Below are 446,213 nucleotides of genomic sequence, written 5' to 3'. Positions count from 1 at the left end.
CACCCGCCGCCGCGTCGCTCGCGGTGTAGTCGCTGCCCCCACCTCGGACGACGACGAACACTCCGTTGGTGACGCCACCGATGGTGAGTGCGACGGCGAGAACAGCCGAGGGTCGGTGTGCCTCCGCTTCCTCCAGAAGCGGTGTTGACGGGATCAGCTCGGCAAGGACGGCACCGATGTCGTTCTGAGGTGCCGCATACCGCTCCGTGACACCCCTCCTCCGGAACCGGCCGAGGGTCTGAAGAGGATCGAGGCGGCCGAGGAGCACGGGGCCTGCCACTCTGCCGTTACGGCCCTGCGAGTAGACGGAGACGCTGTCGGCGTCGAAGAAGGCCAGCATTCCCCAGTCGCCGAGGTACGGGATGGCGAAGTCCAGTGCGCGGTAGGCCGCGCGCCGAACGTTCAACGCCCCCGCGAGCTGGCGGGAAAGCCCCTCGATGAACCGCACGTGCGCCCAGTCGCCGGGGCGAGGCGATCCGGCGAGGAGACTCGGGGATTCGGGAAATGGCTGGTCGAAAGCCGCGTTCACTGCGGGCTCCTCGAAGAACGAGACATCCAGGATTCGACTGTACGGGACGATTCGCGCATCGCGGCCCGTCGTGAACCGACCGAGTGGGAACTTGCTCGCAGGGTGCGCGACTGCTCGCACAGCGTCGTAAGCACCCCGATACAGGACGCACCCGCGAAGCGCGCGAGCGCCGCGAAACAACGAGAGAGCCGGCAAGGGGGCTCGAACCCCTGACCTTCTGTTTACAAGACAGATGCTCTACCAGCTGAGCTATACCGGCCTGGAACGCACACCGGCGAATGCGTGCGGATCCACCCCAACTATATCCACAGCGATGTGCGCCACAGCATGCCCCCGTACTGCCTTCCGTCCCTGCTGAAGGGCCTTTCAGCAACTACCGTGGAACGAGGTCACGTTCGCGCAACGATGTGGTATACGCCACGGCCCCAAGGGTGCAACGGTCGAGGCCATACTGCCGATTGCTCTCCGGGGGACAGCTGGGACTTCCGAGGAGGTGGAGATGAAACTGAAGCCGCGCGCTCGTGCGGCAGCACCCAAGCGCCGTCACGCGTGGCAGATTCTGGAAGCACCAGCCGAGGAACAGTCCGAGAAGCGCGCACAGCGACAGCAGGGCCGCCGGATCCGACAGCGAGCCTGGCACATCCTTGAGCCACCGACGGGCGAGTTGCCCGCCGTGGAGCCGCTCCAGGAGGCGGCCATCGGGCCGGAACTGCCCGACGAGGCCACCGTCCACATGGTTCTGGACATCGTCACGCGCATCGGCGAGGTTCAGATGGCCAGCGGTGCGGGCGCCTCGGACGTGACCGCCACCATCCTCGCCCTGACCCGCGCACTCGGTCTCCCGCACTGCGAGGTGGACGTCATCTTCACGTCCATCACCGTGAGTTGTCTCCGAGGCAGCGACCTCCCTCCCGTCACGGCACTGCGGGTCGTGCGGTCGCGCAGCCTCGACTACACGCGGTTGTCCGAGACGGAACGTCTTGTGCAGCAACTGATCCGTGGCCGGATCAGTGCCGAGGACGCCTATACGGAACTGTCGCGGATCACCAACGCCGACCACCCCTACCCTCGCTGGGTCTCGACGCTCGCCTGGGGCGGCATGGCCGGGTTCGTCACCCTGCTCCTCGGCGGCGGAGGGTGGCTTCCCGTCATCTCCTTCGTGATCAGTGCCCTCGTGGACCGCGTCGGCCGGTTGCTGAACAAAGGCGCGCTCCCGTTCTTCTTCCAGCAGGTGGTCGGTGGCTTCATCGCGACGCTGTCGGCCATCGCCATCGTGAACCTCGACGTCTTCGAACTGGAGAGACCGACGCTCGTCGTGGCCGCGGCGTTGACGGTGCTGCTTTCAGGGCTTTCCACCGTGTCCGCCGTGCAGGACGCCATCACCGGCTACTACGTCACGGCGGCCGGGCGGACACTCGAAGTGGCGATCATGAGTGCGGGTCTCATCACCGGGGTCGGTGCCGCGATCAGCCTGGCAGCCGAGTTGGGTGCCACCAGGACACCGGTGCCTGCCACACCGGCGTACACGCCGCTGACCCTCCCCGTGATGATGATCGCGGGAACGGGTGCGGCCGTCTGCTTCGCGCTGGCGTCGTACTCCAGGTTCCGGCCGATGGCCGTCGCGGCCGTGGCAGGCGCTGTCGGCGCCGGCGCCTATGGCGCGTTGAGCCTCGCCGGGTACAACCAGATCCTCGCCGCCTCGGTCGCCGCGACGCTGGTCGGGTTCGGCGGCGGTGTGCTGGCCCGCAGGCTGAAGGTCACCCCGCTCGTCGTCGCGGTCTCCGGGATCACCCCGCTGCTGCCGGGATTCTCGACCTACCGTGGCATGTCTCAGCTCGTCAACGGCGGTGACATCAGGATTCTGATGTCGGCGGCCGCGATCGGGCTGGCCTTGGCCGCCGGAGTGGTGCTCGGCGAGTTCCTCGCCCAGCCCGTCAAGACAGGCCTCGGCAGGCTCGAACGCAAGCTCTCCGGGCCCCGCATGGCCGGGCCTCTGAACACTGGCCGCCCCCTCGAATAGGCAACGCGGGTTACTGTTTGAGCATGTCTTCGGTGCCTTCCTCGGAGCTGTCAGAGTCATCCCCGGAACCGACGTCCACCTCACGGTCCAGCGCGCGAGCCGAGTTCGTGGTCGTCGCGAACCGCCTGCCGGTTGACCTCGAACGCTCGGCGGACGGCACCCAGCGCTGGACTCAGAGCCCCGGCGGGCTCGTGTCCGCGCTGGAGCCATTCCTCCGCTCGCGCAAGGGCGCGTGGGTGGGCTGGCCCGGCGTCCCCGACGTGGAGGTTGACGAGTTCAGCGACGAGGGACTCGTTCTGCACCCTGTGACGCTGACCTCCGAGGACGTGCGCGACTACTACGAGGGCTTCTCCAACGCCACGCTGTGGCCGCTGTACCACGACGTGGTGGCGAGGCCGGTGTTCGACAGAGGCTGGTGGGAGAGCTACGTACGCGTCAACCGGCGGTTCGCCGAGGCGAGCGCGGCGGTGGCAGGCGAGGGCGCGACCGTGTGGGTGCAGGACTACCAGCTTCAGCTCGTGCCGAGCATGCTGCGGGAACTGCGTCCCGACCTGCGCATTGGATTCTTCCTGCACATCCCGTTCCCTCCTGTGGAGCTGTTCATGCAGCTTCCGTGGCGGGCGGAGATCGTGCGCGGCCTGATCGGAGCCGACCTCGTGGGCTTCCACCGGCCGGGCGGCGCGCAGAACTTCCTGTGGCTGGCGCGACAGCTCATCGGCCTCGAACCGAGCCGGGGCTCGGTGGGTGTGCGGTCGAGGCCGGGCATGGTGCAGGTGGGCGACCGTACCGTGCGGGTCGGTGCTTTCCCCATCTCGATCGACGCGGCAGGGCTCGACTCCCTCGCGCGGAGCAAGGCCGTTCAGGAACGCGCCGCGCAGGTACGCCGCGATCTCGGTAACCCGAAGGTCGTTCTGCTCGGTGTCGATCGCCTCGACTACACCAAGGGCATCGACCTGCGCCTCGCGGCGTTCCACGAACTGCTCCAGGAGGGCAGGGTCGAGCCGAAGGACGTCACCTTCATCCAGCTCGCGACGCCGAGCCGCGAACGCGTCGAGCACTACCAGCAGATGCGCAGTGAGATCGAGCAGATGGTGGGCCGCATCAACGGCGAGTTCGCCAGGGTCGGACACCCAGCGGTGCATTACCTGCACCAGTCGGTTGACCGCGCCGAACTCGCCGCGTTCTTCTCCGCTGCCGACGTCATGGTGGTGACCCCGCTTCGCGACGGCATGAACCTGGTGTGCAAGGAGTACGTCGCCTGCCGTCATGATCTTGGTGGCGCGCTCGTGCTGTCCGAGTTCGCGGGAGCCGCAGCCGAGCTGAGCAGCGCTTTTCTGGTCAACCCCCATGACCTGGACGGGGTGAAGAACGCACTCGAGCAGGCCATTACGCTCGACCCAGCGGAAGGTCGGCGTAGGATGCGCGCCTTGCGTCGTCAGGTACTGACGCACGACGTCGATAGGTGGGCGCGCTCGTTCCTCGAAGCCCTCGGGACCGAAGCGGCTACCTGAACTTCCCCCCGAAAAGCTGCTCAACTCCCCAAGGAGGAGTGTTGACCGCCGAGGCCCTGCCTGCTGAGCTGCGGCGTGCGATCGTTGCGATCGCCAGGACGCCGCGCCTGCTGGTCGCCTGCGATTACGACGGGACGCTTGCCCCCATCACGACCAATCCGGACGAGGCGAGAGCCCGTCCCGAGTCGGTGGGTGCCTTGCGTTCTCTCGCCTCGTTGCACGAGACCACCTGCGCCGTGATCTCCGGCCGCGCTCTCCGCGACCTGGCGATCCTGTCGCGGTTGCCAGGCGAGATCCATCTCGTCGGCAGCCACGGCTCGGAGTTCGACATCGGTTTCGTGCACGCACTCGACTCGGAGGCCCGCAACCTCCATCGCGAGCTGGAGGCCGAACTCGCACGCATCATCGACGGTGTCGAAGGCGCTTCGCTGGAGGTGAAGCCCGCGAGCGTCGCCGTGCACGTGCGGCGCGCCGACCGCACCGCCGCGCGTGAGGTCGTCGCCGCCGTCCACGCCGGACCTTCGACGTGGAAGGGCATCACCACCACGGACGGCAAGGAAGTCGTCGAACTCGCCGTCGTCGAGACCGACAAGGGCAGCGCGCTCGACACGCTTCGCCACCAGGTTGGTGCCAGCGCGGCCGTGTTCCTCGGCGACGACGTCACCGACGAGAAGGTGTTCGCCCGCCTGCACGGCCCCGACCTCGGCGTCAAGGTCGGCGACGGCGACACGCTGGCGCGATACCGGATCGACGACACCGAGGACGTCGCCACGGTGCTCGCATTCCTGCTGGAGGAACGCCGCAACTGGCTGTACGGGGAGCAGGCGCCGCCCATCGAGCGGATCTCGATGCTCGCCAGCGAGCGTTCGGTAGCCCTGCTCACCCCCGACGCGAAACTGACCTGGTTGTGCCACCCCGGCCCCGACGCACCTGCCGTGTTCGCCGACCTGCTCGGGGGCGAGGGCGCAGGCCACTTCTCGATCAAACCGCATCGCAACGGGCTGCCGCTCGGCCAGCGCTACCTTCCCAACACGATGACGGTGGAGACCCGCTGGTCGCGCCTACTCGTCACCGACTACCTCGAACCGGAGAGCGCTCCGCACCGCACCGACCTCGTTCGCGTCGTCAGCGGTGAGACAACGGCCTCGATCGTGTTCGCTCCGAGGCCCGAGTTCGGTGGCGTTCCTGTGCGGCTCCTCCGCGAGGAGGACGGCCTGCGTGTGCTCGGCACTTCGGAGCCGTTCGTGCTGCGCTCCCCCGGCGTGCAGTGGGAGATCACCAGCGACGGCCTGCACGACACGGCCAGCGCGCTGGTTCCACTGGAGAAGGACAAGCCCGTGGTGCTGGAGCTGCGTTGCGGCACCACCGATCTCGGTCCTCACGAGCTGACCGAGATCGAGCGAAGGGAGAGGGCGGGCCGGTACTGGAGCGAGTGGGCGACCGCTCTGAAGTTGCCGCAGGTGGAGCCGGAACTCGTGGCGAGGTCGGCGCTGACCCTGCGTGGCCTCGCCGACGCCGACACGGGCGGTGTGATGGCTGCGGCCACCACGTCGCTGCCCGAGGAGATCGGCGGAGTCCGCAACTGGGACTACCGCTACTGCTGGATCCGCGACGGCGCGATGACGGTGCGCGAACTGGTGGAGCTCGGCTCGCTGGAGGAAGCCGAGGGTTTCCTCCGCTGGCTCCACGGGGTGCTGTCCACGCTGGCAGGCCCCGAACGCCTGCACCCGCTGTACACGCTCGCGGGCACCCAGCTCGGCGCGGAAGCGGTGATCGACTCACTGCCCGGCTACAAGGGCTCCCGGCCGGTGCGCGTCGGCAACCTCGCCAACCACCAGGTGCAGCTCGACGTCTTCGGACCCGTGGTCGAACTCGTCATGACGCTCGCCGAGGCGAGGGGCGAACTGCGTGACGAGGACTGGCAGCTCGTGCGTGCCATGGCCGAGGCCGTCACGCGCCGCTGGTCGGAACCCGACCACGGCATCTGGGAGGAACGGCACGTCCCGAGGCACCGCGTGTACTCCCGCGTCATGTGCTGGGTGACCATCGACAGGGCCATCAAGCTCGCCGAGATCTACGGCCGTCCCGTTCCCGTCGGCTGGCCCGAGCTGCGCGACCGCATCGCCTCGGACGTGCTGACCAACGGCTGGAACGAGGAGGTGCAGGCGTTCACCACCGCCTACGACGGCACCGACCTCGACGCCGCTTCGCTCTTCGTGGGCCTTGCAGGGCTTCTCGACCCGCAGGACGAGCGGTTCCAGTCAACGGTCACGGCCATCGAAGCCGAACTGCGCAGCGGCGCCACCGTCTACCGGTACCGGCGCGACGACGGTCTGCCCGGCGGCGAAGGCGGCTTCCACCTGTGCGCGGCATGGATGATCGAGGCGTACCTGCTCACCGGGAGGCGCACCGAGGCGCGGGAGCTGTTCCAGCAGCTCGTGGACGCCGCGGGCCCGACGGGCCTGCTTCCCGAGCAGTACGACCCCGTCGCCGAACGCTCGCTCGGCAACCACCCGCAGGCGTACTCGCACCTCGGCCTGATCCGCTGCGCCCGGCTGCTCTCGCAGAGCTGACACCGGCGCGCCTCGCGAGCACGGAAACGGCCCGGCCGACGGCAACGAGCGTCGGCCGGGCCGACCCGGTTCAGAAGACGGTTCCCGGCACGTACTCGACGGCGTGCAATGCGCTGGCGAGGTCTCCGACCTCCAATGTCTTGATGCCGTCCGGCAGCGGGCCGGGATCCGGGGGCACGAGCGCGTGCGTGAAGCCCAATCGCGCCGCCTCGGCCAGCCGCCTTCCGACCCCGGTGACCCTGCGCACCTCGCCTGCCAGCCCCACCTCACCGATGGCGACCAGCCGGGGGGACAGCGCGACCTCACGCATCCCCGACCACACGGCAAGCGCGACCGCGAGATCAACGGCCGGTTCGGTGACCTTCATGCCGCCGACCGTGGCCGTGTACACGTCCTTGCCCCCGATCGGATTGCCCGATCGCTTCTCCAGCACCGCGAGCACCATGCTCACCCGCGCGGAGTCCAGGCCGCTGACAGCACGCCTCGGCTGCGGGAGCGCGGATTCCGCCACAAGGGCCTGCACCTCGCACAGCAGTGGTCGCTTGCCTTCCACGGTCACCGCGACCGCCGTGCCGGGAACGGCTTCCGCATGACGGTTGAGAAAGAGGCCGGACGGATCGGGCACACCTTCGATGCCGTCGTCGTGGAGTTCGAAGCACCCGATCTCATCGGCGGCGCCGAACCGGTTCTTCACACCGCGCACCATGCGTAACGTGGAGTGCTTGTCGCCCTCGAAGTGCAGGACCACATCGACGAGGTGCTCCAGCACTCTCGGACCGGCCACCGACCCCTCCTTGGTGACGTGGCCGACCAGCACGACCGGAAGCCCGCGTTCCTTCGCGAGAGCCACGAGTGCCGCTGTCACCGCGCGCACCTGGGTCACCCCGCCCGGCGCTCCCTCGGCCTGCGGTGACGACATGGTCTGGACCGAGTCCACGATCAAGAGTCCTGGTTTGACGTCGTCCACGTGTCCGAACACGGCCGCGAGGTCGCTCTCCGCTGCGAGGAACATCCGGTCGTGCACGTTGCCGGTGCGCTCGGCACGCAACCGCACCTGTCCCGCCGACTCCTCGCCCGTCACGTACAGCGCGGCGGCCCCGCTGTGCGCCGCCCACTGATAGGCGACTTCCAGCAGCAGCGTTGACTTCCCCACTCCCGGTTCACCGGCGAGGAGAACGACGACTCCCGGCACAAGTCCGCCGCCGAGCACCCGATCGAGTTCTGAAACCCCGGTCGGCTTGGCACGGGAGGTCTCCACATCGACCTCGGCGATGGGCCTGGCGGGCGAACTCGGCGCGCCTGCCGCGACCTTGGCGATCGGAGCGCGCGAACCGGCGCGCTCCTCGATCGTGCCCCACGCCTGACACTCGGGGCAGCGACCGACCCACTTCGCGACCTCGAAGCCACACTCGGCGCAGCGGAAACTCGAACCCTTCCTCACCACGCGCAGACGCTAACGCGCACCACCGACAGCCCGCGACGTGGACCGTTCGCGACAGCGCGTCAGTGACCGCCGCCGTGCCCGCCACCGGGCTCGGCCGTGCTGACCCTCGGCTCGTCCGGCACCGTGACCGGCATCTCGAACGTCACCTGGCCCGCGTCACGGAACGTGAGAGTGATCTCCACCATCTGCCCCGGCCGCAGCTGCCTGGTCAGCCCTTTGAGAGTGAGCGTGCCCCTGGTGGGATCGCCCGTCACCTCGCCCGTCGCGGGCTGGTCGGCGCCGAGCACAAGCGTGCGCTGCGCGGGAACGACCTTGGACCCCTCGATGGCGACGGTGGACGCCGCGTCGGTGCGCGCGGACACCAGTTCGTCGGCCTTGTTGCCCTCGTTCACGAGCCACATGGTGGTGGGCACGTCACTGTTCGGCTGGTAGACGGCCGGGCCGGACCCGTCGCTCTCCGGGTAGGAGACCTCGGCGTTGCGGATCGCGATCGTGCCGACCTGCGCCGAGGTGCCGTTGATAGCCGCCACCTGGGTGTCCGTCTGGGTGATCTGGCCTGCGGCGCAGCCCGTGACGAGCAGTGCGGCACCGAAGGCGACCGCGACCGGAGCGACCGAGCCGATCCTCGAACCCACCGTGCGACGTTTCACTCTGGAGTCCCTCCCTACTCAGGGCTGCCTGCCGGTGAGACTATCCCGGCAGGCGGCAGGCGACCTCACCCGGTGCCCCACGGGTGTGGCGCAGACTTCACCCCGGCTTCACCCGAGCGGCTAGATCAACTGCCGTAAAGGTGTCCACAATGGATTACCGGAATGCGCACTAATGACCCCGCCGTCACCTGCGTGAGTATGCGAATTACGCATTTGTCAACCCCCTCGCCAGCCCAGATCAGGCCATTGACCTGCGACAACGAGTTCGGGTGTCTGGTTCAAGGTCGAAACCGCGTGCTAAGATGGACACAGCGAAAGGGGCAGAGGACACATGGTTTTCAAGGTCGGAGAGACCGTCGTCTACCCGCACCACGGTGCCGCACTCATCGAAGCGATCGAAACCCGTGTGATCAAGGGCGAGGAGAAGCAGTACCTCGTCCTCAAGGTCGCGCAGGGCGATCTTACGGTTCGCGTTCCCGCCGACAACGCCGAGGTCGTCGGTGTGCGTGACGTCGTGGGCCAGGACGGGCTGAACCGGGTTTTCGACGTGTTGCGGGCACCGCACACCGACGAGCCGACCAACTGGTCTCGCCGGTACAAGGCCAACCTGGAGAAGCTCGCCTCGGGCGACGTCAACAAGGTGGCCGAAGTGGTGCGCGATCTGTGGCGGCGCGAGAAGGACCGTGGCCTTTCCGCGGGCGAGAAGCGGATGCTGGCCAAGGCGCGGCAAATACTGGTCAGTGAGCTCGCACTCGCCGAGGGTACCGACGAGAGCAAGGCCGAGGTCCTGCTCGACGAGGTGCTGGAAACCGCGGTGGTCTAGTCGCTGTCCGCCGTCATCGCGCTGGTCCCCCTCGGGATCGAGGACAACCGCAATTCGGGCGCGCTCGCACGAGTACGTGGTGCGACGTTGCTGACACACACCGTTCTCGGCATCGTCGGGTCGGGCTGTGTCGATCGGGTCGTCGTGGCAGGCCCACAGGCGACTCGCGCCGAGTACGCGGACGCCGTCGCGGCAGCCGGTGATCGCCGGATCGTCCTCGCTCCCGGAGGTGGTGACCGCATCGAATCCGCCAGGAAGGCTTTGCTGGCCGCCGCACCTGCGGCTCACGACATCGTGCTCGTGCACGAACCAACGCGGCCGTTCACGCCCGGAGCGAGTATTCGCGCGGTCGTGGACGCGATCCGGAGCGGAGCGCCTGCCGCGGTGCCCGTCGAGCCGGTCACCGACACCGTGAAGGTCATCGACAGCCGTGGCGAGGTACTGAGAACGAGCGAGCGCGAGAACTTGCGCCGCGCGCAGTCACCACGGGGGTTCACGGCCGCGTTCCTGCGAACCGTTGAGCTCGCGGACGCGCTGAATCTCGCGGACGTCCGCGCGCAGGCCGTGCCGGGACACCCCAACGGGCTTCGCGTGCACACCCCGTTCGAGCGCACGGTGGCGGAAGCTCTGCTGGAGGAACGGGAATGAGAATCGGCCAGGGCGTTGACGTCCACCCCATCGAGACGGGCCGCGAGTGCTGGCTGCTCGGGCTGCGATGGCCGGACGCCCACGGTTGCGCGGGGCACTCGGACGGCGACGTGGCTTCGCACGCACTGTGCGATGCCCTGCTTTCCGCGGCGGGACTCGGCGATCTCGGTGCCGTGTTCGGCACGGGCGACGAACGCTGGGCGGGAGCCCACGGTGTCGAACTGCTCACCGAGGTCCGTGCCAGGATCACCGAGGCCGGCTACCAGGTCGGCAACGCCGTCGTGCAGGTCGTCGGCAACCGGCCGAGGATCGGCGGACGCCGCCAGGAAGCACAACGGGTGCTCGGCGACGCGATCGGCGGCCCCGTCTCCGTGTCGGCCACGACCACCGACGGGCTCGGCCTCACCGGCCGAGGCGAAGGACTCGCCGCCATCGCCACGGCTCTGTTGCTGCCCTCGTCCGAAAAGTGACGAGCATGCCCACCATCACCTCGGTGTTGTTCGACTTCTCGGGCACACTGTTCCGGCTCGAACACGACGCGAGCTGGCTCGACGGCGTCACCGATCACCAAGGTGACCCGCTCGACGTCGAGGCGCAGGCGGAGCTGATGCGGCGCATGACCGCCCCGGTGACGCTCGCCGTCGATCTCGACGACGAGCACCTGCACGCCTGGCATCACCGTGATCTCGACCCCGGTCTGCATCGCAAGGTGTATCTGGAAATGCTGCGGCGCTCGGGCATCCCCCGTGTCGAGCAGGCCAAGGCGCTCTACAGCAGGCTCGTCGATCCTTCGGCGTGGACGCCCTATCCCGACGCGGGCGCGGTGCTGCGCGACGTGTCGTCCGCGGGCATCGCCGTCGGCGTACTCAGCAACATCGCGTTCGACATCCGTCCCGCCTTCGAGAAACACGGCCTCGACGCCTACGTCGATGAGTTCGTCCTCTCGTACGAGGTGGGCGCGATCAAGCCGGATCCCGAGGTCTTCCGCATCGCGCTCGATCGGCTCGGCGCGTCGGCCGAACAGACGCTCATGGTTGGTGACAGCGAGCAGGCCGACGGCGGAGCGAGGCAGCTCGGCTGCGCGTTCGCGCTGGTGGACCCCGCGCCGACAGCCGAACGCACCGACGGGCTGCTCACCGCCCTGCGGGAACACTCGGTGCTCTGAGAAGTACCATTTGCGACGTGGCCCTTCGACTGTTCGACACCGCGACCAGGCAGGTGCGTGAGTTCCGGCCCGCGCAGGCGGGAACGGCGTCCATGTACGTCTGTGGGGCCACCGTGCAGGGTGTTCCCCACATCGGGCACGTACGGGGTGCGCTGAACTACGACGTGCTGCGCCGCTGGCTCGTCCACTCCGGACTCGACGTGCTCATGGTGCGCAACGTCACTGACATCGATGACAAGATCCTCGCCAAGGCGGCCGACGCGGGACGCCCTTGGTGGGAGTGGGCCGCGACCCACGAACGCGCGTTCGAGGACGCCTACGCCGCGCTCGGCTGCCTCCCTCCTTCCGTGACCCCGCGCGCCACCGGCCACATCACGCAGATGATCGAGCTGATCCAGCGGCTCGTCGATTCGGGACACGCCTACGCCGCCGAGGGTGACGTCTACTTCTCCGTCGCGTCGTTCGACAGCTATGGCGCGTTGTCCGGCCAGCGGCTCGACGACGTTCAGCAGGGCGAGACCCAGGCCGAAGGCAAGCGAGACCACCGCGACTTCACGTTGTGGAAAGGCAGCAAGCCGGGTGAGCCGTCCTGGCCGACACCGTGGGGGCCCGGCAGGCCGGGCTGGCACCTGGAGTGCTCGGCCATGGCCACCACCTACCTCGGGCCGGAGTTCGACATCCACGGCGGAGGTGTGGATCTCGTCTTCCCCCACCACGAGAACGAGCGCGCACAGTCGCTCGCGGCAGGCGACGGCTTCGCGAGGTACTGGCTGCACAACGCCTGGGTGACGATGTCGGGCGAGAAGATGTCGAAATCGCTCGGCAACGTGGTGGCCATCCCCGAAATGCTGCGCCGGTACCGCGCCGTGGAGCTGCGCGCGTACCTGATCCAGCCGCACTACCGCTCCACCATCGAGTACTCGGACGCGGCACTCTCGGAATCGGCGCAGGGTTACCGGCGCATCGAACAGTTCCTGCGGCGGGTTCGCGCGACCGAGGGTGAGGTGCGCAACGGCCGGGTTCCTTCCGAGTTCGCCGCCGCTCTCGACGACGACCTCGGAACGCCGCAGGCGTTCGCCGTGCTGCACAACACGGTGCGCGACGGCAACGCGGCGCTCGACGTCTCCGACGGCACCAAGGCGCTCGAAGCGGCCGAAGCCGTGCGTGCGATGGTGAACGTCCTCGGCATCGATCCGCTGTCCGAGCAGTGGGCCGAGCACACCGGCGCCGAGGCAGAGGCGCTGGCGAAGCTGGTCGATGCCATGCTCACGATGCGGCAGGAGGCCCGCGCCGCCCGCGACTTCGCGACGGCCGACGCCGTCCGCGACCGGCTCGCGGAGGCAGGCATCGCCGTTGAAGACACCCCCAATGGTCCCTTGTGGACAGTGAGAGACTGACGTATGGCTGGCAATTCGCGTCGCCGCGGAGCGGTGCGCAAGCAAGGCACGAAGAAGGGCTCCGTCGTCGGTTCCGGCGGCGTACGCCGCAGGGGCCTCGAAGGCAAGGGCCCAACCCCGAGGGCCGAGATGCGTCCGGGGCATCCGGCGCAGCGCAAGGCCGCAGCCGCGGCGGCGAGGGCTGACCAGAAACGCAAGGCAGCCAAGAAGGCAGCCGAGGGGCCGGAGATCATCGCGGGTCGCAATCCCGTCGTGGAGGCGTTGCGCGCGGGAGTGCCCGCGACGGCGTTGTACGTGGCGCTGAACATCGACGCCGACGACCGCGTCACCGAGGCCGTCCGCATGGCCGCCGACAAGGGAATCTCGATTCTCGAAGTGCCCCGCGAGGAACTCGACCGCAAGACGAACAAGGCGCTGCACCAGGGGCTCGGACTCCAGGTGCCGCCGTTCTCCTACGCGAGCCCCGACGAGCTGCTGCGGGCCGCGCGGGAGTCCGGCGATCCGCCGCTTCTCGTCGCGCTGGACGGTGTCACCGACCCACGCAACCTCGGCGCCGTCATCCGCTCGGCCGCCGCGTTCGGCGCTCACGGCGTGCTCTTGCCGAGCAGGCGCAGTGCCGGGATGACCGCCGTGGCGTGGCGCACGAGCGCGGGAGCGGCCGCAAGGCTCCCGGTGGGTATGGCCACCAACCTCACACGGCAGTTGCGCGAGTGGGCATCGGAAGGGCTGATGATCGCGGGCCTCGACGCGGACGGCGCCGTGGACATCGACTCCCTCGACATCGACGTCGATCCGCTGGTGGTCGTGATCGGCTCCGAGGGCCGCGGCCTTTCCCGCCTGGTGCGGGAGACGTGCGACTACACGGTCTCCATCCCCATGGCTGCCGGTGTCGAGTCGCTGAACGCGTCCGTCGCCGGCGCTGTGCTGCTGGCCGAGGTCGCGCGCCGCCGCCGCATCGCGGGAAGGGTGTAGCTGCCGTGAAGACGATCGGGGTTCTGCTGTTCCACGACGTCGAGGAACTCGACGCGGTGGGACCGTGGGAAGTGCTGTCGCACTGGGCGAGGACCTACCCGGACGACGGCTACCGCGTGGTGACGTTCTCCCGCGACGGCGAGCAGGTGCGTTGCGCGAAGGGGCTGCACCTCGTGCCGGACCACTCGTACGACGACGTACCACCGCTCGACGTGCTGCTGTATCCGGGCGGGCGCGGCACCCGGCCCCACCTGCGCGACGAGGACCAACTCGCGTGGGTGCGCAGGCAGCGCGAGACCGTGCCGTTGCTGACGAGCGTGTGCACGGGCTCGCTCGTCTACGCCGCCGCAGGGCTGCTGCGAGGGCGACCGGCGACGACCCACTGGAAGTCGCTGGATCTGCTGGCCGAACTCGACCCCACGATCGACGTGCGCAGGGACGAGCGGTTCGTCGATGACGGTGACCTCATCACGTCGGCGGGGGTGTCCTCGGGCATCGACATGGCACTGCACCTGCTCGCCCGGTTGATGAGCCGGGAGCGGGCTCGCGAGGTGCGCGAGCACATCGAGTACGACCCCGCTCCCCCGGTGTAGGACCTCAGAAGCCGCACGGCAACGCAAGCCGGGTCCGGCAACGAATCCGCACGGCAACCGAGTGCGTACAGCAACTGCAAACATGCGTGCATAACCTGCGGACACGCCGAGGTAGCACCTCAACACCGGCGTGTCCGCACTTCTCGCACGCGGGTTTGCACTTCTCGCACGCGGGTTTGCACTTCTCGTACGGTGTCCCGGACCACTTGGCTGCCGTGTCGCCCTGTCGGGGGTAGCGCCTCCGTTAAGGTCACGATGCGCAAACGTGACCGGGGGGCCGCTGGATGTCGTTCGTCTCGCCACTGTTCCTGTGGTATTTCATGCCCGCGGTCCTCGTCGCGGTGCTCGTGCTGCCCCGGAGCTGGCGCAACGGCATCGTCGCGGTCGGCAGCCTGATCTTCTACGCCACGGGTGCCGGCGCCTTCACACTCCTGCTGCTGGCCTGCATGGTGGTCAACTTCGCCGCTGGCCCCGCACTCGAACCGGACCCGTGGAACGCGCGCATCCAGCAGCGACGGCGTTACCTGCTCCTCGGCGTGATCGGCTTCGACCTCTCGATCCTGCTGGTCTGGAAGTACGCGGGTTTCGCGACCGAGCAGATCGCCTGGTTCGCGCAGCTGTTCGGCGGCGACTTCCCCGTCGCGGAGCTGGCACTGCCGATCGGCATCTCCTTCTTCACCTTCCACCACATCTCCTACGTGGTGGACATCTACCGGGGCGAGCGGCCCGCTCTGCGCAACCCGGTGTCGTTCGGCACCTACATCTCGATGTTCCCGCAGCTCGCGGCGGGCCCCATCGTCCGATACCACGAGATCGCCGATCAGCTCCCGCAACAGCGTTCGCACCGGCTGGACGACATCGCGGCAGGCTTCCCCCGGTTCGCGCTCGGCCTGTGCAAGAAGGCCGTGATCGCCGACTCGCTGGCGCCGATGGTCGATGCGTGCTTCTCGACGCCGCCTGAGGACATGACGTTCGCGATCGCGTGGCTCGGCGCGATCGGCTACACGTTGCAGCTGTACTTCGACTTCTCCGGGTATTCGGACATGGCGATCGGGCTCGGCCGGATGTTGGGATTCCGGCTTCCGGAGAACTTCGCGCGCCCGTACTCCTCGGTGACGGTCACGGAATTCTGGCGCCGCTGGCACATGTCCCTTTCCCGCTGGTTCCGCGACTACGTCTACATCCCGCTCGGCGGCAACCGGGGCGGGGCGGCGAAGACGTACCGCAACCTGTGGATCGTGTTCCTGCTGACGGGCTTCTGGCACGGCGCGGCATGGACGTACGTGGTGTGGGGCGTCTACCACGGCGTGCTGCTGGTGGTGGAACGCGCGACCGGCAGGGACGCCACGCCGAGCACCTCCGCGGCCCGGGTGGGACGGCGCGCGCTCACGCTCGCGCTGGTGATCTTCGGGTGGGTCTTCTTCCGTGCGCCGGACCTCGGCTACGCCTTCACGATGATCGGCGACATGCTCGTGCCGGACTTCACGGGTCTGAGCGAGGTCGTCGAGGTGGCGCTCACCAACCAGCGCCTCGTGCTCCTGCTCGTCGCCCTCGCCGTGTTCTTCCTGCCTGCCCACCCGGTGACGGGGCCACTGCTGGAGTCGGCGCGCACGAAGCCCGCCGCGACACTGCGGGTGGCGGTGATGACGGTGGGCGTGGTCTACGCCGCCATCCTCGTGGCGACGGGCACGTTCAGCCCGTTCCTGTATTACCAGTTCTGATTACTGCGGTTCGGTGACGTGCGCGAACGCGCCAGCATGGCTGCTGACCTGCGAATAAGCACTCGCAACGAATCTCAACGAATCACTCGAAGTTTTACCCGCTTGTGGCCCCAGTGTGGCCCGAGCCTGCAACAAGTCGGCCCCCGGTGGCGCGGCAACGCCAGTCCGAGGGCCTTGATCGGAAGAGAGGTTCCGACCCATGTCAGAGCGTAACCACGTGGAGCGTGCGCGCACGTTCCTGCACCTTGCTCGTCAGCTTCGCAAGGCTGCGGATCGCGAGTTGCTGCTCGCGATCGGCGAGGGTGGGATTCCGCTACGTCCGGCCGTGGCTAGTGCGTCGCGTGAGCGGTACTCCGCGAGCATCGACGTGGCCGAGGGCGTCGGCAGCACGGTCAGCGTTTGGGTGGTTGTCAACGCTGTCGGCCGTGAACTCGAAGCCGCTGGCCTGCCTGGCCGGTTGGTGAACGAGGGCATCGCCGACGCTCGTGCTGCCGCAATCGCCCTGCTCGACGCGTTCGGCGTCAACGCTCGGGGCTGCTGGCGCTGTCGCGCGGGGGTGAGTCCCGGTGACGGTGGAGAGGTTCCAACCGCACGAGACCGAGCCGAAGGTGCTCGACGCCGAAGTGGTCACCGACGAGCAGGCACAGCCGGTGGACGGGAAACTTCCTGCGATCGCAGAAGGTTCTCTCGCGGCGTTGTGGGCGGAACAGAGTAGCGACCACGCTCATCAGCGGCCCCGGCACCGTGTTGGTGTCCGGGGCCTCGCCGTATCCACGGCTGTAGCTGCCGCTGTGCCGTTGTCGTGGCTACGGTGTGCGTTGAAACCTGTTCGCGTGGTTCAGCCCCCGGTTTGGCCACCGGGGGCGTCGCGAAAGGGTTCCCGATCACGCGACGCGGAGGTTGGTCATGAGCGACAACGACGTTGGCCGTCGTATCCGAGAGGTACGGGTTTGGCGGGGGCTGAGCCTGCGAGCGACCGCCGAACTGACCGGCATCACTCACGGCTACCTCGCCCAGATCGAACGCGGCGAGAAGCCCGTGAAGAACCGGCAGCTACTCGAAGCGCTGGCGCGCACGCTGCGGGTCTCCCCGGTCGAGTTCCTGGCCAATGCCTACGGCCCTCCGGTCGAGCCCGCGACGGAGACGTTCACCGCCATGGCTGAACTCGCCGACCTGCTCGGCGGTTGGTGGGTGGGCGAAGTGCCTGATGCGCCAACCCGACCGCTCGCCGAGGTGCTGGCCGACCTACGGCGCTTCCACGAGGCACGGAACAGCCCGGGACCGAAGGTGGCAGGCGAATACCCGACGCAGATCGGCACGCTGTCGAGGTTGATTCGCGACCTGCTGGCAGCCGCAGCGGAACCAGCGCACGAGCGTCGAGCGCTCGCGCCCTTGCTGACCGCCTACCACGTCGCGGGCAGCATCGCCATGCGCCTGCGTATCCCCGGCATGCCGTCCCTCGCCTCCGACCGCATGCAACAGGTCGCCGACCGGCTCGGCGATCCGGTATGGCAGGCCGTCGCAGCGTGGGGACGTGCTCAGTTCCTCTCCGGCGCGAACCGGGCACGCCAGTACGAACTCGCGGTTGCCGCTGCCGATACAGCACCGGCTGACCGACCCGAAACACGAGGCATGGCCAACCTGACCGCGGCGATGGCCGCAGCGTCACAGGGGGATGCCGACCTCGCTGAGACACACCTTACGGAAGCCAGCGCGCTCGCTGAACTCGTAGAGCCGGACGTGAGCCCGTGGCCTGCGGGGGTGATGCAATTCGGACGGACGAACGTTGGCATCTTCCGCGTCACGGTGGGCGTCGAGCTTGGGCACGGTGCTCAGGTCGCCGAGGTCGCCGAGGGTGTGCGGCCGGAAACGATCTCTCGTGGCCGTCAGGCGTCTTTCTGGCTGGACTACGGGCGAGGGCTGCTGACCGAGCGCGCCAAGCGTGACGAGGGGCTGTCAGCGCTACTGAGGGCCGAACAGCTCGCACCGCAGCAGGTCCACACCAACGTGTTCGCCCGTGAAGCCGTCGCGGACTTGCTGTGGTCGTCACGGCGCGATGCCAGCGGCCGGGAAGTCCGAGGACTGGCGTGGCGCATGGGGCTTGCCCCAACCGGGTGAAACGGTCCCGTGTGTACTTGCGGTACACAAACCGCCTGATCAGCGGCTTACCGTCCGCGCATGAGTTGGAACAGCGGATCATGTCGTGGCGGGGGCCGTGCTTTGTGGACGGGGCAGGAACCGGCACCGGCCACGGCTGAGGACGATCAGGAGAGCACGGTCGCGGACCCGTCGAGCGATGAGGGCGGGGAACGATGATCGCCCGCGACCGCGAACTACTGACGCGACTGGGGAAGGTCAACGCCAGCATCGGTGAGGTCGCGCTCGCGCTCATGGCCGCACAGGACGGCGGCGAACTACCCGCCGACGGGCTACGCGAAGTCGGTGAAGCACTCCGCACCCTCGCCACCGACATGATCGCTCGCGCCGACGAGGTCAACAACGGCATGCCCGTCAGCCTCGCAGCGTCGCCCACCACGACGTGCGCCCTGTGCCACGCTGAGCCGGGTCGCGCGCCCCGACCGGCGGGCCGACACCGTCGAAGGCCGGTTCTGCGGCGATTGCGTCGCCCGCTGCCTCGACGACCCCCGTCGTGACCACTGGTGCCCCATCGACACACTCGCCCGCGCTGACGAGGTGCCCACCGATGCATGACTCACCCGTCGCCGTCCTCGACCGCACACCCGACACCGAACAGACCACACAACTCTGGCTCAACCCGTGGCAGTGGCCCACCCGCGACCCCGACGAACACCGCGTCATCGCCGACGCCCACACCGCAACACACCAGCGCGACGAACCCACCCTCCCGATCCTCGAAGCCGTCCTCGCCGGACTCCGACGACTGCTGTAGACCTCCGGCCGGCGCGGGTCGAGCGACCCCGAGCCCGCGCACCTCCCCGCGCCGACCGGACCCCACACGCAGAGGACGACGGCCAGTTACCAGCCGGGCCGCTGCGCGAAGTCGGGGCCGCGCACCGCACGCTCAGTTGAGGAAAATTTCTCAACTGTTCGATGGTCTCGGCAAAACAACTCCCGCCGTACCACCTACTTCATCGACTACGCCAGAGCCCTATGGGGATTGCGGAAGCCCGACGAAGAGATCGTCGCACTGTTGTCCAAGGCCGAGAAGATCGGCCCTGTGAGAACCAGGAGCAACGCCTTCGTTCGGGAGATCGTGTCCACAATGGTGGAACGGGCACGGTGAAAGGCCGTCGCACGCGAGGCTCGGGGACTGGCGACGCGCATGGGTTTGCTGAAAACAACCTGACGGCACGGCCCTGTCCCAAACCCGGCGAACGTGCGATCGTGCGATCGTGAGAGCCCACCCGTGAGCAGGACCGGGAAGGTGGTTGGGGGAATGGCTGCCAGAGGCACCGTCGAGAATGTGCTCTTCGTGGTGGCCGCCATCGGACTCGTCGTCGGCGGCATCGGTTTCTTCCAGGGAGTGATCGCGGACTCGGCCTACGAGATCTCGTTCGACGACGAGGGCGATACCTGCAATCCCGCCGAGATGACGCATCACGTGGACGCCGATGACGGCACGCTGCTGCACTGCCGGACGGCCAGTCAGTACGGTCTCCTCGCCCCCGCCTCCGGACCGATGCGCTTCGCGGGCTTCACGTCGGAACAGAACGCGGAGATCACCGCGTTGATCGAGAAACTCGCCCACAACGCGCTGATCGAGTCCGAGCAGGAACTGTTGCGCGACCGGGTGAACGAGATCGCAGCCACGCTGCCCCCGCACCGCCGTCCCGACAACTTCGAGTGGTACGAGGGCTGGAACCTGTTCTGGCCGGGCTTCGGCACGCTGGCCGTCTGCGCCTGCGCGTTGCGCCTGCTGAACGCCCGCTGAGTTCCGGTGGGCGGGCCGAAGCCCGGCCCGGGGCCTTGCGGCATCTCCCCGCCCCTGTCCTCTACCTCAGAAGCGCCGTCCACGCCGTCCGTCCTCGACGAGTCGCGCGAGAACAACTTGATCACCTGGTTCCCCCACCGGGAACACCGGCGCCGTTCACCCTTCGGTGTGGTTTGAGCATCTCCCCGGTTCGGCTCGCCCACAGGTGTTACCGCCCCGATCGGCGGAAGGTTCTCGCCGTCCGAATCACCGACCGGGAGGTTTCACCGTGTTGATCCGCAACGCCTCACTCGCCCTCGTCGTCGCCGCCGGTGTCACGCTTTCCACCGGGGTCGCGAACGCGCAGGACCTCGACTGTGCGCACTTCTCCAGCCAGGCCGAAGCGCAGGCCGAGTTCGACCGCGATCCCAGCGATCCGCACCGGCTCGACGCCGACGACGACGGCATCGCCTGCGAGACACTGAACGGCACCACGACCACACCCGCCCAGCCCGCGCCTCCCACCGAGCAGGCGCCAGGAGCGCAGGTGCACCGGACGCCCTCCGGTGGTGTCGCCACCGGCGACGGTTCACTCGCCGACGACGACGTCGGCGCGATGCCGATCCTGCTCGGGCTCGCCGGGCTCGGTGCAGCGGCCACCGTCACGGCCACCGTCGTCGTCCGCCGCCGCGATACCTGACCCGGCCTCCCGTGCCACCGCCAAGCCACGGCGGCGGCACGGGAGGAGCCGCTACCGCAGTGTGTGCCGCACCTGCGCCGCGGCCTCGACGAGGTTGCGCAACGCGAGTTCGACCTCGGCGTAGTTTCGGGTCTTCAGCCCGCAGTCCGGATTGACCCACAGCCGCGAGGGCGGCACCGATTCCAGCGCGGCCCGCAGCAAGCGCGCGATCTCCTCGACCTCCGGCACGCGCGGTGAATGGATGTCGTAGACGCCGGGCCCGACACCTCTGCCGAACCCGGCGGCGCTCGTGTCCCTCAGCACCTCCATCCGCGAGCGCGCGGCCTCGATGCTGGTGACATCGGCGTCGAGCGCGTCGATCGCCCCCATGACGTCGCCGAACTCCGAGTAGCACAGGTGCGTGTGTACCTGGGTGCTCGCCCGCGCCCCCGAGGTGGCGAGCCGGAACGCCTCCACAGCCCACCGCAGGTACTGCTCGTGCCGGTGTGCGCGCAGAGGAAGCAGCTCCCGCAGCGCCGGTTCGTCAACCTGGATCACGCCGAGTCCGGCCGCCTCAAGGTCGGTGACCTCGTCGCGGATGGCCAGCGCGACCTGCTTCGCCGTGTCCGCGAGCGGCTGGTCGTCCCGCACGAACGACCACGCCAGAATCGTCACCGGCCCGGTCAGCATCCCCTTGACCGGCTTGTCCGTGAGGCTCGCCGCGTACGTGGCCCACTCGACCGTGATCGGCCGCGGCCGTGACACGTCGCCGAACAGGATCGGCGGACGCACACAGCGCGATCCGTACGACTGCACCCAGCCGTGCTCGGTGCTCGCGAAACCGGTGAGATGCTCGGCGAAGTACTGCACCATGTCGTTGCGTTCGGGTTCGCCGTGCACGAGAACGTCGAGCCCCAGCTCCTCCTGGAGCCGCACGACCCGCTCGATCTCCGCGCGCATGCGCCTCGTGTAGGTGTCGTGGTCGAGGCTGCCCCTCCGCAGTGCCGCCCGTGTCCTTCGCACGTCGGGGGTCTGCGGGAACGAGCCGATGGTGGTGGTCGGCAACGGCGGAAGACCGAGCGCCTCCTGTTGCGCCGCCTTGCGGACGTCGTAGTCGTCGCGGCGCGTATCCTCGGGCCGCAACGTCGCGAGGCGCCGCCGTACCCGCTCGTCACGAACCCGCTCGGCGTCGGCCCTCGCGCTGATCACGCGGCGCGCGTCGGCGAGTTCGCCGGACACGGCATCACGGCCTTCACGCAGAGCCCTTCCGAGCACGACCACCTCACTCACCTTCTGCTTCGCGAACGCCAGCCACGGCGCGACTTCGGGATCGAGGTCCGTCTCCGCCTCGACGTCGTAGGGCACGTGCAGCAGCGAGCACGACGTGCTGACCGCCACCTCACCGGCGAGGCCGAGCAGTGTGGCCGCCGTGGCGAGTGCGCGGTCGAGGTCGGTTCGCCAGACGTTGCGGCCATCGACGAGCCCGGCAACGAGTGTCTTGTCCCGCAGCCCCGGCAACACCGAGAGCGAGTCGAGGCTCACCTCCCCCGCCACGAAGTCCACTCCCACGGCCTCGATCGGCGCTTCCGACAGGATGTCGAGAGCGTCGCCGAATTCACCGAAGTAGCCGGGAACGAAGATCTTCGGACGTTCGGGAAGCGTCCCGAGCGAGGTGTATGCCTCACGGAGTGCGGCGAGTTCGGCCTCGGTGCGGTCTGCCGCGAACGCGGGCTCGTCGAGCTGCACCCACTCGACGCCCTCGCGGGCGAGTTCGGCCAACAATTCGGCGTAGGCACCAACGAGACTATCCACTGTGCTCAGTGGGTCGAAGTCGGGTCCAGCATCGGGATCCGGTTTGGACAGCAGGAGGAACGTCACGGGGCCGACCAGCACCGGGCGGACGGGAACGCCGAGCGCCGCCGCTTCACGAACCTGGTCGAGCACGCCCCTTTCGGCCAGCGAGAACGAGGTGTCCGGCCCGACCTCCGGTACGAGGTAGTGATAGTTCGTGTCGAACCACTTCGTCATCTCCAGCGGCGGAAGCGACTCCACGCCCCGCGCCATAGCGAAGTAGGTGTCGAGCGGGCCGAGGCCCAGCTCGGCGTAACGACGCGGTACGGCGCCGAAGGTCACCGCCGTGTCGAGAACGTGGTCGTAGAACGAGAACGTGTTACCCGGAATCGAGTCGAGGCCGGCGTCTTTCAACGAGCGCAGGGTGTCGGCACGCAGGCGGCCCGCGACGTCGCGCAACTCCTGCTCACCGATGCGGGACGCCCAGTAGCTCTCCAGTGCGTGCTTCAACTCCCGGTTCGGCCCGATCCTGGGGTAACCGAGTACGGTCGATCCGATCGTGCTGGTCAAGGCTCTCTCCTCGCGAGCTCGACGGCGGCACCGGGACGCGCGAAGGCCACCTCGTGAGGCGAGCGGTTGCCCGCTGGCCAGGGTTCCCCTCGAACGCCCGGACATCGCGCACACCGGCGGTGTGCGCACCGGCGGCAGGTCTTCGGACTCGCGGACACGACCGGCTCGCGCCGAATCACCTACTAGCCGTCGCTTCCCAGACCGTGTCCGGCCCAGTGCGTCTCCCACCGGTCGCGCGACCGGCCACGGCGTTCGTTCCCGCTCACCGCTGCGGGGCAGTCCCGGATTCCCACCGGGTTCCCTCTTGCCTCGCCCACCACCTCGGATGGAGGGCGAACCGCCAGCGCCCTCAGGCTATCGGGAACGCGTGGCCTGACAAGGTCTCGTCTCACGCCTCGGAGTCGTCGGTAACGAACGCGAGCTGGTCGGGATGGAAGGCGTCCCTGCGCGGCGGCGGCAACCATGCCTCCGGCCTCGCGCTCTTCTGCCTGCCGAGTTCGGCGAAGTTCAGCGGAGCGGAGAGATCGGTGTGGTACACCGAATCGTCCTCGACCGGCTCGAACGCCAGATTGGCCGCCTCCATACCGACGCCGACCGCCACGAGGTAGGCGTCGTCGAGCGCGGTGGAGAACGCCGCCCACCCACCCGCGAAGTGCCACACCCTCGCCCGCACCTGCGCACCCTCGATGCTCCACCACACGATGGGCCATTCCGCGTAGCGGCGAGCCTGATGTTCGGCGTGCTCGACGAGCGAGGGAATCAGCCCGTCGGGCCTGACGACGGAGCTGTCGGGCAGGGTCACGTTCACGACACCGAACGCCCCGCTGAACGCGACCTCGACGAGCGGGTCCTTACCGTTCGGGCACAGGACGGCCTCGTAACGCCGCTTCGGCAGGGTGCCCACCCGCACACCGCTGTCGGAACCGGCTGCCCTGTGCCCGAGCCACAGGGCCCATGGCGGCTTGCCGGGGAGTCCCTCGAAGAAGTCCACCCAGCGAACACCGTTGAATGTCCCGTCGAGGCCGTACACCTGGAAATCGACGACCGACGATGGCTGTGGGACGGCGTTGGAATCCACTCGACGATAGTGCACCGCCGGCGCCGTCTCGGCAGCTCGACGTCACTCTCCGCGGTTGGGCTGATTCACGGCTGCCAGCGGCGGAAGCCGCCTTCGGCGTCGATGACGTTGGCGGTGATCGTGACGGCGTCGTCGCCGAGCAGCAGCGCCACGACCGCGGCTGCCTCCGAAGGACTGTTCCATCGCCCGCGTGGCAGTCGGCCTGCGACCGTGACGGTCAGGTCCCCACTCGCCCACCCGGTGTCCGTCGGCCCCGGATTGACGGTGTTCACGGTGATCCCGTCGTCGGCCAGCGCGTCGGAGAGAGTCCACGTGAGCTGGTGCAACGCGCCTTTCGTTGCGGCATAGGGAATTTCCGAAGCCATGGGAGCCAGGTGCTGCCCCGACGTGAACAGCACCACGCGGCCCGGCTGCGGCCGAGGGCTCGCTTCGCGGTACTGCCTCGCGAACGCGCGGACCAGCAACAGCGTGGCGCGCACGTTGACGGCCCAGGTGAGGTCCAGCTCCTCGGCCGTCAGTTCGGGCAGCGTCGCCACCGAACTGCGCGCGTGGTTGGCGATCAGGGTGTCCACTGGTCCGAACCGGCTCACCGCCGCTCGGACCACCCGTTCGGGTGCGGCCGGGTCCGCGAAATCGGCCTCCAGATGCGCGAGTGCGTCGCCACCCCCGAGCTCGGAGAGCACGCCGTCGATTCCGCGTGGGTCCGCACCCCACGGTTCCGTCGCGTCGTACGGCGACCACGACTGCGCGAAAACGCGGTGCCCTTCGTCAAGCAACCTGCGCGCGACGGCGAATCCGATCCCGTTCGTTCTGCTGACTCCCGTGACAAGCGCGGTACGCATGGTGGCTCACCCTCGTGCGAGTACCCACGAGACGCAACCGGATTTTCGCGCGAAGCCGTTCAGGCAGGCCGTTTCGCGCCGCTTTCGTCACCGGTGCGGTCGCCGTTCTCCGCATCGGCCTCGGCAGGGCCCGGGTCCGCACCCAGCCGTTCGACGGCCTGCTGCAAAGCCGAGTGGCTCGCCGTGAGGCGTTCGAGCACCGAGGCCCGCAGTTCGTACGCCTCCTTGCGCAGCGCCCGCGCCTCGGTGAGCCGGTTCTCCGCCTCCGCGATCATCGCCTCGGCCTTCCGCTGCGTTGTCCGCATCAGTTCGTCGGCCTCCTGCTCGGCCTTCCGCCGCCGCTCGGCGAGTTCGGCTTCCGTGGCCTCGCGCTGCTGCGTGAGCCGCTGCCGCGTCTCCTCGTCGAGGCGAGTCCGCTCCGCCTCGGCGTCCGCGGCGAGTTTCTCGGCCTCCGCCTGCGCCTTGGTGCGGGTCTTCTCGGCGTAGGCGTCGGCTGCGTCCCTGACGTCGGTCGCGTCCCGCTCGGCCTTCGCCCTCAGCTCCGCGATCTCCTCCTCGGCGAGCTGCATCATGGTCTTGACCCGTTCGGTCATGGCGGCAGGTCCTGCCGGGTCCTCGACCATGCGGGTCAGCGCGTTCTTGGTGTCGCTGAGTTCCTTCTGCGCGTAGCTCAGCGCCTTCGTCAGCTCCGCGACCGACGCCGCCGCCTCGTCCCGATGGCGAGCCGCGTTGGCGAGTTCGGCGTTCAGCTTCTTGACGTGTTCGTCCACCTGGGCCTGGTCGTAGCCTCGGAAGGCTGTCGTGAACTGCGTGTTCGTCGCCTGCGTGGGGGATGCCTGCGCTTCAGCCATCCGGCCACCATAATGAGTCGGGGTTGCCCCTCCAACCTTTCGCGCGCCGTTTCCTGCGGAAACATCGACAGTGCGCGCCGAATGGCGGGAAAGTGGCGCGGAGGCGAGGAGGTCGCGGTGGAAGCTGTTCTCGACGATCTCGCCGGGAACTGGCCCCTTTACACGGCGATTCCCGTCGTCGCCGCGCTCATCGGATACGTCACGAAGCGCGTGGCCATCGAGATGATGTTCCGCCCGCTCGATTTCGTCGGCATCAAGGGCACCTTCCTCGGCTGGCAGGGCGTGGTGCCTCGCCACGGAGGGCGGATGGCCGCGACGGCCACCGACCTGCTCACGCGCAACGTCCTCGACGTCGCCGACGTCTTCGCGAAGATCGACCCAGACCGCCTGCTCAGGGAGATCGAACAGCCGCTGCTGCAAGCCGTTGACGAGATCGCGAGAGAGGTGCTCGCCGAGCATCACCCCCGGCTGTGGGAGCGGTTGCCGCCGATGGCGCGGGACCTCGTCGTCAAGCACATCCAGGCGGGCGCTCCACGACTGGTCCACCGCGTCGTGGACGAACTGCGCGACGACATCGGCGACATCCTCGACCTCAAACAGCTGAGCGTGCGGCGGCTCACCCGCGACAAGGCCCTCCTGGTGAAACTGATCAGGGAGACCTCGCGGCCCGAAATGGCGTTCATCGCCCGTTCGGGGATCTATTTCGGCTTCTTCCTCGGCATCGTCCAGTCGATCGTGTGGGCGCTGACGAAGAATCCGATCGTGATGCCGATCTTCGGCGCGTCCATCGGCCTGTTCACGGACTGGCTCGCGATCAAACTGATCTTCGTGCCCCGCGACCCCCTTCGACTGCCCGGCGGGCTCGTGCTGCACGGCATGTTCCAGCGCAGGCGCGCGGAAGTCGCGCGGCAGTACGGCGAGATGATCGCCGCCGAACTGCTCACCGTGGACAACGTTCTGGACGCACTGCTTCGAGGCCCGAAGTCCGACCGGCTCGTGGCCATGGTCCGCAGGCTCGTCGCCGAGGCGATCGACGAACAAGCGGGGGTCGCGCGCCCGCTCGTGGACGCGACGGTCGGCGAACACCGGCTCGGCGTGATGAAGCGGGCCGCCGCGACGAGGGTGGCCGAACGCCTGCCCGCGACCCTGCGACCCGCGAAGACCTACCTCTCCAAGGCCATGGACGTGGCCAACCTGGTGGAACAGCGCATGATGCGCATGAGTTCCACCGAGTACGAGGGCCTGCTCCGGCCCGCGTTCCGCCAGGACGAATGGAAACTCGTCGCCGTCGGCGGAGTCATCGGGTTCCTTGTCGGGGAGTTGCAGGTTCTGCTGATGCTGCACTGACGGGCTCAGCTGCCTCGGAGTCGTTCGCCCCCGGGGTCCTGCGCACCTTGGCCCTCGCGTACTCCACAATCCGGCACACGAGGTAGATCGTGAATGAGATGGCCGTGACGAAGAAGCTCACGGGCGCACCCGGTGCCAGCGACAACACGATGCCGCCCAGCGCGGCCAGCTCGGCGAACACCACGGCCAGCACCGTCGCCCGCAACGGACTCGCCGTCACGCGCGCCGCCGCAGCCGCGGGCGTCACCATCAACGCCACCACCAGCAGCGCCCCGACGATCTGCACACCCAGCGCGGTGGCGACACCGATGAGTACCGCGAAGAGAGGCGCGAGCAGCCCGCCAGGCACTCCCCTGGCCGCAGCGACGGTGGGATCGACGCTGGAGAACAGCAGCGGCCGATAGACGACCGCGAGCACCACGAGCACCACGACGGCCGCGATCAGCAACGACGTCAGGTCGGTCGGTTCGATGGCCACGATCTGGCCGACGAGGATGCCGAACTTGTTGGAGGCGCGACCAGGGTAGTACCAGAGCAGCAACACTCCGAGGCCGAGGCCGAACGCGAGGATGACACCGATCACCGAGTCCCTGTCCGACTCCCTGCCTCCCAGCAGGCCGAGCAGAAGCGCGGCGACCACGGCCCCGGCCAGCGCCCCGTACCCGACGCCGACCCCCAGCAGCAGCGCGGCCGCGGCTCCGGTGAAGGCCAGCTCGGCCGTGCCGTGCACCGCGAACGACATGCGCCGCATCACGATGAGCGGCCCCAGCGTTCCGGCGACCAGCCCGAGCACAGCCGCCGCGAGCAACGCCGTCTGCACGAAGTCGAAGCCGAGCAGCTCCATCGTCAGGTCGAAGTCGAACAACTTGTCCATGCGTAAGCCTTCGGGGTCAGGGGTGGTGCACTTCGTCCTCGCAGAGCGCGCTCTGCGCACCCGCGATGTGGATCTGGCCGCCGATCCTGATGACCTCAACCCTGGAACGGTACAGTTCGGACAATGTCTGCGACGTCATGACCTCGTCGGGCGTGCCGACCCTGAACTGCCCGTCCACGAGATACAGCACCCGATCGACATAGGGCAGGATCGGGTTGATCTCGTGGGTGACGAAGAGGACAGCGGTGTCGGCCTCGCGCCTGCGCTGATCGATGAGGCCCGCGACGATCCGCTGGTGGGTGAGATCGAGCGAGGCCAGCGGTTCGTCACACAGCAGCACATCAGGTTCCCCGATGAGCGCCTGCGCCACCCTGAGCCGCTGTTGCTCACCGCCGGAGAGCCTGCCGACCGGCGAGTCCGCGTAACGCCGCGCGCCGACGGCGTCGATCGCGTTCTCGATGCGTTCGTGACGCCGCCGCAACCCCCGAAGGCCGAGGCCCCACCGGTGGCCGTCGAGGCCGAGCCCGACGAGGTCACGGCCCCGCAGAGTGAGCCCGTCGTCCATCGCACGCTGCTGCGGTATGTACCCGACACGTTCGTTGCCGCGGCCCGGTGGCCTGCCCGCCACCGTCACCGTGCCGTCGCTGACGTCCTGAAGGCCGAGCAACACCCGCAGCAGGCTGGTCTTGCCGGAACCGTTGGGACCGAGCACGGCCAGGAACTCGCCCGGCGCGATGTCGAGGTCGAGACCCGACCACAGTGTTCGTTCGCCGAACCGCAGGGCCGCGTTCCTGACCTCGACGGCGGCTGTCGTCGTGGGTGTCCGTTCGGTCATCCGCTCACTCGTCCAGTGCCTTGGTGAGCGCGTCGATCTGACCACTCATCCAGGCAATGTAGTCCGTCTGCCCTTCGGGGAGGGTCTCGGTGAGATCGACGACCGGCGTCGCCGACTTGCGCGCCTCCTCGACGACCTTCTCGGTGGCGGGAGTGGCCGTCTGGCTGTTGCGCACCACCGCGTCCACCCCGCCCCCGGCCAGTTCGAGCATCCGCTGCTGCGCGGCGACGGGCACGTCCGTCTCGTTCTCGATCGCCGAGGCGAACTCACGCGGGGTGAGGTCCTGAAGCCCGGCCTCGGCAAGCAGGTACTGCGCGATCGGTTCGGTGGCCGCGACCGTCGCCCCGGTGTGGCGTTCGGCGAGGTTCTCGACCTCGTGCGTCAGTTCGTCGATCCGCCCGGCGAACTCGGCCGCGTTGTCCTCGAACGTGGAGCGCTGTTGCGGGAGGAGTTCGCCCAGCTCACCGGCGACCCGGTCGGCGACCGAGGACACGACGTGCAGGTCGTACCAGACGTGCTCGTTGCCGTGGTCGTGAGCGTGGTCGTGCGAGTGTCCCGCCCCGTCCCCGTGCTGTTCCGAGTGTTCGTCCGAATGTTCACCGGAGTGCTCTTGCCGGTGCTCACCGGACTGTTCTTGCTGGTGCTCACCGGCGTGGTCTTCCGAATGCTCGCCTGAGTGGTCCTCGGCACGGCCCGCATCGCCTTCGCCGCCGTCGTTCGCCCCCTCCACCTGCTCCACGGCCACGACGGTCGGCGCTTCGGAGTTCTCGGCGAGCTGCGGGAAGAAGTCGTCGTAGCCGCCGCCGTTCCACACGAGCAGTTCCGCCGAGGCGACCTCTGCGGCATCGGCGGCCCCCGCCTGGTAGGAGTGCGGATCGGCGGAAGGATCGTCGATCAGCGACGTCACCTCGACATGCTCGCCACCGACCGCGCTCACCACGCTCGCCCACACGTTGGTCGAGGCGACCACCCGCACCCGGCCGTCGGAGCCCGCGGAATCTCCCGAGCCACCGGTACCACCGTCCTGCCCTCCACAGGCGGACGCGACCACGGCCAGCACGGCCGACAGCGAGACACCGGCGATCACACGACGGCGACGGTTGTGTTGCATCGAGGACCCCACTCCGAGTAACCCCACGTGTTGGAAATGATTTTCGATACCACTGTAGCGCACAGGTTCACCATCGATCCACCGGTCGAGTGATCCGCGCAGCTACTGACAGCAACCATGTGACGCGCGTTGTGCATTGCTTCTGCTGTGGCTTCTGAACCGTTACGGTTTGTTCATGAACCGGCCGATGCGAACCAGGCGAGGTGCGACGCTCGCGTCGCTCGCCGCTGAACTGGGCGTGTCCAGGACCACCGTGTCCAACGCGTACAACAGGCCGGATCAGCTCTCACCCGAGTTGCGCCGGAGGGTGCTCGAAACCGCGCGCAGGCTCGGCTACCCCGGGCCCGACCCGGTGGCCCGGTCACTGCGCACACGCAAGGCGGGAGCGGTGGGGCTGCTGCTCACCGAGAACCTCTCTTACGCCTTCCGCGATCCGGCGGCCGTCGGTGTACTCGAAGGACTCGCGCTCGCCTGCGAGGACGCGGGCGTCGGCCTGCACCTCGTTCCGGCGAGCCCAGGACGGGAGGAAGTGGCCGCGGTGCACCGCGCGGGGGTTGACGGTTTCGTCGTGTACTCCGTCCCCGACGACGACCCCCACCTCGCCGCCGTGCTCTCGCGGCCGGTGCCCACCGTGATCGTCGATCAGCCTCGGCTCGACGGGGTTGACCGGGTCTCCCCCGACGACGAGACCGCCATCGTCTCGGTGGCCGACCACGTCGCAGGGCTGGGGCACCGGCAGATCGGAGTGCTGTGCATGCGGCTCGGACGCGACCGCAACGACGGCTTCGCCTCCGTTGACCGCCAGCAGCGGGCCCACTACCACGTCCAGCGCACCCGCCTTGCCGCACTGGCCAGGACGTTCGAGGCCGTCGGCGTTGACTGGAACACCGTGCCGGTCGTCGAACGGTTCGACCACACCGTGGACGACGGTGCCACCGCCGCTCGGCAACTGCTCGACACGTATCCCCGCGTCACCGCGATCATCTGCACCTCGGACATCCTCGCACTCGGCGCGCTGGCCGAGGCGGGACGACGCGGTCTCCGCGTGCCTGCCGACCTCACGATCACGGGATTCGACGGCATCGCCGAGGCGTCGCGGGCCGGTCTCACCACGGTGCATCAGCCCGTGCTGGAGAAGGGCCGTGCCGCGGGACGGCTGCTGCTCTCGGCGAGCGACAGGGTGAAACCCGAAGTGATCACCCTTCCCACCGAGCTTCGGGTCGGCACCACGTCGGCACCCCCGCGCACTGCTGAAGAACAATGGTTCGGGCCCTGAGCCCCTGACACAGTGTTCTGTCCGGGTTCTCTCCGGCTCGCGACGCCACCAGGTCAGGAGCCGAGACCCCTCCGTGTCCGTGTACCCGATTCGAAGTGAGAGGTCATGACCGCGATCGACGAACTTCTCCGGCGCAACCGAGCACTCGGCAACGTCGTACCAGGCGACCGGTCGTCGCCGCGACCTTCCCGCCAGGTGGCGATCCTGACCTGCATGGACGCCCGTATCCGGGTCTTCGAGATCTTCGGCCTGCTCCAGGGTGAGGCGCACGTGCTGCGTAACGCGGGCGGCGTCGTCACCGACGACATGATCCGGTCACTCTCACTCAGCCAGCGCAAGCTCGGCACCCGCGAGGTACTGATCGTCCAGCACACCGACTGCGGTCTGAACACGGTCACCGAGGACAGCTTCAAGGATGAGCTGGAGGAGGCCAGCGGCATGCGACCGCCGTGGGCGGTCGAGGCGTTCCGCGACGTCGATGCCAACGTCAGGCAGTCGGTCCAGCGCGCGAAGCGCAACCCGTACCTCCTGCACACCGACATGGTGCGCGGGTTCGTCTACGACGTGAAGACGGGAGAGCTTCGCGAGGTCGAGCCCTCGGCCTGAACGCGGCGGACGATATCGTGGCCGACGATGTCCATCGACGTTGAGACGCTCGTCGGCTGGTTCGACGTGAATGCCAGGGACCTGCCGTGGCGGCACGCCGACCGCACCCCGTGGGGTGTGCTGGTCAGCGAGATCATGTTGCAGCAGACACCCGTGGCCAGGGTGCTGCCGGTGTGGCAGGCATGGCTGGACCGCTGGCCCAAACCGTCGGCCCTCGCCTCGGAGACTCCCGGTGAGGTGGTGCGGGCGTGGGGCAAGCTCGGGTACCCCCGGCGAGCCCTGCGGCTGCACGCCGCCGCCACCGCCATCGCCTGCGAACACGGCGACGAGGTCCCCTGCGATGTGGACACGTTGCTCGGCCTTCCCGGCATCGGCGCGTACACGGCACGGGCCGTGGCCGCGTTCGCGTTCGGCAGGCGAGTTCCGGTGGTGGACACCAACGTTCGTAGGGTGGTTGCCAGGGCCGTCCACGGCGCGGGTGACGCCGGTCCACCCTCGACGAAACGGGACCTCGACGACGCGAGCGCGCTCCTTCCCGACGGGCCCGACGAGGCGAGGGCGGCACGGTTCTCCGCCGCGTTGATGGAACTCGGTGCGCTCGTCTGCACGGCCCGCACTCCGCGCTGTGCCGACTGCCCGATAGCCGCGACGTGCGCATGGCAAAAGGCCGGACGACCTGCGTATACGGGCCCGGCGAAGCCCGTGCAGCGCTACGGCGGAACCGATCGGCACGTGCGTGGTCTTCTGCTCGATGTCCTGCGCGGGACGACAGGACCGGTGGAGAAGGCGCGGCTCGATCTGGCGTGGCCGAAGGCGGGACAGCGCGATGCGTGTCTCGCCTCGCTCTTGGCCGACGGATTGGTGGAGCAAACGGCTGACGGCCGGTTCGCCCTTCCCGGTGAGCATTGACATATTACCCGGGGAAGTTGGCAAGATCCTCACCTCGACGTCTGCGAGGGAGAGATCATCATGGCTCGAAAGCCCGTCATCGATCGTCGCACGTTGTTAGTCGGCGGCGGACTCGCCGTCACCGCGCTGGGAACCTCACTGACCGTTCCCGCGCAGGCATCGGCGGCGCGTCATCGCCCTGTCGAGGCCCCGAACATGTACGGAACCGCCGAGTGGGGCGCCCGGCCGCCGAGTGAGCCCATCACCCTGCTCGACCGCAAGCCGACCTACATCGTCGTCCACCACACCGTCGAGCCCGGCAACACCGACGACTTCTCGCTCGACAGGGCGTTCGCGATCTCCCGCAGCATTCAGAATTTCCATATGGACACCCGAGGCTGGATCGACACGGGACAGCAGTTCACGATCAGCCGGGGTGGCTTCATCACCGAGGGAAGGCACCGCAGCATCGAGGCGCTTCGCGGCGGGACGCAGCACGTGCTCGGGGCCAACGTCGCGAACCACAACAGCGAGGTCATCGGCATCGAGAACGAGGGCCTCTACATGGACGTGGACGTCCCGCCGACCCTGTGGGACTCCCTCGTCGCACTCGTGGCGTACATGGCCTCGCAGTACGGGGTGAGCCCCGACCTCATCCGAGGCCACCGCGATTTCAACTCGACGGCCTGCCCCGGCGACGTTCTGTACGCGCGGCTGCCAGAACTGAGGCTGGCCGTGGCCAAGCGGCTCGGCGTGAAGTGCAGGCAACCGCGGCCAACTCTCCTGCTGCGGCCCGGCGACGCCGGCGAGGACGTCCTCACCGCACAGCGCAGGCTGCGAGCGCGCGGGTACGACGTGCCCGAGGACGGCGTCTTCGGCGAGACGACCCGGGACGCCGTGGCGGCGTTCGCGGCGAGCATTGGGCTCGCCGAGCCGACGTGCCAGGCGTGCGCCCGCTCCGACGAGCGCGGTTACCTCGGCGTGGACGTGTGGGAGCGGCTGGCCCCGCGATGACGGCGAGCGTGGCCGGGTCAGGCGGCCCGGCCACGCCACCGAGGACTGCGGGCGGAAGATCCCCGAGGAAAAGCTCGCTCTCGAATCCGGCGACACAGAATTTCCACACGATCTCGATGCGACCGAAATCGTCCAGTTCCATCCCGCCCGGGGCGCTCGATTTCGTTTCTTCCCGAGTTCCCCGGAAAAGAACGAAGCAAAATCGTCAATTCGCGTGCGACCTCGATGAGAGCGAAATCGGCGAGCGGCAGGGTGACCGTTCGCACCGAAGGCCCGACGGAAGACCGGGAGAGGGGCCGCAGGCGAGTGGACCTTCCTCAAGGGATGGTGAACCGGGCCTGCCTCCGCTGACCTCGGGCCGGGCAGCTTCAGAGTCCGCCGCCCGGAGGTTCGTACTCGATTCCGAGCAGTTCACAGACCCCCCGGCACATGCGCTCGTGCAGAGGCGTCATGTCGGTGAAGGTGGAACTCATGAAACCGGAGACGTCGAAGGACACCGAAGCGTACATCCGCGACCAGCACTCGATGAACACGAGAATCGCGCCGAGCGGCATCGACTCCAGCCGGACGAGCGCACGGTAGTTGCCCAACTGACGTCTCAGCGCTGATTCGAGCTCGCTGTCCCCCGGCACGTCGAAGGGCTTTTCCTGCCACAGCCGGAGATATCTCTCCCCGAACGCACCACCGACGGCGACCGTCCACGCCCTCGCGATCTCTCTGTGCAGATCACCGGAGGCAGGTGACGGGGTTCCGAAGACGAACCCGTACTCCGCCCGGTTTCTCACGCTCCAGGCGACGAAGGTACGGACCATCGCGAGGATCTGTCTGCCAGGGTTGTCGTCCGGATACGCTGCGGACGCACGGCGCAGTTCCCGTACGAGTTCACCGACCAGGTCGTCGGCCAGCGCTCGAAGAAGATCGTCTCGGCTGCCGTGGTAGCGGTAGATCGCGGGAGGAGTGACTCCCACTTCGCGGGCGATGGCCGCCAGCGTGACCGATTCGAGTCCACCCGAGACGAGAAGCCTCCGTGCGGTGGCGCGCAGGTCATGATCAAGCGCCGCACGCAGCCGCGCCCGCCGATTCGTCGTGTCCGCCACCACACCTCCGCCTTTGCCGGAAGCATACGCGAGAACCAGTGACATCCACACAGTTGTCTGTTAAACTACCCGCGAGTTAATGCCATTAACTGACCAACGGACATTTTTGCCCTTCCCTTCGGAGAATCGAATTCGTACGACGAATACTCAATTCACCGCGATCCGGCCGAGGAGCATGAGAAACGGGTGACAAGCCCGGCGACGTGCCCGGTCGTCGATCGTCCGATTGGTCGGCCGGGCGAGCACTTCTCCCGGCCGAGCGTGGTCGGGCCGCACCGAGGGGGAGGTGGCCCGACCACGCACTGGGCCCACCCGTGCAGTGTCCCGAACTCGGGCGCTGCCTGGCCGGACAGCTCGCGAAACCGCTACGGCAGTGCGGAGAGGAAAGCCTCGACGGCTCCTCGGTAGACCTCCGGCTGGTCGTGATGCACGACGTGCCCCGCATCGGCCACCACCAGATGCCGACCGTTCCGCGCGCGCCTCGCCATCTCGGCCTGCTGCCCCTCAGGCATGTCCGTGTGTCCCGCCTCGATCACGAGCATCGGGCACCGCACCGCTTCCAGATAGGACCAGTAGTCCCGCTCGCCCCATTCCGTGGCGATGGCGTACAGATCGTCGAGATTCGCCATCAGGTGGTAGCCGTCATCGCGCTCCTCGACGCATTCGACGAAGTAGTCACCGAGCCCGCCGAAGAACTCCGAAACCTGCGCCAGCGACCGGAACGGCACCGGCCACGACTCGAAGTACGCTCGCCAGGGATCCACGGTGTCACCACGCCGATCGACGGCCATGTCCTCCACCACGACACCGGCCACCAGCTCCGGATTCCTCGCGGCCGCGACCCACGCGTGCAGACCGCCCATCGAGTGCCCGATCAGCACAGCGGGTCCTTCACCGAGATCCCTCACCAGTTCGGCGACGTCATCGGCGAACTCCTCCGTGGTCCACGAGCCCGGCCTGCGAGCCCGCCCGTGCCCGCGCGCGTCGAGACCGACAACGTGGCCGTAGGCGGTGAGCCACCGCGACACCGGCCACCAGGTAGTCGCCCTGCCCATGAGCCCGTGCAGTAGCACGATCGGCCGTCCCGTGCCCCCGAAATCGACGACGCTGGAGGCCAGGGAAGATCGAACGGACACTAGGCTCCCCTCATGGTTGACCGCCGCATTCTGTGGACGTCACTCGGCGGGCTCGCCTGCATCGTAGCCGCGTGCACGTCACCTCCCGTTCCCTCCGAGCCCGCGCCCGCACCGACGCACGGGGCGGCCGGCATCGGCGACGAGTACTACCCGGAGGCGGGCAACGGCGGCTACGACGTCGATCGCTACGAACTCGATGTCCGATACGACCCGGAACGCGGGCAGCTCACGGGTGAGGCGACCGTCACGGCCCGCGCGACGCAGCGGCTCTCCCGGCTCAACCTCGACCTGCGCGGCTTCACGGTCTCGTCGGTCGAGGTCGATGGCGCGATCGCCGACTTCGCGAGGGAGGGCGGCTCCGAACTCGTCGTGACGCCGCCGGAATCGCTGGACGAGGGCAGCGTCTTCGCCACGCGGGTGCGCTACGAGGGAAAGCCCGTCGCGGCGAAGGCGGGCCAGCTCGGCGGCAACGGCTGGTACCGCACTCCCTCCGGCGGTGCGTTCGTGTTCGGGGAACCTCAATCGGCGTCGTTCTGGTACCCCGTCAACGAGCATCCGCGCGACAAGGCGGCCTTCTCCCTCACAGCCACCGTGCCGAAGGGCTGGACTGCCGTGTCGATCGGCAAGAGCGGCAAGTCCACCACGAAGGAAGGGTGGACCACGACGACCTGGACCGAGCCCGACCCGGTGGCGAGCTACCTCACCGTGTTCGCGGTTGACCGATTCGACGTGGAGACGAGCGAACTCGCCGACGGCACACCGGTGCGCAACGTGTTCGCCCCCGGCGCCGACGACGCCCGCGACGAGGCCGCGCGCACCGCGGAGATCGTCGAGTATCTGGAGAGCCGCTTCGGCGACTACCCCGCGAGCACGGCAGGTGGCATCTATCTCGACAGCGCCACCGGATTCGCATTGGAGACGCAGGGCACGCCGACGTATCCGAGCGGTCCCGACGTTGACCTGCTCGTGCACGAGATCGCACACCAGTGGTACGGCAACTCGGTTTCCGTGCATTCGTGGGCCGACATCTGCCTCAACGAGTGCTTCGCCAGCTACGCCACCTGGTTGTGGGCCGAGGACAAGCACGGAGCCGACCTCGACTCGTTCTACCGGGAACGGGTGGAGACGATGCACGCGGACCTCTGGGCCGAGCCGCTCTACGACATGGGGGCTGGCAACGAGTTCGGTGCCGTCTACGTCAAGGGGCCACTCGCCGTGCACGCGCTGCGGATGCGGATCGGCGACGAGTCCTTCGACGAACTGCTGCGCCGCTGGCCCGCCGAGCACGCGAACGGCAACGCGAGCTGGGAGGAGTTCGAGGACTTCGCCGAACGTGTGTCGGGCCAGGACCTCGACGAGTTCTTCCAAGCTTGGTTCAGGGACACCGAACGGCCTGCCGACGAACACCTTCACCCCGCCCGGCCCCGCCGCTGAGAGCGCCGTCCGGGCGGCGGGACTACCGTGTCGGGTATGGCAGTTGTGAAGATCAACGCGATCTCCGTGCCCGAAGGTGCGGGGCCCGAACTGGAGAAACGGTTCGCCGCCCGAATGGGCGCGGTGGACAGCCAGCCCGGATTCCTCGGGTTCGAGCTGCTTCGCCCCGTCTCCGGTGACGACCGCTACTTCGTCTACACGAAGTGGGAATCCGAGGAGCACTACCAGGCATGGGCGAGCGGGACAGCGCGGCAAGCTCACTCCGGTGAGCGCGGCAAGCCCGTGGCGAGCGGCGCCAGCCTGCTGGAATTCGAGGTCGTGCAGAGCTCCGGCCCCGCGTCGAGCTGACATCGAGCTGACGCCGACTCAGCCCGGCCGCTTCGGCAACCGGAGGGTCGCCAGCACGGCACGGTGATCGCTGCCTTCGACGTCGAGCGCGGCGAAGTCGAGCACGGCCGCCCCGTTCTCGACGAGCACATGGTCCAGCGTGACCGGCGGCCCGAGGCGGCGCCGGGGCCAGGTGGTGACAAGCGCGTTGCCCGTGCTCTCCGCCGCGTCCACGTAGCCCGCATCGAGGATGTGCCGAAACGCGGCGTGGTCGAGCGTCGCGTTGAAATCTCCTGCCAGAATGCGCGCGAACCCTGCCGAACTCGCAGGAGGCAACCCGGCCAGATCGCTTCGCCACTGCGCCGCATCGGTCACCGGCGGAAGCGCGTGCACAGCCACGACCTCCACCGCCGTGCCACCGGGAAGTCGTGTCCGGACACCCGGCTGCGCGAACAGCGACGGACCCGCGAGGTCCACCTCCTCCAAGGGATACCGGGAGGCAATCCCAGAACCCACGCCTGCCCCCGCCGGATACGCCACGACGTGCGGCAGTGACTCGCGTAGACCGGCGTCCTCCAAAGCGGACTGAGCCTGCTCGTCGAGTTCCAGCAGAGTCAGGACGTCCACCCGGTGTTCGCGCACGAATTCCACGACGGCATCCGGGGCGGCCTGCCCGAAATACAGGTTGAGGGCGGCCACTCGCACCACAGGACCATCGGCCTCGGGCTGCGCATCGGCGAGCACCCTCGGCACCAGCGGTGCCACGAGCACCCCGGCCAGCACCACCGACAGCAGCGCGACACCACGGCGTCGCAGCGCCCACGCGACCAGCGCCAACCCAGCCGCGACCGGCACACCGAACGGCGTCAGTGCCAGCAGCGCAGCGGTATAGCTGTTGCCGTCGTGCCCGAACACGCCCGACACGACCCAGCGGAGCACCGCCAGCCCCGCGACTCCTGCCACCGCGGTCGCCACCAGCGCCGACAGCACCTTGCTCGCCGGTCGCCGCGATCCGCTGTCGCGCTCTGGCACCTTCGTGCTCACCACCGGACCAGCCTGCCAGAACGCAGGCCCGGTCGTTGCCGGAAACGCACCGGCCGGATTCGCAGTAGCGTGGGTCTTCCCCACTCACCGAGGAAAGGACCGCCGATGACCATCCTGGTCACGGGCGCGACAGGCAACATCGGCCGCAAAGTCGTCGATCACCTACTCGCACGCGGCGCTTCCGGCATCAGGGCGCTCACGGTCGATCCGGCCAAAGCCGCTCTTCCGTCCGAAGTGGAGGCGGTGAAGGGCTACCTGCGCAAGCTCGACACGCTGCCTTCGGCGTTGGAAGGCGTCTCCAGCATGTACCTCGCACCCACCCCGGACACCGTTGAGGAGGTCGTCGCCCTCGCGCGCAAGGCAGGCGTGGAACACATCGTGGATCTCTCCGGTGAGCCCGAAAGCTGGTGGGGTACGTGCAGCACAGCCGTCGAGCGATCCGGAGTTGACTGGACACACCTGTGGCCCGGCGACTTCATGGAGAACTCGCTGATGTGGGCCGACCAGATCCGGCGCACCGGCACGGTGCGGGAACCGTATCCAGGCTCGGCGAGCACACCGATCGCCATGGACGACATCGCCGCCGTCGCCGCCGCGGCGCTGCTCGACGACACGCACAGGGGCGAGGCATACCTGCTCACCGGTCCGGAGATCCTGACGAGGACCGACCTCGTGGCACACATCGGCGCGGCGCTCGGCAGAGAGATCGAGTTCGTCAGGTCCACCCCGGACGAGACGGTGCGCGCACTGACCCCCACCATGGGCGACAACGCGCGGTGGTACGTGGAGAACGTGCTCACGTATTTCGAAGCCGGGGCACCCGCACCGAACACCCTCGTCGAGGGCATCACCGGCCGACCCGCCACCCGCTTCGCCGACTGGGCACGCGCACACGCCCACGAGTTCGCCTGACCCGGCAAACACCGAAGGGTCCCCGCGCACGGGGACCCTTCGGGGCGATCATTTCAGTTGCCGGTCACTCCTGCTCCGACTCTCCGGAGTCCTCGCTGCTCGCGGCAGCGATGCTCACCGGAGGAGCGTCGGGCACGTCCAGCGGCTTCGGCTCGCCTCGGAAGGTGAACTTCGCCTGGTCGTCGTGTGCGTCGCCGACCTCCCAGCCCTCGACGTCCACGATGATGATCTGACCGGCCTGGACCTCGCCGAACAGGATCTTCTCGGACAGCTGGTCCTCGATCTCCCGCTGGATGGTCCTGCGCAACGGGCGCGCACCGAGCACCGGGTCGAAGCCCCGCTTGGCCAGCAGAGCCTTCGCCTTGTCGGTCAGCTCCAGGGCCATGTCCTTGGCCTTGAGCTGCTGCTCGACACGGGACACCATCAGATCCACCATCTGGATGATCTGCTCCTGCGTGAGCTGGTGGAAGACGATGATGTCGTCGATCCGGTTGAGGAACTCGGGCCGGAAGTGCTTCTTCATCTCCTCGTTGACCTTCTGCTTCATCTTCTCGTACCGACCACCCTCGTCGGAGCCGGAAGAGAAGCCGAGGCTCACGGACTTCGAGATGTCCTGCGTGCCCAGGTTCGAGGTGAAGATCAGCACCGTGTTCTTGAAGTCCACCGTGCGACCCTGGCCGTCGGTGAGGCGACCGTCCTCCAACACCTGCAACAGCGTGTTGTAGATCTCCTGGTGGGCCTTCTCGATCTCGTCGAAGAGGACCACCGAGAACGGCTTGCGGCGCACCTTCTCGGTGAGCTGGCCGCCTTCCTCGTAGCCGACGTAGCCCGGAGGGGCACCGAAGAGCCGCGAGGCGGTGTAGCGGTCGTGGAACTCGCCCATGTCGATCTGGATGAGCGCGTCGTCCTCGCCGAACAGGAAGTTGGCCAGCGCCTTCGAGAGCTCCGTCTTACCGACACCGGACGGGCCGGCGAAGATGAACGAACCGGAAGGGCGCTTCGGGTCCTTCAGACCGGCCCGCGTGCGGCGGATGGCCTGCGACACGGCCTTGACCGCGTCCTCCTGACCGATGATCCGCTTGTGCAGCTCGTCCTCCATGCGGAGCAGACGCGTGGTCTCCTCCTCGGTGAGCTTGAACACCGGGATGCCGGTCCAGTTGGCGAGAACCTCGGCGATCTGCTCGTCGTCCACCTCGGCGACGACGTCCAGGTCACCGTCCTTCCACTGCTTCTCCCGCTCGGACTTCTGGCCGAGAAGCGTCTTCTCCTCGTCGCGCAGTCGAGCTGCTCGCTCGAAGTCCTGCGCGTCGATGGCCGACTCCTTCTCCCTGCGCACGTCGGCGATCTTCTCGTCGAACTCGCGCAGGTCCGGCGGCGCGGTCATGCGGCGGATGCGCATACGTGCCCCGGCCTCGTCGATGAGGTCGATCGCCTTGTCCGGCAGGTACCGGTCGTTGATGTACCGGTCGGCGAGCGTCGCCGCGGCCACCAGCGCCGAGTCGGTGATCGACACGCGGTGGTGCGCCTCGTAGCGGTCGCGCAGGCCCTTGAGGATCTCGATGGTGTGCTCCAGCGACGGCTCGCCGACCTGGATCGGCTGGAACCGGCGCTCCAGCGCGGCGTCCTTCTCGATGTACTTGCGGTACTCCTCGAGCGTGGTCGCACCGATGGTCTGAAGTTCACCACGGGCCAGCATCGGCTTCAGGATGCTCGCCGCGTCGATGGCGCCCTCGGCAGCACCCGCACCGACGAGCGTGTGCAGCTCGTCGATGAAAAGGATGATGTCGCCGCGAGTCTTGATCTCCTTGAGGACCTTCTTCAACCGCTCCTCGAAATCACCCCGGTAGCGCGAACCGGCCACCAGCGACCCGAGGTCGAGCGTGTACAGCTGCTTGTCCTTCAGCGTCTCGGGCACCTCGCCCTTGACGATGTTCTGCGCGAGGCCCTCGACGACGGCGGTCTTGCCGACACCGGGCTCGCCGATCAGAACCGGGTTGTTCTTGGTACGGCGGGACAACACCTGCATGACCCGCTCGATCTCCTTGCCGCGCCCGATGACCGGGTCGAGCTTGTTCTCCCGCGCGGACGCCGTGAGGTTGCGCCCGAACTGGTCGAGAACCAGAGACGACGACGGCGTGCCCTCGCCACGGCCGGCACCGGCCTCGGCGGGCTCCTTGCCCTGGTAGCCGGACAGCAGCTGAAGCACCTGCTGCCTCACCCTGTTCAGGTCGGCGCCCAGCTTGACGAGGACCTGGGCGGCAACGCCCTCGCCCTCGCGGATGAGGCCCAACAGGATGTGCTCGGTACCGATGTAGTTGTGCCCGAGCTGCAACGCCTCACGCAGAGACAGCTCAAGCACCTTCTTGGCTCGCGGGGTGAAGGGAATGTGCCCGCTGGGGGCCTGCTGGCCCTGGCCGATGATCTCCTCGACCTGCTGGCGGACACCCTCCAGCGCGATACCCAACGACTCGAGCGCCTTGGCGGCGACACCCTCACCCTCGTGGATCAAGCCCAAGAGGATGTGCTCGGTGCCGATGTAGTTGTGGTTGAGCATCCGGGCCTCTTCCTGGGCCAGGACAACCACCCGCCTCGCGCGGTCGGTGAACCTTTCGAACATTCCCACTCCCTCGACTGCTGCGCCGGCGGCCCGACACTCTTCCCGGTTCGCTCCACCGGTGAGCTCGGCACCGTACGACCACTGTAGTAGCCGAGCGCACGTCTCGTGGCTACCACTGGTGCGGATCGGACCTCATGGAGCAGGCCCTGATGTGCCGCGAGCACTCGCGGAGGACACGCTCACAGTCGCTCGTTGCTGGTTGCTGACGTACGGAACAACGAAGAGCGCGACGACGGAATTCCATCGACAACTCGTGTCCGCTCACCGCGAACACCGGATTTCGCGCGGCTCGCCCGTTCGGACCGCGCCGCTGCACCGACGACCCCATGCGGCTAAGGTAAGGCAATGCTAACCACCTAAGATTCGTCGTGGACCACCCGGTCGGAGCAGCGGAGGGCAGCACGTGACCACGGACGGTTCGGTTCGTGATACTCGACACAGTGACGTGGTGCCCCGTCGTGTCGGCTCCGACGTGCTCGCGAGTTCTCTCGCCAGGGTCGCGGCACTACAGCACGAACTCGAACTGCGAACCGACGTCCCCCCGGCTGGGGACTGGTGGCGGTGCCACCACCTGCTCACCGACCGCACGTGGTTCTCGCGCTGGCACCGGCGCCTCGCGGACTGGCTGATCGAGCACCACGGCGCCGCGCCCGCTCGGACCGTGTCAGGCTATGTGCTCTGGTGGTATCTGCGCCTGCCCGCCTACGTCGGCGCGCTTCTGCTGCACCACGAACGGCGAGTGCCGCTACTGCGGCCGTCCGAACTCGCCTTTCGGATCTCCAGGGACAGCAGGCCCGACCCGGTGGGCGTCGCGGTGCTCGGTCGTTCGTTCTACTGCCTCCCGCTCGATCCCTGTGCGGGCAGGCCCGAAGCCGTCGTCGTCGCCGACGAACGCGCCCTCGCCGAGGTGTACAGGGCCCGGTTCGTGGCCCACGCCACCGCCTTCATCCGCGCCTACCGGCCACTGAGTCCCCACGGGGCGAGGACTCTCTGGGCCGCGGCGACCGACGCGATCGACAGCTGCCTGTGGTGGGCCGGGGTCCAGGGTGGCGACGAAGGCGCGGGGGTGGCCGACGCCGCGCTGGTGCTCGACGCCCGCCACGAACCCCTGACCTCGTCCTCCACCCTGCGCAGGCACACCGGCGACAACGGTTCCGTCGGCTGGACCCGGCGCAGGGAGAGCTGCTGCTTCACCTACCTGCTTCCCGGCAGCACCGAATGCGAGACCTGCCCTCGCACGTGCCCACGCTGAGTGCGGATCACACCTCACCGAGGCGCCTCGGACGCGGTCGTCACAACCCGCGCATCGTGCCGATCAGCGCCTCCGCCACGACTTCGCGGCGGCCGGGTCTGAAGTTGATCCGGTCGCCGGCATCGCGGAAGAGCAACACTCGCCCCAGTCCTGCGACATCGATCAGCGACAGCGGACTGCTCCGGCTCCTGACCCCGCCGACTGTGACGGCGACGTACAACTGGTGTGCCCCTTCACGGACGGCCGCGAGATGCCGCTTCAGCTCCCCGGCTTCCCTTCGCCGCTGTGCCCGTGATCGTGAGCCGCCGTCATCCTCCGACGGCCCGCCATCGAGGTCGGAGCGGGAAACCGTCAAAGCATGCACGGGAGCGGCCTTCACGTCCGGCAGTGTCGCCAGAAAACCCGCGATGACCTGCTGCGAATCGATCGGCCACAGTGTCACGGTTTCGCCGCGTACGACGGCGCCGACCGCCGTGACGTCGCGTGTGGCGACAAGAGTCGCGCTGTCGCGCCTGCTGTCGGCAAAGCTGCTCCAGCAGTAGAACTCGCGGGCGGGCATGGCCAGCGTACGCATCGTGTCCCGGAACGCCGGGGTGAGTGCGTGCGCGGTGGCCAACCCCACGTCGGCCAGCAGCGAGAGGCAGCGCCTGGTGAGCTCGGCGTTACCGTCGTCCGAGAGATGGAGCCCGTGCTGCCCCAGGATCGGATGTGGTTCGCCGAAGCCCTCAAGGCCCCACGCGTGCTGTAGTGCCGCCCTCGGCACGTCCACGGTCTCAGCGATCACCGGGCATCGCCCCCTATTCACCGATGGTGGGCGGCATGATGATCTGCCCGGTCTGTGGATCTCGCAGTTCGTCGTCGCCGTCGAACGAGAACGCCTCGTCGGTGTCCTGTACGTAGTTGCGCTGGTGCTCCGAATCCTCGGCGCCCTGGCCTCGGCCCCCCGCACCGCCCATCGCTCCCATCGGTGCCGCTCCGGCACGGCCGGAAGCAGGTCCGCCCGCACCCGGCCGGTTCATGCCCTGCGCAGGGCTCGGCGAGGGGCCGAAGGGAGCGGCACCGCTGCCCCTTCCAGCGCCTGGCGTGCCACCGGCCGGACCCGTGCCCGGCCGCACACCACCCGCTGCGACGCCGGAGCCACTCGCCGGCCTGGAACCGCCAACCGGCGCACCCCCTCCGATCGGGAACGGGTTCTGCGAACCGGTGCTCACCGGCTGGGCTGCCGGGTTGAACTGCGAAGGTTGGTAGGCAGACGGGCGGTAGGTGGAGTCGGCGGGTGGCTGGTATCCCGACAGCGATGTCGAGGAGGTCGGGGACGTCGGGGACGTCACGGCATCCCCCGCTCTGCCTCCGGTGAACTCCCCGCCAGGGTGGGTTCGCGTGAGCGAAGGGTCGCCCGAGTCGGAGCCCTCGTGACTGCCAGGCCGTTCATCGCTCCGTGCGTCGGTGGGGGTGTCTCGTTCCTGCCCGCTGTCGGCGGAATCAGCAGACCTTTCGGAATCGCGGGATGCATCCGTTTCGGCTGTGTCTGCCGTCGTGTTCCGAGTGCCCGTGTCGTCGGAGACCTGCCTCCTGTCGAGGGTTCGGAGTTCGCTCTCGGCCGATCGTTCGAAACCCCGAGTGTCCTTCACCGTGACGTCCGAGTCGAAGTCGTCGAGCTGCCCGTAGTCGTTGATCACCTGGCCCGATGCCGACCGCGTGTACTGCTGGTATGCCTCGTAGACCCGCCGATTCTGCTGCTCAAGCTCGCGGTAGCGGTTGATCTCGTCCTCGGTGTCGGTGTCCCACGGCGTGATGGAATCCCAGAGGCCACGAGTCGGCGGCTGATCCGGCATCGGAACGACCTCGCTCTTCAAGCGGTCGAAGGCGCCTGCCGTGTCGGTCAGCGTGCGTGCGTTGCTCTCGTAGGTGGACGAAGCCTGGTAGGTCGCCTCCACCGCAGGCATGATGCGGTCGCGCGCCGCATCGGCGCCGCTGCCGGTCCACGCGCTCTCCAACCGCGTGAGCGCCCGCCGTCCACGATCGCTGACCTGTGCGTGTTCCGTGGAGAGCTCTCCCGCGCACGCGGCACCACCGTGCCATTCGGCCGAGTTGCCCGCCAGGACTCGCCGTACGAGTTCCGGGATCGCGACGCCTCCCGAGAGTTGGCGCACCGCGCCCTCGTCCGTCATCGCCCCGCCCTCCCTCTCAGGTTGTCCACCAAGGTGCCCGCCATCCGTTCTGACAGCGCACACGCATCGACATCGCCCTGCTTCGCGCGGCTTGGCGCGAGCACGACCGCCACGGTGTACTCGTCCGCGAGGCCCACGGTGACCGAACAGGACGATTCGTCCTCGTGGGTCTTGAACGCGACCGCGGGGAAACCGCCGACGGAAGAGATCTCCCGCCACACAGCCGCACCCGGTTTCGTGTTCCGGTAGAGGTTGCTCAGACCTTCTCGTGTCGCGGTGATGTAGTTGACGAAGACCGCCGCGCCTGTGGTGCTGTCCTGCCAGGAACACCAGGGTCCTGTGGCGATATCGTCGCGTTCGCCCTCAGGAGCGTCCTCGCCGAGTGCTTCGACGATCTGCGGCCGGGTGAATGCCTGACACGGGTCGGCAGGCAGCGCGGACTCCGGAAGCGGATCGGCGACCGAGGGCGCTCCGCTGTGGGGCAGCGCCTTCGAGGACGAGGACGCCGGATCGGACTTCGTCGAGGTTCCCCTCGGAGCCGCGCCGTTGGAGACCGGCGTCGCGGCGCAGGCGGTGAGCACTACGGCAAGGCCGAGGCCCACCACCGAGGAGAGGATTCGCGTCATTCAAGTAACCCCTTGTTGTGGCGAGGCAGGGAACCGCCTGCCGAGCTGATCTGCTGATTCGCTTCCTCATCGGATTCCGTGACAAGGCCGAGTGCCTTTTCGAGGCGGGCGACGAGCCTGCCGAAGAACTCAATCTCCTTCAGCACATGTCCGTGCCCGTAGCCGAACGCACCCGGCCCTGCGGCGCCACCGACGATCGTCTCGTGAAAAGCCAGGCTCGCGGGATCTTCCGCGGCAGGCCGCATCTCACGAAGCTGCCTTGCCTGCGCCTCCATCCTCACGAGGTCGTCGTAGATGCCTTTGAACTCGCGGAGTGCCTCCTCGGCTTCCTCCCTGCTGAGGCTGAAACCCTGACCTCCCGAAGGAGGCGGGGGAACCGCACCACCGCCACCACTCGGCGCCGTTCCTCCGGAAGGCACACCGTCCACCCAGAAAGTGACGTCGGACAACCAACCCCCGGCAGCCGTCATGCTTACCTCCCCAGCATCGATTCCGGAGAGTAGCGCGCAAGTGACGCCTCACGAGGGCTTCACCGACCTTTAACCCGAATTGGGTACGGGCGGCCGATTCACCTGCTCCAGTCGGGGTCACGTCCGGACAACCCGAGCACGCGCGCCAGCGGCACGGCGGTTTCAGGCACGGCGATCTCCGCCCCGAACACGCCGTATCCCCTGCCCTGCGGCGCCAGTTCCACGAGCGCGCTCTCGACCGCCATCGCCGTGGCTGGATCGCAACGGAACTCCACTCCCGTCGCCACAGCGAGATCCCAGCCGTGCACGACGAACTCGGTGAGCGCCATCGAACCGATCCGCTCCGCAGGCAGGTCCACACCGCCGAACGTCGTCACGCCCTCCCACGCCGACGGCTCGCGGAGGGCCTCGACCAACTCGGTCACCCTTGCTTTCAGCGCGAGCCGCCACTCATCCTTCACAAGGTCAACGTCTCGCTCGCCCGCTTGCGAAGCTGCCCGCGCCTTCCTCGCGGCCGCGATCAGATACGGGGCCCAGTACATGAGGTGGTTCAGCAGATCGCGGACGGCGTAGTCCTCGCATGGTGTCGGCGCCTTCAGCTCGTCGTCGGGCACAGCACCCAGCACGTCGAGGAAGGCCGCAGCCGCCGGCTCGACGGCGGATCGGATGTTCGGCACGTTCGGCATGAGCCCATCGTCACCGCTCTCGGGGGCCGGGTATTGAAGAAAAGCGACAGCTCCGATCCGTATTGTCGCTTCCGTGGAGAGGGTGCCCCGAGGAATCCTGTACCGGCGCACCGCCGAATCACAGTTCACCCTGAGCAGGGTCAATCCCGTTCCGTCACTACGCGGGTACGTCCAGTACTACTGGGTCGTCCGATGGGATCTCCGAGGAAGGCCGCCGTACGAGCAGCGGGTGTTGCCGAACCTCTCCACGCACGTCGTCTTCGGGACCTCATCGGCAGGGGTGTGGGGTCCTTCCCGCTCCGTGTTCGCACATGTGCTGCGCGATCGAGGAGTGGCGTTCGGCGTTCGCCTTGTGCCCGGCTGCTGCGGTGCGGTACTCCACGTGCCGGCAGGCGACCTTCGCGGCGGTCCACGACCGTTGGAGGGCGTACTCGGCACGGCGAGCCGCGAGATCGAGGCAGCTGTTCCTGCCTCACGCAGTGATTCCGAACTCGCCGCGCTCGCCGACACGCTGTTCGCCGGACGAGTCCGGCCACTCACCGATTCGGAACGCAGGGCACGGGATGCCGTGAAGCTCATCGCCACCGATCCCACGATCACCAGAGTCGTTCATCTCGCCGCCCGCGGTGGTACGACGGTGCGCGCGCTGCAACGGCTGTTCACCGCACACGTCGGAACGGGCCCCAAGTGGGCCATCCGGGTCTACCGGCTCAACGAAGCGGCTGCGCGGCTCGCCACTGATTCCCCGCCGAAGCAGGCCGAGCTCGCCGCCGAACTCGGCTACAGCGACCAGGCACATTTCGTCCGGGAATTCACGGCGATGGTGGGGACACCGCCCGCATCTTACGAGAGGCAACAGAAAGTAACCGAACAAGCGCGAAACTGAATACGGCCTCCCGGGCAACACCCGGGAGGCCGCACATCACGACGTCTTTCAGTTCCTGCGGTGGTACGCTTCGACGACCTCGGACGGGATGCGTCCACGATCCGAGACCTCGAAACCGTTCTTCCGCGCCCACGCGCGAATTGCCTGATTCTGCTCGCGATCCACGGCGGCCGACCGGGCGGGCGCTTTCACCGCACTCTTGCCCGACGTCCTCTTCCGGCCACCCGCCCTGCGTGCGTGCTCGACGTACTGGGCAAGAGCGTCACGCAATTCCTCCGCATTTTCCGCGGAGAGATCGATCTCGTAGTTGACGCCGTCAAGACCGAACTCGACCGTCTCCTCCGCCTCCGACCCGTCCAGATCGTCCACGAGGGAGACAAGGACCTTCTGCGCCATCTGATTCCTCCTGCTTAGGACATGCTGAGATCACGTGGTGCCCACGCCCGAGCCAAAAGTCTTGACCGAGCTTATTGTTACCCGCCCGTGCAGAATAACGCAAATCATCTGAAGCGATTGTCTGGGCCCGTTGACGGCGCCTTATGCGACCAACACAATCAGAGCGGCAACGCGGTCAAGGGAAACAGGTGCCCGCGCTCACGGACGTGCCCTGCGGCCGGACCGCTCGTTCCTCTCGGCCGTGTTCCTCTCGAAAACAAGGCGAAGGCCGAGCAAGGTGAGATGTGGCACGTGTTCGGTGATGGTTTCCGACTCGTCGAGCACGAGCGGAGCCAGACCGCCGGTGGCGATCACTTCGACGCGTTCGTCCGGCGTTCCCGACAGCTCACGGGCGATCCTTCTGACGAGACCGTCAACCTGCCCGGCGAAACCGTACAAAATTCCCGACTGAAGGCACTCGACGGTGTTCTTGCCGATCACCGACCTCGGCCGGACCAGCTCGACCTTCCGCAACGCCGCGGCACGGGAGGCGAGTGCGTCAACCGAAATGTCGATTCCCGGCGCGAATGCGCCACCGAGGAACTCGCCCTTGGCCGAGATGGCGTCCACATTGGTGGACGTCCCGAAATCGACCACGACGCAGGCCGTGTTGTGCAGGTGATGGGCGGCGAGGGTGTTCACGAGCCGGTCGCCGCCGACCTCCTTCGGGTTGTCCACGAGCAGCGGAACCCCGGTGCGCACGCCCGGTTCCACGATGATCGTGGGAACGCCCGCGTAATAGCGGTCGAGCATCGTCCGCAGTTCCCGCAGCACAGCGGGCACCGTGGACAGTGCGCTGATACCGGTGACGTCGTCGGCGTGCGGACCGAGGAGCCCGCGCAAGGTGAGCGCCATCTCGTCGGCCGTCATGCGCGGATCGGTGCGCATCCGCCAGTCGCGCACCAGCCGCGCGTTCTCACCCCGCCCGACGTGCAGGCCGAGCACGATGTTCGAGTTGCCGACGTCAACGGTGAGCAGCAATCAGTGCTCCGCGTGCAGCAGCGCGTCCAGCCGAGCGGCGTCGGCGGTCTCAGCCGTGGGAAGCCTGGCCCCGAGGGCAGGCGGTGCGCCCGCACCGCTCACGAGCCCATACCCCTCGGGGACGGAGGCGGGGTCGCCGCCCTGCTCGACGATGCGGTTGTCGCCGTCCACGAACACGATCCTCGGCTTGAAGGACGCGGCCTCGGCCGAATCCATCTGCCCGTACGCGATCAGGATGACGATGTCGCCGGGATGGACGAGATGAGCGGCGGCACCGTTGATGCCGAGTACGCCGCTGTCACGTTCGCCCTCGATGACGTAGGTCTCCAGCCGTGCGCCGTTGGTGACATCGACGATGGCGACCTGCTCACCCGGCAGTAGGTCGGCCGCTTCCATCAGCGTCTTGTCCACCGTGACCGAACCGACGTAATGCAGGTCGGCCTGCGTCACCGTCGCTCGGTGGATCTTTGACTTGAGCATGGTTCGATACATCGCGGGATTCCCTCTCCTACCCCTTCGGTCCTCACTGCTCGATGCCGTACTCGGCTGCCGCGCCGAGCAGGAGCCCGACGTTGTCGATAAGCCGGGTCTTCCCGACCCTGGCTGCCACCAGCAACCGCGCCTGCCCGTCTTCGGGCGGCGGACCCAACTCCGTGCCCCGCAGTTCGAGGTAATCGACGGCCACCTCTGGCCGGGCGGCGAGCGTGCTCCTCGCCGCGTCGAGCACCGCCTCCGCTCCTCGCCCTCCCGCGTGAGCGCCCGCGACGAGCGCCGCCGACAGCACGACGGCCAGCTTCCGCTGCTCGGGCGACAGGTAGGTGTTGCGCGACGACAGCGCCAGACCGTCCGGTTCACGGACGGTGGGCACACCGAGCACACGGACGTCGAGGTCGAGGTCGGCCACCATGCGCTTGATGAGGACGAGCTGCTGGTAGTCCTTCTCCCCGAAGAGCGCGAAGTGGGGGCGCACGATGTTGAACAGCTTCGCCACCACCGTGAGCACACCCGCGAAGTGCCCAGGGCGGAAAACGCCCTCCAGTTCGTCACCGAGCGGCCCTGGATGCACCGTGACCGCCGCGCCGGGAGCGTAGAGGTCCTGGGGCTCCGGAGTGAACACGATCTCCACGCCCGCGTCGTCGAGCACGCCGAGATCGGTGTCCAGCGTGCGCGGGTAGGCGTCGAAATCCTCGCCCTCGCCGAACTGGAGCGGATTCACGAAGATCGACGCGGCGACGATGGTGTTGGGCAGCCGCTTCGCCCTGCGAAACAGTTCCGCGTGTCCCGCGTGCAGCGCACCCATCGTCGGCACAAGCGCGACGTTGCGGCCCACCGAACGCAGGGCCGCGCTGACCTGGCGCAGGTCGTCCGGCTTGCGGTAGACGTTCACCCGGCCACGGTCGAACTGTGGTTTCTTCGGTCTCCTCACGTGCCCTCACGTCCGTTGTCGAGCAGGTCGGCGATCTCGCGTGCGGCGTCGGAACCGAGCAGCCCGGCCAGACGCGCTCTCGCGGCGGTCCTCCTTGCCAGCGCGAGGTAAGCGGCACGCAGCTTGGGTACGCGCTCACCGAGCACCCGCAGATGTGTCCGCACCGTCCCCACGTCCCCTCGCGCGACCGGCCCTGTGAGTGCGCGGTCCCCGTGCCGCAAGGCGTTGTCGAGCGCCGCGGACAGCAGCGGGGCGAGGAGGCGCTCGGGGTCGCGAACGCCGTTGTGCCGTAACAATTCCACACAGTCCGCGACCAACGTCGCGAGGTGGTTGGCAGCGTGCGCCAGCGAGGCGTGGTAAAGGGGCCGGGCGGCTTCGGGAATCCGCACCGGCTCGGCCCCCATCTCCACTGTCAACGCCTCTCCGACGTTCCACGCCGCCTCGTCGCCGTCCTCGGCGGTGACGCCGACACTGCACGAATCGAGCCGCTGAAGGTCCTCGGGGGCTCCGGTGAACGTCATCACCGGGTGCAACGCCAAAGGCAGTGCCCCTACTTCCACGGCGGGCCGCAACACGTCGATGCCGTGTGCGCCACACGTGTGAACGACGATCTGGCCAGCCCGGAACGCACCCGCGTTGGCCAGTCCGGCGACCATGGGGCCCAGTACGTCGTCGGGCAGGGCGAGAAGAACGAGATCGGCGGCGCCGACCACCTCGTCGGGAGGCAGCAACGGCACACCGGGCAGCAGGCGTTCGGCCCGCCGCACCGATGCGTCGGACACACCCGACGCCGCGACGACGGAATGACCGGCACGGGCGAGCGCGGCACCGAGTACGCTGCCGACCCTGCCTGCCGACACCACACCCACGGCAAGCCGCGCGGGGCGGGTCACGGCGTGCCCCACTGGACGCTCATCGCACAGAACTCCCAACTCGTTCCAGTCCCGATTCGCGGGTACCAGACGACGGCGCGAGACTAGTCCCGCCGAAAGGCACGAACGCCCACGAGGTGACCAGCTTCACCCTTCGGTGCCGCCGCGAGCGAGCCGGACGGCCTCGGCCCTTGTCTGCTTCAACACCGCGAGCAATTCGACCTGGCGCCGTGAGAGATAGGCCGTGCGCATCCTCTCCGACGCGGGCGAGCCCTCCCAACGTCGGGCGAACGCGAGTTCTGTCACCGCGGCCTGGTAGGCGCCCACCGCTCGGGCCGCCGCCCTGCCGGACTCCTTCCGAGCCTGCTTGCGCCACTTCCGGCGAGCGGAGAGGTCGGAGAGGAGCGGGATCTCGGATGGCGCTATCCAGCCCGCCTCCGCCATACCGGGAAGGGTCGCCGCGATGATGCGCTGCTCCCTTCGCCGCTGCCACACCATGATCAGCACCACTGCGGTGAAGATCGGCACCATGATCAGGAAGTAGACGTTCAGGAAGACCGTCGCACCGCCGAGCGTCGCTGACGCGTTCCACAGCGCGTGCAGCAGCACCGCGCCAACGTAGGCCCCCAGCGGTACGAGGATCTTCGCGGTGCGCACGTTCGACCGCGCCACGAGGCCGACCCCGATACCGATGAGGACTGTGAAGAGCGGATGCGCGAACGGCGAGAGCACGCCGCGCAGGATGAACGCGGCGAAAATCCCGCCGGAAAGCCCGTCGCCGAATCCGTGCTCGACGAAGGCGCGCCCGAAGTAGTAGACGTTCTCGGTGAACGCGAAGCCTGCCGCGGCCAGTCCCGCGTACACCATCCCATCGACGACGCCGTCGAACTCGTGCGAACGCCACAGCATCAGCAAGATCACCGGTACGGCCTTGACCGCCTCCTCGACGAGTGGCGCCGACACCAGCGCACTCACCTTGCCGCCGTTGCCGGTGCCGAGCAGCAGATCGCCCACAGCCTGCGCTGTGTCGTTGACGAGCAAGGCGGTCAGAGTGGCGACACACGCACCCCACGCGAACGTGATCAGCAGCAGCTTCGCGGGCTCGGGTTCCCAGCGGTCGATCCACAGCAGGGCCGCCACCACGACGAGCACCGGCACCACAGCGGCCACAACGCCGATGAGCACCGCGAGCACGCCGACACGCACCGTCGCCAGCCCCAGCACGAGCAGGCCGGACAGGGCGAGGCCCGCGATTCCGGCCACGGGCAGCAGCACGGTCAACCGGCGTGGCGTGTGCCTTCGCAGGGTCGGTGACGACGACGGTGTCTGTGATGACGACTGGTCGGTGGCGGCTCCACTCACGCGGGAACCTTAGCGGCACACCACCGCCGCCATCGCGCCCGTGCCGGGCAGCGTTGCGGGGCCGCGCCAGCCAGCGTCGGTCGGCGTCAGTCGGCCAGCGTCAGTCCGCCAGCGTCAGTCCGCCAGCGTCAGTCCGCCAGCGTCAGTCCGCCAGCGTCAGTCCGCCAGCGTCAGTCCGCCAGCGTCAGTCCGCCAGCGTCAGTCCGCCAGCGTCAGTCCGCCAGCGTCAGTCCGCCAGCGTCAGTCCGCCAGCGTCAGTCCGCCAGCGTCAGTCCGCCAGCGTCAGTCCGCCAGCGTCAGTCCGCCAGCGTCAGTCCGCCAGCGTCAGTCGGCGGCACGCCGCCGACGACGAGGCGTGGAACCGCCTGCTCCGTATGCGGCGAGCAACTCGCTCACCGAACGGCCCTCCGCGTGGGAACCGGCAGGCTCGTCGCTCGCCTCCACAGGTTCCGCCGCGCGGCGTCGCCCTCCGGACTGTGCGGAGTCCGTCGCGTCCGGCTCCGGCGCCGACCGCGAACGGCGCGACCCACCCGACGGCACGCTCGACATCCACGCGGGTTCGTCGTCGCCCGCCCGATGCCGCCTGCCACCTCCGGAAGAGGATGTGGCTTCCTCCGGCTCGGCCCTCCGCCTGCGGCCCCCGGAACGAGGCACCTCGCCGACCTCGGGCGGCAGGGTCGGGTTCGGTTCCGGCGGCGCGGGCACGGGGCGGTTCGGCCGCTCGGCGACAGTGGCCTCGACCGGGGACTCCACGGGCGCCGGTTTGGCGGGCGCCCGCCGAACGGGTTTGACGGGCCTGCGGATCTCCGTACCCGCTGTATCGGGGCTTTCCTGCTGCGGCTTCGGCTGTCCCTGGCGTCCGCCGACCGGCGGGGTCACGGCTGTCCTCGCCTCGACGGGACGCTGCGTCCGGGTGGGTGCTTCCTCCACCGCGGGCCGCGTTCTCCGCGCCGCAGGCGGGCCCTCGGGGTCGAGCGAGCGCGCGACCCTTCCTTCCACGGGGCTGATGGCGGGCCGGGACCGCTCGGCATCGGTGCCGGGTGATTCCGCCTCGGGAGAACGATGCGGGGAGTACGCGGCGGGCGACGTACCGTTCGGCCTCGCGACGGGGCGCTGCTGCGGGCGGGACATCTCCGCCCTCGCCCGGTTGGCGGCCTCACTGGCCCGCGCCATCGCCGCGCCCGGCCTCGGTTGAACCCTGCGAGTGGGCGGATCCGCGGGCCGTTTGGCGGAACCGCCGTCCTCAGCGGGACGCGCGGGACGCGGCACGAACCGGGTGCGGGGTGTGCCTGGCTCCCTGCGCCGGGGTTGCTCGGCACGCGCCACCACCGGTTCGTCGGCCTCCTCGGTCTCCGGCTGGACATCGAGATCCCTGATACGGCCAATCAGTTCGGTCGGCGAGTCGAGCGCGTCGGCGGGATCGACTCCCACCGTGATCGCAGGCCGCCCGCCTGCCACCTCGCCTGCCGTGACGAGCCGCTGGTCGTCACCGATCTTGCGCATGCGGGTCGATTGGGCCGTCAACGCCACACGCTCCCACAGCACCTCGCCACCGAACAGGTTCTGGAGGTTGTCGCGCAGGCTCCGCAACTCCTCGCGCAGCGCTTCGAGTTCCTCACTTCTCTCGGCCTCGATGCGCTGCCGGGTCTCCGCCTCGACCTCCAGTTCGTGTTCCCGCCGGGCGGCGATCTCCTTCTGGAGTTCGAGTTCGTAGATCTTCTGGGCCTTGGCGACCGACTTCTCGTTGAGGACCGCCTGCTTGCGGTACTTCGCCGCCATGAGCGCACCGATCAGCGCGGCCCACAGTGCCGCGACGACGGCGAGCCTGATCCATCGCAGGTCGTCTGTAAGCACCAGGGCGAGGGTGGCGCCGATGGCGAGGAGAAAGCCAACAGCCAGCCACGGCTTCGCCGCCGATCGGTCCCGCGAGTCGTCACCCACGCCAGTCATGCCCACACCGTACCGTCCGGTGATCCTTCCGAGACCTTTCCGGTACTTCGAGCGGTGGTTACGGCGCGTTAACCGGTCGGGGGTGAATCGCGGTCCCGATCGCTGTCCTTCGGTGTGCGGCAGCAATGCTCCAGCCAGAGGGCAGCGGCGATGAGCAGCGCCGAGGAGATCACGCCGACGATGGTGGCTGGAAGGTCCTCCGAGGCCGCCACGATTTCACCCGAACGAGGAGCGAGGTAGGCGAGCGCGCCGAGCCAGGCACCGACCATCAACGCGCCGAGAAGCGACGACGCCTTGGCAAGCGCCACCGCCCTCGCGATCCCGATACCTGACTCGACCCTGCGCTGTCTGATCCGCGAGCGAATCCCGAGAGCGAGCACCGTCTCCCCGAGCGCCAGAGCAAGCAGCGGCAGCCCCGCCAGCGGCGGCAGGGCGGGCAACGACCCGAACGCGAATCGGAAAAGGGGATACGTCACGCCGAAACCGAGCACCACGGCGACGAGGAGATCCCGGGCCCTCGTGAACTGCATGGTCACCACCGTACCGACGATCGAGACAGTCTGATTGACTCTCCACTTACTGGAGACTTCACCATGGAGCCGGGAACGGAAAACGAGCATGTTCACGATCGGCGAGTTGTCCCGGCGCACCGGGCTGCCTGTCAAGACCATCCGGTTCTACTCCGACGAGGGCCTGCTCCCGCCCACCGGGCGCACCCGCGCCGGATACCGGCTCTACGACGTCAACGCGCTGGCCAGGCTGGAACTGGTCCGGACGTTGCGAGAACTCGGTATCGGGCTCGCCGAGATCGATGCCGTGCTCGCCGAGGCAGGCAGCCTGCCCGTGATCGCGGCGAAGCACGTGGAGGTGCTCGACGAGCAGATCCGCCTGCTCACGCTGAGGCGAGCGGTCCTGCGCGCGGTGACGAAACGCAAATCCGAATTCGACGAGGTGAAGTTGATGAACAAGCTGGCAGCGATGTCGGATGAGGAGCGGCAGCGGCTCCTCGACGACTTCTGGGACGAGGTGACCGAAGGTCTGGACGTGGATTCCGAGTTCTACGCCAGGATGCGCGGGTGCAAGCCCGACCTGCCCGCCGATCCGACGCCCGAACAGCTCGAAGCCTGGATCGAGTTCGCTGAACTGGTGCGGGACCCCGGGTTCCGAAAGCTGATCCGGGGCATGGGCGAGCGGCAGGCCGAGATACTTCGTGACAACGATGGGTCCATGGACGCCTTGTCGAAAGCACAGGCCGAGCATTGGGCGGATTGGACGGGGCAGGCACGGAAGGCGCTGGACGAAGGGCACGCTCCCGATTCCGCCGCCGGAAGGAAGCTGGCCGACGAGATCACGCGGGCGGGCACCGCGGATGGTGAGGCCGACACACCCGCACTGCGCCGCTCGCTGGCCGACCGGATCGCCGACGGTACCGACCGCAGAGCCGAGCGGTACTGGCAACTGCTCGGCATCATCAACGGCTGGCCCCCGATCCCGACCATGGTTCCCGCAGTGGAATGGATCGTCGCGGCGCTTCGCGCCTCCGCGCAGTGATCTCGCGGGGCGGGCACCTGCCGGTCCGCCCCGCGTCACCGTTGCGGTCAGAGCGTGAGATCCGCGCGCCGGTGTACACCGGCGCGGTCGTCGGCAGGCAACGCCGCGAGCAGGTCCTCGGCCCTGCCTCTGCCCGGCACCTCGGCGCCGGGATCGATCTCCAACCACGGGATCAGCACGGTCGCGCGCTCGTGGGTACCGGGGTGCGGCAGCAACAATTCAGGGTCGTCCGACCGCATACCGTCCACCGTCACCACGTCAACGTCGAGGGTGCGGGGCCCCCAGCGGCGTTCCCGCACTCGCCCTGCGCGCTGTTCGAGATCCTGCCCCGTGCGCAACCATGCCCAGTGGTCGCGGGCGGGGTCTTCGACCACGCAGACGGCGTTGAGGAAGTCCGGTTGGTCGGACACACCCCACGGAGCCGTTTCATAGACCGAGGACACAGCCACCATTACGTCCCGAAGGCCGTCCACGGCGAGGCGCAGGTAGCTCAACCGGTCGCCCAGATTGGAGCCGAGCGACAACACGGCACGGCTCATCGTCGCTCCCTGCGCACGGTCACGGCGACGTCGGCGAAGGTCAGCGGGATCGGTGCGGACGGCTTGTGCACGGTGACCTCGACGGCGGAGATCCGCTCGTCGAGCAGTACCTTCTCGGCGATCTCCACCGCAACGCTCTCGATGAGGTCGCGCGCGGGGCCCGCGACGATGTCCGCCGCGCACTGCGCCAGCTCGCCGTAGTTGACCGTGTCGGCGAGGTCGTCAGAGCCCGCCGCGGCCGAGACGTCCAGCCACACGGTCAGATCGACGACGAACTCCTGCCCTTCACGCTTCTCGTGCTCGTAGACGCCGTGCCTGCCGAAGACCCGCAAGCCCGTGAGCGTGATCCGGTCAGTCACGTCCCCTCCGCCAGGCCTCGGCCACCGACACGGCGTCGAGCGACGCACCGACGTCGTGCACTCGCACGCCCCACGCGCCCGCGTACGCCGCGAGCGTCGAGACGGCCGCCGTGGCCACCTCCCTGCCCGACGGCGGGCGTGGCTCACCCTCGGCATCGGCGAGAAGCCGCCCCAGAAAACGCTTGCGCGACGCTCCGACGAGCACAGGGAACCCGAGTGCGAGCACAGCGTCGAGAGCATGCAGCAGCGCCCAGTCGTGCTCGGCGTGTTTGGCGAACCCCAGCCCGGGGTCCAGCACGATGGCTTCCTCCCGCACCCCGGCCGCGAGTGCCTCGTCCACCCGCGCACTCAGCTCGTCCCGGACTTCGGACACGACGTCGTCGTACTCGGCCAGCCGGTTCATGTCCCTGCTGTGCCCACGCCAATGCATGAGTATCCAGGGCACGCCCGTCTCGGCCGCGACCTTCGCCATGTCGGGATCGGCGAGGCCACCCGACACGTCGTTGATGATCCGCGCGCCCGCCTCCACGGCCGCGGATGCCACCGCAGCGCGGGTGGTGTCCACCGAGAGCGTCAGTCCCTCCGCTGCCAGTGTTCGCACAACAGGCAGTACCCGAGCCAGCTCCGTCTCCGCATCGACCCGCTCCGAACCCGGCCGCGTTGACTCACCACCGACGTCGATGACGTCCGCACCCCTCCGCCACATGGCGTGGGCGTGCGCGAGCGCGTCCTCCCTGCTCAGGTAGCGCCCTCCGTCGGAGAAGGAGTCCGGAGTGACGTTGAGGACGCCCATCACCACACAGCGTCCCGGCCTCGGCAGCGCCGGGTGGGTCATCGACGGCCCTTGATGAGCTCCAACGCCTCCGCCCGCGACGACGCCGACGTCTGCAAGAGACCACGGACCGCCGAGGTGGTCGTGCGGGCCCCAGGCTTGCGGACACCACGCATGGACATGCACAGGTGCTCGGCCTCGATGACCACGATGACGCCGCGCGGGCGCAGTTTCCGGTTCAGAGCATCGGCCACCTGCGAGGTAAGCCGCTCCTGCACCTGCGGTCGCTTCGCGTACAGGTCCACGAGCCGCGCCAGTTTCGACAACCCCGTGACCTTGCCCTGGCCGTTGGGGATGTAGCCGACGTGCGCGACCCCGTGGAACGGCGTGAGGTGGTGCTCGCAGAGGCTGAACATCGGGATGTCCGTGACGAGCACCAGTTCCTCGTGGCTCTCGTCGAACGTGCGATCGAGCACGTGATCGGGGTCGGTGTACAACCCCGCGAACATCTCGCGGTAGGCCCTCGCGACCCTGGCAGGTGTCTCCCTGAGCCCGTCACGTTCCGGGTCCTCGCCACAAGCCAGCAGGAGTTCCCTGACGGCGCGCTCGGCCCTCTCCTGGTCGAAGACGGCGCGACCGGCCCTGGGGAGCTCCGCGTCCACCTCGAAGGGGGAGTATCCGTTTCCGGTCCCGCCCGTCCCGCCCGTCACGTCAGCCACGTCAGCCACGTCAGACACGTCAGACACGTCACTGCCTTCCCCGATCACGAAGGCGCGCTGCCGTCCTGATCGTCGTCGTCCTTGCGCTCGGGCTTCGCCTCGGAGGAGGGCGCTGCCGGCGTGGACGGCGCAGCCGGCTGCTGAGGCGCGGGGTTCTGGTCGCGCCACGGGTAGCCGCGGCCGCTCGGCTGCGTTGCCGGAGTCCAGCCGGGGGGAGCCCCGTAGTGCGGAGGCCCCGCGCTTGTGCCGCCACCGGATTGACCGGCGTTGGCCGACCACGAACTCGTCCCGCCGTTGTTCCGGTGGTGGGCACCGTTGGGCCGGGCATCGCCTTGAGGCGGAGCGTACGGATTGTACGTGGCCGAGGCAGAGGGCTCCGGCTGCCCGTGCGGCGGTCCGCCTGGCAGGTCGTTGCCTCCGGACACCGTGGCCACGGGTGTGGGCTCAGGCTCCGGAGCCTTCCGCTCCTCGCCATCGGCACCGCTTCGGCTCTCGGGGCCCTCGGGCGGCCAAGGCTCGCCGCGCTCCAACGCCAGCTCACGCGGCGTCTTGATCGGCGGCTTCTCGGAAGGCAACCGTTCACCGAACTCGTTGAACGTGGTGATGCGCGGGCGCTTCTCCACCGTGGCGAAGATCCGTTCGAGATCCCGGCGCTGGAGGGTCTCCTTCTCGAGAACCTCCATCACGAGGTCGTCGAGGACGTCGCGGTAGGTCGTCAGGACCTCCCACGCCTCGGTGTGCGCCGTCTCGATGAGCTTGCGCACCTCCTCGTCGATCTCGTGCGCCACCTCGAGCGAGTAGTCCGGCTGCCTGCCCGCCGACCGGCCGAGGAACGGATCACCGTGCTCCTGGCCGTACTTCACAGCGCCGAGCCTCGGCGACATGCCGTACTCGGTCACCATCGCCTTGGCGATCTTCGTGGCCTGCTCGATGTCGGACGACGCACCGGTGGTCGGCTCGTGGAAGACTAGCTCCTCGGCGGCACGGCCACCCATCGCGAACACGAGCCGTCCGATCATCTCGGACCTGGTCATGAGCTGTTTGTCGTCCTCGGGGACGATCAGCGCGTGCCCACCGGTCCTGCCACGCGGCAGGATGGTCAGCTTGTAGACCGGTTCGATGTCCGGCATCGCCCACGCGGCGAGCGCGTGCCCGCCCTCGTGGTATGCGGTGATCTTCCGCTCGTGTTCCGAGATGATCCTGCTCTTGCGGGCGGGCCCGCCGATCACCCTGTCAACCGACTCCTCCAGCGCGGCATCGGTGATGACCGAACCGTTCTCGCGAGCCGTGAGCAGGGCGGCCTCGTTGATGACGTTGGCGAGATCCGCACCCGACATGCCGACCGTGCGCTTCGCCAGCGCTTCGAGATCGACGTTGTCGGCGAGCGGCTTGCCCTTCGAGTGGACCTCCAGGATCGCCCTGCGGCCCGCGAGGTCGGGGGCCGACACCGGGATCTGGCGGTCGAACCGGCCGGGACGCAGCAGAGCTGGGTCGAGGATGTCGGGCCGGTTCGTGGCCGCGATGAGGATGATGCCGCCACGCGAGTCGAACCCGTCCATCTCGACGAGCAACTGATTCAGCGTCTGCTCGCGCTCGTCGTGCCCACCGCCGAGACCGGCGCCACGCTGGCGGCCCACGGCGTCGATCTCATCGACGAAGATGATGCACGGCGCGTTCTGCTTCGCCTGTTCGAACAGGTCCCGAACCCGGGAGGCACCGACACCGACGAACATCTCGACGAAGTCGGAACCGGAGATCGTGTAGAACGGCACCCCGGCCTCGCCTGCCACCGCGCGCGCCAGCAGCGTCTTACCCGTGCCGGGCGGGCCGTACAGCAGGACGCCCTTCGGGATCTTGGCGCCGAGCGCCTGGTAACGGGCCGGGCTCTGCAGGAAGTCCTTGATCTCGTGCAGTTCCTCGACCGCCTCGTCGGCGCCGGCGACGTCGTTGAACGTCGTGGTCGGCATGTCCTTGTTGAGTTGCTTCGCCTTGGACTTGCCGAAGTTGAGAACGCGGTTGCCGCCACCCTGAGCGCTGTTCATCATCCACATGAGCAGCAGCACGAGGATGCCGAGCGGGATCAAGTAGATGAGCAGCTGCGCGAAGATGCTGTCCTGGGTGACGGTGGTGTTGAACTTGACGTCACGCTCGCCATTTCCCGCGTTCACCAGCGTGTTGTACAGCTGGTCGGAGGCACCGGCGGGGAACTGCGTGCGCACCTGCTCGACCTGCTGGCCATCGACCTCGATCGGGTCGGCCAGCTTGAGCTTCAGCTGCTGTTCGCGGTCCTCCAGCGTGGCTTCGTCAACATTGCCAGAGCGGATCTGCTCAATGGCCTGCGACGTCGGCACTTCGGCGAAATCGCCGTCGGTGTCGTTGACTGCGGTGAAAACCAAGTACAGCAGCAGCGGAACCAGAAGTATCCACAGCAGTGGGTTCCTGAGCAGGCGCTTGCGGTCCATTCGATCCGGCCGTGGTGGCCTCGACCCTCCCTGGCTAGGCGGTAGGTTGTGACATCCGCCGTCGCGGTACTGACACATGCGCGGGCGCTACGGAGTTCACCGTCTCACCAGCGTACCGTCCGGCTTCACTTCGGATGCCGGGCGCTCCTTGATGCTGTCAGGGACAACGACTGCGACGGCCGCCGTGTTCCCCGAAATCCGTCACCGGCTCAGCGGGTGACCTCGGCGACCAGCTCGCCGAGGCGGCTGCGCAGGGTCTTCGCGTCGGCCGGTGCGACCGCTACCCATTCCCTGCCGTCGGGTCCGGTGCGCGACACGCTCAGGTAGCGACCGGACGCGGTGTCGAACCAGGCCAGCACGGACGAACGCCGCTTGGTGCCCAGTTCATCCCTGCTGTTGGCGGCGAGCTGTCCCCCTCGCAGACGTGGCTGCCCGATCAACGTCGCGTACGTCTCGACGGGGTCGTGCGACCGGTCGGCGAGACCACCCCGCCTTCCTGGCGCGCCACTCGCCGCCGCGGTCTGCGAAGGCCGGACCCGCATCGCCTCGTCGAGCGGCAGGGTGATGGAAGCCTCCGTGCCGCGCGCCCCAGGCGGGAGCAACCCGATGATCGCGGAGACGAGCCCGTCGAGATAGAGAGGGCGAAGCCACACGCCGTCGGCGTCCTGGACGGCGAGAACGGCCTTCGTTCCGTCCGAGGCGGCCAGCGCGGCCACCGGCCGCTTCCGGAACTCCGGGATGTGCAGCGCGTCGATACTGAGTGAGGGCAGCGCCAGCATGCGAAGCCACTCCTCGACCGGCGAGCCGGGGATGTTCCTGGCCGAGAGCTCCGCCTCGACCCTCCTGCGCAGCGCAGCGCGTTCGGCCTCGTCCTCACCGTGCGACGGCACGGTCAGCGGGTACGGCAGTTCCCCTGCCCCGACCTCCTCCCACAGCACGTCGAAGGTGACCGGTGTGAAGAACTCCTGCGCGGACACGGTGCCCCCGAACTCCAACGACGTGACGGACCTGACTTCGATCGAGAGAATAGCGATCAGAGAGGCGCGGCAGTGGCCTGCGCCACGGAAGACAGCATCTCCGACATCCTGTGCCGCAGGGTTGGCGCGTCCGCGGGCGCGATGACGATCCAGTCTCGCCCGTCGGGACCCCGGCTCGCCTGTGTGAGGTAGCGGCCAGTCTCGGTGTCGAACCAGCTCAACACCGGCGAACGGCTCCTGCCGCCCGAACGTCCCCGTGAGTTCGCGCCGATCTGGCCACCACGCTCGCGGGTCTGAGCGTGCAGTCGCGCCAGTGCCTTGCGGTCCTCGTCGGCGCGGGCCGTGCTGCCGTCGGTCGTTGCCGGCCTGCGCTGCATGAAGTCGGCCCCTGGCCCCACAAGCAACTGCTCAAGGGGCACGTTGATCGACTTCTCCTTGCCCCTCGGCGCGCCGGGCAACTGCCCCACGATGGCGCTGGCGAGCCCGTCGGGCGGGATGGTCTCCAGCCACACCACTCCCGCCTCCTGCACGAGGAGCACGGCGTGCCGGCCCGACGCCCCTGCCACGGCCATCCGGGGTTGCGCTCCCGGAGCTGAGATCAACACGGAATCGAGGCTGAGGTCGGCCGTGGCCAGCACACCGAGGGCGTCCTCGATCCACGGCCCGAGCCTGCCGTTGTCGTCGATCAGACCTCGGCGTGCGAGAGCGGCGAGGACCTCGGCGCGGAGAGCGGCCCGCTCCTCCACCGTGTCGCCGTGGGAACGCAGCGTGATCGGATACGGCGGTTCACCGAGGCCGCTCGCCTCCCAGAGGAAGTCGAGTTCGACCTCGGTGAGCCTCTCGCGCACTGCTATCGCCCTTCGTCGTCGTCCCACGCACCCAGCACCGGGGGCGCAGCCGACTCCGTGGCCCCGAACGTGGCGTCCGGGTCCGGCTCGATGAGGAACGAGGCGTGCGTGTGTTCCTTCTCCCCGTCCTGGCGGCCTGTGGCCCCCATGCCGCCCATGCCCATCGGCGCGGCCGTGGCCGCCGCGTTGGCTCCCGGCACACCGCCGGGCAGAGGAGCGACGGAACCCTGATTCTGCGGCTGGCCCGCCATGCTGGTGCTCCCGGTCTGGTTGGCCGAGGCCACCGTCTCCGAGGTCACGACGTCCTTCTTCGCTCCGCTGCGCTTGCCCGACGACAGCGACTTGGCCGCCTTGACGCCCGCGTAGCCGAGCGCACCACCGGCCGCGGCCGCGCCGAGGGCGCTTCCGGCGCTGAACCCACCGCCGGTGGGGGCAGAGGGAAGCTGCCCCGAGCCGGTTCCCGCACCCGTGCCCGGCAGGCCGTGGGCCCGACCGCCCTGGCCACCGTCGGCGCCTCCGTGGGCGGCGTCAGCCGCGCCACCGACCGCAGCCGCGGGCACACCGCCGTGGGCGGACGACACGCCTCCCGAGACACCGGAGAGCGTGAAGGTGCCCACCGCGCCGAGCCTGCCCGCCTCCGCGGCGACGCCGCTGCTCAACGGCTTCAACCCCAGCGACTCCGGCCCGAAGCTCGGGGTCGTGCCGTCGATCTGCGACAGTTCCTCGGTGTAGGCGTCGAGGAACGCGATCTGCTGCGCCTTGACCGCCTGCGCCGCGTCGTGCTGCTCCTTCATGTCCTTGACCATCGCGGCGGGACCACCGGCGAGCATGGCCGCCGTCTCCGCGCCCGGGTCGAACTCCTTCGGCTGCGGCATCGTCTTCAGCTTGGCCGCGGCAGACGCCTGCTGTCCGAGGCGGTCCTGCATGGTCTTCGCCGCCTCGGACGCCTGCGAGCTGGAGTTGGCGATGCCGACGAGCGCACCCTGAGCGGCGCCCGCGCCCTGGCCGACCCACGCCGCGCCGAGTTCCTTGATGGCGTTGTAAAGGTCGTCCGCGATCTTGGAAAGCTCACTGCTGTGGCTGCCCCAGGTTTGGCCGAGTTCCTCTGCCGTACCTGGCTCGTTGTTGACCGTCGCGTACGCGTACAGCTGCTCGCTGTTCCTCGCCGCCCAGTTCGGCCGCGAACCGATCGCCCTGTCGTCGCCGTACTGGAAGCCGTCCGCACGACTCCTCGCACGCTCGACGAGATCGGCGACCTCGGCGCTCTCCTCGTGCAGGACGGTGTTGACATCAGCGGGGACAGAGCCCATGTCGTACCCGCTGCCCGTTCTCGTGGTGGGCTCGCCGGAGGCGTTTCTGTCCGAGTACATGTCTTCCGTTTCCCCCTACAGATTTACAGCCGGCCGGTCAAGGACTGGGCGGTGGTCGTGTCGAAGTCGTCGTAGCGGCTCATCGCCTCGAGAATTGCGTGCTCCGCTTCGTCGTACTGCGTGTACAGATTCCGCAGCGCCTGCGCGTAGGAGTCGTTCATTCCCGCCGCGCGCTCGGCGAACTTGGTGGCGATCGCCTCGCCGACCGGATTGGCCCCCAGTTTCGGCGACACCGCGAGGAAACCGGTGTTGTCGAGCAGGGCCGCGACGGCGTCCTTTCCGGAACGGATCTTGTTCAGGACGGCCTGCGCAGCGTCCGGATCGATCCCGACCTGCCCGTTGGCCGCAGCGTCCCGAAACGCGGCGGCGTCCGCATAGCTGCTGTTCGGCATGTGTTCGCTCTCCTGTCCCCAGCACAGCCCGACTCGGCTCAGCACCTGCGATCTTCGCTAAGGTTAACGCACTCGAGGTACCCCTAGGACGAGTTCTCGCCTATTCGGGTTCCTTTTTCGCAGAAAGTATCCGTGCGCGACGCCGGACCGTTACGACGAGTAGACGCGAGGGTCGAGCGTTCCGATGAACGGAAGGTCCCGGTAGCGCTCCGCGTAGTCGAGGCCGTAACCGACGACGAACTCGTTCGGGATGTCGAACCCGACGTAACGCACCGGTACATCCACCTTCACGGCCTCCCTCTTGCGCAGCAGCGAGCACACGTTCAGGGATGCGGGGTTGCGGCTGGCGAGGTTCTTCAGCAACCAGGACAGCGTCAGGCCCGAATCGACGATGTCCTCGACGATCAGCACGTCGCGTCCCGCGATGTCGCGATCGAGATCCTTCAGAATCCGCACGACACCCGAGGACGACGTCGCCGACCCGTACGACGACACCGCCATGAACTCCAGCTGCGCCGGAACCGGCAACGCACGAGCGAAGTCGGTCATGAACATGACCGCACCCTTCAGCACACCGACGAGCACGAGATCGGTCGGCATCTTCTCTGTCGGGTAGTCGGCCGCGACCTTCTCGGCCAGCTCGGCGACCTTGTCCTTGATCTGCTCCTCGGTGATGAGCACGGAGGCGATGTCGCCCTCGTACACGGTCAGCTCCCTGGGGTGGTGGGTTGGCAACGGTTCAAAACGAGCTTTCCATGCGCCCTTCGCGCCTCGACACCGCCGGGTAGGAAAACGCCGCCTTGGCCACGCCAGCGCTCCACGAGCTCATCGACGGACCGCAGGTGCGCGTCCGTCAGCTCGCGAACGCCGCCATGCAGCAGCCAGGTTCGCAACACCCTCCTGCGCACCGGTGACGGCACCGTGGCGAGCACCTCCACGCGCAGGCCCGCGCCGTCGAGGGCACCGGCGAGAACCTCGTCCGCGATCGAATCGAGTGCGTCACAGTCCTCACGCAATTGCCGCGCCGTCCTGGCGAGCGCCGCGGCCACCCCACCGGCCAGCACGTCTTCGAGCAGCGGAAGAACCTCCTCGCGCAGCCTCACCCTGCGGAACCGGGGGTCGGTGTTGTGCGGGTCGTCCCACGGGTGCACGCCGAGTTCGTGGCAGGCGGCCCTCGTGACGGCTCGGGGCGTGTCGAGCAGCGGTCGTGCCCACGGCACCTCGAAGGGGCGCATACCGGCCAGCGACCTCGGCCCCGACCCTCTGCCGAGGCCGAGCAGCACCGTCTCGGCCTGGTCGTCGAGCGTGTGACCAAGCAGCACCAGCGCGCTTTCCGCCGCGTTGTCACGCAGCGCCGCGTACCGCGCCCTTCGCGCGGCGGCCTCGGGGCCTCCGGGGCCTTCCACTGTCACGGCAAGCACCTTCGCCGTGTGCACACCGAGGCGCAGCGCCTCATCGGCCGCCCGCCGCGCGATCTCCGACGAACCAGCCTGGAGCTGGTGGTCCACTACGAGGGCGCACACCCGCACCCCGAGCCTGCCCCCGACGTGGGCCGCCGCCTCGGCCAGCGCGAGCGAGTCGGCACCGCCCGACACCCCCACGTACAGCTCGCCCGCGCGAAGGTGTGCGGCGTGCTCCGGTTCCGAGAGAAAACTTCGCACCGCCCTCCGCACGGATAGCACCGCGTCGAGTGGGCGCCTGCGCGGTGGCACGTGCTCTAGTGCATCCGGCGAAGCCATGCCTTCGGGTCCTTGATCTCGGCTCTGCTCGGCAGCGTCTCGGGCGACGTCCAGACCGCGTTGAACCCGTCCATCCCCACCGCGTCTACCACCTCGCGCGTGAACGCCGAACCGAGCGCGTACTGACGGACCTTGGCCTCGACGCCGAGCAGGCCACGGAGCAGCCTGTCGATCGGGCCGCCGGACTCTCGGCGAGCGGTGAACCGCCGCCGGATCGTGGCCACGCTCGGCACGACCTTCGGCCCCACCGCGTCCATCACGTAGTCGGCGTGCCCTTCGAGCAGGGTGGACAACGCCAGCAGGCGGTCGAACACGATCCGCTGCTCTGGGGTCTGCACCAGTTCGGCGACCCCGACGGAATCGGTCCCACGCGCCTCGCGCAGTCGCCGCACGTTGGCGGGCAGCCGCGACAGCAGCGTGGGAAGTCCTTCCGACTCGGTGAAACCGCCGATCAGCCTGCCGACCTCGTCGGCGAAGTGGTCGCGCAGCCACTCGACGGCCGTGAACTGGAGCCGGTGGGTGCACTCGTGCAGGCACACCCACATGCGGAAATCCCTGCCGGACACGCGCATGGCCCGCTGCGCGGTCACCACGTTGGGAGCGACGAGCAGCAGCCGTCCCCTGTGGTCGTCACCGCCGAACGGGTCGTACTGGCCGAGCACCCTCGTTCCGAGGAAGGCCAGCACCGCGCCCGTCTGCACACCGGCACCGCCTGCCAGCAACGGAGCGAGGACGCCACCCTGCCCCTCGTCGCGTAGCGCCCTGCTGGTCAGTTCATCGAGGCCCGACGCGACGGCCCGCACCCAGCCGGGGCGATCGACGACCTCGCCCGGCGGCAGCGGCAGCCCTGCCCCGAGCCCGGTGAGAGCCCTGACATGCCGCTCGGCTTCCACGGTGAAGTCGCGCAGCTCCGTGACGACCCTCTCGGCCTCGGCGGGGTCCACCACCGGACCGCCCCTGACCAGGTAAGCACCGGTCGAGGCCGCCACCGACCAGTCGATCAGCGGCCTCGGCTTCCGGTCCCGCTGCGGGGTCGCGGACCTCACGACGGCCGCTTCGGCTCGCTCGACGTCGCGCTGCCGATGCTGCTGGTGCTCACGTGTCGTCCTTTCGCCGCCTACCTCGGCTTCGACGCTACCCGTCCTCAGTGGCAGCCACAGCCACGCAGTGCGCTCGTGATGCGGTCGAGGGCGGCGCGCGCCGCGTCGTCGTTCTGTCCCGTGGACATCAGCGCGAAGGTCAGTACACGCCCCTCCGAGGTGAGCACGACCCCGGCGAGTGTGTGCACACCGGACAGCGTTCCCGTCTTGCCTCGCACCCAGCCTCGGCCTGCCGAGGAGGACTCCTCGCCGTAGCGCACGGCCAGCGTTCCGCTGCCGCCTGCGACGGGAAGGCCGATGAGCAGGGGACGCAGCCTCGTCGTGATCTCGTCCTCGTCGGGTGAGGCCGCCAGCGAGAGCACCTGGGTCAACGTCGCAGGGCGCACCTTGTTAAGTGGGGAAAGGCCACTGCCGTCGTGCAGCACAGCGCCATCGACGTCGATGCCGTTGCGCTTCAACACCTCCAGCGTGGCCTCGGCACCGCCGTCGAAGGACGCTTCCTTGCCCTCCGCGACGGCGACCTGCCTCGCCAGTACCTCGCCCAACAGGTTGTCGGACTCCACAAGCGCGTATCGCACCAGCTCATCGACAGGGGCCGACCACACCTCGCCGAGCACCTCCGCGTTCTCCGGCACGGTTGTCGTGCCGCCGACCTCGGCGCCGATGCGCTCCGCGAACTCCTGGGCCAGGTGCTGTGCGGGGTCGCTGTGCCCCATCGACTTCTTGTTCGTCGGGTCGGAACGACCGCCGTCGAGCATGGCCGGTTGCACCTTGACCATGAAGGTAGACGGCACGTCCTCCGGAGCCCAACCGGCGCCCGTCTCGGGACCGGTGTAGGCGGAAAGGTCGAGTTCGACCTTGTTGACGTCTCCTCCCGTGGCCTTTTCGACCTGTTCCACGAGGTCGTCGAGGTGCGCGGCACCCTTGAAGATCGACTCCTGTCCCTTCGGCAGCGACGACAGCGTGACGTCGCCACCGCCCACCAGCACCACGGTTCCCGGTTCGGAACCTCGCACCACCCTGGTCGGCAGCCGCATATCGTGATCGAGCGCCAGCAGCGCGGCGGCGCTCACGAGCACCTTCGTCGTGGACGCGGGGGTGGCCGTCGTGGTGCCGCCGCGCTCCCACAGCTGCTGTCCCGTCGCGGGGTCCACCACGCTGCCGGAGAGCTCGCCAAGGTCGGGGTCCGTGGCGAGTTCTCCGATCGCGGCGGCGACCCCGGAAGGAGTGGGTGCGGCACCAGACGCCGAAGCCTCGCTCAGCGCAAGCCGGACCTCCTGCGGTCGCGGCGGGTCCGCCTGCGGCGCGTTGGGCGCCCACGGCAGGCCGAGGCGGTTCGACACGGGTGGCAGAGCCAGCGTGACGCCTGCCACGAGCAACAACACGACGGCGATCGACACCGCGACCAGCACGCGCCGCCGCCGTGGCTTCCCCTCGGTGGCATCAGAGGAGCCGGAGGGACCGGTCGGATCGGTGGGATCGGGCGGGCCTGCGGGGTCGGCCGGACCTGTGCCCTCGGCACTCGTGGAGCCCTGAGCATGCGCCGAAGGCGCCGGGCTCACCGGGTTCGCTCCGTACGCGGCCCCGCTCCTCTGCGGTTCCCCGCCGACGTGCTGCCCGCCGCCCTGCTGCCCGTTCGACGAGGTTCTCTCCGAAGGTCCAGCGGCACCGACCGGCGCGCGAACCGCCTGCTGAGTGCCGGTGTCGGCCCGCGCACCGGGGTGGACGGGCTGCTGCTCTCCCGTGTTCGGCTGTCCCGGCTCGATCCGCTGCGGCCACGCCTGCCTTCCCGCAGGCGGCACGCTGCCCGGTCTCGGCTGTGGCGGCGCGGAGTTCGGCTGTCTCTGCGGCCACCCGGCAGGCGGTTGCCTCGGCCCGGGATCGCGCGCCTGCTGATACTGCGCTTGCCGCGGCTGCTGGGACTGGTGCCGCTCGTGCCGCTGGTCGGGGAGATCCGGGTTCGCACGCTGGGGAGGGCTCTGCGGACCATGGCGCTGCGGGTTGTGAGGTTGCGGTTCCTGACGCTGCGGGTCCTGCCCCTGCTGTCGTTGGGGAGGACGCTGCGTGTGCTCCTGCTCCGATCCAGGAGTGTGCTGAGCCTGTCGCGGCTCCTGCGGCCAGGCAGGCTGGTGGCCGGTCCGCTCCGGTTCGTCCGCGTGCCGTGGTGGAGTGAAGAGGCCCCGAACCGCCGGCTCTCCCGACGCATCGTTCGCCGGGTTCGTGGGAATCCTCACCTTGTCTGTCGTCTGGCTCGACGAGGAGTCAAGATTGTCCGGCGCGTCTTCGGGATCATGGTCGGCGGACGGCCATCTCGGCCCCGAACCATCTCCAGTGCCAGGCAAAGCCCCTCCTCGCGGTCAAGAGGGCAGACGTCACATTTGGACACCATGCGTGCCGCGCCTACCCGTGCGTGGTCCACACTAGTGAAGACCGAAGTGATCACGTGTGAGCCGCCCGGTTGAGCAGCGGCGCCAGAGACGAGGCAGCGAGGACGGCGTGGAGTTCGACGTCACGATCGAAATCCCCAAAGGGGAGCGCAACAAGTACGAGGTGGACCACAAGACGGGGCGCATCCGGCTGGACCGGACCCTGTTCACGGCCACGCAGTATCCGGCCGACTACGGGTTCATCGACGACACGCTGGGCCGGGACGGTGACCCGCTCGACGTTCTCGTCCTCGTGCAGGAGCCCACGTTCCCCGGCTGCCTGATCCGATGCAGGGCCATCGGCATGTTCCGCATGACCGACGAGAAGGGCCCCGACGACAAGGTTCTCGCCGTGCCGTCGGACGACCCACGCATGGAGCACCTGAGGGACATCCACCACCTCAACGAGTTCCACAAGCTGGAGATCGAGCACTTCTTCCAGGTCTACAAGGACCTTGAGCCCGCCAAGAGCGTCGAGGGTTCCTCGTGGGCCAGCCGCGCCGAGGCCGAGGCTGAGATCCAGCGCTCCTACGAGCGCGAGGCCGCTCACAAGGAGGAGCAGGCAGGCGAGCAGTGAGCCGCCGATCATGAACCAGGAGTCGGGCCCCGTCGCTTCGTGCGGCGGGGCCCGACTCGGATTCAGCCCTCCACGGTCACTCCCATCGAACGGGCAGTGCCCGCGACGATCCGCATCGCAGCCTCGACGTCCGAGGTGTTCAGGTCGGGGAGTTTGCGCTCGGCGACCCTTCTCAGCGCGTCGCGGCTGAGCACTCCAGCCGCCTCGTGTCCCGGTCTTGCCGAGCCAGGGCCACCCAGTTCCTTACGGATCAGGTGCGAGGTCGGCGGCGTCTTGTATCGCATCGAGAACGACCGGTCCTCGAACACGGTGATCACGACGGGGACGACTTCGCCCCGCTGACCCGCCGTCGCCGCGTCGTAAGCGCGTTTGACCTCGACGAGGTTGACCCCGGTCTGCCCGAGCGCCTTGCCGATGTCCGGCACCGGTGCTTCGCCCGCAGGCAGCTGGAGTGTGGTCTCGAACTTCTTCTTCGCCTTGCTTGTCGCCACGAGCGGCGACGCTATGGTCTCCAGTGGCTGGAGACTCCAGGTCTTTTACCGGATCTCCGTGACGCCGTCGGCGTGCCTGCGGGCGAGAGCGCGGTAGACCTCGGCGTTGTGGTCCACCCACGCCCTCGCCGTGTCCGTGAGCGGGGTGAAGCTCTTCGCCGGGCTGCCCTTCGCGATCATCTCGTCCGGCACCTGCGTACCGGGGGTGATGGTGGCGCCTGCCGCGACGAGGCTCCGCCTGCCCACCACGGCCTTGTCGAGCACGATCGACCCGTTGCCCACGAGCGCCTGCTCACCGATGACGCAGTCGTGGACTATGCACGAGTGGCCGATGGTGGCGTTGGCCCCGATCTCGCACACCCCGTCGTTGACATGCACCACCGTGTTGTCCTGAACGTTGGCACCCTCCCGCACCACGATCCGGCCGAAGTCGCCCCGCAGCACGGCGCCGTACCAGATCGAGGCTCCCTTCTCCACGACGACGTCGCCGACCAGCGTGGCTGTGGGGGCGATCCAGGCTTCCGGATGCACGGTGGGGCTCACGCCCTCGAACGAGAACAACGGCATGGAGACACCCTAGTCTCCGGCGGGCAGCCGTGACGATCATCGAAATGCGAAGAGGCCCCCTCCACGTGGGAGGGGGCCTCTTGCCGGAGCCGCCTGGGGGAATCGAACCCCCGACCTGCTCATTACGAGTGAGCCGCTCTGGCCGACTGAGCTAAGGCGGCGCGCGGGCGTACCCGGCTTGCGAACGAGTATAGCGATCCCGTTTCCGGCGTCACCCGAGGGGGCCGACGTCGTTGATCCGGGCACGACACCGGCACCGCAGCCGGGTCGGTGGCTACTGGGAGGACTTCTCGCATGCGCAGGAAGAGCCACAGCCGTCCCCGCGTCCTCGCGCTGCCCGTCACGGCCGTGCTGCTCGCGCTGCTGGCCGCACCGGCCGCCGCGCAGACCGTGCCCACGACTCCGGAACCCGAACCGGCGGAGGATGGCCAGCCACCGATCTCGGTGGAGACGAAGCCGAAAGGCCGCGTGATGGCGGAGGCGAGCACCGCACTAGGAGTGTTGCGCCTGCTGCCCGAGGCCGTGAAGGCCGAAGCCACCATGCCGGGCTGGGACGAGAACCTGCCGAGGCAATCGGCGCTGGAAGGCGGGTTCGCCCTGTCCTACACCAGAGCGGACAGCGAATCACACCTTTCCTACGAGCGGTCGATAGCCGAGGCCGCGCCCTTCGGGCTTTCCGTCGCGGGACACACTCCTCAGGCGCCGGGCTCGGTCGTGCAGACGGCGCTGCCCGACAACGACAAGGCGCTCTCCACCGGACTGGAATCTCCCGACAATCCGCTGGTGAACGTGAGCGCGCTCGCGGGAAGGGCACACGCGAGGTGGAGCGAGACCGTCGGCCCGTGTGTCGGCACCGTCGCCGACGCGGGGACATCGGCGGCGAGCCTTTCCCTCGCCAACGCGATCCCGACGATGCCGGACGCCAACCGGATCGCGGAGGCGGGTGGCGAACTCGGTGCCGCGCTGGAGGAGCTGCCCGGTTCGCTGGCGAACCTGGGCGGCCTGCTGTCCGGTTCGCGTGCCGGCGCCGGAGGGGCAGGCTTCCTCGTCAGCGTGGACAAGGCATTGTCAACCCGGTCGGTGGTACGGCTCGTGGACATCGGGGAAGGGAGGACGACCCGCAAGGCCGTCGAAGCCGTCTCGACGCTTCAGGCAGGCAGGATCGACATCCTGAAGGGAACGCCGCTCGGCCTCACCGTCAGGGTCGCAGGCCAGCCGACCCTGCGTGTCGTGTCCACAGGAGAGGCCGAGACCTCGACAGTCGAGTACACGGCGCCTGTGCTGACCGTCGAACGAAACGGCACGACGCTGTTCCGGCTGGACGCGGCCAACCCGACCGCCGACGTCCCCATCGGCCTCCCACTGCCGGAACTGAAAGACCTCCCCGGCTACGAGGACCTGTCGGACACGCCGGTGGTCGGCGACGCGGCGGAGCGGATCGACGGCACACTGGCCACGCTGTCCGGTGAGGCCGCGGACCGGGTGCTCGACATCGGTGTGCTCAGATTGAGCATCGCCGAAATCGACGAGAACGCGCGGACGGTGACGAAGCCGTTCGCCGGGCACCAGGTGACAGCGGTGGCACGCATGCTCGACGTGCGGGTCCTGCCGACGGACCGCCTGCGGGATCTTCTGCCCGAGGAGCAGGCACGGACGTTGCCCTCCGCGCTGGTCCAGGTGTCGCTCGGCGAGCAGACAGCCGACGCCTACGCACCGGAGGGCGGCGTGGATTGCTCCGAGCCCGAGGAGCCCGGTCAGGCCGCTCCCCGCGAGCCTGCCCCACCCGCCAACCCCAGCAGGCCAGATCGGCCCGACGTGCCCGCCGCCCTCGCACACACGAGCGCCGCCTACTCGGCCGTGCCCCTGTTCTGGACCGGGACGGCGTTGCTGCTGACCGGCGTCGTCCTGGTGGCGGCGCTACCCAACCGGCCGGTCCGCGCCCCGGCGGGGACGAGACCGTCACCCCACCCCAGAAGCACCTGATGCCCCTGCACGCGTGTCCGCACTTCCCGCACGCGTGTCCGCACTTCCCGCACGCGTGTCCGCACTTCCCGCACGCGTGTCCGCACTTCCCGCACGCGTGTCCGCACTTCCCGCACGCGTGTCCGCACTTCCCGCACGCGTGTCCGCACTTCCCGCACGCGTGTCCGCACTTCCCGCACGCGTGTCCGGGCGCAAGTGCGCCGGACACGCGTGCAGGAAACGGACACCGCCCATGGGCGGGATCAGCCTTCGCGCAGCGTCGTCAGCATCGCCTCGACGGCGATGCGGGGCTTGACGTTCCAGCCGATGGCATCGCGACAGGCCAGCACGGCTTCGAGTCGGCGCAGCGTGGACACCGGGCCCCACAGCCTGGCCGCCTCGGCCGACTGCTCGGCGAAGTCGGGATGGGTCAGGGCCGCTGTCGAGCCACCTGCCTGCACCAGCGCGTCGCGGTAGAAGCCGGCCAGGTCAACGAGCGCGAGGTCGAGCGTGTCGCGCTGGGTTCTGGTCGCCCGCGACTTCTGGCGCTTCTCCAGCGCTCTGACGGCGGCGTCGGCGGCCCGCTTGGCCGCCGAGACACCCTTGCCTGTGCCGCCGGAACCCATCGCGGTGCGCAGAGCTTCCTGCTCCACCTCGTCGCGGGCCCTGCTCTCCTCGGTCGCGTCGGTCTCGGCCGTTTTGATCAGCTCGTCGGCGCACCGGAACACGTCGTCGGCGCGCCGCAGCCCCAGCGGGATACGGAGCACGGCCGCTCTTCTCTCCCTTGTGCTGTCGTCCGTGGCCAGTCTGCGAGCGCGCCCGACGTGTCCGCCACACACCGAGGCCGCCCACCGCGCACGCTCGGGGTCGATGCCGTCACGCTCCACGAGCACGGTCGCGATCGCCTCTGGTGACGGCGTGCGAAGATTCACCAGTCTGCACCGCGACCGGATGGTGACACTCACGTCGTCAGGGTGGTCCGACGGCGCACACAGCAGGAACACCGTCCGCTCCGCAGGCTCCTCGACCGCCTTCAACAGCGCGTTCGACGCCCCCTCGGTGAGCCGGTCGGCATCCTCGATGATCACAACCTGCCACCGTCCCGTCGTCGGCCTGCGAGCGGCGGCTTGAACGAGCGCGCGCATCTCGCCGACGGAAATGGAAAGGCCCTCGGGTACCACGAGTTTCACGTCGGCGTGCGTGCCCGCGAGCGTGGTCCGGCAGCCCTGGCACTCACCGCACCCGGCGTCGAGCGTGCATTGCAGCGCCGCCGCGAAAACCCGCGCGGCCACCGACCGCCCCGAACCGGGAGGGCCGGTGAACAGCCACGCATGGGTCATCGAACCGTGGTCGTCGGTGCGGCCGGACACCAGCGCCGCCGCCGACTCCGCAGCCGAAGCCAGCGTCTCCACGGCCTGTTCCTGCCCCACCAGCTGCGACCACACCCGGCCGGTGGTGCCTGCCGGGGCGGCAGAATTCGTCACTGTTGCGCCACCTCTCGCGTGATCGACGGCAACACGACCTTCCCCGACAACGCACCCCACACCGACGTCCGCACCCGCTCCGCGATCTCGTCCTCGGTGCCCTCCGCGTCAACGACGACGTACCGGTCGGGGGCCGAAGCCGCCATCTCGGCCAGCATCTCCTGCACCCGCCAATGGTGCTCCGCGGTGTTCGTCGATCGATCCTCACCTTCACCGGGTTCGGCGTCGAGCAGCACCGTGAGATCGGGGCGCAGCCTTCCCGTCGCCCAGTCTGTGAGCCCTTCGAGCTCGGCGACATCGAGTTCCGCGACTGTCGAGAGGTGCGCGAGCGGCGTGTCCACGAATCGCTCCATCACCACGATCGCGCCGCTGTCGAGCGCGGGCCGCACGTCTCGCTCGACGATGTCGGCACGCACAGCCGCGGCGGCCAGCGCCCTCGCCCTCGCGCCACCGAGCGAAGCGCCCGAGATGAGGGACGTCAGCCGCTCGTCGTCGAGTGCGGGATCGGCGGCCAGCACCACGGGACGCGGCCCGTTGCCGAGCCACTCGGCGAGCCTGGCCGCTTGCGCCTCCGTGTCCGCCGCCGTCGTGCCCTCCAGCGCGATGAGCACGCCGTTCACCCGGTGTGGGCGGCGACGGATGACGTTGCGGAGGTCGGCGAAGATCGGCTCGGTGCGCCGCGAATCCATCTGCCGGTAGGCGATCACACCGACGAGCGCGGCCAGCAGTCCTCCTGCCAGCAACACGGGGCGGGTCCCGTCGATGATGAGCCGGTTTCCCCACACGATGACCTCGCGCGGCTTGACCAGCCCGATCAAACCGGGCACCGCCGAGGTCGTCCCGAAAATGATGATCTTCAGCAGCGACTGGTAGATGGCGTTGATCCGGCCACGGATGCTGTCGTCGATCTGCGACCCGATGATCGTGATGCCCGTGAGGAACGCGCCACCCGCGCACGCGCCGACGAGCGCGACAGCCACGAGCGCCACCGCGAGGTGCGGCGCGAGCGCGACCACGACGAGGGCAAGCCCCGCGATCACGATGCCGACACCGAACAAGCGTTCGTGAGGGAGCCTGCGAGCCAGTTTCGGCGCACCGGCCAGCCCGATGGCCGCACCGACGAATACCGCCACGAACAACAATCCGAACGAGGCGTCTCCACCGCCGAGGCTCGACGAGTACGGTTTCGCCGACCCGATCACGGCGCCGCCTGCCGCGAAGGCGCCGACCATGCCGATGAGCAGTCCACGGATCAGCGGCGTGCTCCGCACGAACCGCACGCCGTCCTTGACCATGCTGCGGAAACCGCCCTGCTCACGCTCCGGCTTGCGCACCACCGGACGTTCGCCCGTCTCAGGCACCGGGTGCACGTTGCGCAGCGAAAGCTCGGGGATGCGCGCCACCAGCAACGCGCTCGCGAGGTAGAGCATGCCGTTCAGGACCACGACGATCTTGGCGGTGCCGAACTCGCCGAGCAGGTCGGGCGGAAGGTTGAACGTCGTCTGAATACCGGTGAGGATCGCGTAGATTCCGGCGCCGGTGACGACCGCGACCCCGTAGGTCATCACCATTCCGAGCTGGTTCGCCGTTTCCACCTGATCCCGGCGGCGGAGCAGATTGGGCACCGCCGCGTCCTTCGACGGAATCCACATCATCGCCGCGGAACCGACGAGGAAGTTGGCCACGAACAACCACAGGGGCGTGCCGACGATCGCGATCGAAATCAGCAGTCCGAAACGCACGAGATCGGCGACCACCATGATCTTGCGGCGGTCGAAACGGTCGGCGAGCATTCCACCGAGAGGCGCGAACAGCAGGCCGGGAAGCAGTTGGGTCAGCACGATGCCGGCGAAGGCGAAGTTCTGTGCCGTGTAGTCGTCGGTCAGTTTCGTGACGAGGCCGGTCAGCGCGAGCAGGGACAACCAGTCGGCCACGCTGCACAGATACGTGACGCCCCACAGCCGCCGGAACGGCCTGATGGCCAGCACCCGGCGAACCCTTCTCACGGTGGACGCCTCGTTGGACGCACTGGACACGCTGGAACGCGTCTCGGCGTCTCCTGCCCCCTTCTGCGACTCGTTGATGGGACCCCACCCTCTCTCGGCACCGCCGTGCGCTCAGGGTAGCGCCGCACCGGCAGCACGCGCGGGAGAGCCGCGAAACTTACACAGCGTCAGCCTGTCGGCACGAATCGTTCTCGTGCCGGCTCAGCCGAATATGCCCGTCACACTTTCCACGAAACTGGCCACGAACTGAATGGCGATCAGCAAGAAGATCAGCATGAGCGTGAGCGCCACCGCGAATCCCGCCGCTCCGGACGACGGCCTCCGCATCCGGGGAGCCGCTCGCCCACCTCGCCGCACAACCCCGCCTGTGGGCCCGCGCCTTCGCAGGATGGGAGCGAGCAGTGCGGGTCTCGACGCTCTCACTCCCGCCTTCTGCGGTGGTATCTCCGCCGTCGGCTCGTCGTCGGCATCGGGGCCCGCATCAGGGCCGGCACCGGCGGGTGCCCGCGCATTCTGCTCCGCCAGCACGGTGGCCAGCTGCCGCGCCGCCTCGCGATCGACCTCGACGGGCTTCGCGACCTCGCCGCTCGCCGCCGCACCGTCGGCTCTGCCTGCCGCACCGCCCTCCGGCGCGCCACCCAACGGGTCGCTGAACGGCTTCGGCGGCTCAGGAGCCTGAGTACCGTCCGCGTCCACCACACGTCCTCCCATGGTCGGGCTCGGTGTGTGCGCCACCAGCGTTCTCACACTGCGTGGCACACCGCGTGCCGTGCGTTGACCAGGGTAGCGGTAATCCACGCCCTCGCCACCCGCTCATCGGAGCACAGTGTCGATCACTCGCCGTGTTCGGCGAAGGCCGGGCGCGAGCAGGTCAGCTCTTCGACTTCGTCGCCGACGCCGTCTTGCGCCGGGTGGTGGTGGCCTTCTTCTTCGCCGGCCCTTTCGCCCGCTTCTCCGCCAGCAGTTCGGCCGCCCGCTCCGGCGTGAGGTCGTCAACGGAGTCGGACTTGCGCAGGGAGGCGTTGTACTCGCCGTCGGTGACGTACGGGCCGAACCGGCCGTCCTTCACGACGATCGGCTTGCCCGACACCGGGTCATCACCGAGTTCCTTCAACGGCGGCTTTGCAGCGGCCTGCCTTCCCCTCCGCTTCGGCTCCGCGTAGATCTTGAGCGCTTCGTCCAGCGTGATCTCGAAGATCTGCTCCTCGCTCGACAGCGACCGCGAGTCTTTGCCCTTCTTCAGGTACGGCCCGTAGCGGCCGTTCTGCGCCGTGATCTCCTCGCCGCTCTCCGGGTCTGTTCCGACGACGCGGGGCAGGGACAGCAACCGCAGCGCGTCCTCCAGCGTCACGTCCTGCACCGACATCGACTTGAACAGCGAAGCCGTCCTCGGTTTGGCCGGCTTGGCCGCTTTGGCCTTCTTCGCCTTACCTGCCTTCGCGCCGTCCTCGCCCTGCTCCGGCTCGGGCAGGATCTCGGTCACGTAAGGACCGAAACGACCCTCCTTCGCGACGATCTCGTGGCCGCTGCCGGGGTCGGTGCCCAGCACCCGCCCCTCCTGCGGTGTCGCGAACAACTTCTCCGCGATCTCGGGCGTCAACTCGTCCGGCGGGAGGTCCTCCGGCAGGTTCGCGCGCTGCGACTGGCCATCGACCTCGCGTTCGAGGTACGGCCCGTAGCGGCCGACCCGCACGTAGACCTGGCGGCCCTCGCTGTCTGGGAACATCGGGATCGAGTTGATCTCCCGTGCGTCGATGTCCTCGACACCGGAGCCGACGAGCTTCTTCAGCCCGCCGAGCCTGCCGATCGAGCCGTCAACACCCATCTCGCCGCCGAAGTAGAAGCGCGACAGCCACTCGGTGCGCTGCTCGTCGCCTGCGGCGATTCGGTCGAGTTCGTCCTCCATCGCGGCGGTGAAGTCGTAGTCCACCAGCCGCTCGAAGTGCCGTTCCAGCAGGCCCACCACCGAGAACGCCACCCACGACGGCACCAGCGCGGACCCCTTCTTCCACACGTAGCCGCGGTCCTGGATGGTGTTGATGATCGACGCGTACGTCGAGGGCCTGCCGATCCCGAGTTCCTCCAGCTTGCTGACCAGGCTCGGCTCGCTGTAACGCGGAGGGGGCGAGGTGGCGTGCGAGTCGGGGTCGAGCTCCGTCGCCGTCAGCGCCTGGTCCCTCGCCAGCCTCGGCAGCCTGCTCTGCTTGTCGTCGGCCTCCCCTCCTGCCTCGGCGTCAACCGACTCGACGTACGCCTTGAGGAAGCCGGGGAACGTGATGGTGCGCCCCGAAGCCGAGAACACGCACTCCTCGCCGCTGGCCGCCGTGCCGGAGATCCGCACCGACATCGTGGTGCCCTTGGCGTCGGCCATCTGCGAGGCGATCGTGCGCTGCCAGATCAACTCGTACAGCCGGAACTCGTCGGACTCCAGCTCGGCCGCCACAGCGCCGGGGGTACGGAAGACCTCACCGGCTGGCCGGATCGCCTCGTGTGCCTCCTGCGCGTTCTTGACCTTGCGTGTGTACTGGCGCGGCTTGTCCGCGACGTACTCGGAGCCGTACAACTCGGTGGCCTGGCTGCGCGCCGCCGACAGCGCCGACTCCGACAACGTCGTGGAGTCGGTACGCATATAGGTGATGTAGCCGTTCTCGTAGAGCCGCTGCGCCACCCGCATCGTGCGTTCCGACGAGAACCGGAGTTTGCGCCCCGCTTCCTGCTGCAACGTCGATGTCATGAACGGCGCGTACGGCCTACGCGTGTAGGGCTTCTCCTCGACGCTCGTGACCCTGAACTCGCGGCCCGCCAGAGCTCCGGCCAGCCGGTTCGCATCGACCTCCCCCAGCACCCGCACGTCCTGCGACTGCTCCTTGAGCCTGCCGTCCGGGCCGAAGTCGCGACCGGTCGCCAGCCGCGCGCCGTCCACAGAGGTGAGCCGGGCTGGGAAAGAACGCGGCCCTGTCTCCCCCTGAGCCCCACCGGTGTCCATGACGGCGGAGATGTCCCAGTACGACGCGGACGTGAACCGCATGCGCTCACGTTCCCGCTCCACGATCACCCTGGTGGCCACCGACTGGACCCGGCCCGCCGACAGCTTCGGCATGACCTTCTTCCACAGCACTGGCGACACCTCGTAGCCGTAGAGCCGGTCGAGGATGCGCCGGGTCTCCTGCGCGTCAACGAGGTCCGAGTCGAGATCACGAGTACTTTCGGCGGCAGCGCGGATGGCCTGCTCGGTCACCTCGTGGAAGACCATGCGCCGCACCGGGATCTTCGGCTTGAGCGCTTCGAGCAAATGCCATGCGATGGCCTCGCCCTCGCGGTCGGGGTCGGTGGCGAGATACAGCTCGTCCACGTCCTTGAGCAGGCTTTTCAGCTCGCTGACCGTGGACTTCTTGTCCGGCGTGATGACGTAGAGCGGCTCGAACCCGTTATCGACATCGACTCCGAGGCGCGCCCACGACTGCCCCTTGTATTTGGCTGGCACGTCGGCTGCGCCCCTCGGCAGGTCCCGGATGTGGCCACGGGACGACTCGACGACGTAGTCGCTGCCGAGATACGGAGCGATCTTACGGGCCTTCGTCGGCGACTCGACGATCACCAGTCTCCGGCGACCGTCACCGCTCGTGCCCGTTCTCTTCGTCCGTGTCGTTCCAGCCACGCTGTCCCGCTCTTTCGCTCAAGATTCCATTCGTTCGACCAGCCAGTGTGCACGTTGTGCGCTCCCGCTGTCCGCTCAGGTGCTGCAACACACCGGCGCCGTCACGCGTTCCCGGCCGCTGAAGGAAGGTTTTTCGACCGCTCCTTTTCCACACCTAGCACGTGCCATACCGCCCGCATCGGCCGGGGCTATGGGTGACGAACCGAGCACCGTGAGTGGGGCTTCCTCGGCTGGCCGCCCAGCGCGCACCGACACGGGTTCCCCTGCCGCGTCGGGGGAAACGACCGATTCCAGGAACCGGGAGCGCCTTCAGGAGCAGGGGTGCCGTTCAGGAACCGGAAGCGCTTTCAGGAACGGAACTCTCAGGAAGCGGGAGAGTCGATCCGGGCGTCCTGCCGATTCGGGTGAAGTCCCGGCAGCCGACGCCTGCGCACTCGCCTCGTACAGCGCGGGCACCGCGTCGAAGCCGGTCGGCAGCCCGGCCGACGCCGATTACGCCGATGCCGCCCGACGGATTCTGCGCCACCGTCCGCACCGATGCGGGCATGACTCCGCCATCCTCGACGTCGAGGCCGACCATCACCTCCGGCGAGTCACCCGAGGCAGCCGAGGCCCGGCCTGCCCTGCTCGCCTCGAGGACCGGCGGCTCCGAATCGACAGGGCAGTCCGGACGCCGCCCCGCAACAGGCGGTCCCCGGCGTCCGCCTGTCGGACGGTCGCGACCGCCCTCGGCACAGCCAGCTTTGCCGTGCCGGGTCGGTTCCGGAGCGGCATTCCCGCCGCCGCCGACGCCGCACAAGGCAACCACCGCAGGCACTCCGGCCGCACCGCGCACAGGCGCCTCCGCGCGAACGCCCGACGGTCGTACTCCCGAGGGATCGCGTGAACCGGGCCGGGAGGGCAGAGCCACGCTCTCCCTCCCGGCCCTGCCGACCAGCCATGATCGTGTTCGCTGTGGCCGACGAACCACCCACGGCGACCGGGGACGCTACGACCTCCAGCGCGTAGCCGTGCTTACCCCGCGTGCGTTGGCGGCCTCAGGCATTCGCGGGGTTGTTCTCGGCGGCGGGTGTGTCGTTCATCGCCGAGGCCCGCCGCTTCGAGACCACGATCGCGACCGCGATGATCAACACCGAACCGAGTGCGATCGCCAGTCTCGCCGGTGTTGACGCGTTGTCGCCGACCGAGAGACTCACCACCGCCGGAGCGATGAGCAGCGACACCAGGTTCATCACCTTCAACAACGGGTTGATCGCGGGCCCCGCCGTGTCCTTGAACGGGTCGCCGACCGTGTCACCGATGACGGTGGCCGCGTGTGCCTCGGAATTCTTACCGCCGTGGTGCCCGTCCTCCACCAGCTTCTTCGCGTTGTCCCACGCTCCGCCGGAGTTGGCGAGGAAGACGGCCATCAACATGCCCGTGGCGATCGCGCCTCCCAGGTAGCCTGCGAGCGCACCGGTACCGAGCCCGAAACCGACGGCGATCGGCGCGAACACCGCGAGCAGACCCGGTGTGGCCAGCTCCCGCAACGAGTCGCGGGTGACGATGTCAACCACCTTGCCGTACTCCGGCCTCGTCGTTCCCTCCATGATCCCCGGAATCGTGCGGAACTGGCGGCGAACCTCGTACACCACCGCACCGGCCGCCCGCGAGACGGCGTTGACCGCCAAACCGGAGAACAGGAAGACCACCGCAGCGCCGATGACGACACCGACCAAGGTGTTCGGCGCGATGATGTTGCTGACGAAGGCGTCGCCGACCTCGTCGATGGTGGCCTGCGCATCGGTGAGCGCACGTCCGATGGCGTCGGAGTACGACCCGAAGAGCGCGGTGGCCGCCAGCACCGCCGTCGAGATCGCGATGCCCTTGGTGATCGCCTTGGTGGTGTTGCCCACCGCGTCGAGCTCGGTGAGGATCTGCGCACCCTCGCCCTCGCTCAGATCGCCCGACATCTCCGCGATGCCCTGCGCGTTGTCCGAAACAGGCCCGAAGGTGTCCATGGCGACGATGACACCGACCGTCGTGAGCAGGCCGGTGCCGGCGAGCGCCACGGCGAACAACGCGACGGAACCGCCGAGCAGGTAAGCACCGAACACCGCCGCACCCACGACGAAAGCCGTGAACACGGCCGACTCGAAGCCGACGGCGATGCCCGACAGGATCACCGTGGCCGCACCCGTCTCCGAGGTCTTGCCGATATCCTTCACCGGCTTGTGCTCGGTGCCCGTGTAGTAGCCGGTGAGCCAGAGGATCACGCCAGCGAGCACGATGCCGATGATCACCGAAACGGTCGCGATCACGGCGGGGTTGCCGTCGGCGCCGTCGAACGAACTCGGCAGGAACACGAACGACGCCACGGCCGACAACACCGCGGAGATGAACGCCGAGATGTAGAACGAGCGGTTGATGGTCGTCAGCCCGCTCTCGCCGGCGCGAGCCCGCGTGATGTAGATACCGATCACCGCGGTGATCACCCCGATGGCCGGGATGATCAGCGGGAACACGAGCCCGTGACCCGTGGTCGCGAACGCGGCGCTGCCAAGGATCAGCGCCGCCACCAGGGTGACGGCGTACGACTCGAACAGGTCCGCGGCCATCCCTGCGCAGTCACCCACGTTGTCGCCCACGTTGTCGGCGATCGTCGCGGCATTGCGGGGATCGTCCTCCGGGATGTTCTGCTCGACCTTCCCTACCAGGTCGGCGCCGACGTCTGCGGCCTTGGTGAAGATGCCGCCGCCGACCCTCATGAACATCGCGATGAGCGCGGCGCCGAAGCCGAAGCCCTCAAGGACCTTCGGTGCCTGTCCGGTGTAGACCAGCACGACGACCGAGGCGCCGAACAGCCCCAGCCCGACCGTGAACATGCCGACCACACCACCGGTGCGGAAGGCGATGCGCATGGCCTTCTCCCTGCCCGAAGGCTCCCTCGCCGCAGCCGCGACCCGCACGTTCGCTCTCGTGGCCAACCACATGCCGAGGTAGCCGATGAAGAACGAGAACGCCGCACCGACGAGGAAGAACACCGACCGCCCGATCCGCTCGCCGAGGTTCTCGGCGGGGAGAACGAGCAGCAGGAGGAACACGATCACACCGAAGACGGCGAGCGTGTTCCGCTGTCGGTTCAGATATGCGGCCGCACCTTCCTGCACGGCCTTGGCGATCTCCTGCATCTTCTGAGTGCCCTGGCCCGCGGCCAGCACTTCCTTGAGCAGGAGATAACCGATGACCAGTGCTGCGAGGGCGACCGCGGCGACCACGGCGACGATGCCGTAGTCACCTCCGGAAAGCTCCATGGAGCCCTCCGCGAGGAAGTGCCGGGCCATTCGTTGTCCTCCTGAGACGTCGCCTGTTGCCCGCGCCGGTCCCGGAGGCCGATGCGACCGGTGTGCCGACGCTGACAGTGGGATCTACGCCACTATTTGTGTGGTTCGGCGGAGTCTATTGGTAAAGGAGCCCATGCGAGCAACAGTGACGCAGCTCGCATACGGGTAAACAATCTGTGAAACTGATCACGCTCACAGCGTGTCCACGATCACATCACCGGATTGTGCGAAGCTTCGAAGGTGACATACCGGGTGACAAATCGACATTTCTCCGGCGTGGCAGCGTGGAACTCACCGAGAGCACGCGCCGCCTCGTCCACCCTGGAGTGTGTCGCGACGACGTGCGGCGAGCCCGAGAGGAGGCGGCAGTGACCCGGAGCGGGACGGCCGCGAGGGCAAGCCACCTACTGGCTCGCGCTACGGCCGGTGTACCAGATGACCGCTACCCGGTGACCCACATCGCCGACCTCGCCGCGAGAGAAGCCAGATTCGGCGATTGGCCCGAATGGGTGCCCTCCGCCGTACTCGACGCGTTCGTGTCGTCCGGGGTGGAGAAACCGTGGAGCCACCAGGTGGAGGCGGCGTCGGCGGCGTGGACACGGCGCAATGTCGTCGTCGCGACGGGGACGTCATCCGGTAAGTCGCTGGCCTACCAACTGCCCGTGCTGTCCACCCTGGCGACGGACAGTAAAGCAACGGCCCTCTACCTGTCACCCACCAAGGCACTCTCCGGCGACCAGCTACGGTCTGTGTGCGACATGAATGTTGCGGGCGTCCGGCCCGCCCGGTACGACGGCGACACTCCACAGAGTGAACGCGGATGGGTGAGAGACCACGCCCGCTGGGTTTTCTCGAATCCGGACATGCTGCACAGGGGCCTGCTCCCCGCTCATCCACGCTGGGCGCGCTTCTTCCGAGGACTGTCCTATGTCGTCGTGGACGAGTGCCACGGCTACCGAGGTGTGTTCGGCTCACACGTCGCGCTCCTGCTGCGGAGGCTGCGGCGCATCGCAAGGCGCTACGGAGCCGACCCTGTTTTCGTGCTCGCGTCGGCGACCACGGCGGACCCTGCCGAGTTCGCCACCCGCCTGATCGGGGACGACTGCGTCGCCGTGACCGACGACGGCTCACCGCACGGCGCCCGCACGGTCGCTTTGTGGGAACCGCCGCTGCTGGACGAGTTGACGGGCGAGAACGACGCGCCGGTGCGTCGCTCAGCAGGCGCTGAGGCTGCGCGCATCCTCGCCGAACTCGTCATCGAGGGCGCTCGAACGCTGGCCTTCGTACGATCCCGGCGGGGCGCGGAACTGACCGCTCTCGCGGCGAAACGCATCCTGGCCGAGGTGGCTCCCGAACTCGCGGACAAGGTGGCGGCCTACCGCGCCGGTTACCTCCCCGAGGAGCGACGCGAGGTGGAAGCCGCGTTGCTCGGCGGCGAACTCCTCGGGGTCGCCACCACGAACGCGCTGGAACTCGGCGTGGACATCTCCGGGCTGGATGCCGTTGTGCTCGCCGGTTACCCGGGCACCCTCGCGTCGTTCTGGCAGCAGTCGGGAAGGGCAGGCCGAGCGGGGGAAGACGCGCTCGTGGTGTTCGTGGCCCGCGACGATCCTCTCGACACCTATCTGGCTCACCATCCGAAGGCGCTGCTCGATCGCCCCGTCGAAGCCGCTGTTCTCGATCCGGCCAATCCGTACGTGCTCGCTCCGCACCTCGCCTGCGCGGCGGCGGAGTCGGCGTTGACGACGCCCGAACTCGACGATTTCGGCGGTGACGCGGCAAAGGCTGTGCTGGACTCTCTGGTCGCCGATTCATTGCTGCGCCGCCGACCGAGTGGCTGGTATTGGACGGCGAGAGACCGTCCACACGGTGATGTGGACATTCGCGGCTCCGGCGCCGAGCAGATCGCTGTCGTGGAGAGCGACACGTCCAGGTTGCTCGGCACCGTTGACGGCGCGTCAGCGTGTGGCACGGTGCACCCCGGCGCGGTGTATCTGCATCGCGGCGAGTCCTATGTGGTCGATGAGCTTGACTTGGAGCAGGGCATCGCCTTCGTCCACGCCGAGGACCCGGAGTGGAGCACCTCGGCGAGGGACGTGGTGGACATCGAGGTTCTCGACGTGAGCGAGAAGCTCGTCTACGACGGCGTGACGGTGAATCTCGGGCACGTCGCGGTAACCTCCCGGGTCGTCGGCTACCTGCGGAGGCTGCACACGGGTGAGGTGCTGGACCACGTTCCTCTCGACCTGCCCGAACAGGTACTGCACACCCGCGCCGTCTGGTACACGATCGACGATCAGCTGTTGTGCGGTCAGGGCAGGGAGCCGGGGGGCACCGGCGTGGAGCCGGCGCGCGTCCCCGGCGCCCTGCATGCCGCCGAGCATGCGGCGATCGGCCTGCTACCGCTTTTCGCGACGTGTGACCGGTGGGACATCGGTGGTGTTTCCACCGCAGTGCACGCCGACACCGGGGAGGCAACGGTGTTCGTGCACGACGGCCACCCTGGTGGCGCGGGTTTCGCCGACCGCGGGTTTGCCGCTTTCGTCCCCTGGCTCACCGCGACGCGAGAGGCCGTGATCTCCTGCGAGTGCCCGGCGGGCTGCCCGTCCTGCGTTCAGTCGCCCAAGTGCGGGAACGGCAACGAACCGCTGGACAAGGCGGGGGCGGTGGCCGTGCTGGACCTTGTCCTGGCCGCTGTCGGGGCAGCGACAGGACCCGCGCACGACCACACCCACGATCAGGCTGCGGACGGTTCGACAGGCAGAACCTGACGAAGAGCGTGCGGATGCGGTTCCCCTTCCAGTGCGCGCACAAGCACGTCGTGTACCACCTCCGCCGAGGGGAGCTTCCAGCCCCACACCTCGGGCTTGACCCGCCAGTGCACGACACCGTGACGGAAGGGCGTCGGCGGCAGCGGAACCCAGCTGCCCTCACCGTGCCATTCGATGCCCTCCGCGTCGGACAGCGTGCGAGGAACCCCGTTGGCCGACACGGTCAGGAAGAGCCACCGCCCGTTCGGCAGCGCCACGATGGGAGCGGGCTGCCCAGTCGCCCTCAGCAGCACGGCCGCACGACGCCCGAGTTGATCGTCCACCTCGATGGCGTCCACGAGAGTGCCCGTGGCGACGAGCAGGCTGTACGGTCGGCCTGTCCACCAGGCCGCGACCTGCTGCGGGTGAGCGCCGATGCGGCTCTCCCAGTCGTCGTGAGCGGGTGTCGGCCTTGTCCACATCGACGTCGCGCTCTGTGCCGCAGCACCGGGTTCGGCGTCCGGATAGGTGCCCGGAATCACCGGCCAACCTCGCCAGGCGAGGCCGATGGCCTCCGCTCGGAGTTCGATGCGGAAGGCAGCGCGCCAGCTATCCGGCCATACGGTGTCCAACATGTCGTACTCATGCCTCCTCGGGCTTGACCGCCGTCGGTCGTGGTGTCGCATCTCACTCAACGGCACCATGCAGAGCACGGGAACCGCTCACTCGGCAACCGGCGCCGGGTGAACGACGAGTGAGCAAAGCGCCAACATGGGAGGCGAAGTCGCCACCTCACGCGGGATGCCGGTCGTCGCCCGCTGCACCCCTCCCACGGGACGCTCAATTCTTCGCGAAGCCGTTGTGGTTTCGATGATTTGTGCCCGGCGCCCGTGGACCACCCGGCATCGGACCGTTCGTCGCCCCGAATCGACCGCTGCTCGCGGGCCACCCGCACCGGCCGACCTGTCAGCCACACGCCGACGAACAACCGGCTGCCGAACTCACCGGCGACCACCATGCGACTGAGCGGCCGGTACGGAACTCCACCGGTGCGCACACTGCCGAAATCACGCGCGCCTGCCGAACTTACCGACCACCACGGGATTCCACCGGTTCGGTCACCGCCAGACTCACCGGCCACCGGACTCACGAGCCACCGCCGAACTCACCGGCCGCTGTGCGACTCCACCGGTACGGACACGTGCTCAACCGGTCCTGCTCGGGCCCGTGCCGTGAGCGTGCCTTTCAGACCGACCGGCCCCCGTACATCCAACTGGACAGTCACCAGCGCGTCCCAACCGTGCAGTCGGCAATCCGAGACGTGCGTCGCCATCCTCTCTGCCAGCACGCTCGCGTGCGCGCACGCCCGCGCCTCTCCCTCGGAAGCATGCCCAGCTGCCGCGAGAGCTGACAGATCAGCGGCCCCCGCCGCCCGCTGGCGAGCCACCAGAACGGTCCCCAAAGTCCACAGTGCACCGAGGAGGACGAGTAGCGCAGCGATGGCGCACGCGGTCCACACCGTGGCCGCGCCGGACTCGTCTTCGTTACCCGTGACGGTGTCAGGGTGGACCATCGACCTCACCGGCAACCTCCTCGTCCACACCTGGCTCCAGCTCGGCGCGTGCCTCGGCTCTCACGACGACACCGGGCAGTAGCCCGCCAGCAGGGCGAACACTCACCCTGGCGACGACCGCATCTCCGTCACGTCGGACAGTCAGCGTCGCGCCTGCCGGGGCGCTTGCCTCGACCACGTCTTCCGCGGTCGGCACCCCTGCCCCTCTGGAGAGCGCTCTGGCTGCCTGGGTGGCGGCGTCCGTGCAACGCATCTGATCGACGACCGCCGCCACACCGGCGAGGACGAGGCCGAAGACGACGACAAGGGAACAAACGGCGATCGCTGCTTCCACTGTGACAGCACCGCGCTCAGCATTTCGTTCATCGGTCCCAGGCTCGTCGAACATCTAGGGTTCCGCTGAGAATGCCTGCTCGATGATGGAAGTCAGACCGTCCTTGGCCACATCACCACTGAGCACGATGTACAGCACGGCGGCGAGCGCGACTGCGGCCAGTGTTCCCATGGCGTACTCGGCTGTGGACATGCCGCCGTCCGACTCTGTGAGCACGCGGAGTTTCTTCAACATCGGGTTGAGTCCTTTCCTGATCTTCTCGTCACGGGAGAACGTGCAGTCGGCTGGCGAGGCCGAGTACAACGGGGATCACCCCCAGGCACAGAAACGCGGGCAGGAAGCACAGGCCGAGCGGCCCGACAACCAGCACGCTCGCCCGCTGCGCTTGAGCTTCGAGCTGATCGGCTTCGGTGAGCCTGAGCCGATCGGCGAGTGCGGAGGTCTGCCTCGCGAGCGCACTCCCGGACGCTGCGGTCCGGCATGCCGCACGCGCCAGGTCCGCAATGGCGGGATGGTCTCGGGCACGCTGCCAGGCCACTTCGGGCGTCGCACCGAGAGCCAGCGCATGCGAGGCATCTCGCAGAAGCCCGGCCACGGGGTCCGTCGCAACACGCGCTACCGCCGATACCGCCGTCGGCACCGGCATGCCTGCCGCCAGACAGGCACCCAGCAGGTCGAGCGCGAGTGCTGAATCACCGGCGGAGCCGATCTCCACGCGGTTGGGCGCGCGGCCACGGCGGGTCATCACCAGCCGGTGCACGAGGCGCCGGGCACAAGAACTGTCCGGCCTCGCGCCGTCCGGGGAGTCCGGGCGATCGAGCGCGTGGACCCGCGCGCTGTACATCGGCGGCCAGAGCAATATCGCGGCAGCGGCCAGGATCACAGCGCCGACCGTGCTCATGAGAGCGCCCCGCTGGTCAACCGAGCTGTCCAGGCGACCCCGGCCAGCAGCAGGAAGGAACCGATGACGAACAGCACTGCGCCTGCCGAGGTTCCGGTCAGCACACTTACCGGCCCGGCTCCCATGCCCTCCCCGAGCAGGACACCGGCCACGGGGAGCGCGGCCAGCACCGCGCCTCCCGCCCTCGCCCCGGCCAATCGTGCGTCACGTTGCCGTGCCGATCGCGCGCTCGCCGCGACATCCCGATGGACCGCTTCGAGAATGCCGGCCAACGGCACGCCGTGCAGGGCCGCGAGTGACCATGCCGCTGCCACCTGCGCCAGCACCCGATCGATCTGGGAGCACGCCCCACGCGCGGGCATCAAGCGCGACCCGGCATCCGGCTTTCCGTACAGCCGTACCGACACGGTGAAGCCACGCAGTCGTGCCGCCAGGTCGGGCCGGGACTCTCGCGCGACCGTTTCCACCGCGGCGATGGGGTCGGTACCCGCCCTCAACTCCACGGCAACGCCATGCAAAGCACAGGCGAGGCCGTCGAGGTCGGCCGCCACTGCCTGCGCTCGTGCTCTGCTACGCCGATGTAGCGCCAGAGCTGCCACGAGCAGAGCGCACGCGATGGTGACGGGGATTCCAACGAGAAGGCTGGACACAACAGCCGACAACACGGCCACCGCCGTGACAACACGACGGTCGCGGCGGCGTACATCCAACCGCTTCTGTCCCAGATTCCGTGTGAGCACGGAAAGCCGTTGCCCCGCAATGCCCGGCGGCCAGACCAGCAAGCCCACCGCCGCGGTGGACAACCCCGAGATCAACACGACGGCACTCCGGCCAATCTCGGCCGAGCGGTGCTCCGCCGCTGGAGAAGCTCGACGGTGAGGGGTGAATCTCGCTTCAGCCGCTCCCCCGGACGCCACGCGGTCTCCACCGTCACCACGCCGCGTGTGCGACTGAGCATGCCGATCTCGGCCAGCACTCGCCGTCCGGACGGCTCGCGGCGCATGTGCAGGACGACCTGGACAGCGGCTGCGAGTTGGCTGTGCAATGCCTCTCGGGAGAGGCCGCCGAGAGCGGCGAGAGCTTCGAGCCGCGCAGGCACCTCGGCGGGCGCGTTGGCATGCAGTGTGCCCGCACCGCCGTCGTGACCGGTGTTCAAAGCATTAAGCAGTTCGACCACCTCGCGGCCCCTCACCTCACCGACGACAAGGCGGTCTGGCCGCATCCGGAGCGCTTGGCGAACCAGTTCCCGCAACGTCACCTCGCCGACCCCTTCCACATTGGGCGGTTTTGCCACGAGGCGGACGAACTGCGGATGGCTGGGCTGAAGCTCACCGACGTCCTCGACGCAGACCACGCGTTCGGCGGGATCGACGGCACCGAGGAGCGCGGCAAGGAGCGTGCTCTTCCCCGAGCCCGTCGCACCGGACACGAGGAACGCCATCCGCGCCGAGACGATGGCCTCCAGCAAAGCGAGGCCCGCGTCGTCCACCGTGCCGAGCCTCCGCAGAGAACGCAGATCGTGCTTCGCCGGTCGCAGAACCCGAAGCGAAAGGCACGTGCCCTCAGCAGCGACGGGAGGCAGCACCGCGTGGAGCCTGATGCGTCCCTCGGGGCCGCTTCCCGGCAGCCAACCGTCCACGAAGGGCGCGGCGTCGTCGAGCCTGCGACCCGCCACGAGCGCGAGCCTTTGCGCGAGCCTGCGCACGGCCTCCTCGCCGGGGAACCGCACGTCGGTGCGGCGCAGCCCGTCGGGGCCGTCAACCCACACTTGATCCGGTGCCGTCACGAGTATGTCGGTGACGTCGGGCGACGCGAGCAGCCGTTCCAACGGCCCCACACCGACGAGTTCGTCGTCCAGCAGTTTGAGTGCGGCCAGTACGTCGAGATGACCTGCGACACCGCCTGCCTCTGCCCTCACCGCGTCGGCGACGGTTCTCGGGTCCATGACGCTCTGGGTGCCCGCGAGCCTGGCCTTGACCCGTTCGACGAGATCGGTACTCATTTCTCCCCCTCCTCGGTTCGCGCTCAGGCGAAGCACCCGAACACCCCGACAACGTTGCCTCTCGGATCTACCTCGGACAACGACCGACTTCCCCGCCTGTGGACAACTCGCGCCCTGTAGGCAACTTGTCCACAGGGGACCGCTGAGGCAATTCGAACGCGGTGTCGGTTTTCCGCCGGATACCGGGACGTCAGAGCAGCAAACTCGTTGGCATGACAGAACATTCGACACACACCGCAGGCGTTGCGCTCGTCACGGGCGGCAGCAGGGGAATCGGTGCGGCAACCGCGCGCCGCCTCGCATCCGACGGCTTCGACGTCGCCATCACCTATGTCAGCGGTGAGGACAAGGCTCGCGAGGTGGTGAGCGCCGTCGAGGCGGCAGGACGACGTGCGCTCGCCGTGAGGGCGGACAGCGGCGAGCCCGGCGCGATCGAGGCTGCCGTGGCACGCACGGCCAACGTGCTCGGCAGGCTCGACGTCCTCGTGAACAACGCGGGCGAGTTCCTTGTCGCGCCGCTGGAGAACATCACGCTCGACGACTTCGATCGGACCATGGCCGTCAACGTGCGCGCTCCGTTCGCCGCGGCGAAGGCCGCGCTTGAGCACATGCGTGACGGCGGCAGGATCATCAACATCGGAAGCAACATCGCCGAGCGCGCGATCTTCCCCGGCTTCTCCCTGTACTCGGCGAGCAAGGCGGCGCTCGTCGGGCTGGCCAAGGGACTGGGGCGGGAACTCGGGCCGCGCGGCATCACGGTGAACGTGGTGCACCCCGGCCCGACCGACACCGACACGAACCCGGCTGACGGCCCCAACGCGGAGACGATCAATTCGTTCACCGCTCTTGGCCGGTACGCCTCGCCCGACGAGATCGCCGCGGCGGTGTCGTTCCTCGCAAGCGACGGTGGCCGCTACGTGACCGGGACGGCCATCAGCGTGGACGGCGGCTTCTCCGCCTGAGTGCGACGGCCTTCTACGCGAGGGTGGCGAGGATTGTCCGCGCCACCCTCGCGAGATGCCTGGTCGGCCGGAAAGACCCGAGGTCGAGTGTCCGCGCGACTGCGTTGTCGTGACGCAGCCAACCGAGCACCGGCGCGCCGACGGCCTCGGCGATGTCGGCCTCCGAGAGACCACTCGTCGCTCTTCCCCTGACGACGACCTCCATGCGTGACGTGCGTTCGCCCAGTCGCCGCCTCACGCATGCTGCCGCGACACAGCCGCGCACATCGGCGGGCACGACGAGCACCGTGAGATCGGCGCGGTGCAGGACCTCGTCGCACACCGGGCCCGGATAGCGGGGCAGGTCGCACACCACCGTCCGCCCTGCCCGCCGCCCCGCGTCGAGCACAGCGGCCACGGCGACATCCGTCGGACCGCGGCCTGCCCTGTCGCACGACAGCACAGACAGGCGCCCCCGGCCCCGCCTGCGCGAGGGCAGGGCGGCGTCGAGCTCGCTCATGGCCATGCGACCGGCCGACAAGCGCAGGTCCGGCCAGCGCAACCCCTCATCGGCCTCGGTGCCGAGCACGAGATCGATACCACCGCCGAGCGGATCGCAGTCAACGAGCAGTGCCGCATCACCGCACCGCGCCGCCTCCGAACTCACGCTCGCCGCGAGCACCGACGCGCCCGCACCACCTCGCCCACTCACCACAGCCAGCACCCTGCCCTCACGGGCGCTGGGCCGCTCGGCGACATCGGCGAGCGACGTGACCACCAGATCCTCGTCCTCCGGCAGGATGGCGGCTCCGTCAACGCCGAGAGACACCGCCGCTTTCCACTCGGACTGTGTCGGGGCTTCGGCGCGTACGAGCAGCACGTTCGGCCGCCGTGGCAGGTCACCGATGTCGGGAACCCGGTCGAGCAGGACGAGAGGTGCACGAGCCCATCGCGACCGGATGGCTCCGACATCACGGGCATGACAGGGATCGCAGCCCACCGCTGCCGCAAGCCGGGTGATGTGGTCGCGCACGACGTCGTCGGCCACGACAACGAGTGGGCGGTTGTCTGCTGCCTCGACCATCTCGGTCGTCTCGGTCGTCTCGGCCATCTCTGCCCCCAGTACCCCGGAATCGACGGTTTTCTCCACCACCGTCGTCCTCGGCGACACCACGGACAACCCACACCTGGCAAACCTGTGGACAACTGTCCAGCTGTGGACAACTCGCTGGGTATGCGATGTGAAAGGCGGCCCCCGCCAGGGGGAGGAGCGAGGGCCGCCGCCGTTCGGTCCTGGGGGGAGTGAACCGAACGGCCCGGTCGTTGCCGGGCGCCTCCACTCTAACCCGGTGAACGACGACGTGAACGCGGGCGAACGACGAGTGACACACCACAGTCACTCCCGCCGAGGTCAGCCTGTCGCCGACGGGTCACCTCGATTCCCAATATCGTGGTGCCGTGCCCCCACTCGATGACAGCGCCGCCCCTCTCCCCACGACGCAGGCCACCTCGGCGGCGTTCTTCGACCTCGACAAGACGATCATCGCTTCGTCCAGCGCGCTCGCCTTCAGCAAGCCGTTCCTCCGGCAAGGACTGATCAACCGCCGTGCGGCGTTGAAGAGCGCCTACGCACAGTTGATGTTCGCGTTGTCCGGAGCGGACGAGGACCGGACCGAACGACTCCGTGCCGAGATCTCGCGCATGTGCACGGGCTGGGACGTCGAGCAGGTCAAGGCCATCGTGAGCGAGACGCTCCACGACGTGGTGGCGCCGCTGGTGTACGCCGAGGCCGCGGAACTCATCGAGCGGCACAAGGCCGAGGGAAGGGACGTGATCGTCCTGTCCGCCACCGGAGAGGAGGTCGTGCGGCCCATCGCCGACATGCTCGGCATCACGCACAGCCTCGGCAGCCGGATGGAGATCGTGGACGGCCGCTACTCGGGCAAGGTGGATTTCTACTGCTACGGCGAGTACAAGGCGGTCGCGGCCCGGCAGATCGCCGCGGAGCGCGGGTACGACCTCGCCGAGTGCCACGCCTACACGGATTCGAGTACCGACCTCCCGCTGCTGGAGGTCGTCGGCCACCCGCACGTGGTGAATCCGGACAGGGCCCTGCGGCGCGCGGCGCAAGAACGTGGCTGGCCGGTACACACGTTCGCGAGCCCGATCTCCCCCCGTGCCCGCATTCCCTCCCCGACGACGACGGCGGCCGTCGCGGTGGGACTCGGTGTCGGCGCCGTGGCCGCGGGTGCCACCCTGTTCGGCCTTTCCAGGAAGAAGCACCGCGACTCGCCGCGCGGCTGACACGGTCCGTATCGGGCCACGTCATCCGTTCGGAATCTGGAACGGTGCACCGTCCGCAAACCTTGAAGTGACGCCCGTCACTGACTACAAAGGGAAGTGCGGAGGTTCCCCCGGCCAGGGAACAGGCGGAGGAGAAGCCTGTTCCACCCCGGCGGAACGTCTGTACATGGACGTCGGGTACCCACGCGGAGCACGCCGCGAGAGGCTTGTCGTCGAGGGACTGCGTAAACGGGACGCCGGACGCCGAGTCCCCGCGAGTGACGACACGATTGCACGCTTGGTCGCCCGGCCGAACATGTGACCACGTGGCGCCCGCTGGTTCCGGTAGCCGGCGGGCGCCACTCTTTCTGCCTACAGGCCGTTGCTACGTTCGGTCGTTGACCGACCACGGTTTGGTGAGTAGCTTTCCGCTTGCTTGCTCGTACGGGTGGATTTTCCACATCCGCACGTCCGCACACCGGGAGGCCATGTGACCACTCGCAGCGCCCGGCCTTGGAAGGCCCGCGCCACCGCCGCACTCGTAGGCTTGCTCGCCGTGACCACCGGCGCGGCATCGGCGCAAGCTCAGCAGACCGCCTCGACCACCGACCCCGAATCCGCCTCCGGCCGAGGGGGAAGACTGAGCTGGCCTGAGCGGACATTGCGGTCCATGACGCTGGAGCAGAAGGTCGGCCAGTTGTTCGTGGTCGATGTCTGGGGCACGTCGGCCGACGAGACTCACCCCGGCAACCAGCGCAAGTACGGCGTTGACACTCCCGCCGACGTGGTGCGCGAGTACAACGTCGGAGGCGTTATCTACTTCAACCACGGGGGCACCGACAACATCGAGACGCCACGGCAGGTGGCACGGCTCTCCAACGGGTTGCAGCGCGCCGCGCTGAACTCAGGCCCCGGCGTACCACTCGTCGTCGCGGTGGACCAGGAAGGTGGCAGGGTCACCCGGATCGCCGAGCACGTCACCGAGTACCCCAGTGCGATGGCCCTCGGCGCATCCCGCGATGTCGATGGCGCGAGGACGGCCGCGGCGATCAGCGCGACGGAGCTGCGGGCCATGGGCATCACCCAGGACTTCGCGCCCGTTGCCGACGTGAACTCGAACCCGCTGAACCCGGTCATCGGCTCCCGGTCGTTCTCCTCCGACGCCGACCTCGCGGGGCAGTTCGTCGCCGCGCAGGTCGATGGCTACGAGAACTCGGGCCCCGCGCCAAGGCGTGTCTCGGCCGCAGCGAAGCACTTTCCCGGCCACGGTGACGCGAAGGACGACAGCCACGTCGGCCTTCCCGTGATCGACCGCAGCGAACAGGACTGGCGCACCCACGACCTGCCCCCGTTCCGCAAGGCCGTCGAAGCAGACATCGACGTGATCATGACGGCACACATCTCGGTGCCGAGCCTCGACGCCTCCGGTGACCCGGCGACGCTCTCGCGGCCGATCATGACCGGACTGTTGAGGGAGGAACTCGGCTACGACGGCGTTGTCGTCACCGACTCCCTCGGCATGGCAGGCGTGCGCAAGAAGTACTCCGACGCCGAGATCCCGGTACGCGCGCTGGAGGCCGGCGTCGATCAGATGCTCATGCCGCCCGACCTCGACGCCGCCATCGGTGGTGTGCTCGCCGCCGTGCGCAGCGGCAGGCTCACCGAGGAGCGCATCGACACCAGTGTCCTGCGGGTACTGCGGATGAAGCACGAGCGCGGGATCGTGGAGCGCCCGATCGTTCCGGTGCACCGGGTGGACGACGTCGTCGGCACCGAGGAGAACCGGGAGACCGTGCAGCGGCTCACCGACCGTTCGACCACAGTGCTCAGCGACGACGCAGGCCTGCTGCCCCTGGAAGGCGAAGTGGGGAAGGTGCTGGTCACCGGTTGGAACCGCCCGACCTACCCCGGATACGCCGCCGAGCCCGTCGAGGCACTCGCCGAGGCACTGACCCGGCGCACCGAGGCCGAGATCGAGGCGATCTCGACCGGAGCGGCCCCCGACCAGGCGACCATCGACCACGTCGTCGGCGCGGCAGGTACCGCCGACGTCGTGATTGTCCTCACCAACGGCTTGCGGGGCAGTGAGGCTCAGCGTCAGCTTGTGGAACGGCTGACCAGCACGGACACGCCGGTGATCGCGGTCGCCGTCCAGGAGCCGTACGACCCTGGCCACGTCGAGGTGCCCACCTGGATCGCGACCTACGACTGGCGCGACGTGACCATGAACTCGTTGGCGAAGGTGATCGTCGGGGAACGCTCCCCCGAGGGCAGGCTCCCGGTCGCCGTCCCCGACGGGCCCGACCCGACACAGATTCTGTACCCGTTCGGCCACGGGCTGACGTTCCTGGCCCCGACCCGACGTCAGGAAGACACACCATGACCGTGAACAGGCGCAGGTTCCTGTCCACCGGCGCGCTCGCCGGCTCGCTCCTGGCAACCGCCGCGACCTCTGCGGGCGCAGCCGTCACCGGTCCTGCCTCACCACTCGCAGGGCAGGCGCGTGGCGGGGCGAGGGTGACGCCGGGAGCCGACCGGCTCGCCGCCGACGGCTGGCGCCGCCTCGCAGGCCGCCGCGTCGGCGTGCTGTCCAACCCCACCGGCGTCCTGACCGGCCAGGCGCACATCGTGGATTCGCTGGTCGCGGCCGGGGTCGTCCCGGTGGCCGTTTTCGGCCCCGAACACGGATTCCGTGGCAGCGCGCAGGCAGGCGGCTCCGAAGGCGACTACACCGATCCGCGCACCAGCGTGCCCGTGTACGACATCTACGGCGTCGGCACGGACAAACTCACGGAACTGCTCCGCAAGGCGGGGGTGGACACGGTGGTGTTCGACATCGCCGACGTGGGAGCGCGTTTCTACACCTACATCTGGTCGATGTACCGGGCGATGGTGGCCTCGGCGCGGATCGGCGCGCAGTTCGTCGTGCTCGACCGGCCGAACCCGGTGGGAGGCAAGGCGTACGGGCCGATGCTCGACCCCGCGTACAGCTCGGGTGTCGGGCTGAAGCCGATCGTGCAGCAGCATGGCATGACGGTGGGTGAGCTCGCGCGGTTCTTCGCCGCCGAACTGCTCCCCGGCGACGGCGTCGAACTCGGCTCACTCGATGTCGTCACCATGCGGGGCTGGCATCGAAGGCAGGTGTTCGCCGAAACGGGCCTGCTGTGGACACCACCCTCACCGAACATGCCGACGCCGGACACCGCCCTCGCCTACCCCGGGACGTGCCTCTTCGAAGGCACGGTGTTCTCGGAAGGGAGGGGCACGACCCGCCCGTTCGAGATTCTCGGCGCGCCGGGAGTTGACTGGCGCTGGCGTGAGGAGGTCTCGTCGCACGACCTGCCAGGGGTGGTGTTCCGCGAGTGCTACTACGTTCCGACGTTCGGCAAGTTCGCCGGTGAGACCTGCGGCGGGCTCCAGCTGACCGTCACCGATCCACACCGCTTCGATCCCATCCGCACCGGTGTCGATCTCATCGTGACCGCGCGACAGCTCTACCCCGGGCTCTTCGGCTGGCGCAGGGACAACTTCATCGACAAACTGACCGGCTCCGACCGGTTCCGCACGATGGTGGACGCGGGAGCGACGACAGGCGACATCGTGGCGTCGTGGCACGACGAGCTTGCCGCGTTCGACCGGCAACGGCAGCCCTACCTGCTCTACCGGTGAAATCCCGCGCCGACGCCGGTGCGCCGTGACAAGGTGAGGTGAAGCGACGCGATGCGCGCGAAGACCACAGTGTCGAGGGTGTCGAGGATCGCGGCTCTCTTCGCGATCCTCGTGGTGACGGGAGCGACCGCGATGGCCGCAGTGACGGCGAGCTCCGGCCGGTTCGACCAGCCGCAGCGTGGTTTCGCGCCAGCATCGACAGTCCTGGAACCCGCCGACCCGGAGGACGTGGGGCTCGACCCCAGCCCGCTGGGGTCCTCGAGGCGCCTGCTGGCTCGGATGACCGAGCCGGACTACGTGAACGGGCACCCGCTCTTCGCGGGAGCTGTCGGCCTGCTCGCCCATGAGGGCAAGGTCGTTGACACCTACGCGGTGGGCAGCGCGCTGCGCTACGCGGACGGTTCCGGAGCCGAACTGCCTGCCGAGGAACAGGTTCCCATGCGGCCGGACACGATCTTCGATATCGCGTCGGTGACCAAGCTCTTCACCGCGATCGCCGTGATGCAGCTCGTGGAACGCGGCACGGTGAACCTCGAAAGCCCTGTGGCCGAATACCTGCCCGAGTTCGGGGTGAACGGCAAGCGAGAGATCACCGTCGAGCAGCTGCTCACCCACACCTCGGGTCTGGAGCCCTCGCTGTTCCTGTGGCGCGACTGGCCCGACCGGCAGTCGCGGATCAAGGCCGTTCTCGACGTCGCCCCCCAGAACGAGCCCGGCACCACGTACACCTACTCCGACCTCAACCTCATCACCCTCGGACTCCTTGTCGAGCGCACGACCGGTGACCCTCTGGACGAGGTGATCGCCAAGCGCATCACCGAGCCGCTCGGCATGACCGACACCGAGTTCAACCCGCCGGAGAAGAAGCTCGACCGCATCGCGGCGACGGAGTTCCAGGTGACTCCTCCGCGTGGCCTGATCCGTGGCGAGGTGCACGACGAGAACGCGTGGGCGCTGGGCGGTGTCGCCGGGCACGCCGGGTTGTTCTCCACCGCGAGCGATCTCGGGGTGCTGGCACAGGCACTGCTGAACGGCGGCGCGTATGGTGGCGAGCGCATCCTCCGCCCGAGCACGGTGTTGCAGCTCTTCACGAACTACAACATCGAGTTCCCCGGCGACTCGCACGGGCTCGGCTTCGAACTCGACCAGATCTGGTACATGGGCGGTTTGACCTCGCCGTCCACGGCGGGGCACACGGGCTACACCGGCACCTCTCTGGTGATCGACCGCCAGTCGAGGTCGATCGCGGTGCTGCTCACCAACCGGGTCCATCCCTCGCGATCATGGGGTTCGATCAACGCTGCCCGGCAGGCGTGGGCCACCGGACTCGCCCGCGCGCTCGCCGTCCGGCCCGCGCAGGGCTCGCGGGCGTGGTCCAGCTCCCCCGGTAACGGTGTGACCACCACGCTGACGACTCCGGAACTCGACGCGCGCGGCCGGGAGGCCAGGGTGTCCTTCGCGGCCTTCGTCAACAGCGAGACCAGCGACCGGCTCGTGCTCGAAGTGTCCACCGATGGGGGCCGCACGTGGTCGGCGGTGCGGATGAGGGCGCGCGGCGTCGGCGCGCCGAAGGACGCGGTGGACGGACTGTCCGGCACCGAACACCGCGCGTGGTGGCGGGTGCGGGCGGAGATCTCCGAAGCCGAGAATGTCACGCTTCGTTGGCGATTCACGACAGACGGGAGCTACACCGCCCGTGGTGTGCTGGTGGACGCTATCCAGGTGCGGGGCGTGGAAGGCACACTTCTGGACGGTGAACGTCACCCCGAAAAGCTCGACGCGCGGGGGTTCACGCTGACACACCGCTGAACGTTGCCAACTCGTTAGCCAATTCGGGTTAACACCGGCGTGTTGACCAGCGACTTTCCGAGCAACCACTCACCGAAGCCCGCTCTGTGGTTCGCGCGGGTTGCGATCTCTCGGGAAGGTGCGGGTAACCTTGTCATATATGCCTGGTGTTAGTAAGTTTCCCACGGAAAGCGATCCGGACGTGAAAGACACCGCGCCGGTCACCGAGCAGGAAACCAGTCCTCTGGTGCGCATCCGCTCTCTACTGCCCGGGCTGGCCCGTGCCGAACAGCGGGTCGCGAAAGTCGTGCTCGACGACCCTTCCTCCGTCGCACGGCGAAGCATCACCGAGGTGGCACTGGCCGCCAAGACCAGCGAAACCACCGTCACCCGGTTCTGCAAGGCCATCGGTGTCGGTGGCTACCCTCAGTTGCGCATTGCCCTCGCAGCCGACACCGCGCGCACCGAGGCCAGGTCCTCGCGTGAGCTCGGAGGTGACATCACCGCGGAGGACGACCTCGCCTCGGTGGTGAGCAAGGTCGGTTTCGCCGACGCGAGAGCCGTCGAGGAAACCGCCGAGCAGCTCGACATCGCCGAGCTGACCCGTGTCACCGAACTCGTCGCCTCGGCAGGCAGGGTCGATGTCTACGGCGTCGGCGCGAGCGCCTTCGTCGCCGCCGACCTTCAGCAGAAGATGCACCGGATCGGCAGGGTGTGCTTCGCCTGGTCCGACACGCACATCATGTTGACCTCCGCGGCAGTGCTCGGCGAGGGAGACGTGGCCGTCGCCATCTCGCACTCCGGCGCCACCACCGACACCGTGGAGGCACTGCGCGTCGCGAAGGAACACGGTGCCACCACCGTGGCCATCACCAACTTCCCGCGTTCGCCCATCACGTCGGTCGCCGATCACGTGCTGACCACCGCCGCACGCGAGACGACCTTCCGCTCGGGCGCCACCGCGAGCCGGATCGCCCAGCTGACGGTGATCGACTGCTTGTTCATCGGCGTGGCCCAGCGACACCTCGACACGGCGATGGCTGCCCTGGACGCGACACGGGACGCCGTCGAAGGACACCGCCTCGGCATCCGCCCCGACGGGAGGCGGCGCGCCACGCGGGAGCAGTGAACCCGGCCTGCGCCACCCGCCGCGCGCAGGCCAGCCGAACAGGAGTGAGGGCCCAGATGACCGTTTCACCGCAGGTCGTGCACGTCGAGTCGCCGACTGAGCGGCGCAACCCGAACACGACCGACATCGACAGGATGTCAACCACCGACATCCTGGCCACCATCAACACCGAGGACCATTCCGTCCCCGGTGCCGTGCGCCAGGTACTTCCGGAACTGGTGAAAGCGGTGGACGCGGCCACGAACTCGCTGCGCGAAGGACACCGCGTGCACTACGTCGGCGCGGGTACCTCGGGCAGGCTCGCTGTGCTCGACGCCGCCGAACTCGTGCCCACCTACAACGTGCCGTCCGACTGGTTTGTCGCCCACCACGCCGGTGGTCAGGAAGCGCTGAGGGCCGCTGTCGAGAACGCGGAGGACGACGACGAAGCAGGCGCGGCCGAGTTGCGGGAGAGCGTGTCGGCCGGCGACTTCGTCCTCGGGCTGACGGCGTCGGGCCGCACCCCCTACGTGATCGGCGCTCTGCGGGAGGCCAACCGGCTCGGCGCCACCACCGCGCTGGTGTCGTGCAATCCCGAGGCGCCGCGATTCGAAGGCATCGACGTGCGGATCGTCGTGGACACCGGCCCCGAGGTCATCGCGGGTTCCACCAGGATGAAGGCGGGAACAGCGCAGAAGCTGGTTCTGACGGCGTTCTCGACCGCGACGATGGTCAAGCTCGGCAGGACGTATTCGAACCTCATGGTGAGCGTGCGGGCGACCAACGCGAAACTGCGAGGGCGCACGATCCGCATCCTCCGGGAGGCGACCGGACTCGGCGATCACGAGTGCAGCGAGGCCCTGACCAAGGCGGACGGCGACCTGAAGGTGGCACTCGTGCAGTTGCTCGGTGACGTCGAGGTCGAGAGAGCGGTCCACGCCCTGCACGCGGCCGACGGTCATGTCAGGGCAGCACTGGCCGCCGTGCGGGCGCAGGCGTCGTAACCGCGTCGGCCGAGTGCCACGGGGGCAACAGCGGCGTGGCGAGCCACGTCGCGCCCTCGATCGTCACCGCTGCGCACGAGCCCGCGACACCCACCAGCGGCCCCTACAGCGTCGTGAGGGCTGCGACGGTGACATCGCTGGTGATCGATTACATGGACAGCCGTACGGGAAGTGCAGGCACTCGTACAGGAAGTGCGGACACGCGTACGGGAAGTGCGGACACGGCGTCAGGGGGTGGCGGCGTCGGCGATGCTCTTCGCCTCCCTGGCACCCGCCTCGAAAGATTCGCAGCAGAAGAGCAGCCACTGCCGTACGCCGTCGGGTTCACCGGAGGCGAATGCCTTCGCGGCTTCCTCGTATCGCTTCTGCCTGCGGAAACACGCCACCTCAGGAACAGTCAACGCCTTCGGGTCGAGCCCCGTGGCGATCATCGACAACCGGGCGGCCGCCCGCGCGAGCACGCCGTCAGCCGAACCGAACGGCCGCAGCGTGAGCAACTCCCCGTGCACCACCGCCGTGAGCACCGGCCCAGGCACGGAGGTGGCTCCGGTGACCAACTGCGCGAGCAGCTCCAACCGCCGCGCGATCGGCCCGGTGTCCTCTGCGCCGTCGTCCGGACGTGGCCTGCCGAGGGCGTCAGGGTCGTCGGTCAGGTCCGCCGCGGCCAGCACGTGCAGGCGCGCCAGCACCTGGAGCGGGGCACGGCGCCACGTCGGCAGCAGCGACTCGGTGGCCTCGGCCACCCGCAGCGAACCCGCGAGAACGGGATCGGTCACCGAACCGTCCTCCGGAAGATCCGGGTTCGCACCGTCGAGCGCAGCGGACGCCCGCGCGGCCCGCACCGACGCCTCCGCGGCTGTGGCCGAGCCGCCCCGCAGGTTGGCGGGAAGCCGGTGCACGGCGAACACGGCATCCTGCGCGCTCTTCGCGGCCTCGGCGACACCGCCGAGTTCCATCAGCGGTGCGAGTGGGTCGGTCATGCCGCTGAGCATAGGCAGCGCTCGATCGCCGCCTCCCGGCGGCAGCACCCGATTCGCCGCACCGGCGGCAGCACCCGATTCGCCGCACCGGCGGCAGCACCCGATTCGCCGCACGGCGGCAGCGCTCGATCGCCACTCTCCAACCCGCAGATCGATCTCCGCACCTGGGGCGGCCCCACCCGGTCGCCGCCCCTGCGGCAGCACCCGAGCCCGGACCAGCGGCAGCGCTCGTCCGCCGTTCGTCAGCCACTCGTCCCCCGGCGCTTGTCTGCCGTCGCGCACTGGCTGCACCCTTGTGACATGGGGTACTAACGTCGCTACCGGCGCCGCGGGCGTAAAGCCGTCATTCGCATTCCAGGAGGCACCATGACAGAGCAGTCACCGGCACTCGACAATCTGCTGACCGAGAGCCGAACCTTCCCTCCTAGCGAGGAGTTCGCGGCCACGGCCAACGCGACGGAGCAGTGGTACACCGACGCCGACGCCGACCGTGAAGCGTTCTGGGGGAAGCAGGCCGAGCGCCTGCACTGGGACACGAAGTGGTCCAAGGTGCTGGACTGGTCGGGCGCGCCGTTCGCGAAGTGGTTCGTCGGCGGCAAGCTGAACGTCGCCTACAACTGCGTCGATCGGCACGTCGAGGACGGGCACGGCGACCAGGTGGCCATCCACTGGGTCGGCGAGCCGGGAGACACACGAGACATCACGTACGCGGACCTCAAGCGCGAGGTCTGCAAGGCGGCCAACGCCCTCGCCTCACTCGGCGTCGGCTCCGGCGACCGCGTCGCCATCCAGCTTCCGATGATTCCCGAGGCGATCGTCGCGATGCTCGCGTGCGCGCGGATCGGCGCGCTGCACAGCGTGGTATTCGGCGGCTTCTCCCCCACCGCGCTGCGGTCCCGTGTGGACGACGCGGAGGCCAAGGTGGTCATCACCTCGGACGGCCAGTACCGCAGGGGTAAAGCGGTACCGATGAAGGCGAACGTGGACGAGGCCCTTTCCGGAGCAGAGACGGTGCGCAAGGTCGTCGTCGTGCGGCGTACCGGCGACGACCTCGGCGGCGACGTGCCATGGACCGAAGGCCGCGACGTGTGGTGGCACGACCTCGTCGATGCCCAGTCCGCCGAGCACACGCCCGAGGCGTTCGACTCCGAGCACCCGCTGTACATCCTGTACACGTCGGGGACGACAGGGAAGCCGAAGGGCATCCTGCACACCTCGGGCGGCTACCTCACGCAGGCCGCCTACACCCACCACGTCGTGTTCGACCACAAGCCGGGCAAGGACGTGTACTGGTGCACCGCCGACATCGGCTGGGTCACCGGGCATTCCTACATCGTGTACGGGCCGCTGGCCAACCGCGCCACGCAGGTCGTGTACGAGGGCACGCCCAACACCCCCAACGAGGGCAGGCACTGGGAGATCGTGCAGAAGTACAAGGTCACGATCTACTACACGGCGCCCACGCTGATCCGCACGTTCATGAAGTGGGGTTCCGACATCCCCGCGAAGTACGACCTTTCCTCGTTGCGGCTGCTGGGTTCGGTCGGTGAACCGATCAACCCCGAGGCGTGGATGTGGTACCGCGAGCACATCGGTGCCAACCGCTGCCCCGTGGTTGACACCTGGTGGCAGACCGAGACGGGCGCGATCATGATCTCCCCGCTGCCCGGCGTCACACACACCAAGCCCGGTTCCGCGCAGCGACCGCTGCCTGGAATCTCCGCGAAGGTCGTCTCAGGAGACGGCACCGAGGTGCCGAACAACGGTGGCGGGTACCTCGTGCTCGACAAGCCGTGGCCCGCGATGTTGCGTGGCATCTGGGGCGACGACGAGCGCTACCGCGACACGTACTGGTCGCGCTTCGCCGACCAGGGCTACTACTTCGCAGGCGACGGCGCGAAGTACGACGCGGACGGCGACATCTGGCTGCTCGGCAGGGTGGACGACGTGATGAACGTGTCGGGCCACCGCATCTCCACGACCGAGGTCGAATCCGCACTGGTGTCCCATCCGACGGTGGCCGAGGCGGCGGTCGTCGGCGCGACGGACCCGACCACCGGCCAGGGCATCGTCGCGTTCGTCATCCTGCGCGGCGACGCCGCCGGCGACGGAGCGGGTGCGGCGGACGGCGCGGAAGCCATTCAGGCCCTGCGCGACCACGTCGCCAAGGAGATCGGTCCCATCGCCAAGCCGAGGCAGATCATGGTCGTGCCGGAGCTGCCGAAAACCCGCTCGGGCAAGATCATGCGGCGCCTGCTGCGGGATGTCGCGGAGAACCGCGAGATCGGTGACGTCACCACATTGGCCGACAGCTCCGTGATGGATCTGATCTCGAAGGGCATGAGGTCGGGTTCCGGCGACGAGTGACCCCGAGACGCCGAGGATGACGAAGGGCGGCCTCCACCCTGCTCGTGGTGGAGGCCGCCCTTGTTCTACCTCAGCGAGCCGGATTACCGGATCGGTCAGCCGGTCACGTCGAGGTGGCCGGGCTGCGGAACCGGCACCGGCGCCTTGCCGCGCTCGTCCGGCGTCGAGCCGGGCAGCTCACCGCCGTCGTCCCCGTCGTCGCCACCGTTGTCACCGTCGTCGTCCGACGGCGGTGCGCTGGGCTGCTCACTCGGCTTCTGCGGCGCGGTCGGCTCCTCCGGCTCCTCGGGAGCCTCGGGCTTCTCGGTGCAGGTGGCCGTGGACAGGTCAACGGTCTGCGTTCCGTCGAGGAGGTCCACGGAGAGGGCGCTGACCGTCAGGGAGCCGTCGTCGTTCGCGGTCTGCTTGTTCAGCGTGATGCGGGCGATGCCCTGGAGCGCGTCGGGGATGATCTCCGTGTTCGGACCGATCTGGTCGAGCGCGATCTCCTGGCCACCGATCCGCAGATCGGCGACGGACGTGGAGCCCGTGAGGTCGTCACACTCGGCCGTCACCAGTCCGACGGCGATCGCCGGAACTCCGGGAAGTCCCAGCTCGACGTCGGTGGTGCTGGCCTTGGCGTAGCCCTGTTCCACCGCCGAGTTGAACACGCCGGCGTGCAGGATGCGGTTGGCCGCGCTGGGCAGGTCGGTGTGCACGAGGTGGTCCTTACCCTCGCCGATCACGTGCGGCACCTTGGTGATGTTGACCAGGCCGTCGGCCGCGAGAGCGTATGCGGAGTCCTCGGGCGCCGCGACAGCGGTGGGAGCGAACGCGATGCCACCCACGACGAGCGCCGAGAGGACACCTGCGCCGAGAGCGGCTGTTCTCTTCTTCGACAAGGAATTGCCTTTCTAGAGCGGTAAGGGATGGGTACTGATCAGCGATTACCTGGATAAGCCCGCTCGCGAGTCAGACGATGTTGACGATCGTTCCGAGCGGGAGCTTGGCGAGCGCGTCGAGGGCGTCCTTCGTCACCCTGATGCACCCGTCACTGTTGGCCTTGCCGACGAAGCTGTCGTCCGGCCAGGTGTGGATGCCGACCGTGCCGGGGCCGCCGCCGTAGCTCTCGTGGGAGTTCGAGTGATAGCTCAGCGGGAGAACGATCGGGCTGTAGTCGTTCACCGTCTCCTCGATGGAGGCGATGATGTAGGCGCGTCCCGTCGGTGTCGGGGATTCGGGCTCTCCGATCCCGACCGTCCACTGGCCGACCTGCTGGCCGTCCTTGAGGATTTCGAGGTTGAACGATTTCAGATCGACGTTGACCAGGTAGTCGTTCTCGGCCGACTCGACCGCATCACCTGACGTGTCGATCCACCCGGTCGCACCGTTGGGCCGGGTCGGCAGCAGAATCTGCGCCCAGTCTCCCTCGCGCTTGATGACGGGCACCCACGTCGGCGAGGAGATCTGCTTGACGGGCAGTCGTGCGATCGGCGTACCTCCGACCGCGTCGTGAACCTGAAGTTCGCGGGTCGGGTGCAGAACCTCCCCTTCGGTCGGAGCGTTCGGTTCCGGGTCCTTCGGCGCGTTCGGCACCTTCCCGTACGTCGTGGCTTCCGGGAGTGTGGTTGCCTGCTGACCACCGCCCTCGGCTTCCGCCGAATTTCCGCTGTCGCCGCCACAGGCCGCGGTCAGCAATGTCAGCGTGGCTGCGGCCGCGAGGGCCAGCATCCTGCGCGAGGACCGTCTGCGGCCGGCCGGACCCTCGGACCGGCCTCGGGAAGTATCGGTTCTTTCCATTAATCGCAGTCCCTGAACGAATTGATCAACTGGGCGAGTCGATCGCTATTCAAGCAAAACGGCTCACCACCGCCTTCCAGCGGCCTCGAACGATTCGCCTAACCGCGGAGTAACAACTCGAAAAGCGCCACCGTCCTGCTGAAACGGCATTCGATGGTCCATTGTGTTCAGACGAGGAAGGGGCATGCGCCGGACCCCGGGAGGAAACTTTCCCTCCAAGATCACAACCGGCGACTACGGAGAGTTGACTGAAAAGGTCTCGAAAACCGCTTCGACCTCGGTTCCTTCACTCGAAAAATAAGCAACGCCAGCTGAGATACTTCAACGCGCTACCAAACACACGCGCGTTTCATCCTTTCGTGTGCATGGCTGTAACGCGACGATCCCCAAACCGGAGCAAACCGCATTCCACAACGGTCTCGATACCGTCACGGACGCAACCCAGGCGCGTATTCGTGATCGCCTTTCCCGGCGCCACTGAAGGTCAACCCCTCCGGGTGAACAGTCGAACGAACGTTCTATCCTGACCGCTTGCAGGACCCTTTCGAGGACAACCCGCTTCTCTAGGAGACGACACTGACGATGACCGTTGACGCTGCTTCCGCGAACCAGGAGCTGGACGAGACCCCGGTGAGCCACGAGAGCGAGCGGGGGGACGCTCCGGAGCAGCGAGAACAGCAGGAGCAGTCCGAACGGGCCCAGCCGGAATCGGGCAAGCCGCAGAGGGCGAAGGCGAAGAGCACCGCCCGCAAGACGAGGACCGTCATCCTCACGCTCACCGTCACCGGCACCGCGGACGGTGAGTGGCAGGCCGAACTGAAGCACGGCAGCAAGTGGGTCGCCAAAGGTCTGGACATTCCCGCCTCGGCCGTGTCCCGCGCGGCGAAGGAACTCCACGAGGAGCTGTCCGCACCGATCGACGAAGTGATCAACGAGGCTCGCGAGCAGCAGCAGGCCAAGGTCGCACAGCTCGAAGCCGAACTCCAGCAGGCAAAGCAGGCGCTCGCCGAACTGGAGAGCTGACGGCCGGCCGTCGGCAGGAAGGTGAGGTGAGCGGCAGCCGTGCCGCTCACCTCACCTTTTCCCTCATCACCTTGCCGGTGGGTCCGCGGTGGACTGTGATGGAGCCGTGTCCGACCGCAGCAGGCAGCCACACGCGAACGAGCCTCACTCCGGCGGCGTGGGCGGCAGACTCAACTGGCTCCGCGCCGGCGTACTCGGTGCCAACGACGGCATCGTGTCCACCGCGGGGCTGGTGGTCGGTGTCGCAGGCGCCACGACGGACCTCGAAGCCATCCTGTTCGCCGGCCTTGCCGGGGTCGTCGCGGGTGCGCTGTCGATGGCAGGCGGCGAGTACGTCTCCGTCTCGACACAGCGCGACACCGAGCGCTCATTGCTGCGGCTGGAGCGGCACGAACTGCGCACGATGCCGGAGGAAGAGGAACGGGAGCTGGCGCAGCTCTACGAAGCGAAGGGGCTGTCTCCCCGGCTGGCCGCCGACGTCGCACGCGAACTCACGGAGAAGGACCCGCTCCAGGCGCACGCCGAGGTGGAACTCGGCATCGATCCGGGACAGCTCACCAGCCCGTGGCAGGCCGCGTGGGCCTCGCTGATCGCCTTCACCGTCGGCGCGTTGCTGCCTCTGCTGGCGATCCTGCTCTTCCCTCCTGCCGTCAGGGTGCCTGCCACCGGCGGCGCTGTGGTGATCGCGCTGGCGATCACCGGTCTGGTGAGCGCCAGGCTCGGCCAGGCACCTCCCTTACCTGCCGCCGCTCGCAACGTGGGCGTCGGCGCGTTGACGATGCTCATCACGTACGCGGTGGGTTTCCTGTCGGGCACTGTGCTCGGATGACCACGTCGCGGCGCGCCTCGTCGCGCCCCGAGATTGATCACGTGGCACGATGAGGCGCGTGAGCAGCCCCAAGAACCTTTCGGAGGACAGCGCGGGTGGTGCCCCTGCGGTGCCCTACCTTCCGCTGTCCCCCGACGACGCGACAGCACAGGACGCATCCATCGGCTCGTTGGTGAAGGACGCTGCCCAGCAGGTGTCCACGCTGGTCAGAGCCGAGGTCGAGCTGATCAAGGCCGAGGCGGTCGGCGAAGCGAAGAAGGCGTTCCGAGGAAGTCTCTTCTTCGTACTCGCCGGTGTGATCGGGCTGTACAGCTCCTTCTTCTTCTTTTTCTTCCTCGGTGAGCTGATCGCGGAGTGGCTGCCGCGCTGGGCCGCGTTCGGCATCGTGTTCCTGCTGATGTTGCTGACGGCGGGTCTGGCCGCCTACGCGGGGCTGCGCAAGTGGCGGCGGGTCCGCAAACCGCAACGCTCGATCGACAGCCTGAAGGACACCGCCGACGTGCTCAGGCACAGGGGCACGCGTGCCGAGGAGGAGACCGCGAGCTCCTCTACGGCGCGCTGACGATCACCGAGAGCCGCGCCGTGTCCGTTCCCGATCCTTCGACCGTGCGATACGAGGGCCCGTGGACACATCGCGACGTCTCGGCCAACGGCATCAGGCTGCACGTCGCCGAACAGGGGTCCGGCCCCGCCGTCCTGCTGCTGCACGGCTTCGGTGAGTTCTGGTGGGCATGGCACCACCAGTTGACGGCGCTCGCCGACGCCGGTTTCCGTGTCATCGCGGCGGATCTGCGTGGGTACGGCGACTCGGACAAGCCTCCGCGCGGCTACGACGGCTGGACGCTGGCCGGTGACGTCGCCGGGCTGGTCAGGGCGCTCGGGGAACGTCGGGCGCACCTCGTCGGGCACGCCTGGGGCGGCCTGCTCGCGTGGTCGGTCGCGGCACTGCATCCTCGCGTCGTCGCGTCGGTGAGCGTGCTCGGTGGCGCGCATCCGCTCGCCCTGCGCGCGGCCATCCGGCGAACCCTGTGGCGGCGGCGCGGCCAGGCGAGAGCGATGCGCCATCTGCTGCGGTCGCAGATTCCGATGGCGCCCGAACGGCGTCTCGTGGAAGCCGACGCCGCGGAGGTCGAGCAGCTTTTGCGGGCCTGGTCGGGCACACGCTGGCAGGGAAGGCCCGACTTCACGGAGGCGGCACGCAGGTTCCGGCACGCCATGCGCATACCCGGTGTCGCCCACAGCTCGTTGGAGTACTACCGCTGGGCTTTCCGCTCACAGTTCAGGGGCGACGGGCGCCGATTCGCCGAGGCGATCTCCGATCGGGTCGCGATGCCGGTGTTGCAGGTCCACGGCGACGGCGACCCGTGCGTGTTGCCGGCCACGGCGCGCGAGTCGGCGCCGTGGCGCGGTCCGGGTTCGCGCCTCGAATGGGTACGCGGCGTCGGTCACTTCCCCCACCTCGAAGCACCGGACACCACGACGAAACTCCTCACGGAGTTCCTGCACGGCATCTGATCACTATGTGCAGGGCCCTGTGCCGACCGGCGAGCCGAACGACCGCGCTCGCTGGATCTCGTCGCCGACCTCGTCCCCGGTGAGCACGAAACCGGTGTCCGGGTCCTCAACCGAGGCGCCGAACACGACGCCAACCACCTCGCCGTCCGGATTGATCAGCGGGCCGCCCGAGTTGCCGCTGCGCACCTGCCCCCTGACGGTGTAGACGTCGCGCTGAACCGTCGCGGAGTCGTAGATGTCGGGGCCCCGCAAAGTGATGCGTTCCCTGATGCGCGTCGGTGTCGCGGTGTAGGGACCGTCGAGCGGATAGCCGAGCGCGATCGTGTCCTCTCCTGCCGAGGCGGGTTCCTCCGACAGCGGCAGCGGCCTCGCCGCCAGCCCGGGAACGGCGAGCACAGCCAGGTCGGTAGCAGGGTCGTAGTGCACCACCTCGGCATCGAGATCGCCCTGCTCCGTCTCCACCATGACCCTGTCGGTGCCCGCGACGACGTGCGCGTTGGTCATCACCCGCTCCGCGTCGATGACGAAACCGGTGCCCTCCAACGCTCGCGAGCAGCTCGGCGCCGTGCCCCGCACCTTGAGCACACTGCTGCGTACACCCTGCACCACCGCGCTCTCCTGCAACGCGGGGTCGGGCGGGTCGATCGCCCTCACTGGCGCGTCCTGGAAGGGCGCGAGGATGGTGGGGAAACCGGACTCGTCGAGAAGCTGCCGCAGCTCGCCGGGAAGACCCTGTGCGGCCTCGGGCATCACCTCGTTCACGCCGCCGAGCACCGACGAGTCGTTGATCGCCTTGGTCAGTCCCGGCAGCGCGGCGACGCTCGTGAGGGGCAGCGCGATCAGCCAGGCGACCACGAACACCACGGCGCCCTGCACCACCGCGCCGAGCGCATTGTCCAGACCGGACAGTTTCGGTGAGGAGATCCTGCGTTTGAGCTTGTTGCCGAGGTAAACGCCGACGGTCTCGCCGAGCGCGACGAGGAACACCACCGTGCCCACGGCGACGGCGACCCGCGCTGCGGGGTGTTCGAACACCTCGACGAGAAGCGGCGCGAGCCGGATACCGAGCACCGCGCCCGCGATGACGCCGAGGAAGGCGGGGAGTGCGACGAGAAAACCCTGACGCGCACCGGAGATCGCCGCGAGCAATGCCAGCAGGATCACCAGCACGTCAACCCAGTTCACCGTCTCTCCCCTGTCACATCCACCGGGCTGCGGTGCGCGCCTCGTGTTCGGCCAACGCTACGTCAAGCTCCCTCACGTCGTCGCGGTCCCACTCCCTCGCCCAGCCGCCCAGTTCGAGCAGCACCGAGAGCAACCCAGCCGTGAAACCCCAGACGAAGAGCCCCTTCACCGTGAAGGCGGGCCCGCGCCATTTCTGACCTTGTGCACCGCGCTTGCGCACCTGGAACCTGTTCGCCGGATCGGCCAGTTCGGTGATCGGAACCCTGGCAACGGCCGCGGTCTCGGCCGGATCGACGGGCCGCACCGGTGACGGCGCGTGCCAGTGCGCGAGCACGGGCGTGACCGCGAACCGTGACACGGGCACGTACAGCCGGGGGAACACGGCAACGGGGCGGATGCCCTCGGGCGCCACTCCTGTCTCCTCCTCCGCCTCCCGCAGCGCGGTCGCCACAGGGCTTTCGCCGTCCTCGGCTCCGCCCCCCGGAAACGCGACCTGACCCGCGTGCGATCCGAGTGTGTCGGCTCTGCGCAGCAGCAACACGTCCGTGCCGTGATCGGCCGTGTCGCCGAGCAACATCAGCACCGACGCGAGCCTCGCACCGGTGCGTGGTGGTCCGGTGACCCTGGCGAACCTGGCCGGATCGAGTTCCGCGCTCGCCTCGACAAGTGGCCGAAGGAAGTCCGGCGCCTCCGCAGGGGGAATCAGGGGCCCGTTCATCGCGTCCCTTCCACCGCGTTCACGATCTCCTCGACGGAGGTGAACAGCCTCGGCTTGGTCACGAGCCGCGCCTCGCCGCCCTCCACGACGTACGAGGCAGGCAGCGCGGTCGGCACCCTGAGGGCTCCGCGCACCGGACCGCTCGCCCCTTCACCGTCGTGGAGGGCAGGCAGCCGCACCCCGAGTTCGGTGAACAGCCGCAGCCCGTCCTCCGGTGCGCTCTGCACCTGCACCGTCACGACCCTGGCCGCGTCCGGCCGTTCCGCGTACCGCGCGAGCAGCGGAAGTTCCTCCCTACAGGGTTCACACCAGGTCGCCCACACGTTCACGAGCGTCGGGCCCTCACCGAGTGTGTCGCCGAACTCGACCTGGGAGCCATCGCCGAGACAGTGGACTCGCACGTCCTGGAAGGCACCGCCCGCGCTCCGGCCCTCCCCGCCGTCCTGCTCCGGGAGGCAGGCAGCCAGCGCGGCTTGCTGCCTCGCCGCAGCGAGTTCGGTGTCGTCTTCGGTGTCGGGTGGCACGCTCGCCGACCTCGGCAGCAGCGCAACGATCAACGCGAGTGCCAGTGCGCCCACGGCGAGCGCCCACTTCGTCGCCGGTGTCAAGATCGCGCCACCAGTTCGAGCAGATGGTCGCGTTCGGCCCCCTTCACGAGTTTCGCCGCGACGTCGAACTCGGTCGGGCCCGCACCGAAGGACGGGCAGTCCCTCGCGAGCGGACACGCCCCGCACGCCGGCTTCCGCGAGTGACAGACCCGCCGCCCGTGAAAGATCACGCGGTGCGACAGCATCGTCCACTCCTTGCGGGGGAACAGGGAACCGATCTCCTGCTCGACCTTCACGGGGTCGTCGCTGCCGGTCCAGCCCCATCGCCTGACGAGGCGGCCGAAGTGGGTGTCCACGGTGATTCCCGGAACGTCGAACGCCTCGCCGAGCACCACGTTCGCGGTCTTGCGTCCCACGCCGGGAAGTTTCACGAGTTCGTCGAGCGTGCCCGGCACCTCACCGCCGTGCCGATCGACGAGTGCGGCACCGAGGCCCATCAGGGAGGTCGCCTTGTTGCGGAAGAACCCGGTCGGCCGGATCAGCTCCTCCAACTCGACGCGGTCGGCCCCCGCGTAGTCGGCGGCGGTGGGGTAGCGGGAGAACAACACCGGGGTGACCTCGTTGACCCGCTCGTCGGTGCACTGCGCGGACAGGATGACGGCGACCAGCAGTTCGAGCGGGGTGGAGAAGTTCAGCTCGCAATGGGCGTTTGGGTAGGCCACATCGAGGCAACGCTTCATACGCCGCGCGCGTCTGACCAACGACAACCGGCTCTGTTCAGCGACTGCGCGCCCCTTACGGGGGGCGTTCCCGACGGTTGACGACACCCCGCTAGCCTACGTGCGCCGTCGGGTGAGGAAGCCACCTCCTTCGCTGACGTCGGGTCAGGAAACGTGACGCGACGACCGAGCCCGGATGAGCTAGAGATCAGGAGTGATATGACCGTCTGGTTCGTGATCGCGGTGCCGGTCGTGGTGATGCTTTTCGCGCTCGGGATGGAGCGCGTCGAGCACCGCCTGCGGCACGTTTCCGTGCGCGGGGAAGACGTCGAGGAGTTTCTGGAGCAGGCACGGCCGGACGAGGTCAGGGCACTCTACGGCCACGGCATCGGCCGCGCGCTGGAGTTGTTCCGGCTTCGCAGGCTCTCGGGAAGGGCGGCCAAGAACAAGCAGCGTAGCCTCCGGAGTTAGGCTGTTCGGTCGGACGAGGTCCTCCGCCGAGCCTCTCAACAGGGAGTATTCGAGCGAACGCGGTGAGTTCGCGTTTCTCGTACTCGTTAGTAGCAGGTTGCCTTTCCATGGCCCGAGCGGGGAGCGATCTCGGGGGCACGCCCTACACTGCATGTAGTGATCGGCGGCACGCCGTCCCGCGTGCGGAGACGGCGGCCGCTACCCAAAGGAGGCACGAGGTGGACGAGACCCTGGCCCGCGCGGGCATCTTCCAGGGTGTGGAACCGGCGGCGGCAGAGGCGCTCGCACAGACTCTGGAGACGGTGGATTTCCCCCGCGGCCACGTGATCTTCAACGAGGGCGAGCCGGGGGACAAGCTCTACATCATCAAGTCGGGCAAGGTGAAGATCGGCCGTAAGTCTGCCGACGGCCGCGAGAACCTGTTCCAGATCATGGGCCCTTCGGACATGTTCGGCGAGCTGTCGATCTTCGACCCCGGCCCGCGTACCTCGACCGCTACGACGGTCACCGAGGTCAGCGCGGTCACGATGGACCGTCCCGCGTTGCGGCAGTGGATCTCGACGCGACCGGAGATCGCCGAACAACTGCTCCGCGTCGTCGCACGCCGGCTCCGCCGCACCAACAACATGGTCGCCGAGCTGATCTTCACCGATGTCCCCGGCCGGGTCGCCAGGGCGCTGCTCCAGCTCGCGCAGCGCTTCGGCAGCCAGGAGGCCGGTCTGTTGCGGGTCACCCACGACCTGACACAGGAGGAGATCGCCCAGTACGTCGGCGCGTCTCGCGAGACCGTGAACAAGGCACTCGCCGACTTCGCCCACCGCGGCTGGCTGCGGCTGGAAGGCAAGAGTGTGCTGATCCTCGACCCGGAGCGCCTGGCCCGAAGGGCTCGCTGAGAGCGGCGCTCCCGCCTGACGGTTCGGCGACCTCGCCGAGCACGTCCAGAAGACTCGATCAGTCTCGACACGGAACAAGGGGCCGGGCGCCACCCCCGACGTGGCACTTGTCCGGCCCCTTGTCCGTTATTGCGCGGGCCGTCCCCCGACGAACCGCGCTCCCCGCCCTCCGGTTGTAGGCCCCGACCCGAAACCCGGAGGGAGTCTGTAGTTGTGGGCTCGCCTTGGCGGCCACCAGTCGTTCCGCCGACTGTCAGCGCCTCGGCACCCTTCGACGTCTTCAATGTTTCAGCCGTGGGGTGCCCATCGCTAGGGTCGCATGGCTCCACCCCACCGCTTCAAGCGTGTTCACTCTCAAAGACGCCTGAGCCTCTGTTTTGATGCCGAGCAGGTCGGCACCGTTATCCATCCGATACCTAGATACCCACCCGAGTGCGCTTTACACCCCTTTCGCGCGAATTCTCTCAAGTTCGCGACAAGAAAATAGTGGTACTGGCGTACCACCTGCCTCATACTGGTACGCGTGTCCCACTCCGCTGAGTCCGGTCGCACGACCTTCGCCGACTACCGGGTCGTCCTCACCCTGCGTCCCGGCCGCCGCCCCCTCGTCGCATCGTTGCTCGCCCGCCTTCCCATCGCCATGGTCGGCATCTCCGAGCTGCTGTACGTGCAGCACATGACAGGTACCTATGCCGTGGCGGGCCTGGTGTCCGCGAGCACGCTCCTCGGAGTCGCCATGGGCTCCGTCGTCCAGGGCAGGCTCATCGACCGGTTGGGACCGACACGCCCGCTTCTCGTGGTGACCGCGCTGTTCACCGTCGCTGTGACAGCACTGATCACAGCCGTCGAGAGCCAGGCCGCGACACCCCTGCTCGTGCCGCTCGCCTTCGGCATCGGCCTGTTCGAACCCGCCTGCGGCTCGGCGTCGAGGGCGTTGTGGGGCAGGTTGCTGCCGCCCGGCCCCGCTCTCACCGCGGCGTACTCCTACGAGGCCATCAGCATGGAGGTCTTCTTCATCCTCGGTCCCGGCCTCGCGGGGGCGCTCGTCGCAGCGCCGTGGCCGGGCACCGGCATGGTGCTGGGATCGTCGTGCATGGTGATCGGCGCGGTCCTGTTCGCGCTGAGCCCTGCCGTACGCGCCTGGCCACCCGCAGCCCGCGCGCACGCGCCCCTGCTCGGCGCGTTCGCCAGCCGCGGCATGCGCACACTCGCGCTGGCCGCCCTCGGGTTCGGCATGGTGATCGGTTTCGTGGAGGTCGCCGTACCGGCCGCGGCCACCGAGGCGGGCAACACCGCGCTGGGCGGCGTGCTGCTCTCGGTGTGGTCGGTGAGTTCCGTCGCCTTCGGCGTCCTGTTCAGCCTCAGGCCGTGGCCGAGGCCGCTGGGGCCTCGCCTCGCCGTGCTCCTCGCCCTGTTCGGCGCGAGCGTCGCCTTGCTGGCCCTGCCGTCAACGCTGTGGGGACTCGGGGTCGCGATGCTCCTCGCCGGTGCCCTCATCACACCTCAGTCCACGAGCCACTCGATGGCGATCGAGCTCGTCGCGCCGAAGGGCACGGCAGCGGAGGCCTTCGGCTGGGTGCTCACGGCCATCACCCTCGGCCTGGCCGCAGGGCAGTCGGCGAGCGGCTTTCTCGTCGAGCGCGGCGGCCCGCCGGTGGCTTTCCTCGTGGCCGGTGCCTGCGCGCTCGTGCTGGCCGGCGTCGTGTGGGCGAGGAAGGCGTCCGTGCGCGCCGTCACGCCGGAAGTGGAGCGGCCCGCCACCGAGCGGCCGGACGCCGCGCTCGCCTGAGCTCAGCCGTGCGTGCGCAGGTAGTCGAGCTGCGCACGCACGCTCTCCGTCGCGGGAGCCCACAGCGCTCGATCGACGTCGGCGTAGACCACCTCGACAACCTGCTGTGGCGTGGCGTCGTCACCCAACCGCCGCAGCGCCTGCCGCACCTGGTCGAGGCGCTGCTCCCTGTGGTGCAGGTACTCCGCCGCTGTGGTCGCGAGATCGGCCAGTTCGGGCCCGTGCCCAGGCAGACCGAGCGACCCGGGCGGCAAACCGCGCAGTGTGCGCAGGGAGGCGAGGTAGTCGCCGAGGTGGGTGAGCACGGTGGTGCCCCTCCCGAGCACCGTGTCACCGGTGATGACATGGGTCACGTCGTCGTGATCGACCCTGAGTACCACCGAGTCGTCGGTGTGGCCCGGCGTGTGCACGACCTCCAGCGTCAGCCCGGCCGCGCGCACCGTCTCCCCGTCCTCGATGGGGTCGGCCGCGTGGCAGAGACCGGGGTCGAACGCGCGCACGGGTGCGTCGAGACGCTGCGCGAGCGCCGGCGCGGCCTCGGAGTGGTCGGGGTGCCAGTGCGTGAGCAGCACCAGTTCCACATCACCGAGCGCGGCCAGCACATCCACGTGGTCGTCGAGCGCGTGGCCCGGGTCCACCACGACCCGCCCCGAACGGCCTGGTGCCTGGAGAATCCACGTGTTGGTGCCGTCGAGCGTCATCGTCGAGGGATTGTTCTCCAGCAGCACCGTCGCGATCGGTGAGACACGGCGCAGCACACCGTAGGCGGGATGGTTCATCACAACTCCACCACGACGCGGTCGCCGTTCCACACCAGCCTTGGCATGATCCGGCGAATGGTTCGCTCGCACGCCAGAACGTCCTTTACCGACGCGAACCGCCCGATCTCGGTCAGTGTGTGCCACGTCGGCGGCATCAACGCCGCACGACCTGCTTCGGCGTCGGCGATCGCGTCGGCAGGCCGCTGCCAGTACGTCGATTCGGCCTCGGTCGTCGCGCCATCCGCGGTCTGTCCCTCCGGAAGCGCCGCGACGAAGAAACGCGCGTCGTACCTGCGGGGCTCGTCCTCCGGAGTGACCCAGTTCGCCCACGGCCGCAGCAGGTCGGCCCTGAGCATCAATCCCGCGTCGGAGAGGAACTTCGCGAGGGACAGCTCCCCGGAGATCAGCGCGCGGCGCGCGTCGGCGAAGACGCTCGTGTCGGACACGACGGTCGAGGCCGTACCCGCCAACAGGACGCCGGACTCCTCGAACGCCTCCCGCACGACGGCGCACACCAGTGCCCTCGCGAGCGGCTCCGAGCAGGAGAACCAGCGAGCCCAGAGCGTCGCGGGCGGGCCGACCCAGCCGACCGAGGCGTCGGCGTCCCGAGCGTCAACCCCGCCTCCGGGGAAGACCGTCATGCCCGACGCGAAGGCCATCGTCCTGACCCGCCGCTGAAGGAAGACCTCGACCCCGGAGCCGTCAGCATCACGCACCAGCGCGACGGTGGCGGAGTCCTTCGCCGGAACCGGCTTCGACGGCGGGTCCGGCGGCTGCGGGGGAACGACGCTCGCGGGTACCACGAACGAGCGTTCACCCGCCTGGTTCGGAGAGTGAGTCACGGCCGCACGATACCGCCGGTCACCCCTTCGACCCTTCGCCCCACGGAAGTTCGGCCCCGTTGGTCCTCGTCGCTTCCGCACGTTCACGCTCCGCGAGTTCGGCGTGCAGCTCGCGCAGTAACTGCCTGTCACGCTCGGAAAGCTGAGGGTCGTCGAGAGCGAGCTCAGGAAGTTCGACCATGCTGGCGGACAGCCCCGCGATCTCCCTGCCCTTCTCGTAGTCCTCGGCGATCGCGGCACGAAGCTGCGCGACCTCTTCCGGGCTCATCTCGGTGGTCTCGGCGACGCGGTTCTCCAATTCGGCCAGCTCGTCGGCCGAGAACGACGGCTTTTCCGACTTATCCGACTTTTCCGGCTTCTCGGCGCGCGAGGACGGCTCGACCCTGGGTTCGGGCCACGGTTCCTCGGTGACCTGAGCCTCCACGACCTGAGCCTCCACGACCTGAGCCTCGACGGCCGGCGCCTCGGAAGCCAGGTCGGCGGGAGCAGCTTCGACGGCAGGCACATCGGTGGCCGAGACTTCGACGGCCGGGTCGGTGGAAGAGGAAGCCGCCGGTTGCCCTGCCTCGACCACCGGCGCTGCGGCGTTCGCCTGCTCGTCCCCGGCCTCCGGGAACTCCGCAGGGTCGTGTGGGGCGACAGCTGGGGGTTCGCTCCACCGCTGCTCGATCGGTTGGACCGGCTCGTCCTGCCGGGAGGACTGGAACCGTTCGTGCTCCTCCTGGCGGGGCGACTGGAACCGCTCGTACTGCTCGTACTGCTCGTACTGCTCCTCCTGCCGGGGCTGCTCGAACCGCTCCTGCTGTTCGAACCGCTCGGGCGCGGTGTAGGCATCGTGCGAGGCATGCCGGGCCGACTCCGACTCCGACTCCGACCTCGCCCTCGCGGCACCCGCGGTGATCTTGCGGGACGACCTCGAACGCGACTTGCGCCCGCCTGTGTCGCCTGCGCCCTGCCCCGAAGCCAGCCACGCCGGCGTGGCTGTCGCGAGAGCCGCCTCGTGGTAGTCGGTGCGTTCGGCGCTCGGCCCCGTGACCTCGACGACCGCCCTGATACCGCTCCGGCGGAGTGCGTCGTCAACGCGGAACGCCACGGCGGGCGGATGAGCCTCGGGACCGATCTCGATGAGCACCACCCGCTGGGGCAGCGGGCCAGGCACGCTGCCCGCCGGTGTGTTACGCCACACCGCGTGCACCGACCGCACGTCCGGCAGCACCTGGAGAGTGCGGTCGAGCGCCTCCGCGATGCCCGCGTCGGGATCGTTGTCCCTGCTGAACCGGTGTGTGTAGCCGGGAACGGACTCGCCGACGGTGAGCTGGTCGGCCAACGCGGCGTCCGACCGGCTCATCTCCAGCACGAGTGCCAGTTCGCGCTGCTCGCTCGGCCGCACCATGATGCGGCCCGCGATCAGCGCGCCGACGGCGAGTTCCGCCGCGTCGTCCAGATGTGAACGGGCGACGAGCTCACGCGCTTCGGACAGCGCGCTGTCGTCGAGCCGGCCCGCCAGCGCCAGCAGGACGTTGTGCAGCCGCAGCGGCACCGCGAAGCCGTCCTTGGGCAGACCTTCGTCCACCATCCCCCATCTCCCTCCAGCCCGCGGTGAGGCGAGCGCTATGCGGGTACAAGCCTGTGGTGACCGGCGTCCACGGCGCCCACGCACACGAACCGGGAGTTCGCGAGTGCAGCCTCGTGATAGGCGGGAAGTTCGACCTGCGCCGGCAGAACCTCGACGCTGGGCGATTCGTCGCCAAGGACACGGAGGACACGTTGAAGTTCCCCAGTGAGGCGGGCGAGCCCGGAGACCGCCGTGACCAGCAGGACCCGCTTGGCTCCCTCAACGGGCTCCTCAGCGGACCCACGGTCATGCCGCCAGCTCTCCCGGACCTCACCCACGTCCGGGCGTCCCCGCAACGTTGCGTGAACCACCACGGACACCGAATCGACGGTGTTCACCCAATCGGGCGCACCCGTCGTGAATGTGTACCGGTTCTCGCTCGACGCGTCCACCCCGAGGGTCGAACTGACCTCGTGCCAGTCGGCACCGTGTGGGATGAGACCGGCGACCAACAGGCGATACTCCGACTGGTCGAGATCAATCCTGTGCTTGAGCAAAGTCTTCGGCAGCGTACGGGCGAGGGTGCCCATCGCACCTTCTCCGAGCCAGTCGCGGAACCGCCACAGCAACCGGTCGGGTAACCGGCCCGCGAGCCGCAGCAGCAGCTCGTGGCAGGAGTTCTCGATGTCGGGGTCCATCACTCGACCTCCACGATGAGCTCGACCTCGACAGGCGCGCCCAGCGGAAGCTCGGCGACCCCCACGGCCGCTCGCGCGTGCGCGCCCGCCTCGCCGAACACCTCGCCGAGCAGCTCGGAAGCACCGTTGATGACAGCGGGCTGACCGCCGAAGCCCTCGCTCGACGCGACGTATCCGACGACCTTCACCACCCGCACCACCGAGTCGATACCGACGAGGGCGTGCACGGCGGCGAGACCGTTCAGCGCCGCGGTCCGCGCGTGCTGCTTGGCCTCCTCGGGACTGACCTCGGCCCCGACCTTGCCGGTGGCCGCGAGTTCACCGCCGACGAACGGCAGCTGCCCCGACGTGTAGACGTGCGAGCCCGTGCGCACGGCCGGGACGTAGGCCGCGACCGGAGCCGCGACGGCGGGCAGTTCGATACCGAGCTGGTCGAGCCTCGCGCTCCACTTCATGATCCGCCCCTTCAGTTCTTCGGCCGCTTGAGGTAGGCGACGTGCTGCTCGCCGCTCGGGTTCGGCAGGACCGTGACTAGCTCCCAGCCGTCCTCTCCCCACTGGTCGAGGATCTGCTTGGTGGCGTGGATCAGCAGGGGCACCGTGGCGTATTCCCACTTCGTGGCACTCATGGTCGAACACCCTAGCCAGTACCGTCGGACGGCGTGGAAGCATGGCGCATCCTCGCGGCGGCGTTGCTCGTCGTGCCCGGAGTGATCGGCATCCTCCTCGTCATGGCGAAGGCGAGGGAACGGACGGGCGAAAGCTCGGCCGTCGCCGTCACCGGACTGGTTGCTCTCACCGCGCTGGTCGTGGCGGCGGTACTCACGCTGACGGTGCTGCCTGTCGTCGTGACCTGGGTACTTTCCGGTGCGGTCGCGCTCACCGTGAGCGTCCTCGCACTCGCGAGCTGACCGGGCCGCGCCGATTTGCGGATACGCTTCGGAATGTGACTCCCCTGTCAGGCTGGACCGACGAACTCGCTCGGACCCGGCTGCACTTTGTCACCGGGAAGGGCGGAACCGGCAAGACGACGCTCGCGGCCTCCCTCGGTCTCGCGCTCGCCAGAGGCGGGCGCAGGGTGCTGCTCGTGGAGGTCGAGGGCAGACAGGGCTTCGCCCAGGTCTTCGATACCGAGCCACTGCCGTACGCCGAGCAGCGCATCGCGTCGGCGCCAGGGGGTGGCGAGGTCCGCGCCCTGCACGTCGATGTCGAGGCGGCACTGCTCGAATATTTCGAGATGTTCTACAACCTCGGTTTCGCGGGCCGGACGCTGCGCAGGATGGGCGCCATCGAGTTCGCCACCACACTCGCTCCCGGACTGCGCGACGTCCTGCTCACCGGCAAGATCAAGGAGTGCGTCGGGCGCACGGATTCCGACGGAAGGCACGTCTACGACGCCGTCGTCGTCGATGCGCCGCCCACAGGGAGAGTGGTGAAGTTCCTCGACGTCACCAAGGCACTCACCGACGTAGCGAAGACCGGCCCCATCCGAGGCCAGGCCGAGGGTGTCGTGCGCCTCCTGCACTCCGGTGAGACGGCCGTCCACATCGTGACCCTGCTGGAGGAGATGCCGGTGCGGGAGACGCTCGACGCGGTGGCCGAACTCGACGGCGCCGACCTGCGGCCCGGCGCCGTGCTGGTGAACAGGGTCCGCCCGCCGCGCCTGCCCGCGCGCTCGTTGTTCCCCGCCGCGGAAGGGCACGTGGACGTGGCGGGAGTGAGGGCAGGGCTCACCTCGGCAGGGCTCGACCTCTCCGACGCCACCGTGGAGGCGCTGGTGACCGAAACCGTCGAGCACGCCGTCGGGATCGCAGCCGAGCAGCGCTCGTCGGAGCAGCTTTCCGAGGCCGATCTACCCACCCTGCGCCTCGCCGACCAGCCAGGCGGGGTGGACGTCGCGGGACTCTACGAACTCGCCGACGCACTGGTGGACCAGGGAGTACGCCTGTGACCGACCAGCTCGACATCGACAGCCTGCTCGACGACACCGAGACGAGGGTGGTCGTCTGCTGCGGTTCCGGTGGCGTAGGGAAGACCACCACCGCGGCCGCGCTCGCCCTGAGGGCCGCCGAGCGGGGGCGGCAGACCGTGGTACTGACCATCGACCCCGCTCGCAGGCTCGCGCAGGCACTCGGCCTGCGTGAACTCGGCAACCACCCGAGGAAGGTCGAGGTCGCCGGGTTCGAGCCGAAGGGCGAGCTGTGGGCCATGATGCTCGACATGCGCCGCACCTTCGACGACATGGTGCGAAGGCACGCGGGGCCGGAACGGGCGGAGCAACTGCTCGGCAACCCCTTCTACCAGACGATCTCCACGTCGTTCTCCGGGACGCAGGAGTACATGGCGATGGAGAAGCTGGGGCAGCTCGCGGCCACGGGGGATTGGGACCTCATCGTCGTTGACACACCTCCGAGCCGTTCGGCGCTGGACTTCCTCGACGCGCCGACACGGTTGTCGGCCGCGCTCGACGGCCGCATGATCCGGCTGCTGACCACGCCGGCCCGTGCGGGCAGCTGGGGCCTTCGCAAGGTCGTGAGTGCCGGGTTCTCGATGTTCGCCAAGGCGGTTTCCACGATCCTCGGCGGGCAACTGCTCGCCGACGCGTCGGCGTTCATGCAGGCTTTCGACTCGACCTTCGGCGGGTTCAGGGAGCGCGCGGGCAAGACCGCCGAGCTGCTGCGGTCGAAGGGCACGGCGTTTCTCGTGGTGGCCGCGCCGGAACCCGACGCGCTGCGGGAGGCCAGCTACTTCGTCGAACGGTTGTCCACCGAGTCGATGCCGCTCGCCGGGCTCGTCGCGAACCGGACGCACCCGGTGCTCGCGAAGCTGTCGGCCATCGACGCGCTCGCGGCCGCGGAAGCACTCGAACGCAGAAGTGCGGGCACCGATGACGCCGAACTCGCGGCTGCCGTACTGCGCCTGCACGCCGACCGCGTCGAGATGTCGAAACGTGAGGAGCGCCTGCTCGCGCGTTTCACGAAGGCGCACCCTCACGTTCCGGTGAGCAAGGTGCCGGCGCTGCCAAGCGACGTTCACGACCTCACGGGGCTTCGCGACGTCGGCAACCGCCTCGCGGGCGCGTGACGCACCCTGACCTGTCCGCCAGGCGTCAGGAGACGCGCTGCGCGGGTTCGTAGTCCTGTTTGGCCGATTCGAGCAGGTCGCGCCAGCTCACCACCTCGGGCCTGCGGCGCAATAACGCGCGGCGCTCGCGTTCCGTCATTCCTCCCCACACGCCGAAATCGATGCGATTGTCCAGCGCTTCCGCGAGACATTCGGTGCGGACCGGACAACCCATGCAGACCAGTTTCGCGCGGTTTTGTTCGGCTCCCCGCACGAACAAACCGTCCGGATCGCTGTCCCTGCAGTACGCGTGGACACGCCAGTCCGAGTAGTCGTACCTCATACCCCCAGCTCCTACCCTGTCACGACCGGCAGGCAGGCGACGTAGCATGCGACCGCGCCCCCCACGAGCAGGTCTTTCGTACTCACGGCCCTCCGACGACGCCTCCCCTGGCGTCGTCCCGTGAGTTGTTGACGGACTGTAGGGGTCGAGCGGTTCCCCCGCCAACCCCCGCAGGGTCATTTGTTATCAGATGGCTTCTCGATCAAGGGAACGGGTCGGACGTGATCGCGGAGGGGTGCGTACCCTGAGTGCGTGAGTATCCGGAGCGGTCTGTTCAAGCTGCTGGGTCTGTGCCTACTCGCCGGGGTTCTCGTCGCGGGGATTATGTTCCCCGTCGTCGGGGCGGCCGGGGTGATCTCCAATCAGGCCAGCGAGACAGTGGACGCCATGTCGTCCGACCTTGCCGACGAACCACCTCCGCTGGTCACGACCTTGACGGATCGGGAAGGCAAGCCCTTCGCCACCCTGTACAAGCAGTACCGCATCCCCACGACGTCGGACCAGATCTCCGACGCCATGAAATGGGCGATCATCTCCGTCGAGGACCGCCGTTTCTACGATCACCACGGCGTTGACTGGAAAGGGACACTTCGGGCGGCGATCAGCAACACGTCCGGCGGTGACACCCAGGGCGCGTCCACGCTGACGCAGCAGTACGTGAAGAACTATTTGATCAATGTCACCTATCGGGGTGACGAACTCGGGCAGCAAAAAGCTCAGGAAGCGTCGATCGCCAGGAAGCTGAAAGAGGCGAGGATCGCCATTCAACTGGAGACGAAGCTGACGAAGGAGGAAATCCTCACCGGATACCTCAACGTCGTGGAGTTCTCCCGGCAGATCTACGGCGTCGGCGCGGCGGCTCAGGCGTATTTCGGCACCACGGCCGACAAACTCACCGTTCCCCAGTCCGCGATGCTCGCCGCCATGGTGAACAACCCCGCCGTGCTCGACCCGTGGAACAACCCGGAGAAAGCCAAGGAGCGGCGCAACTTCGTTCTCGACAAGATGGTCGAGAACCGCAAACTCGACCCCGCCGACGCCGAGGAGATCAAGCAGGAGCCACTTGGCGTCGTCCCCGGTGGTCCGAACAAGCCTGCGTCCACCTGCGTCAGCGCGGACCCGGAGTTCGGCTTCTTCTGCCAGTACGTCGAGGATCACCTCGTTGACGACCTCGGCATGGACAAGGAAGACCTCTACACCGGCGGCTACGTCATCCGCACGACGATGGACCGAGAGGCCACGCTCAAGGCCAAGGCTGCGGCCGAGGCCGAGGTCCGCAAGGAAGAGCCGAACGTCGCCAACACGTTGTCGCTGGTGAAACCGGGCAAGGAGCGGCACGAGGTCATCGCACTCGTCGCCAACAAGGACTACGGCACCGACGCCGAGGCAGGCCAGACCGTCTACGGGCTGCCCTACGAGGTCTTCAACGTGACCGGTGCGGGCTCCAGCTTCAAGATCTTCACCGCGGCAGCGGCGCTTGAGCAGAAGAAGGTCGGCATCTACGACACCGTTCCGGTGCCGAACTTCCACGTCTCGCCCGTGTTCAACTGGGGTGGCGAGCATTGCCCGCTGCGCCCCGGCACCAACATCCGCACCTACTGCGTCAAGAACGCCAGCGATGGCGGCGACACCTCGATGTCGTTGCAGGACGCGCTGGCACAGTCACCCAACACCACGTTCGTCATCCTCGAAGAGATGACCGGGATGGACCACGTCGTCGAGATGGCCGAGAAACTCGGCCTGCGCAAGACGATGGCATCGAGTGCTGCGAACGGGGACGAGCCGGACCCCGACCACGACCGGGCCGACTTCAGGATGGCGCAGAAGGAGTTCTACGGCCCCAACGAGTTGGCGCCGCAGGGCCGGGGCATGTTCACCCTCGGCGCGAGCCCCGTCAGTGGTCTGGAGATGGCGAACGTCGCGGCCACGATCATGAGCGGCGGCGTCTGGTGCTCGCCGACCCCGGTGCTTGAGGTCAACGACAGGGCAGGTAGGCCGTTCCCGGTCAAGGAACCCGCCTGCGAGCAGGTGATTTCGGAGGGGTTGGCTAACACGCTCGCCGTCGGCATGAGCAAGGACACCGTCACCGGCGGGACTGCTGCACAGGCGGCGTCCTCGGTGGGCTGGGACCGCCCGATGATCGGCAAGACGGGGACGACCCAGTTCCAGGGTTCGGCCGCGTTCGTCGGCGCGACCCCGCAGCTCGCCGGTGCGGCCATGGTGTTCCGCCCTGACATCCCGTACGGCGGCCTGACCTACGGCGGTGCCGGCAACGTCCACGCCACGGTCAACGGCAACATGTTCGGTGGTAAGACGCCCGCGCACACCTGGTTCAGGGCCATGAAGCCGATCATGGAGGGCATGCCCGTTGAGCCGTTGCCGCAGCCGGACCCCGCCTACACCAACATCCGGTAGCAGCGCCGGCATGCTCGGCGCCTGTCCCGTGCCCGGCTCCCTCTTCCTGCGGAGCCGGGCACGGTTCACCTGGCAGACCCGCTGAACATGTCACCCAATCAGGTATTTTTCGCATCCGGCGTGGCGCAAGAGTGGCCGCAACCCTTATGGGGCACAGCGAACCGCTCAACAGCGCGCGTACGCTCGGTCACACAGGTCGCCTCAGGGATGATGATGAAACGCCTCGTGACGGGGACGGCGGCACTGGCCGCCGCGACCCTCGGTTACGCCGTCGGCATCGAACGACGACACTGGACACTCCGTACCGCGGAGCTGCCCGTACTCGCCGCTGGTGCCCGCCCCCTTCGGGTGCTGCACGTGTCCGATCTGCACATGCTTCCCAACCAGAAGTCGAAGCAACAGTGGGTGGCCGAACTCGACCGGCTCGACCCGGACCTCGTGGTCAACACCGGTGACAACCTCGCGCACCCTCAGGCCGTTCCCTCCGTGCTGCGCGCGCTGGGGCCGTTGTTGCAGAGGCCGGGACTGTTCGTGTTCGGCAGCAACGACTACTACGCGCCGAAACCCAAGAACCCCGCGCGCTACCTCATGCCCAAGGGCAAGAAGAAGCGCGTTCACGGCGCCCACCTGCCGTGGCGGGATCTGAGGGCCGCGTTCATCGAGCACGGCTGGCTCGACCTCACGCATGTGCGGCGCACGCTCGCCGTTGCTGGGCAGCGGGTGTTCGCGGCGGGTGTGGACGACCCGCACCTGCGGCGGGACCGTTACACCGACATCACTGGCACGCCCGATCGCGGGGCCGTCCTGCGGCTCGGCGTGACTCACTCGCCGGAGCCGAGGGTGCTCGACTCGTTCGCGGCCGACGGCTACGACCTCGTGCTCGCTGGCCACACTCACGGCGGGCAGCTGCGCGTTCCCGGCATCGGTGCGCTCGTCACCAACTGCGAGCTGGATCGCTCGCGCGCACGGGGTGTCTCGCGCTGGGGTGCCGACATGTGGCTGCACGTCTCGGCGGGCCTCGGCACCTCGCCGTACGCGCCTGCCCGGTTCGCCTGCCCGCCGGAGGCCAGCCTGTTGACGCTGGTCCCGAGGGAGTCACGATCACCGTCGGCGGAAAGCGCGGCCCGCCGTCGGGCCGCCAGCAACGTCCGCTAGACTAGGCGGCGACCCGCTGGGTGATGCCCAGACGACTTCGGGGTGTGGCGCAGCTTGGTAGCGTGCCTCGTTCGGGTCGAGGAGGTCGTGGGTTCAAATCCCGCCACCCCGACATTGAAAGGGCCCCGTCCGGGAAACCGGGCGGGGCCCTTCTCGTGTTCGCAGTACTTTTTCAGCGCACGGCCACCGTCTCCACCCAGCACTGGCTGACCTCGCCCTGCCCGCCACGAACCCACATCCACGCCGAGCGGGCCGCGCTCGCGAGCTGCGGGTCCATGGACTCACCGGAACCGCGCAGGGCCTCACCGAGTTCACTCTCGATGGTCCGGGCCAGCTGCCGGTAGTCCGCACCGCCGTGGAAGCGGGCGCGCGACCGGATGTCACGGAACCCGGCCTGCCGCACCCAGTCCTCCACGTGCCGTCCCGCGGCGGGGTCTCCACCCTCGCGACGGCGCAGCATGCTCCAGCCCCGGAGCGCCGCATCGACGTTGGCGGTTCTCGGCTTGACCCTGGTGCGCCCCCAGTCAGGCGTTGACAGCGCGAGCAGGCCGCCCGGTGTCAGCACCCTGGCGAACTCGGCGAGCACCACCGCCGGCTCGGGCACCCGGTCCAGCACGGCGTGGGCGTAGACCACGTCGAACGACTCCGACCGCACGGCCAGCTCGCTCGCACGCGACGCGGCGAAGTCGGTGGTGGACACGGCGGCCAGCTCGCTCGCGCGCCTGGCCGCCCGCAGCCCATCGACGTTGGTGTCGAGGCCGACGACGTGCAGTGGGTGTGTCGCCGTGCCGAGGCTCGCCACAAGCCTGCCGTCACCACGACCGCGCCGGGGCACGCAGCCGACGGCGAGCACGCGCATCCCCGGCCGCAACAACGGCAACACGAAGTTCGCGTGGCCCGCCTGCCCCTCACTCACGCTGCCAACCCTACGGACCTGGCAGGATCATCGGGGTGAGCACACAACATCCGAGCCCCCGAATCCCCGAGACGTTGTTCGGAGAACCTGAACCGGAGGCCCGCTGGCGGGCCAGGTTCAGCGCGGCCCGGGTGTCGCTGCCGGACTGGGCGATCGACGCGCCCGACGCGAGCCTGTACGTCTCGAACGCGAGCGGTGTGTGGGAGATCTACGCCTGGGACCGCGCGCGCGACACCCATCGCAAGGTCACCGACCGTCCCAACGGCACTGTGCACGGCGAACTGTCGCCCGACGGCGGGTGGATCTGGTGGTTCGACGACACCGACGGCGACGAGTTCGGCACGTGGGTGCGTGAGCCGTTCGGCGGGGGCGCGGCGCCGGAACCGGCGCTGCCGGACGTGCCAGCGGGCTACCCGGCCGGGCTTGAGATCGGGCACCGCCTGTGTGCCGCCGGTGTGTCCTCCGACGACGGCAGTGCCCTCTACCTGCACCGGGATGGTGTGACAGAGCGGTTCTACGCGAGCGAGCACGACGCCGAGGTCGCCGCGCTGTCGCGTGACGAGCGGCTGGTGGCGATCGGGCACTCCGAGCACGGCGATTCCCGTCACCCCGCGCTCCGCGTCCTGGCCTGCGACGGCTTCGGCGTCGTGGCGGAGAAGTGGGACGGCGAGGGCAAGGGGCTCACCGCGCTCGCGTTCTCGCCGAGGAAGGGCGATGCACGGCTGCTGGTGCAGCACGAGCGCCACGACCGCGAGGAACTGCTGATCTGGGACGTCGAGTCCGACACGGAGACCGAACTCGACATCGACCTGCCAGGCGAGCTGACCGGCGACTGGTATCCCGGCGCCGAGGCGCTGCTGATCGCCCAGTTCGACAAGGGCCGGACTCGCCTCTACCGCTACGACCTCGCCGGGGAAGGCGGCGCGGCCGCGCTGACGTCCCTCGACTCCCGGCCCGGCTACGTCGGCGGCGCTGCCGTCCGCCCCGACGGCGCCGTGGAGTACTCGTGGTCCAACGCGGCGGAACCTCCACTCGTGCGTGTGCGTGAGGTGAGCGGCGAGGACCGCGTACTGATCACACCGCCCGGCGAGCGGGCTCCCGGCTCACACCCCGTCGCCGACGAGTTCGTGCCCGGCCCCGGCGGGGAGATCCACGCTCTGGTCTCGGTTCCGGAGCGGAGCGGCCGTCCGTCGGAGGGTCCGCTGCCCACGGCCTTCCTGCTGCACGGTGGTCCGCACGCCGCCGACGAGGACCGTTTCTCCGCCTACCGCGCCGTGTGGCTCGACGCCGGTTTCGCCGTCGTGGAGGTGAACTACCGCGGTTCCACCGGCTACGGGTCGGCGTGGCGCGACGCCATTGAGGGCAGGCCGGGACTCACGGAGCTGGAGGACGTGGCCGCCGTGCACGACTGGGCCGTCGAGTCCGGTCTCGCCGATTCCGCCCGGTGCGTGGTCGCGGGCGCGTCGTGGGGCGGTTACCTCACGCTACTGGCGCTCGGCACCCAGCCGGAGCGGTGGGCAGCGGGGGTCGCCGGTGTGCCGGTCGCCGACTACGTCGCCGCGTACGCCGACGAAATGGAGCCGTTGCGGGCCTTCGACCGCGCTCTCTTCGGCGGTGCGCCCTCCGACGTGCCCGAGGTGTACGAGAAGTGCTCGCCCATCACCTACGTGGACGCGGTGATGGCTCCCGTGCTCGTACTGGCCGGTGACAACGACCCGCGCTGCCCCATCCGGCAGATCGAGAACTACCTCGACCGGCTCGCACAGCGGGGCGCCGACTACGCCTTTTACCGCTACGACGCGGGGCACGGCTCCCTCGTGGTCGCCGAGACGGTCAAGCAGGTGGCCATCGAAGTTGACTTCGCGCGACGCGCCGTCGGCCTCGCCTGACCACGAAACGAGGGCCACCTCCCGCTGATCGGGAGGTGGCCCTCGTCGTGCGACGTGCCCTGCGTCCGCCTCGTCTCCGCTTGTTCCCGCTGTCGCCTACCGGGGTGGCTTCAGGCCTTCTGCGCCTGCCACATCCAGTGTTGCTTCTCCAGCTCCTCCGCGATCTCGATCAAGAGGTCCTGCGTGACGAGGTCGCTCTTGTCCGTCTCGTCGATGCGCACCCTCAGCCGCTGGATCAGCCGGTCGAGGATCTCGACGATCCTGTCCACCGTCATGTCGGTGCTCTGCCAGTTGTCCGGGTAATCGGGAAGACCCGAACTCTCCGTCACGGTCTTGGCCTTGCCGTTCGGGGAAACGCCGATCGCGTTGGCCCGCTCGGCCACCTTGTCCATGAACTCGCGTGCGGCCGAGGTGAGCTCATCGAGCTGAAGGTGCACACTGCGGAAGTTCTTGCCGACGACGTTCCAATGCGCCTGCTTGGCGATCAGGCTCAGATCGATCAGATCGACGAGGGTCGATTGCAGGACACTCGCCGTCAGCTCTTTGTCGCTCTCCTTGAGCGGACTCTTGATAGGCGAGTTCGCCATCGTGCTGTCCTCCCTGCGCTGTCGCGGATAACGCAGATCTACCCTTCAGCGGGCCGATCGAAACCCGCGGCGAGCTGGGCGTGGCCGAACTCGGCGACCTGACGGCCGATGAGACGCAAGGTGTTCTCGACCTTCTGCTCCGACGCCCCACCCGCCTCGTCGAACTTGACCTCGGCGGTGTTCACGGCCCCGCCGAGCGGTGTGGGCCAGCCACGCAGGGCGTGCGCGATCGTGCGGAGCTGGTTCAGCGTCGTGACAGCCGCCTGCCACCCGTGCGCGACGGAGATCAGCCCGACGGCCCTGCCGTGCAGGTAGGGCCTCGCGTCGTGTCTGAGGTCCTCGACGTAGTCCAGCGCGTTCTTCACCAGTCCCGACAGCGCGCCGTGGTAACCGGGTGAGACGACGAGGATGCCGTCGGCCTGCCGCACGGCCTCCACCAGCCGACTCGCCCGTTCGGTGCGATCGCTGTCCCCCGCGTCGTAGAACGGAAGGCGCAGCGCCTCGCCGGTGATCGCCGTGGTGGAGGCTCCGGCCTCCTCGGCGCCGGCCAGCGCGATCCGCAGAGCCCGCTCGGACTGCGAGCCGTCACGAAGGGAACCTCCGAGCCCGAGGACTCTGATCGCACGTGTCGCTGTCACCCTCCCGAGGCTAGACGTTCGACTTCGGTCGAGGTCCAGGGCCGAATGGAGGAACTCCGTCACACTACGACCGGACTCCGACGCGGCTGGCCCAGCGACCTACTGGCAAGTAGCCTTGGCTCGACCGTGACGACGGGAGGAACCATGGCGATACCGGCTCACATTCGCGCACAGGCAGCGGGGGCGAAACTGCTGTACGCGCTGCCCCACCCGCTGCGCCGCCTCGTCGCGGGACGGCCCATCCGCATCGACGGCCAGGAACTCGCCCTCGACGCGCAACTCCTGCTGCGGCTCCAGCAACTCTCCGGTGCCACGTTCGTCCAGGAATCCGTCGAGAGGTCGAGGGCCGCTCTCGACGTCTCCCGGCACCTGGTGAGCGGCAACCCGATCGAACCCGTGCTCACCCGCGACGTGGCCGTACCGGCGCCGCATGGGGAACTCGGCGCGACCCTCTACACCCCCGAAGGTGTCGGTGCGGGTTCGGGGATGCTCGTCTTCTACCACGGCGGCGGCTGGGTGGTCGGCAACCGGCAGAGCCACGACAACACCGCCCGGTTCCTCGCCAAGTACGCCGGTGTGCGGGTGTTGTCGGTGGAGTACCGCCTCGCTCCAGAGCACCCGTTCCCCGCCGCGCAGGAGGACGCACTGACGGCCTTCGACTTCGCCTACGAGAAGGCCGGTGACTTCGGCGCCAACCCGCACCGCATCGCCGTGGGCGGCGACAGCGCGGGCGGCAACCTCGCCGCGGTCACAGCGCAGGTGACGACGCGGCGAGACGGCCCCATTCCCGCGTTCCAACTGCTGCTCTATCCCGCCGTTGACGCCACACGCCGCCGCAGGTCGCGCGACCTGTTCGCCGACGGGTTCTTCCTCACCGACGAGCACATGGACTGGTTCATCGACCACTACGCACCGGACGGTGTTGATCGCTCCGATCCCGCGCTGTCGCCGCTGCTGGCCGAGGATGTCTCCGGACTGCCACCCGCCTACATCGCGACGGCGGGATTCGACCCGTTGCGTGACGAGGCCGAGGCTTACGCGGCCAGACTCGCCGACGCCGGTGTGCCGGTCGCGCTGTCCCGGCAGGCCGACCTCATCCACGGGTACGCCAACTTCCTCGGCCTGGGCCACCGGTTCCGCGAGGCGCTCGCCGAGGCCGCGGGAGCACTGCGGGTGGGTCTGAGCAGGCCGACGGAGGATTAGACCACCTTTCACGCCCCCGCGCACCGGCCGCCCTGAGAAGAACTGTGGAACGAGACCGAGGCCGCCCGGGTCGTCTGCACCTGTCGGGGACAATCGCGGTCGTGACCGACAGAGCCACAGCGCGCGCCCTCACCGATCTGCCCTATCACCGGTATCTCGCCGACAGCGAGGCGCCGCCTGAGGAGTCGGCCGATCACGAGTGTGTCCACTTCGTGGGTACCGACCTCTCGGATGCGGAGGTTCAGGGCTCGCGGTTTCGCGAATGCGCGTTCTCCGACGCGACCTTCGGCACGGCCCGGCTGTCGAGAACGAACTTCACCGACGTCTGGCTGAGCAGCTGCGGCTTGATCCGGACGGATGTCACGGCGAGCGGCTGGCTCGACGCGGAGTTCGTCACCACGGTGCTGGCGGGCACGGCCGCCTACGACAGCACCATGCGGCGCGTCATCTTCCACGGGTGCAAGCTCGACGCTGTGAATCTTCGAGGGAGCAGGCTCACCGACGTCACGTTCGTCGATTGCGCACTGCGCGAGATCGACTTCGGCGGCGCCACGCTCACCAGGGTGCGGTTTCCCGGCTCGTCGTTGCGGGACGTACGGTTCGACGGGGCCGTCATGGACCGCGTCGATCTGCGCGAGGCAACCGAGCTTCGCCTCCAGCTCGGCGCAGGCCCGTTGTCCGGCCTCGTGATCGACACCGGCCAGCTCCTCGGCCTCGCCCCCACCTTCGCCTCGGCACTCGGAGTCACCGTCGCCGACTGAGAAACCAGCAGGCACGGACAGGTCGCGCCCGTCGCCCGGCCCCGCGCGAGCGGGGAAGGGAGACCAACCCGAAAAAGCACTTGCACGGTCGTACCAGTGTGAGGTTCTGTCGCTCACGTGGGCCTTCAGCCGTACCTTCACCTGTTCCGGATTCGCGCGCTGCCGACCTCGATGCTGCTCATGCTGCTCATCCGGATGCCGATCATCGCTTCGGGCGTCGTGCTGACGCTGCATGTGGTCAGCGAGCTGGGCCGGGGCTACGGCGCGGCTGGGCTGGTCGGCACGGCGACACTGCTCGGCACCGCTCTCGGCGCACCCGTACTCGGGCGCATGATCGACCGCTACGGCCTCAGGCCCGTCGTCGCCGCCTGCGGGTTCGTCTCCTGCGCTTACTGGGTGAGCAGCGCCCACCTGCCGTATCCGGTGCTGCTCATGGCCGCGCTGCCCGCAGGCGCACTCGTCATTCCCGCCGGTTCGATCGCCCGACAGGTCATCACCGCACTCGTGCCACTGGCACGTCGCCGAGCGGCTTTCTCCCTCGATCAGGTGCTGCTCGAAGTCTCGTACATGATCGGGCCCGTCGTCGCGATCTTCGTCAGCACGGAGTACTCGACGTCGGTCACGCTCACCGCCATGGGCATCGCGAACGGGGTGTTCGCACTCGCGCTTCTGTACCTCAACCCGCCCGTGCGCTCTCCAGGCGAGTTGTCAGGGTCGGCAGGTCCGAGCCCGACCCTTCGCACCTGGGTGTCCACGAAGTTCGTGGCTGCGCTCTCCATCGCGATGGGAGGCGCGTTCGTGCTCGTCGGCGCCGAACTGTCGGCCATCGCCGCCCTCCGAGCCTCCGGCGATGTGGCCTGGACCGGCATCGTCCTCGCCGTCATGGGTGCGGCGTCACTGGTGGGCGGACTCGTGTACGGCGTCGCGAGCCGCCCTGCGTCCCAGCTCACCTTGATGGTGCTGCTGACGGTGTTCACGATGCCCGTCGGGCTCGCCACTCAGAACTGGTGGATACTCGCACTCGCCCTGGTGCCCATGAACGTTCTCTGCGCACCGACGCTGGCCGCGACCGCCGCCACGGTGAGCGAGCTGGTACCGCACACCGTTCGTGGCATGGCCATGGGACTACAGGATTCCGCCACCCGTCTCGGGCTCGGGCTCGGCAGCCCCTTCGTCGGGTTCGTCCTCGACAACGCCGAACCGGGCTGGGGCTTCGTCACCGCAGCCGCTGGAGGGCTGTGCTTCGCCGCCGTCGGAGCGATTCTCTCGCTACGCGGACGGCGGCGGGAGCACACGGCGGCTACCTCACCACGGCAGCACGCCTAGAAGCACGCCTTGCGCAGCCGGTCGAGGTCGTTCAGGTTCTCCTGGAGCCAGCCGGAGAAGTCGTTCAGGTGGTCGAGCTTGCGCTCCTCCAGTTCGAGGTAGCCGTCCGCGATGTCGAACAGCGTGTCCTGCACGGTCTGGTCCGCCACCTGGTTGCCGAGGTCGCGCAGCTCCTTGGCCTTCTGTTCCGCTTCGGCGGCGACCTCCTCGGGACTCACGTTCGGATTGAGGTCGATGATCTGCAACGCCTCCGTGCACACGGCCGCCTTGTCGCTCGCGGCATCGACCTGATCCACCGCCGAGGTGACTTCCTCGCAGCCTGCCAGCAGCAGTCCCGACAACACCACGGCGGCGGAAACCGCCGCCCCACCCGTCATCCGCATGATGCGACCGTACCGGTGCCGGAGCACGGTGCGGTAGCACGCGGGCCGGGGATCATGTGTCCCAGCCGAGAAAAACCGCCTCCGGCGACCGGTACGACTCCTCGCCGGAGGTGGTTCTCGATGTCAGCGGATGCGGTGGTCAGGACCGCGCGAGAAGCTCCGCGATTTGCACGGCGTTCAGCGCCGCGCCCTTGCGAAGGTTGTCGCCCGCGACGAAAAGGGCAAGTCCCCTGCCGCCCTCGACACCCGGGTCAACCCTGAGCCTGCCGACGTAGGACGGGTCGTTGCCTGCCGCCTCAAGCGGGGTGGGCACATCGGACAGCCGCACGCCCTGCGCCGACGACAGCAGCCGGGTTGCCTGCTCGACGGAGAGCGGCCGCTCGAACTCCGCATTGATCGACAAGGCGTGTCCCGTGAACACGGGCACGCGCACGCAGGTGCCGGACACCCTCAGCTCGGGGATATCGAGAATCTTGCGGCTCTCGTTGCGCAGCTTCTGTTCCTCGTCGGTCTCGCCGGAGCCGTCGTCCACGATCGACCCCGCCATCGGCAGTACGTTGAACGCGATCGGCCGCACGTACTTGCCCGGTTCGCCGAGATCGATAGCCGAACCGTCGTGCGTGAGTTCAGCCGCACGCTCACCAGCGACCCTGACCTGCGACGACAGCTCCTCGACTCCGGCGAGCCCGCTGCCGGACACAGCCTGGTAGCTGCTCACGACAAGCCGCACGAGACCCGCCTCATCGTGCAACGGCTTGAGCACCGGCATGGCCGCCATCGTGGTGCAGTTGGGGTTGGCGATGATGCCCTTGCGTGCCTCCTTCACCGCGTGCGGGTTGACCTCGCTCACGACGAGCGGGACATCCGGGTCGAGCCGCCACGCCGACGAGTTGTCGATCACGGTGACACCGGCCTCGGCGAACCGCGGTGCCTGTGCCTTCGACGTCGCCCCTCCCGCCGAGAACAGAGCGATGTCGAGCCCGGAAGGATCGGCCGTCGCCGCGTCCTCCACCTCGACGTCCTCACCCCGCCACGGCAGCGTGGTTCCCGCCGAACGCGATGACGCGAAGTACCGCATGCGCTCCACGGGGAAGTCGCGTTCCTCCAGCAACCTGCGCATCACGGCGCCCACCTGTCCGGTAGCGCCGACCACGCCGACTCGCATGCCTGCCATCAGCGACCACTCCCCGCGTAGACGACGGCTTCCTCGTCGCCGCCGAGTTCGAACGCCTCGTGGATGGCGCGCACCGCGTCGTCGAGCTGCTCGTCCCTGATCAGCACGGAAATGCGGATCTCCGACGTGTTGATGATCTCGATGTTGACCCCGACCTTGGCGAGTGCCTCACAGAACGCGGCTGTCACGCCGGGATGCGACCGCATGCCCGCACCGACGAGCGACACCTTGCCGACGTGGTCGTCGTACAGCACCGCGGAGAAGTCCAGCTCCTCCTTGATCTTCTCCAGTTCGCTCACCGCCTTGGGCCCGTTGGCCTTGGACAGGGTGAACGTGATGTCGGTGCGGCCCGCGGTGTCGGAGATGTTCTGGAGCACCATGTCGATGTCGATCTCCGCGTCAGCCACCACGCGGAAGATCCGGGCCGCAGCGCCCGCGTGGTCGGGGACACCGGTGACGGTGATCTTCGCCTCCGACCGGTCGTGAGCGACACCGGTGATCAACGCTTGTTCCACGGGGATCTCCTCAATCGAGCCGGTCACGGTCGTACCCGGCTTGTCACTGTAGGAAGAGCGGACTCGGATCGGCACCCCATAGCGGCGGGCGTACTCCACCGACCTGAGGTGCAGGATCTTGGACCCGCTCGCCGCGAGCTCCAGCATCTCCTCGTACGGGATGGTGTCCAGCTTGCGGGCGTTGGACACGATGCGCGGGTCCGCTGTGTACACACCGTCCACATCGGAGTAAATCTCGCACACGTCGGCGTTCAGCGCCGCGGCGAGCGCCACGGCCGTCGTGTCGGAACCACCTCGGCCGAGGGTTGTGATGTCCTTGGTGTCCTGCGAGACACCCTGGAAACCTGCCACGAGGGCGATGTAGCCCTGTTCGAGCGCCTCCGTCACTCTGGACGGAGTGACATCGATGATGCGGGCGTTGCCGTGCACTGACGTGGTCACCACTCCGGCCTGGGACCCCGTGAACGACCAAGCCTCCGCACCCTGCGCCGAAATCGCCATCGCCACGAGTGCATTGGAAATGCGCTCCCCCGCCGTGAGCAGCATGTCCATCTCACGCTCCGGCGGAACGGGATTGACCTGCTGAGCGAGGTCGAGCAACTCGTCCGTCGTGTCGCCCATGGCAGAGCACACCACCACGACGTCGTTTCCTGCTTTTCTCGTGGCGACGATCCGCTCGGCCACGCGCTTGATCCGGTCAGCGCTCTCCAGCGACGAACCACCGTACTTCTGGACTACGAGGGCCACTGCCTCGTTCCTCCTCGCATGCCGCGCCTACCGCCGATCCGGTCTCGACGTCGGCGCGTGCGGGTCGCTTCGAGCATCAGAGTACCGGGGGCTCAACTCCCGTTTACCCGATTGTGTGGCGCCGACCACTGGCCGACCAGCATTTTCGACGACTGACCTAGCGTTGACCGGCGTGAGTGACAAGCGAGCCGAGACCAGCGTCAGGATTCACGAGATCATCGCAAGCCGGTGGAGCCCCCGCCTCCTCGACGGTGAGGCGGAGGTGAGCGGCGAGAAACTACGCGCCCTGCTTGAGGCGGCGCGCTGGGCACCGTCGTACGGCAACACCCAGCCGGCCCGCTACGTGGTGGGACAGCGCGGTGACGGGACGTACAAGCGGGTCCTCGACTCACTCACCGAGAGCAACCGGGCATGGGCGCATCGCGCAGGCGCCCTGCTTCTCGCCTGCGCGCTGACGAGCAACGACAAGGGCACCGTGCCCTACGCCGAGTACGGTGTCGGGCTCGCCACGGAGAACCTTGTTCTCCAGGCTGTCGCCGAGGGCCTTGTCGCGAGGCAGATGGCGGGCTTCGACAGGGAAGCCGCCAGAAAGGCGTTCGATCTCCCGTCCGGTGTGGAGCCGCTCGTCGTCATCGCCGTCGGCGTGCCCGCGAAGCCGGACGCGCCCGGCGAGGATGGCGAGGTCGAGCGAGAGAACGCGCCGCGCAGGCGCGTCCCGCTCAGCGAGTTCGCCTTCAAGGAGTGGGGTAGCGCCGCGTTCTGAGCAATGCACACCGCTCAGGTGGCGGCGGCACCGCCGTGCCAGAGGGGCGCGCCGTCGCCGCCGATGCGACTCCGCAGGTAGCGCTCCTCCGTGTAGTCGTGCAACGGGAAGGTGAAGCTGGAGCCGTCACGCCAGGTCAGTGTGCGACTGCGCGGACGCAGCTCCGGAGCCTCGGGCCGACGAGCCTCCCAGAGCACCCGAGGCTCCGGGGCGTCGGCAGGGTCGGCCACCGTGGAGCCGGAGTCCACGATCGCGACGCACGACGGTGAACACACCAGCCACGGGGCCTTCGCCGCCCTGAGCGGCTCCACCGCAGCGAGCGCCAGCGCACCGGCAGGCCCCTTTACGTGGACCTGCCGCTGGAACGATGTCTTGCCGCCGCCTCCGCTACTCGCAAGGAAGAGGACAGAGCCGACGGCGTAGGCGACACCCCTGCCGAGGTTCCGGAAGAACTGCCGGACGCGCTGCTTCCCCTCGACAGTGCCGTCCGACCGCAGGCCGGGGACGTCGAACCCCAGCCCGGAGGCTTTGCCGAGCCGGAGCGCGAGCACCGGTTCGCGCCACCGCGTACCCAGCACCCTCTCCACCCGTTCCCGATGGCCGGGACGGACGGTGAGGTTGTGCCGCCTCGTATCGAGCGCGGCCTCATTGGCGAAGATCTTCTCGGCGGCCCGCCGCCTGGCGTCCGTCGGCGCCAGTGCGGCGAGCTCCTCGGGAGACGGAGTCAGATGTCCAGATTCCGGCGCGTCTGCTCCGGGCTCTGATTCCCGCCGATCTCGCTCTTGTCGAACCACGGCTCGTCCCCTCCGAGACTGACGTCCTCAGTTCCCTCACCGTAGATGGACTTGCCCGCGCCGATACCGGCCTTCGTACCGGCGCCGACGACGAACGGTTTGACCCCGACCGAGGTGCCGAACATGGTGGTGAGCACCCGGTTGCTCGGCTGGAAGCCCTGCGCGGCCTGGCCGACCCCGAACTTGGTCTCGCCCGGCATCAGACCGACGCGGAACTTCCGGGTGAAGACCTCCATCTCCTTCGACATCTTGACCAGGTATTCCATGAAGTCGTCGAGGAGCTTGCCGAACTTGCCGAGGTAGCGGGTCACCTTCGCGAGCACGCTCGCGGCCTTGGCGATGGACGCGGTCATCGCGGCCGCGACCGACCCACCGAAGCTGATCACCGACGAGGCCAGCGCGGGCAGCCAGATGGTGATCAGCCAGGACACCAGCTCGGTGATGATCGCCTTGATCACCTCTTCGATGACCACCATCACCATCGACCACATCTGGAGCACCTCGGCGACCGAACCCGCAGCCGAACCGATGCCCCTGATGCCTGCGGAGAAGTCCCCGAGCGCTTCCTTCGCCGCGTTGCCCGCCTCGTCGGCCCACTCGGCGAGGGCCGTGTCGCCCTTCTTCTCGAAGTCCTCGGCGAGCGCGACGAAACCCTGCGCGATCGTGACGAAGTTGTCGGAGGCGTGCCCGATCGCCGGGCCGTCACCGCTGACCTGGTGCAGGGCGTCCTGCAACGGCTGCACCAGTTCGAGCAGCATGTTCAGGCCGTGACTGACCAACCAGCCGATCGGGTCCATGGCGAACGTGACGACGTCACCGGCTGCTGAGGCGACGAACGACGCGCCGTCACCGGCCAGCGCCGCACCGGCCGAGGCCAGCTCCTGCGCGTTGTCGGCCTGTGCCGCCTGCTGCGCGTGCGCACTGATCGACTTCGCCGAGTCGTAGATCGTGCCGGCCACAGGCACATGGCTGATCGCGCGATCGACGTTGGCGCTGGTGCTCTCGTCGTAGGCCTGGACGTTCAGCGCGTCGGCGATGCTCTTCTCGGTCACGAGTTCGGCCCTCCCGCCGCATCGATCTGGGCCTGGTGCTGGCCGAACGTGATCGTCCCGACGTCCTCGGCACCCTGGTACATCTCGGCGGCCTTGTTCAGCTTGGTGATGAAGCCGTCAACACCGTTCTTCAGCTCTTCGAGCAGGGAGCGCAGCTCTTCGAGGCGGTCGGTGTAGCCCTGCTTGGCGAAGACGCCCATGATGCCCCACGCCTCGTCGGTCACGTCGGCCGTGTCGATGAGGTCGCGGAACTTGTCGGCCTCGCCCTCGTAGAAGGGAAGCTGCCGGGCGTATTCGGATATCGCCTCGATATTGGTCTGGATTCCGGACATCCGGTTCTCCCTCGGTCTGCTCGATCAGCGGCGCAGGATCGGGCCCTGTTCGTCGAAGTAGTCGTCGTCGTTCCTCGGCCTCGGCCTGCGGGTGGGCGACGGCGTCTGCGGCTTTGACTCCGTTTGTTCCTCTCCGGTTCCGAACGCCTCCGCCTGCGCCTCACGAACCTGCTCGGCAGTGTTGATCCCGAACGCGTCTCCGAAGCTCTCGTCCACGATCCCGGCCTGCTGCTGGACTGCGCCCGCGACGGCCTGCCGCATCGTCGTCATGATCACCGTGGCGAGCTGGTCGTGGCCGAGTCGCATGGCGGAAGGGGAGAGCCGGAGATCCGTCACCGCGCCACCAGCACCGGCGACCACCGTGACGGTGCCGTCGGGCGACGTCGCCGTGTTCTCGATCTCCGCGATCTTCTGCTGCATGTCGCCTACCCCCGCGAAGCGGGCCTCGGCCTCACGAATCTTCGCCCGGAACTTGCCGAACTGGGCAATCAACTCGTCCATCTGGGCCGACATGATGTCTCCCCCTCGCGCCGTACAGATATGTGCGGCTCATTATGCCCAGCGGGGCCATGAAAACAGAGGTGCGCCCTCGGCAGGGTGCGAGCCGGGCGGATCGGCGAGCGCGGCGAGGTGGCCCTCAGTCCGATCTTCCTCCCGCACTGCGAATGATCTTGACGGCGAGCGAGGTCGCCACGAGCCAGAAGACGGCCGCGACACCGTGGTTGATCAGGATCCTCAGTTTGCGGTCCTCGGGCAGGAACAGATCGTCGAAACCGAAAGAGACGACCCCGGCCGCGTCGGCGACGAACGACACGATGCCGTTGCCGGGATTACCCTCGCCCACAACGAAAAGCACGTTCGCGACGAGCACGACGGCGAGCAGGAGACCCGTCCAGCGCACGAGCCCGGCGAGCACGCCCGCGACCGTGCCCCACACCGCGCGAAGCTCGAAGGACGGCTTACGGGATTGCTGGGACTGCTGTGACTGCTCGTCCTCCCGCGCCTTCACGGCGTCCTCGCTGCTGTCCCCCCGCGATCCGTCGTCGGCGTGATGTGCACCCATGCACAGCAGTGTGGCATGCGAGGACAGCCCGAAACTACGCGCGAGTAGCCAACCGTCGTTCCCCCGCCATAACGGTTCGGGCACTCCCCGGCTCTTGCGCACCCCGCGCCCGTCGTTAAGCTGGCCCCGTGGCGTTCGCGCTCCTTCTCCTTCGCTGCCGCGACGGGGCCTGATCTGACCGGCTCCCCGTCGCGGGGATTTCTGGTGTCCTCCGATACGCCGTAGCGCCGGTCGTCCCCCGACCGAACTTTTCCGAGAAGGCGAACACCCGAATGAGCACCTCCGACCGTCAGGTCTCTTCCACGAGCCGTATCCGGACCCCGGCCCGCCCCGCCCCCGCCGACCAGCCCGCGTGGAACCTCCAGCGAGGCAGTTCGATGCCGTACCACCGCTACCGCCCGTGGCACCGCCTCGTCGAGGACATCTCGCTGCCCGACCGCACCTGGCCCGACAAGCGCATCGAGCGCGCGCCGCTGTGGTGTGCGGTTGACCTGCGCGACGGCAACCAGGCGCTGATCGACCCGATGTCACCCGCGCGCAAACGCAAGTTCTTCGACCTGCTGGTACGCATGGGCTTCAAGGAGATCGAGGTCGGCTTCCCCGCGGCCAGCCAGACCGACTTCGACTTCGTTCGGGAGATCATCACAGACGGCGCGATTCCCGACGACGTGCGCATCCAGGTGCTCGTACAATGCCGCCCCGAGCTGATCGAGCGCACGTTCCAGGCGCTGGAGGGCGCGCCGAGGGCCATCGTGCACATCTACAACTCGACGTCGATCCTCCAGCGCCGCGTGGTGTTCCGTGAGGAACGCGAGGGCATCAAGAAGATCGCGACGCAGGCCGCGGAGCTGGTCACCGAGTACGCGGCCAAGTACTCCGACACCGACTTCCGCTTCCAGTACTCCCCCGAGTCTTACACCGGCACGGAGCTGTCGTACGCGGCGGAGGTCTGCAACGCCGTCACCGAGATCTGGCAGCCGACACCGGGCAACCCCGTGATCCTGAACCTGCCCGCGACCGTCGAGATGGCCACACCCAACGTCTACGCAGACTCCATCGAGTGGATGCACCGCAACCTACAGCGGCGGGACTCGGTGATCCTGTCCCTGCACCCGCACAACGACAGGGGCACCGGCATCGCCGCGGCCGAGCTGGGCTACCAGGCAGGCGCCGACCGCATCGAGGGATGCCTCTTCGGCAACGGTGAGCGCACCGGCAACGTCGATCTGGTCGCACTCGGGATGAACCTGTTCAGCCAGGGCATCGACCCGCAGCTCGACTTCTCCGACCTCGACGAGATCAAGCGCACGGTCGAGTACTGCAACCAGCTTCCCGTTCCCGAGCGCAGTCCCTGGGCGGGCGACCTCGTGTTCACCGCGTTCTCCGGCAGCCACCAGGACGCCATCAACAAGGGCTTCGACGCGCTGCGCGACGCCGCGGACAAGGCGGGCGTTCCGGTTGACGAGTACCCGTGGGAGGTGCCGTACCTGCCGATCGATCCCAAGGACGTCGGCCGTACGTACGAGGCCGTCATCCGCGTCAACTCGCAGTCGGGCAAGGGTGGAATCGCCTACATCATGAAGACCGAGCACCAGCTCGACCTGCCGAGGCGGCTCCAGATCGAGTTCTCGAAGACGATCCAGCGGCACACCGACAGCGAGGGCGGCGAGGTGGACCCGCAGACGATGTGGGAGGCGTTCTCCGCCGAGTACCTCGAACCGACGACCCCGCTGGAGCTGGTCTCGCAGCACGTCAGGGCCAACGGCGACTACGAGCTGACGGCGACGATCCGCCACGACGGCGAGGAGCAGGAGGTCGTCGGCAGGGGCAACGGGCCCATCGCCGCGTTCTTCGACGCGCTGGCCACGATCGGTCTCGACCTGCGGCTCATGGACTACAGCGAGCACACCCTGACCCCCGGCGACGACTCGAAGGCGGCCTCCTACATCGAGTGCGCCGTCGAGGACAAGGTGTACTGGGGTGTCGGCATCGATCACTCGATCATCACCGCGTCGCTGCGCGCGGTGGTCTCGGCGGTGAACCGAGCCCACCGGTGAGGCGATGATCACGGCACGGCTCCTGCGCTGAGAACTTCTCAGCCGCGAAGGCGTTGGATAGGGATGTGGACGACGTCTCGCTGCTGCTGCTCTTCGCCGTCGCCGTCGTGCCGCTGGTGCCGACGGAGATCGCGCTGATCGGCACGGGGGTCGCCGCCGCCAATGGTGGTGACCCCTTCGTGCTGGTGCTCGCCGTCGCGACGGCGGGCTGCCTGATCTCCGACATCGGCCTCTACGCGGTGGGGCGGTTCGGTGGCGCGCGCGTCCTGCGGCGGCTGCGGCACCGTCCCTCCTTCGAGACCAGCGCCGACTGGATCGGCACGCATCTCGACCGGCGAGGCGTGCCGATTCTCGTCCTCGCGCGCTGGCTTCCCGCAGGAGGCACCGTCGGCGCGCTGCTCGCCGGTTCGTTGCGCTGGTCGCCGAGGCGCTTCCTCACCGCGTCCGGCATCGGGGTGCCGTTGTGGTGCGCGTACGCGGCGGGGCTGGGCTATCTCGGCGGTTCGCTGCTGGAGCAGTCGCGGTTCGGCACCGTGCTCTCGGCGGCTCTCGCGTTGCTGGCCGCCTTCACCATCACGACGGTGTTCCGCCGCACCGCCACCTGGTCGGCGCGAGCATGATGGCGGGGTGCGAGCAGAACGTCTTGTGGCCTTGTTGTTCACCCTCCAAAGCAGGCGCAGCGCCACGGTCGCCGAGCTGGCCGAGGCGCTCGATGTGTCGCCACGGACCATGCACCGCGACCTCGCGGCGTTGCAGGCCGCCGGGGTTCCGCTCTGGACGGAGCCAGGTCGCTACGGCGGAGTGCGGCTCGTGGAGGGCTGGCGCACCCGGCTCGACGGGTTGACCACGCGGGAGGCCGTGGCGCTCTTCGCCATGGGAGCGCCGAGAGCGCTGGCCGAACTCGGGCTCGGCACCGCTGCGGCCGGCGCGCACGCGAAGGTGACGGCCACGCTGCCCGCGCCGCTTCGCGAGCAGGCCAGGCAGGTGGCGCAACGCTTCCACCTCGACGCGCCTCGCTGGTTCCGCCCCGACGAGGACACCGCCCATCTCGCCGACGTGGCTCGCGCCGTGTGGGAGGAGACGAGACTGAGGGTGCGTTACCGGCCTGGCGGCGCGAGTGAGGAGGTCGAGCGGACCCTCGACCCGTTGGGGCTCGTACTCAAGGCGGGCGTGTGGTACCTCGTGGCGCAGGCAGGGGAGTCGATCCGCACCTACCGGGTCGCCAGGATCACCGCCGTCGAACACCGTCCCGAACGCGCCGACCGCCCTGACGACTTCGACCTCGCCGACTGGTGGGAGCACTCGTCGGCGCGGTTCGAGCGGACACTGCGCCGGGTGCCCGTGCGGATACGGCTGAGTCCCGCAGGCGTTCGCGCGCTGCCGTCGGTGTTGGACGCCGATCTCGTGGCGGAGGCGTTGAAGAACGCGAGGCGGGGCCAGGACGGCTCCGCCGAGGCGGTCGTCGAGTTCGAGGCCGCCGACGTCGCGGTCGGCAGCCTGCTCGCACTCGGCACCGAGGTCGAGGTGCTCGAACCGGCCTCCGTGCGGGCGGACTTCGCCGAGGTGGGGCGCCGGATCGCCGAACGTCACGGCGGATAGCCGCAGCACGGAGGGTGGGGAATCCCCAACCTCAGACCGGCATGTCAGCTCCAGTGTGGACAGAGCGCGGCGCGGGCAGGGTTGATCGCGTCCACTTCTCGACACACCTGGGAGTCCCGCCGTGGCCGTCCTGTCCGCGCCTGTCACCACCGCCTTACGCCGCTGGCACAAACCGCTGCTGATCCACTCAGCGTTCATGGGTGTGCTGATCGTCGTGTCGCTGATCGGCCTACTCGTCGATTCGCGCACGCTCGCCGGTGAATCGGTGTGGGTCAAGCCGCTGAAGTTCGGGATCTCCTTCGGAGCGTACGGGCTCACCCTCGCCTGGCTTCTGTCCAAGCTGGTCAAGGGAAGGCGAGTCGGCTGGTGGTTCGGCACCGTGTTCGCCGTCAGCGGTTTTCTCGATGTGGTTGTCATCGCCGCTGCTGCGGCCGCAGGGACGTTCAGCCACTTCAACACCAGTGACGACGTCCTCAACACAGTGGTGCAGACGACGTTCCAGTACTTCGTGCCCCTGCTGTTCCTCGCCAACGTGGCGATCGGCATCGTCGTCCTGCTGCAACGCGCCGGTGACCGGGGAGTCAGGGCAGCACTCGCCACCGGATTGCCCATCGCGAGCGCGGGCATGCTCGTGGTGTTCGTCCTCTTCGGCTACACGCCCCAGGACCACATCGGCGTCAACTCCGCCCACGAGTCGGTGCCCTTGAAGGGCAGCCACTCCGTCGGCTCGGACGTCTCGGGCGGCGACGGCATGGCGATCACGGGCTGGAATCTCGCCGGTGGTGACATGCGCGTGCCGCACTTCATCGGCCTGCACGGCATCCACCTGCTGCTCCTGCTCGCCATCGGGCTCTCCGCGATGGCCGCCCGCAGGGCGTGGCTGCGCGACGAGCGGGTCAGGGCACGGCTCGTCGGCATCGTCGCGGCCGGATACACCGGCGTGTTCCTGATCACCACCTGGCAGGCGCTGCGCGGCCAGTCGGTGGCCGACCCCGACGCCGCGACCCTCGCCGCGCTGTTCGTGATCCTCGCCGGAACCGGCGCGGCGGCCGTCGCCGTCGCCCGCCGCGCCATCGGCACCGCCGCCGCGTGACCTCAGCGGTAACCGGTGGGGTCGGCGGGTTTGCCCTGCTGCTCCACCTCCATTATGTAGCGCCAGCCGTCGGGGCGGCTGCCGTCGATGTCGTCGATCTCGTAGATCTTCGCGAGCTGGCCGCTGTTGAGGGTCTGCCCGGAGAAACGCGACTTCTCCTCGTCGGCGGCCAGCGCCGCGACGGTACGGCCCACGAACGTCGGTGTCTCGGAGATGCAGAAGTGCGGTTGGGCGGCGAGCGCGTCGCGCCAGTTCTCCTCCGTGACGCCGAACTCGTCGAGCATCGCCTCCGAGCGGATCCAGCCCGGGGTGAACGCCACGGCCGTGCAACCGTACTCCGCGGTCTCAGCGGCCTCCCCGATGGCCAGGGTGTGCCCCGCCGCCTTGGCGACGTAGAACGCGAGTGTGAAGCCCTTGCGGTACTTCGCGTTGTACTCGACCGTGCCGTCGGTGAGCTCCACGACGAGTCCGCCGCGCTGCCGCAGTACCAGCGGGAGCAGGAAGTGCGACGTGATCAGGTGCGCGTCGATGCCGAGACGGATCATCCGGAGGCTCGCGTCCAGCGAATGCTCCCAGACGGGCTTGTCCCAGGCGAGGGTGTCGCCGCCCCACACGCCGTCCACGAGGATGTCCAGCCTGCCGTGCTCGGCGTCGATGCGCTCGGCCAGCGCGCGCACCTGTTCGGGTTCGAGATGGTCAACGCGCACCGCGACACCCCGGCCACCGGCCTGCTCGATCAGCTCGACCGTGCCCTCGATGGTCTCCGCCCTGCCGACCTCCGAGCGATGCTCTCCCGACGTGCGGCCGGTGACGTAGACGAACGCACCCGCCCTCGCGAGCTCCACCGCGATGGCCCTGCTCGCACCCCGCGTGCCGCCCGCGACCAGTGCGACCTTGCCTTTCAAATCGTTCATGCCCTCACAGTGCCCGCGAACCCTGTCACCTAACGGCAGGGTTTCGCCTTCCTCACCACGTCGGCCTCCGCGCGCAGCGCCGCGAGTACGGCCGCGACGGCGGGGCGGGTGGCCGAGCCGGGGCGGAGCACGGCCTCCACGAACCGGGCCGCCCTGATGCCGGACAGCTCCTTACGCAGCACACGATCGGTGTCCATCGTGTAGCGGGGCAGCAACGCGATGCCGTGGCCCGCCGCCACAAGGGCCTGCGTGATGCGGAAGTCATTGATGCGATGCGTGATACGCGGTCGCACACCCGTGCGCACGGCCAGCGACCGCATCACGTCGTCAACGGGAAAGCCCACGTCAACGCTGATCCACGGCTCGTCGGCGAGTTCGTGCGGCTCCACCCGCTCGCGCCGCGCGAGCCGGTGCCCGAACGGCAGCGCCACGTCGAGCGGCTCCCGCAACAGGCGCACCACGTCGAGCCGGTCGGAGGTGAACGGCTCGCCGTACTCGTCGCGATGGGCCACCACGACGTCGAAGTCCGCGAGCAGCCGCGGTACCTCGGGCGGGATCATGTCCACGTCCCGTACCTCGACGTCCAGCCCCGCGTGCTCGGCGACCCGGCACAGCAGGCCGGGCAGCAGCAGCAACCCAGCCGTGGGAAACAACGCCACCCGCACCCTTCCGCGCGGCGCGCTGCGGTAGGCGTCGAGTTCGGCCTCGGCCCGCTCCACGGCGGCGAGGACGTCGTCGGCCCTCGCCACCAGCGCCCTGCCCGCGTCCGTCAGGCGCAGGCCACGCCCCGACGGCTCCGTCAACGGCACGCCCACCTCGCGCTGGAGCGCCCGAAGTTGCTGCGACACCGCCGACGGCGTGCAGTGCAGCGCCTCAGCGGCGGCGGTCACGCTGCCCCGGTCGGCGAACTCCCGCAGGGTCCGGAGTCTGGTCACGTCCATCCGGGCAGTGAAGCACCATCGGATGTGAGGTGCACCGTCCACGCCGAAACACGTACCAGCCGCGGGCGATCGGGCATTTAAGATCGTTTCGTGGCAGCCCAAGCGGTTTCGAATACTGTGACGCGCGAACTCATGAACACGTTGTGGGCCGCCCTCGACGGAGATCCTGGCCTGCTGGATCGGGTCGAGTGCGTGGGCAACGACGCTCTGCCGTCGTCCTTCCCGGTATCCGAACTGGCTACCGCCGCTGTGGGTGTCACCGGTTGTGCGGTAGCCGAACTACTCGACGTCGTAGGAGCGAGCAGCGGACGCACCCATGTGCACGTCGATCGAGCAGCGACCTTGGGATGGTTCGGGTTCTCGCTGCGGCCGGACGGGTGGCAACTCCCGGCGTTATGGGACCCGATCGCCGGAAACTACCGGTGTGCCGACGGCTGGATTCGGCTCCACACGAACGTGCCCGCGCACCGGCAGGCGGCCCTCGACGTCCTCGACGTGTCCGGATCGCGAGATGAAGTGGCCAAGGCGTGCAGGGGCTGGCACGCCCTCGAACTCGAGGAGCGGATCGTCGCCCGGGGCGGGTGTGCGGGCGCCATGCGTTCGCGCACCGAATGGCTGCGGCACCCGCAGGGCCGTGCGATCGCCCACGCGCCGCTGGTGGAGCGGATCTTGTCCGGACCCAGCCTTGAATCGTCGTCGGAGTGGGCGCCGAGCGCCCAACGGCCTCTCGCCGGTCTGCGCGTGCTGGATCTGACACGGGTGCTCGCCGGGCCGGTGGCGACCCGGACGCTCGCCGGGCTCGGAGCCACCGTGCTGCGCCTCGACCCACCGGACTGGGCTGAACCCGGTCTTGTGCCTGAGGTGACGGTGGGTAAGCGGTGCGCCCGGATCGACTTCCGGACGCCGACCGGTCGGACGCAGGTGGAGTCGCTGCTCGCCGAGGCAGATGTGATCGTCCACGGCCTGCGACCCGGCGCTCTGGAACGAGCGGGGCTCGATGCACAGCGTCGGCAGCAGATCCGTCCGGGGCTCGTGGACGTCTCGCTCTCCGCATACGGCTGGGCCGGCCCGTGGGCACATCGACGGGGCTTCGACAGCGTGGTCCAGCTGACCTCCGGCCTCGCCGCCGAAGGCGCGCGGCGCAACGGCACAGACGGTCCATCGTCGTTGCCGGTACAGGCCCTCGACCATGCGGCAGGCTGGTTGCTGGCCGCCGCCACCCTGCGTGGCCTGGCCGAACGTCATCGGGGACGCGGTGGGGTTCGCGTTCGCACCTCGCTGGCCGGGATCGCGAATGCGCTGGCCGAGGCTCCCCCGGTGCCTGCCGCGCCGGAATTCGATCCAGCGTCGGTACCCGACTGCGGGCAAACCGAGCAGACCGACTGGGGACCCGCTCGCCGCATGGTCGCCCCGTTCGCCGTGACCGGCGCGGCAACGACGACACTCGGCTTCGATCGCGGGGCAGTGGACCTGGGCCATGACGAACCGGCCTGGGTCGGATAACGGCACTTCCCGACGCCCTGTGCGGTGCGAGCCTCGAACGGTCAGCGGGCTGGCACCGTGTCGGCGTTGGTCCGTGCCGAAAGCAACGAGTTCTGCGTCTGATGATCAAGTCGCCTTCACCGATGCTCCTGCCACGAACAGGATCGCCACGAGTGCCAGCACCGCCACGACAGCCGTGACGTAGTGGCGCGGATTCGCGCGGCCCGGCATCGTGCGCAAAGCGAGCAGCACCGCGAGCAACGTTGTCCCACCGATCGGCAAGAGCGCCCGCCACGCGCTCGCCCACGAGTCGAGAGGAAGAACGGCATCCGCGCCGTAGAGAGCCAGTATCAGCGCGGGCAGCCCGAGCCCGGCGGCCACGGCCGCCGCCGCGAGGTTGAACCGCTGCTGCGCTTCCCCATCTTGCGCAACGGCTAATGTGGATAGTCCAGAGAGGAGCGAGTGCAAGCGTGCGTCCTCCTCGGCAAGTTCGGCGTCCATGGCCAGGCAGTGGCGCAGTGCGGCTTCGTGCACCGGCGCCATCGGTGGTTCGCCGTCGCTCCACAACCACGAGTGCAGCCTCGATCGTCCGGCTTCCCGTGCCTGGTCCCGTGCCCTGCTCACGGCCATGGACAGCTCGACCACCTCGGCGAGCACCGCGCGCAGTGTGGTCGTCCTGCGCTGTGCCAGCAGGTCGGCGATGCGCCGTTCCAGCTCGTACCGCATCGCCCTGAGCCGGGTGAGTTCGTTGCGAGAGCCCTCGGCGAACGCCTTCGCCATGACCATCGCCCGCGCCTGCGGCTCGTCGGGCACCAGGTGTGACGGGGAAGCCAGCGCGGCGAACAGTGCTTCGGCGAGGCCAGCCGGCAACTCCGTCTCCTGATGCCAGCCGTCGTTCTCCGCCCACACGGCCTGCACCACGACGTCCACGGCGGTTTCCACAGGAGTTCCCGCAGCAGCCTTCGCGGTGGTTTCCGCAGCGATGTCCACGGTGGTTCCCGCGGTGGAGCGCACCGTCGGGTTCGCCGTCGCGCTGCCCTCGCCCTTCACCGACACCCGGATCCTGCCGACGACGACACGCCTGCCCTGCGGCAGCGCGACGACCCGCAGTAACGGCGCGACCAGGAACACCGAGGACCTGCTGTGCGCATACGCACGCGGTTCCGATTCCTCGTCGAGTTCCGTGGTGACGACGCAGCGAGCCTCCGCCCACACCCCGCGCTGCGCATCTGCCGTACTCCCCGCGAGCAACAGCCGCCGACCGCTGTGAAGCACCTCTCCGCAATTCCCGCACATAACCTCGGTAGCCCTTCAGGGTTGTCGAGCATCCCGGACACGACCGCCGCGACCGGCTCCGTTCGGTGAGACTGCGACGTGCCGCAGCCGCCCCGCGTTCCTCCGCCGCCCGACGGCACGGCCTGCTTCCCGCTCGTCGCGGGTCAGTTGGGGCTATCCACCTCAGGGTCATCGGCCCAGTGGAGCCAGTGCCCTCCCGTCCGCCCCGACCAGACGACGTGCGATCACACGTGCCCACAGTGCCAACATGTGTGCGCACAGTGCGGTCACCCGCGCACAGCCTGCGGACACGCGCGCAGTCTGCCAACACCCACGTGCGACGTGCCAACACCCACGTGCACGGAATGCCAACACACAGCGCTAGCTGCCAACACACGTGCACAGGGTGCGGACACATGCGCATGGGTTGCCAACACACGTGCACAGGGCGCGGACACGGCTTACCTGACTGTAAAGGCCAGCTTCACGGTTGATGCATATATTCTCGGTAGTCCTTCATGGTTTCTCGGGCGATCCTGAAGGCGTGCCAACTCGTGATCGACTTCTAGCCGTCCTCACCGCTGTTCTGTGGGGCTGCAACTTCCTCGCCATCCACGCGATGCTCACGCACTTCCCTCCCCTGCTCGCCGGAGCGATCCGCTTCCTGCTCGTCGCCGTGCCGACAGCACTTCTCGTGCCGTGGCCGAAGGTGAAACTCCGCTGGCTCGTCGGGTACGGGCTCGGCTTCGGCACGCTCCAGTTCGCGTTCCTCTTCGTGGGCCTCGACACCGGCATGCCGACCGGGCTCGCGTCGCTCGTGTTGCAGGCATCTGCGCCGTTCACGGTCGTGCTGGGAGCTGTGCTCCTGCGGGAGCGGTTGACCGCCCGGCAGGTTGTCGGCATCACGCTCGCGGTGCTCGGCATGGCCGCCATCGCCTGGCAGCGAGCCGAGCACGCGGCGCTGCTGCCCGTGATCCTCACCCTGCTCGGCGCGCTGAGCTGGGCCGTCGGCAACCTGTGTGCCCGCAAGGCCGAAGCCCCGAACCCGCTGCACTTCACGCTGTGGTCGTCGGTCGTGCCACCGCTGCCGATGTTCGCGCTGTCGCTGGTGTTCGAAGGGCCGGACGCCCAGTGGACGGCCGTGTCCACCGCGTTCTCCGGCGATGCCTGGCTCGCCCTCGCGGGCCTGTCCTACGTCGTGGTGCTCGGCACCGTCGTGGGGTCCGGCATCTGGACCACGCTCATGCGCCGCAACCCGGCGAGCACGGTGGCGCCGTTCTCCCTGCTGGTTCCCGTCGTCGGCCTGAGCCTGGCGTTCGTGGTGCTCGACGAGCGCCCGACCCTCGTGGAGATCGTGGCCGGTCTCGTCGTGGTCGGCGGCGTCCTGCTGGGATCGCTGCCCCGCCGACCACGACGCCCACGCCTTCAGGCCGTGACCGCAGTCTCCGCAGCCGACGACTCCGATGACGCCGACGACTCCGATCGAGGAGAAACCCGCCCCGCGAGGATGTCCTCGGCGTAGTGGCAGGCCACCCTGTGCCCTTCGCCGACCTCGCGCAACGCAGGCCGCTCGGTGTCGCAGCGTGTCTGTTGCTTCCACGGGCACCGGGTGTGGAAGCGGCACCCGCTCGGCGGATCGGCAGGTGAGGGCAGGTCGCCGGAGAGCAGGATCTGCTCCCTGCTGTCCTCAACCACGGGGTCGGGCACGGGAATCGCCGACAGCAGCGCCTTGGTGTACGGGTGGAGCGGCTGCTCGTAGAGGGTGTCCGCATCGGACTCCTCGACGAGCGCACCCAGATACATCACGCCGATGCGGTCGGAGATGTGCCGCACCACGGCGAGGTCGTGGGCGATCACCACGTAGGTGAGCCCGAACTCCTCCTGAAGATCCTTCAACAGGTTGATGACCTGTGCCTGCACCGAGACGTCGAGCGCGGACACAGGTTCGTCGGCCACGATGAGGTCCGGATGCAGCGCGAGCGCCCTCGCGATGCCGATGCGCTGGCGCTGCCCACCGGAGAACTCGTGCGGGTACTTGCGCAGTGCGTTGCCCGGCAAGCCCACCGACGCGAGCAGGTCCTTCAGCTTCCGCCGAGTCTCCTCGGGATCGATGTCGAGGCCGTGGGCCCGCAGGCCCTCGACCAGCAGCGACTCCACCGACTGGCGAGGGTCGAGGCTCGACAACGGGTCTTGGAACACCATCTGCATCCGCTTGCGCATCGAACGCAGACTCTCGCCCTTCAGCGACGACAGGTCGGTGCCGTCGAAGGTGATGGTGCCGCCGGTGGGTTCCACCAGCCGCAGCAACGCCCGGCCGAGCGTGGTCTTGCCGCAGCCGGACTCACCGACGAGCCCGTAGGTCTCACCTTTGGCGACACGCAGGCTCACCCCGTCCACCGCGTAGACGTGGCCGACGGTGCGGTCGAGCAGGAGCCCTCGCTTGATCGGGAAATGCACCTTCACGTCGTCGAGGACGAGCAGGTCCGTTCCGGCGTCCTCGTCCCCTGCGGTCTGTGGCGTCTTCTCGGTCATCGTGCTCCCTCCGCCACCGCGACCTCCACCGGGTTGTGGCACCGCAGCATCCCGTCCTCGCGGCGGCCGTCGGCCACCAGCTCGGGAGCGGTGGACCAGCAGGTCTCCACGTGGTTCGGGCACCGGGGCGCGAACGCGCACCCACCCGTCCACGGGATGTTGTCCGCCACCGAACCCTTGACCGGCACCAGCTTCTCGCCCCTCGGCGCGTCGAGCCTCGGGATCGACGCGAGCAGCCCGTGCGTGTAGGGGTGACGGGGTTCGGCGAACAGTTCGTGTCGTTGCGCGCGTTCCACGATCCGCCCGCCGTACATGACGTTCACGCGGTCACACAGACCCGCGACGACGCCGAGGTCGTGCGTGATCATGATCAGCGCCGTGCCCGTCTCGGACACCAGCTCCCGCAGCAACGTGAGGATCTGCGCCTGGATGGTGACGTCCAGTGCGGTCGTCGGCTCGTCCGCGATCAGCAGTTTCGGCGAGCACGCCAGCGCGATGGCGATGAGCACGCGCTGCCGCATACCACCGGAGAGCTGGTGCGGGTACTCGTCAACGCGCCGCTTCGGGTCGGGAATGCCCACCCTCGCGAGCAGCTCCACCGCTTCGGCCTTCGCCTGCTTGCGGGTGAGCTTCCTGTGCCGCAGCAACACCTCCGTCAGCTGCACCCCGATCGTCACAACCGGGTTCAGCGACGAGAGCGGGTCCTGGAACACCATGCCGAGGTCCCTGCCCCGCCGCTCGTCGAGCTGCCGTTGGCTGAGGGTGAGCAGCTCCTCGCCCGCGAAGGTCACCGAACCGCTGACCCGAGCCGTGCGCGAAGGCAGCAGCCCCATGATGGCCAGCGAGGTGACCGACTTGCCGCAGCCCGACTCACCGACGAGTCCGACGGTCTGCCCTGGTTCGACGTCGAAGCTGATCGAATCGACGGCCGTGGTCGGCTGCTCGCCCTTGCGGTTGAACGTCACCGAAAGGTCGCGTACTTCCAGCAGAGCCATGCCATCACCGCCGTTGCCGTGGATCGAGGGCTTCCCGCATCGACTCGCCGACGAGGGTGAACCCGAGGGCGACCACGATGATGCAGGCCGCGGGCCAGAAAGCCAGATGCGGCTGGGTGTCGAAGTAGTCCTGCGCGTTGCCCAGCATCTGGCCCCACTCCGGGATCGAGTCGTCCGCCGCGCCGAGACCGAGGAACGACAGCGCCGCCGCGTCGAGGATCGCGATCGCGAGCACCAGAGTGGACTGGACGATCACGGGACCGAGCGAGTTCGGCAGGATGTGGCGGAACACGATCGCCCCGCGCTTCACACCCAGCGCCCTCGCCGCGAGCACGTGGTCGCTCTGTCTCACCGCGAGCATCGTGCCACGCAGGAGCCTCGCGAAGATCGGTACCTGCACGATGGCGACGGCGAGGATCACCGAGAACTTCGTCTGCTGCACGAACAACGCGCCAATGGACACGGCGAGCAGCAGCGACGGAATCGACAGCATGACGTCCACGACGCGCATCACGACGGTATCGACCCAGCCGCCGAACGCGCCGGCGAGCGTTCCGAGCACCGTTCCACCGCCGAGGCCGATCACCGTGGCCAGCAACGCCACGAGGAGCGTCTGCTGCGATCCGAGCAGCATGCGCGAGAACAGGTCGCGGCCGTACTGGTCGCCGCCGAGCGGGTGGCCGGGCTGCGCTGGCGGGATCTCGTTGCGGGCGTTGGAGACCTGGTCCTCCAGCAACCGCAGCGCCGGATCGTGCGGAGCCAGCAACGGGGCCAGCAACGCCAGCAGCACGAAAAGGCCGATGATCGTGGCACCGATCAGAAACAGCGGGTTACGCCGCAACCTCCGCCACGCGGACTTGGCGAGGCTCAACCCCTCGTCACCGGAGGCGCCGGTGTCGTCAGGTTCGAGACCACCGGCGACACCGCCTGCCGTCGCGGCGAGTTCGTCGATCTTCGTAGCACGCGAGGCCATGTCACGCCCCCGCCTTCTGCGCCGTCCGGATGCGCGGATCGATGAGCGCGTACGAGAGATCGACGAGCAGGTTGACCAGGACGTAGGAGGCCGCTCCTGCGATGATCACCACTTGGAGCACGGGGAAGTCCTTGCGTTCGAAGCCGAGTGCGAGCGCCTCGCCGATGCCGTGCCAGGCGAACACGGTCTCGGTGAGCACCGCCCCCGACAGCAGGGCACCGGTTTGCAGGCCCACGGTCGTCACCACGGGCAGCATCGCGTTGCGCAGGATGTGACGGTCGCGGATCACGCGCTTCGCGAGGCCCTTCGACCTGGCCGTGCGCACGTAGTCCTCGTCCATCACGTCCAGCACGGACGCGCGGGTGATGCGGAAGATGACCGCGAAAGGGATCGACGAAAGGGCGATCGCCGGGAGGATCAGGTGGACCAGAGCATCGAGTGCCGCGTCCCATTCCTGCGTCAGGATGCCGTCGAGCACGAAGAATCCGGTGACTCTCGTGGCGTCGATGCCGACGCTCTGCCTCCCGCCTGTCGGCAGCCACCCGAGTTCGATGGCGAAGAGCCACTTCAGCAGGAAGGCGAGGAAGAAGATCGGGACGGAGATCCCCACCAGTGAGCTGACGATGCCCATGTTGTCCAGCAAGCCACCGCGACGGCGGGCTGCGAGGTAACCGAGCGGGATCGCCGTGATCAGAGCGACGAGAATGGCTGCCAGCGCGAGTTCGATCGTGGCGGGGAACCGTTCGAGGAACAACTCCATCGCCGGCTTGCCGGGAGAGACGCCGATCGAGGAACCGAAGTCGCCGGTCAGCGCCCTTTCGAGGAACGAGAAGTACTGGACGAAGATCGGATCGTTGAGACCGAGGTCCTCGGTCAACTGCGCACGGCTCTCCGCCGTGCCGCGGTCACCGAGGAGGGCCGAAACCGGCCCTCCCGGCAGTGACCGCAGCCAGGCGAAGAGCAGCACCGAGAGAACGAACAGGACGAGCACGAGTTGCAGTACTCGCCGGAATGCGAACCGAAGCACGGGTCAGCATCTACTCCGAGACGGTGACGGTGGAGAACTCCTCCTTGGTCAGCGGGCTGGGAACCAGCCCTTCGACCTCGGGGCGAACCACCAGTGCGGGCGGCGAGTGGGTCAGCGGGATCGCGGGAAGGTACTTGGACATCATGTCGCGGTTGATGTCCTGGTAGGCCGCCTCGCGCTCCTTGGCGTCCACAATGGAGTCCGCCTCGTCCAGTGCCTCCGCGAGGTCCTCGCCCCACGGCGACGCACCGGTGTAGAACTGGTTGTCCGTCGTACCGAAGAAGGTGCCGATGAAGTTGTTCGGCGAGTTGTAGTCACCGGTCCAGCCCAGCAGGAACAGCTCGGCCCTCGCCGTCTCGACGTCGTCAACATAGCCACCGGCCCACGGCTTGCTCACCGGCTTCACGGTGATCCCGGCCGCTTCGAGGTCCTCCTTGATGGCACCGAAGATCGCCTCGGGGTTCGGCATGTAGGGCCGCGTGACCTGGGTCGGATACCACAGCTCGACGGTCAGGTCGGAGTGGCCTGCCTCCTTGAGCAGCTGCTTGGCCTTCTCGACGTCGTGCGGGTACTGCTGGACGTCGTCCGCGTAGCCGTCAACCGACGACGGGTACATCTGCTTCGCGACCTCGGAGTTCTCGGGCATGATCGACGAGACGAGGGTCTCCCTGTCGATCGCGTATGCCAGAGCCTGGCGAACCTTGAGGTCCTTGAGCGCCGGGTTGCCCTTCTGGGTGATGCCCAGGTACAGGATGTTGAACGGGTCGCGGATCTCGACCGTGAAACCGGCCTTTTCCAGCGCGTCCCAGTCGGACGGCGACGGGAAGTCGTAACCGTCGATCTCGCCTGCCTCCAGAGCCTGCCTGCGCGCCGTCTCGTCGGGGATGATGCGGAAGATCAGCTTATCGATCTTCGCCTTCTCGCCCCGGTAGTCGTCGTTGCGCTCGAGCGTGATCGTGCCGTTGGCCTCGTCGTAGCTGCCGAACGTGAACGGCCCTGTGCCCGTCGGGTGCTTGCGCGCGTACTCCGAGAACACGAAGCTATCGCCCTGGGCCTTGACGTCGTTGGCCTTGTACTCGTCCATCGCCTTCGGGCTCTGCATGGAGAAGGAGTCCTGCGACAGCATCGTGGGGAAGTCGGCCGTGAAGCGGGTCAGCTTCACCTCGGCGGTGTGCTCGCCCTTGGCCTCGCAGCCCTCGTAGAGCGACGGCTTCTTGCCGTCGGCGAACCCGCCGAAGTTCTCGGTCCAGTAGTACGCCAGCGCGGGCGAGGCACCCGCACCTTCCTGCGTGTACATGCGCTCGAAGTTGGCGCAGACGGCCTCGGCGTCGAACGGCGTGCCGTCGTGGAACTTCACGCCCTGTTCGAGTTCGAAGGTCCAGGTCTTGCCGTCCTCGCTCGACTCCCAGCTCTTGGCGAGTTCGGGTTCGAGTTCGGCGGTGCCCGGCTTGATGCCGACGAGGGTCTCGAAGATCTGCCGGGTCACGCGGAACGTCTCACCGTCGGAGGCGAAGAACGGGTCGAAATTGGACGGCGCGCCCGTGGCGCCGAAGACGAACGTACCGCCTTCTCCGCCACCTTCGGCTTCACGCTGGGATTCGGCGCATGCCGCGAGCGAGAACGCGAGCGCGCCCGCGATCCCCGCCACGGCAAGGCGGCGTGGTCGAGCCACCCGTGATTGGAGCATGTGGGCCCCCTTGAGCAAGAGCATCGGTTCCGGGCCGCGTCGTCGGTGGACGCGGATGGGGGCAGACCATAGCGGTTATCGCCCGCTCACTTAAGACCTTGACGTCGGGCTCCTTCTGAGCCTGTCGCTCGGATGCGGGCGATCCATCGCTTCCCGGCCCCCGGATCCGAGAGCCGGTTTCGATCTTGTCCGGTGGTGCGGATCACGGTCCGGACCAGCGTGTGCCTCGACATTCCCGCCATGTCGGAGCGTCACATCGGATTCACCCGATCGAGCGTCTGTCACATGAAGAGAGTGCATCCAAAAGGAAGGTCACAGTTGGATAACTGCCGACGTTGCAGTGAACGAAACGCGGTCCTTGTCACTGTCGGTAGCACTCTTACTACGATGGCACGATCGTGGTTCGCTGAAGGGAGCGATCGCAGTGTCCGCCGCCGACAACGCGCCTGACCGCAAGGCGCCCACCATCGTTCAGCTCGACAACGGGGAGCCCACAGCGGCCCGCGTCTACGACGTGATGCTGAACGGCAAGGACAACTACGCCATCGACCGGCAGGTGGCCGAGGCCAGCCTCGCCGTGATGCCGGAGCTGAAGGAGATCGCGCTCCACAACAGAGCGATCCTGCGGCGCGTCGTCCGCCACCTCGCCGAGGAAGAAGGCATCACGCAGTTCCTCGACCTCGGTTCGGGCCTGCCCACCGTCGGCAACACGCACGAGATCGCCCAGGCGGCCAACCCCGACGCGAAGGTTGTCTACGTTGACATCGACCCCATCGTGCTCGCCCACGGAAGGGCGCTGCTGGAGGACAACGCCAACACCAAGGTGGTCACGGCCGACATCCGCAAGCCGCGCGACGTTCTCGAACACCCCGACGTCACGGCACTCATCGACTTCGGGAAGCCGGTGTGCGTGATGCTGGTCGGCATCCTCCACCACATCCTGGACGAGGAGGACCCCGAAGGAATCGTCGCGACGCTGCGAGACGCCGTCCCCTCGGGCTCGTACTTCTTCATCACCAACTTCACCAGGCTCGGCGACAGTCCCGAGAGCGAGGAGCTGGAGCGCGTGCTGCTGTCGCAGCTCGGCACGGGCCGGGTGCGCACGCCGACCGAACTGGCCCGCTACTTCGACGGCCTCGACCTGCTGCCACCCGGCATCGTGCCCCTGCCGCTGTGGCGGCCGGACGAGGTCATCACCGACGCCACGACGATCGGGGTGCGTTTCATGACCGGTGGAGTCGCCAGGAAACCGTGACGGCGGCACGCGTGGTGCGGTCGGTGCAGGCCGCCGCCCGCACCGACCGCACCACAGCCGGATCGTCGGGCCGGATCACGTCATCGGCGTGCGCTGCTGTCTCATCGACGGCGAACCAACCCTCCTCGAAGCGCTGCCACGCCGCCAGCATCGGCCTCGCCGCTTCGCCGTCCCTGGCGACGGCGCGCTCAAGGCGCTCGGCCCGCGAGGGGCGCTCCACCCAGCACAACCGGGTCAGCATGGGGCGCACCGAAGCCCGCCCTGAGGACACACCCTCCACCACGAGCACGTCGGGCACAGGCACCCGGATCTCCGCACCCGGCCGGGGAGACCCTGTGGCCCAGTCCAAGGCGCGGTAGCGCGCGGGACGCCCTTGCGCGAGCGCGCCGAGCACGTCGGCGAGTCTCGGCCACCACGACACCGGATCGTCCCAGGTGGCGAAGTGGTCGGTGCTCACGACGTGCGTGTGCTCGCCACGGCCACGCAAGCTCGTGACGAGCGCCCGCGCGAACGTGGACTTGCCCGAACCGGAAGGGCCGTCGATGGCCACGAGCCGCACCGCGCCGAGCCTGGCCCGCGAGGACAGCACCGCGGAGGCCACCAGGCCGGCGACAGGGTCAGAGCGCACGCCTGCCGGTCAGCGCCCGACCCAGGGTGAGTTCGTCGGCGAACTCGAGGTCACCGCCCATCGGCAGCCCGGAGGCCAGCCTCGTCACCGTCAGCCCGGGGAAGTCCCTGAGCAGCCGCACGAGGTAGGTCGCCGTGGCCTCGCCCTCGGTGTTCGGGTCGGTCGCGATGATCACTTCGGACACCTCGTCGGCGCCGATGCGCGACAGCAATTCCTTGATCCGCAACTGGTCCGGCCCAACACCGGAAAGCGGGTCCAGCGCACCGCCCAGCACGTGGTAGCGGCCCTTGAACTCGCGGGTGCGTTCCACCGCGAGCACATCCTTGGGCTCCTCGACCACGCAGATCAGGGCCACATCGCGGCGCGGGTCCGAGCAGATACGGCACCGCTCGTTCGCGGACACGTTGCCGCACACCTCGCAGAACCGCACGCCCTCCCGCACCTTGCCCAGCACCTCCTGTAGCCGTGCGAGGTCGGCGGGATCGGAGGCCAGCAGGTGAAACGCGATGCGTTGCGCGCTTTTCGGACCGATGCCGGGCAGCCGCCCCAACTCATCGATCAAGTCTTGAACGACGCCCTCGTACACCGTTATCCAGGGAGTCCGAAATTGCCGAGGTCGGGCATGCCTCCACCGAGGCCGCCCGCGAGCGGGCCGAGTTTCTGCTCGGTGAGCCGCTGCGCGTTGCCCATCGCGTCACGAACCGCTGCCACCACGAGGTCGGACAGCGTCTCGGTGTCGTCGGGATCGACGACCTTGGGGTCGATCGACAGGCTCTTCAGTTCGAGACTCCCGCTGACGGTCGCGGTCACGAGGCCGCCACCCGACGAGCCGGTCACCTCGGCGTTCGCCAGCTCCTCCTGCGCGGCGACGAGCTGCTCCTGCATCTTCTGCGCCTGCTGGAGGATCTGTTGCATGTCGGGCATTCCGCCGCCGGGTTGCACCATGATGTGGCTATCCGATCCTTCTCGTGGTCAGTCTCGTCGTGTGCGCGAGGTTGTCGCACCCACCTCCAAGCCTAGCCTCACCGGGGTCGGCGGCTGCGGTTCGCATGAGAGCGGAAAAGGGCCCGCGCACTCGGGGGCCTGCCAGGGTCAGTCGATCGGCCGCGCCCCGAGATGCTCGGTGATCAGTTTCCGCGCCCTGGTCTCCGGATCGACAGGTTCGGCCGCGGGCTCCGCAGCCTCCGAGGCCTCCGGCGGGTACGGTTCGTCGTCCGGTTCGGGCGGCAGGGGGATGTCCGGCTCCGGCGTCGCGACTCGTGCCCTCGGGGTGTCGCTGCCCGTCTGTTCCGCCGTGTCCGAGGGCCGCTGATACGCGCGCGCCCTGCCCTGCTCCGCACGAGCGGGCGCCTGGCGGCTGCTGCCCTGTGCCTCCGGGGACTGTGCCCGGGCGGGCTCGTCACCCGACATCGCGCTGGGGTGCACGCAGCGCACTGTCCATTCACCCGAGATGACCTTCGACAGCGCCCGCGCGATGCAGTCAACGTTGCGCGGGTCCGACAGCCGCCGCACGAGCGGCTGCGCCGGGTGGGTCAGCACCACCGTGCCGCCCTCGACGCTGTGCACGGCCGCTCCCGTGAGCAGGGCCTCGGTGCTGCGGCTCATGGTGCGCACCTCGGCGAGCACCTGCGGCCAGTACTGACGAAGCCCTGCGGCGTCCACCTGCCCCGAGCCTTCGCTTCCCGTCCCGGCTCCGGCCACCGGCGACCGGGATGCCGTGGCCGGGCTCTCCGCCACCGGCGCCGAGGGCGTCACCGCTTCCGCGCGGCCCCCGCCGTTTCCGGCCGACGTCGCCGGGCTGTCCTGATCCCTCGCCGCCCGCCGGGACGGTCGCTCGAACACGCGCTCGGCAGGCCGTTCGGGCGCCTGCCGCCCCTGCGCGGAAGGTGCTGCCTGTGGTTGTTGTGGCCGCGAGGCCGGTGCCTGCGACGGCGTGGGGTGGCCTGCTGCGGGGACTCCGGCTGCGATGCGGCGTTCGAGCCGTTCGAGCCGCTGGAGCGTGGCCCCTTCGTCGTCGGCGACCTCGGGCAGCAACATCCGGGAGCACAGCAGTTCGAGCACGAGTCGTGGTGACGTGGTGCCCCGCATCTCCAGCAACCCGTTGTGCAGGATCTCCGCGTACCGGGTGAGGGTGCCCGGCTGGAGGCGCTGTGCCTGGCCCACCATGCGTTCGATCTGTTCCTCTGGCGCCGACACCATGCCGTTGTTCGCCGCCTCCGGCACCGACCGCAGCAGGATCAGATCGCGCAGCCGGTCGAGCAGGTCGGTGGCGAAGCGGCGCGGATCGTGCCCGGCCTCGGCGAGGCGGTCGATGGTGCCGAACACGCTCGTGGCGTCGTCGGTGGCCAGCGCGTCCACCATCGCGTCGATGAGAGCCGAGTCGGTGACGCCGAGCAGCGCGATGGCCCGCTCGTACGTGACGCCGTCCGGCCCCGCTCCGGCGAGCAGCTGGTCGAGCACCGACTGCGTGTCGCGCGCCGAACCCCCACCAGCGCGGATCACCAGCGGATACACAGCGGGCTCGACGGGCACGCCCTCCGCGGCGACGTTGCGTTCCAGCAGCTCGCGCATGGCGCTGGGCGGGATGAGCCGGAACGGGTAGTGGTGGGTCCGCGAGCGGATGGTGGTGAGCACCTTGTCCGGCTCGGTGGTGGCGAAGATGAAAATGAGGTGTTCCGGCGGCTCTTCCACGATCTTCAGCAGGGCGTTGAACCCCTGCGGCGTGACCATGTGGGCCTCATCGATGATGAACACGCGGTAGCGCGACTCGGCAGGCGCGTAGAAGGCGCGGTCGCGCAGCTCTCGGGCGTCATCGACGCCGCCGTGGCTGGCCGCGTCGAGTTCGGTGACGTCAACGCTGCCCGGCCCCTCGGGAGCGAGCGCCCTGCACGGACCGCATTCACCACACGGGTCGGGTGTCGGCCCTTCGACGCAGTTGAGGGAGCGGGCCATGATGCGCGCGCTCGACGTCTTGCCACAGCCGCGCGGCCCTGAGAAGAGGTAGGCGTGGTTGATGCGGCCGGAAGCCAGCGCGGTGCGCAGCGGTTCGGTGACGTGCTCCTGCCCGACGACCTCGGCGAAGGTCGCCGGCCGATACTTGCGGTACAGCGCTAAAGCCACGCCGCGAGCGTACCGGCAGGTCCCGACGATGTGCCCGTTGCCCGCAGCGGCCGACAGGGCCACACAGCGGGAGGGGCGAGGGGACGATGAGCGTCACCGCAGGCTGGGCCATGATCGACGAGGACGACAGCCACGAGGGGATGAACACGGTCTTGCATACCCCTGAGGACGTGACCGCGTTCGTCGGCAAGGTCGCCGCTGCGGACCCGTACGCCGACTCCATCCGCCTGGCCCACGTCAAGCGGCCACTCTGGGATGCCGAACAGGGCTTCACCGATCACGACGTGTTCGCCGCGATAGTGGCTGGATTCGGCTCTCTCAGCCACCAGGACCGAGACCACGCCAAGGCTTATCCGGTCGGTGTGCCCGAATCTCCTGGCTGCGAGTTCGACGACGAAGACTTCCCCGCCGGGTCAGGGCTGACACTGGAGCAGTTCACGGCAGCGCTGGTGGAGTTCCCGCACACCGCGAAGCGACCGACCAACGTATGGGCGGTGTGATGCCCTGTCCGGCAAGGCCGGTGCGAGCACCGGCGGCCCTGCTGACGGCCCGGCCGTCTCGGAAGTCGCACCAAGAGACTCAGCGTGTCGGTTCGATCCCGTAAAGCTGGTCGAGCCCTACCAGCAGCACGTCCGAGCGGCGAGCGGCTTCGGCCACGAGGTCGTCGGTGGAGCCCCGGATCGACACGAACGGACACGAACAGCGCACCCTCCGCGTCGGCGATCGAACCCTGTGGTGCCGATCACCTTAGCGTTAACACACTTATGATAACTACGTTAACGCTAAGCCTTTCGAGGCTGAGGGCGATCCAGGTGGTCACTGCCGTGGTGCGCGGTTCGGCTTTTGGCAGCCAGCCAGGTTGTGATACTGCTGATGGCGTGGCCGTTCGGCCACGAACCGTGCTGCCCCTATGAGTGGTCGAGGAATGCGGGAACACTACGTCCGTCCTGAGGGGCTGCCTCCGACCAACGGCTACAGCCACGCGGTCGCGTTCACCGGCCGCATGATCGCCGTATCCGGCCAGGTGCCGCTGGACGGCCAGGGGAGGCTGGTGGGTCAGGACGGCCAGGACGGGGCCTACGCACAAGCGCGGCAGGTGTTCGAGAACCTTATCGCCGCTCTCGCCGCAGCAGGAGCGGGGATGGAGCACGTCGTCAAGCTGACGTTCTATCTCACCGACCTCGGCGACCTCGACGCCGTCCGGCGCGCCCGCGACGAGTTCATTTCGCCGGACAACCCCCCTGCCAGCTCGCTTGTCGAGGTCAAGGGCCTGGTGCACCCAGCCTTCCGGGTGGAGATCGACGCGCTGGCGTCGGTGTGAACGGAGCGCGGTTCAGGCTCTCCGAACTCGCTGGACGACAGCAGCCGGGGTGCGAGATGTTCCAACATCGGCCCAAACGGCCCACACGGCCCGCACAACCGGCTCGATGACCTGATCGCGCAGGCTGCCGAATGCCCGCAGGGCGTGCCGCCCCGGAAAAGAAGGGGACCCCCGCACCCGTCAGAGCCTGCTTATCCTTGCTGCCTTCCGGCCCTGGGGAGGTTCACAGGATGGACGCCGCGGGGGTCCGCCACTGAGTCTAGGCCATCCGGGCCGACCGCATCGAGACCGGGTGCCCGGTGATCACGGCAACGCGGGGCGGGTTTCAGTTCGGCAGGTCGAACTGCCCCGCCTTCACCGCCTTCAGGAACGCCTCCCACTCGGAGTGGTGGAACACGAACACCGGACTCTCGGCCAGCTTGGTGTCGCGCACGCCGACTTTGTCGTCGGCGAGGTTGACCTCGACACAGTTGCCCCCATTGGGTTCACTGGCGAAGGACTTGCGCCAGTTTCCGGGGTCGAACAAGCCCACGGCCGTCGTCGGATCGTAATCCCCGTTCCCGGCATAATCGACCATCGCCTACCTCCGCGCCTGGCGTGCGGGCGTGCCGCACCCCTGTTGTCTTCGCCGCGGTTTCGTTGGCGCAGGGCGTAGAACCCTGCCAACGGATGCGTCCATCCGTGCGACTTTCGGCCGCGCGGCTCGACAACACGATTATTCACAAACTAGGATTATTACTAGTGGGTAGGGATCACCACAGGCGAGCGGGGTCGATCTGGTGAGAGATCGGCAACAACTCCGGGGGATGGAGCAAGTAATGGCCGTACGACTCGACGTCGAGCCGCTGCTGACAAAGCGGCCGGACACGGAACCCGAGACCGAGAACGTGACCGCTCCTCGTCGCACCAGGTTGAACCTGAACTTCGTCAAGCTCTCGACCCGGAAGAAGTCCGCGTCCCTCCTCTTCGTTGACGACCCGCTGGCGCTGCGCTACCTGTGCCGAGCCTAGGGGGCCGCCTCGCGGATCAGTCGAGGGCCTCGCGGTACTCCTGCGCGATCTGCTTGAGAAACTGGCGGGTCTCCTGACGTTCGAGAGCCGCGCCCCGAAGGCGGTCCCACGCATCGACGAAAATCTGGAAGTCCTTGACGTCGTCGAGGTAAAGCCCGCCCGCGGAGTGTTCGATGTAGACAAAATCCCTCGTGCGGTCGGGGAACCGCATGATGGTGAAGTCGTTGGGGACGGATGCCAGCCGCGCGTCGAACGGCAGCACGTGCACGTACACCCGCTGGCGCTGGTCCAGCTCCAGCATGTGCTCGATCTGATCGAGCATCACCGCGGGAGCGTGTCCTCCCGGCGCTCTGCGCAGCGCAGCCTCACTCAGGATGAAGCGGTAGTAGGGCGGCTGCTGCTGGTCGAACACCGACTTGCGGTCGAGCCGGTTGCGCACCAGCGCGGTGACGTCCGTTGCCCCGTACTCGGTGAACTGCTTGAGCATGTAGTGCTCGGACTGGAGTGTGCCGGGGATGCGCTCGCAGTGCCACGTCATGATCTCGGCGGCGGCCGGTTCGAGGTCCGTGAACGTGCGGAACCAGTGCGGCACCACCGATCGGTAGCCGGACCAGTGGCCCCGGTGCCCCGCGGCGGATCTCGCCATGTCCACGAGTGTCTCGGCCTCTTCGCCCGTCACGCCGTACGCCTCCAACATCCTGCGCACGTCGCCGAGCTTGGCGCCGACCGCGCCTGACTCGATCTTGTTGACCTTCCCCTGGGTGCACCCGAGGATGTCGGCGACCTGCTGCTGGGTGAGCCCAGCGGAGCGGCGCGCATGCCGGAGCTCGTTACCGAGCTGTTTGCGGCGGGAAGTCACGGTGCTGGCCATGGCGAAGTGACGTTACCGCGTTCCACCACCCAGGTGAAATCACCTCTCCGGCTGGCTCGGCCGTTGCCGATGACCACGCTGAGCGATCACGCCACTCCCAGCTCGGCGTAGGGTTCGAAACATGACCTCTCAGACGGCCACGGCAGGGATCGGCGTCACCGGGCTCGCGGTGATGGGACGCAATCTCGCCCGCAATCTCGCCCGCCACGGGCACACCGTCGCCTTGCACAACCGGACGGAACAGCGGACTCATGACCTCGTCGAGCGGTTCGGTTCCGAAGGGGCGTTCGTCCCCACCTACTCCGCGAAGGAGTTCGTGCAGGCTCTCGAACGTCCACGCAAGCTCGTCATCATGGTGAAGGCCGGCGCGCCGACCGATGCGGTCATCGACGAGTTCGCGCCGCTTCTCGAACCGGGAGACATCGTCATCGACGCAGGAAACGCCCACTTCACGGACACCCGCCGCAGGGAGGCCGCGCTCAGGGAGCGAGGGCTGCACTTCGTCGGCACCGGCGTGTCCGGCGGCGAGGAAGGCGCGCTGCACGGGCCGAGCATCATGCCCGGCGGATCGGCCGAGTCGTACGAATCGCTCGGGCCGCTGTTCGAGGACATCTCCGCGAAGGTCGATGGCGCTCCGTGCTGCACCCACGTCGGCCCCGACGGTGCTGGCCACTTCGTGAAGATGGTGCACAACGGCATCGAGTACTCGGACATGCAGCTCATCGCGGAGTCGTTCGACCTGCTGAGGGGCGCGCTCGGCCAGGAGCCCGCACAGATCGCAGAGACCTTCCGCACCTGGAACACCGGCAGGCTCGACTCGTACCTCATCGAGATCACCGCCGAGGTCCTCGCGCACACCGACCCTGCCACAGGCAAACCGTTCGTCGATGTGGTCGCCGACCAGGCCGAGCAGAAGGGCACGGGCCGCTGGACCGTCCAGAACGGGCTTGAGCTGGGCGTGCCCATCACAGGAATCGCCGAGGCCACCTTCGCCCGCTCGCTGTCCGGTCATGCGGCGCTGCGGGGCGCGGCACGGGGCCTCGCCGGGCCGGAGCGGGCACACGGGACCGCCGCACGGGGTGTTCCCGACAGCTTCGCCGACGACGTCGAGCAGGCGTTGTACGCGTCGAAGGTGGTCGCCTACGCACAGGGTTTCAACCAGATCCAGGCAGGCAGCGCCGAATACGGGTGGAACATCGACCTCGGAGCGGTCGCCGCGATCTGGCGGGGCGGCTGCATCATCCGCGCCACGTTCCTCGACGACATCCGCGCCGCCTACCGCGCCGACCCGGCGCTGCCGACATTGCTCACCAGCGGCGGCTTCCGCACGGCCGTCGAGGACGCGCAGGACGCGTGGCGGTCGGTCGTGTCCACCGCCGTGCGGCTCGGTATCCCCACCCCCGGCTTCTCCACCGCGCTCGCGTACTACGACGCGCTGAGGGCGGAGCGGCTGCCCGCGTCTCTGATCCAGGGGCAACGCGACTACTTCGGCGCCCACACATATCGCCGGATCGACCGCGAGGGCAGCTTCCACACCACCTGGGCCGACGAGCCGAGGAGGGAGAACGAGGCCTGAACCCAGATGTGCGCCTGCCTGCCTACTCGAAGGGCAGGCCGACGTAGTCCTCGGCGAAACTCGCCGCAGCCGGCCGCGACGACACGGTGTGGCGCAGTTGGGCGAGCGCAAGCCTGCGGGCGAAGTCGTCGGCGTCGGGGTCGCGGTGGAGCATGGCGGTCATCTGGCAGGAGAACTGCTGGGCGCACCACACCCGTCTCAGGCAGCTCTCCGAGTAGGTCCTCGCGGGTTCTGGGTCACAGCGCCGCAGCAGACGGTGCAGCGCGTACGCGAGCCTGCGCACGTCGGCGACCGCGAGGTTCATCCCCTTCGGTCCCGTCGGGGGCACGATGTGCGCGGCGTCGCCCGCGAGGAAAAGCCTGCCGTGACACATCGGCTCGGCCACGAAACAGAACATCGACGTGATGCTCTTGTCGAGCAGAGGACCTTCGCGCAGCCGGAACCCGTCAACCGTGTCCAACCGCCGCTGGAGCTCCTCCCACACCCGCTCGTCCGGCCAGTGCTCAAGACGGTCGCCGAGATCGATCTGGAGATACAGCCGGGTCAGCTCGGGTGAGCGCATGCTGTGCAGGGCGAAGCCTCGCTCATGAGCCGCATAGATCAACTCGCCGTGCGAGGGCGGGGTGTGCGCGAGCACGCCGAGCCACGCGTAGGGGAACTCGTGCTCGTACACCGTGAGCACCCCGGAAGGCAGCGAGTGGCGGCTCACCCCGTCGAACCCGTCACAGCCCGCCACGGCCGCACACCGCAACCGCACGGCGTTACCGGTCGCATCGACGTAGGTGACGCACGGCCGCTCGGTGTCGAGGTCGTGCAGTGCGACGTCGGAGACCTCGAACTCGATGGGCAAATTCTTCTCGGCATGAGCGCGGATGAGGTCCTTGGCGATCTCCTGCTGGCCGTAGACGGTGATGCGCTTGCCGGTGAGTTCCGTGAGTGGGACGCGATGGTCTCTCCTGTCGAAACGGAGGGAGAACCCGTGGTGGGGAAGGCCCTCCAACTCGAGTCGCGCGCCGAGGCCGATGTCCCGAAGCAGGTCAACGGTCGGCTGCCCGCACACCCCTGCCCTCACCCGTTGCTCGACGTGGTGCCTGCTGTGTTTCTCCAGTACCACGGCCTCCACGCCCTGGAGGTGCAGCAGGTAGGACAGCATCAACCCGGCTGGTCCTGCCCCGACGATGCCGACCTCGACATCGCGCGTGTGCGTCGTCACCGGTGACCTCCTGGCTGCCGGGGTCGATCCACTGAGGACGACGTCCCGCAACGGGCGCCCGCCGTCCCGCCGGATCTCCTCCGATCGTCACACGGCTACCGGCCGCGTTCAACAATCGCCGACCGAGCACAACGGCGTGGCCGCGTACGGCACAGTCACGTCGAACTGGAACGACCACAACACCGTCCCCGGTCGAACATCGGGCAGGTCGTGGCCTTCGATCGCGACCACCGCGGCGCCGACGAACTCCCCCGTGGTCCGGTCGAGCACGATCTCCTTCCGCAGTCCCCTTTCCCCGTCCTCGATGCCGACGGCGACACTGTGGGACGCTCCTGCGGCATCGGCGCTGGTCGTGGTCGTGACACTGACGTCGGTGAGTTCGACCTCGGGCATCGCCGCGAGTTCGCGGTAGATCGCGGCGCGAAGCGGGGCAGGCGCCGTCCCGGTGCGCAAGACGCGGACAGCCGTGTCGAACCGGTCCTGAGCGTTGTCCTCGACCTCGAACCGCCACGGCGACCCGCTGGCCTCGCGCAACGCGGTTCCCAGCCAGCGCAGGGGCGGCTGATCTCCGGGGAAAGGGGCGAACAGGCCGTCCCGGTACCAGTTCTCGTCGTGGTAACACGGCGCCGCGCTCACCGCTCCCTCGGGCGCGCACTCCTGCACACCGCCACCCGTGGCCTCCAGAGCCGGGTATCCGGGCTCGTGACCCAGCCACTCCGGTGGCCCGATGAACGTCTGCGTGTCGCGCAGATTCCCACGGCCGTCCGGCGACAGCTCCCCCAGTCGTTCCTGTCCCGCGACCACTCCCCACGCAGGGTCCACCACCCAGGACACGTACTCGCGGTAACTCCCGTTAACCCGCACCCGGTCAGGGGCCGCCGCAACCGCGTCGGCGGCACGGAGCAGGACATCTTCGGCCGAGGCGGAGCCGGGGACGACTGGTGCGGGGAGGGTGCCCTGCGGTCCGGCGGGTCGCACGCCGCCCTCGCCGGGAAACATGACGAGCGGCACGACAACCGCCATCGCCACCGCGACCACAGCGGCGGGCACAGTAGTCCACCGCCACGAGAGCAGCGAAGGAAGCCGGAGGGAGGGTCGGGGAAGGCGCGTCCGGCGCCGCGCGCCGTCGCCTGCCTCCTCCCGGGCCGCGGCGAGCACCCTGATCCGCACGTCCTCCAGATCAGCGTGATCGAGCCGCGCCTGCCGGTGGAGCTCCCGCAGGGCCGCGTCGAGCGCGTCGTCCGGCTCTGGAGTCCGCTGGTGCCGATTCCGTTCCGTCACGTCTGTCCTCCCCGAAGGCCACCTCGTTCTTCGCGGCACAGAACGGTTCTCAGCTTCCGGCGCACCCTGTGCAGGCGCGAACGCACTGTGCTCGCCGGCACATCGAGCGCCTGGCCGATCTCGGCAGGCGTCAACTCCGCCCACGCCGACAGCAACAGAACATCGCGATCCGCGCGCGACAGCCCCGCGAGAGCCGAGGCGAGCCGCCGGGCGCGGTCCTGCGAGTCAACCCGATCGGCCACCCGCACCTCGACGGCTTCGGCATTCACGGACACCGGTATCGCCGCGTCCGCGACCATCCGCGCGGTCGCTCGCAAACCCCTCAGCTCCTTCCTGGTGTGACCTCTCAGCACGTTCGTGGCGATGCCGTACAACCACGCGCGCACCGGACCTCGATCCGGGTCGTACGTGGCGCGCCTGCGCAACGCCAGCAGGAACGTCTCAGCCACGAGGTCGTCGGCAAGGTCCACCCCGACCCTGCCTGCGAAGTACGAGCGCAGGACGGGCGCGTGCGCGTCGAACAGCCTTGCGAAGAGCACCTCGGGATCGCCACCCGCGAGATCGGGGTGTGCATCACCGGAGTCACGAACACCGGACGCATCGTCCTCGCCCGCGTGCCCATCACCGCAACCGCTGTCGCGCGCACATCCCCGCCCGGCATGAGCCTCGACCGACACGTACACACCGGCTCTTGTCCGCTTCCGCGCCCGGCGTCCCACCCGGAAGCCGAACTTGTGAACCAATTCACAACGCCCGGCTCGAACGGCAACGTGCGCAGGCGATCCGGACAACACCAGGCATGTCGCAAGCACGATCGAGAACCGTCCGCTGGGTACTGGTCGCGATCCTGGCCGTACTCGTGGGAGCCGCCGTCGCGGCTGTGGCCGCCACGATCGGCGCTGCCACACCGGCCACCGCGTCCGGTGTCCCGAAGAATCCGGCCGACATCTCCGCCCAGCCACCGCCTCCGAAACGCCTCGTGGTGGACCACGAGTTCAGCGAGGTCGGGCTCATGGTCTTCGACCGCTCAAGGCAAGCCGCCACGGTGACGCACGACCCCGATCGTCAGTTCACATCGGCCTCGCTGGTGAAGCTGCTGATCGCCTTCGAGGCCGTCGAGCAGGGCGAGCCCGCAGCACAGGTCCACACCATGATCGCAGAGAGCCACGACCCGCTCGCGGGCCAGTTCTGGGTGCGCTACGGCGGCCCCGGCCTGGTGACCCGGTGGGCGGAGCGCCTCGGCCTGCACAGCACGAAAGCCCCCGACCTGCCCAACATGTGGGGCAACACGCTGACCACCGCCGCCGACGCCGTGAAGGTCTACCGATACCTGCTGGAGGAGGCGCCTTCGATGACTCGCGACGTGGTGCTGCCCGCGCTGCGGGACGCGACTCGAATGGCCCATGACGGCTTCGACCAGTACTTCGGCATCCCGGATGCGGCAGGCGGTGTGCCGTTCGCCGTCAAGCAGGGCTGGGCGTGCTGCACCGACGGAACAGTGCTGCACACCAGCGGTCTCGTGGGCGCCGACGATCGCTTCATCGTCGCGGTCTTGACCCGCAGCGCGCCTGATGCCGGCTACGACACCGCGGCCAAGCACGTCACGGGCTATGTCGAACACGTCCTTGACGCGCTCGGCATTGACCACAGCTCCTCGCTGCCGGGCTCCAGCGACGAGGACGCCCAGCGACCCGCACGGACCGGGGACAACGCCCCGTCAACCGAGGAGAGCGGGGACGACACCCAGCCTGCCGAGAAGACCGCCGAGGCCCCGCCACGGGGCACCATCGACCACGATTCCCCCCTTGCGGAGCGAAGCACGGTTCCGCATCCGGGCCACGGGTAACCCGATGCCATGTTGTCTTCGATCGCGCGCGGCGCCGCGGCAGGCGCCGCGGGAACCACCGCACTGCACGCCGCCACCTACCTGGACATGACACTGCGGGGCCGCCCTTCGAGCAGCACACCGCAACAGACCATCGACAAGATCAGCGAAGCGGCGGGAACGGACATCCCCGGCGACGCCGAGCAGAGGGAGAGCCGCAAGTCCGGGCTCGGTGCACTGCTCGGCATGGTCACGGGAACGACGGTCGGCGTCGGCTACGGCGCACTGCACGCCCTTGGCTGGCGACCGCCGGTGCTGGTGGGCGGAGTCGTGGCGACGGTCGCGGCGATGGCCGGATCGAGCGCGCCCATGACGGCGCTCGGCGTGACCGACCCCAGGAAGTGGAGCACCTCGGACTGGCTGAGCGACGCGCTCCCCCACCTCGCCTACGGGCTTGTCACGGCGGCCACCTTCTCGATGATGGAGGAGAATCACAGGGCCCGAAGGCTCCGCAGGCGTTTGCGGCGGATGGCCAAGCTCCGCAAGGCCGGTAAGCCCGCAGCCGCGCGCGCACTGGCGAGCTGACACTCCGAGCGCCTCTGCGATTCGCCGTGTGGACCGGGCAGTGGTCACGAGTGGTGTCGCGAGGGGTGCGGGTTCTCGGGCGAGACCGTGCTCTCCGGTCACCCGGCCATGATCTCCCGCACCGCCTCGGCCACCGAGTCCGCGTCGATGCCGGCGTGGTAGAGCTGCTCGACCGGCGTGGCGGACCCCGGCAGAGCCAGTACACCCAGTTTGAGCACCGAGGGCATCACGGTGGAGCCGGTCAGCGCGTCCAGCACCGCGTCACCGACGCCGCCCTGCGGCCAGTGATCCTCGACGATGACGACCCTGCCGGTGTCGGCCGCGGCCCTGCGCAGGGTCGCGGTGTCCACCGGCTTCACCGAGTACAGGTCCACGACCCGCACGGAGACGCCGTCGTCGGCGAGCACGTCGGCGGCGCGCAACGCCTCGTGAACGGTGATTCCGGCGGCCACGATCGTCACGTCGTCCGCGTCGGATTCCCGCAGCACCTTGCTACCGCCGACGGGGAAGGTCTCCTCCGGCCCATAGAGCACGGGCGTGTCCTCGCAGGTCGTGCGCAGGTAACGGATGCCGGAGTGTTCCGTCATCGCAGCCGTGAGGTGTGCCGCCTGGTTCGCGTCACACGGGTAGAGCACGATGCTGCGCCACAACGCCCGCATGGCCGCGATGTCCTCAAGACCCATCTGCGAGGGGCCGTCCGCGCCCGTGGACACACCCGCGTGCGAGCCGACGAGGCACAGGCCGACTCCGCCGATCGAGGCCATGCGGACGACGTCGTACGCGCGGGTCCAGAACGCTGCGGGCGTCGCGGCGAACGTCAGAAACCCGCGCACGGAGAAACCCACGGCCGTCGCCGCCATCTGCTGCTCCGCGGCATGACACTCGAAGAACCGCTCGGGATGTTCTTCGGCGAAGTAGCTGGTGAGCGTCGCATCGCTGGCGTCGGGGTCGATCACCACCACGTCGGAGCGCGCGTGTCCCATCGCGGCGAGCGCCTGGCCGAAGGCGGTGCGGGTGGACACGAGCCGTCCCCGCTCGTACCAGGGGATGCGTAGCGATCGCAGATCCGGCACGGCGGGAGCTTCGTACTCGGGGGCCGCCACCTCGACCCGGATGGCGCTGCGGCCACCGAGTTCCGCGATGGCGGCCTCCGCATCGGGCAGCACCGCGCCTCCGGACCCGGCGTCCCCCACGTCCTCGACGGCGCGAAGCCCCTTTCCCTTCCGTGTGCGGGCCAGCACGGCAGTGGGCCGCTCGCTCGCGGCCGCCTCAGCGTAGGCGGCGTCGATCTGATCGACGTCGTGCCCGTCGATCTCCACGGTGTGCCAGCCGAACGCAGAGATGCGCCGGGCGTAGGCGGCGGTATCCCACCCGAGACGGGTCGGGCCTCGCTGACCGAGCCGGTTCACATCGACGATGGCCGTCAGGTTGCGCAGCCGCTCATGACCGGCGTGTTCGAACGCCTCCCACATCGAACCCTCGGCGAGTTCGCCGTCACCGCACAGCACCCACACCCGGAAGTCACGCCGGTCGAGGCGCGCCCCTGCCAGCGCGATACCCGCGCCGATGCCGAGGCCCTGCCCGAGCGAACCGGTGGCGACGTCCACCCACGGCAGCGCGGGCGTCGGATGCCCCTGCAACCGGCTGCCGGACGCGCGGAACCAGCGCAGTTCCTCCGAGGCGATGGCCCCCGCCGCCACGTACATCGCGTACAGCAACGGCGAGGCGTGCCCCTTGGAGAAGATGAGATGGTCGTTGGCGGGGTTCTGCGAGGCGTCGAAGTCGTAACGCAGATGTCCCGCGAGCAACACGGCCATCAGGTCGGCCGCCGACAGCGACGACGCAGGAGGCCCGAGTCCGGCGAAGTCGGCGGCGCGCACCGAATCCACCCTGAGCTGCCTGCCCAGCGCCGTCAGCATCTCATGATCCACAGTGGCGACCGCCATGGCTTTCGCATACCCGCGATGCCGTGCGCGGTAACCGCCGGTACGCGACCACGGAGGTGCCCGCTGCGGGACGGCCGGGTACCGGGAGGTGTGGGGCGGCACCGGCCCTCGGCAAGCGCGCAGGGCCCACCCTGCTACCCTTCTCGGCGGAGGATTGGCCGAGCGGCCTAAGGCGCACGATTGGAAATCGTGTTGGGTGTAAAAGCCCTCACGGGTTCGAATCCCGTATCCTCCGCCAGCTCACGAACGCCGGGTTCTCATGAGGGAGCCCGGCGTTTCTGTGTTCGGCCGCACTCGGGCGAATCGCCGCGCAGTCCGGGTGTCGAAGCTCGATCAGTCCCGTCCCTGAAAGCAGCCGCGCCGAGACCGCTGCCCGCCGTTCCACTCCCAGCCCCCGCCTATGCCCGGACCCGAAAGAAGCAGGGTTCCAGACGCTTCCGGCACCTCGATGTCGATCAGGTAGCTGTACTTCTGGTTCACCCCGAACGTCGGCACGGACGTGTTTTCCGGTGTCTTCCTTCCCGAGAGCTGTCAGATTCGCGGACGAAGTAGCCATGGCCGCGACCGCCATCGGACCGCTTGATCGCTACGGAGCCTCACAGCCCCCGGCGACGGCCTGTGACGGCTTTCCCGTCCCCCGCGCACTCGTCGGCCCAGGCCGGATCGCCGCGCTGTTCGGCCCAGCACGGTTACCCCACCTACCTGCTGTGCGCGGCTGATCACTCACGCTAAGTTGGTGACAGCGTTGACCCGACTTCCTCAAGGAGCCAGCCTCATGCCCGGTGTGGAAGAGATTCGTGCGGGGATCGCCCTCGCGAACGAAAAGGCTTCCGCCAGCATCGCCGCCCTGCAACAGGCCGCTCAATCGCTCGAGGAAGCACAGCAATCTCTGGCTCAGGCCACGTCCGGCAGCACGCAGGAGGAGGTCAACCAGGCTCACGGCCTGCTTGCCGAGGCGTTGCAGGCTGTGGCAGGCACGCAGAGCACCATCCTCGCGTGCATCTCGTCCGCCGAGAGTTACTCGGCTCGCCTCTAGCCCGCGGATGTCACTGGAAGAGCTGCGGCACCTGCTCGCCGGAACCCTCGGGGCGGTCGCCGAGGCGCGAGCCCACAGCGCCACGGCGAAGGAGTTGCTCGATGACTACCGGCGCGTGGCCGTGGAAGCGCAGGCACAGGCCCAGCCGTGGCTGCCCTCCGAGCTGGCGAGGGCCGTGGAGCAGATCGAGGCGAACCACGCACGGCTCGACACCGTGCGGGCCCTGCTCACGGATTACGAGTCGAGATTGTGAAGTGTGCCCATGCGACGCAAGGTCGTCGAGCAGCGCGCGCGGGTGACTAACGCGTTCGAGGCGCTGCGCCACCAGATCGGGCTCGCTCTCGGCGCCGCCCGTAACGCCCGTCTCGACGCCGAGGACGCGCTCACGAAACTTCGGCTGGAAAAGCTCGTGCTGTCGGTCGGGCTCGACCACGCGGAGGACGATCCGAAACTCGCCGAACATCGCGGCGAACCGGCCATGGCGTCGGTGTTGTCGTGGTTGCACACCGTGCGGAGCCGCTTCTACGCCGACTGGGCCGACGGCCCCGCACAGTTGCGCGACCTCGTCGCCTCCGAGGCCGATGGGCCCGCAGGTCGCCCCGCAGGCGAGTGGCTCGGCACACTCGGCAGGATCGACGGCACCGAACCGCCGGGGCTGTGGCGCATCGGAGAGGCCACTGTGGACGGTTTGAGCGTCGGTGGGACGCGGGGAACCACGCATTCCTTCGACGTCGCCGTTCCGCTGCTCGACGAGTCGCACCTTTCGATCACCTCCGCGCCCAAGACGCGGCACACCGTTGACGCACTCGTGGAGAACCTGCTCATGCGGGTGCTGAGCACGTTCACGCCAGGCGCCGTGAAGGTGCACCTGTGGGACGTCGGCCAGCTCACGGCCGTGCTGCCCAACTTCTACGCGCTGAGCCGCACGAGCGCCGTCACCGTGCACGACCCCACACGGCTCGTCGATCTGCTCGACGAGCTCGCGGGGCACATCCGCCGCATCCACACCCACACGATGCAGGCCGGATACCCGACGCTTCGCGCGATGCGCAAGGCCACCGGCAAGCGCGTCGAACCGTGGCGGATCGCGGTGCTGTACGGCAACGGCGAGAACCTCGCACCCGAACACCTTCGCGACCTCAAGCGTGTCGCCAGCGGCGCGCTCGCCGCGGGGATCTCGCTCGTCCTCGTCGATGTGCCGACAGTCCTCGGCGGTTCGGTGGAGACCATCTCGCTGCTCGACGACCGGCGCGCGATCACGTCGATGACCGGGTCGGGCGTGGAGGTGTGGCTCGACCCGCCGCTGCCGCCAGGACAGGTCGCGGGCGCGGCGGCCCGTATCGCCGAAGCCGTCATCACGAAACAGGGCGGGCCACGGTCGTTCGCGGACCTGCTCCCCACCGAGTTCGGCAAGGAATGCTCGGCGAGGGAATTGCGGGCACCCGTCGGGTTCTACGAGGGCGAACCCGTGGAGGTGGTCATCGGCGACGCCACTCCGCACGCGCTGATCGGAGGGCCGAGCGGATCGGGCAAGACCAACTTCCTCTATGCGCTGCTCGGCAGCCTCGCCGCCCGCTACTCACCCGACGAGCTCGCGCTGTACCTGCTGGACTTCAAGGAAGGAGTCTCCTTCGCGGGGCTCGCTCCGGGGAAGAAGGACGAGAGCTGGCTGCCCCACGCGCGGCTCGTCGGCGTGAACGTCAACACCGACCGCGAGTTCGGCCTCGCGCTGCTGCGCTTCCTTTCCGACGAGCTGCGGCGACGTTCGGCCGCGGCGAAGGAGTACGAGGTCACCAACATCGCGGAGCTGCGGGCGGCGGACCCGGACGGGCACTGGCCCCGCATCGTCGCCGTGATCGACGAGTTCCAGTACCTCTTCGCCGGACGCGACTCCGTGACGGCCATGGCGACGGCGCTGCTGGAGGACCTGGCCCGGCGCGGTCGCTCTCAAGGCATCCACCTCGTGCTCGCCAGCCAGGACATCGCGGGCATCGACGCCTTCTGGGGCAAGCCCGCCGTGTTCGAGCAGTGCACGCTGCGGATCGCGATGCCGAAGGCGAGGCGGGTGCTCGCCGAATCGAACCAGGCGGCAGTGTCCGCACCCCGCTGGCACGCGGTGGTGAACCACGAGTCCGGGATCTCCCACGGCAACCAGCTCGTTCACGTCCCCGACGCGAGCGCCAAGGACACCTTCCCCGTGCTGCAACGGCAGTTGTGGCAGCGCTACGCCACCCACGGCGGGCCACGGTTGTTCGACGGCGCGGTGGCGCCCCAGCTCGACGAGTCACCGGCCTTCACCACGCTCGAACCGGCGAAGGACCGGCCGAGGGCGCTCGTCGGGCAGTCGATCGAGGTCATGGACAACGCTCACGCCGTCGAGCTGGCTTCCGCACCGGGACGCAACCTCGCCGTGCTGGGGAGCAGCACGGCGGAAGCCCTTTCCGTGCTCGAAGCCGCGACCCGCTCGCTCGCGAGGCAGTACCCGCCAGGCGCGGTGGAGTTCGTGCTTGGGTGCGCCATCGACACCTGCGCGGACGAGGTGCGGGCTCTGGCCGACGACCTCGCCGCGCTCGGGCACAAACCGGTGGTGACGAGTGCCTCCGACATCCCCACGGTCGTCGCGGACCAGGCCGCTCGACTGTCCGAACCAGACGGTGGGCCTCGGTTCGTGGTGCTCTACGGCGTTGACGCGGTGTCGCCCGCGCTGGAGCGCAAGGAGCCGGGCAAACCCAGCGGACTCGACCACCTGAGAACCCTGCTCAAGCAGGGGCCGGTGAAGGGCACACACGTGCTTGGCTGGTGGCGAGGTGTCGCGCGCCTCAAGGACACGCTCGGTTTCGGGGGAACCGAGGACATCGGCGCGTGGGTGGCTCTCGACGTGCAGGGCAGCGAACTCGCGGCATTCTGCGCGGGCCAGGTTGTGCACTGGTCGCCGAGGGCGGGAAGGGCCCTGTTCTTCGATCGCAGCACGCACGCGAGCCCGGAGGTCACCATCCCGTTCCACCGGCAGGAGGCCTCCGATGCCTGACGAACCCACCGCGGCCATGCGGTACAAGGAGATCATGAGCAGGGCGCACAAGGCCGCCGACGACGTGCGCGAGTGGGAACGGCGGCGCGGCCACGAGCTGGAGTCGCAGATCGCCGAGGCGGCCCAGCGGGTCGAACGCCTTGCCGAGCAGGAGATCGCCGTTCAGGAACGGGGTCATCGCTGGTGGCGCATGGCATACGACAATGTGGCGCGGCTGTCCTGGCTCGAACCCGGCGAGCCACCGGCGGCGACAGCCCCGGCCCGGGGCGAACACCTCGACCACCACGTCGAGCAGATCAAACCGGCGTACCGGGAGTTGCAGAACGCCGTGGACGCGCTGAGCTGGCGCGCCCGCCGCTGACGCGCGCTGAACATCCTCGACTCAAGAGTCCCGGCGCGTAGTCGCGTTCACCGATGAGCGGCCAGCACCGCTGCCAGACCTTCTCGCAAATCCCTGACGAAATAGTCGGGAACCTCCAGCGACGGGAAATGTCCTCCGCGCTCTGGCGACCTCCATCGAACGATTCGGCGATACCGCTCCTGCGCCCAGGGTCGCGGATACTTCTCGATGTCTCGGGGATATATGGTGATCGCAGCCGGGATGTCCACGCGGAGTTCGGGGTCGAGCGAGTTGTGGCTTTCGTAGTAGATTCGGGCCGACGATGCGCCGCTCCGCGTCAGCCAATACAGGGTGACGTTGTCGAGAATCCGGTCTCGGGACATCGTCTCGAACGGACTGTCTTCGGTATCCGTCCACTCGGCGAACTTGTCGAGAATCCAGGCGAGAAGCCCGACCGGTGAATCGACGAGCGAGTAGCCGATGGTCTGCGGTCGGGTGGCCTGCTGTTTCGCGTAGGCCGCGCGGTGGCGCCAGAAATGACGAGTTTCCTCGGTCCACCTGCGCTCGACCTCGGTCAGCCCGTCCGTTGTCAGCCCGGGCGGCGCCTCCGCGAAAGTTGTGTGGATGCCGACGACGTGGTCCGGGAATCTGCCGCCGAGAACCGTGGTGATATTGCCTCCCCAGTCCCCGCCGTGGGCTACGAATTCGCTGTAGCCGAGCCTTCCCATCAGTTCCACCCATGCCGCCGCGATCTTCTCGGTTCCCCACCCGGTGGTGACCGGCTTGTCGCTGTAACCGAAGCCTGGTAGCGATGGGACCACGACATGAAATGCTGGAGCGTCCGGGTCTTTCGGATCCGCCAGCTCGTCAACGACATCGATGAACTCGGCGATACTGCCCGGCCATCCGTGCGTCACGATCAGCGGACTGGCATCCGCGCGCGGGGATCGACGGTGCAGGAAGTGGATACCCAGATCGTCGATGGTGGTACGGAATTGGCCGATACGGTTCAGGCGCGCTTCGAACGACCGCCAGTCGTACCCGGTGCGCCAGTAATCCACGACATCGACGAGGTCGGCGAGAGGAACGCCCTGTTCCCATCGGCCAGGGCCGGGCGCGGCGCGATGGACAGTCTCGGCTTCCGGTAGCCGGGCCGCGGCCAGTCGCGCGCGTAGATCGTCGAGGTCAGCGTCGGTTGCGTGGGCTTCGAATGCTTGCACGTCGCTGGTCGGACGGGACATGAGACCTCCTGATCGTCGCCGGACCGGCCACGACCTGATGAGAACCGGCTATGATGGTTCTAGCACGCCCTCTTTCCTGCAAGCAACCAGCTAAGGTGGTTCCATGTCCGCCCGGTTCCCTGACTTTCGTCTCGGTAACGTGCTGGCGACCAGCTTCACGGCGACTCTGACGGAGCGGTGCGGCAACGCCGTAGAGCGCATTCCCACACCGCAGCGACTCATCGACTGGCTTGGGGTGAACGGCCTTGCCGTGGAGTCCTGCACCACCGCTCAACTCGAACTAGCCAGGGAACTGAGGGAATCCATTCACGCCGCCGCGACAGCAGCCGCCACCCAGGACGTTCTCCCTGCTTCCGCTGTTCGAACCATCAATGACCGCAGCGTTCGGGGACGCGCTGCGGCTGTCCTGACGCCCGAGGGCAATCGCCGGTGGCGACTTGACTCGACTTCCTCCGTGGAGGACGCGCTGAGTGTGATCGCCGCCGACGCGATCAGCATCATCGCGGGCGAACGAGACGGAAAACTGGCCTTGTGCGCATCGCCGACCTGCCGCGCTGCCTTCTTCGACACCAGTCGAAGTCGCACCCGCAAATGGTGCGACATGAATACGTGCGGAAATCGTCAGAAGAAGGCGCGATTCAAGGCCAACCAGCGCAAGAACGACGCTGCCACACAACGAACTGTCGGGTGATGCGGCCCGCCCGGACCGGCCATGGCAGGAGAAAATCGGATGACCGAACGCTTGCCCTCGGCAAGGGTGGTCAGAAGTGGCACCCTTGCCCCGCGCTCGGCACCGCGGCGCGAAAAGGAATCGCTCCAGTGGGGTGGAGGTGGCTATGGTCGCGCTCGTCCGGCCTGCATCGGCCGGATATGTGAAAGGTGTACATAGTGGACTGGAAAACCCGGCAGGAGACTCCTGGTGACGCAGCGGCCGTGCACGCCGTGCATCTGGCCGCCTTCGACACCTCCCTTGAGGCGAAGCTCGTCGATACGCTGCGCACCGACCCGGCGTGGATCGACGAGTTCTCCATGGTCGTCGAAGGCCCCGAAGGGCTCGCAGGCCACGCCCTGCTGACGCGCTGCCACATCGGCGACGTCCCCGCGCTGGGACTCGGCCCGGTGGGCGTGTTGCCGGAATGGCAGGGCAAAGGCGCCGGCTCGGCGGCCATCATGGCTCTCCTGCGGGAGGCCGAGCAGGCCGAGGAGTCGTTCGTCGTCGTGCTCGGACATCCGCCGTACTACCCGCGCTTCGGCTTCGAACGCGCGTCCACCTACGGCATCAGCCTGCCCATCGAGGTCCCCGACGATGCCTTCCTGGTGCGGAGCCTCGACGGAACCCGGCCGCCGAGCGGAGTCGTGCGGTACGCCGCGCCTTTCGGCGTGTGAACGCCCGCGCCGGGCGGTGCGGCGACACACCGCCCGGCAACCGCCCTTACCTCGGAACGAACCGCACGATCTGCGGGTCGTGGTCGCTGGCCTGGTCGGCGAACTCGGCGTTGATGTGCACGACGTCGTAGCTGACCCTGCGCGGGCCGCGTGAGACGAGCACGTGGTCGAGGACCTGCGAGTTGCCCTCGTAGACGTAGCTGTAGCGCTCGCTCTCGGGCAGCGTGTCCATCAGAGAGCGCAGCGTGCCTCCGCGTGTCAACTCACGCAGTGTGGGCGAGAACGGGAAGTCGTTCAGATCGCCTGCCACGACGACGTTGGCTCGGCGGTCCACCGCGAGCAGGTCGTCAACGAAGTCACGCACCACCGTCGCCTGCTGGACGCGCTGCTGCTCCGAAGTGCGGGCCGGTGGCTGGAAGCGGCCGTGCACGGGCTGGTCGCCACCCTTGGACGCGAAGTGGTTGGCGACGACGAAGACCGTGCGGCCCTTGAACACGAACTCGCCGACGAGCGGTTTCCTGCTGTCCTCCCAGGCCGGATGCTGCGGGTCGATGCGGCCGGGCGATACCGAAAGCCGTGCCCCGCGCCGGTCGCGCTCCACAGCGACGGGCGTGGTCGCGTCCACTCCCTCGCGATCGACGAACCGCACGCGCTCCGGGTTGAACAGGAATCCCATCCGGATGTTGCCTCCCGGCTGGCCGCCGTCGGCACCGTCCTGCGGGTCGATCTGCCTCCACTCGTAGCGGGGGCCGCCTGCGGCCTCGATGGCCTCGGTGAACCGGCGCAACGTCTCGTCGGCGGAGGTGACACCGTCGCCCGCGCCCTTGGGACCGTTGTCGTCCTGGATCTCCTCCAGCGTCAGGATGTCGGGCGAGGCGAGGTTGGAAACGACGCCCTCGGCGAGTGCGGCGAACTTCTCCTCGCCGTCCACGGCCGAGAGGTTCTCCACGTTGTAGGTCGCCACGGCCAGCTCGCCCCGCAGCTGGGCGCGCGTGACCTCGCGTTCGAGCCCGTTGCCCTTCACCTCGCCGAGCACGCTCGCCATGAGGGTGTAGCCGCCGTAGGAGTCGTACTCCACCGGGCCCGACGTGACGCCGGTGAGCGTGTCCCCCGTGTCGGCCTTCGGGAAGGGCCGCTGCGAGAACGGGATCAGCGACTCGATCTTGAGGATTCCCGTGTTGGGCCGGTCGTAGCCGAGGTAGACCGTGCCGCCCCTCGCGCTCGGGTTCTGCTGGGGCTTCGTGGTCACGTACAGCTCGTTGTAGTCGGTGCTGCGGCTGACGAGCCTGGCGTCGATCACGGACACGAGTTCGCCCTCGTGCGCCTCCCAGAAATCGAGCGCGTACTCATCGGGACGCAGCGGCGCGTGCTCGATGCTGCCACCGGGAGACGCCGTCAGAGCATCGGGCACCGTCCCGGGACCGAGCGCGAGCGCCTCGGGAACCCGAGCACCCCTCGCCGTGACCGTCCAGTGCGCCTTGACGAGTTCGGTGGTCGATTGCGCGGCCGTGGTGGCGGGATCGCCGGGGTAGTACTCGGCGACCGTGCCCTCGACGGTGACGACATCGCCCTGCGTGAGCGCCGGAGTGGTGCGGCCGGTGAAGACGAACAGGCCCTCGCTCGTGCGCGGATCGTCGTCCGGCCGTGGGTCCTGGATCCAGAATCCGCGGCTGGACCCGAAGGTCCGCGTCGCCGTCACGACGGCATCCACGCGCACGCGATCCCCTTCGAGGGGAGAGAGGCGCGTGGTGCCCTGGATCTCGTGAATGCGTGCGGGCGCCGCCTCGGCGGTGTCCGGTTCGGCCGCCGCGCCGGGCGCGGCGAGTACCCCCTGAGCCACCGCGAGCGCCGCGAGGACCGCGCCGGACGCGACCCTGCGTTTCGAAGACATCACCGGCGCATCCTTACCCAGTCGAGTGAACGATGAGAAGCCGCCGTTCGTCGGACATCCGTCAGGAAGAAAACCCTTCGCACTCCCCCGACGCCCTGAGCGAGCGCTGCCCCAGCTCTCGCAGGTACTCGACGAGTTCGGGTGGCTCGTGCACCCGGAACTCGTGTCCCAGCAGTGAGAGCCGGAACGCGAGCCACTCCACCGTGTCCCCGTTGCACCGCACCAGGCACCGGCCTTCTTCGAGTGGTTCGATCTCGCCCAGCCTGGCGTCGATCTCGTCCGGCTGTGCGAACACGGTCACCACAGCCTGGTAGCTGGGCGCGAGACTGTGGAAGGAACTGGTGAGGTAGGTCGCCGCGTCGTCGGCAGGCAGTTCCCGCGCAGACGCGCGAGCCCCCGTCGGGAACGGCTCACTGATCCGGTCAACACGGAACACGCGCCAGTCGTCCCGGTCGTTGTCGAAGGCGACCAGGTACCAGCGCCGCCCTGCCGGGACGAGCCGGTGGGGATCGACGTGCCGTTTGGACAGGTCGCCTTGATGTGACCGGTAGGCGAACCGCAGCCGTTCGGCGTTGGTGATGGCCGCCGCCACCGTGGTGAGCACCCCGGGATCGACCACGGAATCCGCGTGTTCGGGCATCGGATCGATGGCCGTGTTCAACGTCGCCACGCGGTAACGCAGCCGGGATGGCAGTACCTGCTCCAATTTGGTCAGAGCACGCACGGCGGCCTCGCCGAGCCCGGACACCGCATGCCCGGCCGCGTTGCGCAGGCCAACGGCGATCGCCACGGCCTCCTCGTCGTCCAGCAGCAACGGCGGCAGTGCGGCGCCCGCGACCAGCCGGTAGCCGCCCTCGGCACCCTTCGACGCCACAACCGGGTAGCCGAGCTCCCGAAGTCGTTCCACATCGCGGCGGATGGTGCGAGGACTGACCTCCAACCTGCGCGCCAGCTCGCTACCAGGCCACTCGCGCGGGGTCTGCAACAGGGACAGCAGGCTCAGCAGCCGGGAGGGAGTGCTCATGCCGGTCAGAATGCCGGACAAGGAGGACAGATCCTGACCTATATCGCCCCTAGCGTGGTGGCGCCAGCTCGAACAGACGAAAGGCCCCGCACCATGACCAGCGTTAAAACCGTCCCCGACGGCTACGCCACCGTGACTCCGTGGATCATCTCGCGGGACACCGCCGCCGTGCTCGAGTTCCTCTCGAAGGCGTTCGACGCCGTCGAGACCGTCCGCGTGCAGGGTGAGGACGGCTTCATCGGCCACGCCGAGACCCGCATCGGCGACGCGCCGGTGATGCTTTTCGACTCCCGCCCTCACTGGCCGGCGACACCCGCTTTCCTTCGCCTCTATGTCGCCGACATCGCCTCGGCAGTCCGCAGAGCAGCCGACGCGGGCGCACAGATCGTCACGCGCCCGACGGAACTGCATTTCGGTGACATCGTCGCCCGCGTCCGCGACCCGCTCGGCAACGTCTACTGGCTGCACCAGCACGTCGCCGACCCCACGCCTGACGAGCTGGCCGAACGCGAGCGGCGACCGGAGTTCGTCGAGGGCATGCGCTACGTCAGCGGCGCGGACATCTTCGCCTGATCCCCCTCGATCCCGCATCGAACCAGACCCGCTTCGAAAAGGACTTCCCATGCCCAACGACGTCCGGCCTTTCCCGATCGACGTCCCGCAGGCCGACCTCGACGACTTGCTGGAGCGCCTTGCGCGTACCCGCCTGCCACGGCAACTGCCCGGCGACTGGGCGCGAGGCGTGACATGCGACTACCTCGGTGAACTCATCGCCCACTGGCGCACCGCTTTCGACTGGCGGGAACACGAGGCAAGGCTGAACGAACTCGGCTCCTTCGTCACCACCATCGACGACCACGACGTCCACTTCCTGCACGTCCGCTCTCCGGAACCCGGCGCGCTGCCGCTGGTGCTCAACCACGGCTGGCCCAACTCGGTGTTCGAGTTCGCCGAACTGGTGGGCCCGCTGACGCGGCCTTCCGCCCACGGCCGCGAGGGCGCGAGGGCTTTCCACGTCGTCGTGCCGTCCATTCCCGGATTCGGGTTCTCGGAGCAGCCGAAGAGCACCGGCTGGAACGTGGCCAGGGTCGCGGGCATGTTCACCGAACTGATGCGCAGGCTCGGCTACGAGCGCTACGGCGTTCAGGGCGGGGATCTGGGCGCGTACCTCGCGCCCGAGATGGCGAAGGCGGCGCCCGACGCCGTTGTCGGTGCCTACGTGATGGGTGGTCTCGGTTTCCCCACCGAGCGCGACATCCCCGACATGAATGCTGAGGATTTCGCGTCCTACCAGGAGATGCAGGAGTGGGCGGCGATCGGCGTCGATCACCACTCCCTGCTGAGGGTCGCGCCTCAGACTTTCGCCAACGCCTGGAACGACTCGCCCGCGGGTCTGCTCTCCTGGCTGATCGAGAAGTTCAAACAGTTCACCATCACCGTGGACCTCCCGGACCAGGCCATCGATCGTGACCTGCTACTCGCGAACGCGACCCTGTACTGGCTCACCGGAACGGCGGGCTCCTCGTCGTGGTTCATGTACGAGAGCAGCGAGTTCACCTGGCCGGAGGGCCAGTCGCTTGTGCCGACGGGGGTCTACAGCGGTGGTCCGGACGTCTGGCGTCGGCTGGCCGAGCGCCACAACACGATCGTGCACTGGCCACAGGGCAATCCCGGCGGGCACTTCGTCTCGATGGAGCAACCCCACGCCGTCGCCGAAGACCTGCGCACGTTCTTCGATCTCGTGGCGCCGCGCACGCCCCGGTCACAACAGGCCCGTGACGAGGCCCTCACAGGTACGGACCACGGTCGCCGCGGCGAGGCGCTCTGACGAGGAGAGCACGGGGTTCTCCGCGTACGCGCGCCAGTCCCGCAACGCCCCTGCCGCGGCCTGACGCAAATCCGGCTCACTCGCGGTCCCCTCGGCGGTGACGGCCAGCCGCGCCTCAAAAGCCTCGCCGTAACCGCCGACGAGCCGTGCGGCCTCCTCGCCGAGATCACCGGGCAGGGACACCCTCCCGGTGCGCAGCGCGGAGAACAGCCGAAGTTCGGCGAACTCGTGAGCGCCCGTGAGCGTGCGCTCCAGTTCGGCGGCGAGTGGGGCAGCGGGCGGGCGGGGCTCCCTTCGCAGCAGCACACCGAGGCCCAGCAGTGCCGACCGCGCCTTGAGCACGGGCGCGCGGGCCGTGAAGTACGCCGACACCGCCTCGCCAAGCGCGTCGAAGCCACTGCGCCTGCACAGCTCGGCCGCTAATGCCGTCGGCTCACGGGTGCCGTTCCTGAGCAGCGTGGTGGCCAGCCGGATGCCGAAAAGCCCGAACCTGGCGAGCAGTTCGGCGCGCTGCGGCTCGGCACCGAACCTGTCGGCCGACAGCAGGAGCGGGTCCAGCTCAGCCTTCGGGACGGCGGCCAGCGCGGCAAGCAACTCGAACTCGTCGCCACGGAGCGTGCGCGCCGCCAGCGCGAGCAGCCCCGCGACCGCGACGACGTCCTGGCACAGCTCGGCGACCGGCGCCTGCCTCGCCCACCTTCTCGCCACCTGCCGCGCCGACGTCAGCGCGTCCACGCGGCCACCGGCGAGTTCGTCGGCCCTTGCGAGCACAGCGATCGCGTTCACGGGCGCGAGCCGGGGCACGGCCTGGTCGTGCACCGCGCGCAACAACGCCGGTTCGGAGTTGTTCCGGCCGAGGAGGTAGAGCACCGCGTCCGCCTCGCCGATCAGCTCCGCGACCCGCGCAGGCGGGTCCTGCGGCCGGAGTCCGGCGTCCAGTACCAGCAGCTCAGGCCACGTTCGGACGCCCCGGATGTGCCGCCACGCAGGCGGAGCACCACGGGCATGCCCGGAGTGACCCGCATGTCCACTGTGTCCGGGTTCTCCGGCGAGCGCGGCGGCGAGGGTTGACGTCCCCGCCCCCTCCTGGCCTGCCACGACGACCCGGACGGGCTCGCCGAGCCGCGCGAGGTGCCTGCGAAGCCAGTGGGACGCTCTCGGATTGTCCGCGTACACCTCCTGAGCCCTGCTGAGCAACGACCAGGCCCTTTCGGCGAGGTTCATGCGGTGAGCCCTCGCGGGACCACACGGGGTGCCAGCGCCTCCGCACGTCTGCGCAGCAACTCCAGCTCGTCGATCCGGCGAGCCACCTCCCGCACGGCCGTGCCGCGCTCCGCCGCCTTCGCGTCGATCAACTGCTTGATCCGTTGCGCGGCCTCACTGATCTCGGCCCGCAATTCCTGCGTCACCTCGGTACACCGGTCGCGTAATTCCCGATGGATCAGGCGCACGGCGTCCTTGCTCTCCTTGCCGTAGGCGAGGAAGAAGTCATCGACGTACCGGTGGGCGGCGTTGCGCGCCGTGGCCTGCCTGCGCTTCAGTCGGGTTCCCCGCTCCTCGAAAACGCTCTTCGCACCGAACGCCACTCCCGCGCCGATGGAGATCGGGTTGATGAGACTCATCCCGGCGAGCGTGGTGGCGAGCCCGAACATGAGCAGGCCGCTGTACGAGCCGCGCATGCCGACGAACAGTTTCTGGCCGAGGGTGAACCTTTCGATCCCCGGCATCCGCAACTCGCCGAGTTCCTCCTTCGGCATGCCGGGCAGCACCTCCTCCGGCGCGAACACGTCGGGCCGGTGAACGGCGATGGCGCCCGCGAGTTTCCGGGTGATCCACTCGAACCTGTCGAGCAGCCAGCCTGAGTTGGCCTCGGCGGCAGCCGTCAGGTTGTCGCGCAACCACTCCTCGAAGTCGGGCCAGTCCTTCGCGGGGTCGGCCACCTCGAAGTACTCGTCGGCTTCGCGCAGGATGCGGCGGGTGCGGTCACGCAGGTCGTAGTCGAGGTCAGCGGTGAGATCCGCGACGTCGTCGGCGAGCATGGTCTGCCACCGCGACGCCTCACGCTGAAGGTGCTCCAGTCGCTTTCCCGCCGCGCGGTACCTGGCCGTCAGCTCACCGTCGCCGCCCCGCTGTAGTTCGGCGAGTCGCTCCCGCAGCGGCGGCACCACACGATCGACGGCGAGGCCGGCCAGGGCACCGGCACTGCGCCTGCGCAGACCGTCCACATTGCCCATCAGGTCGTGGTGCAGATACGAGATGAGCGAGGGGAACCCGGACTCGTCGTTGAGCCCCGAATCGTTGGTTCTCGCGGCGAGCAGCCGCAGTGCCGACGACACCGCGAACACCGTCACCGGTAACCCGTGCCGCTCCAGCCTGGCCCGGTTGCGCTCGACCACCCGCTGCCACCCCGGTACGAGGTCGGTCTTGGTGAGCACGACGGCCACCGTGGGACACAGCGTGAGGACGCGCTCGAGCACGTCCAACTCGTCCGGGGTGAGGTCGTGGGTCACGTCGGCGGTCAGCAGCACCGCGTCCGCGTGGGGCAGCGTGGCGAGAACGGCGCCGGTGTGCTCACTCGCCCTGTCCCCGTAGGGCGGGGTGTCGATGAGCGTGAGTCCCGTCTCCAGAAGCTTGCGCGGGAGTCCAATCTCGACCTTGGCGATGCCACCTCTCCGGTTGGCCACCGACGTCGCCGAATCGACGGAGACGGACATCCGGTCGGAGGCGGTGAGCGCGGGAACGCTGTGCACAGGCCCTTCGAGCACGAGGCTGTCCCGAGAATGCCCGGCCTCGATCAGCGGAGCCGTGACACCGGGAACGAGTTCCGCCACGGGAGCGGAGGCGTACTCGACAACGGCGGGCACCGTGGTGGTGACGTCGTCGCCGACCGCGCACACGCCCGTGCCGAGCAGTCCGTTGAGGAGCTGGCTCTTGCCCTGCCCCTGCGCACCGAGCACCACCACCCGCACCTTCGGGCCGGTCAGCTCGGCGCGGCGGGCACGGAGGCGCGCGACGAGGTCTGCGCGGTCGTGAGCGGCGCACGACCGAATGGCCTCGTCGAGCACGTCGAGCCACGGGGTTGCCTTCATCGATCGGACAGTGTGCCTCGTTCACGCCACGCAGTACAGGCCGGGCTCGTGATATCACCGAGCCCGGCCTGTTACTGTGCTGAAATCACCGAGGGTCAGTGACCGAGGTCCAGATCACCGACGACCGGCGCGTCGGACAGCAGATCCTGACCCTTCTCGGCGACACCGCCCAGCGGGCTGTCACTCACCGTGTCAGCCACCCGCTCGGCACCCTCGTGCACCTGGTGCGCGGAGTCGGCCGCGTAGTCGCCGGACTCCGGCATCGGGTTCAGCACGGGAAGGTCAGGCACCTCCGTCGCGCCCGTCGGCACCGCCGCACCGAGCTGGCCTGGCACGCTGCCGAGGCCGTCCTGAACCTCCGAAGCGAGGCCACGGATCGAGTCGGCCACGTTCGGGAGGTCGGTGCCGATACCGGCGACCTCGACGGGCTCCTCGACGTCCTCGTTGAGGTTCCTCGGCTGCGAGAGCACGGTGTCATCGACCGAGGGCGCGTCGGCGACAGCGCCTGGCACGTTCACCGGGAGTTCCGAGGGAACACCGGCCGGAACAGCCGAGGGCAGCTCCGTGGGCAGGTCAACGGGCAGGTCGCCCGCAGTGGAGCGAACCGCACCGTGCAATGCCGCGCCGCCGGAGGCGACATAGGTGGCCACCGTGCTGGCCGCGGCCTCGCTGCCCCTGGTGATCGTGTCGGTGTCGAGGGTGTCGGCCAGGTCGCCGGTGGTCTCGATCTCGGGAAGGGAGAGCCCCACCTCGTTGGCCACGTCGATGCCGTAGGTACCGAAGGGGGTCTCCAGCGAACCGCCTGCGGCATACCCGTCGCCGGACAGCATCCCCGTTGCCTCGGGGGACACCGCGTCGGTGCGCAGGCCTGCGCCACCGGCGGCACCGTCGCCACTGAACTCGCCGAACAGACCCGCGTCGAGCGGGGAGGTGTCAACGCTGCCGGTGCCTGACACACCGTCGAGGCTGCCGTCCACCATGCCGCCGACGCCACCGGCCGCGCTGTCCACATTGGCCAGTCCACCCGCGCCGTCCGGGCCCGCGCCACCCACAGCGGCGACCTTGCCGAGCAAGCCTTCGCTGTAGGAGCCGACGTTCAATCCGTCCGCGCCGAGCCTGCCCGCGGCTTCACCGGCAGCGGCCTCCGTGTCGTACCGCAGCACGCCGGACACACCGTCGAGAGCGGCCGCGCCACCGGTGGCGATCGAGCCGACACCCGAGTCAAGGCCTGCCGTCCCCGCCAGGTCCGCGCGGTCGCCCGCCGCGTCGGCAACGCCCCTCAGCTGCTCGATGGCACCCTCAAGACCGCTCACTGCGCCACCGGCCGCGCCCACTGTCCCGAGGGCATCGGCAGCCGGAAGCCCGCTGTAGTCCATGACCAGCGGGATCACGTCCTGCACGTCCTCGGCGGTGATGTCACCAAGTCCTGCCGTCTCCAGCGCCCTCGCCGGGTCCTGGGCGAACGCGGCACGGGCCGTGGCGTCGTTCAGCAGGGTGAGCACGAAGTCGTGCAACGTCTGCTCCTGTGGGGCGGCGGCCGAGGGCTCGGAGACGGTGACTTCCTGCTCGGTCTCCGTCTCCCCCTGTGCGTGGATCAAGGGTTTCTCCTTCGATATGAGGCAAACGTCCGTGTCGCCGCGTGCGACGGCGGAGCCGACGCTAGGGAGGCGAGCCGCACGAGGGCATCGGGGAGCACACCGGGTTCTCGACGCGCTCTCCCCGGCTTCGCGTTAGGGGCTTAGGGGATGGCGGACGGCCTATTCGGGGGTGTCATTCGGAGTCAGGACTTTGGTACGAAAGGAGGCACCCGCTCCGGGCCGGGTGATCCCCACCGGAGCCGACCGTCGCGACGAGCCGGGAGGAAACCGCCGCCTATGCGCTATGTCCTGGGGATACATCTCGGTGCCACCCGGGTGAGCGCGGCGGTCTGCCGGTACCGAGGGGGTGTCTGGACCTCTGCCGAGGTAGTCCCCATCGGGGGGCGAACCCCATGGGCGGAATCCGTGCTCCACGTGTCGGACCAGGGTGACCTGCTGGTGGGCCAGGCGGCGCTGCACAGGGCGGTGACAGAGCCGGAAAGGGTGGCGAGGGCACCACTGCACCGCACAGGGGACCCGGTGCCGTTCGTGCTCGGCGAGGCGACCTACCCCGCCGAGACCCTCGCGGCCGGGATGATCGGCTGGGTCGCCGACAGGGTGGCGGAGGCCGAAGCCGCCCACGCCGAGCGCATCGTGGTCACCCATCCGCCGTCCTGGTCCTCCTACCGCCGTGGACTGCTGCACCAGGCACTCGACACCGCCGAACTCCCCGGCGTGCTCGCACTGCCGAGTCCGGTGGCCGCCGCGGAGAACCACCTCGCCTCGCCGGACGGCGAGCCGGTGGAGCCGGGCCGCCTGCTCGCCGTGTGCGCCATCGGCGGAGTCCACGTCGAGACGGCGCTGCTTCGCAGGACTCCCGCCGGCGTCGAACTCCTCGCCCACAACAAGTCCTCGGAGCACGAGGCCGGGTGCAGGCTGGACGACCTCGTCGTGCGGCACGTTCTCGACCGCGCGGACATCGACGGCAACGATCCCTACGCCATGGGGAGGCTGCGGGCGGCAGCGCTCGCGGCGAAGGAACGCCTCTCGTCGTCCACAGACGTGTTCGTCACCGACACGGTGTCGCTGAGCAGGCAGGAGTTCGAGGAGTTCGCCGCGCCGGTACTGCGCTCGGCCATCGGGAAACTGCGCTCACTGCTCGAACCCGTCCCCGAGGGGCAACTCGCGGCGGCCCTGCTGGTCGGCGGCAGCGCCAGGATTCCCCTCGCGGCCGCGCTCGCGCGCACTATGCTTCCGTGCCCTGTCGTGGTAGACCACGATCCCGGCACGGCACTGTGCAGAGGAGCGGCGCTGGCCGCACGGCCGAGGCCGCGTCCCCGGCCCGCCGCCGCCCGGGGTCCGGAACCGTTGGAGGGGCGGGTGAGCGAGCCGGAGAAGCCTGGGACGTCACTCGCGCCCGAACTCGACGACCTTCCGGTCCGGTACGGGGAACAGGGCCGCGGGGACGGCACCGAAGGCGAAGCCGGTGAGGCTGTCGAACCACCACCTCGCCGACCGCCCGTCGAGATCACCCCGCTCGAACCGCCCCGCCGCCGGTTCTCGCTGGCGCGCAGAAGCGGCTCAGCCCATGACCGAGACGAGGAACGCTGATGCAGGCTTCCGACGTCGCCTCGCCAGCACGTCCCGCTGCCCTTCGCACACCCGGATCGCGCGAGCCGTTGCTCGACGGACCGACCCGCGACCTGTGCTCCGCCGTCGCGGACGGCGCGCTCGCGCCGGTGAGGCTGGCCGTCGTGGCACCGGGCGGGTACGGCAAGACGGCCGTTCTGCACCAGGTGGCGCGTCGCGTCGAGGCCAGGGGCGGCACGGTGGCGTGGTTCGGACAACAGGACCTCGGCACAGCGGAGCTGATTCTCGCCGACGACGCGCACGAGGCCGACGAGACCGCGCTCGCCGAGCTGTACGAGCGGACCGGGGACGAGGTCACCGGCCTGGTCATCGCCGCGAGACCGTGGCCGCGGCCTCCGGCACTGAACAGGGTTCTGTCCAGGCTGCGAGGGCAGGTCGTGCTGCGGCCACTCGATACCCGCCGCGTCGCGGCGCTGCTCGGCCGCGAAAGGGCCGGGCTCGCCGAACTCGTGCGGGCACAGACGCTCGGAGTCCCAGGGTTCGTCGTGAGGCTCGCGGAGGCGCTGAGAACCGAACCGGCCGCCGCCGTACGGCCCGACGCCACCGGCCTTCCGCCGTCCGTGCTCGCGGAGTTCCGCCCCGACCTCGACCGGCTGCCACGGGATCTGCTGTCCCTGCTGCTCGCGGCCACATCAGGGGCCGGACTTGACGTGAACCTGCTCGCCGGTGTGCTCGGCACCGACCACGACGGTGTGGCGCGCGCGGTGGACGCGGCAAGGGCCTGCGGGCTGCTCACGCACGACGGCACTCCGCTGCCCCTGGTGTCGCAGGCGCTGCGGGTGCTCGTTCCCGAGGAGCGAAGGCTCGCCGTGTCACACCGGCTGGTGCGGCTCCAACTCGACCGTGAGGGTCCTGTGCTCGATCTGGTGCGTCCGCTGCTCGGCAGCGAACTCGGAGGGGCTGAGCTGGCGGAGGCGTTCGAAGCCGCCGCCGACGAGGCGGCCGAAGACGATCCCGCCCTCGCCGCGACCCTGTACGCGGCGGCGACGCGGGCCGGTCGTTCGCCGACGGCACTCGGTTGCCGATGGGCGGAAGTCGCCGCGAGGTCCGGTGACCTCGACACGGCGCTCCGGCTGGCCGATCAGGTGATCGCCGACCCCGACGCCGAGGGCAGGGCCCACGCGGCTGGGACGGCGGCCACAGCGTTCGTCCACAAAGGCCAGAACGAGCGAGCCCGCGAGATGTACCGGTGGTCCGCGACCCGGCTGTCACACCTCAACGCCGCACTGGTCGCGGTGCGAGACGGCGGGTTGGCCGAGGCGGAAGCACTGCTCGATACCGCCGCATCCGGGTCAGCACAAGGGGAGCCACCGACTCTGGTCACCGGGGCGATGTCGGCCCTCGTCCGAGGCACCGTCGAGTCGGTGACCTCGGAACCTTCCCTCGCGCTGTCCACACTGGCCGACGCCGCGGAGACACTCGGCCCTGTCGGGCGTTCCCTTTTCCTCCCCGACACTCCCGCAGCGGTGGGTGCGCTCGTCGGGATGCAGTGCGGGGAGCTTCCGCTGGCGGAAACCCTGCTCCAGCAGGCCGTCGAGACAGAGGTCGGCGGACACACCGCACGCAGCAGGCACCTCCTCCTCACGGCCTGGATCGCCATGCTGCGAGGAGATACGGACTCGGCCACCCGCACACTCGCGACGGTGGACGGCGAGCCGACACCCCGCGACTGGCTCCTTTCCTCGAGTCTTCGCGCGGGACTGGCCCGCAGAACCAGCGACCTCGGCGCACTGCGCACGGTCTGGGCCGACGTTCGCGAGGCCGTGCTCCGCCTGCGGGTGGACCTGTTCACCATCCTGCCGCTCGGCGAACTCGCCATCGCCGCTGCGCGGCTCGGTGAATCGGAGCGCCTCACACACCAACTCGGCAGGATGCGCGCGTTGCTCGGCGCGCTGGGCGATCCACCCTTGTGGTCGGCCACGCTGCACTGGAGTGGTCTGCACGCCGCCATCACGGCCGATCGCCGGGACGAGGCGGCCGAACACGCGATGGCGCTGTCGCGGTGCGCGGACCGCCTCGGTGATCACACCGGTTACCACAGGGCGATCGCCGAGGCCGCGACGTGCTGGATCGACATCCTCGGCGGAGCCGTCGATGCCGCACGCGTCGAAGCAGCGGCCGGAGCGCTGCACGACACCGGGTTGCACTGGGACGCCGCGCGGCTGGCCGGGCAGGCCGCCATCCGGACCACGGATCGCGCCGCGATGGTGTCCCTGCTCGAAAGGGCTCGCGCATTGCAGGGCGGGCCTGCCGCCGGTGCCTCGCGTCCCGCGCCCCGCGCCGATCCGGGTGGCTTGAGCGAACGGGAACGCCAGGTGGCGGAACTGGTGGTGTCTGGCCTGACGTACCGGCAGGTCGGCGACCGGCTGTTCATCTCGGCCAAGACTGTCGAGCACCACATGGCCCGCATGCGGCAACGCCTCGGAGCCACCAGCCGCGCCGACCTGCTGGATCGCCTGCGCGAGTTCGTCACGACGAGCTAGCGCGGCGCTCGACCACCCTGTCACCGTCGGCCAGCCACGTGAGAGAACCGCCCTGGAAGTCACCTCGCCTGCCACCCGGCACCGGGTATTCGCCGCGCACCGGGTAGCCGAGATACGAGCGCTCCCAGCCGAGTGCCGCCCACCGCGCCCTGATCGCCCCGTACACCGCGTGCGCGCCCGTGCGCGGCGTCCAATAGACGGAACCGCGCTTGCTGAAGTGGTTGTACCGGCCGATCCCGTCCGGGGTCCTGCGCTCGTCGGTGACCGGATAGCCCAGCGGTCCTCTCTCCCACTTCATGGCCGCCCAGCGTTTGCGGACCTCGCCCCAGACCGCGTTCGCTCCGGTCCTCGGCGTCCAGTAGACGGACGCGGCGCGCGTGTACGGCGTGCCGAGGAAGTGGTTGAATCTGCCCCGGCCGTCGGGGGTCACGGTCTGATCGGTGGTCGGCGGCCCGAACCGCTCGTGCCCTCCGAGGGCGAGGTACTTCTCCGCGATCGGACCGTGTACCTCGTGGGTTCCCGAACGCGCCGACCAGTACAGCCGCCCTTCGGCGTGCTCCCGGTAGTAGACGCCCCCGTCGATCACCACAGGCCCGTTCGGTGCGCCCAGCACCTCCCTCAGCTCGGGTTCGGCGTCGTATCGCTGTTCCACGGGGGTGGCGTAGACCGCGTGCACAGTGGTGTCCTCGCTGGGCATCGTGATCGTGCGGGCGCGCTCGGACACGCCGTCGTCCCACTCCGAGAACACCGAGGCCCCGTCGGCCGCCGTCCGCGCCGCGGTGATGCCCACGGTGGCGCCCTCGGTGACCATGGCAGTGCCTGCCGTGCCTCCCGAGGTGTCGCCGTCGCCCTCGCTGGTGACCTCCACCGCTGCCGGGACGGTGCTCGACAGGGTCAGGCGGTGCTCCCTCGGCAGTGCCTCGTAGGTGTAGGTGCTCGAAACACCCTCGCTGTCGGTGGCCGTCGCCGTCAGCTCCATGTGGGAGTCGGGATGGTCGGTGAATGCCACCGAGAACCTCGTCCCCTCACCCGATTCCGTCGGGTGAGCGTGGCAGGTCTCCCGCTCGGGGCAGTGCACCACCGTGGCCTGCCAGCGCACGCCGAGCGCTCCGTCCTCGACGTCGGTGGCGACGGCTCTCACCGACACACGCTCGCCCACCGCGTACGTAAGCCCGTCCCGTACCTCGGCCCGCAACACCGGCGTGTGGTTGCCCGGCACGACGGTGACCTCAGCCTTCCCTCGCGCTCCCGAGGGATCGGTGACCGTGAGCGTGGCCGTGAACCGCTCCGCCGGCTCGCCGTAGGTGTGCTTCACCTGCCTGCCCTTCGCGGTGCTTCCGTCTCCGAAGTTCCACGAGTACGTCAGGCGGTCGCCGTCGAAGTCGAAGGAATCGGAACCGTCGAACGACACCGTGCGCGTCTCCGGGTCGGTCTCGATCCCGATCCGCGCCACCGGGGCCTGGTTGCCGTCCTCGTAGACGAGGCGCTTCAGCTTCCCCGACGCGATGTCGGCGAACACGATGTCGCCGCCCTCCGCGGTGCCGAACTTCACGGGACGGCCCACGTTCGTCGCGAGAGGAGGGTTTTGCGGCGGCTGCGTCAGCCTGCCCTGGTGGTCGTAGCGGATCGACCACAGCTTCTGGTGGGTGTAGTCGCCGAAGAAGTACGCGCCCCGGTACTGCGCGGGATAGCTCGATCCCGTGTAGACGACACCGCCGGTGAGGCTGTTGGCCTTCTCCGTTCCCTTGCCGTGGCGGAACTTCACGAGCGGAGGCGTGTTGGGCGCGTCCTCGCACTCGGGCAGATCACGGTAGCCTCGGGTGGGTTCGGTGCCCTCCCAGCACGGCCAGCCGTAGTCCCTGCCGGGCTGGACGAGGTTCACCTCCTCCCACCGGTTCCAGCCCACGTCGCCGAGGATGGGCAGGCCGGTGCGCGGGTCGAGAGAGAGCCGGAAAGGACTCCGGAATCCGCTCGCGAAGACCTTGCTGCGGACAGCGTCGGGTTTGGCCGGATCGTAGAACGGGTTGGTCTCGACCCCCCGGCCGTCCGAGGTGAGGTGGAGGATCTTGCCCTGCACCGCGTTGGGCTGCTGTGCCCGCAGTGCGAGGCGGTCGGTCTTGGTGTAGCTCGCGACGTCGCCGACGGACACCCAGATGGTGCCGTCCTCGCCAGGCACGATTCCCGTGATGCCGTGCACGTTCGCGTCACCGGGCACACGCAGCAGTTCCCTCTCACCGCGCAGGCCCGCTGGCTCGCCCGTGCCCGTGACCTCCCACCTCGCCAGCGTCAGGTCGTACGACCCGCCGCCCTTCGGCACCGACCTGGCGAGGTAGACGTGACGGGACGTCGCGTAGTCGGCCGCGACCGCGATTCCCACCAGCCCCAGGTCCTGTTGCGACTCGACGGAGAGAGTGCGCAGGGTCTTGGACCTGCCGTCCGCCGACACCCAGGCGACCGTTCCCGTCTTGCCGGTGGTGAGCACGCTCCCGTCGGGGAGGTAGGCGAAGTCGGTGAGGTTTCCCGGTTTCTGGCCGCTCGGCGACTCCCGCAACGAGAAACCGCCGGGTAGGTGCGGTTCCTCCGCCAGCGCAGGGCCGCCCCCGGCCGCGCCGAGCGCGGTGGTGAGACCGGTTGCCAGCACCGTCGCGGTGACGGCGGCGACCAGGCGTGTGTACAAGCGGTTTCCATCAGACCACATGCCGTCACCTTCGCCGGGGGCAGCGAAGACGTTTCCACTGACACGCCGATCGTGTAGTTTCCGGCCCTGGCAGGGGGAAGACGCCCACTCGTTCGAGCGGAACCACGTCACGCGGGGCTCGAGAACGAACAAAGCCGGGTGACCCGTCGGATCACCCGGCTTTCGTGGCGGTAGCGGTGGGATTTGAACCCACGGACGGGGTCAACCGTCACACGATTTCGAGTCGTGCTCCTTCGGCCGCTCGGACACGCTACCGCCGACTACGTTACTGCATGGTCCTCAGCTGATCGACGACGGGTCCCGCGAGGAGTTCCTGTGCTCGGAGAAGAAGTCGTCGAGCAGCGCCGAACACTCGGTTTCGAGCACACCACCGTGCACCTCGGGGCGATGGTTGAGCCTGCGGTCGCGGACGACGTCCCACAACGAGCCGGCCGCCCCCGTCTTCGGTTCCCACGCACCGAACACGACCCGTGCCACCCGCGCGAGCACCAGCGCACCCGCGCACATGGTGCACGGCTCCACGGTGACCGCGAGCGTGCAGCCCTCGAGCCGCCAGCCGTCGCCGTACACCTTCGCCGCCTCCCGCAGCGCCAGCACCTCCGCGTGCGCGGTCGGATCACCCAGTTCCTCGCGGGCGTTGTGGGCTCCTGCCAGCAGCCGCCCTCCCGGGTCGAACACCGCCGCGCCGATGGGAACGTCGGCCGTGCCCCTCGCACGCCGGGCGAATTCGATGGCGACCCGCACCGCGTCGAGGTCCATCCTTTCGGGGATCACAGTTCGTCGAGCACCGCCGTGTATTGGTCTGCGAAGCCGCACCGCTGCGCCACCATCTGCAACTGCTCGTCGGGGTATAACTCGATCTCGTTGACGATGACTTCCAGCTCCGGCTTCGGAAGGCCGAGATCGGCCAGGATCTCCAGGTCACCCTCAGGCCACACCGCGTCGTCGTCGTCATCGGGAGCGTCGGCCCTCAACAGGTCGAGCACGTCGGCGGCGATGTCGTAGTCGAGAGCCGCCGCCGCGTCGGAAAGCAGCAGCGACACACCTGTCGGGGTGGGCCTGACGATGACGAAGAACTCGTCGTCCACAGCCAGCAACGCGAACACCGCTCCGGTTGACCGAAGCTTCCGCAACTCGGTGATGGCGGTGTCCAGTTCGGTGAGCGCCGCGTCGTCGAGACGGTCGCAACGCCACCGGCCGTCCTCCCGCACGACGGCCACCGCGAACCCCGTGACCTGCCCCTTCACCGCCATGTGTCCACCGTATACCGAGGATGGCCCTTCCGAACGACGAAGTGGGATGGCCGACCGTGCCAGGATCGAGTCCATGACCGGACCGACCGACCTGCCCTCGCTGCCCGACGCCCGGTTCGCGGGCTTGCTCGACGAGGCGCGAACGCTCCAGCCGACCACCGTGGCACTCCGGCGAGCCGTTCACCGGCATCCCGAGGTGGGCCTCCAGCTCCCCGTGACCCAGCAAGCGGTGCTCGACGCGCTCGACGGGCTTCCCATCGAGACCACGCTCGGCACCACGACCACGTCCGTCACCGGTGTGTTGCGGGGCGCCGAACCAGGGCCAGCCGTGCTGCTGCGGGCCGACATGGACGCCCTACCCGTGCACGAGGAGACCGGGCTCGACTTCGCGTCCGAGGTGCCTGGCGTCATGCACGCCTGCGGTCACGACACGCACGTGGCCATGCTCGCGGGTGCCGCCCGGCTTCTCTCCGAGCATGTCGATGAGCTGGCAGGCTCCGTGGTGTTCATGTTCCAGCCGGGCGAGGAGGGCTACCACGGCGCAAGGCACATGATCCACGAGCGGGTGCTCGACGCGGCAGGCACCCGCGTCCGTAGCGCCTTCGCCATCCACACCTTCGCCAACCTGCCCACCGGCGTCGTCACCACGAGATCGGGGCCTGTGCTGGCCTCTGCCGACAGTTTCGCGGTGCGCGTGATCGGCAAGGGAGGTCACGGCTCCATGCCACACAGCGCCGTTGACCCGATCCCCGCCGCCGCGGAGATCGTCACGGCGTTGCAGGCCCGCGTGACCAGGACGGTGAACGTGTTCGACCCCGCCGTCGTCAGCGTCACCCGGATCGCGGGAGGGACGACCAGCAACGTGATCCCCGAGTCCGCCGAGCTGGAGGGCACCATCCGGACGCTGTCCGAACACACCCGTGCGCAGCTGCGCAAGGACGTTCCGAGGGTGAGTGAGCAGATCGGCGAGGCACACGGTTGCAGGGTGGTCGCCGACGTGACGCCGGGCTTCCCCGTCACCGTGACCGACGAGACCGAAACCCAGCGGGTGCTCGACCTCGCGGCCGAGGTGCTCGGCGTCGAGCGTTCGCAGCACATGCCGAACCCGATCATGGGCGCGGAGGACTTCTCCTACGTGTTGCAGCGTGTTCCCGGCGCGTTCGCCTTCCTCGGGGCATGCCCGCCAGACCTCGATCCGGCCGAGGCCCCGCCCAACCATTCCAACCGCGTGCGCTACGACGAGGCCGCCCTCGCCCACGGCGTCGCCATGTACGCGGCCTACGCGCTCGACTGCCTGCGCAAGTGACACGCGAAAGGCACGGCAGGATAGGTGGCGCGAGGGGCGGGCGGTGAACCCGGTGGCTCCGGTGGCTCTAGTGGCTCCAGTGGTGGCTCTAGTGGCTCCAGTGGACCCGGTGGCTCCGCCCCGTGGACAGAGCGGACACGACAGACAGGACGGACACCGTGCGCGACGTGTGTGTGATCGGACTCGGATTGATCGGCGGGTCGGTGCTACGTGCCGCCGTCACCTCGGGTCGCAAGTCCTGGGGCGCGGCGGCGGTGTCGGGGCCGGTTCCGGGATCGGATGCCGACACAGCCAGCGCCGACGGCTACGACGCGAGCGCCGACGTGGCCGATGCACTGCGAAGGGCGGCTCTCACCGACGCCGTCGTGGTGCTCGCCGTCCCGCTGACCGCTGTCCGGCCGGTACTCGCACTCGTGGAGGAACACGCGCCGGGATGCCTGCTCACTGACGTCACGAGCGTGAAGGCACCGGTGAGGGACGCGGTCAGGGAGGTGGCGCCGTCGGTGACGTTCGTCGGCGGCCACCCCATGGCGGGGACGGCGGAGTCCGGCTGGCCCGCGGCCACGGAAGGACTGTTCGACGGCGCCGCATGGGTCACCACGGTGGAGGAGGACACCGACCTGATGGCCTGGAAGGAAGTGGCTGCCCTCGCGCTCGACTTCGGTGCGCGCGTGGTGCCGCTGGACTCCGAGACGCACGACGAAACGGCGGCGCGCATCTCGCACCTTCCACACCTGATGGCGGCGGTGCTCGCGGCCGTCGGCGCGGCAGGCGGCCCTGTCGCGGCTGCGCTCGCGGCCGGTTCGTTCACCGACGGCACCCGCGTGGCCGGTACGCGCCCCGAACTCGTCAGGGCCATGACGGAGGGCAATCGCGAGGCGCTGCTCCCGGTTCTCGACGAGGCGCTCGGCGCGCTCGGAGCGGCGCGCGGCTCACTCGCCTCGACGGGAGGGCTGGCCTCCACCGTCCAGACCGGCCACGAGGCCGTGCGGCGGATCGCCGAGCAGCGCCTCGCTCCGAGGACGACCTTGCGGGTGCGCCTTGCGGCCCCCGATGCCCGCCACGCGCTGCGCGCCGTCGGCGAGCGCGGTGGCCGCATCACGGCCGTCGAGGGCGACGCGGTCGTCGCCGAAGTGCCCTGAATCGCGTCAGGGCCGGGGAGGCGGAGGCTGCGAACCGCCCTGCCCGGTGTCACCGCCACCGGTGTTCTTGTGCAGGAACTTCCTGGCCTTCTCGGTGGCCGAGTCGATCTTGCTCGACTGTTTGCCGAATCGGGACTTGGCTGCCCCGCTCGCCTTGTCGAGCCCCTGCTCGATCTTGTCGCTGTTCTTGGTCAGCGCGTCCTGCGCCTTGTGCTTCAGCTCATTGAAGTTGATGCCCATACGACCAATGGACCAGCATCGGCGGGAACTCGCAACGCGAGCGCCGCACCGGCGGCATCGGCGAGACTCGACAGCGAAGGTCGCGCCTCGCGGCCCCAAGGGGCGATCGCCGCAGGCAGGCACGGAAAAGACCAGCCTGCGGCAAGCTCCCGAAAGTCACGCGGCGTCGATAGCGGGTATCCGTGCCGACCGCAGGTGCACGACGCGGGCAGGAGGCAGATTCCCCCACACCACACTTCCGCCCGCGCCGTAACGTGACTCGAACCCGGCGAGGAGGGTTGCCACCGACCGGTACCGCACCGCCTCCGCCCTGCCCGGCAGCACCGTCCGCACCGCGCGTGCGCCCAGGTAACGGAAGTACGACAGACGGCCACCGGGAACGAGCAGGGAGAGATAGCGATCCATGATCTCCCTGACCTGGCCGGGTTCGAAATTGGCGAAGGGCAGGCAGGAGATGATCACGTCGTAGCGGCCGCCCAGTTCCAGTTCGGTGATCGACCCGGCGAGGATCCTGATGTCCCCCGGCGCGGTGGACAGCACGGGGTCCGTCACCATGGCGCGGCCGAGCAGATCGACGAACCTCGGGTTGAGCTCCACCACGTCCAAGCGGTCACCTTGGCGGGAGAGCCGGGCCAGCGTGCGTGTCACCGAGCCCGTTCCGGCGCCGACCTCCAGCACCGAGAGCGGGCGGCGGGACCCGCGCCGCTCCAGTGCCAGTGGTTCGGCGAGCCGGGCTGCGAGGCGGGCGCTGCTGGGGGCGATCGCTCCGGTGGTGCGCTGCGTCCGGCTCGCCTCGCGCAGGAAGGCGAGCCTGCTCGCGGGTGTCGCTGATGTGGTGTGTGTCGTCTCCATGACCGCGAACACTATGGATCACCGATTGAGGCACCACAGCCGGTATCCGACACCTTGCCCACCGTGACGATGAGGACACACAGGGCATTCCGGCCACGACGCCGACCGACGGAGCGACATCCGGCACGACGCGGCGGGGCAGGTGAGCGGCGCGCCGACAGCAGTTCGCCCGCGAAACGCGGCGCTCACCGCACCCCTGTGTGAATCCCGAGCGTGGAAGGGATCAACGGACGCCTGGCGACCTGGCGCGGCGCGGCGTTCACGCTTTCGTACGGCTGGCGCGTTCCTCGTGCCACCGGTCGAAGAGGGCGGGGATCTCGGTGACGAGGAAGTCGAGGAAGTCGGCCATCTCGGCCAGCCGCCGCCCGGCAGGGGTGTCGGCTCCGACGGCATCGATCCCGTCGGCTGTGGCGTCCCGCCACATTGTGAGCATGCGGTCACGTTTGAGGAAGGAGGCGTACCAGAGGTCGTCGTAGAGCCGGTAGTGATCACGACGCTCGCCGGGAAGGCGTTCCCTCGCGACCATGCCCATCTGTTCCAAGTGCCGCACCGCACCGGAGACGGCCGCTGGGCTGATGGACAGCGCCTCGGCGAGTTCTCCCGCGGTCATCCGGCCGCTCTGCGACACCGTGAGCGCGGCGAACACCCTCGCGGCCGTGCGCTGTAGCCCGACCTCGGTCAGGGTGATGGCGAGTTTCTCCACGTAGGAGCGCACGGAGTCGTCCTCGCGCACACTCGGGTCCCGCTGCGACTGCGGCCTGCTCGACATCGTCAACCACTCTCTCAATCTTCCAAAGATTCACAACTTTGTGAATCAAGTGTATGTTCCATCGTATGGGTAACTGCATCTCCATATCAGGGCTGCGCAAGACGTTCGGCCCCACCGTCGCCCTCGACGGCCTCGACCTCACCGTGGCGACCGGTGAGGTCCACGGTTTCCTCGGCCCCAACGGGTCGGGGAAGTCAACCACCATCCGGGTTCTGCTCGGCATGCTGAAGGCCGACGGCGGAGCGGTGACGCTGCTCGGCGGAAATCCCTGGCGGGACGCGACGAAGCTGCACCGCCGACTCGCCTACGTGCCCGGCGACGTGAACCTGTGGCCGACGCTGAGCGGTGGTGAGGTCATCGACCTGCTCGGGCGGCTGAGAGGCGGCCTCGACTCCCGCAGGCGCGCCGAGTTGATCGAACGGTTCGACCTCGACCCCAGGAAGAAGGGCCGCGCCTACTCGAAGGGCAACCGGCAGAAGGTCGCGCTCATCGCCGCGCTGGCCTCGGACGTCGAGCTGCTGGTACTCGACGAACCGACATCCGGGCTCGACCCGCTGATGGAGGCCACGTTCCGAGACGTCATCCGCCAGGAACGCGATCGTGGCCGCACGGTGCTGTTGTCGAGTCACATCCTCTCCGAGGTCGAGGACCTCTGCGATCGCGTCAGCATCATCAGGGCAGGCAAGACGGTCGAGTCCGGCACGCTCGCCCAACTGCGCCACCTCACCCGCACCACGATCACAGCCGACCTCGCGGGGCCGCCCGACGGCCTGACGAACCTGCGCACCGTGCACGACCTCCAGGTGGAGGGCAGCAAGGTGCGGTTCGCCGTCGAGAGCGACGCGCTCGACGGCGCGCTGCGCACACTCACCTCCATCGGCGTGCACAGCCTCACCAGCCAGCCGCCCACGCTGGAGGAGCTGTTCCTGCGGCACTACACCGGCTCGGCCGACGAGGTCGGCACGGCGAACGAGGTGGCTGCGTCGTGACCACCGCGACTCTCCCTCGCTCCGCCTCAGGTGCCGGAGGAGGAACACTCACCGGGACCGGCCACCTCGTCCGGCTCGCTCTTCGCCGCGACAGGTTGATGCTGCCGCTCTGGATCGTCGTGATCGCCGGTCTGCCCATGGCGAGCGTCGGCGCGTACGAGGAGCTCTACCCGAACCCCGCGCAACGAGCAGCGCTCACCACCAGCCTCGGCGACAACCCTTCGATCGCGTTGCTGTACGGCCCCGCTCACGACCTCTCCACGGCAGGCGGCTTCACCGCGTGGCGGTTCGGCACGATGCTGTCGGTGTTCCTCGCACTGGTGTGCGTGTTCACGATGGTGCGGCACACAAGGCAGGAGGAAGACACAGGGAGGCAGGAACTGCTGTCGTCCACTGTGGTCGGCAGGCAGGCACCGCTCACCGCGTCCCTCGTCGTCAGTGCTGGTTTCGCCCTGCTCACCGGGATCGCCACTGCGGGGGCGCTGATCGCGGGTGGCCTCGACGCGGCGGGGTCGTTCGCCTTCGGGCTCGGGCTCGCCGCCGTGGCGCTCGTCTTCACCGGTATCGCCGCGATCACCGCCCAGCTCGCCGAGTATTCCAGGACGGCGAACGGGCTCGCGGGAGCGGCGCTCGGGGTCGCCTTCGCGTTGCGGGCCGTCGGGGACGCCGCCGACGTCACCTGGTTGTCCTGGCTGTCACCCATCGGCTGGGCGAGCCAGGCCCGTGCGTTCGCGGGAGACCGGTTCTGGGTGTTGACGATCCCGTTGCTCGTCACCGGTGTGCTCGTCGCCGTCGCGTACGCGCTGCAACGCAGGCGGGACATCGGGCTCGGACTGATGCCTGCCTCGCTCGGCCCCGCCACCGCGGGACAACGCCTTCGCACGGCGTTCGCGCTGTCCACGCGTCTGCACAAGGGAACGCTCACCGGGTGGGTGGTCGGTTTCGCGTTGCTGAGCGTGCTTTTCGGCGCATTGGCCGCCGACATCGGCGACATCGTGGGCGACAACGACCAGATGCGCGAGATGCTGGCGAGGATGGGCGGCAGTCAAGGCGTCATCGACGCCTACCTCGCGTCGTCGGCTGGTGTCCTCGGCATGGTGGCCGCACTCTTCGTCGTGCAGGCGGCTGTGCGGATGCGGTCGGAGGAGACCGGCCTGCGTGCCGAACCGCTGCTGACCACCGGAGTCTCCCGGCTCAGGTGGATCGCGGGGCACCTGGTGTTCGTGTTCGGCGGCGGCGTCGCGCTGATGGTGGTGGCCGGACTCGGCATGGGTCTCGCACACGGCGTCAGGGTCGGCGACGTCGCGGGGCAGACACCGGACGTGCTCCTGGCCTGCCTCGTGCAACTGCCTGCCGTGTTCGTCGTCGCTGGCGTGGCGGTCACGCTGTTCGGGATCCTTCCCTCCTACACGGCGGGGGCGTGGGCGGTGGCGGCCGTTCTGCTGCTGCTCTCGATGTTCGGCCCCGTGCTCGACCTCAGCCAGGCCGTGCTCAACCTGTCGCCGTTCCAGCACGTCCCGAAGGTTCCGAGCGTGGAGGTCACGGCGACGCCGATGGTGTGGCTGACGCTGGCCGCCGTCGCCCTCACAGCAGCAGGCATCGCCCGGTTCCGCAGCCGCGACATCGGGTGAGGCTTCCGCACGGCTCAGTGGCGGACGGTCACCCGGCCGTCGGCGTCAACGGCGAGCTGGATCTGAGGGCCTGCCGCGCCGCAGTCGGGACCGTTCGGGTAGACCCACTGCGGCGTGGCGGCCAGTGTCCGGCTCACCACCTTCCGGCCCGCGTCGTCGGTGAGCGTGAGAGTCACCTCGACCGTTTCCTCGCCAAGGTCGGAGAGCTGCGCGAAACCGGCCGCACCGCCGGTCGGGCGCATCCGCGCCGAGCACACGTCGTCGGGGGAGGTGCCGTCACACTCCTCCTCGACGGGCTCGGTGGCAGGCATCAGGACGGCGTCGCTGGAACGGCACTCGCCGTCCTCGCACACCTCGACCTCCGCCGAGTGCGCCGCGAGGCCGGGTGCCACGTCCACTCCGATCCCGGGCGACGCCCCTATCTCGGTACAGACGTGGTCCGTGCCCGCAGGCAGGGCACCGCATCCGGCGAGCAGCAGGAGAGGAAGAACGGCGAAGGCGCGCACACCATCTAGACGTGCCGGGCCGCGCCGGGGGTTGCACGAGTGTCACGGCGAATGCCCGGGTAGCCCGTCGGCATGAGCGAGCGGCACATCATCGAGCGGGTTCCCAAGCAGATCTTCGTCGATGGCGCCTGGCGCGGGTCGGCCGACGGCGGCGTGTTCGAGGTGGCCGATCCCGCGAACGCCTCAACATTGTGCGAGGTCGCGGACGGTCAGGCCGACGACGCGAAGGCCGCGGTGGAAGCCGCCGTCGAGGCGCAGGAGCAGTGGGCGGCCACGCCTCCGAGGCAGCGTGGCGAAATCCTGCGCCGCGCCTGGCAGCTGATGACCGATCGCACCGACGAACTCGCCACCCTCATGACACTGGAGATGGGCAAGAGCCTCACGGAATCGCGCGCCGAAGTGGCCTACGCGTCCGACTACTTCCGCTGGTTCTCCGAGGAAGCGGTCCGCATCGACGGCGACTACGCGCGAACGCCGGACGGCAAGGCCCGCATGATCGTCACGAGACAGCCGGTAGGCCCCTGCCTGCTGATCACACCGTGGAACTTCCCGCTCGCCATGGGCACTCGCAAGATCGGGCCCGCTGTGGCGGCGGGCTGCACGATGATCGTCAAACCTGCGCAGCTCACGCCGTTGTCGATGCTCACGCTCGCCGACCTGCTCACCGAGGCCGGGCTCCCCGGCGGAGTGTTGAACGTCGTGCCGAGCACCTCGGCGAGCCGGATCGTGAATCCCGTCCTCGCCGACCCTCGCATCCGCAAACTCTCGTTCACGGGATCGACGGAGGTCGGCCGCACGCTCGTGCGGCAATGTGCGCCGAACCTCACGCGCATGTCGATGGAACTCGGCGGGAACGCGGCCTTCCTCGTGTTCGACGACGCCGACCTCGACGCGGCGGTGGAGGGAGCGGTCACCGCGAAGATGCGCAACAACGGCGAGTCGTGCGTCGCGGCCAACCGCTTCCTCGTGCAGTCGTCGATAGCCGAGGAGTTCACCGTCCGGCTCACCGAACGTATGGCGGCCCTGCGGATGGGACGTGGCACGGAACCCGATGTCGTCGTGGGACCTCTGGTGAACGAGGGGCAGCGCGGCACGGTGTCGGAACTCGTCGAGGACGCGATCGCCCGTGGCGCGCTGGCGACCACGGGCGGGGAGCCGGGCGAAGGGGACGGCTACTTCTACCGCCCCACCGTGCTCGCCGACGTTCCCGACGACGCCAGGATTCTCCGCGAGGAGGTGTTCGGTCCCGTCGCTCCCGTAACGACCTTCGCCGACGAGGACGAGGCTCTGGCCGGGGCGAACGACACCGAGTACGGACTCGTCGGCTACGTCTTCACCCGCGACCTCGACCGCGCTGTCCGCGTCGGCGAGGGCCTCGCCACCGGCATGGTGGGCATCAACACCGGGCTGGTCTCCAACACCTCGGCCCCGTTCGGCGGGATCAAGGCGTCCGGCTTCGGCCGCGAGGGTGGTCACGAAGGCATCGCCGAATACCTCGACACGAAGTACCTGTCGCTGGCGCTCCGGTCGTAGGCGCGGCTCACCCGCGCACACCTCAGCGACTGGAGACACTGGAGCCACCGGACGCGGACCGGCGATCTCACGGCACAGGGCTCACCCTGGAGACATGACCTCCACTGGTACGGGAGTGCAGCGGATCCCGGCCGCACCTGGCGGTCGATGCTGGATCTGCGGTCGTCCGGCAGTGTGCGGAGAACGTCTGCCCGGACGCAGGCATCGAACCCGACTGCTGTGCAAGCACCACGCCGACGCCGTTTTCAATCCTCCAGCTCCCCTGCGCGCACATGACCACGCATAGCCGTGCATGACGGAGCCTCCACCCGGACAGCGCTCCGGCCGTAGGCGCGGCTCACCGGGTGTGCCGTCGCACCTCGTGTTCGGCCGCCTCGAATGCCGCCCTCGCCGCATCGGCCCTCCGGCGTGCCTTCGCCTCCTCTCGCTCGGCGGCGCGGAGTTCCTTGCGTGCCTCGTCGCGCGCGCGGCGGGCCCGAACCTCGGCCTCCCTACGTCGTGAGTCCGCGCTCTGCGCGCCCGCGGCAGCCTCGGTGGCCTCACTGCGCCTGGTGCGCCAGGACGACCCGGTGGGTTCGGCATGCTCGGTGGCCGCCGACGAGCCGGTGGGCTCGGCGCTCTTCGCCTCCTGCCTCGTCCTCCGGGCTCGGGACCGGCCGCGAGCAGCGGTGCCGCGCGGCGTTCCGGCAGGCAGCCAGGCCGCCCCGAAGACGTCCGGTGGCGACAGCGCAGAGGTCAGCCGCCCCTCGATCACCACGCGAGCGGAGTCCTCGTCGCCGACCGCCGCTTCCAGCGTGGCCGCGACCTCCTGCGCGACGGTCTCACCGACAGCGCCCGAAGCGAGCGAGCGCGCCTTCTCGACCAGGTCCCGGACGCGGTCGTTGCGCTCGTGTGTCAGCTCGCGCAGGCGGTCACCGTCGAGGTCCCTGTGCGCCCGCCTCAGCCGGTCCCCCAGTTCGGCCAGCGCGGCGACGTCCTTGCCCCGGTGCCGCGCCAACCCGTTCACCAACGCGGCGGCCGTGGTGGGTTTGCGCAGTTTCCGGATCCTCGCAGCGAGATGTTTCTCACCACGATCCCTCGCCTGCGCCGCCCGCTGGTCACGCACCGCGACGAACTCACGGGGATCGACGCCGTACAGCTCGTCCACCACGCCTTCGAACGGATCGGTCGCTCCCATGCGTCACAGGCTGCCCGCAGGGCGGCCGATCAAGCCATGCCCCTTCGCGGTTACGGTGTCACAAGGAGGATCGACATTGAGCATTGACACTATCGAGTTCTACTGGCGCCCCGGGTGCCCCTTCTGCGCGATCCTGCGGGGTCGCCTGCGGGAGAGCGGCCTGCCGGTGCGGGAGACCAACATCTGGGAGGACTCCGGCGCGGCAGCACGGGTGCGCTCTGTCAACGGTGGAAACGAGACCGTTCCCACCGTCTTCGTCGGAGACCACGCACTCGTCAACCCGAGCATGGACGAGCTGACCGCGGTGATCGCGCGGGAGGCTCCCGAGCTTTTCGGCCTCGCCCAGCCGTCGGTACAGCCTTCGGCTCAGGGCTATGGCGCCCACGGCTTCCAGCACTGAGCCGGACCGCCCGGCTTCACCCCTGTTCCGGCGCCGTCGCCGGCTTGATCCGGAACACGGGGTGCTTCCCTGCGGCGGTCCGTAGTTCGTCGTCGGACGCGTCGGCGGTCACCCCGTCGAAGAACGCGCCGACCTCCCATGCCCAGCGGCGCAGGTAGGCACGCAACACAGGCAGCCGGTCGTCGTCGAGAATCTCGACTCCCTCGAACCACTCCTCGCGCTTGCCCACGCTGAGCTTGCCGATTCCCGCGGCCCTCAGATTGCGAACCCACTCCGTGTTGCCGCGTGCGGCGACGAGGTACTGCTCGCCGTCAAGGGTGAGCACGTTCACCGGCGTCGAGCGCATGATCCCGGTTGTGCGCCCCGCGACGGAGAGGACCCTGCTGCCCCACAGGCTCATCCCTCGCCGTGTCAGCGCGGCGACAGCGCGGTTCATCGCCCTGGCACCGCGCCCAGGGCGCAGGTAGTGAGTTGTGGCGTTCCCGCCTGCCCCGTCATTCATGTGAACACCTCTCTCTTATGAGAGCACCGCTCTCAAAATCCGCCCCCCAGTGAACACGAAGCCGCACGACAAAACAAGAGCAGTGCTCTCTATTGTGTTCGGCGATCTCAGCTATGTCAGAATTCCTCCATGACTCAGACCCCTGCTCATCGGGGCGCGCGGCAACGCGCACGGGCGGAGATCACGCTCGAGATCAAGGACGCGGCAAGGCGGCAACTCGCCGTCCAGGGCGCTCAGGCGCTGTCCCTTCGCGCCGTCGCCAGGGAACTGGGCATGGTGTCGTCGGCGCTCTATCGCTACTTTCCCAGCCGCGACGACCTGCTCACCGCCTTGATCATCGACGCGTACAACAGTCTCGGCGAAGCCGCGGAGACGGCCGTTCTCCGCCACGAACACCCACGCGCGCAGTGGGTCGGGGCCTGCCACGCCGTGCGCGAATGGGCACGTCGCAACCCTCACGAATACCTGCTCGTCTACGGCTCGCCTGTCCCCGGCTACCACGCGCCGCAGGACACCATCGGCCCCGCGGGCCGCGTTCCACGCGCCCTCGTCGCCGTGCTGCGGACAGCGGTGGCACGCGACGAGATCACCGGAGACGCGAAGGAGGAGCTGGAGGCGCACGACCTGCCCGCCGCGCTGCTACCGCAGCTCGACATCGTGGCCGCCGCTCTCGGCGAAGTACCCGCGCCCCTGCTCGCGCGAGGACTCGCCGCGTTGACACAGCTGTTCGGCATGATCGGTTTCGAACTCACCGGCCAGTTCACGAAGAGTCTCGACCCTGCCGATGCCTTCGTCTCTCACACGATCGAACGAATGGCCGACTTCGTCGGACTTGCCCCGCCATGCCGGAATGGCGAGTGACGGGCGGGGGCGCGACCATCGACAGGCGAACGGTGCGAACCGATCGAACAGTCGGTGAAGGAGACGCCATGGCCACACGCGACGCGACCACTCACTGGAAGGGCGGGCTCAACTCGGGAACGGGCACGCTCGCGCTCGACTCGTCGAACTCGGCGCGGTTCACCGTGACGTTCCCCCGCAGGGTCGGGGAACCCGAGGGCACCACCAGTCCGGAAGAGCTGATCGCCGCAGCGCAGGCATCCTGCCTCGCCATGAACCTCGCGGGGACGCTGGAGAAGGACGGCCTGACTCCGAACACCATCGACGTCACCGCCTCGGTGACGGTCAACCCCACCGACGGTGGCCTCAGCATCGACACCGTCGCCATCACCCTGCGCGCGGCTGTGGACGGCGTTGACGAGGAGCGCTTCAGCGCGCTGGCACAACGCGCCAAGGACACGTGTCCGGTGAGCAGGGCACTCGCGGGTACCACGATCACGATGGACGCGGCACTCGCCTGACGCCGTCCCTGCCGGATCAGGCAGGCGGCGCCAGCACGACCACAGAGTTGTGACCGCCCATACCCAGCGACGACTTCACGGTCAGCCGGTCGTCCACATCGACGAGCCCGTGCAACAGTCTCGGGTGCGCCCGCGCGACCTGCGGCGGTGCGGGAACCTGACCCCGCTCGTAGCCGAGGGCGGTGACGGCGACCTCGACCGCCGCCGCCGCACCCTGGCAGTGCCCCACCAGCGGCTTCACCGAGTACAGGCCCACGCCGTCAGGGAACAACTCGTCGGCGATGGCCGCCTCGGCCGTGTCGCACTGGCGGGTGCCGGGGCCGTGGGCGTTCAGATAACCGACCGCGTCCGCACGCACCCCCGCGTTGTCGAGTGCCTCCCGGAAACTACGCCGTACCTGGGTCAGCTCAGGATCGATCGACGTGGCGTGGTGTGCGTCGTGCGACATGGCCCCGCCGAGCAGCGTCGTGTAGGGCGTACCCGACCGCCTCGACAGCACGAACCCCACGGCGGCCTCGCCCATCACGAACCCGCGACTGCCCTCCTGGAACGGCCTGCACCCGTCGAGGGGATCGGTATCGACGACGGTGACGCCGAGCCGGACGAAGTGCCGCACGTTCTCCGGTGTCAGCGACAGGTCGGTGGCCACGAGCACCACGTCGTCCACGACACCGGCGTCCAGCCACAGTTTCGCGGTGAGCAGCGCCGCGTTGCCGGACGCGCACATGGCAGACACGTTCATCGCGGGGCCGTGGAAGCCGTACTCCTGCATGAGTGTGGACATCGGCGTGGACGGCATAAGGGCGAGGTAGTCCCTCGCCCTGAGGTCACCGTGTTCCCGCAGGTAGAAGTCGCGCCACAGCTCGACCTCGCCGAGTACGACCGCGTGGAGCAGGCCCACGGTGCGGCCCTCCTTCCACCCTCGCCGGTGTGCATCCTCGATCGCCTCGCGCGCCGCGGCGCGCATGGCTCTGGCGAACCGCCCTCTGCCGTCCGTGGGGTCGCCCCCTTCGGGAACCCTCGCGACCCAGCCGTCCTCGGCACGGGAGATGCCACGGTCGTCTCCGGTGTCCCCGGTGTCCCCGGTGTCCCCGGTGTCCCCGGTGTCCCCGGTGCCACAGCCGTACCCCGGGGTGAGGACCGCAGCGGGCTTCGCCGTCCGCAAGCCCTCCCACAGGGCCTGCTGTCCCCAGCCGTAGCCGGTGACGGCGCCGACTCCGCAAATCCCGATTCCGCCTCGTGGACTCAGCATGATCTCTCACTTCCGTTCACATTCCTGACCGGCCGGTGCGTCCCGTGCCGAACGGCGCGCACCGAAATGGCCACCTACTCTGGTGACGGCCCGTCGAGAGACTCACGATGCGTGCCGCAACAGATGAGGAAAGATTCCTCCTATTCGCCTAGCGGTGATTTCGTGCTGTAATCGAACTCCTGGTGACGAGCAGTGGATGGACTGATCATGGAGGCGTACACCCGCGACGAGGTTTCCACCTGGGAGAGCCAGGAGGACGTCGTCGAACTCGCGCTCGCCGCGAACGCCGCAGGCGCGTGGTCTGTCGTCCTCCCCGACTACGACGTTACGTGGAGCGCGGAACTCCCCGGTGTCATCGGAGCCGAAGCCGGCGACCCCCGCGCGGTGCGGGAGCGGCTACTCGAATTGATCGCGCCGTTGACCGTGGCCGCGAAAAATTGCCCTGTGTGGCACAATTTCGACCTTGAGCAGTGCCACACGACGCCCGGCGGTGAAACCCGATGGACTCGCTTTCTCGCCCGCGCTCAGGGCAATGCCGTCACCGGCACGGTGGACCGGCTGGTGGGAATCGCCACTGACGTGACTGAACGGCACGGCAACGCGCAGGCACTGGCCGATCTCGCTGACCGCTATCGCCTGCTTGTGGAGTTCAGCCCCGACGGCATCTGCGTTCACCAGGACGGCGATCTCGTCTACGTCAATCCCGCCGCTGCCCGATTCGTGGCGGCCGGTGAGCCCGGACAGTTGCTCGGCCGTCCGATCATCGACTTCGTGTGCCCGTCCTCGGTTCCGGAACTGCTGCGGCGGGTGTCCTCCCTTCGCGGGCCCGGCGAGGCGACGGAGCCGACCGAGGTGCGGCTCGCGCGGCTCGACGGTGGGTCGATGCTCATCGAGTCGGTATCCGTGCGCACCACCTGGAAGGGCAAGCCCGCATACCAGGTGATCATGCGCGACATCACGGCGCAGAAGGCCGTGGAGACGGCGCTGCGCTATCAGGCGGCGCTGGTGCGTCACGTCAGCGACGCGATCATCGCGACCACGCCGGACGGCATGGTGACGAGCTGGAATCCCGCCGCCGAACGGGTCTACGGCCACAGCGAGGACCTCGCGCTCGGCAAGCCGGTCGGCGAACTGGTCGGCGCGACACTCGATCCCGAAGCGGTCGTCGGTCAGGGCGGTGTCGTCGAGGCGGAACATCGCAGGGCCGACGGGTCGGTGCTGACCGTGCGGGTGTCGGCCTCCCCGATGGAGAGCGGATACGTGCTCGTCTGCGCCGACGAGACAGCACGCAGGGCAGCCGAACGCCGGTACCGGACCGTGGTGACGGCGCTCGACGAGGGTGTCGTGGTGATCGACGGATGCGGATTCGTCAGCTCGGCCAACCCGGCGGCGGGCCGGATACTGGGTCTTCCGGTCGAGACGATGATCGGTTGCTCACCCACGCTGTTCCCGCTCGCCGACGAGTCCGGCGCCCGCATCCCGCCGAGTGAATACCCTTCGGCGTTGACGAGGACCACCGGCATGGCGATGAACGGTCGTGTGGTCAGGGCCAGGCGTCCTGACGGACGCTGGGTGTGGTTGTCGATGAGCTGCCGCCCTCTCGACGGCAACGCGAGCCCGCCCCACCAGGTGGTCACGTCGTTCACCGATATCACCGAGCGCAAGGCCATCGGTGAGCGGCTCGAACACGACGCCACCCACGACCCGCTGACCAACCTCGCCAACCGCACGCTGGTGCTCCAACGGCTCGCGGAGGCGCTTCGCCAGCCGCACGGCCGGTCGCGAGCGTGCGTGCTGTTCATCGACCTGGACAAATTCAAGGTCATCAACGATTCCCTCGGCCACGGGATCGGCGACAAGGTGCTGCGCATCGCGGGCCGGCGGCTGAAGAACTGCGTTCGCCGGAACGACCTTGTCGGCAGGCTCGGAGGTGACGAGTTCGCCGTCGTCACGTTCGGCGTCGAACACAGCAAGCAGATACAGGCCCTCATCGACCACATCCGCAAGGCCCTCACCGAACCCATCAACGTCGAGGGCCGCAGGCTCCGCATCGACGCGAGCATCGGTGTCGTGACGGCGCAGGAGAACGACGAACGCTCGGCCGAGGACCTGCTTCGCGACGCCGACGTGGCGATGTACCAGGCGAAGACCAGGGGACGCGGCAGGCACGAGTTCTTCGACGTCGAGCTGCGGGAGCGGGTGCAACGGCAGCTGCGGCTGGAGCAGGATCTCCGCGAGTCCGTGCGGGGCGGCCAGCTCTGGGTCGCCTACCAGCCCGTCGTGGACCTGCGCACCTATCAGCGGGTCGCCGTGGAGGGTCTGCTGCGCTGGCAACACCCCACACACGGGCCGATCTCACCGGCCGAGTTCATCCCGCTGGCCGAGGAGAGCGACCTCATCACGCTCATCGGCGGGCACATGATGCGCACGGCCACTCGCGAGATGGCGAAATGGCAGCTGCGCTGCGGCACGCGCACGAGGCTCACCGTGAATCTCTCCGCGCGCCAGCTCGAGGACGACTCCGTCGTGGCCGCCGTCAACGACGCGCTGCGCAGCACCGGATTCCCGCCGGGCGAACTGTGTTTGGAGATCACCGAGAGCGCGCTGATGCGAGACCCCGAAGCCGCGGCCGACGTGCTCACGTCCCTTCGCGACCTCGGGGTCCGGCTCGCGATCGACGACTTCGGCACCGGTTACTCGTCGCTCGCCCAGCTCTGGAAACTGCCCCTCGACACGCTCAAGATCGACCGCTCCTTCGTGGCGGGGCTCGACAGCGGCGACAAGACCGACGCCGAGGCGATCATCAAGGGCATCGTCACGATGGCCCACTCGATGGGACTCACCGTCATCGCGGAAGGCACCGAGAACGAGCGGCAGGTGGCGATCCTGCGGGAACTCGGCTGCGATCAGGCCCAGGGCTTCCACTTCGGCAGGCCGGCACCGGCCGACGATGTGTTCGGAAGCTGACACATGATTTGCTGACACATGATTTGCTGACACAGGATTTGTCCGCACAGGATAATCCCGCACAGGATTATCTCGCGTAGGATAATCCTGTGCGCTTCCTCAACCGGGTCGATGAACTCGCCTTCCTGCGCAGGCGGCTCGCCAGTGACCGAGCCGAACTGCTCGTCGTCTACGGCCGTCGCCGGGTCGGCAAGACTGAACTGCTCAACCACCTGGCCACCGAAGTGCGATCGTTCGTGCTGGAAGCTACCGAGACGGTGAAACACGAACAGCTTGCCGACTTCACCGCCGAACTGGCTCGGGTGTCGGGCGACGACCTGCTGGCCAGGCAAGCCCTGACGAGCTGGGACGCCGCGCTGGCCGCGATCGCGCGGTTCGTGGGGAAGCGCCGCACCCTCGTGGTCCTGGACGAGTTCCAGTTACTCGCAAAGCAGGCTCCCGAACTGGAGAGCGTGCTCAGCCGCTGGTGGCGCACCACAGGACGGACTCTGCCGATCGTGCTCGTCCTCGCGGGCAGCGAGATCTCGTTTTTCGAGGACGAGGTGCTCGCCGGACGCCTCTACGGCCGCCGCACCGGTCAGCTCAAGGTGGAACCCTTCCTCGCGAAGGACGCAGGGCTTTTCCATCCCGCGTACTCGGCGCAGGACAGAATTCGGGCGTTCTCCGTCTGCGGGGGTGTCCCGTACTACCTCGACCGGTTCACCGACGACCGCCCGCTGCCCGACCATCTCCTCGACGAGGTGTTCGACCGGGGTGGCCTGCTCCACGACGAAGCCGAACTGCTGTTGCGGCAGTCCCTTCGAGACCCTGCCGGACACGTGGCCGTCCTGCGTTCCATCGCCGACGGGCACAATCGCAACAGCACCATCGCCGCGCGGACCGGTCTCGAACCCGCGACCGTCACGAAACTCCTGCGCACACTGGAGCGCCTGGGACTCGTGGAACAGCAACGGCCGGTCACCTCCTCGGGGCGCAGCAAGAAGACGGCGTACCGGGTGTGCGACCACTTCCTGCGCTTCCATTACCGGTTCGTGGAGCCCGCCCGCACGCGGACCCGCACGCGTGAGCTCGCCGAGGACTACCTGCGTGGGGTGGTGCTGCCCCAACTCGACCACCACGCTTCGTCGGCGTGGGAGGACGTGTGCCGCGAACACGTCCTCCTCACCTTTCCCGAGGCGAGCCGCGTCGGGCGATGGTGGGGCCAGGCGCCGACCGGGGACGGCAGGCGCACGGAGGAACGGGAGATCGACATCGTGGGCCTGGACACGCAGGCACGGGTGTCGGTGGTCGGCATGTGCAAGTGGACAGCCTCGCCTGTCGATTTCGACGAACTGAATCTGCTCGATCGACTGACCCCGTTCGTCGAGCGGGGAGCACAACCGCATCGGGTGCTCTGTTCCCGGTCGGGATTCTCACCGCGCCTGCGCGCGTACGCCGCCGAGGACGACACGCTCACGCTCCTGACTCCGGAGGACGTCACCGCGGCACCCCCCTCGACTTCACGAGGGGCGTAGGCCCACCTCACCACCCGGCACGAGCGGAGTTCGGCATCGCGGTCGGCCGAACTCGCCCTCCGTACCCCGTCATGCGCCCACCACCAGCACCTCCAGCGTCCTCGGGCCGTGCACGCCCTCGACGCGGTCGAGTTCGATGTCACTCGTGGCCGAGGGTCCGCTCACGAACGTCAGCGGGCGCACCGGGTCGAGCTTCCTTAACGCCTCGGGCACGCTGACCTCGATGCGCTCGGCGTGGACCACGCAGAGGTGGTAGTCGGGAACCAACGTGAGCATCCGCCTGCCCTGCGCGAGGCCCGCGTCGAGCACGATGGTGCCGGTCTCCGCGACGGCCACCGCACAGCCTGTCAGCACCCCGTCAGCTGAGTCCACTTCGGACACGCTGAGCGGCGGTTCGTCGAGCAGCCAGCGGATTCCGCCCACTCGCCAGGGCTCGGGCAGATCGGGCGGTGCCACCACCGCCGACGCCCCACGGCTCATGAGGCAGTCGTGAATACGCTCCGGCAATTCCTCCTCGGAGACGCGGTGGACCACCGCCCTGTACTCCTCGACCCGCTCGACGAACAGTGCCACCGGATCGTCCACGGCGCGTGCGGTGTCGTACTCCCTCGGCACGGACACGTTCGCGGGCCGCGACCCGCGAGCCTCGCGGATGCGGGCCAGTATCTCGCTGCGAGCACTATCCACGGTTGCGCCTCCACCACATGCGGAAGGACTCCTTCGGCACCGAAGGCACATCCCGCGTCGCCGTCCACTTCGAACCCGGCCACGGCAGCTTCGTAAGCATGCCGTCATCGCCTGCGAGCAACCGCGACAGCGACCCCGCTCGCTGAGCCGCCTCGTACCGGCGCGGGTCGCGGAAAACCCACGCCGCGCTCGCCATGGCCAGCGCCTCGGCATTCCGTGGTCGAGCCTTCACGGCCCGCGCCCTCAGGTGGGTCAGCACCTCGGGAATGTCGATGCGCACGGGACAGACCTCGTAACACGCCCCGCACAGCGACGAGGCGTACGGAAGGGAGGCCGCCTGCTTGTCGCGGAGGTCGCCCGCGAGCTGCGGCGCGAGGATCGCGCCGATCGGCCCCGGATACACCGACCCGTACGCCTGCCCGCCGGTGCGCTCGTAGACGGGGCACACGTTCAGACACGCCGAACAGCGGATGCACCGCAGAGCCTGCCTTCCCACCTCGTCCGCGAGCGTGGCGGTGCGGCCGTTGTCCAGCAGCACGAGATGGAACTCGCCAGGGCCGTCCCCCGGCGTCACCCCCGTCCAGACCGACGTGTACGGGTTCATGCGCTCCGCCGTTGACGACCGGGGCAGCAGTTGAAGGAACACCTCGAGGTCCCGCCAGGTGGGGACGATCTTCTCGATGCCCATGACCGTGATCAGCGTCTCCGGCAACGTCAGGCACATGCGCCCGTTGCCCTCCGACTCCACCACGACGATCGAGCCGGTGTCGGCGACCGCGAAGTTGGCACCGGAGACCGCGACCTTGGCCGAGAGGAACCGCTCCCGCAGATGCCTGCGCGCCGCCTCCGCGAGGACCTTCGGATCGTCGGTGGCCGGGGCATCAGCCATCGTGCGCGCGAAGATCTCCCTGATCTCCGCGCGATTGCGGTGGATGGCAGGCACGAGGATGTGGGAGGGCCGGTCGTCACCGAGCTGCACGATCAACTCCGCGAGGTCCGTTTCGACGGCCCTCACACCTCCGGCTTGGAGATACTCGTTCAGCCCGATCTCGGCCGTCGCCATGGACTTCACCTTCACGACCTCGTCGGCGCCCTTCGCGCGAACGAGGTCGAGCACGATGCGGTTGGCCTCCTCCGCGTCGCGAGCCCAGTGCACCACACCGCCTCGGGCGGTGACGGCCTCCTCCACCCGCACCAGGTAGGTGTCGAGGTTGGCGAGCACCTCGTCCTTGACGGCCTCACCCGCCCTGCGCAGCCGCTCCCAGTCGGGCAGCTCGTCCACGGCCCGTGCGCGCTTGCTCCTGATCGTTGTCGTCGCCTTGCGGAGGTTGGTGCGTAGCTGCGTGTCGCCGAGCGCGGCACGCGCGGCGCGGGGGAACGTCGGGCTTCCGAGCCACGTCACCGGGTTGCGGCCCACGGTTCCTCCTCCGTACTCGCGAGAATCTCGGCAAGGTGCACGGTCCGCACGCCGGTGCGTAACCGGGAGAGACCTCCGCCGATGTGCATGAGACAGGAGTTGTCGCCTGCCGTGAGCACCTGCGCGCCCGTGTCCTGCACGCAGCGCATCTTGTCGGCCAGCATGGCTGTGGAGGTCTCGGCGTTCTTCAACGCGAACGTGCCGCCGAAGCCGCAGCACTGCTCCGCCTGCGGCAGTTCCACCAGTTCGAGGCCCCTGACGGCGCGCAGCAGGCGCAGCGGTCGATCTCCCACACCCAGCATGCGCAGCGAGTGGCACGTCGGGTGGTAGGTCACCCTGTGCGGGAAGTACGCGCCGACGTCGGTGAGGGCGAGCACGTCGATGAGGAACTCGCTGAGTTCCAGCGTGCGTTCGACGGCGGGGCTCGTGCCGCACACCCGCGGATGGATTTCACGGACCATGCCGACGCAGGAACCCGACGGCGCCACCACGTAGTCGTATCCGTCGAACACCTCCGCGTAGCGAACGGCGAGCGGTGTGGTCTCGTCCCGGTAGCCGGTGTTGAAGTGCATCTGCCCGCAACACGTCTGGCCGAGCGGGAAATCCACCTCGCAACCGAGCCGGGTGAGCAGCCGCACGACGGCCTTCGCCGTGTCGGGGTACAGCGTGTCGGTGAGGCAGGTGGCGAACAGGGCCACCCTCGGTCCGCTCGCCGTGGTCACAGGGCCCCACCCCCGGCTCGCCGTGCGGACCCCAAAAGCTCGTCCACAATCCGGACGGACATCGGGTATCTCGGGCGATGCGCCGGGCTGGTCTCAGGCAACACGCGGCGAGCGTAATCCCGCACCCCGCCGCACGCCAGGCACTGAGGATTCGCCGCGTGCGAGGCCGTTTCGCCGCTGACGCGAGAAGTCGCCTGCCACCGTGCCGCCCCGGCCGACTCCGCATCCGGCACAGCGGCGCGGACGGCTGCGGAACGAGACACGGCCGCCCGGTAGGGGCATCCGACGCCCAGCTCGTTTCGACGTACCCGCACCCATCGCGCCCGGCTCGCGTCCGGCCGGCGTCCGGCGAGTGCTCATCCGGCAGCGCCGACGAGACGGAGCCACCCGGCAAGCGCGTCGAGGTCACCGGTGGCACCGCCGTCACCGGCACTGCGAAACCCCACGTGCCCGTCCGGTCGCACGGCGAGTATCCCGCGCCCCGGCCTGCTCGTGATGCGGTGGACGTGCACCCTCGAACTCGACGGCAGCCCGTCCGGTCGCGGCGCGTCCCGCGCCAGCAGCACATGGATTCCGGGAGCCGCCGTCACCACGTGCAGCCGGGTACGCACCCCGTCGCACGTGACCTCCTCGTCCGGCATGCGGTCGCCCGCGTGCGGGCCCCGGCCTCGTGCCCCGCCGTCACGCGACAGCGGGCTGGTCCGGTACCGCACCCAGCCCTGCGACAGCAGCCGCACCACCGGAGCGAGAAGCGTGGGCCTGACGAACAGTGGGACGACGGGGGCCAGCAGGGGTGCGACCGTGCCACGCAGGAACGCGGTCGCGGGGTTGGTGGACGCCTCGGCGAAGAACACCATGTGGGTCAGCGCGAGAACCTGCCTCGCAACGGGACGGCGCTCGGATTCGTACGAGTCGAGCAGCGCGGCCTCGTCGGCGGAGCCGGGGGCGAGAGCGAGTTTCCAGCCCAGGTTGACCGCGTCGAGGATGCCGGTGTTCATGCCCTGCGCCGCGGCGGGCGAGTGCGTGTGCGCAGCATCGCCGACGACGAACAGCCTGCCCTTCCGAAACGACGTGGCAAGCCGGTGCTGCAACCTCACCTGAGCCGACCACGCCTGACGCCGGACCATGACGCCGAGGCCTGCCGTGTCGAGAAGCCGTTGCAGCTCCGGCGAACTCAGCTCCCGACCGGGCTGGCCGAACGGCGCTCCGCCGCCCTCGCCCTCCCGCGTGGCGAGCAGCCGCCACGGCGCTCCCTCCCCGAGTGCGAACAGGAAGACAAGGCCGTCCCGGCCTGCCACGACGTGCAACACGCCGGGCGAGAGGTCGCCGTCGAGTTCGAGATCGGCGAGCACCACCTCCTCGCGATACTCACCGCCCTCCCAGCCGATGTACGCCGCACGCCGCACGGTGCTGTCCTGCCCGTCGCACCCCGCGACGAACCGGCATTCGACCGTCTCCGTCATCGCACCGCCGTTCTTCTGAAGTGTGACCCGCGCGGCGGCATCGCCGTCCGCGACATCGACGGCCTCGACCCCGCGCTCCACCTCGATGCCCCGGCTCAGGAGCGCGTCGATGAGCACGGCCTCGACATCGGCCTGCCGCAGCAGCGTCAGGTGCGGGTAGGCAGTGTCGCGCAGTGCCACGTCGGCGAGTGCGGCCCGCACGGTGCGCCGCCCGAGGTGCAGTTCGGCCTCAGGAGCGCGGTCACCCCGATCGAGCAGTTGGTCAGCGACCCCGAGCGGGCGCACGCTCTCCAACGTGCGAGGGTGCACGATCATCGCCCGGGACGGGCGGAAGGGCAGCGGCCTCCGTTCGACGACCCTGACCACCGCACCGTGGTCGTGCGCCTGCAAGGCCGTGGCGAGCCCGGCCGGTCCCGCGCCGACGACGACGATGTCGGGGTGCGCGCTCAGGTGACCCCGACCAGCTGCCACCATGTCCCCTTCCCCTCCGGCGTGTGCCGATCCAGCAGGCCGGGGCCGGCCAGCACGTGGCCGGGACGGAGCCCGGGGAAGACCCGGTAGTCGATGGAACCCGGCTCGCTCACGAGTTCCAGCACGCGCCACAGCGATCGCGCGTAGTGCTCGGCGCGCTCGGCCCCGTCCCATTCGTAGATGCCCCGGTATCGCCCGTGGTCGTCGTGAGCGACCCAGAGCTTGGACACGAACCCGGGAAATCCCACGAAGAACGGCGTGTTGAGGATGCTCTCGTACTCGAAGACCGTGTGCCATCGTCCTCGGACGAGGCGCAAGCGGAACGTCACCACGAGCAGGCAGGGCGCTCTCGGTCCCGTACCAGGCACGACGGTCTCGCGGTAGACGCGGCCGGTGGCGCCGTCCGCGAAGGTCAGCTCGCGCCCCACGTTGTGCCGGGGCAACGCGATCTTCCGGCGCGCGAGCAGCACACCGGTCCTGATGACACACCGCGCCGTCGCACGCCAGGCGACGGATCTCGGGAGCGGACCGGCCATCGTTCCTCCCCGGGTGGACAACGGCCATGGTCCCCGCGGAAGACAGGCGGGGCCCAGTGGCGAAAGTCCCGAGCCGAGCCCGAGTCGGCAGGCGGCGTGCGGGAACCGCACAGAGGGGCGCGGCGCGGCGACCGGGGAAATGGGGTGGAAACGAAAAAACCGCCCCGGCACAGTCCGGAACGGTTCTCGCTTCGAGGTGGCCAGGGCCGGGGTCGAACCGGCGACCTTCCGCTTTTCAGGCGGACGCTCGTACCAACTGAGCTACCTGGCCGTAACGCCGGTATACCACCGGAACGCCGTGGCGACCCTGACGGGACTCGAACCCGCGACCTTCGCCGTGACAGGGCGACGCGCTAACCAACTGCGCCACAGGGCCTTGACTATTCAGTTGTTCGTACTCCCAACGGGATTCGAACCCGCGTTGCCGCCTTGAAAGGGCGGAGTCCTAGGCCGCTAGACGATGGGAGCCCAGTCGGTTCGGCGAACCGATCGACCGTGCTCTCCAGGTCCCCCTGGGAGCGATGATTAGTTTACGGTACCCGCTCCACCCCTTTCAAAGGGGGGTCACTTAGCCCCGAATCACGCTCACGACCTGCATAAACGCCATTTCGATCAGCAACCCGGCCGCCTGCCGCCGCCGGAGCGCGTTCCGCCACCGATCACCTGCGGCAGAGGCGCCGGAAGATCCCGCTCTCCACTTCCCCCGAAGAAGGTGCCACCGCACCGCCACCGCCGATCACCCACGGAAGAGACGCCGGGACGTCCTGTTCTCGCGTCACCTCAGAGCAAGCGCAACCGCACCAACCGCTTGTCGTGCCGGGGATGTCGTCGTCTCCACAGCGCCTGCGCGTGGCCGCGTGTCCACGACCCCTGCACATGGTTGAGGGGAGCCCAGGCAATGAACACGAGGCGTGCACATGAGAGCCGTGCGCCCCACGTAACCCTTGCTTCTGCCCTTCGGCTGTTCAGTGCTGCACCGGGCTGCGTCCGGTGTCGTCGGGCGCGAGCCCCAGCATTTCGAGGAGCTGCGCGCAGTCTTCGGCCCCGGCCGCGCCGTGTGCGACCGCGAGGCGAGCCCTGCGCACCTGGTCGTCGGAGATCCGGGGCGTCTCGCGGCCCGCCCTCTGCGCGGGCACGCCGCCGTACCCGCCACCGTGCCCCTCCCCCTCGTACCGAAGGAGAAACTGCCGCACCTCAACCGACCCTTTCATGGGCTCCTCCAAGGGGCTCGACTGTTCGGCCGCGAGGCTAGCGAGCCACAGGAAAGCACCGCAGCCCCCCGGAGAGTGAACTGATCCTTACTCAGAGTCGCCGAATGTGACTCCGGCACCGCATGGGTGATGAACGCCACCCGTCCATCGAGCAACGGCCGGACAACCTTTTTTCGACTCAACACTCGCGATCGTGCTGGAGGTCGTGTAACAATCGACGTGCTGACACACCCCCGGTCAGCGCCTGTGGAGATCCCCTCCGGCCCCCGCGTTCCTCCCCCTGGCGCGGGGGCCTCTCCATGTCTGGACCCGCTTCACGGCCAGGCCGACCGCCTATGACAATTGTGCTCAGGGCCACAGCTTGCTGATCGCCGAAACCCAACCGTTATCGTGTGGGCGTGCCTCTTCCCTCATTCGGACGCAGCCGAAGCTCGAACAAGGCCGCGAACCCCGAGCGCCGCCAGGACAGGCCCGCGCCCGCAGCAGGCGAGCCGCAGGCCGACGACGCCGAGCTGTCCAGTTACCTCGCGGCGCTGGCGCCCCAGAGCGACCTGGAAAGCACCGGCTCAGGGCGCAGGTTCGGGGAAGCGCAGGTCTTCCAGATGAGGTTCAGCCTCGCCGCGAGCCAGCAACTCAAGGAACTCGCCGCGCGCTTGGGCACCTCTCCGCAGGCGCTGGCTCAGGAATGGGTACTGGAACGCCTAGCCGAAGAGTCCGGCTCCGACAGCCCCGCGCAACCGGCGGCTCGGAACGTCCCCCGAAGCCGGGACTTCCCGCAGGGCCAGCACCTCCCGGAGGACCAGCACTTCCCGGAGGCAGGTGACTTCCCGCAGAGCCAGCACTTCCCGCAGGCAGGGCAGCCGACGGAAGCCGCGACGGAGGAGCTGTTCCTCGACCAGCACCAGTGGCCCGGCGAGCCGGTGCCAGGCCGCCACGGCTGAACCGCGTCAGCGGACTGACACGGCCCCGCACACGAAAAACGAGCCCCAGCGATGATCTCGCCGGGGCTCGTTCTCGTCAGTGGGATTCAGGTCCTCAGAGAGCCCGCACCCTCTGAGCCTGCGGGCCCTTCTGGCCCTGGCCGACCTCGAACTCCACACGCTGGTTCTCCTCCAGCGTGCGGAAGCCGCGGCCTTCGATCTCCGAGTAGTGGACGAACACGTCGCCCTCGCCACCGTCCTGGGCGATGAAGCCGAAGCCCTTCTCGGCGTTGAACCACTTCACAGTGCCTTGCGCCACCGCTGTACTCCTCGTTGCTGTTCCGCATGGACGCCGCCTGAGGCGATGTCCTGGCCGTCCCGGGCGGTTCCAACGAGACGAGCACGTGAGCGCGTTCGGCTAACGGCTCGCGTCAGAAGTTCCGCGAGTGTGAAGCCACGAACACGCAAAACGACGGCCACCGAGAAGCCTACCGGCATTCGCCGGTTTGCGAACCCCCTTATCGCGTGGTTGGCCCGTCCGGGCGGATCACGGAGGGAGATCGCGCGGAGACCCCTCGACCGGAGACGGGACGCGACGATTACATCTCGCACACATCCCTCCGAAGCGGGAACACGGAGAGGAGTCGAAGACGTCATCACTATGGGCGAGGCACCACGAATGTGTGAGTGTGATCACCTTTCGCGAGGGGCAACGAACAGACATTCCACGACGTCAGTCAGGTACGCGGGGAGAAGGGGAACCACATTGACGGACTCGATGCCGGCACCCAGAAGAAGATCACTTGCAGTCCTGGCTGCCGCGCTCGTCGCGGCCCTCGGACTCACGGCCTGTACAGGTTCGTCCGGCGGCGGCAGCACAGCACAGGGCGCGCAGGGCGACGATCCGGCGGCGAGCCCTCCGGCTGCGGTCTCCCTCGAACCAGGTGCCGGAAGCGACGGCATCGCCCCGCGCGACCCGGTTTCGGTGACCGTGGAGAACGGCACGATCGCCGAGATCGCCCTCACCAACCCCGACGGCAAGGAAGTCGAGGGGGAGCTTTCGGAGGACAAGACCAACTGGACCGCCACCGAAGCGCTCGGCTACGGCAAGAAGTACACGTGGTCCGGCAACGCCAAGGGCGCCGACGGGAAGGACGTGCCGATCAAGGGCTCGTTCACCACGGTGAACCCCTCCTCGACCAACGGCGTCAGCTCCAACGTCGGTGACGGCAAGACCTACGGCATCGCCATGCCGATCTCGTTGACGTTCGACGCGCCGGTGAAGGACAAGGCCGCCGTGGAGAAGGCGCTGCACGTGGAGACCGCACCCGAGAACGAGGGCTCGTGGGCATGGCTTTCCGACAGCTCCGTCCACTGGCGGCCCAAGGAATACTGGCAGCCGAACACCGAGGTCAAGCTGAACGCCGAGCTGTACGGGGTGCACTTCGGCGACGGTGTCTACGGCTCCAACGACCTCACGGTCGAGTTCTCCATCGGCCGTGCCCAGATCGCGAAGGGCAACACGCAGACCCACCGGTTCGAGATCTACCGGGACGGCGAGAAGGTGGCCGACTACCCGGCGAGCTACGGGCGCGAGTCCGACCCGAACCTCGTCACGCGCAACGGTGTGCACGTCGTGATGAGCAAGCACGCCAAGTACTTCATGAACAACCCTGGCTACGGCTACGAGGACTTCGAGGTCAACTGGGCCGTCCGGATCTCGAACAACGGCGAGTTCACCCACGCGGCACCGTGGTCGGTCGGTGACCAGGGCAGGGCCAACGTCTCCCACGGCTGCGTCAACCTCTCCGACGCCAACGCCAAGGAGTTCTACGACAGCGCACTGCCGGGCGACCCCGTGGAGATCACGGGCAGCTCGCAGGACCTGAAGGAGCGGGACGGCCTGTACTACGACTGGATCTACTCGTGGGAGGAGTGGCAGTCGTTCTCGGCGCTCGACGGCTGAGCACGTGCGAATCCGTTGTGGCGGTGGCCGCTTTGCGGAGGCCACCGCCACAGTGCGTTCAGCAACGCCGGTTAGCGTGGTGCGGGTGAGCACAACCGCACAGAACTGGCCTCCCGTCGAGGTCGAACCACCGGTCCCGCACCCTGACGCACCGGCGCCGGGCTCCGCGCTCGGCACGCACTACAGCCAGTGTTTCGGCTGTGGCGACGAGGTGGATGCCGGGCTGCGTATGCGCTCCACCGTCGGTGACGAGGAGCATATGGTCGTCTCGACCTTCACCGTCACCAAAGAGCATCAGGGGGCGCCGGGGCTCGCCCACGGCGGCCTGCTGACGTGCGCGTTCGACGAGGCGCTCGGCACGACGGCAGGCCACCTCCTTCGCGTTCCCGTCGTCACGGGGAGACTGGAGACCGACTTCCGCAAGCCGGTGCCCGTGGGATCGACGCTGTACATCACGGCGAAGCTCGACGGTGTCGCGGGGCGGAAGGTCTACGTCAGTGCCGAGGGCAGGCTCGACGCCACCGACGGTCCGCTGGCGGTCGAGGCGCGGGCACTGTTCGTCACCGTCGGCGTCGAGCACTTCGTCGAGCACGGAGACCCGGCGCAGCTCAAGGAACTTGGCGAGCGGCACGCCGACTGGGACGTCAATCCTTGATCTTCTTCTCCGTCCTCAGCATCCTGATCACCGCCGTCCACTTCTACCTGTGGAAACGGCTGATCCTCGACACCACACTGCCAGGCTCTCTCGCCCGCCGCATCGGCACGATCGCGCTCGTGGTGTGCGTGGCGCTGATGATCGCCGCGTTGTCGCTCGGCACCACCGTGTCACCGCAGGTCGCCAGGTGGTTCGCCTGGCCGGGGTACCTGTGGCTGGCGATGTTCTTCTACCTGCTGCTGCTCCTGCTCGCGCTGGAGCTGCCGAGGCTGGTGCTGCGGAGGTGGCTGCGTGAGGACGACGGGGACGGCAGGGGCGGCAGGGACGCCAAGGGCGGAGCCAAGTCCGACATCGCGGCAGCCTCGGCTGCTGATCCGGTGACTGGCACCGACCCGGCAGCCGCCACCGATATTGCCCCGGCATCGGACGCCGGAACGGACGCCGTCCCCTCTGATCGGTCACCGCGCATGTCACGGCGGCTGCTGCTGTCCCGAGGGTCGGCGGCACTCGCCGGTGCGGTGTCACTGGGCTTGGTCGGTTACGGCACGACGGTGGCCATGGGCCCACCCACGATCACGCGCGTGCCCATCACGCTGCACAGGCTCGACCCACGCGCCGGTGGTTGCCGGATCGCGTTGATCAGCGACGTCCATCTCGGGCCCATCATCGGCCGCGACTTCACCCAGCGGATCGTCGATCTCGTGAACGCCGAGCGCGTTGACGTGGTCGCCATCGCGGGTGACCTGGTGGACGGCGACGTGGCCGACCTCGCCGACGCGGCGTCGCCGCTCGCGGACCTGCGCAGCACGCACGGCACCTTCCTCGTCACCGGCAACCACGAGTACTACGTCGGCTACCGGCAGTGGATCGACTTCGTGCCGAACCTCGGCATCCGGCCCCTTCGCAACGAGCGCGTCGAGATCCGCCACCGGGGCGGTGTGTTCGACCTCGCGGGGATCAACGACGCCACCGGCTACCAGTGGCAGGACCCCGGCGACGTCGGGAAAGCACTCGCCGGAAGGAACGCGGAGCGCGTCGCCGTGCTGATCGCCCACCAGCCCGTTGACTTCGACGACGCGGTTCGCCACGACGTCGATCTGATGCTGGCCGGGCACACGCACGGCGGGCAGCTCTCCCCCTTCGAACTGGCCGTGAATCTCCAGCAGGGCGCCGTCGCGGGCTTCTACCAGCGCGAACGCACGAAGATGTACGTCACGCGGGGGGCGGGATTCTGGGGGCCGCCCGTGCGCGTCGGCGCACCGCCCGACATCACGATCGTCGAACTGCGGCCCGCTCGGACGCCGTGAGCACCTGGCTCAGGTGAGTGTGCGAGGGCGGACCGTGTTGGCCCGGTCCACGAGGGCGATCCTCGCCCTGGAGTCGTCGGCGAGCCGCGCCAGGGTGCGGTAGCAGCGTTCCAGCCCGAACCGCAGGGCGCGTTCCGTGAACTCGCAGCCGAGGATCGTGGTTCCCGCGCTCGGCTGCCCGCCGGCGGAGAGCCAGTCGAACGCCGCCGTGAGCACCTCCGCCTCCAGCCGGGTCTTGCGTTCGACGTCGAGGTCGAGCCTGCCCACCTGCGCGGCGGCGTGCACGAGATCGGTCTCGGTCACCTGGTGTGCACCCTCGACGAACCGCACCTTGATCGTGACGGCGGCCACCTGCGCCGCCGCGTGATGTGTGGACGAAGGAGGCACCGACTCAAGGACCTCGATCGCGCTCCGGCGACCACCCTGCGCCAGATACACCCGCGCGAGCCCGAACGCGGCACTCACGTAGGACCGGTCGGTGCGCCACACCAGCTCATACAGTCGCGACGCCTTGAAGTAGTCACCGACGGCCTCGGCGGTCACGGCCAGTGCCAGCTTGGGTGCGATCTCGCCGGGAAGCTCGTCGTAGGTGGCTTCGAACGCCACGTGCGCGACCCTCGGCCGCCCACCGGCGAGCTCGATCAAGCCCTTGTACCAGTCAACCCGCCAGTCGTGCGGGAAACCGGACTTGATGGCGAGGTACTGCGCGGCCTGCAACTGCCGGTGCGCTTCGGCCAGCTCGCCCAGCTCGATGCGCGCCCTGACGATCCTCAACCTGACCTCGATCGACTCCCTCGGCGCGTTCGCCAGCGCCGTGATCGCCGTCTGCGGTCCTGCCGACAGCAGTGTCGCCAGCACGCCCGCACCGGGGTCGTCGGTGTCCACCTGCGGGATGGGAAGACCTGCGACCACCTCGTTTGGATCGGGAAGCGGTGGGCGTCCACCGTGCTGGGGCACCACCAGATCGACGCCGAACGTGTTGGTCTCAGGACCGAACACCGTGGAGGCGCCGGGGCGTGGCTTGCCCGTCCCCATGGCGAGGATCTCGCGGAGCACGCCCTGGAGCTGGTCGGCCATGTCCTCCGCGGAGACGAACCTGCGGTCGGGGTCGGCGTGGGTCGCCCTGCGCAGGAACCGGTAGTAGCTGTCGAACAACCGGAACAGCGGCACCTCGTCCCTGCTCGGGATCGTGGTCTTGTACTTGCCGGTGTAGCCGGTGAACTCGAAGCTCAGCACCGCCAGCGTGCGCCCGACGGTGAACAGGTCGGACGCGACGGACGCGCCCTGTGTCGCCAGTTCAGGCGCGCTGTAGCCGCTCGTGAAGAACAGCGGGCTCTCGTAGTCGTCCGTCCGCCGCACGGCGCCGAGGTCGATGAGCTTCAACTGCTCGTGCGTCTGAATGACGTTGTCGGGCTTGAGATCGCAGTACAGCAGGCCCTGGTTGTGGAGGTAGCCCAGCGCGGGAAGGATTTCGAGCCCGTAGGCGATGACCTGCGCGATGGGCAGTGGTTCCGCGCGCCCGCTGCGCCTGTGGTGTTCCAGCGCGAGCTGGCGGAGCGACTGGCCGCCGACGTACTCCATCACGATGTAGCCGACGGAATTGCCGGTGTCCGGGTCGGGATGTTCGACGAAGTTGTAGATCCGGACGATGTTGGGATGCTCGACCTCGGCGAGGAACTTCGTCTCGTTCACCGCGGCGGCGACGGCGGTGGCGTCACCGGTGTTGATCAGTCCTTTGAGGACGACCCAGCGTTCGCTGACGTTGTGGTCCTTCGCGAGGTAGATCCAGCCGAGCCCGCCGTACGCCAGCGCGCCGAGTACCTCGTACTGGCCACCGACCATCTCGTGAGGGTGCAGCTTCGGCAGGAACGAGTACCTCGTGCCGCATTTCTCACAGGTGCCCTCCGGATTTCCGGGAACCCCGTCGCGGCTGCGGCCGACCTTCGCACTACAGCTCCCGCAGTACCGTTTCTCCTCCGCGACGACCGGGTTCTCCAGCACAGCCTCGGCGGGGTCGCGGTAGGGCACCGAGGGAACATCGACGAGCCCCGCACCGAGCCTGCCCCGCCGCGACTTGCGCGACGACGTCCTGCGCGGCCTGCCCGGGTAGCTGCCGGTTCCCGTTCCCGTCCCGGTTCCCGTTCCCGTGCCGGTACCGGTGCCTGTGCCGGTTCCCGTCCCGGTTGAGATCGATCCGCTCGTACTGGGAGGGAGCACGCTCTCGGTGCCGGGGTCGGGAAGTTCCTGCGGTGTGCTCGGCTCCGGCGGCGGCTTCGGCGGTGCGATGAACGTCGTCGCCGGTGCCTTGCCCGCGAGCACACTCGTCGGCTGAGGCGCCTGCGGCTGGGGGACTCCGGTCTGCGCGTGCTGCGCCTGACCCTGCTGAGTCTGGCCCTGCTGAGGCTGGCGGTGCGGTTCTTGACCGTGCTGAGTCTGGCCGTGTTGAGGCTGGCCGTGCGGCGCCTGGCCGTGCGGCGCCTGACCGTGTTGGCCCTCGCCGTGCCCGGCGTTTCCGTGCTGCCCCTGCGCGAACGGCGCTTGCCCCGGCTGCACGGGCGCGGACGACGCCCACCCTGGCCGCACCTGGCCATGCGAGTTCGCGATCGGTGCCGAAGGCTGCGGAGACTCGGCTGGTCGGCCGGTCCCGTCCCCTGCCGCCTGCGGTGTCTCCTGCGGGTGTTGCTGCCGCGATGGCGGCACAGTCTCCGGCGCGGAGTGCGGGTGGGCATGCCGAGGCCCTTGCCTCACCTGACCGGCCCCGGTCAACGTCTCCGCCTCCGGTTGCCCGGTCGGACCGCCGGTCTCGTCCGATGCGGCATGCCGTGGACGGCGTGGCTCATCCGACACTGCTACCTCCGAAGGGTCTCACCGGTACTCGGGCTTCGGCGGGGAGGCGGCCCCCAGGTCCTGTCGCAGCCAGCGGTTGTAGCTGGCCTGCCACGCGCCGTCGCGGACGTCCTCGAGTACCGCGTTCACGTACCGCACCATGTCCTCGTTCTGCTTAGGGATGCCGACCCCGTAGTACTCCTCGGTGAACCGCTCGCCGATGATCTTCGTACCCGATCTGTCCTGCGCGCGCATGCCCGCGAGGATGGTGTCGTCGGTCGAGACGGCGGCCACCTGGCCCTGCTGGAGCAGTACGAGGCAGTCGGACCAGTCGTCAACCGCCACCGGGACGGGCCTCGGCGTGCTGTTCGCGATGTTCTTCAACGACGTCGAGTCGCGCGCCGCGCACACACGCTGTCCCCCGAGGTCGGAGAGACTGCGAGCCGTCGAGTCGGCGCCGACGAGCACCCTCTGTCCCGCGACGTAGTACACCGTCGAGAAGTTGATCTGCCTGAGGCGCTCGCACGTGATGGAGAACGTGCGCACGACGATGTCCACGTCCCCTTTCGCGAGCGCATCGACGCGTTCGGCGGAGGAGATGGCCTTGAAGCGGACGGCCTCGGGATCGCCGAACAGCGCGCGTGCGATCTCCTTCGCGATGTCGATGTCGAACCCGTGCAACTCGCCGGTCTCGGGATCGGAGAAACCGAAGAGGAACGTGTTCTGATCCACGCCCGCGATCAGGTGGCCCCTTTGCTTGATCTCCGCCATCGTCGAGGACGCCGGGATCGAGGAGTCGGGGCGGAGGCTCGCGGTCGGGTTACAGCTCGCGTCGGCACTGCCCGCGGTGTCGAACTTCGGGTCGATCTCCGTGTTGGCCGGCATCGGCTGACTCACGGAGTCCACCGGCGCGGGATCGACGGGCTCGGTGACCGGCGAGCATCCCGCCAGCACCACGGCGAACAGTGCGGCGAGCACCGCACCTCGGGTTCGAATCCTTGGCGTCATCAGCGATACTCCCGCAGGCGTTCACGAATACCGAGGGTTGCTCCGAGCGCGGCGACGACGGACAGCAGCGCGTAGGCGGGAGCGAGCAGCGTGAGCGCGCTCGCTCCGGAGGACGTGTCCTCGACGAAACCGCGCCTCGCGGAGTGGATGGACGCGGCGAGTTCGCTGTCGGCCTTCCCGAACGCCGCAGCGGGACTTCGTTCGTCCTCCGCGTCGATCGCCAGCTCCACCGCCTTCTGATGTTCGCCGCTGTCGTCGAGTTCCCGCACCCTGCGGTGTGCGTCGAACCAGGCCGCCGCGTGTTCGTGGGCTCTGCGCAGCGATTCGAGGCGGGCGTCGTCGGTCTCCGCCGCGATGGCCTCGCCGAGAAGTCCACCGCGCCCTTGGATGCCTGCCAACCGTCCGAACTGGTCGGTGAAACCCTGCTCGTACTCCGCGCCCCCGCCTCGGGCCACCAGGGTGAGCGTCTCGTCGGCGCGAGCCTGCAACGCCGCGATCCGCGCCCTGACGAGGCGGTCGGCCTGCTCGGTGCCGTCCTCGCGGCCACTGCCGACGAACACGCCCTGGATGATCAACGCCACGGCCGTCCACAGCACCAGCAGCCCCACCGCGCCCGAGGACACCAGAAGGCCCACGTTGAAGACCCGGTTGGTCTTCTTCTTCAGGAAGGTCTGGGCGTAGAGCAGGGCGCCGATCAGGCAAACCAGCACCACGGCGAGAAACCACGGGAAGCTCGTCGCGTCGTCCTGCTCCTCGGCGAGCCTGCCCGCGTTGACCTCGTAGAGCGCCTCGGCCGCGGGGAGGATGGTCGAGCGCAGGAGTTCGGAAGCCTCGCGCAGGTATGCCGCGCCGACGGGGTAACCCTGCCGGTCGTTCGCCTTCGCCGAGGCGACGAGACCGGTGTAGACCGGCAACTGCCTGCTGAGCACATCGACGTGTTCGGCAGCCTCCGGAATGCCTGCCGAGTCGGACGCGGCCTTCGCGAGCGCCGCGCCTGCCTTGGCGATGTCGGTGGCGTAGCGTTCGCGCAGCGCCGGGGATTCGGCGCCCGGCGTCAGAAACGCCGTCGCCGCCGTGGCGTCGGCGTCCGACAGCGACCGGTACACCTCCTGCGCGGCAGCGGCCAGCGGCTCCCTGTGCTCGACGAGCGCGTCAACGCTGTCGTCGCGGTCCTGCATCGACAGGGTGCCGACAAGCCCTGTGAGCAGCGAGAGCACCACGAGTCCCACGCCGATCAGCGAAAGCCTGCCCGGAGTCGTCGCCGCCGAACGCGCCATGCCGCGCACCAGTTCGGCGGGTAGATCGAGCAGACCGGCGAGGCCCGACCTCGAACCACGGTTCGCGCCTGGTGGTTCCGAGCCTGCGGGCGGCGTGGCCACCTCGGGGCCGTGCCGCGGCACGGTGCTCGTCATCGTGTTCCTCCACCCAGTCTCGGCACGCGCAAACCGTATCCGAGATGACCGTGCCGCGAGTGCGGAGTCCGTCAAGACCCCGCAGATCGTGCTGGTGCTGTGATCAGCGTGATCATCGGATGTGAACAAGTCTCGCCCCGGCACGGGAGATCGTGAGAACCTCCGCGAGTGAGCTACGCGCATTGGGAGGTCGTGCCGACCCGCTGGAAGGACAACGACGTCTACGGCCACGTCAACAACGTCGTGCACTACGCCTTCATGGACACGGTGATCAACAACTGGCTGATCGCGAAAGGCGGCCTCGACATCCACGACGGCGACGTCATCGGGTTGTGCGTCGAGTCGCACTGCAACTACCACGCCTCGGCGTCGTACCCGGAGAAGTTGTCCATCGGGCTGCGGGTCGGCCATCTCGGCAGGTCGAGCGTGCGCTACGAACTCGGCCTTCACCGCGAGGACCACTCGGAGCTGGTGGCGCAGGGTCACTTCGTCCACGTCTTCGTCGATCGGGAGAGCAGGCGTCCGGTCGAGATCGGCGGCGGACTGCGTGAGGCTCTGCGGTCGCTGATGGTCAGCTGACGGCCTCTTCGGCGCTCCCCGTATCCTACGGCTGGTCGTAGACGTTGGGAGGGCCAGTGATCAGTGCGTTCGCCGTCGTGATCGCGGTCTGCGCGCTCGCGGTCGCGGGGTGGAGCTTCGTGCTCGTCGCCATCAACCGGCCGCCGACGCGGCCTCTGCTGTACGGGCTCGCCGGCATCGAGGTGCTTCTCCTCGTGCAGGTGGTGATCGCGGTCGTCCTGCTGTTCTCCGGGCAGCGGCCCGGCAGCATGATCACGTTCCTCGCCTACCTGGTGGGAGTGTTGCTGGTCCTGCCGCTCGGCGCGGTGTGGGCGCTGGCCGAACGCACCCGGTCGAGCACGGCCGTGCTCGGCGTCGCCTGCGTCACCGTTCCGGTGCTGATCCTGCGGATGTACCAGGTGTGGGAGGGCGCGAATGCCTGAGCGGACGCCTGATCGGACGCCTGAGCGCGAACCGGAGACGACGGCCCCGCCCGCCACCGCGAGCGGGCCAGGGCGGGTGCTCGTCGCCATCTACGCGATCTTCGCGGTCGGCTCGACGTCGAGGGCGGCGGCGCAGATCGCCACCCGGTTCGACGAGGCACCCGTGCCGTACGCGCTGTCGGCGCTGGCCGCCGTCGTGTACGTGCTCGCGACACTGGCGCTGGCGAAAAGGGGCGTCGGGTGGTGGCGCGTCGCCGTCGTGGCGTGTGCCTTCGAGATGACGGGCGTCCTCGTGGTCGGCACCATCAGCCTGCTGCTACCTGGTGCCTTCCCCGACGCGACGGTGTGGTCGAACTACGGGATGGGCTACCTCTTCATCCCCCTCGTGCTGCCCGTGTTCGGGCTGATCTGGCTGCGTAAGACCGCACCGAGGCGTTGAGACGGCCGTGTTCCACGAGATCCCCGGCCGCACGATGGGGACCCCTCGGGAACACGGCCAAGACTTTCGAACTCACCAGAACACCGCGACACCCACGTTGATCAGCGTCAATGCGGCGAGCGTGTAGAACAGGCCCTTGCCGGCCTGCGGCTTGCGCCACAGGATGTGCGCGAGAACGAGCACGACGACCGCGATGCCGAGCTTGACGGCGATCTTGGTGTTGTTGACGTCGTTGTCCACCAGCCCCGCGGAGGCGATGCCGGTGATCGCGACACCTGTGAGCACCTGCGCACCCGCCCCGGAGAGCAGCACGAGGCCGTTCGGCGACTGCGGCGCGGCCAGTCGCATGATCACACCACCGACGAGGACCGCCATACCGAGCAGGTGCAGAAAGACCAGAATGTCGTAAACGATGTCCATGGCGGCAAGATACTACAAGTCGTAGTAACTACTGGAGCGGCACGGCGAAGATGCTCGCCGAGGTTCCCAGCGCGACGAGCAGCACCACGCACGCGGCAGGCAACATCCGAGGGAGCGCCTCCCTGTACGGATGCCGCAGCCTGCGGATTCGCGCCTCGACGTGCGTTGAGGCTCCCACAACGGCCAGCGCACCCTTCGGTGTCCCCACCGAACCATTGGCGTGGAACCGCTCCAGCGCACTCGCGAGCGGTTCGCGGCCGTGTTGCCTCGCGGCCTTGTCATCGGCGCACATCTCCACGAGCAGCTCGATGGCGGAGCAGACGCGCGTGAGCACCTGGCTGGAAGGAACGAGCCGCCGCAACGCCTGGAAGGGCGCGATCACGAGGTCGTGCCGCTCGCGCGCGTGTGCGCGTTCGTGCGCGAGAACCGCGTCCAGCTCGATGGCGCTGAGCAGGCGCCGCGCGCCCGCACTCACCACGATGCGGGGGTGCCTTCCCGGCAGGCAGTAGGCCACGGCGACAGGGTGGTCCACGACGAGCGCGTCCGAGTTGGGCTGCGCGACGAGCTGCAACAGCAGCCGGTGGCGCGCTCTGGCGCGCGCCGTACTGCGGAAGCTGAGGATCTGGTTCACCACGAGCCACGCCGCGAGCAGCAGACCTGCTGCGACGGCGGCGAGATGCCAGTAGTCGAGTTCGGCCCACCGCTGCGGCAGGTCGAGCAGCGCGGGAAAGAACCCGCGATGGAACGGGGCGAGCCCGAACCCGAGCAGGACGCCCACCGTGGAGAGCACGAACGTGAGGCCGCTCAGCTGCCACAGCACCAGCGCGGGCCGAGGGTGGGCATGGGTCCAGCGGCTCCGCAGGAGCCACACCATCACCGCGACGGCGACGGCCGCCGCCGCGACCTGATGCCCAACGAGGATCACGTCTGCTCGCCCTGCCGCTCGGCTCCGGGGGCGGTCTCCCCGCGAAGCAATGCCTGCCGCAGCGCGTCCGCCTCGTCGCTGGTCACCGAGTTCGCGAAGTGCACGAGAGCGGAACCACGATCACCGCTGAGTTCGAGCGCTTCCAGCATCAACTCGGCGACGTAGGCTTCGCGGCCCGCCGCGGGCCGGTACAACCAGGCGCGTCCCTCGCGGCTGCGCCGCACAACACCCTTGCCGGTCAACCGGGTCAGAACCGTCATCACGGTGGTGTAGGCGAGCCCGCGATCACCGAGCGCGGCATGGACGTCGCGCACACTGGCGGGTTCGTCGCGCGCCCACAGCACCTCCATCACCGCGCGCTCAAGTTCACCGAGCCTGGCCACGTCCACCCCTTCACGTCTCGATCCGCACACGATTGAACCACGAGGCGACGATGGCGAGGCAGGTCACCGAGAGGGCGCGGAGCCTAGGGCCGACGGGGCGGGTATAGGTTCCTCAAACATGATCATCGTGGCGGCCGAGAACACCGACTCGCTCGACGACGGGGAGGTCGCCGCGCTGTACGACTCGGTGGGCTGGACGGCCTACACCACCGATCTCGCGTCGCTCGTGCGAGCGCTCGCCGGGTCGCACCGCGTCGTCACCGCCAGGCAGGAAGGGCGACTCGCCGGGTTGGCGCGGTCGGTGTCCGACGGTGCGAGCATCGTCTACGTCCAAGACGTCCTCGTCCACCCGGACTGTCAACGACACGGCGTCGGACGCAAACTCGTCACGACACTGCTCGACCTCTACCCCGGCGTCCGGCAGCGCGTCCTGCTCACCGACGCCGAACCAGGCCAGCGCGCGTTCTACGAATCACTCGGGTTCACCGAGATCCACGACATGAGACCGCCGCTGCGCGCCTTCGTGAGTTTCGGTTGAGGCGGGGCCGGCCTGCTCGTGCACCCGCAAGGGTGATGGCGTGGTGAATACCTGATCACCCGGACGACTCGATGCGATGATCATCGCGCAATCGAGTATCTGGGGGACTCCATGTCGGTCAGCGACCTGGCCGCCGCGATCGATCGTGTGCTGGCGGCACTACCGCCGCCCACATTGCGGGAAGCGGACGGCTGCCTGGAGGAGGCCGCGAACATACTCGGGGTCATCGCCACGGGCAGCACCGCGCCCGAGCTGGTAGAGGCCGTCGAGGGGTTTCTGCGGGCACGCAAGGAACTGGACGAGGTCCAGCCACTGTGCGCAGCAATCAGCGGAATCCTGGGGCAGTATCTGACCGGAATCGGAGCGGAGGCGACGGTTACCCCGCCCCCGGCGCCGGTCCGGCCCCTGTCCCCTGCACCACGCCCACAGCCCACCTCGAAACCCGACCCAGCCCTGATCGCCGAGGTCCAGCGTCAGGGCCACAAGATCAGCCCGGAACGAGTGGTGAGGATCGCCAGGCTCCCGAACGAAAGGATCGTGTGGCTGGAGGAAGGGGATGAAGGCAGAGGGTTACGTCATATCTTGGAAGCTAAACGCGTACGAGACTTCGCTATCCACGGGATCAAGCGGAGCGATATCGTAGACACTCTGTTTGCCGCACTCGAACAAGGTAAGCCGATCGGCCACACAGGAAAAGATCGACTCGTTTACGAGGTTCAACTAAGAGCGTTATTCAGGCTTACCAGCCAAGTCGGTAGAATTCCAATGCGGTGATGACTCGGATGACGTTGGGAAGTTCGGCGAGTCGTCCTCGGTAACCGGTGGCGAGTATTTTCCAGTTCTTGATATGGGCGATGCACCGTTCGACTGCGGCACGCAGTGAGGAGATAGCTTTGTTGTTGGCCTTGTCTCCGATGGAAAGTTCGCCGCCCTTTGGTTTTTTGCGTGGTGTGATCGCGTGAGTTCCTTGGTAGGCGGGGTCGGCGATGATCGGGGCATCGGCCAGAAGAACCTCCCAGTCGCATTCGGTGAACGCTTTGCGGTCATGCATTGCGCCAGGCAGGGGTATCGATATTCCCAACAGGACGCCGTCGGTATCGGCTGCCACCTGGATGTTGAGCCCGGCCCGACGGCGCTTACCGGAGTAGTTGTCCTCGTGACCTGCACGGTTGCCAGTGGGGATGTCGGTGCCGTCGACGAGGACAAGTCGGCCGCGTATCGCTTCTTTGAGGTGGGGAACGTGCAGGCATAACGCCTCTCCGATCAGCGGGAGAATGCGTCGATAGACTCTCGACACTGTCGACTGGCTGACATCGAACAGATCGCCCACGGCCGCCTGGTTCAGGTTCTGCCGAACATAAATCAACGTCAGTAGGACAGCCCGATAGAGTCCCATAGCCGGAGGCCACGATCGCTCGCGACCGCACTGAACGATCTGCCAAATACGGGCAACAAGCTCCTCAACCTGGTCGGCAGAAAGTCCTGTAGTAGAATGGTATCGCAACGGCTCCGCCTGTTAATCGTCTTCTGTGGTAGGAAAACGATCTTACACGGCGGGGCCGTTGTCCTATTTTTAGGCAACCATGCCACCTGAATAACGCTCTAAACGAAAATATGTTCAGGATCGCTATTTCGATTGGCAACAACGGATACATAGTCGGGGCCAATCCTTTTTCGACACGAAAGAAGCCCAAGCCGTTATGATGAACGACAGCGAGCAGGTAATTCGAATTGAAATTCGCTTCGACTGGGGGATGGGGCCATTCTGGATACAATTCTCGGGCGACCCAATTTTCCACGACTACGACATTGAAGAAATCTCGGAAGTTCTCACTATCAGTGAAGACCTGCTAGGCGACATCGAAAAATGGAACGCGCGCATGCAGGATACCTTCGACTACGAGGAAGGACGCAACTCCGGAATAAAGGATCCAGCAGAGCGGGGAAAGTGGGCAGAGGACGGCCGAGTTCTCGCAGTACGCTTGAAGCGAGAGGTGGGGTCGGCCATCGCTGTGGAGTACTCCCCGTTTGGCGACACAGGCGAAGAGATCGACGCGTAAGATCTGCGTTTCAGCGTCCATGCCTGGTAAGGCACCTGTGCCGAGTGCGGCAAGTGCGCCGATGGGTGGCTCAGGGCTCGCAGAGAGCGGGAACAAAACGGTCACGTCCCCGCGACTACTCCGGGAACGTGACCGCCCAAGCGTCGAAAGGTCAGTCAGAGGTCGAACTCGCCTGCCTTCACACCGGCGACGAACGCGCGCCACTCGCTGTCGGTGTAGGCGACGGAAGCCTCGTCAGGACGCTTGGAGTTACGCACCTCCACACCACCATCGACACGGCGGAACTCGACACAATTGCCCTGATTGCCGCTGAAACTCGACTTGCGCCACTGGCCGTCTGTGCTCATGTACCGCTCTCCATCCCGCTGGCAAGGCTCGCGATGAACTCTTCGGTGTCGGCGGGGCTCATCGCCTGCTGGCGCATCGTATCGGCCGCGGTCTGGTAGTCCCGCACGTCTCGCCGATCGGTGAGAGTCGTGGCGCTGCGGTAGTGCTCCAACTGCACCACCGGCGCCGCCTTCTCGAACTCGATCAACACGAAGGCACCCTCCAAGATCGGCAGATAACCGCTGTCGGACGCCACCGCCCGGATCGTGACGTTGTCCATCCGCGCCCACTTGAGCAGCACGTGCAACTGATCGATCATCACGTCGGCACCACACGGCGGGTAGCGCAGGGCGTGTTCGCCGATGACGGCATCGAGCCGCACCGGGCGCGGCCGGGTGAGAACGTGCTGGCGGCCCATCCGGTGAGTGGTGCGCTGTTCCGCCTCACCGACGGTCGCTCCGGCGGACAACATGATCGAGCGGGCGTAGTCCGCCGTCTGCAACAGCCCTGGGATGAGCAGTGGTTCGACGTTCGTGATCCGCGAGGCGGTGCGTTCGTATCCCGTCAGCATCGCGAGGTGCCGCACCACACCCGGTGCGACCCAGTTCGGGTCCGCCGCTTCGCGGGCGAGCCGGACGACGCTGTCGAACTCCTCACCGGCGACACCGAGCACACCCAGCACCCGCGCGACCTCTTCCACGGTCGGCACCAGTTTGCCGTTCTCCCAGCGGGAGATGTGGGTGTGCGAGCGCCCGATCGCCTGCCCCAGTTCGATCATCGTGCGCCCCGCCGATTTGCGAAGCCTCAACAATTCCGCGCCGAGAGCGCGAGCGCCGGGCGTATTGGCTGTGCTGGCCATGCACAAACCCTAGTCAGGAGAGCAGGTTTAAAAGTGCACTGTCATCCGATCAGGGCATTGCAGGAAAGTGCATGCACAAATCATGGTGTCCATGAACAACGCACGTGTTCTGGCTCTTTGATCTGGGGAGGCTCAGTGCAGCGCTATCTCTGGCAGCAGGCAGGCGGACAACGGCACGTCTACGACACCGAGCGAGACATCGCCGCGCCAGGGCGTGCGTTGTCCGCTTTGGGCGGACAGGTCGTCACGCCCACCATCGACGACCTCACCGGCCTCTGGCTCGACCGGACCTGCCTGGCCTGCGACCGCGAAGTTCGCGTGCGGCTGAGCTTTCCCGCCTCCGAGATCCCGCCCGTCTCCGAATTGGAGGGAACGAAGTGAGCGGTCCTGAGCCCTACGCCGTCCTCACCCGGCAGCAGTGGCAACTGCTGAACGACACGATCGCCGACCTCTGCGGCGCGGCAGGTGGCAGCCGGGAGGACCTGCACGACCTCGCCATCGGGGTACTCGAAACTTGCCGCCCCGGACACTGGACGACGCTGGTGGACGACGGCACCGCCCGGCCGCTGTGGTGTCGCGCCTACGAGATCATCGGCGCGCTCGCTCACCTCGCCGACGCCGCGCCACACGACGCGCGCCAGATCCGGCGGTTGAGCGCGGACGTGAGGTGTCTTGCCGAGCACATGCGCGATTTCCCGGGCAGGACCTCGGACACGACCGATGTATGACTCCCCCGTCGCGCTGCTCGACCCGCTCGCCGACGACCGGCCCACGGTGACGTTCTGGCGGATCACGGACGACACCCAGCCAGTCTGGCCGGTCCTCGACCTGGACGTGATCAAAGCCGGTGACACGCTTCGGCACACCGATCCGCCGACCCTCGACGTGCTGCGACCTATCGAGGACGGGTTGCGTCGTCTGACGTGAAATCCGTGACGCCTCTTACGCACCAGGACCCCGCGCGAAGCGGGGTCCAAGGCTTTGCGGAAGTTTCCTCCTGGGAGAGACGTCGGCCCATGTCCCCCGGTGCACCCCAGCCGTCCCGACGTACGGGATGTGCGAACACACGTCCCTGGGGTGCGAACACCCGGTCCTGAACTGCCGATACCTGTCCACAGAGTGCCAACACCCGTCCACAGAGTGCCAACACGCGTACGCAGAGTGCCAACATCCGTGTACAGGCTGCCAACACGCGTGCACCAGGTGCCAACACACGTGCACCAGGTGCGGACACGCCGGTGGGAGGCGGGGCAGCGGCGCGTCAGCTTGAGGCGCCCACCGCGTCCCTTGCCTTCGCTCCCTCTTCGCTCATCTGGCGGGCGCAATGCGCGCAGCAGTAGAAACGGCCCTCGACCGCGATGCCGTGGCCGACGACCCGGCAGCCGCAGTGCTCGCAGATGGGCGCGAGCCGGTGGATGGCGCATTCGAACGAGTCGAACGTGTGCACCCCACCTCCCACCGTGCGGACCTCGAACGTCATGTCGTAGTCGTTGCCACACACCTCACACTGGGCCATGACCTCTCACCTCATCCTCGTCTGGTTCATGCGGAGGTAGGCATTCCCGGATGAGCCCCCGGAAAACGCCTACCCCTCCCGTCGGGCCAGCCGTGAAGGCCACCAGACCTTCCTGCCGATGTCGATGGTCAGCGCAGGCACCAGCAGCGATCGCACCACGAGGGTGTCGAGCAGGACACCGAACGCCACGATGAACGCCAGCTGCGCCAGGAACAGGATCGGCAGCACCGCCAGCGCCGAGAACGTCGCGGCCAGCACCACGCCAGCCGACGTGATGACACCGCCGGTGACGGTGAGCCCCCGCAGCGTGCCCTCGCGCGTGCCCACCGACAACGTCTCCTCACGCACGCGGGTCATGAGGAAGATGTTGTAGTCGATCCCGAGTGCCACCAGGAACACGAACGCGAACAGCGGAACGGCCGGGTCGGCTCCTGGAAAGTCGAGCACGTTGTTGAACACCAGGGCCGAAACCCCCATCGTGGCGCCGAAAGACAGCACCACCGTGGCGATGAGCAGCAACGGCGCGAGCAGCGCGCGCAGCAGCAGGGCCAGCACGGCGAACACCACCACGAGCACGATCGGGATGATCACCGCGCGGTCGCGTTGCGAGGTCGTGCGCGTGTCGAGCTGCTGGGCCGTCGGGCCGCCGACCTGCGCGTTCGCGCCCTCCACCGCGTGCACCGAGTCGCGAAGGCGCTCGACCGTGGCGATGGCCGGGTCCGAGTCGGCCGGGTCCGAGAGCAACGCCTCGATCCGCACGAGACCACCCTGCGTGCCCGTGCTCTCCGCGCGGGACACGCCCGGCACGTCACTGGCCATGAGCACGGCATCCGCTCGTGATGCCTCGGCGATCACCACCGCGGGTGAGCCCGATCCACCGGGGAAGTGCCGCGACAACACCTCCTGACCGCTCACCGACTCCACGGGGTCGAGAAAGATGTCCGCCTGCGACGTGCCACCGGCCTTGAGCTGGGGCACGAAAGCCGCGCCCGCGAGCAACACCAGCGCGGTGACGACCCACACCACCCTTGGGGCCTTGTCAACACGCTTGGCCACCCTGCCCCACAGCCCGCCCGACTCCGGGGGCGACGAGCCCTCGACGGGGCGGAACGGCCAGTACGCCGCCCTGCCGAAGACCACGAGCACAGCAGGCAGGAACGTCACCGAGGCCAGGACCGACGCTGCGATGCCGATCGCCGCTACCGGCCCGAGACCCTGGTTCGACGCGAGATCGCTGAACAGCAGGCACAGCACGCCGAGGATCACGGTGCCCGCGCTGGCCGCGATGGGTTCGATCGTCGCCCGCCACGCGGTGCGCATGGCGGCGAACCGGTCGCCTGTGGTTCGCAGTTCCTCGCGGTAGCGCGAGACGAGCAGCAGTGCGTAATCGGTGGCGGCACCGAACACGAGGATGAAAAGGATGCCCTGGCTCTGCCCGTTGAGAGTAATGGCGCCCGCGTCGGCGAGGACGTAGACGAGCAGGCTGGCCAGTGCGAGGGCGAAGATCGACGACAGCAACACCAGCAGCGGCAGCAATGGGCTGCGGTAGACCAGCACGAGGATGACGGCGACGACCGCGCCCGCGACCAGAAGCAGAAGCCCGTCGAGGCCGCCGAAGGCCTCGGAAAGATCGGCTACCTGCGCGGCGGGGCCGGTGACGTAGACGGAGAGGCCGCCGGGCCGGTTCTCGCCGAGGGTCTGCCGCATCCGTTCGACCACGTCGCCGGGCTCCCCGGTGATGGGAACGATCAGTTGCAGCGCTTCACCGTCCCGTGACGGGATGGGTGGTGACCCTGGTGTCGTGGCGTCCCACCTCGCGATCTCGGAACCCTTCGCAGCGAGGAACTCGCGGTCGCCACCCGTGATGCCGGAGGCGCGTTCGGCCACGACGATGGCGGGGATCGCCTCCGTGTCGGCGAACCGGCGTTCGAGCTCGGCGACCCTGGTGGACTCGGCCGACTCCGGCAGGAACGAGGCGGCGTCGTTCTCCGCGATGCCACTGAGCTTTCCCGCGAACGGGCCGCCGAAGGCACCGAGAGCGAGCCAGCCGACGATCAGAAGTGCGGGAACGAGCCAGCGAGCCGTGCGCAAGAGAGGTCCAATCGTTCGATCGTCGAAGTATTCGTCCGGAAATCCTAACGGTCAGTACCCTGTCGGCGGCGACTTGGCACCCGGAGCAGCCACTCGCCTGCCCCAACCGAAAGGACTCCGGTGACCGAGGACACCGCCGCACTCACGACCGCGGACCTGCCGCTGGCCAGGCACATCCGCAGGCTCACCGTGGAGGCCGACCGGTTCGTCCAGCACTTCGGCGAGACACACGGTCTACACCGGACCGACATGGCGGCCCTCGTCGTCATCATGGACGCCGCCGAGGAGGGCCGCCCGCTGAACCAGGGCGAGCTGGCCTCCGAGCTACGGCTCAGCGCGTCGGCGACGACCTCCGTGCTCGACCGGCTTCAGTCGCTCGGGTATGTCGAGCGGCGCAGGGACTCCCGCGACCGCAGGCGGCTCGTGCTGCACGTGCGCCCGGCGGCGCTGGAGCTGGGGCGGGGGCTGTTCGTCCCGCTCGGCGAGGCGTACTCGCGGGCCTGGGCGAACTTCGACGACGAGCAGCGGCGCACCATCGTGCGTTTCCTCGAAGCGACGGTGAACGCCACGATGGACACGCACTCCAGGCTCACCGAGCGGGACTGACGAACGGCGACGCTCAGCTGGCACGCTCGGCATGCCAAGAGCGAAGCCCTCGGATCAGCAGATCGAGGCCGAGCAGGAAGGTCTCCATGGGCTCGCGATGGACGCCGGAACGCATGGCGGCGGCGATGTGGGGATACCGCTCGGCGTCGGTGACGGCCGCGTGCAGTTCTGGATTTTCGACGCCCTCTCGCTCGCGGGCGGCCTCCTCCTGCCATTCGAGGGCCATGCCGCCGACATAGCCGCCGAGCACGAAGAACACCTGTTGCGCATCGCCGGGCTCGAAGCCGGCCTCCACGAGCGCGCCGATCGCGACGTCGATCTCGGTGAGGCTTTCGGGCGTCGGCCGGTTACCGGCGATGACCTGCGGCGCGTCGCGAACCGAGATCATCGTCTCGAACATCGCCCTGGCGTGTTCAGCGAGCCATTCCCACCAGGGTTGCCCTTCTGCTGGCCCGTCGAAGGCGTCCGTCCTTCCCCTGCGGAGCAGGCACTCGGCCATGCCGTCGAGCAGCTCCCGCTTGCCGGAGATGTGCCAGTACAGGGTCGGCGCCGACACACCGAGTTCCGTGGCGAGACGGCGCAGTGTCACGGCGGCGAGGCCGTGGGAGTCCAGCAACTCGACTGCCTTCTCGACGATCAGTTCCTTGGATACCGCCTTACCAGCCACACTTGACACTCTAACACTGTTAGAGACAGGGTTTTCTCTAACAGTGTTAGAGAGGATCGGTCATGACCTCAGCGATTCGCGCCGCCGGACTCACCAAGTCGTTCGGCACAACCACCGCCGTTGCCGGCATCGACCTCGACGTGGGCCACGGTGAACTGTTCGGCTTCCTAGGACCGAACGGCGCAGGCAAGTCGAGCGCCGTCAAAGTCCTGTGCACACTCACTGAGCCGACGGAGGGCACAGCCGTCGTGGCAGGCCACGACGTGCGGACGGAACGACACCACGTGCGCAGACGCATCGGCGCCGTGTTCCAGGAGCCCACACTGGACGTGTTTCTCTCCGCGGAGCAGAACCTGCGCTTCCACGGTGAACTGCACGGCCTGCCGAAGAAGACGCTTCGGCGCCGCATCGACGAGGTGCTCGACTTCGTCGGGCTGGCGAAGCGCCGCCACGACCCGATAGTCAGCTTCTCCGGCGGTATGAGGCGGAAGTTGGAGATATGCAGGGGACTCTTGCACACCCCGCAGGTGCTGTTCCTCGACGAGCCCACCATCGGGCTCGACCCCCACACAAGAGCATCGGTGTGGGAGTACATCGCGACCTTGCGCGAGGCATGGAACGTGACGGTTTTCCTGACAACGCATTACCTCGACGAGGCTGAGCACTGTGACCGCATCGCCATCATGAACGAGGGCCGGATCGTCGCGCTCGACACTCCGGACGCGCTCAAACGCACTGTCGGGGCCGACCGCATCCGCCTCCGCACCGCGGACGACGACGCGGCCCTCGCGCACCTCCGCAACCGCCTCGGCCTCGACGCCGCCCTCCACGACGGCTCCGTGACGTTCACGATCGGCGACGGCGCGGCGTTCGTCCCCCGACTGTTCGAGCACCTCGACGTCGCCGTCCACGCCGTCACCGTGACCCGGCCGAGCCTCGACGACGTCTTCATGACCTACACAGGGCGAACGATCTCCACCCCCGAAGGAGCCACCCGATGAGCCTGCCGCTGACGACTCCGGCCACCGCCCCCGCACTGCCGCCGAGCGGGTTCGCGCACGAGGTGCGTGCCGTGGCAGCGGTGTGGCGCAGGGAGGTGACCTGGCTCGCCCACGACCGGCGCCGCACGGTCATGACGCTGATGCAACCGCTGATGTTCCTGTTCGTGATGGGCACCGGGCTCGCGGGAGCGCTCGATCGGGAAGGAGCGATCGGCTTCGAGACGTTCCTCTTCCCCGGCGTGCTCGCGATGAGCGTGACGTTCACGGCCGCGTTCGGCGGTGTCTCGGTGGTATGGGACAGGGAGACCGGCTTCCTCCGCGAACTGCTGGTGGCACCGATCTCGAAGACGGCCATCATCTGCGGTAAGGCGCTGGGATCGGCAACCACCGCGATGGCGCAGTCGGCCGTGTTGCTGCTGGTGGCGGGACTCGCCGGGGTGCCCTACGACCCGCTGCTGTTCCTGGCGTTGCTCGTGCTGCTGTTCGTCGGGGCGCTGCTGGTCACGGCGATGGTCATGCTGCTCACCGTGCGCATGCCGAGGGCGCAGTCGGCCATGCCGACGAGCAGCATCGTGACCACACCCATGATGTTCCTCTCGGGGGCACTGTTCCCGGTGGGCGACCTACCGGGCTGGTTGCACATGGCCACCGTGCTCAATCCGTTCACCTACGTCGTGGGGCCCATGCGCTCGGCGGTGTTCGCCTCACTCGACTCGACCACTGCGGCAGGCAGTGCCGTGTTCGATTCCGGGATCACCTGGGGCGGATGGGTGGTACCCGTACCGGTGCAGATCGTGGTGGCCGTGGTGAGCACGGTCGTGCTGCTGGCGTCGGCCGTCGCCCTGTTCAACCGCACGGAGTGAGGAGTTTCCTACTCGGTTCCCACCGGCGGTAGCATGGGGGTATGAAGGTGAGCGTGAGTCTGCCGAGCGAGGACGTCGAGTTCCTCGACGAGTACGCGCGGCAACACCGCATCGGCTCGCGCTCCGCAGCCCTGCACCACGCCGTCGAACTGCTGAAGGCCGCCCGCCTCGGTGACGCCTACGCCGAGGCGTGGCAGGAATGGGAGTCCTCGGGCGAGGCCGAGCAGTGGGAGCAGACCACCGCGGACGGCCTGCGACACTGATGCGCAGGGGCGACATCTACCTCGCCGATCTGGAACCGGTGCGCGGCTCGGAGAGCGACAAACGGCGGCCCGTGGTCGTCGTCAGCAACGACGGCGCCAACGCCACGGCTGCCCGACTCGGCCGCGGTGTCGTGACCGTCGTGCCGGTGACCTCCACCGTGACCAGGGTGTTTCCCTTCCAGGTTCGGCTGCCCGCGAAGGAGACAGGGCTGGCGAAAGACTCGAAGGCGCAGGCCGAGCAGGTGCGCTCCATTGCCGTGGAACGGCTCGGCAGGCGGATCGGCCGCCTCACCCCACCGCTGAGCCGGGCTCTCGACGACGCGCTGCGGCTGCACCTCGGCCTCGGGTGAGCGGAGCCGGTCACCCCGGCGCGGGCAGGCGTGCGGACAGTGCGGGCACCCGCGCGAGAAGTGCAGGCGTGCGGAAAGTGCCAGCACCCGTGCAGGAAGTGCCGACACCCGTGCAGGAAGTGCAGGCACAGGTGCATGAAATGCCGACACCCGTGCAGGAAGTGCGGACACCCGTGCAGGAAGTGCGGACACGGCGGTTTGGGGAGTTTGACGGCTCCTTTGATTACAGTCGGGTTCGTGGAGTTGGCTGGGTTGTTCGACGGGAACGCCGTGGTGAGCGACGGCGGGCTCGCGACCGAACTCGAAACCCGGCACGACCTCGGCGACGCGCTGTGGTCGGCACGCCTCCTGCTCGACGCCCCCGAAGAGATCGTCGCCGCACACCGCGCGTTCTTCGACGCGGGCGCCGTCATCGCCACCACGGCGAGCTACCAGGCGTCCTACTCCGGATTCGCCGCCCGTGGCATCGATCGGAAGGCGGCGACGGCGCTGCTGCACCGCAGCGTCGAACTCGCGAGACAGGCCCGCGACGAGGTCGCGGGTGACGGCGTGCGCCGCTGGGTTGCTGCCTCCGTCGGGCCTTACGGGGCGGCGCTCGCGGACGGCTCCGAGTATCGCGGCGACTACGGGCTTTCGGTCACCGCGCTGCGCGACTGGCACCTTCCCCGGATCGAAGCCCTGGTCGAGGCGGAGCCCGACCTGCTCGCCGTCGAAACCGTGCCCGACGTGGTCGAGGCCGAGGCACTCGTCGCGGCGCTCGGTGGCGCCGACGTGCCTGCCTGGCTCACCTACAACGTCGAGGGCGACCGCACCCGTGCAGGCCAGCCGCTCACCGAGGCGTTCGCCGTGGCGGCCGAGGCGCCCGAGGTCGTGGCGGTGGGTGTCAACTGTTGTGCGCCGGACGACGTCGCAGGGGCACTCGCGTGCGCACGGCAGGTGACGGACAAGCCGCTCGTCGCCTACCCGAACAGCGGCGAAGGCTGGGATCACGACCTGCGCTCATGGACAGGACCGGCCACGTTCTCCCCCGAACACCTCCGCGAGTGGATCGCGGAGGGCGCGCAGGTGGTCGGCGGCTGCTGCCGGGTGGGCCCTGCCGATATCGCGGCACTCACCCGCGCGCTCTGACCGGCCCGCCAACACGACTGGCGCACAGCGACCACAGGCCACCGCACAACACGAAGGCAGCAGCCGCCAAGCGCACCCGCCCCACATCACGGCACTCACCCGCGCACCGACCGGCCCGCTTCACCGCACCGGCATCGCCACCGCGTACTGGGACAGCAACTCGGCGCCGAGCGACGCCTTGAGTTTCGGCATCTTCTTGCCGAGCACGACACCCTTCCTGCCCTCGGCGATCGCCCACCGCACGAGTTCGCCGAAGAAGTGAAAGTACAGGTCCTTCCGCCCACCGTCCTCCACCGGCAGCGCCGACCACGAGCGCGCCAGTGGCCACTCAGGATGGTCGAACAGCGTTGCGGCCCCGATCATCCTGCCCGTCGTGGTGTCGCGATAGGACAGTACGCGAACGTCGGGCTGCGCCAGCAACGCGCGCAGGTAGCCGACGAACTGCGGCAGCGGGACGATCGGCACGTCGCGGTGTTTGACCTCGTTCACCCGCAGCAACCCGGCGAGTTCGACCGCGTCCACCTCGGCTCCGCTCACAATCTCCGACGTGATGCGCGAATCGTCGTCGAAGCCTGCGAAAACCCTGGTCATATGCGCTTTGCGCCTGCTGGGCAGCGAATTCAGCCAGTCGGTCCGGCCACCGAACGACGTGGTGGGGATGCGAGCGATCGGCTCCGTCTCGCGGACCACCCGCAGGCTTCCCCTGACGACTCCGAGCGCGGTTTCCGGAACCTGACGGACGAGCGCGGCCTTCAAACCCGCGCCCAGCAACCCTCGCATGGCGGGCAGGTACTCCGACAGCAGCCGCAGGCACCCCGCGTCGTCACCCGCGCCGTCGAACCACCAGCCGGGAAAGGCACTGTTGCCGGGCGCCCTGATGTCGAGACCTCCGAACCTGCCGCCCCTGCCGGACACCACGAACCGGTGGCGTCGCGTCCGGCTGCCGACCCACGCCCCCGCGACGAGACCCCTCGGCACCGAACCGTCGAGTATCACCGTGAGATACCACGGTGTTCGGGCACCCCACGCCTGTCTGTGCAGCACGTCCCACGCCCAGTCGCCACGCAGTCCCGCCTCGGCGCGGAGCCGCCGCCAGTACACCGGTTCGGCGTCGAACCTCGGGTCGAGCACGTCGATACTCATCGCGCCACCGGCCTCGGCACCGCGGCCACCCACAACGGCCGCGTCGTCAATCCCAGCGTTTCCTTCAACTCCAGCCGCCCTCGTCCCGCCGAGAACGCCTTCCGCCCTTTCGCGACGACGTGGCCCATGAACCGCGCGTAGGAGTCGAAGTACAGGTGCTGCTTGCCGCCCTCCGCGAGATCGAGAGCCGCCCAGTGCTGGTACAGCGGAGTCTCTGGGTGGTCGAGCAGGTCGGCGAACGCGAGGAGTCGCCCCGCGCGGTCGTGGTAGGTGAGGGTCAGCACGTCGTCGCGGCGCACGAGTTCGTGCAGGTACTCGGCCGCGAGCGGGGAGCGGCTGTCGAACTTCGGTCGCCCGAGCCTTGCCCTGTGCCGGTTCACAAGGTCGGCCAGCTCCGCACCGTCGAGGTCATCGCGCGCGGGCGCGAGCCTGACCACGACGTCGGCGTCGCGCTCCACCTTGCGCATCTGACCTCGGATGCTGTGCCTCCTGCTCCGCGACAGCGAGGCGATCCACTCGTCCACCGTGGAGAACCTGTTGTCGAGCATGGACGTCCCCATGGCTTCCCGCACCACGCGCCCGAACCCGGACACCAGCGACAGTTCCTCGGCAGGCACGTAGCGATAGAGCAGGCCGATGCAGGACAGCCCCGCGAACCGGCACAAATGCCGCTCCATCCGCCGCAGCAGGCGCACCCGGCCACGCCGGTCGAACGCGTCGGCGAAGGCCCAGCCCGGAAACCCGGAAACCCACGGGTTGTGCACCTCGACCAGCGTCGCTCTCGCGGGCCCTCGCACCACCGTCGCGGTCATCGCCGCGGCGATCCGGCCCCCGACCCTCGCCACAGCCAGCGCCGTCGGGTTGCCAGCATGGCGGGACTCCACACCGAGCAAGCGGTAGTCCCACGGTGCGTGCAGTTCGGCGTGCTCGCGAAACGCCGCCCAGCCCTCCGGTTCGGGATCGCGGCGCGGGTCGTGGACGGCGACCGACACGCTCACCGGCCCATCACCGGCCTCGGCACCGCGACGGAGTGCAGCGTCCTCGTCGTGAAACCGAGATCGGCCTTGAGGTCGAGCAGCGTGCGCCCCGCGGTCAGCTCAGGCCGACCCGAGTCGATCAGCTCCCGCACGGCGTGGGCGTAACCGTCGAGGTGGAGGCGGGGCCGCCCGCCCTGCTGCCTCGGCAACGCGGCCCAGTACGGCATCGCGAGGCCGTTCGGGGTGTCGAACAGCACCTGGAACGCCACCAGCCTGCCGGACGGCTCGCGATACGTCCGCGTCAGCACGGTAGGGCGGCGAAGGAACTCCGCGAGGTAGGCGGTGGGAATGGGGCTGCGCGTGTCAAGGTGCAGTCCCGCGATCCTCGCGCGCTGGCCTGATCGCCACGCGCGGGCGTCCTGCCTGGCCCGATGCTCGTTGAGCAGTGTGGCGAGTTCCGCCGCGTCAAGGTCCTTGCGGCCCTTCCCTGTCGTGACGTCAAGCGAATCGAGCCTGCCGAGGGCATCGCGCACCACAGCCCGCACCGGTGCGCGCAACGACCCGACCCAGTCGTCCACCGAGCCGAACCGGTTGTGGAGCACCGTGGTGGGGTCGATCTCCCGCCTCGCCCTTCCCCGTCCCGCGACGAGTTCGGCGATGTCGGAAGGCATCGCCCGGTAGATCACACCGAGAAGTCCAAGGCCCGCGTACTCGGCGAGCCTGCGCTCGAAGATGCGCAGCAGTTCCCTGCGCGAATCCGCATCGACCCGCTCACGGAAGACGACGGCGGGGTGTCCGGAGAACCACGGCAGGTAGACCTCGGCCCAGCGGGGCGACAGGCGCGACCCACGCGCCGAAGGACCGGGCGCGAACACAGAACCCCGCACCGGGTCGCACAACATCACCACGCAGGCCCCGAGCACGCGCCCGCCCTCCCGCATCACCGCGAGCACGGGCGGGTTGCGCGACAACCAGGCCTCCAGTCGCAACAGTCCGTAGTCCCACATGGGTTGCGGGGCAGCGAGTTTGCGGAACTTGGCCCAGCCGCTGGGGTCCTGCCCTTCCCGGGGATCGAGGATCTCCACGTCGATGCCGTTGTCGGCCACCGCTGCGGGCACCTCGGTCCTGCGGGGTGCGCGCAACGCGGCGAGCGCCTTCATCGGCCCATCACCGGCCTCGGCACGACGGCCCCGAACACGGGGCGAGGGGTGAACCCGAGAGCATGCTTGACGTCGTGCGGCCTTCGCCCCGCCGACAACTCGGCCGCTGTCGTCCTCGTCAGCGTGTCAACAGCGCGTGCGAAACTGTCGAACAGCAGGTTCTTCAAACCTCCCTCGGCGACGGGCAGGGCCGCCCAGTGCTGCTTGACAAGACACTGTGGATGGTCGAGGAGAGTGTTGACTGCCAGCAATCTTCCCTCACTGTCGTGATAGGTCACGGTGTGGACATCCGGCCTGCGGACGAAGCTGTGGAAGTAGGAGCCGAGAAGCGGGCTTCGGGTGTCCAGTGACGGAATGCCGCGGTCGAGCCGGTGCCGGTTGAGCAGATCGGCGACCTCACCGCCCGTGAGATCGCCGCGAGCGGTACCGCCCACGACGACAAGCTGCCCCGACTCGACGCGCCTGCTGACGTCCCGCAGCGCCCGCGTCACGTTGGTGCGCCTCGATCGCGAGAGCGAGGCGATCCAGCCGTCCCGGTCGGCGAAGTCGTTGGGCAGCACGGAGACGGTGTCCACCTGACGCACGAGACGACCGCGCCCTTCGAGCATCCCGGCCAGATCGGCGCCGACCGAACGATAGAACACGCCGAGCAGTCCCGCGCCGAGGCGACGGGCGAGCGCCCTTTCGAGTTCGCGAAGCAGGGCCGCCCTCGCGTCGTCGTCGAGATCGTCGCTGAACACCACTCCGGGAAGCCCGCTCAACCACGGCTGATACACCTCGGCCCACACCGGCTTCAACATCGGCCCACGCTTGCGGGACACGGCCGCGTAGGCAGGGCGAAGTCGAGGGGTGCAGACGAGCACGGTCGCCGCGGCCACGATCCGCGTTTTATCGCGGGCCACCACGAGCAACGGCGGGTTCCGCGCAGCCCACGCCTCAAGCGCGAGCAGGTCGTAGTCCCAGACCGCGTGCAGCCCACGCCGCGCGCGAAACTCGCTCCATCCGAACGGTTCCGGCTCGGTGCGAGGGTCCGCGATCTCGAAGGAGACGGTCACGACACGACCGGCGTACCGTGCCGGGGACACAGCCGGATCTGCCCGCGCACACCGCCGCCGACGAGGACGTCCACGAGCATCGGCGAGCGCTGCGTCAGCAGCGTGAACGCGAGCCCCGCCTTCGTCGGCCTCGCGTAGACCCGCCGGTGATCGAGGTGCCATCGGCCGCAGTCGCGCAGGGCACCGAGGTAGCCGAGCACCGGGTCGTGCAGCACCCCGTAGGGCCCGCCGTCCAGTTCGGTCAGTGTTCGATGCGGTAGCCGCTGGGCCAGGTGTTTCAGCTCACCGGGCAGCGAGGCGAAAACGCGCGTGAGGTCCTTGTCCCCGCCAACGACGAGGACCGGCTGCCTGCGGCACAGCGTGCTGACGAGCTCCGCGACGACGCCGGACTCGTCGGTCCTGCCGAGCGTTTCGGGGTCCACCGCAGCGCCCCACATCCCCTTCGGCAGATCCGAGGGCGGCCTCGCGACGGACCGGTCGGCGATCACCACGAGCGTGCGGGGGCGGACAGGCCGGGCCATGCGCAGCACGTGCCCTAGCCCCCTCGCCGCGTCGATCTCCGTTCCACCACCCGCGAGCGGAACCAGATCGACGAGCGTGCGCAGCAGCTCCTCGGGGTGGGTCGCCCCGTCGTTGCCGCCGACGCGGCCCGGGACGAGGGTCGGTTCCGTTCGCCCGTCGAGAGCCCATCGTTCCCGGTAGAAGGGGACGGTGTCGAAAGCCGAGAGCACCGTCCGCCGGTACGCGGCGTGCCACAGCACGGCGGTACTGCGAGACAACATGGCGACGGAGTGTGCCACCAGTGCATGGTGAAGCAACAGTTAACGGACGCTGAATCGGCCGAATAGATCATCCGTTTCGAATCGGGTTCTCGGCCGAACGGCGCAACTTCGCCCCTGACTCTGGCCAGCGCACAGGGGCCAGGGCTTATAAACAGCCATCCTCGTCAGCCGGTGCCGCGCCGATCCGCGGCCCACACCAGAACAGGGGAAGTTCATGTGTCGGCCTGCACGACATGCGCGCCCAGCCACCGCTGCGTCCATCAGCCGTTCTCCTCGATGACCGTGGGGGGTGGCTACCCGGACGACTCCGGGCTCACCGTCGTGATCCCCTGCTACAACGAAGTCGAGAACATCGAACACTCGTACGCCGAGATCGTCGCCGAGCTGGGCGAATTCGACCTCGAACTGCTCTACGTTGACGACGGGAGCAACGACGGCAGCCTCGACGTCATCCGCCGACTCGCCGAATCCGATCCGCGCGTGCACTTCATCTCGTTCACCCGCAACTTCGGTTTCGAGGCCGCCTTCTCGGCCGGATACCGCTACGCGCGAAAACCGTGGATCCTCCACATCGACGCCGACCAGCAGTTCCCCGCAGCAGAGGCGCACAAGCTGATCGCGGCAGCGAAATCCGGCTACGACGCCGTATTCGGGGTTCGCACCAACCGGCAGGACCCGGTGCTGCGGCGATGGGGCACGGCGGCGTTCCACTTCATCGGCCGCAGACTTCTGCGCATCGAACTGCCGCAGGGAGCCACCGCGTTCCGCCTTGTCCGCACAGAGCTGGCCAAGCGGATCGTCGATCTCAGGCTGGGCACGCCGTACTTCCTCGCCACCGTTCCCCGGCTGACCAACCGGTACACGACGGTCCCTGTCGCGCACCGCGCGAGAGCTCGTGGCGAGTCCAAAGTGGGCATGAGCTTTCTCTCGTCGCATGCCGTGGAGCTGTTCGTGGGCTTCAGCAGGAGACTCAGCACCGTCGCGGCGACCGCATGCGTGCTGTCCGGCGCGCTGGCTCTCGTGGTGGCGCTGGCCACGGCCACGGGAATGGCGAACACGTCCGCACTGGGTGCCGCGCTTTTCGTTCTGCTCGCGGTCTGCCTGGTCTCGCTCGCGCTCACCGTGCGATCACTCGTGGTGGTCGGAGCTGGTCAGCCCCGGCCGCGCCTCTACTACATCCGGGAGGCGAGCCTGCCCATCGATGAGGCCGACCGCCTTCTGAGCACACCGTCGAACCTGGGGACCACATGAGAAGAACACTGGTCATACTCGGCGGCGCGGACGGCTCCGTCGGGGTCTACCGCCGCGCACGCGAACTCGGCTACCGCACGATCTGCGTGGACATCCGACCTGGCGCACCTGGTGTCGCCGCGGCCGACGAGTACCTGCAACTGAGCGTGCGGGCACCCGAGCGCATCGACGCGGCGCTGCGTTCCCGCACCGACATCGCAGGCATCATCTGCCCCGCCAGCGACGTCGGACTTCCGACGCAGGCGTGGCTGGCCAGGGCGTGGGACCTTCCGTCGCCCCTTCCGGACGCCGCTGTGGAGGCGTCGGTGGACAAGCCGGTCTTCCGCGCCGTGTGCGAGCGCGCGGGCGTGCCCACCTACCGCAGCGTTTCGGGCACGTCGGGGCCGGAGCTGGCGCGAGCGGCACGGGGCATGCGGTTCCCGACGCTGGTCAAACCCGTTGACTCGTCGGGAAGCCGGGGGGTCATCTCCTGCTCGGACCCCGGCAAGCTGCGGGCGATCGTCGCCGAATCGCTGACGTTCTCGCACACGGGCAGGGTGGTGGTCGAGGAGCACCTCGACGGCAGGCACCTGACCATCGAGGCGATCGTCGCGGACGGCGACATCGCCTTCCACGCCGTCACCGAGCGCACCATCACCCCGCCGCCACTGTTCGTCACAACGGCCCACGCCATGCCTGCCGGCCTGCCGGAGGACGTCGCCGAGTCGCTGCCGGACATGCTCGCCGCGGTCTGCGCGGAGATCGGCTACCGCGACGGCCCGCTGACCTTCGACGCCGTGCTCACTCCTGACGGGGTGCTCTACCTGATCGAGATGGGCGCCCGCATGGGGGGCAACGGCATCGCCGAGGTTGTGGAGAGCTGCTACGGCGTCGATCTGATGGCGGCGACGATGGCGCAGGCCGTCGGCGAGAAGCCGATGCTCACGCCGAAACCACCGATGCCGTCACTTGTGCACATCCTCGCTTCCGACCGCATGGGCAGGCTCGCCGCGATCGAGGGCACCGAGGAGGTCAGCGCCATGCCCGAGGTGGTGGACCTCCAGCTCTTCGTCCAGGACGGTTCCCCGATCCGGCCCTACGAGCAGGCCGGGTACAAGCTCGGTTACGTCGTACTGACCGCCGACTCACCCGAACGTCTGCGGGCGGTGGAGGTCAAGGTCAGGAGAACGCTGAAGTTCCGGTTGGAACCGCAGGGCGACGAGAAGGACATGGCGGTGCCACTGCCTTGAGCACGTCCATGGCGACGCCTCTGCGTCCGATGGTGATCGTGCGCCTGCTCGCGGGAAGGGGCGCGTTCCGCATCGGGGTTCAGCTCATGGCCGTCGCATTGCTCACCGTGTGGGGCGCGGCAGCCTACGGCGAATTCGCCAACGCGTGGGGCACGTGCAGCTGGCTGGTGTTCGTTCCGACGGCAGCGGAGAAGGCCGCACTGAAGATCCTGCCGAGAACGCGCCTGACCACGGCATCGCTCGCCGGGCTCGCGCTGAGGATCGCGGCGGCGCCTGTCGTCGCGCTCGCCGGGGTCCTCGTGGTGATCGTCCTGGTCGCGCCGTCGTCGCAGGCAGCGCTGTACGCGGCCTCGGCGACGTGGGCCGCTTGCACCGGGCTGCTGATGACGACGTCGGGACTGCACCGCCTTCGCGGCAAGCCGGGGCTCGACGCGGCAGCGTTCACCGTCGCCGCGCTCGGCGTCGCGGCGACGACGGTGGTGACGTGGCTGTTCGACTTCTCACCGCAGGCACACCTGCTCGTGCTCGTCTGCGGGATCGCGCTGGTCATCACGTGTTCTCTGGCCGCGCTGCCCCGCCGGTGGGTCCGACCGGCCGCACCGGCTCTGTCCGAACGCCCCAGCCTGGCGAGGGCGTTCGGGCGCAGCACGATCCTGCTCGGGATCACCGAGCTGCTCGACGCCGTCACGGTGTCGCTCATCTTCGTCGTGCTCGCGGTGAGCGGCCGGGTCGTGGACAGCGGGCCGTTCTACCTCGCCCTGCTGGGATCGAGCCTGGTGTGCTCGTTCGCGCTCTACCACCTGAAGCTGAAGCAGCCGACGACCTCGATGAACCTGCGCGGCAGCGGTGGCGCCGCGGGAAGGGCGACGGCGTCGCGGCTACTGCGCACCAGTGAACTCGCCGGAGGCTGCTTCGCCGTCGCGCTCGGCATCACGCTGCTGGTGCCGCAGGCCCGCGAAGCCGTGCTCGCCGCCGCTGATCTTCCACTGACCGCATCCGGTTACGTGGTACTGGCCGCCGTCGTCGGCACGGAGATCGTGCTGGCAGCGGCCCTCATCTACGCCAGATACCTCGTCGAGAACACCGACAGCCGGGTGCTGTCGCTCACCGCAGGGGTCTGCGCGCTCCGGCTCGTCGCCACCCTGCTGTGCGCGCTGGCGCTCGCCCCTGCCCTCGGCGCGGTCGGCGGGTTCTGCGCGCTCATCATCGGCCTCGCGGTCGAGGCAGCGGTGCTGCGCCGCCTGCTTCGCCGCACCCACGCCGACTCCCGGCCTACCCGGTCCACTCGGCCAAACCAGGCCCCGGCTTCGGGGTCATCCCCCCGGAAGTAAGTAGCGAGACAAGTTGGAGCTGCCCATGTACGTCCTCGGCATCAGCAGGGTGCACGACTCCGCCGCGGCCCTCGTTCGTGACGGCGAGATCATCGCCTTCGCCGAGGAGGAACGGTTCACCAGGGTCAAACACGACGGCCGCCTCCCTGCCAAAGCGATCGAGTTCTGTCTCCGGCAGGGCGGGATCACGCTCGGCGACGTTGACCACATCGCCTACTACTGGACGAGGTGGGCCGAGCCCCTCCACGCCGCGAAGGTGTTCGCCCGGTATTTCCCGAACACCCTTGAGGTCTTCCGTAACGAGAACGACGGCGGTGGCAAGGCGGCGAGCCTTCTGGACACGTTCCGCACCGGCGGCGGCAAGGGCGTTGACGACTACCACGTCGGCGGCGCCGTTCTCGCCCACATGAAACGCTCCTTCACGCTGGGGCGCGATGTGAAGGAGGCCATCGGCTACAGCGGGCCGACCAAGTTCACCGTGCACCTCATCGACCACCACAGGGCACACGCGGGCAGCGCCTACTACATCTGCCCGTGGGAGGAAGCCGCCGTCCTCACGCTCGACGGCATCGGAAGCGACGGCACGAGCACCCTGCTCGCACACGGCAGGGGCAACCGCATCCACGACCTCAGGCGCATCAAATTCCCCCACTCGCTCGGCGCGATGTACGCGGCGGTGACCGGCTACCTCGGCTTCTACCCGACCCGTGACGAGGGCAAGGTCATGGGCCTCGCGCCGTTCGGCGAGGACACCTACGTCGAGGCGTTCCGCGACCTGATCCACCTGGACCCCGACGGCGGGTTCGAACTAAACCTGAGCTGGTTCCGCCACCACACCACCGGAAAGCACCTGCTGTCGAAGAAGTTCACCGACACCTTCGGCCCCGCCCGCCCCAAGACTCGCGTCACCGCCGACAACCCCGTTCCGCAGCACTATCGGGACATCGCCTACGCCCTCCAGGTGACGCTGGAGGAGGCCGGTCTGCACCTGGCCCGCTGGCTCCAGCGCCGGACCGGCTCCAAGCGGCTGGCGATGGCCGGCGGTGTGGCGCTGAACAGTGTCATGAACGGGCGCATCCTGCTGGAGACCCCTTTCGAGGAGTTCTTCGCCCAGCCCGCCGCCGCGGACGACGGGTGCGCACTCGGCGCCGCGCTGGAGGTGACCGTCGGCAAGCACCGCCTGCCGCGCCCCCGCACCGGCTTCACCTACACGGGTCCCGAGTTCACCGAGGCCGAGATGGAACTCGCGCTCAAGGACGCGGGCGTCGAGTATCGACGCATCGACGACATCGCGGCGCACACCGCGCAGAAGATCGCCGACGGCCTCATCGTCGGCTGGGTGCAGGGCCGCATGGAGTGCGGGCCGAGGGCGCTGGGCAACCGCTCGCTGCTCGCCGACCCGAGGGACCCCGAGTCGAAGACCCGCATGAACGAGAAGGTCAAGCACAGGGAGGCGTTCCGCCCGTTCGCCCCTTCATGCCTCGCGGAAAGAGCTGGCGAGTTCTTCGCCAGCGGCTACCCGTCACCGGTGATGCTGCTGGTCTTCGACGTCCTCGAACATCAGCGCGAGCGCGTTCCCGCCATCACCCATGTGGACGGCACGGCGCGCGTGCAGACCGTGAGCGAGGAGGACAACCCGCTGTACTACCGGCTGATCAAGAATTTCGCCGACCTCACGGGGGTGCCCATGGTGGTGAACACGTCGTTCAACGACAACGACGAACCCATCGTGGCGACGCCGGAGGACGCCATCCGGTGTTTCCTGAAGACCGACGTCGATGCGCTCGCGCTCGGTCCGTTCTGGACGCAGAAGCCGCACGTGGAGGATGACAAGGTATGACGACGACGGCGACACCGCCGCCCACCCGCACCACAGGCGGCGGCAACCTGATCCGCACCCTTTACCGGCACCGCCGTTGGCTGTGGCTGGTCTTCGCCGTTCCCTCGGCTGTCCTCGCGCTCCTGATCATGGTGGTACTCCCGCCGGACCAGACGTTGGACAACGTCGGCGAGTGGCTGTTCAAGGTCAGCCCCTTCCTCTTCGCCGTACCGGCGGTGGCGCTGTTCCCGCAGGTCCGCACGGCGCCTGCGCTCATCGCGCTGGCCGTGGTGGGCTACATGGCCTACCTCGACACCGAGATGGTGATGCGCATCCAGGAGTACGGGCGCACGGTGGAGACCGACCCCGCCGCCTTCGTGCCGGTGTACCAGTTCGAGTTGTTCATCGTGACGTTCATCGTGCTGTTCGCCCTCATGGCCTACCGTCTCGGCGGAGCCAGGACGGCCAACGTGCTCAAGACGGGGATCGCGGGCATCCTCATCGTGATCGCCGGGTTGAACGACCTCACCTTCTGGGCGCTCAACGAGGTGTGGTCGGCAGGCAGCAGGCCCGACGTACTGGCCTGGGCGTCACACATCGTGGTGTTCGTCGGTGGGCCGCCGAGCGTGGTCACAGCCGTGGTGTTCATGCTGGTGCACCTCGTGCTCGCCGCCGTGGTGCTGTTGCTGCCGCTCGGCCGGTGGATCGACAGGGCACTCGACCTGGAAACGTCCCGCCGCCACGGCTGACAGCCCGTTTCCGGGCAGCGGTTGACAGCCCGTTTCCGGGCAGCGGTTGACAGCCCGTTTCCGGGCAGCGGCGCATTCGGACGCGCTCGACTGCCCGGAAGCCGGCCACACGCATAGTCACGCCGGGGAAAGGGAACCCGCGACCGGCCGGGCCGTCTCGCTTGCCCGCCTGCCATAAACATGATCAACTCGATGTCGGCCTGCGGAGCGAGGCGTGTCAGGCCGCCCGCAGGCCGGTGACGAATGGGTGCACGAAGGGTGGTAGCGACCACGATGACCTCAACACTCGATCCCGATGTCGAGTACGTCGTGCTGTGCGGATCACGGCACGAACGCATCGGATACGCACCGAAGGCGGAGGTTCATCACAGCTCGACCCCGTTGCATCTCGCGTTCTCCTGCTACGTCTTCGACCAGCAGGGGAACTTCCTCGTGACCTGGAGGGCGAAGCACAAGCGCACCTGGCCCGGCGTGCGCACGAACTCCTGCTGCGGCCACCCCGGCCCCGACGAGGTCATCCCCGACGCGGTGGCCCGCCGCCTCACCGACGAACTCGGTGTGGTCGCCGACCGCATCGAGTTGGTGCTCCCCGAATTCCGGTACGAGGCCACCATGCCGGACGGCACGCGGGAGAACGAGGTGTGCCCCGTGTACCGCGCCACGGTCACGACCCGCCCCGACGTCGCACCGAACCCCGACGAGGTTGACGACGCGGTGTGGATGCCGTGGGCCGACTTCGTCGCCGAGGTGGAGGCCGACCGCACCACCGTGTCACCGTGGTGTGCCCTCCAGGTCGAGCAGCTTCGCGCTCTCGGCCCCGACCCGCTCACCTGGCCCGTCGCCGAGGACGAGCGGCTTCCCGACGCCGCACGGGAGCCGCTTGCGAAGCGTCACTGAGCTGGGATGTCCATACCAACTCAGGGGTGGCGAAACGGCAACGAACCGCATACGTCATGATCACCCCTCGACAAGGCACTAACGGGTGACGTGGCAGGGGCGCGGGTACGCGCGTGCCCCGTCTCGGTGAGAAGTCCGCATGCGCGGGTGCCCGGCAGCGGTTCAACAGGTCGTCGTGGAGCGTCGTGAACAACGAAGACAAGCCAACGCAGGACAATTCAAGCCAGGGACACCACAAATCCATCCGCAAGCGGCTGACCGGCACGGTGCTGGTCCCCAGTATCGCGCTGCTGCTGCTGTGGATCGGCATGTCCACGTACTTCGTCATTGATGCGTTCTACGTGCGCGCCGTGGCGTCGAGTGTGCAGCAGGTCTCGATTCCCGCCGTCACCTCGCTGAGTGCGGTTCAGCAGGAACGGCAACTCTCGCTGGTGTACCTCGAGAAGCGGGACACCGGCCTGCTGGAACTTCAGCAGCAGCAACAGCAGATCGACGCCTCCCTCGGCACACTGCGCACGACGATGGACGAGATCAGGCCGGACCTTCCCGACGAGATCGCCGGTCGCATGCGTGATCTCGAAGGCCGCCTCGAACGGCTTCCCGAGATGCGGTCGCAGATCAACATGCGAACCGTCGATCCCAAGGAGGTCAACGAGTACTACAACGACCTCGTCGCCACCGCCACCGACCTGTTCGACGCGCAGGCCCGGCTGGTGCCCGACGTGGACGCCTCGCAGAACGGTCTCGTGGCGACCGACCTCTTCCGCACCTCCGACCAGATGTCCCGTGCGGCATCACTCGCGTCGAGTGCCTTCTCCAACGGGAACTTCACCCCTTCCGACCACCGCATGTTCTCCGAGCTGGTCGGTGCCTACCGCTCCGCGCTGAACGAGCGGGCCACGAACATGCTCCCCGACGTCCGCCAGTCGTACGACACGCTGGTCGCGGAGGAGACCTGGCAGCGGTTGCAGCGCATCGAGAACGAGCTGATCGCCCACGGCCCCGGCGCGCTCGACCCCAACGCGTTCTCCGTCAACGGCACCGAGCTGCGAGACCTCACCAGCCAGGTGTCCGACGACCTCGCGTCGCTCGCCATCACCCAGGCCGACCAGACCTCGGCGAAGGCGCTGAACGACGCCGGTCAGAACCTCACCAACGTGCTGCTGGGCAGCGCGCTCACGCTCGTCGCGGCCATCGCGTCGATCGTGGTCGCCGTCCGCGTCTCCCGCACGCTGGTTGACCGGACCCTGATGACCCGCCTCGAACGGCTGCGCAACGACTCGCTCGAACTCGCCAGCACCCGGCTTCCGAGCATCGTGCAGCGGCTGAAGGACGGCGAGGCCGTTGACGTGAGCGCCGAGCTTCCCCGGCTCGACCACGGTCGCGACGAGATCGGGCAGGTGGCCGAGGCGTTCAACATCGCGCAGCTCACCGCCGTCAACGCGGCCGTCAGCGAGGCCAAGGCCCGCAGTGGTGTGAACAACGTGTTCCTCGGTATCGCCCACCGCAACCAGGGCCTCGTGCACCGGCAGTTGCAGATCCTCGACAGGATGGAGAGCCGGGAAGAGAACCCCTCGCAGCTCAAGAGCCTCTTCCAGCTCGACAACCTCGCCACCCGCGCGAGGCGCACCACGGAAAACCTGATCATCCTCGGTGGTAAGCAGCCGGGTCGCCGCTGGCGCAAGCCCGTCATGCTGATGGACGTACTGAGGGCCGCGATCTCCGAGACCGAGCACTTCTCGCGCGTCGAGGTGGAGCCCATTCCCGACGTGGCGCTGGTGGGGTCGGCCGTCGCCGACGCGATCCACCTCGTCGCCGAGTTGGTGGACAACGCCACAACCTTCTCGCCTCCTGGGTCACCCGTCTACATGACAGGGACGAAGGTCGCCCGTGGCGTCGTCGTCGATATCGCCGACCAGGGCCTCGGCATGAAGGACGACGTCCGCGAGTGGGCCAACAGGATGATGTCCGAGCCACCCGAGTTCGACGCCATGGCCATGAAGGCCGACGCGAGCCTCGGTCTGTTCGTGGTCGCGCGGCTGGCGCACCGACTCGGCGCGCAGGTCACGTTCGACTCCTCCCGCTACGGCGGCACAAGGGCCACCGTGCTGTTGCCCACGGACGTGCTGGCGAAGGACGAGCAGACCGCCGACGTTGACTCCGGCTTCCACGCCACGCTGGCGAAGGCGCCCGAGATCGAGGTGCACAGCCCCGCGACGAGCGCACCGATGCCGAGGTCGGGCGCGTCCCCGACGCAGCCTGCCCGCGCGAACGTGGCCCCCGTCCTCGAACGTCCTGCGCAGCAAGAAACCACTCCCGCTCCGCAGGAGGGCAGGCACCGGGTCAACGGAACCGCACCTGCCGCGCCCCCGACGACACAGCCGAGCGGGGCGGACCAGGTGAGAACGCACGACACGGAGACCCCGGTTTCGCACGGAAGCACCTCAGGAACTCTCGCGGAGCACACCGACTCCGCGCAGCCTGGCAACAACCTGCCGCAGCGGAGGCGGCGACGCGCGCCGCTGCCGCAGCGACGGCCTCAGGAGAACCTCGTGGACCAGCTGCGTGACGACCCAGAGTCCGAGCACCGCGACATCGAACGCTACGCGGGCCGGACCCGGAGCACGCTGTCTGCGTTCCACAAGGGCACTCGCAGGGGACGTGACGCCGACGACGCGTCCCGATCGACCGACGGCAACTGATAGGGGAAGCGGATTCATCGATGAACGAGAACGGCAATTCCATGTTGGATCTCAACTGGCTGCTGGACGACATGGTGGACCGCGTGGTCGGAGCCCAGCACGCCGTGGTGCTGTCGGCCGACGGCCTGCTCATGGGTAAGTCCAACTCACTGTCCAAAGACGACTCCGACCAGCTTTCCGCGATGGCGTCCAGCCTCCAGAGCCTCGCGAAGGGGGTCAGCAGGCACTTCCAGCGCGGCCCCGTGCTTCAGACCCTCATCGAGATGACCGAGGGCTACCTGTTCGTCTCGGCCGCGGGCACGGGCGCGTGTCTCGCCGTGCTCGCGGAGGACGCGGTGGACGTCGAAATGATCGCTTACGAGATGAACCGGCTGGTCAAGCGCGTCGGCGACTACATGACCGCCGCGCCGAGGAACGCGGCGGCATCGGGGACGTGACATGAGCGAGTGGTACGACGAGGCGGCCGGTCCCCTGGTCCGGCCGTACGCCATCACCAGGGGGCGAATACCCGCGTCCGACGTCACCCTGGATGTCGCCACCCAGGTGATGGCGTTGCAGGGAACGAAACGCGACGGGGTCGGCCTCACGCCGGAACACACGGCGATCCTCGACCTCTGCGCCCGACCGCTCTCGATCGCGGAGATCGCGGTTCACGTACAGGTCCCGATCGCCGTGGTGAAGGTGTTGTGCGGCGACCTCATCGAACGAGGTGAAGTGATCGTGCGGTCGCCCTCGCAGCCGATGCAAGCCCCGGATCGTCAACTACTTCAGGCGGTGCTCGATGGTCTCTCCAAGCTCTGACGACAACGCGGCGGCAGCCGTCGTCCCCACCCCAGTCAAGATCATCGTTGCCGGCGGCTTCGGCGCGGGCAAGACCACGATGGTCGGTTCGGTGAGCGAGATCCCGCCGTTGTCCACAGAGGAATTGATGACAACGGCGAGCGACGGCATCGACGACATCACGGGAGTCGAGCAGAAGAAGACCACGACGGTCGCGCTCGACTTCGGCCGGATCACCATCTCGCCGCACACCGTGCTCTACCTCTTCGGAACCCCTGGCCAGGAACGTTTCTGGTACATGTGGGACGAGCTCGCGCGAGGTGCGATCGGCACGGTCGTGCTCGTCGATACCCGCAGGCTCGACAGCAGCTTCTCCGCCATCGACTTCTTCGAACGCAGGTCCATTCCGTTCATCGTGGCTGTGAACTGCTTCGAAGGCTCCGACGACTACACCGAGGACGAGATCCGCAGCGCCCTGGCCATCTCGCCGGGCGTGCCGATCCTGTTCTGCGACGCGCGCCAGCGTGAGTCGAGCAAGCTCGCCCTCATCCGGCTCGTGCGCTACGCGATGAGCAAGCTGCCAGAACCGGAACTGGCATCCTCCGGCGCCTGACGGGCGGACACCGGCTCCCCCGCACGACGAAGGCCACCTCCCCGGCTCAGGAGAGGTGGCCTTCGTCGTGCGGGTTGGTCAGGCCCCGGCGGGAATCCGCTCCAGCTTCAGGTTGAAGTGCCGCAGCAGCGGCGGCGCGTCAACGACCCGGTAGGACGCGACCCTGCTCGGGTCCTTGGCGATGTCGGCAAGGACGTCGGCGACGTACTCCAGGTGGGCCTGCGTGTAGGTGCGGCGAGGGATCGCCACCCGCACCAGCTCGAACGGCGCGGGCGTGACGAGATTGTGGTTCTCGTCGAAGCCGCCGAGGTACAGAGACCCGAGTTCGACGCAGCGCACGCCTCCCGCGAGGTACAGCTCACAGGCCAGCGCGTGGCCGGGGAAACCGGACGGCGGGATGTGCGACAGGAGCCTTCCCGCGTTGAGGTACAGCGCGTGCATACCGGACGGCTGCACGATGTCCACCCCTGCCTGGGTGACGAGATCGGCGAAGTGCGCCGCGTCGGCCTCCCTCGACGCCAGGTAGTGGGGGTCGATCACCTCTTCGAGGCCCTGTGCGACGCGCTCCAGGTCGTGTGCGGCCATTCCGCCGTAGGTGCGGAACCCCTCGGTGGCGATGAGGTTGACCTCGCACCGCTTGGCGATCTCGGGGTCACGCACACCGATCAGCGCGCCCATCGGGGCGATGCCGTCCTTCTTCAGGCTCGCGACGCACCCGTCGGCCAGCGCGAACGCCTCCTGCGCCACCTCCTTCGGCGTCAGGTGCCCGTAGCCGGGTTCACGCCGCACCACGAGCCAGGCGTTCTCGGCGAACCTCGCCGCGTCGAGGAAGAACGGCACGCCGTAGCGGTCACACAGCTCTCGAACGGCCTTCAGGTTCGCCATCGACACCGGCTGCCCGCCGCCGCCGTTGTTGGTGATGGTGACGAGCACCTGCCCCACGCGCTCGCCATCGGGGCCCGCGAGGGTCTGCTCCAGCGCGGCGAGGTCGATGTTGCCCTTGAACGGCTCCCTGCTGTCGAGATCGGCGAACTCCGCGCACGGCAGGTCACGGGCCTCCGCGCCGAGCAACTCGACGTTCGCACGGGTGGTGTCGAAGTGCGTGTTGCTCACCGAGATCTGGCCCGGCTTCAGCACCGAGGTGAACAGCACCCGCTCGGCTGCCCTGCCCTGATGCACGGGGAAGGTATGCGGGTACGACGTGAGGTCGTCCACCGCGGCGCGGAACCGGTAGTACGCATCGGAACCCGCGTAGGCGCGGTCGGCCTGCGCGGCCGCGGCCTCCTGCGCTGCGGAGACCGCGCCGGTGCCCGAATCGGTCAGCAGGTCGATCGTGACCATGTTGGACGGAAGGTCGAACGTGTTGTAGGCGGCGCGGGCGAGCGCCTCCTCACGCTGCTCCCTTGTCGTGATCGGGATTTCCTTGACGACCTGGATCCGGTACGGCGGGAACGTTCTCAAGGTTCCTTCTTTCGAATCTGGAGATGGAGGGGCTTTCAGGCTTCCACGAAGGCAGGCTCGGCTGCGCGGCCGACCTGCGGTGGCAGAACCTCGTAGCCCTCCGAGGAGAGGTAGATCGTGGTTCCCGTGCCGAACCGGCCCAGCCGCAACGACACGTGGGCGAGCAGGCCGCGACCGTCGGCGAGGGGACGATCGGTGACAGCGCGAATTGCCCTGTCCAGCCCCGCGGGGTCGGCACCCCTGCCCTTCAGGAACGACACGACCCGCTCCCGTGCCTCGACGTCGTCGGCGACGTAGTCGCGGATCGGGAGGTAGAGGCTGTAGTTTCCGGGCCGCTTCGGGTCGGAGTCGAGGAACGAGTAGCTCGACACGAGCGGCCTGCCCTCGTAGGTCACCGTGTCGCCGCCGAGCACGCGGCAGAAGTCGCGGATGCTGTCGGCATCGAGGCCATCGACGGCTTGCGAAGCCCGCACGGCCTCCTCGACGGTGGCCGCGTAGTGGGAAATGTAGAGCTTGACCCGCGCGGTCGGGCTGTCGTCCAGATCGACGGCGAAGAAGGTGAACCGGTCCTGCGCTCCCCGCTGCACTGAATACTCGGTGGCAGCATCGTAGGCTTCGTCCATCCCGAGCCGCCGGAAACCCTCGGCGACCAGCTCGGCCTCGCGGTCCTCACCGCGCACGGCCGGGTTGAAATACACCTTCAGCTTCGGCCGCGCGTCCGGCCGGAAGATCATCGAGTACCAGAAGGCGAACTTGCCCTGCGGCTCTTCGGGAAGGAAAAGGTCCTGCACGGCGTCGAACCGGTCCTTCGGGATGCCGAGGTGGTCCGACATGGTGTCGAGGAAACGCCGGGCAGCGACCACGTTCGCGGCCATGCCAGGCCGCTCTGCGATCACCTCTCCTAAAACACGCACCGCGCGGTCACCCGTGTCGTCCAGCGCGACGGAGAACTCGACGGGCGTGGCGTCGTCAGCCACATCGGACGGCCACAAAGGCCCTTCCGACAGCCGACGTCTGCCTGCCACGCCGAGAAGTTCGCGCAGCATATCGGCCGGTGTTTCGTCGGACGACGCGAAACCGTTCTCCTGACAGAGGTTTCGCAGCTGCCTTGTGGTGTGTTCGAGAAGCGTGGGGGCGTGATTGTCGCTCACACTCGCTCCGGAGGCTCTGCGTACAAGACTGCTTCACTCCACTGGCGTCGTGGTCACAAACGTGATCAAGATACGTACGTTTCACACGCCGAGATACCCCTTTACGAGTGATCTTGACAACCGGCGTGCTCACGCTCCGAGTTCACAGCGCGCAGAGGTGCGAGCGAAAACACTTTGTTTACACCTGAGTGCGAAAACCGGCGGGAAATCCGGAAAGAGCGGCCTTTCCTCGTGTGCCAGTACACCGGTCAGGACGGGTCCGCGATCAGCTCTGAACGCGGCCGTCAAGTGACCTCATCGCTCTCTACCTTCGCGGGTATGACGAACCCCGACTTGATCCAGCCTTGGACGATCGCGATCCCTCAGGAACAGCTCGACGACCTCGCGGCGCGGTTGGCGGCGACCCGCTGGCCGGACGAGCTGCCCGGAGTGGGATGGACCCGCGGCGTTCCGGGCGACTACCTGCGTGATCTCGCCGAGTACTGGCGCACAACGTACGACTGGCGCGAGCACGAGGCCGCACTGAACACCATCGACCAGTTCGTGACGACCGTCGAAGGGCAGCGGATCCACTTCCTGCACGCCCGCTCTGCCGAACCCGGCGCGACGCCCCTGCTGTTGCTGCACGGATGGCCTGGCAACGTCACCGACTTCACAACGGTCATCGACCCGCTCGTCAATCCGCAGGCCCACGGCGGCGAGGCGTCGGACGCCTTCCACGTCGTGATTCCCTCGCTGCCCGGATTCGGGTTCTCCACCCCGCTCGCCGGACCCGGTGTCGGGGCGAACCGCATGGCCGACCTGCTGAGCACAGTCATGAAACGGCTCGGCTACCACCGCTACGCCGTACACGGCTACGACACGGGCGCGTGGGTGGCGCTCGCGCTCGCCGACCGAGGAGCCGACGAGCTCATCGGTGTCCACGTCAACGGAATGATCAGCTTCCCGACCGGCGCGGACGGCGAGTTCGACACCTTGTCCGAACGCGACCTGCTGCGGTGGGAGCGGATGCAGAATTCCAACGACGGCTACCTCCAGTGCAACAGCAAGCGGCCACAGACCGTCGCGTACGGACTCACCGACTCGCCCGTGGGGCAGCTCGCCTGGATCGTCGAGAAGTTCAAGGAGCTGACCCATCCCGAGGACGCGCTGCCTGAGAAGTGCCTCGACCGCGATCACATGCTCACCGATGTCAGCATCTACTGGTTCACCGGCACGGCAGCATCCGCAGCGCAGGTGTACTACGAGGAGATCTCGGCGGCGAGCTGGAGCGACGGGGAGGCTGCGCGGGGGACCGTTCCCGTCGGCGTTCTGGTGTCGGCGCAGGATGTCACCGTGCGCCCGTGGGCCGAACGCGACCACAACGTCGTGCGCTGGACCGAACTCGACGACGCGGGCCACTTCGTGTCCCTCGAAGCCCCCGAAGCGCTGGTGACCGACCTGCGAAACTTCGTAGCGGAACTGCGGGCCAAGTAACCCTGTGCACGCGTGTCCGCACCCTGTGCACGCGTGTCCGCACCCTGTGCACGCGTGTCCGCACCCTGTGCACGCGTGTCCGCACCCTGTGCACGCGTGTCCGCACCCTGTGCACGCGTGTCCGCACCCTGTGCACGCGTGTCCGCACCCTGTGCACGCGTGTCCGCACCCTGTGCACGCGTGTCCGCACCCTGTGCACGCGTGTCCGCACCCTGTGCACGCGTGTCCGTGCGCAGCGCGCCGGACACGCGTGCGACAGGTGATCGATCACGGCGAAACGTCGATGCCACGGGACGGCTCCCAGCCATAAACTCGCCGGATGGAACTTGATCAACGGCTGGTGGATGCGGCCGTCGAGCAGATGGACCGGCGGGGGCGAACCGAGGCCGCTGCCGTGTACCTGCACGACGGCCGCATCCTCACCAGCGTGAGCCTGGACAACCTCAACGCCTCGGCCACGTTGTGCGCGGAGACCGGGGCCATCTGCCAGGCTCACACACTCGGGGCCACGATCACGGCTTCCGTGTTCGTCAGCAGGTGGGAAAGCGATGCCGTCACGGTGCTCTCCCCCTGCGGCATCTGCCAGGAACGGCTTGCCCTCTGGGGTCCGGACGTGCAGGTTGGCGTGGCCGACCCCGATTCCGACCGTGGTTGGAGCGTACGAACGCTGTCGGAACTCAACCCGTTCTACTGGGGACGGCACTTCGGCGATCAAGGCGCCTGGCCGTCCCCTGCCGTGCACGCGTCCTGAGTGGACCATCACGGGCTCGCAACTGCCAGTGACGACCACGAGCCGCGCGATCAACGTGTGGCCCGCTCCGCGCGGACACGGAGCAGGTCCGCGGTGGCGGCGCCGGCTGGGTTCGAAGGCGAAGGCGTAACCGGCCGCGAGCAGCAGCGCGTTGCGTTCGCGCAGTGACAGACCCAGTGATGCCCTCAGGCGAATTGACCATCACCTGGTATCCGTCGTCGGCACACACCTGGCGGACGAGGCGTCGGCGTTCCTCGTCGTCCGGCTCGTTCCACTGGGCGATCCAGTCGTTGGTCAGCTGCTGCAGTTCGGGGTCGGAAGGGTGGAAGCTCGTGGCGGCAAGCCTGGGTGGGAATCGGCGGCTCCGCGACTCCCCGCAGGGAATGGCGCGACGTCCCCGCGTTGCCGAGCATGGGCAGGGTGGCGACGACCGTGGCTGAACCAGGACTTTTCCGGAACACCGCAGCACATTACGGCGTGCCGTTTCCCGCCGTCGAGATTCACGGGCACGACGCCTTGTACAAGCGAGTCACCAGGGCGTACGAAATGTTCGTCGCTTCGGTCGAGTACGTTTTCGAGCAGTCGGGCGAGGTGACCCGGCATGCGGGATCGGCGGTGGCGCTGCCGTGGGTGATGCGGTCGCGAACGGACGGCAGCGTGGCGGGCAGAGGACTCGAGGTGCTGACCTTCGCGCCGGACAGACGCGTGCGTACCGACCACGAATACGTCGGCTGAGCGCTCGTCGAGGCTGTCGCGACGCCTTGGGTGGCGTGACAGCCTCGACGCGCTGTCAGTTCGCGCGTGAGTCTTCCGGCAGCGAACGTTTCCGATGATCGAGGCGCGCATTCGTCCGCGAGAGAATTCCTGCGTTTCCTCGCTGACAATTGCCGACCACGGGCGCACACCCGGCTCACCATGAGAGTCCGGCCGAATTCCGGGAAGGTGTCCCAACCCGCGCCGCCTGGTTGCCGGCGTCAAGCATCAGTGTTCACGACTCGCCGAGATTGGCTGCCCACTGTCTCAAGTGCTTCGCGACTTCCGATTCGTCGGCCGAGACCTCGTCCGCTATGCGCAGCAGCATTTTGCGTAGTTCAGGCTCCTGAGAGCGCGGGATCTTCTGTAGACATTCGCCGATCACCTGCTGGATCTTCACGGCGAAGCTCGGCTCCACCTCGTCGGCTCCCGCCGAGTCGAGCATCGCGACGCAGCTGGCCACCGCCACGACGAAAGGGTCGAAATTTCTCATGGCACCGTCGGAAGGCGCGGTTCGGAGCCCCCGGCATCCAGCGCTCCGTGTGTCCTTCGAGGTGACACACGCGGAGCAACTCGCAGGCAGACGCCCGCCACACGCTGGGAACGCCTGCCGCCACGCAACGAGTCGCCTCCTGGCACCCGCGGATGCATCGCCTCGGCTGCTACCGGGTGCATGGCCACAATTCGGGCTCCGCTCTCACGTCACGTGTCTGAATACCCAATTTCCAGAGTAAGCTCTCACATTCCGTACACATTGAGCACACAGTCCGTACGCACGGCTTGTCGCAGACTTAACCTCGATCACATCTCTGCTGGACATGAGGCCGAACGGCGTCGCCGAACAGTCGAAACGGAAATCTCGACCCCCTGCGACCAGAAAGTGATCAACTGTGCGGAAGCGACGTATCACCCTGGCGGCCGCGGTCGCCGCTCTCGGACTCGGCCTGACCGCGTGTGGCGACACCGAAAGCGGCGCCGCGCAATCGACTGACACCGCGAAGCCGGAGAGCAGCTCCACCTCTGCGGCCCCGACGTCGTCGGAGGCACCGGCCACCGAAGCGAAGCCGTCCGGCAGCGCCGCGAGCGGTGACACCACCGCCCCCGGAACGGAACTGAAGGTGGGCGAGACCGCCACCGTTCCGTTCACGTACGGCACCGAGAAGAGCGGCACCATCGCCATCACCGTCACCGCGATCGAGCAAGGCGACTCGGCCGACCTCGCCGCGTTCGGCGACAGGGCGAAGGGCCTCGTGCCCTACTTCATCAAGTTCAAGGTGGAGAACGTCGAAGGCACCGACCTCTCGTACAGCTCGGTGCGCTTGCGCGCCACCGCTGCCGACGGTCGCGGCACCGGCGTCGTCATCAGCGGCGACGTCGAAGGCAAATGCGAAAGCGAAACCGCGAGCCGTGACTTCACCACTGCCGGCGCATCGTACGAGTCCTGCGCCCTGCAAGCCTCGCACGAAGGCATCGAGGTTGTCGGCGCCGAGTTCAGCGACAGCGACGACTATCTCGACTCCCCCATCGTCTGGACCAAGTGAGCAGTCGAGGGCTGCCCAACCACGTCGGGTAGCCCTCCGACGGCAGTCGTGCCCTGCAGTGCGAACCGGTGCCTGACAAGCGTGGCGACTGCGGGCGCCGTAGGGCTGGACGCTGACACTTTGGCCTAGGCCCTTCCCGCCCTCGGCACAAGACGATGCCCGAGCGAGAACACGGCACAGACGCCGCTAACGGCAGAGGGCTGCGCAGCCCATGTCCATGCTTGCGCCGCGCAGTCCGCCGGGTACGAAGCGAGGCGACGGCCCGGCGCGAATCGCGATAGACGGCTGATCATCGACCGGCTCACCCACGCTCCGCTCTGTCTGCCCACGCCGTGCACGTCGGGCGCAAGGCCGCCCTTGCGGCGGCTGCGGCGTTTGAGGGCGTCCTCGGTGAAGAGGCCGGGAGTTTCCTGTGAGTACAGCGTGAGCCGTCGCCACCCCGCTGGGACAACCCGCTGACCTGGTCTTCTGGTGGGCCGCCCGGGGCTCGAACCCGGAACCTATGGATTAAAAGTCCACAGCTCTGCCAATTGAGCTAACGGCCCGCCCTGGGAGTGTAGCGCCGGGCCGGTTCGGCGAGCACAGGAGGCAGGGTCCCGCCGACCCCCGTCGTCCGCGAGATGCAGACACCCGTGTACCAAGTGCAAACATCCGTGCAGTAGGTGCAAACACTCGTGCAGGAAGTGCGGACACGACGTCAGGGGTTGGGTCGGGGGCACGTGCCCCGGGCGGCACCTCGTTGTGCGGCTCGGGGCACGCGGTGAGCTCCCGTAGGAGTCAATCAGCACTTCCCGCAGCAGCCGCAGTTCGGCCCGCTGCAGGAACCACAGCAACCACACCCACTCATGGCAATCACCAACCCTTTCGGGACGTGTTCGTGCCAGCTCTTCACGCTATGGACATCGGGGCTGGCGCGACACCACTACCAGAGTGAATCGCGCTGTGCCTCTCCGTGCGTGCCCTTCCACGCTGTGTCTCTCCGTGCTGTGCCTCCCCGTGAGGACCTCACCGCGACGCCGGAGGGCGCCACACGATGCCGCACGGCCAGTCATCCGACAGATGTGCCACGCACCCTGCCGCTCATAGCGTCATCGGCATGACCACGACACACGCGAACACCACCGTCCGTCCGCGCCTCGCGATCATCGTCGGCAGCGTCCGCACCGACCGTTTCGGCCCTGTGCCCTCGGCGTGGTTCGCCGACAAGGCCCGTGAGCACGGCGCCATGGACGTCGAGGTCCTCGACATCGCCGACTACGACCTGCCCACCTCCCTCGACAGCAACGACGACGTGGTGGCGCTCGGCGAGAAGCTCGCCGCCGCCGACGCCTTCGTCGTCGTGACCCCCGAGTACAACCACAGTTTCCCCGCCGGTTTGAAGACCGCGATCGACCACTACAAGCCGGAGTGGGCCGCGAAACCCGTCGCGTTCGTCTCGTACGGCGGCATGGCGGGCGGGCTACGCGCCGTGGAGCAGCTCCGGCAGGTCTTCGCCGAACTCCACGCCGTCACGATCCGCAACAGCATCAGCTTCCACAACTTCTGGGACACCTTCGGTGACGACGGGCAGCCCAGCGACGCGGCCTCGGCGAGCAGCGCGGCCAAGCAGCTGCTCGACCAGTTGATGTGGTGGACGGTCGCGCTCAAGACCGCGCGCGAGCAGCACCCGTACACGAGTTGACCTCGACATTACTTGAGCTTCCATACTGTCCTCATGAGCTTTTCGGAAGGGCAGTTGTTCGGTCGGGCCCAGCATCTCGCCGCTGTGGCCGACACACTTTCCGATGCCGGACGCGGCGCGGGAGGCGCTCTCGTCATCAAGGGGGAAGCCGGCATCGGAAAGACGACCCTGCTCCGGCGCGCGCTCGATTCGGCCGACGGTATGGCGGTGTTGCGCGCTTCGTGCGTCGAGCCGGAGTCCACCCTTCCCTTCGCGGGGCTTCACCTGCTGCTGCGGCGGCTCGAAGCCCGACTCGACGATCTTGTGCCGGACCAGGCGGACATCCTTCGTTGCGCCCTCGGGCGCGCGGATGTGCGACCCGTTGACCGGCACAGCGTCAACCTCGCCGTCCTCGCCCTGCTGACGGCGTTGTCCGCCGAGCGTCCACTGCTGGTGGCTGTTGACGACGCGCACTGGCTGGACCGGCCCAGCGCCGACGCGCTCCTGTTTTCGGCGCGGCGGCTCGACACCCTGCGAGTGGTGATGCTGCTCGCCGTCAGGGACGGCCACGCCCCCGCGCTGCCCGCACCGGGCCTTCCCGAACTGCGGTTGGACAGGCTTTCGGGCCCCGACTCCGACGCGCTGCTGGCCGCGCACGCGAACGACCTGCCGTCGCACGTGCGGAGGCAGATCGCGGGGGAGGCTCGCGGCAACCCGCTGGCACTGCTGGAACTCTCGGCCGCACACCGCAACGGCGTCACGACGGGGGCGGGACTTCCCGTGGAGGGCACGCTCCGGGCGACGTTCGCCGACCGGATCGCGGCGCTCGCGCAGAGCACTCGCACCATGGTGCTGATCGCGGCGGCGGACGGAACCTGCGACACGGGCACGGTGCTGGCCGCCGCGGAACAGCTCGGTGCGGGGGTGGGCGACCTCACGGCGGCCGAGGAAGCCGAACTGCTGATGTTCACGCACAACTGCATCGGTTTCCGCCATCCTCTGGCCCGCGCGGCGGCATACGCGACGGCATCGCTGCCGGAACGCATCGCCGCTCACAGGGCGCTGGCGGCCGTGCTGACGAAGCCAGAACACGCCCACCGCAGGGCATGGCACCTCGCCGCAGCCGCGACAGGTCCTGACGAGACGGTCGCCTCGGAACTCGAACGCAGTGCCGAACAGGCGCGCGCCCGTGGTGGGTACGCCGCTGTCGCCACCGCCTACGAGAGAGCGGCGCAGCTCACCCCGTCCCTCTGCACTCGGGCTCGCCGGTTGTCGGCTGCCTCCCGCGCGGCCGCCGACGCCGGACAGCCGGACAGGGCCTTGGACCTCATCCGCCAGGCGGAGTCGTTCTGCGCCACCACCGCCGCGCGAGTGCGGGCGGCGATGATCCACGCGATGATCGCCGACGACCAGAACCGCTTCTCCGAGTCCTACGGCGTGTTGCGGCGCACTGCTCTCGACATCGTCGCCAGCGACGACAGCGGCGACGACGACAGCGGCGTCGCGAACGGAGATTCGGCCTCACATCTGCTGTTCTGGGCGGCGCATTCGGCATGGCTCGGTGGCGAACCCGCCAAGGTGAAGCAGGCCGCCGACGACGCGACACGGCTGGGACTTCCCGCCGCGCCGCACGCACGCACGCTGGTCCGGGTTGCCGTCGGCTCGCCTGCGCAGAGCGCCGAGGCTCTGCGTGAACTCGTCGAGCAGTCCACGTCGATCTTCCCGCGGTGTGACGACCGCCCGCTGGAGCTGCGTGGTCATCTCGCCGTCGCCACCTGGCACCTTCTCCTCGGTGATCACTCGGCGGCGCGGGATCTGGCCCTCGCGGTGGTGCGCGAGTGCCGCACCGAGGCGGCGGAAGGTGTGCTCGCTCCGGCGCTGGCCGTGCTCGCGCGTGCCGAACTCGCACTGGGCCTGCACGAGCGCGCGGCAGGCAGTGCCGAGGAGGGCCTTCGGTTCGCGGAGGAGTCCGGACAGTCGGGGGCCGCGGCCCAATTGACCGGCGTGCTCGACCACCTTGCCGCGATGAGGGGCGGCCTGACGTCCGGCGACAGCACGAAGGACACGGCCGACACGGCGAGCGCGCGAACTGTGACGGCGGCAGGCCGTGCCTCCTTCACCGAGCAAAGCCACGCGCTCGCGCTCCTCGATCTGGGGCACGGGCGCCACGACGCGGCGTTACAGCGCCTGCACGCGATACCGTGCGCCGACGGGTTCGACATGCTGAGGCTCGCGCCGCAGCTCGCGGAGGCCGTGGCACGCGCGCAGCACACGGACCAGGACACGGCGTGGTGGCGGCAGCAGTGGAGCCGCGCACGCGACGTCGTCGCCGCGCACGCGGAGTGGGCACGCCGCTCGGGCCTGCACTGGGCCGTGGCCGTCGCGCTGCGCAACGAAGCACTTCTGGCCGAGCGCGCGCCGAACGACACCGACGAGGGCGTCACCGATGCGGGCGCGCTGTTCGCGCGTGCCGTCGAGCTGCACCGGCACGACGACCGCCACCCCTTCGAAAGGGCCCGCACCGAGCTGAACTACGGCGAGTGGCTACGCCGCAAGCGCCGCACCACGGAGGCGAGGACCCACCTCAGGGCGGCGAGCATGATCTTCGAGAGCCTCGGCGCCCGCCCGTGGGCCGAGAGGGCCCGCGCGGAGCTTCGCGCGAGCGGCGAGGGCGTCGCGCGGAGTGGCGCGGCAGGCCCGGAGCTCGCCGCGCGGCTCACGCCCCAGGAACAACGCATCGTCACGCTCGCGGCGGACGGGCTGAGCAACCGGGACATCGGCGAGCGGCTGTTCCTCAGCCCGCGCACCGTCGGCTACCACCTGTACAAGGCGTATCCGAAGTTGGGCGTGTCCTCCCGCAGGGAACTCGCCCGCCTCGGACTGGCGGGCTGAGCACCCACCGGTCGTGTCACACTGCGCAACGTGGAGTACCAACTCACGGCCGAACTCGCCTCGCCTCCCGAGGCTCCTGATCTGGACCCGTTGCAGCAGGTCGGTGTCGTGTCCCTGCTCGACGACCGGCTGAACAACCTCGCGAGCATCGAGGGTCCCGACGGTGTGGAGATCGTGCCGGTCGAACATTCCGTCGAGGCGCATCTCGGCGGAGCCGTGGTGAGTTGGCTGCTCGACGCGCCCGCGCTGGTATTCGCCGAGGACGCCACCCGCGCGGTGCTGGAACAGCTCATCGACGAGATCGACCTGCTCGCGGGCTGGGAGGTCAAGCACTGCGCGGTGACGGCCACCGACGATCAGCTCGCCAGCGCTCTCGCCGCGTCACTGGAGCCGGGTGAGGTTCCCGACGGTCTCCCCGCCGATCTGGCCGACGCGGGCGAAGTGGGCCGCACCTTCGTGTTGAACGCGCAGGAGGTCGGCGACATCGAGGCGGCCGTGTCCGAGGCCGAACTCGCCGAGCGAAGGGAGAGTCTGCTGCGGGCCGGCGGCTACCTGCGGGCCTTCGGCCTCGACGCCTTCGGCGCACTCGGCGAGGAAAGCGCCAGATATGTGGCGGGGGCGCTGATGCACGGCATCGAGATGCTCACCGACGAGTTGTTCGGCGACGTGCAGCTACTCGACGACGAGGACGCCACCGCTGACGAGGTGGAGGCGCTCTGGGTGGTGGACGAGCTGCCGCAGCAGTACGCGGACCGCTACAGCGCGCTGTTCGCGAAGCAGTTCCTCGTGGTGACGTCGATCCTCGGACACCGGCTCACCCGGCCCGGTTGGAGCGGCCCATCGTCCGTTGCCGAAGCGTTGGCGTTGCGGATCGCGCAATCGCGTGCCGAGGTGGAGCTCGACCTCGCCGAGGTGCTGGACCCCGACGAGATCGACGGCGTCTACAGCGCCTTCAACGAGCGCGCACTCGGTGGGCTCGACCTCGACGCGCTGTATTCGGTACCCGAGTTCGAACTCACGGCCGACCTGGCTTTCGCCAACTGGTTCAGGCCGAGGCCCGAATCCGGCGACACCACGCCTCACCCGTATCTCGCCGAAGAGGACACCGGCGGGATCGCACCCGAGTGGGACGCGGGAGAGTAGGGCGAGGAGTGAGCCGCTCGCTCCTCTCTGAGCCAGCCTTTCGGCGTGAGCTTTCCGGGTGATTCGTCGGCCCCCGACGTGGCGGGCATTAACCGAAACTTCTTCGCGATTCAAGACTGCACAGGGCGGGGGCCTGCCCTTAGCGTTCGGCAGAGTTCGGCGCTGTCTGCTCCATCCACGGATGTCCGGGAAGCGGGGCGCCACGGCCGCCGTCTCGCGCATCCGCGGCTTCCGGCGGCGCCGGGCGGCGGTCCCGGCCGCGCAGGCTGAGCCGGTCGGCGGCGTGAGGGCGGTCGCCGAGCCCACCCGTGAATCATGGGTCCGCAGCCGAGCGGCCGGGACCAGCTTGGCCGCACTCACTCCGGTGGCCGCGTCCTCAGCAGCCGGGGAACCACGAACCACAGCACCGTGAAGATCCCGCCGACGGCGACGGCGAGCGCCGCCATCGCGGCAACCCCGAAGATCACCTTGCCGATGAGCGCGACCGTGAGCGTGACGGCAACGGCGAGGCAGGCCAGTCCCGCCACCACGAGCCGGTTGCCGACCCTCAGAATCTCGGAGCGCCGCCCCTCCCTGAACAGCAGCCGGTGCCAGGCGGCGGGAGCGGTGAGCAATGCGGTGGCCGCCGAGGTGAACAGCACCGTGACAAGGTAGATGCTCTTCTCGAAGCCGCTCGCCTCCCGAAACGTCCCCGTGAAGGCCACGGCGAGCAGGAAACCGAAGAGGATCTGCACCCCGGCCTGTGCGACGCGCAGCTCGGCGAGCAGCTCGTTGACGTTACGTGCGAGCTGCTGCTGACGCGGTTCGCCGGTTTCGCTCACGCGCCGACCCTCACCTCTTCCGTCGTGACCACCACGGTCTCCTTCCGCGACCGCTCGTGCCAGCCCAGCGCCGTGACCGAGCACACCACGACGGCAAGCCCGAACCACTGCGTCGCCGACAACGTCGAATCGAGCACAGTGACGCTGATGACGGCCGCGGTGGCAGGGAAAGCCAGCTCGGCCAGCGTCGCTCTCGCCGCAGGCGTTGCCTGCATGCCCACGTAGTAGAGACTCAACGCGAGCAGGCCAGGCACAACGGCCAGCAGCACAAGGCCGGTCGCGTTGTCCCAGCTCACGGCGAACGGGCTGCCCTGAGCCGCCACGATGCCCGCCGCGACGGGAAGGCCGATGGTGAACCGCAGCGCCGTGACATCGCGCGGGCGCAGTTTCGCCGACACCAGCCTGCCGAGCACGGTCCCGCCAGCCCACAGCGCCGCCGCACCCAGCGCGAGCAACGCCGTGCGCAGGGCCGACACCCGGACGTCGAACGGATCGGCGAAGGCGAGCAGCCATGCCCCGGCCAGCGCAGGGACGGCGAAGAACAGGTAGCCGAGCCGCAGCCGCTCGCCGAGAACGACGAAGGCGGCGAGCACCGCGAACAGCGGTTGGAGCTTCTGGAGCACCAGCGGTGTCACCGGGTCGCCCGTCTGGAACGCCGCGGTGAACAGCGCGGTGGCCAGCGCGGACGCGCCGCCCCCGATGAGGAGCACGGCGCCCCACTCCCTCGGCCCGCAGCGGGCGAGCGCACGCAACGCCGACGGCAGCAGCGGCAGCAGCAGCGTGGCGATGATCAAGTGCTCCCAGAAGACCACGGTCGCGGCGGGGAGGTTCTCGGCGAGAGGAAGCCTGAGCAACCCGTCGGTGCCCCAGAGCGCTGCGGCGATGGCCACGAGCCACGTTCGGTCGGCGCGGGCGCCAGGTGCGGGAGATGTCGTCACCCGACAAGGCTACGAGGCGGAATCCCGATCTTGTACGGCGAGATCGGAGAGTGGACACCCCTGACGTGTGACGTCGCGTTGCGGCCCGGCGCGGAGTCTGGTTAGCACGGGTCATGCGCAACCGAATCGCCGCCGTGCTGGCCGCAACCGCCGCCGCTGTCACCACTCTCACCGCCGTCACCGCGCCCGGTGTCTCCGCGTCGGAGAACGCCATGACCGCCGTGGTCACCGTCTTCCAGACCGATCACCGTCTCAGCACAGCCGTCACCTACGACACCAGTCTCGTGCCCGTCGGCGCGCTGGCCCGTGTCGCGGTCACGACGTCAGACCGGGGCACGATCACAGAACTCGCGGTGCGCGGCTTCGTGCCAGACCGGGAGTACGGCGCGCACCTCCACGCGAGGCCGTGCGGCGCGACGGGCGCCGACGCGGGCCCGCATCACCAGCACGTCCAGGACCCGGAGCAGCCGTCAACCGACCCCGCCTACGCGAATCCTCAGAACGAGATCTGGCTCGACTTCACCACGGACGCGGCTGGAGCGGCTTCGGCGCGTTCCGAGGTCGGCTGGACCTTCGGCGAACGCCGTCCGGCCTCCCTGGTGATCCACGAACGGCACACCTCCACAGCCGAGGGCGAGGCAGGAGTCGCGGGAGAGCGTCTGGCCTGCGTCAACGTCTCGCTGTGAACGGCGTCGGGGCCTGCGGTGCTCGTAGTGGCGCCGCAGGCCTCCCGCACGTCCAGCCTGGGCACTCCGTGCTCAGCCGCTGCACCGATTGCCCCTTCTCCCATAGGCTGTTACCTCGATCATGGCGTTGGGGGCTGCGATGGACGAGACCGAGGAATCCAGGAGGCGGAGTGGCTGGGGAGAACTGGGGCACAAGTGGATCACGGCGATCGCCGCGCTGATAACGGCCCTTGCCGGGGCGGGATTCTTCATCGGCCGCTCGACCGCGCCGGAGGACTCCGCTTCCGCATCGAAGCCCGAGCACACCGTGACCACCACAGTGACGGTGCAGGCCGATCAGCAGGAGGAGAACGCGGGCACCGGAGCCACGCAGGGCACCAGCGCGAACTCCGAAGAGGAGAAGTGGGCAGGCAAGCTCGAATGGTCGGGGGTCTTCACCGGCTACAACCTCGACCTCGTGCCACCCACCTATACCGAAGGCCGGTACCTCAACGGGTTCTACGACTCGCTGGAGTCCTACGGAGAAGCAGCTGATCTCGCCGTATGGAAGAGCGGCTCGACACCCAGCAAGGCCGAGTGCGCAGCGGCTGTGCTGGAGGAGGGCAGCGACCAGGTCGGCGTTGTCAAGGGCAACCAGGTTTGCGGCCAGACCTTCGACGGCAATATCTTCCGGCTCGAAATCCTGTCGTCGGGCCGCGAGATGAGGGCCAACGCCGTCATCTGGAAGTAAGCAGGCACGGCATCTGCTCAGGGGTTCAGGGGTGGGGCCCGATAGTCACGATTGTGAGTTGGCCTTCCCCCGGCCCGTAGATCCACCATATGCGCCACGCCGAGGGCGTTCTATTCTCGACGTAGGACTCCCACAGCGTCGCACCCTCGGGACCAGGCACAGATTTGTCGTCGTGCGAATGCGACCCTGGATGCCGAGGTCCTTCCTGCTCCAGTAGCCGCAACGCCTTACGCACCTTTTTGAACTTCGACGCGAACTGCTGCTGAGATCGCAGGTCAACAATGACCTTCTCGGCTTCTGTCGTGAAAAGCAGTTCGAACGGCGGCGCACTCACACGTCGTCCTGATCGACATCCGTGGTTACCCAGGAAAACGGGCGCGCGGCGCCTTCAGCGGCCTCAGCCAGCCCACGGAACAGCGAGGCCCGCAATTCGGCGTTCTCCCAGACCAGCAACTCGCGCTTCGGGATGCTCACCAGCGGCGTGAGCAGAATCGCCCCGTCCGCGTTCACCGACACCGCGTACCGATCGTCTTTGTGCGCTCCGGCCTTTCCGATCGCCACGCGCGCACGTTCGTCGGCAGTCACCTCGGCCACCGGCCGGAAGTCGTCCAACGCGGTCATACCCGCCACCTCCACAGTCGTATGGAGGGGTTTACCCCGCGATAAATAGGTGGGCAATGCCCATTTTCCCCCGCCATCGCCGAGGCGGCGCCACAGGACTCGGGCGCGAGTTGGTCGGATCATGGACGGCGCGGCACGCCGGACGAATACGAGTTATCGAGGCGCGGCTGCCCGGATCGGTCACCGACCGGCTGACGCGGGCGGAGAAACTCCGTGAGGAAAGCCGTCCCGGTCGGCCCCCGACGGGGACGGCCGACACCACCGGCGACAATGGGAGACGTGACCGCGACCCTGCCCAAGCCCGCACTGAGGATCGGTCCCTACCAGGTCGATCCTCCGGTCGTGCTCGCTCCCATGGCCGGAATCACGAACGTCGCGTTCAGGCAGCTCTGTCAGGAGTACGGTGCCGGCCTCTACGTCTGCGAGATGATCACCGCTCGCGCCGTCGTGGAGCGGCACCCCGGAACCATGCACATGATGACCTTCGGGCCTGACGAGAAGCCCAGGTCCATGCAGCTCTACGGCGTCGATCCCACGACGATGCGCGAGGCCGTGAAGATCATTGTCGGGGAGGGCCTCGCCGACCACATCGACGCGAACTTCGGCTGCCCCGTCGCCAAGGTGACCCGCAAGGGCGGCGGGGCCGCGCTGCCGTACAAGCGGACGCTGTTCGCCAACATCGTGCGTGCGTCGGCCGAGGCAGCCGAGTCGGCTGGAGTGCCGTTCACGGTCAAGTTCCGGGTCGGCATCGACGACGACCACCACACGTTCCTCGACGCGGGCCGCATCGCCGAGGCCGAGGGCGCGGCCGCCGTGGCGCTGCACGCACGCACCGCAGCCCAGCGCTACTCGGGCAAGGCCGACTGGTCCCAGATCGCGCGGCTCAAGGAGGCGGTGACCAGCATCCCCGTGCTCGGCAACGGCGACATCTTCACCGCGCAGGACGCGCTGCGCATGGTGGCCGAGACCGGGTGCGACGGCGTCGTCGTCGGGCGTGGCTGCCTCGGAAGGCCGTGGCTGTTCGGCGAGCTTGAGGCCGCGTTCGCCGGAAGACCGATCCCGCAGGGGCCGAACCTCGGCGAGGTCGCCCGCGTGCTGCGCCGCCACGCGGAGCTGCTGGTGGAACACGACGGGCAGGGCAAGGCCATGCGCGACCTCCGCAAGCACATGGCGTGGTACTTCATGGGCTTCCCCGTCGGCTCGCAGCTACGGCGGAGGTTCGCGATGGTGTCGTCGCTGGACGAGCTTGACGAGCTGATCGCGCAGCTCGACCACGACGCGCCGTTCCCCACCGACGCACTCGGCCCCCGAGGTCGCCAGGGCTCGCCAGGCAAGGTCACCCTGCCGCACGGCTGGCTGGACGATCCCTACGACCCGTGCGTGCCCGAGGGCGCCGACGTGATGCATTCGGGCGGCTGAGCCACGGGGCCCTGTCCGCTTGCGAAATGCAAGCACGGTTCAGTCACGCCACGAGCGGAGTAGGATCCTGACCATGGGCCAGCGACGCTACGGGCAGTACTGCGGCCTCGCCAACGCCGCCGATCTCGTGGGTGAGCGGTGGACCCTGCTCATCATCCGCGACCTGCTCGTCGGCCCCAAACGGTTCACCGATCTCCGCAGAGGACTCGGCCGCATCCCCACCAACATCCTGTCCACCCGCCTGAAACGGCTCGAAGCCGACGGCCTCGTCCGCAGGAGAGTGCTGCCGAGGCCGTCGGGCTCGGTCGTCTACGAGCTGACGGACTACGGGCGCGATCTCGAAGAGGCCGTGTTCGCGCTCGGCCGGTGGGGCGCGAGGTCGCTCGGCGATCCCCGCGAGGGTGAGGTCGTCACCACCGACTCGCTCATCACCGCGTTGCGCGCGACGTTCCGGCCCGACCGCGCTCGCGGGCTCCGCCTCCTCGTCGAACTGCACGTGGCCGACGTCATCGTCACCGCGAAGATCGACGACGGCACGCTCGTCGTCTCCGAGGGTGGAGCCGATCGTACCGACATCACCGGTGCCCCTGATGCCCCCGATGCCCCCGATGCCGTGGTGCACACGGGGCCTGTGCTGCGTGCGCTTCTCGCGGGGGAAATCTCACCGTCGGACGCCGTGGCGCGGCGGCTGCTCACGGTGTCGGGCGACGCATCCGCGACGACGGTGTTCGGCAGGGTCTTCGTCATCGAAGCGGCGCCGGGAAGCCGAGTGGGGCTCGTGAATCACGTCCCAGCTCAGCACGGACAGTGAAACCGCACTGAGCCTTCCACGTGATGCAAGACACGCATCGGCACGCTCTGTCGAGAGCAACAGACGGATACGGCGACGCTGCGTAAAAAGTTCACGCCATGGTGTCGTCACAAACGGCGGATATCCGTACGATAACGAAAGCCGTCCTCGCGACGATCAACAAGCAGACGTGGGAGCCCCACAGGGCAACCTGAGCGAAGGGAGCGTGCGTGTCCGACGATCACGGCACTCCCGGCCTCACTTCTCAGGCTGAGGAATGGCGAGCACGCGCGCAGCGCAACCGCGAGGAAGCCGAGAGGAAGCGGCGCCGGGCGCTTGACACCCAGGGCGGCATCAGTGTCGCGGAGATGCTCGCCAGGCACGCCGCCGAGCGATCGGCTTCCGAGTCGAACGGCCGCACACGTCGTTCGAGGCAGCAGCGGCGCGCCGCCGAACGCGACGACCCGGTGACGCCGTCAGTATCACGGTACACAGTGGACGATCGGGTCGCTGTGGAAGCACTGGCGGACCTGCCTGCCGACCTGCCTGTCGAAGTGCCTGCCGCCGCACAGTCCCAGCACACCGCGGGACGGCACCCCCGGCAGGGACAGCCGGAATCACCGTCGCCGTCGTCCCGTCCCCGGCCGACGGAACGGCCACGTGGAGCCACACCGCCCGCCCCGCCGGGGTTCAGCCGCCGGGACTCCGGCCGCCCCGAGCCTGCTCGGCCGGAGCTGACCCGCCCCCGCCCTTCCCCCGTTGACGGTGGCGTCACGACCGGCGAACACCCACAGCCCCTCCAGCAGGGCGGCCCCGATCCGATGCGCTCGGGCCACTTCCCGATGCCCGACGTCGCGCTGGGCGAACCACCCCGGCATGTGCCCGTGCGTGGCGACGTTCCCGTTCCCGATCACCCACTGGCCGAACGCTCCGGCAGGTTCCCGACACCGCCGCCCCCGAACCGGCCTGCGCCGCCACCGAACCGGGGAATCCCGGCCACGCTCGACGCCCCGCCGGTCCGGCGAGGCGAGACCCCGCCCCCGCCCTCCCGCCTGCCCGAAGCGCCGCACCTCCGGCCACCGGCTTCCCCCGCACCACCGCCGGTGGCACCAGCGGCTTCCCTGGCGCCACCAGTGCCGCCTGCCCCGGCACCACCGCCTCCGCTGTCCCCGCCGAACGGCAACCCACTGCCCCCGAGGGTCCAGCAGACGACGCGGACCTCACCCGTGCCGCCTCCCGCTCCCTCGGCGCTCAACCCGCTCCCGCAGGCCGAACCGGAACCGCTTCCTTCAGCACCCGCTTCGATTCCTGTCGCGATGCCTGCTGCGGCGCCTGTCTCTCAGCCACTGTCGATCGAGGCTCCGATCCCTCACGCGCCGGCGCCCGCGTCCTCTGCCGCAGCACCTTCGGCCGACGCTCCGGTGCAGGCGAAACCCTCTGCTCCACCAAGGCCCCGGCGCAGGCCCGTGCCGGAGCCACCGGAACGGTCGCTCGAAGATCGCCTCACCATGACCGACCAGCTGGAGCCGGTCGATGACGCGACCAAGTACCGCAGGAAGATCGACGACTCGCTTGCCCGGTTCTCGGCAGCGCACGACGAACTCGAAGCAGAGGAACGCAAGAAGCGGCAGAAGCGCGCACGCCTCCTCGAACACACGATGACCGCGCTGCAACGAGTCGTGCCGGTCAGTTCGAAGTCGCCCCGGCGCGGCGGAGCCCGCAGCACCCACACCGACCCCGACGACGACGGGGAACCTGCACCGGCCGGTTCCTCTGAAGCCACGACGGTTTCCGACGTCTCAGACAACCCGGAGATCTCGGACAACCCGGAGATCCCGGACTTCCTGGAAGGCGGGGAGACCTCGGAGGTTTCCGAACCCGCCGAGGCCCCCGCACGGGGCAGGACGAGAAGCAGCCGCCGGGTGCTCGCCTCACGGGCGGGCGCTGTCGTCATCGCCACGTTCGTGTTCCTCGGCACCGGCTTCGGCTGGGGCGCCAAGACGTGGTTCGAGGCGCAGTTCAACGAGATCGCCGCGCTCGACGAGAACTCGGCGGACATCCGCAGGGCATCCGCACAGCTCGGCGACGAGAACTTCCTCATCGTGGGGTCCGACACGAGGGAGGGCGCGAGCGCCGACCCGAGCGTCGGAACGGCGGAGACGGTGGAGGGAGCCCGATCCGACACCGTGATGCTCGCGCACCTGCCGAAGGATCGGAAGCGCGCCGTCGTGATCTCGTTCCCCCGCGACCTCGAAATCTCCCGCCCCGAGTGCGCGCGGTGGAACTCGGCCACCGGCGAGTACGGCGAGATCGTTCCGCCAGCCGACGCGGTCAAGCTGAACTCCGCGTTCAACCTCGGTGGCCCGCGCTGCGTGACGAAGGTCATCCAGCAGATCTCCGGCATGCGCATCAACCACTTCGTCGGCATCGACTTCCAAGGCTTCAAGGGCATGGTGGACGCGGTCGGCGGGGTGACCGTGCACTTCACGGAACCCATGCGGGACGCAGAACTCGGGCTCATCGTCGCCGAAACCGGAGACGTGGTGCTCAAGGGAGACCAGGCGCTCAGCTACGTCAGAGCCCGCAAGGTCTACGGCGACCCGACGTTCTCCGACTACGGCAGGATGCAGCGGCAACAGCTGTTCCTCTCGTCACTGCTGAGCAAGGTGATGTCGAGCGAGGTGCTGCTCGACATGGGGAAGCTGTCCGGATTCGTCGAGGCGTTCGCGCAGTCCACGTTCGGCGAGAACATCGGCGTCGATCAGATGATCACGCTCGCTCAGTCGATGCGGGGCATGGACGCTGGCAAGGTCGCCTTCCTCACCATCCCCACCGTCGGGGAGGCCAACGATCGAGGCAACGAGGTGTTGCTGGAAGCCGACACCGACAAGCTGTTCGAGGCATTGATCGAGAACACCCCGCTTCCCGGCGAGGAACCCTCCGAGCAGGGCGGCGACGCCAATACGACAGCCAATCTGACGACGACCCAGCAGGCAGCACTGCCACGGCAAGGAAGGACGGTTCCGGTTCACGCGGGGTTCACCGAGCCGTACGGCAGGGGCGCTACCCCGCACGTAGAGTGAGCCTCATGCGCGAGGCTTACCACGTCGAACTCGAAAACCTGGCCACGAGACTGGCCGAAATGTCCGTCCAGGTGGCGGATGCCATGGAGCGGGCAACCAAAGCCATGCTGGAGTCGGACCTGGAGCTGGCCGAGCAGGTCATCAGCGACGACGCGCTCGTGGACGACGCTCGTGCCGACTGCGAGGAGCAGGCGTACGCACTGCTGGCCCTTCAGGCACCCGTGGCCACCGACCTGCGGATCGTGCTCGCCGCCATCCACGCGGCCGAGAGCCTGGAGCGGATGGGCGACCTCGCACTCCACGTCGCCAAAGCGGCGCGCCGCCGCCACCCCGATCCTGTGCTGCCCGACAGCGTGCGCCCGTACTTCGCCGATATGGGCAAGATCGCGGTGCGGCTGGCCCGCAGGGTCGAGCAGATCATCATGACCCGCGACGTCGAGGCCGCCCGCAGCCTGGAGATCGACGACGACCAGGTGGACGACATCCACCGCCACCTCTTCAGCGTGATCATGGACAAGAACTGGGAGCACGGTGTCGCCAGCGCCGTTGACGTGACCCTGCTCGGCCGCTTCTACGAGCGGTACGCCGACCACGCCGTGTCGGTGGCTCGCCGGATGGTGTTCGTGGTCACTGGACGTATGCCCGGCTACTCCACAGACGAGGCGTGAGCCACCCGAACGGGCGGTTGCCACGCACACCGAACGTCCATGTTTCGTACTGCTGCTAGCCCGTTCGGCGCTAACGCAACGTCACGTCCGTGTTATGTCGCCGTGATGTTCGCCGGATGTCCGGCTTCGTTCAGCTTCCGTTCACCAACGCTGTCCTGCCGCGTCACGTGGCGCCCATAGCGTCCAGCGTCGTGAGCATCCCCAGAGGTCGGCTGCGCCCGGCCTCCACCTTGCGGAAGAGGTCTACTGTGAAGCGTTACCCCCTGGGCCGCGTCATCGCCCTCCCGGCGGCTGCCGCGCTCACCCTCGGCATCGCGGCCTGCGGTTCGGCCAACGAGCAGGGCGGCGGGCAAGACGGCAACGGCTCGGGACTGTCGGGCACCATCTCCGGTGCCGGCGCCAGCTCGCAAGAGGCCGCGCAGAAGGCGTGGCAGGCCGGCTTCCTCGACAGCAACCCCGACGTGACGGTGAACTACGACCCCATCGGCTCCGGTGGCGGTCGTGAGCAGTTCGTCGGCGGCGGTTCCGACTTCGGTGGCAGCGACGCCTACCTCGACGACGAGGAGCTGGCGGGCGCCAAGGAGCGGTGCGGCGAGGTCGTGGAGATCCCGACCTACGTCTCGCCGGTCGCGGTGATCTTCAACGTCGAAGGTGTCAAGGAGCTGAACCTCAAGCCCGAGACCATCGCCAAGATCTTCAACCAGAAGATCAAGAAGTGGAACGACCCGGAGATCGCGGCCGACAACCCGGACGCCAAGCTCCCCGACCTCGCCATCACGCCGGTCAACCGCTCCGACGAGTCCGGCACCACGGAGAACTTCGTCGAGTACCTGAAGGCCGCCGCGGGTGACGACTGGCCGCACGAGGTCAGCGGCGACTGGCCGGTCAAGGGTGGCGAGGCCGCCCAGGGCACCTCGGGCGTCGTCCAGGCCGTCACCAACGGCAACGGCACCATCGGCTACGCCGACGCGAGCCAGGCAGGCGACCTCGGCACGGTGAAGGTCGGCGTCGGTGACGATTTCGTCGCCTACTCGCCGCAGGCCGCCGCCAAGGTGCTCGAGGTCTCGGAGCGCATCGAGGGTCGTGGCGACCACAGCTTCGCCTACGACCTGGCTCGCGACACCACCGAGGAGGGCACCTACCCCATCGTCCTGGTCTCGTACGCTCTGGCCTGCACCAACTACGATGACCCCGCGAAGGCCGACCTCGTGAAGGCGTACTTCAACTACATGATCAGCCCCGAGGGGCAGCAGGCTTCGGCGGACAACGCCGGTTCCGCCCCCATCTCCGACGCGCTGCGCAAGGAGATCCAGCCCGCCGTTGACGCGATCGGCTCGGGTAGCTGACGCTGACAACCGCACGCCGTCCGGGTGGTCACCACAACAGGTGACCACCCGGTCCGGCGTGTTACCTGTCGTGGAATGCGCCGTGCGGGCACCGCGACAAGCACAAGAAGGGATGGCAATTGCCCAGCACAGCGGAAGGGCCGCGCACGCGCAAAGTGCCGCTGCGCCCAGGTGACCGCATCTTCGCTGGCGCCTCCACAGGCGCGGGTGTCCTAATCCTCGTCGTACTCGCGGGTGTCGCGGCGTTCCTCCTCGTCGAGGCATGGCCCGCGCTCGTCGCGCCGGCCGAGGACATCCCCGACGGCGAGGGACTCGCCCTCTACATCTGGCCACTGCTGTTCGGCACGCTGATCTCGGCGGTGTTCGCCCTGGTCATCGCGGCGCCGCTGGCGGTGGCCATCGCGCTTTTCGTGACCTACTACGCCCCGCGCCGCCTCGCTCAGGTGCTCGGGTACGTGATCGACCTGCTCGCCGCCGTGCCGAGCATCGTCTACGGCCTGTGGGGGTTCAACCAGCTCGCTCCGCTGACGGTGGAGCCGACGGGATGGCTCGCGGAGAATCTCGGCTTCATCCCGCTCTTCGAGGGACCGCCGTCCGCCACCGGCCGCACCATGCTCGTCGCCATCATCGTCCTCGCCGTGATGATCCTGCCGATCATCACGGCCGTCGTGCGTGAGGCGTTCCGGCAGACGCCGAGGCTGCACGAGGAGGCGTCGCTCGCGCTGGGCGCCACCCGCTGGGAAATGATCAAAATGGCGGTGTTGCCGTTCGGCAGGTCGAGCATCATCGGCGGGTCCATGCTGGGCCTCGGCCGTGCGCTCGGCGAGACCATGGCCGTCGCCATCGTGCTCTCGGTGTCCGGCGGTGTCACCTTCAATCTGATCGGCACAGGCAACCCGGGGACGATCGCGGCCAACATCGCGTTGCAGTTCCCCGAGTCCACGGGCATCTCCGTCAACACGCTGATCGCCTCCGGTCTGGTGCTCTTCGCGCTCACCCTGGTCGTGAACATGGCCGCTCGCGCGGTGATCGAGCGCCGCAAGGAATTCTCGGGAGCCAACTGATGTCCAGTCCGACACCTACTCCCGAACGCACGGACCTCCACACACCACTGTCCGGCGTGCCCCTCACCCACGGCCAGCTCCCGAAGTTCGGCCCATGGGCCGTTCTGGTGCTCGCGCTGCTCGCCGGTGTCGGCCTCTGGCGGTTCGCCGAGTGGAACATCGCGGGCGCGGCCATCGTCGCAGCCGTCGGCTACGCCGTCCTGGTCTATGTGTGGGCCCGCTCGGTCGAGGGCGCGCGCAAGGCCAAGGACAGGCTGGTCACAGCCGTCGTCACGGGCGCCTTCCTGCTCGCCCTCCTCCCGCTGATCTCCGTTGTGATCACCGTGGTCTCGAAGGGCATGGCCCGCTTCGACACCGAGTTCTTCTCGTACTCGATGCGCGGTGTCCTCGGCGAGGGCGGCGGCGTGTACCACGCCATCATGGGCACGCTGATCATCACCGCGCTCGCCACGGTGATCTCGGTGCCCGTCGGGATGCTCACCGCCATCTACCTCGTGGAGTACGGGAAGGGCAAGCTCGCCAAGGCGATCACGTTCTTCGTTGACGTGATGACCGGCATCCCCTCGATCGTGGCCGGTCTGTTCGCCTACGCCCTCTTCGCACTGATCTTCGGACCCGGTGTGCGCATGGGCATCATGGGCGCCATCGCGTTGAGCGTGTTGATGATCCCGGTCGTCGTGCGATCGACGGAGGAGATGCTCAAGCTCGTGCCCAACGAGCTTCGCGAGGCGTCGTACGCGCTCGGGGTGCCGAAATGGCGCACTATCCTGAAGGTGGTGCTGCCGACCGCACTGGCCGGTATCGCCACCGGTGTCACGCTCGCCATCGCGAGGGTCATCGGTGAGACCGCTCCGTTGCTGGTGACGGTGGGCATCACCACGAGCGACAACTTCGACCCGTTCGACGGCCGGATGGCCACGTTGCCCGTCTTCTCGTACTACCAGTACGTGGCCCCGGGCACGCCACCCGGCCCCTCGCTCGATCGGGCCTGGGCAGCGGCGCTGCTGCTCATCATCATCGTGATGGCGCTCAACCTCCTCGCCCGGCTCATCTCCCGACTGTTCGCACCGAAGACCCGCGGCTGAAGCGGCGACACCTGGATAGGAAGCACTGTGGCAAAGCGCATCGAGGTCAAGGACCTCGACATCTACTACGACAAGTTCCTCGCCGTGCAGGGCGTGTCGATGACGATCCAGCCACGGTCGGTCACCGCGTTGATCGGTCCCTCCGGCTGCGGCAAGTCCACGTTCCTGCGCACGCTCAACCGCATGCACGAGCTCGTGCCGAACGCGCGGGTGGAGGGCCAGGTCTTCATGGACGACCAGGACCTCTACGCGCCGAACGTGGACCCCGTGCGGGTGCGCACCCAGATCGGTATGGTCTTCCAGCGGCCGAACCCGTTCCCCACGATGTCGATCTACGACAACGTGGCGGCTGGGCTGAAGCTCAACAACAAGAAGATGAAGCGCTCCGAGCTGGACGACGTCGTCGAGCAGTCGCTTCGCTCCGCCAACCTGTGGAACGAGGTCAAGGACCGGCTCAACAAGCCGGGTTCGGGCCTTTCCGGCGGTCAGCAGCAGCGGCTCTGCATCGCGAGGGCCATCGCGGTGCAGCCGGACGTCCTGTTGATGGACGAGCCGTGCTCGGCGCTCGACCCGATCTCCACACAGGCCATCGAGGACCTGATGCTGGAGTTGAAGTCGAACTACACGATCGTGATCGTGACGCACAACATGCAGCAGGCCGCCAGGGTGAGTGACGCGACCGGGTTCTTCAACCTCAAGGGTGTCGGCCAGCCCGGCGAGCTGGTCGAGATCGACGAGACGACCAAGATCTTCTCGACGCCGCAGAACAAGGCGACGGAGGACTACATCTCCGGCCGCTTCGGCTGAGGGACACCGCGGCGCGAGGGTCGTGGGCGGGGCCAACGGCCTCGCTCACGACCCTTTCTCGTACTGGACGTCGGTCTCGACGGTGGAGAAACCCAGCTTCCGGTAGACGGCGACGGCGGGAGCGTTGTCCCCCTCGACGTAGAGAATGATCCGGCCGAGGCCGAGGTCGCGGAGGTGCCGCAGCCCGGCGAGGGTCAGCGCCTTGCCGAGCCCGCCGCCCTGTGCGTCGGGATCGACGCCGACGACGTACACCTCGCCGACAGGGAGCCCCCCAAATCGCTTGGGGTTGGCCGGATGCACCTTGGTCCAGTGGAAACCGATCACGCGGCCGTCGCCGTTCTCGGCGAGGAAGAAGCCGTTCGGGTCGAACCAGCTCTCCCGCTGCGCCGCCAGCAGCGCTTCCACGTCGAAGGCACTCTGTTCGGGGTGCCAGTCGAACGCCCTCGCGTTCACGTCGATGACGGCCTGTTCGTCTCGGCCGGGGACGAACGTCCGAAGCCGCACGCCTGAGGGAAGTTCCGGCTCAGGCCACTCGTGCTCGGCCGACGACGCCCCCATGACGAGCAGTTCCCGAACCCGCTTCAGAGAGAACCGCTCGGCGAGCCTCGCCGCGGCCGGGTGGTCACCGTGCGCCCACACGCGCAGCGCTCCCGTGGCCGCGCGCAGAACCTCCGCGAGAACCTCCGTTCCGTGGCCCTGCCGCCGGTGGGCGGGATGCACGATCAGCTCGGCGACCTTCCTGCCGAATGCGTCGCCCTGGACATCGACGTGCGCGTATGCCGCCAACGAGCCGGAGGAGCCGTCGCCGACGCGGCACAGCAGGTGTCGCGGGCCTGCGAACTCACCGGGCAGCGAGCCACCCGGCTCGATGTCGGGCCTGCCGTCCGTCTCGCGGGCGGCCAGCAGCAGCCCCCGCACGTCATCGTCCTGCTCGTCGGTCAGCTCGTCGGCCCACACGAAGTCGCGCATGATCTCACCCTAGCCGTGCGGACGCCGTCAGCGGGACGGCACGAACCGCAGGTGCGGACGCCGCCTCAACCGCAGGGCGAACGCAGCCGCGACGACGAGCAGGAGCGCCACCGTGCAGAACGCTCCGTGCGCTAGTCCCCGCAGCAGGTACGCCTCGTCCACGCCATCGACGGCGTAGGTCGCGATCTCCCTGCTGAACCAGAACGGCAGCGCCTTCGCCAGTGAGGTCGCCGGGTCGGCCATCATCTGCAAGCCGGTCACGGCGAGCAGGATGAGTGTGCCTTCCAATTCCCGGGGCAGCACCGCGCTGAGGGCGAGCCCGAACGGCGCCGAGACGAGCACGGTGATCGCCATGATGAGAGCGACGGGACCGTGCCGGACATCGGGCTGGTCCACGACGATCAGCAGGAAGTACGGCGCGGAGAGGACGACGCCGAGAAGCCACAGCGCCCCGAGCCTGCCGAGGTAGAGATGATGGCTGCGGTAACCCGAAAGGCGCAGTCGCGGCTCGATAGGTCTGCTGGAGTTGCCCGCGAACAACGCGGCCGTGCTCAGAGCCCAGCCGAGGCCGAGGCAGACGAAGCGGATCGACTGGCCGAGGTGGTCCCCACGCCTGCTGAGGTAGAACGCCAGCGGCAGAAGCAGCAGGATCACCAGCACCGAACGGCGCCGCAGAACCTCCCGCAGGGCCGTCTCGGCGGAAGCCACCCCGCCTCGAAGACGAGATGGCTTCGGCGGTCCGGGGCTTCAGCGAGGGATCAGCTCCTGCGCCTCATCGGCGAACCCAGACACCTTCGCGGCCTTGGCCGGGCGTTCGAACTTGTAGCCCACGTTGCGCACGGTGCCGATCATCTGCTCGTGCTCGGGGCCGAGCTTGGCCCGGAGGCGGCGGACGTGGACGTCCACCGTCCGCGTGCCGCCGAAGAAGTCGTAGCCCCACACCTCCTGGAGCAGCTGCGCCCTGGTGAACACGCGCCCCGCATGCTGCGCGAGGTACTTCAGCAGCTCGAACTCCTTGTACGTCAGTTCGAGCGTGCGCTTACGAAGCCGTGCGGTGTAGGTGCCCTCGTCGATCACCAGGTCACCGACCCTCAGTTCGGCTTCGGCCACAGCCGAGGCACCCTCGCGGGTGGTGACCAGCCTCAATCGAGCATCCAGCTCGGCGGGGCCCGCTGAGGGGAGCACAATGTCATCGGTGTGCCACTCGGAGTTCACGGTCACGAGCCCGCCTTCGCCGACCACCGCGATCACCGGGGTCGAGCTGTCCGCCCCCTGGGAACTACTGAGCAGCCTGCACAGGCTCTTGGCCGAAGCGAGGTCGCTGCGCGCGTCAACGACGACGACGTCGCAGTGCCCGGCGTCGAGGACGGCGGTGACCTCCGGCGCGCGGACCCGTACCGTATGCGGCAGCAGTTCGAGTGCGGGGAGGACGGACGTGGCTCGCTGTTCCGGGGTCAGTACCAACAGGTCCAGGCTCATGGCCACCACCTCGCGCAGGCATTCGCGTCGGACACCGAAACGATGTCCCGGTTCGATCGAGAATAGTGCCGACTCCTGCGGCCACAGCGGTTCTGGAACCGGCATCACACCAATTCGGGGCCGGTGAAACATGCTTTTAACAGAACGGATGTGATTGTGAACACCGCGGTAACCGAGAGGGCGCAGTCGAGCGGGACAAGGGGCCGACGTCGGGTGAAGCGCATCGTGATCGTGCTTGTGGTGCTGCTGGGACTCCTGGTTGGCGCCGACTTCGCCGCGGCGACCTTCGCCGAACACACGGTGTCACAAAAGGCTCGCGAACAACTCGATCTCGATCAGGACCCCGCTGTGGAAATCCACGGGTTCCCGTTCGCCACACAGGCATTGTCGGGCGAATACGGTCACATCGGTATCAGTGCGAACGGCGTGCGGGTGCAGGAGTTGCAGGACATCACCGTGCGTGCCGATCTTCACGACGTCACCGCGCCACTGTCCGACCTCACCTCAGGCAACGTAAACGGCGTCGAGATCGGCAGGCTCGCCGGTGAGATCACGCTGAAGGCCAGCGACATCGCCAGGGTCGCCCCGCTGACGAACATCGACGACCTGAGCATCGAACCGTCGTCGAAGGCGTACGTGCTGCACGGCGAGGGTGTGGACGCCGAGGAGCAGGCGCAGACCGAGCAGGACAGCGACGAATCGACCGCCGGTGTGCGCCTTTCCGGCAAGGTGGACATCGCGGGCGAACGCATCGAGATCTTCGCCTTCGCCATGATCGAGTTGGACGGCACGACGATCCGCATCACACCGCATCGCCTCCAGTTCGGCAACGACAAGGAGACCACCGTGGTGCCCGACGAGGTGCAGCGTGCGCTGCTGCCGAACTTCGAGGCCGACATCAACGCGGGTGACATGCCGTTCACGGTGACGCCGACCGCGATCAGGGTGGAGTCCGGCTCGCTGACGCTGCACGGCGAGGCCGAAAACGTCACGTTCGCGGGTGTCGCCGGCGCCGTCGGCGGCTGAACGGCCGCAAGAACTGTCGTGACCGAACTGTCGTGACCGGCATTCTCGTGCTCGCGGGCACGCTCACCGTCGGCGTGCTCGCGGGCGCTCTGCTGTCCCTGCGCAACGGGAGGATCCGCCGCCCCACCATGTTATCGGCAACACCGTCGGAATTCTCCGAACCGTCGGCGACTCCTGCCACAGAGCACGAGCACCGGCCGAACCGGCTCCCCGCCGCCGTCGCCGACCTGCTCGCCCCCGACGCTGTCACGCTCGTGCAGTTGTCCAGCACCTTCTGCGCACCGTGCCGCCACGCCCGCGCCGTGCTGTCCACGGTCGCGGCGGGCACCGAGCGACTCAGGCACGTCGAACTCGACCTCACCGAACGGCCGGAGGTCGCCGAGGCACTGCGGGTGCTGCGCACACCCACCACGATCGCGTTCGAGGCTGACGGCACCGAGTTGCTGCGGGTCGGCGGTGTGCCGAAGCTCGCAGCGCTACGGAAGGCCCTTGAGCCACACGTCGCGTCTCACAGGATGAACACGCTTCCCCACGAGGTGTCCGGATCAGTACCCTCGGGCTCGTGACGAGGCTGCCGCTCTACCTCCTGACGCAACGGCGCGCCGTTGACCTGTGCCGCGTGCGGAGCAGCCTGTGTCCTTCGGCGAGCTCAAGCGGAAGCCTGCGGTCGGCGTATCGGAGGTGAGATGTCCGCAGGAGGAGCCGTGGACCCGCGTGGCCCCCGGTTCGCCGCCTCGGTAACCACCGCGGTCCTCGCGATCGTCCTGATCACCGAGTGGCGGTCACTGCCGGCAGCACTGACCATCGTGTTCGCCGTCGGGGCCTTCGCGGGCCTGAGCCTTGCCCTGTACTCGGTGCCCTACCGCGCACTGATCACACCAAGACTGCGGCCCGCCACCGCCCTCGCCTCGCTCGCCGCGTTCCTCAACGCTCGCGTTCGGCTTCTGTCTCGGTTGCGAGGTGTATCCGCTGCTGCGACGGGTCACACCACGAACCAGGCGCACCTGACGGGGTCGAGTAGTGATCCCCTCGCCCAGTTTTTCCCGAAGAGAAGGAAGTGAGTGCCGTCATGAGCCGTGAAGACGTCCTGGTCACCGCCGACTGGGCCGAGGAGAACCTCGACACGCCCGGAATCGTGTTCGTCGAGGTTGACGAGGACACCACCGCCTACGACGGTGGCCACATCCCCGGCGCCGTCAAGATCGACTGGAGGGACGAGCTCCAGGACCCCGTGCGGCGTGACTTCGTCGATCGCAAGGGCTTCGAGGAGCTGATGTCCGCGAAGGGCATCGCGAACGACGACCTCGTGATCCTCTACGGCGGCAACAACAACTGGTTCGCCGCCTACGCGTACTGGTACTTCAGGCTGTACGGCCACGAAGCGGTGAAGCTGCTGGACGGCGGGCGCAAGAAGTGGGAACTCGACGGCCGCGCGCTGTCCGCCGACGAGGTGCGCCGCGCGCGCACCGACTACACGGCGAAGGAGCAGGACCACTCGCTGCGGGCGTTCCGCGACGAGGTCGTGCAGGCGATCGGCACGAAGAACCTCGTGGACGTCCGCTCGCCCGACGAGTTCTCGGGCAAGCTGCTCGCCCCCGCACACCTGCCGCAGGAGGCCGCGCAGCGTGGCGGCCACATCCCGAGTGCGATCAACGTGCCGTGGTCGAAGGCCGCCAACGAGGACGGCACGTTCAAGTCGGCGGAGGAGTTGGAGCAGCTGTACAAGGAGGCAGGGCTCGACACCTCCAAGCCGACCATCGCGTACTGCCGCATCGGCGAGCGGTCGAGCCACACGTGGTTCGCACTGCACGAGCTGATCGGCCTTTCGGACGTGAAGAACTACGACGGCTCGTGGACCGAGTACGGTTCGCTGGTCGGCGTGCCTGTCGAGACGGGAGAGCAGCGATGACGGACAGTTGCGGAGCACCGGAGCAGACGGCGACCTCGGCCGACGAGGACACGCGAGGGCAGGTCGTCGTGGCTGGCAGGGTGACAGGAGCCGAAGGCCCGCTCGGCGGCGCCTACGTTCGCCTGCTCGACTCGGCAGGCGAGTTCACCGGCGAGGTGCAGGCGTCGCAGGACGGCGACTTCCGGTTCTACGCCGCGCAGGGTGCGTGGACGGTGCGGGCCCTGCACCGGAAGGGCAACGGTGAGGCGAGTGTGCGGGCCGATGGACCCGGCGTGCACAAGGTGGACATCACTGTCGGCTGAGCCGGCGAAAAGGCGCGGGGCCGCTCACTCATCGAGTGGTGGGCGGCCGTGTGTCGGGGCTCTCAGGGACCGGTCGGATGGCGAGCCTCGCTCGCGGGTTATCCTTCGGCCGTGGAGATTATCTTTACGACCCTGCTGGTGCTGGCCGCCGTCGCGACCGTGTGGTTCAGCGGCTACGTCGTGTACCGCCTGTACTCCGACCAGCGCTGAGTCACGACCGGCACGGCCTGACCACAGCCCGCGACACCGGGCGGCACTGACCGGAACCGGCCGCGCTCACCCGATCGCCATCGACCGACTCCCGAGACAGCGAGCCACGACGTCATGACAAGCGGCGACGACGCTATCCGGGCTGCCGCGGAGCGAGCCGAGAAGACGGCCCACCGCAACGTGCCGCAGTTCGACGACCTGCCCATCCCCGGCGACACCGCGAACCTGCGGGAAGGCGCCGAGTTGAACGAAGCCTGCCTGGCGCTGCTCCCGCTCGTCGGCGTCTGGCGTGGCGAGGGTGAGGTCAGCTATCCCACGCTCGACCGCACCTACCGCTTCGCGCAGCAGCTCACCATCGCCCACGACGGCAGGCCGTTCCTCCACCACGAGTCGCGGACGTGGCTGCTCGACGACAACGGTGACGTGCTTCGCCTCGCCGCGCGTGAGACGGGCTGGTGGCGTCCACAGCCGGACGACACGATCGAACTCCTCCTGGCCCACTCCACCGGCATCGTCGAGTTGTACTACGGAAGGCCGAAGAGCCAGACGGCGTGGGAACTCGGCACGGACGCCGTCGTGCGGTCCGCCAGCGCCAAGGAGGTCACCGCCGCGAAGAGGCTGTACGGCCTCGTCAACAACGGTGACCTCGGCTGGGTCGAGGAACGCGCGATGGTGGGGCAGCCGATGACCCCGCACTGCTCCGCGCTGCTCCAGCGCGTCGTCGGCTGAGGCCGGTCGGCCGACACCTCTCCCTCAGTACTGCGCCTCGTAGGCGTCGCACAGTTCGCGGTGGATGGCCGTCGAGTCGGCCAGCCGCGTGCCGTCGAGCGTGTGGACCCTCGTCACCTTCCGCACCGACGACACCAGGAACAACCCGTCGGCGGTCAAGAGTTCGTCGGCAGGGATGTTCTCGATCTTCACGGCCCAGCCTGCCGACTCCGCGGCCCTGAACACGGCACGCTGCGTGGTGCCGGGCAGGATGCCGACCGTGGGCGGCGGCGTGTACAGCGTCCGCCCCTTGGCGAGGACGACGGTGGAGGTCGGTCCTTCGAGCACAGAGCCGTCCGTTGCGGTGAAGACGACGTCGTCGGCTCCCCGCCGGGCGGCCTCGCGCAGAGCGGCGAGGTTCACGGCGTACGACAGTGTCTTGGCGCCGAGCAGAAGCCACGGAGCCCGCTCCACGACCTCAGGCCCGAACCCGCGATCGAGACTCACCACGGCGATACCTTCGGCCCTGGCCCTCTTGACCTTGTCGTCGATGTCCATGCCCAGCGCGTAACAGAAGGGCTCGGCGTCCGGGTCGCCCTCGGAGCCCCGGGTGTAGACGAGCTTGACGGCGATCTCCGGCGATCCATCCCAGTTGTCGATCACCTGCTGCACCGCGTGCTCCCACGCGGTGAGGTCGGGCTCGGGGAGGTCGAGCATCGCCGCCGAGCGCGCGAGCCGGTCGAGGTGAGGGCCGAGTTCCCTCGGCCGACCGTCCACGACGAGGACCGTTTCGAAGATGCCGTCGCCTCGCAGGACTCCGGTGTTGTCCACCCGGATGTACGGCTGGGCGGGGTCTCCGAGTGTGCCGTCGAGAAAGGCCAATACGCGCATGGCACCACCGTACTCACCGGCCGTATGCGATCCAGCCTACGATCGGAGTATGGCGTATGAGTCTCCGCTGCTGAGGCGTCCCGGCGCCGTCGCACCTCCCGACGACCATCCCGATGCCGGCGTGCCATGGCACTGGGGTGATCCGTTCGCCGAGCAGCGCACCGCCACACGCGGCGTGGCCGTCGTCGATCGGTCACACCGGCAGATCATCACGGTGACCGGCGAGGAACGGCTCTCGTGGCTGCACCTGGTGATCTCCCAGCACGTCACGGGGCTCCGCGACGGCGAGGGCACCGAGGCGCTCGTGCTCGACAGCCAGGGCCGTATCGACGCGCACCTCGTCCTCGCCCACATCGGCGAGAAGGTCTTCCTCGACACCGATCCCGGCGCCACGGCCACCACGGCGTTGCCGAAGGGCGGCGAGAAGCAGACACTGCTCGAATACTTCGAAGCCATGAAGTTCTGGTCGAAGGTCGAGATCCTCGACGCGACCGATGACTGGGCGATGCTGACCCTCCTCGGCCCTGAGGTGCCCTCGCTGCTCGCCCGGTTCGGCATCGAACTCGGCACAGGCCCGTACGCGGTGGCGCGGTTCGAAGGAGGGGTCGCAAGGCGGATGCCGTGGCCTGGACCGTCGAGTGTGGACCTGCTGATTCCGAGGCAGCAACTCGGCGAATGGTGGACGAGACTCACCGACGCCGGAGCGCGTCCCGCGGGTTCGTGGGCATTCGACGCCCTGCGCGTCGAGTCGCTGCGCCCGAAGCTGGGCGTGGACACCGACGAGCGCACCATTCCGCACGAGGTCAACTGGATCGGCTCGGCCGCCCACGTCGCCAAGGGCTGCTACCGGGGGCAGGAGACCGTCGCGAAGGTGCACAACGTCGGCAAGCCACCCCGCACCATGGTGCTGCTGCACCTCGACGGCTCGCAGGAGATCTACCCCGAGACCGGCGACCCCGTGCGACTCGGCGAGCGCACCGTCGGACGCGTGGGCAGCGTGGCGCAGCACCACGAACTCGGCCCGATCGCTCTCGCGCTGCTCAAACGCTCCACACCGATGGACGCCGAGCTGACCGCGGGCGACACCGACCGCACCGCTGCGGCATCGGTGGACCCCGATTCCGTCCCGAGGGAGCACACCGCGCCGGGCAGAGAGGCAGCGCAACGTCTGCGAGGCTGACTCGATCGTTGCACTGGTGCATTCCACCGTCGTAGAGCAGGATGACCCCGTGATCGAAGTCCGGCCCGGCGGACGCCGCCGGATCGACCGAGTGCTCGCGGCCGACTACGTGCGCGACCTCGACCGCCTTCCGATGTCCGCGTTGCGTGAGCGGCGCGACGAAGCGGCGCAGGAGGAGACGGACCTTTCCTATCTTCGGCGGCTGCTGCACGCCCGCATCGACATCGTGAAGGCCGAGCAGCAACGCCGCGCGTCGGGCGGGCAGACCAGCGTGGTTGACCAGCTCACCGCGATACTCGCCGACAACGCGCTCGGCCCTGCGACCGGATCGGGCCGTCACCAGACGCTGGAGCCGTCGAGAGCGGGCGAGTACCGGCGCAGAGCGGAGGCGCTCGTCGGCGACGCCGACCTCTCCGACGTCACGTCGCTGTCGGACGGCAAACTCGCCGAGGCACTCGACAGCTACCGGGAGCAGGAGAGATCCGTCTCCAAGCGCCGACGTGAAGTGCAGATCGTCGTAGATTCGTTCAACGCGGAGATCGCCCGCCGCTACGCACTCGGTACGGCGTCGGTCGATGAACTACTGGACAGTGAACGCCGCAGGGCGAACCCCCGCGGCGAAGAAGACTGAGAACGGATCTCACATGAGCTTCGCGACGAGCAATCCCGTGCTGGTCGAGGTAGTGCGGTCGGGTTTCGTGGAGAGCGTGCACCGGGGTGCCATGGTGATCATGGCGCCCGACGGCACCGTCCGCGCTGCCATCGGTGACATCGACACGCCGGTGTTCCCCCGTTCCTCGAACAAGCCGTTCCAGGCTCTCGGCATGCTGAACGCCGGTCTGGAGATCGACGACACCAATCTCGCGCTCGTGTGCGCGTCACACACCGGAGAGCCGGGTCACGTCGATCGCGCGCTGGCGATGCTGGCGGCCGCCGGGCTTTCCGAGGACGACCTGCACTGCCCTCCCGACCCGCGCAGGGCGGCCATGAACTGCTCGGGCAAGCACGCGGGGATGCTCACGACCTGTGTGCAGCGGGGCTGGTCCACGGCCGACTACACGGACCCGCACCATCCGTTGCAGCGCGTGATCGCCGACACCGTCGTCGAACTGACCGGCGAGAAGATCGCCGCTGTCGGTGTGGACGGATGTGCCGCTCCCCTTTTCGCGTTCTCGCTCACCGGACTCGCGAGGGCGTTCTCCTCTGCCGCCCGCACCAGGGTGGGAGAGGCGATGCGGGCGAACCCCTGGCTGGTCGCGGGCACCGGCAGGGAGGACACGCTGCTGATGCTGGCGGTGCCAGGCCTGCTGAGCAAGGCAGGCGCCGAGGGCGTGCACGCGATGACCCTGCCCGACGGCACCACCGTGGCGTTGAAGACCGACGACGGCGCATCCAGGGCACGGGGGCCGATGCTCGTCGCTGCGCTGCGTGCCCTCGGCGCCTCGCCGGAGAACGCCGCTGCCCTCGAGGTGATCGACGGCCTCGGTCGCGGTGCCGGCCTGGTGCTCGGCGGCGGCAGGGAGGTCGGCGAACTGCGCGTGACCCGGGAGTTCGAAGCCGAACTCGCTGACAAACTCGGCTGAGTCCGGGGAACTTCGGCTGGAGTCGGCGGGACATCGGCGGACTCCGGGGCTTGCGATTGTGCGGCCGGCTCCCGGCCGCACAATCGTGTCCGCACTTCCTGCACGCGTGTCCGCACTTCCTGCACGCGTGTCCGCAGTCTGCGCGCGCCTGTCCGTAGTTTGCGCAGGCGGTTCACGTCCCTGTGTGGTGCTGAGTGCCGACGCGCGCGGCGGCCGTCTCACCGCGCATGTGGGTTGGCACCGCATGGCGCAAACCCGAAATCAGGTGAGTTAGCACAGACACGCGTACGTCAAGTGCGGACACGGTGGCAGACGCGGGTTGTCGCGGCGTCGCCGAGCTCGCGGGTCCGGCCTAGTTGAACCGCTCCCGCGACGCGAGATCGCCCCAGTAGTCCCGCAAGTTCTCGAACGCCTCGGCGACCTCCTCGACGGCCTCCCTGCGAAGCGCGTCGAGGATGGCGTGCACTTCGTCCGCGCTCGTGTCGGTGGCGAGCACGGGATCTTCGATCAGCTGCACGAGGCCGCCGTAGTCCAGTTCGACGGCCGAATGAGGGTGGAAACTCGACAACCACTTGCTGGTCTCGGCGAGGATGCGGGTCGGTCCCGTGTCACCGAGAGCCTCGCGCACCAGTTCCTCCGCCTCGGTGATGCGCTCAAGCGCGTCGCCCATGGCTACCCGCCACGACACCTCGCGGATCGGGTCCGAAGGGCCGGTGCCCAGCACGATCCGCCGCTCGTCCGGATCGACGATCGTGAACCACGGCAGCGGCACGGTCCAGTTGGTGGACAGGATGTGCATGGTGGAGCCGTAGAGATCGCGCAGCGCGGCACTCGACTGGCTCTTCACGGCCTCAGGGGTCAACCCCTTGGCGTCGAGGACCTCCGAGGCGAGTGCGGGCGGCGCGTCGTCGAGGAAGCTCGACAGCGCCGCGGCCGACCGTGCCCTGACCTCCATGGGGCACACGAGCGCCTCCATGGCCAGTTCCACCGACTCGTCGCTGAGTGGCACCTCGCCAGGATCGAGCACGAGCACGTCGGTGAATAAGCTCAGGTCGGCACGCCCATCAGGGGTCTCGGCAGGCAGCGTGACAGTTCGGGAGATCTGTGATTTCAGCCATAGCCACTCCTCGCGAGCGATCGCCTCGTTCGGCGTCATCTCGGACCGCTCGACCGCTTCGAGCAGCGCGTCGTCCGGTGGATCACCGAAGGACGACAGCGGTTCGTACACCCTCAGGTAGGCCGCGAACGGTCGAAGCACCCGTGAATCGTGACACGACTCGCGTGCTCGTCTGGCACCGGCTGGTCCGTCGGCGGTGTCACGGGAGATACTGTCAGCGTTCGCACACCGTGCCACGTCGCATAAGCACCCTCGGGCACGGTACGGTGTGTCTAGGAAAAGTAGTCGAGACGACGCGGGGCCGCCGATTTCCCCCGGCCGCCCCGCCCCTGTGCAAGGGGGTCGAGCCATGGGGCGCGGCCGAGCTAAGGCCAAGCAGACAAAAGTGGCCCGGGAGCTCAAGTACAGCGTTCCCACCACGGACTTCGATGCACTGCAGCGCGAGCTGTCGGGCAAGTCGTCCAACGACGACAGCCGCGAGGACGAGGACCGGTACGAGGACCCGTACGACGACGGGTACGACGACTACCGCCGTTGATCCGACGCGGACGCGAGGGTGGATACGGGGCAGTTCGAATCCACCCTCGCGTCCGCGTGTGCGACGCAAGCGAAGTACCAGTGGCAGGTGCTCACCGGTACACGGCATCGCCGGGTGCCGGTGAGCACCGGGCCAGTACCGCCGTTCCGCGTGGACCGGTGTCCTAAGCTTCCGCTGTGGAGACCGTGGAAGCCGTGGGCTCGCAGCTGAGAGTCGGCCTCGTCGGTGCCGGTTCGTGGGCGAGAAGGGTGCACGCACCCGGCCTCGCCGATCATCCCGCCACCACTCTGAGTGCCGTGTGGACCAGGAGGCCCGACGCCGCGGCCGAGTTGGCCCGCGAGTACGAGGTCGCGGCCTGCGACACGTTCGCCGAGCTGCTCCACCGCGTCGATGCCGTGGCCTTCGCCGTGCCACCCGCCGCGCAGGGCGACCTCGCCGTCACGGCGGCCGAAGCGGGCAAACACCTCATCCTGGAAAAACCACTCGCCGCCGACCTCGCACAGGCGGAGCGCGTCGCCCGCGCCGTCTCCTCCTCCGGTGTGGTGGCACTTCTGTTCTTGACACTGCGTTACGCGCTGCGTACTCGCGACTGGCTCGCCGACCTCGCCCAAACCGGGGGCTGGGCGGGTGGCAGTGCCAGATGGCTTTCGGGTGCGTTGCTGGGAGACAGGTACGGCAAGGCGGCGTGGCGGCACGAGATCGGCGCACTCGGCGACATCGGGCCTCATGCGCTCGACCTCATCGACGCGGCGCTCGGGACGATCACCCGGGTCGTGGCGGCTCGCCACGACAACGGTGATCTGTGGCACATCCTGCTGGAACACGACGGCGGCGCGACCAGCACGGTGACGCTGGCGTCCCGACTGCCGATCATGCCGACCGCCGTCGAGTTCACCGTCTACGGCCCTGGTGGGCTGCGCGTGCTCGGCAGGGAACCGGACAGCAGGGCGGAGTCCTTCACGGCGTTGCTCGACGATCTCGCCGCGATGATCGACTCAGGTGTGCGTGAACACCCTTGCGACGTGCACAGGGGTGTTCACCTGCAACGGCTTCTCGAAGAGTGCAAGGCCCGCGCCGAGGTCGGCGGCGCAGGTCGCCCGTAGCGCCGCCGGCCCCCGCACGGTGCCCTGCTGCGCTCAGGCCGCCGTCGTTCGCTCTCTGTTGTGCCCACGCGGCAGCAACCGCCGCAGCGCGGGCCAGAGCAGGATCAGCACGACGACCACGTAGACCGTCACCGCCATGGGCGAGTTGACGAGCCCGACGAGATCACCGTTGCTGATCTGGAGCGCCCTGCGCATCTGCAACTCCGCGGCGGGCCCGAGGATCACCCCGATGATCGCAGGCAACACCGGGAGTCCGAATCGCCTCATCACGAAGCCGATCAGACCGACGGCGAAGAGCAGCAGCAGGTCCACCATCTGCCCTCCGACGGAATACGCACCCACGGAGGCGAAAAACAGGATGCCCGCGTACAGGTACGGCCGGGGAATGCGGAGGAGCTTCGCCCACAGCGGCGCCATCGGCAGGTTGATCACGAGTAGCAGAACGAGCCCCACAAACAGGCTCGCCACCAGCGCCCACACCAGCCCTGCCTCATGGTCGAACAGCAGGGGGCCCGGCTGGATGCCGTACTGCTGGAACGCGGCCAGCATCACAGCGGTGACGGCCGTGGTCGGCAGTCCGAGTGTGAGCATGGTGGTCAGCGTGCCCGCGGCCGACGCGCTCGCGGTGGACTCCGGGCCGGCCACCCCTTCGATGGCGCCGTTCCCGAACTCGCCCTTGCGCTTCGAGAGGCGCCGCTCGGTGACGTACGAGAGGAATGTCGGGATCTCCGCACCGCCTGCCGGGATCGCCCCGAAAGGAAACCCGATCACCGGCCCGCGAAGCCACGGCTTCCAGGTTCGCCGCAGGTCCTCCCTCCCGAGCCACGGCCTTCCGGCAGGCAGCGGCCTCTCAGGCGTGTGCCGCAGGTGTGCGGCCACCCAGAGTGCCTCGCCGACGGCGAAGAGCCCTACAGCCACGATCACCACATCGACGCCGTCGGAAAGGTGCAGCGAGCCGAACGTCAACCGTGCCTGGCCGGTCATCTGATCGAGGCCGATGAGCCCGATCGTCAGGCCGATCAGCAACGACGCGAAGCCCCGGACCCTCGAACTGCCGAGCACCGAGGTGACGGCGACGAAAGCCAGCACCATCACCGCGAAGTAGTCGGGAGCTCCGATGCCCACGGCCAGCGACGCGACCAGGGGCGCCAGCAACACCAGCGCGATCGTGCCGATCAGCCCGCCGACGAAGTTGCCGATCGCCGCCGCGGCGAGCGCCTGAGGTGCCCGACCGCGTTTCGCCAGCGGATAACCCTCGATCGCGGTCACCACCGAAGCGCTCTCACCAGGCGTGTTCAGCAGGATCGACGTCGTTGACCCTCCAAACATGCCGCCGTAGTAGATGCCGGCGAACATGATGAACGCCGCCGTGGGGTCGAGCCCGTAGGTCACGGGAAGCAGCAGGGCCACCGCCATCGCGGGCCCGATGCCCGGCAGCACGCCGATGGCGGTACCGAGCACGACACCGATGGCGGCGAACAGCAGGTTGATCGGCGTGAGCGCGGTGCCGAAGCCGTCGAGCAGGTTCGCGAACGACGCTGCGATGTCCATCGGCTACAGCACCTCCATCAGCGGGCCACCCGGAAGGGAAACGCCCAGCAACTCGTTGAAGACGACCCACGTCACCACCGACAGCACCGCCGCGATGAGCGGATCACGCACCGTGTCGCGGCTGCCGAGCGCGTACACGGACCCCCAGAACATCAGCGCGGAGGCCACGGGAAACCCGACGACGCCGATCAGCACGGCGCCTGCCAGGAACGCGGCCGACAGCATCAGCACGGTCCTGCCGTCAGCCGGCGTCGAGAGATCGATGTCCTCGCCGCCCTCCGACTCCCCGCGCCCTCCACGAAGAACGTCCCTGGCGAGCAGCAGCGAAACGAGCATCAGCAGCGAGCCGACGACAACGGGCACGGCCTTGGGCCCCAATGGGCCTCGCTGCGCGAAGTCGGCCGGCAGGCTCAGAGCGTCGGTGATGACCAGGACACCGAGCGCGAACAGGAACGCGCACAACCCCAACTCGCCTCGCCCGCGCCACCAGGCATCGCGGGATTCCTGCCCGCCCTCACCATCGGCGGTGTTCCCGGTGTTCCCGGTGTTCCCGGTGTTCACGGTGGGTGTGCTCATGCCAGCCCCAACTCCTTCAGCACCGAGGCGACGCGGTCGTTCTCGTCGGCGAGGAACCGGGCGAACTCGTCGCCGGTGGAGAACGCGTCGCTCCAGCCGTTGACGCGCAGCACCTCCTGCCATTGCTCGGTGCCGTGCATCGCGGTGAACAGGTCGATCAACTTCTGCCGGTCGCCTTCGGAAAGCCCGGGTGGCGCGACGATCCCGCGCCAGTTGGTGAAGCTGACGTCCACACCGGACTCCAGCAGCGTGGGGGCGTCGATGCCCTGCACTCGCTCCGGGCCGGTGACCGCCAGCGCGCGCAGCTCACCTGCCTCGATCTGGTCGCGCGTCTCCCCGATGCCGGAGACGCCGAATGCGATCTTGCCGCCGAGCACGGAGGCCATCAGCTCGCCGCCGCCGTCGAACGGGACGTAGTTGACCTTCTTGGGGTCGAGGCCGATGGCCTTCGCCGTCAGCATCGGCGCGAGGTGGTCCGGCCCGCCTGGAGAGGAGCCTCCGCCGACGGGCACGCCACCTGGGTCGGCCTTCCACGCGTCCAGCAGGTCGCCGATGTCCTTGTAGGGCGAGTCCTTGCCGACGACGATGATGTCGGGTTCCTCGGTCAGCTTCGCGATGGGCGTCGTGTCCTGCAGCGTCGATGGCGACGAGTTCGTGTACACGGAGCCGACGACGCCCAGGCCCATCGACATGGCGAGCCTGCCGTTGCCGCGTTCGCCGACGAGCCTGCCGAGCGCGACGGTGCCACCAGCTCCCGGCAGGTTGAACACCTCGGTCGGACCGTTGAGGTCGTTGTCCTCCAGCACCTTCACCGCTGTACGGGCTGTGATGTCGTATCCACCGCCGGGCGTGTTGGGCACCATCACCCTCAGGCCCCGGATGCGCGGGCCTGCTTCGTCACCTCCCGACGACACCAGCGGCGGGACGAGCAGCACGAGCAGTGCCGCGCCGAGCACCGCAAGCCAGGTCTTCGGCATTCTCACCTCACTGTGAGGGGTTGATCTGTCAGCGCGTCATCGTGCCCCGGTGGCCCCCACGGCGTCCCGCTTCTGCACGTAACGCTCGTTGTGGTCCTTGTGGTCACGCTCGGCGTGCCCTTCTCCGGTGTCATAGTGACCGCATGGGCAGCAAGGGTTCCCTGGCCAGGCACTTTCTCGGGTGGCACATGTCGCTGGTCTTCGCGTTGCTCGGCTGTGTCGCCGTCTACTCCGTGATCCAGTCGAACCACAACTTCGCCGAGGACGAGGGCAGGGCGCTGCTGTCCGTCGCCGAGAACGTGGCCGCGACGCCCGGCGTGCGGGTCAGCCTCGCCGACCCGATCAACCGCGACCCTCTGCCCAGCTTCGCCGAGAGCGCACGCAGCCTCTCCGGAGCCGACTTCGTGATCATCACGGACCCCGATCGTGGCGTGCTGACGTCCCCTGACCCATCGCAGTTGCGGGGGAAGCTGCCGCTCGGAGACAGCACCGTGGCGAGCGGACGCTCGTGGGTGGGCGAGGTGGACGGCTCCCTCGTCGCGCATGTGCCCGTCATCGGCCGGCGCGGTCGCCTGCTCGGCATCGTCGCTGCGGGCAAGGCCATGCCCGGGTTCTTCGAGGGGATCACCAACCGGCCCGCCGACGCGCTCGCCCTGCTCGGCATCGCGCTGGTGCTGGGAGTGACAGGGTCGCTGCTGCTCGCGTGGCTGGTGAAGCGGCAGACCCTCGGCCTGGAACCCCGGGAGATCACCGGTCTCGTCGAGCATCGGGACGCGCTGCTGCACGGCATCAAGGAGGGCGTGGTCGGGCTCGATCAGCAACACCGCATCACCCTCGCCAACGACCATGCACGGGAACTGCTCGCGCTGCCCCGCGACTGCGTGGGCACCGCCGTCGGCGACCTCGATGTCGGCGACAGGTTGCGGGACGTGCTCACCGGGCGGTCCGACGGCGTCGATCAGATCGTGCTCAGGGCAGGCAGGGTGCTCGTGCTCAACCGCATGCCGGTGTCGAGAGACGGGCGCAGGCTCGGCGCCGTGGTGACCTTGCGCGACCGCACCGAACTCGTGACGCTGCGGGAAGAGCTGGCCGCGAGTTCCCGCGCCACAGACACGCTGCGCGCGCAAGCCCACGAGTTCTCCAACCGGCTTCACACGATCGCTGGGCTCATCGAACTCGGCGAGTACGACGAGGTGCGCAACTACGTGAACCTCGTCAACAGGGAACACGAGGCGTGGCACGACACGGTCAGCGCGCGCATCGAGGACACTGCCGTCGCGGCGCTGCTCATCGCCAAGGCCAGTCTGGCCGCCGAACAAGGCACCGGACTTCGCCTCACCGACGGCAGCCACCTGCGGGAGACCGACGACCGCATGTCGGCCGACCTGGTGACCGTGGTCGGCAACCTCGTTGACAACGCACTCGACGCCGTGCGTGGCAAGCCCGAAGCCTGGGTCGAGGTCGATATCCGGGACAGGGCCGACAACGTCGAGGTGATGGTGCGGGACTCGGGGCCGGGCGTCGCGCCGGAGATCGCCGCCGAGGTGTTCGCACACGGGTTCACCACGAAAGCCGCCGAACACGGAGGGCAGCGCGGCCTCGGTCTCGCGTTGACCAGACAGGCATGCCGCCGCAGAGGCGGGCACGTCGAGTCGCGCAACGACGGTGGCGCGGTGTTCACAGCGGTATTGCCGTATGCCACGGCAGCGGAGAAGGTGTCACCGTGATCCGGGTGCTCGTGGTCGATGACGACTTCATGGTGGCGAAGGTGCACAGCGGGTACGTCAACCGCATACCGGGCTTCACCGTGATCGGCGTGGCGCATTCCGGCGCCGAGGCACTGCGCATGGTTCGCGAGGAGAGCCCGGACCTCGTGCTGCTCGACATCTACCTCCCCGACATCGACGGGCTCACCGTGCTGAGGGAACTCCGCGCCGACGTCGCGACCGTCGATGTGGACGTCATCGTCATCACGGCCGCGAACGACGTGGACACCATTCGCGGCTCACTGCGTGGCGGGGCGCTGCATTACCTCATCAAGCCCTTCTCGTACCCGGCGCTGCGCGAAACGCTCGACCACGTCGGCTCTCTGCATCGCAAGTTCGCTCGCCTCTCGTCGCGTACCGCCGCAGCGCAGCACGACGTTGACGACGTGTTCGGCACCCGGCGCCCCGGCGCGGCAGCACTGCCGAAGGGATTGACCACGCAGACGGCCGAACTGGTGAAGGCCGCGCTGATCGAGCATCCGGAGGGTCTCTCCGCAACGGAATGCGCGCACGCCACCAGGCTGTCGAGGCCGAGCGCGCGGCGGTACCTCGAACACTTCGTGGAGACGGGCCGCGCGGAAGTGCGGCTGCGCTACGGCAACACCGGCCGCCCCGAACGCCAATACCACTGGCGTACCTGACCGACCCACGCCGGCTCCCACGGCGTGTCCGCACTTCCCGCACGCGTGTCCGCACTTCCCGCACGTGTGTCCGCACTTCCCGCACGCGTGTCCGCACCGGCTTCTGTCCGGTGTGGCCACAACCTGCCAGCACACGTGCGGCTACTGCAAACACATGCGCACAGACTACGGACACGGACGCCAGATGCAAACGCCCGTACACAAGGTGCAAAGACCCGTACAGGAAGTGCGGACACGCCCGGGATCAGTCGTCCCAGGACCTGCGGGTTCGCTTGATCTGGCCGCGGCGCTTCTTGCTCGCGAGTCTGCGTTCCTGCGAGCCCTTCGTCGGCTTCGTGGGTCGGCGCTTCTTCGGAGGTGGTGCCGCGGCCTGCCGGAGCACGGCAACGAGCCGCTCTCGCGCCGCGCGCCGATTGGCGAGCTGCTCGCGGTGTTCACTCGCCACGACGGTGAGCACGCCATGCGCCAACCGGCCGCTCAACCGCGCCAGCAAGCGATTGCGCAGATCGTCGGGCACCGAAGGCGAGCGCGCCACGTCGAACGACAACTCCACCCGCGACGACGTCGTGTTGACGCCCTGCCCGCCTGGGCCGGACGCACGGGAGAAACGCTCCGACAGTTCGGCTTCTGGGATCACCAGGCGAGCGTTGACGTGCAGGTTCGCGTCCATCGTTCCCGCTTCTTAAAAGCGCGGGTGGTCTCCGGTGAGCGTCACGCGCGGGCCTTCGGGGTCATCGGAGGGACGCACCTCGCCGAGCACCCAGGCAGGCACGTGCCGGGCCGTGAGCACGGCCAGCGCCCTGTCCACGTCCTCCGGCGACACGACGACCACCATGCCGACGCCCATGTTGAACGTGCGCTCCATCTCCTCGCGCTCCACCCTGCCGCGCTGCGCGATGAGGGCGAACACGGGGTCGGGCGTCCAGGTGTGCCGTTCGAGCCGCGCGACGAGGCCGTGCGGCATGACGCGTTCGAGATTCGCCTGCAATCCGCCACCGGTGATGTGCGCGAACGTGCGCACCTCGGCCTCCGCCACGAGCGCGAGGCAGTCCTTCGCGTAGATGCGGGTGGGTTCGAGCAGCTCCTCGCCGAGGGTCCGGCCGAACTCCTCGACGTGCCCCTCCAGCGGCATCCGCGCGATGTCGAGCAGCACATGCCTGGCCAGCGAATACCCGTTCGAGTGCAGGCCGGTCGAACCGAGTCCGATCACGACGTCACCCGGCCGCACGAGGTCGGGCCCGAGCACAGCGGAAGCCTCCACCACGCCGACACCTGTGGCGGACACGTCGTAGTCGTGCTCGCCCATCAGGCCGGGGTGTTCGGCGGTCTCGCCACCGAGCAGCGCGCAACCGGCTTGGACGCAGCCCTCCGCGATGCCCGAGACGATCGCCTCGATCTTCTCAGGCACCACCTTGCCGACCGCGATGTAGTCCTGGAGGAAAAGCGGTTCCGCGCCGGTGACCACGAGGTCGTCCACCACCATCGCCACGAGGTCGATACCGATGGTGTCGTGCTTGTCGAGCGCCTGAGCGACGGCGATCTTGGTGCCGACACCGTCGGTGGACGACGCGAGCAGCGGCTCGGTCCAGCGGCCCGCCTTCAGAGCGAACAGTCCGGCGAACCCACCGACACCGCCCACCACCTCGGGCCTGGCCGCCCTCGCGGCATGCGGCTTGAGCAGCTCGACGGCTTGGTCACCCGCATCGATATCGACACCGGCAGCGGCGTACGTGGCGCGCGCGGACTCGCTCACGAAAGCGGCTCCATCCTTACTTCGAAAGGGCTAGGGACGCCGGACGGCATCCTCGGCACCGTACCCCGGCGCCGAGGTGGGGAGACGACTCGGCTCACCCGTCGTCTGCTGCGCCGCGCCGTCCTGACCGAGGTTCTCCAGCACATGCTTGCCGATGAGTTCCTCGTCGGGAAGAGGAATGGGGTACTTGCCGTCGAAGCAGGCCGCACACAGCCTGGACGCGGGCTGTTCGGACGCGGCGACGAGTCCGTCGAGGGAGACGTAACCCAGCGAGTCAGCCCCGATCGAACGGCGGATGCCGTCGAGATCGGCGCCGTTGGCCACGAGTTCGGCCTTCGACGCGAAGTCGATGCCGTAGAAGCAAGGCCAGCGCACTGGCGGCGACGCGATCCGCACATGCACCTCCAACGCGCCCGACTCGCGCAGCATCCGCACGAGCGCGCGTTGCGTGTTACCCCGCACGATCGAGTCGTCCACCACGACGAGCCGCTTGCCGCGGATCACCTCGCGCAGGGGGTTCAGCTTCAGCCGGATGCCCAGCTGCCGGATGGTCTGCGACGGCTGGATGAACGTGCGCCCGACGTAGTTGTTCTTGACCAGCCCCGAGCCGTACGGGATGCCGGAGCCCTGTGCGTACCCGATGGCTGCCGGGGTGCCGGACTCGGGCACGGGGATGACGAGATCGGCGTCGGCCGGGTGTTCCGCGGCAAGCCTCCGGCCGATCTCGACACGGGTGGCGTGGACGCTGCGGCCCGCGATGGTGGTGTCGGGACGTGCGAGATAGACGTACTCGAAGACACATCCTTTCGGCTCGGGATTGGCGAACCGCGAGGAACGCAGCCCCTCCGTGTCGATGGCGATGAGTTCGCCGGGCTCCACCTCACGCACGAAGGAGGCTCCGACGATGTCCAGCGCCGCGGTCTCACTCGCCACGACCCAGCCGCGCTCGAGCCTGCCGAGCACCAGTGGACGCACACCGTGCGGGTCCCTCGCCGCGTAGAGCGTGGTCTCGTCGGCGAACACGAGGCAGAACGCGCCGCGCACGGTGGGCAGAAGGTCGAGAGCCGCAGCTTCGATCCCCTTGTCGGGAGCGGCGTGCGCGAGAAGGCCGCACAGCAGATCGGAGTCGGAGGTCGCGCCACCGCGCTCGACGATTCCCAGCTCGCGGGCTCGTTCATGCAGTTCGTGTGTGTTGACGAGGTTTCCGTTGTGCCCGAGCGAAAGGCCGGTGTCCGCCCTCGTCGAGCGGAAGACCGGCTGGGCGTTCTCCCAGGTTCCCGCCCCTGTCGTGGAGTAGCGGCAATGCCCGACCGCGACGTGGCCCTGCAACGACGACAGCACCTGCTCGTCGAACACCTGACTGACCAGGCCGAGGTCCTTGAAAACGACGATCTGCTTACCGTCGGACACCGAGATGCCCGCCGCCTCCTGGCCACGGTGTTGCAGCGCGTAAAGGCCGTAGTACGTCAGCTTGGAAACGTCCTCGCCCGGTGCCCACACGCCGAAGACGCCGCACTCCTCACGAGGCTCCGGCTCCACCTGATCCGCCCGGACCTGATCCACGAAGAGGCTCCCTACCTACGAAGACGGGCCGCCCACAGTGTAGGCACGAAAACCGTGTGGGAGGCCCGCCGATGATACGAAGCTCTCACGCGGTGACACGGAGGTACTTCGCCCTGCCGTGATTGCCTCTCACCCAGCAGCCACGTCCGAGCCCACCACGGCGCTGCGCCTGCGGCTCCGTCGCGTCGGGCAGGTCGAGCAGCGCGTCGATCACCTCGCGCAGTGCCCCGTCCCTCCGCCACAGCAGCGTGGAGGGAGCGAGGATGTCCGACTCCTCGGCTGGCATGCGCATCGCGGTGACCTCGTCCTCCGCGTCGAGGCGGACGACGTCGATCACGGTGCCGTGCACCCGGACGCCCACGATCGTGACGATCTCGCCATCGGCGTTCCTCGGGTGCACGAACTTGAACCCACGTTCGATGAGCCTGCCGAGCGCGTTCTCCACCTCGGCGGCTTCGGCTGCCTCGACCGCTTCGGCGTCCTCGGCGGTCTCGGGGCTCACGGTCTCGGCGAACCGGAGGTCAGACGGCGAGGTCATCGAACTCACCGTCCTTGGCGCCCGCGAGAAACGCGGCGATCTCGGCCTTCGTGTAGACGAGCGCGGCACCGTGCGGATCACGGGAGTTACGCACGGCCACGTCGCCTGTGCTCAGCCTCGCGACCTCGACACAGTTGCCCATCGAGCCGCTGTACGAGCTCTTGCGCCATGCCAGGCCGGCCAACGCGCTCGAAGAGACACTCGCGGCGCCGTTGCCGATCGCCTTCGCCATGATCCTCACCTTCCCGACTGACAACCTTCGGAGGATGCATCTGCACGTGCATTTGACAGTGCACGGAGAGTAGCACCGGCCCCCGCAGATGTGGATGCACGTGCAGCTGCGAGAGCAGCAAGATTGATCACAGAGTGACCTGAATCACTTCAGACAACCTTTTCCGCAGGTCAGACGGCAACTTGATGACCTGCGAAAACGAGAACGTGAAAGTAAGTCAGCTCTCGGAGAGAACTTTGGCGATCAGTTGACGGGACCGCTCCGGGGTCTCCGCATCCACGGCGAGCCGGTCGAGCGACCGCCCGATCAGCTCGATCTCATCGGCCCGCTCCAGGAAGATGCCGCCCGCGATGTGGTCCACATAGCCGATGTTCGGCAACTCGGGTTCGGCGAACCGCAGCAGAGTGAACGCCCCGTCAGCCGCGTAGCCACTGCGCTCGTACGGCACGACCTGCACCGTGACGTTGGGCAGTGTCGTCACGTCGAGGAGCCGTTCGAGCTGCTCCCGATGCACCGCGCGACCGCCGAGCGGGCGACGGATGACCGACTCGTCGAGTACCGCCCACAACTTCGGCGCGCCCGGCCGCCGCAACAGCCGCTGCCTGCGCATCCGCACCGCGACCCTCGCCTCCGCCGCAGCACTCGCCGTCTCGGCGAGGCCGTGCGTGATCACCGCCCGCGCGTAGTCCTCCGTCTGCAACAGGCCGGGGATGAACTGGAGTTCGTACGTCTGGATGCGCGACGCGGCCTCTTCGAGCCCGAGGAAGGGTTCGAACCATTTGGGCGTGTAGTCGTTGAACTTCTGCCACCAGCCCGGCTGGTTGGCCTCCTTGGCCATGTCGAGCAGGACTCGGCGTTCTTCGTCGCCTGTGACGCCGTACAGGGTGAGCAGGTCGGCGACGTCGCGCTCCTTGAACCCGACCCTGCCGAGCTCGAGCCTGCTGATTTTGGATTCGGAGGCGCGGATGTGATAGCCCGCGTCGCCCCTCGTGATACCCGACTGTTCGCGCAGGCGGCGAAGTTGCGCACCGACGATCATCCGACGAGCCGTGGGGGTACTGTGCTCGGCCCGGGAACCGTCTCGCGCAGCCATTCGCTGTCCGTTCCTTCCTCGTATTCTCGTCCCGGCGCCGGTCACGGCTGGTGAATGGTACCCGAGGAAATCACCTGATCATCGACAGTACGCCGAGATCGTCGCGCCGGAAAAGCCACCGCGTGGGGGATTCGCGCTGAGCGCGACTCACCCGATCGCTAAGCGCGCACAATTGGCAGCCACGTCGAGATGTCGGCGCGCGTTCCTGACGCGGCGATCCGGCCCTCCTCCACCGCATCGGTCCACTTCAGACGGCCGAGTGCCAGTTCGAGCCACGTTCGCGGGTCCGTCTCCACGACGTTCGGAGGCGTACCGCGAGTGTGTCGTGGGCCCTCTGCACATTGGACGGCGGCGAACGGCGGCACGCGCACCTCGACACTCCGTCCAGGAGCCACGGCGGCAAGCGTTTTCAGGGTCAGCCTCACGGCTTTCGCCAGCTCGGGACGCGCGGGCCGGGGCATTTCACCGTCGAGCCATGGCACGACGGCCTCGCACGCGGCACGCAACTCGCCGGGATCGATCAAACGTGAAGACGGCATGTTCCCACAGTAAGGTGGTCACGACAGCCGGCCTGGACACCACCTGGGGAAGCACATGGCCCAGCGCGACGACTCACACCGCCTCGTTCCCGAGCAGTCCGCCGCTGTCAGGAAACCCGAGATCACGGCAGAGATGCGCGCGAACGCGAAGGCGAATCCGGGTAGCTGGCTGTATGTCATCGACGAGGCGTTCGACCCGCGAGGCAACGTGCCGACATGGGCGGTCGTCGGGGCCTATCCCGTCAACGCGGGCGGCGAGATCGTTGACGACTTCCACTTCAACGATCAGTACCGGCCCTCGCCTCAGGCACTGGGATTCCCCGACCCGAGCAGCGAACTCGAGTACCTGCTCCAGCTGATCTACACGCGGCACCGCCCCGAGGAGGACCTCGCGCCCGCGGTGCTGGACGCCGAGCTGTACGTGTTCGCCTACACACCGGCACAGCGCACGCTGGTCGGGTTCCACGACCTCCACGGCGACGTCGTCGTACCCGCCTACACGGCGAGGTCCCTGGCTCCCCGCGACTGGCCGCATGCGAGGAAGGTGCGGGGCAGGGACGTCATCGACCTGCTCGGCGGCAACCCGCTGGCGCTGAACCCGGACGACGTCATCACAGCCGTGGTGACGCAGGAAGAGCTGGAACACGCGCGTACCCACCTGCGCTGAGTCGCGACAGAACCGAACTTCGGCAAACCGCCGTTTCACCGAGCGAATTCCCGCGAACCGTCACCCTCTTTCGTCGGCATTCGGGCGGGAAAATTCCCCACCCAGCCTAAAGTTTTCACGCCAACTAGTGACAACCTCGGCGCGCTGTGCCCACAATCGACCGCCGAACCGCGACGTTAAGTGAACGGTTCGAAGCGAGGGCACAGTCGAGGAAAGGACACCTCCGATGAGTATCGGACGGAGAAGATGGCGGATCGCCGCCGCAAGCTTCGCCGCGTCCGTCAGCGCGCTCCTGCTCGGCGCGCTGACCCCTGCGGCGGCCGAAGTCGCTCCTGGGACGAACGCCGATGCCAGGGGCCAGGTCGATCACGCGATGGGGTCGCAGATCCGCAAGCACGAGGGCGACCACTCGAACTCCTACACGAAACGGCGCGCACTGGAACCGCAGGGCCTGAACTCCGACGGGGTGAGTGCCTACGCCACGGTTCCGGGTATCGACGTCAGCAGCTGGCAAGGAAACGTTGACTGGTCCTACTGGTGGAATCAGGGCAAGCGATTCGCCTACGTGAAGGCGACAGAGGGAACAACCTACAAGAATCCCTATTTCGCGCAGCAGTACAACGGTTCCTACAACGTCGGAATGATCCGGGGTTCCTACCACTTCGCGCGGCCGGACGTGTCGTCCGGCGCCACGCAGGCCAACTTCTTTGTCAACAACGGCGGCGGTTGGTCCCGTGACGGCAAGACCCTGCCCGGCGCGCTGGACGTGGAGTACAACCCGTACGGCTCCACCTGCTACGGCAAGACGAAGGCGCAGATGGCGGCGTGGATCAAGGACTTCCACGACACCTACTACTCCCGCACCGGCAGGTGGCCGGTGATCTACACCTCGACGAGCTGGTGGAACCAGTGCGTCGGCACGGCAGGCGACTTCTCCAGCACCGCGCCGCTGTGGGTTGCCCGCTACGCCTCCACGGTGGGTGAGCTGCCGTACAACTGGGGCTACCACACGATCTGGCAGTACACGTCGAGCCCGATCGACCAGAACTCGTTCAACGGCTCGTACGACCGGCTGAAGGTTCTCGCCACCGGCTGAGCATGACCCGACCGCCACGGAGGGCTTCCACCCGGACACGCTGGGTGGGAGCCCTCTTCGTCATGCCGACCACCTGGCCCCCCACGCCGCAGCCGGTCACGGCGAGCGGGCAGAATGCGCAAGCCGCTCGCAATTCGGGGAGTCGCGATCTTCGGACTGTGCGAGGGAGATCCAGGGAGCGCTTCACGGGGAGCGGGACTTCCCTCGTTCTTATGGAAGGCACGGTCGTGACGTATCCACCGCAGCCCGGGCACCAGCCTCAGGGCCACCCCGGCAACCCGGGCGTTCCGAACTACCCGGTTCTCCCGAGCTACCCCGGCGGGCAGTACTCGCAGGGCCACAATCCCTACGGCACGCAGGGCGGCGGCTGGGGACCGCAGCAGCCGCCGAAGAAGAGCAGAACCGGCCTGTGGGTCGTTCTTTCCCTGACCGCCGTCGCCGTGGTGGCATTCGTCATCACCGCCTTCGTCGCTCCCGGCTTCCTCCTCGACGACGGCTCGAAGGGTTCGCAGGGCACCAACGCGGATGGTGACAGTGCTCAGGCTCTGGCCGTGCGGCTCAGGGACGCTCTCGGCAACCGGGACACGGCCGCGCTCCAGGAAATGGCCTGCCCACGTGCCACCGGAATGGTCGAGGCCACCATCGCCGAGATCAGCGAGGTCTCCGACGCCGAACTCGTCGGCGAGGCGCAGGAGAACGGCGACACCGCCGTCGTGAAGTACGGCGTCACCTTCTACGGCGAACCCATCACCTTCGAGAACACGCTCACCAAGCGGGACGACTCCTGGTGCTGGCAGGACCTCGCCATCAAAGCCGCGATCCAGCCCGAGAGTGACACCAGTGCCGTCCCGGGTGGGCCAGGGTCACCCGGCTCACCCGATGCCACCGAGATGGGCGAGAAGTTCCTCGACAAGGTCGTGTCCACAGTGAACGGTGGTGACACCGCGGACGTGGCGAGCCTGGTGTGCCCCGGCATGGACTCGACCATGAGCAACCTCGAGGATGCGGCATCCAGCAACGTCACCTACACCGCCGACGGTCCCGCCACCTCGGAAACGGACGAGGACGGCGTCCTCTCTGTCGATCTGACACTGACCGGCGACGACGGCAGCGCCCTCTCGATCGCCGCCGACAACGGCGACGGCGAGTTCTGCGTCTACCACGCCCTGCACTACTGAAGGGACCTGCCTCGCAGGACACGATGCACGGGCGCTGGCGTTCGTGGGGAACCGCGGCCTTGGTTCGCGACGTCTGAGGCAGTCAAGGAGCGCCACGCCGGGGCGCCCCGCAGGCGGAAAGCCGGCCCGAAAGCCATGGAAGGCGACAAGTCATGACGTACCCACCGCAACCCGGAGATTCTCCGTACGGCCAGAACCCGTACGGGCAGACTCCGTACGGTCAGCAGCCTGCCGCCGATCCGTACGGCCAGCAGTCGGGCATGCCTTACGGCGGGCCTGCCTCGGGCGGATTCCCTCAGCAGACACAAGGCTTCCCACAGACACAAGGCTTCCCGCAGGCACAGGGCTTTCCGCAGGCACAGGGCTTTCCGCAATTCCAGAGCTACCCGCAGGAGCAGTACGGCCAGCAAGGCGGCGGCTGGGGACCGCAGCAACCACCGAAGAAGAGCAAGACAGGTCTGTGGATCGGGATCTCGGCAGCGGCCGTCGCCGTCGTCGCGTTTCTCGTCACAGGTCTGCTCGCACCCGGGTTCCTGCTGGGCGACGAGCACTCCGGAGCTGGCGGCGACGACAAGGGGAACACGGCTGGCAGCCCGGCCGCGGTCGCGCAGCAGATCAGCACAGGACTGACGTCAGGTGACAGGGCCACGCTGAACGGGCTGGCCTGCGCGAACGCGACGCAGATGGTGCACCAGGCCATCGGGGTCGCCGGTCAACTGGGCCAGGTCACCATCAACGGTGAGCCGCAGGTGTCGGGTACTCAGGCGACCGTGCAGGGCAACGCCGCCATTGAGGGCCAGAACTACCCCCTCACCGCCACACTCGGGCAGGAGAACGGCACGTGGTGCTGGCAGGACGCCGGCATCGAGACCCACAGTTCGGGCGGTCTCGACGATCCGGCCGCGGGATACCCCTCACAGACCGGGGACGAAGGTTCGCAAGACGGCACAGCGTCGGGAGACAGCGCGGCGTTCATCCACGAGGTCGGTACGGTGCTGAACTCGGACGACCCGGATGCGCTGCTCGGCATGATGTGCGAAGGCGTGAGTGACAACACGAAAGCCACGCTCAAGGAAGCCGCCGCCGCCGGGACCACGTGGCAGACCGAGGACGTGATTACCACTGAGGTCGCAGCCAACGCCATCTTCGTCAGCTCGGTCGGCGATCTCGTGCTGCTCACCAACGATTTCGACGGCCCGTTCTGCATCGCCAGCGCGGTCCTCTACTGACCTCGAAAGCCGAGGGGCCGTGAGCGGGACGACCACTCACAGCCCCTCGGCCTCTCGCCGACGTGGAGAGGCTCGGCCTCTCAGTAAGTATGGAGAAGCTCGGCCTCTCGCAGGCGCGGAGATCAGGCGAACAGTGTGGGAAGCGTGCTCTCCCAAGCCTCGCGAAGCTCGTCGAGGCCGAGATCGGCGATGTCCTGGATCTGCACGGCGCCGGACTCGGGGTCCACGACACCGGTCTTTCGCCACGGAAGGCCACGCGCGGAGCACATCTCCGTGAAACGCAGCTCCTCCGTCCTCGGTACGGCGACGAGCACCCGTCCCGCCGACTCCGAGAAAAGCTGGACGAACGGGTCCTCGTCGGGGTCGAGCACGATCCTGGCACCGCACTGACCGACCAGCGCCATCTCGACGATCGTCTGCGCCAGCCCGCCTTCGGACACGTCGTGAGCCGCGGAGATCATGCCGTCGCGCGAACCGGCCACCAGGATCTCGGCGATCAGGCGTTCCCTTTCGAGGTCCACCTTCGGAGGTCGGCCACCGAGGTGCCCGTGCATGACCTGCGCCCACGCGGAGCCACCGAACTCGTCGTGCGTCTCGCCGAGCAGGAGCAGGGTCTCGCCAGGCTCGGCACCGAAGCCGGTGGGGATGCGACGGCTCACATCGTCGATCACGCCGAGCACGCCGACCACCGGTGTGGGCAGGATCGCCTGGTCGCCGGTCTGGTTGTAGAAGCTCACGTTGCCGCCGGTGACGGGGACACCGAGCTGCGCGCAGCCGTCGGCGAGGCCGTGAACGGCCCGCTCGAACTGCCACATGACACCGGGATCGCGCGGCGAGCCGAAGTTGAGGCAGTTGGTCACGGCGATAGGCATCGCGCCGCTGGTGGCCACGTTGCGGTACGCCTCGGCCAGCGCGAGCTGTGTGCCCGCGTACGGGTCGAGGTAGACGTACCTGCTGTTGCAGTCCGTCGAAACCGCGACACCACGCCCTGTGGACTCGTCGATGCGGATCATCCCCGAGTCAGCGGGCTGCGACAACACCGTGTTGCCCCGCACATAGCGGTCGTACTGCTGCGTGACCCATTCCTTCGAAGCCAGGTTGGGAGAGGCGATCATGCGCAGCAGCGTCTCGCGAATCTCGTCCGGAGTGGACGGACGAGGCAGCGTGCCGGGAGTGTCCGACTCCAGCTCGTCCTGCTTCGCGGGGCGCGCGTAGGGACGGTCGTAGACCGGGCCCTGATGCGCCACCGTTCGCGGCGGCACATCGACGACGGTCTGGCCGTGCCAGTCGATGACGAGCCTGTCGCCGTCCGTCACCTCACCGATCTCGGTGGCGATGACGTCCCACTTGCGGCACACCTCCATGAAGGCGTCCACATCGGACGGGCGGACGACCGCGCACATCCGCTCCTGCGACTCGCTGGACAGGATCTCCGCCGGGGTCATGCCTTGCGCGCGAAGCGGGACGCGGTCGAGGTTCACGTGCATGCCGCCGTCGCCTGCCGCGGCCAGCTCCGAGGTCGCGCAGGCCAAGCCCGCGCCGCCGAGGTCTTGGATGCCCACGACGAGCTTCTTCGCGAACAGCTCCAGCGTGCACTCGATCAACACCTTCTCGGTGAACGGGTCGCCGACCTGCACGCTGGGCAGTTTCTTACGGCCACCGGAACTCTCGTCGCCCGAGAACGTGTCGCTGGCGAGGACGGAGACACCGCCGATGCCGTCGAGTCCGGTGCGCGCACCGAACAGGATGATCTTGTTGCCGGTTCCCGAAGCGTGCGCGAGGTGCAGATCCTCGACACGCATCGCTCCCACGCACAGCGCGTTGACCAGCGGGTTGCCTGAGTAACTCTCGTCGAAGACCACCTCGCCGCCGATGTTCGGAAGGCCGAGGCAGTTGCCGTACCCGGCGATACCGGCCACGACGCCGGGCAGGACACGCCGGGTGTCGGGAGCGTCGGCAGGCCCGAAGCGGAGCGGATCGGCCACGGCGAGTGGACGCGCACCCATCGCGAGAATGTCCCGCACGATGCCGCCGACACCCGTCGCAGCGCCCTGATAAGGCTCCACATAGGACGGATGGTTGTGGCTCTCCACCTTGAACGTGACGGCCCAGCCGTCACCGATCTCCACGACACCGGCGTTCTCACCGATGCCTGCGAGCATCTTCTCGCGCATCTCCGGCGTCGTGGTCTCGCCGAAGTAGGCGAGATGCTTCTTGGACGACTTGTACGAGCAGTGCTCGCTCCACATCACCGAGTACATGGCGAGTTCGGCGTCCGTGGGCCTTCGCCCGAGGATCTCGCGGATACGCGCGTACTCGTCGTCGGCCAGTCCCAGCTCCGCGTACGGCTGAGGCTGATCCGGCGTCTGCTCGGCGAAGGCGGTGGTGTCGGCGGGGGTGTCCACGTGAGGTGCTGCCACGAGACCAGACTAACCGCAGTGTTTCGTCATGCCGACGTGACCAGCGAGTTCACGGCGTCGAGTGCGGAGTAGAACACACCGAGGCCGTCGTCCGACGGCCCCGTGAGCGCGTCGATCGCGTGTTCGGGATGTGGCATGAGACCCACGACACGGCCGTCGGGGCTGCACACCCCTGCGATGTCCCGCCGCGAGCCGTTGGGGTTGCCATCGACGTAGCGGAACACGACGCGCCCCTCGCCCTCCAGCTCGTCGAGCGTCGCCTCATCGGCCATGTAACCGCCCTCACCCGACTTGAGCGGGATGAGGATCTCGGCACCCTCGTCGTATCGCGTCGTCCAGCTCGTGGTGTTGTTCTCGACCCGCAGCCACTGGTCGCGACACACGAAGTGCAGCTTGTCGTTGCGCACGAGAGCACCGGGAAGGAGACCGGCCTCGCAGAGGATCTGGAACCCGTTGCAGATCCCCAGAACCGGCATGCCCTTGCGGGCCGCGTCGATGACGGAACTCATCACGGGCGCGAACTTGGCGATGGCACCGCACCGCAGGTAGTCGCCGTAGGAGAAGCCGCCGGGGACGACCACCGCGTCAACGCCCTTGAGGTCGGCGTCACCGTGCCACAGCGGAACGGCTTCGGCGTCGGAGCGCCGCACAGCACGCGCGGCGTCCACGTCGTCGAGCGTGCCGGGGAAGGTGATGACGCCGATGCGGGGGCTCATCGGTCGATCCTCCGGATCGTCCACTCCTCGATCACCGGGTTGGCGAGGAAGCCTTCCGCGATCTTGGCGAGCGTCTCGTCATCGACGCTGTCATCGACTTCCAGCTCGAAGTGTTTGCCCTGACGGACCTCGGTGACCCCGGAGAAGCCGAGTCGGCCGAGCGCGCCGGCGACGGCCTGGCCTTGGGGATCGAGGATTTCGGGCTTGGGCATGACGTCGACGACTACACGGGCCACGACAGGCTGCTCCTAGACTCTGCGCAGGTCAATGCCCATAGAGCGTAACCCAGGGGCCGAGAAGCCCCCGACACCCCTCGGCCCCTGAGCTTCGCTCGTCACCCAGCTCCCACACACAGAAGACGTGTGTGTATCGCGAAACGTTGCCTGTGGTGGGGCAATCGGCGTCGATTCGCCGGATCGGCGCAAACCACGCCGCCAACGGTGACGGTGCGCCACCAGATCATGCACCGTCCCGGGGTTCGCCTGCCGAGATCACCCGAGCCGGGCGCACCGGCGGTTTGCGGTGAGTATCCGTGCGCATCGCCATCATCGCGGCAGCCGTGGTGGTGGAAGTGCCCCTTCCGCAGGCGGTAAGGGGAACGATCCCGACACTCCGAGCATCTTTCGCGCTTCCTCGACGAATCCGGGGACGTAAGGCTGAAGCTTGTTCAGGAAGGTGGCCGGCGTTTCCGGGGGCTTCCGCCGTGCTGCCACCAGCTTTCGCAGCACCGCGAGAGCCTTCTCCTGGTAGAGGTCGAGCTGATCCAGCAGGAACTCGTCCGGGCTGAGAACGACGATGTCGTAAGGCTCCAAGGCCGCGTCCGGACAGTCTTTGAGGTTCGCCGTCACGAGCACCGAAGCATTGCCACGCACCGCAGCCGCCAGGACATGGCGGTCATTCTTCTCGCATTGCATTGCATCGATCAGATCCTCGTAGCCCTCGACCTCGGCGTCGAGGAAATGCTCGCGCATACGGCTGAGCCGCCTGCCTACCTTCTCTGGCGACATACCCAGCTTCGTTACCAGTGCTCGCTCGGTTTCCCGCAGGATGTCCGCGGACCATAGGGGCCTGTATGTCTTCTCGCTCGCAAGGCGCAGCAACAAGTCCGATATGTCGTACGGGACCAAGACGCACGCATCGAGCAGCACCGGGAAAGCCACGCTCCGTAGCGTGCACTACCCGGAGTGTGAGAGACCTCGATAACGCGAGATGAGCGCGCGCTCGATCACCGCAGGCTTCACTACCTCGTCACCTCGTCGAGATGAACCCGGTGATCCGGTCGGCCGTTCCGTCATGCGCGGACTCAAGAGCCATCTCGTCGAGAGCGGCCTCGCGTTCGCGCCGCGTTCGCTCGTCGTATTCGAGCACATCGCGGAGGTAGACACGACGGTGGCGGCCGATCTTGTGATAGGGGATTTCGCCCCGCTCGAGCAACTTCACGAGAGTGGGGCGTGATATGTGCAGCAGGTCGGCGGCCTCCTGCGTCGTGAGCACGGCGTTCGACGGTTGGATGACCACGGCGAACCCGTTGTTCAGGTCATCGACGACCCGCAGGAGCAGACGGTACAACTCTCCAGGAAGGGCCACTTCCCCACCATCTGGCCCCACCAGCCTGGCAACGTCGGCCCTGCACCCGCCAGCCGTGTGCGCGTGCAGGACGGCGGCCAGCCTTCCGAGCTCCTCCCGATGCTGTGACTCCTCTGGCGGGAAGACGGTCCGCTCTTCAAGCGTGCTCGTGGACATCATCTTCTCCTTCGCCAGATGTCGGTGCCGGCCAGTGGCTGCGCGACCGCCGCGCCTCTGCATGGCGCTCACCTGAGAGGTTAGTCGAAATATTCGAAAGATGGCCAATCTTCCGGCATTCTTTCGAGACGTCACCTTCAGATCACTACAGGTGGCGCCTGATCGTCCTGGGTGATGGTGTCGAGCGCTCGAACCTCAGCGCCTGCCGTGCAGGACCGTGATGAGCTTGCCGACGAGCTCGTCGGTCCTCGCCGTCCTGGCGAACGTCGTCATCGCCAACGGCATGCGGTAGCGCTGCCGCGCGATGGCCTTCGGCCGCGCGAACTCCCGCAGTCCCTCCGGCCCGTGGATGCGACCGAACCCGGACTCGCCCATGCCACCGAAGGGCAGCGTCGCGATACCCGCGAATGCGAGCGGCGCGTTGATCGCCGTCATGCCCGTCCGCAGCCGCCTGGCGAGTTCCATGCCGCGACGCCGCGAGAACACCGTGGAACCGAGTCCGTACGCGGAGTCGTTCGCCTTCTCGATCGCCTCGTCCATGTCGGAAACCCGCGTCACGGTGACCGTCGGACCGAACGTCTCCTCACGCACGGCGACGGAGTCCTCGGGCACGTCAACCAGCACGGTCGGCCGCACGTAGCGGTCGCCGACCGCGTCGGCACCGCCCACGAGCGCCCGCCCACCTCTGGCGAGAGCGTCGGCGATGTGCCTTCGCACCACGCCGAGCTGCGAGCGCATGGTCATCGGCCCGTAGTGTTCGCCGGGCCGCACCTCACGCGCCAGCCTGGTGAGCTTCGCGACGAACTCCTCGTACACCGCCGTGTGCACGTAGACGCGTTCGACGCCGACACACGTCTGTCCCGCGTTCCAGAACGCGCCCCACACCGCCGCGTCCGCCGCGGCGTCGAGGTCGGCATCGGCGTCCACGATCAGCGCGTCCTTGCCACCGGCCTCGATGACCACCGGTGTCAGGCGGTCCGCCGCAGCCGCCATGATCTTCTTTCCGGTCGCGGCCGATCCGGTGAACGCGATCTTGTCCACGTCCGCGCCGACGAGCGCCGCTCCGGTCGCGCCGAAACCGGTGACGAGCTGGAGCACCGGCTTCTCGCCGACGACCTCGGCGAAGGCATCGACCAGCCACGCACCCACCCCGGGTGTGTACTCGCTCGGCTTGAACACCACGGCGTTGCCTGCCGCCAGCGCGTAGGCCACCGACCCCAGCGGAGTGAAGACCGGAAAGTTCCAGGGACCGATCACCCCGACGACGCCGAGCGGCTGGTACTCGACCGTGGCCACCTGGTTGGAGAGCAGCAGCCCCGAGGAGCGCCGCTTCGGCCCGAGCACCTTCTTCGCGTTGCGGGCCGCCCACTCGATGTGCTCGATGGCCAGCACGATCTCCAGTTGCGCGTCGCCTTCCGGCTTGCCGGTCTCGGCGCTCACCAGCTCGCACAACTCCGGCAGCCGGCGCGCGAGCACACCCTTCCAGCGGCGAAGTCGTTCGGCGCGGCCGTCGAACCCGAGCGAGGCCCACCATGTCGCGGCGGCACGAGCCCTGGTCACCGCGGCCTCGACAGCGTCGGCGTCATGCACGGGATGGGTGCCGACGACCTCGTCCGTCGCCGGGTTGAGCGAGTCGAACGTCTCGACGGCCTGCTCGGTGCTCGTCATGCTGGCAGCGTATAGGGAAGCGAACGGTTACTGCCACATCGCCAACAAGGGGGCCTCGCCCGTGAAACTCGTCCGCTACGGCCACTCCTGCGTGCTCGTGGAGACCGCACAAGCCCGGCTGCTCTTCGACCCCGGCGCGTTCTCCACCGGCTTCGAGTCCCTCCGCGACCTCGACGCCGTCCTGATCACCCATCAGCACTACGACCACATCGACACCGAGAAACTGCCCGCACTCCTCGCCGCGAATCCCGGGGCCCGGCTGATCGTCGATCCCGGCACCACGAAGACCATCGAGAACCTGGACATCCCCGTCACCACGGCACATCCCGGCGACACGTTCGACCTCGGAGGGACCCGGATCGACGTCGTCGGCGGCCAGCACGCGACGATCCACGCCGACATCCCCGTGATCCCCAACGTCGGCTACGTGATCGACGGCGGCGCGTTCTACCACCCCGGCGACGCCTTCTTCGTACCCGAGCACCGGATCGAGGTGCTCGCGCTGCCCACAGCCGCGCCGTGGCTGAAAGCCGCCGAGGTCGTGGAGTACCTGAGGGCGGTGTCGCCGAGGCTCGCGATCCCCGTCCACGACGGCATGCTCGCCACCCCTGCCGTGTACATCGGGCTCTACACCAACCTCGCGCCGGACGGCACCGAGGTGCGCGCCACCGCGCACGGCAAACCGGTCGTGCTCTGACCGGTTCGCCGTGCGCCGCCTTCAGAGGATCGGGCCCGGCTGGTACGACTTCGCCTCGGGGAACCGGCGCACGATCTCCGAGACCCTGGCGACGACGGCCTCCACCTGAGCGCCTGCCGTGCCCGTGAACGAAAGCCGGTCGGCGAGCAACCCCTCCAGATCGTCGGCGCCGAGTGGGAGGCGGTCGTCGGCTGCGAGCCGAGCCAGCAGGTCGTTGCCCTGCTGTCCGTGCTCACGCATGGCCAGCGCGACGGCCACCGCGTGTTCCTTGATCGCCTCGTGTGCGGTCTCCCTGCCGACACCGGCCCGAACGGCAGCCATGAGCACCTTCGTTGTGGCGAGGAACGGCAGGTAGCGCGCCAGTTCGCGATCGATCACAGCGGGGAAGGCACCGAACTCCGCCAACACCGTCGCGAAGGTCTCAAGCAGGCCGTCGAGCGCGAAGAAGGCGTCGGGAAGCGCGACCCTGCGCACCACCGAGTCCGACACGTCGCCCTCGTTCCACTGGTCGCCCGCCAACTCGCCGATCATCGAAAGGTGACCGCGCAGCACGACCGCGAGACCGTTGACGCGCTCGCAGGAGCGGGTGTTCATCTTGTGCGGCATGGCCGAGGAGCCGACCTGGCCGAGTTTGAACCCCTCCGTGACGAGTTCGTGGCCTGCCATGAGCCGGATGGTCGTGGCGAGGCTCGACGGAGCCGCCGCGAGCTGGACCAGCGTTGACACCACGTCGAAGTCCAGCGACCTCGGATACACCTGGCCGACGCTGGTGAACACGCGCTCGAACCCGAGGTGGGCCGCGACCCGCCGCTCCAGCTCCGCGAGGCGGCCGGAACCGCCGAGGAGGTCGAGCATGTCCTGTGCCGTGCCGACCGGGCCCTTGATCCCTCGCAGCGGGTAGCGGGCGATGAGGTCGTCGAGCCTGTCGAAGGCCACCAGCAGCTCGTCGGCCGCCGTCGCGAAGCGCTTGCCGAGCGTCGTCGCCTGCGCGGCCACGTTGTGGGAACGTCCCGCCATCACCAGCTCGCTGTGGTGTGCGGCCAGCTCCGCGAGACGCGCCAGCACCCCGGCGACCCGCACGCGGACGTGTTCGAGCGACCGCCGGATCTGCAACTGCTCCACGTTCTCGGTGAGATCCCGCGAGGTCATGCCCTTGTGGACGTGCTCGTGCCCGGCGAGGGCGTTGAACTCCTCGATCCTCGCCTTCACGTCGTGCCGTGTGGTGCGCTCGCGTGCCGCGATCGAGTCGAGGTCGATCCGGTCGAGCACCTTCTCGTAGTCGGCCACAACGCCGTCGGCGACCTCGACCCCGAGTTCCCGCTGCGCTTTCAGCACGGCGAGCCACAGGTCGCGTTCGAGTCTGACCTTGTACTCGGGCGACCACAGCCGCACCAACTCGGGCGAGGCGTAGCGGCCTGCGAGCACGTTCGGAATTCGAGGCTTGTCGGTCACACGGTCAGGCTAGCCAGGCCGTTCTCTCGGCACCGCGTTCAGGGTCGGCCACGGTGCCGCAGGGCCGGCGCGTGGTGGCCACAGACGTGCCAGGCCGCCACGGTCGGTGACAGTCCTGGAATGATTTTTAGCTCAACGCATCGCGAAGCACACGTGCGGCCACCATCCTCGGCTCGGGGTCAACGGCGACGAGCGCGTTGACAACGGAGCCGTCAACCAACGCGATGAGCCGTTCGAGGCGGTCGGCGTCGATGTCGAAGCCAGAACGGACGAAGATCTCGGCGAGCAGTTCGCGCAACTCGGCGGACAGCACCCGCATCAACGGCCGCAGGTGGGGACGCCTGCCTGTCCCGACGAGCCGCTCGTACCGCAACACGACAGCTTCGTAGTGCGGGTCCGGACCGAGCAGGAGATCGAGCACCAGGTCCACCACCACGTCCACCCGCCGGTTCTCGGTGGGCAGCGTGGCCAGCTTCTCGCGACCCGCCTCCAGTTCGGCCCTGCCGTGGTGCTCCGTCGCCGCCCACACCAACTCGTCGAGGGAGTCGAAGTAGTACGTGGTCGAGGCGAGTGGAAGACCGGCACGATCCGCCACCGCCCTGTGCCGTATCGCGTCGAACCCACCCTCGGCGAGGAGCTCGGCAGCGGCCGCGACGAGCGCGGCACGCCTGCGCTCGCCCTTCGGCGTACTCGCTGCTGTGGTCATGGCGGGATAGTCTGCCACCTCGAAACAGGATGAAAACGGTCACCGCCCCGGCCTGCGAGCGCCGCACCGGATCGCGGAGGGTCAGCCGGACAACGCCCCGGCCACGCGGTCGGCGATGCCCTCGGCGCGGTCGGCGAACGGCGCCTCGTCCTCACCATCTCCGGGCAGCGAGATGACCAGCACCGTCGCGTTCTCAGCCGTGCGCCCCTCACCGACGACACCGCCGGGAGGCAGCGGCGGAAGTTGAACGGCAACGCCCGGCCTTGTCAGCAACGCCTGTACCGTGCCGCCCCGCACCGTGAACGCGGCGGACGACGCGCCTGCCATGCAATGCGGAGCCGGTATCGCCTCGCCGTCCGGGTCGATCGGAAGCTCGCCAGCGAGGGCGGTGGCGAGCTCCCGATCAACCTGTCGGCACCCTGAGGTGCCCCCGGCCCGAGGGCCGTCCTCCCCTTCCGTCCCGCCGCCCTGCTTCGGCGAGACGGGAGGGAAGCCTTCGACACCCTGTCCACGCAAGCCACCGTCGCCGGGTTGCCCTTCCTCGGAACTTTTTTTCGCCACCTCTCCCGACATGGGAACCTCGGCGGGGCGGAGCGCGGTGGAGGTGGTGTCGTCAGCGCCGGTCGCGCCGATGACGACACCGGTCACCGCCCCCGCGAGCACAACCCCGACCGCGGCGGCGGTAGCGAGTGAACGCCGCCGGGCTGTCAGGCGGCGCGAGGCGACCGTCACGTCGTCCACGGTGAACGACGGCTCGGGCGCGTCCCCCACCGCGTCGCGCAACAGGTTCTCGAGCCGAGCCTCATCCAGCCGGTCATCCATGCGTGCCCACCTCCTCGCCCAGTGCCGTCCGCAGCTTCGCCAGCCCCCGCGCTGTTTGACTCTTCACGTTGCCCTCGCTGCACCCGAGCGCTCGCGCGACGCTGGCCACGTCGAGCCCCTCGAAGTAACGCAGCACCAGGACGGCACGCTGCTTCGACGGCACTCTCGCAAGCCCTGCGAGCAGATCCGCCCTGGCGCTGACCCGATCGGCGAGCGCGTCACCGCCGTCCGCCACTCGCGGCTGGGGCACCTCGCCGGTGTGCTCCTCACGCCGCCACGGCCGCCGCGACTCGTCGATCGCGGCACGCGCCAGCGTTTTCCGCAGATAGGCGTCCACAGCCCTGCGATCACGGATCTTGCGCCACTTCCGGTGCAACGACACGAAGGCCGTCTGCGCGAGGTCATCGGCGCGATGCCAGTCCCCGCACAGCAGGTAGGCCGTTCGGCGCACGGAGTCGCGTTTCGCCGCGAAGTACTCCGCGAACTCCTCGTCGTCATGGTGAGCCACGCAGACGTCTCCGGTCGGTCGTGTTCTTTTCGACGATGGAGACGGAAACGACCCGGCTCCACGTTGCATGCGTCGTGCAGTGTCGCGCATCAACGGGGTACACGGCGAGCTTTCGCAGCCGTGTGATGTGATCGGCCCTGTGACGGTCGAATTCAGCGGGTCCGAAACGTCAACCTCGCCCCTCGACTTCCGCTCGGACACGCTCACCGTGCCCGACGAACGCATGAGGACCGCGATGGCGGAGGCGGAGGTCGGTGACAACGTCATCGACACCGACCCGACCATCCGCAGGCTCGAGGAGCGCGTCGCGGAGATCCTCGGCATGCAAGCGGCGCTGTGGACGCCGAGCGGCACCATGGCCAACCTCGTCGCCCTCTCGACCCACCTTCGCCGGGGTGATCGCTTCCTCGCTCCTCGCGGCGCGCATGTACTCGTCAACGAGCTGGGCTCGGCCGCGTGGCTCGCGGGAGGAATGCCCGAAGCACTCGACCACGACGGCGGGCCGGGACGTCCTTCCCCCGCTGCCGTGCGCGCGGCGGCGGGCGGCAGCGGACCGTACTACACCTTGCGCACCACACTGCTGTCGCTGGAGAACACCCACAATTCCGCAGGCGGCGCCGTGACACCGCCCGACGAGCACGCCCTCCTCGTGGCCGCCGCCCGTGACGCGGGTCTTCGCGTCCACCTCGACGGCGCCCGCATCTGGAACGCCTCCGTCGCGCTCGGTGTGCCGCCTGCCGAGCTGACCGCCGGTGTGGACAGTGTGTCGGCCTGCTTCAGCAAGGGACTCGGCGCACCTGCCGGTTCCGTCGTCGCGGGCAGCGCCGAGTTCGTCGAGCAGGCAAGGCGGATGCGGCAGATGCTCGGTGGCGGCATGCGTCAGATCGGCGTCCTCGCCTCGGCGTGCCTCGTCGCGCTCGGCCGCGTCGGCGATCTCGCCGACGACCACGCGAAGGCGGCCGAACTCGCCGCCGGTCTGCGGGAACGAGGCTGGGAGGTCACCGAGCCGCAGACCAACATCGTTCTCGCTGGAGCACCCGGCGGAGCCGGGTTGGCAGCGACGTGCGACAGGCTGCTCGCACTCGGCATCCACGTGCTGCCGATGGCGGGGAAGGTGCGGTTCGTGCTCCACCGCGACGTCCGGCAAGGCGACATCGCCGAGGCCCTTCGCCGGATCGACAGGGGGCTCGGCCGATGACGTGGGTTGTGTTCGACTACGGCGAGGTGCTCTGCACCCGCACAGTGGCACTGCCGAAGCTGGCCGCGCGGCTCGGCGTGGCGAGTGAAGACTTCGAGCCCGCGTACTGGGCCCACCGGGACGCCTACGACCGGGGCTGCTCCGACGAGGCGTACTGGTCGGCGGTCGCAGGCTCGGCAGGCGCGAGACTCGACACCGACGCGGTGGGCGACCTGACCCGCCTCGACATCGAGGGCTGGTCCCGCATCGATGCCGGCTCGATGCGCCTGCTCGGCGAACTAGCCGGAAGCGGGGCGCGCCTCGCGCTGCTGTCCAATGCGCCGACGTCCTTCGCCCGGTTCGCCGAACGTCAACCGTGGGCGCGGCATTTCCGGGACAGGGTCTTCTCCGCTGACGTCGGCTGCGCCAAACCTGACCGGCAAATCTTCGACCTGCTCACCTCCCGCCTCGGCGCCGAGGCCGGAAGGTGCGTGTTCTTCGACGATCGCGCCGCGAATGTGGACGGTGCGCGAGCCGCGGGACTTGCGGCCCACCTGTGGCAGGGAGCAGAGCACGCGCGGCAGGTGCTGACGTCCAACGGCGTCAGGGTTTCAACTGCTTCCGCTTGTCGCTCTTGATCGCCCCATAGGCCGCGGCGCCGAGGAACACCCCACCGCCGATCACGGCGATCCAGAAGACGGCCTTCGCGAGGAAGCCGACGACGGCGCCGACCACCATGAACGCGATCCAGACGACCAGCAGACCACCGACGATCTTCCAGAACATAATCCCCTCCACATTTCGCGCTGTCGTTGTCCGGCTTCCAGCCTGACACGGATCGACGTCGCGACGCCCCCGTCGAGCCGGACAATCAGGGACAATTCCGGGTTCCGCCCTACGGCGTGCCCTGCCGAGGGAGCCAGTCGCCGATGCGCCGCACCGCCTCCCGCACCTGTGCCTCCGACGCGGCGAACGACAGGCGCACGAACCGGCCGCCGTGCACCGGATCGAAGTCAACGCCAGGAGTGATCGCCACGCCGGTGTCGTCCAGCAGTCGCCTGCACCACGTGAGGCTGTCGTCGGTGTGGTCCGACACATCGACGTAGGCGTAGAAGGCACCGTCCACAGGGGCGACCTTGCCGAACCCGATGTCGGCGAGCCCTTCGAGAAGCAGATCCCGATTGACGCGGTAGCGCGCGACGTTCGCGTCCAGCTCGGCGTACGACTCGTCGGTGAACGCGGCCACCGCGGCCTGCTGGGCCAGCGTGGGAGGGCAGATGTTGTAGTTGCCCGTCAGCACGTCAACGGCGCGGTGCAGCCGCTGCGGAACCAGCGCCCAGCCGAGCCGCCAGCCCGTCATCCCGAAGTACTTCGAGAACGAGCCGAGCACGACGGACTCGGTTGAGGTCTGCCACGCGCAGCCGACCTCCGCCTCGTAGCTGATGCCGTGGTAGATCTCGTCGCTGATCAACTGGACGCCCCGCTCATCGCACCAGCGTGCGATCGCAGCGAATTCGTCGGCGGGAAGCACGGTGCCCGTCGGGTTGCTGGGGCTCGCGACAATCACGCCGCGCAGGTCGCCGAGCCTGTCCAGCAGCTCCGTCGTCGGCTGGAACCGGGTGCTCGCGTCCGTGTCGAACTCCACGACCTCGCATCCGAGCGACGAGAGCAGGTTCCGGTAGGCGGGATAGCCAGGCCTGGCCATGGCGACCCGGTCACCCGCGTCGAACGCCGCGAGGAACGACAGCAGAAACCCACCCGACGACCCCGTGGTGACGATGACATCACCCGGCGAGACATCGAGCCCGTACCAGCGCGCGTAGTGGCCTGCGATCGCCTCACGCAACTCGGGAATGCCGAGCTGGCCCGTGTATCCGAGATCGTTGTCCTGAAGCGCTCGCCGCGCGGCTTCCAGCACGGGGCGCGGTGCGCCCGACGTCGGCTGGCCAGCGCACAACGCGATCACATCGCCGTGCGTACGCTGCCGCTCCTTCGCGGCCGACAACACCTCCATGACATGGAAAGGCGCCACGTCACTGCGGTGCGACGGCCCCGGCAAACGTGCGGAATCGACCATGCGGCCACTGTATGCGCCAGGAGTACGCGACGGTGCCGGTGCTCCCCCGTCACAGTGCTCGCACGGCTTTGGTTCCGCTCAGTAGCCCTGGTAGCCGCCACCCTGTGCCATCGACTTCAGTCCTGGATGCCCCTCGAACCCGCCGTAGCGGTCGAACGTGTAGCGCACGCCCGCGATGATGTTGTCCACCGGGTTCCAGATGTCGTCGTGCCCCGGAAGCTTGTAGGAGTTGAAGGTCGGGTCGATGCACTGCATCAACCCCTTCGACGGCGTGCCCTTCGCGGCGTTGGAGTCCCAGTCGTTCAGCGCGTGCGGGTTACCGCCCGACTCCTTCTCGATGATCGTCCAGATTTCGTCGATGTTCTCTTCCGTGACCGGGATGCCGTTGGCCTGAAGAATCTTGATGGCTTCCCTGATCCACTGCTCGACGTTCCCGGGCGGCGGTCCGCTACTGGGCGGAGGGCCGCTCGGCCCGTACCCGGCGAGGCCGCCACCGCCGGCCGCGCCGCCACCTGCTCCGCCTCCACCACCGGCTCCGGCACCACCGCCGCCCGCGCCACCGCCACCGGTGATACCGCTTGTCGCGGTCTGCTGAGACTGCGCGGAGCCGGGCTCCGGCACGCTGGAGAAACCGTCTCCGACTTCGGTCTTCATGAGTTCCTGTGCCCGCCTGATCGCGTCGTTCGACTGCCGAAGCAGATCGTCGATCCGCTTGGCCGCGTCCGTGGCCGTCCGGCTGTTCTCCTGACCGGCCTTACTGATGATCTCCTCGGCCGTCGGGGACGGCGGAGAGTCGCGATCGCCGTTCTCGTAGTCCCGCATCGCGGCGGTTGCCGCGTCGGCCTGCTGCTGAGCCTGCTGATTCCGATCGTCGATCGCCTTCTTGGCGTCGTCCTTGACGCTCTCGATCTGCCGCTTGATGGTGGACAGCGTCTCCTGAAGCGCGGTCAACTCGGCCGCGACCTCGTCGAGCTTGTCCTTGACCTTGCTGCCGGCCTCGGCGATCTTGTGCACGTAATCGAAGAACGCATCGGCAGCCGGGCCGGACCACACACCGCCGTCGCGCAGCGGTGCCGCGGCATTGGTGAGCTCGGCCGTGTGATCGCTCGCGTCGCGCGACGCCTCGTCGAACTGCCGTGCCACGTCCTGGATCTCGGCAGGCTTGACCTTGTCCACCCTCGTGGCCTTGGTCTCGACCTCGTCCCACTCCGGTGGGATACCGGCGCCCGTCATCAGAGATCCCTCGCTGTCAGATTGTCGGCGGCCACCGCGTCGGCCTCGGACATCGCACCGACCGCGTCACGCAATGCCGAACTGGCCGCACTCACCCGGCCGGCCGCCGCGTCGAACTCCGAACGCATTCCGTCGGTGAAAGCGCCGACCGTGCCCGCCACCTTGTCGGGGTTGTCCGGGTCTTCCACGTCACCGAACGGGCTCTCACCCTCAATCCCCCTGAGCTTGTCCATCGATGCCCGGAAATCCTCGGCGATGCGATCCACCCGCTGCGCCGTGATGGTCATCGATTCGGCGTCGTACACCGGCACGGTTCTCGTCCTCCCCTGAACACAACCAACCCGACGGACAGCCACACCACGCCTCCCTACGACGCGGCATGCCCTCCGCCGGTTCCCGCTCCCTCACAGCTCGTCGAGCAGTTCCCACACTCGTTGCGCCAGCAACGCGTTGTCCGCGGGCGTCACCGTCGCCCAGTCGCGCCGATCACCACCGGGCGCCACCTGGAACAGATACCTGCCCGCGTCGGTGTCGTGGAACGCGACGACCCTGCCCGCCCTGCGCATCCGGCCGTCCCGCTCCAGCCGTTGCGCACCGAACTGGCCACGCGCCACCATGCCGAGCAACATGCCTGCTAGTTCCTGCGCCTGCCACAGTTCGACCCCGCGGTCCTCAAGAGCCGGGACGAGCGCCTTCGCATCACCCTGTGCCGCCGCGTCGGCCTCCACGAGCACCTCGTGCGGCACGCTGACCGAGCAGCCCACACCTGGGCAGAGTTCGCCCGCGACCGACACAGCGACGGACGCGAGCGCCGAGTCGCGTGACGGGATGAGCCACACCTCGTCGCCGTCCACGACACCGAGCGCGGCGGGGCCGCCGGAGCTGGCTGCCAGCCCCGTGATCCGGCGTTCGGTCCAGATCCAGACGTCAACGCTCGTCCTCGGCCTTGCCAGCAGGTGCAGCAGATCACCAACGTCGATCGCCACGTCACGGCCACGCGCGAGTCCTCTGGCCGCAAGTGAGTCCCACGCCTCATCGACGAGGCGCGCGCGCTCGCTGTAGGTGGTTCCGGGGCTGGGAACGGTGAGAGCGACATGCCTGCGCGGCAGGTCGAGGTGTTCCCACAGCACGTCGAACTCCAGTGTCGAAAGCACGACGGCCCCGCCAGCCACCGTGCTCACAACTGGCCGTCCGAACCGTCGTCGCCGATCACGTCGGGGCTCACCATGCGCTGGTCGGTGAACAGGTCTGCGTCCTCGACGCCGAACCTGCGGACGTGTTCACCCGTCTCCTGCTCCCCGGGCGCGGCCTTTTCCAGGAAGGCGTCCCTGTGCGTCGATCCACCGGGGTTCAATCGCTCCGAGCTGCGCTGAACTCTCAACTCCTCCTCGGGGAGGTCACCGACCGGCAGCGGGCGGGGCGAGATCTGAGCGCCGGGCGCGCTTCTGCCGACGCCCCGCCCCGAGCGTTCGGCACCACTCAGCGCGCCCGCCACACCGCCGGCTCCGAGCGCCGCGATACCACCGCCGAGATCGTTCACGCTCAGGCCGTCACGTGCCACGCCGGACACCTCGCCGACGTCCGAACCAGGCACCGTGCCCTGCTCAGGGGCGACGGCTCCGCTGGTCAGGCCCTTCGCGAGCTGCTCGGGCGAGCCCTGCGTGGCCTTGCCTGCCAGCGCACCACCACCGGCGGCTCCCGCACCGTGTGGCGCCGCGCCGACACCGCCGGGTGCGGCCCCGCCCACCGGCCGCACCGATCGGTCGGCGACGGCGGTCTCGGGGCTTCCTGCCGTGCCCTGCGGCACCTGACCGGCCGCACCGGGGCCCCTCCTGCCTCGCGCGGCGTCGTCGCCGTGTCCGGCTCCAGCCTTTCCCGCCGCGCCAGCCGCGCCTGCCACGCCTGCCGCAGCCACGGGTGGAACGACACTTCCGGCCGAGGGCTGCGTGACACCGCTCGGCGTGGTAGCGGCCGGGCCCTGCGCACCCGTGACCGGCTGCGCTCCGACCCTGCCGCTACTACCCGTGGTCAGGCCCTGCGACGGCGTGCCCGATGCCGGTGCGGCGACCGACGAGGGCGCCACGAAACTCGCGGGAGTGGACGACTGTGCCGATCCAGGCGACATCGAGGAGCCCGATGATCCGGATGGTGGCTGCACGGGTGAGGACGGCGCGGAAACCGAGCCCTGCGAAGCCGGTGCGGCAGGGGCATTCGCGGCCGACGTCGTACCGGCGGGCCCGCCTCCCGCATCGATCGACTCGGGCACCCGTTCCGGCACCGTCGCGACGAGACGCTGGGGCGGACCGAGTTCGGGAACACCCTGGAGGTTCTCCCCGCTCTGCCTCGCATAGGCGTCGAGCGCCTGTATGGCCTGTTCGCGGACTTCCACGGCCTGTTCGAGCCTGCGCACGTGATCACTCTCGAAGCCGAGCAGGCTGAAGGCGAACTCCTCGATTCCGGGCTCCGGCAAGGGAGCACGCAGAACAGCGGGATCGGGCAAGGAATGCAGCGTCCTGTTGAACGCCTCCCCCTGGGCGAAGACCCGCTCGGCGGAGTCGTTCACCTTCTCACCGGCCTCACGGGAGAAGTTCGCCTCCCCCTGCACGGCCGACGCCGCGTCCCGCCCCGCCTCGCTCTCCCACTCGACCCCCAGTTCGGCCAGCTGGGTGCGCAGCGTGTCGTCGGTGTCCTCCAGCACTCGCGCGATGGCTCTCAGCGCGGTGACGGCCTCGGACAATCCCGTGATACCCCGCCCCGAGCGCATTAGCTCGATCTCGTCGGCGAGCATGCTGTTGGGGTAACCGGTGAAACGGTGGTCGCGAATCCTTGCGGCCTGGGCCGCGATATCGACATCGTTCATCTCGCGTCCTTGTCTGGCGGCGTCTGACGGCTTCTGGCGGCTCTTTCTCGGAAGGCGTCTCCCCTGCTTTCACGGCGAGCGCCCGGCCTGCGTGCATCGATCGGCCACCGATGCACCGACGGCACTAGCTGCCTCCGGCTTCCCTGACCGAGGCGGCGTTGTCCTCGTCGTCGGCGAGATACCTCCGGCCCGCGGCACGAAGCTGGTCTGCGAGACCGTGAAGACCGTGGACGTAGGCGAGAACCCGATTGCGGTAGGAGTTCTCGCCGTCGCTGATGACCGTGTTCCACGCTTCCACGGCGTGCTGCGAGACGATGTCGTCGGCAGGCGGTGCGAGGCTCAGCGCGCCGACGTGCTCGGTGATCTTGCGTTCGAGCGCGTTCGCCTGCTCCTCGATCACGTCCGCGACGGCGACGATCTTGTCGGGGGACACCGTGATGTCCTTGATCACGGGAAGGCCCGGCACGTCAGGAGGACCGGACGGCCCCCCGCCTGCACGAGTTTCGCCGCCGGTCCCCGGGGACGGCTCGGACGACGTGGGCGACCCGGACGCCTTCGTGGATTGTCCCGACACTGCGCACCCCCTGCTACGGCGTGTAGCCAGCCAACTCTGGGTGCAGGCTATCAATCCGAGTGTGAAAATGGCCGGAAATCGGCAGCGAACGGTACCGCTCGGCTCTGATTTCCCGAACGAGAACGGGGAACGGCGTGACGGAACGACGGGACGGCGGAACGGTGGGACGCGGCCGGAACCGACCTCAGCGTCCGGGCACCGCCAGCTCGCCTCTCGCGGCCCTCGCCGCGATGTCGGATCGATGATGCGCACCGGCGAGGTGAATCCTGCCGACCCGCTCGTACGCCTGCGCGCGCGCCGCCGAGAGATCGGGCCCTGCGCCCACAACGGAGAGAACCCTGCCTCCGCTCGACACCACGGCGCCGTCCTCCCTGCGCCGGGTACCCGCGTGGAGCACCCCTTCGGCCTCGCTTCCGGTGATCACGTCACCTGTGCGCGGCCTTCCCGGATAGCCGTCCGCAGCGACGACCACCGTCACCGCGGCACCGTCGGCCCATTCGAGCGGAGGTTGCTCAGCAAGCGTGCCCGTGGCCGTCGCGTGCAGCAGCCTCGCCAGCGGCGAACGCAGCAGAGCCAGCACGACCTGTGTCTCCGGGTCGCCGAACCGGCAGTTGAACTCGATCACCTGCGGCCCTGACGACGTCAGCGCCAGCCCTGCGTACAGCAGCCCGGAGAACGGCGTACCCCTTCGCGCCAGCTCGTCCACAACGGGGCGCACAACGGTGGCCACCACGTCGTCAACGAAGCCCGGTGGCGCCCACGGCAGCGGCGCGTACGCGCCCATGCCGCCGGTGTTCGGGCCAGCGTCGTTGTCACCGACACGCTTGAAGTCCTGCGCGGGGACCAGCGGCACGACCGTTCGCCCGTCCACAAGGCAGAAAAGCGATGCCTCCGGCCCGTCGAGGAACGACTCCAGCACGACCGGGTGCCCGCCGTCGAGCAGCATCAGCGCGTGCTTGCGGGCCCGATCGAGATCATCGGTGACCACGACGCCCTTGCCAGCGGCGAGTCCGTCGTCCTTCACCACCCACGTCGGGCCGAACCGCGCGAGAGCGGCGTCGAGATGCGCGGGGTTGTCAACCACCTCGCTGCGCGCCGTCGGCACTCCCGCCGCGGCCATGATCTCCTTGGCGAACGACTTCGAGCCCTCGATGCGCGCGGCCTCCGCGCTCGGCCCGAAACAGGGCACCCCGGCGGCCCTCACCGCATCGGCAGCCCCGGCGACCAGCGGCACCTCCGGCCCGATCACCACGAGATCGGCCTTCCACGACACGGCCAGCCCCGCGATGGCCGACGGCTCGGTCAGGTCAACACCGAGCGTCTCCGACACCGAGGCGGTTCCGGCGTTGCCCGGCGCGCAGCCGAGCGCCGTCACCGCCGGGTCGTGGGAGGCGGCGAGTACGAGGGCGTGCTCACGGGCTCCGGAGCCGATAACCAGGACGCGCACGGCCACAGCGTAAGCGGCACGGATCGGGCACCGTTCACCGGTATGACCCCTTGCGGCCCCCCGCCTGTAGTCCCATCGTCGCGACCGGAGATCAGAGTCGGACGACACCGGACAACGGAGAAAGGGTGAAGATGCGGAAGAGACTGGCGCTGCTGGCCTTGAGCGGCCTCGCGGTGCTCGGAATGACGGTCGCCCCCGCTGGTGCGGAGCCCGCAGGTGGGGCGCGCGACCGGCACGGCGACGCGGGCCACTCGGAGAAGTTCGTCGTCGTCGGGCACAGGGGCGCCTCCGGCTACCGGCCTGAACACACGCTGGCCTCGTACGAACTCGCCGCGAGGATGGGTGCCGACTACATCGAACCCGACCTCGTGATCACGAAGGACGGTGTGCTCGTCGCGAGGCACGAGCCTGAGATCGGCGGCACGACCGACGTCGCGCAGCGGCCCGAGTTCGCCGACCGCAAGACCACCAAGACGGTGGACGGGCGGCGCGTCACCGGCTGGTTCGCCGAGGACTTCACGCTCGCCGAACTGAAGACGTTGCGTGCCGTCGAGCGCATCCCGGACCTGCGGCCCGACAACACCATCTACGACGGCCGCTTCGAGGTGCCCACGTTCCAGGAGATCGTGAACCTCTCCAAGCGGCTCTCCCGTGAACTCGGTCGAACCGTCGGCCTCTACATCGAGACCAAGCACCCGACGTACTTCGCCGACCAGGGGCTCGCGCTCGAACCGAGGCTCGTCGAGGCGCTTACCCGCAACGGCCTCAACCGTCCAGGCGCGAAGGTGTACGTGCAGTCGTTCGAGGTGTCGAACCTGAAGGAGCTGGACAAGCGGCTGCGCGTTCCGCTCGTGCAGCTCGTGAGCGGTTCGGGCGCGCCGTACGATTTCGTCCGCTCCGGCGACCCTCGCACCTACGACGACCTCGCGACGCCGGAGGGGCTCGCGGAGATCGCCGGCTACGCCGAAGGACTCGGCCCGGTCAAGGACCGCATCATCCCGAGGAATGCCGACGGCACGCTCGGCGAGCCGACCACGCTGGTTGACGACGCGCACCGTGCCGGTCTCGCCGTGCACCCGTGGACGTTCCGCGCCGAGAACGCCTTCCTGCCCACCGACCTGCGGTCGTCGGACGACCCCGGCGCGTGGGGCGACATCTTCGCCGAGTACGAGGCGTTCCTCGCCACCGGCATCGACGGGGTGTTCGCCGACCACCCCGACATCGCGGTGGAGGCCGCCCGCACGGCAGGCCGCTGAGGTCAGGCACGGCGGGCACAGCGTGGGGCCCACAGCTCGGGTGCGAGGAGTGCGGGCCCGCGTGCAGGAGTGCGGGCCCGCGTGCAGGAGTGCGGGCCCGCGTGCAGGAAGTGCCGACACGCGTGCAGGAAGTGCCGACACGCGTGCATAGCCTGCGGACACGCCGCCCACAGCGCGTGTCCGCAGGTCCGTGCGTGTCAGACGAAGTCGTGACGCACGATCGTCTGCTCGCGGCCGGGACCGACACCGACGGCCGAGATCCGCGCGCCCATCAGCTCCTCAAGCCGCTCGACGTAGGCCCGCGCGTTGGCGGGCAGCTCCTCGAACGACCGGCAGCCGCTGATGTCCTCGTGCCAGCCCGGCAGCTCCTCGTAGATCGCCACCGCGTGGTGGACGCCGGTCTGGGTCATCGGCATATCGTCAACGCGATGGCCGTCAACCTCGTAGGCCACGCACACCGGCACCTTCTCCAGCCCGGAGAGCACGTCGAGCTTGGTGAGGAAGTAGTCGGTGATGCCGTTGACCCTCACGGCGTAGCGGCCGATGACCGCGTCGAACCATCCCGTGCGCCGCGAGCGGCCCGTCGTGACACCGAACTCGCCACCGGCCTTGCGAAGGTTCTCCCCCGCCTCGTCGTGCAGTTCGGTGGGGAACGGTCCCGATCCGACCCTGGTCGTGTACGCCTTGAGGATGCCGAGCACCGTGGTGATGCGGCCAGGCCCGATGCCCGAACCGGCGACCGCGCCACCCGACGTCGGGTTGGACGAGGTGACGAACGGATAGGTGCCATGGTCAACGTCGAGCAGGGTGCCCTGTGAGCCTTCGAGCAGCACGGTCTCGCCGCGCTCCAGAGCCCTGTTGAGTTCCAGCCTTGTGTCGGCGATGCGGTGGGCGAACTTCTCGCCCTGCGCGAGCACGGTATCGGCGACCTCATCCGCGTCGAGCGCCTTGCGGTTGTAGACCTTGACCAGCACCTGGTTCTTGAACTCCAGCGCGGCCTCGACCTTCTGCCGCAGGATCTTCTCGTCGAGCAGGTCCTGCACGCGCACCCCGACCCTGGCGATCTTGTCCTGGTAGCAGGGGCCGATGCCACGTCCGGTGGTGCCGATCTTCTTCTTGCCGAGGTAGCGCTCGGTGACTTTGTCGATGGCCACGTGGTACGGCATGATCAGGTGCGCATCGGCCGAAATCAACAGCTTGGTGGTGTCCACACCACGGGCTTCGAGACCGGCCAGCTCGTCGAGCAGCACGGCCGGGTCGATCACCACACCGTTGCCGATCACGTTCGTGACCGACGGCGTGAGGATCCCCGAGGGGATGAGGTGCAGCGCGAAGTCCTGACCGTCGGGGAGGACGACCGTGTGACCGGCGTTGTTGCCGCCCTGATAGCGGACGACCCACTGAACGCGGTCGCCGAGCAGGTCTGTGGCCTTGCCCTTGCCTTCGTCGCCCCACTGGGCACCGACGAGCACGATGGCCGGCATGTAACACTCCTGGTGATCGGGGTTCTCCGTCGGGCTGGACGGATGACGCGCATCAAGATGCCGGTGCATGAGCCTAACCGAGGAGCGAGGCGTGAGTGGACTGGTGTTGGCTTGCGGAAACGCGGCGGATTCGCTAATGGCGGCCACAGCGGCGGCAAACGGTGTCCGCATCGAGACCGTGCCGTCGCGACCGGGGAAGAAGGACGTCGATCCGCTGCTCGACGACACCGTCGTGGTGGCAGGCACGGACGCGGATCTCGCCGCCGTCGTACTGCGCCTGCTGCGCAAGGATCTGCTGCCGTCCACCGTCGTCGGGTTCGTTCCGACCGAGCGGAGCTCGGCCGTGGCGTCACTGTGGGGGCTGCCCACCGATCCGTCGAAGGCACTCGACCTCGCGCTGACCGGCGCCGACCGACCGGTGCCGCTCGTGCGTGACGACGTCGGCGGCGTCCTCGTGGGCCGTGGTGTGATCGCACCCGTCCGAGGCATCGGCTACTGCGACGACACGGTGGCGCTTCGTGGTGAGGCACGGTCGATCGAGGTGAACGCCGGAGAGGCCGGTCTCGTGGTCACCGTCACCAGGGGACGGTTCCGCCGCACGAGGACGATCTTCGAGGGGCGCGCGTTCCAGCTCGGGTGCGACCCGGTGGTGCCGGTCTCGGACGGCGTGGCCCACTCGCGTTCGATGGAGCGCTGGACCTGGTACCGGCACACGCAGGACCTGCGACTGGTGCGCAGTGGACGGTGAGTTCTTGTCACCGGTGCGGCAAAACCGCGCGACGGCTTCGTAGCAGGTGACGGAATAGCTCGCCGCGACATTGACAACGCTGTGTGCCCCAACAGAATCCGACCGGAAAGACAGCGTTGTCGAAAATTCACAAGGAGCGCACATGCGTCCACCCGGTCGAAGCCGACGTCTGCTTGCCGCGCTCGCCGCGACCGCCACCGCGGTGACGAGTATCACCACGGTGGCCACGAGCCCCACCGCCAACGCCGACCAGGCCACGGTGGACGCCACCGGCGACTTCTACACACCGCCGGCGCCGCTCCCCGCAGGCGAACCCGGTGACCTGATCAGGTACGAGGAGAGCCGCTTCTACCTCGACCCCGTGAAGCTCATCGAACCCCACGCCGACACTTACCGGCTCATGTACCGCAGCAGCGACACCCACGGCGAGGCGAACGCCGTGACCGGAACCCTGCTGGTGCCCGAGGCGGAGTGGCGTGGCGACGGCGCACGTCCGCTGGTGAGCTACGCACCGGGCACGCAGGGCGTCGGCGACGACTGCGCGCCGTCGAAGAAGCTGGCACTCGGGCTCGAGTACGAGGGCCCGTTCATCACCGGCCTGCTCGCGCTCGGCTACGCCGTCGTGGTCACCGACTACGAGGGCCTCGGCACTCCCGGCATGCACACCTACGTCAACAGGGCGTCCGAGGCACACGCGGTGCTGGACGCGGCGAAGGCCGCCCAGCAGTTGCCGGAGGCGGGGCTCTCCCCGGACGGCCCCGTGGTGCTCGCAGGCTACTCGCAGGGCGGTGGAGCATCGGCGGCCGCGGCCGAACTCGTGGACGAGTACGCCCCGGAACTCGACGTCAAGGGCGCCTACGCCGGTGCGCCTCCCGCGAACCTCGCCGAGGTGGCTCCCGTGCTCGACGGCCACTACGCGGCGGGATTCCTCGGGTTCTCGCTGCTCAGCCTCGACGCAGCCTACGAGGAGGTGGACCTCGACGACGTGGTGAACGACAAGGGAAAGCGGCTCATGACCGGGCTCGCCGAGGCGTGCACGGAGGACGCGATCCTGAAGTACGCCTTCCTCCGCACCTCGACACTGACCAAGGACGGAAGGCCGCTGGAGGACTACCTCGGCGAGGAGCCGTACGCCTCGGTGGTGGGGCAGCAGCGGATCGGTGAACGCGCCCCCGACGTCCCCGTGTTCGTGCTGCACAGCAAACTCGACGACATCGTGCCCTACGACCAGGGCAGGCAGATGGCGGTGGACTGGTGTGAGCGGGGCGGCACCGTGCAGTTCACGACGTCGTACGTGCCGTCGCATATCGGCGGGATGCTGCGGGCCTACCCACAGGCGGTCTACTGGCTTTCGGGGATACTCGAAGGCGATCAGCCCCGCAACACGTGCGCGAACCTGATCTCCTGAGCAGCGAAGCGGCTATCGGTCCGGTGCTGGTCTACTCGTGTGACGTCGGCCGAACGTATTGATCTGTTCACCCGAATCGGCCACAGTCGAGGCCGTGCGCACGTTGACTACTCCTCGTACCGGACTGATCGCATTCAGCGTATTCAGCGCTGCCCTGCTCGGCTCCTGCGGTGTCGTGACGCTGGAGGCCGAGGGTGAGGGCGGGAGCGGCCTTGCCTCGTCGCGCTCGGTGTCGTCAGCGACGGCGACGCCGGCCTCCTCCGGGGACTCGGGAGGCACGGGGGATTCCGCCGACGAGGAGACGGCCCGCAAGCAGCTCGCCGAACTCACGGTGGCCGCCGACGGCAGCATGGACGGCTACGACAGGGACCGGTTCCCGCACTGGAGCGAACAGGGCGACAACTGCAACACCCGCGAGGTGGTGCTGAAGCGCGACGGCACCGGCGTCGAGGTGGACGAGAAATGCCGCCCGACGTCGGGGTCGTGGACGAGCCCGTACGACGGGGACACCTGGACCGACCCCTCGGACGTGGACATCGACCACGTCGTCCCACTCGCCGAGGCCTGGCGTTCCGGCGCGGACACCTGGACCGACGAGCGGCGCGAGGAGTTCGCCAACGACCTCGACGGCGTGAACCTCCTCGCCGTCACCGACAACGTCAACCAGGCCAAGGGCGACAAGGCGCCCGAGGAGTGGCAGCCGCCGCTGGAGAGCTACCGGTGCACCTACGCGATCCACTGGATCGACGTCAAGCACACCTGGAAGCTGACCGTGGAGAAGGACGAGAAGGCCACGCTCGAGGAGATGCTCGACCGCTGCTGATCGCGGGCTCCCGCGCCTGAGGTGCGGACACGCGTGCGGGAAGTGCGGACACATGTACCGGAAGTGCGGACACGCGCGGGAAGTGCCAACACCCGTGCAGGGAGTGCGGACACGCCGTCCGCACTCCCTGGATCGTTAGTTCTCCAGGCCCGTCGCCTTCGGGGCCTCGGAGTCGGACTCGGCGAGGAACGTGGAGCACCGCTCGTACTCCTCGGTCTCACCGATGCGCTGGGCGGCCAGGGCGAGCGCCGCGAGCGAGCGAAGGAAACCCTGGTTCGGGCGGTGCGACCACGGCACAGGGCCGAACCCCTTCCAGCCCGCCCTCCTGAGCTGGTCGAGACCCCTGTGGTAGCCGGTGCGCGCGTAGGCGTAGGCCGCCACCACGTTGCCGTCGGACAACGCGCGTTCGGCCAGCGCGGCCCACGCCTCGCTGAAGTCCGGGTATTCGGCCGCGACCTCGGCGGGGTCGGTGGCCGAGTCGAGTGCGGCCTGCGCCTCGGGGCGCTCAGGAAGTCGGGTGGCGTCGGGTTCGAGGAGGTTGCCGTGCGTCATGACGACATTGTGCGCCATGACGCACGGCGCGCCCCACGACGTGGGACCGGCGGAACTCGCTCCGGCGAACGTGTCAGAGCTTGCGGCCTGCTGACTTCAGGTGCTCGGCGGCCTGAGCCACGCGGGCCGCCATCGACTCCTCGGCCTTCTTGAGGTAGCTGCGCGGGTCGTAGGTCTTCTTGTTGCCGACCTCGCCGTCCACCTTGAGCACGCCGTCGTAGTTGGTGAACATGTGCGCCGCCACGGGACGGGTGAAGGCGTACTGGGTGTCGGTGTCCACGTTCATCTTCACGACGCCGTACGACACGGCCTCGTGGATCTCCTCGAGCAGCGAGCCCGACCCGCCGTGGAACACCAGCTCGAACGGCTTCGAGCCCTCGGCGAGGCCGAGCTTCTCCGCCGCGACGGCCTGCCCCCGCCTGAGCACATCGGGGCGCAGCTTCACCGCGCCGGGCTTGTAGGCGCCGTGCACGTTGCCGAACGTCGCGGCCAGCAGGTAGCGGCCCTTCTCACCGGCTCCGAGCGCGTCAACGGTCTTCAGGAAGTCGCCCTCCGCGGTGTAGAGCTTCTCGTTGATCTCGTTGGAGACGCCGTCCTCCTCGCCTCCGACGACGCCGATCTCGACCTCAAGGATGATCTTCGCCTCGGCCGCGCGCTCCAGCAGCTCGGCAGCGATCTTGAGGTTCTCGTCGAGGTCGATGGCCGAGCCGTCCCACATGTGCGACTGGAAGAGCGGGTTCTCACCCCGCTCGACGCGCTCCTTCGAGATCTCGATCAGCGGGTTGACGAACCCGTCGAGCTTGTCCTTCGGGCAGTGGTCGGTGTGCAGCGCGACGTTCACCGGATACTTGTCGGCGACGACGTGCGTGAACTCGGCCAGCGCACGCGCGCCGGTGACCATGTCCTTCACCTTCTGGCCCGATGCGAACTCGGCACCACCGGTGGAGAACTGGATGATCCCGTCGCTCTCCGCCTCCGCGAAGCCCCTCAGCGCGGCGTTGAGCGTCTCGGACGAGGTCACGTTGATCGCCGGGTACGCGAACTCGTTCGCCTTGGCCCGGTCCAGCATCTCGGCGTAGACCTCGGGTGTGGCGATGGGCATCGTTGTCCTCCTCGGGAGCGGGCGCTTGCGCGGACGGTGTCCTGCCCGGGCACCTCCCCGGGCAGGACACCCCTGCCCGCATCCTACGAGCCGTAGCGGCGGCGTGCGGGCGAAGGCGGACCGGGATCACGCCACGTCAACCGCGTCAGGACAGCCCCAGCGCCTCCGCCAGCGCACGGTAGGCGGGCAGCGGGTCGCGCTCGTGCGGCAGCACCTGCACACAGACGTGGTCGGCACCGGCGTCGAGGTGGGCCTTCACACCTTCGGCCACCGTGGCGGCGTCCCCGTGGACGGCGAGTTGGTCGATCAGCGCGTCACTGCCGCCGTCCGCGAGGTCGGCGTCGGTGAAGCCGAGCCTGCGCAGGTTGCTCGCGTAGTTCGCCAGCCCGAGGTAGAAGGACACCATCGGCCGGGCGCTCTCCCTCGCACGCCGGGGGTCCTGGTCGAGCACCACCTTCTGCTCGGGGGCGAGCAGGACGCCGTCCCCGAGAATCTCGCGAGCCCGGCGCGTGTGCTCGGGTGTGGTCAGGTACGGATGCGCGCCCGCCGTGCGCTCGGCAGCGAGGCGCAGCACCTTGGGTCCGAGCGCGGCGAGCGCGAGCGCCTCCCGTGGCACACCTTCGGCGTCGAGGACGTCGAGATAGGAGACGATCTTGTCGTAGGGCTTCTGGTACTCCTGGGTGGCCTCACGATGGCCGACACCGACGCCGAGCAGGAACCGGCCGGGGTGTTTCGCCTCGATGCGGTGGTAGGAGCGAGCGAGCTCCGCAGGGTCGGCCTGCCACATGTTGACGATGCCGGTTGCCACGGCGATGCGGACGGTCGCGTCGAGCAGTGCCTCGACCACTTCGAGGTCGGCGGGCGGTGATCCGCCCAGCCAGACGGCGCCGTAGCCGAGTTTCTCCGCTTCCACCGCGAGGTCGGCGTCGAGCACGGGTTGCATGTGCCAGATGCCGATCGAGCCAAGGTTGACTGTCATGACTTCCGCAACGGCGACCCGAGCATGATCATTCCCGAGAATACCTACCGCCAAGTAGCCTACTTGCAGTAAGTTCCGTGGTGCCCGTCCCGACCGGCAACACTGGAGGCACCCGATGGCGTCATTGTGGGGACTGCCCACCAGATGGACATTGTGGGGACTGCCCACCAGATGGACCACGAGGAACGTCCGCGGCAAGGTCGTGCTCGTCACCGGAGCGGCCAGAGGCATCGGCGCAGGGCTCGCCCAGCGGCTCGCCGCCGACGGCGCGAAGGTCGCGCTGGTGGGCCTCGAAGCAGGAGAACAGCAGGAGGTCGCCGACCGCATTGGGCGCGCGGCCCGGTCGTGGGAAGCCGACGTCACGGACTGGAAAGCCCTGACAGCCGCCGTGGAGGGCGTCGTCGAGCACTTCGGCGGCATCGACGTCGTCATCGCGAACGCGGGCATCGCCACGACGGGTTTCGTGCGATCGGTCGATCCCGAGGCGTTCGAGCGCGTCTTCGAGGTTGACCTGCTCGGCGTCTGGCGCACGTTCCGCGTCACGTTGCCGTACGTCGTCGAGCGCAGGGGCTACCTGCTCGCCATCTCGTCACTCGCCGCCATCACACACGCGCCGGGCATGGCCAACTACGCCGCCGCGAAGGCAGGCGTCGAGGCGTTCTGCAACAGCCTGAGGGCCGAGGTCGCCCACCTCGGCGTCAAGGTCGGAGTCGCACACCCCACCTGGATCAAGACCGACCTCGTGGAGAGCGCGGACGCGCACCCGGTTTTCGGCAAACTGCGCGGCTCCATGCCGGGCCCCATCGGCAGAACCTATCCGCTGTCGTTCGCGCTCGACTGCCTCCAGGCCGGCGTCCGCCGCAGAGCTCGCACGATCCACGTCCCGCGCTGGGTGGGGGCGTTGAAGGTGTTCCGGGCGTTCCTTCCGCCTGTCATCGAACTCGGCTCGCGTTCCCGGGTGCCCTCGGCGGACGAGGCGGCGCTCGCCGACATCGCCGCCCGAGGCGCGAGGGAGTCCGCCGTCACCGGACACGGCGGCAGGGCGGCGACCGAGGTCACGCGCACGTGATGCTCCGGGACGCCGGAACGACCCTGGTGGCCTCGGCGCCACCGAACGACGCTCAGCCCGCGAGCCAGGAACCGAGAACCGGCTTGAACTCCCGCACGGTGCGCTCGGCGATGGCGCCTTCGAGGTGGTACGGGTCTGCGTCGATGATCTCCTGGAGATGGTCGGCGTCGCGCACGCGGTAGATCACCATGCCGCCCTTGTCGCCGTCCACGGGTCCGGCGACGGCCACGGTGCCGTCGGCGACCAGCGAGGAAAGGTACTCCCTGTGCCGGGGTCGCACCTCGGCGAATCGCTCCGGCATATACGTCTGCTCCACCACGAACCAAGCCATGGCCACACGCTACGACCCTGCCCGTGTCGCTGGCATGCCCACCTCGGCAGCCGTGCCTGTATACGTTGGGCACGCGGATCGGTAGCCGATACGCTCTTGCTCAAGGAGCAGTCGTCGAGGATGGGCAGGTTTCGGATGCACGGCAGCACCGAGCCGATGCGCCACCGTGGTGTCGCGCGCGGGGCGGAGCGCGGTGTCGAACGAAGCGTCGAGCACACGCTTTCCCACCTGCGCACGCTTGACGCGCCCGTGCCACAACGCGCGAAGCCGTCAGGACCTCTCACGCTCGAAGACCTCTACCGGCAGCATCGGATGCGCCTCGTCCGCCTCGCGATCCTCCTTGTTGACGAACCGGCGACGGCGGAGGACGTGGTGCAGGAGGCGTTCACCGGTCTGCACCGCAACTGGGGGAAGCTGCGGGACGCCGCCGCCGCGGTGTCGTACCTGCGGACGGCGGTGGTCAACGGCTCGCGCAGTGTGCTGCGGCGGCGCAAGACCGCACGCGACTACGTCCCGCCGCATGTCGTGAACGCGCGGTCGGCCGAGAGCCTCGCGATGCTGTCCACCGAGCATCAGGCCGTGGTCGCCGCACTGTCGAAACTGCCGCCGAGGCAACGCGAGGTTCTCGTTCTGCGCTACTACGGCGGTCTGTCCGAGGCGGAGATCTCGGAAGCCGCGGGCATCTCGCGAGGAACGGTGAAGTCCACGGCGAGCCGTGCGCTGGAAGCACTGCAACGCGCGATGAACGACGGGCACCGCCCGAGAGGGCACTGACGCAAGCAGTGTCACTCCCGGGACGATGGCCCGGCTTGGTCTGGACCAATAAGATGTGATCGTGACGCGCACCGACGACCTCGTCCTGACCGGCGGACGCATCCACTGCCCCGACGGGACACTCGAAACCGGGTGGCTCTCCGTCTCGGGTGAGCGGATCAGCGGAGTCGGCACGGGAACGCCACCGGCAGGCACACACCTCGACCTCGCTGGAGCGCACGTGGTGCCCGGGTTCGTCGATTTGCACTGCCACGGTGGCGGGGGAGGTTCGTTCACCAGCGCCGACGCCGACGAGGCGGCCACGGCGATCGCCACTCACCGCAGGCACGGCACCACCACCCTCATGGCGAGCCTCGTGTCGGCACCGCCTGACGAACTCGCAGGCCAGCTCGCGGCCCTCGCCGAACTGGTCGCCGACGAGGAACTGGCAGGCGTTCATCTCGAAGGCCCCTTCATCGCGCGGGCGCGGTGCGGTGCGCACGACCCCTCGGTTCTGCGCGATCCCGAACCCGGCGTCATCGACGCTCTCCTGGAAGCCGGACGCGGGAACATCCGCATGGTCACGCTCGCACCGGAACTCACCGGCGGCATCAAGGCGGTGCGCCAGCTCGTGGACGCAGGCGTGATCGCGGCGATCGGGCACACGGACGCGGTCGCCGACCAGGTGAGAGCCGCCGTGGACGCGGGTGCCACCGTGGCGACGCATCTGTTCAACGGCATGCGCCCCCTCCACCACAGGGAACCCGGGCCGATCGGAGTCCTGCTCGACGACGAACGAGTCACCGTCGAGCTGATCTGCGATCTCGTGCATGTCCATCCCGATGTACTCAGGCTCGCCGCACGGCACGCGGGCCGGTCGAGGACCGTGCTCGTCACCGACGCGATGTCCGCGACCGACGTCGCCGACGGCAGATACCGGCTCGGCAGCCTCGACGTCGAGGTCTCGGGCGGGGTCGCCACCCTCGCCGACAACGGTTCCCTCGCAGGCAGCACGCTCACCATGGACGCCGCCTTCCGCAATCTCGTCCACGGCGCTGGGCTCGGCATCACCGACGCCGTCGCCGCGACGGCCACCCACCCCGCCCTGCTCCTGGGCATCGACGGCGAGACCGGATCGCTGAGGCAGGGACTCCTGGCCGATGTGGTCGTGCTCGACGACGATCTGCGGGTCACCGGCGTGCTGCGACGAGGCACGTGGGTGGGCGGCGCACCTGTACCGGTCTGAAGCCGGGCGCGGATCAGTGGCGCCTGCGATGGAGGTGACCGGCGCTGCCCTTCTCCCTGCTCGGCTGCCGTGTCCGCCGCTGCCGACACGGCAGCCTCCCGTCTCGGGAGCCGGGGGCGAACGAGACGGGCGCACGGTCGGTGGTGCGTCACGCGACTACGCTGTGCGGCGATGACCGACGACCCGGAGCGCCTGCTCGCGGAGGCGTTGCGTGCGCAGGCGCGGTACGCACCACCGGCGCCACCGGCCCCACCGATGACGCCCACGCAGCCCGTGCCGGCGCCATCCGCGCCACCGCCCGCGCAGCCCATGCCAGCGCCGTCCGCGCCACCGCCCGCGCGGACCGCCGCGCCCACCGACCACCCGACGCCCGTTGCAGGGCTCGCCGGTGGCTACGGGCTGCTCTCCGGCACGGCAGGAGACGAGCCAGGCGGGCGGCTTCCGGCGAACGGCGACGCGGACGTGCGCCCCGCACCGGTCTCCCGTGGGAACCACCGTCGCGAACCCGAACGACTGCCGGCGCGCTGGGTGCTGATCCTCGCGGCCTCGCTCGGTCTCGCCGTGGGCTCGCTGCTCGGCCTCGTCACGGTGCTGTGAGCGTCACATCGAGAACATCGAGCCGGGGTTGAAGAGGTTGTCCGGGTCGAGTGCCCGCTTGAGGCGACGGTGGACGTCGAGCCCGACGGGACCGATCTCCCTCGCCAGCCAGTCCTGCTTGAACTTGCCGACACCGTGCTCGCCGGTGATCGTGCCGCCGAGCGAGAGCCCGAGGTCGAGGATCGCGTCGAACGCGCGCCGGGCCCTGTCGAACTCGCCGTCGGCCGTCGCGTCGTAGACGACGGTCGGGTGCATGTTGCCGTCACCGGCGTGACCGACCACGGCCACCGTGAGGCCGGTGTCGTCGGCGATGCGCTCGCAGCCGGTGATGAGGTCGGCGATGCGCGTCCTCGGCACGCACACGTCGTCGGTCATGCACGATCCCGTGCTCTCCAGCGCGCTGTGCGCCACCCTTCGGGCCTTCATGAGCAGGTCTCCCTCGGCGGGATCGCCTGTCTGGTAGGTCATCTCGGCTCCCGCGTCGGCACAGATGCGCTCGACGGCCTCCAACTCGGCGATCGCCTGCGCGCCACCGGTGTCGGACTGGCAGAGCAGCAACGTCCCCGAATCGGAACCGGTGCCGAGGTCGGTGTGCAGGTAGTCCTGCACCGCCCTGATGGTCGTCGCGTCCATGACCTCCATCAGCGACGGCACGAGGCCGTCCCGCACGATGCGGCTCACGGCCGTGCCCGCGGAGACGGCGGAGGGGAACGCGGCGACCAGCGTCGCGGGAGCCTGCGGCAGCGGCCGCAACGCCAGCGTGGCCTCTGTGATGACGCCGAGCGTGCCCTCGCTTCCCACGAAGAGCCGGGTCAGGTCGTAGCCCGCGACGCCCTTGACCGTGCGCCGTCCCGTTCGCAGCACCGAACCGTCGGCGAGCACGACCTCGAGGCCGAGCACGAAGTCCGCCGTGACGCCGTACTTCACGCAGCACAGGCCCCCCGCGTTGGTGGCGAGGTTGCCGCCGACCGTGCACCAGTCGTAGCTGGAAGGGTCGGGAGGGTAGAACAGACCGTGCTTGGCCACGGCGTCCCGCAGAGCCTGGTTCACCACACCGGGCTGGACCACGGCGAGCCGGTCGGCCGGGTCGATCTCGACGATCCGGTCGAGTTTGGTCATGACCAGGACGACGCAGCCGTCAACGGCGTTGGCGGCACCGGACAGCCCGCTTCCGGCGCCCCTCGGCACGATCGGCACCGTCGCCTCGGCACACGCGCGCACAGCCGCGCGGACGCCCTCGACGTCGTCGGGCAGCACCACGGCCAGCGGCCTTCCCGCAGGCGCGAGCGGCATCTGGTCGCGGGCGTAGGAGGCCATGACGTCGGGGTCCGTCACCACGGCGTCGGCGCCGAGGTCGGCGCGCAGTCTGCCGAGTAGGGCGTTGCTCATGGCGTAACGCTAACGGGTGAGGGGCCAATCTCCAGCACGCGGTGAGGCGGGTGCTGGATGCCGGACGTGTGACTCCTCACAGGAAATTCAGTTGCCGTGCGACCACGGGCACGGGGATCGTGGGGAACGAAAGTTGCTTGTATCCACCAACCATGCCGGCGGGAAATCGATCATGACAGAGCGGCCCCAGCACGCCCCATTCCCGTGTCGCGGGACGCCCGACGGCAGCGCCGATCAACTGGCCACCCAGCTGATCCGCCTCGTCCGGCTCGTCTCCCGCGTCAAGTCCCGGATCACGAAGGTGGGCCCCGAAGGCTTGGAGAGCGCGGCCTACGCCATCCTCTTCCACCTCATCGACAAGGGACCGCAGCGGGCCAGCCACCTCGCCGAAGTCCTGCACTCCGACATCTCCACCATCAGCAGGCAGAGCAGCACACTGGTGGACCACGGCCTCGTGGAGCGGCAGGCCGATCCCGAGGACGGGCGGGCCTCGCTGCTCGCCGTCACGCAGGAAGGGCTTCGCATCTTCGAGGCCAACCGCAGGGCGCGCAACGAGTGGCTGGAGCAGGTTCTCTCCGCGTGGACCGACGCCGACCGGATCGCCTTGAACAGCCTGCTGTCCCAGCTCAACAACCACATCGAGACGTGCGGTCCGCTGGCTGACCGTACAGGCAAGGGGGAATGCACATGACCACCGCAGCACAGGAATCGGCGGCGAGACCGGGAGATCCACATCCCGAGGACGACGCGCCCGCACTGAGCCACCGGCAGATCGTCGTCATCCTCATCGGGCTGATGACCGGCATGTTCCTCGCCGCGCTCGACCAGACGGTCGTGGGTACCGCGATCCGGACGATCGCCGACGACCTGCACGGCCTGAGCATGCAGGCGTGGATCACGACGGCCTACCTGATCACAGCCACCATCTCCACCCCGATCTACGGCAAGCTGTCCGACATCTACGGGCGCAAGCCCTTCTACCTCGCGGCCATCACGATCTTCGTGGTGGGCTCACTCGCCTCCGCCTTCGCGGAGAGCATGTACTCGCTGGCCGCGTTCAGAGCCGTTCAGGGTGTCGGCGCTGGCGGGCTCATGTCGCTCGCCCTGACCATCCTCGGTGACCTCGTTCCGCCCCGGGAACGCGCCCGGTACCAGGGCTTCTTCCTCGCCGTGTTCGGTACGTCCACGGTGCTCGGGCCCGTGCTCGGCGGCTTCTTCGCCGGACTGGACCCCGTGTTCGGCTTCGAGGGCTGGCGCTGGGTGTTCCTCGTGAACGTCCCGCTCGGCGCGATCGCCCTGTTCGTGGTCGCCAAGGTGCTGAACGTGCCGCACACCCGGCACGATCACCGCATCGACTGGTGGGGCGGGTTCGCGCTCGTGGTGTGCCTCGTGCCGTTGCTGCTCGTGGCCGAGCAGGGCCGCGAATGGGGCTGGGGCTCGCAGGCCGCCCTCATCTGCTACGTCGTCGGCGCGATCGGTCTCGTGCTCTTCCTCGCCGTCGAGCGGCGCATGGGCGACGAGGCACTGATCCCGCTCCGGCTGTTCCGCAACTCGACCTTCAGTGTCGCGATCGCCGGTGGGGTCATCGTCGGCATCGCCATGTTCGGCGCCATGATGCTGATCCCGCAGTACCTCCAGATCGTCCAGGGCTACTCGCCCACCGCGTCAGGGATGCTGATGTTGCCGTTGATGGTCGGCGTCATGTCGGCTTCGGTGATCTCGGGGCAGCTGACTTCCCGCACCGGCCGCTACAAGATCTTCCCTCTCGTCGGAACCGCACTGATGACGGTGGGGATGGTGCTGTTCGCGCAGGTCGAGTGGAACACTCCCGTGTGGAAGTCGATGATCGTCATGGCGATCATCGGATTCGGGCTCGGCAACTGCATGCAGACACTCATCATCGCCGTGCAGAACGCGGGGCCGCGTCGCGACATGGGCGTCTCGACGGCGTCGGCGACCTTCTTCAGGCAGATCGGCGGCACGCTCGGCGTCGCGGTGTTCCTCTCCATCGTGTTCAGCACGCTGACGGACAACATCGCAGCCGCGTTCACCGCCTCCGGCCTTCCGCCCGAGGCCATGCGGTCCGTGAACGGCAACGTGATGGAGGACTCGTCGTTCCTGCAGCAGCTCCCGATCGAGCAGGCCGAGCCGTTCTTCGTCGGGTTCACGGAGTCGATCAGCTCGGTGTTCTACCTCGGCGCCGCGGTGTCGGCACTGGCCTTCGTCGTGCTGCTGTTCATGAAGGAGATCCCGCTGACGGGCGGTCCTGCCAAGAAGGACGCCGAAGCCGGGAACGACTCGCCTGAGACGGACAGCGCCGCCGCCGCGATGGCCTGAACCGGGGTGCCGCGTCGTCCTATCGCTTCGTGACGGCGCGGCACACCCACCGTGTCGATCTCGGCGGGATTTCCTACGACGCTCACGAGGCACGTACGCTGCCGACGTGGATGCAGTGAACGCCGAAGCCACGGCGGTCGGCCTCGACTGGCTGGCGACCGCGGGACCGCTGCTGGTGTGGGCCATTGTCCTCAGCTTCGTGTTCGTCGAATGTGCGCTGATCGTCGGGCTCTTCCTGCCCGGCGACTCCCTGCTCTTCGCCGCGGGCGTGGTGCTGGCGCAACACGACTCCGAGGGGCAGGCGTGGGCGCTGTCCGGCGTCGCTCTCGTCACGGCCGTCGTCGGCAATCAGGTCGGGTACTACGTGGGAAGGCAGACGGGCACGCGGTTCATCGCCCGAAGGGGCGGACGGGTGCTCAACAAGCCGAACCTCGACCGCGCGAAGGCGTTCCTCGATCGCAGGGGTTTCCTCGCCATTGTCGCGGCGCGCTGGATCCCGTGGATACGCACGCTGGCTCCCCTCGTCGCGGGAGCCGCGGGCATGAACTCGCGCAGATTCATGCTGGCCACCACAGCCGGGGCGATCCTGTGGGTTCCCACGCTGGTTCTCCTCGGCTTCTACGCCGCAGGCCTGCTGACGTCGATTCCGTGGCTCAACACGGTGCTCGTGTGGGGCAGCGTGGTGTTCTTCGTGTTCGGCACCGCCTACGGCGTGTGGCGCTACCGCCAGGAAATGCGCAAGCCGGTGGACGACAGGACCGAGACCGCCAGCGCCTGACGCCCACCCCCGAGGCCGTTCACACCGCGAAGTGCGGCAGTTCCATATCCTTGATCACCAGGTCGGCTCGCGTGGCCGTGGGCGCGATGAGGTCGGCATTGCGCTGGTCGGAACCACGGGCGCGCTGCTGAGCCTCCACCAGCGAACGCCCGAACTTGCGGTGCCGCGTCACGAGCCGTTCGATGCGGTCGTCCTCGTCCGGTTCGAGGAACCACACCTCGTCGATCAACGACCGCAGCTCGCCCCACGGGTCTGTGTCCAGCAGCAGATAGTTCCCCTCGGTGATCACCAGGCGCACCTTCTCCGACACGGGAACGGCACCCGCGATGGGCTCCTCGATCTCCCTGCGGAACTCCGGCGCGTACACCGTTTCCGTGCCTGCCGCGAGCCGCCGGATGAGGTGCACGTAGCCATGTGCGTCGAAGGTGTCCGGTGCACCCTTGCGGTCGGTGCGCCCGAGCCGGTTCAGCTCCACCTGCGCGAGGTGGAAACCGTCCATGCCCACGACTGCCGCCTGCGCGCCAAGCGCGTCGGCCAGCCGCCACGCCAGCGTTGTCTTACCGGAAGCCGGAGCACCTGCGATACCCAGCACTGTCCGCTCACCCCGCTCTGCCAGGGCGTGTGCGCGGTTCAGCAGTTCCTCGAACGATGTCATCTCTCTCCCATCATCGCCCTGACCGGGCCGATCCAGCTTCGGGGGCCTGCGTGCCGAACGCGCTCCGACGCGACAGCGTTCGCGAACGCGATCCGCTCTTCGATGTCGGAAAGCCCGGCGCGGAACACGAGTGCACCGTGCCACACGTCACCCGCTCCCAGCGTGTCGCGTGCGTCCACCTCGGGGACGGCGACCTCACCCTCGCCATGCGGGCCACGCCAGCGCACGGGGTCAGGACCCGCCGTGGTGATCACGACCTCGACGCCGTCGAGCGCTCCCTCCGGGGCTGTGAATCCCGCCGAGCAGGCCACGACGTCGGCGTGGGGAAAGACATCGGCGAACACCGGCTTCCAGCTCCCCGCGTCCACCACGACGGGCCGGTCGTGAGCCCGCGCCAGGGCCACGGCGGCACGAGCGAGTGCGGGGTAGTGGCCGTCCACAAGCACTGCCTTCGGCTGCCTTCCGGCAAGTGCGGCGTCGAGTGCCTCTGGACCGAAACCGGCGAGTAGCCGGGCGTCGGCGGCATCGTCGGCGCCCGGGGAGACGACGACGCGCTCACCGTCGCGCTCACGCACGGCGACCGCGCTCAGCGGTGGAGGCCGGTCCCACTGCGGCAGCGCGTCCAGCACGGTGACACCGCACTCGGCGAGGTCGGCGCGAGCGAGCTCGGCGAGCGGGTGGCGACCGAGCACCGTGAGCAGCAGTGGCTCTCCGCCGAGTGCCGCGACCGCGACGGCGGCACCGGCCGCGGGGCCGCCCGCAGCAAGTGCCATGTCCCGAGAACGCACCTTCTGCCCGGGTTCGGGCAGGTATTCGACGCGCTGGACGAGATCGACGGTGCACAGCCCCGCCAACAGCACGCTCACCGTGGAAAAACCTCCCGACCCGACGTCCTGCCAGGCACGGTAGGCAAGGACTATTCTGCGCTGCAAGCGTTTGCGCAAACGCTTGGCAGTGTTCCGGCGCACTGTGAGCGAAGGGGACGAACCATGCCGCCGTCTCGAAGGCCCACGCAGCGCGACATCGCCGAGCTGGCCGGTGTCTCCATCACCACCGTCTCGCACGTGGTCAACGGCACCCGGCCCGTGGCCCCTGCCACAAGGACGGCGGTGCTCGACGCCATCGCCAGCACGGGCTACACCGGCGACGTGATCGCCCGCTCCCTCGTCACCGGAGGAACCCGCTCGATCGGCGTCGCGATCTCGCTGCTGGCCAATCCGTACTTCGCCACCCTCATCCAGGCCATCGAGCGCGAGGCCGCCGCGTCCGGGTACACGGTGCTGCTCTCCGACACCCACGACACCGTGGAGACCGAACAGGACGTCGTGAGGGCGCTCCGGGCACGTCGCGTCGAGGGTGTGCTGCTGACACCCGTCCCCGGCGACGCAGGGGTGCAGGCGGAACTGAGCGCGATGGGAACGCCGACCGTGCTCGTCGATCGGCTCAGCCCCAAGGGCCAGCACGACCAGATCGGCGCCGAGAACATCCAGGCAACCTCGGCGCTCACGGAACACCTCTGCGCACGCGGTCATCGCCGCATCGGCCTCGTCAGCGGGGCGGAGAGACTCGCCACCAGCGACGAACGCACCCTCGGCTACCGGCTCGGACTCGGCAGATCCGGATTGCCGTGGAACGCCGAACTCGTGGCATGCGGGCACTCCGAACGGCGCGGCGGAGCCCATGCGCTCGCGCGGCTGCTCGACCTGCCCGACCCCGTGACGGCCGTGGTCGTGGCCAACGACGCGATGATGGTCGGCGTGCTCCACGAGGCGAGGCGGCGCGGCCTGCGGATCGGCACCGACCTCGCCGTCGTGGGATACGACGATCCCGAGTGGGCCGACCTCGTCGATCCCCCGCTGACGACCATGGCACAGCCCGTCGCGGAGATCGGCAGATCGGCGGTGCGGCTACTGCTGAGCCGCCTGCGCGACCCTCACCGGCCGCCGGAGACCGTGCGCCTCCCGCCCGCACTGCGTCACCGCGGGTCGTGCGGGTGCCCGGAGTAGCAGTCAAGGCGCGAACAGCTCACCAGGCCGTCGAGAGGTCGGCGTGCTGCCGCACCCAGGCGTGCATCACGATGCCGGCAGCCACTCCCGCGTTGATCGATCGGGTCGTCCCGAACTGCGCGATCGAGACCACCATCGACGCGGCCCGCTGAGCGTCGCCGGACAGTCCAGGGCCTTCCTGCCCGAACAGCAGCACGCAATCCCTCGGCAACACGGCCGTCTCGATCGGCTGCGAGCCCGGTGTGTTGTCCACCGCGACGACCCTGAGCCCCTGCTCGGCGGCGAACTCCACGAGCCCTGACACCTCAGCATGGTGGTGCAGATGCTGGTAGCGGTCGGTGACCATCGCACCCCGGCGGTTCCACCTCCGCCTTCCCACGATGTGCACGGCCTTCGCCGCGAACGCGTTGGCCGTCCTGACCACCGTGCCGATGTTGTGGTCGTGCTGGAAATTCTCGATCGCGACGTGGAACGGATGCCTGCGGGCGTCAACGTCGGCGACGATCGCCTCCCTGCGCCAGTAGCGGTAGGCATCGACCACGTTGCGGCGATCACCGTGTTCGAGCAGCTCGGGGTCATAGCGCTCGTCCTCGGGCCACGGTCCCTCCCACGGGCCGACACCGATGTCGTCCCTGTGGGTCCACTCCGTCGGCCCCACCACCTCGACGGGCTCTTCGCGGGAGGATGTCGGGTTCTGGATCGTCCGGCCGTTCACCTCGCCATTGTGCGCGTGCCGGACGACTCGGGGACCGTGCGGGCCCGCCACCGCACATAGGCGCCGAGGTAGGAGAACAGCACCAGCACGAGTGCGCCGACACCGACGACGGGAAGCGCGTCGCGCGGGAACAGCGTGTCGTAGATGTAGTACGCGTTGAACCCGCCAGGCAGCGGTTCGAGCCCCCGCAGTCCTCGCAGGTAGTCCTCGAACTCCGTCAGCGGGCAGGCCAGTGGCAACACGTTCACCGCGACGCCCCACAGGGCGAAAAAGATGTGAATGAAGATCGACTTCGGCCAGAACCACGCGAGGAACCCGCCGAGGCCGATGTAGAGCAGGGCCAGGAAGTGCACGCCCGTCGTCAGCGTCGTCAGAAACCCCAGCATCGGCCACCTGCCCGTGTCGGCTCCCCCTTGATCAGGGCAACGGTACTCCGAAACGGGCAGGTGAGGCCGCATCCAAAAGGTGAGAAAGAGCGGGAATAGATCAGCTGAGGCCGAGATCGTCGAGGTCGAGCAGGTACCGGTACGGCAGACCCCTCGCCTCGATCGCCTCCTTGGCACCCGTCGCCCTGTCCACCACGGTGGCCACACCGACGACCGTGGCTCCCGCCTCGCGCAGCGCGTCCACGGCCGTGAGCACGCTGCCGCCCGTCGTCGAGGTGTCCTCGACGGCCAGCACGCGCTGACCAGCGACCTCCATGCCCTCGATGCGGCGCTGCATCCCGTGTTCCTTGAGCGACTTGCGGACCACGAAGGCGTCGAGCACGACATCGTCGGAGGCCGCGGAGTGCAACATGGCGGTGGCCACCGGGTCCGCGCCCAGCGTCAGACCGCCGACGGCCACGAAATCCCAGTCGGCCGTGAGCTGGCGCAGCAACTTGCCGATCAGCGGAGCGGCCCTGTGGTGCAGCGTGGCCCTGCGCAGATCCACGTAGTAGTCGGCCTCCACCCCGGATGCCAGGGTGACCTTGCCGTGCACCACACACAGCTCGGTGACCAGCCGAGCCAGTTCGATCTTCGCTGCTTGGTCGAGGGAAGGGTTCGCCACGAGCACCAAGTCTGACACGACGGATTTCCGTCCGAGGGCCCGCCTCAAGTGCGGTCGCGCCCCGCGAAGCGGCCACCGAGTCTGCGCACCAGTTCCCTCGGCAGCAGCCGCGCGACGGCCACCACAGCCTTGTAGCGCTTGCTCGGAACGGAGACGACCTTCCCTCGCTCGAGGTCGGCCAGCGCCTCGTCCACCACACGGTCCGCGGAGAGCCAGAACGCCTTCGGGCCGGTCTTGGCGAGCCCCGCCCGCTCGTGGAACTCGGTGTTCGTGAAGCCGGGGCACACGGCCATGACGCGAACGCCGGAGCCGTACAAGGCCGAAGCGAGCCCGTCGGTGAACGACGTCACCCATGCCTTGCTCGCCGTGTAGGTGGAGCCCCTTCCCGAGAAGAAGCCCGCCACGCTGGAGACGTTGACGATCGCCCCCGACCCGCGCTCGCGCATGGCTGGCAGCGCGGCCCTGCTCAACCGCAGCACCGCCGTCACGTTGACGTCGAGCTGGTGCTGCAACTCGTCCATCGACGCCGTCCAGAACTCGCCGGCGAGCCCCAGCCCCGCGTTGTTGACCAGCAGGTTCACGCCGGGGTCGGCAAGCCGCCGCTCCACGATCGCCATCCCGTCGCGGGTCGAGAGATCGGCAGGCAGCACCTCCACCGAAACGCCGTAGGTGGTACGGAGCACCTCGGCCTGCTCGGCCAGCCTGCGTTCGTCACGGGCCACCAGCACGAGGTCGTATCCCTGCGAGGAGAGCTTCTTCGCGAACGCCGCCCCGATACCGGCGGTCGCTCCCGTGATCAGTGCGACTGGCATGATCCCAAAGTACCCGCCCTGGAGATCGCGCCTCGGGACACAGGCAGTATCTTTCCACCGACCGCGCGGCTGGCCCGGCAAGAGGAATGAAGCCAGATGGAGAACGGTGACCTCGACTACCTGTCGTTCGTTCGCGGCTTCACGGCGGCACTCGAATCCTCGCGAGGCGGCGACAACGGTGAAGGCTTCGACGTCGAGCAGAGACCCGGCGACGCCGACGCCCCTGACGTGCGGGACCGTCCCGGTCTCGACGCGCACTCGTACTCGGAGGGTTTCGCGGCAGGCTCCCAGCCTGTCGAGCACACGCTGATTTACCGGGAACTGTCCATTCAGGACGGCGGACGCTTCACGGGAACACTCGACCTCTCCGGATTCGAACCGGAACCCGCCTTCCCCGACGAACACGACACGGTGTTCAGCCAGGCAGGCCGTTCCGGTGAGCCCGAGCACCCCGAGTTCGGGAGTGAAGGGGGCGGCTGGCACGAGCCGATCGACCAGTCGCGCACGGAGGAGACGCCCACCGTGGTCACGCCGTTCGCCACGCAGGACGAACCACGGCACGAACCCGAGCCGGGCAGGCGCGGTGAACCGCTGACGGACGACCGCGTGCACCTGTCGGGCACACTCGAACTCGGCTGAAGCCGTGCCCCGAACCGCTCAGTCGGCGCTGCCGTCCTCGGCCTTCGCGTCGCCCTGCGGGGAGCCGCCGACGCCACTGGCCAGACTCGGCCGCTGCACATCGTCGTCGAACGGGTCCACGATGTCGGCGATCTCGCCGAGGTCCCGCAGCAGGCGCTCCAGCCTCGAAGGACCCACGTTGGGCGCGACGCTGGCGAGCACCCACTCGCCTTCCAGCCACGCCACCCCGACGTCTCCGCCCAGCGCGTCGGCGGCGTCCACGAGGTCCTGACTGACCATCGCACGGGCCGAGGTGACGTCGTCGGCGAACGCGTACCGCTGGCCGACAGGCCCGAGCAGCTCGGGCATCTCCGCGCGCTGGAACGGCACGCTCGCGAGCCACAGTTCCAGCAGCACCGGATGAACCCGGTTGCAGCGCACGGCCACGATCACGGCGGGGATGACGTTGTCGGCCTCGATGTCGAAGACGAAAACGGGGCGACGACCGTCCGATGTGAACGTGGAGCCCGCGACGACGTTCACGGCACCCTGGGCGCCGAAGTAGCCGATCGCGCCGCCCGTCCACTGGCGGGGCAGCCGCTCGTCCTCCTCGACGTACTGCCAGCCCCGCAACTCCGCCCAGCGTGCGCGCTCGCGGTTACGCGAACTCTCCCGCGCTCGGTCGGCGGTGAGCAAGGCGAGCCCGGCCACCGCGGCGACGGCGGCGATGACGAACCAGATCCACGCTGGAATACCCACGGCGATACAGGGTAGCCGTCACGGCCCGCCAACCAAGATCAGCGGGCCGTGTCGGGCCTACCCTTTCGGAGCATTTTCGATCATTCGACGCGAGCGACCCGCAACGCGTCCTCTCCTGTGTCGAGTTCGGGCGTATCAACCCGCACCGTGTCGCCGTCCCTGATCTCGCCCGCGAGCAGCTTCTTCGCCAACTGGTCGCCGATCGCCGACTGCACCAGCCTGCGCAGCGGCCTCGCCCCGTAGATCGGGTCGTAGCCGTTGAGCGCGAGCCACTCGCGTGCGGCGGGGGTGACGTCGAGGGTGAGCCTTCGCTGCGAGAGCCGCCTCGCCAGCCTGCCAACCTGGATGTCCACGATCGAGGTGAGCTGTTCGGTGTCGAGCGCACCGAACACCACGACGTCGTCGAGCCGGTTGAGGAACTCGGGCTTGAAGTGCTTCTGCACGACGGCCATCACCGAGTCCTTGCGCTGCTCCTCTGACAGAGCAGGGTCGGCGATGATCTGCGAACCGAGGTTCGAGGTCAGCACCAGGATGGTGTTGCGGAAGTCCACCGTGCGGCCCTGCCCGTCGGTGAGCCGACCGTCGTCGAGCACCTGCAACAGCACGTCGAACACGTCGGGGTGGGCCTTCTCGACCTCGTCGAGCAACACCACCGAGTAGGGCCGCCTGCGAACCGACTCGGTGAGCTGGCCGCCCTGCTCGTAGCCGACGTAACCGGGAGGCGCTCCGACGAGCCTGGCCACCGAGTGCTTCTCGCTGTACTCGCTCATGTCGATGCGCAGAATCGCCCTCTCGTCGTCGAAGAGGAACTCCGCGAGGGCCTTGGCCAGCTCGGTCTTGCCGACACCGGTCGGGCCGAGGAAGAGGAACGACCCCGTCGGCCTGTCCGGGTCGGCCACTCCTGCGCGAGCGCGGCGAACCGCGTCCGACACGACTCGCACGGCGTCGGGCTGCCCGACAACGCGCTTGGCGAGCTCCTCCTCCATGCGCAGCAGCTTGCCGGTCTCGCCTTCGAGAAGCCTGCCTGCCGGAATCCCGGTCCACGCGCTCACCACGTCGGCGACGTCGTCGGCACCGACCTCCTCCTTGAGCATCACGTCGGTGGCCTTCTCCTCCGTGACCCTCGTGGCCTCCTCAAGCTCCTTCTCCAGAGCGGGGATGCGGCCGTAGCGCAGTTCGGCGGCCCTTCCGAGGTCGCCGTCACGCTCGGCCCTCTCCGACTCACCGCGCAACTGCTCAAGCTGCTCCTTCAGCTCCCGCACACGCTCGATGGAGCCCTTCTCGTTCTGCCACCTCGCGGTGAGCGCGTTCAGCTCCTCGCGACGTTCGGCCAGCTCCGCCCTCAGCGCGGCAAGGCGCTCCCTCGAGGCAGGATCGTCCTCCTTGGACAGTGCCATTTCCTCGATCTCCATACGCCGCACCGCGCGCTCGACCTCGTCGATCTCCACGGGGCGAGAGTCGATCTCCATGCGAAGGCGCGACGCCGCCTCGTCAACGAGGTCGATGGCCTTGTCGGGCAGGAACCGCGCCGTGATGTAGCGATCGGACAGCGTCGCAGCGGCGACCAGCGCCGCATCGGTGATCCGGACACCGTGGTGGACCTCGTAGCGTTCCTTCAGTCCACGGAGGATGCCGACGGTGTCCTCGACCGACGGCTCGCCCACCATGACCTGCTGGAACCGCCGCTCCAGCGCGGCGTCCTTCTCGATGTGCCTGCGGTACTCGTCGAGCGTGGTGGCACCAACCATGCGGAGTTCGCCTCGCGCGAGCATCGGCTTGATCATGTTGCCCGCGTCGAGGGAGGAGTCACCACCGCCTGCCGCTCCAGCGCCGACGATCGTGTGCAGCTCGTCGATGAACGTGACGACCTGGCCGTTCGATTCCTTGATCTCCTTCAGCACGGCCTTCAGGCGTTCCTCGAACTCGCCGCGGTACTTCGCGCCCGCCACCATCGAGCCGAGATCGAGCGCGACGACCCGCTTGCCGCGCAGCGACTCGGGCACGTCACCCGCCACGATCCGCTGGGCGAGTCCCTCGACGATCGCGGTCTTGCCGACACCGGGCTCACCGATCAGGACCGGGTTGTTCTTGGTGCGCCGCGACAGGACCTGGACGACCCTGCGGATCTCGGAGTCCCTGCCGATCACCGGGTCCAGTTCGCCGGCCCTCGCGCGCTCGGTGAGATCGACACCGTACTTCTCCAGCGCCTTGTATGTGCCTTCCGGCTCGGGAGTCGTGACTCTCGCCGAGCCACGGACCTGCGTGAACGCCTCCCGCAACGCCTCGGGTGTCGCCCCGTGCCGTTTGAGCAGGCTCGCGACCGGCCCGCCCTCCGAGGCGAGGCCGACGAGCACATGCTCGGTCGAAACGTATTCATCACCCAGCTCGGTGGCGAGCTTCTGCGCATGGGTCAGCGACTTCACGGCATGGGTGTCGAACTGCGGCGACGACACGGTGGCGCCCATCGCCGACGGCAGACCCGACGTGATCGGCTCCAGCTCCTTGCGGACGACGCCCGCGTCGGCGCCCACGGCCGCGAGCAGGGGAGTGGCCAGCCCGTCGCTCTGCGCCAGCAGAGCGCCGAGCAGGTGTGCGGGTGAGATCTCCGGGTTACCCGCCATGGTGGCGGCCTGGGCCGCAGAGGAGATCGCCTGTTGCGTTTTCGTGGTCGGGTTGAAAGCGTCCATCCCTCACCTCTGGTGTGTGCGAAGACCCTCTTCGACATCATCAACGTCAGAAAAGTTGAGTCTGTTCCACTCAACTAGCCACCATCGTGGAGTTTGGCAGTAACAACGGGTAACAGATACGCGCTTCCTCTTGTCTTGACCCACCCTTTGGGGTCAACTACCGGACCATGTCTGTCATCACCAGCGTTGCTGCCTCGTCGAGCCCACCGGCCGACACAGCGAACTCGGTCCTCGCGGCCGAACAGGGAGTCCTCGGCTCCATCGAGGAGAGCATCAACAGCGTCTTCCAACCCGTCACCGACGCGCTGTCCGGATTCGTCTTCGGCGAGGTCACCATCGGGAGCATCTCGTTCCCGTGGATCGTGGCCTGGCTGGTCGTCGCCGCGACCGTCTTCTCGATCTACTTCGGCTTCGTCCAGTTCCGGAAGTTCAAGCTCGCCGTGGACATCGTGCGCGGCAAGTACACCGACAAGGACGAGCCCGGCGAGATCAACCACTTCCAGGCGCTCGCCTCCGCGGTGTCGGGCACCGTGGGCCTCGGCAACATCGCCGGTGTCGGTGTGGCCGTCACCATCGGTGGGGCCGGCGCGACCTTCTGGATGATCGTCGCCGGCCTACTCGGTATGTGTACGAAGTTCGTGGAGTGCACCCTCGGCGTCAAGTACCGGGAGATTCACGAGGACGGCACCGTTTCCGGCGGGCCGATGCACTACCTGCGCAAGGGTCTCGCCGAGCGGCTCGGCAACGGCTTCGGCGCCGCGCTCGGCAAGATCCTCGCGGTCCTCGCCGCCATCATGCTGCTGTTCTTCGCCTTCGCGGGCGGCAACATGTTCCAGGCCAACCAGACCTTCGCCCAGCTCCGTGACGTCACCGGCGGCGACGACGGCCTGCTCGGCAGCAGCGGCGCCGCACTCGTCTTCGGCATCATCCTCGCCGTCCTCGTCGGCGCGGTCATCATCGGCGGGATCAAGTCCGTCGGCGCCGTGACCAGCCGCCTCGTGCCGACCATGGCGATCATCTACATCGCCGCGTGCCTCATCGTCATCCTCGTCAACTTCACCTCCATCCCCGCCGCGGTCGGGGAGATCCTCTCCGGCGCGTTCACCGCCGAAGGCGTCGTCGGCGGCACGATCGGCGCCCTGATCGTCGGCTTCCAGCGTGCTGCGTTCTCGAACGAGGCAGGCCTCGGCTCCGCCCCCATCGCGCACTCCGCCGTGAAGACGAAGAACCCGGTCACCGAGGGCTACGTCGCCCTGCTCGAACCGTTCATCGACACGGTCGTCGTCTGCACCATGACGGCGCTGACCATCGTGATCGCCAAGACCCAGTTCTGGGAGGACGCCAAGCTCGCCTACGTCGAGACAGGCGAGAAGGCCGACGGCGTCACCGTGACGTCCGAGTCCTTCGCCACGGTGCTGCCCTGGTTCCCCTACGTCCTGACCGTCGCCGTGGCGCTCTTCGCGATCTCCACGATCATCACCTGGGGCTACTACGGCCAGAAGGCGTGGGCGTTCCTGTTCGGCAAGTCGCGCGCGAGCGAGCGCCTCTACCAGGTGCTCTTCTGCCTGTTCGTGGTCGCGGGCTCCGTGCTGACCCTGGGCAGCGTCCTCGACTTCGCCGACGCGGTGCTGTTCCTCCTGGCCCTGTTCAACATCATCGGCCTCTACGTGCTCGTGCCCGTGGTGAAGAACGAGGTCAAGGACTTCGCCGCGAAGCTGCGGTCGGGTGAGGTGAAGAAGGTGGAGAAGGTGCGGAGCTGACGCTCCCCGCCACGTGCCGCACCTTCCCTTGCGATGATCGGCCCCCGAGGGCCGTCGCGGGCCGCTCCCGGTCGCGGCGACCTCGGGGGTCGAGCCGTGCGCCCGCCTCGCCGAGAGAGCCTCGCACCACCGGCTACCGCAGGTCTTAGGGCAGACTTACTGTTGGACCCGTCGTGTGCGACAGAAGGAGCCGAAGGTGTGCGTGGCAATGCGTACCACTCGCGCTCGGCGCGGACGCTGTGAGGCAGGCTGATGACAGACAGCCTGATCAGTCCCGTTCCCGAACTGGCCCCGCCCCGCAAGGCACCGCAGGCCGTCACCGACCTCGTCGAGAACATCGAGCGAACCTGGCAGTTCGCACGGCCGTACCGCGAGGAGGTGGAGCAGGAGTTCTACCGGCTGCTGTTCCACCTCTCGCCGTCGGCGCGGGAGTTCTTCCCTGTGAGCATGCAGGCGGAGAACGGGCGGGTCGTGCGCGCGCTGATCAGGGTCCTTCGCCTGGTGCACCGGCCCGACGACCTGGTGCCTGTGTTGCGGCAACTCGGCAGGGACCACCGCAAGTTCGAGCTGCACCCCTCGCACTACGAGGCCGTCGGCACAGCCCTGCTCGGCTCGTTGAAGCACTGCCTCGGGGCCGTCTGGACCCCCGAGGTGGAACGAGCCTGGGCCGAGGCGTACACGCTGGTGGCCAGGGCCATGCAGGACGCGGCCGCCGACGCCGAGGCCGACGGCGTCGAGCCTCCGTACTGGACGGGAACCGTGTCCGAGCACCACCGCCTGAGCTGGGATCTCGCGCTGGTGCGGGTCGAACTCGACCAGGCGATGCCGTACCGCGCAGGGCAGTACGTCACCGTCGAGGTACCGCAGCGGCCCCGGCTGTGGCGCTGCCTTTCCCCTGCCAACGCCCCACGAACGGACGGCTCGCTGGAGTTCCACGTCCGCGCCGTTGACGGCGGCTGGGTCTCCAGGGCCATCGTCGGGCACACCCAACCGGGCGACGTGTGGAAGTTCGGCGCGCCGATGGGCTGCCTCCAGGTCGATCGGGAGTCGAGAAGGCCGGTCCTCATGATCGCGGGCGGCACCGGGATCGCGCCGATCCAGGCGATCATCGACGACCTCGGCCGCTGGGTGGACAACCCCGAGACCACACTGCTCTACGGCGCGCGCCACTGGGACGACCTCTACGCGCTCGACCGGCTTTACTCGTTCTCCACCAGCAACCCGTGGCTGACGGTGTGGCCCGTCGTCGAGGACACATCGTCCACACCGGACGCCGAGCAGGCCACGACAGCCGAGGCGGTGACGCGCTGGGGGCCGTGGACGGAGCACGACATTCTCGTGTCAGGGCCCGCCGCCATGATCGAAGCGACGGTGACCGAACTGCTGCGTGTCGGCGTCCACCCCAGCCAGATCCGCTACGACCCGTTCCTCACCGCGTGAGGCGTCCGCCGTCACGGCCTGCCGGGACGCCACACCACCAGTGCGTTCTGCCTCCTGGCCGGGACGAGATCCTTACGGTAGGAGGCATGCACGGCAGCGGCGGCCTGCTCGGCGGCGGCGTAGGCCGAGGCGAGTTCCTCCGACAGCTCCGCCACCCGCTGCCGCAGCGCTCCGACCTCGTTCTCCAGCTCGATGATGCGCTTGATCCCAGCGAGGTTGACCCCCTCCTCCTGGGACAGCCGCTGCACCTGGCGCAACTGGGCGATGTCGCGCATCGAGTAGCGCCGACCGCCCCCTGGCGTCCTGCCGGGGCTGACCAGGCCGAGCCTGTCGTACGACCGCAGCGTCTGGGCATGCAAGCCCGACAGCTGCGCCGCGACGGAGATGACGAAGACCGGTGTGTCTTCGTCAGCTCCGTGCGGCAACCCGAGCGGTGGACCGGAACCGAACATCACCAGCCTCACTCCCTGTCTCGCAACAGCGCGGTGATCTCAGGGCGCGGATCGTGTGCCGCGACCGCCTCGGCGTAGCGTCGCAACGCTTCGGTGGCCTCGTCGTCCAGTTTGGCAGGAACCACGACCTGGAGGGTGACGAGAAGGTCACCCTGTGTCCCGTCCCTGCGCGTGATGCCCTTGCCGCGCACGCGCAGCACCCTGCCGCTTCCGGTACCCGGTGGGATCCTCACGGAGACCTTCGAGTCGAGCGTCGGCACGCTGACGGTCGCGCCAAGCGCGAGTTCGGAGAACTCCACCGGCAACGTGACGGTCAGGTCGTTGCCGGAACGGCCGAACAGCGGGTGCGGGTTGACGTGCACGCGAACGTAGAGGTCGCCCGCTGGAGCACCCCCGCGTCCCGGTTCGCCCTGACCGGCCAGCCGGATGCGCTGGTTGTCGTCAACGCCGGCAGGTATCCGCACCGTCAGCGTCCTGGTGCGGGTGCTGACGCCCTCACCGCCGCATTCCGGGCACGGCTCGTCGATCACGGTGCCGCGACCTCGGCAGTCCCGGCACGGCTCGGAGAAGGCGAACGCGCCCTGGCTGCGATTCACCAGACCGGCGCCCTGACACACAGGGCAGGTCCTCGGCTGCGTACCCGGCCGTGCGCCGTTGCCGCCACACGTGCCGCAGGTGGCCGGGCTGGACAGCCGCAGCGGCAGGGTCGCACCCCGCACCGCCTCGGTGAAGTCGATACGGACGTCAGTCTCCACATCGGCGCCCCGCTGTCCGCGCGGCGACGTCGTCGCGCCGCCTCTGCGACCGAACAGGTTGCCGAGCATGTCGCCGAGCCCGCCGAGCCCACCACCGGCGCCTGCGCCGAAGATGTCGCCGATGTTGACCCCTCCGGCACCTCCGCCGGGTGGCGGGAACCCGAAGCCGCCCGGTCCTGGCGAACCGAACAGCCTGCGGGCCTCGTCGTACTCCTTGCGCTTCTCCGGGTCCGACAGCACGCCGTACGCCTCGGAGACGGCCTTGAACTTCTTCTCGGCCTCGGCGTTGCCCGGATTGGCGTCAGGGTGGTTCTCCCTGGCCAGCTTGCGGTACGCGCGTTTGATCTCGTCGGCGGAGGCGTCGGAGGAGACGCCCAACTCGCGGTAGAAGTCCTTACCGAGCCACTCCCTCGCGCTCATCAGGCGTCCCCTCCCTCCAGCATCGCGTCAGCGTTGGTTCTCATCGGAATCGGTGAGCGGCAGCTCCCCGTTCACCGGCGGATCGACCGGGCCGTCACCTGCTGACCCGCTCGCCCCCGTGGCAGCCGTGGCAGCCGTGGGCGCCGATGCCGCGGCAGGCTCGTGGTCGGTGACACCCACGAGAGCCGCCCGCAGCACCCGGTCGCCGAACCGGTAACCGCGCCGCAGGACGGTGGTCACCGTCGGGCCTTCCACGTCGGGCGAGGTGCTGTGCTGCACCGCCTCGTGGACGGTCGGGTCGAACTCGTCGCCTTCTGCGGCGAAGGGTTCGAGCCCGGCCTTCTCCAGCACACCGACCAGCTTGTCGGCGACGGCCTTGAACGCACCGGTGAGGTCGCCGTGTGCCTCGGCCCGCTCGAGATCGTCGAGCAGCGGCAGCAGATCACCCACCACGGTGGCCTTGCCACTGTCGGCCATGGCGTCCCGCTCACGGTCAACCCGCCTGCGGTAGTTGGCGTACTCCGCCTGCACGCGTTGCAGATCGGCGGTGCGCTCCTCCAACTGCTTCCTCAGATCGGCGACCTCGCTCGCCGCAGGCCCCGCCTCTTCCGGCTCCCCAGCGGCGCTGCCGGAGGCGTCGGCCTGCGGTTGCTGCGCGGCAGGCACCTCCCGGCTCTCCTCGGAGGCGTCCACCGCGCGCAGCTCGCCGGTCTCGGGATCGATCTTTCGACGGTCCCGCACGACCACTGGCTCCTGTTCCCGCTCGTCGTCTCGCTCGGACTGGGGCTCGGTCACTTCTTGTCCTTGTTGTCCTCGTCCACGATCTCGGCGTCCACGACGTCGTCGCCCTTGGCCGAGGAGCCCTCTGACGCACCACCCGCAGCGCCGCCGTCACCGCCGGCCTGCGCGCCCGTGTTCGCGTACAGCGCGGTGGCCAGCTCCTGGGATGCGGAGTTCAGCTTCTCCACTGCCTCCTTGATCTTGGCTGTGTCGGTGCCCTTCAGCGCTTCCTTGGCGTCGTCGATCGCGGTCTTGACCTTGCCCTTGAGGTCCTCGGGCAGCTTCTCGTCGTTGTCCTTGACGAACTTCTCGGTCTGGTAGACCAGCGTCTCGGCCTGGTTGCGGGTCTCGGCCTCCTCGCGGCGCCTGCGGTCCTCCTCCGCGTGTGCCTCGGCGTCCTTGACCATGCGGTCGATGTCCTCCTGCGGCAGCGCGGAGCCACCGGTGATGGTCATCGACTGTTCCTTGTTTGTGCCGAGGTCCTTGGCCGTGACGTGCACGATGCCGTTGGCGTCGATGTCGAAGGTGACCTCGATCTGCGGCACACCGCGCGGTGCGGGCGGGATGCCCGTCAGCTCGAACATGCCGAGCTTCTTGTTGTGGGCAGCGATCTCACGCTCACCCTGGAACACCTGGATCTGCACCGACGGCTGGTTGTCGTCGGCCGTGGAGAAGATCTCCGAACGCTTCGTGGGGATCGTGGTGTTGCGCTCGATGAGCTTCGTGAACACCCCGCCCTTGGTCTCGATGCCCAGCGACAGCGGCGTGACGTCGAGCAGCAGGACGTCCTTCACCTCGCCCTTGAGCACACCGGCCTGAAGCGACGCACCGAGCGCGACGACCTCGTCCGGGTTCACGCCCTTGTTGGGCTCCTTGCCGCCGGTCAGCTCCTTGACGAGCTCGGAAACGGCGGGCATCCGCGTGGAGCCGCCCACGAGCACGACGTGGTCGATGTCGGCGACGGAGATGCCCGCGTCCCGCACCACGTTGTTGAACGGAGCCTTGGTGCGCTCCAGCAGGTCGGCGGTGATGCGCTGGAACTCGGCGCGCGACAGGGTCTCGTCGAGGAAAAGCGGGTTCTTGTCCGCGTCAACCGTGATGTAGGGCAGGTTGATGTTGGCGGTGGTCGAGCTCGACAGCTCGATCTTGGCCTTCTCCGCGGCCTCCTTGATGCGCTGGAGCGCCATGCGGTCCTTGGTCAGGTCGATGCCGTTCGAAGCCTTGAACTTCTCGACGAGCCAATCGACGATGCGCTGGTCCCAGTCGTCACCACCGAGGTGGTTGTCACCGCTCGTGGCTCGGACCTCGACGACGCCCTCGGCGATCTCCAGCAGCGACACGTCGAACGTGCCACCACCGAGGTCGAAGACCAGGATGGTCTGCTCCTTCTCGCCCTTGTCGAGACCGTAGGCGAGCGCGGCGGCGGTGGGCTCGTTGACGATGCGCAGCACGTTGAGGCCCGCGATCTGGCCTGCTTCCTTGGTGGCCTGGCGCTGCGCGTCCTCGAAGTACGCGGGAACGGTGATGACGGCGTCGGTGACCTCGTCACCGAGGTACGCCTCGGCGTCACGCTTCAGCTTCATCAGCACCCGCGCGCTGATCTCCTGCGGGGTGTACTGCTTGCCGTCGATGTCGGTCTTCCAGTCGGTGCCCATGTGCCGCTTCACAGAGCGGATGGTGCGATCGACGTTGGTGACGGCCTGGTTCTTGGCGGGCTGTCCCGTCAGCACCTCGCCGTTCTTGGCGAAAGCGACGACCGACGGTGTGGTGCGAGCTCCCTCGGAGTTGGCGATGACCGTCGGCTCACCACCTTCGAGGACCGCGACGACCGAGTTGGTCGTTCCCAGGTCGATGCCGACCGTGCGCGCCATGGTGTCTTTCCCTCCTGCGTTGGTACTGCCTGTGGCCTGGCGGGTGTCCACCCACCTGCGACATGAAACTTGAGTGGGGCTCACTCAAGTTCTATCCGGACAGGCTACCGGCCGTCAATCCGGAGTTGAGTCGAGGCCACTCAAGGTTCCTGCCCCCTATAACGACGTCCTTGTGCCCGATGTTCCCGCCGGGCGAAACCACCGAGAACTCATACGCCCCGCACCGTGACATCACCGCTCGACGTCGTCAGGTCGAGCACCCGCTCGGCCGTCGGGTCGTCTCCGCTGACGTCCGACTCACCGCTGTCGGTCGTCGCCCTCACCCGGTAGTCGCCCGTCGGGACCGTGGCCGTGACGTCGCCGCTCTCCGCGTTCGCCCTGACACGGTCAACCCCGGCGAGGTCGAGGTCCACGTTGCCCGAACTCGCCATGGCCTCGATCTCCGCGACCTCGCGGAGTTCGGCGTCGATGTTCCCCGACTCCACTCGCACGGAGACCCGCTCCGCATCGCGCAGCCGCAACTCGACGTCGCCGGACGATGCCCGCACGCTGACGTTGCCCGTGCCCTCGACGAGGATGTCGCCCGACGAGACCTCACCCTCCACCGTCACCCCGAACGGCACCCTGACCTCGTACTCCACGGAGCAGTCCGGACCGCAGCCGTGCAGCAACAGCGTGGAGCCGTCCACCTCGAACGTCCGTCCCGGCTCCTCACCGTGGTACCGAAGGCGCTGCTCGATCACCGTGCTCGTCACGTCGGCGGAGCGGATCGCCACATTGCCGGAGTCGTTGTCGATATCGACCCGCTCCACGGCGGCCTTCACCGTGTCGGTGCGCTCGGATGCGATGGGCACGGTCCAGTTCGCCGCGATCGCTACCCCCGCCACCACGAGGACGATCCCCCCGACGGCCAGCACCACACTCTTCATCCCGCGTCCCATTCCGCACCATTCCGCGTCATCCCGGCTCATCCCGGCTCAACCGTCCCGGCTCACCTTTCCTGCGTCGCCGACGTTATGGCCTCCGGAAGGCAGGGAACATCAGGGAAGCCCCCCAACCGACCCTGGGGCAGTCCCTACCCGAAGTCACTAACCTGTGTCCCGGCGTCACACCGACCACGAAGACCGGAAACTGGAGGACCCATGACCCGAGCCGGCTCGGCTCCGAACCCGTACGACGCGCTGCCGCCCGTTCCGGCGTTCACGGTGCGCAGCAAGGACATCGCCGACGGGGAACTGCTGCCAGTACCGCAGCGCAGCGGCATCATGGGCGCAGGCGGCGAGGATTACTCACCCCACCTGGCGTGGGAGGGTTTCCCCGACGGCACGAAGAGTTTCGCCGTGACCTGCTTCGACCCCGACGCGCCGACGGCCAGCGGGTTCTGGCACTGGGCGGTGTTCGACATTCCCGCATCCGTCACCGAACTGCCTTCCGGCGCCGGTGACGCGGAAGGCTCCGGCCTTCCCGAGGGTGCGCGCACGCTGAAGGGCGACAGCGGCGCCGCCCGGTACATCGGAGCGGCCCCGCCCGCAGGGCACGGCCCGCACCGGTACATCTTCGCCGTGCACGCGCTCGACGTCGAATCGCTCGACGTCGGCGAGGAGGCCACTCCCGCGTTCCTCGGCTTCTCCATGTTCGGGCACACGCTCGCCCGCGCGACCATCACGCCGGTCTACGAGAACGAGGGTTGAGGTTCACGGACCGGCACCGCGGCGGGGCGGGGCGGGAAAAATCCTTCGGATTCCTGCCCCGCCGACGGCATCGGAGTCCGTATGCTGGACGGCCGAGCGAGCCCTTACTCAGCCGGAGGTGGGTCGGTGAGCAGCTCTGCACCACGTGGGCTGATCGGCTCGGCAAGACGCGCACTGCGCGTACTGGAGATCGTCGCCTCGGAGGGCGACGGTGTCTCCGCCAAAGCGGTGGCCCGGCGGGCGGGCTTCACACTCTCCACGACGTATCACCTGCTCAACACACTCGTGCACGACGGCTACCTCGTGCGCCTCGGCCACGGCAGGGGGTTCGGACTCGGATACCGGCTCGGCACGCTGTACCAGCGGCTGTGCGACGAGCTGGACGTGGACGACGCGGTGCGGGAGGAACTGGGAGCGCTGCACCGAAAGGCGAGGGCAGCCGCCTACTTCTCGGTGCTTCGCGGCACGCAGGTGGTCGTCGCCGCGGTGGCCGACTCCGCACGCTACCCCAGGGCCCAGCCCATGGACTTCGGCTTCCACGAGGCCGCGCACGCCACGGCGTTCGGCAAGGTGCTGCTCGCGGCGCTCACCCCGAAACAGCGCCGCGACTACCTCGAAGCCACGGGCATGCCGAAACTCACCGAGCGCACCAATGTCCGGCTTTCCGACCTCAGCCGCGAACTCCAGCAGGTGCGGCGATCGGGCCTCGCCAGGGACATCGAGGAGTTCCAGCCCGAGCTGGCCTGCGTGTCGGCTCCGGTCAGGGGCGCGGACAACCGGGTGAGGGGCGCGGTGGCCTTCTCCGTCCCGGTGACCGAGTTCGCGCACAGGCGTTGCGAACTCGAACACTACGTCTCGCAGGGCGCGACCCGCCTTTCCCTGGTGCTCGCCGGGTCCACCGGAGCGGGCCCGGCGAGCATCAGCGCGGTTTGAGCAGGTAATCGACAACGGGACGCAGTTCCTCGGCCGTCGGTGGTTCGTCGTCGATCAAGCCCTGGATGAGCAGCCCGTCGATGCCCGCGAGGAAAACCCGGAACGCCACCTCGTCGTCGTGGCGGACCATCGAGGTCAGCACGTCGAGCCAGCGCCGTGCGGCAGGCCGCAGTTCGGGCCTGCGCGCCGCCAGCAGGTACAGCTCGTACTCGGCCATCGTGCGGCCCCTTCGCGGGCCGAGCGCCTCGGCAAGGAGTGCCGCCACCTCGTCCGCTCCCCCGCTGCCCCGCGAACGAGCCCTGTCGATCATCCAGTAGACCTCGGTCGCCATGTCCCTCGCGCAGGCGATCAGCGTGGCGATGAGCAGGTCGTCGAGCGAGGCGAAGTGATAGGTCGTCGAGGTGGTGGGTATGCCGGCCTCCTTGGCCACCGTGCGGTGGGTGACGCCCGCGACGCCGTCGCGCTCGATGACCCTCAAGGTGGCCTCGATGATCTCGGTGCGGCGCTTCTCTCCTCGCACCCTGCGCCCGTCGGCGTGCTGCTTCACCGTTCACCTCCGAGTTCGAGCAGGACCACGCCGCCGATCACGAGTACCAGCCCCGCGACCATCGTGAGGTTCATCCGCTCCCCGAGGAAGAGCGCGCCGATCAGCGCGACAAGGGCGACCCCGGCCGCGGACCAGACGGCGTAGACGACGCCGACCGGAAGGCCTGCTCCGAGAATCCGGGAGAGCAGGTAGAAAGCCGTCCCGTATGCGACGACGACCACGGCGGAGGGCAGCGGCTTCGTGAAGCCTTCCGCGTACTTCAGTGACACGGTGCCTGTCACCTCGGCCGCGATGGCCGCAGCCAACAGGACGTACGGATTCATGGCTGCTAAAATACCTGAACGAACGTCCCAATACTATGCGAGTCGTGCGCCACATCAGCGGGACTGGGCGAAGGCCAGTAGGTTACTCATCAGTACAACGATTTAGCCTTTCCCCGACCCACCGCGAAGCTCCCGAACCGAAAGGCCCCCGAACATGGGTGCACTGCAGATCACGATGGGCGTGATCGCCGTCCTCATCAGCGTTGTCGCCTGGTCCGTGTTCGTCTCCGGCGTCATCCGCCAGGTCCGCATCATTCGGCTCGGACAGCCGGACTCGACCCGGAACGGCCCGTTCTGGCCGCGCCTGCGGACGCTGATCAAGGAGTTCGCGGCTCACACCCGCATGAACAAGTTCCGCCACGTCGGCCCGTGGCACTGGCTTGTGATGTGGGGCTTCCTGCTGGGTTCGCTGTCGGTATTCGAAGCGTACGGCGAGGTCTTCGTCCCGCAGTTCACCTGGCCGATCATCGGCCACTGGAGCGTGTGGCAGCTCGCACTCGAACTGCTCGGCCTCGGCACCGTCGTCGGCGGTATCGCGCTGGCGATCATCCGGCAGCTCAACCATCCGCGCAGAGCCGACAGGCAGTCGCGCTTCGCGGGGTCGAACTTCGGGCAGGCGTACTTCGTCGAGGCCGTGGTGGTCGTCGAAGGACTCGGCATCCTCGGCGTCAAGGCTTTCAAGATTTCCAGCGGCATTGAGGCTCCCGCGCTGTGGTCGAGTTTCGTCACCAAGCCGATCGCGACACTGCTGCCCACCAGCACCGCGGCCGTCTCGGTGATGGCGCTGATCAAGCTGCTGTCGGCGATGATCTGGCTCCTGGTCGTCGGCCGCACCCTCACGATGGGTGTCGCCTGGCACCGCTTCAGCGCCTTCTTCAACATCTACTTCAAGCGCGAGGCCGACGGCGGGGTCGCGCTCGGCGCGCTCAAGCCGATGATGAGCGAAGGCAAGCCGCTCGACTTCGAGGAGGCCGACCCCGAGAAGGACGTCTTCGGCGCGGGAAAGGTCGAGGACTTCACCTGGAAGGGCTGGCTCGACTTCTCCACCTGCACCGAGTGCGGCCGCTGCCAGTCGCAGTGCCCCGCGTGGAACACCGGCAAGCCACTCTCCCCGAAGCTCGTCATCACGCAACTTCGTGATCACGCCTACGCCAAGGCCCCTTACCTGCTGGCCGGCGGAAAGAAGGACGTCACCGGCGAAGAGGTCGGGCTCACCGGAGACAACCCGTACGCGGGCATCGACGTGCTCGCCATCGCCGAGGCCGAGCGCCCGCTCGTCGGCGGCGGTGACGGCGCCGAAGCCGGTGTGATCGACCCCGACGTCCTGTGGTCGTGCACCACCTGCGGCGCGTGCGTCGAGCAGTGCCCCGTTGACATCGAGCACGTCGATCACATCGTCGATATGCGCCGTTACCAGGTGATGATCGAGTCGAACTTCCCGAGCGAGCTGAACGGGATGTTCAAGAACCTGGAGAACAAGGGCAACCCGTGGGGGCAGAACGCCCGCGACCGCCTTGCCTGGACCGAGGACCTCGACTTCGAGGTGCCGGTGTTCGACGGCGAGCTCGGCGAGGCCGAGTACCTGTTCTGGGTCGGCTGCGCAGGCGCTTTCGAGGACCGCGCCAAGAAGACGACGCGCGCGGTGGCCGAGCTGCTGCACATCGCGGGTGTCAAGTACACGGTGCTCGGCCCGGAGGAGACCTGCACCGGTGACCCCGCTCGCCGTGCCGGTAACGAGTTCGTGTTCCAGATGCTCGCGCAGCAGAACGTCGAGGTGCTGAACTCGGTGTTCGAGGGCGTCGAGAAGGCCAAGCGCAAGATCGTCGTCACCTGTGCGCACTGCTTCAACACGCTCGCCAACGAGTACCCCGACCTCGGCGGAACGTACGAGGTCGTGCACCACACCCAGCTGCTCAATCGGCTCGTGCGCGAGAAGCGGCTCACCCCGGTGGCGCCCATCGCCGAGGACGTCACCTATCACGACCCGTGCTACCTGGGCAGGCACAACAAGGTGTACGAGGCGCCGAGGGAGCTGGTCGGCGCGTCCGGCGCGTCGTTGCGCGAGATGCCGAGGCACGCCGACCGGTCCATGTGCTGTGGCGCGGGCGGGGCGCGCATGTGGATGGAGGAGCGCATCGGCAAGCGCATCAACGTCGAGCGTGTTGACGAGGCACTGGGCACAGCCCCCTCGAAGATCGCCACGGGTTGTCCGTTCTGCCGTGTGATGCTCACCGACGGCGTCACCGCCCGCCAGAACGAGGGCAAGGCCGCGGAGAGCGTCGAGGTGGTCGATGTGGCACAGCTGCTGCTGTCGGCGGTCAAGCGGGGCGCGCCCGCGACCGTGGGTGCCTCGACTTCCGGCGGGGAAGCCGAGGCCGACGGGAAGGCCGATCTGCCGACCGACCAGGTCGGCACTGGCACTGTGCAACCGGACGAGGACAAACGGTAACCGAGGGCGGGATCGCGACGCGAATATCGCGGATTTTCGCGATTATTCTTGTTTGCGATCCCGCCTTCCGGCCCCCCGATCGCGCTAGCATGACAACCTCGCGAACCAGTAACGGAGCGAGGTCAAGACAGCAACATGCAAGGCGGAGATCGCGTGAGACCGGACGGCGGCGGAGACGAGTCGTTGTACGACGGCGTTCCCGGCCCGCCGGACGACTTCGACGACCTCGACGCAGACTTCGGCTCTGCCTTCGACACCGGCAGCCCTGCCGACGGCCCTTCGACTTCCGAGGAGTGGAGGCCGTCGCCTGCCCCACGCCGTCCCCGCCCCGAGCGGGTCGTGATGTCGGCCCGCGACGCCTTCGCCTCCGACGACGACAGTCCGTCCGTCGGCCGTCTGCGCGCACGACCATACGTGCTCACCAAGGGCCGCACCAGAGCGCGGCGGGACCTCGCCGTGGAAACTCTCGTCTCTGCGGAGCCGCACGCCCGCTGGCACCTCCACAAACCCGGTTCGGAGTACCGCAAACTCGGCCAGCTCTGCACGCAACCGCTGTCGGTCGCGGAGATCGCCGCGAACCTCTCCGTCCCGCTCGGCGTCGCTCGCGTGCTGATCAGCGACCTCGCCGAGACGGGATTCGTCAAGGTCCACGCCACGCGGTCGAACCCGAGCGGCCGTCCCGATCGCCTTCTGCTCGACCGCGTCCTGGAAGGGCTGCGCAGGCTGTAGCGCCGTTTCGACGTCGCCGGTCGTGACGGCAGCAGGCTGTGGTGCCGTGGCCGGTCACGGCTTGCGCGCCTCGAAGAGCGTCCGCGTCGAGTGCGCGACGAACATCCCTTCGGCCTCGATCCGGTCGTGCAGCTCGCGCAACCGGTCGCGGTAGGCGTCAACGGTGAAGGACGGCACGGTCCAGATCACCTTGCGCAGGAAGTAGACCACCGCGCCGATGTCGTGGAATTCGACGCGGAGCTTCTCGCAGCGCACCTCCACCGGTTCGAGCCCCGCCTCGCGGGCCTGCGCGCTCTCGACGTCCGGGTGCCGCGCCAGCTTCGCCTCGGGCTGAGGTCCGAGGAAGTGCTCGACCAGCTCCCACATGGTGCCTGGGCCGACGTGCTGGGCGAAGTAGGTGCCGCCGGGGCGCAGCACGCGAGCGATCTCGCTCCACCGGACAGTGGCCGGGTGCCTGCTCGTCACCAGGTCGAACGCGGCGTCGGCGAACGGAAGCCGCGAGTCGTCGGGGGCCGCCACGACGACGACTCCCCTCGGATGCAGCCGCTGCGTGGCCATCGCGACGTTCGGCGGCCACGACTCGGTGGCCACCATCGTGGGAGGGAAGGACGGCGCCTCGGCAAGGACTTCCCCGCCTCCCGTTTGGATGTCGAGCGCGGCCGACGCGGCGGCGAGGCGACCTGCCATCGCCGTGGCGTATCCCCAGGAGGGACGCTGCTCGCTCGCTCGCCCTTCCAACCACGAGAACCCCCAGCCGTCCACGGGTGCGGCCTCGGCTTGCCCCACCAACTCGGCGAAGGAACGTCCCATGCGCCGATCGTCCCATGTAGCGCCAGTCGTTTTGCCTCCTGACACCACGTCGCACCAGCCCCGATGACTGCTGCCGCGCCGACAAAGCAGCTGAGAACGGGCTGCCGTCGCCGGACTCGAGTCTGTTGTGACGAAGGCCCGCGCCCGGGGTGCGTCAGTGTCCCGCCGACTCTGCTGTCGCGTCCCCGGCAAACTTCTCGGAATTGGTCTCGACGTCTTCGGCAAGTACGAGCCGCCCCCACGTGACGTCGATGTCGGAACTCTCCCTTTCGGACGCTTCCACATCGGAGGAGGGCACCAGCACCCACCCCTCCGGCCAGGCGTGTTCCTCACCGCACGAAGCCACCACACCTGCGAAAGAGGGTCTGCTGTCGTCGAAGGTGGCACCCGAGAACCAGGCCGTGCTGACGAACGTGGCACCGTCGAACCAGGTCTCGCGGGTGAACGTGGCGTCGGCGAAGAAGGCGGCACCGGTGAACGTGGTCCCGAAGAACGAGGTGGCGCCGTCGAAGGTGGCGTCGTGAAACGAGGTCGCCCCACCCTTGAACGTGGCCCCTTCGAACCAGGTGTGCCTCCCGGTGAACGAGGCCCTGGTGAACGTAGTCTCCCCACCTTCGAACGAGGCATGGTTGAACCATGAATCGCCGGTGAACCGCGCCTTCTCGAAGCTGGTCCCAGGGTGGACGCGGCATTCCCGGAGATCCAGGTCGTGCAGCGTGGCGCCAGTGAGATCGATGTCCAACTCGTCACCCCAGTACCTCCGAGAGGCGGGTTTGTCCTCGTACGGTCCGGAATGGGCGTGCTCACGCAACAACCGCTGCGCTGTCAGGCGCACTTCCAACTCCTGCCGCAACGCCGCCGCCTCGCCGGTGTCCAGTCCGTCTGCGTCGGGTTCGAGGAAAGGCATCCTCAGGTAGGCGCACCAGACGTTGACGATCGGACGTCGCTGCTCGGGAAAGCCCTGACCCAGCCGTTGCAGGGCGTACAAGGCGCCGAGCCGGACGGCGGCGGCGGCGTGACCGAGTTGTTCGACCGCGACGGTGTAGAGCTCGGTCATCCGCCGCTGTTCGGCATCGTGCCGGGTCGCGGCGTCCATCTCCTCAGTCGCGCGTTGCCGCCGCACCGCCAGCAGCAGCGTGAAAACCGCCCCTGCGCCGCCTGTAGCCGCCAACCCGGTCCGGATCGCCTCGACCTCCGCCGTCGCCAAATCGGTCGGCGACGTCAGCACCGGCGGCCAGGCCCACCACGTCACCGCCGCGCCGACAGCCACCGCAGCCAGGGCATAGAACCCGACCCACCACCACGACAACGTCCGACCGGCGCCACTCGCGGTACGGGTCCGACGCCACGGCTTTCTCGCCACATCGAGCACTATGCCGTGTCCCTCGATCACGAGGGGCACGTTTGCCGGAGCATCACCGAAGCGGCCCACTCGCCCCTTGCCTGAAGTGCGGAATCGGTGCTTCACTTCTTGACGTGGTGTACCGGCGCACCCCTGCTGTGCAGGCGAGACTCGACGCGACCCGCAGTGCGATCATCGACGCCGCCGTCGCCCTGCTCGCCGAACACGGCTACGCGGGGTGCTCCATGGCGGCAGTCGCCGAGCGCGCAGGCGTCGGCACCGGAACCGTCTACCGGCACTTCCCCGGCAAGGCCCAACTCGTGGCCGAACTGTTCACCCACGTCGTCACCCGTGAGGTCGCGGCTGTCGAGAAGGCGGCCGGGCCGCACGACGCAGCGGCCGAGCGGGTCCTCGCCGTCGTGCGAACGTTCGCGACCCGCGCGCTGAAGGTCCCGCGCCTCGCCTACGCGCTGCTGGCCGAACCCGTTGACGCGCCCGTCGAACGACGACGCCTCGTGTTCCGGCAAGCGTTTCGCGACGTGATCGCGCGGTGCGTCGCCGAAGGCGTCACCACGGGGGAGCTGCCTCCGCAGGACGCGGCGGCAACGGCCGCGGCCCTGGTCGGAGCGGCGGCCGAAGTCCTCACCGGACCGTTGAGAACGGGCGAGTCCACGGCGGTCGAGCAGCTCCACACCTTCACCCTCCGCGCGTTAGGAGCCCGCGATGCCACCCACCCATGAGGTCGAAAACCAGGTTCCGCCGCTGGCAGGCCACGACGTCTCCGACGATCCCGCCCTGCTCGAAGGGCTGCGCACCCAGGGCGCTGACTGGGCCGAGGCCGATGTCCGCGAGTTGGGTGTGCTCGCGGGCAGCGAGCGCGTTCAGGAGTGGGGCAGGCTCGTCAACGAGCATCCGCCCGTGCTGCGCTCGCACGACCGTGTCGGCAGGCGCATCGACGAGGTCGAGTTCCATCCCCACTGGCACGACCTCATGACCGTCGCCGTCGAACGGGGACTGCATGCGGCTCCGTGGGGGCAGAAGCGGCGGGGAGCGCACGTCGCCCGCGCGGCGAAGTTCTATGTGTGGAGCCAGGTGGAGGCCGGGCACACGTGCCCCATCTCGATGACGTACTCGGCCGTGCCGGCGCTGCGGTGTGGCGGAGACCTCGCCGCGTCGTACGAACCGCTGCTCACCGCGCCGCACTACGACTTCGGGCTCCGCGTGCCGACGTCCAAGCGCGGTCTGATCGCGGGCATGTCGATGACGGAGAAACAGGGCGGCTCCGACGTCCGCGCCAACACGACGAGGGCCGTGCCCTCGGGTGACGGCACCTACGTCATCACCGGGCACAAATGGTTCACCTCGGCTCCCATGTCGGACGTGTTCCTCACACTCGCGCAGGCTCCCGGTGGGCTGTCGTGCTTCCTGCTGCCCCGCGTACTCCCCGACGGCACGCGCAACGCCATCCACCTGCAACGACTGAAGGACAAGCTCGGCAACCGCTCCAACGCCTCGGCGGAGGTCGAGTACGACGGCGCGCTCGGCATGCTCGTCGGCGAGGAGGGCCGGGGAGTCCGCACCATCATCGAGATGGTCAACAACACGCGGCTCGACTGCGTCACCGGCAGCGCCGCCGGGATGCGGTACGGCGCGGTGCGGGCCGTGCACCACGCGCGGCACCGGTGGGCGTTCGGCGCGCCGCTTGCCCGGCAACCGCTGATGGCCAACGTGCTCGCCGACCTCGTCGTCGAGTCGGAGGCAGCCACCACCGTCGCACTGCGACTCGCCGGGGCGACCGACCGCGCAGCCGGGGGCGACGAGCAGGAGGCCGCCTTCCGCCGCCTCGCCCTTTCCGTGTCGAAGTACTGGGTCTGCAAGCGCTCGCCCTCGCACGCGGCAGAGGCACTGGAATGCCTCGGCGGCAACGGATACGTGGAGGAATCCGGCATGCCCCGGCTGTTCCGCGAGTCCCCGCTGTCGTCCATCTGGGAAGGCTCCGGCAACGTCGCCGCGCTCGATACGCTGCGCGCGATGGCGAAGCAACCCGAGTCCGTCGAGGCGTTCTTCGCCGAGGTCGAACTCGCGAGGGGAGCCAACGCCCTTCTCGACGACGCCGTCACTTCCCTTCGCCGCGAGCTGGCCGACACCGGTGAAGCCGAGTTCCGCGCGCGACGGATCGTGGAGCGCCTCGCGCTCGTGCTCCAGGGTTCGCTGCTGGTCAGGCACGGCGACAAGGCTGTCGCCGACGCCTTCTGCGCGTCACGCCTCGGCGGAGATTGGGGCGTCGCGTTCGGAACCCTGCCGCGAGGAGTCGCCACCGAGCAGGTACTCAGCCGCGCCGAGGCAGGTCAGTAGCCGAAGTTCTGTGTCCAGTACCAGCCGTCCGAATTCACGCCGACACCGATCGCGGCGATCTCGCAGTTCAGGATGTTCCGGCGGTGGCCGTCGGACGCCATCCACGCGTCCATGACGGCTTCGGGCGTGGACATGCCCATGGCGATGTTCTCGGCCGCCGGACTCGGGTATCCCTCGGCCTCGATCCGCTCGCTGAACGACCTCCCGTCCTGGGAAGTGTGGGACAGGTAGCCGTTCTCCGCCATGTCGTCGCTGTGTCCCTGCGCCGCGCCGGCGAGCCGTCCATCGACACGCACCGCCCGGCAACCGGCGTCGGCGCGTTCGGCGTTGACGAGGGCGACGACGCGGTGGGGGAGATCGCCCGCGCCATCCGAACCGGAATCACTCCTTGCCGGCGTGGCCGTGTCCTCCTCGCCGGTGCCGTCCTCGTCCGTGGTCGCGGACTCGCCGGGGTCGGAGGGCGGGGAGGAAGGCTGCGAAGACTCGGGCTCCTCGTCGGGGGTCGAGGACGTCGTCGCGGAGGTCGTCGGCTCGGGTGAGGTGCTCGTGGTGGTCGTCGAGGTCGTGGTGCCCGTCGCGGTCGGCACCCCTCCTGCCTCCGCGCCCCCGACCGTCCCCCGGTCGAGAGCCAGTGCTGTGCGCTCGGGGTCCGGCCCGCTCCAAAGCAGCTGACCACCGGCCGCGACTGCCACCCCGACGAACACACTGCCGGCAGCCAGAAGCGATCGGGTTCGAGAGCTCGGGGCAAGCACGAGGGGAGAAGTTACCACCAAAGTGTGAGTTATTGAACCGTGACTTCGTCGTCAGCGGTCCGTGTCACGCACCCACCACGCGCCTCAGCGGCGGGTATCGACCCTGTCGAAATTCTGGTATGCCCTGCTCGGCGTCGGTCCTCGCTGCCCCTGATAGCGCGAACCGGCCTCCGGCGACCCGTAAGGGTGCTCGGCCGAACTCGTGAGCTGGAAAAGGCAGAGCTGGCCGATCTTCATCCCCGGCCACAACGTGATCGGCAGGTTGGCGACGTTCGACAGCTCCAGCGTGATGTGGCCGCTGAACCCCGGGTCGATGAAGCCGGCCGTCGAGTGCGTCAGCAGGCCGAGGCGCCCCAGCGACGACTTGCCCTCAAGCCGTCCCGCGAGATCGTCCGGCAGCGTGAACAGCTCGAACGTCGAGGCGAGCACGAACTCGCCAGGGTGCAACACGAACGGGTCACCGTCGCTGTCCTTCTCGACCAGCGACGTCAACTCGTCCTGCCGCAACTGCGGGTCGATGTGCGTGTACTTGCTGTTGTCGAAGACCCGGAAGAAGCGGTCGAGCCGCACATCGATGCTCGACGGCTGCACCATCGCCGGATCGAACGGATCGACTCCGAGCCGCCCCGACTCCAGTGCCTTGCGAAGATCACGGTCACTCAACAGCACCGTCTCACCCTAACCGGGCCGCACTGCCTCCCCCTCAGGCGGCGTGGGACGGCGTCCGCATGTGCCTCGCATAGGTGGGATCGTGCTCGACCAGCCTGCGAAGCTGCTCGGCGTAGCGTCGCCGCGCGAGCGCACCGAGTCGTTCCTGCGCCCACGTCGCTCCAGGCAGGTGCTGCCGCACGGTCTCGGCTGCGAAGTTGCCCGCCGCAGCGGACAGCACGGCGAGCCTGGCGATGGGGTCGTCGGGTAACCCGAGGAAATCGGAGTTGGTCCTGCCGAGCACAAGACGGCTGATCGAGCCGTGAACGCGGACGGACAGCTCGCCGAGCACCTGTCCCAGCGCACCCCGGTCCCTGCCCACGTCGGCGTGAGAACGCAGCAACGCCGCCGCGAGCCGCTTCGAGTCGTCGTCGGGGATGAACTCCGTGGCCGCCAGCAGCCACAGCAGCCGCCACGCGTCGTCCTCCGTCGCGGGCAGCAGCTCGTCGTCGATCCCCATCAACCAGCCGACGTACCGCCAGAGATGCATGATGTCGGCCCGCTCCCGCTCCGTGTAACGGACCCCGAGCAGGCGCATCCCCACGACGTACACGAGTGAGAAAAGCAGCAGCGTTCCCGCCGTCTGCACCTGGTTGACGGGCCTGTCCCACGCTTCGTAGTCCCAGTCGTCGCGACTGTTCATCGCGGCACGGACGTGTGCGTGCACGAGGCGAACCCGCAGGACGGAGGTGTAGCCGAGCGCTCCGGTTCGTAACGCTCCCGGCGTGGTCACGTCGAGCCACCACAGCGCCGTCTCGATCAGTCTCCTGCTGGCCGCTCGCTCGATCGCCCCTGTGCCGACCAGCGGTTTCGTGGCGCGAGAGGCCAGATAGCCTCCCATCAGAGCCATATCGCCGAGCGGGAAGAGGCTCAGCACACCGGTGCGCACCATGGCTCTCGCCCCGCCTTCGAGGCGCTGGTGATCCACCCAGTACGGCGTCGCCTCGACGCTCGCGAAGAAGTCGGCCAGCTCACGCGGCGGATCATCGAGACCGCCGATGCCCCGTTCCGCCGCCAGCTCGAACAACGCGCGCCCACGGCCACGGGGTAGCGACCGCATCAGTTCGACGACCGCGTCGGCCTGCGGGTCCTCCCGCTGCGCGAAGGCGCGAAGACGGCGCCGCTGGCGTTCGGTGCCCCGGATGTCTCCGGGCGCGAACAACCGGGTGGCGAGGCGGAAACCGCCCTCTCGAAGCAGCGCCGGATCCGGCAGCCGCTCGTCAGCCGTCATGACGACAAGTGTCGTCAGCCCATGTTTGGCGCGTCAAGGCGGGAAAGCGGGATGTCGAGTACCCGGTTGGAGTCGGATGATCGCGGTCGGGTATGCTGATAGCCGCTGCGGATGTAGTTCAATGGTAGAACATCAGCTTCCCAAGCTGAGAACGCGGGTTCGATTCCCGTCATCCGCTCCACGACGAAACCCCCAGGCCTATGCACCTGGGGGTTTCGTCGTTCGAGATCAACACGCCTCGCGTGCCATGTGGCCGCCCGGCTGGCCCGCATCGCTTCCGGCCACGCCCCGACGGTGCTGGTCAACCAATTCCGAAAGCCGATCCGTGATCCGCTCGTCCGCGTCACTGGTCGCCCGCGAGTAGATCAACGCCGCCCGCATGTCGTCATGCCCCATGCGCGCCATGAGGTCCTTGGTCGAGGTCCCCGCCTTCGAGGCCCAGATGTTGCCCGCGTGCCGCAGGTCGTGGAAGTGCAGACCGGCAAGCCCCGGAATCGTTTTCCACGCAACCTCCTCGTGACTGAGAAAAGGCTCAGCCGTGGCGACGGAAATTGTCGGTCGCCCTGAGCAGACTGGCGACCATGACAATCGACTTGGAACCCGCGGGCCGAATGGTGGCAGATCTGCTGCCGGGGGTGACCCGCCTCGACACACCGACGCCGTGCGAGCATTTCACCGTCGGCGACCTCCTCGGGCACATCGACGGGCTCACAATCGCCTTCGCCCTCGCTGCGGCCAAGGAACTGCCCCCGGCAGCCGCTCAGGAACCGCCACCGGGTGGGGCGAGTCTCCCTGACGGCTGGCAGGAGCGGATTCCCCGGCAATTGGAGGCGCTCGCGCGGGCTTGGCGCCATCCCCAGGCGTGGGAAGGCGGCACCAAGGTCGGCGGTGTCGAACTGACGGGCGAGCAGGCAGGCATGGTGGCGCTCGCCGAGGTCGTCGTCCACGGGTGGGATCTGGCTCGCGCCACGGGACAGCCCTACAACCCTGAACCCGGTCTCCTGGAAACCGTCCACGAACACGCCCTCGCGATCGCGGCTGCGGGGCCGGTGGAGGGCCTCTTCGGGCCTGCGGTCGAGGTCGCGGAGGATGCGCCTCTGCTCGACCGCGTCATCGGCCTCACCGGCCGCGACCCGAACTGGCAGCCGAACTGAGACGAAACGCCGCCGACGGGGCTGGGCTCAACTCGTCCCGTCTTTCTCGTGAACCGTCGTGTCCACGGGGCAGGTCAGCACCCGTTTCGCTGCCGCAGCGACACAGGGCAGGAGGTGATCACGGCGGGGTCGTCGCTGTCCATGATGGTGTAGCGCGCTTGCGGAGGGTCTTGGCTGTTGAGCGCGGTCTTGGCCCTTGTCCTGCGCCATGACAGTGGTCCCGCCGCACTGTCGCGCTGTGAGGCCGATTCGCCGCAACGAGGCGGGTCTGGCGATGCGGTCTGTTCGACACCATCGGAACCCGCCGAACGTCCCTTCCTCCGTGGGTTACGCGGGTGGAGCCTGGCCACCCGGGCGCCGTCAACGAAGGAAGAAGATGACCGGAAATGGCGAAGCGGAAAGAGGCCGACCAGGCCAAACGGAAACTGAGAAAGTGGCCTTGGATTCTGGGGGTTCTGATCGTGATCGGCGTCGTCGTCGCCGTCACCAGCAACTCCGGAAACGATGCCACGTCGCCGCCCCCTGCTGATGTCGCTGAACCGCAATCGGGCGCAGTCGGCCAGCCTGTGCGGGACGGACTCTTCGAGTTCACCGTCGTTGGAGTGGACTACCAGCCCTCCGTGGGCGGACCGCATTTCTCCGAGACGGCCCAGGGGCAGTACGTACTGGTGACCGTGCGGGTGAGAAACATCGGTGACGAGCCTCGCGGTCTTTCGGACGCGGACCAGTACCTCTTCGATTCGAACGACCGTCGGTACGCGGCTGATTCGGTAGCCGGCATGGCGATACCGAACAACGAGGTCCTGTACACGCCGATCAGCCCTGGTAACGGCGTTGAGGGCACGCTCGTCTTCGATGTGCCCGTCAACGCGAAGCCCGACCGCGTCGAATTGCACGACTCCACTTTCAGCGGCGGGGTTTCCGTCGTCCTGGGGTAGCCGGCCTCCGCACGTACGCCAGGCCCGGCGGCATGCGGCCGAAGCCCCCGTGAAGTCAGGGGCCGACGGTCCTGCCGGTTACCCGAGCCTGCGACGCATGACAAGACGGGTCACCGACGTGCTCCGGGATGCGTAACCCAGGCTCACAAACACACGTGCACCGACGGCAAGACGCACGTACGCCAAGTGCAAACACAGGTGCGCCGGTTGCCGACAGGCGTGCGTACAGTGCAAACACAGGTACACCAAGTGCAAGCACGCGTGCATAAGGTGAGTCCGCCCCGGCGCCTCCGCCCCGATCCATCGGGAGTTTGTCCGCACCCGCCCACCGGCGGGATAATCGCACCGGTGACGACCACCTTGCACGGAGCCATCCAGCTGCCCGACGGCGTGTGGGTGCGGGGGCGCGGCCTGCGGCACACCATCGCAGACGGCGACGTACCCGATTACGGCCTCTACCTCGGCGGACCACGCCTGCGTTCCCGCCACGAACCGACGCTGTCCTGGCCTCACGACTGGGTGCTGTGGCGGGACGGGCTGCTACCTGCCGACTGGCCTGCCACAGCCGGACTGCTCCTCTCGCTGCACCGGCGCGCGGCCGACGGTGCGGCTGTGGAGATCGCCTGCCACGGCGGCATCGGCCGTACCGGCACGGCGATGGCCTGCCTCGTCACCCTGCACGGGTTCTCCGCCCGGGACGCCGTCAACTGGACTCGCGCCCACTACCACCGGCGTGCTGTCGAGGTGCCGTGGCAGCGCCGCTACGTGTCCTGGTTCGCCACGCACGTGCCCGCCCGCTGACCGGCCCTCACCCGTCAAGCTGCTGACGCAGGCGCGCAGGTGCCTTGATCCGCCACGCCTGCTCCACCAGTTCGCCGAGTTCGGCTTCGTCGATCTCGGCGAGGTCAACGAGAACGGCGCCGTAGCCGTCGTAGTGCGAGGTGGTGTGAAAGGCGGGCGAGCCGGAGGCGAGCATGGCCTCCTTCTCGTCCAATTCGCACATCACCACGAGCCAGCCCTCGGCCTCCGTGCGAAGCCGCAGGAACGTCCTGCCTCCCACCTTCGCGGCCGGCGTGCGGTACGAGGTCGTGATCTCGGCGCCGGGAAGCCGCGACACCAGCTTCTCAACATCATCCCAGGTCGGCATACCGGGATCGTCCCAGCAAAATCCGGCTTCGGCGATCGGTCATCGGCCGGATGGCCGAGGTGCGGTACTTCAGCCGGTCCGCTCGACCGAGGACGGCCGCCCTTGCCCGGCCGTAGCGTCAGGCACATGACAACGGCGCAGCAGACAGCGTTGACGTACGGACTCGGTGCTTTCGTGGTCGTGTGGGGTGTGCTGCTGGTGCCGCAGCTCATCGGCCATCGCGCCAGGTACGGCCGTATCGACGTCGGGCGAGTCGCGACGACGGGAGCGGTGACGCTCTACGCCTGCCTCGCCGTGGCCGTTGTGCTGCTTCCGTTGCCTGCGCCGGGGGACGTGCGGCTCGCCCAGACCGTGCAGCTGGTTCCGTTCCGGTGGGTCAGCGACCTCAGCATCGAGCTGGACGCCTACCGACTCTCACCCGCTCACTCGCTCGTCACGCTGACGTTCCAGCAGTTCGCGATGAACGTGCTGCTGTTCGTGCCGCTCGGTGCGCTCGCCGTTGTGCTGTGGAAACGCGGGTTGACCTTCGCCGTGCTGGCCGGGTTCGCCGCCTCGCTGCTTGTGGAGATCACGCAGCTCACGGCCAACTTCGGCACCGCGCCGTTCGTCTACCGCATCTTCGACGTCGATGACCTGATGGCCAACACGGCAGGGGCCGCGCTCGGCTGGGCTGGGGCCGCCCTGTGGGTGGCGTTGAAGCGGCTCAGGAGTGTGGGCGGCGAAAGCCGGACATCGGCGACCGCGCGGACCACGCCGCTTGCGGTGGCTCGGCCTCTCCCAGCCGCACCAGCCGCTCACGCCTTCGCCGGTCGCGTCGGCGCGCCTCCCGCTGATCCTCGTACACAACCGTTGCCGCTGCCGCGGTGAGGAGCAGGACAACTCCCGCGAGGACCAGAGCCAGTTGCACGTCATCTCCCTTGATGCCGCCTGTGTGGCTCGTCACATCCTAGGGTTTTCGCAGGCGGTTCACCAGCCCATCCAGTCCGTCACGCACCATGTCCGCGTCGCCGGTGCCCAGTCCGCGCGTCACGTCGTACCACGGCGACAGCCGACGCCACACCCTGGCGCGCTCCCGGACGGCAGGGGTCACGCCGTATTCCTCGGCAGCCGCCTCGCCGAACACCGATGGTGTGCCGTGGAGCACCCACGAGAAATCCATCGCGGCGTCGCCGCAGCGGGCGTCGCCGAAGTCGATGACACCTGTGATCACGTCGTCGCAGGTCAGCACGTGTTCGGGGCCGAGGTCGCCGTGGACGACAGTGTCGAAGGGAAAGGTGCCGACCCGGTCGAGCACGGCCTGAGCGTCTGGCCGCCATCCGGCGGGCACCAACGGCAGCACAGTCCGCCGGAAGAGGTTCACGTCGTTGGCGAGGTCCTCCGCGGCGCCGGACGCCGGCAGCAGGCCGTGGCGTACGGCGTCGTCCGAGGAGCGACTGTGCAGCGCCCGGAGAAACCGGCCGAGACGCCGCCCGTTGGCTGAGGTGAACGCACACAGCGGCTCGCCCGGCACGAGTTCGTGCGTTGAAACGAACTCATGCCCCGGCTGGTCCACGAGGATTCTCGGGACCGGCACCCGGAGGGGGAGCGCGGGCGCCAACCACGGCAGGAACGACGCCTCGCGCCGCAACTGCGCCGTGACCGCGGGGCGCCGAGGGCGCCGCTCGATCCACCGGCCGTCGCGCAGCGTCGCCACACAGTCCCAACCCCCTGGAAGATCCACGGCGTCACGATAGCCCGCTGGATCAACGCGGGGGCAGCACGCAGAACTCGTTGCCCTCCGGATCGGCGAGCACGACCCACGGGTGACGTTCGGTGTCGGCCAGCACCCTCGCGCCCAGCCGCACGAGTCGCTCGACCTCGTCACTCTGGCTGCTTCCCCGCTCGGGCGCGAGGTCGAGGTGTAGGCGGTTCTTCCCGGATTTGCGTTCCGGGACGGGTTGGAACACCAACGTCGGCTGCCCGTCGAGCTGGACGTAGGTCACGCCGTCGGCGTCCCGCCAGCGCCGGGGCCCTGCCATGTCGAGGGCATGGGTCCAGAACATGGCGAGCGCCTCGGCGTCCTCGCAATCGATGGCGACGGCGATCACGTGTGCAGGCATGCACGGTGCGTACCCGAAGGAGACGACGCGCACTCGTACCACCGGCGTCGCACTACCCGGTGTAACTCTTGTGGTTCGGTGTAACCGCTTCGGCCCAGCGGGAATACCCCATTAAGGGGAGCGGCACGTCGGCGGGTGGGCGTGCGGAGGGAGGACGGGATGGCACACGGGACACGCTCCGCGCGTGGCAGCTTCGGCATGGACAGGGCGACCCGAACGCTCACCGTGGCCGCCATCGACTCAGTACCCGTCTTCAGGGAGGGCCTCAGTGCGGTCGTGAGCCGCACCCCGGGACTCCGCTGGGCCGGGCACGCGGGCAGTCATCATGCGGGCATCCAGATGTGTGAACAGCTCCGCCCCGACCTGGTCCTCGTGGACTCCGCGCTCGACCCGCACGGGCATCTCACGCGGCTGCTCGCGGAAAGCCACCCCATGCTCATGATCATCGCGCTCATCGACGGGCCGCAACGAACGACCGACTACCTCGTAACGATCTTCAGCGCGGGTGCTCACGGTGCGCTGCCACGGGCTGCGGAGCCGCGCCAGCTCGCCGACGGCATTCGCCGCACCTACGTCGAGCGCCGCTTCACCGATCCCGCGCTGGCACCTCTCGTTCCCGCCCAGCGGGCGAGCGAGGCCGGCGCACTCCAGCGTCCCCACATGCCGCTGTCGCGCCGCGAGTACCAGGTGCTCCAGTTGATCGCCGAGGGGATGGAGAACTCCGCAGTGGCCGACACGCTCTTCCTCTCGGTGGAAACGGTTCGCACCCACGTCAAGAGCATCCTGCGCAAGCTGTCGGCCCGCGACCGTACCCACGCGGTGACCAAGGCATTCCGGTCCGGATTGCTCGTCGTCAGCCCGGCCGACCGCAACCAGCAGAACGGGGAGCGCTCGCCGCAACGCTGAGACACGTCGGCGTTCTCGGGCGGCCCGGCACTACGCCATCCGCATCACAGTCCCGCCATGGCACTCGCCTTGGTTACCGGCTGGTATTATCCTTATGTTACCGGTCAGTAGGGCAGTGTCATCGCGTGTCCTGTCGGCGACAGGAGTGCCCAGCCGGAGTGCCGAACAACCCGTACGGAGTGACGACATGGGCCACTACAAGAGCAACGTCCGAGACCTGGAGTTCAATCTCTTCGAGGTCCTCGGCGTGCAGAACCGCCTCGGCAAGGGAGTGCTCGCGGAATCCGACGAGGAGACCGCGCGCGGTGTACTGTCCGAGCTGAACAACCTCGCCGTCGGTCCGCTCGCCGAGTCGTTCGTCGATGCCGACCGCAACCCGCCGGTCTACGACCCCAAGACCTTCTCCGCCACGCTGCCGGAGTCCTTCAAGAAGAGCTATCAGGCACTCTGGGACGGCGAGTGGTGGCGGCTGGGCCTCACCAACAACCTCGGCGGCTTCGGCCTGCCTCCCACCGTGCAGTGGGCCGCCGCCGAACTGATCCTCGGCGCGAACCCCGCGCTGTACATGTACCTGGCGGGCCCGAACTTCGCCATGATCCTCGACCGCAACGGCACCGAGGAGCAGAAGCGCTGGGCCCAGATCATGATCGACAGGGCGTGGGGTGCCACCATGGTCCTCACCGAGCCCGACGCGGGCTCCGACGTCGGTGCGGGACGCACCAAGGCCGTCAAGCAGGAGGACGGCTCCTGGCACATCGAGGGCGTCAAGCGGTTCATCACGTCCGGTGACCAGGACATGACCGAGAACATCATGCACCTGGTGCTCGCCCGGCCCGAGGGCCCTGGCATCGAGTCCAAGCCAGGTACCAAGGGCCTCTCGCTGTTCCTCGTGCCGAAGTTCCTCTTCGACACGAACACCGGCGAGCTCGGTGAGCGCAACGGTGCTTTCGTCACGAACGTCGAGCACAAGATGGGCCTGAAGGTGTCCACCACCTGCGAGCTCACCTTTGGCCAGCACGGCACCCCCGCCAAGGGCTGGCTGCTCGGCGAAGTGCACGACGGCATCGCGCAGATGTTCCAGGTCATCGAGTACGCCCGCATGATGGTGGGCACGAAGGCCATCGCGACGCTGTCCACCGGCTACCTCAACGCGCTGGAGTACGCGAAGGAGCGGGTGCAGGGCCCCGACCTCACCCGCCAGACCGACAAGACCGCTCCGCGCGTCACCATCACGCACCACCCCGACGTGCGGCGCTCGCTCATGCTCCAGAAGGCGTACGCCGAGGGCCTGCGCGCCGTGTACCTGTACACGGCCTCCTTCCAGGACCAGGTGTGGACGCAGGAGGGCGACGCGGAATCGCTCGAACTCGCCGAGCGCGTCAACGACCTGCTGCTGCCGATCGTCAAGGGTGTCGGGTCCGAGCGGGCCACCGAGCAGCTCGTGCAGTCGCTCCAGACGCTCGGCGGCTCCGGGTTCCTCCAGGACTACCCGATCGAGCAGTACATCCGCGACGCGAAGATCGACTCGCTGTACGAGGGCACGACGGCCATCCAGTCGATGGACTTCTTCTTCCGGAAGATCGTCCGCGACAAGGGCAAGGCACTCGGCTACATCGCGGGTGAGATCGCGAAGTTCATCGAGTCCGAGGCGGGCAACGGCAGGTTCAAGCGGGAGCGCGAGCTGCTGAAAACGGCGCTGGACGACGTCCAGGGCATGCTCGGCACGATGATCGGCTACCTGACCTCGTCGCAGGAGGACGTGACCAACGTCTACAAGGTGGGCCAGAACACCGTGCGGCTGCTGATGTCGGCGGGTGACCTGCTCGTCGGCTGGCAGCTGCTCAAGCAGGCCGAGATCGCACAGGCCAGGCTCGACGAAGGCGCCTCGGGCAAGGACGTGCCGTTCTACCAGGGCAAACTCGCCGTGGCGTCGTTCTTCGCCAAGAACGTGCTGCCGGAGCTCTCCGCCCGGCGCGCGATCGTCGAAGCCACCGACAACGAGCTCATGGAGATCGACGAAGCCGCGTTCTGAGGCTCGCCGAACGTGATCGGGGCCACCTACCGCACCGACTGCGGCAGGTGGCCCCTCGTATGCGTGGGGTTGGCGATCGCCCGAGTTGGGTACCTCGATCGGGTCGAAGAACCCGGTGATGAAGGAGCACACACACGATGGCGATTTCAGGGATCATCTCCGCGATTCTGATCGGGCTGCTGCTCGGAGTGCTCGCCAGGTTGATCGTCCCTGGGAAGCAGAACATCCCGATCTGGCTGACGATCCTCGTCGGTATCGCGGCGGCTTTCCTGGGCACGGCGATCGCGAGAGGGCTCGGCTACGCCGATACGGAGGGCTGGGACTGGCTCGAGTTCGTCACGCAGCTCGTCGTCGCCGCTCTCGGCGTCGCGCTCCTGGCCGGCATGTACCCGCGCAAGCACATCAGGGCATGACCACATCACCGCACCGCCGGGTGAGGGCTTCCACCCCGCTCCGGCGGTGCGGCTGTGTGCAGGAGGTGCCAACTCCCGTGCAGGAGGTGCGGACACGGCGTTTTACCCCGTGCCCCACACCGTGGCAGTGATCGTGGAGCCGGTGACCGCGGCGTGGACGGCGACGGCGTCGCCGGTGTCGTTGACGGCCCGGCCTTCGTCCACCGAGAGTCCCGCCTGGTGCAGCGCCTCCCGCAGCACCCGTTCGAGCGGCTCGGCCGTGGCATGCGCGCTGATCTCGAACGTCTCGCCCGGCTTCACCACGATGCCGTTCAACCTGGTGACGTCAACGGCGGCGATGTCCTCGGGTGCATGGCCGTGCGTGCTCGCGGTCGCGAGAACCTCTTCGATGCCGAGCGCGCGAACGTCTCCGGTGGTGACGGCGGGTTCCACGGCGTTGTAGTGCACCGTCACCTCCCGCGCCTGCGACACCGTTCGTGCCATCCCGGCGAACGTTCGTTCCCAGTCGATACGCGTACCGCGCACCGAGGGGACCACGACGGGAATCCCGTTACGGAAGACGAGCGCGGCATCGCGAGCCCGGCGTTCCGTGGTTCCCAGCTCGCCGAGCACAGCGCTGCTCAGCACGGCGTGGTCCAGCGTGACTTCCAGGCTCGCGCCACCCGCGCCGTCGCGGATCTCGAACCCGAGCGCCTTGCGTACGTCCTCGGGAAGCAACACGGAGTCGGCTCCGTCGCCGCGCAGCAGGATGGGCCCCGACAACAACGGCCACACGGTTCCCTCCAGCGCGGTGTGAACCGCTTCCGACGTCAACTTCGGTCGCAACACCCGCACGGGGATGTCGATGCGCGGGGCACGCGGCCAGTGCTCCTTGAGAGCGGCCACCGCCGCGTCGAGGTCCGACACCTCCGTGCCGGGCCTCGGCTCGATGGCCTGCGGCACCACCCCGCCGTCGTCGTGGCCTTCCTGGGGGTCCGTGTTCCGGAACGCGATCCCACCGTCCACCGCGGGACGGTTCAGGCGTTCCCGCGCGACGCGACTCAACTCGGCCCTCGCAGCCTGTTCGTCCACTGTGGTCACCAGAGGTAGTTCCCTGCCACCGAACAGCGCCCCGAGGCGTTCCCAGGGCAACCACGGCTGCGCTCCGGCCTGAGCGACCGTGGCCGCCCAATCCACACCGAGTCCTGCCCCCGCGGGGTCGAGCGGGGCCTCGGCGTCTCCCGCGCGCACGGTCACGGGCCTCGTCACGAACGAGCCCAGCTCACGGCGTAGTGCGGCCTGTGCGTCGTCCTTGCCGAGGCCGCCGATGTCCACACCGGCGACGGTGATACCGCGCGGCACGTCGCCGAAACCCACGATGACGTCGGCGAGATACGCCACGGCCAGCAACCCGGTCAGCGCACCGAACCCCATGAGGGCGTTGCCGACACCACGCCGCCATCGGCTCCCCCGCGGCACCGGATGGCCGCCAAGAGTTGTCTCCTGTGGGAGAAGCTCCTCCACAAGGCCGGTGTCGGAGGCCGGTCTCGCCCCGCCGTCAGGACCATCCACGGGCGCCCTCCCGCATGCGACCGAGGCCGTGTTCCACGCCTCGTGCGTGCGGGCTGCTCGCCCGGTGAGGGCCTGTGAACACGACCTAGAGGTAAAGGCCCGTTCCGTGCTCCGTCCGCTCGCTGGCGACGGCGTGGATGTCGCGTTCCCGCATCACGAGGTACGCGTTGCCCTGTATCTCGACTTCGAGCTGGTCCTCGGCGTTGAACAGCACGCGGTCGCCGATCTTGACGTTGCGTACGTTGTTGCCCACTCCCAGCACGTTGCCCCAGGAGAGCCGCCGCGCCACCTGAGCGGTCGCCGGGATCACGATGCCGCCTGTGCTCCGGCGCTCACCGTCCTCCGACGGAATCCGAACGAGCACCCGATCGTGCAGCATCTGGATTTCGAGCTTGGCGTCCGAGGTGAGTGGACCATTGGTTTCTGACACGGGATTCATGCTACGTCGCGGAAGGGAACCGGAATCCGGCCCGGGCCTTGTGCTTACCCGGCCGGAGTTCCCGCCATGACGAGAGGCAATCCTGCCGCCCCACCCGATTCGATCCGGACGGGGACACCCCAATCCTGGCGGGTGATGCGGCACACTGGATGCTCGACCGCTTCGTCGGAGGAGCAGCTGGCGGCCTGCGCCACCACCTGAAGCACCCCGCTCTCCACGTCACTGGAGAGCGTGACGACGCGGTCGAGTTCGGTTCCCGCACCTCCGCCGTCCACGAGCAATTCCGGCGGGGAGGCACTCACCTCGAGGCGGGTGGAAGGTCCGTACCGGTCGTCGAGCTTGTCGCCCGGCGGCGGCACGAACGTCACCGACAGCCGCACCGTGCCGGGGGCCAGCACGGTCGGCGGGCGTCGCACGACCAGCGCCGCACCGTCCACGACCTGGCCTCCCGCCTCGTCGTCGCCGCCGAGATCCAGCGGGGAGAGCCGGTGAGCCGCCGACTCCACCACCAGCACCCCGGCGTCGGTGACCGCGAACCCGGAAGGCTCGGCGAGGTCGCGCGCCAGCGTGGTGACCACGCCGGTCGAGGGATCGAAGCGCCGCACCGCGCCGTTGTAGGTGTCGGCAACACCGATCGAACCGTCCGGCAGCACGGTGACGCCGAGCGGGTGCTGCAAGAGCGCGGTGTCGGCCGCGCCGTCCCGGTGACCGAACGTGAAGAGGTCCTGTCCCACGGCGGTGCGCACCACGAACCCGCCGGACTCCGCTGTCTTGTCCGTGGCGCCCGCGTCGCCCGTGTCGCCCACGCGCTCCACGTACCGCAACGCGGACGTCTCGGCGTCCACGAGCCACAGGCGGTCGCCGTCCACGGCGAGCCCCGAGGTCTGGGCGAAGAACGCCTCCGTCGCGGCGCCGTCGCGCAGTCCCTCGACGGTGGTTCCCGCGAACCGCGAGACCGTGGCCTCGACGGGATCGAAGAGGCTCAGCGTGTGGTTGCCTGCCATGGCCACGACAACCCCTCCCACGGTGTCCCACCAGCGCACGTCCCACGGACTCGTCAGGTCAACGTCGAGCGCCGCGCCCGAGTCGTCGCCGTCACGCCACTGCCGCCCCGTACCCGCCACGGTTCGCACCGCGCCGGTGCGCAGGTCGATGGCGCGCAGCAGGTGGTTCGCGGTGTCGGCGACGAGCAGGTGGTAGCCGACCTGCTCGGCGATGTGGGTCGGCAGCAGCGTCAACCCGGAAGGCTCGGCGAAGCGGGCGATGTCGAACGCACCATCCACCGCACCCCGTTCGCCGTCGCCGAACCGGCGCAGCAACGTTTCGGCATCGGAGGCGAACTCGGCGATCGAGTGGTTGGCCGCGTCGGCGACGAGCACGCGGCCCTCTGCCGTCACCACAGCCCTGGAAGGGAACCACAGGCCGTCGAGCCGCCTCGCCGTTCGGCCGGTGGCGTGGGGCTGTCCAGCGGTTCGATCCTGCCCGGAGGCCTGACCTCGCCCGGTTGGTCGGCCCTGATCGGTGGTGTGGTCCTGGCCGGTGGCATTGGGCTGCCCGGTGTTCGGCGCCCTGTCGAGCGCGTTGGGACCACGACGCAACGTCGCGTTGCGCTCATGGAGCGCCACCAGGTCGCCGATCACGCGCCGCAGGGCGTCACCGTGGCCTTCACCTGCGGCGACGTGCACCACGTAACCCTCCGGATCGACGACCACGAGCGTCGGCCACGCCTTCACGGCGTACTCCTGCCAAAGGCGCATGTCGGGATCGCTCACCACGGGATGCTCGACACCGAGGCGTGCGACAGCGGCTGCCACGGAGTCCCGGCCGCCCTCGTGGGCGAACTTCGGGGAGTGCACGCCGACGGTGACGAGCACATCGGCGAACTCTTCCTCAAGCGGCCGTAGCTCGTCGAGGACGTGCAGGCAGTTGACACACCCCGAGGTCCAGAAGTCCAACAGGACGATCTTGCCGCGCAGGCCGGCGAGTGTCAGCGGTTCGCCGCCGGTGTTCCACCAGGCGTCGCCGGTCAACTCGGGCGCACGGACGCGGGCACGGGGCTTCGGCTGCTCAACACTCACATCGGGAGTCAAACAACACCGCCCTGTGCGACGTTCCCCGGGGTGGCCTCCCATCGGAGTCGTCGCCGTCGAACTGACCGCCGACCGCGACGAGGAGCGTCGGTGATCTAGCTGGACTCGGCGGCCTTGGTGAAGCTCTGCCACCGGGAGCCGGCAACCAGAGAACTCGTCGCCTGGTTGCGGGAACACCCCGCTCGGACGATCCCGAGAAGCACGACACGGTGCCGTTCGCGGTGGTCACCGGTCCCTGATGGGACCCCCCGCAGGCTCGGTGAGCGTCACGGTCGGATTGCTCGGCGGCTGTGGCCCCGACGAACTCACAGGCACAACCTGCCTCACCGAACAGGCGGACACGCAGGTGACCACGAGCGCGGCGGCGACGAACGGCTTGACGTATCGCATGGCGGCGTTGGCTTCACTCGAACGGGTCTCGGACACCTGTCGTCATCGCAGCCACAGGCTGCGATGTTACGACTCCGCACCGAAACCGCCGCCGACGTCACGCGCCGTCCCGCGCGTGCTCCGAATCCCCTCAGTTGCCGCTGTTGCGCCGCAGCGTCCTGGTGACACCCGCCGCGACGGTCGTGACGAGCACCCAGCCCATCGCGATGAACCCCGTTGCCACCCACTTGTCCACCCCCGCCATGTGCCAGCGGCCCTTGTTGCCGAAGTCCGCGATGGGCACCAGCAGGTCCACCGTGTACAGCACGGGATTCCACTCCAGTCCCGTGTCATCGACGTTCACGGCACATCGCTCGCCGATCACGACGAACCGAGCGGCGTCCGCCGCGCAGTCGTCGCTGCCGAGCGCGAACCACACACTGCCGAGCGCGAGCAACGCGAGCAACCACCCCAGCGCTCGCACGGGACGGTAGCCGTAGCCGACCATCCACCGCTGCAACCAGCTCCACAGCCGGACCCCCGCACCGAAGAACCAGCCGTAGCCGGTGGCGAGCGCCTCGTACCGGTACTGCTGCTTACGCATGAGGACCGTGTCGGCGTGTTCCTCGTTCCCGCAGGCCCGCAGCATGGCGGCGAGCTGGTCGTAAGGGCCGGGCCGGTAGCCGCGCATCGCGTGCCGCAGCCACCTCAGCCGCACCTCGATCTGCCGGTCGTCCTTCAACGGGATGGGGTCGTCGAGCGCCTCGTAGCGAAAGTCCTCCAGCTCCACCCCGCCCGTGGCGTGCCAGAGCTGCTCGTTGTCGTGCAACGTGCCGCACTGGGCGCCCCGCAACGACACCCTGCCGTCCGGTGCTTCGGCCGGGGTGAGCTCGAACTCCTCGGCAACGGCGTCACCCGCGTCGAGCGCAAGACCGCTCTTACCCGCCGTGAGCAGCGCGCCCGAGATACACAGCTTCCGCTTGATCACCGCGCCGTCGAGGGTCACCCCTCCATCGCCGGAGAAGGAGTGCCCCGCCCTGCTGTGCATCAGGACGCTGCGCGAAACCTGCACCGAACGCAGATCGACGGCCCACTGGGCGGACTCGTCCTCCTCCGGCTCCGTCACGGTGGTGTTGCGCAGGTCAATGCTTCCGCCGACCGTCATGCCCTGTAGCCGGAGGGTGCCCTTCATGGTGCACGCGCTCAGCATGAGGTTTCCCGACACGCGACTGCGTCGCGCGGAGAACACGTCGCGGCAGGGATGCGAAAGGTGCCCGTCCCTCACGAACACGTTGCCACGCACCGTGACGTCAGCCAGCCTGAACTGGCCCTCCGTCCGCAGCTTGCTCCCTTCGAGATCACCGTTGATCTCACTGCCGTCGAGGTGGATGGCACGATCCATGTACGGCGGGTTGAGGTTGCGGGGGACCACGACCTTCGCCCCCGCCAGCCGCAGTGACCCCCCGATATGGGTGTTGACCATCCGCAGGGTCCCCGTCGCGCGCAGCCCGTCACCCATCTCGACATTGCCATCGACATACATGCGGTCGGCGATGAACGCCGGGTGGGGATCGACGTACCAGTCGCCGGTCTTCCACGCGTCCACGGCGATCTCACCCGCAGGATCGACCTCCAGCTGCGCGCTCCTGAACACCAGGTCACCCGCGACCCGCATGCTCGGCACGTACACCATGCCGGTCGCCGAGAAGGCTCGCGGAGCGCCGGGACGGTAGTTGTCCACCTCGCACAGCATGCTCCCGGACACGGTCATGCCGTTGCCGTTGAGCGCGAAGCCCCCCGGGTTGCTCAGCCTCGCGCCGGAGAAGTTGACGTTACCGCCTGCCCGCAGCCCCGGGATGCGAACCTCGCCCTCCGTGGTCAGCCGATAGGCGAGGAACGCGCCGGTGACCGCGAGCCGGTCGGCCTGCAACGCCTTGCCAGCGGGATGGCTGATCCGGGTTCCCGTGAGGATGACCGTGCCCTCCACGACGGCGTCGGTGAGATTCACCGCCGCGTTCGGCACACCCCGATCGGTCTGCGTGGTGAGCACGTCGGTGCCACTTTCGGACCTGCTCCCGTCCACCTCGACCCGGCAGCGGATGAGCCGGACGTCGTTGCGGCTGCGGAGGTTCCGTGCCTTCAACCCCGGCAGCCAGCACCGCAGGAACGACAGGCCGAGCACGTTCGCCTCTCGCACGTCGGGCGGATACTCGAAACGGCAGTTCTCGAAGCGGAACAGCACACCGAGGTCGGCTGCCCTCAGGTCGAGCCTTCCCCTGACGAAGCGGTTCTCCAACTGGAGGATCGGCGCGTTCGTGGCTTGGCGACGCCAGCGCAGCAGCCCCCGCCCGTCCTGTTCGAGCAGCGGCTTCAGCAGTTCCTCGGCCTCCACCGTCGCCGCTTCGGGCGGGTCGGGGTTGAAGGGGTCGAAGTCGATGGGCTCCTGGCCGTCCCCCTCGGGGTTCTCCGGCCCAGCGGATCGCCACCGGATCGCGGGCACCGTTCACCTCCCTCGCTCGCCGCACCAGAGCGGCAGGGAAGACCACGGCCGCCTTCACTGGGACGATCGCCGAGAGCGATGAGTTCCGCGCGGCGGGTGAACCGTTCCGGTGTCAGAGCACAGGTCCGGTCCACCGGCCTCGCGGAGCCGGCTCGTGAACCGAGAGCTACTCGTCAACGTGAACCGGGTTGAGCACGCGGGCGAGGAACGTCTGCGTGCGTTCCTGCCGGGGATCCCCGATCACCTGTTGCGGCGGGCCCTGCTCGACGACCACTCCGCCGTCCATGAACAACACGGTGTCGGCCACCTCGCGGGCGAACTGCATCTCGTGCGTGACGACGAGCATGGTCATGCCCTCGTCGGCGAGTTGGCGCATCACCCTGAGCACGTCACCGACGAGCTCGGGGTCAAGCGCTGACGTCGGTTCGTCGAACAGCATCACCGCGGGGTCCATGGACAGCGCCCTCGCGATGGCGACCCGCTGCTGCTGCCCCCCGGAGAGCTGCGCGGGCATCGACCCGGCCTTCTCCGCGAGACCCACCTTGGTGAGGTTCTCCATGGCGACGCGCTCGGCCTCGGCTTTGTCCCGCCGCAACACCTTGCGCTGCGCGACGGTCAGGTTGTCGAGCACGGAAAGGTGGCCGAACAGGTTGAAGCTTTGGAAGACCATGCCGATGGTGCGGCGCGCCCTGTCGATGTCGCAGTCCGGATCGGTCAGCTCGTAGCCATTGACCACGACCTTGCCCGCGTTGGGCTCCTCCAGCAGGTTCACGCATCGCAGCAGTGTCGATTTGCCCGAGCCGGACGGCCCGATGACACACACCACCTCGCCGCGCCGCACCTGCATGTCGATGCCCTTGAGCACCTCGAGACGGCCGAAGGACTTGTGCAGATCCGAGACCTCGACGATCAGATCACTCATCAGGCCGTCACCTTCAACCCTTGTTCCTCCTTGCGGCCACTGCGGCGCTCAAGGTAACGCGACAGGTAACCCAGCGGCACCGTGATGATGAGGTAGCACAACCCGGCGAGCAGGATCGGGGTGAGCGAACCGGTCGCGTTCAAGCCCTCCCTGCCGAACTTCGCGAGTTCGTACTCGTCGCGGGCGAGGCCGAGCAGGTAGATCAGAGACGAATCCTTGGTGAGCAGGATCAGCTCGTTCGTCAGCGGCGGCAGGATGATCCGGAACGCCTGCGGGATCACCACCGTCATCGTGGTCCTCGACTGCGACATCCCCAGCGACCTCGCCGCCTCGATCTGACCGTGCGGCACAGCCTGTATCCCGGCGCGCAGGGTCTCGGCGATGTAGGCGGAGCCGACGAGGCCCAGCGCGATGGCGGCCGTGGAGTAGATGTCGAAACGGATGCCGAACGCGAGCGGCACACCGTAGCCGAGCGCGATGAACACCAGCAGAGCCGGGATTCCCCTGAAGAATTCGATGTACAGCGTCGCGAGCCAGCGGTACGGACCCACCGACGACAACTTCATGAGCGCCAGCACCATGCCGATGCCCAGCCCCAGCGCGAAGCCGAGAACCGTGTACACGATGGTGTTGACCAGCGCGTCAGTCAGGATCGCGGGGAACTGGGTGGAGGCCGCGTCGAGGTTGAAGAAGGCGTCCTTGATCGTGCCCCAGTCCGCGAGGACTCCCAGCAGCACGAGAACAAGGACGAGCACGGCGTACTGGACACCGCGGATCAGCTTCGCGCGTTTACGTCGTGACATCGCCATGGCGACAACTCCTCGCTCAAGGCGCGAGTGAGGGCCGCCCGGACCGTGATCGTCCGGGCCGCGCCCTCACCGTCGGCCTTTGCTCTCGAAGTGGCTTGTCCGGTTACTTGCTCTCGGGTTTCTTACCGAACCACTTCTCGTAGATCTCGTCGTAGCGGCCATCCTTCTTCGCGGCGTCCAGCACCTCGTTGACCTTGGCAAGCAGCGCGCCGTTGCCCTTGCGGACAGCGATGCCGTACTGCTCGCCGGTCTCGAACTCGGTGGTGACCTCCACGTCGGGGTTGCTCTTGACGAAGTCGTACAGCACGGAGTTGTCGTTGATACCGGCGGCGATCTGGCCGGTCTTCACCGCCGTCTCCAGCAGCGCGAGATCCTCGAACTGCCTTGTGGTGTAGCCGAACTCCTCCTTGTGGTCCTCGGCGTACTGCTCGCCGGTCGTACCGAGCTGCACCCCGAGGACCTTGCCCTTGAGGCTGGCGAGGTCGGAGATGCCGGAGCCCTTCTTCACCAGGAGGGCCTGGTTGGCGTCGTAGTAGCCGTCCGAGAAGTCCATGACCTTCGCGCGCGTGTCGTTGATGGTCATGGCCGCTGCGGCGAGGTCGCACTGGCCGGTGTCGAGGGCGGCACCCGACTCGATGCTCTCGAACGAGGTGTCGAAGATTTCCTGCTCGACCCCGAGGTCCTCGGCGACCAGATCGACGAGATCGACGTCGAAGCCCACCGTCTTGCCACCCTCGGTGAACTGGAACGGCTTGTAGGGCAGGTGCGTGCACGTCGTCAACGCGCCGTCGTTGATCAAGTTGATCTCGCCGCCGGCCTTGCTGTCTCCGCTGGTGTTGACCTCCTCCGCGCAACTCGCCGCGGTGACGGCGAGGGCGAAGGCGGGCAGGAGGGTCAGCGCCCTGGTGATTCGACGCGCCACGATGTCACTCCTCGTAGTCCATACCGGCCAGTTCATGCATCCTGCCACCTGGATGCGCTAAAGCGCACCCTTTGATTCGTTACAAGCTCGTCGCGGCGCAGCGCTCCTCAGCGTCGGGCGTGCGCCTCGAGCACGGTGGCGATCGCCTCGGTTACTCGCTGTGCGTGATCGAGGTGAAGCCACTCGTCGGGCACGTGGGCGTTCGAGTCCGGCCCGAGTGCGCCCGTGACGACGAACTGAGCCTCCGGGTACTTCTCGCCGAGCAGGCCCATGAACGGGATCGAGCCACCGAGCCCGATGGTGCCCCACGGCTTGCCGAAGACGTCCTCACTGGCCCGATCCAGCGCCTCGGCCAACCAGGGCGACAGCTCGGGCGCGTTCCAGCCGTCCGCCGACTCCATGCCGGAAAGCTCGACGGTGGCGCCATAAGGGACGTCGGTGGTGAGTGCCTTCGTGATCGCTTCGAGCGCCGCCCGCGAGTCGGCTGTCGGGGGGAGGCGGAAGCTCAACGCGAGCGTGGTGCTGGTGCGCAGCACGTTGCCTGCCTCGGCGGGGTCCGGCATCCCGGACGCGCCGATGATCGAGAGCGTGGGCCGCCAGCTGTTGTTCAGCGACAACTCCACCTCGTCGTCCACCACGGGCCGCGTGGTGCCGTGCCACGGCACCGAGCCGATGAGGGAGCCCGGCGCGGCCTCGACACTCGCCCTCGTCTCCTCGACGCGGTTGGCCGGGATCTCGACGTTGCACTCGGCGAGCTTGATCGCACCCGTCTCGGAGTCCTCGAGCCGGTCGAGCAGCGTGCGCAGCACCCGGAACGAGCTGGCCACGATGCCGCTGGCCATGCCGGAGTGCTGGGCCGTCTCCAGCACCCGCACGGTGACGTGCACCTGAGCCATGCCGCGAAGGCTCGTGGTCAACCACAGGCGCTCGTAGTCGTTGCCACCGGAGTCGAGGCAGACCACGAGCGAGACCCGCCCGAGCCGCTCGGACAGGTGATCGAGGTACGCGGGCAGGTCGGGGCTTCCCGACTCCTCACCCGTTTCGAGCAGCACGACCACACGGGCGTGTGCGCCACCGGCCTCGCGCACCGCCGTCAACGCGGTGGTCGCCGCGTACCCGGCGTAGCCGTCGTCCGCCGAACCGCGCCCGTAGAGCCTGCCGTCACGCACGACGGGCGTCCACGGGCCGAGGCCGTCGGACCAGCCGCCGACGGGAGGCTGCTTGTCCAGGTGCCCGTACATCAGGACGGTGCCCTTGTCCTCCGCGCCCTCGGTCGCGGGAACGTCGAGGAACAGCACAGGGCTGCGGCCGGGCAACCGCACGACGTCGATCTGCGAGCCGGGGAGTTCGCGCTCGGCCAGCCACCCCCTGACGTGCTCGACCGCCGCGTCGAGGTGGCCCGTCTTCTCCCACTCCGGGTCGAAGACGGGCGAGAGTGCGGGGATCGAGACGAGCGTCGAAAGGCTGGGCAGGACGTCGTCGGACCACATCCGCCGGACTGAGTTCTTCACATTTCGCGGTTCCACGCGGCTCATCGTGCCACCCGCGCGCGACAGTGAGCCTCGTCACAAACATCGATCGAATCGCGGTGACGCGAACGGACACGCCGTTTCACACGCGGTGGCAGGACGCGACGACGGCGCTTGTCGGCACTGGTCGGCACCCGTGCCGACAACCATCGCCCTTACGACCTTCGGCGGTTGCACCGTAGGTCGTCAGAGCATTTCCGCAGCTCAGCAACGCTCCGAGGGGAACAAATCGGTGTCGAGGGCTCTCCATAACGGCGGTTTCCATGCCAGGATGAGCGTCGTGAACCGTCACCGCCGACGGTCATCAGCGCTGCGGACCCAGTCGCGCATCCGGTGACCGGCGGCGCGTCGCAGGTCGCCACAAGCGGCCGTGCGGCACGACACCAAGGAGATGCGATGTCGTCCCCAGAACAGTGGACGCGCCCGCGATCTGGCGCCGGACCGGCCGCGACAGCGGCGCAGCCGTCCCCGGAACAGGTGATAGCGGGATTGCGAGCGACCACCGAAGGCGGAGCTGAACTCACTCAGCTCCTCAACCCCGAAGGCGAGCGACTGCCGTCAGCGCAGTTCGACCCCTACGTCGCCGACGTCGATGCCGAGGCGCTGCGAGGTCTCTACCGCGACATGGTTCTCGTGCGGAGGGCCGACCGCGAATCCAACGCCATGCAGCGGCAGGGCCAGCTCGGCATCTGGGTGCCGCTACTGGGGCAGGAGGCGGCCCAGATCGGTTCGGGCCGGGCTCTCAAGCCGCAGGACATGGCGTTTCCCAGCTACCGCGAACACGGCGTCGCCTACGCCCGCGGTGTCGATTTCAAGGAACTGCTCGGCATCTTCCGCTGCACCGACCACAGCAGCTGGGACTTCCGTGAGCACCGGTTCCACCCGTACACCATTGTGATCGGCAACCAAGTCCTCAACGCGGCCGGTTACGCGATGGGGCAGAAGTTCGAGGGCAAGGTCGGCGACGAGCCCGACGCCGAGGCCACCATCTGCTACTTCGGTGATGGCGCCACCAGCCAGGGCGACGTCCACGAGGGCTTCGTGTGGGCCGCCGTGTACGACGCGCCGCTCGTGTTCTTCTGCCAGAACAACCAGTGGGCTATCTCGGAGCCGACCGAGCGGCAGTCGCGGCTCCCGCTGTACCAGCGAGCCAGGGGCTACGGCTTCCCCGGAATCCGCGTTGACGGCAACGACGTGCTCGCCTGCCTCGCGGTCACCCGCTGGGCTCTCGACGAGTGCCGCAGGGGCAACGGCCCCGTGCTGATCGAGGCGTTCACCTACCGCATGGACGCCCACACCACCACCGACGACCCGACCCGCTACCGGCTGTCGGACGAGGTGGAGACGTGGAAGCTCAAGGACCCGATCGAGCGCGTGCGCGTGCATCTCTCCCGCACGGGGGGAGCCGACCAAGCGTTCTTCGACGAGGTGCAGGCCGAGGCCGACCGTTTCGCCGCCGAGCTGCGCGACTACTGCTTCAACATGCCCGACCCGCCGCCCGAGCGGATCTTCTCCGCCGTCTACGCGGAGCCGTCACCGCAGTTGGAGGCCCAGCGCGAGGAGTTCCTCTCCTACCTCTCCGGTTTCGCCGACGGGGGTGAGCACTGATGGCAGCTCCGGCACAGCAGGCACAGCCGACGAAGTCGGCACATCCTGTGAACACCGCAAAGCCCACGACCGCAGACGACGTCCAGGTGGCCTCGACCGTGCAAAACCTCACCATCGGCAAGGCACTCAACGCGGGCCTGCGCGCCGCGATGGAGGCCGACGACAAGGTCATCGTGATGGGTGAGGACGTCGGCAAGCTCGGCGGCGTCTTCCGCATCACGGACGGACTTCAGAAGGACTTCGGCGAGCACCGTGTTCTCGACACGCCGCTGGCCGAGTCGGGCATCATCGGCACGGCGGTCGGCCTCGCCGTCCGCGGCTTCCGGCCGGTGTGCGAGATCCAGTTCGAGGGGTTCATCTTCCCCGGGTTCGACCAGATTTCGAGCCAGCTCGCGAAGCTCCACTACCGCACGCAGGGCGCCATCAAGGTGCCCGTGGTGATCCGGGTGCCCTTCGGCGGCGGTATCGGCGCCGTCGAGCACCACTCCGAGTCACCGGAGTCGCTGTTCGCCCACATCCCCGGCCTGAAGGTCGTGTCGTGCTCGAACCCCGTCGATGCCTACTGGATGATCCAGCAGGCCATCCAGTGCGACGACCCTGTGCTGCTGTTCGAGCCGAAGAAGCTGTACCACTCGGGAGCGCTCAAGGCTCCGGTCGATCCTTCGGCGAAGCCGGACCCGCTATTCGCCTCGCGCACCGTGCGGCAGGGCACGGCGGCCACGCTCGTGGCGTACGGCCCCTCCGTGCAGGTGTGTCTCGCGGCGGCGGAGGCCGCTGCCGAGGACGGTACCTCTCTGGAGGTCATCGACCTGCGCACCCTCTCGCCGCTCGACCTCGACCCGGTGTTCGAGTCGGTGCGCCGCACAGGACGGCTCATCGCCGTGAGCGAGGCGTCGTCCGAGTCGTCGCTCACCTCGGAGATCGCCGCCCGTGTGCAGCAGGAGTGCTTCTATTCACTGGAGGCACCGGTGCTGCGGGTCACCGGCTTCGACACGCCGTACCCGCCCGCGAAGCTGGAGGAGCACTTCCTGCCCGACCTCGACAGGGTGCTCCACGCCGTTGACCGCGCTCTGGACTGGTGAGGGAAGGTATGCCCGAGTACAAGCAGTTCCCTCTCGCCGACACCGCGGAGGGGCTGACCGAGGCCGAGATCATCGACTGGAAGGTCAAGCCAGGCGACGAGGTGGCCGTCAACCAGATCGTCGTGGAGATCGAGACGGCGAAGGCCGCCGTCGAGCTGCCGATCCCGTGGGCCGGTGTGGTCACCGAACTGTTGGTGGAGCCGGGGCAGACCGTCGAGGTGGGCACGCCCATCCTCACGATGGACGTCGATCCGCACGGCGAGGCGGGCCCTTCGGTGAACGGATCGGCGCCCGCCGAGGCGGCGAAGGCCGAGCAGGCCGACGAGGAGGAGATGAAGCCTCTCGTCGGGTACGGATCGAAGGCCGCGGCCGCCAAGCGCAGGCCACGCAAGCGGCAGGCCGAGGCTGCCGGGCCGGCACCGCAGGCCGCGCCCCAGCCGCCTGCCGCGCCGGCCGATCCGGTGCGGGCCGTTCAGGTGGTCAAGCCGAGGGAAGAGGCCGACAACGGCGTTCACGGCAACGGCACGGTGGACGTCTCGTATGTTCCGCTGGCGAAACCGCCGGTGCGCAAACTCGCGAAGGAACTCGGCGTTGACCTGCGCGCGTTGACCGGTTCCGCGGAGGGCGGCGTCATCACGCGCGAGGACGTGCGCCGTGCCGCGGCGGGGGAGACGGCGCCGGAGCCGACCGCCGCGACGGCTCCGTCGGCGCTGCCCGGCTCGTACGATCCCGCCACGCGCGAACGGCGGGTGCCCATCCGCGGTGTTCGCAAGGCCACCGCGCAGGCCATGGTCAGCAGCGCGTACACCGCGCCGCACGTCACGGAGTTCATCACCATCGATGTGACGCCGATGATGGAGCTGCGCGACAAGCTGCGGCGCACACCCGAGTTCGCCGACGTCAAGCTGACCCCGCTGGCGTTCGCGGCCAAGGCCGTGTGCCTCGCGGCGAAGCGCACGCCGGACGTCAACGCGGTGTGGGACGAGAACGCCGGCGAGATCGTCTACAAGGACTACGTGCACCTGGGCATCGCGGCGGCCACGCCGCGCGGCCTCATCGTGCCCAAGGTCCGGGACGCCGACGCCAAGTCGCTGGCGGAGCTGGCAAGGGCCATCGGGGAACTGACCGCGACGGCCCGCGACGGCAAGACGCCGCCGGAGGACATGCGAAACGGTACGTTCACCATCACCAATGTGGGGGTGTTCGGAGTCGATACCGGTACTCCGATCATCAACCCCGGCGAGTCGGCCATCCTGGCGCTCGGCGCGATCAAGGACATGCCGTGGGTGGTGGACGGCGAACTCGCTGTCCGCAAGGTGATGCAGCTTTCGCTCAGCTTCGATCACCGTGTGATCGACGGGCAGCAAGGCTCGCAGTTCCTCGCCGACGTGGGCGCGTTGCTGGCCGATCCGGCCGTGGCGATCACGTACTGATCACCCGCTGACACCCGTCGCTCCGGTCCGCCGAGGTATCGCCTCGGCGGACCGGGGTCTCTCGGGCGGTCAGCCGATCAGGGACTCCGCAGGCAGATGAGGGGGAGCCAGGCGGTTCGCAGGCGACTGGAGTGGGGCCTCGGTGGGGCCGGGCCAGCGCAGCTCAGACGACCGAAGCACGGAAGGGATCGGTAGGAACGATCTCGGCCTCGTCGAAGAGTTGCTCCAGCGCCTCATGCCCGTGCTGCCTTCGGAACTCGATCTCGGCGGTGGTCACCGGCAACGTCCACAGGATGCGGGCGTGCCCCCAGGGCACCGGACAGTGTTCGAGGTCCGGGCCGTGGAGATAGGGCAGACTGACCAGGAGGTGTTCACAGGTCGAGCCCGGTACCCACGGTTCGCCGATCGGCATGCTGTGTTGCAGGTCGAGTCGATGCCCCCCGCAGTGGTAGTAGGCGATCATCGCCATGAGTTCGATGAACCGCCGGTCGTGGACGGGTGCCGTCATGATGAACTCGAGTCCATGACCGTGCTGCTCCACCGAGGCCCAACACCCGGCGGTCACATACGCCCAGCTGTCGCTACGCGGACCGGGTCCCACCACGAGAATCCGTAGGTCGGGCATCACTTCTCGCCTCTGCGGCCCGAGGTCGCAGTCAACGGCTTCCACTCTGTGCGCCGTGAAGAACGTCCGAACGTGTGCTTCGACGGCCTCCGCTGCCAGCAGCCTCACCTCAGTCACAGCATGATCCTTCCAGTCCGTGATCGGCCGGTCCGGCCACTCCCGGGAGCAAAACGCCTGCCTCGCGCGTTGAACTCGGTATGGCCGTCATTTTCCTGCTCTGGGTGATCGCCGAGATCGCCGCGATCTGGGCCGTCGCGTCGCTCGTCGGCTTCCTCTCGACACTCGGGCTTCTGCTCGCAGGCGCCATCGTCGGCTCCTGGCTCGCCAGGCGGGAGGGCGGCAAGGCCGCGCGGGCGGTGCTCGACACCGCACGGTCGGGCCGGTCTCCGCTGGGCGAGGTCACCGACGGCATGCTCATCGGCCTCGGCGGCCTTCTGATCTTCGTGCCAGGTTTCGTCAGCGACGTCGCCGGGCTGCTGTTGCTGTTGCCCCCCACCAGGGCGCTCGTGCGCCGCGCGTGGTTGAAGCGGTTGAAGCGGCGCGGTCCGCTAGCGCCTCGCGGGTTCGGGGGAGGTCTTCACTCGTCCGGCCGTGTGATCGTCGTGGACAGCGAGGTCGTCGATCCCTCTCGCCACGACCGGCGTGACCCTCCGCAGCGACCCGTCATCGAGCCGGAGTGACCGGCGGGCCACCCCATGTCGTCCTTCCGTACGTCCTGCTCAGGTAGGTTTGCCCGGACAACAGGAGGTGCTGGTGGCGCAGGACGTACGGCGCTCGCCCGAACGGGTTAAACGGCTCCCGAGGGCGGTCCGGGAGAAGCAGATCCTCGACGCCGCGGTGGAGGTTTTCTCCCGCTACGGCTACCACCTCGCGTCGATGGACGAGATCTCGGACGTCGCAGGCGTGTCCAAGCCGATGATCTACAGCTACCTCGGCGCGAAGGAAGAACTCTTCGGGCACTGTGTTCGCCGCGAATCCGGCAGACTGCTCGACGCCGTACGCGACGGCATCCGCCTCGACGTGCCACCCGACATGCAGCTGTGGCACGGCCTTCGCTCGTTCTACCGGTTCGTGGCAGGCTACCGCGAGTCGTGGATCGTGCTGCATCGCCACGCCCTCAACGCGGGCGGCCCGTTCGCCGAGGAGATCGTCGCGCTGCGCGGTCGCGCGATCGAGCTGGTGAGGGGCCTCGTCGTGTCGGCGGGAACGGAGAGGGGGCTCGCCTCGCAGGCCGAGTTCTCCGGCGAAGGCATGGCCGCCGCGCTGGTCGGGGCGGCCGAATCGCTGGCCGACTGGTGGCTCGATCACCCCGACGTGCCCGACAACGTGCTCGCGTCGTGGCTGATGAACCTCACCTGGCTCGGGTTCAACGACCTCGTCGAGGGTGACGTGTGGCGCCCCACCGAACAGGCCGAGTGACGCCCGTGCGAGGTCCGGCCCTCAGCCGGTGATCGTTCCGCGCAGGTGGGGTTTCGGCCTTCTCGCGTTCCACAGCTCGAACGACCAGGTCCGCTCGTCCTCGTGCCACGAGGTGAACGACACCTTCGCAGGCAGGAACACCGGGAGCTGGAATCTCACATCGACGGTGTAGGCGCCGGGCAGCCTGCCCTCGAACGCGGCGAGGCAGCGGGCCTTCGTCCACATGCCGTGCGCGATCGCGGAACGGAACCCGAAGGCACGCGCCGTCAGCTTGTGCAGGTGGATGGGGTTGCGGTCGCCCGAAACCTCCGCGTAACGGCGGCCGATGTCACCGGGGACCGACCACACCGCACTGGGCGACGGCTGTGCCAGTTCCGGCCTCTTCTCCGAAGGAGCACCCGAGCCGCCTCCACGCCGCAGGTACGTGCTCACGTCCGTCCACACCGGAGCGTCCTTCGCGCCGGGCAGCAATTCGCTCACCACGTCGAACTGCGTGCCCTTGTCGTGCGGCCGCAGGTTCCCCGCCCTGACCCGCAGGGTGAACGACTCGCCGAGGCGCAACGGGCGGTGCTGGGTGATGCGGTTGGCCACGTGCACCATGCCGAGCAGCGGAAACGGGAAGTCCGGCTCCGTCATCAACGCCATCTGGAGCGGGAACGCGAGAACGTGTGGGTAGGTGGCAGGCAGCTCGTCGGTGAGCCGGAACCCGCACACCCTGTTGTAGGCGGCGAGTCGCGCCGGGTCGGCGGTGACACCGCCACGCACCAACTCGGTGTCGGGCAGCGTGTCGCCGCCGCCCTTGCGCAACCCGCCGAGGACCGCCCTCGGGTACAGCGTGGTCATGCTCGGCGTGCTCGTCAGCTCCTTGACCGGCATGTGTCAGGCCCCCAGGAAACCCTGGCCGCACACGCGCACCACGTTGCCGTTGACGGCGGACGACGCGGGGTTGGCGAACCAGGCGATGGTCTCGGCGACGTCAACGGGAAGGCCACCCTGCGCGAGGCTGGAGAGGCGGCGGCCGAACTCACGGATCATGAGCGGCACCTTGGCGGTCATCTGCGTCTCGATGAAACCGGGCGCGACGGCGTTGATCGTGCCGCCGCGTTCGGCCATGCGCGGTGCGGCCTCGTCGATCATGCCGATGACGCCCGCCTTGCTCGCCGCGTAGTTGGCCTGCCCGACGTTGCCCGCGATACCCGCGATGGACGACACGCCGATGATCCGGCCGTTCTCCCTGAGCACGCCACCTGCGAGCAGCGCGTCGTTGACGGCGAGCTGGGCCGCGAGGTTCACGGTGAGCACCGCGTCCCAGGCGGCCTCCGACATCTTCGCCAGCGTCTTGTCGCGGGTGATGCCCGCGTTGTGCACGACGATGTCCACTCCGCCGTGCCGTTGCGTGAGGTGATCGGCAAGCCGCTGCGGCGCGTCGGGCGCCGTGATGTCGAGTTGCAGTGCCGTCCCGCGCACGCGGTTGGCCACGGCGGAGAGGTCGCCGCCCTGCGCGGGAATGTCGAGCGCGACGACGTGAGCACCGTCGCGGGCCAGTACCTCGGCGATGGCCGCGCCGATACCGCGTGAGGCGCCCGTGACCAGAGCGACCTTGCCGTGGAGCGGTTGGGCCCAATCGGCTGGCGGCTGCGCGGTCTTCGTACCGGCCGCGCCGACCCTGATCACCTGGCCATCGACGAACGCCGACTTCGCCGACAGCAGGAATCGCATGGTGGACTCCGCGGCGTCCTCCGCGCCGTCGGCGACGTAGACGAGCTGGGAGGTGGCACCGCGCTTGAGCTCCTTGCCCATCGTGCGCGTGAAGCCTTCGAGCGCCCTCTGCGCGATGCGCTCCCGCCCTTCGGCGAGTTCGGGCGGGGTGCCGAGCACGACCACCCTGCCGGACGGGGCGATGTCGCGGATCATCGAATGGAAGAAGTCGTACAGCTCACGCAGCTGGGCCGGATCGATGATTCCGGTGGCGTCGAAGACGAGGGCGCCGTACCGCGTGTCGTCGGCAGGGGCGCGCACGACGTCGATGTCCGCCGAGGTGAGCTGTGCCGTGAGCGCCTTCTCCAGCCTGCCGCCCGGCGCCGCGCCGACAAGTGCGGGACCATCGAGTGGCGGCTGGCCCGGCCGGTAGCGCCGGAGCACGGGCGGTGTGGGCAGGCCCAGCTTCGCCGTGACGAATTTGCCGAGGGGTGTCGTGGTGAACTGCTGGTACTTGTCAGCCATCGGTTGCCTCCCGTGCCCAGTGTGCGGGGCAAGCTTAACCTACCGGCGAGTAGGTTACACTTTCGATGGGTCCGACACCGCTGACCAGGGAAGGCGAGAGCCATGAGCCAAGCGCAGAAGCCCGGCCGGACGCGATCGAGCCGCAACAAGGCGACACCTGCGTCGTCCTCGAAGGCATCTTCGACGGGAGCCCCGGCGATCCGCAGGGTCGCGATCGTCGGCGCGAACCGCATCCCCTTCGCGAGGTCCAACGGCCCTTACGCTGATGCCTCCAACCAGGACATGCTCACCGCGGCACTCGACGGCCTGGTCAGCCGGTTCTCGTTGCAGAACGAACGCATCGGCGAATTCGCGGCAGGCGCGGTGCTGAAGCACTCCAGGGATTTCAACCTCGCCCGCGAAGTGGTGCTGGGCAGCGCGCTCGCACCCACCACGCCCGCGTACGACCTGCAAATGGCCTGCGGTACGGGACTCCAGGCCATCGTGAACGTCGCCAACAAGATCGCGCTGGGGCAGCTCGACTCCGCCATCGCGGGTGGCGTTGACACGACGAGCGACGCGCCGCTGGCCGTCAACGACACGCTCCGCAGACTGCTTGTGAAACTGAACGTGGCGAAGTCGGCAGGCGAGCGAGTGAAACTGCTCGCCAAGTTCCGTCCAGGCCACCTCGTACCCGAGATCCCGCGCAATGCCGAGGCACGCACGGGGCTCTCGATGGGCGAGCACGCCGCGATCACCGCGAAAGCCTGGGGCATCACGAGGCAGGAGCAGGACGAGCTGGCCGCCACCAGTCACCGGCGGCTCGCGGCCGCGTACGAGCGCGGGTTCTTCGACGACCTGCTCACCTCGTATCTCGGGCTCACCCGCGACCAGAACCTGCGGCCCGACTCGTCGCCGGAGAAGCTGGCCAAGCTCAACCCGGTGTTCGGCGGTCGCGACGGCACGATGACGGCGGGCAACTCGACGCCGCTGTCCGACGGCGCGTCGGTGGTGCTGCTCGCCACAGAGGAATGGGCGAGGGAACGCAACCTCCCCGTGCTGGCGTATCTGACGGCTTCCCAGACCGCCGCCGTTGACTACGTGCACGGCGACGAGGGCCTGCTGATGGCACCCGCGTACGCGGTACCGCGCATGCTCGACAAGGCGGGCCTCACGCTGGCCGACTTCGACTTCTACGAGATCCACGAGGCGTTCGCCTCGCAGGTGCTCGCCACACTCAAGGCGTGGGAGGACCCGGAATTCGCCAAGGAGAGGCTCGGCCGCGATGAGCCGCTCGGCTCGATCGACAGGGCGAAACTCAACGTCAACGGCTCCTCGCTGGCCGCAGGGCATCCGTTCGCGGCGACCGGTGGCCGGATCGTCGGCACGCTCGCGAAACTGCTGTCCGAAAAGGGTTCCGGCCGCGGACTGATCTCCATCTGCGCCGCGGGCGGCCAGGGCGTCACCGCGATCCTGGAGAGGTGAACGGCCGCCGCCTCCCCCTCATGCGGGGAGGCGGCCAGGGCACCACATTCACCGCACCTCCACCGCTTTTCCCGGCGAGTGCGGCCCTGCACTTCTACGCTGACCGTATGCCCCACATGGACGGCGACATCGCTGTCCGCGCTCGCGGCCTCGTGAAGACCTACGGCCCCACACGGGCGTTGGACGGTGTGGATCTCGACATCCCCACAGGACAGGTGCTCGGTCTGCTCGGCCCCAACGGCGCGGGCAAGACCACCACCGTTCGCATACTGACCACCCTGCTCAGGCCGGACGCGGGAGAGGCGACGGTCGCGGGCCACGACGTGCTCACCGAACCCGACGCCGTGCGGCAGGCCATCGGACTGTCGGGCCAGTACGCGGCCATCGACGAAAACCTCACCGGAGCGGAGAACCTCTACCTCATCGGCAGGTTGTACGGCCTGCCGAAACGAAAGGCCAAGGAACGCTCGCGGGAACTGCTCGACCGGTTCCAGCTCTCCGACGCGGCGGACCGTCCCGCCAAGGGCTACTCGGGCGGCATGCGAAGGCGGCTCGACCTCGCGGGCGCACTCGTGGCGGAGCCGAGGGTCGTGGTGCTCGACGAGCCGACCACGGGGCTCGACCCCCGGGGCAGATTCGGGATGTGGGAGGTCATCGAGCAGCTCGTCGCCACCGGCGCGACCGTGCTGCTCACCACGCAATACCTGGAGGAGGCCGACCGGCTGGCCGATTCGATCGTGGTCATCGACAGGGGCAAGGTGATCGCGCGCGGCACGGCGGCCGAACTCAAGGGCCGGATCGGCGGCGAACGCCTGGAACTCGTGGTCGCCGACCGCACCGACATCGAATCGGCCGCCCAGGTCCTCAAGCAGGTCGGCACCAGCGAACCGATCGTCGATACCCACGCAGGCAGCCTGTCGGTCTTCGTCGATAGCGGGGCATCCGCACTGGTGGAGGCACTGCGCAGGCTCGACTCGCGCAACGTCGCGATCGGTGATGTCGCGCTCCTCCGGCCCACCCTCGACGACGTCTTCCTCTCGCTGACCGGACACGCCACCGAGGAGGGCACACCGTCGTGAACGCCTCCAAAATCGTCTCAGACTCGGCCGTCATCACCTGGCGCAACGTGATGAACGTGCGGCGCAACCCGGACTGGCTGCTCGGCGCCACCGCGTTCCCCATCATGTTCGTGTTGCTCTTCGCCTACGTCTTCGGCGACGCCATCGGCGGCCCCGGCGGCGGAAGCGGCGAGTACCGCGAGTTCCTCATCGCCGGGATCTTCGCGCAGACGGTCGCGTTCAACTCGTCCTACACCGTCATCGGTTTCGCCAACGATCTCCAGAAGGGGATCATCGACCGGTTCCGGTCGCTGCCCATGTCACGGCTGGCCGTCCTGGTCGGGCGCACCACCGCCGACCAGGTGCTGAGCATCGTGGTTCTCGTCGTGATGACCGCGTGCGGGCTGCTCATCGGCTGGCGCGTCCGCAGCGGGGTGTTCGACGCCGCACTCGGCTACCTCATGATCTTGCTGTTCGCCTTCGCGCTTTCCTGGGTCGGCGCGTACATCGGCCTCGTCGCGCGCAGCGTCGAGGTGGCCAACAGCGCGGGCCTGATCTGGATGTTCCCCCTGACGTTCATCTCCTCGGCCTTCGTGCCGCAGGAGAGCCTGCCCGGTGTTCTCGGCTCCATCGCCGACTGGAACCCCTTCACAGCGGCCGTCAACGCCACGCGCCAACTGTTCGGCAACCCGAGCCCGGCAGGCTGGCCGGAACCATCCGGCTGGCCCGCCGAGAACGCCGCCCTCTACGCGATTCTCAGTTGCATCGTCATCGTGGCGATCTTCGCGCCGCTGGCCACAGCCCGGTACAGCAAGGCATCGACATAACACCGACGGCTCGGCCGTCAGAACCTCACCGACGGCACCGCCGTCAGTGCGTGATCGACGGCACGCGCCGACGCATACGCTTGCCCCCTTTACCCGCCAGCACAGGCCCCGCCGTCTTCGCCGTCTTCAGCAACGCCGCCGACGCGGGCAGGCTCGCAGCCTTCGCCGCCTTGGTCTTCCCCTTCGCACCACCCGCGACCATTCCCGCGGTCTTACCTGCCTTGCCTGCCTTCTTACCCGCCTTACCGCCGGCCTTGGCAGCCTTGGCAGCCGCCTTCTCCGCGGCCATGCTCGACTTCGTCGCGGCCACACCCGCCTTGCGCTGCACGACTCCGGCCGCGCCCTGCACATGGTGGCTCGCCTCGTCCGCCGCGTGGCGCGCACGCCACCCGAGCGAAGGCTTGCCGCCCGTGTCCGCAACACCGAGCAGGAGACCACCCGCGAGACCCGCGTTCTTCAGGAACTCGATGAGCTGCTGTTGCCGCTGCTCCGGGTCCTTCTCCTCCCAGAAGGCATGTACCGCGAACGTGGTGGGCACGAGGCTCGACAGCAGCATCGCCGATGCCACCCTCGGCAGCACCCCGAGCGCGAGCAGGGTGCCCCCGGCGATCTTCACAGCCGCGTCCACCTGGACCATCGTCACAGGGTCACCGGGGAGCGACTCCGGGGACTCCCCCGCCTTGCGCCTGATGGTCTTGTCCGCGGCCTTGTCGAGGAAGGGCTTCGCGACCTCGGCGTGGCCCTCCTTCTGCCGCAGCGCGTTGACGCCGCCCATGATGAAGATCGAGGCGAGGAGTGGGCGCGCCACCCGACGGAGAATCATTCGGCCTCCCTGTTCGAGTCAGGTCCGGAAAGATGGTCACCGTCATGCAGCTACCCACTCCCGGCCGTCTTCACCCGTGGCGGCCCCGCAATGGATACGTCTTCGGCAGCTTGAAGCCACGTTCCGCCGCGACCTTCCGCAGGCGGTCCGGGTAGTCGGTGATGATCCCGTCCACCCCGTCGTCGATGAGCTTGTGCATCGTGGCCTCGTCGTTCACCGTCCACGGCACGACCTTGATCCCGGCAGCGTGGGCCTCGGCGACGAGTTCCTTCGTGGTGAACGGCACGTAGTTGTCGTCGCCCACGGCACCGCCCTGCGGGTTGCCGTGAACCGGGGACAGCGCGGAAGCGCCGAACGACGACACCGCCTCGACGGGGCTGCCGCCGAAGTCGTCGATGTCGAGACCGCCGAGCCACGGCGACTTGCCAGGCTTGCCGACCTGGAGGAACTCCGGCTGGGTCAGCGCCACGACGGGAAGCCACGGAGCCTTCTGCCTGACCTGCATCAACGCGCCCCAGTCGAAGCTCTGGATCGTCACGTTACGCGCGAAACCCGAGCGGGCGACTTCCTGGATCACCCTGTCAACGAACTGCTCACGCGGCGCTGTCTCATGCGGAGCCGCGGCCTCCACCTTCGTCTCGATGTTGAACCGGATCAGGTGGGCATGGTGCTTGCGAGCCAGGTCGAACACCTCGGCCAGCGTCGGCATCGTGGCGCCGGGGGAGAGTTCCTGCCCCGGACGGCTCGGCAGTCCCAGCGAACCACAGTCGAGCGTGCGCACCTGGGCGAACGTGAGGTCCTTGATGTAGGAGCCCACGTAGGGGAACTGCGGGTCGCCAGGCCACGCCGGCTTCGTGTCCTGGCACTTCGCCGCGCTGATCTTGCGGTCGTGCGTGACGACGTCCCTGCCGTCGCGGGTGATCTGGATGTCGAGTTCCAGAGTGGTGACACCCAGCTCCATCGCGCGGGAGAACGCCGCGAGCGTGCCCTCCACCGTGAGCCCGAGGCCACCGCGATGAGCCTGGATGTCGAAGTGGTGCGGTCCACCCGGCTCAGGCTGGGCGGCGGCAGGCACGGCCAGCCCACCGGCGAATGTGGTCGCGAGGGCAGCCACGAGCACTGCCAGTTTGCGTCGAATCATGTGTCTCAACCTCCTGAGTGACCGTGACACGGCGAGGTGGCCGGTGGGCGAACCCCGCGCGAACGGTCCTCACCCGTTCGGATACACACGAAAGTGTGATCCACACTACATAGAGGTTTAGGTGTAACGCGATCGGACTCGGGCTCGATAGACCCGGTGACCCCGTGATGCTGGCGGACCCCCGACCTGGCAGCATCACGGGGTTTCCACTATCCGGATGGTCTCTTTCGGTTCTCCCCGGTATTGGTCCGGACGAGACCGGGCCCCACACAGGACCGAACCTCGTTCGTGGCATCCGCTCGGTCCGCACCTCCGGCGGACAGGCCCTCGGCGGGTTCACCTGAGGTGGTGCGAACATTGAGTGGTCACATGATTCGCTCGGTAGGGTCGGTTCGATGTCCAGACAGGGGTTAGTGCTGGCCGGTGCCACGCTGCTGGTCGCCGTGACGGTGGCATCGTGTGTCACCGAGGTCGATGGCACGGCTCAGCCTCCGGCCAATCACGCGGTGGCCGGAAACACCGATGCCGCTTCCGCCGCGCCGTCCACGGGATCCACCGGGGCCACGGGATCTACTGGGTCCGAGCGTTCCGGCTCGCAGGGAGCTGCCGAGGTGGCCGATCCAGGAGAATGCGTCAGGGGTGGTGATCCGGCCCCCATCGACTGCGACGAACCGCACACGGTGGAGATCACCGCCTCCGGCACCTTCGGTGGCGCGATGGCCGAGAAGCCGCCTGCCCGCGACGAGGTCTTCTCGGCCGTCTTCCCTTCCTGCCGTCAGGAGGCGGCGGCCTACCTCGGTAGCGACGACTACGATCTCACCACGCTGTCGGCCTGGTTGCTGTGGGCTGGAGAGGATGCCTGGGCAAGGGGCGAACGCTGGTACCGCTGCGGCGTCGCGGAACTGGACAAGGCCAACGAGGCGAAGCAGCGCACCGGCTCCGTCCGCAACGCACTGCGCGGCGACGGCGTGCACACCTACCGCCTCTGCTCGTTCACAGCACCGTCGGAAGAGCCGCCTGCGCCGACGCCCTGCGACCGGCCGCACCGCGGAGAGGCGGTGGCGGTGGTGCCGATGGGCAAGCACACCGATCCGCTTCCGAGCGAGGAGGAGTTCGACGCGGCCGCCGTCGAGGCGTGTGAAAAGGCCGTGACCACCTACCTCGGTGGCGCACGCGAGGACGTCGCGGCGGCGTGGCGGTGGCCCGACGAGGTCGCGTGGAAGCGCGGTTTCACCAACCTGACCTGCTACGCCCAGACCGAGGCGCCCGTCACCGCGTCCCTGCGCGGGGTGAAGGAAAGCCCACTTCCCCGATAGCCGCGGGGCCCGAGATCCCGAACTGATCTTTCCCCGACCCCCGTCGTCGGTCTAGCGTGCTCGCATGCCGAACGACATGCGCTACGACGACGTGGCCGACCGCGTGCCACTCGGCCGGCGAGAACGCCTTCGCCACCTGGGGCCGGGCATCATGGCAGCCGCGACAGGTGTGGGCGCGGGCGATCTCGTCGCCACGATGGTGGCGGGCTCCCGCTACGGCTACACGTTGCTGTGGGCCGTCGTCCTCGGCACCGTCTTCAAGCTGGCGCTCGGCGAGGCCGTCGGCCGCTGGCACCTCGCCTCCGGCAGCACACTGCTCGCCGGCTGGCGCACCCTCGGCAGGTGGGTGCTCGTGTACTTCGGCGCCTACGCCGTCGTGTGGGGTTTCGTCTACGGCGCGACGGCGATGTCGGCCTCCGGTCTCCCCTTGAACGCCTTGCTGCCGGAAGTGCCGGTGCGGTACTGGGCGATGATCTGCGGGGTGCTGGGCTTCGTGCTCGTGTGGTTCGGTCGCTACGCCGTCATCGAGAAGATCATGACGGTGCTGGTCGGCATCATGTTCGTCACGGTGGTGGGCACGGCCGTGCTGGTCTCGCCCAACCTTCTCGACGCAGGCGAGGGCCTGGTACCAACGCTGCCCGACGGCTCACTCGTGTACGTACTCGGCCTGATCGGCGGCGTCGGCGGGACCATCACCATGGCCGCGTACGGCTACTGGACCATCGCCAAGGGCTGGCACTCGCCGCGCTGGCTGTCCATGATGCGGCTCGACAACGCCGTCGGCTACATCACCACCGGCGTTTTCGTCGTCGCCATGCTGGTGATCGGCTCGGAACTGCTGCTCGACCAGGAGATCGTCACCGGTGACGAGGGTCTGCTCTTCCTCGGCGACAGACTCGCGCAGGACTACGGCCAGTGGGCGCGCATCCCGTTTCTGATCGGGTTCTTCTCCGTGTCGTTCACCTCGCTCATCGGGGTGTGGAACGGCGTGAGCCTCCTGTTCGCCGACTGGTGGCGCACCTGGCGGCTCCCCGCGCACCGCAAGGACAGTAAGGACAGTAAGGACACCGTAGGCGCCGAGCGAGTTGCCGATGCTGATCTCGACGACTACGAACGCAAGGCGGGTGAGCGTAGCCCGGTTTTCCGCGGCTACCTCGTCTGGTTGACGTTTCCCCCGATGGCGCTGCTGTTCCTCGATCGGCCGTTCCAGCTGACCGTCGCCTACGGTGCCCTCGGCGCGCTGTTCATGCCCTTCCTTGCCGGAACGCTGCTGGTGCTGCTGAACTCACGCCGGGTCGTGCCGGAGGGAAGGTCCCGATGGGTGTCGAACACGCTGCTCGCCGTCTGCCTCGCACTGTTCGCCTACCTCGCCGTTGACCAGCTCATCGGCCTTTTCGAGTGAGCGGCGGGTCTGCGCGGAGCCGTTCGATCACCGGTGCGAAGTCGGTCAGGTAGTCGTCGAGCACCGTGAAGTAGCTGATGCCGTACCTCGCCCGGTGGGCGCGCACCTGTTCTGCGATCTCGTCTGGCGTGCCCACCAGCAGGTACGGCAACCGTCCGAGGAAATCCGCCGAGGCGCCGGGCAGGCCCTCGAACTCGCGTTCGAGGGAAGCGAGGGCCGCGGCTCTGTCGCTGGTCACGACCACGCGTTGCACGAGGAGGTTGAACTCCGGTTCCACAGCGCGTCCACGCGCGGCCTCGCGGACGAGGGCGACCCGTTCGTCGAGTTCCTCCTCATCGGCGAGGACAGGGCCCGTCGGCAGGAACGAGATACCGGTGAATCCCACGATGTCCGCTTCCCTGCCCGCGAGCCGCAACATGCGGTCGCCGTGCCCGCCGAGCAGGATCGGGGGAGCGGGACGCTGCACCGGAGCCGGTTGCTCCGTCTCGAAGACCCGCCGCAGCTCGGCGACGGTGCGACTCAAATGATCGACTCGTTCCCCTGGGCTCGGGAACGGCATTCCCGCAGCCTCGAACTCCTCCTTGACATAGCCGGCGCCGAGCCCGAGATCCAGCCTGCCACCGACGAACCGGTCGGTACTCGCGACCTCGCGGGCCAGCAGCACCGGGTTGTAGAACGCCGCGTTGAGCACGAACGTGCCCACCCTGACCCGGCTCGTGGCCTGCGCGGCGAGGACGAGCGCGGGGAAAGGGGCGGGAAGACCGAGGTGGTCGGGCACGCACACGACGTCGTAACCGAGCCCCTCGGCACGGCGCGCGCTTTCGACCAACTCCTCACCCGTGGTGAACCGCATCAGGTTCACCCCGAACCGGAACGGCGTGTGCCCAGGCTGGTTCCCTTGGTTCCCACTGTCTGCCACACGATCATGCTAGGGAACCCGGAGACGCGGGAAGGCCGCCTTCGCGCTGGGCGAACGGCGGCCTTCCCGGGTACGGCACCGGCGCTCAGGCCAGGCGCTGCTTCATGGCCTCCAGCTCGTCGAGCAGGGCGGACGGGATCTTGTCGCGGCCGATGCTGTCGAACCACTCCTCGATCAGCGGGAGCTCCTGGCGCCACTCGTCGGGGTTCACCTCAAGGGCGGCCTGGATGTCGGCGAGCGGCTCCGTGAGCCCTTCGAGGTCGAGGTCCCCGGCCTTCGGCACGAAACCGACCGGAGTCTCGACGGCCGACGCCTTGCCCTCGATCCGCTCGATGATCCACTTGAGCACGCGGGAGTTCTCGGAGAATCCCGGCCACAGGAACCGGCGGTCGTCGCCGCGACGGAACCAGTTGACGTAGAAGATCTTGGGCAGCTGCGCGTTGTCGGCGTGCTTGCCGATCTCCAGCCAGTGCTGGAAGTAGTCGCCGACGTGGTAGCCGAGGAACGGCAGCATGGCCATCGGGTCGCGGCGCACCTCGCCGACCTTGCCCGCTGCCGCCGCCGTCTTCTCCGACGACATCGTGGCGCCCATGAACACGCCGTGCTGCCAGTCGCGGGCCTCGTTCACCAGCGGCACCGTGGTGGCGCGCCGACCGCCGAACAGGATCGCCGAGATCGGCACGCCCTTCGGGTCGTCCCACTCCGGTGCGAGGATCGGGCACTGCGACATCGGCGTGCAGTACCGCGAGTTCGGGTGCGCGGCAGGCTCGCCGGCCTCACCGTCGGCAGGTGTCCAGTCCTTGCCCTTCCACGAGGTCAGGTGCTCGGGCTTGCTGGCCATGCCCTCCCACCACACGTCGCCGTCGTCGGTCAACGCGGTGTTGGTGAACACCGTGTTGCCCTTCTCGATGGTCTTCATGGCGTTCGGGTTGGTGTGGTTGTCGGTGCCCGGAGCCACACCGAAGAAACCGAACTCGGGGTTGATCGCGTAAAGTCTGCCGTCGTCGCCGAAGCGCATCCACGCGATGTCGTCGCCGAGCGTCTCGGCACGCCAGCCAGGGATGGTCGGTTGGAGCATCGCCAGGTTGGTCTTGCCGCAGGCGCTGGGGAACGCCGCCGCGACGTAGTACGCCTTGTTCTCCGGGGAGATCAGCTTGAGGATCAGCATGTGCTCGGCGAGCCAGCCCTCGTCGCGGGCCATCACCGACGCGATGCGCAGCGAGTAGCACTTCTTGCCGAGCAGGGAGTTGCCGCCGTAGCCGGAGCCGTAGCTCCAGATGGTGCGGGTCTCGGGGAAGTGGCTGATGTATTTCGTGTCGTTGCAGGGCCACGGCACGTCCTGCTCACCGGGCTCGAGCGGCCTGCCGACCGAGTGCAGCGCGGGCACGAACTCGCGCTCGGTGCCGTCGGCTGTGACGAACTTGTCGAGAGCGGCCTTGCCCATGCGGGTCATGACCCGCATCGACGCGACGACGTAGGCGAAGTCGGTGATCTCGATGCCGAGCTTCGGGTTCTCGTCGCCGAGCGGCCCCATGCAGAACGGGATGACGTACATGGTGCGGCCACGCATGCACCCTCGGTACAGCTCCGTCATGGTGGCCTTCATCTGCTCGGGGTCCATCCAGTTGTTGGTAGGCCCCGCGTCGGACTCGCGTTCGGAGCAGATGAACGTTCGCTCCTCGACGCGCGCGACGTCGCTCGGGTCGGAAGCCGCCCAGTACGAGTTGGGTTTGGCCTTCAGCGGCACGAAGGTCCCGGCCTCGACGAGTTCGGCGTTGATGCGCTCGGCCTCTTCGTCGGAGCCGTCGATCCACACGACGCGATCGGGTGTGGTGAGCTCGGCGACCTCCCTGACCCAGGAGAGCACGCCGCTGTGCGTCGTTGGTGCCTTCTCAAGACCGGGGATGGCTACTGCAGTCATCTCTACTCCTGTCTTCGACGACAGAAGCCCACAACACGGACGCTTGACGCGTCCGGATGCGGGCTCCGTTGCCGGCGACCGAATGGCTCAAAGCGCACCGTCGAGCGGTGTGCTGGCGTTTGGGATGCCCCGAGAGTAGCGGTCTGACACAGCTGAGCAGAGATCGTGTGGGGTCGGTTCTCTCACAAGAACGATAAGGGAATCGATTCAGTTTTGGCTGAATCGCGCAAGTGTGAAAAAGGTTCCTGGCTCGGAAAAAGGCCCGGCGACCGGCGCCGAGCCTTCCCGAGTCCCTTTTGCCCAGTCTCGAAGCCGGGTCAGTTCTGGCTGATCCACTGGCCCGTCGCGGAGTCGATGCGTGCAACGCCTTCGAGCGGCTCCGGCCTGCCCCACGCGCTGTCACCGCTGTCGGCGCCGTCGGTGCCTGCCGGGCTCACGCTGTCGATCTCGACCCACTCGCCGTCACCCGAATGCTCGTAGGTCACGGCGTTGCCGTGGCTGTCGATCTCCACAGCCACGTCGGCGTCGCCATCGCCGTCCTCGTCGGTGAAAGCCAGCGTCGTCCCGTCGTCGGCGGTGACCACCGCGGTGTCGTTGACCCCGTCCTGGTCGGTGTCCACCGTGGCATGCCCGACCTCGACGTCGCCTTCACCGAAGTCGGCCGTGATGGTGCCACCGGTGCTGGCCTGCGTGTCGGCGCTGTCGCCCCCGGGCGAACCCCCCGCTTCCGCTTCCCCGATCCAGTCGCCGGTCGCGTCGTCGTAATCGGCGACCGCGACCGCGTTGCCCTGCGCGTCCATCGCGACGTAGGCGTCGGCGTCGCCGTCGCCGTCCTCGTCAACGAATGCCTGTAGCGACCCGTCCTCGTGCTGGATGACCGCGGTGTCGGCGACACCGTCCTCGTCCATGTCATAGTTGATCTCCGCCGAGTACTCCTCGCCCTCGACGGTGATCAGCATGTCGTCGGACGTCCCCTCGGGACCGGTGGCCTCGGTCCCGCCACTCTCCTCTGCCCACACTGGCGTTGCTCCCCCTCCGGTCAGGGCACGGCTTCCTGTGCTTTCGGTGTTAGGACTCACCGTATGCACTTTCGGTTCCCGAACCAAGAGCCTCGAAGCCGCCGGCAGGCCGGTGTCCGTGCCGCGAACCGGGTAGTACCCGTGATCCAGCGGATCAGTCCTGACGCGGCCGGTCTCGCAGGGCCCTGATCCGGCCGAGGAACGCCTCGGCCTGCTGCCTGCCCTCCCTGACCTCCTTCGTCCTTCGCGACACCGCGGCGAGTTTGCGGGCGCGCTCCTTCTCGTCCAGCTTGATCGTGGTGTCGAGTTCCTTCAGCTCCGTCTCGATGGCCTCGATCCTCCTGCTCAACGCGTCGTCCAGCGCGAGAGCAAGCTGCTGCTCGGCCTCGATGATCTGCTCGGCGACCAGTTGATCGAGCGTGGACCTTGCCTCCGCGATCGACTCGATGAGCCACTGCTTGGCATGCTGCTTGTCCGCCGCGTGCCTGCGCGTGCGAGCCATCCACCAGCCTGCACCGAGCCCGATCACGATCGTGGCAGGCAGCACGATCGGCGTGAACAGCGCCGCGCTGACGAAAGGAGCTGCCACCAGCTTGGCCGCCCCAGCGCCTCCGGAGACGCCCATGAACACGAGCAGCTTGTCCTCGGCTGTCGGCGGCCGTTTCTCCGGCGGGCGCAACACCACGGAAGGGCCTGATCCGCGCGCGAGCTGCGCCCTGATCACCGCCAGTTCCTCGGGCGAGAACAGATCGGCCAGCACCGCATCGGTGACCTGGTTGAGCCGGTGTCCCAGTAGCGCCGACACCCGCTGGGACACCGACTGGAGGCACGCATCGACCTGCTGAGGGAGCGCGGCCAGCTCCTCACGTCCCGCCGCGTCGATGCGCTGCCGGAAATGGGCCTGCGCCTCGCGCATCTGCCTGCTGACCTCGTGCCCCAGCTCGACACGGGCGCGCTGCACCTCGCCGCGCATCCGCAACTGCCAGCCCTTCGTCGAGGACCGCCGGTCGGCGACGAGCTGGTCACGGCGTTCGCGAAGCCGGCTCGCCTCCGCCTCGCCTGAGGTCAGCGCCCTCTCCTGAGCCGCGAGCCGTTCCTGCTGCTCGCCCAGCGCGCTCGAAAGGGCCCGCAACGTGTTGGCCTCACCCAGCATCGCCGCGCGTCCCACCAGCAGTTCCTGCAACGCGGTCTGCAAGTCGGCGACACCCGACTTATCGCGCAACATGGCCGCGGCCTGCTCGTTCGGCGCCTTCGCCGCCAGCTCGAACATCCGAGCCGACACCGGGTGGATCGGCGCGTCGGCGAACCTCGGCGCGTGCTCGGCGAGCAGTTCGCGGTCTGCGTCGAGGATCTGCCGCCAGCCCCGGAACTGATCGGTCTTCGACAGCACGAACAGCACCGTCTCGACGCGGTCGGCCATCGCCGTGAGGAAGCGCAGCTCTGGCGCCGTGAACGGAGCCGAGGCGTCCACGACGAACAGCAGAGCGGTAGCCCCTGCCGCCGCCTCCATGGCCAGCTCGCCGTGTGCGGAGTCGAGCCCGCCGACCCCGGGCGTGTCCACCACGCTGATGCGTTCGAGGAGTGGCACCGGACCGCTGACCTCGACATAGCGGGGCGGCAGTTGCCCCTCCGGCAACTCGTGCCGCGCGCACACCCAGCGTTCGAGTTCCTCCAGCTCGAACCCCACCGGAGCCAGCTGACCGGGGTAGCACGCCTTCGCCTGCCACTCAGAGGCGTGCTCGAACACCAGATACGTCGCCGTCGCGACCTCGGCCTCGACAGGCGAAAGCCCTGGCTGCGCAAGCAGTGCGTTGACGAGGGAACTCTTACCGCGATTGGTCTCACCAACCACCACGACCGACGGCTTCGCCGTCCGTGCGCCGCGCTGATCATCCACCCACTTCGCGACCTGAGGGTCGAGATCCCGCAGCAGCGCGAGCAGCGACTCACGCGCTTTCCTCACCTGTGCTGGCAGGCTCGGCTTGCCGATCGAAGGTGCCGTGCTCACGAGGCGAAACCCTATCGCGGTGCCACCCTGCCGGATCGCGTGCTCGGCGAGCCTCTCGTGGCGGCCGACCGCGAGGGCCACCGAGTCACCGCGCCGCCGTGGACAGCGCGGTGACTCGCGGCTGCGTCGGGGACGTCGGTGGTGCGGGAACCCCAGCGGCCTACGGGTGGCCTGGACCACTCGCCTCGGCAGCCTCAACGGCGGAAACGGCCACCGGCGGGCTCAACAGTGGGAGCAGCCGTCGGCGGGCTCAGCGGTACGAACCAGCTTTTGCTCTCAGCGGCGGGTGTACACGGTTACGACAGGCGCTCGCAGCAGGCGGTCGTGATCCACGAACCCCACCACCTCCGTCTCGGCGACAGTGCCTTCGAGGGTCACGTCGTCGGTCGGCACGGCGCCACCCGCCTCGTGAACGGAGGGATCGAAACGCTGGCCGTCCGGCCGCATGGCGTGCACGCCGATACCGGCGAGCCCTTGCTCGATGCGTTCCGCGACCCCGCCGCTGCGAGCCCGGTCCATCGCGTAGAGGCAGAGTTGGATGAGCACATGACGATCAGCGAGCGCCCGCTCGTGGTCGATCGGCGCGGCGAGTCCCACGGGTTCCACGTCGGGTTTCGACGCGGCGGGGCGTGGCGCGGTTCCCGATGTCATCCCACCGGAGTAGCCGAGGAGGGTAAGCCACCCCGTGGGGGTGTCCTCGTCGAGGACGCTGCGCCCTCCGCCGGAGGGTGTGCCTTCCGCCGGTTCCGCGCTCACCGGTTGCCTCCCTGTGCCTTCAGCTGCTGCCAGATCAGGAAGTACGCCCTGTGCACGACGTGTGCGACCCTGCTCTGCGCCGGGGTCGCCCCGAAGGAAGCGAAAGACCGCCACCACCCCGCCCGCTCCAGCGCGTACGTCGCGAGATCCGACGGCGAACAGCCGGGTTTCCCGAGCTGGGCCGCGATGTCGGCGTTGCTGCCCACCCGCAGCACCTCCTCGGTGAGATCCGCCGGCATCTCCACCGCCCCCGACGCCACCAGCGTCAGCGCCTCCAGTACCCGCAACTGGTGCGCCTCCGGCTTGGCAAGCAGCACCTCGATGGCGTCGTGAACACGCTGACGCTCCGCGGCGTTGCCCGAGGCGTGCGCCAGCGCCGTGACCGAAGCCAGCGCCGCCGCGGCCTTGATGCCGTCGGCCCTCGCCGCGAACACGGTGTTCAACCTCGCGCGCACGGCCGCGAGCCCTGAGACGTCGAGCAGCAGCCTCCGCAACGTGCCTGCCGTGATGTCCGGCTGCTCGCGCACAGCCTCGACCGCACGCCGGATGCCGTAGAGGTCGAGCTTCTCCAGCAGCCGGACCCTGATCCCTGCGGGGACATCGCACTCCCAGCTCGTGAACATGTCGGCCGACAGCAGCATGACGTCGAGTGCGTCGTCGTCGAGGGCCGCCACCTGGCGCAACGCCTCGGCATCGGCCGACGTGAACTGCCCCGACTCCGCGGACTCGGCGATCAGACCGATGACCGGCAGCACGTCGGCCACCCTCGGTTTCAACAACTCGGCCTGCCGGCTCGCCAGCAGCGTGGCCGCGCGCCAGGTGTCCCCCTCGGAGCCCTCCACCGTCTCGGCCACGATGGTGTCCGCCTTGTTCAGCACCGCGATGGCGTTGACAGGGCCCGCCTCCCGGCTCGCGGTCGCCGCCGTGAACGCGGCGAGTGCCTGCTCGTCGTCGGCCCGAAGTCCCTGTGTCATCACGTACAGGACGGCTTCGGCGCCAGCCACCGCGTTGCGGGACGTCTCGTCGAGTTCGTCGCCACCCGCGTCGTCGTCGGCCCAGTCGCGTTCCCTCGCGCCGTCGGCCACATCGGTGCCGTCGGTGGCGCTGTGCCGCGCGGCTCTCAGCAGATGCTCCGTGCGGGCGACGGACGCGGCGTCGAGCGAACCGAGGCCAGGCGTGTCAATCACGGTCATGTTCTCGAGTGCCGCGTTGGTGAGGTAAGCCTCGATGTGCGACACCGTGTCGATATCGACACCGAGTTCCGCGGGGATCATGCCATCAGGCGCGAACGGGAGCACCTGCTTGCGGCCGTTCTTGAAGACCACCTCGATGCGGTCCACCGTGCCGTACTGGAAGCGCGTGACGAGGCGTGTGCACTCGCCGATGTCGGTCGGTGCCACCCTCCTGCCGATAAGCGCGTTGACGAGGGTGGACTTCCCCGACTTGATCCGTCCGGCGACGGCCACCTGAAGCGGCGCGCCGAGGCGGCGCAGCACCTGGGCGAACCCGGCCGCCGTGCGCGGCGACACCTGCGGCTGCAACCGGCGGCAGAGGTTGGCCACCGATGCCGACAGCGGCCCGACCGACCCGACGGGCCCGACCGACCCGACGCGCCCGGCCTGCCCGGACTGCCCCGCACCCACGGGCCTGCCACCCTGCTCCGTCGTGTTCACTGCTGCCCCCTGTGCCACGGGGGCATCCTCCCACGCGCCACGCCTCTGACCGGCAAGGTGCGTGTCCGCACCTTGTGCACCCGTGTCCGCACCTTGTGCACCCGTGTCCGCACCTTGTGCACCCGTGTCCGCACCTTGTGCACCCGTGTCCGCACCTTGTGCACCCGTGTCCGCACCTTGTGCACCCGTGTCCGCACCTTGTGCACCCGTGTCCGCACCTTGTGCACCCGTGTCCGCACCTTGTGCACCCGTGTCCGCAGCCTGCGGCGCGGACACGGACGACAAGTGCGGCCACCCGCACGGCGAGTGCAGACACCCGTGCAGGAAGTGCAAACACCCGTGCAGGAGGTGCGGACACGAAATCGGGGTTCGGGTCAGGGTCTTCACCGACGCGGGGCGGCGCCGCGTTCGGCATTCTGGGTGACGACACGAGCGCGACCAGGGAGGACTGATGATCGAGGCTCATGGCCTCACCAAGCGATACGGGAAGACGCTCGCCGTGGACGACCTGTCGTTCAGCGTCTCGCCGGGCAAGGTCACCGGGTTTCTCGGCCCCAACGGTGCCGGGAAGTCCACGACCATGCGCATGATCCTCGGTCTCGACAACCCCACGGCCGGGCACGTGCGCATCGCAGGCAAGCGCTACCGGGAACTTCGTCATCCACTGCGTACGGTCGGCGCGCTGCTGGACGCCAAGTGGGTGCACCCGAACCGATCGGCGCGTTCCCACCTCGCGTGGATGGCGAAGTCGAACCGCATCCCCACTCGCAGGGTCGATGAGGTGCTGGAGGCCGTCGGCCTCACCTCGGTGGCCGACCGCCGCGCCGGAGGGTTCTCGCTCGGCATGTCCCAGCGGCTCGGCATCGCGGCCGCCCTGCTCGGCGACCCCGAAGTCCTGCTGTTCGACGAGCCGGTGAACGGCCTCGACCCCGAGGGCATTCTCTGGATCCGCCAGTTCATGCAGCGCCTCGCGAGGGAGGGACGCACCGTCTTCGTTTCGAGTCACCTGCTTTCGGAGATGGCGTTGACCGCGTCCGAGCTGGTGGTGGTCGGCAGGGGCAGGCTCATCGCGCAGAGCAGCACGGAGGAGTTCGTCGCGCGGGCTTCCGGCTCGACGGTGAAGGTGCGCAGCCCGCAGCTCGACGTTCTCGCCAAGGCCCTCCGCGCCGAGGGCGCCGAGCTGACCGAGACGGACGACCACCTCCTTGTGTCCGGTATGGACAGTCCCCGCATCGGCGAGATCGCGTGCCAGAACGCGGTGGTGCTGCACGAGCTGAGCCAGCAGCGCGGCTCGCTGGAGGAAGCCTTCATGAGCATCACCGGCGACGCGGTCGAGTACCACGCCGGCGCGGAACCGGACGGCACGGCCGACACCGCCCGCGCGCTGACCACCACTGCCCCCTGACCGGCCGATTGACGAGGCAAGGACGATGACACTGCTCGCCGTCGAACGCATCAAACTGCTCACGACCCGCTCGCCGTGGTGGTGTGCGATCGCCAGCATCGTGCTGGCAGGCGCCTTCACCGCACTCGTGGTGGGCAACGCCTCCACCGAGTTCCCCGCCTCCGTGGCCACCACCCAGTACGGCTACCAGATGGGTCTGGCCGTCGTCATGGTTCTCGGTGCGCTGTCGGTGACCACCGAATATCGCTTCAACACCATCCGCACGACCTTCGCGGCTGTGCCCAACCGAGCTGCGGTGCTCGGGGCCAAGGCCACGGTGGTCGCGCTCCTCGCCCTGCTCATCGGGGAGATCACCGCGTTCTCGTCGTGGGGGCTTTCGCTGCTCCTCGCTCCGGAGCACGACCTCGCGCTTGACAGCACGGCCGATGTCGTCAACGTCGCAGGCGTGGGCGTTGTCTACGCGTTCTCCTCGATGATCGCCGTGGCCGTGGGGTTGCTGGTGCGCCACAGCGCGGGCGCGATCTCACTGCTGATGATCTACGGGCTGGCCGCCGAGAGCATGGTGCAGCTCATTCCCGGAGTTGGCGACGACATCCACAAGTGGCTGCCGTTCAACGTGGCGTACAAGTTCCTGACCGGTGAAGGCGAGTCGAGTGGCGGGATGACGGTCGCGGGGCCGCCGTTGTCCACGTCGCCCCTGTCGCCGGGCTGGGCATTGGCATACTTCGCCGGGTTCGCGCTGCTGCTGCTGTCGGTGGCGATTGTGAGCGCGTCCAAGCGCGACGCCTGAACCCGGGCGACTGCTCGTGGGTGCGGGGCGGGGGCCGCACCCACGAGCTTTTTCGCACCCGACCGGGTTAATTGCTGGTAAAATGAGTGTGAGTGCGCCCACTCGATGCGGTTCGACCGCCTGACGACACGCGATAGTGGGTATCTCGGCGTCAGCAACAGCCCGGAGGTACCCGTGGCGGCCACACATTTTCCTCATCTTGAGCCGATGGTCGAACTCGAATGGGCGGAAGCCGTCGAACAAGGCTTTCATCTCACGGCGGCTTCCTCGCCCTCCGAGTCGCGTCATGCGTGGATACACCGTGCGCCGGAACACGAGGTATTGGCCCTCTACCGGGCGACCCGCCTTCGTTCGAACCCGGTTCCCTCGCCGTGGTGGCTGAGGGCCGTCGCATCGGGGCGGTTGCGCTGCCGAGCCGACGGTTTCCGGATCGAGGATCGCATTCACGCATTCTTGTCGAAACGAACCGGATGGGATTACGTGCCCTGGGCGCTCGACGGTGAATCCGGCTACTGGGAATTCCTTCCCTCCGAAAGCACGGTTTCACCGCACAGCTTTCCCACCACCGTTTTTCCGAGCGATCGGCACGAGGGCTGGATCGACGTCCTCCCCGCACACAGCGGTCTGCCACCGGAACCGGTCGCGGTGGCCGGCATCACCAGGCTGCGGGAGCTGGCACCCGAGTTCGAGGCGCTGCGCTGAGACCCACGTCGCACGGCTATCGTGCGGCTGGTGGGAAGCGAGCACCAGCCGAGACTGCGCAGTGTCGTCAGCTACGTCAAACGCGGCGGGAGGATGACGGCGGGCCAACAGCGCGCCTGGGAGCGGCTGTGGCCGTCGTGGGGCCGGGTGGTGCGGGACCTGCCGGACGGCCCGATCGACTTCGCCGGATGGTTCGGCAGGGAAGCGCCCGTCGTGCTGGAGATCGGCTCGGGCATGGGAGAGGCGACCTCGCAGCTTGCCGCCGCGGCTCCCGAGACCAACTACGTCGCCGTCGAGGTGTACGAGGCGGGGCTCGGTCAGTTGATGCTCAGGGCGGAGCAGCTCGGGGTCGAGAACCTGCGGCTGCTCCACGGTGACGCCGTCGTACTGCTCACCGAGCACGTGGCAGCCGAGTCGCTCTCGGCAGTGCGGATCTTCTTCCCCGACCCGTGGCCGAAGAAACGCCACCACAAGCGCAGGCTCGTCCAGCCGCCTTTCGTGAAGCTCGTGGCGTCCCGGATGGCACCGGGGGCGACCCTGCACCTCGCCACCGACTGGGAGGACTACGCCGAGCAGATGCTCGAGGTGTGTTCTGCCGAACCGACGCTGCGCAACACCTGCGACGGGTGGGCGCCCCGGCCCGGCTTCCGCCCTGTCACGAAGTTCGAGCAGCGGGCCCGTGAAGAGGGCAGGGAAAGCCGGGACCTGATCTTCGAGAAGCTACCGACGACGCCGTGAAGGCCAGGCGGCCTCCACGGCGTGTGCGTCAGTCGTCGGAAAGAGGTTCGCTGCTCACGCGCTTCAACGTCGGTGCGCACACCGACGCGGCGATCAACGCGGCGACGACACCGAGCACGACGGGCGCCGACACCCACGGAGTGACCATGGGCGGTGTGACGGAGATGAGGCCGAACAGGCTGATTCCCACCGCCACCCCGAGCGCACCGGCACCGATCGTGGCCACCAGCGCGGGCATCGCCGCCTCCGTGCGCAATGCCCTGCTGAGCACCCGCGCCGGGGTGCCTGCGGCCATGAGGGCGCCGAAGGTGCGGCGGCGGTCCATCACAGAGCCCGCCGTCGTGATCGCCGCACTGCACCCGCTCAGCAACGCCGCGATGGCAAGCCCGATCACGGTGACCCTGCGCAGGTCGTCAAGCTGAGCCTGTTGATTGGCGAGCCTTGCGGTGACGCTGTGAATGTGCTGACCGTTCGCGGCTCTGCCGAGTGCGGTCCGAACGACCTCGTTGGTCTCCGGGGTCGAGGACACCGCGACAACGGCAGCGGCTGATGGTGGGGCGTTCGCTGGAAGGGCTGCGGGATCGATCAGCAACAGCATGTCAACGCCGTCGCTTTCTCCTCGGATCCGGTGCACCGGCGTTCCCTTCGGGAGCGGAGTGGCTTGCTCGCCTGGGCTCATCGCCACACCCGCGTCGTCCCCGAGCCGAATGGGGCCTGTCGCATAGACACCGGGTTCCTTCTCGCAGGCGCCTGCCATGTCGGTCCGCAGCAGCCGTGCGGCGGCGTCACATTCAACGACCATGGCCGGTTCAGGGGCGCCATCGACGACGAGTTCCACCATCTTCACCTGCTCCGCGGCCTCCCCGACGCCGTACCTGGCCAGCGCCGCGTCGGTGCGTTCGGCAACCGCCTCGGCCTCGGTACCCGCATTGGCGTACAGCACCGAGTCGCGAAACGGCGACGACGAACCCGCGAGAGTTTCGAGTGACGGCAGCAGCGTCAACGCCATCGAGCCGGTGAAGACGGCCAGCACCACGCCTGCGGACGAGCGGTAGGCGCCCTTCGGGTCGTGCCGAAGCCTGCGACCAGCGAGCAACACCGACGGCCTGCGCCACATGCGGGAGAACACCGAACCGATCGCGGCCGTCACCCACGGCCCGACGAGCATCGACGACCCGATGAGCAGGCCCATCGCGCCGAAGAGAACCAGCGGACCTCCCGCCACCGCGGGGTTGGCGACTACGGCGAAGAACGCGGCAGCGGCGACGGGCACCGACAGCAGCCGCGCCCAATGTGGCCGCTTGGGACGCTGGGCGTTCGCGGCGCCGAGCGGAGTCCTGACGACGCGCCACAAGCCGAACACCGCTGCCGCGAGCACCAGCAGAGGAATGGAGATGACCACGGAGGCGGTCAGCGCGGGCGAGGTGACGAAGTCGCTCGCCTGCCACGTTCCGCCGTCCCACGACACATGGGACACGGCCCAGCGAGCGAGCGGGCTCACGGCCAACCCCAGCAGCGCACCGCCGACGGCGGCGATGGCGTTCTCAGCTGCGGCCATCCCCACCACCTGGCCGGGGGTCGCACCGGCCAGTCGCAACGCGGCGAGCCTGCGTTCGCGGCGCGACGCCGTGAGCCGGGCCGCCGATGCCACCAGCACGAGACTCGGAACGAGCAGCACGACCACGCCCACGCCCGCAAGCAGGTCCAGCGTCACATCGTTCACCATTCCCGCTGGCGCGAAACCGCCGACCGGCATCGCGAACTGCGCCAGCTCGTCCTCCGTGTGCCCCACCAACACGACGAGCTGGCCGGGATGGGTGAGTGCCTCTGGGCCGAGCACACCGACGACTTCGCCCGGATAACGCTCACCGAGTGCCGAGCCCGGCACCTCACCACTGAGTTCGCGCAGCGCGGGCGACATCAGCACCTCGCCCGGCGCGGGGAACCGCTCGATTCCGGCAGGCAGGTCGATGGCCGAAGGATCACCGGTCGCCGCGACGTCAACCCGGGTGATCTTGTGGCCCTCGTAGAAGTCCTCGCTCGCGGCCAGCAGCATCGGCGTGTCTTCGGTGACCCCCACGCCACCGATGTACAGCTCCTGCCAGGCCGCCCGGTCAACGCGCGCCTGTGCGGCTCCCGGAAGCGAGACGAGGATCAGCATCAACGCGGTGGCGACCGCGACCCCAACTCCGGTCAAGATCGCCGAGGTCCTCGTGCGCCGATCGACGCGCAACACTCGTAACGCGATGCGGAACGCGGTCACAGCTGCACCCTGCCGTCCCGCATGGACACGGTCCTCGGCATCGACTCCGCGATGTCCGTGTCGTGAGTGACCACCACAACGGCCGCGTTGGTCTCGGCAGCCGCGTCGAGCAGTGCGCGCATGGTTTCGGCGCCGGTGCGGGTGTCGAGCGCTCCCGTCGGCTCATCCGCGAAGATCACACTCGGCCGGTGCGCGAGCGCCCTCGCGATCGCCACCCGCTGCGCCTCGCCGCCGGACAGCTGCCCCGGCAACCGCTTCTCCTTGCCAGCGAGCCCGAGCTTGTCGAGCCATTCCAGCGCCGCCGCCATGGCCGACGACCGGGACGCCCCGCCGAGCAACAGCGGCAACGCGGCGTTCTCCTGCGCGGTCAGCTCGGCCACGAGCATGCCCGACTGGAAGACGAACCCGAACTGCGTGCGACGCAACTCGCTGCGCGGACCTTCGCCGAGCTGATCGATGCGGCGACCGGCGAGGAGCACCTCACCCGCGTCCGAGGGAAGGATTCCCGCGAGAACATGCAGCAGCGTGCTCTTGCCTGAGCCCGACGGCCCGACGATCGCCACGGCGTCACCCGCCCCGATCTCGATGTTCACCCCGTCGAGCGCCCGCTGGGTGTCATAGGTCTTGATCAGTCCCCTTCCCACAAGCACGGGTGGAGTGCCGTGCACGGCCGAGGACCCCGGAAGCTGGGTCTGTGTGTGCGAACGCATGACCGGAAGGCTCCCGTGACAGACCCCTCTTCCACATCGGACGGATGGGCGGGACCTCCCCGGAGCCCATCGGCCGATCGACCGAGGTAATGCCGACCAGATGGCTGCGCTGGGCACCACGTCGGCTGCTCTACCGTCGAGGCGTGCCCACTCGATCAGCCCGCGACCTCGCAGCCACCGTGTCGAACCGGCTCGGATTCTCCGGGATCGTGCTGCTCGCGGCCCTGGCGTGCGACCTCGTCATCATCGCCTCGGCCGCCCTCGACTCGACGGGCCCTCGCGGTGAGGACCTGTGGCTGCTCCCCGGCATCGTGGCCCTTTCGGCGTGTGCGTTGTGGGGCCGCCGCATGCCGTTGCCCGCAGGGCTGGTCGGCTCCGCCGTGCTGGTGCTGTCCAGCTTCCTGATCATGGCGAGTGACACCTTCTCGTACTCGGCGGTCCTAGAAGGCATCACGTTCGCCGAGACGGTCGCGGGTGTGGAGCTGGTCTACTTCGCGGTACTGAGGCTTTCGCCGCTCGTGGCGACGGCCGTCACCACGCTGCTCGCGCTGGCGACAGTCACCGCCACGGTGGTGCGAGCCGAGATGTGGGTGTACGGCGGCTCGCTCGCCGCGACGATCTTCGCGGGCGGGGTGCTGCTCCTGCTGGCCGTTGTAGCAGCCGCCGTCCAGCGCGGGCCTGGACTCGGGCGGAGGCAGGACAGCGCTTTCGCGGTGGTGTTGAAACGACAGTGGCCGCTGGTCAGCGTGCTCGCGGTCATCCTCTTCCTCGAGACGTTCTACGCGGCGGCGGCCCGCGGGTTCGGCGTCTTCGTGCTGCTGTGCTCGTTCGGCACGGCCGTCGTCGCCGTCCTGGCGTCGCGCATCCCGGCGTGGTCCGCGGTGTACTACAGCGTTCTCGTCGTCATGGCCGGTGCGGTCAGATGGATCACCGGCGCCGGTTACACGTACGCCGACCTCTACGGCATGCCGGTCAGCCAGATCGTCAGCGGCATGGTCGTGGTCGTGTTGGTCGTCCGGCACGAAACGCCGAAGCGTGCGGCGTGGCTGATCGCGCTCCAGTCGTCGGCCGTCGCGCTCGTGACGATCGCGAACAGGCCGTTCATGAACTTCCCAGCCGTGCGGACGTTGTTCGTCGCGGCTCTACTGGTGCTCGGGATCTCGGTGGCTGTCGGGATGTTCCTCCGCGCCCGCGATTCCGAACGCGCCCAGGTGGTCGCGTCCGCCGTGAGCGATGCACAGACCACGGAGCGGATGGCGTTGGCGCGCGAATTGCACGACGTCGTGGCCCACCATGTGACGGGCATCGTGGTGCAGGCGCAGGCGGCGAGGATGCTCGCCGAGCAGAACCCCGTCGTGGTCGTGGACGCGCTCGAACAGATCGAGCGGGCTGGCACCGACGCGATGACCGCCATGCGCAGGCTGGTGCGGAGCATGCGGGGCGACGCCCCGTCCGGGACCAGCGAGTTCAGCGAGCAGGCCACCACCGACCTCGCCGCCGACCTGCGACGGCTCGTGGAAACAGGCAACCACGGCGTGCCAACTCGGCTCGATCTCGACGTGCCGGAAGACCTGCCTGCCGAGGTGGCGCGGTCTGCGCTGCGAATCGTGCAGGAGTCGCTCACCAACATCGGCAAACACGCCGAGGGCGCGACGAGGGCCGATGTGTCCGTGCGCGCCGTCGGCGCCGAACTGCACATCCGGGTCGCCGACAACGGCGACGGCGGTGCGGGCCGACGGCACCGGGCCGAACGACCGTCCGAGGACTCCGGATATGGTCTGGTCGGTATGCGAGAACGAGTCGATCTCCTGCGGGGGCAGCTCCGCGCGGGACCGTCGCCGGACGGCGGTTGGCTCGTCGAAGTCGCGATTCCCCTGGCCTCACCCGGTCAGCACACACCCTCGCTCGGCGAGGCAGGCAGGAAGGACGCCGAGTGATCCGGGTACTCATCGCCGACGACCAGGACATGGTGCGCGTGGGATTCCGCATGATTCTCGGTGCGCAGGAGGACATCGAGGTCGTCGCCGACGTCAACAACGGGGTGGACGCTGTGCGGATGGCCCGCGAACTTCGTCCCGACGTGTGCCTGCTCGACATCCGCATGCCTGGGCTCGACGGCCTCGAAGTAACGCGCCGGCTGGCAGGACCGGACGTCGCCGACCCGCTCAAGGTCGTGGTCGTCACCACGTTCGACCTCGACGAGTACGTCCACGCCGCCCTGGGCGGAGGAGCGTCCGGCTTCCTGCTCAAAGATGCCGGTCCCGCACTGCTCATCGAAGCCGTGCGGGCAGCGGCGCGCGGCGACGCGCTCGTGTCGCCACAGGTCACCGTGCGGTTGTTGAAACACTTCGGAACGAGCAGGCCGGAGAGCCGCAGCACACCGCCCGCCGACCTGACGCCGCGAGAACTCGACGTCGCGAGGGCCGCCGCGCGCGGACTGACCAACGGGGAGATCGGCGCCGAACTGTTCCTCTCGCTGTCCACGGTGAAGACGCACCTCGCGTCCGTTCAGGCCAAACTCGGCGTGCGCAACAGGGTGGGAATCGCCGCGTGGGCTTGGCGGAACGGACTCATGGAAGGGCAGTAGGCCGGAAACATACGCAACCGAGGCCGACGCCATGGAAGTGGCGACCGGTGCTGCTGCGATAGCCCCGGGTGGCGCTTTGGTGAGCGCGGTGTCGGCCTTGAACAAGTCGATGGGTTCATTGCCGCGCAGTGACGCCGGGAACTTCGTGACCGGCAGGCCTTCACGCCCCTACGATCGACCGCATGGCCTTCCGTCTCCATGCCGCCGTCGTGCTGCCTGCTGACCCAGCCTGTTCCGTGGTGCGGGACGGAGTCGTCGATGTCGATGACCACGGCAGGATCTCTTTCTGCGGCCCCGCCGACAGCGCCCCGACCGGTGAGCAGGCGCCCACCGAAAGCCGCCGCCTGCCCGGCATCCTCCTTCCCGGCCTCGTCAACGCCCACGCACACAGCCCCATGGTCCTGTTCCGGGGCATGGGCGGCGATCTTCCGCTGCTGCGCTGGCTTCGCGAGGTAATCTGGCCTGCCGAGGCGAAGTTGCGTCCGGGCGATGTGCTGGCCGGCATGACACTCGGATCGCTGGAGATGCTGAGCCGGGGAGTCACCACCAGCGCCGAAATGTACTTCCACGCCGAGCAGATGGCTGCCGCCGTGCTGGCCACCGGTGGGCGCGCCGTCCTCGGGGCGCCGATCATCGACCTTCCCGGCATGCACTGGCGCACCATGCTCGCCGACACCGAACGCTGGATCGACGCCGACGGCCTTCGGTTCGGCGACGGCGACCGTATCGAACTGACCTACGCCCCGCACTCGGCCTACATGCTGCCCGTCGAGGGGCTGGAGGCCATCGCCGCCTCGGCTGCCTCCCGGGACGCGCTCGTGCAGATCCACGTCGCCGAGGCCGCTGACGAGGACGCCGCACAGCGCGCCGAACACGGTTCGGTTCCCGCGCTGCTGAAGAAGGTGGGGCTGCTCGAAGGCCGGTTGCTGGCCGCGCACGCCGTCCACCTCTCGGACACCGACATCGCGCTGCTGGCCGCCCACGGCGCCGGGGTGGCGCACTGCCCCGGATCGAACGCGAAACTCGCCTCCGGTATCGCGCGTCTCGCCGATCTGCGGGCCGCTTCGGTGACCGTCGGGCTCGGCACCGACGGCCCCGCCAGCAACGACGACCTCGACCTCTGGGAGGAGATCCAGCTCGCCGCCATGCTCGCTCGGCTGTCCACAGCGGACGCCACGGCCGTGAGCGCCGCCGAGGCGCTGCTGATGGCGACACGTGGCGGCGCGGACGCTCTCGGCAGGGACGACATCGGTGCGCTTGAGGAAGGCCGGTGGGCCGACCTCGTCCACATCGACATCGACGACCCCGCGTTCGCCACCGGGCTGGACGTGCCCGGCAACCAGTTGCTCGCCAACCTCGTGTGGGCGGCGGGATCGCGGCGAGTGACCGACGTGTGGGTCGCAGGCGAGCACGTGATCGAGGGCGGCGAGTCCACGCGCGTCGATCGCGCCGCGGCGCAGGCGGACGTGGCCGAAGCCGCGGCCCGCCTGCGCTGACCCCCTGCGCTCGGCCCTCAGGGCACGGCGCGGCGCATCGTCAGGTAGGAGACACCCGCGAGCAGCAGCGTGATCACCATGGGATACCCGGCCTGCAACGCGATGGCGGGCTGGGAGCTGAGGAACCGGCCGAGTTCGTCCCACCAGTCCTGCCAGTTCACGATCAGGGCGAGGCCGACGACCACCGCGCCGAGCGAGACACCGAGCGCCCACACTCCGTACTGGCCCCAGCGCTTGAACACGATGCCGATCCACACGCCGAGGAACGACAGCGCCACGAGCGGCGCCGTGTAGGCGAGGAACTGGAGAAAAACGTTGTCGTGGGAGAGGAACGGCAACGCGAGGAAGGTCAGCTCGACCCCCCACCCTCCGGTGGCCTCCTCGACGAGCTTGCCCATTGTGAGCAGCACTCCGTAGATCGCGGCCTGGCCGGACACCACCATCGTCGTGGCGCCGAAGAACTCCTTCCGCGTCACCGAGAGACCGAGGGCGAACGGGAACATCTGCGTCATGGTCTGTAGATGGGCGACGAGCATCGTGGCGTAAAGAGCGAACAGGCCACCGGTCGCGAACCCTCCTGAGGCGAACGCACCGGAGAGCACGATGTTGCCGACCAGGACGAGAGCCACGATCAGCATGGGGAGAACGAGCACGGAGAACACGTTGACGAGCTGAATCCTCGCCACCCTCACGAGCTGAGCCATCACTTGGCCTCCTTACCGTGTCCGCCGTTGCCCGCCGAGGCGAGCGTCCTTTCCCGGCCCGCCGTCTGGCTGGCGCGCACCACGAGCTGCTGAAGAGACACGGGTTCGATCTGGAGGTTGTCGGCCTCCCGTT

General features: G+C 68.5%; 430 protein-coding genes, 10 tRNA genes, 1 other RNA gene, 3 pseudogenes and 1 riboswitch (2 of these 445 only partly in view). Of the genes and pseudogenes, 204 read left to right on the top strand and 240 right to left on the bottom strand.

All coding sequences use genetic code 11. The annotated features are described in order from the left end of the window. On the bottom strand, positions 1-529 hold the start of the coding sequence (locus SACXIDRAFT_RS12635) for a PP2C family protein-serine/threonine phosphatase (protein WP_006238952.1). The gene continues 782 nt to the left of window position 1, outside the view; the window shows 529 of its 1,311 coding nt (coding positions 1-529); the start codon lies at positions 527-529; its stop codon lies beyond the left edge, outside the window. A 186-nt stretch (positions 530-715) separates the two neighbouring features. Further along, positions 716-788: transfer RNA gene (locus SACXIDRAFT_RS12630), tRNA-Thr, on the bottom strand. Between the two features lie 240 nt (positions 789-1,028). Here SACXIDRAFT_RS12630 and SACXIDRAFT_RS12625 point away from each other — a divergent pair. Genes SACXIDRAFT_RS12625 through otsB form a run of 3 tightly spaced genes read left to right on the top strand, consistent with a single transcriptional unit; the run spans position 1,029 to position 6,633 of the window. Next, positions 1,029-2,549 carry a threonine/serine exporter family protein gene (locus SACXIDRAFT_RS12625; protein WP_006238951.1) on the top strand — a complete coding sequence of 507 codons (1,521 nt, stop codon included), beginning with the start codon at positions 1,029-1,031 and terminating at the stop codon, positions 2,547-2,549. Between the two features lie 23 nt (positions 2,550-2,572). Beyond that, positions 2,573-4,060 (top strand): alpha,alpha-trehalose-phosphate synthase (UDP-forming), encoded by a 1,488-nt coding sequence (locus SACXIDRAFT_RS12620; protein ID WP_006238950.1) that lies wholly within the window; start codon positions 2,573-2,575, stop codon positions 4,058-4,060. A gap of 41 nt (positions 4,061-4,101) precedes the next feature. Beyond that, positions 4,102-6,633, top strand: coding sequence for a trehalose-phosphatase (gene otsB / locus SACXIDRAFT_RS12615; protein WP_006238949.1), 2,532 nt, complete (start codon positions 4,102-4,104; stop codon positions 6,631-6,633). A gap of 70 nt (positions 6,634-6,703) precedes the next feature. Here otsB and radA read toward each other — a convergent pair whose 3' ends face one another. Both radA and SACXIDRAFT_RS12605 read right to left on the bottom strand, forming a co-directional pair. After that, the gene (gene radA, locus SACXIDRAFT_RS12610; RefSeq protein ID WP_006238948.1) at positions 6,704-8,077 is read right to left on the bottom strand and encodes a DNA repair protein RadA; all 1,374 of its coding nucleotides are present in this window, start codon (positions 8,075-8,077) and stop codon (positions 6,704-6,706) included. Positions 8,078-8,136: 59 nt separating this feature from the next. Further along, positions 8,137-8,727, bottom strand: coding sequence for a copper chaperone PCu(A)C (locus SACXIDRAFT_RS12605; protein WP_006238947.1), 591 nt, complete (start codon positions 8,725-8,727; stop codon positions 8,137-8,139). Positions 8,728-9,058: 331 nt separating this feature from the next. On the opposite strand from SACXIDRAFT_RS12605, the gene SACXIDRAFT_RS12600 reads away from it, so the two are divergent. From SACXIDRAFT_RS12600 to SACXIDRAFT_RS12535, 15 genes and pseudogenes are all read left to right on the top strand, one after another. Next, complete coding sequence (locus SACXIDRAFT_RS12600; protein ID WP_006238946.1) at positions 9,059-9,550, top strand: CarD family transcriptional regulator; 492 nt, start codon at positions 9,059-9,061, stop codon at positions 9,548-9,550. A gap of 3 nt (positions 9,551-9,553) precedes the next feature. After that, on the top strand, positions 9,554-10,198 hold the full coding sequence (locus tag SACXIDRAFT_RS12595; RefSeq protein WP_040922154.1) for an IspD/TarI family cytidylyltransferase: 645 nt from the start codon (positions 9,554-9,556) through the stop codon (positions 10,196-10,198). Further along, positions 10,195-10,668, top strand: coding sequence for a 2-C-methyl-D-erythritol 2,4-cyclodiphosphate synthase (gene ispF, locus SACXIDRAFT_RS12590; protein WP_006238944.1), 474 nt, complete (start codon positions 10,195-10,197; stop codon positions 10,666-10,668). Before SACXIDRAFT_RS12595 ends, ispF begins: the two co-directional genes overlap by 4 nt. 5 nt (positions 10,669-10,673) lie before the next feature. Beyond that, on the top strand, positions 10,674-11,363 hold the full coding sequence (locus SACXIDRAFT_RS12585; RefSeq protein ID WP_006238943.1) for an HAD family hydrolase: 690 nt from the start codon (positions 10,674-10,676) through the stop codon (positions 11,361-11,363). Positions 11,364-11,380: 17 nt separating this feature from the next. Next, on the top strand, positions 11,381-12,760 hold the full coding sequence (gene cysS, locus SACXIDRAFT_RS12580; protein WP_006238942.1) for a cysteine--tRNA ligase: 1,380 nt from the start codon (positions 11,381-11,383) through the stop codon (positions 12,758-12,760). 3 nt (positions 12,761-12,763) lie between these two features. Continuing rightward, positions 12,764-13,732 (top strand): 23S rRNA (guanosine(2251)-2'-O)-methyltransferase RlmB, encoded by a 969-nt coding sequence (rlmB, locus tag SACXIDRAFT_RS12575; RefSeq protein ID WP_006238941.1) that lies wholly within the window; start codon positions 12,764-12,766, stop codon positions 13,730-13,732. A 5-nt stretch (positions 13,733-13,737) separates the two neighbouring features. Beyond that, complete coding sequence (locus SACXIDRAFT_RS12570) at positions 13,738-14,325, top strand: DJ-1/PfpI family protein (RefSeq protein ID WP_006238940.1); 588 nt, start codon at positions 13,738-13,740, stop codon at positions 14,323-14,325. A 284-nt stretch (positions 14,326-14,609) separates the two neighbouring features. Further along, complete coding sequence (locus SACXIDRAFT_RS12565; RefSeq protein WP_006238939.1) at positions 14,610-16,046, top strand: MBOAT family O-acyltransferase; 1,437 nt, start codon at positions 14,610-14,612, stop codon at positions 16,044-16,046. A 906-nt stretch (positions 16,047-16,952) separates the two neighbouring features. Then, positions 16,953-18,164, top strand: coding sequence for a helix-turn-helix domain-containing protein (locus SACXIDRAFT_RS12555; protein ID WP_006238938.1), 1,212 nt, complete (start codon positions 16,953-16,955; stop codon positions 18,162-18,164). A gap of 60 nt (positions 18,165-18,224) precedes the next feature. After that, positions 18,225-18,362: a hypothetical protein gene (locus SACXIDRAFT_RS23065; RefSeq protein WP_157599663.1), complete on the top strand. Its 138-nt coding sequence runs from the start codon at positions 18,225-18,227 to the stop codon at positions 18,360-18,362. Beyond that, on the top strand, positions 18,359-18,700 hold the full coding sequence (locus SACXIDRAFT_RS23770) for a hypothetical protein (protein WP_006238937.1): 342 nt from the start codon (positions 18,359-18,361) through the stop codon (positions 18,698-18,700). Before SACXIDRAFT_RS23065 ends, SACXIDRAFT_RS23770 begins: the two co-directional genes overlap by 4 nt. A 50-nt stretch (positions 18,701-18,750) precedes the next feature. After that, the gene (locus tag SACXIDRAFT_RS12545) at positions 18,751-18,957 is read left to right on the top strand and encodes a hypothetical protein (RefSeq protein ID WP_006238936.1); all 207 of its coding nucleotides are present in this window, start codon (positions 18,751-18,753) and stop codon (positions 18,955-18,957) included. Between the two features lie 177 nt (positions 18,958-19,134). Next, positions 19,135-19,308, top strand: a pseudogene (locus SACXIDRAFT_RS23765) (helix-turn-helix domain-containing protein); the annotation flags it as partial. Positions 19,309-19,464: 156 nt separating this feature from the next. Then, positions 19,465-19,959, top strand: coding sequence for a hypothetical protein (locus SACXIDRAFT_RS12540; RefSeq protein ID WP_006238935.1), 495 nt, complete (start codon positions 19,465-19,467; stop codon positions 19,957-19,959). Between the two features lie 268 nt (positions 19,960-20,227). Then, complete coding sequence (locus SACXIDRAFT_RS12535) at positions 20,228-20,638, top strand: excalibur calcium-binding domain-containing protein (RefSeq protein ID WP_006238934.1); 411 nt, start codon at positions 20,228-20,230, stop codon at positions 20,636-20,638. A gap of 51 nt (positions 20,639-20,689) precedes the next feature. Here SACXIDRAFT_RS12535 and metE read toward each other — a convergent pair whose 3' ends face one another. From metE to SACXIDRAFT_RS12515, 4 genes are all read right to left on the bottom strand, one after another. Next, positions 20,690-22,978 (bottom strand): 5-methyltetrahydropteroyltriglutamate--homocysteine S-methyltransferase, encoded by a 2,289-nt coding sequence (gene metE / locus SACXIDRAFT_RS12530; RefSeq protein ID WP_006238933.1) that lies wholly within the window; start codon positions 22,976-22,978, stop codon positions 20,690-20,692. A 116-nt stretch (positions 22,979-23,094) separates the two neighbouring features. After that, positions 23,095-23,335: riboswitch (cobalamin riboswitch) on the bottom strand. A 31-nt stretch (positions 23,336-23,366) separates the two neighbouring features. Next, a complete protein-coding gene (locus tag SACXIDRAFT_RS12525) occupies positions 23,367-24,056 on the bottom strand; it encodes a hypothetical protein (RefSeq protein WP_040922152.1) in 690 nt (229 codons plus the stop codon). Between the two features lie 65 nt (positions 24,057-24,121). Then, positions 24,122-24,898, bottom strand: coding sequence for an SDR family oxidoreductase (locus tag SACXIDRAFT_RS12520; protein WP_006238931.1), 777 nt, complete (start codon positions 24,896-24,898; stop codon positions 24,122-24,124). A gap of 59 nt (positions 24,899-24,957) precedes the next feature. Beyond that, on the bottom strand, positions 24,958-25,749 hold the full coding sequence (locus tag SACXIDRAFT_RS12515) for a DivIVA domain-containing protein (RefSeq protein WP_006238930.1): 792 nt from the start codon (positions 25,747-25,749) through the stop codon (positions 24,958-24,960). A gap of 117 nt (positions 25,750-25,866) precedes the next feature. On the opposite strand from SACXIDRAFT_RS12515, the gene SACXIDRAFT_RS12510 reads away from it, so the two are divergent. After that, entirely contained in the window at positions 25,867-27,096 is a 1,230-nt protein-coding gene (locus SACXIDRAFT_RS12510; RefSeq protein ID WP_006238929.1) for a DUF445 family protein, read from the top strand. Here SACXIDRAFT_RS12510 and SACXIDRAFT_RS12505 read toward each other — a convergent pair. From SACXIDRAFT_RS12505 to SACXIDRAFT_RS12495, 3 genes are read right to left on the bottom strand one after another with little or no spacing between them, the layout of a single operon-like run. Then, positions 27,047-27,970: a metal ABC transporter permease gene (locus tag SACXIDRAFT_RS12505; protein WP_006238928.1), complete on the bottom strand. Its 924-nt coding sequence runs from the start codon at positions 27,968-27,970 to the stop codon at positions 27,047-27,049. The two genes, SACXIDRAFT_RS12510 and SACXIDRAFT_RS12505, sit on opposite strands and share 50 nt — an antisense overlap. Before the next feature lie 16 nt (positions 27,971-27,986). Then, positions 27,987-28,805 (bottom strand): metal ABC transporter ATP-binding protein, encoded by an 819-nt coding sequence (locus tag SACXIDRAFT_RS12500; protein WP_006238927.1) that lies wholly within the window; start codon positions 28,803-28,805, stop codon positions 27,987-27,989. A gap of 4 nt (positions 28,806-28,809) precedes the next feature. Continuing rightward, the gene (locus SACXIDRAFT_RS12495) at positions 28,810-29,916 is read right to left on the bottom strand and encodes a metal ABC transporter solute-binding protein, Zn/Mn family (protein WP_006238926.1); all 1,107 of its coding nucleotides are present in this window, start codon (positions 29,914-29,916) and stop codon (positions 28,810-28,812) included. Positions 29,917-30,091: 175 nt separating this feature from the next. Here SACXIDRAFT_RS12495 and SACXIDRAFT_RS12490 point away from each other — a divergent pair, with 175 nt between their 5' ends. From SACXIDRAFT_RS12490 to SACXIDRAFT_RS12475, 4 genes are all read left to right on the top strand, one after another. Further along, positions 30,092-31,192, top strand: coding sequence for a LacI family DNA-binding transcriptional regulator (locus tag SACXIDRAFT_RS12490; protein ID WP_040922625.1), 1,101 nt, complete (start codon positions 30,092-30,094; stop codon positions 31,190-31,192). A 105-nt stretch (positions 31,193-31,297) separates the two neighbouring features. After that, on the top strand, positions 31,298-31,798 hold the full coding sequence (locus SACXIDRAFT_RS12485; protein WP_006238924.1) for a beta-class carbonic anhydrase: 501 nt from the start codon (positions 31,298-31,300) through the stop codon (positions 31,796-31,798). A 27-nt stretch (positions 31,799-31,825) separates the two neighbouring features. Next, positions 31,826-32,707 carry an HhH-GPD family protein gene (locus SACXIDRAFT_RS12480; protein ID WP_006238923.1) on the top strand — a complete coding sequence of 294 codons (882 nt, stop codon included), beginning with the start codon at positions 31,826-31,828 and terminating at the stop codon, positions 32,705-32,707. Between the two features lie 60 nt (positions 32,708-32,767). After that, positions 32,768-33,700 (top strand): peptidoglycan recognition protein family protein, encoded by a 933-nt coding sequence (locus SACXIDRAFT_RS12475; protein ID WP_006238922.1) that lies wholly within the window; start codon positions 32,768-32,770, stop codon positions 33,698-33,700. Positions 33,701-34,068: 368 nt separating this feature from the next. On the opposite strand, the gene SACXIDRAFT_RS12470 is transcribed toward SACXIDRAFT_RS12475, so the two are convergent. Together SACXIDRAFT_RS12470 and SACXIDRAFT_RS12465 are read right to left on the bottom strand one after the other, a co-directional pair. After that, positions 34,069-34,797 (bottom strand): TetR/AcrR family transcriptional regulator, encoded by a 729-nt coding sequence (locus SACXIDRAFT_RS12470; protein ID WP_006238921.1) that lies wholly within the window; start codon positions 34,795-34,797, stop codon positions 34,069-34,071. A 365-nt stretch (positions 34,798-35,162) separates the two neighbouring features. Then, positions 35,163-35,933, bottom strand: a complete 771-nt coding sequence (locus SACXIDRAFT_RS12465; RefSeq protein ID WP_006238920.1) for an alpha/beta fold hydrolase — start codon at positions 35,931-35,933, stop codon at positions 35,163-35,165. Between the two features lie 12 nt (positions 35,934-35,945). Between SACXIDRAFT_RS12465 and SACXIDRAFT_RS12460 the strand changes: the two genes are divergently transcribed. Both SACXIDRAFT_RS12460 and SACXIDRAFT_RS12455 read left to right on the top strand, forming a co-directional pair. Beyond that, positions 35,946-37,367, top strand: coding sequence for a M1 family metallopeptidase (locus tag SACXIDRAFT_RS12460; RefSeq protein WP_006238919.1), 1,422 nt, complete (start codon positions 35,946-35,948; stop codon positions 37,365-37,367). 36 nt (positions 37,368-37,403) lie between these two features. After that, positions 37,404-37,715 carry an antibiotic biosynthesis monooxygenase family protein gene (locus SACXIDRAFT_RS12455; protein ID WP_006238918.1) on the top strand — a complete coding sequence of 104 codons (312 nt, stop codon included), beginning with the start codon at positions 37,404-37,406 and terminating at the stop codon, positions 37,713-37,715. A gap of 18 nt (positions 37,716-37,733) precedes the next feature. On the opposite strand, the gene SACXIDRAFT_RS12450 is transcribed toward SACXIDRAFT_RS12455, so the two are convergent. Next, positions 37,734-38,741: an endonuclease/exonuclease/phosphatase family protein gene (locus SACXIDRAFT_RS12450; protein ID WP_006238917.1), complete on the bottom strand. Its 1,008-nt coding sequence runs from the start codon at positions 38,739-38,741 to the stop codon at positions 37,734-37,736. A 102-nt stretch (positions 38,742-38,843) separates the two neighbouring features. Between SACXIDRAFT_RS12450 and SACXIDRAFT_RS12445 the strand changes: the two genes are divergently transcribed. Beyond that, positions 38,844-39,650 carry an NAD(P)H-binding protein gene (locus SACXIDRAFT_RS12445; protein ID WP_006238916.1) on the top strand — a complete coding sequence of 269 codons (807 nt, stop codon included), beginning with the start codon at positions 38,844-38,846 and terminating at the stop codon, positions 39,648-39,650. Between the two features lie 64 nt (positions 39,651-39,714). On the opposite strand, the gene SACXIDRAFT_RS12440 is transcribed toward SACXIDRAFT_RS12445, so the two are convergent. After that, entirely contained in the window at positions 39,715-42,267 is a 2,553-nt protein-coding gene (locus SACXIDRAFT_RS12440; RefSeq protein ID WP_006238915.1) for an ATP-dependent Clp protease ATP-binding subunit, read from the bottom strand. A gap of 448 nt (positions 42,268-42,715) precedes the next feature. Between SACXIDRAFT_RS12440 and SACXIDRAFT_RS12435 the strand changes: the two genes are divergently transcribed. Further along, on the top strand, positions 42,716-43,519 hold the full coding sequence (locus tag SACXIDRAFT_RS12435) for a (2Fe-2S)-binding protein (protein WP_050987023.1): 804 nt from the start codon (positions 42,716-42,718) through the stop codon (positions 43,517-43,519). Positions 43,520-43,559: 40 nt separating this feature from the next. On the opposite strand, the gene SACXIDRAFT_RS12430 is transcribed toward SACXIDRAFT_RS12435, so the two are convergent. The 5 genes from SACXIDRAFT_RS12430 to SACXIDRAFT_RS12410 form a co-directional block, all read right to left on the bottom strand. After that, positions 43,560-44,303 carry an ESX secretion-associated protein EspG gene (locus SACXIDRAFT_RS12430; protein ID WP_006238913.1) on the bottom strand — a complete coding sequence of 248 codons (744 nt, stop codon included), beginning with the start codon at positions 44,301-44,303 and terminating at the stop codon, positions 43,560-43,562. Positions 44,304-44,316: 13 nt separating this feature from the next. Next, on the bottom strand, positions 44,317-45,690 hold the full coding sequence (locus SACXIDRAFT_RS12425) for a hypothetical protein (protein ID WP_006238912.1): 1,374 nt from the start codon (positions 45,688-45,690) through the stop codon (positions 44,317-44,319). Then, positions 45,687-46,316, bottom strand: a complete 630-nt coding sequence (locus SACXIDRAFT_RS12420; RefSeq protein WP_006238911.1) for a DUF3558 domain-containing protein — start codon at positions 46,314-46,316, stop codon at positions 45,687-45,689. Before SACXIDRAFT_RS12420 ends, SACXIDRAFT_RS12425 begins: the two co-directional genes overlap by 4 nt. Then, positions 46,313-46,786, bottom strand: a complete 474-nt coding sequence (locus SACXIDRAFT_RS12415) for a hypothetical protein (RefSeq protein WP_006238910.1) — start codon at positions 46,784-46,786, stop codon at positions 46,313-46,315. Before SACXIDRAFT_RS12415 ends, SACXIDRAFT_RS12420 begins: the two co-directional genes overlap by 4 nt. Positions 46,787-46,884: 98 nt before the next feature. Further along, positions 46,885-47,472, bottom strand: coding sequence for a TIGR03086 family metal-binding protein (locus SACXIDRAFT_RS12410; protein ID WP_006238909.1), 588 nt, complete (start codon positions 47,470-47,472; stop codon positions 46,885-46,887). Positions 47,473-47,545: 73 nt separating this feature from the next. Between SACXIDRAFT_RS12410 and SACXIDRAFT_RS12405 the strand changes: the two genes are divergently transcribed. Further along, positions 47,546-48,358, top strand: a complete 813-nt coding sequence (locus SACXIDRAFT_RS12405; RefSeq protein WP_006238908.1) for a helix-turn-helix domain-containing protein — start codon at positions 47,546-47,548, stop codon at positions 48,356-48,358. 48 nt (positions 48,359-48,406) lie between these two features. Here the strand turns inward: SACXIDRAFT_RS12405 and SACXIDRAFT_RS12400 are convergent, their stop codons facing one another. The 8 genes from SACXIDRAFT_RS12400 to SACXIDRAFT_RS12365 form a co-directional block, all read right to left on the bottom strand. Then, positions 48,407-48,754 (bottom strand): histone-like nucleoid-structuring protein Lsr2, encoded by a 348-nt coding sequence (locus SACXIDRAFT_RS12400; RefSeq protein ID WP_006238907.1) that lies wholly within the window; start codon positions 48,752-48,754, stop codon positions 48,407-48,409. A 198-nt stretch (positions 48,755-48,952) separates the two neighbouring features. Continuing rightward, positions 48,953-49,774 carry a type III pantothenate kinase gene (locus SACXIDRAFT_RS12395; RefSeq protein WP_006238906.1) on the bottom strand — a complete coding sequence of 274 codons (822 nt, stop codon included), beginning with the start codon at positions 49,772-49,774 and terminating at the stop codon, positions 48,953-48,955. Next, entirely contained in the window at positions 49,775-50,266 is a 492-nt protein-coding gene (panD, locus tag SACXIDRAFT_RS12390; protein WP_006238905.1) for an aspartate 1-decarboxylase, read from the bottom strand. It lies immediately after the preceding gene. A gap of 31 nt (positions 50,267-50,297) precedes the next feature. Further along, complete coding sequence (gene panC, locus SACXIDRAFT_RS12385) at positions 50,298-51,200, bottom strand: pantoate--beta-alanine ligase (protein ID WP_006238904.1); 903 nt, start codon at positions 51,198-51,200, stop codon at positions 50,298-50,300. Next, positions 51,197-52,093, bottom strand: coding sequence for a Rossmann-like and DUF2520 domain-containing protein (locus SACXIDRAFT_RS12380; protein WP_198284374.1), 897 nt, complete (start codon positions 52,091-52,093; stop codon positions 51,197-51,199). Before SACXIDRAFT_RS12380 ends, panC begins: the two co-directional genes overlap by 4 nt. A 126-nt stretch (positions 52,094-52,219) precedes the next feature. Further along, positions 52,220-53,347, bottom strand: a complete 1,128-nt coding sequence (locus tag SACXIDRAFT_RS12375; protein WP_006238902.1) for a PrsW family intramembrane metalloprotease — start codon at positions 53,345-53,347, stop codon at positions 52,220-52,222. 411 nt (positions 53,348-53,758) lie between these two features. Continuing rightward, entirely contained in the window at positions 53,759-55,384 is a 1,626-nt protein-coding gene (locus SACXIDRAFT_RS12370; RefSeq protein ID WP_006238901.1) for a DUF6779 domain-containing protein, read from the bottom strand. Positions 55,385-55,452: 68 nt separating this feature from the next. Continuing rightward, positions 55,453-55,914 (bottom strand): DUF3180 domain-containing protein, encoded by a 462-nt coding sequence (locus SACXIDRAFT_RS12365; RefSeq protein WP_006238900.1) that lies wholly within the window; start codon positions 55,912-55,914, stop codon positions 55,453-55,455. Between the two features lie 88 nt (positions 55,915-56,002). Here SACXIDRAFT_RS12365 and SACXIDRAFT_RS12360 point away from each other — a divergent pair, with 88 nt between their 5' ends. Continuing rightward, positions 56,003-56,935 carry a MerR family transcriptional regulator gene (locus tag SACXIDRAFT_RS12360; RefSeq protein WP_006238899.1) on the top strand — a complete coding sequence of 311 codons (933 nt, stop codon included), beginning with the start codon at positions 56,003-56,005 and terminating at the stop codon, positions 56,933-56,935. Between the two features lie 47 nt (positions 56,936-56,982). Here the strand turns inward: SACXIDRAFT_RS12360 and folK are convergent, their stop codons facing one another. From folK to dacB, 13 genes are all read right to left on the bottom strand, one after another. Next, a complete protein-coding gene (folK, locus tag SACXIDRAFT_RS12355) occupies positions 56,983-57,474 on the bottom strand; it encodes a 2-amino-4-hydroxy-6-hydroxymethyldihydropteridine diphosphokinase (protein WP_006238898.1) in 492 nt (163 codons plus the stop codon). Further along, positions 57,471-57,833 carry a dihydroneopterin aldolase gene (gene folB, locus SACXIDRAFT_RS12350; RefSeq protein WP_006238897.1) on the bottom strand — a complete coding sequence of 121 codons (363 nt, stop codon included), beginning with the start codon at positions 57,831-57,833 and terminating at the stop codon, positions 57,471-57,473. The genes folK and folB overlap by 4 nt, the downstream gene beginning before the upstream one ends. After that, positions 57,826-58,668 carry a dihydropteroate synthase gene (gene folP / locus SACXIDRAFT_RS12345; RefSeq protein WP_006238896.1) on the bottom strand — a complete coding sequence of 281 codons (843 nt, stop codon included), beginning with the start codon at positions 58,666-58,668 and terminating at the stop codon, positions 57,826-57,828. Before folP ends, folB begins: the two co-directional genes overlap by 8 nt. Continuing rightward, the gene (gene folE, locus SACXIDRAFT_RS12340) at positions 58,665-59,324 is read right to left on the bottom strand and encodes a GTP cyclohydrolase I FolE (RefSeq protein WP_408640389.1); all 660 of its coding nucleotides are present in this window, start codon (positions 59,322-59,324) and stop codon (positions 58,665-58,667) included. Before folE ends, folP begins: the two co-directional genes overlap by 4 nt. Before the next feature lie 44 nt (positions 59,325-59,368). Next, positions 59,369-61,786, bottom strand: coding sequence for an ATP-dependent zinc metalloprotease FtsH (gene ftsH / locus SACXIDRAFT_RS12335; RefSeq protein WP_006238894.1), 2,418 nt, complete (start codon positions 61,784-61,786; stop codon positions 59,369-59,371). A 209-nt stretch (positions 61,787-61,995) separates the two neighbouring features. Next, positions 61,996-62,763: an ESX secretion-associated protein EspG gene (locus SACXIDRAFT_RS12330; protein WP_040922620.1), complete on the bottom strand. Its 768-nt coding sequence runs from the start codon at positions 62,761-62,763 to the stop codon at positions 61,996-61,998. Positions 62,764-62,819: 56 nt separating this feature from the next. Beyond that, positions 62,820-63,611, bottom strand: coding sequence for an ESX secretion-associated protein EspG (locus SACXIDRAFT_RS12325; RefSeq protein ID WP_006238892.1), 792 nt, complete (start codon positions 63,609-63,611; stop codon positions 62,820-62,822). A gap of 2 nt (positions 63,612-63,613) precedes the next feature. Beyond that, positions 63,614-64,981 (bottom strand): hypothetical protein, encoded by a 1,368-nt coding sequence (locus SACXIDRAFT_RS12320; RefSeq protein ID WP_006238891.1) that lies wholly within the window; start codon positions 64,979-64,981, stop codon positions 63,614-63,616. A gap of 23 nt (positions 64,982-65,004) precedes the next feature. After that, complete coding sequence (locus SACXIDRAFT_RS12315) at positions 65,005-65,373, bottom strand: hypothetical protein (protein WP_006238890.1); 369 nt, start codon at positions 65,371-65,373, stop codon at positions 65,005-65,007. A 150-nt stretch (positions 65,374-65,523) separates the two neighbouring features. Next, positions 65,524-66,078: a hypoxanthine phosphoribosyltransferase gene (gene hpt, locus SACXIDRAFT_RS12310; RefSeq protein ID WP_006238889.1), complete on the bottom strand. Its 555-nt coding sequence runs from the start codon at positions 66,076-66,078 to the stop codon at positions 65,524-65,526. Positions 66,079-66,080: 2 nt separating this feature from the next. Beyond that, positions 66,081-67,112 carry a tRNA lysidine(34) synthetase TilS gene (gene tilS / locus SACXIDRAFT_RS12305; RefSeq protein WP_006238888.1) on the bottom strand — a complete coding sequence of 344 codons (1,032 nt, stop codon included), beginning with the start codon at positions 67,110-67,112 and terminating at the stop codon, positions 66,081-66,083. Further along, on the bottom strand, positions 67,091-68,158 hold the full coding sequence (locus SACXIDRAFT_RS12300; protein ID WP_006238887.1) for an Rv3626c family coenzyme F420 biosynthesis-associated protein: 1,068 nt from the start codon (positions 68,156-68,158) through the stop codon (positions 67,091-67,093). Before SACXIDRAFT_RS12300 ends, tilS begins: the two co-directional genes overlap by 22 nt. A 98-nt stretch (positions 68,159-68,256) precedes the next feature. Further along, positions 68,257-70,014 (bottom strand): D-alanyl-D-alanine carboxypeptidase/D-alanyl-D-alanine endopeptidase, encoded by a 1,758-nt coding sequence (gene dacB / locus SACXIDRAFT_RS12295; protein WP_232285298.1) that lies wholly within the window; start codon positions 70,012-70,014, stop codon positions 68,257-68,259. Between the two features lie 694 nt (positions 70,015-70,708). Between dacB and SACXIDRAFT_RS12290 the strand changes: the two genes are divergently transcribed. Continuing rightward, positions 70,709-71,215, top strand: a complete 507-nt coding sequence (locus SACXIDRAFT_RS12290; RefSeq protein WP_006238884.1) for an inorganic diphosphatase — start codon at positions 70,709-70,711, stop codon at positions 71,213-71,215. Positions 71,216-71,277: 62 nt separating this feature from the next. Here SACXIDRAFT_RS12290 and SACXIDRAFT_RS12285 read toward each other — a convergent pair whose 3' ends face one another. From SACXIDRAFT_RS12285 to SACXIDRAFT_RS12275, 3 genes are all read right to left on the bottom strand, one after another. Then, positions 71,278-71,706: an uL11 family ribosomal protein gene (locus tag SACXIDRAFT_RS12285; RefSeq protein WP_006238883.1), complete on the bottom strand. Its 429-nt coding sequence runs from the start codon at positions 71,704-71,706 to the stop codon at positions 71,278-71,280. Between the two features lie 45 nt (positions 71,707-71,751). Then, positions 71,752-72,273, bottom strand: coding sequence for a gamma carbonic anhydrase family protein (locus SACXIDRAFT_RS12280; RefSeq protein ID WP_006238882.1), 522 nt, complete (start codon positions 72,271-72,273; stop codon positions 71,752-71,754). Positions 72,274-72,360: 87 nt separating this feature from the next. Next, positions 72,361-72,434 (bottom strand) — tRNA-Thr (locus SACXIDRAFT_RS12275). A gap of 133 nt (positions 72,435-72,567) precedes the next feature. Between SACXIDRAFT_RS12275 and SACXIDRAFT_RS12270 the strand changes: the two genes are divergently transcribed. Then, on the top strand, positions 72,568-74,256 hold the full coding sequence (locus tag SACXIDRAFT_RS12270) for a hypothetical protein (RefSeq protein WP_006238881.1): 1,689 nt from the start codon (positions 72,568-72,570) through the stop codon (positions 74,254-74,256). A 242-nt stretch (positions 74,257-74,498) separates the two neighbouring features. Here SACXIDRAFT_RS12270 and SACXIDRAFT_RS12260 read toward each other — a convergent pair whose 3' ends face one another. The 5 genes from SACXIDRAFT_RS12260 to SACXIDRAFT_RS12240 form a co-directional block, all read right to left on the bottom strand. Continuing rightward, positions 74,499-75,719 (bottom strand): DNA polymerase III subunit delta', encoded by a 1,221-nt coding sequence (locus SACXIDRAFT_RS12260; RefSeq protein WP_006238880.1) that lies wholly within the window; start codon positions 75,717-75,719, stop codon positions 74,499-74,501. Continuing rightward, a complete protein-coding gene (locus tag SACXIDRAFT_RS12255) occupies positions 75,716-77,755 on the bottom strand; it encodes a bifunctional MFS transporter/dTMP kinase (RefSeq protein WP_085978660.1) in 2,040 nt (679 codons plus the stop codon). The genes SACXIDRAFT_RS12260 and SACXIDRAFT_RS12255 overlap by 4 nt, the downstream gene beginning before the upstream one ends. A 171-nt stretch (positions 77,756-77,926) precedes the next feature. Further along, complete coding sequence (locus SACXIDRAFT_RS12250) at positions 77,927-78,436, bottom strand: hypothetical protein (protein WP_232285297.1); 510 nt, start codon at positions 78,434-78,436, stop codon at positions 77,927-77,929. Positions 78,437-78,596: 160 nt separating this feature from the next. Then, positions 78,597-81,383, bottom strand: coding sequence for a type I DNA topoisomerase (topA, locus tag SACXIDRAFT_RS12245; RefSeq protein ID WP_040922148.1), 2,787 nt, complete (start codon positions 81,381-81,383; stop codon positions 78,597-78,599). Positions 81,384-82,420: 1,037 nt separating this feature from the next. Then, positions 82,421-84,706, bottom strand: a complete 2,286-nt coding sequence (locus tag SACXIDRAFT_RS12240; protein WP_006238876.1) for a sodium-translocating pyrophosphatase — start codon at positions 84,704-84,706, stop codon at positions 82,421-82,423. 368 nt (positions 84,707-85,074) lie between these two features. Here SACXIDRAFT_RS12240 and SACXIDRAFT_RS12235 point away from each other — a divergent pair, with 368 nt between their 5' ends. Beyond that, on the top strand, positions 85,075-87,477 hold the full coding sequence (locus SACXIDRAFT_RS12235) for a DEAD/DEAH box helicase (protein WP_006238875.1): 2,403 nt from the start codon (positions 85,075-85,077) through the stop codon (positions 87,475-87,477). Here the strand turns inward: SACXIDRAFT_RS12235 and SACXIDRAFT_RS12230 are convergent. The 7 genes from SACXIDRAFT_RS12230 to SACXIDRAFT_RS12200 all read right to left on the bottom strand — a co-directional run bounded on the left by SACXIDRAFT_RS12230 (position 87,444) and on the right by SACXIDRAFT_RS12200 (position 92,266). Continuing rightward, positions 87,444-88,091 carry a bifunctional DNA primase/polymerase gene (locus tag SACXIDRAFT_RS12230; protein WP_006238874.1) on the bottom strand — a complete coding sequence of 216 codons (648 nt, stop codon included), beginning with the start codon at positions 88,089-88,091 and terminating at the stop codon, positions 87,444-87,446. The two genes, SACXIDRAFT_RS12235 and SACXIDRAFT_RS12230, sit on opposite strands and share 34 nt — an antisense overlap. Before the next feature lie 530 nt (positions 88,092-88,621). Further along, entirely contained in the window at positions 88,622-89,029 is a 408-nt protein-coding gene (locus SACXIDRAFT_RS12225; protein ID WP_040922147.1) for an Rv3654c family TadE-like protein, read from the bottom strand. Then, positions 89,016-89,417 carry a TadE family type IV pilus minor pilin gene (locus tag SACXIDRAFT_RS12220; RefSeq protein ID WP_006238872.1) on the bottom strand — a complete coding sequence of 134 codons (402 nt, stop codon included), beginning with the start codon at positions 89,415-89,417 and terminating at the stop codon, positions 89,016-89,018. The genes SACXIDRAFT_RS12225 and SACXIDRAFT_RS12220 overlap by 14 nt, the downstream gene beginning before the upstream one ends. Continuing rightward, the gene (locus SACXIDRAFT_RS12215; RefSeq protein ID WP_006238871.1) at positions 89,418-89,597 is read right to left on the bottom strand and encodes a DUF4244 domain-containing protein; all 180 of its coding nucleotides are present in this window, start codon (positions 89,595-89,597) and stop codon (positions 89,418-89,420) included. A gap of 28 nt (positions 89,598-89,625) precedes the next feature. Then, positions 89,626-90,264 carry a type II secretion system F family protein gene (locus SACXIDRAFT_RS12210; protein WP_006238870.1) on the bottom strand — a complete coding sequence of 213 codons (639 nt, stop codon included), beginning with the start codon at positions 90,262-90,264 and terminating at the stop codon, positions 89,626-89,628. Next, the gene (locus SACXIDRAFT_RS12205; protein WP_006238869.1) at positions 90,261-91,082 is read right to left on the bottom strand and encodes a type II secretion system F family protein; all 822 of its coding nucleotides are present in this window, start codon (positions 91,080-91,082) and stop codon (positions 90,261-90,263) included. The genes SACXIDRAFT_RS12210 and SACXIDRAFT_RS12205 overlap by 4 nt, the downstream gene beginning before the upstream one ends. Beyond that, complete coding sequence (locus SACXIDRAFT_RS12200) at positions 91,076-92,266, bottom strand: TadA family conjugal transfer-associated ATPase (protein WP_006238868.1); 1,191 nt, start codon at positions 92,264-92,266, stop codon at positions 91,076-91,078. Before SACXIDRAFT_RS12200 ends, SACXIDRAFT_RS12205 begins: the two co-directional genes overlap by 7 nt. A gap of 212 nt (positions 92,267-92,478) precedes the next feature. Between SACXIDRAFT_RS12200 and SACXIDRAFT_RS12195 the strand changes: the two genes are divergently transcribed. Then, positions 92,479-93,228, top strand: coding sequence for an SDR family NAD(P)-dependent oxidoreductase (locus SACXIDRAFT_RS12195; RefSeq protein WP_006238867.1), 750 nt, complete (start codon positions 92,479-92,481; stop codon positions 93,226-93,228). A gap of 13 nt (positions 93,229-93,241) precedes the next feature. Here the strand turns inward: SACXIDRAFT_RS12195 and ssd are convergent, their stop codons facing one another. Further along, entirely contained in the window at positions 93,242-94,318 is a 1,077-nt protein-coding gene (gene ssd, locus SACXIDRAFT_RS12190; protein WP_083840204.1) for a septum site-determining protein Ssd, read from the bottom strand. 347 nt (positions 94,319-94,665) lie between these two features. On the opposite strand from ssd, the gene SACXIDRAFT_RS12185 reads away from it, so the two are divergent. The 6 genes from SACXIDRAFT_RS12185 to murQ all read left to right on the top strand — a co-directional run bounded on the left by SACXIDRAFT_RS12185 (position 94,666) and on the right by murQ (position 103,059). Next, the gene (locus SACXIDRAFT_RS12185) at positions 94,666-95,511 is read left to right on the top strand and encodes an HAD family hydrolase (protein ID WP_006238865.1); all 846 of its coding nucleotides are present in this window, start codon (positions 94,666-94,668) and stop codon (positions 95,509-95,511) included. A gap of 469 nt (positions 95,512-95,980) precedes the next feature. Beyond that, a complete protein-coding gene (locus SACXIDRAFT_RS12180; RefSeq protein ID WP_006238864.1) occupies positions 95,981-97,873 on the top strand; it encodes a glycoside hydrolase family 3 protein in 1,893 nt (630 codons plus the stop codon). After that, on the top strand, positions 97,870-99,159 hold the full coding sequence (locus SACXIDRAFT_RS12175; RefSeq protein WP_006238863.1) for an exo-beta-N-acetylmuramidase NamZ family protein: 1,290 nt from the start codon (positions 97,870-97,872) through the stop codon (positions 99,157-99,159). The genes SACXIDRAFT_RS12180 and SACXIDRAFT_RS12175 overlap by 4 nt, the downstream gene beginning before the upstream one ends. A 51-nt stretch (positions 99,160-99,210) precedes the next feature. Beyond that, positions 99,211-100,968, top strand: a complete 1,758-nt coding sequence (locus tag SACXIDRAFT_RS12170) for a serine hydrolase domain-containing protein (protein ID WP_006238862.1) — start codon at positions 99,211-99,213, stop codon at positions 100,966-100,968. A gap of 139 nt (positions 100,969-101,107) precedes the next feature. Then, positions 101,108-102,076 carry a MurR/RpiR family transcriptional regulator gene (locus SACXIDRAFT_RS12165; protein ID WP_006238861.1) on the top strand — a complete coding sequence of 323 codons (969 nt, stop codon included), beginning with the start codon at positions 101,108-101,110 and terminating at the stop codon, positions 102,074-102,076. 56 nt (positions 102,077-102,132) lie between these two features. After that, complete coding sequence (gene murQ / locus SACXIDRAFT_RS12160; RefSeq protein ID WP_006238860.1) at positions 102,133-103,059, top strand: N-acetylmuramic acid 6-phosphate etherase; 927 nt, start codon at positions 102,133-102,135, stop codon at positions 103,057-103,059. 227 nt (positions 103,060-103,286) lie between these two features. Here murQ and SACXIDRAFT_RS12155 read toward each other — a convergent pair whose 3' ends face one another. Beyond that, positions 103,287-104,039, bottom strand: a complete 753-nt coding sequence (locus tag SACXIDRAFT_RS12155; RefSeq protein ID WP_040922617.1) for a Fic family protein — start codon at positions 104,037-104,039, stop codon at positions 103,287-103,289. Between the two features lie 366 nt (positions 104,040-104,405). On the opposite strand from SACXIDRAFT_RS12155, the gene acs reads away from it, so the two are divergent. Further along, positions 104,406-106,406, top strand: a complete 2,001-nt coding sequence (acs, locus tag SACXIDRAFT_RS12150) for an acetate--CoA ligase (RefSeq protein WP_006238858.1) — start codon at positions 104,406-104,408, stop codon at positions 106,404-106,406. Between the two features lie 95 nt (positions 106,407-106,501). Here acs and SACXIDRAFT_RS12145 read toward each other — a convergent pair whose 3' ends face one another. Continuing rightward, positions 106,502-107,287 (bottom strand): choice-of-anchor P family protein, encoded by a 786-nt coding sequence (locus SACXIDRAFT_RS12145; protein WP_006238857.1) that lies wholly within the window; start codon positions 107,285-107,287, stop codon positions 106,502-106,504. Positions 107,288-107,357: 70 nt separating this feature from the next. After that, entirely contained in the window at positions 107,358-108,116 is a 759-nt protein-coding gene (locus tag SACXIDRAFT_RS12140) for a L,D-transpeptidase family protein (protein ID WP_040922146.1), read from the bottom strand. Positions 108,117-108,767: 651 nt separating this feature from the next. Between SACXIDRAFT_RS12140 and SACXIDRAFT_RS12135 the strand changes: the two genes are divergently transcribed. The 4 genes from SACXIDRAFT_RS12135 to SACXIDRAFT_RS12120 all read left to right on the top strand — a co-directional run bounded on the left by SACXIDRAFT_RS12135 (position 108,768) and on the right by SACXIDRAFT_RS12120 (position 111,552). Continuing rightward, entirely contained in the window at positions 108,768-109,208 is a 441-nt protein-coding gene (locus SACXIDRAFT_RS12135; RefSeq protein ID WP_006238855.1) for a DUF6319 family protein, read from the top strand. Between the two features lie 106 nt (positions 109,209-109,314). Next, positions 109,315-110,037: a VIT1/CCC1 transporter family protein gene (locus tag SACXIDRAFT_RS12130; protein ID WP_040922145.1), complete on the top strand. Its 723-nt coding sequence runs from the start codon at positions 109,315-109,317 to the stop codon at positions 110,035-110,037. A 49-nt stretch (positions 110,038-110,086) separates the two neighbouring features. After that, positions 110,087-110,599 carry a phage holin family protein gene (locus SACXIDRAFT_RS12125; RefSeq protein WP_006238853.1) on the top strand — a complete coding sequence of 171 codons (513 nt, stop codon included), beginning with the start codon at positions 110,087-110,089 and terminating at the stop codon, positions 110,597-110,599. Positions 110,600-110,619: 20 nt separating this feature from the next. Further along, positions 110,620-111,552: an alpha/beta fold hydrolase gene (locus SACXIDRAFT_RS12120; protein WP_006238852.1), complete on the top strand. Its 933-nt coding sequence runs from the start codon at positions 110,620-110,622 to the stop codon at positions 111,550-111,552. Positions 111,553-111,555: 3 nt separating this feature from the next. On the opposite strand, the gene SACXIDRAFT_RS12115 is transcribed toward SACXIDRAFT_RS12120, so the two are convergent. Genes SACXIDRAFT_RS12115 through nth form a run of 4 tightly spaced genes read right to left on the bottom strand, consistent with a single transcriptional unit; the run spans position 111,556 to position 114,830 of the window. Beyond that, the gene (locus tag SACXIDRAFT_RS12115) at positions 111,556-112,737 is read right to left on the bottom strand and encodes a MarP family serine protease (RefSeq protein WP_006238851.1); all 1,182 of its coding nucleotides are present in this window, start codon (positions 112,735-112,737) and stop codon (positions 111,556-111,558) included. Positions 112,738-112,750: 13 nt separating this feature from the next. Next, positions 112,751-113,455 (bottom strand): NUDIX hydrolase, encoded by a 705-nt coding sequence (locus SACXIDRAFT_RS12110; protein WP_006238850.1) that lies wholly within the window; start codon positions 113,453-113,455, stop codon positions 112,751-112,753. Further along, entirely contained in the window at positions 113,452-114,063 is a 612-nt protein-coding gene (locus SACXIDRAFT_RS12105) for a TlpA family protein disulfide reductase (protein ID WP_006238849.1), read from the bottom strand. Before SACXIDRAFT_RS12105 ends, SACXIDRAFT_RS12110 begins: the two co-directional genes overlap by 4 nt. Continuing rightward, a complete protein-coding gene (gene nth / locus SACXIDRAFT_RS12100) occupies positions 114,060-114,830 on the bottom strand; it encodes an endonuclease III (RefSeq protein ID WP_198284317.1) in 771 nt (256 codons plus the stop codon). The genes SACXIDRAFT_RS12105 and nth overlap by 4 nt, the downstream gene beginning before the upstream one ends. A 111-nt stretch (positions 114,831-114,941) precedes the next feature. Here nth and SACXIDRAFT_RS12095 point away from each other — a divergent pair, with 111 nt between their 5' ends. From SACXIDRAFT_RS12095 to SACXIDRAFT_RS12085, 3 genes are all read left to right on the top strand, one after another. Continuing rightward, the gene (locus SACXIDRAFT_RS12095) at positions 114,942-115,193 is read left to right on the top strand and encodes a hypothetical protein (protein WP_006238846.1); all 252 of its coding nucleotides are present in this window, start codon (positions 114,942-114,944) and stop codon (positions 115,191-115,193) included. A 218-nt stretch (positions 115,194-115,411) separates the two neighbouring features. Further along, the gene (locus tag SACXIDRAFT_RS12090) at positions 115,412-116,086 is read left to right on the top strand and encodes a Crp/Fnr family transcriptional regulator (RefSeq protein ID WP_006238845.1); all 675 of its coding nucleotides are present in this window, start codon (positions 115,412-115,414) and stop codon (positions 116,084-116,086) included. Between the two features lie 523 nt (positions 116,087-116,609). After that, on the top strand, positions 116,610-117,875 hold the full coding sequence (locus SACXIDRAFT_RS12085) for an MFS transporter (protein WP_006238843.1): 1,266 nt from the start codon (positions 116,610-116,612) through the stop codon (positions 117,873-117,875). A 2-nt stretch (positions 117,876-117,877) separates the two neighbouring features. Here the strand turns inward: SACXIDRAFT_RS12085 and SACXIDRAFT_RS12080 are convergent, their stop codons facing one another. Genes SACXIDRAFT_RS12080 through sp36 form a run of 6 tightly spaced genes read right to left on the bottom strand, consistent with a single transcriptional unit; the run spans position 117,878 to position 122,359 of the window. After that, positions 117,878-118,654: an MBL fold metallo-hydrolase gene (locus SACXIDRAFT_RS12080; protein WP_006238842.1), complete on the bottom strand. Its 777-nt coding sequence runs from the start codon at positions 118,652-118,654 to the stop codon at positions 117,878-117,880. After that, positions 118,654-119,478 (bottom strand): NUDIX hydrolase, encoded by an 825-nt coding sequence (locus SACXIDRAFT_RS12075; protein WP_040922144.1) that lies wholly within the window; start codon positions 119,476-119,478, stop codon positions 118,654-118,656. The genes SACXIDRAFT_RS12080 and SACXIDRAFT_RS12075 overlap by 1 nt, the downstream gene beginning before the upstream one ends. 19 nt (positions 119,479-119,497) lie before the next feature. After that, positions 119,498-121,054, bottom strand: coding sequence for a hypothetical protein (locus SACXIDRAFT_RS23820; RefSeq protein ID WP_006238840.1), 1,557 nt, complete (start codon positions 121,052-121,054; stop codon positions 119,498-119,500). Between the two features lie 35 nt (positions 121,055-121,089). Further along, positions 121,090-121,731: a hypothetical protein gene (locus SACXIDRAFT_RS12065; protein WP_006238839.1), complete on the bottom strand. Its 642-nt coding sequence runs from the start codon at positions 121,729-121,731 to the stop codon at positions 121,090-121,092. Then, positions 121,731-122,186: a RidA family protein gene (locus tag SACXIDRAFT_RS12060; RefSeq protein WP_006238838.1), complete on the bottom strand. Its 456-nt coding sequence runs from the start codon at positions 122,184-122,186 to the stop codon at positions 121,731-121,733. The genes SACXIDRAFT_RS12065 and SACXIDRAFT_RS12060 overlap by 1 nt, the downstream gene beginning before the upstream one ends. An 11-nt stretch (positions 122,187-122,197) precedes the next feature. Further along, positions 122,198-122,359, bottom strand: a complete 162-nt coding sequence (gene sp36 / locus SACXIDRAFT_RS22750; protein WP_006238837.1) for a Sp36 family protein — start codon at positions 122,357-122,359, stop codon at positions 122,198-122,200. Positions 122,360-122,392: 33 nt separating this feature from the next. Between sp36 and SACXIDRAFT_RS12055 the strand changes: the two genes are divergently transcribed. Genes SACXIDRAFT_RS12055 through bagB form a run of 3 tightly spaced genes read left to right on the top strand, consistent with a single transcriptional unit; the run spans position 122,393 to position 124,814 of the window. Next, on the top strand, positions 122,393-122,641 hold the full coding sequence (locus SACXIDRAFT_RS12055) for a hypothetical protein (RefSeq protein WP_006238836.1): 249 nt from the start codon (positions 122,393-122,395) through the stop codon (positions 122,639-122,641). A gap of 35 nt (positions 122,642-122,676) precedes the next feature. After that, on the top strand, positions 122,677-123,681 hold the full coding sequence (gene bagA / locus SACXIDRAFT_RS12050; protein WP_006238835.1) for an ATPase BagA: 1,005 nt from the start codon (positions 122,677-122,679) through the stop codon (positions 123,679-123,681). Then, a complete protein-coding gene (gene bagB, locus SACXIDRAFT_RS12045) occupies positions 123,678-124,814 on the top strand; it encodes an ATPase BagB (protein ID WP_006238834.1) in 1,137 nt (378 codons plus the stop codon). The genes bagA and bagB overlap by 4 nt, the downstream gene beginning before the upstream one ends. A 25-nt stretch (positions 124,815-124,839) precedes the next feature. On the opposite strand, the gene SACXIDRAFT_RS12040 is transcribed toward bagB, so the two are convergent. After that, positions 124,840-125,136 (bottom strand): WhiB family transcriptional regulator, encoded by a 297-nt coding sequence (locus SACXIDRAFT_RS12040; protein ID WP_006238833.1) that lies wholly within the window; start codon positions 125,134-125,136, stop codon positions 124,840-124,842. Between the two features lie 252 nt (positions 125,137-125,388). On the opposite strand from SACXIDRAFT_RS12040, the gene SACXIDRAFT_RS12035 reads away from it, so the two are divergent. The 3 genes from SACXIDRAFT_RS12035 to SACXIDRAFT_RS12025 all read left to right on the top strand — a co-directional run bounded on the left by SACXIDRAFT_RS12035 (position 125,389) and on the right by SACXIDRAFT_RS12025 (position 128,818). Next, positions 125,389-127,551 (top strand): transglycosylase domain-containing protein, encoded by a 2,163-nt coding sequence (locus tag SACXIDRAFT_RS12035; protein WP_006238832.1) that lies wholly within the window; start codon positions 125,389-125,391, stop codon positions 127,549-127,551. A gap of 213 nt (positions 127,552-127,764) precedes the next feature. Beyond that, positions 127,765-128,706, top strand: a complete 942-nt coding sequence (locus SACXIDRAFT_RS12030) for a metallophosphoesterase (protein WP_006238831.1) — start codon at positions 127,765-127,767, stop codon at positions 128,704-128,706. A gap of 38 nt (positions 128,707-128,744) precedes the next feature. Beyond that, a tRNA-Pro gene (locus SACXIDRAFT_RS12025) sits at positions 128,745-128,818 on the top strand. Between the two features lie 60 nt (positions 128,819-128,878). Here the strand turns inward: SACXIDRAFT_RS12025 and SACXIDRAFT_RS12020 are convergent. Further along, a complete protein-coding gene (locus SACXIDRAFT_RS12020) occupies positions 128,879-129,622 on the bottom strand; it encodes a class I SAM-dependent methyltransferase (protein WP_006238830.1) in 744 nt (247 codons plus the stop codon). Between the two features lie 35 nt (positions 129,623-129,657). Here SACXIDRAFT_RS12020 and SACXIDRAFT_RS12015 point away from each other — a divergent pair, with 35 nt between their 5' ends. After that, positions 129,658-131,511: a prolyl oligopeptidase family serine peptidase gene (locus SACXIDRAFT_RS12015; RefSeq protein ID WP_006238829.1), complete on the top strand. Its 1,854-nt coding sequence runs from the start codon at positions 129,658-129,660 to the stop codon at positions 131,509-131,511. Between the two features lie 110 nt (positions 131,512-131,621). On the opposite strand, the gene SACXIDRAFT_RS12010 is transcribed toward SACXIDRAFT_RS12015, so the two are convergent. Beyond that, positions 131,622-132,098, bottom strand: a complete 477-nt coding sequence (locus tag SACXIDRAFT_RS12010; RefSeq protein ID WP_006238828.1) for a Dps family protein — start codon at positions 132,096-132,098, stop codon at positions 131,622-131,624. Between the two features lie 38 nt (positions 132,099-132,136). After that, complete coding sequence (locus tag SACXIDRAFT_RS12005; protein WP_040922143.1) at positions 132,137-132,736, bottom strand: NADPH-dependent FMN reductase; 600 nt, start codon at positions 132,734-132,736, stop codon at positions 132,137-132,139. 144 nt (positions 132,737-132,880) lie between these two features. Between SACXIDRAFT_RS12005 and SACXIDRAFT_RS12000 the strand changes: the two genes are divergently transcribed. The 3 genes from SACXIDRAFT_RS12000 (at position 132,881) to SACXIDRAFT_RS11990 (ending at position 136,026) form a co-directional block, all read left to right on the top strand. Continuing rightward, positions 132,881-133,939, top strand: a complete 1,059-nt coding sequence (locus tag SACXIDRAFT_RS12000) for an alpha/beta hydrolase (RefSeq protein WP_006238826.1) — start codon at positions 132,881-132,883, stop codon at positions 133,937-133,939. A gap of 101 nt (positions 133,940-134,040) precedes the next feature. Further along, positions 134,041-134,700 carry a pentapeptide repeat-containing protein gene (locus tag SACXIDRAFT_RS11995; protein ID WP_006238825.1) on the top strand — a complete coding sequence of 220 codons (660 nt, stop codon included), beginning with the start codon at positions 134,041-134,043 and terminating at the stop codon, positions 134,698-134,700. Between the two features lie 117 nt (positions 134,701-134,817). Then, complete coding sequence (locus SACXIDRAFT_RS11990) at positions 134,818-136,026, top strand: MFS transporter (RefSeq protein ID WP_006238824.1); 1,209 nt, start codon at positions 134,818-134,820, stop codon at positions 136,024-136,026. On the opposite strand, the gene SACXIDRAFT_RS11985 is transcribed toward SACXIDRAFT_RS11990, so the two are convergent. The 3 genes from SACXIDRAFT_RS11985 to SACXIDRAFT_RS11975 all read right to left on the bottom strand — a co-directional run bounded on the left by SACXIDRAFT_RS11985 (position 136,023) and on the right by SACXIDRAFT_RS11975 (position 138,845). Beyond that, on the bottom strand, positions 136,023-136,409 hold the full coding sequence (locus SACXIDRAFT_RS11985; protein WP_006238823.1) for a DUF8711 family protein: 387 nt from the start codon (positions 136,407-136,409) through the stop codon (positions 136,023-136,025). The genes SACXIDRAFT_RS11990 and SACXIDRAFT_RS11985 overlap by 4 nt on opposite strands. A gap of 139 nt (positions 136,410-136,548) precedes the next feature. Further along, positions 136,549-137,583 (bottom strand): aspartate-semialdehyde dehydrogenase, encoded by a 1,035-nt coding sequence (locus SACXIDRAFT_RS11980; protein WP_006238822.1) that lies wholly within the window; start codon positions 137,581-137,583, stop codon positions 136,549-136,551. Next, entirely contained in the window at positions 137,583-138,845 is a 1,263-nt protein-coding gene (locus SACXIDRAFT_RS11975; RefSeq protein ID WP_006238821.1) for an aspartate kinase, read from the bottom strand. Before SACXIDRAFT_RS11975 ends, SACXIDRAFT_RS11980 begins: the two co-directional genes overlap by 1 nt. 172 nt (positions 138,846-139,017) lie before the next feature. Here SACXIDRAFT_RS11975 and SACXIDRAFT_RS11970 point away from each other — a divergent pair, with 172 nt between their 5' ends. Further along, on the top strand, positions 139,018-139,608 hold the full coding sequence (locus SACXIDRAFT_RS11970; RefSeq protein ID WP_006238820.1) for a nitroreductase family protein: 591 nt from the start codon (positions 139,018-139,020) through the stop codon (positions 139,606-139,608). A gap of 14 nt (positions 139,609-139,622) precedes the next feature. Here the strand turns inward: SACXIDRAFT_RS11970 and SACXIDRAFT_RS11965 are convergent, their stop codons facing one another. The 5 genes from SACXIDRAFT_RS11965 to SACXIDRAFT_RS11945 all read right to left on the bottom strand — a co-directional run bounded on the left by SACXIDRAFT_RS11965 (position 139,623) and on the right by SACXIDRAFT_RS11945 (position 142,849). Further along, positions 139,623-140,402 (bottom strand): hypothetical protein, encoded by a 780-nt coding sequence (locus SACXIDRAFT_RS11965; RefSeq protein ID WP_332306770.1) that lies wholly within the window; start codon positions 140,400-140,402, stop codon positions 139,623-139,625. Further along, positions 140,333-141,454 (bottom strand): hypothetical protein, encoded by a 1,122-nt coding sequence (locus tag SACXIDRAFT_RS11960; protein WP_006238818.1) that lies wholly within the window; start codon positions 141,452-141,454, stop codon positions 140,333-140,335. Before SACXIDRAFT_RS11960 ends, SACXIDRAFT_RS11965 begins: the two co-directional genes overlap by 70 nt. After that, positions 141,451-141,786 carry a hypothetical protein gene (locus SACXIDRAFT_RS11955; RefSeq protein WP_006238817.1) on the bottom strand — a complete coding sequence of 112 codons (336 nt, stop codon included), beginning with the start codon at positions 141,784-141,786 and terminating at the stop codon, positions 141,451-141,453. Before SACXIDRAFT_RS11955 ends, SACXIDRAFT_RS11960 begins: the two co-directional genes overlap by 4 nt. A gap of 24 nt (positions 141,787-141,810) precedes the next feature. Next, entirely contained in the window at positions 141,811-142,299 is a 489-nt protein-coding gene (locus tag SACXIDRAFT_RS11950; RefSeq protein ID WP_006238816.1) for a YbaB/EbfC family nucleoid-associated protein, read from the bottom strand. 124 nt (positions 142,300-142,423) lie between these two features. Beyond that, the gene (locus tag SACXIDRAFT_RS11945) at positions 142,424-142,849 is read right to left on the bottom strand and encodes a hypothetical protein (protein WP_232285296.1); all 426 of its coding nucleotides are present in this window, start codon (positions 142,847-142,849) and stop codon (positions 142,424-142,426) included. Between the two features lie 272 nt (positions 142,850-143,121). On the opposite strand from SACXIDRAFT_RS11945, the gene leuA reads away from it, so the two are divergent. From leuA to SACXIDRAFT_RS11925, 4 genes are all read left to right on the top strand, one after another. Then, entirely contained in the window at positions 143,122-144,906 is a 1,785-nt protein-coding gene (leuA, locus tag SACXIDRAFT_RS11940; RefSeq protein WP_006238814.1) for a 2-isopropylmalate synthase, read from the top strand. Positions 144,907-144,971: 65 nt separating this feature from the next. Continuing rightward, entirely contained in the window at positions 144,972-145,526 is a 555-nt protein-coding gene (locus SACXIDRAFT_RS11935) for a DedA family protein (protein ID WP_006238813.1), read from the top strand. 7 nt (positions 145,527-145,533) lie between these two features. Continuing rightward, entirely contained in the window at positions 145,534-146,505 is a 972-nt protein-coding gene (locus SACXIDRAFT_RS11930) for a helix-turn-helix transcriptional regulator (RefSeq protein WP_006238812.1), read from the top strand. Between the two features lie 121 nt (positions 146,506-146,626). Continuing rightward, on the top strand, positions 146,627-147,598 hold the full coding sequence (locus tag SACXIDRAFT_RS11925; protein ID WP_006238811.1) for a hypothetical protein: 972 nt from the start codon (positions 146,627-146,629) through the stop codon (positions 147,596-147,598). A 2-nt stretch (positions 147,599-147,600) separates the two neighbouring features. Here the strand turns inward: SACXIDRAFT_RS11925 and SACXIDRAFT_RS11920 are convergent, their stop codons facing one another. Together SACXIDRAFT_RS11920 and SACXIDRAFT_RS11915 are read right to left on the bottom strand one after the other, a co-directional pair. Then, positions 147,601-148,512: an SDR family oxidoreductase gene (locus tag SACXIDRAFT_RS11920; protein ID WP_006238810.1), complete on the bottom strand. Its 912-nt coding sequence runs from the start codon at positions 148,510-148,512 to the stop codon at positions 147,601-147,603. 29 nt (positions 148,513-148,541) lie between these two features. After that, positions 148,542-149,453: a LysR family transcriptional regulator gene (locus tag SACXIDRAFT_RS11915; RefSeq protein WP_006238809.1), complete on the bottom strand. Its 912-nt coding sequence runs from the start codon at positions 149,451-149,453 to the stop codon at positions 148,542-148,544. A 132-nt stretch (positions 149,454-149,585) separates the two neighbouring features. On the opposite strand from SACXIDRAFT_RS11915, the gene SACXIDRAFT_RS11910 reads away from it, so the two are divergent. Beyond that, entirely contained in the window at positions 149,586-150,956 is a 1,371-nt protein-coding gene (locus tag SACXIDRAFT_RS11910) for a CoA transferase (RefSeq protein WP_006238808.1), read from the top strand. A 105-nt stretch (positions 150,957-151,061) separates the two neighbouring features. On the opposite strand, the gene SACXIDRAFT_RS11905 is transcribed toward SACXIDRAFT_RS11910, so the two are convergent. Continuing rightward, on the bottom strand, positions 151,062-152,210 hold the full coding sequence (locus SACXIDRAFT_RS11905; RefSeq protein ID WP_232285295.1) for a hypothetical protein: 1,149 nt from the start codon (positions 152,208-152,210) through the stop codon (positions 151,062-151,064). A gap of 544 nt (positions 152,211-152,754) precedes the next feature. Between SACXIDRAFT_RS11905 and SACXIDRAFT_RS22440 the strand changes: the two genes are divergently transcribed. Continuing rightward, positions 152,755-153,732: an EamA family transporter gene (locus SACXIDRAFT_RS22440; protein WP_006238806.1), complete on the top strand. Its 978-nt coding sequence runs from the start codon at positions 152,755-152,757 to the stop codon at positions 153,730-153,732. Here the strand turns inward: SACXIDRAFT_RS22440 and SACXIDRAFT_RS11895 are convergent. The 5 genes from SACXIDRAFT_RS11895 to SACXIDRAFT_RS11875 are packed head-to-tail and all read right to left on the bottom strand — an operon-like array spanning position 153,636 to position 159,424. After that, positions 153,636-154,742: an ABC transporter ATP-binding protein gene (locus SACXIDRAFT_RS11895; RefSeq protein WP_006238805.1), complete on the bottom strand. Its 1,107-nt coding sequence runs from the start codon at positions 154,740-154,742 to the stop codon at positions 153,636-153,638. The two genes, SACXIDRAFT_RS22440 and SACXIDRAFT_RS11895, sit on opposite strands and share 97 nt — an antisense overlap. Then, complete coding sequence (locus SACXIDRAFT_RS11890) at positions 154,739-155,737, bottom strand: ABC transporter ATP-binding protein (RefSeq protein ID WP_006238804.1); 999 nt, start codon at positions 155,735-155,737, stop codon at positions 154,739-154,741. Before SACXIDRAFT_RS11890 ends, SACXIDRAFT_RS11895 begins: the two co-directional genes overlap by 4 nt. Before the next feature lie 4 nt (positions 155,738-155,741). Beyond that, positions 155,742-156,710 carry an ABC transporter permease gene (locus tag SACXIDRAFT_RS11885; RefSeq protein ID WP_006238803.1) on the bottom strand — a complete coding sequence of 323 codons (969 nt, stop codon included), beginning with the start codon at positions 156,708-156,710 and terminating at the stop codon, positions 155,742-155,744. Position 156,711: 1 nt separating this feature from the next. Beyond that, a complete protein-coding gene (locus SACXIDRAFT_RS11880; protein ID WP_006238802.1) occupies positions 156,712-157,737 on the bottom strand; it encodes an ABC transporter permease in 1,026 nt (341 codons plus the stop codon). A 10-nt stretch (positions 157,738-157,747) separates the two neighbouring features. After that, positions 157,748-159,424, bottom strand: a complete 1,677-nt coding sequence (locus SACXIDRAFT_RS11875) for an ABC transporter substrate-binding protein (protein WP_050987020.1) — start codon at positions 159,422-159,424, stop codon at positions 157,748-157,750. Between the two features lie 424 nt (positions 159,425-159,848). On the opposite strand from SACXIDRAFT_RS11875, the gene SACXIDRAFT_RS11870 reads away from it, so the two are divergent. Next, positions 159,849-160,679, top strand: a complete 831-nt coding sequence (locus SACXIDRAFT_RS11870) for an SAM-dependent methyltransferase (protein WP_006238800.1) — start codon at positions 159,849-159,851, stop codon at positions 160,677-160,679. On the opposite strand, the gene SACXIDRAFT_RS11865 is transcribed toward SACXIDRAFT_RS11870, so the two are convergent. From SACXIDRAFT_RS11865 to SACXIDRAFT_RS11850, 4 genes are all read right to left on the bottom strand, one after another. Beyond that, entirely contained in the window at positions 160,648-161,307 is a 660-nt protein-coding gene (locus SACXIDRAFT_RS11865) for a uridine kinase family protein (RefSeq protein WP_006238799.1), read from the bottom strand. The two genes, SACXIDRAFT_RS11870 and SACXIDRAFT_RS11865, sit on opposite strands and share 32 nt — an antisense overlap. Next, a complete protein-coding gene (gene recR / locus SACXIDRAFT_RS11860; RefSeq protein WP_006238798.1) occupies positions 161,297-161,893 on the bottom strand; it encodes a recombination mediator RecR in 597 nt (198 codons plus the stop codon). The genes SACXIDRAFT_RS11865 and recR overlap by 11 nt, the downstream gene beginning before the upstream one ends. A 2-nt stretch (positions 161,894-161,895) precedes the next feature. Beyond that, entirely contained in the window at positions 161,896-162,252 is a 357-nt protein-coding gene (locus SACXIDRAFT_RS11855; protein ID WP_006238797.1) for a YbaB/EbfC family nucleoid-associated protein, read from the bottom strand. A gap of 147 nt (positions 162,253-162,399) precedes the next feature. Further along, the gene (locus SACXIDRAFT_RS11850) at positions 162,400-164,427 is read right to left on the bottom strand and encodes a DNA polymerase III subunit gamma and tau (protein WP_040922615.1); all 2,028 of its coding nucleotides are present in this window, start codon (positions 164,425-164,427) and stop codon (positions 162,400-162,402) included. An 86-nt stretch (positions 164,428-164,513) separates the two neighbouring features. On the opposite strand from SACXIDRAFT_RS11850, the gene SACXIDRAFT_RS11845 reads away from it, so the two are divergent. Together SACXIDRAFT_RS11845 and SACXIDRAFT_RS11840 are read left to right on the top strand one after the other, a co-directional pair. After that, positions 164,514-164,927 carry an Imm1 family immunity protein gene (locus tag SACXIDRAFT_RS11845; RefSeq protein ID WP_006238795.1) on the top strand — a complete coding sequence of 138 codons (414 nt, stop codon included), beginning with the start codon at positions 164,514-164,516 and terminating at the stop codon, positions 164,925-164,927. Positions 164,928-165,337: 410 nt separating this feature from the next. Beyond that, positions 165,338-165,748, top strand: coding sequence for a RidA family protein (locus SACXIDRAFT_RS11840; protein WP_232285294.1), 411 nt, complete (start codon positions 165,338-165,340; stop codon positions 165,746-165,748). 157 nt (positions 165,749-165,905) lie between these two features. Here the strand turns inward: SACXIDRAFT_RS11840 and ffs are convergent. Beyond that, an RNA gene (gene ffs, locus SACXIDRAFT_RS22435) (signal recognition particle sRNA small type) lies at positions 165,906-166,002 on the bottom strand. A 71-nt stretch (positions 166,003-166,073) separates the two neighbouring features. Continuing rightward, on the bottom strand, positions 166,074-166,325 hold the full coding sequence (locus SACXIDRAFT_RS11835; RefSeq protein ID WP_006238793.1) for a DUF397 domain-containing protein: 252 nt from the start codon (positions 166,323-166,325) through the stop codon (positions 166,074-166,076). A 241-nt stretch (positions 166,326-166,566) separates the two neighbouring features. Here SACXIDRAFT_RS11835 and SACXIDRAFT_RS11830 point away from each other — a divergent pair, with 241 nt between their 5' ends. Then, the gene (locus tag SACXIDRAFT_RS11830) at positions 166,567-166,758 is read left to right on the top strand and encodes a hypothetical protein (protein ID WP_006238792.1); all 192 of its coding nucleotides are present in this window, start codon (positions 166,567-166,569) and stop codon (positions 166,756-166,758) included. 16 nt (positions 166,759-166,774) lie between these two features. Here SACXIDRAFT_RS11830 and SACXIDRAFT_RS11825 read toward each other — a convergent pair whose 3' ends face one another. Next, positions 166,775-167,629, bottom strand: a complete 855-nt coding sequence (locus SACXIDRAFT_RS11825) for a helix-turn-helix domain-containing protein (RefSeq protein WP_006238791.1) — start codon at positions 167,627-167,629, stop codon at positions 166,775-166,777. A gap of 121 nt (positions 167,630-167,750) precedes the next feature. On the opposite strand from SACXIDRAFT_RS11825, the gene gnd reads away from it, so the two are divergent. Beyond that, positions 167,751-169,205: an NADP-dependent phosphogluconate dehydrogenase gene (gnd, locus tag SACXIDRAFT_RS11820; RefSeq protein ID WP_006238790.1), complete on the top strand. Its 1,455-nt coding sequence runs from the start codon at positions 167,751-167,753 to the stop codon at positions 169,203-169,205. A gap of 22 nt (positions 169,206-169,227) precedes the next feature. Here the strand turns inward: gnd and SACXIDRAFT_RS11815 are convergent, their stop codons facing one another. The 3 genes from SACXIDRAFT_RS11815 to SACXIDRAFT_RS11805 all read right to left on the bottom strand — a co-directional run bounded on the left by SACXIDRAFT_RS11815 (position 169,228) and on the right by SACXIDRAFT_RS11805 (position 172,382). Continuing rightward, the gene (locus tag SACXIDRAFT_RS11815; protein ID WP_006238789.1) at positions 169,228-170,418 is read right to left on the bottom strand and encodes a 4-hydroxybenzoate 3-monooxygenase; all 1,191 of its coding nucleotides are present in this window, start codon (positions 170,416-170,418) and stop codon (positions 169,228-169,230) included. Positions 170,419-170,526: 108 nt separating this feature from the next. Further along, positions 170,527-171,699 (bottom strand): hypothetical protein, encoded by a 1,173-nt coding sequence (locus SACXIDRAFT_RS11810; RefSeq protein ID WP_006238788.1) that lies wholly within the window; start codon positions 171,697-171,699, stop codon positions 170,527-170,529. After that, positions 171,696-172,382, bottom strand: a complete 687-nt coding sequence (locus SACXIDRAFT_RS11805; protein WP_006238787.1) for an RNA polymerase sigma factor — start codon at positions 172,380-172,382, stop codon at positions 171,696-171,698. The genes SACXIDRAFT_RS11810 and SACXIDRAFT_RS11805 overlap by 4 nt, the downstream gene beginning before the upstream one ends. A 116-nt stretch (positions 172,383-172,498) precedes the next feature. On the opposite strand from SACXIDRAFT_RS11805, the gene SACXIDRAFT_RS11800 reads away from it, so the two are divergent. After that, a complete protein-coding gene (locus tag SACXIDRAFT_RS11800) occupies positions 172,499-173,545 on the top strand; it encodes a serine hydrolase (RefSeq protein WP_006238786.1) in 1,047 nt (348 codons plus the stop codon). 9 nt (positions 173,546-173,554) lie between these two features. Continuing rightward, a complete protein-coding gene (locus SACXIDRAFT_RS11795) occupies positions 173,555-174,109 on the top strand; it encodes a hypothetical protein (protein WP_006238785.1) in 555 nt (184 codons plus the stop codon). 98 nt (positions 174,110-174,207) lie between these two features. On the opposite strand, the gene SACXIDRAFT_RS11790 is transcribed toward SACXIDRAFT_RS11795, so the two are convergent. Continuing rightward, complete coding sequence (locus SACXIDRAFT_RS11790) at positions 174,208-176,055, bottom strand: transketolase (RefSeq protein ID WP_040922141.1); 1,848 nt, start codon at positions 176,053-176,055, stop codon at positions 174,208-174,210. 148 nt (positions 176,056-176,203) lie between these two features. Here SACXIDRAFT_RS11790 and SACXIDRAFT_RS11785 point away from each other — a divergent pair. From SACXIDRAFT_RS11785 to SACXIDRAFT_RS11765, 5 genes are all read left to right on the top strand, one after another. Next, positions 176,204-176,293: transfer RNA gene (locus tag SACXIDRAFT_RS11785), tRNA-Ser, on the top strand. A 537-nt stretch (positions 176,294-176,830) separates the two neighbouring features. Beyond that, positions 176,831-177,091, top strand: a complete 261-nt coding sequence (locus tag SACXIDRAFT_RS11780) for a hypothetical protein (protein WP_006238782.1) — start codon at positions 176,831-176,833, stop codon at positions 177,089-177,091. A 7-nt stretch (positions 177,092-177,098) separates the two neighbouring features. Continuing rightward, positions 177,099-177,344, top strand: coding sequence for a hypothetical protein (locus SACXIDRAFT_RS11775; protein WP_006238781.1), 246 nt, complete (start codon positions 177,099-177,101; stop codon positions 177,342-177,344). Between the two features lie 9 nt (positions 177,345-177,353). Further along, complete coding sequence (locus SACXIDRAFT_RS11770; RefSeq protein WP_006238780.1) at positions 177,354-180,119, top strand: FtsK/SpoIIIE domain-containing protein; 2,766 nt, start codon at positions 177,354-177,356, stop codon at positions 180,117-180,119. Further along, complete coding sequence (locus SACXIDRAFT_RS11765; RefSeq protein ID WP_006238779.1) at positions 180,112-180,480, top strand: hypothetical protein; 369 nt, start codon at positions 180,112-180,114, stop codon at positions 180,478-180,480. The genes SACXIDRAFT_RS11770 and SACXIDRAFT_RS11765 overlap by 8 nt, the downstream gene beginning before the upstream one ends. 47 nt (positions 180,481-180,527) lie before the next feature. On the opposite strand, the gene SACXIDRAFT_RS11760 is transcribed toward SACXIDRAFT_RS11765, so the two are convergent. Beyond that, complete coding sequence (locus tag SACXIDRAFT_RS11760; RefSeq protein ID WP_006238778.1) at positions 180,528-181,700, bottom strand: epoxide hydrolase family protein; 1,173 nt, start codon at positions 181,698-181,700, stop codon at positions 180,528-180,530. Positions 181,701-181,803: 103 nt separating this feature from the next. Here SACXIDRAFT_RS11760 and SACXIDRAFT_RS11755 point away from each other — a divergent pair, with 103 nt between their 5' ends. Together SACXIDRAFT_RS11755 and SACXIDRAFT_RS11750 are read left to right on the top strand one after the other, a co-directional pair. Further along, complete coding sequence (locus tag SACXIDRAFT_RS11755) at positions 181,804-182,391, top strand: CGNR zinc finger domain-containing protein (protein WP_006238777.1); 588 nt, start codon at positions 181,804-181,806, stop codon at positions 182,389-182,391. Between the two features lie 197 nt (positions 182,392-182,588). Then, positions 182,589-183,086: a GNAT family N-acetyltransferase gene (locus SACXIDRAFT_RS11750; protein ID WP_198284316.1), complete on the top strand. Its 498-nt coding sequence runs from the start codon at positions 182,589-182,591 to the stop codon at positions 183,084-183,086. Between the two features lie 46 nt (positions 183,087-183,132). Here the strand turns inward: SACXIDRAFT_RS11750 and SACXIDRAFT_RS11745 are convergent, their stop codons facing one another. Both SACXIDRAFT_RS11745 and SACXIDRAFT_RS11740 read right to left on the bottom strand, forming a co-directional pair. Continuing rightward, complete coding sequence (locus SACXIDRAFT_RS11745) at positions 183,133-184,977, bottom strand: DUF8508 domain-containing protein (RefSeq protein ID WP_006238775.1); 1,845 nt, start codon at positions 184,975-184,977, stop codon at positions 183,133-183,135. Between the two features lie 61 nt (positions 184,978-185,038). Beyond that, positions 185,039-186,001: a helix-turn-helix transcriptional regulator gene (locus SACXIDRAFT_RS11740; protein WP_040922613.1), complete on the bottom strand. Its 963-nt coding sequence runs from the start codon at positions 185,999-186,001 to the stop codon at positions 185,039-185,041. A gap of 93 nt (positions 186,002-186,094) precedes the next feature. Between SACXIDRAFT_RS11740 and SACXIDRAFT_RS11735 the strand changes: the two genes are divergently transcribed. Together SACXIDRAFT_RS11735 and SACXIDRAFT_RS11730 are read left to right on the top strand one after the other, a co-directional pair. Then, on the top strand, positions 186,095-186,574 hold the full coding sequence (locus SACXIDRAFT_RS11735) for a VOC family protein (RefSeq protein WP_006238773.1): 480 nt from the start codon (positions 186,095-186,097) through the stop codon (positions 186,572-186,574). A 49-nt stretch (positions 186,575-186,623) separates the two neighbouring features. Then, positions 186,624-187,829, top strand: coding sequence for an epoxide hydrolase family protein (locus tag SACXIDRAFT_RS11730; RefSeq protein ID WP_006238772.1), 1,206 nt, complete (start codon positions 186,624-186,626; stop codon positions 187,827-187,829). Here the strand turns inward: SACXIDRAFT_RS11730 and SACXIDRAFT_RS11725 are convergent. The 3 genes from SACXIDRAFT_RS11725 to SACXIDRAFT_RS11715 form a co-directional block, all read right to left on the bottom strand. Then, a complete protein-coding gene (locus tag SACXIDRAFT_RS11725; protein WP_006238771.1) occupies positions 187,764-189,053 on the bottom strand; it encodes a hypothetical protein in 1,290 nt (429 codons plus the stop codon). The genes SACXIDRAFT_RS11730 and SACXIDRAFT_RS11725 overlap by 66 nt on opposite strands. Further along, positions 189,050-190,918: a dynamin family protein gene (locus SACXIDRAFT_RS11720; RefSeq protein ID WP_006238770.1), complete on the bottom strand. Its 1,869-nt coding sequence runs from the start codon at positions 190,916-190,918 to the stop codon at positions 189,050-189,052. Before SACXIDRAFT_RS11720 ends, SACXIDRAFT_RS11725 begins: the two co-directional genes overlap by 4 nt. Positions 190,919-191,013: 95 nt before the next feature. Next, the gene (locus SACXIDRAFT_RS11715; RefSeq protein WP_006238769.1) at positions 191,014-192,516 is read right to left on the bottom strand and encodes an IniB N-terminal domain-containing protein; all 1,503 of its coding nucleotides are present in this window, start codon (positions 192,514-192,516) and stop codon (positions 191,014-191,016) included. A 276-nt stretch (positions 192,517-192,792) separates the two neighbouring features. Here SACXIDRAFT_RS11715 and SACXIDRAFT_RS11710 point away from each other — a divergent pair, with 276 nt between their 5' ends. Together SACXIDRAFT_RS11710 and SACXIDRAFT_RS11705 are read left to right on the top strand one after the other, a co-directional pair. Then, positions 192,793-194,106 carry an Hsp70 family protein gene (locus SACXIDRAFT_RS11710; protein ID WP_006238768.1) on the top strand — a complete coding sequence of 438 codons (1,314 nt, stop codon included), beginning with the start codon at positions 192,793-192,795 and terminating at the stop codon, positions 194,104-194,106. Then, a complete protein-coding gene (locus tag SACXIDRAFT_RS11705) occupies positions 194,106-196,628 on the top strand; it encodes a helix-turn-helix domain-containing protein (protein ID WP_006238767.1) in 2,523 nt (840 codons plus the stop codon). The genes SACXIDRAFT_RS11710 and SACXIDRAFT_RS11705 overlap by 1 nt, the downstream gene beginning before the upstream one ends. On the opposite strand, the gene SACXIDRAFT_RS11700 is transcribed toward SACXIDRAFT_RS11705, so the two are convergent. From SACXIDRAFT_RS11700 to SACXIDRAFT_RS11685, 4 genes are all read right to left on the bottom strand, one after another. Then, positions 196,615-199,326 carry a PQQ-dependent sugar dehydrogenase gene (locus SACXIDRAFT_RS11700; protein ID WP_006238766.1) on the bottom strand — a complete coding sequence of 904 codons (2,712 nt, stop codon included), beginning with the start codon at positions 199,324-199,326 and terminating at the stop codon, positions 196,615-196,617. The two genes, SACXIDRAFT_RS11705 and SACXIDRAFT_RS11700, sit on opposite strands and share 14 nt — an antisense overlap. Positions 199,327-199,491: 165 nt before the next feature. Further along, positions 199,492-199,581, bottom strand: a tRNA-Ser gene (locus SACXIDRAFT_RS11695). A gap of 24 nt (positions 199,582-199,605) precedes the next feature. Beyond that, entirely contained in the window at positions 199,606-200,085 is a 480-nt protein-coding gene (locus tag SACXIDRAFT_RS11690; RefSeq protein ID WP_006238765.1) for a nucleoside deaminase, read from the bottom strand. 11 nt (positions 200,086-200,096) lie between these two features. After that, complete coding sequence (locus SACXIDRAFT_RS11685; protein ID WP_006238764.1) at positions 200,097-200,579, bottom strand: tRNA adenosine deaminase-associated protein; 483 nt, start codon at positions 200,577-200,579, stop codon at positions 200,097-200,099. Between the two features lie 73 nt (positions 200,580-200,652). Between SACXIDRAFT_RS11685 and SACXIDRAFT_RS11680 the strand changes: the two genes are divergently transcribed. Beyond that, on the top strand, positions 200,653-201,885 hold the full coding sequence (locus SACXIDRAFT_RS11680) for a M20 metallopeptidase family protein (protein WP_006238763.1): 1,233 nt from the start codon (positions 200,653-200,655) through the stop codon (positions 201,883-201,885). Positions 201,886-202,043: 158 nt separating this feature from the next. Further along, a complete protein-coding gene (locus SACXIDRAFT_RS11675; protein ID WP_006238762.1) occupies positions 202,044-203,027 on the top strand; it encodes a prephenate dehydrogenase in 984 nt (327 codons plus the stop codon). 6 nt (positions 203,028-203,033) lie between these two features. Here the strand turns inward: SACXIDRAFT_RS11675 and SACXIDRAFT_RS11670 are convergent, their stop codons facing one another. From SACXIDRAFT_RS11670 to SACXIDRAFT_RS11660, 3 genes are all read right to left on the bottom strand, one after another. Beyond that, a complete protein-coding gene (locus tag SACXIDRAFT_RS11670) occupies positions 203,034-203,267 on the bottom strand; it encodes an antitoxin (protein WP_006238761.1) in 234 nt (77 codons plus the stop codon). Between the two features lie 156 nt (positions 203,268-203,423). Next, a complete protein-coding gene (locus SACXIDRAFT_RS11665; RefSeq protein ID WP_006238760.1) occupies positions 203,424-204,119 on the bottom strand; it encodes a class I SAM-dependent methyltransferase in 696 nt (231 codons plus the stop codon). A 259-nt stretch (positions 204,120-204,378) separates the two neighbouring features. Continuing rightward, positions 204,379-204,888 carry a GbsR/MarR family transcriptional regulator gene (locus tag SACXIDRAFT_RS11660; RefSeq protein ID WP_006238759.1) on the bottom strand — a complete coding sequence of 170 codons (510 nt, stop codon included), beginning with the start codon at positions 204,886-204,888 and terminating at the stop codon, positions 204,379-204,381. 65 nt (positions 204,889-204,953) lie between these two features. Here SACXIDRAFT_RS11660 and SACXIDRAFT_RS11655 point away from each other — a divergent pair, with 65 nt between their 5' ends. Continuing rightward, a complete protein-coding gene (locus SACXIDRAFT_RS11655) occupies positions 204,954-205,877 on the top strand; it encodes an ABC transporter ATP-binding protein (RefSeq protein ID WP_006238758.1) in 924 nt (307 codons plus the stop codon). Next, positions 205,874-207,508: an ABC transporter permease gene (locus tag SACXIDRAFT_RS11650; RefSeq protein ID WP_006238757.1), complete on the top strand. Its 1,635-nt coding sequence runs from the start codon at positions 205,874-205,876 to the stop codon at positions 207,506-207,508. Before SACXIDRAFT_RS11655 ends, SACXIDRAFT_RS11650 begins: the two co-directional genes overlap by 4 nt. 14 nt (positions 207,509-207,522) lie before the next feature. On the opposite strand, the gene SACXIDRAFT_RS11645 is transcribed toward SACXIDRAFT_RS11650, so the two are convergent. Then, positions 207,523-208,014 (bottom strand): hypothetical protein, encoded by a 492-nt coding sequence (locus SACXIDRAFT_RS11645; RefSeq protein ID WP_006238756.1) that lies wholly within the window; start codon positions 208,012-208,014, stop codon positions 207,523-207,525. 72 nt (positions 208,015-208,086) lie between these two features. Between SACXIDRAFT_RS11645 and SACXIDRAFT_RS11640 the strand changes: the two genes are divergently transcribed. Next, positions 208,087-209,547 carry an NAD-dependent succinate-semialdehyde dehydrogenase gene (locus tag SACXIDRAFT_RS11640; protein WP_006238755.1) on the top strand — a complete coding sequence of 487 codons (1,461 nt, stop codon included), beginning with the start codon at positions 208,087-208,089 and terminating at the stop codon, positions 209,545-209,547. Positions 209,548-209,884: 337 nt separating this feature from the next. Here SACXIDRAFT_RS11640 and SACXIDRAFT_RS11635 read toward each other — a convergent pair whose 3' ends face one another. Beyond that, the gene (locus SACXIDRAFT_RS11635) at positions 209,885-210,724 is read right to left on the bottom strand and encodes a hypothetical protein (RefSeq protein WP_006238754.1); all 840 of its coding nucleotides are present in this window, start codon (positions 210,722-210,724) and stop codon (positions 209,885-209,887) included. 76 nt (positions 210,725-210,800) lie between these two features. On the opposite strand from SACXIDRAFT_RS11635, the gene SACXIDRAFT_RS11630 reads away from it, so the two are divergent. Then, positions 210,801-211,124 carry a glutaredoxin domain-containing protein gene (locus SACXIDRAFT_RS11630; protein ID WP_006238753.1) on the top strand — a complete coding sequence of 108 codons (324 nt, stop codon included), beginning with the start codon at positions 210,801-210,803 and terminating at the stop codon, positions 211,122-211,124. 16 nt (positions 211,125-211,140) lie between these two features. Here the strand turns inward: SACXIDRAFT_RS11630 and SACXIDRAFT_RS11625 are convergent, their stop codons facing one another. Beyond that, the gene (locus SACXIDRAFT_RS11625; protein ID WP_006238752.1) at positions 211,141-211,626 is read right to left on the bottom strand and encodes a nitroreductase/quinone reductase family protein; all 486 of its coding nucleotides are present in this window, start codon (positions 211,624-211,626) and stop codon (positions 211,141-211,143) included. Between the two features lie 129 nt (positions 211,627-211,755). Between SACXIDRAFT_RS11625 and SACXIDRAFT_RS11620 the strand changes: the two genes are divergently transcribed. Together SACXIDRAFT_RS11620 and SACXIDRAFT_RS11615 are read left to right on the top strand one after the other, a co-directional pair. After that, entirely contained in the window at positions 211,756-212,487 is a 732-nt protein-coding gene (locus SACXIDRAFT_RS11620; RefSeq protein ID WP_006238751.1) for a TetR/AcrR family transcriptional regulator, read from the top strand. Positions 212,488-212,555: 68 nt separating this feature from the next. Next, positions 212,556-212,987 carry an OsmC family peroxiredoxin gene (locus SACXIDRAFT_RS11615; RefSeq protein ID WP_006238750.1) on the top strand — a complete coding sequence of 144 codons (432 nt, stop codon included), beginning with the start codon at positions 212,556-212,558 and terminating at the stop codon, positions 212,985-212,987. A gap of 16 nt (positions 212,988-213,003) precedes the next feature. On the opposite strand, the gene SACXIDRAFT_RS11610 is transcribed toward SACXIDRAFT_RS11615, so the two are convergent. Beyond that, a complete protein-coding gene (locus SACXIDRAFT_RS11610; RefSeq protein WP_006238749.1) occupies positions 213,004-214,239 on the bottom strand; it encodes a beta-ketoacyl synthase N-terminal-like domain-containing protein in 1,236 nt (411 codons plus the stop codon). A gap of 207 nt (positions 214,240-214,446) precedes the next feature. Between SACXIDRAFT_RS11610 and SACXIDRAFT_RS11605 the strand changes: the two genes are divergently transcribed. Continuing rightward, the gene (locus SACXIDRAFT_RS11605) at positions 214,447-217,206 is read left to right on the top strand and encodes a sensor domain-containing protein (protein WP_006238748.1); all 2,760 of its coding nucleotides are present in this window, start codon (positions 214,447-214,449) and stop codon (positions 217,204-217,206) included. A gap of 89 nt (positions 217,207-217,295) precedes the next feature. Further along, a complete protein-coding gene (locus tag SACXIDRAFT_RS11600) occupies positions 217,296-218,720 on the top strand; it encodes an ATP-binding protein (RefSeq protein WP_006238747.1) in 1,425 nt (474 codons plus the stop codon). A gap of 69 nt (positions 218,721-218,789) precedes the next feature. On the opposite strand, the gene SACXIDRAFT_RS11595 is transcribed toward SACXIDRAFT_RS11600, so the two are convergent. The 9 genes from SACXIDRAFT_RS11595 to SACXIDRAFT_RS11555 all read right to left on the bottom strand — a co-directional run bounded on the left by SACXIDRAFT_RS11595 (position 218,790) and on the right by SACXIDRAFT_RS11555 (position 225,227). Then, positions 218,790-219,407 (bottom strand): LutC/YkgG family protein, encoded by a 618-nt coding sequence (locus tag SACXIDRAFT_RS11595; protein ID WP_006238746.1) that lies wholly within the window; start codon positions 219,405-219,407, stop codon positions 218,790-218,792. After that, positions 219,400-220,824: a LutB/LldF family L-lactate oxidation iron-sulfur protein gene (locus SACXIDRAFT_RS11590; RefSeq protein ID WP_006238745.1), complete on the bottom strand. Its 1,425-nt coding sequence runs from the start codon at positions 220,822-220,824 to the stop codon at positions 219,400-219,402. Before SACXIDRAFT_RS11590 ends, SACXIDRAFT_RS11595 begins: the two co-directional genes overlap by 8 nt. Continuing rightward, a complete protein-coding gene (locus SACXIDRAFT_RS11585; protein ID WP_232285293.1) occupies positions 220,806-221,546 on the bottom strand; it encodes a (Fe-S)-binding protein in 741 nt (246 codons plus the stop codon). Before SACXIDRAFT_RS11585 ends, SACXIDRAFT_RS11590 begins: the two co-directional genes overlap by 19 nt. A 356-nt stretch (positions 221,547-221,902) precedes the next feature. Beyond that, positions 221,903-223,483, bottom strand: coding sequence for an FAD-dependent monooxygenase (locus tag SACXIDRAFT_RS11580; RefSeq protein WP_006238743.1), 1,581 nt, complete (start codon positions 223,481-223,483; stop codon positions 221,903-221,905). Further along, positions 223,456-224,016 (bottom strand): hypothetical protein, encoded by a 561-nt coding sequence (locus SACXIDRAFT_RS11575; RefSeq protein WP_006238742.1) that lies wholly within the window; start codon positions 224,014-224,016, stop codon positions 223,456-223,458. The genes SACXIDRAFT_RS11580 and SACXIDRAFT_RS11575 overlap by 28 nt, the downstream gene beginning before the upstream one ends. 197 nt (positions 224,017-224,213) lie before the next feature. Then, positions 224,214-224,287 (bottom strand) — tRNA-Phe (locus SACXIDRAFT_RS11570). A 28-nt stretch (positions 224,288-224,315) separates the two neighbouring features. Beyond that, positions 224,316-224,392 (bottom strand) — tRNA-Asp (locus SACXIDRAFT_RS11565). Between the two features lie 19 nt (positions 224,393-224,411). Further along, positions 224,412-224,484: transfer RNA gene (locus SACXIDRAFT_RS11560), tRNA-Glu, on the bottom strand. A 497-nt stretch (positions 224,485-224,981) separates the two neighbouring features. Next, on the bottom strand, positions 224,982-225,227 hold the full coding sequence (locus SACXIDRAFT_RS11555; RefSeq protein WP_006238741.1) for a hypothetical protein: 246 nt from the start codon (positions 225,225-225,227) through the stop codon (positions 224,982-224,984). 392 nt (positions 225,228-225,619) lie between these two features. On the opposite strand from SACXIDRAFT_RS11555, the gene SACXIDRAFT_RS11550 reads away from it, so the two are divergent. Beyond that, entirely contained in the window at positions 225,620-226,168 is a 549-nt protein-coding gene (locus SACXIDRAFT_RS11550; RefSeq protein WP_006238740.1) for a hypothetical protein, read from the top strand. 94 nt (positions 226,169-226,262) lie between these two features. Here SACXIDRAFT_RS11550 and SACXIDRAFT_RS11545 read toward each other — a convergent pair whose 3' ends face one another. Further along, positions 226,263-226,466 carry a cold-shock protein gene (locus SACXIDRAFT_RS11545; RefSeq protein WP_005441988.1) on the bottom strand — a complete coding sequence of 68 codons (204 nt, stop codon included), beginning with the start codon at positions 226,464-226,466 and terminating at the stop codon, positions 226,263-226,265. A gap of 459 nt (positions 226,467-226,925) precedes the next feature. On the opposite strand from SACXIDRAFT_RS11545, the gene SACXIDRAFT_RS11540 reads away from it, so the two are divergent. The 3 genes from SACXIDRAFT_RS11540 (at position 226,926) to SACXIDRAFT_RS11530 (ending at position 230,075) form a co-directional block, all read left to right on the top strand. Beyond that, positions 226,926-228,113 (top strand): L,D-transpeptidase, encoded by a 1,188-nt coding sequence (locus tag SACXIDRAFT_RS11540; RefSeq protein WP_040922139.1) that lies wholly within the window; start codon positions 226,926-226,928, stop codon positions 228,111-228,113. Positions 228,114-228,198: 85 nt separating this feature from the next. Then, a complete protein-coding gene (locus SACXIDRAFT_RS11535; protein WP_040922607.1) occupies positions 228,199-228,768 on the top strand; it encodes a PaaI family thioesterase in 570 nt (189 codons plus the stop codon). Continuing rightward, complete coding sequence (locus SACXIDRAFT_RS11530; RefSeq protein WP_040922606.1) at positions 228,768-230,075, top strand: metallophosphoesterase; 1,308 nt, start codon at positions 228,768-228,770, stop codon at positions 230,073-230,075. The genes SACXIDRAFT_RS11535 and SACXIDRAFT_RS11530 overlap by 1 nt, the downstream gene beginning before the upstream one ends. A 9-nt stretch (positions 230,076-230,084) precedes the next feature. On the opposite strand, the gene SACXIDRAFT_RS11525 is transcribed toward SACXIDRAFT_RS11530, so the two are convergent. The 3 genes from SACXIDRAFT_RS11525 to SACXIDRAFT_RS11515 all read right to left on the bottom strand — a co-directional run bounded on the left by SACXIDRAFT_RS11525 (position 230,085) and on the right by SACXIDRAFT_RS11515 (position 235,321). Then, positions 230,085-232,658, bottom strand: coding sequence for a serine/threonine-protein kinase (locus SACXIDRAFT_RS11525; protein ID WP_408640379.1), 2,574 nt, complete (start codon positions 232,656-232,658; stop codon positions 230,085-230,087). A gap of 282 nt (positions 232,659-232,940) precedes the next feature. Further along, the gene (locus tag SACXIDRAFT_RS11520) at positions 232,941-233,909 is read right to left on the bottom strand and encodes a glutamate ABC transporter substrate-binding protein (RefSeq protein ID WP_006238735.1); all 969 of its coding nucleotides are present in this window, start codon (positions 233,907-233,909) and stop codon (positions 232,941-232,943) included. Further along, complete coding sequence (locus SACXIDRAFT_RS11515; protein WP_006238734.1) at positions 233,909-235,321, bottom strand: GlnX family signal transduction membrane protein; 1,413 nt, start codon at positions 235,319-235,321, stop codon at positions 233,909-233,911. The genes SACXIDRAFT_RS11520 and SACXIDRAFT_RS11515 overlap by 1 nt, the downstream gene beginning before the upstream one ends. A gap of 168 nt (positions 235,322-235,489) precedes the next feature. Here SACXIDRAFT_RS11515 and SACXIDRAFT_RS11510 point away from each other — a divergent pair, with 168 nt between their 5' ends. From SACXIDRAFT_RS11510 to SACXIDRAFT_RS11500, 3 genes are read left to right on the top strand one after another with little or no spacing between them, the layout of a single operon-like run. Then, positions 235,490-235,900 carry an acyl-CoA thioesterase gene (locus SACXIDRAFT_RS11510; RefSeq protein ID WP_006238733.1) on the top strand — a complete coding sequence of 137 codons (411 nt, stop codon included), beginning with the start codon at positions 235,490-235,492 and terminating at the stop codon, positions 235,898-235,900. Between the two features lie 56 nt (positions 235,901-235,956). Beyond that, positions 235,957-236,322, top strand: a complete 366-nt coding sequence (locus SACXIDRAFT_RS11505) for a hypothetical protein (RefSeq protein WP_006238732.1) — start codon at positions 235,957-235,959, stop codon at positions 236,320-236,322. Continuing rightward, complete coding sequence (locus tag SACXIDRAFT_RS11500) at positions 236,315-236,761, top strand: hypothetical protein (RefSeq protein ID WP_006238731.1); 447 nt, start codon at positions 236,315-236,317, stop codon at positions 236,759-236,761. Before SACXIDRAFT_RS11505 ends, SACXIDRAFT_RS11500 begins: the two co-directional genes overlap by 8 nt. A 72-nt stretch (positions 236,762-236,833) precedes the next feature. Here the strand turns inward: SACXIDRAFT_RS11500 and SACXIDRAFT_RS11495 are convergent, their stop codons facing one another. Genes SACXIDRAFT_RS11495 through SACXIDRAFT_RS11485 form a run of 3 tightly spaced genes read right to left on the bottom strand, consistent with a single transcriptional unit; the run spans position 236,834 to position 238,495 of the window. Beyond that, positions 236,834-237,181, bottom strand: coding sequence for a hypothetical protein (locus tag SACXIDRAFT_RS11495; protein ID WP_006238729.1), 348 nt, complete (start codon positions 237,179-237,181; stop codon positions 236,834-236,836). 28 nt (positions 237,182-237,209) lie between these two features. Further along, positions 237,210-238,106 carry a M56 family metallopeptidase gene (locus SACXIDRAFT_RS11490; protein ID WP_006238728.1) on the bottom strand — a complete coding sequence of 299 codons (897 nt, stop codon included), beginning with the start codon at positions 238,104-238,106 and terminating at the stop codon, positions 237,210-237,212. Further along, positions 238,103-238,495, bottom strand: coding sequence for a BlaI/MecI/CopY family transcriptional regulator (locus SACXIDRAFT_RS11485; protein ID WP_006238727.1), 393 nt, complete (start codon positions 238,493-238,495; stop codon positions 238,103-238,105). Before SACXIDRAFT_RS11485 ends, SACXIDRAFT_RS11490 begins: the two co-directional genes overlap by 4 nt. 112 nt (positions 238,496-238,607) lie before the next feature. Here SACXIDRAFT_RS11485 and SACXIDRAFT_RS11480 point away from each other — a divergent pair, with 112 nt between their 5' ends. Together SACXIDRAFT_RS11480 and SACXIDRAFT_RS22430 are read left to right on the top strand one after the other, a co-directional pair. Beyond that, positions 238,608-239,027, top strand: a complete 420-nt coding sequence (locus tag SACXIDRAFT_RS11480) for a GNAT family N-acetyltransferase (RefSeq protein WP_006238726.1) — start codon at positions 238,608-238,610, stop codon at positions 239,025-239,027. 111 nt (positions 239,028-239,138) lie between these two features. Next, complete coding sequence (locus SACXIDRAFT_RS22430; protein WP_006238725.1) at positions 239,139-239,801, top strand: hypothetical protein; 663 nt, start codon at positions 239,139-239,141, stop codon at positions 239,799-239,801. On the opposite strand, the gene SACXIDRAFT_RS22425 is transcribed toward SACXIDRAFT_RS22430, so the two are convergent. Further along, on the bottom strand, positions 239,767-240,423 hold the full coding sequence (locus SACXIDRAFT_RS22425; protein ID WP_198284311.1) for a transposase family protein: 657 nt from the start codon (positions 240,421-240,423) through the stop codon (positions 239,767-239,769). The genes SACXIDRAFT_RS22430 and SACXIDRAFT_RS22425 overlap by 35 nt on opposite strands. Before the next feature lie 304 nt (positions 240,424-240,727). On the opposite strand from SACXIDRAFT_RS22425, the gene SACXIDRAFT_RS11470 reads away from it, so the two are divergent. Beyond that, positions 240,728-241,087 carry an immunity protein CdiI family protein gene (locus SACXIDRAFT_RS11470; RefSeq protein ID WP_006238724.1) on the top strand — a complete coding sequence of 120 codons (360 nt, stop codon included), beginning with the start codon at positions 240,728-240,730 and terminating at the stop codon, positions 241,085-241,087. Positions 241,088-241,242: 155 nt separating this feature from the next. Here SACXIDRAFT_RS11470 and SACXIDRAFT_RS11465 read toward each other — a convergent pair whose 3' ends face one another. Both SACXIDRAFT_RS11465 and SACXIDRAFT_RS11460 read right to left on the bottom strand, forming a co-directional pair. Continuing rightward, positions 241,243-241,434 (bottom strand): DUF397 domain-containing protein, encoded by a 192-nt coding sequence (locus SACXIDRAFT_RS11465; RefSeq protein WP_006238723.1) that lies wholly within the window; start codon positions 241,432-241,434, stop codon positions 241,243-241,245. Then, on the bottom strand, positions 241,431-242,273 hold the full coding sequence (locus SACXIDRAFT_RS11460) for a helix-turn-helix domain-containing protein (RefSeq protein ID WP_006238722.1): 843 nt from the start codon (positions 242,271-242,273) through the stop codon (positions 241,431-241,433). The genes SACXIDRAFT_RS11465 and SACXIDRAFT_RS11460 overlap by 4 nt, the downstream gene beginning before the upstream one ends. A gap of 135 nt (positions 242,274-242,408) precedes the next feature. On the opposite strand from SACXIDRAFT_RS11460, the gene SACXIDRAFT_RS11455 reads away from it, so the two are divergent. From SACXIDRAFT_RS11455 to SACXIDRAFT_RS11445, 3 genes are read left to right on the top strand one after another with little or no spacing between them, the layout of a single operon-like run. Further along, on the top strand, positions 242,409-242,654 hold the full coding sequence (locus SACXIDRAFT_RS11455) for an HC3 family zinc finger protein (RefSeq protein WP_006238721.1): 246 nt from the start codon (positions 242,409-242,411) through the stop codon (positions 242,652-242,654). Beyond that, positions 242,651-243,001, top strand: coding sequence for a hypothetical protein (locus SACXIDRAFT_RS11450; protein ID WP_006238720.1), 351 nt, complete (start codon positions 242,651-242,653; stop codon positions 242,999-243,001). Before SACXIDRAFT_RS11455 ends, SACXIDRAFT_RS11450 begins: the two co-directional genes overlap by 4 nt. After that, a complete protein-coding gene (locus SACXIDRAFT_RS11445; RefSeq protein ID WP_006238719.1) occupies positions 242,994-243,200 on the top strand; it encodes a hypothetical protein in 207 nt (68 codons plus the stop codon). The genes SACXIDRAFT_RS11450 and SACXIDRAFT_RS11445 overlap by 8 nt, the downstream gene beginning before the upstream one ends. A gap of 334 nt (positions 243,201-243,534) precedes the next feature. Here SACXIDRAFT_RS11445 and SACXIDRAFT_RS11440 read toward each other — a convergent pair whose 3' ends face one another. Together SACXIDRAFT_RS11440 and SACXIDRAFT_RS11435 are read right to left on the bottom strand one after the other, a co-directional pair. Continuing rightward, entirely contained in the window at positions 243,535-243,789 is a 255-nt protein-coding gene (locus SACXIDRAFT_RS11440; RefSeq protein ID WP_006238718.1) for a metallothionein, read from the bottom strand. A 69-nt stretch (positions 243,790-243,858) separates the two neighbouring features. Continuing rightward, positions 243,859-245,880, bottom strand: coding sequence for an MMPL family transporter (locus SACXIDRAFT_RS11435; protein WP_006238717.1), 2,022 nt, complete (start codon positions 245,878-245,880; stop codon positions 243,859-243,861). Positions 245,881-246,000: 120 nt separating this feature from the next. Between SACXIDRAFT_RS11435 and SACXIDRAFT_RS11430 the strand changes: the two genes are divergently transcribed. Continuing rightward, positions 246,001-246,486 (top strand): MarR family winged helix-turn-helix transcriptional regulator, encoded by a 486-nt coding sequence (locus tag SACXIDRAFT_RS11430; RefSeq protein WP_006238716.1) that lies wholly within the window; start codon positions 246,001-246,003, stop codon positions 246,484-246,486. Between the two features lie 13 nt (positions 246,487-246,499). Here the strand turns inward: SACXIDRAFT_RS11430 and SACXIDRAFT_RS11425 are convergent, their stop codons facing one another. After that, positions 246,500-247,153, bottom strand: a complete 654-nt coding sequence (locus SACXIDRAFT_RS11425; protein ID WP_006238715.1) for a TetR/AcrR family transcriptional regulator C-terminal domain-containing protein — start codon at positions 247,151-247,153, stop codon at positions 246,500-246,502. A gap of 62 nt (positions 247,154-247,215) precedes the next feature. Between SACXIDRAFT_RS11425 and SACXIDRAFT_RS11420 the strand changes: the two genes are divergently transcribed. The 5 genes from SACXIDRAFT_RS11420 to mmuM all read left to right on the top strand — a co-directional run bounded on the left by SACXIDRAFT_RS11420 (position 247,216) and on the right by mmuM (position 250,758). Continuing rightward, the gene (locus SACXIDRAFT_RS11420) at positions 247,216-248,154 is read left to right on the top strand and encodes a daunorubicin resistance protein DrrA family ABC transporter ATP-binding protein (protein WP_006238714.1); all 939 of its coding nucleotides are present in this window, start codon (positions 247,216-247,218) and stop codon (positions 248,152-248,154) included. Next, positions 248,151-249,017, top strand: coding sequence for an ABC transporter permease (locus SACXIDRAFT_RS11415; protein ID WP_006238713.1), 867 nt, complete (start codon positions 248,151-248,153; stop codon positions 249,015-249,017). Before SACXIDRAFT_RS11420 ends, SACXIDRAFT_RS11415 begins: the two co-directional genes overlap by 4 nt. A 41-nt stretch (positions 249,018-249,058) precedes the next feature. Then, on the top strand, positions 249,059-249,280 hold the full coding sequence (locus tag SACXIDRAFT_RS11410) for a ribbon-helix-helix domain-containing protein (protein WP_006238712.1): 222 nt from the start codon (positions 249,059-249,061) through the stop codon (positions 249,278-249,280). Beyond that, positions 249,280-249,630 (top strand): type II toxin-antitoxin system PemK/MazF family toxin, encoded by a 351-nt coding sequence (locus SACXIDRAFT_RS11405; protein WP_006238711.1) that lies wholly within the window; start codon positions 249,280-249,282, stop codon positions 249,628-249,630. The genes SACXIDRAFT_RS11410 and SACXIDRAFT_RS11405 overlap by 1 nt, the downstream gene beginning before the upstream one ends. Positions 249,631-249,867: 237 nt before the next feature. Then, on the top strand, positions 249,868-250,758 hold the full coding sequence (gene mmuM / locus SACXIDRAFT_RS11400; protein WP_050986928.1) for a homocysteine S-methyltransferase: 891 nt from the start codon (positions 249,868-249,870) through the stop codon (positions 250,756-250,758). 120 nt (positions 250,759-250,878) lie between these two features. Here the strand turns inward: mmuM and SACXIDRAFT_RS11395 are convergent, their stop codons facing one another. From SACXIDRAFT_RS11395 to SACXIDRAFT_RS11375, 5 genes are read right to left on the bottom strand one after another with little or no spacing between them, the layout of a single operon-like run. Continuing rightward, positions 250,879-251,901, bottom strand: coding sequence for a hypothetical protein (locus SACXIDRAFT_RS11395; RefSeq protein WP_006238709.1), 1,023 nt, complete (start codon positions 251,899-251,901; stop codon positions 250,879-250,881). Further along, positions 251,898-252,899 carry a GNAT family N-acetyltransferase gene (locus tag SACXIDRAFT_RS11390; protein WP_006238708.1) on the bottom strand — a complete coding sequence of 334 codons (1,002 nt, stop codon included), beginning with the start codon at positions 252,897-252,899 and terminating at the stop codon, positions 251,898-251,900. The genes SACXIDRAFT_RS11395 and SACXIDRAFT_RS11390 overlap by 4 nt, the downstream gene beginning before the upstream one ends. Beyond that, the gene (locus tag SACXIDRAFT_RS11385; RefSeq protein WP_006238707.1) at positions 252,896-254,038 is read right to left on the bottom strand and encodes a hypothetical protein; all 1,143 of its coding nucleotides are present in this window, start codon (positions 254,036-254,038) and stop codon (positions 252,896-252,898) included. Before SACXIDRAFT_RS11385 ends, SACXIDRAFT_RS11390 begins: the two co-directional genes overlap by 4 nt. Beyond that, positions 254,035-255,093 (bottom strand): hypothetical protein, encoded by a 1,059-nt coding sequence (locus SACXIDRAFT_RS11380; RefSeq protein WP_006238706.1) that lies wholly within the window; start codon positions 255,091-255,093, stop codon positions 254,035-254,037. The genes SACXIDRAFT_RS11385 and SACXIDRAFT_RS11380 overlap by 4 nt, the downstream gene beginning before the upstream one ends. Next, the gene (locus SACXIDRAFT_RS11375; RefSeq protein ID WP_006238705.1) at positions 255,090-255,875 is read right to left on the bottom strand and encodes a hypothetical protein; all 786 of its coding nucleotides are present in this window, start codon (positions 255,873-255,875) and stop codon (positions 255,090-255,092) included. Before SACXIDRAFT_RS11375 ends, SACXIDRAFT_RS11380 begins: the two co-directional genes overlap by 4 nt. 276 nt (positions 255,876-256,151) lie before the next feature. On the opposite strand from SACXIDRAFT_RS11375, the gene SACXIDRAFT_RS11370 reads away from it, so the two are divergent. The 10 genes from SACXIDRAFT_RS11370 to SACXIDRAFT_RS11325 all read left to right on the top strand — a co-directional run bounded on the left by SACXIDRAFT_RS11370 (position 256,152) and on the right by SACXIDRAFT_RS11325 (position 267,246). Further along, positions 256,152-257,126 carry a glycosyltransferase family 2 protein gene (locus SACXIDRAFT_RS11370; protein WP_006238704.1) on the top strand — a complete coding sequence of 325 codons (975 nt, stop codon included), beginning with the start codon at positions 256,152-256,154 and terminating at the stop codon, positions 257,124-257,126. Then, the gene (locus tag SACXIDRAFT_RS11365) at positions 257,123-258,355 is read left to right on the top strand and encodes an ATP-grasp domain-containing protein (protein WP_006238703.1); all 1,233 of its coding nucleotides are present in this window, start codon (positions 257,123-257,125) and stop codon (positions 258,353-258,355) included. Before SACXIDRAFT_RS11370 ends, SACXIDRAFT_RS11365 begins: the two co-directional genes overlap by 4 nt. A gap of 8 nt (positions 258,356-258,363) precedes the next feature. Then, on the top strand, positions 258,364-259,686 hold the full coding sequence (locus SACXIDRAFT_RS11360; RefSeq protein ID WP_006238702.1) for a hypothetical protein: 1,323 nt from the start codon (positions 258,364-258,366) through the stop codon (positions 259,684-259,686). Positions 259,687-259,711: 25 nt separating this feature from the next. Then, on the top strand, positions 259,712-261,526 hold the full coding sequence (locus SACXIDRAFT_RS11355) for a carbamoyltransferase family protein (protein WP_006238701.1): 1,815 nt from the start codon (positions 259,712-259,714) through the stop codon (positions 261,524-261,526). Further along, the gene (locus tag SACXIDRAFT_RS11350; RefSeq protein ID WP_006238700.1) at positions 261,523-262,254 is read left to right on the top strand and encodes a hypothetical protein; all 732 of its coding nucleotides are present in this window, start codon (positions 261,523-261,525) and stop codon (positions 262,252-262,254) included. Before SACXIDRAFT_RS11355 ends, SACXIDRAFT_RS11350 begins: the two co-directional genes overlap by 4 nt. A 273-nt stretch (positions 262,255-262,527) precedes the next feature. After that, positions 262,528-263,151 (top strand): isopentenyl-diphosphate Delta-isomerase, encoded by a 624-nt coding sequence (gene idi / locus SACXIDRAFT_RS11345; RefSeq protein ID WP_006238699.1) that lies wholly within the window; start codon positions 262,528-262,530, stop codon positions 263,149-263,151. A gap of 185 nt (positions 263,152-263,336) precedes the next feature. Beyond that, positions 263,337-265,853, top strand: a complete 2,517-nt coding sequence (locus tag SACXIDRAFT_RS11340; protein WP_006238698.1) for a sensor histidine kinase — start codon at positions 263,337-263,339, stop codon at positions 265,851-265,853. 20 nt (positions 265,854-265,873) lie between these two features. Beyond that, positions 265,874-266,290 (top strand): roadblock/LC7 domain-containing protein, encoded by a 417-nt coding sequence (locus SACXIDRAFT_RS11335; protein ID WP_005460224.1) that lies wholly within the window; start codon positions 265,874-265,876, stop codon positions 266,288-266,290. Between the two features lies 1 nt (position 266,291). Continuing rightward, positions 266,292-266,654 carry a DUF742 domain-containing protein gene (locus SACXIDRAFT_RS11330; protein WP_006238697.1) on the top strand — a complete coding sequence of 121 codons (363 nt, stop codon included), beginning with the start codon at positions 266,292-266,294 and terminating at the stop codon, positions 266,652-266,654. Beyond that, positions 266,635-267,246: a GTP-binding protein gene (locus SACXIDRAFT_RS11325; protein WP_006238696.1), complete on the top strand. Its 612-nt coding sequence runs from the start codon at positions 266,635-266,637 to the stop codon at positions 267,244-267,246. The genes SACXIDRAFT_RS11330 and SACXIDRAFT_RS11325 overlap by 20 nt, the downstream gene beginning before the upstream one ends. A 78-nt stretch (positions 267,247-267,324) precedes the next feature. Here SACXIDRAFT_RS11325 and SACXIDRAFT_RS11320 read toward each other — a convergent pair whose 3' ends face one another. Both SACXIDRAFT_RS11320 and SACXIDRAFT_RS11315 read right to left on the bottom strand, forming a co-directional pair. Continuing rightward, positions 267,325-268,707, bottom strand: a complete 1,383-nt coding sequence (locus tag SACXIDRAFT_RS11320; RefSeq protein ID WP_006238695.1) for a tryptophanase — start codon at positions 268,705-268,707, stop codon at positions 267,325-267,327. Positions 268,708-268,742: 35 nt separating this feature from the next. Continuing rightward, positions 268,743-269,858 (bottom strand): tryptophan dimethylallyltransferase family protein, encoded by a 1,116-nt coding sequence (locus SACXIDRAFT_RS11315; protein WP_006238694.1) that lies wholly within the window; start codon positions 269,856-269,858, stop codon positions 268,743-268,745. Between the two features lie 318 nt (positions 269,859-270,176). On the opposite strand from SACXIDRAFT_RS11315, the gene SACXIDRAFT_RS11310 reads away from it, so the two are divergent. From SACXIDRAFT_RS11310 to SACXIDRAFT_RS11300, 3 genes are all read left to right on the top strand, one after another. Then, on the top strand, positions 270,177-271,334 hold the full coding sequence (locus SACXIDRAFT_RS11310) for an epoxide hydrolase family protein (protein ID WP_006238693.1): 1,158 nt from the start codon (positions 270,177-270,179) through the stop codon (positions 271,332-271,334). A gap of 319 nt (positions 271,335-271,653) precedes the next feature. Further along, entirely contained in the window at positions 271,654-272,085 is a 432-nt protein-coding gene (locus SACXIDRAFT_RS11305; RefSeq protein ID WP_006238692.1) for a cytidine deaminase, read from the top strand. A gap of 348 nt (positions 272,086-272,433) precedes the next feature. Continuing rightward, positions 272,434-272,820, top strand: a complete 387-nt coding sequence (locus SACXIDRAFT_RS11300) for a hypothetical protein (protein WP_006238691.1) — start codon at positions 272,434-272,436, stop codon at positions 272,818-272,820. Positions 272,821-273,073: 253 nt separating this feature from the next. On the opposite strand, the gene SACXIDRAFT_RS11295 is transcribed toward SACXIDRAFT_RS11300, so the two are convergent. Beyond that, the gene (locus SACXIDRAFT_RS11295) at positions 273,074-273,331 is read right to left on the bottom strand and encodes a hypothetical protein (protein ID WP_006238690.1); all 258 of its coding nucleotides are present in this window, start codon (positions 273,329-273,331) and stop codon (positions 273,074-273,076) included. A gap of 397 nt (positions 273,332-273,728) precedes the next feature. On the opposite strand from SACXIDRAFT_RS11295, the gene SACXIDRAFT_RS11290 reads away from it, so the two are divergent. After that, a complete protein-coding gene (locus SACXIDRAFT_RS11290) occupies positions 273,729-274,379 on the top strand; it encodes a hypothetical protein (RefSeq protein WP_006238689.1) in 651 nt (216 codons plus the stop codon). 469 nt (positions 274,380-274,848) lie between these two features. On the opposite strand, the gene SACXIDRAFT_RS11285 is transcribed toward SACXIDRAFT_RS11290, so the two are convergent. Further along, positions 274,849-274,924: transfer RNA gene (locus SACXIDRAFT_RS11285), tRNA-Lys, on the bottom strand. Positions 274,925-275,475: 551 nt separating this feature from the next. Here SACXIDRAFT_RS11285 and SACXIDRAFT_RS11280 point away from each other — a divergent pair. Genes SACXIDRAFT_RS11280 through SACXIDRAFT_RS11270 form a run of 3 tightly spaced genes read left to right on the top strand, consistent with a single transcriptional unit; the run spans position 275,476 to position 280,074 of the window. Next, a complete protein-coding gene (locus SACXIDRAFT_RS11280) occupies positions 275,476-276,060 on the top strand; it encodes an NADPH-dependent FMN reductase (RefSeq protein WP_040922137.1) in 585 nt (194 codons plus the stop codon). A gap of 33 nt (positions 276,061-276,093) precedes the next feature. Further along, on the top strand, positions 276,094-278,931 hold the full coding sequence (locus SACXIDRAFT_RS11275) for a helix-turn-helix transcriptional regulator (protein ID WP_006238687.1): 2,838 nt from the start codon (positions 276,094-276,096) through the stop codon (positions 278,929-278,931). 30 nt (positions 278,932-278,961) lie between these two features. After that, positions 278,962-280,074, top strand: a complete 1,113-nt coding sequence (locus tag SACXIDRAFT_RS11270) for a hypothetical protein (protein ID WP_006238686.1) — start codon at positions 278,962-278,964, stop codon at positions 280,072-280,074. A gap of 356 nt (positions 280,075-280,430) precedes the next feature. Here SACXIDRAFT_RS11270 and SACXIDRAFT_RS11265 read toward each other — a convergent pair whose 3' ends face one another. Together SACXIDRAFT_RS11265 and SACXIDRAFT_RS11260 are read right to left on the bottom strand one after the other, a co-directional pair. Beyond that, positions 280,431-280,895 (bottom strand): DUF6328 family protein, encoded by a 465-nt coding sequence (locus tag SACXIDRAFT_RS11265; RefSeq protein ID WP_006238685.1) that lies wholly within the window; start codon positions 280,893-280,895, stop codon positions 280,431-280,433. Further along, positions 280,892-281,785, bottom strand: coding sequence for a DMT family transporter (locus tag SACXIDRAFT_RS11260; RefSeq protein WP_006238684.1), 894 nt, complete (start codon positions 281,783-281,785; stop codon positions 280,892-280,894). Before SACXIDRAFT_RS11260 ends, SACXIDRAFT_RS11265 begins: the two co-directional genes overlap by 4 nt. A gap of 161 nt (positions 281,786-281,946) precedes the next feature. Between SACXIDRAFT_RS11260 and SACXIDRAFT_RS11255 the strand changes: the two genes are divergently transcribed. Continuing rightward, positions 281,947-282,519, top strand: coding sequence for a hypothetical protein (locus SACXIDRAFT_RS11255; RefSeq protein WP_006238683.1), 573 nt, complete (start codon positions 281,947-281,949; stop codon positions 282,517-282,519). Positions 282,520-282,640: 121 nt separating this feature from the next. After that, entirely contained in the window at positions 282,641-283,249 is a 609-nt protein-coding gene (locus SACXIDRAFT_RS11250; protein WP_157599660.1) for a hypothetical protein, read from the top strand. A gap of 330 nt (positions 283,250-283,579) precedes the next feature. Here the strand turns inward: SACXIDRAFT_RS11250 and SACXIDRAFT_RS11245 are convergent, their stop codons facing one another. After that, on the bottom strand, positions 283,580-283,870 hold the full coding sequence (locus tag SACXIDRAFT_RS11245) for a hypothetical protein (protein ID WP_006238680.1): 291 nt from the start codon (positions 283,868-283,870) through the stop codon (positions 283,580-283,582). Between the two features lie 270 nt (positions 283,871-284,140). Here SACXIDRAFT_RS11245 and dusB point away from each other — a divergent pair, with 270 nt between their 5' ends. Both dusB and SACXIDRAFT_RS11235 read left to right on the top strand, forming a co-directional pair. Next, entirely contained in the window at positions 284,141-285,289 is a 1,149-nt protein-coding gene (gene dusB, locus SACXIDRAFT_RS11240) for a tRNA dihydrouridine synthase DusB (RefSeq protein WP_006238679.1), read from the top strand. Between the two features lie 73 nt (positions 285,290-285,362). Continuing rightward, positions 285,363-286,100, top strand: a complete 738-nt coding sequence (locus tag SACXIDRAFT_RS11235; RefSeq protein WP_006238678.1) for a winged helix-turn-helix transcriptional regulator — start codon at positions 285,363-285,365, stop codon at positions 286,098-286,100. 889 nt (positions 286,101-286,989) lie between these two features. On the opposite strand, the gene SACXIDRAFT_RS23310 is transcribed toward SACXIDRAFT_RS11235, so the two are convergent. Further along, positions 286,990-287,334, bottom strand: coding sequence for a hypothetical protein (locus SACXIDRAFT_RS23310; protein ID WP_198284315.1), 345 nt, complete (start codon positions 287,332-287,334; stop codon positions 286,990-286,992). A 253-nt stretch (positions 287,335-287,587) separates the two neighbouring features. On the opposite strand from SACXIDRAFT_RS23310, the gene SACXIDRAFT_RS11225 reads away from it, so the two are divergent. The 6 genes from SACXIDRAFT_RS11225 to pstB all read left to right on the top strand — a co-directional run bounded on the left by SACXIDRAFT_RS11225 (position 287,588) and on the right by pstB (position 294,132). After that, positions 287,588-289,162: an LCP family protein gene (locus SACXIDRAFT_RS11225; RefSeq protein WP_006238677.1), complete on the top strand. Its 1,575-nt coding sequence runs from the start codon at positions 287,588-287,590 to the stop codon at positions 289,160-289,162. Between the two features lie 5 nt (positions 289,163-289,167). Further along, on the top strand, positions 289,168-289,830 hold the full coding sequence (gene phoU / locus SACXIDRAFT_RS11220; RefSeq protein WP_006238676.1) for a phosphate signaling complex protein PhoU: 663 nt from the start codon (positions 289,168-289,170) through the stop codon (positions 289,828-289,830). Between the two features lie 248 nt (positions 289,831-290,078). Then, a complete protein-coding gene (pstS, locus tag SACXIDRAFT_RS11215) occupies positions 290,079-291,176 on the top strand; it encodes a phosphate ABC transporter substrate-binding protein PstS (protein WP_006238675.1) in 1,098 nt (365 codons plus the stop codon). A gap of 119 nt (positions 291,177-291,295) precedes the next feature. Next, the gene (pstC, locus tag SACXIDRAFT_RS11210; RefSeq protein WP_006238674.1) at positions 291,296-292,240 is read left to right on the top strand and encodes a phosphate ABC transporter permease subunit PstC; all 945 of its coding nucleotides are present in this window, start codon (positions 291,296-291,298) and stop codon (positions 292,238-292,240) included. Continuing rightward, positions 292,240-293,325: a phosphate ABC transporter permease PstA gene (gene pstA / locus SACXIDRAFT_RS11205; RefSeq protein WP_006238673.1), complete on the top strand. Its 1,086-nt coding sequence runs from the start codon at positions 292,240-292,242 to the stop codon at positions 293,323-293,325. Before pstC ends, pstA begins: the two co-directional genes overlap by 1 nt. A gap of 27 nt (positions 293,326-293,352) precedes the next feature. Next, complete coding sequence (pstB, locus tag SACXIDRAFT_RS11200; RefSeq protein WP_006238672.1) at positions 293,353-294,132, top strand: phosphate ABC transporter ATP-binding protein PstB; 780 nt, start codon at positions 293,353-293,355, stop codon at positions 294,130-294,132. A 45-nt stretch (positions 294,133-294,177) separates the two neighbouring features. Here pstB and mshD read toward each other — a convergent pair whose 3' ends face one another. The 3 genes from mshD to SACXIDRAFT_RS11185 are packed head-to-tail and all read right to left on the bottom strand — an operon-like array spanning position 294,178 to position 296,580. Continuing rightward, a complete protein-coding gene (gene mshD, locus SACXIDRAFT_RS11195) occupies positions 294,178-295,101 on the bottom strand; it encodes a mycothiol synthase (RefSeq protein WP_006238671.1) in 924 nt (307 codons plus the stop codon). 27 nt (positions 295,102-295,128) lie between these two features. Beyond that, on the bottom strand, positions 295,129-295,809 hold the full coding sequence (locus SACXIDRAFT_RS11190; protein WP_006238670.1) for an ABC transporter permease: 681 nt from the start codon (positions 295,807-295,809) through the stop codon (positions 295,129-295,131). A 39-nt stretch (positions 295,810-295,848) separates the two neighbouring features. Beyond that, the gene (locus tag SACXIDRAFT_RS11185) at positions 295,849-296,580 is read right to left on the bottom strand and encodes a winged helix-turn-helix transcriptional regulator (RefSeq protein WP_006238669.1); all 732 of its coding nucleotides are present in this window, start codon (positions 296,578-296,580) and stop codon (positions 295,849-295,851) included. 213 nt (positions 296,581-296,793) lie between these two features. Here SACXIDRAFT_RS11185 and SACXIDRAFT_RS11180 point away from each other — a divergent pair, with 213 nt between their 5' ends. The 6 genes and pseudogenes from SACXIDRAFT_RS11180 to SACXIDRAFT_RS11155 all read left to right on the top strand — a co-directional run bounded on the left by SACXIDRAFT_RS11180 (position 296,794) and on the right by SACXIDRAFT_RS11155 (position 300,756). Beyond that, positions 296,794-297,606 carry an LmeA family phospholipid-binding protein gene (locus tag SACXIDRAFT_RS11180; protein WP_006238668.1) on the top strand — a complete coding sequence of 271 codons (813 nt, stop codon included), beginning with the start codon at positions 296,794-296,796 and terminating at the stop codon, positions 297,604-297,606. A 32-nt stretch (positions 297,607-297,638) separates the two neighbouring features. Continuing rightward, entirely contained in the window at positions 297,639-298,172 is a 534-nt protein-coding gene (locus SACXIDRAFT_RS11175) for a thioredoxin family protein (protein ID WP_006238667.1), read from the top strand. Between the two features lie 120 nt (positions 298,173-298,292). Next, positions 298,293-298,614, top strand: a pseudogene (locus SACXIDRAFT_RS11170) (DUF4395 family protein). A gap of 61 nt (positions 298,615-298,675) precedes the next feature. Next, positions 298,676-299,515 carry a sulfurtransferase gene (locus SACXIDRAFT_RS11165; protein WP_006238665.1) on the top strand — a complete coding sequence of 280 codons (840 nt, stop codon included), beginning with the start codon at positions 298,676-298,678 and terminating at the stop codon, positions 299,513-299,515. Next, on the top strand, positions 299,512-299,817 hold the full coding sequence (locus tag SACXIDRAFT_RS11160; RefSeq protein WP_006238664.1) for a DUF1416 domain-containing protein: 306 nt from the start codon (positions 299,512-299,514) through the stop codon (positions 299,815-299,817). Before SACXIDRAFT_RS11165 ends, SACXIDRAFT_RS11160 begins: the two co-directional genes overlap by 4 nt. A gap of 324 nt (positions 299,818-300,141) precedes the next feature. Then, positions 300,142-300,756: a heme-binding beta-barrel domain-containing protein gene (locus SACXIDRAFT_RS11155; protein WP_006238662.1), complete on the top strand. Its 615-nt coding sequence runs from the start codon at positions 300,142-300,144 to the stop codon at positions 300,754-300,756. A 24-nt stretch (positions 300,757-300,780) separates the two neighbouring features. On the opposite strand, the gene SACXIDRAFT_RS11150 is transcribed toward SACXIDRAFT_RS11155, so the two are convergent. Continuing rightward, the gene (locus SACXIDRAFT_RS11150) at positions 300,781-301,626 is read right to left on the bottom strand and encodes an aminodeoxychorismate lyase (protein ID WP_006238661.1); all 846 of its coding nucleotides are present in this window, start codon (positions 301,624-301,626) and stop codon (positions 300,781-300,783) included. A 49-nt stretch (positions 301,627-301,675) separates the two neighbouring features. On the opposite strand from SACXIDRAFT_RS11150, the gene ygfZ reads away from it, so the two are divergent. The 3 genes from ygfZ to SACXIDRAFT_RS11135 are packed head-to-tail and all read left to right on the top strand — an operon-like array spanning position 301,676 to position 304,389. Then, positions 301,676-302,806: a CAF17-like 4Fe-4S cluster assembly/insertion protein YgfZ gene (ygfZ, locus tag SACXIDRAFT_RS11145; RefSeq protein ID WP_006238660.1), complete on the top strand. Its 1,131-nt coding sequence runs from the start codon at positions 301,676-301,678 to the stop codon at positions 302,804-302,806. Positions 302,807-302,855: 49 nt separating this feature from the next. After that, on the top strand, positions 302,856-303,437 hold the full coding sequence (locus SACXIDRAFT_RS11140; RefSeq protein ID WP_006238659.1) for an RsiG family protein: 582 nt from the start codon (positions 302,856-302,858) through the stop codon (positions 303,435-303,437). Between the two features lie 13 nt (positions 303,438-303,450). Further along, positions 303,451-304,389, top strand: a complete 939-nt coding sequence (locus SACXIDRAFT_RS11135) for an asparaginase (protein WP_006238658.1) — start codon at positions 303,451-303,453, stop codon at positions 304,387-304,389. Positions 304,390-304,741: 352 nt separating this feature from the next. Here the strand turns inward: SACXIDRAFT_RS11135 and SACXIDRAFT_RS11130 are convergent, their stop codons facing one another. Then, complete coding sequence (locus SACXIDRAFT_RS11130; RefSeq protein ID WP_006238657.1) at positions 304,742-305,647, bottom strand: DUF8083 family protein; 906 nt, start codon at positions 305,645-305,647, stop codon at positions 304,742-304,744. 208 nt (positions 305,648-305,855) lie between these two features. Here SACXIDRAFT_RS11130 and SACXIDRAFT_RS11125 point away from each other — a divergent pair, with 208 nt between their 5' ends. Continuing rightward, positions 305,856-306,044 (top strand): DUF3073 domain-containing protein, encoded by a 189-nt coding sequence (locus SACXIDRAFT_RS11125; RefSeq protein WP_005460313.1) that lies wholly within the window; start codon positions 305,856-305,858, stop codon positions 306,042-306,044. A gap of 176 nt (positions 306,045-306,220) precedes the next feature. Further along, positions 306,221-307,147, top strand: a complete 927-nt coding sequence (locus SACXIDRAFT_RS11120; RefSeq protein WP_006238656.1) for a Gfo/Idh/MocA family protein — start codon at positions 306,221-306,223, stop codon at positions 307,145-307,147. A gap of 33 nt (positions 307,148-307,180) precedes the next feature. Here SACXIDRAFT_RS11120 and SACXIDRAFT_RS11115 read toward each other — a convergent pair whose 3' ends face one another. The 3 genes from SACXIDRAFT_RS11115 to SACXIDRAFT_RS11105 are packed head-to-tail and all read right to left on the bottom strand — an operon-like array spanning position 307,181 to position 310,251. Next, a complete protein-coding gene (locus SACXIDRAFT_RS11115; RefSeq protein WP_006238655.1) occupies positions 307,181-308,698 on the bottom strand; it encodes a tripartite tricarboxylate transporter permease in 1,518 nt (505 codons plus the stop codon). Between the two features lie 3 nt (positions 308,699-308,701). Next, on the bottom strand, positions 308,702-309,274 hold the full coding sequence (locus SACXIDRAFT_RS11110; RefSeq protein ID WP_006238654.1) for a tripartite tricarboxylate transporter TctB family protein: 573 nt from the start codon (positions 309,272-309,274) through the stop codon (positions 308,702-308,704). After that, positions 309,271-310,251, bottom strand: a complete 981-nt coding sequence (locus SACXIDRAFT_RS11105) for a Bug family tripartite tricarboxylate transporter substrate binding protein (RefSeq protein ID WP_006238653.1) — start codon at positions 310,249-310,251, stop codon at positions 309,271-309,273. The genes SACXIDRAFT_RS11110 and SACXIDRAFT_RS11105 overlap by 4 nt, the downstream gene beginning before the upstream one ends. 143 nt (positions 310,252-310,394) lie before the next feature. Here SACXIDRAFT_RS11105 and SACXIDRAFT_RS11100 point away from each other — a divergent pair, with 143 nt between their 5' ends. Both SACXIDRAFT_RS11100 and SACXIDRAFT_RS11095 read left to right on the top strand, forming a co-directional pair. After that, positions 310,395-311,978, top strand: coding sequence for a sensor histidine kinase (locus SACXIDRAFT_RS11100; protein ID WP_006238652.1), 1,584 nt, complete (start codon positions 310,395-310,397; stop codon positions 311,976-311,978). Beyond that, on the top strand, positions 311,975-312,658 hold the full coding sequence (locus tag SACXIDRAFT_RS11095) for a response regulator (protein ID WP_006238651.1): 684 nt from the start codon (positions 311,975-311,977) through the stop codon (positions 312,656-312,658). Before SACXIDRAFT_RS11100 ends, SACXIDRAFT_RS11095 begins: the two co-directional genes overlap by 4 nt. Before the next feature lie 244 nt (positions 312,659-312,902). Here SACXIDRAFT_RS11095 and arfB read toward each other — a convergent pair whose 3' ends face one another. The 7 genes from arfB to SACXIDRAFT_RS11060 form a co-directional block, all read right to left on the bottom strand. Then, positions 312,903-313,328: an alternative ribosome rescue aminoacyl-tRNA hydrolase ArfB gene (gene arfB, locus SACXIDRAFT_RS11090; RefSeq protein ID WP_006238650.1), complete on the bottom strand. Its 426-nt coding sequence runs from the start codon at positions 313,326-313,328 to the stop codon at positions 312,903-312,905. Between the two features lie 12 nt (positions 313,329-313,340). Continuing rightward, entirely contained in the window at positions 313,341-314,411 is a 1,071-nt protein-coding gene (purM, locus tag SACXIDRAFT_RS11085) for a phosphoribosylformylglycinamidine cyclo-ligase (protein WP_006238649.1), read from the bottom strand. A 30-nt stretch (positions 314,412-314,441) separates the two neighbouring features. Then, entirely contained in the window at positions 314,442-315,974 is a 1,533-nt protein-coding gene (gene purF / locus SACXIDRAFT_RS11080) for an amidophosphoribosyltransferase (RefSeq protein ID WP_006238648.1), read from the bottom strand. 85 nt (positions 315,975-316,059) lie between these two features. Then, on the bottom strand, positions 316,060-316,512 hold the full coding sequence (locus SACXIDRAFT_RS11075) for a hypothetical protein (RefSeq protein ID WP_006238647.1): 453 nt from the start codon (positions 316,510-316,512) through the stop codon (positions 316,060-316,062). After that, positions 316,496-316,744: a DUF397 domain-containing protein gene (locus SACXIDRAFT_RS11070; protein WP_006238646.1), complete on the bottom strand. Its 249-nt coding sequence runs from the start codon at positions 316,742-316,744 to the stop codon at positions 316,496-316,498. The genes SACXIDRAFT_RS11075 and SACXIDRAFT_RS11070 overlap by 17 nt, the downstream gene beginning before the upstream one ends. Positions 316,745-316,961: 217 nt before the next feature. Further along, positions 316,962-317,837 carry a Sco1979 family transcriptional regulator gene (locus SACXIDRAFT_RS11065; protein ID WP_006238645.1) on the bottom strand — a complete coding sequence of 292 codons (876 nt, stop codon included), beginning with the start codon at positions 317,835-317,837 and terminating at the stop codon, positions 316,962-316,964. A 158-nt stretch (positions 317,838-317,995) separates the two neighbouring features. After that, positions 317,996-318,376: a sterol carrier family protein gene (locus SACXIDRAFT_RS11060; RefSeq protein WP_006238644.1), complete on the bottom strand. Its 381-nt coding sequence runs from the start codon at positions 318,374-318,376 to the stop codon at positions 317,996-317,998. Between the two features lie 55 nt (positions 318,377-318,431). Between SACXIDRAFT_RS11060 and SACXIDRAFT_RS11055 the strand changes: the two genes are divergently transcribed. The 4 genes from SACXIDRAFT_RS11055 (at position 318,432) to SACXIDRAFT_RS11040 (ending at position 322,546) form a co-directional block, all read left to right on the top strand. Next, positions 318,432-319,043, top strand: coding sequence for a type VII secretion system-associated protein (locus SACXIDRAFT_RS11055; protein ID WP_006238643.1), 612 nt, complete (start codon positions 318,432-318,434; stop codon positions 319,041-319,043). 226 nt (positions 319,044-319,269) lie between these two features. Beyond that, complete coding sequence (locus SACXIDRAFT_RS11050) at positions 319,270-320,139, top strand: lysozyme (RefSeq protein WP_006238642.1); 870 nt, start codon at positions 319,270-319,272, stop codon at positions 320,137-320,139. 212 nt (positions 320,140-320,351) lie between these two features. Further along, positions 320,352-321,317 carry a proline-rich domain-containing protein gene (locus SACXIDRAFT_RS11045; protein WP_006238641.1) on the top strand — a complete coding sequence of 322 codons (966 nt, stop codon included), beginning with the start codon at positions 320,352-320,354 and terminating at the stop codon, positions 321,315-321,317. A gap of 152 nt (positions 321,318-321,469) precedes the next feature. After that, the gene (locus SACXIDRAFT_RS11040) at positions 321,470-322,546 is read left to right on the top strand and encodes a hypothetical protein (protein WP_006238640.1); all 1,077 of its coding nucleotides are present in this window, start codon (positions 321,470-321,472) and stop codon (positions 322,544-322,546) included. Between the two features lie 122 nt (positions 322,547-322,668). On the opposite strand, the gene purL is transcribed toward SACXIDRAFT_RS11040, so the two are convergent. The 6 genes from purL to SACXIDRAFT_RS11010 all read right to left on the bottom strand — a co-directional run bounded on the left by purL (position 322,669) and on the right by SACXIDRAFT_RS11010 (position 329,093). Continuing rightward, positions 322,669-324,951, bottom strand: coding sequence for a phosphoribosylformylglycinamidine synthase subunit PurL (gene purL / locus SACXIDRAFT_RS11035; RefSeq protein WP_006238639.1), 2,283 nt, complete (start codon positions 324,949-324,951; stop codon positions 322,669-322,671). A 41-nt stretch (positions 324,952-324,992) separates the two neighbouring features. Then, positions 324,993-325,682, bottom strand: a complete 690-nt coding sequence (purQ, locus tag SACXIDRAFT_RS11030; protein ID WP_006238638.1) for a phosphoribosylformylglycinamidine synthase subunit PurQ — start codon at positions 325,680-325,682, stop codon at positions 324,993-324,995. Further along, complete coding sequence (gene purS / locus SACXIDRAFT_RS11025; protein ID WP_006238637.1) at positions 325,679-325,918, bottom strand: phosphoribosylformylglycinamidine synthase subunit PurS; 240 nt, start codon at positions 325,916-325,918, stop codon at positions 325,679-325,681. The genes purQ and purS overlap by 4 nt, the downstream gene beginning before the upstream one ends. A 309-nt stretch (positions 325,919-326,227) precedes the next feature. Further along, entirely contained in the window at positions 326,228-326,842 is a 615-nt protein-coding gene (locus tag SACXIDRAFT_RS11020; protein WP_040922134.1) for a PIN domain-containing protein, read from the bottom strand. Positions 326,843-326,930: 88 nt separating this feature from the next. Beyond that, complete coding sequence (locus tag SACXIDRAFT_RS11015) at positions 326,931-327,425, bottom strand: helix-turn-helix domain-containing protein (RefSeq protein WP_006238635.1); 495 nt, start codon at positions 327,423-327,425, stop codon at positions 326,931-326,933. A 195-nt stretch (positions 327,426-327,620) separates the two neighbouring features. Then, on the bottom strand, positions 327,621-329,093 hold the full coding sequence (locus SACXIDRAFT_RS11010) for an aldehyde dehydrogenase family protein (RefSeq protein WP_006238634.1): 1,473 nt from the start codon (positions 329,091-329,093) through the stop codon (positions 327,621-327,623). Between the two features lie 61 nt (positions 329,094-329,154). Here SACXIDRAFT_RS11010 and SACXIDRAFT_RS11005 point away from each other — a divergent pair, with 61 nt between their 5' ends. Beyond that, on the top strand, positions 329,155-329,790 hold the full coding sequence (locus tag SACXIDRAFT_RS11005; RefSeq protein ID WP_006238633.1) for an MBL fold metallo-hydrolase: 636 nt from the start codon (positions 329,155-329,157) through the stop codon (positions 329,788-329,790). A 21-nt stretch (positions 329,791-329,811) separates the two neighbouring features. Here the strand turns inward: SACXIDRAFT_RS11005 and purB are convergent, their stop codons facing one another. From purB to SACXIDRAFT_RS10985, 4 genes are all read right to left on the bottom strand, one after another. Then, the gene (purB, locus tag SACXIDRAFT_RS11000) at positions 329,812-331,242 is read right to left on the bottom strand and encodes an adenylosuccinate lyase (protein WP_040922133.1); all 1,431 of its coding nucleotides are present in this window, start codon (positions 331,240-331,242) and stop codon (positions 329,812-329,814) included. A gap of 127 nt (positions 331,243-331,369) precedes the next feature. After that, positions 331,370-331,948, bottom strand: coding sequence for a TetR/AcrR family transcriptional regulator (locus SACXIDRAFT_RS10995; protein WP_006238631.1), 579 nt, complete (start codon positions 331,946-331,948; stop codon positions 331,370-331,372). Between the two features lie 81 nt (positions 331,949-332,029). Continuing rightward, complete coding sequence (locus SACXIDRAFT_RS10990) at positions 332,030-332,770, bottom strand: hypothetical protein (RefSeq protein WP_006238630.1); 741 nt, start codon at positions 332,768-332,770, stop codon at positions 332,030-332,032. Beyond that, positions 332,763-333,278: a SigE family RNA polymerase sigma factor gene (locus tag SACXIDRAFT_RS10985; protein ID WP_006238629.1), complete on the bottom strand. Its 516-nt coding sequence runs from the start codon at positions 333,276-333,278 to the stop codon at positions 332,763-332,765. Before SACXIDRAFT_RS10985 ends, SACXIDRAFT_RS10990 begins: the two co-directional genes overlap by 8 nt. A gap of 67 nt (positions 333,279-333,345) precedes the next feature. Between SACXIDRAFT_RS10985 and SACXIDRAFT_RS10980 the strand changes: the two genes are divergently transcribed. Together SACXIDRAFT_RS10980 and SACXIDRAFT_RS10975 are read left to right on the top strand one after the other, a co-directional pair. Next, positions 333,346-334,476 carry a threonine aldolase family protein gene (locus SACXIDRAFT_RS10980; protein ID WP_006238628.1) on the top strand — a complete coding sequence of 377 codons (1,131 nt, stop codon included), beginning with the start codon at positions 333,346-333,348 and terminating at the stop codon, positions 334,474-334,476. Continuing rightward, a complete protein-coding gene (locus SACXIDRAFT_RS10975; protein WP_006238627.1) occupies positions 334,473-335,093 on the top strand; it encodes an HAD family hydrolase in 621 nt (206 codons plus the stop codon). The genes SACXIDRAFT_RS10980 and SACXIDRAFT_RS10975 overlap by 4 nt, the downstream gene beginning before the upstream one ends. Here SACXIDRAFT_RS10975 and SACXIDRAFT_RS10970 read toward each other — a convergent pair. The 8 genes from SACXIDRAFT_RS10970 to purD form a co-directional block, all read right to left on the bottom strand. Continuing rightward, positions 335,059-335,241: a hypothetical protein gene (locus tag SACXIDRAFT_RS10970; RefSeq protein WP_006238626.1), complete on the bottom strand. Its 183-nt coding sequence runs from the start codon at positions 335,239-335,241 to the stop codon at positions 335,059-335,061. The genes SACXIDRAFT_RS10975 and SACXIDRAFT_RS10970 overlap by 35 nt on opposite strands. Before the next feature lie 109 nt (positions 335,242-335,350). Continuing rightward, positions 335,351-336,532: a pyridoxal phosphate-dependent aminotransferase gene (locus tag SACXIDRAFT_RS10965; RefSeq protein ID WP_006238625.1), complete on the bottom strand. Its 1,182-nt coding sequence runs from the start codon at positions 336,530-336,532 to the stop codon at positions 335,351-335,353. 78 nt (positions 336,533-336,610) lie between these two features. Further along, complete coding sequence (locus SACXIDRAFT_RS10960) at positions 336,611-337,765, bottom strand: transglycosylase SLT domain-containing protein (protein ID WP_006238624.1); 1,155 nt, start codon at positions 337,763-337,765, stop codon at positions 336,611-336,613. Beyond that, complete coding sequence (locus SACXIDRAFT_RS10955) at positions 337,765-338,076, bottom strand: hypothetical protein (protein WP_006238623.1); 312 nt, start codon at positions 338,074-338,076, stop codon at positions 337,765-337,767. The genes SACXIDRAFT_RS10960 and SACXIDRAFT_RS10955 overlap by 1 nt, the downstream gene beginning before the upstream one ends. A 93-nt stretch (positions 338,077-338,169) precedes the next feature. Continuing rightward, positions 338,170-338,946, bottom strand: coding sequence for an ESX secretion-associated protein EspG (locus SACXIDRAFT_RS10950; protein ID WP_006238622.1), 777 nt, complete (start codon positions 338,944-338,946; stop codon positions 338,170-338,172). Further along, positions 338,943-340,625 carry a PPE domain-containing protein gene (locus tag SACXIDRAFT_RS10945; RefSeq protein ID WP_006238621.1) on the bottom strand — a complete coding sequence of 561 codons (1,683 nt, stop codon included), beginning with the start codon at positions 340,623-340,625 and terminating at the stop codon, positions 338,943-338,945. Before SACXIDRAFT_RS10945 ends, SACXIDRAFT_RS10950 begins: the two co-directional genes overlap by 4 nt. 124 nt (positions 340,626-340,749) lie before the next feature. After that, complete coding sequence (locus tag SACXIDRAFT_RS10940) at positions 340,750-341,091, bottom strand: hypothetical protein (protein WP_040922132.1); 342 nt, start codon at positions 341,089-341,091, stop codon at positions 340,750-340,752. Positions 341,092-341,383: 292 nt separating this feature from the next. Beyond that, positions 341,384-342,646 (bottom strand): phosphoribosylamine--glycine ligase, encoded by a 1,263-nt coding sequence (gene purD, locus SACXIDRAFT_RS10935; protein WP_040922597.1) that lies wholly within the window; start codon positions 342,644-342,646, stop codon positions 341,384-341,386. A gap of 131 nt (positions 342,647-342,777) precedes the next feature. Here purD and SACXIDRAFT_RS10930 point away from each other — a divergent pair, with 131 nt between their 5' ends. Further along, positions 342,778-343,902, top strand: coding sequence for a glycerophosphodiester phosphodiesterase (locus tag SACXIDRAFT_RS10930; RefSeq protein WP_006238618.1), 1,125 nt, complete (start codon positions 342,778-342,780; stop codon positions 343,900-343,902). A gap of 197 nt (positions 343,903-344,099) precedes the next feature. Here SACXIDRAFT_RS10930 and SACXIDRAFT_RS10925 read toward each other — a convergent pair whose 3' ends face one another. Next, positions 344,100-345,386, bottom strand: a complete 1,287-nt coding sequence (locus SACXIDRAFT_RS10925) for an adenylosuccinate synthase (protein WP_006238617.1) — start codon at positions 345,384-345,386, stop codon at positions 344,100-344,102. Between the two features lie 91 nt (positions 345,387-345,477). Here SACXIDRAFT_RS10925 and SACXIDRAFT_RS10920 point away from each other — a divergent pair, with 91 nt between their 5' ends. The 3 genes from SACXIDRAFT_RS10920 to SACXIDRAFT_RS10910 all read left to right on the top strand — a co-directional run bounded on the left by SACXIDRAFT_RS10920 (position 345,478) and on the right by SACXIDRAFT_RS10910 (position 348,365). After that, positions 345,478-346,134 (top strand): hypothetical protein, encoded by a 657-nt coding sequence (locus SACXIDRAFT_RS10920; protein WP_006238616.1) that lies wholly within the window; start codon positions 345,478-345,480, stop codon positions 346,132-346,134. 142 nt (positions 346,135-346,276) lie between these two features. Next, positions 346,277-347,542 carry a lipase family protein gene (locus tag SACXIDRAFT_RS10915; protein WP_006238615.1) on the top strand — a complete coding sequence of 422 codons (1,266 nt, stop codon included), beginning with the start codon at positions 346,277-346,279 and terminating at the stop codon, positions 347,540-347,542. 103 nt (positions 347,543-347,645) lie between these two features. Beyond that, the gene (locus SACXIDRAFT_RS10910; RefSeq protein WP_408640388.1) at positions 347,646-348,365 is read left to right on the top strand and encodes an HNH endonuclease family protein; all 720 of its coding nucleotides are present in this window, start codon (positions 347,646-347,648) and stop codon (positions 348,363-348,365) included. 135 nt (positions 348,366-348,500) lie between these two features. On the opposite strand, the gene SACXIDRAFT_RS10905 is transcribed toward SACXIDRAFT_RS10910, so the two are convergent. The 3 genes from SACXIDRAFT_RS10905 to SACXIDRAFT_RS10895 form a co-directional block, all read right to left on the bottom strand. Beyond that, positions 348,501-348,917, bottom strand: coding sequence for a DUF3151 domain-containing protein (locus SACXIDRAFT_RS10905; protein ID WP_040922595.1), 417 nt, complete (start codon positions 348,915-348,917; stop codon positions 348,501-348,503). A 73-nt stretch (positions 348,918-348,990) separates the two neighbouring features. Next, positions 348,991-350,019, bottom strand: a complete 1,029-nt coding sequence (gene fbaA, locus SACXIDRAFT_RS10900) for a class II fructose-bisphosphate aldolase (RefSeq protein WP_006238612.1) — start codon at positions 350,017-350,019, stop codon at positions 348,991-348,993. Positions 350,020-350,164: 145 nt separating this feature from the next. Continuing rightward, entirely contained in the window at positions 350,165-350,998 is an 834-nt protein-coding gene (locus tag SACXIDRAFT_RS10895) for an LLM class F420-dependent oxidoreductase (RefSeq protein WP_006238611.1), read from the bottom strand. A gap of 151 nt (positions 350,999-351,149) precedes the next feature. Between SACXIDRAFT_RS10895 and SACXIDRAFT_RS10890 the strand changes: the two genes are divergently transcribed. Next, positions 351,150-352,067 carry an SDR family oxidoreductase gene (locus tag SACXIDRAFT_RS10890; protein WP_085978657.1) on the top strand — a complete coding sequence of 306 codons (918 nt, stop codon included), beginning with the start codon at positions 351,150-351,152 and terminating at the stop codon, positions 352,065-352,067. A 52-nt stretch (positions 352,068-352,119) separates the two neighbouring features. On the opposite strand, the gene SACXIDRAFT_RS10885 is transcribed toward SACXIDRAFT_RS10890, so the two are convergent. Beyond that, positions 352,120-352,398, bottom strand: a complete 279-nt coding sequence (locus SACXIDRAFT_RS10885; protein WP_006238609.1) for a YciI family protein — start codon at positions 352,396-352,398, stop codon at positions 352,120-352,122. A 135-nt stretch (positions 352,399-352,533) separates the two neighbouring features. On the opposite strand from SACXIDRAFT_RS10885, the gene SACXIDRAFT_RS10880 reads away from it, so the two are divergent. The 3 genes from SACXIDRAFT_RS10880 (at position 352,534) to SACXIDRAFT_RS10870 (ending at position 354,994) form a co-directional block, all read left to right on the top strand. Next, positions 352,534-353,172, top strand: coding sequence for an RNA polymerase sigma factor (locus SACXIDRAFT_RS10880; RefSeq protein ID WP_040922131.1), 639 nt, complete (start codon positions 352,534-352,536; stop codon positions 353,170-353,172). A gap of 61 nt (positions 353,173-353,233) precedes the next feature. Beyond that, the gene (gene nagA, locus SACXIDRAFT_RS10875) at positions 353,234-354,397 is read left to right on the top strand and encodes an N-acetylglucosamine-6-phosphate deacetylase (protein WP_040922594.1); all 1,164 of its coding nucleotides are present in this window, start codon (positions 353,234-353,236) and stop codon (positions 354,395-354,397) included. A 171-nt stretch (positions 354,398-354,568) separates the two neighbouring features. Continuing rightward, the gene (locus SACXIDRAFT_RS10870) at positions 354,569-354,994 is read left to right on the top strand and encodes a hypothetical protein (protein WP_040922130.1); all 426 of its coding nucleotides are present in this window, start codon (positions 354,569-354,571) and stop codon (positions 354,992-354,994) included. A gap of 3 nt (positions 354,995-354,997) precedes the next feature. Here SACXIDRAFT_RS10870 and SACXIDRAFT_RS10865 read toward each other — a convergent pair whose 3' ends face one another. Then, entirely contained in the window at positions 354,998-356,383 is a 1,386-nt protein-coding gene (locus SACXIDRAFT_RS10865; RefSeq protein ID WP_006238606.1) for an FAD-binding oxidoreductase, read from the bottom strand. A gap of 172 nt (positions 356,384-356,555) precedes the next feature. On the opposite strand from SACXIDRAFT_RS10865, the gene SACXIDRAFT_RS10860 reads away from it, so the two are divergent. The 3 genes and pseudogenes from SACXIDRAFT_RS10860 to SACXIDRAFT_RS10850 all read left to right on the top strand — a co-directional run bounded on the left by SACXIDRAFT_RS10860 (position 356,556) and on the right by SACXIDRAFT_RS10850 (position 359,498). Further along, positions 356,556-357,074, top strand: coding sequence for a MarR family winged helix-turn-helix transcriptional regulator (locus SACXIDRAFT_RS10860; RefSeq protein ID WP_006238605.1), 519 nt, complete (start codon positions 356,556-356,558; stop codon positions 357,072-357,074). Beyond that, positions 357,071-358,672 (top strand): annotated as a pseudogene (locus SACXIDRAFT_RS10855) (MDR family MFS transporter); the annotation flags it as partial. The gene SACXIDRAFT_RS10860 and the pseudogene SACXIDRAFT_RS10855, both read left to right, overlap by 4 nt. A 154-nt stretch (positions 358,673-358,826) precedes the next feature. Continuing rightward, complete coding sequence (locus SACXIDRAFT_RS10850) at positions 358,827-359,498, top strand: DedA family protein (RefSeq protein WP_006238603.1); 672 nt, start codon at positions 358,827-358,829, stop codon at positions 359,496-359,498. Between the two features lie 19 nt (positions 359,499-359,517). On the opposite strand, the gene SACXIDRAFT_RS10845 is transcribed toward SACXIDRAFT_RS10850, so the two are convergent. Beyond that, positions 359,518-360,153 (bottom strand): nucleoside/nucleotide kinase family protein, encoded by a 636-nt coding sequence (locus SACXIDRAFT_RS10845; protein ID WP_006238602.1) that lies wholly within the window; start codon positions 360,151-360,153, stop codon positions 359,518-359,520. Continuing rightward, positions 360,150-361,019 (bottom strand): PfkB family carbohydrate kinase, encoded by an 870-nt coding sequence (locus SACXIDRAFT_RS10840; protein WP_006238601.1) that lies wholly within the window; start codon positions 361,017-361,019, stop codon positions 360,150-360,152. Before SACXIDRAFT_RS10840 ends, SACXIDRAFT_RS10845 begins: the two co-directional genes overlap by 4 nt. A gap of 123 nt (positions 361,020-361,142) precedes the next feature. On the opposite strand from SACXIDRAFT_RS10840, the gene SACXIDRAFT_RS10835 reads away from it, so the two are divergent. Then, positions 361,143-362,159: a LacI family DNA-binding transcriptional regulator gene (locus SACXIDRAFT_RS10835; RefSeq protein WP_006238600.1), complete on the top strand. Its 1,017-nt coding sequence runs from the start codon at positions 361,143-361,145 to the stop codon at positions 362,157-362,159. 19 nt (positions 362,160-362,178) lie between these two features. Here the strand turns inward: SACXIDRAFT_RS10835 and SACXIDRAFT_RS10830 are convergent, their stop codons facing one another. The 4 genes from SACXIDRAFT_RS10830 to SACXIDRAFT_RS10815 all read right to left on the bottom strand — a co-directional run bounded on the left by SACXIDRAFT_RS10830 (position 362,179) and on the right by SACXIDRAFT_RS10815 (position 364,736). After that, on the bottom strand, positions 362,179-362,874 hold the full coding sequence (locus SACXIDRAFT_RS10830; protein ID WP_006238599.1) for a TrmH family RNA methyltransferase: 696 nt from the start codon (positions 362,872-362,874) through the stop codon (positions 362,179-362,181). Continuing rightward, complete coding sequence (locus tag SACXIDRAFT_RS10825; protein WP_006238598.1) at positions 362,871-363,260, bottom strand: DUF2784 domain-containing protein; 390 nt, start codon at positions 363,258-363,260, stop codon at positions 362,871-362,873. Before SACXIDRAFT_RS10825 ends, SACXIDRAFT_RS10830 begins: the two co-directional genes overlap by 4 nt. Positions 363,261-363,360: 100 nt before the next feature. Next, entirely contained in the window at positions 363,361-363,942 is a 582-nt protein-coding gene (gene pyrE / locus SACXIDRAFT_RS10820; RefSeq protein WP_006238597.1) for an orotate phosphoribosyltransferase, read from the bottom strand. A 26-nt stretch (positions 363,943-363,968) separates the two neighbouring features. Then, on the bottom strand, positions 363,969-364,736 hold the full coding sequence (locus SACXIDRAFT_RS10815) for an SDR family NAD(P)-dependent oxidoreductase (protein WP_006238596.1): 768 nt from the start codon (positions 364,734-364,736) through the stop codon (positions 363,969-363,971). 96 nt (positions 364,737-364,832) lie between these two features. Here SACXIDRAFT_RS10815 and SACXIDRAFT_RS10810 point away from each other — a divergent pair, with 96 nt between their 5' ends. Next, positions 364,833-365,375 carry a hypothetical protein gene (locus tag SACXIDRAFT_RS10810; RefSeq protein WP_006238595.1) on the top strand — a complete coding sequence of 181 codons (543 nt, stop codon included), beginning with the start codon at positions 364,833-364,835 and terminating at the stop codon, positions 365,373-365,375. Positions 365,376-365,393: 18 nt separating this feature from the next. On the opposite strand, the gene SACXIDRAFT_RS10805 is transcribed toward SACXIDRAFT_RS10810, so the two are convergent. Together SACXIDRAFT_RS10805 and clpB are read right to left on the bottom strand one after the other, a co-directional pair. Further along, the gene (locus tag SACXIDRAFT_RS10805) at positions 365,394-366,113 is read right to left on the bottom strand and encodes a TtfA family protein (RefSeq protein ID WP_006238594.1); all 720 of its coding nucleotides are present in this window, start codon (positions 366,111-366,113) and stop codon (positions 365,394-365,396) included. A gap of 80 nt (positions 366,114-366,193) precedes the next feature. Continuing rightward, complete coding sequence (gene clpB, locus SACXIDRAFT_RS10800; RefSeq protein ID WP_006238593.1) at positions 366,194-368,800, bottom strand: ATP-dependent chaperone ClpB; 2,607 nt, start codon at positions 368,798-368,800, stop codon at positions 366,194-366,196. Positions 368,801-368,967: 167 nt separating this feature from the next. Here clpB and SACXIDRAFT_RS10795 point away from each other — a divergent pair, with 167 nt between their 5' ends. Both SACXIDRAFT_RS10795 and SACXIDRAFT_RS10790 read left to right on the top strand, forming a co-directional pair. Continuing rightward, positions 368,968-370,560, top strand: a complete 1,593-nt coding sequence (locus tag SACXIDRAFT_RS10795) for an alanine/glycine:cation symporter family protein (RefSeq protein WP_006238592.1) — start codon at positions 368,968-368,970, stop codon at positions 370,558-370,560. A gap of 252 nt (positions 370,561-370,812) precedes the next feature. Beyond that, positions 370,813-372,000, top strand: coding sequence for an FAD-binding oxidoreductase (locus tag SACXIDRAFT_RS10790; RefSeq protein WP_006238591.1), 1,188 nt, complete (start codon positions 370,813-370,815; stop codon positions 371,998-372,000). Between the two features lie 11 nt (positions 372,001-372,011). Here SACXIDRAFT_RS10790 and SACXIDRAFT_RS10785 read toward each other — a convergent pair whose 3' ends face one another. From SACXIDRAFT_RS10785 to SACXIDRAFT_RS10765, 5 genes are all read right to left on the bottom strand, one after another. After that, positions 372,012-372,452: a heat shock protein transcriptional repressor HspR gene (locus SACXIDRAFT_RS10785; RefSeq protein ID WP_006238590.1), complete on the bottom strand. Its 441-nt coding sequence runs from the start codon at positions 372,450-372,452 to the stop codon at positions 372,012-372,014. A gap of 8 nt (positions 372,453-372,460) precedes the next feature. Then, the gene (gene dnaJ / locus SACXIDRAFT_RS10780; protein ID WP_006238589.1) at positions 372,461-373,627 is read right to left on the bottom strand and encodes a molecular chaperone DnaJ; all 1,167 of its coding nucleotides are present in this window, start codon (positions 373,625-373,627) and stop codon (positions 372,461-372,463) included. 27 nt (positions 373,628-373,654) lie between these two features. Continuing rightward, positions 373,655-374,422 carry a nucleotide exchange factor GrpE gene (gene grpE / locus SACXIDRAFT_RS10775; protein WP_006238588.1) on the bottom strand — a complete coding sequence of 256 codons (768 nt, stop codon included), beginning with the start codon at positions 374,420-374,422 and terminating at the stop codon, positions 373,655-373,657. Next, the gene (dnaK, locus tag SACXIDRAFT_RS10770) at positions 374,419-376,278 is read right to left on the bottom strand and encodes a molecular chaperone DnaK (RefSeq protein ID WP_006238587.1); all 1,860 of its coding nucleotides are present in this window, start codon (positions 376,276-376,278) and stop codon (positions 374,419-374,421) included. Before dnaK ends, grpE (SACXIDRAFT_RS10775) begins: the two co-directional genes overlap by 4 nt. A 209-nt stretch (positions 376,279-376,487) precedes the next feature. After that, positions 376,488-377,219 (bottom strand): DUF4097 family beta strand repeat-containing protein, encoded by a 732-nt coding sequence (locus SACXIDRAFT_RS10765; RefSeq protein ID WP_157599659.1) that lies wholly within the window; start codon positions 377,217-377,219, stop codon positions 376,488-376,490. Between the two features lie 201 nt (positions 377,220-377,420). Here SACXIDRAFT_RS10765 and SACXIDRAFT_RS10760 point away from each other — a divergent pair, with 201 nt between their 5' ends. Both SACXIDRAFT_RS10760 and SACXIDRAFT_RS10755 read left to right on the top strand, forming a co-directional pair. Next, positions 377,421-377,969 (top strand): YbhB/YbcL family Raf kinase inhibitor-like protein, encoded by a 549-nt coding sequence (locus SACXIDRAFT_RS10760; RefSeq protein WP_006238585.1) that lies wholly within the window; start codon positions 377,421-377,423, stop codon positions 377,967-377,969. 126 nt (positions 377,970-378,095) lie between these two features. Continuing rightward, complete coding sequence (locus SACXIDRAFT_RS10755) at positions 378,096-378,902, top strand: IclR family transcriptional regulator (RefSeq protein ID WP_006238584.1); 807 nt, start codon at positions 378,096-378,098, stop codon at positions 378,900-378,902. On the opposite strand, the gene SACXIDRAFT_RS10750 is transcribed toward SACXIDRAFT_RS10755, so the two are convergent. Further along, positions 378,889-379,449 carry a TetR/AcrR family transcriptional regulator gene (locus SACXIDRAFT_RS10750; RefSeq protein ID WP_006238583.1) on the bottom strand — a complete coding sequence of 187 codons (561 nt, stop codon included), beginning with the start codon at positions 379,447-379,449 and terminating at the stop codon, positions 378,889-378,891. The two genes, SACXIDRAFT_RS10755 and SACXIDRAFT_RS10750, sit on opposite strands and share 14 nt — an antisense overlap. Beyond that, positions 379,446-379,772: a DMT family transporter gene (locus tag SACXIDRAFT_RS10745; protein WP_006238582.1), complete on the bottom strand. Its 327-nt coding sequence runs from the start codon at positions 379,770-379,772 to the stop codon at positions 379,446-379,448. Before SACXIDRAFT_RS10745 ends, SACXIDRAFT_RS10750 begins: the two co-directional genes overlap by 4 nt. Before the next feature lie 154 nt (positions 379,773-379,926). On the opposite strand from SACXIDRAFT_RS10745, the gene SACXIDRAFT_RS10740 reads away from it, so the two are divergent. Continuing rightward, a complete protein-coding gene (locus SACXIDRAFT_RS10740; protein ID WP_006238581.1) occupies positions 379,927-382,221 on the top strand; it encodes a (Fe-S)-binding protein in 2,295 nt (764 codons plus the stop codon). Between the two features lie 153 nt (positions 382,222-382,374). Next, positions 382,375-382,950 carry a DUF742 domain-containing protein gene (locus tag SACXIDRAFT_RS10735; protein ID WP_006238580.1) on the top strand — a complete coding sequence of 192 codons (576 nt, stop codon included), beginning with the start codon at positions 382,375-382,377 and terminating at the stop codon, positions 382,948-382,950. Between the two features lie 54 nt (positions 382,951-383,004). Here SACXIDRAFT_RS10735 and SACXIDRAFT_RS10730 read toward each other — a convergent pair whose 3' ends face one another. Continuing rightward, positions 383,005-383,760 (bottom strand): class I SAM-dependent methyltransferase, encoded by a 756-nt coding sequence (locus SACXIDRAFT_RS10730; RefSeq protein WP_006238579.1) that lies wholly within the window; start codon positions 383,758-383,760, stop codon positions 383,005-383,007. Between the two features lie 154 nt (positions 383,761-383,914). After that, a complete protein-coding gene (locus tag SACXIDRAFT_RS10725) occupies positions 383,915-385,153 on the bottom strand; it encodes a pentapeptide repeat-containing protein (RefSeq protein ID WP_232285291.1) in 1,239 nt (412 codons plus the stop codon). An 83-nt stretch (positions 385,154-385,236) separates the two neighbouring features. Here SACXIDRAFT_RS10725 and SACXIDRAFT_RS10720 point away from each other — a divergent pair, with 83 nt between their 5' ends. Both SACXIDRAFT_RS10720 and SACXIDRAFT_RS10715 read left to right on the top strand, forming a co-directional pair. Beyond that, positions 385,237-385,842 (top strand): TetR/AcrR family transcriptional regulator, encoded by a 606-nt coding sequence (locus tag SACXIDRAFT_RS10720; RefSeq protein WP_006238577.1) that lies wholly within the window; start codon positions 385,237-385,239, stop codon positions 385,840-385,842. Next, entirely contained in the window at positions 385,826-387,457 is a 1,632-nt protein-coding gene (locus SACXIDRAFT_RS10715) for an acyl-CoA dehydrogenase family protein (RefSeq protein WP_006238576.1), read from the top strand. Before SACXIDRAFT_RS10720 ends, SACXIDRAFT_RS10715 begins: the two co-directional genes overlap by 17 nt. Here the strand turns inward: SACXIDRAFT_RS10715 and SACXIDRAFT_RS10710 are convergent. The 3 genes from SACXIDRAFT_RS10710 to SACXIDRAFT_RS10700 form a co-directional block, all read right to left on the bottom strand. Further along, a complete protein-coding gene (locus SACXIDRAFT_RS10710; RefSeq protein ID WP_232285290.1) occupies positions 387,451-388,149 on the bottom strand; it encodes a CAP domain-containing protein in 699 nt (232 codons plus the stop codon). The genes SACXIDRAFT_RS10715 and SACXIDRAFT_RS10710 overlap by 7 nt on opposite strands. 144 nt (positions 388,150-388,293) lie before the next feature. Beyond that, entirely contained in the window at positions 388,294-388,878 is a 585-nt protein-coding gene (gene dcd / locus SACXIDRAFT_RS10705; protein ID WP_006238574.1) for a dCTP deaminase, read from the bottom strand. Positions 388,879-388,912: 34 nt separating this feature from the next. Further along, positions 388,913-390,148 carry an oxygenase MpaB family protein gene (locus tag SACXIDRAFT_RS10700; protein WP_006238573.1) on the bottom strand — a complete coding sequence of 412 codons (1,236 nt, stop codon included), beginning with the start codon at positions 390,146-390,148 and terminating at the stop codon, positions 388,913-388,915. Positions 390,149-390,255: 107 nt separating this feature from the next. On the opposite strand from SACXIDRAFT_RS10700, the gene SACXIDRAFT_RS10695 reads away from it, so the two are divergent. Next, a tRNA-Gly gene (locus tag SACXIDRAFT_RS10695) sits at positions 390,256-390,329 on the top strand. Positions 390,330-390,376: 47 nt separating this feature from the next. Here the strand turns inward: SACXIDRAFT_RS10695 and SACXIDRAFT_RS23305 are convergent. Then, the gene (locus tag SACXIDRAFT_RS23305) at positions 390,377-390,553 is read right to left on the bottom strand and encodes a hypothetical protein (protein ID WP_232285289.1); all 177 of its coding nucleotides are present in this window, start codon (positions 390,551-390,553) and stop codon (positions 390,377-390,379) included. Between the two features lie 176 nt (positions 390,554-390,729). On the opposite strand from SACXIDRAFT_RS23305, the gene SACXIDRAFT_RS10685 reads away from it, so the two are divergent. The 3 genes from SACXIDRAFT_RS10685 to SACXIDRAFT_RS10675 all read left to right on the top strand — a co-directional run bounded on the left by SACXIDRAFT_RS10685 (position 390,730) and on the right by SACXIDRAFT_RS10675 (position 393,041). After that, entirely contained in the window at positions 390,730-391,302 is a 573-nt protein-coding gene (locus SACXIDRAFT_RS10685; protein WP_006238572.1) for a TIGR03086 family metal-binding protein, read from the top strand. A gap of 386 nt (positions 391,303-391,688) precedes the next feature. Next, positions 391,689-392,240, top strand: coding sequence for a DUF4352 domain-containing protein (locus tag SACXIDRAFT_RS10680; RefSeq protein WP_006238571.1), 552 nt, complete (start codon positions 391,689-391,691; stop codon positions 392,238-392,240). A 348-nt stretch (positions 392,241-392,588) separates the two neighbouring features. After that, positions 392,589-393,041: a protein-tyrosine phosphatase family protein gene (locus tag SACXIDRAFT_RS10675; protein ID WP_006238570.1), complete on the top strand. Its 453-nt coding sequence runs from the start codon at positions 392,589-392,591 to the stop codon at positions 393,039-393,041. 7 nt (positions 393,042-393,048) lie between these two features. Here SACXIDRAFT_RS10675 and SACXIDRAFT_RS10670 read toward each other — a convergent pair whose 3' ends face one another. Further along, a complete protein-coding gene (locus SACXIDRAFT_RS10670; protein WP_006238569.1) occupies positions 393,049-393,387 on the bottom strand; it encodes an MmcQ/YjbR family DNA-binding protein in 339 nt (112 codons plus the stop codon). A gap of 126 nt (positions 393,388-393,513) precedes the next feature. Here SACXIDRAFT_RS10670 and SACXIDRAFT_RS10665 point away from each other — a divergent pair, with 126 nt between their 5' ends. Continuing rightward, positions 393,514-394,254: a VanZ family protein gene (locus SACXIDRAFT_RS10665; protein ID WP_006238568.1), complete on the top strand. Its 741-nt coding sequence runs from the start codon at positions 393,514-393,516 to the stop codon at positions 394,252-394,254. 79 nt (positions 394,255-394,333) lie between these two features. On the opposite strand, the gene SACXIDRAFT_RS10660 is transcribed toward SACXIDRAFT_RS10665, so the two are convergent. Both SACXIDRAFT_RS10660 and SACXIDRAFT_RS10655 read right to left on the bottom strand, forming a co-directional pair. Continuing rightward, a complete protein-coding gene (locus tag SACXIDRAFT_RS10660) occupies positions 394,334-395,107 on the bottom strand; it encodes a phosphotransferase (RefSeq protein WP_040922127.1) in 774 nt (257 codons plus the stop codon). 22 nt (positions 395,108-395,129) lie between these two features. Further along, on the bottom strand, positions 395,130-395,486 hold the full coding sequence (locus tag SACXIDRAFT_RS10655) for a VOC family protein (protein WP_040922590.1): 357 nt from the start codon (positions 395,484-395,486) through the stop codon (positions 395,130-395,132). Positions 395,487-395,645: 159 nt separating this feature from the next. On the opposite strand from SACXIDRAFT_RS10655, the gene SACXIDRAFT_RS10650 reads away from it, so the two are divergent. From SACXIDRAFT_RS10650 to SACXIDRAFT_RS10640, 3 genes are all read left to right on the top strand, one after another. After that, a complete protein-coding gene (locus SACXIDRAFT_RS10650) occupies positions 395,646-396,392 on the top strand; it encodes a response regulator transcription factor (protein WP_006238565.1) in 747 nt (248 codons plus the stop codon). A 187-nt stretch (positions 396,393-396,579) separates the two neighbouring features. Further along, the gene (locus SACXIDRAFT_RS10645; RefSeq protein ID WP_006238564.1) at positions 396,580-398,424 is read left to right on the top strand and encodes an acyl-CoA dehydrogenase; all 1,845 of its coding nucleotides are present in this window, start codon (positions 396,580-396,582) and stop codon (positions 398,422-398,424) included. A gap of 137 nt (positions 398,425-398,561) precedes the next feature. Continuing rightward, entirely contained in the window at positions 398,562-398,837 is a 276-nt protein-coding gene (locus SACXIDRAFT_RS10640) for a GlsB/YeaQ/YmgE family stress response membrane protein (RefSeq protein WP_006238563.1), read from the top strand. 102 nt (positions 398,838-398,939) lie between these two features. On the opposite strand, the gene SACXIDRAFT_RS10635 is transcribed toward SACXIDRAFT_RS10640, so the two are convergent. The 9 genes from SACXIDRAFT_RS10635 to SACXIDRAFT_RS10595 all read right to left on the bottom strand — a co-directional run bounded on the left by SACXIDRAFT_RS10635 (position 398,940) and on the right by SACXIDRAFT_RS10595 (position 409,974). Beyond that, on the bottom strand, positions 398,940-400,388 hold the full coding sequence (locus SACXIDRAFT_RS10635) for a peptidoglycan binding domain-containing protein (RefSeq protein WP_006238562.1): 1,449 nt from the start codon (positions 400,386-400,388) through the stop codon (positions 398,940-398,942). Positions 400,389-400,473: 85 nt separating this feature from the next. Further along, complete coding sequence (locus tag SACXIDRAFT_RS10630; protein WP_006238561.1) at positions 400,474-400,827, bottom strand: GroES family chaperonin; 354 nt, start codon at positions 400,825-400,827, stop codon at positions 400,474-400,476. A gap of 44 nt (positions 400,828-400,871) precedes the next feature. Next, the gene (locus tag SACXIDRAFT_RS10625) at positions 400,872-402,959 is read right to left on the bottom strand and encodes an NHL domain-containing thioredoxin family protein (RefSeq protein ID WP_050986926.1); all 2,088 of its coding nucleotides are present in this window, start codon (positions 402,957-402,959) and stop codon (positions 400,872-400,874) included. Positions 402,960-403,142: 183 nt separating this feature from the next. Continuing rightward, a complete protein-coding gene (locus SACXIDRAFT_RS10620) occupies positions 403,143-403,343 on the bottom strand; it encodes a hypothetical protein (RefSeq protein WP_040922125.1) in 201 nt (66 codons plus the stop codon). Between the two features lie 94 nt (positions 403,344-403,437). After that, complete coding sequence (locus tag SACXIDRAFT_RS10615; protein WP_006238559.1) at positions 403,438-405,786, bottom strand: translocation/assembly module TamB domain-containing protein; 2,349 nt, start codon at positions 405,784-405,786, stop codon at positions 403,438-403,440. 166 nt (positions 405,787-405,952) lie between these two features. Continuing rightward, positions 405,953-406,708 carry an amino acid ABC transporter ATP-binding protein gene (locus tag SACXIDRAFT_RS10610; protein WP_006238558.1) on the bottom strand — a complete coding sequence of 252 codons (756 nt, stop codon included), beginning with the start codon at positions 406,706-406,708 and terminating at the stop codon, positions 405,953-405,955. Continuing rightward, entirely contained in the window at positions 406,708-407,517 is an 810-nt protein-coding gene (locus tag SACXIDRAFT_RS10605) for an amino acid ABC transporter permease (RefSeq protein WP_006238557.1), read from the bottom strand. The genes SACXIDRAFT_RS10610 and SACXIDRAFT_RS10605 overlap by 1 nt, the downstream gene beginning before the upstream one ends. Positions 407,518-407,620: 103 nt before the next feature. Further along, positions 407,621-408,439, bottom strand: coding sequence for a basic amino acid ABC transporter substrate-binding protein (locus SACXIDRAFT_RS10600; RefSeq protein ID WP_006238556.1), 819 nt, complete (start codon positions 408,437-408,439; stop codon positions 407,621-407,623). Positions 408,440-408,546: 107 nt separating this feature from the next. Next, positions 408,547-409,974 carry a M20/M25/M40 family metallo-hydrolase gene (locus SACXIDRAFT_RS10595; RefSeq protein ID WP_006238555.1) on the bottom strand — a complete coding sequence of 476 codons (1,428 nt, stop codon included), beginning with the start codon at positions 409,972-409,974 and terminating at the stop codon, positions 408,547-408,549. Between the two features lie 390 nt (positions 409,975-410,364). Here SACXIDRAFT_RS10595 and pdhA point away from each other — a divergent pair, with 390 nt between their 5' ends. Genes pdhA through SACXIDRAFT_RS10580 form a run of 3 tightly spaced genes read left to right on the top strand, consistent with a single transcriptional unit; the run spans position 410,365 to position 414,091 of the window. Further along, positions 410,365-411,576, top strand: coding sequence for a pyruvate dehydrogenase (acetyl-transferring) E1 component subunit alpha (pdhA, locus tag SACXIDRAFT_RS10590; protein WP_006238554.1), 1,212 nt, complete (start codon positions 410,365-410,367; stop codon positions 411,574-411,576). Next, complete coding sequence (locus tag SACXIDRAFT_RS10585; RefSeq protein WP_006238553.1) at positions 411,576-412,658, top strand: alpha-ketoacid dehydrogenase subunit beta; 1,083 nt, start codon at positions 411,576-411,578, stop codon at positions 412,656-412,658. Before pdhA ends, SACXIDRAFT_RS10585 begins: the two co-directional genes overlap by 1 nt. An 8-nt stretch (positions 412,659-412,666) precedes the next feature. Continuing rightward, positions 412,667-414,091: a dihydrolipoamide acetyltransferase family protein gene (locus tag SACXIDRAFT_RS10580; protein WP_006238552.1), complete on the top strand. Its 1,425-nt coding sequence runs from the start codon at positions 412,667-412,669 to the stop codon at positions 414,089-414,091. Positions 414,092-414,254: 163 nt separating this feature from the next. Here SACXIDRAFT_RS10580 and SACXIDRAFT_RS10575 read toward each other — a convergent pair whose 3' ends face one another. Further along, on the bottom strand, positions 414,255-414,833 hold the full coding sequence (locus SACXIDRAFT_RS10575; RefSeq protein ID WP_006238551.1) for a suppressor of fused domain protein: 579 nt from the start codon (positions 414,831-414,833) through the stop codon (positions 414,255-414,257). 80 nt (positions 414,834-414,913) lie between these two features. On the opposite strand from SACXIDRAFT_RS10575, the gene SACXIDRAFT_RS10570 reads away from it, so the two are divergent. Together SACXIDRAFT_RS10570 and SACXIDRAFT_RS10565 are read left to right on the top strand one after the other, a co-directional pair. Next, positions 414,914-415,396 carry an FxsA family protein gene (locus tag SACXIDRAFT_RS10570; protein WP_006238550.1) on the top strand — a complete coding sequence of 161 codons (483 nt, stop codon included), beginning with the start codon at positions 414,914-414,916 and terminating at the stop codon, positions 415,394-415,396. A 73-nt stretch (positions 415,397-415,469) separates the two neighbouring features. Continuing rightward, entirely contained in the window at positions 415,470-416,135 is a 666-nt protein-coding gene (locus SACXIDRAFT_RS10565; protein ID WP_006238549.1) for a TetR/AcrR family transcriptional regulator, read from the top strand. Positions 416,136-416,156: 21 nt separating this feature from the next. On the opposite strand, the gene SACXIDRAFT_RS10560 is transcribed toward SACXIDRAFT_RS10565, so the two are convergent. Both SACXIDRAFT_RS10560 and SACXIDRAFT_RS10555 read right to left on the bottom strand, forming a co-directional pair. Further along, a complete protein-coding gene (locus tag SACXIDRAFT_RS10560) occupies positions 416,157-417,011 on the bottom strand; it encodes a MaoC/PaaZ C-terminal domain-containing protein (protein ID WP_006238548.1) in 855 nt (284 codons plus the stop codon). Positions 417,012-417,014: 3 nt separating this feature from the next. Further along, a complete protein-coding gene (locus tag SACXIDRAFT_RS10555; RefSeq protein ID WP_006238547.1) occupies positions 417,015-418,358 on the bottom strand; it encodes a 3-oxoacyl-ACP reductase in 1,344 nt (447 codons plus the stop codon). A 102-nt stretch (positions 418,359-418,460) separates the two neighbouring features. Here SACXIDRAFT_RS10555 and SACXIDRAFT_RS10550 point away from each other — a divergent pair, with 102 nt between their 5' ends. The 3 genes from SACXIDRAFT_RS10550 to SACXIDRAFT_RS10540 all read left to right on the top strand — a co-directional run bounded on the left by SACXIDRAFT_RS10550 (position 418,461) and on the right by SACXIDRAFT_RS10540 (position 421,707). Further along, positions 418,461-419,822, top strand: coding sequence for an acetyl-CoA C-acetyltransferase (locus SACXIDRAFT_RS10550; protein WP_006238546.1), 1,362 nt, complete (start codon positions 418,461-418,463; stop codon positions 419,820-419,822). A gap of 107 nt (positions 419,823-419,929) precedes the next feature. Next, a complete protein-coding gene (locus tag SACXIDRAFT_RS10545) occupies positions 419,930-420,901 on the top strand; it encodes a daunorubicin resistance protein DrrA family ABC transporter ATP-binding protein (protein ID WP_040922587.1) in 972 nt (323 codons plus the stop codon). Continuing rightward, positions 420,898-421,707: an ABC transporter permease gene (locus tag SACXIDRAFT_RS10540; protein WP_006238544.1), complete on the top strand. Its 810-nt coding sequence runs from the start codon at positions 420,898-420,900 to the stop codon at positions 421,705-421,707. Before SACXIDRAFT_RS10545 ends, SACXIDRAFT_RS10540 begins: the two co-directional genes overlap by 4 nt. A gap of 43 nt (positions 421,708-421,750) precedes the next feature. Here the strand turns inward: SACXIDRAFT_RS10540 and SACXIDRAFT_RS10535 are convergent, their stop codons facing one another. Together SACXIDRAFT_RS10535 and SACXIDRAFT_RS10530 are read right to left on the bottom strand one after the other, a co-directional pair. After that, the gene (locus tag SACXIDRAFT_RS10535) at positions 421,751-422,530 is read right to left on the bottom strand and encodes a DoxX family protein (RefSeq protein ID WP_006238543.1); all 780 of its coding nucleotides are present in this window, start codon (positions 422,528-422,530) and stop codon (positions 421,751-421,753) included. Positions 422,531-422,600: 70 nt separating this feature from the next. Beyond that, a complete protein-coding gene (locus SACXIDRAFT_RS10530; protein ID WP_006238542.1) occupies positions 422,601-423,671 on the bottom strand; it encodes a glycerophosphodiester phosphodiesterase in 1,071 nt (356 codons plus the stop codon). A gap of 395 nt (positions 423,672-424,066) precedes the next feature. Between SACXIDRAFT_RS10530 and SACXIDRAFT_RS10525 the strand changes: the two genes are divergently transcribed. Next, entirely contained in the window at positions 424,067-424,987 is a 921-nt protein-coding gene (locus tag SACXIDRAFT_RS10525; protein WP_006238541.1) for a septum formation family protein, read from the top strand. Between the two features lie 64 nt (positions 424,988-425,051). Then, positions 425,052-426,389 carry an Nramp family divalent metal transporter gene (locus tag SACXIDRAFT_RS10520; RefSeq protein ID WP_006238540.1) on the top strand — a complete coding sequence of 446 codons (1,338 nt, stop codon included), beginning with the start codon at positions 425,052-425,054 and terminating at the stop codon, positions 426,387-426,389. Here SACXIDRAFT_RS10520 and SACXIDRAFT_RS10515 read toward each other — a convergent pair. The 6 genes from SACXIDRAFT_RS10515 to SACXIDRAFT_RS10490 all read right to left on the bottom strand — a co-directional run bounded on the left by SACXIDRAFT_RS10515 (position 426,370) and on the right by SACXIDRAFT_RS10490 (position 434,574). Next, positions 426,370-427,308, bottom strand: coding sequence for an LLM class F420-dependent oxidoreductase (locus SACXIDRAFT_RS10515; RefSeq protein WP_006238539.1), 939 nt, complete (start codon positions 427,306-427,308; stop codon positions 426,370-426,372). The genes SACXIDRAFT_RS10520 and SACXIDRAFT_RS10515 overlap by 20 nt on opposite strands. 85 nt (positions 427,309-427,393) lie before the next feature. After that, the gene (locus SACXIDRAFT_RS10510) at positions 427,394-429,229 is read right to left on the bottom strand and encodes a phosphoenolpyruvate carboxykinase (GTP) (protein ID WP_006238538.1); all 1,836 of its coding nucleotides are present in this window, start codon (positions 429,227-429,229) and stop codon (positions 427,394-427,396) included. Positions 429,230-429,546: 317 nt separating this feature from the next. Next, a complete protein-coding gene (locus SACXIDRAFT_RS10505; RefSeq protein WP_006238537.1) occupies positions 429,547-430,248 on the bottom strand; it encodes a DUF6802 family protein in 702 nt (233 codons plus the stop codon). A gap of 154 nt (positions 430,249-430,402) precedes the next feature. Next, a complete protein-coding gene (locus SACXIDRAFT_RS10500) occupies positions 430,403-432,256 on the bottom strand; it encodes a dynamin family protein (RefSeq protein ID WP_040922586.1) in 1,854 nt (617 codons plus the stop codon). A gap of 276 nt (positions 432,257-432,532) precedes the next feature. Further along, positions 432,533-433,012, bottom strand: a complete 480-nt coding sequence (gene grpE, locus SACXIDRAFT_RS10495; protein ID WP_006238535.1) for a nucleotide exchange factor GrpE — start codon at positions 433,010-433,012, stop codon at positions 432,533-432,535. Beyond that, a complete protein-coding gene (locus tag SACXIDRAFT_RS10490) occupies positions 433,009-434,574 on the bottom strand; it encodes a dynamin family protein (protein ID WP_232285379.1) in 1,566 nt (521 codons plus the stop codon). The genes grpE (SACXIDRAFT_RS10495) and SACXIDRAFT_RS10490 overlap by 4 nt, the downstream gene beginning before the upstream one ends. Positions 434,575-435,136: 562 nt before the next feature. Between SACXIDRAFT_RS10490 and SACXIDRAFT_RS10480 the strand changes: the two genes are divergently transcribed. The 4 genes from SACXIDRAFT_RS10480 to trmB all read left to right on the top strand — a co-directional run bounded on the left by SACXIDRAFT_RS10480 (position 435,137) and on the right by trmB (position 438,320). Beyond that, entirely contained in the window at positions 435,137-436,090 is a 954-nt protein-coding gene (locus tag SACXIDRAFT_RS10480; protein WP_006238533.1) for an ABC transporter ATP-binding protein, read from the top strand. 25 nt (positions 436,091-436,115) lie between these two features. Beyond that, a complete protein-coding gene (locus tag SACXIDRAFT_RS10475; protein ID WP_006238532.1) occupies positions 436,116-436,880 on the top strand; it encodes an ABC transporter permease in 765 nt (254 codons plus the stop codon). Between the two features lie 207 nt (positions 436,881-437,087). Then, positions 437,088-437,582 carry a hypothetical protein gene (locus tag SACXIDRAFT_RS10470; RefSeq protein ID WP_232285288.1) on the top strand — a complete coding sequence of 165 codons (495 nt, stop codon included), beginning with the start codon at positions 437,088-437,090 and terminating at the stop codon, positions 437,580-437,582. A 30-nt stretch (positions 437,583-437,612) separates the two neighbouring features. Continuing rightward, entirely contained in the window at positions 437,613-438,320 is a 708-nt protein-coding gene (trmB, locus tag SACXIDRAFT_RS10465; RefSeq protein ID WP_085978679.1) for a tRNA (guanosine(46)-N7)-methyltransferase TrmB, read from the top strand. Between the two features lie 28 nt (positions 438,321-438,348). Here trmB and SACXIDRAFT_RS10460 read toward each other — a convergent pair whose 3' ends face one another. Then, a complete protein-coding gene (locus SACXIDRAFT_RS10460; RefSeq protein WP_006238529.1) occupies positions 438,349-440,583 on the bottom strand; it encodes an FtsX-like permease family protein in 2,235 nt (744 codons plus the stop codon). Next, positions 440,580-441,293: an ABC transporter ATP-binding protein gene (locus SACXIDRAFT_RS10455; RefSeq protein WP_006238528.1), complete on the bottom strand. Its 714-nt coding sequence runs from the start codon at positions 441,291-441,293 to the stop codon at positions 440,580-440,582. The genes SACXIDRAFT_RS10460 and SACXIDRAFT_RS10455 overlap by 4 nt, the downstream gene beginning before the upstream one ends. Before the next feature lie 89 nt (positions 441,294-441,382). On the opposite strand from SACXIDRAFT_RS10455, the gene SACXIDRAFT_RS10450 reads away from it, so the two are divergent. The 3 genes from SACXIDRAFT_RS10450 (at position 441,383) to SACXIDRAFT_RS10440 (ending at position 445,376) form a co-directional block, all read left to right on the top strand. Next, positions 441,383-443,230 carry a sensor histidine kinase gene (locus SACXIDRAFT_RS10450; protein WP_050986924.1) on the top strand — a complete coding sequence of 616 codons (1,848 nt, stop codon included), beginning with the start codon at positions 441,383-441,385 and terminating at the stop codon, positions 443,228-443,230. Then, positions 443,227-443,880, top strand: a complete 654-nt coding sequence (locus tag SACXIDRAFT_RS10445; protein ID WP_006238526.1) for a response regulator — start codon at positions 443,227-443,229, stop codon at positions 443,878-443,880. Before SACXIDRAFT_RS10450 ends, SACXIDRAFT_RS10445 begins: the two co-directional genes overlap by 4 nt. 182 nt (positions 443,881-444,062) lie before the next feature. After that, positions 444,063-445,376 carry an amidohydrolase family protein gene (locus SACXIDRAFT_RS10440; protein ID WP_006238525.1) on the top strand — a complete coding sequence of 438 codons (1,314 nt, stop codon included), beginning with the start codon at positions 444,063-444,065 and terminating at the stop codon, positions 445,374-445,376. Positions 445,377-445,393: 17 nt separating this feature from the next. Here SACXIDRAFT_RS10440 and SACXIDRAFT_RS10435 read toward each other — a convergent pair whose 3' ends face one another. Together SACXIDRAFT_RS10435 and SACXIDRAFT_RS10430 are read right to left on the bottom strand one after the other, a co-directional pair. Next, the gene (locus SACXIDRAFT_RS10435) at positions 445,394-446,080 is read right to left on the bottom strand and encodes a hypothetical protein (RefSeq protein WP_006238524.1); all 687 of its coding nucleotides are present in this window, start codon (positions 446,078-446,080) and stop codon (positions 445,394-445,396) included. Continuing rightward, positions 446,080-446,213 carry the 3' end of an ABC transporter ATP-binding protein gene (locus SACXIDRAFT_RS10430; protein WP_006238523.1) on the bottom strand. It continues 775 nt past the right edge of the window, so the window shows 134 of its 909 coding nt (coding positions 776-909); its start codon lies beyond the right edge, outside the window; the stop codon is at positions 446,080-446,082. The genes SACXIDRAFT_RS10435 and SACXIDRAFT_RS10430 overlap by 1 nt, the downstream gene beginning before the upstream one ends.

It is taken from the genome of Saccharomonospora xinjiangensis XJ-54, assembly GCF_000258175.1.
Classification (GTDB): Bacteria; Actinomycetota; Actinomycetes; order Mycobacteriales; family Pseudonocardiaceae; genus Saccharomonospora; species Saccharomonospora xinjiangensis.
Note: the sequence above shows the minus strand (reverse complement) of the source record. Positions and strands in the feature narration are given on the sequence as shown.

What these genes read in the sequence shown, in the direction of transcription:
- SACXIDRAFT_RS12625 (WP_006238951.1), top strand. Translation starts at nt 1,029, where the DNA reads ATGAAACTGAAGCCGCGCGCTCGTGCGGCAGCACCCAAGCGCCGTCAC.
- SACXIDRAFT_RS12620 (WP_006238950.1), top strand. Translation starts at nt 2,573, where the DNA reads ATGTCTTCGGTGCCTTCCTCGGAGCTGTCAGAGTCATCCCCGGAACCG.
- SACXIDRAFT_RS12600 (WP_006238946.1), top strand. Translation starts at nt 9,059, where the DNA reads ATGGTTTTCAAGGTCGGAGAGACCGTCGTCTACCCGCACCACGGTGCC.
- ispF (WP_006238944.1), top strand. Translation starts at nt 10,195, where the DNA reads ATGAGAATCGGCCAGGGCGTTGACGTCCACCCCATCGAGACGGGCCGC.
- SACXIDRAFT_RS12585 (WP_006238943.1), top strand. Translation starts at nt 10,674, where the DNA reads ATGCCCACCATCACCTCGGTGTTGTTCGACTTCTCGGGCACACTGTTC.
- rlmB (WP_006238941.1), top strand. Translation starts at nt 12,764, where the DNA reads ATGGCTGGCAATTCGCGTCGCCGCGGAGCGGTGCGCAAGCAAGGCACG.
- SACXIDRAFT_RS12565 (WP_006238939.1), top strand. Translation starts at nt 14,610, where the DNA reads ATGTCGTTCGTCTCGCCACTGTTCCTGTGGTATTTCATGCCCGCGGTC.
- SACXIDRAFT_RS12555 (WP_006238938.1), top strand. Translation starts at nt 16,953, where the DNA reads ATGAGCGACAACGACGTTGGCCGTCGTATCCGAGAGGTACGGGTTTGG.
- SACXIDRAFT_RS23065 (WP_157599663.1), top strand. Translation starts at nt 18,225, where the DNA reads ATGAGTTGGAACAGCGGATCATGTCGTGGCGGGGGCCGTGCTTTGTGG.
- SACXIDRAFT_RS23770 (WP_006238937.1), top strand. Translation starts at nt 18,359, where the DNA reads ATGATCGCCCGCGACCGCGAACTACTGACGCGACTGGGGAAGGTCAAC.
- SACXIDRAFT_RS12545 (WP_006238936.1), top strand. Translation starts at nt 18,751, where the DNA reads ATGCATGACTCACCCGTCGCCGTCCTCGACCGCACACCCGACACCGAA.
- SACXIDRAFT_RS12540 (WP_006238935.1), top strand. Translation starts at nt 19,465, where the DNA reads ATGGCTGCCAGAGGCACCGTCGAGAATGTGCTCTTCGTGGTGGCCGCC.
- SACXIDRAFT_RS12520 (WP_006238931.1), bottom strand. Translation starts at nt 24,898, where the DNA reads ATGCGTACCGCGCTTGTCACGGGAGTCAGCAGAACGAACGGGATCGGA.
- SACXIDRAFT_RS12515 (WP_006238930.1), bottom strand. Translation starts at nt 25,749, where the DNA reads ATGGCTGAAGCGCAGGCATCCCCCACGCAGGCGACGAACACGCAGTTC.
- SACXIDRAFT_RS12505 (WP_006238928.1), bottom strand. Translation starts at nt 27,970, where the DNA reads ATGGACAAGTTGTTCGACTTCGACCTGACGATGGAGCTGCTCGGCTTC.
- SACXIDRAFT_RS12500 (WP_006238927.1), bottom strand. Translation starts at nt 28,805, where the DNA reads ATGACCGAACGGACACCCACGACGACAGCCGCCGTCGAGGTCAGGAAC.
- SACXIDRAFT_RS12495 (WP_006238926.1), bottom strand. Translation starts at nt 29,916, where the DNA reads ATGCAACACAACCGTCGCCGTCGTGTGATCGCCGGTGTCTCGCTGTCG.
- SACXIDRAFT_RS12490 (WP_040922625.1), top strand. Translation starts at nt 30,092, where the DNA reads ATGAACCGGCCGATGCGAACCAGGCGAGGTGCGACGCTCGCGTCGCTC.
- SACXIDRAFT_RS12485 (WP_006238924.1), top strand. Translation starts at nt 31,298, where the DNA reads ATGACCGCGATCGACGAACTTCTCCGGCGCAACCGAGCACTCGGCAAC.
- SACXIDRAFT_RS12480 (WP_006238923.1), top strand. Translation starts at nt 31,826, where the DNA reads ATGTCCATCGACGTTGAGACGCTCGTCGGCTGGTTCGACGTGAATGCC.
- SACXIDRAFT_RS12475 (WP_006238922.1), top strand. Translation starts at nt 32,768, where the DNA reads ATGGCTCGAAAGCCCGTCATCGATCGTCGCACGTTGTTAGTCGGCGGC.
- SACXIDRAFT_RS12460 (WP_006238919.1), top strand. Translation starts at nt 35,946, where the DNA reads ATGGTTGACCGCCGCATTCTGTGGACGTCACTCGGCGGGCTCGCCTGC.
- SACXIDRAFT_RS12455 (WP_006238918.1), top strand. Translation starts at nt 37,404, where the DNA reads ATGGCAGTTGTGAAGATCAACGCGATCTCCGTGCCCGAAGGTGCGGGG.
- SACXIDRAFT_RS12445 (WP_006238916.1), top strand. Translation starts at nt 38,844, where the DNA reads ATGACCATCCTGGTCACGGGCGCGACAGGCAACATCGGCCGCAAAGTC.
- SACXIDRAFT_RS12440 (WP_006238915.1), bottom strand. Translation starts at nt 42,267, where the DNA reads ATGTTCGAAAGGTTCACCGACCGCGCGAGGCGGGTGGTTGTCCTGGCC.
- SACXIDRAFT_RS12425 (WP_006238912.1), bottom strand. Translation starts at nt 45,690, where the DNA reads ATGACGGACGAGGGCGCGGTGCGCCAACTCTCGGGAGGCGTCGCGATC.
- SACXIDRAFT_RS12420 (WP_006238911.1), bottom strand. Translation starts at nt 46,316, where the DNA reads ATGACGCGAATCCTCTCCTCGGTGGTGGGCCTCGGCCTTGCCGTAGTG.
- SACXIDRAFT_RS12415 (WP_006238910.1), bottom strand. Translation starts at nt 46,786, where the DNA reads ATGACGGCTGCCGGGGGTTGGTTGTCCGACGTCACTTTCTGGGTGGAC.
- SACXIDRAFT_RS12410 (WP_006238909.1), bottom strand. Translation starts at nt 47,472, where the DNA reads ATGCCGAACGTGCCGAACATCCGATCCGCCGTCGAGCCGGCGGCTGCG.
- SACXIDRAFT_RS12400 (WP_006238907.1), bottom strand. Translation starts at nt 48,754, where the DNA reads ATGGCGCAGAAGGTCCTTGTCTCCCTCGTGGACGATCTGGACGGGTCG.
- panD (WP_006238905.1), bottom strand. Translation starts at nt 50,266, where the DNA reads ATGTATCGAACCATGCTCAAGTCAAAGATCCACCGAGCGACGGTGACG.
- SACXIDRAFT_RS12370 (WP_006238901.1), bottom strand. Translation starts at nt 55,384, where the DNA reads ATGACTGGCGTGGGTGACGACTCGCGGGACCGATCGGCGGCGAAGCCG.
- SACXIDRAFT_RS12365 (WP_006238900.1), bottom strand. Translation starts at nt 55,914, where the DNA reads ATGCAGTTCACGAGGGCCCGGGATCTCCTCGTCGCCGTGGTGCTCGGT.
- SACXIDRAFT_RS12360 (WP_006238899.1), top strand. Translation starts at nt 56,003, where the DNA reads ATGTTCACGATCGGCGAGTTGTCCCGGCGCACCGGGCTGCCTGTCAAG.
- folK (WP_006238898.1), bottom strand. Translation starts at nt 57,474, where the DNA reads ATGAGCCGTGCCGTGTTGTCGCTCGGCTCCAATCTGGGCGACCGGTTG.
- folP (WP_006238896.1), bottom strand. Translation starts at nt 58,668, where the DNA reads ATGACCCACCCGGCGCTGCCGAGGCCGGGACGCTGTGTGGTGATGGGC.
- ftsH (WP_006238894.1), bottom strand. Translation starts at nt 61,786, where the DNA reads ATGGACCGCAAGCGCCTGCTCAGGAACCCACTGCTGTGGATACTTCTG.
- SACXIDRAFT_RS12320 (WP_006238891.1), bottom strand. Translation starts at nt 64,981, where the DNA reads ATGTACTCGGACAGAAACGCCTCCGGCGAGCCCACCACGAGAACGGGC.
- SACXIDRAFT_RS12315 (WP_006238890.1), bottom strand. Translation starts at nt 65,373, where the DNA reads ATGCCGAACAGCAGCTATGCGGACGCCGCCGCGTTTCGGGACGCTGCG.
- tilS (WP_006238888.1), bottom strand. Translation starts at nt 67,112, where the DNA reads ATGGCTTCGCCGGATGCACTAGAGCACGTGCCACCGCGCAGGCGCCCA.
- SACXIDRAFT_RS12280 (WP_006238882.1), bottom strand. Translation starts at nt 72,273, where the DNA reads ATGCCGTTGTTCTCGTTCGAGGGCGTGAGCCCCACCGTGCATCCGGAA.
- SACXIDRAFT_RS12270 (WP_006238881.1), top strand. Translation starts at nt 72,568, where the DNA reads ATGCGCAGGAAGAGCCACAGCCGTCCCCGCGTCCTCGCGCTGCCCGTC.
- SACXIDRAFT_RS12250 (WP_232285297.1), bottom strand. Translation starts at nt 78,436, where the DNA reads ATGGGAGGACGTGTGGTGGACGCGGACGGTACTCAGGCTCCTGAGCCG.
- SACXIDRAFT_RS12240 (WP_006238876.1), bottom strand. Translation starts at nt 84,706, where the DNA reads ATGGCCCGGCACTTCCTCGCGGAGGGCTCCATGGAGCTTTCCGGAGGT.
- SACXIDRAFT_RS12230 (WP_006238874.1), bottom strand. Translation starts at nt 88,091, where the DNA reads ATGTTGGACACCGTATGGCCGGATAGCTGGCGCGCTGCCTTCCGCATC.
- SACXIDRAFT_RS12225 (WP_040922147.1), bottom strand. Translation starts at nt 89,029, where the DNA reads ATGGTCCACCCTGACACCGTCACGGGTAACGAAGACGAGTCCGGCGCG.
- SACXIDRAFT_RS12220 (WP_006238872.1), bottom strand. Translation starts at nt 89,417, where the DNA reads ATGTTCGACGAGCCTGGGACCGATGAACGAAATGCTGAGCGCGGTGCT.
- SACXIDRAFT_RS12215 (WP_006238871.1), bottom strand. Translation starts at nt 89,597, where the DNA reads ATGTTGAAGAAACTCCGCGTGCTCACAGAGTCGGACGGCGGCATGTCC.
- SACXIDRAFT_RS12210 (WP_006238870.1), bottom strand. Translation starts at nt 90,264, where the DNA reads ATGAGCACGGTCGGCGCTGTGATCCTGGCCGCTGCCGCGATATTGCTC.
- SACXIDRAFT_RS12200 (WP_006238868.1), bottom strand. Translation starts at nt 92,266, where the DNA reads ATGAGTACCGATCTCGTCGAACGGGTCAAGGCCAGGCTCGCGGGCACC.
- SACXIDRAFT_RS12195 (WP_006238867.1), top strand. Translation starts at nt 92,479, where the DNA reads ATGACAGAACATTCGACACACACCGCAGGCGTTGCGCTCGTCACGGGC.
- ssd (WP_083840204.1), bottom strand. Translation starts at nt 94,318, where the DNA reads ATGGCCGAGACGACCGAGACGACCGAGATGGTCGAGGCAGCAGACAAC.
- SACXIDRAFT_RS12175 (WP_006238863.1), top strand. Translation starts at nt 97,870, where the DNA reads ATGACCGTGAACAGGCGCAGGTTCCTGTCCACCGGCGCGCTCGCCGGC.
- SACXIDRAFT_RS12170 (WP_006238862.1), top strand. Translation starts at nt 99,211, where the DNA reads ATGCGCGCGAAGACCACAGTGTCGAGGGTGTCGAGGATCGCGGCTCTC.
- SACXIDRAFT_RS12165 (WP_006238861.1), top strand. Translation starts at nt 101,108, where the DNA reads ATGCCTGGTGTTAGTAAGTTTCCCACGGAAAGCGATCCGGACGTGAAA.
- murQ (WP_006238860.1), top strand. Translation starts at nt 102,133, where the DNA reads ATGACCGTTTCACCGCAGGTCGTGCACGTCGAGTCGCCGACTGAGCGG.
- SACXIDRAFT_RS12155 (WP_040922617.1), bottom strand. Translation starts at nt 104,039, where the DNA reads ATGACCGACCCACTCGCACCGCTGATGGAACTCGGCGGTGTCGCCGAG.
- acs (WP_006238858.1), top strand. Translation starts at nt 104,406, where the DNA reads ATGACAGAGCAGTCACCGGCACTCGACAATCTGCTGACCGAGAGCCGA.
- SACXIDRAFT_RS12140 (WP_040922146.1), bottom strand. Translation starts at nt 108,116, where the DNA reads ATGCTGGCCCTCGCGGCCGCAGCCACGCTGACATTGCTGACCGCGGCC.
- SACXIDRAFT_RS12135 (WP_006238855.1), top strand. Translation starts at nt 108,768, where the DNA reads ATGACCGTTGACGCTGCTTCCGCGAACCAGGAGCTGGACGAGACCCCG.
- SACXIDRAFT_RS12125 (WP_006238853.1), top strand. Translation starts at nt 110,087, where the DNA reads ATGAGGCGCGTGAGCAGCCCCAAGAACCTTTCGGAGGACAGCGCGGGT.
- SACXIDRAFT_RS12110 (WP_006238850.1), bottom strand. Translation starts at nt 113,455, where the DNA reads ATGAACGGGCCCCTGATTCCCCCTGCGGAGGCGCCGGACTTCCTTCGG.
- SACXIDRAFT_RS12095 (WP_006238846.1), top strand. Translation starts at nt 114,942, where the DNA reads ATGACCGTCTGGTTCGTGATCGCGGTGCCGGTCGTGGTGATGCTTTTC.
- SACXIDRAFT_RS12080 (WP_006238842.1), bottom strand. Translation starts at nt 118,654, where the DNA reads ATGAACCATCCCGCCTACGGTGTGCTGCGCCGTGTCTCACCGATCGCG.
- SACXIDRAFT_RS23820 (WP_006238840.1), bottom strand. Translation starts at nt 121,054, where the DNA reads ATGGTGGACGAAGGTCTGCCCAAGGACGGCTTCGCGGTGCCGCTGCGG.
- SACXIDRAFT_RS12065 (WP_006238839.1), bottom strand. Translation starts at nt 121,731, where the DNA reads ATGGACCCCGACATCGAGAACTCCTGCCACGAGCTGCTGCTGCGGCTC.
- SACXIDRAFT_RS12060 (WP_006238838.1), bottom strand. Translation starts at nt 122,186, where the DNA reads ATGAAGTGGAGCGCGAGGCTCGACCAGCTCGGTATCGAACTGCCCGCC.
- sp36 (WP_006238837.1), bottom strand. Translation starts at nt 122,359, where the DNA reads ATGAGTGCCACGAAGTGGGAATACGCCACGGTGCCCCTGCTGATCCAC.
- SACXIDRAFT_RS12040 (WP_006238833.1), bottom strand. Translation starts at nt 125,136, where the DNA reads ATGAGGTACGACTACTCGGACTGGCGTGTCCACGCGTACTGCAGGGAC.
- SACXIDRAFT_RS12030 (WP_006238831.1), top strand. Translation starts at nt 127,765, where the DNA reads ATGAAACGCCTCGTGACGGGGACGGCGGCACTGGCCGCCGCGACCCTC.
- SACXIDRAFT_RS12010 (WP_006238828.1), bottom strand. Translation starts at nt 132,098, where the DNA reads ATGGCGAACTCGCCTATCAAGAGTCCGCTCAAGGAGAGCGACAAAGAG.
- SACXIDRAFT_RS12000 (WP_006238826.1), top strand. Translation starts at nt 132,881, where the DNA reads ATGGCGATACCGGCTCACATTCGCGCACAGGCAGCGGGGGCGAAACTG.
- SACXIDRAFT_RS11985 (WP_006238823.1), bottom strand. Translation starts at nt 136,409, where the DNA reads ATGCGGATGACGGGTGGGGCGGCGGTTTCCGCCGCCGTGGTGTTGTCG.
- SACXIDRAFT_RS11980 (WP_006238822.1), bottom strand. Translation starts at nt 137,583, where the DNA reads ATGGCAGGCATGCGAGTCGGCGTGGTCGGCGCTACCGGACAGGTGGGC.
- SACXIDRAFT_RS11955 (WP_006238817.1), bottom strand. Translation starts at nt 141,786, where the DNA reads ATGTCCGGAATCCAGACCAATATCGAGGCGATATCCGAATACGCCCGG.
- SACXIDRAFT_RS11950 (WP_006238816.1), bottom strand. Translation starts at nt 142,299, where the DNA reads ATGTCGGCCCAGATGGACGAGTTGATTGCCCAGTTCGGCAAGTTCCGG.
- SACXIDRAFT_RS11945 (WP_232285296.1), bottom strand. Translation starts at nt 142,849, where the DNA reads ATGGGTGCACATCACGCCGACGACGGATCGCGGGGGGACAGCAGCGAG.
- leuA (WP_006238814.1), top strand. Translation starts at nt 143,122, where the DNA reads ATGAGCACCTCCGACCGTCAGGTCTCTTCCACGAGCCGTATCCGGACC.
- SACXIDRAFT_RS11920 (WP_006238810.1), bottom strand. Translation starts at nt 148,512, where the DNA reads ATGAACGATTTGAAAGGCAAGGTCGCACTGGTCGCGGGCGGCACGCGG.
- SACXIDRAFT_RS11915 (WP_006238809.1), bottom strand. Translation starts at nt 149,453, where the DNA reads ATGGACGTGACCAGACTCCGGACCCTGCGGGAGTTCGCCGACCGGGGC.
- SACXIDRAFT_RS11910 (WP_006238808.1), top strand. Translation starts at nt 149,586, where the DNA reads ATGAACACGTTGTGGGCCGCCCTCGACGGAGATCCTGGCCTGCTGGAT.
- SACXIDRAFT_RS11895 (WP_006238805.1), bottom strand. Translation starts at nt 154,742, where the DNA reads ATGACCGAGAAGACGCCACAGACCGCAGGGGACGAGGACGCCGGAACG.
- SACXIDRAFT_RS11890 (WP_006238804.1), bottom strand. Translation starts at nt 155,737, where the DNA reads ATGGCTCTGCTGGAAGTACGCGACCTTTCGGTGACGTTCAACCGCAAG.
- SACXIDRAFT_RS11885 (WP_006238803.1), bottom strand. Translation starts at nt 156,710, where the DNA reads ATGGCCTCGCGTGCTACGAAGATCGACGAACTCGCCGCGACGGCAGGC.
- SACXIDRAFT_RS11875 (WP_050987020.1), bottom strand. Translation starts at nt 159,424, where the DNA reads ATGCTCCAATCACGGGTGGCTCGACCACGCCGCCTTGCCGTGGCGGGG.
- SACXIDRAFT_RS11855 (WP_006238797.1), bottom strand. Translation starts at nt 162,252, where the DNA reads ATGGTGCAACCCGGCGGCGGAATGCCCGACATGCAACAGATCCTCCAG.
- SACXIDRAFT_RS11845 (WP_006238795.1), top strand. Translation starts at nt 164,514, where the DNA reads ATGAGCGTCACCGCAGGCTGGGCCATGATCGACGAGGACGACAGCCAC.
- SACXIDRAFT_RS11840 (WP_232285294.1), top strand. Translation starts at nt 165,338, where the DNA reads ATGAGTGGTCGAGGAATGCGGGAACACTACGTCCGTCCTGAGGGGCTG.
- SACXIDRAFT_RS11835 (WP_006238793.1), bottom strand. Translation starts at nt 166,325, where the DNA reads ATGGTCGATTATGCCGGGAACGGGGATTACGATCCGACGACGGCCGTG.
- SACXIDRAFT_RS11830 (WP_006238792.1), top strand. Translation starts at nt 166,567, where the DNA reads ATGGCCGTACGACTCGACGTCGAGCCGCTGCTGACAAAGCGGCCGGAC.
- SACXIDRAFT_RS11825 (WP_006238791.1), bottom strand. Translation starts at nt 167,629, where the DNA reads ATGGCCAGCACCGTGACTTCCCGCCGCAAACAGCTCGGTAACGAGCTC.
- gnd (WP_006238790.1), top strand. Translation starts at nt 167,751, where the DNA reads ATGACCTCTCAGACGGCCACGGCAGGGATCGGCGTCACCGGGCTCGCG.
- SACXIDRAFT_RS11800 (WP_006238786.1), top strand. Translation starts at nt 172,499, where the DNA reads ATGTCGCAAGCACGATCGAGAACCGTCCGCTGGGTACTGGTCGCGATC.
- SACXIDRAFT_RS11795 (WP_006238785.1), top strand. Translation starts at nt 173,555, where the DNA reads ATGTTGTCTTCGATCGCGCGCGGCGCCGCGGCAGGCGCCGCGGGAACC.
- SACXIDRAFT_RS11790 (WP_040922141.1), bottom strand. Translation starts at nt 176,055, where the DNA reads ATGGCGGTCGCCACTGTGGATCATGAGATGCTGACGGCGCTGGGCAGG.
- SACXIDRAFT_RS11780 (WP_006238782.1), top strand. Translation starts at nt 176,831, where the DNA reads ATGCCCGGTGTGGAAGAGATTCGTGCGGGGATCGCCCTCGCGAACGAA.
- SACXIDRAFT_RS11775 (WP_006238781.1), top strand. Translation starts at nt 177,099, where the DNA reads ATGTCACTGGAAGAGCTGCGGCACCTGCTCGCCGGAACCCTCGGGGCG.
- SACXIDRAFT_RS11770 (WP_006238780.1), top strand. Translation starts at nt 177,354, where the DNA reads ATGCGACGCAAGGTCGTCGAGCAGCGCGCGCGGGTGACTAACGCGTTC.
- SACXIDRAFT_RS11765 (WP_006238779.1), top strand. Translation starts at nt 180,112, where the DNA reads ATGCCTGACGAACCCACCGCGGCCATGCGGTACAAGGAGATCATGAGC.
- SACXIDRAFT_RS11760 (WP_006238778.1), bottom strand. Translation starts at nt 181,700, where the DNA reads ATGTCCCGTCCGACCAGCGACGTGCAAGCATTCGAAGCCCACGCAACC.
- SACXIDRAFT_RS11755 (WP_006238777.1), top strand. Translation starts at nt 181,804, where the DNA reads ATGTCCGCCCGGTTCCCTGACTTTCGTCTCGGTAACGTGCTGGCGACC.
- SACXIDRAFT_RS11745 (WP_006238775.1), bottom strand. Translation starts at nt 184,977, where the DNA reads ATGTCTTCGAAACGCAGGGTCGCGTCCGGCGCGGTCCTCGCGGCGCTC.
- SACXIDRAFT_RS11740 (WP_040922613.1), bottom strand. Translation starts at nt 186,001, where the DNA reads ATGAGCACTCCCTCCCGGCTGCTGAGCCTGCTGTCCCTGTTGCAGACC.
- SACXIDRAFT_RS11735 (WP_006238773.1), top strand. Translation starts at nt 186,095, where the DNA reads ATGACCAGCGTTAAAACCGTCCCCGACGGCTACGCCACCGTGACTCCG.
- SACXIDRAFT_RS11730 (WP_006238772.1), top strand. Translation starts at nt 186,624, where the DNA reads ATGCCCAACGACGTCCGGCCTTTCCCGATCGACGTCCCGCAGGCCGAC.
- SACXIDRAFT_RS11725 (WP_006238771.1), bottom strand. Translation starts at nt 189,053, where the DNA reads ATGAACCTCGCCGAAAGGGCCTGGTCGTTGCTCAGCAGGGCTCAGGAG.
- SACXIDRAFT_RS11720 (WP_006238770.1), bottom strand. Translation starts at nt 190,918, where the DNA reads ATGAAGGCAACCCCGTGGCTCGACGTGCTCGACGAGGCCATTCGGTCG.
- SACXIDRAFT_RS11710 (WP_006238768.1), top strand. Translation starts at nt 192,793, where the DNA reads ATGCGCTATGTCCTGGGGATACATCTCGGTGCCACCCGGGTGAGCGCG.
- SACXIDRAFT_RS11705 (WP_006238767.1), top strand. Translation starts at nt 194,106, where the DNA reads ATGCAGGCTTCCGACGTCGCCTCGCCAGCACGTCCCGCTGCCCTTCGC.
- SACXIDRAFT_RS11700 (WP_006238766.1), bottom strand. Translation starts at nt 199,326, where the DNA reads ATGTGGTCTGATGGAAACCGCTTGTACACACGCCTGGTCGCCGCCGTC.
- SACXIDRAFT_RS11690 (WP_006238765.1), bottom strand. Translation starts at nt 200,085, where the DNA reads ATGGACCTCGACGCGGTGCGGGTCGCCATCGAATTCGCCCGGCGTGCG.
- SACXIDRAFT_RS11685 (WP_006238764.1), bottom strand. Translation starts at nt 200,579, where the DNA reads ATGGCGGTGAAGGGGCAGGTCACGGGGTTCGCGGTGGCCGTCGTGCGG.
- SACXIDRAFT_RS11680 (WP_006238763.1), top strand. Translation starts at nt 200,653, where the DNA reads ATGACCGGACCGACCGACCTGCCCTCGCTGCCCGACGCCCGGTTCGCG.
- SACXIDRAFT_RS11670 (WP_006238761.1), bottom strand. Translation starts at nt 203,267, where the DNA reads ATGGGCATCAACTTCAATGAGCTGAAGCACAAGGCGCAGGACGCGCTG.
- SACXIDRAFT_RS11665 (WP_006238760.1), bottom strand. Translation starts at nt 204,119, where the DNA reads ATGGAGACGACACACACCACATCAGCGACACCCGCGAGCAGGCTCGCC.
- SACXIDRAFT_RS11660 (WP_006238759.1), bottom strand. Translation starts at nt 204,888, where the DNA reads ATGTCGAGCAGGCCGCAGTCGCAGCGGGACCCGAGTGTGCGCGAGGAC.
- SACXIDRAFT_RS11655 (WP_006238758.1), top strand. Translation starts at nt 204,954, where the DNA reads ATGGGTAACTGCATCTCCATATCAGGGCTGCGCAAGACGTTCGGCCCC.
- SACXIDRAFT_RS11640 (WP_006238755.1), top strand. Translation starts at nt 208,087, where the DNA reads ATGAGCGAGCGGCACATCATCGAGCGGGTTCCCAAGCAGATCTTCGTC.
- SACXIDRAFT_RS11635 (WP_006238754.1), bottom strand. Translation starts at nt 210,724, where the DNA reads ATGGGAGCGACCGATCCGTTCGAAGGCGTGGTGGACGAGCTGTACGGC.
- SACXIDRAFT_RS11625 (WP_006238752.1), bottom strand. Translation starts at nt 211,626, where the DNA reads ATGAATGACGGGGCAGGCGGGAACGCCACAACTCACTACCTGCGCCCT.
- SACXIDRAFT_RS11620 (WP_006238751.1), top strand. Translation starts at nt 211,756, where the DNA reads ATGACTCAGACCCCTGCTCATCGGGGCGCGCGGCAACGCGCACGGGCG.
- SACXIDRAFT_RS11615 (WP_006238750.1), top strand. Translation starts at nt 212,556, where the DNA reads ATGGCCACACGCGACGCGACCACTCACTGGAAGGGCGGGCTCAACTCG.
- SACXIDRAFT_RS11610 (WP_006238749.1), bottom strand. Translation starts at nt 214,239, where the DNA reads ATGCTGAGTCCACGAGGCGGAATCGGGATTTGCGGAGTCGGCGCCGTC.
- SACXIDRAFT_RS11605 (WP_006238748.1), top strand. Translation starts at nt 214,447, where the DNA reads ATGGAGGCGTACACCCGCGACGAGGTTTCCACCTGGGAGAGCCAGGAG.
- SACXIDRAFT_RS11580 (WP_006238743.1), bottom strand. Translation starts at nt 223,483, where the DNA reads ATGGTGGCAGCTGGTCGGGGTCACCTGAGCGCGCACCCCGACATCGTC.
- SACXIDRAFT_RS11575 (WP_006238742.1), bottom strand. Translation starts at nt 224,016, where the DNA reads ATGGCCGGTCCGCTCCCGAGATCCGTCGCCTGGCGTGCGACGGCGCGG.
- SACXIDRAFT_RS11555 (WP_006238741.1), bottom strand. Translation starts at nt 225,227, where the DNA reads ATGAAAGGGTCGGTTGAGGTGCGGCAGTTTCTCCTTCGGTACGAGGGG.
- SACXIDRAFT_RS11540 (WP_040922139.1), top strand. Translation starts at nt 226,926, where the DNA reads ATGCCGGCACCCAGAAGAAGATCACTTGCAGTCCTGGCTGCCGCGCTC.
- SACXIDRAFT_RS11520 (WP_006238735.1), bottom strand. Translation starts at nt 233,909, where the DNA reads ATGACGCCAAGGATTCGAACCCGAGGTGCGGTGCTCGCCGCACTGTTC.
- SACXIDRAFT_RS11515 (WP_006238734.1), bottom strand. Translation starts at nt 235,321, where the DNA reads ATGACGAGCACCGTGCCGCGGCACGGCCCCGAGGTGGCCACGCCGCCC.
- SACXIDRAFT_RS11500 (WP_006238731.1), top strand. Translation starts at nt 236,315, where the DNA reads ATGCCTGAGCGGACGCCTGATCGGACGCCTGAGCGCGAACCGGAGACG.
- SACXIDRAFT_RS11495 (WP_006238729.1), bottom strand. Translation starts at nt 237,181, where the DNA reads ATGGACATCGTTTACGACATTCTGGTCTTTCTGCACCTGCTCGGTATG.
- SACXIDRAFT_RS11480 (WP_006238726.1), top strand. Translation starts at nt 238,608, where the DNA reads ATGATCATCGTGGCGGCCGAGAACACCGACTCGCTCGACGACGGGGAG.
- SACXIDRAFT_RS22430 (WP_006238725.1), top strand. Translation starts at nt 239,139, where the DNA reads ATGTCGGTCAGCGACCTGGCCGCCGCGATCGATCGTGTGCTGGCGGCA.
- SACXIDRAFT_RS22425 (WP_198284311.1), bottom strand. Translation starts at nt 240,423, where the DNA reads ATGGGACTCTATCGGGCTGTCCTACTGACGTTGATTTATGTTCGGCAG.
- SACXIDRAFT_RS11470 (WP_006238724.1), top strand. Translation starts at nt 240,728, where the DNA reads ATGATGAACGACAGCGAGCAGGTAATTCGAATTGAAATTCGCTTCGAC.
- SACXIDRAFT_RS11465 (WP_006238723.1), bottom strand. Translation starts at nt 241,434, where the DNA reads ATGAGCACAGACGGCCAGTGGCGCAAGTCGAGTTTCAGCGGCAATCAG.
- SACXIDRAFT_RS11460 (WP_006238722.1), bottom strand. Translation starts at nt 242,273, where the DNA reads ATGGCCAGCACAGCCAATACGCCCGGCGCTCGCGCTCTCGGCGCGGAA.
- SACXIDRAFT_RS11445 (WP_006238719.1), top strand. Translation starts at nt 242,994, where the DNA reads ATGTATGACTCCCCCGTCGCGCTGCTCGACCCGCTCGCCGACGACCGG.
- SACXIDRAFT_RS11440 (WP_006238718.1), bottom strand. Translation starts at nt 243,789, where the DNA reads ATGGCCCAGTGTGAGGTGTGTGGCAACGACTACGACATGACGTTCGAG.
- SACXIDRAFT_RS11420 (WP_006238714.1), top strand. Translation starts at nt 247,216, where the DNA reads ATGACCTCAGCGATTCGCGCCGCCGGACTCACCAAGTCGTTCGGCACA.
- SACXIDRAFT_RS11415 (WP_006238713.1), top strand. Translation starts at nt 248,151, where the DNA reads ATGAGCCTGCCGCTGACGACTCCGGCCACCGCCCCCGCACTGCCGCCG.
- SACXIDRAFT_RS11410 (WP_006238712.1), top strand. Translation starts at nt 249,059, where the DNA reads ATGAAGGTGAGCGTGAGTCTGCCGAGCGAGGACGTCGAGTTCCTCGAC.
- SACXIDRAFT_RS11405 (WP_006238711.1), top strand. Translation starts at nt 249,280, where the DNA reads ATGCGCAGGGGCGACATCTACCTCGCCGATCTGGAACCGGTGCGCGGC.
- SACXIDRAFT_RS11395 (WP_006238709.1), bottom strand. Translation starts at nt 251,901, where the DNA reads ATGAGTATCGACGTGCTCGACCCGAGGTTCGACGCCGAACCGGTGTAC.
- SACXIDRAFT_RS11385 (WP_006238707.1), bottom strand. Translation starts at nt 254,038, where the DNA reads ATGAAGGCGCTCGCCGCGTTGCGCGCACCCCGCAGGACCGAGGTGCCC.
- SACXIDRAFT_RS11375 (WP_006238705.1), bottom strand. Translation starts at nt 255,875, where the DNA reads ATGTTGTCTCGCAGTACCGCCGTGCTGTGGCACGCCGCGTACCGGCGG.
- SACXIDRAFT_RS11370 (WP_006238704.1), top strand. Translation starts at nt 256,152, where the DNA reads ATGACCGTGGGGGGTGGCTACCCGGACGACTCCGGGCTCACCGTCGTG.
- SACXIDRAFT_RS11365 (WP_006238703.1), top strand. Translation starts at nt 257,123, where the DNA reads ATGAGAAGAACACTGGTCATACTCGGCGGCGCGGACGGCTCCGTCGGG.
- SACXIDRAFT_RS11360 (WP_006238702.1), top strand. Translation starts at nt 258,364, where the DNA reads ATGGCGACGCCTCTGCGTCCGATGGTGATCGTGCGCCTGCTCGCGGGA.
- SACXIDRAFT_RS11355 (WP_006238701.1), top strand. Translation starts at nt 259,712, where the DNA reads ATGTACGTCCTCGGCATCAGCAGGGTGCACGACTCCGCCGCGGCCCTC.
- SACXIDRAFT_RS11350 (WP_006238700.1), top strand. Translation starts at nt 261,523, where the DNA reads ATGACGACGACGGCGACACCGCCGCCCACCCGCACCACAGGCGGCGGC.
- idi (WP_006238699.1), top strand. Translation starts at nt 262,528, where the DNA reads ATGACCTCAACACTCGATCCCGATGTCGAGTACGTCGTGCTGTGCGGA.
- SACXIDRAFT_RS11335 (WP_005460224.1), top strand. Translation starts at nt 265,874, where the DNA reads ATGAACGAGAACGGCAATTCCATGTTGGATCTCAACTGGCTGCTGGAC.
- SACXIDRAFT_RS11330 (WP_006238697.1), top strand. Translation starts at nt 266,292, where the DNA reads ATGAGCGAGTGGTACGACGAGGCGGCCGGTCCCCTGGTCCGGCCGTAC.
- SACXIDRAFT_RS11325 (WP_006238696.1), top strand. Translation starts at nt 266,635, where the DNA reads ATGGTCTCTCCAAGCTCTGACGACAACGCGGCGGCAGCCGTCGTCCCC.
- SACXIDRAFT_RS11310 (WP_006238693.1), top strand. Translation starts at nt 270,177, where the DNA reads ATGACGAACCCCGACTTGATCCAGCCTTGGACGATCGCGATCCCTCAG.
- SACXIDRAFT_RS11305 (WP_006238692.1), top strand. Translation starts at nt 271,654, where the DNA reads ATGGAACTTGATCAACGGCTGGTGGATGCGGCCGTCGAGCAGATGGAC.
- SACXIDRAFT_RS11295 (WP_006238690.1), bottom strand. Translation starts at nt 273,331, where the DNA reads ATGAGAAATTTCGACCCTTTCGTCGTGGCGGTGGCCAGCTGCGTCGCG.
- SACXIDRAFT_RS11280 (WP_040922137.1), top strand. Translation starts at nt 275,476, where the DNA reads ATGACCACGACACACGCGAACACCACCGTCCGTCCGCGCCTCGCGATC.
- SACXIDRAFT_RS11275 (WP_006238687.1), top strand. Translation starts at nt 276,094, where the DNA reads ATGAGCTTTTCGGAAGGGCAGTTGTTCGGTCGGGCCCAGCATCTCGCC.
- SACXIDRAFT_RS11255 (WP_006238683.1), top strand. Translation starts at nt 281,947, where the DNA reads ATGCGCAACCGAATCGCCGCCGTGCTGGCCGCAACCGCCGCCGCTGTC.
- SACXIDRAFT_RS11250 (WP_157599660.1), top strand. Translation starts at nt 282,641, where the DNA reads ATGGCGTTGGGGGCTGCGATGGACGAGACCGAGGAATCCAGGAGGCGG.
- SACXIDRAFT_RS11245 (WP_006238680.1), bottom strand. Translation starts at nt 283,870, where the DNA reads ATGACCGCGTTGGACGACTTCCGGCCGGTGGCCGAGGTGACTGCCGAC.
- dusB (WP_006238679.1), top strand. Translation starts at nt 284,141, where the DNA reads ATGGGAGACGTGACCGCGACCCTGCCCAAGCCCGCACTGAGGATCGGT.
- SACXIDRAFT_RS11235 (WP_006238678.1), top strand. Translation starts at nt 285,363, where the DNA reads ATGGGCCAGCGACGCTACGGGCAGTACTGCGGCCTCGCCAACGCCGCC.
- SACXIDRAFT_RS11225 (WP_006238677.1), top strand. Translation starts at nt 287,588, where the DNA reads ATGACCGACCAGCTGGAGCCGGTCGATGACGCGACCAAGTACCGCAGG.
- phoU (WP_006238676.1), top strand. Translation starts at nt 289,168, where the DNA reads ATGCGCGAGGCTTACCACGTCGAACTCGAAAACCTGGCCACGAGACTG.
- pstA (WP_006238673.1), top strand. Translation starts at nt 292,240, where the DNA reads ATGTCCAGTCCGACACCTACTCCCGAACGCACGGACCTCCACACACCA.
- mshD (WP_006238671.1), bottom strand. Translation starts at nt 295,101, where the DNA reads ATGCGCGACTTCGTGTGGGCCGACGAGCTGACCGACGAGCAGGACGAT.
- SACXIDRAFT_RS11185 (WP_006238669.1), bottom strand. Translation starts at nt 296,580, where the DNA reads ATGAGCCTGGACCTGTTGGTACTGACCCCGGAACAGCGAGCCACGTCC.
- SACXIDRAFT_RS11165 (WP_006238665.1), top strand. Translation starts at nt 298,676, where the DNA reads ATGAGCCGTGAAGACGTCCTGGTCACCGCCGACTGGGCCGAGGAGAAC.
- SACXIDRAFT_RS11160 (WP_006238664.1), top strand. Translation starts at nt 299,512, where the DNA reads ATGACGGACAGTTGCGGAGCACCGGAGCAGACGGCGACCTCGGCCGAC.
- SACXIDRAFT_RS11155 (WP_006238662.1), top strand. Translation starts at nt 300,142, where the DNA reads ATGACAAGCGGCGACGACGCTATCCGGGCTGCCGCGGAGCGAGCCGAG.
- SACXIDRAFT_RS11150 (WP_006238661.1), bottom strand. Translation starts at nt 301,626, where the DNA reads ATGCGCGTATTGGCCTTTCTCGACGGCACACTCGGAGACCCCGCCCAG.
- ygfZ (WP_006238660.1), top strand. Translation starts at nt 301,676, where the DNA reads ATGGCGTATGAGTCTCCGCTGCTGAGGCGTCCCGGCGCCGTCGCACCT.
- SACXIDRAFT_RS11135 (WP_006238658.1), top strand. Translation starts at nt 303,451, where the DNA reads ATGAGCTTCGCGACGAGCAATCCCGTGCTGGTCGAGGTAGTGCGGTCG.
- SACXIDRAFT_RS11125 (WP_005460313.1), top strand. Translation starts at nt 305,856, where the DNA reads ATGGGGCGCGGCCGAGCTAAGGCCAAGCAGACAAAAGTGGCCCGGGAG.
- SACXIDRAFT_RS11115 (WP_006238655.1), bottom strand. Translation starts at nt 308,698, where the DNA reads ATGGACATCGCAGCGTCGTTCGCGAACCTGCTCGACGGCTTCGGCACC.
- SACXIDRAFT_RS11110 (WP_006238654.1), bottom strand. Translation starts at nt 309,274, where the DNA reads ATGAGCACACCCACCGTGAACACCGGGAACACCGGGAACACCGGGAAC.
- SACXIDRAFT_RS11105 (WP_006238653.1), bottom strand. Translation starts at nt 310,251, where the DNA reads ATGCCGAAGACCTGGCTTGCGGTGCTCGGCGCGGCACTGCTCGTGCTG.
- SACXIDRAFT_RS11100 (WP_006238652.1), top strand. Translation starts at nt 310,395, where the DNA reads ATGGGCAGCAAGGGTTCCCTGGCCAGGCACTTTCTCGGGTGGCACATG.
- arfB (WP_006238650.1), bottom strand. Translation starts at nt 313,328, where the DNA reads ATGGACGCGAACCTGCACGTCAACGCTCGCCTGGTGATCCCAGAAGCC.
- SACXIDRAFT_RS11075 (WP_006238647.1), bottom strand. Translation starts at nt 316,512, where the DNA reads ATGACCTCGCCGTCTGACCTCCGGTTCGCCGAGACCGTGAGCCCCGAG.
- SACXIDRAFT_RS11070 (WP_006238646.1), bottom strand. Translation starts at nt 316,744, where the DNA reads ATGGCGAAGGCGATCGGCAACGGCGCCGCGAGTGTCTCTTCGAGCGCG.
- SACXIDRAFT_RS11065 (WP_006238645.1), bottom strand. Translation starts at nt 317,837, where the DNA reads ATGGCTGCGCGAGACGGTTCCCGGGCCGAGCACAGTACCCCCACGGCT.
- SACXIDRAFT_RS11060 (WP_006238644.1), bottom strand. Translation starts at nt 318,376, where the DNA reads ATGCCGTCTTCACGTTTGATCGATCCCGGCGAGTTGCGTGCCGCGTGC.
- SACXIDRAFT_RS11055 (WP_006238643.1), top strand. Translation starts at nt 318,432, where the DNA reads ATGGCCCAGCGCGACGACTCACACCGCCTCGTTCCCGAGCAGTCCGCC.
- SACXIDRAFT_RS11050 (WP_006238642.1), top strand. Translation starts at nt 319,270, where the DNA reads ATGAGTATCGGACGGAGAAGATGGCGGATCGCCGCCGCAAGCTTCGCC.
- SACXIDRAFT_RS11045 (WP_006238641.1), top strand. Translation starts at nt 320,352, where the DNA reads ATGGAAGGCACGGTCGTGACGTATCCACCGCAGCCCGGGCACCAGCCT.
- SACXIDRAFT_RS11040 (WP_006238640.1), top strand. Translation starts at nt 321,470, where the DNA reads ATGACGTACCCACCGCAACCCGGAGATTCTCCGTACGGCCAGAACCCG.
- purQ (WP_006238638.1), bottom strand. Translation starts at nt 325,682, where the DNA reads ATGAGCCCCCGCATCGGCGTCATCACCTTCCCCGGCACGCTCGACGAC.
- SACXIDRAFT_RS11015 (WP_006238635.1), bottom strand. Translation starts at nt 327,425, where the DNA reads ATGTCCACGAGCACGCTTGAAGAGCGGACCGTCTTCCCGCCAGAGGAG.
- SACXIDRAFT_RS11010 (WP_006238634.1), bottom strand. Translation starts at nt 329,093, where the DNA reads ATGACGAGCACCGAGCAGGCCGTCGAGACGTTCGACTCGCTCAACCCG.
- SACXIDRAFT_RS10995 (WP_006238631.1), bottom strand. Translation starts at nt 331,948, where the DNA reads ATGACCACAGCAGCGAGTACGCCGAAGGGCGAGCGCAGGCGTGCCGCG.
- SACXIDRAFT_RS10990 (WP_006238630.1), bottom strand. Translation starts at nt 332,770, where the DNA reads ATGGATGACCGGCTGGATGAGGCTCGGCTCGAGAACCTGTTGCGCGAC.
- SACXIDRAFT_RS10980 (WP_006238628.1), top strand. Translation starts at nt 333,346, where the DNA reads ATGCGTCGTGCAGTGTCGCGCATCAACGGGGTACACGGCGAGCTTTCG.
- SACXIDRAFT_RS10975 (WP_006238627.1), top strand. Translation starts at nt 334,473, where the DNA reads ATGACGTGGGTTGTGTTCGACTACGGCGAGGTGCTCTGCACCCGCACA.
- SACXIDRAFT_RS10970 (WP_006238626.1), bottom strand. Translation starts at nt 335,241, where the DNA reads ATGTTCTGGAAGATCGTCGGTGGTCTGCTGGTCGTCTGGATCGCGTTC.
- SACXIDRAFT_RS10965 (WP_006238625.1), bottom strand. Translation starts at nt 336,532, where the DNA reads ATGGTCGATTCCGCACGTTTGCCGGGGCCGTCGCACCGCAGTGACGTG.
- SACXIDRAFT_RS10960 (WP_006238624.1), bottom strand. Translation starts at nt 337,765, where the DNA reads ATGACGGGCGCCGGTATCCCACCGGAGTGGGACGAGGTCGAGACCAAG.
- SACXIDRAFT_RS10945 (WP_006238621.1), bottom strand. Translation starts at nt 340,625, where the DNA reads ATGAACGATGTCGATATCGCGGCCCAGGCCGCAAGGATTCGCGACCAC.
- SACXIDRAFT_RS10930 (WP_006238618.1), top strand. Translation starts at nt 342,778, where the DNA reads ATGCGGAAGAGACTGGCGCTGCTGGCCTTGAGCGGCCTCGCGGTGCTC.
- SACXIDRAFT_RS10925 (WP_006238617.1), bottom strand. Translation starts at nt 345,386, where the DNA reads ATGCCGGCCATCGTGCTCGTCGGTGCCCAGTGGGGCGACGAAGGCAAG.
- SACXIDRAFT_RS10915 (WP_006238615.1), top strand. Translation starts at nt 346,277, where the DNA reads ATGCGTCCACCCGGTCGAAGCCGACGTCTGCTTGCCGCGCTCGCCGCG.
- SACXIDRAFT_RS10905 (WP_040922595.1), bottom strand. Translation starts at nt 348,917, where the DNA reads ATGACGCACGGCAACCTCCTCGAACCCGACGCCACCCGACTTCCTGAG.
- fbaA (WP_006238612.1), bottom strand. Translation starts at nt 350,019, where the DNA reads ATGCCCATCGCCACACCCGAGGTCTACGCCGAGATGCTGGACCGGGCC.
- SACXIDRAFT_RS10895 (WP_006238611.1), bottom strand. Translation starts at nt 350,998, where the DNA reads ATGACAGTCAACCTTGGCTCGATCGGCATCTGGCACATGCAACCCGTG.
- SACXIDRAFT_RS10885 (WP_006238609.1), bottom strand. Translation starts at nt 352,398, where the DNA reads ATGGCTTGGTTCGTGGTGGAGCAGACGTATATGCCGGAGCGATTCGCC.
- SACXIDRAFT_RS10880 (WP_040922131.1), top strand. Translation starts at nt 352,534, where the DNA reads ATGCACGGCAGCACCGAGCCGATGCGCCACCGTGGTGTCGCGCGCGGG.
- SACXIDRAFT_RS10870 (WP_040922130.1), top strand. Translation starts at nt 354,569, where the DNA reads ATGACCGACGACCCGGAGCGCCTGCTCGCGGAGGCGTTGCGTGCGCAG.
- SACXIDRAFT_RS10865 (WP_006238606.1), bottom strand. Translation starts at nt 356,383, where the DNA reads ATGAGCAACGCCCTACTCGGCAGACTGCGCGCCGACCTCGGCGCCGAC.
- SACXIDRAFT_RS10860 (WP_006238605.1), top strand. Translation starts at nt 356,556, where the DNA reads ATGACAGAGCGGCCCCAGCACGCCCCATTCCCGTGTCGCGGGACGCCC.
- SACXIDRAFT_RS10845 (WP_006238602.1), bottom strand. Translation starts at nt 360,153, where the DNA reads ATGACATCGTTCGAGGAACTGCTGAACCGCGCACACGCCCTGGCAGAG.
- SACXIDRAFT_RS10835 (WP_006238600.1), top strand. Translation starts at nt 361,143, where the DNA reads ATGCCGCCGTCTCGAAGGCCCACGCAGCGCGACATCGCCGAGCTGGCC.
- SACXIDRAFT_RS10825 (WP_006238598.1), bottom strand. Translation starts at nt 363,260, where the DNA reads ATGCTGGGGTTTCTGACGACGCTGACGACGGGCGTGCACTTCCTGGCC.
- SACXIDRAFT_RS10815 (WP_006238596.1), bottom strand. Translation starts at nt 364,736, where the DNA reads ATGCCAGTCGCACTGATCACGGGAGCGACCGCCGGTATCGGGGCGGCG.
- SACXIDRAFT_RS10810 (WP_006238595.1), top strand. Translation starts at nt 364,833, where the DNA reads ATGGAGAACGGTGACCTCGACTACCTGTCGTTCGTTCGCGGCTTCACG.
- clpB (WP_006238593.1), bottom strand. Translation starts at nt 368,800, where the DNA reads ATGGACGCTTTCAACCCGACCACGAAAACGCAACAGGCGATCTCCTCT.
- SACXIDRAFT_RS10795 (WP_006238592.1), top strand. Translation starts at nt 368,968, where the DNA reads ATGTCTGTCATCACCAGCGTTGCTGCCTCGTCGAGCCCACCGGCCGAC.
- SACXIDRAFT_RS10790 (WP_006238591.1), top strand. Translation starts at nt 370,813, where the DNA reads ATGACAGACAGCCTGATCAGTCCCGTTCCCGAACTGGCCCCGCCCCGC.
- SACXIDRAFT_RS10785 (WP_006238590.1), bottom strand. Translation starts at nt 372,452, where the DNA reads ATGTTCGGTTCCGGTCCACCGCTCGGGTTGCCGCACGGAGCTGACGAA.
- dnaJ (WP_006238589.1), bottom strand. Translation starts at nt 373,627, where the DNA reads ATGAGCGCGAGGGAGTGGCTCGGTAAGGACTTCTACCGCGAGTTGGGC.
- dnaK (WP_006238587.1), bottom strand. Translation starts at nt 376,278, where the DNA reads ATGGCGCGCACGGTCGGCATCGACCTGGGAACGACCAACTCGGTCGTC.
- SACXIDRAFT_RS10765 (WP_157599659.1), bottom strand. Translation starts at nt 377,219, where the DNA reads ATGGGACGCGGGATGAAGAGTGTGGTGCTGGCCGTCGGGGGGATCGTC.
- SACXIDRAFT_RS10760 (WP_006238585.1), top strand. Translation starts at nt 377,421, where the DNA reads ATGACCCGAGCCGGCTCGGCTCCGAACCCGTACGACGCGCTGCCGCCC.
- SACXIDRAFT_RS10745 (WP_006238582.1), bottom strand. Translation starts at nt 379,772, where the DNA reads ATGAATCCGTACGTCCTGTTGGCTGCGGCCATCGCGGCCGAGGTGACA.
- SACXIDRAFT_RS10740 (WP_006238581.1), top strand. Translation starts at nt 379,927, where the DNA reads ATGGGTGCACTGCAGATCACGATGGGCGTGATCGCCGTCCTCATCAGC.
- SACXIDRAFT_RS10730 (WP_006238579.1), bottom strand. Translation starts at nt 383,760, where the DNA reads ATGGGACGTTCCTTCGCCGAGTTGGTGGGGCAAGCCGAGGCCGCACCC.
- SACXIDRAFT_RS10715 (WP_006238576.1), top strand. Translation starts at nt 385,826, where the DNA reads ATGCCACCCACCCATGAGGTCGAAAACCAGGTTCCGCCGCTGGCAGGC.
- SACXIDRAFT_RS10700 (WP_006238573.1), bottom strand. Translation starts at nt 390,148, where the DNA reads ATGACGGCTGACGAGCGGCTGCCGGATCCGGCGCTGCTTCGAGAGGGC.
- SACXIDRAFT_RS23305 (WP_232285289.1), bottom strand. Translation starts at nt 390,553, where the DNA reads ATGGCGCGCATGGGGCATGACGACATGCGGGCGGCGTTGATCTACTCG.
- SACXIDRAFT_RS10685 (WP_006238572.1), top strand. Translation starts at nt 390,730, where the DNA reads ATGACAATCGACTTGGAACCCGCGGGCCGAATGGTGGCAGATCTGCTG.
- SACXIDRAFT_RS10680 (WP_006238571.1), top strand. Translation starts at nt 391,689, where the DNA reads ATGGCGAAGCGGAAAGAGGCCGACCAGGCCAAACGGAAACTGAGAAAG.
- SACXIDRAFT_RS10670 (WP_006238569.1), bottom strand. Translation starts at nt 393,387, where the DNA reads ATGCCGACCTGGGATGATGTTGAGAAGCTGGTGTCGCGGCTTCCCGGC.
- SACXIDRAFT_RS10665 (WP_006238568.1), top strand. Translation starts at nt 393,514, where the DNA reads ATGACAACGGCGCAGCAGACAGCGTTGACGTACGGACTCGGTGCTTTC.
- SACXIDRAFT_RS10655 (WP_040922590.1), bottom strand. Translation starts at nt 395,486, where the DNA reads ATGCCTGCACACGTGATCGCCGTCGCCATCGATTGCGAGGACGCCGAG.
- SACXIDRAFT_RS10650 (WP_006238565.1), top strand. Translation starts at nt 395,646, where the DNA reads ATGGCACACGGGACACGCTCCGCGCGTGGCAGCTTCGGCATGGACAGG.
- SACXIDRAFT_RS10645 (WP_006238564.1), top strand. Translation starts at nt 396,580, where the DNA reads ATGGGCCACTACAAGAGCAACGTCCGAGACCTGGAGTTCAATCTCTTC.
- SACXIDRAFT_RS10640 (WP_006238563.1), top strand. Translation starts at nt 398,562, where the DNA reads ATGGCGATTTCAGGGATCATCTCCGCGATTCTGATCGGGCTGCTGCTC.
- SACXIDRAFT_RS10630 (WP_006238561.1), bottom strand. Translation starts at nt 400,827, where the DNA reads ATGAATCCCGTGTCAGAAACCAATGGTCCACTCACCTCGGACGCCAAG.
- SACXIDRAFT_RS10625 (WP_050986926.1), bottom strand. Translation starts at nt 402,959, where the DNA reads ATGGGAGGCCACCCCGGGGAACGTCGCACAGGGCGGTGTTGTTTGACT.
- SACXIDRAFT_RS10610 (WP_006238558.1), bottom strand. Translation starts at nt 406,708, where the DNA reads ATGAGTGATCTGATCGTCGAGGTCTCGGATCTGCACAAGTCCTTCGGC.
- SACXIDRAFT_RS10605 (WP_006238557.1), bottom strand. Translation starts at nt 407,517, where the DNA reads ATGGCGATGTCACGACGTAAACGCGCGAAGCTGATCCGCGGTGTCCAG.
- SACXIDRAFT_RS10595 (WP_006238555.1), bottom strand. Translation starts at nt 409,974, where the DNA reads ATGAGCCGCGTGGAACCGCGAAATGTGAAGAACTCAGTCCGGCGGATG.
- pdhA (WP_006238554.1), top strand. Translation starts at nt 410,365, where the DNA reads ATGTCGTCCCCAGAACAGTGGACGCGCCCGCGATCTGGCGCCGGACCG.
- SACXIDRAFT_RS10585 (WP_006238553.1), top strand. Translation starts at nt 411,576, where the DNA reads ATGGCAGCTCCGGCACAGCAGGCACAGCCGACGAAGTCGGCACATCCT.
- SACXIDRAFT_RS10580 (WP_006238552.1), top strand. Translation starts at nt 412,667, where the DNA reads ATGCCCGAGTACAAGCAGTTCCCTCTCGCCGACACCGCGGAGGGGCTG.
- SACXIDRAFT_RS10570 (WP_006238550.1), top strand. Translation starts at nt 414,914, where the DNA reads ATGGCCGTCATTTTCCTGCTCTGGGTGATCGCCGAGATCGCCGCGATC.
- SACXIDRAFT_RS10560 (WP_006238548.1), bottom strand. Translation starts at nt 417,011, where the DNA reads ATGCCGGTCAAGGAGCTGACGAGCACGCCGAGCATGACCACGCTGTAC.
- SACXIDRAFT_RS10555 (WP_006238547.1), bottom strand. Translation starts at nt 418,358, where the DNA reads ATGGCTGACAAGTACCAGCAGTTCACCACGACACCCCTCGGCAAATTC.
- SACXIDRAFT_RS10550 (WP_006238546.1), top strand. Translation starts at nt 418,461, where the DNA reads ATGAGCCAAGCGCAGAAGCCCGGCCGGACGCGATCGAGCCGCAACAAG.
- SACXIDRAFT_RS10545 (WP_040922587.1), top strand. Translation starts at nt 419,930, where the DNA reads ATGCCCCACATGGACGGCGACATCGCTGTCCGCGCTCGCGGCCTCGTG.
- SACXIDRAFT_RS10535 (WP_006238543.1), bottom strand. Translation starts at nt 422,530, where the DNA reads ATGATTCTCCGTCGGGTGGCGCGCCCACTCCTCGCCTCGATCTTCATC.
- SACXIDRAFT_RS10530 (WP_006238542.1), bottom strand. Translation starts at nt 423,671, where the DNA reads ATGATTCGACGCAAACTGGCAGTGCTCGTGGCTGCCCTCGCGACCACA.
- SACXIDRAFT_RS10525 (WP_006238541.1), top strand. Translation starts at nt 424,067, where the DNA reads ATGTCCAGACAGGGGTTAGTGCTGGCCGGTGCCACGCTGCTGGTCGCC.
- SACXIDRAFT_RS10520 (WP_006238540.1), top strand. Translation starts at nt 425,052, where the DNA reads ATGCCGAACGACATGCGCTACGACGACGTGGCCGACCGCGTGCCACTC.
- SACXIDRAFT_RS10510 (WP_006238538.1), bottom strand. Translation starts at nt 429,229, where the DNA reads ATGACTGCAGTAGCCATCCCCGGTCTTGAGAAGGCACCAACGACGCAC.
- SACXIDRAFT_RS10480 (WP_006238533.1), top strand. Translation starts at nt 435,137, where the DNA reads ATGATCGAGGCTCATGGCCTCACCAAGCGATACGGGAAGACGCTCGCC.
- SACXIDRAFT_RS10475 (WP_006238532.1), top strand. Translation starts at nt 436,116, where the DNA reads ATGACACTGCTCGCCGTCGAACGCATCAAACTGCTCACGACCCGCTCG.
- SACXIDRAFT_RS10470 (WP_232285288.1), top strand. Translation starts at nt 437,088, where the DNA reads ATGGTCGAACTCGAATGGGCGGAAGCCGTCGAACAAGGCTTTCATCTC.
- SACXIDRAFT_RS10455 (WP_006238528.1), bottom strand. Translation starts at nt 441,293, where the DNA reads ATGCGTTCGCACACACAGACCCAGCTTCCGGGGTCCTCGGCCGTGCAC.
- SACXIDRAFT_RS10450 (WP_050986924.1), top strand. Translation starts at nt 441,383, where the DNA reads ATGCCGACCAGATGGCTGCGCTGGGCACCACGTCGGCTGCTCTACCGT.
- SACXIDRAFT_RS10440 (WP_006238525.1), top strand. Translation starts at nt 444,063, where the DNA reads ATGGCCTTCCGTCTCCATGCCGCCGTCGTGCTGCCTGCTGACCCAGCC.
- SACXIDRAFT_RS10435 (WP_006238524.1), bottom strand. Translation starts at nt 446,080, where the DNA reads ATGGCTCAGCTCGTGAGGGTGGCGAGGATTCAGCTCGTCAACGTGTTC.